The sequence below is a fragment of the Cupriavidus pauculus genome (genome assembly GCF_008693385.1).
Lineage (GTDB): Bacteria > Pseudomonadota > Gammaproteobacteria > Burkholderiales > Burkholderiaceae > Cupriavidus > Cupriavidus pauculus_D.
Genome location: NZ_CP044067.1, coordinates 228952 through 685290, shown reverse-complemented (window position 1 = coordinate 685290; position 456339 = coordinate 228952). Strand labels below are relative to the sequence as shown.

411 protein-coding genes and 5 pseudogenes (2 of these 416 cut by a window edge) are annotated in these 456339 nt (G+C 66.1%); 248 read left to right on the top strand and 168 right to left on the bottom strand.

The features are described 5' to 3' along the window. A protein-coding gene (locus FOB72_RS21345; protein ID WP_150377310.1) for an ATP-dependent DNA helicase crosses the window boundary here: on the bottom strand, window positions 1–460 show its 5' end (the start). 1922 nt of this gene lie to the left of the window's left edge; only the first 460 of its 2382 coding nucleotides appear in the window; it begins with the start codon at window positions 458–460; its stop codon lies off the left edge, out of view. Between the two features lie 134 nt (window positions 461–594). On the opposite strand from FOB72_RS21345, the gene FOB72_RS21340 reads away from it, so the two are divergent. Further along, window positions 595–1398: an exodeoxyribonuclease III gene (locus tag FOB72_RS21340; RefSeq protein WP_150374708.1), complete on the top strand. Its 804-nt coding sequence runs from the start codon at window positions 595–597 to the stop codon at window positions 1396–1398. A gap of 52 nt (window positions 1399–1450) precedes the next feature. Here FOB72_RS21340 and FOB72_RS21335 read toward each other — a convergent pair whose 3' ends face one another. From FOB72_RS21335 to FOB72_RS21320, 4 genes are all read right to left on the bottom strand, one after another. Then, entirely contained in the window at window positions 1451–2071 is a 621-nt protein-coding gene (locus FOB72_RS21335) for a TetR/AcrR family transcriptional regulator (RefSeq protein ID WP_150374707.1), read from the bottom strand. Window positions 2072–2299: 228 nt separating this feature from the next. Beyond that, complete coding sequence (locus FOB72_RS21330) at window positions 2300–2674, bottom strand: hypothetical protein (RefSeq protein ID WP_150374706.1); 375 nt, start codon at window positions 2672–2674, stop codon at window positions 2300–2302. 283 nt (window positions 2675–2957) lie between these two features. Then, on the bottom strand, window positions 2958–3668 hold the full coding sequence (locus FOB72_RS21325) for a fumarylacetoacetate hydrolase family protein (protein WP_150374705.1): 711 nt from the start codon (window positions 3666–3668) through the stop codon (window positions 2958–2960). A 34-nt stretch (window positions 3669–3702) separates the two neighbouring features. Next, a complete protein-coding gene (locus FOB72_RS21320) occupies window positions 3703–4125 on the bottom strand; it encodes a VOC family protein (protein WP_150374704.1) in 423 nt (140 codons plus the stop codon). A gap of 125 nt (window positions 4126–4250) precedes the next feature. On the opposite strand from FOB72_RS21320, the gene FOB72_RS21315 reads away from it, so the two are divergent. Continuing rightward, window positions 4251–5135, top strand: coding sequence for a LysR family transcriptional regulator (locus tag FOB72_RS21315; RefSeq protein ID WP_150374703.1), 885 nt, complete (start codon window positions 4251–4253; stop codon window positions 5133–5135). Between the two features lie 21 nt (window positions 5136–5156). Here FOB72_RS21315 and FOB72_RS21310 read toward each other — a convergent pair whose 3' ends face one another. Next, window positions 5157–6473, bottom strand: coding sequence for an MFS transporter (locus FOB72_RS21310; protein WP_150374702.1), 1317 nt, complete (start codon window positions 6471–6473; stop codon window positions 5157–5159). A gap of 58 nt (window positions 6474–6531) precedes the next feature. Beyond that, entirely contained in the window at window positions 6532–7119 is a 588-nt protein-coding gene (locus tag FOB72_RS21305) for a TetR/AcrR family transcriptional regulator (RefSeq protein WP_150374701.1), read from the bottom strand. 123 nt (window positions 7120–7242) lie between these two features. On the opposite strand from FOB72_RS21305, the gene FOB72_RS21300 reads away from it, so the two are divergent. After that, window positions 7243–8007, top strand: coding sequence for an SDR family NAD(P)-dependent oxidoreductase (locus FOB72_RS21300; protein WP_150377309.1), 765 nt, complete (start codon window positions 7243–7245; stop codon window positions 8005–8007). Between the two features lie 207 nt (window positions 8008–8214). Beyond that, window positions 8215–10161, top strand: coding sequence for a methyl-accepting chemotaxis protein (locus FOB72_RS21295; RefSeq protein ID WP_223851734.1), 1947 nt, complete (start codon window positions 8215–8217; stop codon window positions 10159–10161). Here the strand turns inward: FOB72_RS21295 and FOB72_RS21290 are convergent, their stop codons facing one another. The 6 genes from FOB72_RS21290 to FOB72_RS21265 all read right to left on the bottom strand — a co-directional run bounded on the left by FOB72_RS21290 (window position 10162) and on the right by FOB72_RS21265 (window position 18229). Beyond that, complete coding sequence (locus FOB72_RS21290) at window positions 10162–11184, bottom strand: BON domain-containing protein (protein WP_191002370.1); 1023 nt, start codon at window positions 11182–11184, stop codon at window positions 10162–10164. A 226-nt stretch (window positions 11185–11410) separates the two neighbouring features. Continuing rightward, a complete protein-coding gene (locus FOB72_RS21285; RefSeq protein ID WP_150374699.1) occupies window positions 11411–12355 on the bottom strand; it encodes a patatin-like phospholipase family protein in 945 nt (314 codons plus the stop codon). A gap of 162 nt (window positions 12356–12517) precedes the next feature. Further along, window positions 12518–13753, bottom strand: a complete 1236-nt coding sequence (gene cfa / locus FOB72_RS21280; RefSeq protein ID WP_150374698.1) for a cyclopropane fatty acyl phospholipid synthase — start codon at window positions 13751–13753, stop codon at window positions 12518–12520. A gap of 246 nt (window positions 13754–13999) precedes the next feature. Beyond that, a complete protein-coding gene (locus tag FOB72_RS21275; protein ID WP_150374697.1) occupies window positions 14000–15697 on the bottom strand; it encodes a putative bifunctional diguanylate cyclase/phosphodiesterase in 1698 nt (565 codons plus the stop codon). Continuing rightward, window positions 15690–17597 carry a sensor histidine kinase gene (locus FOB72_RS21270; protein WP_150374696.1) on the bottom strand — a complete coding sequence of 636 codons (1908 nt, stop codon included), beginning with the start codon at window positions 17595–17597 and terminating at the stop codon, window positions 15690–15692. The genes FOB72_RS21275 and FOB72_RS21270 overlap by 8 nt, the downstream gene beginning before the upstream one ends. 2 nt (window positions 17598–17599) lie before the next feature. Beyond that, the gene (locus FOB72_RS21265) at window positions 17600–18229 is read right to left on the bottom strand and encodes a response regulator (protein WP_150374695.1); all 630 of its coding nucleotides are present in this window, start codon (window positions 18227–18229) and stop codon (window positions 17600–17602) included. Window positions 18230–18956: 727 nt separating this feature from the next. Here FOB72_RS21265 and FOB72_RS21260 point away from each other — a divergent pair. Then, on the top strand, window positions 18957–20753 hold the full coding sequence (locus tag FOB72_RS21260) for an FAD-dependent oxidoreductase (protein WP_150374694.1): 1797 nt from the start codon (window positions 18957–18959) through the stop codon (window positions 20751–20753). Between the two features lie 70 nt (window positions 20754–20823). On the opposite strand, the gene FOB72_RS21255 is transcribed toward FOB72_RS21260, so the two are convergent. Next, the gene (locus FOB72_RS21255) at window positions 20824–21372 is read right to left on the bottom strand and encodes a bacterioferritin (protein ID WP_150374693.1); all 549 of its coding nucleotides are present in this window, start codon (window positions 21370–21372) and stop codon (window positions 20824–20826) included. A 520-nt stretch (window positions 21373–21892) separates the two neighbouring features. Between FOB72_RS21255 and FOB72_RS21250 the strand changes: the two genes are divergently transcribed. Further along, window positions 21893–22885, top strand: a complete 993-nt coding sequence (locus tag FOB72_RS21250) for a Bug family tripartite tricarboxylate transporter substrate binding protein (RefSeq protein ID WP_150374692.1) — start codon at window positions 21893–21895, stop codon at window positions 22883–22885. Between the two features lie 7 nt (window positions 22886–22892). On the opposite strand, the gene FOB72_RS21245 is transcribed toward FOB72_RS21250, so the two are convergent. Beyond that, window positions 22893–23870, bottom strand: coding sequence for a hypothetical protein (locus FOB72_RS21245; RefSeq protein WP_150374691.1), 978 nt, complete (start codon window positions 23868–23870; stop codon window positions 22893–22895). Between the two features lie 355 nt (window positions 23871–24225). Between FOB72_RS21245 and FOB72_RS21240 the strand changes: the two genes are divergently transcribed. From FOB72_RS21240 to FOB72_RS21215, 6 genes are all read left to right on the top strand, one after another. Next, the gene (locus tag FOB72_RS21240) at window positions 24226–25302 is read left to right on the top strand and encodes an alpha/beta fold hydrolase (protein ID WP_150374690.1); all 1077 of its coding nucleotides are present in this window, start codon (window positions 24226–24228) and stop codon (window positions 25300–25302) included. Window positions 25303–25322: 20 nt separating this feature from the next. After that, window positions 25323–26162: a class I SAM-dependent methyltransferase gene (locus FOB72_RS21235; RefSeq protein WP_150374689.1), complete on the top strand. Its 840-nt coding sequence runs from the start codon at window positions 25323–25325 to the stop codon at window positions 26160–26162. 127 nt (window positions 26163–26289) lie between these two features. Then, window positions 26290–26769 (top strand): DUF1348 family protein, encoded by a 480-nt coding sequence (locus tag FOB72_RS21230; RefSeq protein WP_150374688.1) that lies wholly within the window; start codon window positions 26290–26292, stop codon window positions 26767–26769. Between the two features lie 211 nt (window positions 26770–26980). Next, the gene (locus FOB72_RS21225) at window positions 26981–27718 is read left to right on the top strand and encodes a glutathione peroxidase (RefSeq protein ID WP_150374687.1); all 738 of its coding nucleotides are present in this window, start codon (window positions 26981–26983) and stop codon (window positions 27716–27718) included. Window positions 27719–27820: 102 nt separating this feature from the next. Continuing rightward, window positions 27821–29236, top strand: coding sequence for a dihydrolipoyl dehydrogenase (locus tag FOB72_RS21220; protein ID WP_150374686.1), 1416 nt, complete (start codon window positions 27821–27823; stop codon window positions 29234–29236). 95 nt (window positions 29237–29331) lie between these two features. Then, window positions 29332–29907, top strand: a complete 576-nt coding sequence (locus FOB72_RS21215) for a TetR/AcrR family transcriptional regulator (RefSeq protein ID WP_150374685.1) — start codon at window positions 29332–29334, stop codon at window positions 29905–29907. Here the strand turns inward: FOB72_RS21215 and FOB72_RS21210 are convergent, their stop codons facing one another. The 6 genes from FOB72_RS21210 to FOB72_RS21185 form a co-directional block, all read right to left on the bottom strand. Then, a complete protein-coding gene (locus FOB72_RS21210) occupies window positions 29908–30990 on the bottom strand; it encodes a calcium:proton antiporter (protein WP_150374684.1) in 1083 nt (360 codons plus the stop codon). A 68-nt stretch (window positions 30991–31058) separates the two neighbouring features. Further along, window positions 31059–31745 carry an SOS response-associated peptidase gene (locus FOB72_RS21205; protein ID WP_150374683.1) on the bottom strand — a complete coding sequence of 229 codons (687 nt, stop codon included), beginning with the start codon at window positions 31743–31745 and terminating at the stop codon, window positions 31059–31061. 76 nt (window positions 31746–31821) lie between these two features. Beyond that, window positions 31822–32790, bottom strand: a complete 969-nt coding sequence (locus tag FOB72_RS21200; protein WP_150374682.1) for a spore coat protein U domain-containing protein — start codon at window positions 32788–32790, stop codon at window positions 31822–31824. After that, window positions 32787–35105 carry a fimbria/pilus outer membrane usher protein gene (locus FOB72_RS21195; RefSeq protein WP_150374681.1) on the bottom strand — a complete coding sequence of 773 codons (2319 nt, stop codon included), beginning with the start codon at window positions 35103–35105 and terminating at the stop codon, window positions 32787–32789. Before FOB72_RS21195 ends, FOB72_RS21200 begins: the two co-directional genes overlap by 4 nt. Before the next feature lie 6 nt (window positions 35106–35111). Then, window positions 35112–35888, bottom strand: a complete 777-nt coding sequence (locus FOB72_RS21190) for a molecular chaperone (protein WP_150374680.1) — start codon at window positions 35886–35888, stop codon at window positions 35112–35114. Next, complete coding sequence (locus FOB72_RS21185; RefSeq protein WP_191002412.1) at window positions 35888–36403, bottom strand: spore coat U domain-containing protein; 516 nt, start codon at window positions 36401–36403, stop codon at window positions 35888–35890. The genes FOB72_RS21190 and FOB72_RS21185 overlap by 1 nt, the downstream gene beginning before the upstream one ends. A gap of 359 nt (window positions 36404–36762) precedes the next feature. On the opposite strand from FOB72_RS21185, the gene FOB72_RS21180 reads away from it, so the two are divergent. Beyond that, entirely contained in the window at window positions 36763–37494 is a 732-nt protein-coding gene (locus FOB72_RS21180) for a BON domain-containing protein (protein ID WP_150374678.1), read from the top strand. Between the two features lie 362 nt (window positions 37495–37856). Here the strand turns inward: FOB72_RS21180 and FOB72_RS21175 are convergent, their stop codons facing one another. Further along, window positions 37857–38816 (bottom strand): LysR family transcriptional regulator, encoded by a 960-nt coding sequence (locus tag FOB72_RS21175; protein WP_150374677.1) that lies wholly within the window; start codon window positions 38814–38816, stop codon window positions 37857–37859. 324 nt (window positions 38817–39140) lie between these two features. On the opposite strand from FOB72_RS21175, the gene FOB72_RS21170 reads away from it, so the two are divergent. From FOB72_RS21170 to FOB72_RS21110, 13 genes are all read left to right on the top strand, one after another. Then, window positions 39141–40091: an alpha/beta hydrolase gene (locus FOB72_RS21170; protein ID WP_150374676.1), complete on the top strand. Its 951-nt coding sequence runs from the start codon at window positions 39141–39143 to the stop codon at window positions 40089–40091. Window positions 40092–40294: 203 nt separating this feature from the next. After that, window positions 40295–41569, top strand: coding sequence for an efflux RND transporter periplasmic adaptor subunit (locus FOB72_RS21165; protein ID WP_150374675.1), 1275 nt, complete (start codon window positions 40295–40297; stop codon window positions 41567–41569). Window positions 41570–41670: 101 nt separating this feature from the next. Next, complete coding sequence (locus FOB72_RS21160; protein ID WP_150374674.1) at window positions 41671–44865, top strand: efflux RND transporter permease subunit; 3195 nt, start codon at window positions 41671–41673, stop codon at window positions 44863–44865. 30 nt (window positions 44866–44895) lie between these two features. Continuing rightward, entirely contained in the window at window positions 44896–46413 is a 1518-nt protein-coding gene (locus tag FOB72_RS21155) for an efflux transporter outer membrane subunit (RefSeq protein WP_150374673.1), read from the top strand. A gap of 99 nt (window positions 46414–46512) precedes the next feature. Next, on the top strand, window positions 46513–46932 hold the full coding sequence (locus tag FOB72_RS21150) for a hypothetical protein (RefSeq protein ID WP_223851733.1): 420 nt from the start codon (window positions 46513–46515) through the stop codon (window positions 46930–46932). A 78-nt stretch (window positions 46933–47010) separates the two neighbouring features. Next, window positions 47011–47475, top strand: a complete 465-nt coding sequence (locus FOB72_RS21145; RefSeq protein ID WP_150374672.1) for a DUF2127 domain-containing protein — start codon at window positions 47011–47013, stop codon at window positions 47473–47475. A gap of 139 nt (window positions 47476–47614) precedes the next feature. Continuing rightward, window positions 47615–47905 (top strand): antibiotic biosynthesis monooxygenase family protein, encoded by a 291-nt coding sequence (locus tag FOB72_RS21140; RefSeq protein ID WP_150374671.1) that lies wholly within the window; start codon window positions 47615–47617, stop codon window positions 47903–47905. Between the two features lie 25 nt (window positions 47906–47930). Beyond that, the gene (locus tag FOB72_RS21135; protein WP_150374670.1) at window positions 47931–48563 is read left to right on the top strand and encodes a CDP-alcohol phosphatidyltransferase family protein; all 633 of its coding nucleotides are present in this window, start codon (window positions 47931–47933) and stop codon (window positions 48561–48563) included. A gap of 125 nt (window positions 48564–48688) precedes the next feature. Continuing rightward, the gene (locus tag FOB72_RS21130; protein WP_150374669.1) at window positions 48689–50857 is read left to right on the top strand and encodes an alpha/beta hydrolase domain-containing protein; all 2169 of its coding nucleotides are present in this window, start codon (window positions 48689–48691) and stop codon (window positions 50855–50857) included. A gap of 10 nt (window positions 50858–50867) precedes the next feature. Beyond that, window positions 50868–51377, top strand: coding sequence for a copper resistance protein (locus FOB72_RS21125; RefSeq protein WP_223851732.1), 510 nt, complete (start codon window positions 50868–50870; stop codon window positions 51375–51377). Between the two features lie 72 nt (window positions 51378–51449). After that, on the top strand, window positions 51450–52751 hold the full coding sequence (locus FOB72_RS21120) for a TolC family protein (protein WP_150374668.1): 1302 nt from the start codon (window positions 51450–51452) through the stop codon (window positions 52749–52751). Further along, window positions 52748–54277, top strand: a complete 1530-nt coding sequence (locus tag FOB72_RS21115; protein WP_150374667.1) for an efflux RND transporter periplasmic adaptor subunit — start codon at window positions 52748–52750, stop codon at window positions 54275–54277. The genes FOB72_RS21120 and FOB72_RS21115 overlap by 4 nt, the downstream gene beginning before the upstream one ends. Next, window positions 54274–57411: an efflux RND transporter permease subunit gene (locus FOB72_RS21110; protein ID WP_150374666.1), complete on the top strand. Its 3138-nt coding sequence runs from the start codon at window positions 54274–54276 to the stop codon at window positions 57409–57411. Before FOB72_RS21115 ends, FOB72_RS21110 begins: the two co-directional genes overlap by 4 nt. A gap of 55 nt (window positions 57412–57466) precedes the next feature. Here FOB72_RS21110 and FOB72_RS21105 read toward each other — a convergent pair whose 3' ends face one another. Further along, window positions 57467–58252, bottom strand: coding sequence for an SDR family oxidoreductase (locus FOB72_RS21105; protein ID WP_150374665.1), 786 nt, complete (start codon window positions 58250–58252; stop codon window positions 57467–57469). A 142-nt stretch (window positions 58253–58394) separates the two neighbouring features. On the opposite strand from FOB72_RS21105, the gene FOB72_RS21100 reads away from it, so the two are divergent. Beyond that, complete coding sequence (locus FOB72_RS21100) at window positions 58395–59318, top strand: LysR family transcriptional regulator (protein ID WP_150374664.1); 924 nt, start codon at window positions 58395–58397, stop codon at window positions 59316–59318. 27 nt (window positions 59319–59345) lie between these two features. Here the strand turns inward: FOB72_RS21100 and FOB72_RS21095 are convergent, their stop codons facing one another. After that, a complete protein-coding gene (locus FOB72_RS21095) occupies window positions 59346–60101 on the bottom strand; it encodes an IclR family transcriptional regulator (protein ID WP_150374663.1) in 756 nt (251 codons plus the stop codon). Window positions 60102–60216: 115 nt separating this feature from the next. Here FOB72_RS21095 and FOB72_RS21090 point away from each other — a divergent pair, with 115 nt between their 5' ends. The 10 genes from FOB72_RS21090 (at window position 60217) to FOB72_RS21045 (ending at window position 69236) form a co-directional block, all read left to right on the top strand. After that, window positions 60217–61170, top strand: a complete 954-nt coding sequence (locus tag FOB72_RS21090; RefSeq protein WP_223851849.1) for a Bug family tripartite tricarboxylate transporter substrate binding protein — start codon at window positions 60217–60219, stop codon at window positions 61168–61170. Window positions 61171–61243: 73 nt separating this feature from the next. Beyond that, window positions 61244–61942 (top strand): RraA family protein, encoded by a 699-nt coding sequence (locus tag FOB72_RS21085; protein WP_150377305.1) that lies wholly within the window; start codon window positions 61244–61246, stop codon window positions 61940–61942. Then, a complete protein-coding gene (locus FOB72_RS21080; RefSeq protein ID WP_150374661.1) occupies window positions 61939–62871 on the top strand; it encodes a hydroxyacid dehydrogenase in 933 nt (310 codons plus the stop codon). Before FOB72_RS21085 ends, FOB72_RS21080 begins: the two co-directional genes overlap by 4 nt. Window positions 62872–62880: 9 nt before the next feature. Continuing rightward, window positions 62881–63960, top strand: coding sequence for a cyclase family protein (locus FOB72_RS21075; protein ID WP_150374660.1), 1080 nt, complete (start codon window positions 62881–62883; stop codon window positions 63958–63960). Between the two features lie 31 nt (window positions 63961–63991). Beyond that, window positions 63992–64957, top strand: coding sequence for a tripartite tricarboxylate transporter substrate binding protein (locus tag FOB72_RS21070; protein ID WP_150374659.1), 966 nt, complete (start codon window positions 63992–63994; stop codon window positions 64955–64957). 57 nt (window positions 64958–65014) lie between these two features. Further along, window positions 65015–65941, top strand: coding sequence for a bifunctional helix-turn-helix transcriptional regulator/GNAT family N-acetyltransferase (locus FOB72_RS21065; protein WP_150374658.1), 927 nt, complete (start codon window positions 65015–65017; stop codon window positions 65939–65941). Between the two features lie 148 nt (window positions 65942–66089). Beyond that, entirely contained in the window at window positions 66090–66647 is a 558-nt protein-coding gene (locus tag FOB72_RS21060) for a hypothetical protein (protein ID WP_223851730.1), read from the top strand. Between the two features lie 30 nt (window positions 66648–66677). Continuing rightward, entirely contained in the window at window positions 66678–67283 is a 606-nt protein-coding gene (locus FOB72_RS21055; RefSeq protein WP_150374657.1) for a hypothetical protein, read from the top strand. Window positions 67284–67455: 172 nt separating this feature from the next. Continuing rightward, window positions 67456–68538 carry a bifunctional DNA-binding transcriptional regulator/O6-methylguanine-DNA methyltransferase Ada gene (gene ada, locus FOB72_RS21050; protein ID WP_191002369.1) on the top strand — a complete coding sequence of 361 codons (1083 nt, stop codon included), beginning with the start codon at window positions 67456–67458 and terminating at the stop codon, window positions 68536–68538. Further along, a complete protein-coding gene (locus FOB72_RS21045; protein WP_150374655.1) occupies window positions 68535–69236 on the top strand; it encodes a 2OG-Fe(II) oxygenase in 702 nt (233 codons plus the stop codon). Before ada ends, FOB72_RS21045 begins: the two co-directional genes overlap by 4 nt. 103 nt (window positions 69237–69339) lie before the next feature. Here the strand turns inward: FOB72_RS21045 and FOB72_RS21040 are convergent, their stop codons facing one another. Next, complete coding sequence (locus FOB72_RS21040; RefSeq protein ID WP_150374654.1) at window positions 69340–70008, bottom strand: type 1 glutamine amidotransferase domain-containing protein; 669 nt, start codon at window positions 70006–70008, stop codon at window positions 69340–69342. A 56-nt stretch (window positions 70009–70064) separates the two neighbouring features. Beyond that, window positions 70065–71291 carry an MFS transporter gene (locus FOB72_RS21035; RefSeq protein ID WP_150374653.1) on the bottom strand — a complete coding sequence of 409 codons (1227 nt, stop codon included), beginning with the start codon at window positions 71289–71291 and terminating at the stop codon, window positions 70065–70067. 141 nt (window positions 71292–71432) lie between these two features. Between FOB72_RS21035 and FOB72_RS21030 the strand changes: the two genes are divergently transcribed. Continuing rightward, window positions 71433–72365, top strand: a complete 933-nt coding sequence (locus tag FOB72_RS21030; protein WP_150374652.1) for a LysR family transcriptional regulator — start codon at window positions 71433–71435, stop codon at window positions 72363–72365. Here the strand turns inward: FOB72_RS21030 and FOB72_RS21025 are convergent. After that, window positions 72362–74041: a hypothetical protein gene (locus FOB72_RS21025; protein WP_150374651.1), complete on the bottom strand. Its 1680-nt coding sequence runs from the start codon at window positions 74039–74041 to the stop codon at window positions 72362–72364. The genes FOB72_RS21030 and FOB72_RS21025 overlap by 4 nt on opposite strands. A 109-nt stretch (window positions 74042–74150) precedes the next feature. On the opposite strand from FOB72_RS21025, the gene FOB72_RS21020 reads away from it, so the two are divergent. After that, window positions 74151–75017 carry a class D beta-lactamase gene (locus tag FOB72_RS21020; RefSeq protein ID WP_150374650.1) on the top strand — a complete coding sequence of 289 codons (867 nt, stop codon included), beginning with the start codon at window positions 74151–74153 and terminating at the stop codon, window positions 75015–75017. On the opposite strand, the gene FOB72_RS21015 is transcribed toward FOB72_RS21020, so the two are convergent. The 5 genes from FOB72_RS21015 to FOB72_RS20995 form a co-directional block, all read right to left on the bottom strand. Beyond that, complete coding sequence (locus FOB72_RS21015; RefSeq protein WP_150374649.1) at window positions 75002–75589, bottom strand: DUF308 domain-containing protein; 588 nt, start codon at window positions 75587–75589, stop codon at window positions 75002–75004. The two genes, FOB72_RS21020 and FOB72_RS21015, sit on opposite strands and share 16 nt — an antisense overlap. 114 nt (window positions 75590–75703) lie before the next feature. Continuing rightward, complete coding sequence (locus FOB72_RS21010) at window positions 75704–76294, bottom strand: TetR/AcrR family transcriptional regulator (RefSeq protein WP_150374648.1); 591 nt, start codon at window positions 76292–76294, stop codon at window positions 75704–75706. Between the two features lie 121 nt (window positions 76295–76415). Continuing rightward, window positions 76416–78197, bottom strand: coding sequence for a glycoside hydrolase family 19 protein (locus FOB72_RS21005; protein ID WP_150374647.1), 1782 nt, complete (start codon window positions 78195–78197; stop codon window positions 76416–76418). 159 nt (window positions 78198–78356) lie between these two features. Then, complete coding sequence (locus FOB72_RS21000) at window positions 78357–79043, bottom strand: hypothetical protein (protein ID WP_150374646.1); 687 nt, start codon at window positions 79041–79043, stop codon at window positions 78357–78359. 174 nt (window positions 79044–79217) lie between these two features. Next, on the bottom strand, window positions 79218–80156 hold the full coding sequence (locus FOB72_RS20995) for a LysR family transcriptional regulator (protein ID WP_150374645.1): 939 nt from the start codon (window positions 80154–80156) through the stop codon (window positions 79218–79220). Between the two features lie 156 nt (window positions 80157–80312). On the opposite strand from FOB72_RS20995, the gene FOB72_RS20990 reads away from it, so the two are divergent. Both FOB72_RS20990 and FOB72_RS20985 read left to right on the top strand, forming a co-directional pair. After that, window positions 80313–80774, top strand: a complete 462-nt coding sequence (locus FOB72_RS20990) for a VOC family protein (RefSeq protein ID WP_150374644.1) — start codon at window positions 80313–80315, stop codon at window positions 80772–80774. A 28-nt stretch (window positions 80775–80802) separates the two neighbouring features. Then, a complete protein-coding gene (locus FOB72_RS20985) occupies window positions 80803–81465 on the top strand; it encodes an SDR family NAD(P)-dependent oxidoreductase (RefSeq protein ID WP_150374643.1) in 663 nt (220 codons plus the stop codon). Window positions 81466–81477: 12 nt separating this feature from the next. Here the strand turns inward: FOB72_RS20985 and FOB72_RS20980 are convergent, their stop codons facing one another. Next, on the bottom strand, window positions 81478–82425 hold the full coding sequence (locus tag FOB72_RS20980) for a LysR family transcriptional regulator (protein ID WP_150374642.1): 948 nt from the start codon (window positions 82423–82425) through the stop codon (window positions 81478–81480). A gap of 123 nt (window positions 82426–82548) precedes the next feature. Between FOB72_RS20980 and FOB72_RS20975 the strand changes: the two genes are divergently transcribed. Next, window positions 82549–83220: an SDR family oxidoreductase gene (locus FOB72_RS20975; protein ID WP_150374641.1), complete on the top strand. Its 672-nt coding sequence runs from the start codon at window positions 82549–82551 to the stop codon at window positions 83218–83220. 14 nt (window positions 83221–83234) lie between these two features. Further along, on the top strand, window positions 83235–84374 hold the full coding sequence (locus FOB72_RS20970) for an alkene reductase (protein WP_150374640.1): 1140 nt from the start codon (window positions 83235–83237) through the stop codon (window positions 84372–84374). A gap of 101 nt (window positions 84375–84475) precedes the next feature. Here FOB72_RS20970 and pcaD read toward each other — a convergent pair whose 3' ends face one another. Genes pcaD through pcaH form a run of 4 tightly spaced genes read right to left on the bottom strand, consistent with a single transcriptional unit; the run spans window position 84476 to window position 88431 of the window. Beyond that, window positions 84476–85663, bottom strand: coding sequence for a 3-oxoadipate enol-lactonase (gene pcaD, locus FOB72_RS20965; protein WP_150374639.1), 1188 nt, complete (start codon window positions 85661–85663; stop codon window positions 84476–84478). A gap of 22 nt (window positions 85664–85685) precedes the next feature. Next, window positions 85686–87134, bottom strand: a complete 1449-nt coding sequence (locus FOB72_RS20960; protein ID WP_150374638.1) for a 3-carboxy-cis,cis-muconate cycloisomerase — start codon at window positions 87132–87134, stop codon at window positions 85686–85688. Between the two features lie 10 nt (window positions 87135–87144). Then, window positions 87145–87723 (bottom strand): protocatechuate 3,4-dioxygenase subunit alpha, encoded by a 579-nt coding sequence (gene pcaG / locus FOB72_RS20955; RefSeq protein ID WP_150374637.1) that lies wholly within the window; start codon window positions 87721–87723, stop codon window positions 87145–87147. A 6-nt stretch (window positions 87724–87729) separates the two neighbouring features. After that, the gene (gene pcaH / locus FOB72_RS20950; protein ID WP_150374636.1) at window positions 87730–88431 is read right to left on the bottom strand and encodes a protocatechuate 3,4-dioxygenase subunit beta; all 702 of its coding nucleotides are present in this window, start codon (window positions 88429–88431) and stop codon (window positions 87730–87732) included. A 101-nt stretch (window positions 88432–88532) separates the two neighbouring features. Here pcaH and FOB72_RS20945 point away from each other — a divergent pair, with 101 nt between their 5' ends. Then, on the top strand, window positions 88533–89498 hold the full coding sequence (locus FOB72_RS20945; RefSeq protein ID WP_150374635.1) for a LysR substrate-binding domain-containing protein: 966 nt from the start codon (window positions 88533–88535) through the stop codon (window positions 89496–89498). Between the two features lie 13 nt (window positions 89499–89511). On the opposite strand, the gene FOB72_RS20940 is transcribed toward FOB72_RS20945, so the two are convergent. Next, window positions 89512–90297 (bottom strand): IclR family transcriptional regulator, encoded by a 786-nt coding sequence (locus FOB72_RS20940; protein ID WP_150374634.1) that lies wholly within the window; start codon window positions 90295–90297, stop codon window positions 89512–89514. A gap of 177 nt (window positions 90298–90474) precedes the next feature. On the opposite strand from FOB72_RS20940, the gene FOB72_RS20935 reads away from it, so the two are divergent. Then, window positions 90475–91773 (top strand): MFS transporter, encoded by a 1299-nt coding sequence (locus FOB72_RS20935; protein ID WP_150377303.1) that lies wholly within the window; start codon window positions 90475–90477, stop codon window positions 91771–91773. An 11-nt stretch (window positions 91774–91784) separates the two neighbouring features. Then, window positions 91785–92255, top strand: coding sequence for a type II 3-dehydroquinate dehydratase (locus tag FOB72_RS20930; protein WP_150374633.1), 471 nt, complete (start codon window positions 91785–91787; stop codon window positions 92253–92255). On the opposite strand, the gene FOB72_RS20925 is transcribed toward FOB72_RS20930, so the two are convergent. Together FOB72_RS20925 and FOB72_RS20920 are read right to left on the bottom strand one after the other, a co-directional pair. After that, entirely contained in the window at window positions 92250–93305 is a 1056-nt protein-coding gene (locus tag FOB72_RS20925) for an alpha/beta fold hydrolase (RefSeq protein WP_150374632.1), read from the bottom strand. The two genes, FOB72_RS20930 and FOB72_RS20925, sit on opposite strands and share 6 nt — an antisense overlap. A gap of 19 nt (window positions 93306–93324) precedes the next feature. Beyond that, on the bottom strand, window positions 93325–94752 hold the full coding sequence (locus FOB72_RS20920) for an amidase (RefSeq protein ID WP_150374631.1): 1428 nt from the start codon (window positions 94750–94752) through the stop codon (window positions 93325–93327). Between the two features lie 153 nt (window positions 94753–94905). Between FOB72_RS20920 and FOB72_RS20915 the strand changes: the two genes are divergently transcribed. Beyond that, on the top strand, window positions 94906–95481 hold the full coding sequence (locus FOB72_RS20915) for a TetR/AcrR family transcriptional regulator (RefSeq protein WP_150374630.1): 576 nt from the start codon (window positions 94906–94908) through the stop codon (window positions 95479–95481). Between the two features lie 17 nt (window positions 95482–95498). On the opposite strand, the gene FOB72_RS20910 is transcribed toward FOB72_RS20915, so the two are convergent. Then, window positions 95499–96461, bottom strand: coding sequence for a GlxA family transcriptional regulator (locus FOB72_RS20910; protein WP_150374629.1), 963 nt, complete (start codon window positions 96459–96461; stop codon window positions 95499–95501). Window positions 96462–96581: 120 nt separating this feature from the next. Between FOB72_RS20910 and FOB72_RS20905 the strand changes: the two genes are divergently transcribed. Beyond that, window positions 96582–97520 carry a PLP-dependent cysteine synthase family protein gene (locus FOB72_RS20905; RefSeq protein WP_150374628.1) on the top strand — a complete coding sequence of 313 codons (939 nt, stop codon included), beginning with the start codon at window positions 96582–96584 and terminating at the stop codon, window positions 97518–97520. 10 nt (window positions 97521–97530) lie between these two features. On the opposite strand, the gene FOB72_RS20900 is transcribed toward FOB72_RS20905, so the two are convergent. Both FOB72_RS20900 and FOB72_RS20895 read right to left on the bottom strand, forming a co-directional pair. After that, window positions 97531–98451, bottom strand: a complete 921-nt coding sequence (locus tag FOB72_RS20900) for a Bug family tripartite tricarboxylate transporter substrate binding protein (RefSeq protein WP_223851848.1) — start codon at window positions 98449–98451, stop codon at window positions 97531–97533. A 97-nt stretch (window positions 98452–98548) separates the two neighbouring features. Next, window positions 98549–100039, bottom strand: a complete 1491-nt coding sequence (locus tag FOB72_RS20895; protein WP_150374626.1) for an acyl-CoA synthetase — start codon at window positions 100037–100039, stop codon at window positions 98549–98551. A 128-nt stretch (window positions 100040–100167) separates the two neighbouring features. Between FOB72_RS20895 and FOB72_RS20890 the strand changes: the two genes are divergently transcribed. Next, window positions 100168–101103: a LysR family transcriptional regulator gene (locus tag FOB72_RS20890; protein WP_150374625.1), complete on the top strand. Its 936-nt coding sequence runs from the start codon at window positions 100168–100170 to the stop codon at window positions 101101–101103. Here FOB72_RS20890 and FOB72_RS20885 read toward each other — a convergent pair. Genes FOB72_RS20885 through FOB72_RS20875 form a run of 3 tightly spaced genes read right to left on the bottom strand, consistent with a single transcriptional unit; the run spans window position 101085 to window position 103144 of the window. After that, window positions 101085–101612, bottom strand: coding sequence for a GNAT family N-acetyltransferase (locus FOB72_RS20885; RefSeq protein WP_150374624.1), 528 nt, complete (start codon window positions 101610–101612; stop codon window positions 101085–101087). The genes FOB72_RS20890 and FOB72_RS20885 overlap by 19 nt on opposite strands. Next, entirely contained in the window at window positions 101609–102196 is a 588-nt protein-coding gene (locus FOB72_RS20880; RefSeq protein ID WP_150374623.1) for a helix-turn-helix domain-containing protein, read from the bottom strand. The genes FOB72_RS20885 and FOB72_RS20880 overlap by 4 nt, the downstream gene beginning before the upstream one ends. A 54-nt stretch (window positions 102197–102250) precedes the next feature. After that, window positions 102251–103144 carry a LysR family transcriptional regulator gene (locus FOB72_RS20875; RefSeq protein ID WP_150374622.1) on the bottom strand — a complete coding sequence of 298 codons (894 nt, stop codon included), beginning with the start codon at window positions 103142–103144 and terminating at the stop codon, window positions 102251–102253. An 84-nt stretch (window positions 103145–103228) separates the two neighbouring features. On the opposite strand from FOB72_RS20875, the gene FOB72_RS20870 reads away from it, so the two are divergent. Continuing rightward, the gene (locus tag FOB72_RS20870) at window positions 103229–103621 is read left to right on the top strand and encodes a carboxymuconolactone decarboxylase family protein (protein ID WP_150374621.1); all 393 of its coding nucleotides are present in this window, start codon (window positions 103229–103231) and stop codon (window positions 103619–103621) included. Between the two features lie 18 nt (window positions 103622–103639). On the opposite strand, the gene FOB72_RS20865 is transcribed toward FOB72_RS20870, so the two are convergent. Continuing rightward, the gene (locus tag FOB72_RS20865) at window positions 103640–104065 is read right to left on the bottom strand and encodes a hypothetical protein (protein WP_150374620.1); all 426 of its coding nucleotides are present in this window, start codon (window positions 104063–104065) and stop codon (window positions 103640–103642) included. A 192-nt stretch (window positions 104066–104257) separates the two neighbouring features. Between FOB72_RS20865 and FOB72_RS20860 the strand changes: the two genes are divergently transcribed. From FOB72_RS20860 to FOB72_RS32260, 5 genes are all read left to right on the top strand, one after another. After that, entirely contained in the window at window positions 104258–106948 is a 2691-nt protein-coding gene (locus FOB72_RS20860) for a DUF6531 domain-containing protein (RefSeq protein ID WP_150374619.1), read from the top strand. A 129-nt stretch (window positions 106949–107077) separates the two neighbouring features. Further along, window positions 107078–107677, top strand: a complete 600-nt coding sequence (locus tag FOB72_RS20855; protein WP_150374618.1) for a TetR/AcrR family transcriptional regulator — start codon at window positions 107078–107080, stop codon at window positions 107675–107677. A 97-nt stretch (window positions 107678–107774) separates the two neighbouring features. Continuing rightward, window positions 107775–109025 carry a YbfB/YjiJ family MFS transporter gene (locus FOB72_RS20850; protein ID WP_150374617.1) on the top strand — a complete coding sequence of 417 codons (1251 nt, stop codon included), beginning with the start codon at window positions 107775–107777 and terminating at the stop codon, window positions 109023–109025. Window positions 109026–109120: 95 nt separating this feature from the next. Beyond that, window positions 109121–110236 carry an NADH:flavin oxidoreductase/NADH oxidase gene (locus tag FOB72_RS20845; protein ID WP_150374616.1) on the top strand — a complete coding sequence of 372 codons (1116 nt, stop codon included), beginning with the start codon at window positions 109121–109123 and terminating at the stop codon, window positions 110234–110236. A gap of 179 nt (window positions 110237–110415) precedes the next feature. Further along, the gene (locus tag FOB72_RS32260; RefSeq protein ID WP_191002368.1) at window positions 110416–110583 is read left to right on the top strand and encodes a hypothetical protein; all 168 of its coding nucleotides are present in this window, start codon (window positions 110416–110418) and stop codon (window positions 110581–110583) included. Between the two features lie 54 nt (window positions 110584–110637). Here FOB72_RS32260 and FOB72_RS20840 read toward each other — a convergent pair whose 3' ends face one another. From FOB72_RS20840 to FOB72_RS20795, 10 genes are all read right to left on the bottom strand, one after another. Further along, a complete protein-coding gene (locus tag FOB72_RS20840) occupies window positions 110638–112095 on the bottom strand; it encodes an aldehyde dehydrogenase family protein (RefSeq protein ID WP_150374615.1) in 1458 nt (485 codons plus the stop codon). A gap of 118 nt (window positions 112096–112213) precedes the next feature. After that, window positions 112214–113995, bottom strand: a complete 1782-nt coding sequence (locus FOB72_RS20835) for a hybrid sensor histidine kinase/response regulator (protein WP_150374614.1) — start codon at window positions 113993–113995, stop codon at window positions 112214–112216. Window positions 113996–114022: 27 nt separating this feature from the next. Then, complete coding sequence (locus FOB72_RS20830; protein WP_150374613.1) at window positions 114023–114655, bottom strand: response regulator; 633 nt, start codon at window positions 114653–114655, stop codon at window positions 114023–114025. A gap of 287 nt (window positions 114656–114942) precedes the next feature. After that, window positions 114943–115650 (bottom strand): dipeptidase PepE, encoded by a 708-nt coding sequence (gene pepE, locus FOB72_RS20825; RefSeq protein ID WP_150374612.1) that lies wholly within the window; start codon window positions 115648–115650, stop codon window positions 114943–114945. Window positions 115651–115741: 91 nt separating this feature from the next. Continuing rightward, window positions 115742–116602, bottom strand: coding sequence for a phosphodiesterase (locus tag FOB72_RS20820; RefSeq protein ID WP_150374611.1), 861 nt, complete (start codon window positions 116600–116602; stop codon window positions 115742–115744). 16 nt (window positions 116603–116618) lie between these two features. Beyond that, window positions 116619–117668 (bottom strand): ABC transporter ATP-binding protein, encoded by a 1050-nt coding sequence (locus FOB72_RS20815; protein WP_150374610.1) that lies wholly within the window; start codon window positions 117666–117668, stop codon window positions 116619–116621. Next, complete coding sequence (locus tag FOB72_RS20810) at window positions 117661–118548, bottom strand: ABC transporter permease (protein ID WP_150374609.1); 888 nt, start codon at window positions 118546–118548, stop codon at window positions 117661–117663. Before FOB72_RS20810 ends, FOB72_RS20815 begins: the two co-directional genes overlap by 8 nt. A gap of 10 nt (window positions 118549–118558) precedes the next feature. Beyond that, window positions 118559–119377: an ABC transporter permease gene (locus tag FOB72_RS20805; protein WP_150374608.1), complete on the bottom strand. Its 819-nt coding sequence runs from the start codon at window positions 119375–119377 to the stop codon at window positions 118559–118561. Window positions 119378–119429: 52 nt separating this feature from the next. Beyond that, window positions 119430–120449, bottom strand: a complete 1020-nt coding sequence (locus tag FOB72_RS20800) for an ABC transporter substrate-binding protein (RefSeq protein ID WP_150374607.1) — start codon at window positions 120447–120449, stop codon at window positions 119430–119432. A 46-nt stretch (window positions 120450–120495) separates the two neighbouring features. Then, the gene (locus FOB72_RS20795; RefSeq protein ID WP_223851846.1) at window positions 120496–121536 is read right to left on the bottom strand and encodes a substrate-binding domain-containing protein; all 1041 of its coding nucleotides are present in this window, start codon (window positions 121534–121536) and stop codon (window positions 120496–120498) included. 367 nt (window positions 121537–121903) lie between these two features. On the opposite strand from FOB72_RS20795, the gene FOB72_RS20790 reads away from it, so the two are divergent. The 3 genes and pseudogenes from FOB72_RS20790 to FOB72_RS20780 form a co-directional block, all read left to right on the top strand. Then, window positions 121904–123475, top strand: a complete 1572-nt coding sequence (locus FOB72_RS20790; protein WP_150374605.1) for a DUF1800 domain-containing protein — start codon at window positions 121904–121906, stop codon at window positions 123473–123475. 25 nt (window positions 123476–123500) lie between these two features. Further along, entirely contained in the window at window positions 123501–124805 is a 1305-nt protein-coding gene (locus FOB72_RS20785; RefSeq protein ID WP_150374604.1) for a DUF1501 domain-containing protein, read from the top strand. A 99-nt stretch (window positions 124806–124904) separates the two neighbouring features. Next, window positions 124905–125741: pseudogene (locus FOB72_RS20780) on the top strand (EAL domain-containing protein); the annotation flags it as partial. 10 nt (window positions 125742–125751) lie between these two features. Here the strand turns inward: FOB72_RS20780 and FOB72_RS20775 are convergent. Then, window positions 125752–128281 (bottom strand): annotated as a pseudogene (locus FOB72_RS20775) (penicillin-binding protein 1A). Window positions 128282–128551: 270 nt separating this feature from the next. Here FOB72_RS20775 and FOB72_RS20770 point away from each other — a divergent pair. The 3 genes from FOB72_RS20770 (at window position 128552) to FOB72_RS32255 (ending at window position 131606) form a co-directional block, all read left to right on the top strand. Continuing rightward, window positions 128552–129616 carry a porin gene (locus FOB72_RS20770; RefSeq protein WP_150374601.1) on the top strand — a complete coding sequence of 355 codons (1065 nt, stop codon included), beginning with the start codon at window positions 128552–128554 and terminating at the stop codon, window positions 129614–129616. Between the two features lie 186 nt (window positions 129617–129802). Then, the gene (locus FOB72_RS20765) at window positions 129803–131350 is read left to right on the top strand and encodes a catalase (protein ID WP_150374600.1); all 1548 of its coding nucleotides are present in this window, start codon (window positions 129803–129805) and stop codon (window positions 131348–131350) included. A 103-nt stretch (window positions 131351–131453) separates the two neighbouring features. Beyond that, window positions 131454–131606: a hypothetical protein gene (locus FOB72_RS32255; RefSeq protein WP_191002367.1), complete on the top strand. Its 153-nt coding sequence runs from the start codon at window positions 131454–131456 to the stop codon at window positions 131604–131606. Here the strand turns inward: FOB72_RS32255 and FOB72_RS20760 are convergent. The 4 genes from FOB72_RS20760 to FOB72_RS20745 are packed head-to-tail and all read right to left on the bottom strand — an operon-like array spanning window position 131603 to window position 135553. Next, a complete protein-coding gene (locus tag FOB72_RS20760) occupies window positions 131603–132262 on the bottom strand; it encodes a DUF2459 domain-containing protein (protein ID WP_223851728.1) in 660 nt (219 codons plus the stop codon). The two genes, FOB72_RS32255 and FOB72_RS20760, sit on opposite strands and share 4 nt — an antisense overlap. Continuing rightward, on the bottom strand, window positions 132250–133476 hold the full coding sequence (gene chrA / locus FOB72_RS20755; RefSeq protein WP_150374598.1) for a chromate efflux transporter: 1227 nt from the start codon (window positions 133474–133476) through the stop codon (window positions 132250–132252). Before chrA ends, FOB72_RS20760 begins: the two co-directional genes overlap by 13 nt. A gap of 8 nt (window positions 133477–133484) precedes the next feature. Then, complete coding sequence (locus FOB72_RS20750; protein WP_150374597.1) at window positions 133485–134876, bottom strand: ATP-binding protein; 1392 nt, start codon at window positions 134874–134876, stop codon at window positions 133485–133487. Then, window positions 134873–135553 (bottom strand): response regulator, encoded by a 681-nt coding sequence (locus FOB72_RS20745; RefSeq protein ID WP_150374596.1) that lies wholly within the window; start codon window positions 135551–135553, stop codon window positions 134873–134875. Before FOB72_RS20745 ends, FOB72_RS20750 begins: the two co-directional genes overlap by 4 nt. A 137-nt stretch (window positions 135554–135690) precedes the next feature. On the opposite strand from FOB72_RS20745, the gene FOB72_RS20740 reads away from it, so the two are divergent. Next, window positions 135691–137436 carry a glycosyltransferase family 39 protein gene (locus FOB72_RS20740; RefSeq protein WP_411859868.1) on the top strand — a complete coding sequence of 582 codons (1746 nt, stop codon included), beginning with the start codon at window positions 135691–135693 and terminating at the stop codon, window positions 137434–137436. 41 nt (window positions 137437–137477) lie between these two features. Here the strand turns inward: FOB72_RS20740 and FOB72_RS20735 are convergent, their stop codons facing one another. Further along, window positions 137478–138401 carry a DMT family transporter gene (locus tag FOB72_RS20735; protein ID WP_150374595.1) on the bottom strand — a complete coding sequence of 308 codons (924 nt, stop codon included), beginning with the start codon at window positions 138399–138401 and terminating at the stop codon, window positions 137478–137480. 146 nt (window positions 138402–138547) lie between these two features. On the opposite strand from FOB72_RS20735, the gene FOB72_RS20730 reads away from it, so the two are divergent. Next, complete coding sequence (locus FOB72_RS20730) at window positions 138548–139018, top strand: Lrp/AsnC family transcriptional regulator (RefSeq protein WP_109584085.1); 471 nt, start codon at window positions 138548–138550, stop codon at window positions 139016–139018. A 150-nt stretch (window positions 139019–139168) separates the two neighbouring features. Then, the gene (locus tag FOB72_RS20725) at window positions 139169–140080 is read left to right on the top strand and encodes an aspartyl/asparaginyl beta-hydroxylase domain-containing protein (protein WP_150374594.1); all 912 of its coding nucleotides are present in this window, start codon (window positions 139169–139171) and stop codon (window positions 140078–140080) included. A 37-nt stretch (window positions 140081–140117) separates the two neighbouring features. Here the strand turns inward: FOB72_RS20725 and FOB72_RS20720 are convergent, their stop codons facing one another. The 5 genes from FOB72_RS20720 to FOB72_RS20700 form a co-directional block, all read right to left on the bottom strand. After that, window positions 140118–141719, bottom strand: coding sequence for a gamma-glutamyltransferase family protein (locus FOB72_RS20720; protein WP_150374593.1), 1602 nt, complete (start codon window positions 141717–141719; stop codon window positions 140118–140120). 115 nt (window positions 141720–141834) lie between these two features. Then, window positions 141835–142851, bottom strand: coding sequence for a Bug family tripartite tricarboxylate transporter substrate binding protein (locus FOB72_RS20715; protein ID WP_150374592.1), 1017 nt, complete (start codon window positions 142849–142851; stop codon window positions 141835–141837). An 88-nt stretch (window positions 142852–142939) separates the two neighbouring features. Continuing rightward, window positions 142940–144346 (bottom strand): efflux transporter outer membrane subunit, encoded by a 1407-nt coding sequence (locus FOB72_RS20710; protein ID WP_223851727.1) that lies wholly within the window; start codon window positions 144344–144346, stop codon window positions 142940–142942. A 2-nt stretch (window positions 144347–144348) separates the two neighbouring features. Next, a complete protein-coding gene (locus tag FOB72_RS20705; protein WP_223851726.1) occupies window positions 144349–146574 on the bottom strand; it encodes a MacB family efflux pump subunit in 2226 nt (741 codons plus the stop codon). Then, window positions 146568–147764 (bottom strand): efflux RND transporter periplasmic adaptor subunit, encoded by a 1197-nt coding sequence (locus FOB72_RS20700; RefSeq protein WP_150374591.1) that lies wholly within the window; start codon window positions 147762–147764, stop codon window positions 146568–146570. The genes FOB72_RS20705 and FOB72_RS20700 overlap by 7 nt, the downstream gene beginning before the upstream one ends. 207 nt (window positions 147765–147971) lie before the next feature. On the opposite strand from FOB72_RS20700, the gene uvrA reads away from it, so the two are divergent. Next, the gene (gene uvrA / locus FOB72_RS20695; protein ID WP_191002366.1) at window positions 147972–153878 is read left to right on the top strand and encodes an excinuclease ABC subunit UvrA; all 5907 of its coding nucleotides are present in this window, start codon (window positions 147972–147974) and stop codon (window positions 153876–153878) included. Between the two features lie 53 nt (window positions 153879–153931). Here uvrA and FOB72_RS20690 read toward each other — a convergent pair whose 3' ends face one another. Next, window positions 153932–155395 (bottom strand): efflux transporter outer membrane subunit, encoded by a 1464-nt coding sequence (locus FOB72_RS20690; protein ID WP_150374590.1) that lies wholly within the window; start codon window positions 155393–155395, stop codon window positions 153932–153934. A 112-nt stretch (window positions 155396–155507) separates the two neighbouring features. Here FOB72_RS20690 and FOB72_RS20685 point away from each other — a divergent pair, with 112 nt between their 5' ends. The 7 genes from FOB72_RS20685 (at window position 155508) to FOB72_RS20655 (ending at window position 162681) form a co-directional block, all read left to right on the top strand. Continuing rightward, window positions 155508–156605, top strand: coding sequence for an HlyD family secretion protein (locus tag FOB72_RS20685; RefSeq protein ID WP_150374589.1), 1098 nt, complete (start codon window positions 155508–155510; stop codon window positions 156603–156605). Between the two features lie 116 nt (window positions 156606–156721). Then, window positions 156722–158230, top strand: a complete 1509-nt coding sequence (locus tag FOB72_RS20680; RefSeq protein ID WP_411859894.1) for a DHA2 family efflux MFS transporter permease subunit — start codon at window positions 156722–156724, stop codon at window positions 158228–158230. A 75-nt stretch (window positions 158231–158305) separates the two neighbouring features. Beyond that, window positions 158306–158806: a winged helix-turn-helix transcriptional regulator gene (locus FOB72_RS20675; protein WP_150374587.1), complete on the top strand. Its 501-nt coding sequence runs from the start codon at window positions 158306–158308 to the stop codon at window positions 158804–158806. Window positions 158807–158901: 95 nt separating this feature from the next. Continuing rightward, window positions 158902–159339: a short-chain fatty acid transporter gene (locus tag FOB72_RS20670; protein ID WP_150374586.1), complete on the top strand. Its 438-nt coding sequence runs from the start codon at window positions 158902–158904 to the stop codon at window positions 159337–159339. 40 nt (window positions 159340–159379) lie between these two features. Then, window positions 159380–160270 (top strand): LysR family transcriptional regulator, encoded by an 891-nt coding sequence (locus FOB72_RS20665; RefSeq protein ID WP_150374585.1) that lies wholly within the window; start codon window positions 159380–159382, stop codon window positions 160268–160270. A 198-nt stretch (window positions 160271–160468) separates the two neighbouring features. Then, on the top strand, window positions 160469–161833 hold the full coding sequence (locus FOB72_RS20660; RefSeq protein WP_150374584.1) for an MFS transporter: 1365 nt from the start codon (window positions 160469–160471) through the stop codon (window positions 161831–161833). A gap of 137 nt (window positions 161834–161970) precedes the next feature. Next, on the top strand, window positions 161971–162681 hold the full coding sequence (locus tag FOB72_RS20655) for a BON domain-containing protein (protein ID WP_223851725.1): 711 nt from the start codon (window positions 161971–161973) through the stop codon (window positions 162679–162681). A gap of 76 nt (window positions 162682–162757) precedes the next feature. On the opposite strand, the gene FOB72_RS20650 is transcribed toward FOB72_RS20655, so the two are convergent. Continuing rightward, the gene (locus FOB72_RS20650; protein ID WP_150374583.1) at window positions 162758–163063 is read right to left on the bottom strand and encodes a hypothetical protein; all 306 of its coding nucleotides are present in this window, start codon (window positions 163061–163063) and stop codon (window positions 162758–162760) included. Window positions 163064–163286: 223 nt separating this feature from the next. Here FOB72_RS20650 and FOB72_RS20645 point away from each other — a divergent pair, with 223 nt between their 5' ends. Further along, window positions 163287–163799, top strand: coding sequence for a malto-oligosyltrehalose synthase (locus FOB72_RS20645; protein ID WP_150374582.1), 513 nt, complete (start codon window positions 163287–163289; stop codon window positions 163797–163799). Window positions 163800–163827: 28 nt separating this feature from the next. Here the strand turns inward: FOB72_RS20645 and FOB72_RS20640 are convergent, their stop codons facing one another. From FOB72_RS20640 to FOB72_RS20630, 3 genes are all read right to left on the bottom strand, one after another. Further along, complete coding sequence (locus tag FOB72_RS20640) at window positions 163828–164352, bottom strand: hypothetical protein (RefSeq protein ID WP_191002365.1); 525 nt, start codon at window positions 164350–164352, stop codon at window positions 163828–163830. 76 nt (window positions 164353–164428) lie between these two features. After that, entirely contained in the window at window positions 164429–164878 is a 450-nt protein-coding gene (locus FOB72_RS20635) for a host attachment protein (RefSeq protein WP_150374581.1), read from the bottom strand. A 161-nt stretch (window positions 164879–165039) separates the two neighbouring features. Next, on the bottom strand, window positions 165040–165384 hold the full coding sequence (locus FOB72_RS20630) for a hypothetical protein (protein ID WP_150374580.1): 345 nt from the start codon (window positions 165382–165384) through the stop codon (window positions 165040–165042). Window positions 165385–165685: 301 nt separating this feature from the next. Between FOB72_RS20630 and FOB72_RS32650 the strand changes: the two genes are divergently transcribed. Both FOB72_RS32650 and FOB72_RS20620 read left to right on the top strand, forming a co-directional pair. Then, a complete protein-coding gene (locus FOB72_RS32650) occupies window positions 165686–167179 on the top strand; it encodes a BON domain-containing protein (RefSeq protein ID WP_223851724.1) in 1494 nt (497 codons plus the stop codon). Between the two features lie 118 nt (window positions 167180–167297). Beyond that, on the top strand, window positions 167298–167552 hold the full coding sequence (locus FOB72_RS20620) for a hypothetical protein (RefSeq protein WP_150374579.1): 255 nt from the start codon (window positions 167298–167300) through the stop codon (window positions 167550–167552). Window positions 167553–167594: 42 nt separating this feature from the next. Here FOB72_RS20620 and FOB72_RS32250 read toward each other — a convergent pair whose 3' ends face one another. Beyond that, the gene (locus FOB72_RS32250) at window positions 167595–167798 is read right to left on the bottom strand and encodes a DUF2188 domain-containing protein (RefSeq protein ID WP_191002364.1); all 204 of its coding nucleotides are present in this window, start codon (window positions 167796–167798) and stop codon (window positions 167595–167597) included. 162 nt (window positions 167799–167960) lie between these two features. On the opposite strand from FOB72_RS32250, the gene FOB72_RS20610 reads away from it, so the two are divergent. Next, window positions 167961–168437 carry an MEKHLA domain-containing protein gene (locus FOB72_RS20610; protein WP_150374577.1) on the top strand — a complete coding sequence of 159 codons (477 nt, stop codon included), beginning with the start codon at window positions 167961–167963 and terminating at the stop codon, window positions 168435–168437. Between the two features lie 150 nt (window positions 168438–168587). Continuing rightward, entirely contained in the window at window positions 168588–169763 is a 1176-nt protein-coding gene (locus FOB72_RS20605) for a type IV toxin-antitoxin system AbiEi family antitoxin (protein ID WP_150374576.1), read from the top strand. Between the two features lie 10 nt (window positions 169764–169773). On the opposite strand, the gene mdeB is transcribed toward FOB72_RS20605, so the two are convergent. Together mdeB and FOB72_RS20595 are read right to left on the bottom strand one after the other, a co-directional pair. Next, window positions 169774–172437 (bottom strand): alpha-ketoglutarate dehydrogenase, encoded by a 2664-nt coding sequence (gene mdeB, locus FOB72_RS20600; protein ID WP_150374575.1) that lies wholly within the window; start codon window positions 172435–172437, stop codon window positions 169774–169776. 120 nt (window positions 172438–172557) lie between these two features. Beyond that, a complete protein-coding gene (locus tag FOB72_RS20595; RefSeq protein WP_150374574.1) occupies window positions 172558–172989 on the bottom strand; it encodes a RidA family protein in 432 nt (143 codons plus the stop codon). A gap of 137 nt (window positions 172990–173126) precedes the next feature. Between FOB72_RS20595 and soxR the strand changes: the two genes are divergently transcribed. After that, window positions 173127–173609 (top strand): redox-sensitive transcriptional activator SoxR, encoded by a 483-nt coding sequence (gene soxR / locus FOB72_RS20590; RefSeq protein ID WP_150374573.1) that lies wholly within the window; start codon window positions 173127–173129, stop codon window positions 173607–173609. Window positions 173610–173707: 98 nt separating this feature from the next. Then, window positions 173708–174910 carry a phosphoglycerate dehydrogenase gene (gene serA / locus FOB72_RS20585; RefSeq protein WP_150374572.1) on the top strand — a complete coding sequence of 401 codons (1203 nt, stop codon included), beginning with the start codon at window positions 173708–173710 and terminating at the stop codon, window positions 174908–174910. A 6-nt stretch (window positions 174911–174916) separates the two neighbouring features. On the opposite strand, the gene FOB72_RS20580 is transcribed toward serA, so the two are convergent. Further along, complete coding sequence (locus tag FOB72_RS20580) at window positions 174917–176317, bottom strand: PLP-dependent aminotransferase family protein (RefSeq protein WP_150374571.1); 1401 nt, start codon at window positions 176315–176317, stop codon at window positions 174917–174919. 406 nt (window positions 176318–176723) lie between these two features. Between FOB72_RS20580 and FOB72_RS20575 the strand changes: the two genes are divergently transcribed. From FOB72_RS20575 to FOB72_RS20545, 7 genes are read left to right on the top strand one after another with little or no spacing between them, the layout of a single operon-like run. Continuing rightward, window positions 176724–177206 (top strand): MSMEG_0572/Sll0783 family nitrogen starvation response protein, encoded by a 483-nt coding sequence (locus FOB72_RS20575; RefSeq protein WP_109584112.1) that lies wholly within the window; start codon window positions 176724–176726, stop codon window positions 177204–177206. A 31-nt stretch (window positions 177207–177237) separates the two neighbouring features. Beyond that, a complete protein-coding gene (locus FOB72_RS20570; RefSeq protein WP_150374570.1) occupies window positions 177238–178254 on the top strand; it encodes a Nit6803 family nitrilase in 1017 nt (338 codons plus the stop codon). After that, a complete protein-coding gene (locus FOB72_RS20565) occupies window positions 178205–179326 on the top strand; it encodes an MSMEG_0568 family radical SAM protein (protein WP_191002363.1) in 1122 nt (373 codons plus the stop codon). Before FOB72_RS20570 ends, FOB72_RS20565 begins: the two co-directional genes overlap by 50 nt. Beyond that, window positions 179323–179877, top strand: coding sequence for an MSMEG_0567/Sll0786 family nitrogen starvation N-acetyltransferase (locus FOB72_RS20560; RefSeq protein ID WP_150374569.1), 555 nt, complete (start codon window positions 179323–179325; stop codon window positions 179875–179877). Before FOB72_RS20565 ends, FOB72_RS20560 begins: the two co-directional genes overlap by 4 nt. Further along, window positions 179874–180860: a sll0787 family AIR synthase-like protein gene (locus FOB72_RS20555; protein ID WP_150374568.1), complete on the top strand. Its 987-nt coding sequence runs from the start codon at window positions 179874–179876 to the stop codon at window positions 180858–180860. Before FOB72_RS20560 ends, FOB72_RS20555 begins: the two co-directional genes overlap by 4 nt. 11 nt (window positions 180861–180871) lie before the next feature. Beyond that, complete coding sequence (locus FOB72_RS20550) at window positions 180872–181159, top strand: MSMEG_0570 family nitrogen starvation response protein (protein ID WP_150374567.1); 288 nt, start codon at window positions 180872–180874, stop codon at window positions 181157–181159. A gap of 10 nt (window positions 181160–181169) precedes the next feature. Then, a complete protein-coding gene (locus FOB72_RS20545; protein ID WP_150374566.1) occupies window positions 181170–182456 on the top strand; it encodes an MSMEG_0569 family flavin-dependent oxidoreductase in 1287 nt (428 codons plus the stop codon). A gap of 48 nt (window positions 182457–182504) precedes the next feature. On the opposite strand, the gene FOB72_RS20540 is transcribed toward FOB72_RS20545, so the two are convergent. From FOB72_RS20540 to FOB72_RS20530, 3 genes are all read right to left on the bottom strand, one after another. Next, entirely contained in the window at window positions 182505–183734 is a 1230-nt protein-coding gene (locus FOB72_RS20540; RefSeq protein WP_223851844.1) for an MFS transporter, read from the bottom strand. 139 nt (window positions 183735–183873) lie between these two features. Then, the gene (locus FOB72_RS20535) at window positions 183874–184770 is read right to left on the bottom strand and encodes an amidohydrolase family protein (RefSeq protein ID WP_150374565.1); all 897 of its coding nucleotides are present in this window, start codon (window positions 184768–184770) and stop codon (window positions 183874–183876) included. Between the two features lie 11 nt (window positions 184771–184781). Next, window positions 184782–185579, bottom strand: a complete 798-nt coding sequence (locus FOB72_RS20530) for a class II aldolase/adducin family protein (RefSeq protein WP_150374564.1) — start codon at window positions 185577–185579, stop codon at window positions 184782–184784. A 178-nt stretch (window positions 185580–185757) separates the two neighbouring features. Here FOB72_RS20530 and FOB72_RS20525 point away from each other — a divergent pair, with 178 nt between their 5' ends. Then, the gene (locus FOB72_RS20525) at window positions 185758–186651 is read left to right on the top strand and encodes a LysR substrate-binding domain-containing protein (protein WP_150374563.1); all 894 of its coding nucleotides are present in this window, start codon (window positions 185758–185760) and stop codon (window positions 186649–186651) included. On the opposite strand, the gene FOB72_RS20520 is transcribed toward FOB72_RS20525, so the two are convergent. Together FOB72_RS20520 and FOB72_RS32890 are read right to left on the bottom strand one after the other, a co-directional pair. Beyond that, the gene (locus tag FOB72_RS20520) at window positions 186641–188431 is read right to left on the bottom strand and encodes an EAL domain-containing protein (protein ID WP_150374562.1); all 1791 of its coding nucleotides are present in this window, start codon (window positions 188429–188431) and stop codon (window positions 186641–186643) included. The two genes, FOB72_RS20525 and FOB72_RS20520, sit on opposite strands and share 11 nt — an antisense overlap. A gap of 3 nt (window positions 188432–188434) precedes the next feature. Continuing rightward, on the bottom strand, window positions 188435–189556 hold the full coding sequence (locus FOB72_RS32890; RefSeq protein WP_150374561.1) for a sensor domain-containing diguanylate cyclase: 1122 nt from the start codon (window positions 189554–189556) through the stop codon (window positions 188435–188437). Between the two features lie 388 nt (window positions 189557–189944). Here FOB72_RS32890 and FOB72_RS20510 point away from each other — a divergent pair, with 388 nt between their 5' ends. Continuing rightward, a complete protein-coding gene (locus FOB72_RS20510) occupies window positions 189945–191339 on the top strand; it encodes a hypothetical protein (protein WP_150374560.1) in 1395 nt (464 codons plus the stop codon). 32 nt (window positions 191340–191371) lie between these two features. Further along, window positions 191372–192331 carry an LLM class oxidoreductase gene (locus FOB72_RS20505; protein WP_150374559.1) on the top strand — a complete coding sequence of 320 codons (960 nt, stop codon included), beginning with the start codon at window positions 191372–191374 and terminating at the stop codon, window positions 192329–192331. Between the two features lie 13 nt (window positions 192332–192344). Here the strand turns inward: FOB72_RS20505 and FOB72_RS20500 are convergent, their stop codons facing one another. From FOB72_RS20500 to FOB72_RS20485, 4 genes are all read right to left on the bottom strand, one after another. Continuing rightward, entirely contained in the window at window positions 192345–193421 is a 1077-nt protein-coding gene (locus FOB72_RS20500) for an NAD(P)H-dependent flavin oxidoreductase (RefSeq protein WP_150374558.1), read from the bottom strand. 9 nt (window positions 193422–193430) lie between these two features. Then, the gene (locus FOB72_RS20495) at window positions 193431–194588 is read right to left on the bottom strand and encodes a YbfB/YjiJ family MFS transporter (protein ID WP_223851722.1); all 1158 of its coding nucleotides are present in this window, start codon (window positions 194586–194588) and stop codon (window positions 193431–193433) included. Next, window positions 194581–195462, bottom strand: a complete 882-nt coding sequence (locus tag FOB72_RS20490; protein ID WP_150374557.1) for a LysR family transcriptional regulator — start codon at window positions 195460–195462, stop codon at window positions 194581–194583. The genes FOB72_RS20495 and FOB72_RS20490 overlap by 8 nt, the downstream gene beginning before the upstream one ends. A 114-nt stretch (window positions 195463–195576) precedes the next feature. Next, the gene (locus FOB72_RS20485; protein WP_150374556.1) at window positions 195577–196488 is read right to left on the bottom strand and encodes a LysR family transcriptional regulator; all 912 of its coding nucleotides are present in this window, start codon (window positions 196486–196488) and stop codon (window positions 195577–195579) included. A 145-nt stretch (window positions 196489–196633) separates the two neighbouring features. Between FOB72_RS20485 and FOB72_RS20480 the strand changes: the two genes are divergently transcribed. The 4 genes from FOB72_RS20480 (at window position 196634) to FOB72_RS20465 (ending at window position 201953) form a co-directional block, all read left to right on the top strand. Beyond that, window positions 196634–198205, top strand: coding sequence for a methyl-accepting chemotaxis protein (locus FOB72_RS20480; protein ID WP_150374555.1), 1572 nt, complete (start codon window positions 196634–196636; stop codon window positions 198203–198205). 112 nt (window positions 198206–198317) lie between these two features. Then, window positions 198318–199505, top strand: coding sequence for a sodium/glutamate symporter (gltS, locus tag FOB72_RS20475; RefSeq protein WP_150374554.1), 1188 nt, complete (start codon window positions 198318–198320; stop codon window positions 199503–199505). A 2-nt stretch (window positions 199506–199507) separates the two neighbouring features. Further along, window positions 199508–200992: a TAXI family TRAP transporter solute-binding subunit gene (locus tag FOB72_RS20470; RefSeq protein ID WP_150374553.1), complete on the top strand. Its 1485-nt coding sequence runs from the start codon at window positions 199508–199510 to the stop codon at window positions 200990–200992. Between the two features lie 88 nt (window positions 200993–201080). Continuing rightward, window positions 201081–201953: a flagellar brake protein gene (locus FOB72_RS20465; protein WP_150374552.1), complete on the top strand. Its 873-nt coding sequence runs from the start codon at window positions 201081–201083 to the stop codon at window positions 201951–201953. Between the two features lie 10 nt (window positions 201954–201963). On the opposite strand, the gene FOB72_RS20460 is transcribed toward FOB72_RS20465, so the two are convergent. The 9 genes from FOB72_RS20460 to FOB72_RS20425 form a co-directional block, all read right to left on the bottom strand. Beyond that, window positions 201964–202506: a thioredoxin family protein gene (locus tag FOB72_RS20460; protein WP_150374551.1), complete on the bottom strand. Its 543-nt coding sequence runs from the start codon at window positions 202504–202506 to the stop codon at window positions 201964–201966. Further along, window positions 202499–202645 carry a hypothetical protein gene (locus tag FOB72_RS32245; protein WP_191002361.1) on the bottom strand — a complete coding sequence of 49 codons (147 nt, stop codon included), beginning with the start codon at window positions 202643–202645 and terminating at the stop codon, window positions 202499–202501. Before FOB72_RS32245 ends, FOB72_RS20460 begins: the two co-directional genes overlap by 8 nt. A gap of 162 nt (window positions 202646–202807) precedes the next feature. Continuing rightward, window positions 202808–205120 (bottom strand): xanthine dehydrogenase family protein molybdopterin-binding subunit, encoded by a 2313-nt coding sequence (locus FOB72_RS20455; protein ID WP_150374550.1) that lies wholly within the window; start codon window positions 205118–205120, stop codon window positions 202808–202810. A gap of 8 nt (window positions 205121–205128) precedes the next feature. Beyond that, window positions 205129–205602 (bottom strand): (2Fe-2S)-binding protein, encoded by a 474-nt coding sequence (locus FOB72_RS20450; RefSeq protein ID WP_150374549.1) that lies wholly within the window; start codon window positions 205600–205602, stop codon window positions 205129–205131. A gap of 122 nt (window positions 205603–205724) precedes the next feature. Then, window positions 205725–206507, bottom strand: a complete 783-nt coding sequence (locus tag FOB72_RS20445; protein ID WP_150374548.1) for an alpha/beta hydrolase — start codon at window positions 206505–206507, stop codon at window positions 205725–205727. 102 nt (window positions 206508–206609) lie between these two features. Beyond that, entirely contained in the window at window positions 206610–207542 is a 933-nt protein-coding gene (locus tag FOB72_RS20440; RefSeq protein ID WP_150374547.1) for a LysR family transcriptional regulator, read from the bottom strand. Window positions 207543–207581: 39 nt separating this feature from the next. Next, on the bottom strand, window positions 207582–209099 hold the full coding sequence (locus FOB72_RS20435) for a CoA-acylating methylmalonate-semialdehyde dehydrogenase (RefSeq protein WP_150374546.1): 1518 nt from the start codon (window positions 209097–209099) through the stop codon (window positions 207582–207584). Between the two features lie 115 nt (window positions 209100–209214). Next, window positions 209215–209745 (bottom strand): GNAT family N-acetyltransferase, encoded by a 531-nt coding sequence (locus FOB72_RS20430; protein WP_150374545.1) that lies wholly within the window; start codon window positions 209743–209745, stop codon window positions 209215–209217. A 14-nt stretch (window positions 209746–209759) separates the two neighbouring features. Further along, window positions 209760–210713: an AraC family transcriptional regulator gene (locus FOB72_RS20425; RefSeq protein WP_150374544.1), complete on the bottom strand. Its 954-nt coding sequence runs from the start codon at window positions 210711–210713 to the stop codon at window positions 209760–209762. Window positions 210714–210825: 112 nt separating this feature from the next. Here FOB72_RS20425 and FOB72_RS20420 point away from each other — a divergent pair, with 112 nt between their 5' ends. After that, on the top strand, window positions 210826–211812 hold the full coding sequence (locus tag FOB72_RS20420; RefSeq protein WP_223851721.1) for an SDR family NAD(P)-dependent oxidoreductase: 987 nt from the start codon (window positions 210826–210828) through the stop codon (window positions 211810–211812). A 12-nt stretch (window positions 211813–211824) separates the two neighbouring features. Here the strand turns inward: FOB72_RS20420 and FOB72_RS20415 are convergent, their stop codons facing one another. Then, the gene (locus tag FOB72_RS20415; protein ID WP_150374543.1) at window positions 211825–212403 is read right to left on the bottom strand and encodes a TetR/AcrR family transcriptional regulator; all 579 of its coding nucleotides are present in this window, start codon (window positions 212401–212403) and stop codon (window positions 211825–211827) included. A 128-nt stretch (window positions 212404–212531) separates the two neighbouring features. On the opposite strand from FOB72_RS20415, the gene FOB72_RS20410 reads away from it, so the two are divergent. The 5 genes from FOB72_RS20410 to FOB72_RS20390 all read left to right on the top strand — a co-directional run bounded on the left by FOB72_RS20410 (window position 212532) and on the right by FOB72_RS20390 (window position 217036). After that, complete coding sequence (locus tag FOB72_RS20410) at window positions 212532–213176, top strand: glutathione S-transferase (RefSeq protein WP_150374542.1); 645 nt, start codon at window positions 212532–212534, stop codon at window positions 213174–213176. Window positions 213177–213260: 84 nt separating this feature from the next. After that, on the top strand, window positions 213261–214031 hold the full coding sequence (locus tag FOB72_RS20405; RefSeq protein WP_150374541.1) for a short-chain dehydrogenase/reductase: 771 nt from the start codon (window positions 213261–213263) through the stop codon (window positions 214029–214031). After that, the gene (locus FOB72_RS20400; protein ID WP_150374540.1) at window positions 214024–214467 is read left to right on the top strand and encodes an acyl-CoA thioesterase; all 444 of its coding nucleotides are present in this window, start codon (window positions 214024–214026) and stop codon (window positions 214465–214467) included. Before FOB72_RS20405 ends, FOB72_RS20400 begins: the two co-directional genes overlap by 8 nt. Window positions 214468–214610: 143 nt before the next feature. Continuing rightward, on the top strand, window positions 214611–215204 hold the full coding sequence (locus FOB72_RS20395) for a DUF4142 domain-containing protein (protein ID WP_150374539.1): 594 nt from the start codon (window positions 214611–214613) through the stop codon (window positions 215202–215204). 149 nt (window positions 215205–215353) lie between these two features. Continuing rightward, window positions 215354–217036 carry an ATP-binding protein gene (locus FOB72_RS20390; protein WP_150374538.1) on the top strand — a complete coding sequence of 561 codons (1683 nt, stop codon included), beginning with the start codon at window positions 215354–215356 and terminating at the stop codon, window positions 217034–217036. Here FOB72_RS20390 and FOB72_RS20385 read toward each other — a convergent pair. Both FOB72_RS20385 and FOB72_RS32240 read right to left on the bottom strand, forming a co-directional pair. Beyond that, entirely contained in the window at window positions 217021–218313 is a 1293-nt protein-coding gene (locus tag FOB72_RS20385; RefSeq protein ID WP_150374537.1) for a hypothetical protein, read from the bottom strand. The two genes, FOB72_RS20390 and FOB72_RS20385, sit on opposite strands and share 16 nt — an antisense overlap. 85 nt (window positions 218314–218398) lie before the next feature. Further along, window positions 218399–218749, bottom strand: a complete 351-nt coding sequence (locus FOB72_RS32240; RefSeq protein ID WP_191002360.1) for a hypothetical protein — start codon at window positions 218747–218749, stop codon at window positions 218399–218401. Between the two features lie 82 nt (window positions 218750–218831). On the opposite strand from FOB72_RS32240, the gene FOB72_RS20380 reads away from it, so the two are divergent. The 12 genes from FOB72_RS20380 to FOB72_RS20325 all read left to right on the top strand — a co-directional run bounded on the left by FOB72_RS20380 (window position 218832) and on the right by FOB72_RS20325 (window position 231320). Further along, window positions 218832–219332 carry a pyridoxamine 5'-phosphate oxidase family protein gene (locus FOB72_RS20380; RefSeq protein WP_191002359.1) on the top strand — a complete coding sequence of 167 codons (501 nt, stop codon included), beginning with the start codon at window positions 218832–218834 and terminating at the stop codon, window positions 219330–219332. Window positions 219333–219373: 41 nt separating this feature from the next. Then, window positions 219374–220801, top strand: coding sequence for a non-oxidative hydroxyarylic acid decarboxylases subunit C (locus FOB72_RS20375; protein ID WP_150374535.1), 1428 nt, complete (start codon window positions 219374–219376; stop codon window positions 220799–220801). An 8-nt stretch (window positions 220802–220809) separates the two neighbouring features. Beyond that, the gene (locus tag FOB72_RS20370) at window positions 220810–221058 is read left to right on the top strand and encodes a non-oxidative hydroxyarylic acid decarboxylases subunit D (protein WP_150374534.1); all 249 of its coding nucleotides are present in this window, start codon (window positions 220810–220812) and stop codon (window positions 221056–221058) included. Window positions 221059–221073: 15 nt separating this feature from the next. Further along, window positions 221074–222834, top strand: a complete 1761-nt coding sequence (locus FOB72_RS20365; protein ID WP_150374533.1) for an MOSC and FAD-binding oxidoreductase domain-containing protein — start codon at window positions 221074–221076, stop codon at window positions 222832–222834. Between the two features lie 189 nt (window positions 222835–223023). Continuing rightward, window positions 223024–223911 (top strand): nitrilase family protein, encoded by an 888-nt coding sequence (locus tag FOB72_RS20360; RefSeq protein WP_150374532.1) that lies wholly within the window; start codon window positions 223024–223026, stop codon window positions 223909–223911. 38 nt (window positions 223912–223949) lie between these two features. Next, window positions 223950–225113 (top strand): substrate-binding protein, encoded by a 1164-nt coding sequence (locus FOB72_RS20355; protein ID WP_150374531.1) that lies wholly within the window; start codon window positions 223950–223952, stop codon window positions 225111–225113. 9 nt (window positions 225114–225122) lie between these two features. Continuing rightward, entirely contained in the window at window positions 225123–225956 is an 834-nt protein-coding gene (locus FOB72_RS20350) for a branched-chain amino acid ABC transporter permease (RefSeq protein WP_150374530.1), read from the top strand. Continuing rightward, a complete protein-coding gene (locus FOB72_RS20345) occupies window positions 225949–227784 on the top strand; it encodes an ABC transporter permease subunit (RefSeq protein WP_150374529.1) in 1836 nt (611 codons plus the stop codon). The genes FOB72_RS20350 and FOB72_RS20345 overlap by 8 nt, the downstream gene beginning before the upstream one ends. Then, entirely contained in the window at window positions 227781–228488 is a 708-nt protein-coding gene (locus FOB72_RS20340) for an ABC transporter ATP-binding protein (RefSeq protein ID WP_150374528.1), read from the top strand. Before FOB72_RS20345 ends, FOB72_RS20340 begins: the two co-directional genes overlap by 4 nt. Window positions 228489–228535: 47 nt before the next feature. Then, on the top strand, window positions 228536–229534 hold the full coding sequence (locus tag FOB72_RS20335; protein WP_150374527.1) for an asparaginase: 999 nt from the start codon (window positions 228536–228538) through the stop codon (window positions 229532–229534). Between the two features lie 9 nt (window positions 229535–229543). Continuing rightward, on the top strand, window positions 229544–230686 hold the full coding sequence (locus FOB72_RS20330; RefSeq protein WP_150374526.1) for a transporter substrate-binding domain-containing protein: 1143 nt from the start codon (window positions 229544–229546) through the stop codon (window positions 230684–230686). Between the two features lie 4 nt (window positions 230687–230690). Beyond that, window positions 230691–231320: an ANTAR domain-containing response regulator gene (locus tag FOB72_RS20325; protein WP_191002358.1), complete on the top strand. Its 630-nt coding sequence runs from the start codon at window positions 230691–230693 to the stop codon at window positions 231318–231320. Window positions 231321–231324: 4 nt separating this feature from the next. Here FOB72_RS20325 and FOB72_RS20320 read toward each other — a convergent pair whose 3' ends face one another. Next, complete coding sequence (locus FOB72_RS20320; RefSeq protein WP_150374525.1) at window positions 231325–232227, bottom strand: LysR family transcriptional regulator; 903 nt, start codon at window positions 232225–232227, stop codon at window positions 231325–231327. 195 nt (window positions 232228–232422) lie between these two features. On the opposite strand from FOB72_RS20320, the gene FOB72_RS20315 reads away from it, so the two are divergent. Beyond that, window positions 232423–233169 carry an SDR family NAD(P)-dependent oxidoreductase gene (locus FOB72_RS20315; RefSeq protein WP_150374524.1) on the top strand — a complete coding sequence of 249 codons (747 nt, stop codon included), beginning with the start codon at window positions 232423–232425 and terminating at the stop codon, window positions 233167–233169. 19 nt (window positions 233170–233188) lie between these two features. Further along, complete coding sequence (locus FOB72_RS20310) at window positions 233189–233935, top strand: SDR family NAD(P)-dependent oxidoreductase (protein WP_150374523.1); 747 nt, start codon at window positions 233189–233191, stop codon at window positions 233933–233935. Window positions 233936–233956: 21 nt separating this feature from the next. On the opposite strand, the gene FOB72_RS20305 is transcribed toward FOB72_RS20310, so the two are convergent. Then, the gene (locus FOB72_RS20305) at window positions 233957–234406 is read right to left on the bottom strand and encodes a cupin domain-containing protein (protein WP_223851719.1); all 450 of its coding nucleotides are present in this window, start codon (window positions 234404–234406) and stop codon (window positions 233957–233959) included. 242 nt (window positions 234407–234648) lie between these two features. Between FOB72_RS20305 and FOB72_RS20300 the strand changes: the two genes are divergently transcribed. From FOB72_RS20300 to FOB72_RS20240, 13 genes are all read left to right on the top strand, one after another. Next, window positions 234649–236226, top strand: coding sequence for a DUF3300 domain-containing protein (locus FOB72_RS20300; RefSeq protein ID WP_150374521.1), 1578 nt, complete (start codon window positions 234649–234651; stop codon window positions 236224–236226). 871 nt (window positions 236227–237097) lie between these two features. Beyond that, window positions 237098–237964, top strand: a complete 867-nt coding sequence (locus FOB72_RS20295; RefSeq protein WP_150377291.1) for a DUF2950 domain-containing protein — start codon at window positions 237098–237100, stop codon at window positions 237962–237964. Window positions 237965–238288: 324 nt separating this feature from the next. Then, a complete protein-coding gene (locus FOB72_RS20290) occupies window positions 238289–238858 on the top strand; it encodes a YSC84-related protein (RefSeq protein ID WP_150374520.1) in 570 nt (189 codons plus the stop codon). Between the two features lie 13 nt (window positions 238859–238871). Beyond that, window positions 238872–239750, top strand: coding sequence for a sensor histidine kinase (locus FOB72_RS20285; protein ID WP_150374519.1), 879 nt, complete (start codon window positions 238872–238874; stop codon window positions 239748–239750). A gap of 4 nt (window positions 239751–239754) precedes the next feature. Beyond that, on the top strand, window positions 239755–240396 hold the full coding sequence (locus FOB72_RS20280; RefSeq protein WP_150374518.1) for a response regulator transcription factor: 642 nt from the start codon (window positions 239755–239757) through the stop codon (window positions 240394–240396). A gap of 129 nt (window positions 240397–240525) precedes the next feature. Continuing rightward, entirely contained in the window at window positions 240526–240867 is a 342-nt protein-coding gene (locus tag FOB72_RS20275) for a response regulator transcription factor (protein WP_317889557.1), read from the top strand. Window positions 240868–240952: 85 nt separating this feature from the next. Continuing rightward, window positions 240953–241207, top strand: a complete 255-nt coding sequence (locus FOB72_RS20270; protein ID WP_150374516.1) for an RNA-binding protein — start codon at window positions 240953–240955, stop codon at window positions 241205–241207. Window positions 241208–241220: 13 nt separating this feature from the next. Further along, window positions 241221–242459, top strand: a complete 1239-nt coding sequence (locus FOB72_RS20265; protein WP_411859867.1) for an efflux RND transporter periplasmic adaptor subunit — start codon at window positions 241221–241223, stop codon at window positions 242457–242459. After that, window positions 242456–245623 carry an efflux RND transporter permease subunit gene (locus FOB72_RS20260; protein WP_223851718.1) on the top strand — a complete coding sequence of 1056 codons (3168 nt, stop codon included), beginning with the start codon at window positions 242456–242458 and terminating at the stop codon, window positions 245621–245623. Before FOB72_RS20265 ends, FOB72_RS20260 begins: the two co-directional genes overlap by 4 nt. Continuing rightward, window positions 245620–247077 carry an efflux transporter outer membrane subunit gene (locus FOB72_RS20255; protein ID WP_150374515.1) on the top strand — a complete coding sequence of 486 codons (1458 nt, stop codon included), beginning with the start codon at window positions 245620–245622 and terminating at the stop codon, window positions 247075–247077. Before FOB72_RS20260 ends, FOB72_RS20255 begins: the two co-directional genes overlap by 4 nt. 66 nt (window positions 247078–247143) lie before the next feature. After that, window positions 247144–247554 carry a glycine zipper domain-containing protein gene (locus FOB72_RS20250; protein ID WP_411859893.1) on the top strand — a complete coding sequence of 137 codons (411 nt, stop codon included), beginning with the start codon at window positions 247144–247146 and terminating at the stop codon, window positions 247552–247554. 53 nt (window positions 247555–247607) lie between these two features. Then, a complete protein-coding gene (locus FOB72_RS20245) occupies window positions 247608–248216 on the top strand; it encodes a hypothetical protein (protein ID WP_223851717.1) in 609 nt (202 codons plus the stop codon). A gap of 74 nt (window positions 248217–248290) precedes the next feature. Next, window positions 248291–248701, top strand: coding sequence for an RT0821/Lpp0805 family surface protein (locus tag FOB72_RS20240; RefSeq protein WP_223851716.1), 411 nt, complete (start codon window positions 248291–248293; stop codon window positions 248699–248701). Between the two features lie 16 nt (window positions 248702–248717). On the opposite strand, the gene FOB72_RS20235 is transcribed toward FOB72_RS20240, so the two are convergent. Then, window positions 248718–250820 (bottom strand): patatin-like phospholipase family protein, encoded by a 2103-nt coding sequence (locus tag FOB72_RS20235; protein WP_411859892.1) that lies wholly within the window; start codon window positions 250818–250820, stop codon window positions 248718–248720. Window positions 250821–251150: 330 nt separating this feature from the next. On the opposite strand from FOB72_RS20235, the gene FOB72_RS20230 reads away from it, so the two are divergent. Together FOB72_RS20230 and FOB72_RS20225 are read left to right on the top strand one after the other, a co-directional pair. Continuing rightward, a complete protein-coding gene (locus FOB72_RS20230; RefSeq protein WP_223851715.1) occupies window positions 251151–251420 on the top strand; it encodes a hypothetical protein in 270 nt (89 codons plus the stop codon). 23 nt (window positions 251421–251443) lie between these two features. Further along, the gene (locus FOB72_RS20225; RefSeq protein WP_150374513.1) at window positions 251444–252553 is read left to right on the top strand and encodes an AI-2E family transporter; all 1110 of its coding nucleotides are present in this window, start codon (window positions 251444–251446) and stop codon (window positions 252551–252553) included. On the opposite strand, the gene aspT is transcribed toward FOB72_RS20225, so the two are convergent. Continuing rightward, the gene (gene aspT, locus FOB72_RS20220) at window positions 252537–254228 is read right to left on the bottom strand and encodes an aspartate-alanine antiporter (protein ID WP_150374512.1); all 1692 of its coding nucleotides are present in this window, start codon (window positions 254226–254228) and stop codon (window positions 252537–252539) included. The genes FOB72_RS20225 and aspT overlap by 17 nt on opposite strands. A gap of 21 nt (window positions 254229–254249) precedes the next feature. Beyond that, window positions 254250–255866 (bottom strand): bifunctional aspartate transaminase/aspartate 4-decarboxylase, encoded by a 1617-nt coding sequence (locus FOB72_RS20215; protein WP_150374511.1) that lies wholly within the window; start codon window positions 255864–255866, stop codon window positions 254250–254252. A 195-nt stretch (window positions 255867–256061) separates the two neighbouring features. Here FOB72_RS20215 and FOB72_RS20210 point away from each other — a divergent pair, with 195 nt between their 5' ends. Genes FOB72_RS20210 through fabI form a run of 5 tightly spaced genes read left to right on the top strand, consistent with a single transcriptional unit; the run spans window position 256062 to window position 264092 of the window. Then, window positions 256062–258842, top strand: a complete 2781-nt coding sequence (locus tag FOB72_RS20210; RefSeq protein ID WP_150374510.1) for a decarboxylase — start codon at window positions 256062–256064, stop codon at window positions 258840–258842. Beyond that, window positions 258832–261141, top strand: coding sequence for a DUF3141 domain-containing protein (locus tag FOB72_RS20205; protein WP_150374509.1), 2310 nt, complete (start codon window positions 258832–258834; stop codon window positions 261139–261141). The genes FOB72_RS20210 and FOB72_RS20205 overlap by 11 nt, the downstream gene beginning before the upstream one ends. Window positions 261142–261164: 23 nt before the next feature. After that, window positions 261165–262091: a phosphate acetyltransferase gene (locus FOB72_RS20200; RefSeq protein ID WP_263364826.1), complete on the top strand. Its 927-nt coding sequence runs from the start codon at window positions 261165–261167 to the stop codon at window positions 262089–262091. A gap of 4 nt (window positions 262092–262095) precedes the next feature. After that, window positions 262096–263313, top strand: coding sequence for an acetate/propionate family kinase (locus FOB72_RS20195; RefSeq protein WP_150374507.1), 1218 nt, complete (start codon window positions 262096–262098; stop codon window positions 263311–263313). Continuing rightward, window positions 263310–264092 (top strand): enoyl-ACP reductase FabI, encoded by a 783-nt coding sequence (gene fabI, locus FOB72_RS20190; RefSeq protein ID WP_150374506.1) that lies wholly within the window; start codon window positions 263310–263312, stop codon window positions 264090–264092. The genes FOB72_RS20195 and fabI overlap by 4 nt, the downstream gene beginning before the upstream one ends. A gap of 22 nt (window positions 264093–264114) precedes the next feature. Here fabI and FOB72_RS20185 read toward each other — a convergent pair whose 3' ends face one another. After that, window positions 264115–266052, bottom strand: a complete 1938-nt coding sequence (locus tag FOB72_RS20185) for a hypothetical protein (RefSeq protein WP_150374505.1) — start codon at window positions 266050–266052, stop codon at window positions 264115–264117. 194 nt (window positions 266053–266246) lie between these two features. After that, entirely contained in the window at window positions 266247–267128 is an 882-nt protein-coding gene (locus FOB72_RS20180) for a LysR family transcriptional regulator (protein ID WP_150374504.1), read from the bottom strand. A 221-nt stretch (window positions 267129–267349) separates the two neighbouring features. Here FOB72_RS20180 and FOB72_RS20175 point away from each other — a divergent pair, with 221 nt between their 5' ends. Continuing rightward, window positions 267350–268003, top strand: coding sequence for a hydrolase (locus FOB72_RS20175; RefSeq protein ID WP_191002357.1), 654 nt, complete (start codon window positions 267350–267352; stop codon window positions 268001–268003). 3 nt (window positions 268004–268006) lie between these two features. Here FOB72_RS20175 and FOB72_RS20170 read toward each other — a convergent pair whose 3' ends face one another. Continuing rightward, entirely contained in the window at window positions 268007–268906 is a 900-nt protein-coding gene (locus FOB72_RS20170) for a LysR family transcriptional regulator (RefSeq protein WP_150374503.1), read from the bottom strand. Between the two features lie 116 nt (window positions 268907–269022). Here FOB72_RS20170 and FOB72_RS20165 point away from each other — a divergent pair, with 116 nt between their 5' ends. After that, window positions 269023–269778, top strand: a complete 756-nt coding sequence (locus FOB72_RS20165; protein ID WP_150374502.1) for an SDR family oxidoreductase — start codon at window positions 269023–269025, stop codon at window positions 269776–269778. Between the two features lie 149 nt (window positions 269779–269927). Beyond that, on the top strand, window positions 269928–270341 hold the full coding sequence (locus FOB72_RS20160; RefSeq protein ID WP_342050169.1) for a phosphate-starvation-inducible PsiE family protein: 414 nt from the start codon (window positions 269928–269930) through the stop codon (window positions 270339–270341). Between the two features lie 57 nt (window positions 270342–270398). On the opposite strand, the gene FOB72_RS20155 is transcribed toward FOB72_RS20160, so the two are convergent. Further along, window positions 270399–271373 (bottom strand): LysR family transcriptional regulator, encoded by a 975-nt coding sequence (locus FOB72_RS20155; protein ID WP_150374501.1) that lies wholly within the window; start codon window positions 271371–271373, stop codon window positions 270399–270401. A 135-nt stretch (window positions 271374–271508) separates the two neighbouring features. Here FOB72_RS20155 and FOB72_RS20150 point away from each other — a divergent pair, with 135 nt between their 5' ends. Genes FOB72_RS20150 through FOB72_RS20130 form a run of 5 tightly spaced genes read left to right on the top strand, consistent with a single transcriptional unit; the run spans window position 271509 to window position 276300 of the window. Next, window positions 271509–272498, top strand: coding sequence for a Bug family tripartite tricarboxylate transporter substrate binding protein (locus FOB72_RS20150; protein WP_223851714.1), 990 nt, complete (start codon window positions 271509–271511; stop codon window positions 272496–272498). Continuing rightward, window positions 272498–273799 carry a 3-isopropylmalate dehydratase large subunit gene (locus tag FOB72_RS20145; protein WP_150374500.1) on the top strand — a complete coding sequence of 434 codons (1302 nt, stop codon included), beginning with the start codon at window positions 272498–272500 and terminating at the stop codon, window positions 273797–273799. Before FOB72_RS20150 ends, FOB72_RS20145 begins: the two co-directional genes overlap by 1 nt. Beyond that, window positions 273792–274316: an alpha-IPM isomerase gene (locus FOB72_RS20140; RefSeq protein WP_150374499.1), complete on the top strand. Its 525-nt coding sequence runs from the start codon at window positions 273792–273794 to the stop codon at window positions 274314–274316. The genes FOB72_RS20145 and FOB72_RS20140 overlap by 8 nt, the downstream gene beginning before the upstream one ends. Before the next feature lie 23 nt (window positions 274317–274339). Beyond that, window positions 274340–275542, top strand: coding sequence for a pyridoxal phosphate-dependent aminotransferase (locus tag FOB72_RS20135; protein WP_150374498.1), 1203 nt, complete (start codon window positions 274340–274342; stop codon window positions 275540–275542). Between the two features lie 53 nt (window positions 275543–275595). After that, complete coding sequence (locus FOB72_RS20130; RefSeq protein WP_150374497.1) at window positions 275596–276300, top strand: RraA family protein; 705 nt, start codon at window positions 275596–275598, stop codon at window positions 276298–276300. Window positions 276301–276302: 2 nt separating this feature from the next. On the opposite strand, the gene FOB72_RS20125 is transcribed toward FOB72_RS20130, so the two are convergent. Further along, window positions 276303–277142, bottom strand: coding sequence for a FadR/GntR family transcriptional regulator (locus FOB72_RS20125; protein WP_150374496.1), 840 nt, complete (start codon window positions 277140–277142; stop codon window positions 276303–276305). Window positions 277143–277288: 146 nt separating this feature from the next. On the opposite strand from FOB72_RS20125, the gene FOB72_RS20120 reads away from it, so the two are divergent. The 9 genes from FOB72_RS20120 to FOB72_RS20080 all read left to right on the top strand — a co-directional run bounded on the left by FOB72_RS20120 (window position 277289) and on the right by FOB72_RS20080 (window position 287757). Then, complete coding sequence (locus FOB72_RS20120; RefSeq protein ID WP_150374495.1) at window positions 277289–278491, top strand: ABC transporter substrate-binding protein; 1203 nt, start codon at window positions 277289–277291, stop codon at window positions 278489–278491. A 104-nt stretch (window positions 278492–278595) separates the two neighbouring features. Beyond that, entirely contained in the window at window positions 278596–279453 is an 858-nt protein-coding gene (locus FOB72_RS20115; protein ID WP_150374494.1) for a branched-chain amino acid ABC transporter permease, read from the top strand. Further along, entirely contained in the window at window positions 279453–280451 is a 999-nt protein-coding gene (locus FOB72_RS20110; protein WP_150374493.1) for a branched-chain amino acid ABC transporter permease, read from the top strand. The genes FOB72_RS20115 and FOB72_RS20110 overlap by 1 nt, the downstream gene beginning before the upstream one ends. Beyond that, window positions 280448–281215: an ABC transporter ATP-binding protein gene (locus FOB72_RS20105; RefSeq protein ID WP_150374492.1), complete on the top strand. Its 768-nt coding sequence runs from the start codon at window positions 280448–280450 to the stop codon at window positions 281213–281215. The genes FOB72_RS20110 and FOB72_RS20105 overlap by 4 nt, the downstream gene beginning before the upstream one ends. After that, the gene (locus FOB72_RS20100; protein WP_150374491.1) at window positions 281212–281916 is read left to right on the top strand and encodes an ABC transporter ATP-binding protein; all 705 of its coding nucleotides are present in this window, start codon (window positions 281212–281214) and stop codon (window positions 281914–281916) included. The genes FOB72_RS20105 and FOB72_RS20100 overlap by 4 nt, the downstream gene beginning before the upstream one ends. A 23-nt stretch (window positions 281917–281939) precedes the next feature. After that, on the top strand, window positions 281940–283193 hold the full coding sequence (locus tag FOB72_RS20095) for a Zn-dependent hydrolase (protein ID WP_150374490.1): 1254 nt from the start codon (window positions 281940–281942) through the stop codon (window positions 283191–283193). 12 nt (window positions 283194–283205) lie between these two features. Further along, on the top strand, window positions 283206–284696 hold the full coding sequence (locus FOB72_RS20090) for a M81 family metallopeptidase (RefSeq protein WP_150374489.1): 1491 nt from the start codon (window positions 283206–283208) through the stop codon (window positions 284694–284696). A 67-nt stretch (window positions 284697–284763) separates the two neighbouring features. Continuing rightward, entirely contained in the window at window positions 284764–286416 is a 1653-nt protein-coding gene (locus FOB72_RS20085) for a phospholipase D-like domain-containing protein (RefSeq protein WP_223851840.1), read from the top strand. Between the two features lie 21 nt (window positions 286417–286437). Beyond that, a complete protein-coding gene (locus FOB72_RS20080) occupies window positions 286438–287757 on the top strand; it encodes a hypothetical protein (protein WP_150374487.1) in 1320 nt (439 codons plus the stop codon). Between the two features lie 106 nt (window positions 287758–287863). Here the strand turns inward: FOB72_RS20080 and FOB72_RS20075 are convergent, their stop codons facing one another. Both FOB72_RS20075 and FOB72_RS20070 read right to left on the bottom strand, forming a co-directional pair. Continuing rightward, entirely contained in the window at window positions 287864–289060 is a 1197-nt protein-coding gene (locus FOB72_RS20075) for an alpha/beta hydrolase (protein ID WP_223851713.1), read from the bottom strand. Further along, window positions 289053–290330: an MASE1 domain-containing protein gene (locus FOB72_RS20070; protein WP_150374486.1), complete on the bottom strand. Its 1278-nt coding sequence runs from the start codon at window positions 290328–290330 to the stop codon at window positions 289053–289055. The genes FOB72_RS20075 and FOB72_RS20070 overlap by 8 nt, the downstream gene beginning before the upstream one ends. A 248-nt stretch (window positions 290331–290578) precedes the next feature. On the opposite strand from FOB72_RS20070, the gene FOB72_RS20065 reads away from it, so the two are divergent. From FOB72_RS20065 to FOB72_RS20050, 4 genes are all read left to right on the top strand, one after another. Beyond that, window positions 290579–292243, top strand: coding sequence for a hypothetical protein (locus tag FOB72_RS20065; RefSeq protein WP_150374485.1), 1665 nt, complete (start codon window positions 290579–290581; stop codon window positions 292241–292243). A 76-nt stretch (window positions 292244–292319) separates the two neighbouring features. Continuing rightward, window positions 292320–294062, top strand: a complete 1743-nt coding sequence (locus tag FOB72_RS20060; protein WP_150374484.1) for a M30 family zinc metallopeptidase — start codon at window positions 292320–292322, stop codon at window positions 294060–294062. A gap of 99 nt (window positions 294063–294161) precedes the next feature. Then, window positions 294162–294617 carry a RidA family protein gene (locus FOB72_RS20055; protein WP_150374483.1) on the top strand — a complete coding sequence of 152 codons (456 nt, stop codon included), beginning with the start codon at window positions 294162–294164 and terminating at the stop codon, window positions 294615–294617. 16 nt (window positions 294618–294633) lie between these two features. Further along, complete coding sequence (locus FOB72_RS20050) at window positions 294634–295584, top strand: SMP-30/gluconolactonase/LRE family protein (RefSeq protein ID WP_150374482.1); 951 nt, start codon at window positions 294634–294636, stop codon at window positions 295582–295584. On the opposite strand, the gene FOB72_RS20045 is transcribed toward FOB72_RS20050, so the two are convergent. Continuing rightward, window positions 295571–296554, bottom strand: a complete 984-nt coding sequence (locus tag FOB72_RS20045; protein ID WP_150377283.1) for a Bug family tripartite tricarboxylate transporter substrate binding protein — start codon at window positions 296552–296554, stop codon at window positions 295571–295573. The genes FOB72_RS20050 and FOB72_RS20045 overlap by 14 nt on opposite strands. Before the next feature lie 72 nt (window positions 296555–296626). Continuing rightward, entirely contained in the window at window positions 296627–298078 is a 1452-nt protein-coding gene (locus tag FOB72_RS20040; protein WP_150374481.1) for an amidase, read from the bottom strand. A 126-nt stretch (window positions 298079–298204) separates the two neighbouring features. Between FOB72_RS20040 and FOB72_RS20035 the strand changes: the two genes are divergently transcribed. Further along, on the top strand, window positions 298205–299119 hold the full coding sequence (locus FOB72_RS20035; protein ID WP_150374480.1) for a LysR substrate-binding domain-containing protein: 915 nt from the start codon (window positions 298205–298207) through the stop codon (window positions 299117–299119). Window positions 299120–299140: 21 nt separating this feature from the next. Here FOB72_RS20035 and FOB72_RS20030 read toward each other — a convergent pair whose 3' ends face one another. Both FOB72_RS20030 and FOB72_RS20025 read right to left on the bottom strand, forming a co-directional pair. Next, entirely contained in the window at window positions 299141–300526 is a 1386-nt protein-coding gene (locus FOB72_RS20030) for a GntP family permease (RefSeq protein ID WP_150374479.1), read from the bottom strand. 139 nt (window positions 300527–300665) lie between these two features. Further along, on the bottom strand, window positions 300666–302069 hold the full coding sequence (locus FOB72_RS20025; RefSeq protein ID WP_150374478.1) for an NHL repeat-containing protein: 1404 nt from the start codon (window positions 302067–302069) through the stop codon (window positions 300666–300668). Between the two features lie 221 nt (window positions 302070–302290). Here FOB72_RS20025 and FOB72_RS20020 point away from each other — a divergent pair, with 221 nt between their 5' ends. After that, window positions 302291–303136 (top strand): oxidoreductase, encoded by an 846-nt coding sequence (locus tag FOB72_RS20020; protein ID WP_150374477.1) that lies wholly within the window; start codon window positions 302291–302293, stop codon window positions 303134–303136. A gap of 42 nt (window positions 303137–303178) precedes the next feature. Here FOB72_RS20020 and FOB72_RS20015 read toward each other — a convergent pair whose 3' ends face one another. Next, window positions 303179–303562: a hypothetical protein gene (locus tag FOB72_RS20015; protein WP_150374476.1), complete on the bottom strand. Its 384-nt coding sequence runs from the start codon at window positions 303560–303562 to the stop codon at window positions 303179–303181. Window positions 303563–303616: 54 nt separating this feature from the next. Here FOB72_RS20015 and FOB72_RS20010 point away from each other — a divergent pair, with 54 nt between their 5' ends. Then, window positions 303617–304177 carry a CBS domain-containing protein gene (locus tag FOB72_RS20010; RefSeq protein WP_317889556.1) on the top strand — a complete coding sequence of 187 codons (561 nt, stop codon included), beginning with the start codon at window positions 303617–303619 and terminating at the stop codon, window positions 304175–304177. Here FOB72_RS20010 and FOB72_RS20005 read toward each other — a convergent pair. Further along, window positions 304164–305474, bottom strand: coding sequence for an MFS transporter (locus tag FOB72_RS20005; protein WP_223851712.1), 1311 nt, complete (start codon window positions 305472–305474; stop codon window positions 304164–304166). The two genes, FOB72_RS20010 and FOB72_RS20005, sit on opposite strands and share 14 nt — an antisense overlap. Before the next feature lie 42 nt (window positions 305475–305516). Next, a complete protein-coding gene (gene phnA / locus FOB72_RS20000) occupies window positions 305517–306509 on the bottom strand; it encodes a phosphonoacetate hydrolase (RefSeq protein WP_223851711.1) in 993 nt (330 codons plus the stop codon). Between phnA and FOB72_RS19995 the strand changes: the two are divergent. The 4 genes and pseudogenes from FOB72_RS19995 to FOB72_RS19980 all read left to right on the top strand — a co-directional run. After that, a pseudogene (locus FOB72_RS19995) lies at window positions 306495–306806 on the top strand (LysR substrate-binding domain-containing protein); the annotation flags it as partial. The gene phnA and the pseudogene FOB72_RS19995 sit on opposite strands and share 15 nt — an antisense overlap. 138 nt (window positions 306807–306944) lie before the next feature. Beyond that, a complete protein-coding gene (locus FOB72_RS19990; RefSeq protein WP_150374474.1) occupies window positions 306945–308084 on the top strand; it encodes an alkene reductase in 1140 nt (379 codons plus the stop codon). Window positions 308085–308106: 22 nt separating this feature from the next. Next, the gene (locus FOB72_RS19985; RefSeq protein WP_191002356.1) at window positions 308107–308775 is read left to right on the top strand and encodes a redoxin domain-containing protein; all 669 of its coding nucleotides are present in this window, start codon (window positions 308107–308109) and stop codon (window positions 308773–308775) included. Between the two features lie 105 nt (window positions 308776–308880). Next, the gene (locus FOB72_RS19980) at window positions 308881–309816 is read left to right on the top strand and encodes a LysR family transcriptional regulator (protein WP_150374472.1); all 936 of its coding nucleotides are present in this window, start codon (window positions 308881–308883) and stop codon (window positions 309814–309816) included. Between the two features lie 27 nt (window positions 309817–309843). Here the strand turns inward: FOB72_RS19980 and FOB72_RS19975 are convergent, their stop codons facing one another. Further along, the gene (locus FOB72_RS19975) at window positions 309844–310767 is read right to left on the bottom strand and encodes a LysR family transcriptional regulator (RefSeq protein WP_223851710.1); all 924 of its coding nucleotides are present in this window, start codon (window positions 310765–310767) and stop codon (window positions 309844–309846) included. A 129-nt stretch (window positions 310768–310896) separates the two neighbouring features. Between FOB72_RS19975 and FOB72_RS19970 the strand changes: the two genes are divergently transcribed. The 5 genes from FOB72_RS19970 to FOB72_RS19950 all read left to right on the top strand — a co-directional run bounded on the left by FOB72_RS19970 (window position 310897) and on the right by FOB72_RS19950 (window position 315231). Then, window positions 310897–311649, top strand: coding sequence for an SDR family oxidoreductase (locus FOB72_RS19970; protein ID WP_150374471.1), 753 nt, complete (start codon window positions 310897–310899; stop codon window positions 311647–311649). 65 nt (window positions 311650–311714) lie between these two features. Beyond that, the gene (locus FOB72_RS19965) at window positions 311715–312632 is read left to right on the top strand and encodes an FUSC family protein (RefSeq protein ID WP_150374470.1); all 918 of its coding nucleotides are present in this window, start codon (window positions 311715–311717) and stop codon (window positions 312630–312632) included. Between the two features lie 9 nt (window positions 312633–312641). Continuing rightward, window positions 312642–313616 carry a chromate resistance protein ChrB domain-containing protein gene (locus FOB72_RS19960; protein WP_150374469.1) on the top strand — a complete coding sequence of 325 codons (975 nt, stop codon included), beginning with the start codon at window positions 312642–312644 and terminating at the stop codon, window positions 313614–313616. Window positions 313617–313618: 2 nt separating this feature from the next. Next, window positions 313619–314812, top strand: a complete 1194-nt coding sequence (locus tag FOB72_RS19955; RefSeq protein ID WP_150374468.1) for a chromate transporter — start codon at window positions 313619–313621, stop codon at window positions 314810–314812. 116 nt (window positions 314813–314928) lie between these two features. Further along, complete coding sequence (locus FOB72_RS19950) at window positions 314929–315231, top strand: putative quinol monooxygenase (RefSeq protein ID WP_150374467.1); 303 nt, start codon at window positions 314929–314931, stop codon at window positions 315229–315231. Between the two features lie 174 nt (window positions 315232–315405). Here the strand turns inward: FOB72_RS19950 and FOB72_RS19945 are convergent, their stop codons facing one another. After that, window positions 315406–316233: an extracellular solute-binding protein gene (locus FOB72_RS19945; RefSeq protein WP_150374466.1), complete on the bottom strand. Its 828-nt coding sequence runs from the start codon at window positions 316231–316233 to the stop codon at window positions 315406–315408. Between the two features lie 87 nt (window positions 316234–316320). Here FOB72_RS19945 and FOB72_RS19940 point away from each other — a divergent pair, with 87 nt between their 5' ends. The 4 genes from FOB72_RS19940 to FOB72_RS19925 all read left to right on the top strand — a co-directional run bounded on the left by FOB72_RS19940 (window position 316321) and on the right by FOB72_RS19925 (window position 320060). Beyond that, window positions 316321–317220: a LysR family transcriptional regulator gene (locus FOB72_RS19940; protein WP_150374465.1), complete on the top strand. Its 900-nt coding sequence runs from the start codon at window positions 316321–316323 to the stop codon at window positions 317218–317220. A gap of 226 nt (window positions 317221–317446) precedes the next feature. After that, entirely contained in the window at window positions 317447–318157 is a 711-nt protein-coding gene (locus FOB72_RS19935; RefSeq protein ID WP_150374464.1) for a glycosyltransferase, read from the top strand. Between the two features lie 110 nt (window positions 318158–318267). Next, a complete protein-coding gene (locus FOB72_RS19930) occupies window positions 318268–319395 on the top strand; it encodes a PAS domain-containing sensor histidine kinase (RefSeq protein WP_150374463.1) in 1128 nt (375 codons plus the stop codon). Between the two features lie 17 nt (window positions 319396–319412). Next, the gene (locus tag FOB72_RS19925; RefSeq protein WP_150374462.1) at window positions 319413–320060 is read left to right on the top strand and encodes a response regulator transcription factor; all 648 of its coding nucleotides are present in this window, start codon (window positions 319413–319415) and stop codon (window positions 320058–320060) included. Here the strand turns inward: FOB72_RS19925 and FOB72_RS19920 are convergent. Continuing rightward, window positions 320057–320542: a universal stress protein gene (locus FOB72_RS19920; RefSeq protein WP_150374461.1), complete on the bottom strand. Its 486-nt coding sequence runs from the start codon at window positions 320540–320542 to the stop codon at window positions 320057–320059. The genes FOB72_RS19925 and FOB72_RS19920 overlap by 4 nt on opposite strands. Window positions 320543–320717: 175 nt before the next feature. On the opposite strand from FOB72_RS19920, the gene FOB72_RS19915 reads away from it, so the two are divergent. From FOB72_RS19915 to FOB72_RS19860, 12 genes are all read left to right on the top strand, one after another. Then, the gene (locus tag FOB72_RS19915) at window positions 320718–321569 is read left to right on the top strand and encodes a universal stress protein (RefSeq protein WP_115952068.1); all 852 of its coding nucleotides are present in this window, start codon (window positions 320718–320720) and stop codon (window positions 321567–321569) included. Window positions 321570–322078: 509 nt separating this feature from the next. Continuing rightward, window positions 322079–322930 carry an AraC family transcriptional regulator gene (locus FOB72_RS19910; RefSeq protein WP_150374460.1) on the top strand — a complete coding sequence of 284 codons (852 nt, stop codon included), beginning with the start codon at window positions 322079–322081 and terminating at the stop codon, window positions 322928–322930. Between the two features lie 282 nt (window positions 322931–323212). After that, complete coding sequence (locus FOB72_RS19905; RefSeq protein WP_223851709.1) at window positions 323213–325291, top strand: TonB-dependent siderophore receptor; 2079 nt, start codon at window positions 323213–323215, stop codon at window positions 325289–325291. Between the two features lie 19 nt (window positions 325292–325310). Then, complete coding sequence (locus FOB72_RS19900) at window positions 325311–325847, top strand: hypothetical protein (RefSeq protein ID WP_223851708.1); 537 nt, start codon at window positions 325311–325313, stop codon at window positions 325845–325847. Window positions 325848–326103: 256 nt separating this feature from the next. Continuing rightward, the gene (locus FOB72_RS19895) at window positions 326104–327129 is read left to right on the top strand and encodes a zinc-dependent alcohol dehydrogenase family protein (protein WP_150377278.1); all 1026 of its coding nucleotides are present in this window, start codon (window positions 326104–326106) and stop codon (window positions 327127–327129) included. Window positions 327130–327392: 263 nt separating this feature from the next. After that, complete coding sequence (locus tag FOB72_RS19890) at window positions 327393–328034, top strand: helix-turn-helix domain-containing protein (RefSeq protein WP_317889555.1); 642 nt, start codon at window positions 327393–327395, stop codon at window positions 328032–328034. A gap of 158 nt (window positions 328035–328192) precedes the next feature. Continuing rightward, complete coding sequence (locus FOB72_RS19885; RefSeq protein WP_150374457.1) at window positions 328193–330868, top strand: bifunctional acetate--CoA ligase family protein/GNAT family N-acetyltransferase; 2676 nt, start codon at window positions 328193–328195, stop codon at window positions 330866–330868. Next, on the top strand, window positions 330865–331611 hold the full coding sequence (gene phbB / locus FOB72_RS19880; RefSeq protein ID WP_150374456.1) for an acetoacetyl-CoA reductase: 747 nt from the start codon (window positions 330865–330867) through the stop codon (window positions 331609–331611). Before FOB72_RS19885 ends, phbB begins: the two co-directional genes overlap by 4 nt. Further along, complete coding sequence (locus tag FOB72_RS19875; RefSeq protein ID WP_150374455.1) at window positions 331608–333359, top strand: PHA/PHB synthase family protein; 1752 nt, start codon at window positions 331608–331610, stop codon at window positions 333357–333359. The genes phbB and FOB72_RS19875 overlap by 4 nt, the downstream gene beginning before the upstream one ends. 14 nt (window positions 333360–333373) lie before the next feature. Next, complete coding sequence (locus FOB72_RS19870; RefSeq protein WP_191002355.1) at window positions 333374–334447, top strand: NAD(P)-dependent alcohol dehydrogenase; 1074 nt, start codon at window positions 333374–333376, stop codon at window positions 334445–334447. 118 nt (window positions 334448–334565) lie between these two features. Further along, on the top strand, window positions 334566–335402 hold the full coding sequence (locus FOB72_RS19865) for a universal stress protein (protein ID WP_150374454.1): 837 nt from the start codon (window positions 334566–334568) through the stop codon (window positions 335400–335402). A 29-nt stretch (window positions 335403–335431) separates the two neighbouring features. Further along, window positions 335432–336817, top strand: a complete 1386-nt coding sequence (locus FOB72_RS19860) for an MBL fold metallo-hydrolase RNA specificity domain-containing protein (protein ID WP_150374453.1) — start codon at window positions 335432–335434, stop codon at window positions 336815–336817. 15 nt (window positions 336818–336832) lie between these two features. On the opposite strand, the gene mgtA is transcribed toward FOB72_RS19860, so the two are convergent. Beyond that, window positions 336833–339508, bottom strand: coding sequence for a magnesium-translocating P-type ATPase (gene mgtA / locus FOB72_RS19855; protein WP_191002354.1), 2676 nt, complete (start codon window positions 339506–339508; stop codon window positions 336833–336835). 190 nt (window positions 339509–339698) lie between these two features. Here mgtA and FOB72_RS19850 point away from each other — a divergent pair, with 190 nt between their 5' ends. The 5 genes from FOB72_RS19850 to FOB72_RS19830 all read left to right on the top strand — a co-directional run bounded on the left by FOB72_RS19850 (window position 339699) and on the right by FOB72_RS19830 (window position 343179). Next, the gene (locus FOB72_RS19850; RefSeq protein WP_150374451.1) at window positions 339699–340214 is read left to right on the top strand and encodes a hypothetical protein; all 516 of its coding nucleotides are present in this window, start codon (window positions 339699–339701) and stop codon (window positions 340212–340214) included. A gap of 192 nt (window positions 340215–340406) precedes the next feature. Continuing rightward, entirely contained in the window at window positions 340407–341039 is a 633-nt protein-coding gene (locus tag FOB72_RS19845; protein ID WP_150374450.1) for a glutathione S-transferase family protein, read from the top strand. Window positions 341040–341104: 65 nt separating this feature from the next. Further along, window positions 341105–341893 carry an HAD-IIB family hydrolase gene (locus FOB72_RS19840; protein WP_150374449.1) on the top strand — a complete coding sequence of 263 codons (789 nt, stop codon included), beginning with the start codon at window positions 341105–341107 and terminating at the stop codon, window positions 341891–341893. Then, the gene (locus FOB72_RS19835; RefSeq protein ID WP_150374448.1) at window positions 341859–342494 is read left to right on the top strand and encodes a GNAT family N-acetyltransferase; all 636 of its coding nucleotides are present in this window, start codon (window positions 341859–341861) and stop codon (window positions 342492–342494) included. The genes FOB72_RS19840 and FOB72_RS19835 overlap by 35 nt, the downstream gene beginning before the upstream one ends. 127 nt (window positions 342495–342621) lie before the next feature. Beyond that, window positions 342622–343179: a hypothetical protein gene (locus tag FOB72_RS19830; RefSeq protein ID WP_150374447.1), complete on the top strand. Its 558-nt coding sequence runs from the start codon at window positions 342622–342624 to the stop codon at window positions 343177–343179. Between the two features lie 149 nt (window positions 343180–343328). Here FOB72_RS19830 and FOB72_RS19825 read toward each other — a convergent pair whose 3' ends face one another. Next, on the bottom strand, window positions 343329–343604 hold the full coding sequence (locus tag FOB72_RS19825; RefSeq protein WP_223851707.1) for a type II toxin-antitoxin system RelE/ParE family toxin: 276 nt from the start codon (window positions 343602–343604) through the stop codon (window positions 343329–343331). Between the two features lie 238 nt (window positions 343605–343842). Here FOB72_RS19825 and FOB72_RS19820 point away from each other — a divergent pair, with 238 nt between their 5' ends. The 3 genes from FOB72_RS19820 (at window position 343843) to FOB72_RS19810 (ending at window position 346778) form a co-directional block, all read left to right on the top strand. Continuing rightward, window positions 343843–344538, top strand: a complete 696-nt coding sequence (locus FOB72_RS19820; protein ID WP_223851706.1) for an IclR family transcriptional regulator — start codon at window positions 343843–343845, stop codon at window positions 344536–344538. Between the two features lie 122 nt (window positions 344539–344660). Then, on the top strand, window positions 344661–345875 hold the full coding sequence (locus tag FOB72_RS19815) for an alpha-hydroxy acid oxidase (protein ID WP_150377276.1): 1215 nt from the start codon (window positions 344661–344663) through the stop codon (window positions 345873–345875). 30 nt (window positions 345876–345905) lie between these two features. Next, window positions 345906–346778 carry an amidohydrolase family protein gene (locus FOB72_RS19810; RefSeq protein WP_150374444.1) on the top strand — a complete coding sequence of 291 codons (873 nt, stop codon included), beginning with the start codon at window positions 345906–345908 and terminating at the stop codon, window positions 346776–346778. Between the two features lie 21 nt (window positions 346779–346799). Here the strand turns inward: FOB72_RS19810 and FOB72_RS19805 are convergent, their stop codons facing one another. Further along, window positions 346800–347771, bottom strand: a complete 972-nt coding sequence (locus FOB72_RS19805) for a tripartite tricarboxylate transporter substrate binding protein (RefSeq protein ID WP_191002352.1) — start codon at window positions 347769–347771, stop codon at window positions 346800–346802. A 74-nt stretch (window positions 347772–347845) separates the two neighbouring features. Beyond that, the gene (locus FOB72_RS19800) at window positions 347846–348805 is read right to left on the bottom strand and encodes a Bug family tripartite tricarboxylate transporter substrate binding protein (protein ID WP_150377275.1); all 960 of its coding nucleotides are present in this window, start codon (window positions 348803–348805) and stop codon (window positions 347846–347848) included. A gap of 13 nt (window positions 348806–348818) precedes the next feature. On the opposite strand from FOB72_RS19800, the gene FOB72_RS19795 reads away from it, so the two are divergent. After that, complete coding sequence (locus FOB72_RS19795; protein WP_223851839.1) at window positions 348819–350177, top strand: lactonase family protein; 1359 nt, start codon at window positions 348819–348821, stop codon at window positions 350175–350177. On the opposite strand, the gene FOB72_RS19790 is transcribed toward FOB72_RS19795, so the two are convergent. The 4 genes from FOB72_RS19790 to FOB72_RS19775 form a co-directional block, all read right to left on the bottom strand. Continuing rightward, a complete protein-coding gene (locus FOB72_RS19790) occupies window positions 350152–350901 on the bottom strand; it encodes an IclR family transcriptional regulator (protein WP_150374441.1) in 750 nt (249 codons plus the stop codon). The two genes, FOB72_RS19795 and FOB72_RS19790, sit on opposite strands and share 26 nt — an antisense overlap. A gap of 22 nt (window positions 350902–350923) precedes the next feature. Then, window positions 350924–351958 (bottom strand): amidohydrolase family protein, encoded by a 1035-nt coding sequence (locus FOB72_RS19785; RefSeq protein ID WP_150374440.1) that lies wholly within the window; start codon window positions 351956–351958, stop codon window positions 350924–350926. Window positions 351959–351960: 2 nt separating this feature from the next. After that, window positions 351961–352950 (bottom strand): Bug family tripartite tricarboxylate transporter substrate binding protein, encoded by a 990-nt coding sequence (locus FOB72_RS19780; protein WP_223851705.1) that lies wholly within the window; start codon window positions 352948–352950, stop codon window positions 351961–351963. Window positions 352951–353048: 98 nt separating this feature from the next. Then, window positions 353049–353786: an IclR family transcriptional regulator gene (locus FOB72_RS19775; RefSeq protein ID WP_150374439.1), complete on the bottom strand. Its 738-nt coding sequence runs from the start codon at window positions 353784–353786 to the stop codon at window positions 353049–353051. A 166-nt stretch (window positions 353787–353952) separates the two neighbouring features. Between FOB72_RS19775 and FOB72_RS19770 the strand changes: the two genes are divergently transcribed. The 7 genes from FOB72_RS19770 to FOB72_RS19740 all read left to right on the top strand — a co-directional run bounded on the left by FOB72_RS19770 (window position 353953) and on the right by FOB72_RS19740 (window position 360461). Continuing rightward, window positions 353953–354921: a tripartite tricarboxylate transporter substrate binding protein gene (locus tag FOB72_RS19770; protein ID WP_150374438.1), complete on the top strand. Its 969-nt coding sequence runs from the start codon at window positions 353953–353955 to the stop codon at window positions 354919–354921. Window positions 354922–354957: 36 nt separating this feature from the next. Beyond that, window positions 354958–355656 (top strand): RraA family protein, encoded by a 699-nt coding sequence (locus FOB72_RS19765; RefSeq protein WP_150374437.1) that lies wholly within the window; start codon window positions 354958–354960, stop codon window positions 355654–355656. Further along, the gene (locus FOB72_RS19760) at window positions 355653–356597 is read left to right on the top strand and encodes a hydroxyacid dehydrogenase (protein WP_150374436.1); all 945 of its coding nucleotides are present in this window, start codon (window positions 355653–355655) and stop codon (window positions 356595–356597) included. Before FOB72_RS19765 ends, FOB72_RS19760 begins: the two co-directional genes overlap by 4 nt. Before the next feature lie 108 nt (window positions 356598–356705). After that, complete coding sequence (locus FOB72_RS19755) at window positions 356706–357653, top strand: Bug family tripartite tricarboxylate transporter substrate binding protein (protein ID WP_150377273.1); 948 nt, start codon at window positions 356706–356708, stop codon at window positions 357651–357653. 11 nt (window positions 357654–357664) lie between these two features. Continuing rightward, a complete protein-coding gene (locus tag FOB72_RS19750; protein ID WP_150374435.1) occupies window positions 357665–358588 on the top strand; it encodes an SMP-30/gluconolactonase/LRE family protein in 924 nt (307 codons plus the stop codon). Continuing rightward, the gene (locus FOB72_RS19745; RefSeq protein WP_223851704.1) at window positions 358585–359442 is read left to right on the top strand and encodes an amidohydrolase family protein; all 858 of its coding nucleotides are present in this window, start codon (window positions 358585–358587) and stop codon (window positions 359440–359442) included. The genes FOB72_RS19750 and FOB72_RS19745 overlap by 4 nt, the downstream gene beginning before the upstream one ends. A gap of 23 nt (window positions 359443–359465) precedes the next feature. Next, on the top strand, window positions 359466–360461 hold the full coding sequence (locus FOB72_RS19740; RefSeq protein ID WP_150374434.1) for a Bug family tripartite tricarboxylate transporter substrate binding protein: 996 nt from the start codon (window positions 359466–359468) through the stop codon (window positions 360459–360461). Window positions 360462–361294: 833 nt separating this feature from the next. Here FOB72_RS19740 and FOB72_RS19735 read toward each other — a convergent pair. Continuing rightward, window positions 361295–361696 (bottom strand): type II CAAX prenyl endopeptidase Rce1 family protein, encoded by a 402-nt coding sequence (locus tag FOB72_RS19735; protein WP_150374433.1) that lies wholly within the window; start codon window positions 361694–361696, stop codon window positions 361295–361297. Between the two features lie 224 nt (window positions 361697–361920). On the opposite strand from FOB72_RS19735, the gene FOB72_RS32640 reads away from it, so the two are divergent. After that, window positions 361921–362244 carry a hypothetical protein gene (locus FOB72_RS32640; protein WP_150374432.1) on the top strand — a complete coding sequence of 108 codons (324 nt, stop codon included), beginning with the start codon at window positions 361921–361923 and terminating at the stop codon, window positions 362242–362244. Between the two features lie 146 nt (window positions 362245–362390). On the opposite strand, the gene FOB72_RS19725 is transcribed toward FOB72_RS32640, so the two are convergent. The 6 genes and pseudogenes from FOB72_RS19725 to FOB72_RS32995 all read right to left on the bottom strand — a co-directional run. Further along, on the bottom strand, window positions 362391–362900 hold the full coding sequence (locus FOB72_RS19725; RefSeq protein WP_150374431.1) for a hypothetical protein: 510 nt from the start codon (window positions 362898–362900) through the stop codon (window positions 362391–362393). A gap of 311 nt (window positions 362901–363211) precedes the next feature. Next, window positions 363212–363904, bottom strand: coding sequence for a hypothetical protein (locus tag FOB72_RS19715; RefSeq protein WP_150374430.1), 693 nt, complete (start codon window positions 363902–363904; stop codon window positions 363212–363214). A gap of 23 nt (window positions 363905–363927) precedes the next feature. After that, entirely contained in the window at window positions 363928–364305 is a 378-nt protein-coding gene (locus tag FOB72_RS19710; protein WP_223851703.1) for a DUF2513 domain-containing protein, read from the bottom strand. Between the two features lie 592 nt (window positions 364306–364897). Then, window positions 364898–365584, bottom strand: coding sequence for an AbiV family abortive infection protein (locus FOB72_RS19705; protein WP_150374429.1), 687 nt, complete (start codon window positions 365582–365584; stop codon window positions 364898–364900). A gap of 272 nt (window positions 365585–365856) precedes the next feature. After that, window positions 365857–367116: a hypothetical protein gene (locus tag FOB72_RS19700; protein WP_150374428.1), complete on the bottom strand. Its 1260-nt coding sequence runs from the start codon at window positions 367114–367116 to the stop codon at window positions 365857–365859. A 1038-nt stretch (window positions 367117–368154) separates the two neighbouring features. Beyond that, window positions 368155–368666: pseudogene (locus FOB72_RS32995) on the bottom strand (ISNCY family transposase); the annotation flags it as partial. Here FOB72_RS32995 and FOB72_RS32235 point away from each other — a divergent pair. Continuing rightward, window positions 368626–368787: a hypothetical protein gene (locus FOB72_RS32235; RefSeq protein ID WP_191002458.1), complete on the top strand. Its 162-nt coding sequence runs from the start codon at window positions 368626–368628 to the stop codon at window positions 368785–368787. The pseudogene FOB72_RS32995 and the gene FOB72_RS32235 overlap by 41 nt on opposite strands. A gap of 115 nt (window positions 368788–368902) precedes the next feature. Here FOB72_RS32235 and FOB72_RS19690 read toward each other — a convergent pair whose 3' ends face one another. After that, window positions 368903–369838 (bottom strand): Dyp-type peroxidase, encoded by a 936-nt coding sequence (locus FOB72_RS19690; protein ID WP_150374427.1) that lies wholly within the window; start codon window positions 369836–369838, stop codon window positions 368903–368905. A gap of 241 nt (window positions 369839–370079) precedes the next feature. Here FOB72_RS19690 and FOB72_RS19685 point away from each other — a divergent pair, with 241 nt between their 5' ends. The 6 genes from FOB72_RS19685 (at window position 370080) to FOB72_RS19660 (ending at window position 375741) form a co-directional block, all read left to right on the top strand. Next, entirely contained in the window at window positions 370080–371060 is a 981-nt protein-coding gene (locus FOB72_RS19685) for a Bug family tripartite tricarboxylate transporter substrate binding protein (RefSeq protein ID WP_150374426.1), read from the top strand. A gap of 9 nt (window positions 371061–371069) precedes the next feature. Continuing rightward, window positions 371070–372239 (top strand): mandelate racemase/muconate lactonizing enzyme family protein, encoded by a 1170-nt coding sequence (locus FOB72_RS19680; protein ID WP_150374425.1) that lies wholly within the window; start codon window positions 371070–371072, stop codon window positions 372237–372239. A 5-nt stretch (window positions 372240–372244) separates the two neighbouring features. Beyond that, complete coding sequence (locus tag FOB72_RS19675; protein WP_150374424.1) at window positions 372245–373087, top strand: fumarate hydratase; 843 nt, start codon at window positions 372245–372247, stop codon at window positions 373085–373087. Between the two features lie 11 nt (window positions 373088–373098). Next, window positions 373099–373662 carry a fumarate hydratase C-terminal domain-containing protein gene (locus FOB72_RS19670; protein WP_150374423.1) on the top strand — a complete coding sequence of 188 codons (564 nt, stop codon included), beginning with the start codon at window positions 373099–373101 and terminating at the stop codon, window positions 373660–373662. 96 nt (window positions 373663–373758) lie between these two features. Beyond that, a complete protein-coding gene (locus tag FOB72_RS19665; protein ID WP_223851701.1) occupies window positions 373759–374487 on the top strand; it encodes a GntR family transcriptional regulator in 729 nt (242 codons plus the stop codon). A 99-nt stretch (window positions 374488–374586) separates the two neighbouring features. Then, window positions 374587–375741 carry a hypothetical protein gene (locus FOB72_RS19660; RefSeq protein ID WP_191002350.1) on the top strand — a complete coding sequence of 385 codons (1155 nt, stop codon included), beginning with the start codon at window positions 374587–374589 and terminating at the stop codon, window positions 375739–375741. 13 nt (window positions 375742–375754) lie between these two features. Here the strand turns inward: FOB72_RS19660 and FOB72_RS19655 are convergent, their stop codons facing one another. Beyond that, entirely contained in the window at window positions 375755–377206 is a 1452-nt protein-coding gene (locus FOB72_RS19655) for a sensor histidine kinase (protein ID WP_150374421.1), read from the bottom strand. Continuing rightward, a complete protein-coding gene (locus FOB72_RS19650) occupies window positions 377203–377943 on the bottom strand; it encodes a response regulator transcription factor (RefSeq protein WP_150374420.1) in 741 nt (246 codons plus the stop codon). The genes FOB72_RS19655 and FOB72_RS19650 overlap by 4 nt, the downstream gene beginning before the upstream one ends. 119 nt (window positions 377944–378062) lie before the next feature. On the opposite strand from FOB72_RS19650, the gene msrB reads away from it, so the two are divergent. The 3 genes from msrB to msrA are packed head-to-tail and all read left to right on the top strand — an operon-like array spanning window position 378063 to window position 381155. Then, a complete protein-coding gene (gene msrB, locus FOB72_RS19645) occupies window positions 378063–378593 on the top strand; it encodes a peptide-methionine (R)-S-oxide reductase MsrB (RefSeq protein WP_150374419.1) in 531 nt (176 codons plus the stop codon). Window positions 378594–378607: 14 nt separating this feature from the next. Then, window positions 378608–380383: a cytochrome c biogenesis protein DipZ gene (locus FOB72_RS19640; protein WP_150374418.1), complete on the top strand. Its 1776-nt coding sequence runs from the start codon at window positions 378608–378610 to the stop codon at window positions 380381–380383. A gap of 28 nt (window positions 380384–380411) precedes the next feature. Next, window positions 380412–381155, top strand: coding sequence for a peptide-methionine (S)-S-oxide reductase MsrA (gene msrA, locus FOB72_RS19635; RefSeq protein WP_150374417.1), 744 nt, complete (start codon window positions 380412–380414; stop codon window positions 381153–381155). Window positions 381156–381167: 12 nt separating this feature from the next. On the opposite strand, the gene FOB72_RS19630 is transcribed toward msrA, so the two are convergent. Further along, window positions 381168–382142, bottom strand: a complete 975-nt coding sequence (locus FOB72_RS19630; protein ID WP_223851700.1) for an alpha/beta fold hydrolase — start codon at window positions 382140–382142, stop codon at window positions 381168–381170. 251 nt (window positions 382143–382393) lie between these two features. On the opposite strand from FOB72_RS19630, the gene FOB72_RS19625 reads away from it, so the two are divergent. Beyond that, a complete protein-coding gene (locus FOB72_RS19625; RefSeq protein WP_150374416.1) occupies window positions 382394–382858 on the top strand; it encodes a DoxX family protein in 465 nt (154 codons plus the stop codon). Here FOB72_RS19625 and FOB72_RS19620 read toward each other — a convergent pair. Beyond that, window positions 382855–384399, bottom strand: a complete 1545-nt coding sequence (locus tag FOB72_RS19620; protein WP_150374415.1) for a GMC family oxidoreductase — start codon at window positions 384397–384399, stop codon at window positions 382855–382857. The two genes, FOB72_RS19625 and FOB72_RS19620, sit on opposite strands and share 4 nt — an antisense overlap. 168 nt (window positions 384400–384567) lie before the next feature. Here FOB72_RS19620 and FOB72_RS19615 point away from each other — a divergent pair, with 168 nt between their 5' ends. Beyond that, entirely contained in the window at window positions 384568–385317 is a 750-nt protein-coding gene (locus FOB72_RS19615) for a GAF domain-containing protein (RefSeq protein ID WP_191002349.1), read from the top strand. A gap of 7 nt (window positions 385318–385324) precedes the next feature. Here the strand turns inward: FOB72_RS19615 and FOB72_RS19610 are convergent, their stop codons facing one another. The 3 genes from FOB72_RS19610 to pcaB are packed head-to-tail and all read right to left on the bottom strand — an operon-like array spanning window position 385325 to window position 389154. Next, entirely contained in the window at window positions 385325–386311 is a 987-nt protein-coding gene (locus FOB72_RS19610) for a tripartite tricarboxylate transporter substrate binding protein BugD (protein ID WP_150374413.1), read from the bottom strand. Between the two features lie 40 nt (window positions 386312–386351). Then, a complete protein-coding gene (locus FOB72_RS19605) occupies window positions 386352–387749 on the bottom strand; it encodes a cation:dicarboxylate symporter family transporter (RefSeq protein WP_150374412.1) in 1398 nt (465 codons plus the stop codon). Window positions 387750–387780: 31 nt separating this feature from the next. After that, window positions 387781–389154 (bottom strand): 3-carboxy-cis,cis-muconate cycloisomerase, encoded by a 1374-nt coding sequence (pcaB, locus tag FOB72_RS19600; protein WP_150374411.1) that lies wholly within the window; start codon window positions 389152–389154, stop codon window positions 387781–387783. A gap of 113 nt (window positions 389155–389267) precedes the next feature. Here pcaB and FOB72_RS19595 point away from each other — a divergent pair, with 113 nt between their 5' ends. Next, window positions 389268–390014, top strand: a complete 747-nt coding sequence (locus FOB72_RS19595; RefSeq protein ID WP_150374410.1) for a GntR family transcriptional regulator — start codon at window positions 389268–389270, stop codon at window positions 390012–390014. A 10-nt stretch (window positions 390015–390024) separates the two neighbouring features. Here the strand turns inward: FOB72_RS19595 and FOB72_RS19590 are convergent, their stop codons facing one another. Beyond that, window positions 390025–390831 (bottom strand): alpha/beta fold hydrolase, encoded by an 807-nt coding sequence (locus FOB72_RS19590; RefSeq protein ID WP_150374409.1) that lies wholly within the window; start codon window positions 390829–390831, stop codon window positions 390025–390027. Between the two features lie 78 nt (window positions 390832–390909). Next, on the bottom strand, window positions 390910–391872 hold the full coding sequence (locus FOB72_RS19585; RefSeq protein WP_150374408.1) for a GlxA family transcriptional regulator: 963 nt from the start codon (window positions 391870–391872) through the stop codon (window positions 390910–390912). A gap of 213 nt (window positions 391873–392085) precedes the next feature. Here FOB72_RS19585 and FOB72_RS19580 point away from each other — a divergent pair, with 213 nt between their 5' ends. From FOB72_RS19580 to FOB72_RS19560, 5 genes are read left to right on the top strand one after another with little or no spacing between them, the layout of a single operon-like run. Beyond that, on the top strand, window positions 392086–392895 hold the full coding sequence (locus tag FOB72_RS19580; RefSeq protein WP_150374407.1) for an SDR family NAD(P)-dependent oxidoreductase: 810 nt from the start codon (window positions 392086–392088) through the stop codon (window positions 392893–392895). Between the two features lie 33 nt (window positions 392896–392928). Then, window positions 392929–393687 carry an SDR family oxidoreductase gene (locus FOB72_RS19575; RefSeq protein ID WP_150374406.1) on the top strand — a complete coding sequence of 253 codons (759 nt, stop codon included), beginning with the start codon at window positions 392929–392931 and terminating at the stop codon, window positions 393685–393687. Between the two features lies 1 nt (window position 393688). Beyond that, window positions 393689–394888 carry an MFS transporter gene (locus tag FOB72_RS19570; protein WP_150374405.1) on the top strand — a complete coding sequence of 400 codons (1200 nt, stop codon included), beginning with the start codon at window positions 393689–393691 and terminating at the stop codon, window positions 394886–394888. Beyond that, window positions 394885–395343, top strand: coding sequence for a (2Fe-2S)-binding protein (locus FOB72_RS19565; protein ID WP_150374404.1), 459 nt, complete (start codon window positions 394885–394887; stop codon window positions 395341–395343). Before FOB72_RS19570 ends, FOB72_RS19565 begins: the two co-directional genes overlap by 4 nt. 13 nt (window positions 395344–395356) lie before the next feature. Then, the gene (locus FOB72_RS19560) at window positions 395357–397582 is read left to right on the top strand and encodes a xanthine dehydrogenase family protein molybdopterin-binding subunit (RefSeq protein WP_150374403.1); all 2226 of its coding nucleotides are present in this window, start codon (window positions 395357–395359) and stop codon (window positions 397580–397582) included. Window positions 397583–397592: 10 nt separating this feature from the next. Here the strand turns inward: FOB72_RS19560 and FOB72_RS19555 are convergent, their stop codons facing one another. From FOB72_RS19555 to FOB72_RS19545, 3 genes are all read right to left on the bottom strand, one after another. Further along, entirely contained in the window at window positions 397593–398777 is a 1185-nt protein-coding gene (locus tag FOB72_RS19555; RefSeq protein ID WP_150374402.1) for a fumarylacetoacetate hydrolase family protein, read from the bottom strand. Window positions 398778–398817: 40 nt separating this feature from the next. Beyond that, on the bottom strand, window positions 398818–400599 hold the full coding sequence (locus tag FOB72_RS19550; RefSeq protein WP_150374401.1) for an IlvD/Edd family dehydratase: 1782 nt from the start codon (window positions 400597–400599) through the stop codon (window positions 398818–398820). Window positions 400600–400751: 152 nt separating this feature from the next. After that, window positions 400752–401789 carry a LacI family DNA-binding transcriptional regulator gene (locus FOB72_RS19545; protein WP_411859866.1) on the bottom strand — a complete coding sequence of 346 codons (1038 nt, stop codon included), beginning with the start codon at window positions 401787–401789 and terminating at the stop codon, window positions 400752–400754. A 319-nt stretch (window positions 401790–402108) separates the two neighbouring features. Between FOB72_RS19545 and FOB72_RS19540 the strand changes: the two genes are divergently transcribed. The 7 genes from FOB72_RS19540 (at window position 402109) to FOB72_RS19510 (ending at window position 410772) form a co-directional block, all read left to right on the top strand. Then, window positions 402109–403455, top strand: a complete 1347-nt coding sequence (locus tag FOB72_RS19540; protein WP_150374399.1) for an MFS transporter — start codon at window positions 402109–402111, stop codon at window positions 403453–403455. A 310-nt stretch (window positions 403456–403765) separates the two neighbouring features. Further along, entirely contained in the window at window positions 403766–404305 is a 540-nt protein-coding gene (locus tag FOB72_RS19535) for a (2Fe-2S)-binding protein (protein ID WP_150374398.1), read from the top strand. Beyond that, the gene (locus FOB72_RS19530) at window positions 404305–405306 is read left to right on the top strand and encodes an FAD binding domain-containing protein (protein WP_150374397.1); all 1002 of its coding nucleotides are present in this window, start codon (window positions 404305–404307) and stop codon (window positions 405304–405306) included. Before FOB72_RS19535 ends, FOB72_RS19530 begins: the two co-directional genes overlap by 1 nt. After that, on the top strand, window positions 405303–407525 hold the full coding sequence (locus FOB72_RS19525) for a xanthine dehydrogenase family protein molybdopterin-binding subunit (RefSeq protein ID WP_150374396.1): 2223 nt from the start codon (window positions 405303–405305) through the stop codon (window positions 407523–407525). Before FOB72_RS19530 ends, FOB72_RS19525 begins: the two co-directional genes overlap by 4 nt. 120 nt (window positions 407526–407645) lie before the next feature. Next, window positions 407646–408644, top strand: coding sequence for a Bug family tripartite tricarboxylate transporter substrate binding protein (locus tag FOB72_RS19520; RefSeq protein ID WP_150374395.1), 999 nt, complete (start codon window positions 407646–407648; stop codon window positions 408642–408644). A gap of 25 nt (window positions 408645–408669) precedes the next feature. After that, window positions 408670–409752, top strand: a complete 1083-nt coding sequence (locus FOB72_RS19515; RefSeq protein WP_191002348.1) for an Ldh family oxidoreductase — start codon at window positions 408670–408672, stop codon at window positions 409750–409752. A gap of 84 nt (window positions 409753–409836) precedes the next feature. After that, entirely contained in the window at window positions 409837–410772 is a 936-nt protein-coding gene (locus tag FOB72_RS19510) for a LysR substrate-binding domain-containing protein (RefSeq protein WP_150374393.1), read from the top strand. Here the strand turns inward: FOB72_RS19510 and FOB72_RS19505 are convergent. The 4 genes from FOB72_RS19505 to FOB72_RS19490 form a co-directional block, all read right to left on the bottom strand. Then, the gene (locus FOB72_RS19505) at window positions 410760–411326 is read right to left on the bottom strand and encodes a hypothetical protein (RefSeq protein WP_150374392.1); all 567 of its coding nucleotides are present in this window, start codon (window positions 411324–411326) and stop codon (window positions 410760–410762) included. The two genes, FOB72_RS19510 and FOB72_RS19505, sit on opposite strands and share 13 nt — an antisense overlap. A 207-nt stretch (window positions 411327–411533) precedes the next feature. Beyond that, complete coding sequence (locus tag FOB72_RS19500) at window positions 411534–412781, bottom strand: c-type cytochrome (protein ID WP_191002408.1); 1248 nt, start codon at window positions 412779–412781, stop codon at window positions 411534–411536. Between the two features lie 125 nt (window positions 412782–412906). Next, window positions 412907–415153 carry a xanthine dehydrogenase family protein molybdopterin-binding subunit gene (locus FOB72_RS19495; protein ID WP_150374390.1) on the bottom strand — a complete coding sequence of 749 codons (2247 nt, stop codon included), beginning with the start codon at window positions 415151–415153 and terminating at the stop codon, window positions 412907–412909. Between the two features lies 1 nt (window position 415154). Then, complete coding sequence (locus FOB72_RS19490) at window positions 415155–415610, bottom strand: (2Fe-2S)-binding protein (protein ID WP_150374389.1); 456 nt, start codon at window positions 415608–415610, stop codon at window positions 415155–415157. 242 nt (window positions 415611–415852) lie between these two features. Between FOB72_RS19490 and FOB72_RS19485 the strand changes: the two genes are divergently transcribed. From FOB72_RS19485 to FOB72_RS19475, 3 genes are read left to right on the top strand one after another with little or no spacing between them, the layout of a single operon-like run. Beyond that, window positions 415853–417292, top strand: a complete 1440-nt coding sequence (locus tag FOB72_RS19485; RefSeq protein ID WP_150374388.1) for a cytochrome ubiquinol oxidase subunit I — start codon at window positions 415853–415855, stop codon at window positions 417290–417292. A gap of 3 nt (window positions 417293–417295) precedes the next feature. After that, complete coding sequence (cydB, locus tag FOB72_RS19480) at window positions 417296–418303, top strand: cytochrome d ubiquinol oxidase subunit II (protein WP_150374387.1); 1008 nt, start codon at window positions 417296–417298, stop codon at window positions 418301–418303. 14 nt (window positions 418304–418317) lie between these two features. Next, a complete protein-coding gene (locus FOB72_RS19475) occupies window positions 418318–418452 on the top strand; it encodes a DUF2474 domain-containing protein (RefSeq protein WP_150374386.1) in 135 nt (44 codons plus the stop codon). Window positions 418453–418474: 22 nt separating this feature from the next. On the opposite strand, the gene FOB72_RS19470 is transcribed toward FOB72_RS19475, so the two are convergent. After that, window positions 418475–419098 carry a CGNR zinc finger domain-containing protein gene (locus FOB72_RS19470; RefSeq protein ID WP_191002347.1) on the bottom strand — a complete coding sequence of 208 codons (624 nt, stop codon included), beginning with the start codon at window positions 419096–419098 and terminating at the stop codon, window positions 418475–418477. Between the two features lie 195 nt (window positions 419099–419293). Between FOB72_RS19470 and FOB72_RS19465 the strand changes: the two genes are divergently transcribed. Genes FOB72_RS19465 through FOB72_RS19425 form a run of 9 tightly spaced genes read left to right on the top strand, consistent with a single transcriptional unit; the run spans window position 419294 to window position 428231 of the window. After that, the gene (locus tag FOB72_RS19465) at window positions 419294–420169 is read left to right on the top strand and encodes an ABC transporter substrate-binding protein (protein WP_191002346.1); all 876 of its coding nucleotides are present in this window, start codon (window positions 419294–419296) and stop codon (window positions 420167–420169) included. A 13-nt stretch (window positions 420170–420182) separates the two neighbouring features. Then, window positions 420183–421310 carry an LLM class flavin-dependent oxidoreductase gene (locus FOB72_RS19460; RefSeq protein WP_150374383.1) on the top strand — a complete coding sequence of 376 codons (1128 nt, stop codon included), beginning with the start codon at window positions 420183–420185 and terminating at the stop codon, window positions 421308–421310. Between the two features lie 31 nt (window positions 421311–421341). Further along, entirely contained in the window at window positions 421342–422493 is a 1152-nt protein-coding gene (locus FOB72_RS19455) for an ABC transporter substrate-binding protein (RefSeq protein WP_191002345.1), read from the top strand. A gap of 19 nt (window positions 422494–422512) precedes the next feature. Further along, window positions 422513–423400 carry a branched-chain amino acid ABC transporter permease gene (locus FOB72_RS19450; RefSeq protein WP_191002344.1) on the top strand — a complete coding sequence of 296 codons (888 nt, stop codon included), beginning with the start codon at window positions 422513–422515 and terminating at the stop codon, window positions 423398–423400. Further along, complete coding sequence (locus FOB72_RS19445; RefSeq protein ID WP_150374380.1) at window positions 423397–424299, top strand: branched-chain amino acid ABC transporter permease; 903 nt, start codon at window positions 423397–423399, stop codon at window positions 424297–424299. Before FOB72_RS19450 ends, FOB72_RS19445 begins: the two co-directional genes overlap by 4 nt. After that, a complete protein-coding gene (locus tag FOB72_RS19440; protein WP_150374379.1) occupies window positions 424296–425015 on the top strand; it encodes an ABC transporter ATP-binding protein in 720 nt (239 codons plus the stop codon). The genes FOB72_RS19445 and FOB72_RS19440 overlap by 4 nt, the downstream gene beginning before the upstream one ends. Next, window positions 425005–425739, top strand: a complete 735-nt coding sequence (locus FOB72_RS19435) for an ABC transporter ATP-binding protein (protein WP_150374378.1) — start codon at window positions 425005–425007, stop codon at window positions 425737–425739. Before FOB72_RS19440 ends, FOB72_RS19435 begins: the two co-directional genes overlap by 11 nt. Before the next feature lie 16 nt (window positions 425740–425755). Continuing rightward, window positions 425756–426826 carry an LLM class flavin-dependent oxidoreductase gene (locus tag FOB72_RS19430; RefSeq protein ID WP_191002343.1) on the top strand — a complete coding sequence of 357 codons (1071 nt, stop codon included), beginning with the start codon at window positions 425756–425758 and terminating at the stop codon, window positions 426824–426826. Beyond that, window positions 426819–428231 (top strand): LLM class flavin-dependent oxidoreductase, encoded by a 1413-nt coding sequence (locus FOB72_RS19425; RefSeq protein WP_223851699.1) that lies wholly within the window; start codon window positions 426819–426821, stop codon window positions 428229–428231. The genes FOB72_RS19430 and FOB72_RS19425 overlap by 8 nt, the downstream gene beginning before the upstream one ends. 1 nt (window position 428232) lies before the next feature. Here FOB72_RS19425 and FOB72_RS19420 read toward each other — a convergent pair whose 3' ends face one another. Next, a complete protein-coding gene (locus tag FOB72_RS19420; RefSeq protein WP_191002342.1) occupies window positions 428233–429372 on the bottom strand; it encodes a porin in 1140 nt (379 codons plus the stop codon). A 148-nt stretch (window positions 429373–429520) separates the two neighbouring features. Here FOB72_RS19420 and FOB72_RS19415 point away from each other — a divergent pair, with 148 nt between their 5' ends. Continuing rightward, the gene (locus tag FOB72_RS19415; protein WP_191002341.1) at window positions 429521–430219 is read left to right on the top strand and encodes a MarR family winged helix-turn-helix transcriptional regulator; all 699 of its coding nucleotides are present in this window, start codon (window positions 429521–429523) and stop codon (window positions 430217–430219) included. Here the strand turns inward: FOB72_RS19415 and FOB72_RS19410 are convergent. The 8 genes from FOB72_RS19410 to FOB72_RS19375 all read right to left on the bottom strand — a co-directional run bounded on the left by FOB72_RS19410 (window position 430205) and on the right by FOB72_RS19375 (window position 437933). Next, a complete protein-coding gene (locus FOB72_RS19410; RefSeq protein ID WP_150374374.1) occupies window positions 430205–431185 on the bottom strand; it encodes a hydroxymethylglutaryl-CoA lyase in 981 nt (326 codons plus the stop codon). The genes FOB72_RS19415 and FOB72_RS19410 overlap by 15 nt on opposite strands. Before the next feature lie 12 nt (window positions 431186–431197). Then, window positions 431198–432811 carry an AMP-binding protein gene (locus FOB72_RS19405; protein WP_150374373.1) on the bottom strand — a complete coding sequence of 538 codons (1614 nt, stop codon included), beginning with the start codon at window positions 432809–432811 and terminating at the stop codon, window positions 431198–431200. Then, the gene (locus tag FOB72_RS19400) at window positions 432808–433602 is read right to left on the bottom strand and encodes an enoyl-CoA hydratase/isomerase family protein (RefSeq protein WP_150374372.1); all 795 of its coding nucleotides are present in this window, start codon (window positions 433600–433602) and stop codon (window positions 432808–432810) included. Before FOB72_RS19400 ends, FOB72_RS19405 begins: the two co-directional genes overlap by 4 nt. Window positions 433603–433614: 12 nt before the next feature. After that, window positions 433615–434826, bottom strand: coding sequence for a CaiB/BaiF CoA transferase family protein (locus FOB72_RS19395; protein ID WP_150374371.1), 1212 nt, complete (start codon window positions 434824–434826; stop codon window positions 433615–433617). 6 nt (window positions 434827–434832) lie between these two features. After that, entirely contained in the window at window positions 434833–435564 is a 732-nt protein-coding gene (locus FOB72_RS19390) for an enoyl-CoA hydratase/isomerase family protein (RefSeq protein WP_150374370.1), read from the bottom strand. 5 nt (window positions 435565–435569) lie between these two features. Continuing rightward, on the bottom strand, window positions 435570–436526 hold the full coding sequence (locus FOB72_RS19385) for an NAD(P)H-dependent flavin oxidoreductase (protein WP_150374369.1): 957 nt from the start codon (window positions 436524–436526) through the stop codon (window positions 435570–435572). 40 nt (window positions 436527–436566) lie between these two features. Further along, window positions 436567–437532, bottom strand: coding sequence for a Bug family tripartite tricarboxylate transporter substrate binding protein (locus tag FOB72_RS19380; RefSeq protein WP_150374368.1), 966 nt, complete (start codon window positions 437530–437532; stop codon window positions 436567–436569). A 137-nt stretch (window positions 437533–437669) separates the two neighbouring features. Continuing rightward, complete coding sequence (locus FOB72_RS19375; protein WP_150374367.1) at window positions 437670–437933, bottom strand: hypothetical protein; 264 nt, start codon at window positions 437931–437933, stop codon at window positions 437670–437672. Between the two features lie 1002 nt (window positions 437934–438935). On the opposite strand from FOB72_RS19375, the pseudogene FOB72_RS19370 reads away from it, so the two are divergent. Continuing rightward, window positions 438936–439397: pseudogene (locus tag FOB72_RS19370) on the top strand (depolymerase); the annotation flags it as partial. A 28-nt stretch (window positions 439398–439425) separates the two neighbouring features. Here FOB72_RS19370 and FOB72_RS19365 read toward each other — a convergent pair. The 3 genes from FOB72_RS19365 to FOB72_RS19355 are packed head-to-tail and all read right to left on the bottom strand — an operon-like array spanning window position 439426 to window position 442887. Beyond that, window positions 439426–440196, bottom strand: a complete 771-nt coding sequence (locus FOB72_RS19365; protein ID WP_150374365.1) for an SDR family NAD(P)-dependent oxidoreductase — start codon at window positions 440194–440196, stop codon at window positions 439426–439428. 28 nt (window positions 440197–440224) lie between these two features. Beyond that, entirely contained in the window at window positions 440225–441538 is a 1314-nt protein-coding gene (locus tag FOB72_RS19360) for an arabinose transporter (protein ID WP_223851698.1), read from the bottom strand. A gap of 23 nt (window positions 441539–441561) precedes the next feature. Beyond that, on the bottom strand, window positions 441562–442887 hold the full coding sequence (locus FOB72_RS19355) for an amidohydrolase family protein (protein ID WP_150374364.1): 1326 nt from the start codon (window positions 442885–442887) through the stop codon (window positions 441562–441564). A 162-nt stretch (window positions 442888–443049) separates the two neighbouring features. On the opposite strand from FOB72_RS19355, the gene FOB72_RS19350 reads away from it, so the two are divergent. Beyond that, a complete protein-coding gene (locus tag FOB72_RS19350; protein WP_150374363.1) occupies window positions 443050–443955 on the top strand; it encodes a LysR family transcriptional regulator in 906 nt (301 codons plus the stop codon). Between the two features lie 46 nt (window positions 443956–444001). On the opposite strand, the gene FOB72_RS19345 is transcribed toward FOB72_RS19350, so the two are convergent. Next, window positions 444002–445162 (bottom strand): AI-2E family transporter, encoded by a 1161-nt coding sequence (locus tag FOB72_RS19345; protein WP_150374362.1) that lies wholly within the window; start codon window positions 445160–445162, stop codon window positions 444002–444004. A 127-nt stretch (window positions 445163–445289) separates the two neighbouring features. Next, window positions 445290–446279, bottom strand: a complete 990-nt coding sequence (tehA, locus tag FOB72_RS19340) for a dicarboxylate transporter/tellurite-resistance protein TehA (RefSeq protein ID WP_150374361.1) — start codon at window positions 446277–446279, stop codon at window positions 445290–445292. 197 nt (window positions 446280–446476) lie between these two features. Between tehA and FOB72_RS19335 the strand changes: the two genes are divergently transcribed. Beyond that, window positions 446477–447541 carry a maleylacetate reductase gene (locus FOB72_RS19335; protein WP_150374360.1) on the top strand — a complete coding sequence of 355 codons (1065 nt, stop codon included), beginning with the start codon at window positions 446477–446479 and terminating at the stop codon, window positions 447539–447541. Window positions 447542–447564: 23 nt separating this feature from the next. Beyond that, entirely contained in the window at window positions 447565–448434 is an 870-nt protein-coding gene (locus FOB72_RS19330) for an NAD(P)-dependent oxidoreductase (protein ID WP_150374359.1), read from the top strand. Between the two features lie 16 nt (window positions 448435–448450). On the opposite strand, the gene FOB72_RS19325 is transcribed toward FOB72_RS19330, so the two are convergent. Next, window positions 448451–449377 (bottom strand): LysR family transcriptional regulator, encoded by a 927-nt coding sequence (locus FOB72_RS19325; RefSeq protein WP_150374358.1) that lies wholly within the window; start codon window positions 449375–449377, stop codon window positions 448451–448453. A 138-nt stretch (window positions 449378–449515) separates the two neighbouring features. Here FOB72_RS19325 and FOB72_RS19320 point away from each other — a divergent pair, with 138 nt between their 5' ends. The 7 genes in view from FOB72_RS19320 to FOB72_RS19290 are tightly spaced (at most 33 nt apart) and all read left to right on the top strand, a layout consistent with a single transcriptional unit that may run on beyond the window. Next, window positions 449516–450865 carry an amidohydrolase family protein gene (locus FOB72_RS19320; RefSeq protein WP_150374357.1) on the top strand — a complete coding sequence of 450 codons (1350 nt, stop codon included), beginning with the start codon at window positions 449516–449518 and terminating at the stop codon, window positions 450863–450865. A gap of 9 nt (window positions 450866–450874) precedes the next feature. Then, entirely contained in the window at window positions 450875–452407 is a 1533-nt protein-coding gene (locus FOB72_RS19315; protein ID WP_150374356.1) for a sugar ABC transporter ATP-binding protein, read from the top strand. A gap of 1 nt (window position 452408) precedes the next feature. Then, complete coding sequence (locus tag FOB72_RS19310) at window positions 452409–453437, top strand: ABC transporter permease (protein WP_223851697.1); 1029 nt, start codon at window positions 452409–452411, stop codon at window positions 453435–453437. Next, window positions 453434–454414, top strand: coding sequence for an ABC transporter permease (locus FOB72_RS19305; protein ID WP_150374355.1), 981 nt, complete (start codon window positions 453434–453436; stop codon window positions 454412–454414). The genes FOB72_RS19310 and FOB72_RS19305 overlap by 4 nt, the downstream gene beginning before the upstream one ends. 33 nt (window positions 454415–454447) lie before the next feature. Then, window positions 454448–455413 (top strand): sugar ABC transporter substrate-binding protein, encoded by a 966-nt coding sequence (locus FOB72_RS19300; RefSeq protein ID WP_150374354.1) that lies wholly within the window; start codon window positions 454448–454450, stop codon window positions 455411–455413. A gap of 27 nt (window positions 455414–455440) precedes the next feature. Continuing rightward, window positions 455441–456316: an intradiol ring-cleavage dioxygenase gene (locus tag FOB72_RS19295; protein WP_150374353.1), complete on the top strand. Its 876-nt coding sequence runs from the start codon at window positions 455441–455443 to the stop codon at window positions 456314–456316. Further along, window positions 456313–456339, top strand: the 5' end (the start) of a protein-coding gene (locus FOB72_RS19290) for a Dabb family protein (RefSeq protein WP_263364822.1). 276 nt of this gene lie beyond the right edge of the window; only the first 27 of its 303 coding nucleotides appear in the window; the start codon lies at window positions 456313–456315; the stop codon falls past the right edge of the window. The genes FOB72_RS19295 and FOB72_RS19290 overlap by 4 nt, the downstream gene beginning before the upstream one ends.

The window sequence follows — 456339 nt, the reverse complement described above, 5'->3', positions numbered from 1 at the left end:
ACTGGCGTTCGAATGCCTCGCGCAGCATGGCCGCGTCGCAGCGCTCGGTTTCCACGCGTTCCTGCTGGCTCAGGATGTCGAAGTAGACGACCGCGACCTCGATCTCTGCAAGATTTTCCTGCGCGCATAACATCCACGCGTAGGTTTTAGCCTGCGCCCAGTGGAGCGCGCGATGGTTGTCGGGCACCGCCGCGCCTTCGCCGCGCACGGTCTTGATTTCTTCGAGCCGGTTGGCGGCGCGGTCGTAACCGTCGGCCCGGCCTCGCACGCGCAGGCCCGCGAAGTCCATGCTCAGCGCCACTTCCGCGCGATAGTCCGCGCCGCGCCGCCGCGTCACCACGCCATGGCCCGCCACGCCTTCCTGCGCCGTGGGCGAGGGCGTAAAGCGCAGGTCGAGGTCGCCGGCCTTGGCCGTGAACTCGCACAGCGTGCGCACTGCGACGGTATAGCGCGGAGACAAGACGGAGGGGGCGTCGGACAAGGCTGGGACGGACAATCGGTGAACTGTATGAATATACAGTGTCCGTCGCCGGTGCGGGAAGGATTCTTGCAACGGCCTCCCGCATGACCGTCCCGTTGTCTACCATAGGTCTCATGCGCAAGCCAAAATCCCTCAAGATCGCCACGTTCAACATCAACGGCATCCGCACGCGCCTGCCCGCGTTGCTGGCGTGGCTCGAACGCGAAGCGCCCGATGCCGTATGCCTGCAGGAGCTGAAGACCATCGACTCGGGCTTCCCGATCGACGAGATCCGCGCGGCCGGCTATGGCGCGATCTGGCACGGGCAGAAGTCGTGGAACGGCGTGGCCATTCTGGCGCGCGGCGCGGACCCGATCGAGGCGCGCCGCGGCCTGCCGGGCGCGGAAGACGATACGCAGAGCCGTTACCTCGAGGCAGCGGTGCAAGGCGTGCTCGTCGCCTGCCTCTATCTTCCCAATGGCAATCCGCAGCCCGGCCCGAAGTTCGACTACAAGCTCGCGTGGTTCGAACGGCTGATCCGTCATGCAAAGGGGCTGTTCGACAGCGGCCATCCGGTGGTGCTCGCGGGCGACTACAACGTGGTGCCGACCGACGACGATATCTACAACACGCGCTCGTGGCTCAAGGATGCGCTATTGCAGCCCGAGTCGCGTGCTTGCTATCGGCGGTTGCTCGACCAGGGCTGGACCGATGCCCTGCGCGCGCGGTATCCGGACGAGCGGATCTATACGTTCTGGGATTATTTCCGGCAGCACTGGCAGACCAATTCGGGGCTCCGCATCGATCATCTGCTGCTGAGCGCCGATCTCGCGCCGCGTCTGACAGGCGCCGGCGTGGATCGCTGGGTCCGGGGCGAGCCGCACGCGAGCGATCATGCGCCGACTTGGGTCACGCTCGACATGGGCAAGCGCAAATGACGACGCGCGCCGTTCCGCGGGGAAGGCGCGCGTTCGATATCGCCAGGCGGTCTTACGCCGGCATGGCTTCGACTGCCTCGCGCGGCGCGCGATGGTGCGCGGCCGGGTCGGTCGACACCGCGCCGATCAGCATGTCGGATGCGGCTTCGAAGCGATCGTTGGAGCCCGACATGCGGGCCGTGATCACACCGTTCTGCACGGCGCCGTAGATCACCTTGGCCAGCGCTTCGGGCGCGACGGCACCGGGGCAGCCACGGGCCTCTTCGGCACGTTGCAGCAGACGCGTGAGCCACGCTTCGTTCATCTGGAAGTGCGCCTGCAGCAGCGCGCGAACCTGTTCGGGCATCGTCACGACTTCCGCGGACAGCATGCCGGCAAGGCAGGCGTTGCCGAGGTCGATCGTTGCGTTCAGCGGTTGCAGGTATTGCTGCGCCTGTTCGGCCAGCGGGAGGGATGGATCGATCGCGTGGATGCGATCGGACACGGATGCCGTATACAGCTTCACCGCTTCCAGAACCAGGTCGTCCTTGGTCGGGAAGTAGTAATGAATGCTTGAGGTCTTCACGCCCACAAGCTCCGCCAGGTCACGGTAGCTGAATCCGTTGTATCCGCGGCGCTGGATGAGAACCAGCGTGTGGGCCAGCAATTGGTCGCGTACGGATGTTGTTTTCATGACGCTTGTCTATCGTGGGATAGACCCTCCTTGTTACTACGCCGCCGATTCAGATCGACAGCGTTCGCGCAACTAGCGAGAGCAGCGCGCCACTCCCCAGGCAAAGCGCTACCCATCCGCCCAGAATCAGGGCACTGTCACGCCAACTCATTTGGAAACTCCGATTCATCCGGGGTCGATCGGCCGGCGGCGTCATGTGCAATCGATGCGGACGCCGCCGGTCTGTGATTACGCACGGGCACCGTCGGTGTAGACGTCGCGGGTGCGGGCACCGTCGGTGTACACGTCACGGGTACGCGACGGTTCGGCCGATACGCCGGTGCGGTCCAGGCCAGCCACCAGGCCATCGCGGTTGGTCACGCGGGCACCGTCGGTGTAGCCGTCGCGGTTGCTGATGCGCGCGCCTTGCGAATACACGTCGCGGGCATCGGTCACGCGAGCGCCTTGCGAGTAGACGTCGCGGGCGTCGTTGACGCGGAAGTTGTAGCCGTAGCGGTCGCCGGCATGCGTGCTGTCCACCGGGCCCTGGGCTTGTGCGGCGCCGGAAGCGAATGCTGCGGCGACGGCGAAAGTGGCGGCGGTGAGGATGGTCTTGGCATTCATGATCTGCTCCTTATTCGTTTCCGGTCGATGTTATCTACTACTAGATAGATTCACGACGCTAAAAAAAAGACCGTTGCGGTGTTTCGAATCTGTTGCAGCGGCGTCCATGTCACGAAGAATATCTACTACTAGATAGATAAGCAAGGACTTTGTGCAAAAGAATTTGAGGCGTCTCTCTAATCTGAACCCGTATTTTCTGATAACGCATTGAAAAACAAGGAAAAACGGCGCTGGCACATTGCTGCGCCAGCGCCGCCGATCCTGCCATCGATCGTGTGCGCGATCAGCCGCGCTGCCCGATCTTGAAGGCGATTTCGCCCACGCCGTCCACACCCGCGGTCACCTTGTCGCCGGGCAGCAGCGCGCCGACGCCTGCCGGCGTGCCCGTGAAGATCACGTCGCCAGGGGCGAGCTCCATGCTCTCGGAGATATAGGCGATGACGTCGGCCACGGGCCAGATCAGTTCGTCGAGATCGCCGACCTGACGTTCTTCACCGTTGACCTTGAGCCAGATCGCGCCTTTCTCGGGATGACCGATGCGCGAGGCCGGCTGCAGCGGACCGCAAGGGCCCGATGCGTCGAAGGCCTTCGACCAGTCCCACGGCCGGCTCATCTTCTTGGCCACGTCCTGCAGGTCGCGGCGCGTGAGGTCCACACCGACCGCATAGCCCCAGACGAGATCGAGCGCCTGCGCGGGGCTCACGTTACGGCCGCCCTTGCCGAGCGCGACCACGAGTTCGATCTCGTGGTGCAGGTTCTCGGTCAGCGGCGGGTAGGGCACCGAGCCCTCGGCCGCCACGACCGCATCGGCCGGCTTGGTAAAGAAGAACGGCGGCTCGCGGTCCGGATCCTTGCCCATCTCGCGGGCGTGGGCGGCGTAGTTGCGGCCCACGCAGAAGACGCGGCGGATCGGAAAGCGAGCATTGCTGTCTGCCACGGCAATGCTGGCCTGCGGGGCAGGGGCGATGACGTACTCGTTGGTGTCTGCGGTCATGGTTGACTCTTGGGTGTGAAGGGGTGTCTGGCGCTTATTTGGCAAAAACCTGCGAAAGGTCACCGAATGCCTTGAACTCGAGCGCGTTGCCCGACGGATCGAGGAAGAACATCGTGGCCTGCTCGCCCACCTCGCCCTTGAAGCGGACATACGGCTCGATCACGAACTTGGTGTCGGCCGCGCGCAGCTTGTCGGCCAGGGCCTCCCACTGCTCCATCGACAGGATCGCGCCGAAGTGGCGCACGGGCACGTCATGGCCGTCCACCGCGCTGCTGCCGCGATGGCCGCATTCGTCGGGCGACAGATGCGCGACGATCTGGTGGCCGTAGAAATCGAAATCGACCCAGGCGTCGGAACTGCGGCCTTCGGGGCAGCCGAGCAGATCGCCATAGAAGGCGCGCGCGGTCGCGAGGTCGTGAACGGGGAAAGCGAGGTGAAACAGCGGAATGGCGCTCATGGTTTCAGCGTGGTGTGGTAGGGACTGGCGTTGATTGTAAGCAGAAGCTTGCGTAATATGAAACGAATGATTTATGCCCTGAGCATCAGGATTTTTGATATGCATCCCGTTTCCGTCTTGCTGCCGTGATCCGCTATTTCCAGACCTTTCTCGTCGCCGCCGAAACGGCTTCGTTTTCGGCCGCCGGCGCGCGGCTGGGTCTGACCCAGTCCGCCGTGAGCATGCAGATTCGCCGGCTCGAAGAGGAGTTGGGCTGCCAGCTATTCGACCGATCCGGGAAATCGGTGGCGCTGAGCGAGGACGGCCGCCGGCTGCTCGACGACGCCACGCGTTTCGTGGCGCTCTATGCGTCGATGAAAGGGGCAGGCAGCCGGGCGCAGCCGGATCTCGCGCCGCTGGACCTCGGCGCGGTGTCCACGGTGCAGGCAACGCTGCTGCCCAAGGCCATGCATCGGTTTCGGGAGGGATTTCCGAACACCCATGTGAATGTGGTGCCGGGCATGTCCACGCAACTGCTGACGCAGGTGGACGCGCGCGAGCTCGATATCGCGGTGCTGGTCAGGCCGCGGCTCGGGATTCCGCCCGAACTCAAATGGCTGCATCTGCTGGACGAGCCGTTCGTGGCGATTGCGCCCGCCGGTACCGGGAACGATCTGGCGACGGTGCTGCCGACGATGCCGTTTATCCGCTACAACCGCCATTCGACCGGCGGCCAGCTCGTGGACCGCTATCTGCGGCGGCACCGGCTATGGGTGCGGGAGGGCATGGAGCTCGACGAGCCCGCGGTGATCCTGCAGATGGTGGCCGAAGGGCTCGGATGCGCGATCATTCCCGCGGCGCTCGTGCCCGTGCACGAGACGCCGAAGGTGGAACTGGTGCCGATGCCGGGGCCGGCGCCGCAGCGCGAGATCGGGGTGCTGGTGCGACAGACCGCGCTCAAGCGCGAGTCGGTGGCGGCACTGATCGCGGCGCTCGAGGCCGAGAGCGCACGGTGGCGCGTCCCGGCCTGACCTGACCGCTTGCGGCGGATATCAGGCCTTGCTGGGCTGCTGGGGGACGCCGGCTTGCGCGGCCGGCTGCGAGCGGCGCACGGCTAGCGCCATCAACGCGGCGATCAGACACGCACCGCCCGCCACGTACAGTGCCGGCGCGTAGGTCAGCAGCATCGTGCGCGAGAGGCCCGCGCCGAACGCCGCCGTGGCCGCGCCGATCTGGTGCGCGGCGAAGATCCAGCCGAACACCATCGGCGCGCGGTCTCGGCCGAAAGCGCTGCCCGCGAGCTTGATGGTCGGCGGCACGGTGGCGATCCAGTCCAGCCCATAGAACATCGCGAAGAGGGAGAGGCCGTAGAGCGTGAAGGTCGAGTGCGGCAGCCAGAACAGCGAGAGGCCGCGCAGCGCGTAGTACCAGAACAGCAGCTTGCGGCTGTCGTAACGGTCCGACAGCCAGCCCGACAGGATGGTGCCGACGAAGTCGAACGCGCCCATCATGGCCAGCGCCGAAGCGGCCGGCACGGCGGACATGCCGTAGTCTGCGCACAGCGAGATGAAGTGGGTCTGGATCAGGCCGTTGGTGGACAGCCCGCAGATAAAGAAGGTGCCGGCGAGGATCCAGAACGTCGGGTTGCGCATCGCTTCGGCCAGCACCACGAACGGCCCGCGCAGCGTGAGCGGTGCGGGCGGAGCGGCCGGCGCGGCCATGGCGGCGGCTGCCGGAGATTCGCCATAGGCGGGTTTGCCGATGTCGGACGGCCGGTTGCGCATGAACGCGAAGACGAGGCAGGCCAGCACCGCGCAGGCGATCAGCACCGGCAGCACGGCGACGCGCCATCCCATATGCTCGATCAGCCAGGCCGCCACGGGCAGGAACGCCAGTTGCCCCGTGGCCGAACTCGCGGTCAGCAGGCCGATGACGAGGCCGCGGCGCGCATGGAACCAGCGGTTGGCCACCACGGCGGCCAGCACCAGCGCGGTCATGCCCGAACCGATACCGAGCAACAGGCCCCATGCGAAGAACAGCTGCCACAGTTCGGTGGCGACGGTGGCGAGCGCCATGCCCGCGCCGATCATCGCGAGCGCCGTGCATACGACGTTACGGACGCCGAAGCGCTCCATCAGGATCGCCGAGAACGGCGCCATCAGGCCGAACAATGCAAAGCGGAACGCGAGGATCGAGGAGATCTGGTCGGTGTCCCATCCCATTTCCTTCGTCAGCGGCTTGAGGAACGCACCGGGAAGGCCGAGCGAAGCCGACGTGGTGAGCATCACGCAGAACGTGACGATGGCGATCAGCCACGCATAGTGGATGCCGTGCCGGTCGAGCCGGCGGGATAGGGCGTGCGCAAACATGGGCAGGTCTTGTTGTCGGTATGAGTGGTGCGGTTTGAGGGGGCGATTCGAGTCGTGATTACGGCTGAAGCAATTGGCGGCGCGCCGCCTCGATGATCTCTTCGGAGAGCGGATCGCCGCGCGAGGCACGGGCGATCGCCATCGTACCCACGAGTAGCGCGATCTGCGCAAGCGCGGTGTCGTTCGCTTCCGGAGTGTCGGGATTGGGCAACGTACTGCGCCAGGCATTGACCATGTCGCGCACCCCGGCCGCATAGACCGCCCGGATGGGCTTGTCGGCGGGCTCGCGCGCGATATCGCCGGTCAGCGCGGCCGCGGTGCAGCCTTCGCCGACGTGATCGCGATGGGTCGGGGACAGGTACGGGTCCGCGAGCCGGCGGCGTGCCTCCCGGCCGTCGCCGCCCGAATCGGCGATGCGCTGCGACCACTTTTCTCCCGACTCGGCGAATGCGCGCGCGCAGGCAATCGCGGCGAGTTCGTCCTTCGAGCCGAAGTGCCCATAGAACCCGCCATGCGTGAGGCCGGCATCGGCCATGACTTGTGCCACGGTCACGCCGTGGAGTCCATACTCCTTGAACAGCCTCGACGAGGAACGCTCGATGTCGATCCTGTGTTGCTCGGCCACTGCCCGGGAAGCGCGTGCCATGGAGACCACCTGAAAAAATTAAACTTGACGCGAGTTTATATGATGAACATACTTTATTAAATAAATGTTGTTCGTCATGCAAAGCTCGTTGACCTGCCAAAGGAGTAAGTCGTGCCCAATTTCGTGTCCAAGCTGTTCGATATGTCCGGCCGCGTGGCCGTCCTGACCGGTTCCACCAAAGGCATGGGCCTTGCCATGGCCCGCGCGCTCGGCGAGGCCGGTGCCAAGGTCATCGTGTCCGGCCGCAGTGCCGAAGTCTCGGAGAAGGTCGCCGCCGAGTTGAAGGCCGAAGGCATTACCGCCACCGGCATTGCCTGCGACATCGCCGACAGCGCGAGCGTGGCGGCGTTCGCGAAAGCCGCGCTTGCCACTTACGGGCGCGTGGATGCGCTGGTGCTCAATGCCGCGGCCAGTGCCGTGGTCGGCACGATCCTCGGCCAGGGCGCCGACAAGCTCGACGACGTGATCGCGGGCAACGTGCGCGGCAACCTCGAACTCGTCAACGCGCTCGCGCCGCAGATGATCGAGCGCCGCGATGGCTCCATCACGTTCATGTCGAGCATTGCCGCGCGCCGCAGCTCGCCGATGCTGGCGATGTACAGCGTCTCCAAGGCGACGATCGACATGCTCATGCGCAACTTCGCGCAGACGCTGGGGCCGCACAATATCAATGTGAACAGCATCAACCCCGGTCCCGTGCGCACCGACTTCTCGCGCGATGCGCTGTGGGGCGATCCCGAGCGCGAGAAGTTTCTCGCCGGCAATATCCCGCTGCGCCGCATCGCGGAGGCCGAGGATGTCGCCGGCCTCGCGCTGCTGCTTGCCTCGCCGGCGGGGCGCTATATCAGCGGGCAATCGATCGGTGTGGATGGCGGCGTGACGGCCTGATCCCCGCGCGCAAGAACGCCGGTTACGGTGTCGGGCATCGCCCGTGCGTGCACCACGCACGGGCGTTTCAGGCGTAACCCGCACGCCGTTTGCACCGGTTCTGTGCGGCGCAAAAAATACTGCCGCCACACGCTTCATTCCTTGGATTTGCGGCCGATACAGGGGCTGTCATTCCCCCTTGCCATCTCCGTCGATCCAAGGAGCCTCGTGCCCGCTTTTCTGTCTCCCGCCGTGCGCCTGATGGCGCGTCTGTCCATCAACCGCAAGCTGCTGTTGCTCACGGTGCTGTTCCTCATTCCGCTTTGCGGCGCGCTGATCGCCGTGTTCGCGCAGTCCGTGCAGGCCATCGCGTCCACGCGCGACGAATTGCGCGGGCTGGTCATCGTCGAGCGCGCGCTCGACTTCATGCGCGAGACGCAGGTACGCCGTGGCGCGGCGAATGGCGTGCTGTCGGGCAACAAGAGTTTTCAGGCGACGTTCGATCAGGCCGACGCGAAGGCCAGCGAGCATCTTGCCGCGCTGCTCGCCGATGCGGCGGCCGTGCCGGCGTTCGAAGTGGAAGCCGACGCGCGCAAGCTCGATGAGGCGTGGCAGAAGATTCGCAGTCTGGGGCTGAACACGCCCGCGCCGCCGCTGTTCGACCGGCATACCGCGCTGGTCAAGCAGACGCGCCTATATATCGGCGACGTGGCGGACCGCTCGTCGCTGGCGCTCGATCCCGACGCAGGTTCGTACTACCTGATCAACCTGATGGTGTCGCCGATGCCGCGGCTGGCCGAACTCGGCGCGCTCGCCCGCGGGCGCGGCGCCGGCATCATCGCGCGCGGCGGGTTTGCCGATGCCGCGCAGCAGGCGGAACTGGCCACGCTGGCCGAACAGATCCAGGACGGCCTGGAGTCCGTGCGCCGCGATGTCGCGCGCGTGTCGCGAAGCGCGCCCGCGCAGCGCGAGCGCGTGGAGGCCGTGGCGAAGAAGCTGGCCGCGATGGACAACTTCTATCGCACGATGAAGGTCAGCATGCTGGGGTCGAGCGGCATTACGATCGATGCCAAAGCCTATTTTGCCGAGGGCACTGCCGCCATCGATTCGGTGTCCGATGCCATTCACGAGTTTGCCACCCTCACGCGCGAGATGCTCGACGCGCGCATGGCGGCCGAACAGCGCGAGCTGATCCTCCTCGGCGCTATCGCGCTGCTGACCGTGGGCGCGGCCTGTTATCTGTTCGCGGGATTCAGCGTGGGCATGCGCGACGACGTGCGCGATGTGACCGAGCTCGTCACCCGCATCAATGCCGGCGATCTCGGCGTGAGTGTGGAGGCACGCGGCCGCGACGAACTCAGTGCGGTCAAGCGGCATCTGATGTCGATGGTGGAAACGCTGCGCGGGCTCATCGGCGATACGAAGGAGGGCGCGCAGAACGTGCTCGTGGCCGCGAACGAGATCGCGCAGGGCAATACGGACCTGTCGCAGCGGACCGAGGAGCAGGCCTCGTCGCTGGAACAGACCGCGGCCAGCATGGAAGAGCTGACCTCGATCGTGCAGCAGAACGCGGGCAACGCGCAGCAGGCGAGCCAGCTGGCCGGCGAGGCGTCGCGCATCGCGAGCGATGGCGGCGAGTCCGTGGCGCGCATGCGCGAGACCATGGGCGAGATCGAAGCCGATTCGCGCCGTATCGTGGAGATTATCGCGGTCATCGACGGCATCGCGTTCCAGACGAATATCCTTGCGCTCAATGCCGCCGTGGAAGCGGCGCGGGCGGGCGAAGCCGGCCGCGGGTTCGCGGTGGTGGCGAGCGAGGTGCGCAGCCTCGCGCAGCGCGCGGCCAACTCGGCCAAGGAGATTCGCACGCTGATTTCGCAATCGGTCGATCGGGTCGCCTCGGGCAACGCGCTCGCGGGCCAGACCGCCGACACGATGCACGAGATTGTCGCGGCCGTGCGGCGCGTGACGTCGATGATGGACGAGATCAGCACCGCCTCGCACGAGCAGAGCAGCGGTATCGCGCAGGTCAACCAGGCGGTGACGCAGATGGATCAGGTGACGCAGCAGAATGCCGCGCTGGTGGAAGAGGCGGCCGCGGCCGCGCAGGCCCTGCACGAGCAGGCCCTGCGCATGGAGCGGTCGGTGAGCGTATTCCGGCTCACCGGCGCCTAGTTACGAACCGTTGAAGCCGGCCGCGATGGTGTCGTCGGTCGGCTGGCGTTCCACGCGGATATTGTTCTCCACCTCGGTCACGCCGAACGTGTTGTCGGCGATGTCCTCGATGTCGTACTTCTGCGCGCGGCGCTCGACGGTACCGTTCAGCGTGACGACGCCCTTGCTGACATCGACGCTGACGTCCCGCACGTTGACGCCGCTGGCGAACGTGAGCCGCTCGCAGATCTCGTCGCGGATGCGTTCGTCGCTACGCTGGAAGTTGCGCGGGCCTGTGCGTCGTCCGCCCACCGCCTTGCCGAAACGCTGGCCCAGATCCTCGGCGCGGCGATCGTCCCAGCGGTCCCCGGTGTAACGGTCGTCCGCGCGCGTGTCCGGACGTGCGCTCTGGCGTGTGTACTGGCGTGTGTCCTGGCGTGTGTCCGACCGTGAGTAGGCGCGCTCGTCGGTGTCCGTGCGGTCGTCGTCGGGCGACCCGAACCATTCTCCGAGCACCTCGCCGATGCGATGGCCGAGGTTGTACAGCATGCCGCGATCTTCCTGCGGGTGGAAGTCCGGGCTCTCGAACGCACGGCGCGCGTCTTCGCGATAGTTGCTGCCGTAGCGGCCGCCATCGTCATTGCCGTAGCCGGAGTCGGTCCAGTAGCGGCGGTCGCTGCGCAGTTCGTCGTAGTGGGTGTCCCTGCCATAAGGACGGTCGTCGTGCCGCAGGTTCTGGCGACGCATCGGTTGCGCCGCTTGCCGCGTTCGATCCTGATCGCGGTTGCGGAACATATGCGGGCGCAGTTCGCCCCAATCGTCCTCGGCCACATCGGACCACGACGGATCGTGGTCGGCCCAGGTCTCCTGGCCGTAGCCACCGTTCATGCCGTAGCGCAGGTCGCTGCCATGGCGGCGCCGGCTGTCGCGCCACTGGCTGTCGCCTTCCGCGCCTTCCCAGGGCGGATCGCCGTCGTCGCGCATTTCTCCGTAGGCCCGCCAGGTCGGGTCCTGGCCAGGGCGGTACCGACCGGTATCGTTCATGCCCATTGCTGATCTCCTGTGGTTGCGGGATGGCCATCGGGCAGTGCCCGACGGCCGGCAGGAGAGAACAGCGGCAAGAACCGTACCGCGCCCCAGGCGGCGCGCGCAGGCACGCTTTCAGGCCGCACAGCGGCCCGCAAGCGGCGGGAGGGACACATTGAGGCGCTTAAACCCATGCGGCAACCGTGCAAGGTTGCCGCACCGCTTGTAAAGACTGCCTTCGGGCTCAGCCGTGCGAGTGGGGGTGGGAATGCGCCTCGGTGACGCCCGGCTGCGGCGGCACGCCGGTGATATCGGCGCTGCAGCTCGGCGAGGACTCGTCGTGCTCGTGCGGTTCGAGCGCGCCCGGCACGCGGCAGCTGGAGAGACCGTCCGCGCGCAGCCACGCCACCGTCGCGCTGGCCGCGCGGTCGATAAGCTCGCCGCAGCGCGTGTAGTCGTACGGGGAGACGTCGAGCGGACACAGCGGCGGCACCACGGCGATATGCGCATGATCGCGCCAGCGCTCCAGATCGTGCACGAGCTGGCGGGCGACCAGTAGCGACAGCGCGTTGAGCGCATGCTCGACGGCGCCGCGCGGCGGCCGGCGTTCCGCGCAGGCAAAGCCGGCGGGGAGCACGACGATACGCGTCGCGCCCAGCCGCACCGCCGTGGAGACCGGGGTGTTGTTGGCCACGCCGCCATCGATCAGCGCGCGGCCATCGACGTTCACGGGCGGAAAGACGCCGGGGATCGCCGCGCTGGCGAGCACGGCATCGACGATGCTGCCCGAGGACAGCACCACTTCGTCGCCAGAATGCATGTCCGTGGCCACCACATGGAGCGGCAGCGATGCCTGCTCGACGCGCGAGTCGCCGAAATGGCGCGACAGCAGCCGCTGCAGACCCATCGATTCGACCAGATGCCCGCGCTTGCCGCCCAGCATGCCGAACATGCTGCGCCAGGACCAGGGGAGAACTTCGGCGCGGCGGATGCTGCGCCACAGGCCTTCCAGCTTCGCCGTCCCTTCGGCATGCGGATGGCAGGCGAAGTAGGCGCCATTGATGGCGCCGGCGGATGCGCCGACCACCATATCGGGTTTGACGCCCCAGCCGACGAGTTCGCGCAGCATGCCTACCTCGATGGCCCCGAGGCTGCCGCCGCCAGCGAATACAAATGCGGTTTTTTCCATGGTTCGTTGCGGCGCACCATCGCCGGCATGGCTCTCATGTTTGTCGTTGTGCGACAGCATAGGCCACTTCGGCGTCGCCCAAAAGAGGGGAAATGCCAGAGGCGGGGCGTCCCCGCCCAAAGGCGTGGTGCGATGGCGACGGAAACAGGCGCGGCGGTGCGATCAGCGCACGGAGCGGTACATCCCCTGGCGGCTCCGGTGGGTCAGCACCACCTGCCACAGCTGGCCCTGCCGCGAGCGGAAAAACGCCGCGCAGACCAGCAGGTAGTACTTCCACATCCGGTAGAAGCGGTCGCCGTACTTGTGCTGCAGCGCGGGCCATGCGCGGACGAAGTTGTCCCACCACGCCATGAGCGTGCGATCGTAGTCGCGGCCGAAGTTGTGCCAGTCCTCGATCAGGAAGCGGTTCTCGACGGCGTCGGCGATCTCGGTGGCCGCGGGCAGCTTGCCGTTGGGGAACACGTACTTGTCGATCCACGGATCGGTGCCGGCGCTGCGCACGTCGATGCCGATCGTATGCAGCAGGAAGAGTCCCTCGGGCGCCAGCAACCGCTTTGCCGTCTCGAAGTACACGGGGTAGTTCTTGGGGCCGACGTGCTCGAACATGCCGACGGACACGATCTTGTCGAACTGGCCGTCCAGCTCGCGGTAGTCCTGAAGGCGCAGATCCACGGGCAGGCCCTTGCAGCGTTCCTGCGCGAGTGCGAGCTGTTCCTTCGAGACGGTCACGCCCGTGACATGCGCGCCGTAGTGTTCGGCCGCGAACTTCGCCAGGCCGCCCCAGCCGCAGCCGATATCGAGCAACGTCTCGCCGGGCTTGAGTTCGAGCTTGCGGCAGATCATGTCGAGCTTGGCGTATTGCGCCTCCTCGAGCGTGGTGGCGTTGGCCCAGTACGCGCACGAGTAGATCATGCGCGAGTCGAGCATCGCCTCGAAAATATCGTTGCCGGCGTCGTAGTGCTGCTCGCCCACCTGGAACGCGCGGCCACGCGACTGGAGGTTCATCACGCGGTGGCGCAAATGTTCGAACAGCAGCCGCGCGCGCGCGCGGCCCACGGCCGCCGATTCGATATTGGTCGTGAGCAGCCGCGTAAACAGGCCGTCGAGATCGTCGCACTCCCAGTCGCCATCCATAAAGGCTTCACCGAAGCCGAGGGACCAGCTGGTCAGGATGCGGTGATAGAGGCGGGGGTTGAGGACACGGATGTCCCAGGGGCGGTCGCCGTTGAGGCGGACATCGGCATGGGCGAGGATATCGACGATGACCTGGGGAGGTTCGGTGCTGGGAGCGGACGGTCGCGGCGGAGAAGCCGCCTGACCCGATAACGTCTGCGGCGGTACACCCGGTACCGGGCCGGATGGCGTGGCTGAACGATAGTCTGCATGCCCGTTTTGCATCGGAACTTCCTCCCATCTTGCGCTGAACCTAAGCGGAAATAAGCGAAACTTCGACGACGTGCGGCCGCCGGAGCGACCGCACTTATTATGCCTCTGTGTTGCAACTTGTGCTTAAAAGTACGTCAGGTTCGCAGCGTCCGCAACGTAGACCATGGTATGAACTATGAAAAACGCCCGCTGACCGTTGGGGATCGACGGACGCGGGCGGCAGGTCTGCAAGCGGGAGGCAGGCGGGACGCGGGCGCGTCAGCAGCGATTGCGCAGGAAATTTTCGGCGGCGGCGGCGGGCACGGGCCGTCCGTATACAAAGCCCTGGATCTCGTCGCAGTTCAGCGCGGCAAGCCATTCGCGCTGCGCGCAGGACTCCACGCCCTCGGCCAGTACGGACAGGCCGAGGTTGTGGCCGAGACTGATCGCGGCCTGTACGACGCTGGCATTGCGCGGATCGTGCGCAATGCCCTGAATAAAGGCGCGATCGATCTTGAGGCGGTCGATCGGCAGGCGGGTCAGGTACGACAGGCTCGAATAGCCCGTGCCGAAATCGTCGATCGCGATGCGCACGCCCAGTGCCCGCAGCTCGTTGAGCAATGCGATGACCTTGTCCGCGCGCTCGATCATCATGCCTTCGGTGATCTCGAGTTCGATATTGGACGGCGAGACGCCGGTCTCGTCGATGATGCGCCGAACGCCCGGGAGGAAGCCCGGATGCTGGAACTGGCGTGGCGAGATATTGATGGCCACGACGATCGGGCAGCGGAAGCGCTCACCCCAGATGCGCGCCTGCGTGCAGGCTTCGCGGAGCACCCAGTCCCCAAGCGCGATGATCTGTCCCGACTCCTCGGCAAGCGGAATGAAGTCCGACGGGGAGATCGAGCGGCCATCGTGCTGCCAGCGCAGCAGGGCCTCGAAGCCCGAAAGCCGGCCATCGCGCAGCCGCTGCTGCGGCTGGTAGTGAAGCGTCATCTCGCCGCGTTCGATCGCGCGGTTCAGCGCGGCCTCCATCCAGAGTTTCTCCGAACGGATCGACTGCAGGTCGGGGCTGTAGCGCACGTGGGTGTCGCCGCCATAGGCCTGGGCGGCCTGCAGCGCGGTGCTCGCGTTGCGCAGCAGCTCTCCGGGACCGCCGGCGTCGGTGGGTGCCTCGGCCGTGCCCAGGCTCATGCTCAGGAACACCTCGCGGCGGTTCAGCACGAAAGGTTCGGCCATGGCGGCCTGCACCGCGAAGATCGCGGCGGTGAGATCGTGATGCGTGCTCTTGCCGACGAACAGCATGCCGAGCTTGACGCCATCGAGCCGGAACGCGCGGCCGCGATGGAGCAGGGCGGCATGGGCAATCCGCTCTGCGCACATCGCCATGAGCCGGTCCGCGGAGGCCAGTCCGAGTTCGGCGGCCACGCGTTCGAAGCGGTCGATCGATGCCAGCACGACGCTGTAGCTGCCCATGCGCGCGGCCTGGATCGCGGCGTCGAACGAGCGCCGGTTGGGCAGGCCCGTGAGCGGGTCGTGATCGGCCTGATGGACGAGCTTCGCCTCCAGCCGGAAGCGCGCCCGCACGTGGTGGAGCATGAACAGGCCGGTCAGGAACGTGCCGACGATATAGACGTGGAACTGCCGCGTGATGGAGGCCAGCCGCTCGCTCGCATCGCCATCGGCCGACATCAGCAGCTCGCGCGCTTCCATTTCCAGGCGGAACAGCAGCAGGGCGCCGGACAGCACGAGGCCGATCAGCACCGCGTAGACGATCGCGCGGTCATAGCGGCCGAAGAGGCGGGCCTCGATGCTGAACTTCCGGCCGAGGTGACTGGCATTGGCGGGTGCCAGAACCGGTGCGACGGGGGGCACGGCGGGCACGACGGGCGGCGCGACAGGAGCGCTCGCCTCGGCGGGCGCTTCCGGTCCGGCGTCGGGCGGCAGGCTGCCGCGGGCATGGGTCACGTCATTCATGCATCGGATGCGGGATGACCGCGCGTATGGTGGTGCCGGCGCCAGGGGCGGAGGCGATCTCCAGCGTTCCCCCGACCATCAGCACGCGTTCCTGGATGCCCATGAGGCCGAAGGATCGCGGCCGCTGGACCGACGGGTCGAACCCCACGCCGTTGTCTTCCACTTCCAGCACATAGGCGGGAGGGTCATCGGTGTGGCGGAAGATCACGCGCACCTCGGTGGCCTGCGCGTGCCGCGCCACGTTGCGCAGCGATTCCTGCGCCACGCGGAAGAACGTCATCTCGGCCTTGTCGCCGAGCTTGACGTCGGGCACACGGATCTCGAGCTCGCAGGGCGTGGTTTCCGTGCGCGCGAGGAAATCGGACACGAGCCACTCGAGGCCGGGCAGCACGCCCATGTCGAGCACGGCGGGCCGCAGCGAGGCAATCACGTTGCGTACGGACTTGATGGCCGTATCGACCGATCCGATCATCGAGGCCGTGCGCGCATGCAGGCCGGGAACCTGCACGCTGAATTCCGAGCCGAGCACGGACAGGTTCATGCGGATGGCGAGCAGATACTGCGCGAGGTCGTCGTGCAGCTCGCGCGCGAGGTGCTTGCGTTCTTCCTCGCGCACGGTCTCGTTGCGGTCCGACAGGCGGCGCAGCAGCTGCCGCGATTCCTCGAGCTGCCGTTCGGTTTCCTTGAGCGCCGTGATATTGCGGCTGATCGCCAGCGCGCCGACGGTCTCGCCTTCGGCATTGCGCTCGGGCACCACATGCACCGCGAAGTGCACGGGGCTGCTGTCGTTCGCGCGCCAGCGGCCAAGGATCTGCCGCGGCGTGCCGGTGCGCATGACGTCGAGGATCATCGCGCGATACTCTTCCGCGGGAATGTCGCCGCCCCAGCCATGATCGATCGGCATGCGGATGGCGGACTCGGCCGGAATGCCGCTATGCCGCGCATGCGCGGGATTCACGTACAGGCGATTGCACTGCGTGTCGTAGCGGATGATGCCGTCGGGCAGGTTCTCCGCGAGCGAACGGAACTCGGCCTCGCTCTTGCGCAGCAGTTCCTCGGTCTGGCGCTGCCGCGTGATATCGACGGTGGTGCCGATGTACTCGACCGGGCGGCCGCCCTCCCACTGGATGGGCCGGCCCACGCCGCGCACATGGCGGATGGCCTGGTTCGGCAGCCGGATGCGGTATTCGCATTCGAAGCCGCGATGCGCCTGTACCGCGCGGCTTACGACATCGCGCAGCCGGTCCAGGTCGTCTTCGTGGATGCGCTCGAAGATCGCGTCGCGCGCGGGCGTCTCGAATCCCGGATAGAACCCGAAGATCCGGAAATTCTCGTCGGACCATGTGAGTCTGCCGTCCGACAGGCTCCAGCGCCAGCTGCCCGTGCGGCTGATCTTCTGCGCCTCTCGCAGGAACGCCTCGCTCCAGCGCAGCCGCTCGTTGAGCATCTCGCGCTGCGCGCTCTTGCTCTCGAGCGCTTCATTCGCGCGCGTCAGGCATTCGTTGGTGTCGAGCAGCGCTTCGTTGGTGGTCTTGAGCTCGCTGACCGCTCGATGATGGGACGCGCAGAGCCGGATGACGCAGCCCGCGGCAACGACAAACGCGACGAGGCGCGGCAGCTCTTCGAGATGCACGCCGAACAGACGCATCTCGCCGACGTAGAAGTAGTCGAACGCGGCCACGGAAAGCAGCAGGCCGAACGTCCCGGCCAGCGCGCCGCCGTACCACGAGGCGAACAGCACCGAAAGCAGCAGCAGCGACGCGGCGGGCGGTTCGCCGCGCGTGGCCACGGCGGCAAGCAGCGTGAGCGCCGTGGCCACGGAAGCCGCCGCGAGCGCGAATGCGCGGGGCATGTCGCGCAGCGGCGGCAGGGAGGCGTTGGCGAGCATCTGGAACGTCATGGCTAGCGGACGAGCCCGTGGTTGACTGCATAGCGCACGAGCTCGGAGTTGTTGCCGATGCCGAGCTTCTTCATCAGGCGCATCTTGTGCGTGCTGATGGTCTTGGCGCTGAGCGCGTAGGCCTCGGCAATCTCGTTGATGCTGCGTCCGCCGGCCAGCTGCTGCAGCACCTGGAACTCCCGGTCCGACAGCAGGCGATGCGGGGGCGCATCCTCGCCGTTGACGTCGAAGATCATCGCATCGACGAGCGACGGGTCGATGAACTTGCCTCCGGCCGACACCTTGCGGATACCGGCCAGCAGCACGCTCGGATCGCTGTCCTTGGTCATGTAGCCCGTGGCGCCGGCCCGCAGCGCGCGGGAGGCGAACTGGCCTTCGTTGTGCATGGTGAGCACGAGGATGCCCAGCGAGGGATGCTCGGTGCGGACCCGTCGAATCAGATCCGTGCCCGAGATACCCGGCATCGACAAATCCAGCAGCAGCACGTCGGGTAACGCCTCGCGCAGGCGCGCGAGCACCTCCGGACCGTCGGCGGCTTCCGCCTGCACGACGATGTCGGACGTGGTGGCAACGATTTGCCGAAGTCCACTGCGCACGATGGCGTGGTCGTCGGCAATGAGAAGCTTGATCATCGAATTCCCGGGATTCCGCGCGGTGGCTTTAGATAACGCTGTGCGGATAGCTTGCGGATTTTCGCAGACGCACGGCTTTACAGACAATGTTCATTAGCTATCGCCGAGATTGAAAAAATCAATGTGATATTGCCCGAGGCAGAAGCGGGGTGTCATTCGCGTTTAAACATAACCCCTGCCGTACCGATTATTCCCGGCTTGCCCCGTAATGGCGCGCGCAAGCGCTTGCGGATTGCAAGGATGCACGATGACGTGCGCGATTCCCGGTAATGCGAGGGAAAAATGAGACAAATATCCAATACAACCGCGGCATCCCGATATGGGGGCGAGCCGGAATTTCTCCATGTCAGCGGGGCATGCAATTGCGCAAAAATTAATCGCGCCCGGTGAAGGCGCGATTCTCACATGGGCCCGCGCGCGGCCCGTATCGGGATATCCGGTTTTGCTTGTAGGAAAATCCTTACCGACGATCGCATAGCGATGCAGAAGCGGCAAGCTGCAATTAACGGCCTTGAGAGGACCCCGTCCGCATTCTACGTCGTAGCTTGCAGGAGGGGGGCAGCATACCGCACATTCATGGCCAATTGCTGCATGTGCACATTCTTGAAGTGCGATTCGGGCGCAGGAGGGCTACTATCGGTGGGGTTGCGCCCCATCGCGCGGCATCTTTCAACTATTCGTGACGCTTGCACTGACGGGCGCGCGCGCATCCTTGTCAGGGGGAAGCATGGAGATCACGCAGGACGACCGCGAGTCGGTCGGCAGCACGGTTGATAGCCCGGAAGTGCCGGAAGCGGAGCCTCGTGCCGACGCCGAGCCGGTATCGGGCCTTGAATCTCCGTTCTCGGTATTCACGACGCGCCGGCATCAGATGTTTCCCACGCTGACGGCGGCCGAGGTCGAGCGTATCCGCCGCTTCGGCACCGAACATTCGTGGCGCAAGGACGAGATGCTGTTCACCATCGGCGAGAAGGGCCGTGGCATGCATCTGATCCTGTCGGGCAAGGTGCAGATCATCCATCGCGATGGTCTGGGCCGCCGCATTCCGATCATCGATGAAGGGCCGGGGCAGTTCCTGGCCGAAGTGGGGCAGTTGAGCGGGCGGCCGACACTGGTGGACGCGCTGGCGCTGGAAGACACGACGGTGCTGGTCGTGCCCCCGGACCGGCTGCGCGCGCTGCTCGTCGCGGAGGCCGATCTCGGCGAGCGCATCATGCGCTCGATGATCCTGCGCCGCGTGGGGCTGATCGAGAACGGCAGCGGCCCGGTACTCGTGGGACGCGGCACGGAACCGCTGCTGCTCGCGCTGCAGGCGTTCCTGCGCCGCAATGGCTATCCGCACAAGGTGGTCGATGTGGAGGCGGATCGCGACGCGATCGGCCTGCTCGACGTCAGCAATGCGCCGCAGAGCGATTTCCCGATGGTGATCTGTCCCGATGGCAGCGTACTGCGCGCGCCGGACGAAGGGCAGCTGGCATCGTGTCTCGGTATCGTGCCGACCTTCGCCGAGGACCATGTCTATGACGTCATCGTCGTGGGCGCGGGGCCCGCGGGTCTTGCCACCGCCGTGTATGCGGCGTCGGAAGGCCTGTCGGTCGCGGTGATCGATTGCCGCTCGCCGGGCGGCCAGGCCGGCGCCAGCGCGCGCATCGAGAACTATCTTGGCTTCCCCACGGGGATCTCGGGCCAGGCACTGGCGGGCCGCGCCTTCGTGCAGGCGCAGAAGTTCGGCGCGCACGTGGCCATTCCGCTCGAGGTCAAGGCGCTCCACTGCGGCGACAGTCCCATCCAGATCGAACTCAAGGACGGGCGCCGCGTGCCCGCGCGCACCGTGGTCATCGCCAGCGGCGCGCAATACCGTCGCGCCGAAATCGATTCGCTAGAGCAGTACGAAGGCCGCGGCGTCTACTACTGGGCGTCGCCGGTCGAGGCCAAGCTCTGCAAGGACGAGCACGCGATGCTCGTCGGCGGCGGCAATTCGGCGGGCCAGGCCGCGGTGTTCCTGGCTTCGCACGCGGCAGAGGTGCATATCCTGGTGCGCGGCGAGGGTCTGGAAGCGACGATGTCGCGCTATCTGATCGATCGGCTCAAGAGCCTGCCCAACGTCTATCTGCACACGCATTCGCAGATCACGGCGATGGAAGGCGAGGGATGGCTCGAGAAGGTGCGCTATCGCAATCGCGCGAAGGGCGAAGCGTCGATCGAAAAGCCGATGCGGCATGTGTTCCTGTTCATCGGTGCGGCGCCCAATACCGAATGGCTGCGCGCATGCAACGTGAAGACGGACGAGAAGGGCTTCGTGCTGACGGGCACGGCCGCGCGCAAGAAATGCCAGATGGGCGAGGACGGCGGCATCTATACGCTCGAGACGAGCGTGCCGGGTGTGTTCGCGATCGGTGATGTGCGTTCGGGGTCGACCAAGCGCGTGGCGGCGGCCGTGGGGGAGGGCGCGGCGGTTGTCGCGCAGATCCACAGTTTCCTCGCGGAGGCCGAGCGTCGGGAGGCGCTCAATACGGTAGCCTGACCTGCGATGCGATCACAAAAGGGCAAGGGTGCGAACCCTTGCCCTTTTTTCATGCGGCGCGCGCAGTCGCTCAGTGATTGGCGTTGGTATTCGCGGCCAGCAGATCCGACATGTCGTCCGCGTGCTCTTCTTCCACCGCCAGGATGTCTTCCATGAGCCGGCGCGTGGTCGGGTCCTTGTCTCCGAGGTACTGCACGATCTCGCGATACGAATCGATCGCGATGCGTTCGGCGACGAGGTTCTCCTTGATCATGTCGGTCAGCGAAGACCCTTCGACATACTCGGCGTGGCTGCGCGTCAGCAGCCCCTCGGGCGAGAAGTTCGGTTCGCCGCCGAGCTGCACGATGCGCTCGGCGATCTGGTCCGCATGGCCCTGTTCCTCGTTCGAATGCTCGAGGAACTCGGCGGCCACGCTCTTCGAAGTCGGGCCCTTCGCCATGAAATAGTGGCGGCGATAACGCAGCGTGCAGACGATCTCCGTCGCCAGCGCGTCATTGAGCAGGTTGATCACCGTGGATCGCTCCGCATCGTAACCGGCCGTCACGGCGCCTTCTTCGATGTGCTTGCGGGCGCGCTCTCGCAGAGTCTTGATATCCGTCAGGAACGGTTGGTCGGCCATGGCTGCTCCTTGGTTGTGGGGTTTTGATAAGCAACCTCCATAGAACGCAGAATGCATGCCAATCGAAAACCCCCGATTTCACGGTGGTTTCGCGGCCGTCGTTGCCGTTTTTACATGGTCGGATTGCAAGGGTTTCTTTTTTGCCAACATGCCCATTGGCTGTGCGCGATTCCCTAAAACGGAACGGCCTGTCGACGCCCCCGAATCCGCGCTCGCGGGCGCAGGGCCTGCCAGCGACCCCGTCGCCGAGCGCAACCCGCATGCACATTGGCTTTCCACCCAACGGTCCGTTTCGCGCGGGCAGAGCCGCGTGAGGCCGCGTGGAATTTTATTTCGCACGCGACGCCATATGCGGAACTTTGCTAAGCAAAGAAGAAATTCATCGCAGTGAACAGGGGCTGTGCGTGGCGTTCTTCGCAAGCACGTTTCCCGGCTTTCTCTTTACGCTTTATTTCAGCGGGCCACGGAGCCCATGCCTCATAGCCGTGCACCGCGTCCTGTCCACCCAAGGGGAAAGATCATGACCACACCACTACGCCGTACTCTGTGCCAGTGCAGCATCGCCGCGCTGTCGTCTCTTGTTGCGTTCGCACCAGGCGCTCAGGCGCAGGGGGGATATCCAACGAAGCCCGTGGTGCTGGTCGTGCCGTTTCCCGCGGGCGGTGCCGTCGATATCATCGGGCGCGTCGTGGGCAAGCCGCTGGGCGAAGCGCTCGGGCAGCCCGTGGTCATCGAGAATCGTGCGGGCGCGGGCACCATCGTCGGCGCGAGCTATGTATCGAAAGCCGCGCCCGATGGCTATACGCTGCTGATCAGTTCGGGTTCGACGTTCACGGTCAACCCGGCCATCAAGCCGAGCCTGCCGTATGACCCGATCAAGAGCTTCGAGCCCGTGGGTCAGGTGACGCGCGTGCCGCTGATCATCGTCGCCAATCGCGCGGTGCCCGTGGACAACCTCAAGCAGATGGTCAGCGCGGTCAACGCGGCGCCGGGCAAGTATGTCTATGGCTCGTTCGGCACGGGTACCACCGGACATTTCGCGGGCGAGATGCTGCTCCATGCCACGGGCATGAAGCTCCAGCACATTCCGTACAAAGGCAGCGCGCCCGCGATCGCGGATCTGATCGGCGGGCAGATTCCGTTCTCCGTCGATACGGTGGCTGCCTCGCTGCCGCATATCCGCAGCGGCAAGCTCAAGGCCATCGCGGTGACCGGCAGCACACGCGCGTCGCTGCTGCCCGACGTGCCCACGGTCGCGGAAGCGGGCTACCCCGGTTTCGATGCGGACGCCTGGGTCGCGATTGCCGCGCCGCGCGGCCTGCCTGCCGACGTCAAGGCAAAGCTGCAGGCAGCCGTCGCCAAGGTCATGACCGACCCAGAGGTCAAGCAGAAGCTGCTGGCCAACGGGCTCGAACCGAAGTACGAGTCCGCCGATCATGTCGCCGCGACCATCGACAAGGAACTGCCGCGCATGCGCATGATCGCGCAGCGGGCAGGCATCCAGGACGATTGAGGCGTCTTCAGGCCGCCATCGCTGGCACCGGGGCGCCCTCTGCGGGCATCGCATACAGCAGTGGCGCCATCGCCGCATCGATGCACGCGCGTTGCGCCTCGGTGGTCATCGACTCCAGCAGCTTCACGAACCGCGGTTCCAGCATGCCGGAGACGAAGTAGGTCCAGCGGTACGCCTTGAGCACGATGTGCTCGACTTCCGCCGCGTGGGGGGCGTCGGCCACACCGCGGATGGTGCGCATGAAATACGCAGTATCCGCTTGCGCCTGCTGTTGCAGAATCTGATCGAGCGCGCCGACGATCTGAATCATGTCCGCCACCGCGGTATTGCGCTCGTCGTTCGACAGCTTCGCATCCTCGCGCGCCCATTCGAGCTCGTCGAGGATCGCGTGCTGCGACTCCTCGCGCCAGTGGAACATGAAGATGTCCTTGAACAGGTCGGACAGGTCCGGCGACGTGCCGATGCTCGCGCGATAGTGCGCCTGCGAGACCAGTTCGATATGGCAGGTCAGCGCGAGCACGGCCCACGTGTGCTTGCCCAGCACGAACTCGGCCACCGCGTTCGCATCCGGCACGAAGCGATAGCCTCCCGGCATGTCTTCGGCAGCCAGTAGCTCGACGCGGCGAAACAGTTCCTGATGCTTGAGTTCCTCGTCGGTGAAGCGTACCAGCGCCTCGAGCGCAACCTGATCGCCAAACCAGTGCTCGCGCGAGATATCGAGCACCTTGGCGCCGACGAAACGTTCGACCAGGCGGAACATGTTCGCGTACGTGCGGCCCTGCACCTGGCTGAGAAAGCGCTGCTCGGCAGCGGACAGGAACGGCAGCTCGTTCACGAGCGAGAGGCCGTCGGGCAGGAACTTGTGGGCCAGATCGAACTTGCGCTGACGAATGACGTCCAGGTCGATGTCCCAGCGAATGCGCCGCGAGGCGGCGATACAGCGGGCGTAGCGTTGTGTGTCGGTTGGCATCGATGCGACTTCCATTTGCGGGACTCCTGTTGTGAGAACGTCCGTGCGGGACGTGTGGCAATGATTCCAGCGAGCGCGCCGCGGCACATGAGGCCCGTGTCCCGGCCGGCGGGATTTATGGGGGACAGGGGCGCCCCGACCCGGGACGACGGTCCCGCTCGCGAGCCATCGTAGGGAAGCGGCGCGCGCGGCGATTGCATCCGGGCGCGGCGGACCGGCCGTTCGCACGGACGGATTCGACGCCAACGCGTCGCATCGTGCGTTTCTCGTAACCTCGCCGCGACTTGTGTCCCCGCGCGAAGGCCTCCGTTTGCTAATCTGGTTAGGTCAGTCGAAGCGCCTCCCGCAACCTGCCACGCGAAGCCGCCCCATGCCGACGCTCAAGCAGCAGATTCGCCTCTGCACCAGCCTCGACGGAGTCAGGCTTGCATACGCCATCTCCGGTAGCGGCCCGCCCCTCGTCAAGGCCGCGAACTGGATGAGCCACCTCGAATTCGATGTGGCGAGCCCGGTGTGGAGCCACATGATGTGCTCGCTCTCCGAGGACCACACGTTGGTGCGCTACGACGAGCGCGGCTGCGGGCTGTCCGACCGGCACGTCGACGATCTTTCGTTCCATGCATGGCTGCGCGATCTGGAGACGATCGTCGATGCGACGGGCGTCGATCGGTTTCCGCTGCTGGGGATCTCGCAGGGCGCCTCGATCGCCGTGGCCTACGCGGTCAAGCATCCCCAGCGCGTCACGCATCTGATCCTGCACGGCGGCTATGCGCGCGGCCGACTCAAGCGCAATCCCACGCCCGAGATGCGCGAGGAAGCCGAATTGATGACGCGCCTCGCCGAACTGGGGTGGGGGCAGGAGAACCCCGCCTTCCGGCAGTTCTTCACGACGCAGTTCATCCCGGGCGGCACGGCCGCCCAGCACCGCTGGTTCAACGAGCTCGAGCGCGTTTCCACGTCACCGCGCAATGCGGCGCGCTTCATGCGCATCTTCAACGACATCGACGTGGTGGAGCTGCTCCCGCAGGTCACGTGTCCGACGCTGGTCCTGCATGCGGTACGCGACGCGCGCGTGCCGTTCGACGAAGGCAGGCTGATTGCCAGCCTGATTCCCCACGCGCACTTCGTGCCGCTCGAGAGTGGCAATCACTTGCTGCCGGAAGACGAGCCCGCATGGGACAGGTGGCTCGAGGAAGTCCGCGCGTTCCTCCCCGCATGCGACGTTATCGACGATCCGGCATTCATGACGCTCACGCGACGCGAGCGCGACGTGGTGGTGCTGATCGCGCAAGGCCGCGACAACGCACAGATTGCCGCGCATCTGGGGTTATGCGAAAAAACCGTGCGCAACCACATCACGAACATCTTCTCGAAGCTCGAGGTGGAGAATCGCGCGCAAGCCATCGTGCTCGCGCGCGAGGCGGGCTATGACGGCCGCCGCGCATGACGTAGACAGAAGGGATTCCCATGACGACTTCTTCCACGACAGGCCAGGATGCTCCGCAGGTAGACCTGGCCGCGCTCAAGGGCCGCCAGCAGGCGGCATGGGCCAGCGGAGACTACGCGGTCATCGGCACGACGTTGCAGCTCGTCGGCGAGCTGCTTGCCGAAGCCTGCGACCTCCGTTACGACGAAACCGTGCTCGACGTGGCCGCCGGCAACGGCAATGCGACGCTCGCCGCCGCGCGCCGCGGCTGCAAGGTGACCTCCACCGACTATGTGGGCGCGCTGCTGGAGCGCGGCGCCGAACGCGCGCGCGCCGAGCGCTTCGACGTGACGTTCCAGGAGGCCGATGCCGAAGCCTTGCCATTCGGCGACGCGAGTTTCGACGCGGTGCTATCGACGTTCGGCGTGATGTTCGCCCCGGACCAGCCTCGCTGCGCGGCCGAGATGATGCGGGTCTGCCGGCCCGGCGGCCGCATCGGGATGGCCAACTGGACGCCGCAGGGTTTTATCGGCCAGGTATTCAAGACGCTGGGCGGATACGTGCCGCCGCCCGCGGGTGTCTCGCCGCCGTCCCGATGGGGCGTGGAGGAGCATCTGCACGCGTTGTTCGACCCCCACGGCGCGACCATTGCGGTGACCCCGCGCAAATTCCGGTTCCGCTACCGCTCGGCCGCGCATTTCATCGACGTGTTCCGCCAGTGGTACGGGCCCGTGCACAAGGCCTTTGCCGCGCTGCCGCCGGACCGCGCCGACGCCCTGGCACGCGACCTCACCGATCTGCTGAACAGCCTGAACACCGCGGGCAAGGACTCGCTCGTGGTGCCAAGCGAGTATCTGGAAGTGGTCATGACCAGGCGCTGAAGGCGCCCGATCGGAAAAGTGCTTGACATACAGATCTGTCTACTTAGAATAGTAGACAGATCTGTCTCATTTGCAGTCAGACGATATTCGCAGTCAAACGCATTGCCCACCCAAAGGAGAGCCTGTCATGTCGAATCAGCCGGAAGTTCGTCCCCCCGTTCCGCCGTTCACCCGCGAAACCGCCCTTGCCAAGGTCCGAGGGGCCGAAGACGGCTGGAACAGCCGCGATCCGCAGCGTGTATCGCTGGCCTACACGGTCAACAGCGCCTGGCGCAACCGCGCCGAATTCGTGAACGGCCGCGAGCAGATCGTGGAATTCCTGACCCGCAAGTGGAACAAGGAGCTGGACTACCGCCTGATCAAGGAGCTGTGGGCGTACGAAGGTAACCGCATCGCAGTACGCTATGCGTACGAGTGGCATGACGACTCGGGCCACTGGTTCCGTTCCTACGGCAACGAGAACTGGGAGTTCGACGAGAACGGCCTGATGCAGCGCCGCTTTGCGTGCATCAACGACATGCCGATCAAGGAATCGGACCGCAAGTTCCACTGGCCGCTCGGGCGCCGTCCCGACGATCACCCCAGCCTGAGCGATCTCGGCCTGTAAGCCGCGCGCGTCTCGGAGGAAGGGAGGACGGCTGCGGCCGTCCTTTGTCATTTGGCGATGGCTATCGACGATGGATAGGCAAAAACAATCGCCTCATTTGAAACGATGAATTGTACAGATCACTTCGACTTCGACAGAATCTGTTCCATCGCTGCACGACATGCGAAACCAACCAACCCGATCCGACCGATCCCATCAAGGAGTGATACCGATGCTGCAATCCCGTGAAGGCCAACGCGTACCCAACGTGACTTTCCGCGTTCGCGAGAACAACGAATGGAAGAACGTGACCACCGCCGAGCTGTTCGAAGGCAAGAACGTGGTGCTGTTCTCGCTGCCGGGCGCCTTTACGCCGACGTGCTCGTCCACCCATCTGCCGCGCTACAACGAGCTGGCACCGGTGTTCGCCAAGCATGGCGTCGATGCCATCCTGTGCGTGTCGGTCAACGATACGTTCGTGATGAACGAGTGGGCGAAGGACCAGGAGTCCGCGAACATCGTGATGATCCCCGACGGCAACGGCGAGTTCACCGACGGCATGGGCATGCTGGTGGACAAGGCCGACCTCGGCTTCGGCAAGCGCAGCTGGCGCTATTCGATGTACGTGAAGAACGGCGTGGTGGACAAGATGTTCATCGAGCCGGAAGAGCCGGGCGACCCGTTCAAGGTTTCGGACGCCGACACGATGCTGGCCCACGTCGCGCCGAACGCGACCAAGCCCGATCAGGTGGTGGTGTTCTCGAAGGTGGGCTGTTCGTTCTGTGCCAAGGCCAAGCAGCTGCTGAGCGACCACGGCTACGAGTACATCGACGTGCCGCTGGAGCACAAGGTGCGTGGCAAGGTGCTGGGCGCGATCTCCGGCAACATGACGGCGCCGCAGGTCTTCATCAACGGCAGCCTGATCGGCGGTGCCGAGGCCGTCGAGGAATATCTGAAGAAGGCCGCCTGAACCGCAGCTGACGCAACCGTAACGCCGTAGTACCGCCAGCGAGGTCCGGCAACCGCCGGACCCGTTGGCCCCGTTTTGCCTGAAAAGGACAGGTACGAGAACATGACCACCATCCAGACCGACGTCGCCATCATCGGCGCGGGTACCGCAGGCCTTGCAGCGTATCGCGCGGCTACCGCCGCGGGCAAGCGCGCCGTGATCATCGAAGGCGGCCCTTATGGCACCACCTGCGCCCGCGTGGGCTGCATGCCCTCGAAGCTGCTGATCGCCGCGGCCGAGGCCGCGCACGAGGCGCGTCATACGTCGGCATTCGGCGTGCACATCGATGGCGAGATCCGCGTCGATGGCCGCGAGGTCATGGCACGTGTGCGTGGCGAGCGCGATCGCTTCGTCGGCTTTGTGGTGCGCGGTGTGGAGGGCATTCCCGACGCGGACCGGATTCGTGGCTATGCGTCGTTCGTGGAAGACACGGTGCTGAAGATCGACGACGGCACGATCGTGCAGGCTGGCCGCGTGGTGATCGCCACCGGTTCGAGCCCCGCCGTGCCGCCCGCGTTCTCGGTGTTCGGTGACCGCCTGATCGTCAACGACGATGTGTTCTCGTGGGAGGACCTGCCCGAGAGCGTCGCCGTGTTCGGCCCGGGCGTGATCGGCCTCGAACTCGGGCAGGCACTGTCCCGGCTGGGCGTGCGCGTGCGCGTGTTCGGCAAGGGCGGTGCGGTCGGTCCGCTCACGGATCCCGCTATCCGTGCCTACGCGGCGCAGGCGTTCAATCAGGAGTTCTCGCTCGATATCGACGCGAAGATCGTTGATATGCGCCGCGAGGGCGACGAGGCTCTGATCTCGTTCGTCGATGCCGCCACGGGTGACACCGTGACCGAGCGCTTTGCCTACGTGCTGGCCGCGACGGGCCGCAAGCCCAACGTCGCGAACCTTGGCCTGGCGAATACGAGCGTGACGCTCGACGTGCGCGGCCTGCCGGTGTTCGACGCGGAAACGCTCCAATGTGGGACGGCGCCGATCTTTATCGCCGGCGATGCCAACGACGTGCTGCCGCTGTTGCACGAGGCCGCCGACGAAGGCCGTCTGGCCGGCGAGAACGCGGCCGCATGGCCGCAGGTCAAGGCGATCTCGCGCCGCGCATCGCTGGGCGTGGTGTTCTCCGATCCGCAGATCGCGATGGTCGGCAAGCGCCATGCGGATCTCGGCGACGGCACCTATGTGACGGGCGAGGTCAGCTTCGAGGATCAGGGCCGCAGCCGCGTCATGCTCAAGAACCGCGGGCTGATGCACGTGTACGCCGATATCGAGACGGACCGCTTTCTGGGTGCCGAATGGATCGGCCCCCGCGCGGAGAACATCGCGCACCTGCTTGCATGGTCGTATCAGCAGGGTCTGACCGTCACGCAGATGCTGGCCATGCCGTTCTACCACCCGGTGGTGGAAGAAGGCCTGCGCACCGCGCTGCGCGATGCGGATGCCCGGCTCGCGACGGCGCGCCTGAAACTGGCGGCCTGAAGGAGGTGCGCGGCCGTTTGACGATAATTTGATAAGCGGTAGACAGATCTGTCTCCTATAATATGGACATTTACCGCTTATCAATTCGCACTGAAATGGCTACGCAATCGGCCCGGGACCGGATTCTCGACACCGCCGCACGGCTCTTTTACCGTGACGGCTACCGCGCGACCGGCGTGGACCGGATCATTGCCGAGTCGGGCGTCGCCAAGATGTCTCTGTACCGGCATTTCCCCTCCAAGAACGACCTGATCGCCGCTTACCTCGAGCGGCGGCACGATTTCTGGATGGGCTGGTTCGAGGCCGCCGTGACGCGCCAGCTTGCGCTGCGGCGCAATCTCGACGTCCTGGCCGACGCGCTTGCCGAGTGGTTCACCAGCGACGAGTACCGCGGCTGCGCGTTTATCAACGTGGTGGCCGAGGCTGGCGGCGGGGCGGGCGACGACCCGCGGCTGCTCGAGCATGCGGTCTCGCACAAGGCCTCGCTCGAGGACTACCTCGTGCAGCTGGCTTCGGACCTTGGCCTGACCAACCCTCAGGAGGTCGCGGCCGAGGCCATGCTCTGTGTCGAGGGGATGATCGTCCGATATCAGATGCGGTCCGACGACGCGGTCATCGCCGCCGGGCGTCGATTGCTGGGCCGGTTACATCAGGACGCGGCCCGGCAATGATCAGGGCACGATGGTCATGAAGAGGTAGGCGGCGAAGATCACCAGGTGCACCACGCCCTGGAGGATCGTCGTGCGGCCCATGCCGAGCGTCAGCGACGCCACGATCATCGTCAGGAACAGCAGCACCATCTCCTTCGGGCCCAGCCCGAGTTCCAGCGGCCGGCCGATGGTGATGAACACCGCGGCCACGGTCGGAATCGTCAGGCCGATACTGGCCAGTGCCGATCCCAGCGCGAGGTTGAGGCTGGTCTGCAGGCGATCGGTCTGCGCGGCGCGCAGCGCGGCCAGTCCTTCCGGCAGCAGCACGAGGGCCGCGATGACGACGCCCACCACGGCGGCGGGCGCGCCCGCATTGGCCACGGCCGCTTCCACCGACGGCGACAGCATCTTGGCCAGCGCGACCACGGCCACCAGCGCCACGATCAGCAAGCCACCGCTCATGGCTGCGACACGCGCGGGCGGAGGCGGCGCGTGTTCGTTCTCGTCGTTCGTCCCTTCCACGAGAAAGTAGTCCCGGTGGCGGACCGTCTGCACGAAGACGAAACAGCCATAGAGCACCAGCGACATCGCACCCGAGAACGCGAGTTGCGACGGCGACAGGACCGGGCCCGGCGTGGTGCTCGTGAAGTTCGGCAGGACCATGGTCAGCACCAGCAGCGCGACCAGCGTGGCCATGGCCGCATTGGCGCCCGGGGCCTGGAAGGCCTGCTCGCGATGATGGAGCGCGCCGACGAACAGGCAGAGGCCGACGATGCCGTTGCAGATGATCATGACGGCCGCGAACACGGTGTCGCGCGCGAGGCCCGCTTTTTCTGGGCCGGCCGACAGCATGACGGAGACAATCAGCGCGACTTCGATGACGGTTACCGCGATGGCGAGCACGAGCGTGCCGAACGGCTCGCCCACCTTGTGCGCGACGACTTCGGCGTGATGCACGGCAGAGAAGACCGCGCCGGCCAGTGCGATCGCCATGATGGCAATGATCCAGCCCGATTCGGGCGCGGCAAGACCGATACCGAAGGCCACCCATGCGGCAATTGGGGCCCCGATCGTCCAGCCGGGCAGTTTGTTCGACGTCGCCATGCGTTCCTTTTTCTCGTTGATGCTTGTCTCGACGGGCCACGTGATGTGCAGACCTCACCGCATTGTACTCAGTCCGCCATCGGAATCGGCGCGCCCTGAACCTTCGGCGCCGGTTCGGCCGCCATCTGCTCGGACGGGTACAGGCGCAGGAAGGTTCGCGCGATTTCGGGATTTCGGCAACCGAGCCAGTCGTCCCACTGGTTGCGCGGGACGATCACGACCCCGCGTTTCTCGTCGCCGGGGCGATGGAAACGCGAGAGGACTTCATGCCCGTCGGCATTCACGGTAAGCATCGTGAACGACGGCATGCCGGGCGCGTCGGGAAGATCGGGCCAGTCGCGCCACAGTCCCGCCACGGCAAACGCTTCCATGTCGCGCACCCACACGCGCCAGCGCTCGGGCTTGCCCGGTGCCGTGGGCGTGCCGGATTCCGGATAGGCAAATTCGTAGAACGCCGTCGCGGGGACGAGGCATAGCTGCCCCTGGCGCCAGTAGCGCGAGAACGTGGGCCGCTCGCCGACCGTTTCGCTGCGCGCATTGGTCGTGTCGTAGCGGCGCGCGCCCGGCGGCGTACGCTTGCGCGGCACCATGCCGAACGTGGCGAGCACGCTCTCGCGCGACCCGTCGGAACGCTGGCGCACGATCGGGGCCGCATAGTCGGGATAGGTCTCGGCGCGAAACAGGTCCGGCGGCGGTTCGACGCCGAAGATCTCGCGCAGGATGCGGCGCTGGACCGGTGCGTAGTTCGTGCACATCGATGGATCTCCCTCGGCGGTGCGTCGCCTATGGTCCGCGCATCGCGGTACGCCGTCAACGGGCGCGGTCCCGGCCCTAGTACGTGATGGTCACGGTGACCGTGTCCTGATACGTGCCGGCCTGCGGGGTCGTCTGCGCGGGGACGCGCCCATAGAGATTGACCGTCTGCGCGGTGCCGGTGCCCGTGCCGGTCACGGTCAGCGTGCCATTGGTGCCGTCGCCCCAGGGTTCGGTGCGCGCGGCATTGCGGAACAGCTGGTAGCCGACGGTCTGCGTGCCGCCGCTGCGCGTCATGCGACGCGCGGCGACGGTTGCACCCGCGCCGGTGCCGGCATTGAGCGCGATGGAGTAGGGCGCGTTGAGCGTGCAGCGAACCGAGAGCGAGCCGTTGGCATCGAGGGCGGTCCGAAGGACACCGGACGTGCCGAAGTCGAGCGTGTTGGCGGTGATCACGCAGTCGTTGGCCACCGTGGCGGTGGCCGTGAACGTGATGGGCGTGCTTGGGCTCGAGAGGGTCGCGCAGTCGGGCGCGGGCACGAGCACGCCGTAGTCGAGGTAGGTGACTTCCGCGCTGAGTCCGCTGAACGTGGACGAATAGTTGCCGGCCACGGCCGACGACTGATTGGCGAAGAGGCGCGCGAAGTAGTTCACCGACGCGGTGCCATTGCCGAGCAGCACGGGGAAGTCGACCATGATCGGCGCAAAACCGGCGGTATTGCGCGCGCCCCATGGCGTCGTGTAGCTGTCCGAATAGATATTGAACTGGAGCTGCCGCGTGCCGCTGGCCATGATGCGTGGCGACACCGTTGTGCCGGCCGACCCGGTGCCGATGTTGATGCAGGCGCGGATTCGCGTGGACACGGCGATGCCCGTGCAGTTGATGGTGATGGTGCCGTTGACGTCGACCGTGTTGCCGGACACGGGACTGTAGCTGCCGAACGCAACGGAAGGCGCGGTGGCCGTGCAGGCCGCGTGCGCCCCGGATATGCCGCACAGGCATATCAGCGCCAGCAGCCACCGGAGGCCTGTCTGGCGGCGGCTCATGGCGCGCTGCCGGTGCAGGCGATCGGGCCGAGCCGTGGCAGCGGATCGCTGGTCGCCGCATAGCGCAGGCGCGCCGTGCACGGGCCCTGATCGGTGTCGGCGCGGAACGTGTTGTCGTCCCGCAGCGATTCGAAGAAGGCGAGGCCATCGTAGCCGATGACCGTGCGATCGCCGCTTTCCACATGCAGCACCGCGGTACCGGCCGGCAGCGGTGTGCCGACGGCATCGGTAAGCACCACCTGTCCGCCGCGGAACGACTGGATGGAGAACGCCGCGACGGCGCCGGACTGCAGTGCGGGGGCGATCGATAGCCGCGTGGAGCTCAGACGCGTGTTGATGGGCAGGTTCAGCGCATCGATCTCGATACGATTGGCATCGTACGGGAGCAGGTTCGGCACGAGGAAGTGGCCGCCGCTGTCGGTGGTGCCGATGCGGCGGTTCTCGACCAGCACGGGCAGATCCGGCACGCCGCCCGTGGAGACGAGCGCAAAGCTCTGGTCGATGCGGCGGCCCGCCATCACGGTACCGTCCATCGCGACGAGGGACCCGCTGGCGCCGAAGGCCGTGGTCACGCGCCCCTGCAGATCCTGCACGGCCGCATAGGCGTCGCCATAACGCCCACGCACGTTGGCCTGCGCGAAGCCGCGCCACATGTCGCCGCCGCGCTGGGCGCCGACCTGATAGCCCCATCCGCCTTCGTACGGCACCGTGCGGCTGACCGCGCCGATAAAGGTAGGCTTGCCGCCTTCGCGGCCCACCGTGGACGATGCCGTGGTGTCGTTGTCGATCAGGAAGGTCAGCGACAGCGAGACGCCGTAGGACGAGCCTGCGGCGAAATCGCGATAGGTACTCGCCGTAAATGCCGCGCGGCGCCCGAGCTGCGCGGTCCATGCCAGCGAGCCGATGCGCGCGGCGCCATAGACGGGGTCCGACAGATCGATATAGCTCGCGGCGATATTGCCGCTGCGGCCGAGAGGCACCGAGACCGTTCCGCGATAGAGCGCGCTCGGCATGGGCGAGCCGGTGCTGGCGGCAAGGTCCTTGTAGTCGCCGAACGCGCGCGTGCCCTGCACGTCGATACTGAACGCGGGCGTGCGCCACTGGTAGCCGAGTCCGATCTGCTGGCCGCCGGACGCGCTCGTGCTCGTGGAGAGGTTCAGCACGCCCGTGAGCGGCAGCTTGAACAGCACGCCCGCCCCCGCGATGCCGACGCCGCGCGAGGCCTCGCCATGGCCCTCCAGCGTGATCGCATCGCTGAGGCCATAACGCACGGAGCCGCTTGCCGCCGGTGCCGTGTCGTAGCGGAACGAGTCGATGCCATAGGACGTGCGCGCGAAGCCGGCCTCGAACGAATAGTCGAACAGCCCCTTGGCCAGCAATCGGGAGTCAATATACAGCGGCACCGTGGTGCTGACGTCGCGGCCCAGCGCATCGCGCACGACGATGGTCGCCTGGCCCGCGCCGCTCAGTGCCGGCGCGTTGTTGATCACGAACGGGCCGCTCGGCACCTGTCCCGTGTACTGGCGCACATTGTTGATATACAGATCGACGGCGCCCGGCACCGCGGCCGAGCCGCCGAGCGCGGGCAGCGGATAGGTGATCAGGTCGGGCCGCAATCCGAAGTTGCGCCGGATCTGGAAGCCGCCGATACGCACGGGGCGGCTCCATGGCAGCGCGCCCGTAATCGCATCGCCGACGAGAATCGACTGCATGCCGGTGGGGTCCGCATGGCTCCACGACGTATCGAGGCGCACGTAGCGGTTGTTGCCGTTGTAGAACGTGGAGACCCCCGTATTGCTGAACACGCCGCCCGGATGGAACAGCCGCTGCTCGGTATAGAGGCCCAGTTCGTTGCCCGTGTCAGGCTGCGCGTAGGCCTCGTAGTTGAGCACGAAGCCGAAACCGCTCGTCACCGGCGGCCGCGCGCGTCCGCGCGAGCCCAGTTGCACGGGCAGGCGCTGGCTGTCTTCGACGTTCAGGTAGACGCGCTGCATGCTCGGCTCATAGCGATACGTCACGCCGGGCAGGCGATCGAGCGGGACCATGCCATTGGCGCCGGCCAGCGACGGATCCGCGCGCAGGCCGATCTCGCCCAGTTCCTCGAGCGGCGTCGAGAGGGCGCCACCGTTCTCCGCGAATCGCGCGACGGCACCCGTCGATACGCCGTTGACCATGACTTCGAGATACGTGGTCTGGACGCCCGATGCGCCCGCGGGAACCGGCCCATCGTCGGCGCGTGCGGCCGAAGCGGACGTCAGCACGAGGCAGACGATCCAGGCCAGGCGGACCGGGCGCGCGGCGCGGCGGCATGCCATGCGTTCCTAGGGGCGGCCCGCCGCGACCGGCAGGCTTTGCGGTTCGCCGTTGACCGCACCATCGAGCCGCATGCTGCTGGCGGGCGCGAAGCCCGCGGGCAGATGGATTTTCCAGACGCGCACTGCACCGGGCAGCGCGTAGCCGAACAACCCGCTGCCCACGTTGATCCGCTGGCCGCCGTTGACGAGTGCGATATCGCTGAGCCGCGCGTGGCGCTGGCCCGCATTGCGCACGGCGAGGACCCAGGCGCCGCGGCTTTCCCCATCGTCACGCCACAGGTTCAGCATGAGTTGCGGCGGCGTCGTGGCCGGGGGCGTGCCCGCGAACACGGGCACCGAATAGCGCAGCTGGAGCTTGACGCCCGATGCATCGGGCGTGGCATCGGGGACCGGCAGTTCGTCGATGAGCAGCCGATATGCGGATTCGCCCGCCGGCGCGCCCGGTGCCGCGGCGCGTGCGGGCCGCACGATGCGCACGAGCTGATCGCTGCCGCCCTGAATGCGCACGATCGGCGGGCTGGCCACCACTTCCTCGGTGGCGGTCAGCGCGTCGTTGCCGGTGTCCTGCGTCCAGCGGAAGACACGCACCTGCGCATGGATGGGCGTGTTGCCCTGATTGCGCAGCGTGAGCGCGGCCGCGCCCGCGCCGGCGGGCAGGTCGATCCGTACCGGGGTGATCTGCAATGAAGTGGCGTGCGCCGGGCAGACCGCTGCCAGCGCGGCCAGCACCAGTGCCAGCAGCGTTGCGGAATCCGGACGCCGCCCTGTGGCGGCGTGGCGCATCAGAAGTTGATCGTCGCGGTGACGGTCGTGGTGTAGGCGCCTGCGCCAGGCGTCGTTTGGGCCGGCACCCGTCCATACATCACGAACGGTTGCGCGGTGCCGTTGCCGGTGCCCCCGACGGTGTCGGTATTGGGGGTATTGCCCCAGATCTGCGTGCGTGCCGCATCGCGATAGATCTGGAATTGGACCGTGGCCGCATTCGGGCCCGTCATGAGGCGATTGGCGATCGTGCTGCTGGCGGTGCTGCCGCCGTCGAGGCCCACCTGGAACGGTGCGCCCGTGCTGCACGTGACCGAGACCTGCGACTGCTGGTCGACGTTGGCGGCGAGCACGCCGGTGCTGCCGAAGTCCAGATCGCTGGCGGCGATCGTGCAGTCGTTGGTTAGCGTGAGCCGGACCGTGAACGTGGTGGTCTTGGTCGCGGCGCCGAGCCACAACGGGAGCGCGGAGAGCGCGGCGAACGCGGCGATCCGCAGGGACAGACGGCGAGACGGTGGGCGAGACGTTGATTGCATCATCGAGGGTTTCCGTTGCGGCCGATGATGTGATGGTAACGAGTGTTGTCGCCGTCGCCATCGGATTTACAACGTTCAAATTCCCTTAACGCGCGCACGTCGTGATTTAAGTATCACTGAATTCGATCCGCTTGCCGGAAACCGTTGCGGGGTGCGGCTTTGCGGGCATGCGGGCGGCGTTCGACAACGCCTCGCACGGCACACGACAAGCCCGTTGTGCGGTCGAACGCGATACCACCGCGGTGTGCTTGAGCAGTTGTTTGAAACATGTCTGGACCGTCCCGGCTGGATGCCCGGAGGAGGATTTCTATAATCGATTCGATGGACTTCCCGCAGACGATCTAACCATGGAGGACATCATGCCTAGCAATGAAGCGGTGTTGACGCAGGCGCGCGCCGCGCTGTCACAAGTACCGTATCAGGGCCGCCAGCTGCAGCCCGCGATTCACCTGCGGCTGTCGGACGGGGCGCTGATTCTCGAAGGGGAGGTGGGCAGTATCGTGGACAAGACGCGCGCGGCCGCGCACGTCCGTCGCGTGGATGGCGTGACGGCGGTGATCGATCATCTGCGCGTGGCCGATGGCGCGGTACCGGTGGGCGACGGTGCGCTGCGCGACGCGGTGTGCGAGCGGTTGCTCAATGCGATCGATTTCCGCAACTGCCGGATCTGCGCGCACACGAAGGGGCGTGTGGAAACGGTGCGCGAAGCGGTGGGCGAGCGCAGCGGGTGGATCGAGGTGGCGGCCGCCGATGGCGTGGTGACGCTGCGCGGCAACGTGATCAGCCTCTCGCATATGCGGCTGGCCGGCGTGCTGGCATGGTGGTCTGGCGGTTGCCGTTGCGTGATCAACGAGATTGTCGTGGCGCCGGCCGAGACCGATCGCGACGACGAAATTTCCGAGGCGCTGCAACTGGTGCTCGAGACCGACCCGTTCGTCGATGCGAGCTGCATCCGCGTGCGGACCGAGGGCAGGGTGGTGACGCTGGAAGGCTATGTGGCCAGCGAGGGCACGCGCAAACAGGCCGAGCGCGATGCCTGGTATGTGCAGGGCGTGGACGACGTGATCAATCGGATCGTCCTGCAGAACTGAGGCAGACATTCAGAGATTTCTGATTCACACCGGCAGTGGGGGAGGCAAGAATGAGGTGCCGTGTCCATCGGGCATGGCCTCAATCATTCCTGCCATAACAAAATGAAAATCCTCCTCACACTGCTCGTCGGGCTGATCAAGCTATCGCTGAAATTTTCCCTGAAATATTCCCCTTACGTCTTGCTGGTTCCCATATCGGTGGTCAACGTGACCACCGATATCGAGGTGCGATGCTCGCATCGCTGCAACGGGCCGGACGGTCCGGACGGTCCGAACGATGCGGACAATGCGCACGATGCGCACGATGCGGGCCTCAGGCCAGACCGCCCGGAGACGGGCGCGCCGAAGGGTGACGAAGGCTCTCAGCCCGCCGCGGCCAGCGCGCGGATCGCGTCGCGCGTGGAGGGCTGCTGCGCGGCGCCGAAGTGCGGATGCTTCGAGAACAGGTCCGCCGCCCAGTTGACGAACACTCGGACTTTGGCCGAAAGGTGGCGGTTCTGCGGATACATCGCCGAGATCGGCAGTTCTTCGGTCTGCCAGTCGGGCATGACCTCGACGAGCCTGCCGCTGGCGACATAGGGCTCGGCCATCGCGCGCGAGATCCGCGAGATGCCATGGCCTTCCAGCGTGCAGCCCAGGTAGACCTCGGCGTCGTTGGTCGAGATCACCGACGGCAGCAGGATCTCGCCCTGCTCGTCGCCGCGCGTGAGGGGCCACGGCATCTCGCGTCCCGTGCGGTTGGACAGGTAGTTCACGGCCTTGTGCTGGGCCAGCTCGGTCAGATTGGTCGGCGTGCCATGACGGCGCAGATAGATCGGGGACGCGTACATCCCGAGCTTCAGCACACCGATGCGGCGCGCGACCATGCTTTCGTCCAGCAGGTTGCCGACGCGCAGCACCACGTCCACGCCTTCCTTGAGCAGGTCGATGGGTTTGCCGTTGAGCGTCAGTTCGAGCTTGAGCTCGGGGTAGGCCTCGAAGAACTCCTGCAAATGGGGGATGATGACCATCTGCGCGAGGCCTGCTACCGTGTCCACGCATAACGTCCCACGTGGCGAATTGTTGTGCCGGGTCAGCGATTGCTCGGCTTCCTCGACGTCCGCGAGAATCCGCACGCAGCGTTCGTAATACGCAGCGCCATCGGTCGTCACGCTGATGCGGCGTGTGGTACGGTGCAGCAGCTTGACCCCGAGGTGGGTTTCCAGATTCTGGATCAGGCGGGTCAGGGTGGCCTTGGGCAGGTCGAGCGATTCGGCCGCGCGGGCAAAGCTGCCGACATCCACCACCCGTGTGAATGCCTGCATTGAGACTAGACGATCCATGGTGTTGCTTCCCCCGTGTGACTTCCCTGCGGCGGGCCGTGGCGGAGCCCTGTCTTTGGATGATCGGCGCTGGAAAGCACGGCAGTGAATCACATTTAGGCCGTCCTTTTCAAGGGAATGGGTACCGATTGGCGCGCTCCAGGCCGCATTGATGGCGCGAAGGCACCGGAAAGGTGCCCCTATCACGATGATCCGCCGATTATTCCACCTCAGAAACAGTGCGTTGGCAATCTCTTGCTTTATCCCATCCCCGACAATCACCATAATTCGTTGCATCGCAACACATGATCGCCGCCCGTGGACGCACGCCGCGGCACCAGCCAAATGTCCAAGACAATCAGCTCGACCCAACCGGTAGCCCTTGTGGAACAAGGGAAGGAACCCGGCAAGTCGGGCGGAAAGACGATCAAGGCAGGGGCGCGGGTCGCGCAGCATGAGGTGGTGAGCGGTGAACGTACGATCTCCGTATGGGTGAGTTACCCTCCGGGATATGCCCCGGGCGGCGCGCAGGCGAGCAGCGGACTGCTGCCCTGGCTCGTGTACCTCCATGCGGGCGGTTTCGTGCAGAGCGATTGCGAGGCGGCATGCGAGCTGGCGGCGGATCTGGCCAGCACGGTGCCCGCCGTGGTGGTGACGCCGAGCTATTCGCTGGCGCCCGACCATCCGTTTCCGGCCGCGCCGGAAGATGCCGTGAATACGGTGGCGTGGGTGCTCAAGCACGCACGGCGCCTGAAGGTAGACAAGTCGCGCTTTGCAGTCGTTGGAGAAGAAGCCGGGGGCAACCTGGCGATCGCGCTGTCGCAGATGCTGCGCGATCGGGGATTGCCGCAACCGGCGGGTCAATGGCTGATTCGACCGGTGACGGACCCATGCCTGCAGCATGCATCGTGCACGGCCGGTCCTCGCCGTGTGTCGATGGAAATGTTGCAGCAATTAGCGTGCAATTATCGAGACTACCTGCCGACGCCGGCGGATAGCGTGCACCCGTATGCCGCGCCGGCGCTGGCTTCGAGGCTGGGCGGACTTCCCCCGGCGCTCGTGCAGGTGGCCGAACTGGATGCATTGCGGGCGGAGGGCGAAGCGTTCGCCGAGCGCCTGCGCAAGGCCGGAGTGCCGGCCGAGACCATGATCATGCCCGGCGCCTGTGGCGACGGGGTGGAACAGTCCCATGAGAGTTGCCAGGCATGGGTCAACGAAGGTGCGCGATTCCTGCGCGCGTGTTTTGCGCAGGGCGACGACGCCTCATCCCGGCCCGAACGCCGGTCCGGCGCATAGAGCGACCGGATTAGAGGCCAGCAGTCTTTCATGCTGGCAATCGCCGTAAAGGTAGCGGCATAGGCGCGGCTGTTCGGCCGGGTCCTGCGACGTACACACGGTATCCCCCCTTTTTTCCGGGCCTTCGGACCCGGCGGGAAGCGTTCGGCCATTTTTTGCTTTCAGTTGAAGAAAACCCGACAGAAACACGGAGTGAAGAAAACATGAATCACCAGTCTCGACGCACGCTGATTGCCGTTGCCATCGTGGCGGTTCTCGGTATTGGCGTGGCAACCTCGGTCCTGCGTCCGTGGCATGGGGGCGAAGCGCAGGCCAACACAGCAACCCCGCCGGCACCAGCCGTGGAAGTCGCCGCCGTGGTCGGCAAGACGATCACGGAATGGGATGAGTTCTCGGGCCGCATGGAGGCCGTCGATCGCGTGGAGATTCGTCCGCGCGTCTCCGGCACCATCGACACCGTGCATTTCCGCGAAGGCGCGATCGTGAAGAAGGGCGACCCGCTCTTTACGATCGACCCGCGTCCGTACGCCGCCGAAGTGGCGCGCGCGGAAGCGGCACTGGCCGCCGCGCAGGTTCGCGCCTCGCATGCGCAGACCGAGAAGGCACGTGCGCAGCGCCTGCTGGACGACAACGCGATTTCCAAGCGCGAATACGACGAGCGCATCAATACGGCCAGCGAAACCGGTGCCGACGTACGCGGCGCGCAGGCGGCGCTCGAGTCCGCGCGGCTGAACCTCAGCTACACGCGCATCGTCGCGCCGGTGGCGGGGCGTGTGTCGAAGGCGGAAATCACGGTGGGCAACCTCGTGGCGGCAGGCGCGTCGTCGCCGGCGCTGACGACGGTGGTGTCGGTCTCGCCGATCTACGCGAGCTTCGACGTGGACGAGCAGAGCTATCTGCGCTTCACGGCGCCGGGCGCGGGCGGCGGCAAGAAGGATCTGCCGGTCTTCCTGGGTCTGGCCGACGAAGACGGCAACCCGCGCGAAGGCAAGGTGCAGTGGGTGGACAACCGCCTGGATACGCGTAGCGGCACCATCCGCATGCGCGCCGTCTTCAACAACGACGATGGCCGCCTGCTGCCGGGCCTGTACGCGAAGGTCAAGCTCGGTGGCGGCACGCCGCATCCGGCCGTGCTGATCAACGATCGCGCCGTGGGCACCGATCAGGGCAAGAAGTTCGTGCTGGTGGTCGGCAAGGACAACAAGCTCGGCTACCGCGAGGTGGACCTCGGACCGTCGTACGACGGGCTGCGCGTGATCCGCAAGGGCCTGACCCCCGGCGAGAACATCGTCGTGAACGGCCTGCAGCGCGTGCGTCCGGGCGATACCGTCGCCCCGAAGGTTGTCGATATGGCATTCCGCAGCGAACTCCAGCCAAAGGCTAATGCGAATGCACCGAAGCAGGCGGAGCAGGCCGACAAGGCTGCCGAGCAGGTTGTCGGTGGCAACGAGAAGCCCGCGGCAAAACCGGTGAGCTAAGCGCTTTCCCGCCAGAGCCCACGTAGACCAGAACTTCCCGTGTTGTCGATGGCGTCCGCCCAGGCGGACTGCCAGGGGGAAGCGCTTTCGCCGAGACCAAGATGAATCTCTCGAAATTCTTTATCGATCGCCCGATTTTTGCGGGCGTGCTGTCGGTGCTGATCTTCCTGATCGGCGCCATCTCGATGTTCAAGCTACCGATCTCGGAGTACCCGGAAGTGGTACCGCCGTCGGTCGTTGTGCGCGCGCAGTTCCCGGGCGCCAACCCGAAGGTGATCGCCGAAACGGTGGCCACGCCGCTGGAAGAGCAGATCAACGGCGTCGAGGACATGCTGTACATGAACTCGCAGGCCAACAGCGACGGTTCGCTGACGCTGACCGTGACGTTCAAGCTCGGCACCGATCCCGACAAGGCACAGGTGCTCGTGCAGAACCGGGTGGCGCAAGCCGAGCCGCGTCTGCCCGAGGACGTGCGCCGTCTGGGTATCACGACCGTCAAGAGCTCGCCCGACCTCACCATGGTGGTCCACCTGGTGTCGCCGAACGACCGCTACGACATGACGTACCTGCGCAACTACGCGCTGATCAACGTCAAGGACCGCCTCGCGCGGATCCAGGGCGTCGGCCAGGTGCAGATGTTCGGTTCGGGTGACTACTCGATGCGCGTCTGGCTGAACCCGGAGAAGATTGCCGAGCGTCAGCTGTCCGCCTCCGACGTGGTGCGCGCGATCCGCGAGCAGAACGTGCAGGTGGCGGCCGGCGTGATCGGCCAGTCGCCGTCGCTGCCGGGTACCGACCTGCAACTGTCGGTGAACGCGCAGGGCCGCCTGCAGACCGTCGAGGAGTTTGGCGACATCGTCGTCAAGAGCTCGCCCGATGGCGCGGTCACGTACCTGAAGGACATCGCGCGCATCGAACTCGGCGCGTCGGAATATGCGCTGCGCTCGCTGCTGGACAACAAGTCCGCCGTGGCGCTGCCGATCTTCCAGTCGCCGGGCTCCAACGCGATCCAGATCTCGGACGACGTCCGCAAGACCATGGAGGAGCTGAAGGAAGGCTTCCCCGATGGCGTGGACTACAGCATCGTGTATGACCCGACGCAGTTCGTGCGTCACAGTATCGAGGCCGTGGTGCATACGCTGTTCGAGGCGATTGCGCTCGTGGTGCTCGTGGTGATCCTGTTCCTGCAGACGTGGCGCGCATCGATCATCCCGCTGCTGGCGGTGCCGGTGTCGATCGTCGGTACGTTCGGCCTGATGCATGCGTTTGGCTTCTCCATCAACGCGCTGTCGCTGTTCGGCCTCGTGCTGGCCATCGGTATCGTGGTGGACGATGCGATCGTGGTGGTGGAAAACGTCGAGCGGAACATCGAGGAAGGATTACCGCCGAAGGAAGCCACATACAAGGCCATGCGCGAAGTGAGCGGCCCGATCATCGCGATCGCGCTGACGCTGTGCGCGGTGTTCGTGCCGCTGGGCTTCATGACGGGCCTGACCGGCCAGTTCTACAAACAGTTCGCGCTGACGATCTCCATCTCGACGATCATCTCGGCCTTCAACTCGCTGACGCTGTCGCCGGCCCTGTCCGCGCTGCTGCTGCGAGGCCACGATGCACCGAAGGACTGGCTGACGCGTGCGATGGATCGCGTGCTGGGCGGCTTCTTCAAGCGCTTCAACCGCTTCTTCCATCGCAGCAGCGAGAACTACGGCAAGGGCGTGACCGGTGTGATCGGCCGCAAGACCGCCGTGTTCGGCGTCTACGCGGTGCTGCTGGTCGCCACCTGGGGCATTTTCCAGATGGTGCCGAAGGGCTTCGTTCCCGCGCAGGACAAGCAGTATCTGGTGAGCTTCGCCAAGCTGCCTGACGGCGCGACGCTGGACCGCACCGAGGACGTGATCCGCCGCATGTCGGAGATCGCGCTCAAGCAACCGGGCGTGGAATCGGCCGTGGCCTTCCCGGGCCTGTCGATCAACGGTTTCGTGAACAGCCCGAGCCAGGGCATCGTGTTCGCGACGCTGAAGCCGTTCGACGAGCGCAAGTCGAAGGACCTGTCGGGTGACGCCATTGCCGCCGCGCTGAACCAGAAGTACGGTGCCGGCATCCAGGACGCGTTTATCGCCGTGTTCCCGCCGCCGCCGGTGCAGGGCCTCGGTACGATCGGTGGTTTCAAGATGATGATCGAGGACCGTCAGGCGCTCGGTTACGACGCGCTGTTCGACGCGACCAATGCGTTCCTCGGCAAGGCTCGCGCCACGCCGGAGCTCGCTGGTCTGTTCTCCAACTACCAGATCAACGTGCCGCAGCTCGACGTTCAGCTGGATCGCGTGAAGGCCAAGCAGCTGGGCGTGCCCGTGACGGACGTGTTCGACACGCTGCAGACGTACCTGGGCTCGACCTATGCGAACGACTTCAACAAGTTCGGCCGTACGTATCAGGTGAAGGTGCAGGCGGATGCGCAGTTCCGCGCGCACGCCGAGGACATCCTGCAGCTGAAGGTCCGCAACCAGTCGGGCGAGATGGTGCCGCTGTCGTCGCTGGTCAAGGTGAAGCAGGGCTTCGGTCCGGATAGCGTGGTGCGCTACAACGCGTTCACCGCCGCCGACATCAACGGCGGTCCGGCTCCGGGCTTCTCGTCGGGCCAGGCGCAGGCTGCCGTGGAACGCGTGGCCGCGGAAACGCTGCCGAAGGGGATCAAGTTCGAGTGGACCGACCTGACGTACCAGGACATCCTGGCCGGCAATGCGGGCATCTGGATCTTCCCGCTGTGCGTGCTGCTCGTGTTCCTGGTGCTGGCCGCGCAGTATGAAAGCCTGACGATGCCGCTCGCGGTGATCCTGATCGTGCCGATGAGCCTGCTCGCCGCCATGACCGGTGTGTGGCTGACCCGTGGCGACAACAACATCTTCACGCAGATCGGCTTCATCGTGCTTGTGGGGCTGTCAGCGAAGAACGCGATCCTGATCGTGGAGTTCGCACGGGAGCTCGAGCATCACGGCCGTACCGTGGTCCAGGCCGCCATCGAAGCCAGCCGCCTGCGTCTGCGCCCGATTCTGATGACGTCGTTCGCGTTCATCATGGGTGTGGTGCCGCTCGTGGTCTCCACCGGCGCCGGCGCGGAAATGCGTCATGCGATGGGTGTGGCGGTGTTCGCGGGCATGCTCGGCGTGACGTTCTTCGGCCTGTTCCTGACGCCGGTGTTCTACGTGTCGCTGCGCCTGCTGGCCACGCGCCGCGAGCGCCGCGAAGCGGCTGCCCACAAGGGCGGCGCATCGGAAGCGATCGCTTCGGCCGAGTGACATGACAAGAATCCAAACGAGAGAACAACCATGATTGCCCAACTGACCAACCAGTTGCCCCGCCTGGCCACGCTGGCCGCCGCGCTGGTGCTGGCGGGCTGCTCGCTGGCGCCGACGTACAAGGTGCCGGAGACGGCCACCGCGGCAACGTTCAAGGAAGCCGAGGCCGCGCAGGCCGAAGGCATCCAGTGGAAGACCGCGACGCCGGCCGATGGCCAGGCGCGCGGGGAGTGGTGGAAGGTGTTCGGCGACGACGACCTCAATCGTCTGGTCGATGCCGCCAACTCCAGCAACCAGGACCTCGCGGCGGCGGCCGCGCGCGTGAAGCAGGCGCGCGCGATCACCGGTGCGACCGAAGCGGACCTGTACCCGCAGCTCAGCGTCGGCATCGATCCGACCCGCACGCAGTATTCGGCGGCCTCGGTGAGCTATCTGGGTACCGGCGCCACGCCGCCGATCCAGACCCTGGTGCGCGCCCGTGCGATTGCCAGCTACGAGCTCGATCTGTTCGGTCGCGTGGCCAGCAACGTGGCGGCGGCACGTGCCGACGGCGAAGCGGCCGACGACCTGTTCCGCTCGGTGCAGCTTGCGCTGCAGGCGGACGTGGCGCAGGCCTACTTCAACCTGCGCACGCTCGACAGCGATCGCGAGATCCTGCAGGCCACCATCAAGCTCCGCGAGGATGCGTTGTCGCTGCTGCGCAAGCGGTATGAGGCGGGCGAAACCACCGATCTCGACCCGGCCCGTGCCGAGGCCGAACTCGGTACCGCGCGCGCCGATCTGGCCGCGACCGAGCGTCGCCGCGCGAACCAGGAGCATGGCCTGGCCGTGCTGACGGGCCTCGCGCCCGCCCAGTTCGCGCTGACGCCGCGCCCGCTCCAGCTGACGCCGCTGTCGGTGCCGGCCGGTCTGCCGTCCGAACTGCTCGAGCGTCGTCCCGACATCGCGCAGGCCGAGCGTCAGATGGCTGCCGCCAACGCGCGTATCGGCGTGGCGCGCGCCGCGTTCTTCCCGCGCATCTCGCTGTCCGCGTTCTTCGGCTTCGAGTCGTCGAACTTCGCCGATCTGTTCAAGTACTCGTCGCGTGCGTGGGCAATCGGGCCGCTCGTGGGTTCGACGCTGGCGCAGACCGTGTTCGACGGTGGCCGCAATAGCGCGAACCTGGCCGGTGCGCGCGCGGCGCACGAGGAATCGGTCGCCACGTATCGCCAGACCGTGCTGACCGCGTTCCGCGAGGTCGAGGACAGCCTGGCCGACGTGCGCTGGCTGAGCCAGCAGAACGCGGCGCTGGACACCGCCATCGCCGGCGCCAAGCGCGCGCAGCGTATTTCGCGCAGCCGCTATGACGCGGGTGCGGTCGATTACCTGACCGTGATCGACGCCGATCGCACGGTGCTGCAGTCGCAGCGCGATGCGAATACGGTGGCGGGGCTGCGTGCGTCGGCGACGGTGTCGCTGGTGCGTAGCCTTGGCGGTGGCTGGGGACCGTTGCAGGAGGCGGTCGCCTCGAACGACGGTGCCAAGGTGAAGACGACCGCATCCAACTAAGCGCGGCGTTACGAACCGTTGCACTCGCCTTGCTGGCGCGATGCTTCCAGAGCACTAGACTGGAAGCATCGCGCCAGTTTCGTTTTGGGAGGGCGCAGCATGCGGCAAAAGCACTGGATGGCATGGGGCGTCGCGTCCGTCGCTCTCGTTGCCTTCGTCACCCTCGCCATGACGGCAACGGCGATCGCGCAACCGACCGTTGCGGGCTCGATTGCGGTGGGAGGCTCCGCGCGCGTGCGCGGGCCGGTGACGGTACACGGCAACCTGAGCGTGGACGGCAACGTGCACGCGAGCGGTCCGATCACCGCGGGCTGGCTGGCCACGCCCGGCGGCGGCTATCCGCGCCCGCCGCATCGCACGCTGTACAAGGAGTTCAACGGCCCGGTGACGATCCACGGCACGATGATCGTGCATGGCGACCTGCAGGTGGATGGGCCCATCACCGTCGATGGCGCGATCGAGTCGGGCGGCGGCATCGATGCCGACGGGCCGATCGTGGAGCGGGAGTCGCGGCGATAGGTTCTGGTGACAGGTTGTGGTGATGCAGATGTCGCGGATGTTGCACAATGTCGACCTTTCGACATTCTTCCCATCGCCATGGCACACGCCTCCTCCGCACTGGGCCTGCGCGGCATCGCGCTGTTCGAAGCCGCCAAGGGCGCGCTCGTGATACTCGCCGGCATCGGCATCGTGGCCCTGCTGCATCGCGATGCGCAGGCCATCGCGGAGCAGATCGTGGCACGCCTCCACGTCAATCCGGCGAGCCGTTATCCGACCATTTTTCTGTCCCTGATGGCGCATCCGACCGACGGCCGGCTGTGGGCGATCGGCGGTTCCGCAGCGGTCTACGCGCTGATGCGGTTCGCGGAAGCCTATGGACTGTGGCACAACCTGCCATGGGGCAAGTGGATAGGCGTGTGGTCGGGCGGCATCTATATTCCGGTGGAGTTCTACGAGGCCGTGCGTCACCCGACGGTCCTGCATATCGGCCTCGCCGTCGCCAACGCGCTCGTGGTGGTGTACCTCGTCGGGGGATTGCTGCGGCAGCGCGGCGCCGGCTAGAAATTTTTCAAATGTCGCGACATCGACAGGTAAGGTGCGGCCTCGGGTACGGCAAATGGGGCACGACATCGTCGCCCGCGATCTGCTAAGGTACACGGCACGCCGCTTGCATGGCGTTTCACCGAGAGAGACCGAGACCATGATTCACGAAATCGCACAGATCACCGTCAAGCCCGGCATGGAGGCGCAGTTCGAAGCGGGCGTCGTCCAGGCCAAGCCGCTGTTCGCACGCGCGCGCGGTTGCCACAGCATGAACCTGCAGCGCTCGATCGAGCAGCCGCAGCAGTACATGCTCGTGGTCGGCTGGGAGACCGTGGAAGACCATATGGTGCATTTCCGCGAATCGGAGGACTTTCAGACGTGGCGCAAGCTGGTCGGCGATTCGTTTGCCGCGCCGCCCAACGTCTATCACGTAACCACCGTGGTCTGATCGCCGCGGCCGATTCCGGACAGCCATGACGACTTCGACCGAGCGCCCCAGACACTTCTCGATGCTGCGCGACCTGCAGCTGGCGGACTTCTTCACGCTGGCGAACGCCGCATGCGGCATGGGCGCCGTGTTCTTCGCGATGTTCTACGTCGCCGAAGCGTCATTGATGCATTTCTACGTGGCCGCCGCGTTTGCGCCGGCCGCTTTTATTTTCGACGTCCTCGACGGCCGCATCGCGCGCTGGCGCCACGCGCATTCCGCGCTGGGCCGCGAACTCGATTCGCTGTCGGACATCATCTCGTTCGGCGTGGCGCCCGCCACGCTGGCATTCGCCGCCGGGATGCGCGGCGGGTGGGACCTGATCGCGCTCGCGTACTTCGTCTGCTGCGGCGTAAGCCGCCTCGCGCGCTTCAACGTCACCGCCGAAACGCTCTCCGCGGGCACCGCCAAGGTCAAGTACTTCGAAGGCACGCCGATTCCCACGAGCGTCGTGTTGACCGGCGTGCTGGCATGGTGCGCATCGGAGGGCCGGCTCGCCGACGCGCTCTACGGCGGCGTCTGGCAACTCGGCCCGGCCGTGCTGCATCCGATGGCGCTGCTGTTCGTCCTATCGGGTTCGCTGATGATCAGCAAGACGCTGCGGATTCCGAAGTTCTGATTGTGGCTATCGGTCTTTCCGATAAATTCATCCAAACAATCAATTTATCAGCTTAATTCGCTGCGCATAGACTCCAGTTCGAAGGTGACGTCACGTAACGGAAACCACGAACGAGGAGACATCAAATGGCGAAGGTGTTCACACACCTGAGGAAGACGTGCGCGCTCGCGGGCACGATTGCCGGAGCGCTGTTGCTGGGCGCGTGCGGCGGCAGCGATGACAACGGCGCCGGCGGTGGCGGCAGTCCCGGAGGCGGCACGCCGACGACGCGAGCGCCGTCGATGACGCTGAAGATCACGGCCACGCAGGATATGCCCGGCAGTTACGGCGGCGTGGGCCAATACGAACAACTGACCGGCACCATCAGCGGCGAAGTCGATCCCAGGGACCCGAAGAACGCGATCATCCAGGACCTCGCGCTTGCGCCGGTCAATGCCAACGGCATGGTCGAGTACACCGCGGACTTCGTGATGCTCAAGCCGAAGGACATGAGCAAGGCCAGCGGCGTGCTGCGCTACGATGCGCCGAATCGCGGCAATATCCTGACGATGGTCAACCCGGCGACCACGCCGAGCGATGCGGTGTATCTCGAGCGCGGCTATGTACTGCTGTATTCGGCGTGGCAGGGCGATGTGCCGAAGTCCAGCGCCGCGCGGCTGACCGTAACGGTGCCCGTGGCGAAGAACGCCGATGGCACGTCGATTACCGGACCCTACCGCAGCGAACTCGTGCCGGCCGCCGCGTCGCCGTCCATGACATTGCCGGGCGGCGTCTTCAACGGGACCATGCTCCCGTACGCACCGGCGAGCCTCGACAACACGCTGCCCGGTTACTCGCTCACGCGCCGCGCGAACGAGACCGACGCGCGCGTGCCCATTCCCGCCGGCGACTGGAAGTTCGCCACATGCGATGCGGGCACCCATCCATTCCCGGGCACGCCGGACCCGGCCAGCATCTGCCTGCGCGGCGGTTTCGATCCGGCCTACCTCTACGAACTCGTGTACGTGGCCAAGGATCCGAAGGTCATGGGCGTGGGCCTGGCCGCGCTGCGCGATACGGTGAGCTTCTTCCGCGGCAAGACGGCCGACAGCGCCGGTACGCCGAATCCGGTGGCGGGGCGCATTACCAATACGATCGGGCAGGGCACATCGCAGTCGGGCAATGCGATGAAGACGTTCCTGCATCTGGGCTTCAATCAGGCGCTCGACGGCGGCAAGGTCTTCGACGGGATCTATGCGCATGTGGCCGCGCGGCAGACCAACGTCAATACGCGCTTTGCGGTGCCCGGCGGCGGCGGTGGCCTGCGTACCGACCATACGGCATTCGGCCAGACCGCGCCGCGCGGACTCGACAAGGACTACGTCGATGACATCTCGGGCCAGCGTGGCGGTGTCATGGCGCGCTGCTCGGCGACCAATACCTGCCCGAAGTTCTTCCTCGGCCTGTCCGGCACCGAGTTCTGGCAACTGCAGGGCTCGCCCGTGCTGACCGATGCCAATGGCACCAAAGATCTGACGCAGCCCGACAACGCGCGCATCTACTACTACACGGGGACGCAGCATGGCGGCGCGGGCGGTACCGCGAGCATCGCGTTCGCCCCGTCGCGCAACGTCTATCCGGCGGGCACCGTGATCCATCACAACGACACGTTCCGCGCGCTGTTCCTCGATCTGGAGGACTGGGTCGTGCGCGGCGTGGCACCGCCCGCGAGTCAGGTGCCGAAGCTTGCCGACGGCACGCTGGTGCAGCCGGGTTCGGTGGCGTTTCCGGTCATGAAGGGACTGACGTGGCCCGTCTCCGGCGGTACCGCGATTCCGGATTTCCAGTACCTGGCGCGATACAACGGCTATTCGCTGCTCGACTTCGGTCCGCAGTACCGTCGGCAGGACGAATCGGGCATCGCCACGATCCTGCCACCGACGAACCTCAATCACGACTACGCGATACTCGTGCCGCAGGTGGACGCGTCGACGGGCATTCCGCGCGCGGGCATCCGTAGCGTGGAAGCACGCGTGCCGGTCGGGACCAGCATCGAGTTCAACTATGTGGCCACGCCGGGCATCGTCGATCTGTCGAACCTGACGGGCGCGTTCATCCCGTTCCACAAGACGGACGCGGCACGCATCGCGGCCGGAGACGGCCGGCCATCGCTGGAATCGCTCTATGGCAATCAGGCAGGGTATGTGGCGGCGGTCACGTCGGCCGCCAACGATCTGGTCGCGCAGCGGTTCCTGCTGCAGCGCGATGCCGATGCGATCATCGCGCGGGCCACGGCGAATCCGATCTTGCCTTGACCGTTGACCGTTGACTGTTGACCGTTGGCCATCGGGGGCGGGAATCGGCCATTGGCTGCCGCCCCCTTTTTTGCCAAAAACGGGTAAGCTTGGCGCTGTCCCGATTTCCTCGACGATTGTGCGTGAACTGGCCCGCCGGCATCCTTGGGTTGCCGGATTCCTTGTGGTTGTCTTTCTGTCAGTGCAACTGGCAACGGCCGCTTACGCCTGCAATATGGGCGCGAGCAAGCCAATGGAACAGGCGCCGATGGAAGCCATGGTGTCCTGCGCCGATATGGCCGAACAGGATGCCGTGCCGGGCGACAGCCAAAAGGCGCTTTGTATGGGCCATTGTCAGGCCGATACGAAGCACGCCGACCACGCCGCGCCGCAGATTCCCGCATTCATCCCGGTTCTCGCGAGCATCGTCGTCGAGCCCCCCATGCTGGACGCCGCGCCGATCTTCGCACTGCGCGCGAAGCACCAGCCGCGTGCACCGCCGCCTCCGCACGCCATTCTCCACTGCTGTTTGCGCACCTAGCCTCCGAAGCTACGCCACATTCGTCTCGCTCCCTGTACCGAGGGAGCGGTGGTCGTCGTTTCCGGAGGCTTTATGTTATTCCCTCGTTGCCTGAGGCTGGCGCTCTTATGTGCGTCCACCCTCGGCATGTCGGTGGCGCTTGCCGCGCCCCCGCTTGCCGCCCCCGCGTTATCCATTGAAGAAGCCGCCGCGCTGGCCTCGGCGCGTGCGCAGGATGCCGAGAACTCGCACGGCGCCATCGAAGCGGCCGTGCAGCAGTCCGTCGCCGCGGGCCAGTTACCCGATCCGATTCTGAAGGTCGGGCTGAACGATGTCCCCGTCAGCGGTTCGGACAGCGGCTCACTGAGCCGAGACTCCATGACCACGCGGTCGATCAGCGTCCTGCAGGAATTCACGCGCGCCGACAAGCGACGGGCACGCACTGCAAGGTTCGAGGCCGAGGCCGATTCCGCCGATGCGCGGCGCATCGTCGGCGTGACCAATGTTCAGCGCAGCGCCGTCGCCGCCTGGATCGATCGCTGGTACGCGGAGCGGGCGCGAGCCCTGCTTGGCCACCACGCGCACCCACTGAACCTCGCACTTGAAGCCGCCAACGCTGCCTATCGCGGCGGCCGCGGCACGCGCGCCGACGTACTGTCCGCCCAACTGGAAGTGCAGAAGTTGCAGGACCGCGAAAGCGAAAATCAGGCGGTGCTCGATGCTGCCACCGTCAATCTCTCGCGCTGGATCGGCGCGGACGCCACGCGCCCGCTCGGCGATCCCCCGGCCCTCGGCGTCCCGGATCGTGTCGAGCAACTCGTCCGTGCGCGTTATGACAGCGTGCCGGAAATCGCCGCGGCGCAGCGCGACGTGACACTTGCAGAGAGCGAGGTACGCCTGGCGACGGAAGCGCGCAAGCCCGATATCAGCGTCGAGCTGATGTATAGCCAGCGCGGCTCGGCCTACTCCAACCTGGCCTCGATCAACGTGAGCTTCCCGCTACCGTGGGATCGTGCAAACCGCCAGGATCGTGAAGTGTCCGCGCGACTCGCGCAGGCCACCGAGGCGCGCGCCAGAGCGGAGATTGTCCAGCGCGATACCGACGCCGTCGTTGGCGCGCGCGTCGCGGAACTGCGCCGCAACCTCGAACGGCTCAAGCGCTATGACGACGCCACGCTGCCGCTGGCCAATGCGCAGGCGGAAGCTGCCCTGACAGCCTATCGCACCAACACGGGTTCGCTGCTGGCGGTGGCGGAGGCCAATCATCGCGCCATCGATACGGCACTGGAACGGCTGACCCTGGAACGACGCACGACGAGGCTCTGGGCCGAACTGACATTCCTGACGCCACTGCCCACCGCACAAACCGAACCAGCCTCCAAGGACTTCAAATGAACCCGCGACTGAAACTTGCCGCTGCGTGCGTGGTCATGATCGGTGCGGCCGGATATGCCGGCTATCGCTTCGGTGTTGCGCAGGGCACGTCGACGATGCATGGCGAACCGGCGACGGGCGCGATGGCGAAAACCGGCGATACCGATCCGCAAACGGGCAAAAGGGTGCTCTATTGGCACGACCCGATGGTGCCCGGCCAGCGCTTCGACAAGCCTGGAAAATCGCCGTTCATGGACATGCAACTGGTACCGGTCTATGCCGACGGCGGCGACGCCGGCGGCAGCGGCGTCTCCATCGACAGTCGCGTGACGCAGAACCTGGGCATTCGCACCGTCGAAGTCCAGACCGGTCGCATGGGCGCCACGCTCGAGGCACCAGGCAATGTCGTAATCGATGAGCGCAGCATCCAGGTGATCCAGGCACGCACCACCGGCTTCGTGCAGCATGTGGGCGTGCGAGCCACGCTCGATGCCGTCCGAAAGGGGCAGACGCTGATCACGGTCTATGCGCCCGACTGGGTGGCGGTGCAGGAGGAGTACCTGGCCGTTGCCCGCATGCCTCGCGGCTTGCAGGGGGACCTCGCGGATGCGGCAAAAGCGCGCATGCGGCAGGCCGGCATGACGCCGGGGCAAGCCGATGCCGTCGCCCGTTCGGGCACACTGCAGACGGGGCAGGGCATCGTCAGCCCGCTGGACGGCGTTGTCACCGAGATCGCCGTGCGCGAAGGCATGACGGTCACCCCAGGCATGACACTTTTCCGGTTGGCGGATCTCGGTCAGGTCTGGGTGATCGCCGAAGTGCCGGAAGCACAGGCGCGCCGTATCGCACCGGGACAATCGGTCACGGTATCGGTCGCCGCCGCCACGGCACCCGTGAACGGGAAGGTGGATGCGATCCTGCCCGACGTCAACTCCGCCACGCGCACCCTCAAGGTACGCATCGTCCTGCCCAACCCGCAACACCGGCTGGTGCCCGGCATGTTCGCCAGCGTGCGGTTCGACGGCGGCGATCGCCAGGACGTACTGCAGATTCCATCCGAGGCCGTGATTCGTACGGGCCAGCGCAACGTCGTGATGGTCGATGCGGGGCCGCAAGGTTATGTGGCCACGGAAATCCGCACCGGTCAGGAATCCGATGGCATGACCGAAGTCGTCGCCGGACTGAAGGCCGGGCAAAAGGTGGTGACGTCGGGCCAGTTCCTGATCGATTCCGAAGCCAGCCTGCGCGGCACCTCGGGCCGGCTGGCATCGCCGGCCGATCCCTCCGCGCCCGCCGCCGCGATGCCGGAGCACGAGGGGATCGGTCGCATCGAAGCCGTGAACGCCGCGGGCCTGACGATTTCGCATGGACCGATTCCTTCGGCGCACTGGGGTGCGATGACGATGGATTTCGCCGCGCACGATCCTGCGATGCTCAGGGGGTTGAAGCCCGGCGACCGCATCCGGTTCCGTTTTAGCCAGGGCCAGGACGGTGCCGCCACGCTATCGTCGGTACAGCCGGCCGGTGCCGAAGGAGCCAAGCCATGATCGCGCGCATCATCCTGGCGTCGATACGCAATCGCTTCCTGGTGCTGCTGGCCACGGTCATGCTCACGGCGTGGGGGCTGTGGGCGGTGCGCAGCACGCCGCTGGACGCGTTGCCAGACCTCTCCGATGTGCAGGTGATCATCCGCACGCCATTTCCCGGGCAGGCACCGCAACTGGTCGAAAACCAGGTCACCTATCCGCTGACCACGACCATGCTGTCCGTGCCAGGGGCCAGGACCGTACGCGGATACTCTTTCTTCGGAGACTCGTTCGTCTACGTCCTGTTCGAGGACGGCACCGACCCGTACTGGGCGCGCTCGCGCGTGCTGGAGTACCTGAATCAGGTGCAGTCACGCTTGCCGGCGGCGGCCAAACCGGCGCTGGGGCCGGATGCCACCGGCGTCGGCTGGATCTACGAGTACGCGCTGGTGGACAAGACCGGGCGGCACGACCTCTCGCAACTCCGCGCGCTGCAGGACTGGTTCCTGCGCTTCGAGTTGAAGTCGCTGCCCAATGTCGCCGAGGTGGCCCCCATCGGCGGCATGGTGAAGCAGTACCAGGTCGTATTGCAGCCGGACAAGCTGCGCGCCTACAACATCCCCCAGTCGAGGATCCTGGAGGCCTTGAAGGGGGCCAACCAGGAGGCCGGCGGCTCGGTGCTTGAACTTGGCGAGGCCGAATATGCGGTCAGAGCGTCGGGGTATCTGAAGACGCTCGATGATTTCCGGCAGATTCCGCTTGTGACCCGCGAAGCCGGCATTCCTGTACGGCTCGGCGATGTGGCCACGGTACAGTTCGGTCCCGAGTTGCGGCGCGGTATCGCCGAGCTCGATGGCGAAGGCGAGGTCGCCGGCGGTGTCATCGTGATGCGCTCGGGCAAGAACGCGCTGGAAACCATCGAGGCAGTCAAGGCCAGGCTTGCCGAGCTCCAGAAGAGCCTGCCGGCAGGCGTCGAGATCGTCGCCACGTACGACCGCTCGTCGCTGATCCATCGTGCGGTGGACAATCTGACGCACAAGCTCGTCGAAGAGTTCATCGTCGTTGCGCTGGTCTGTCTGATCTTCCTGTTCCACCTGCGCTCGGCACTGGTAGCCATCGTTTCGCTGCCGTTGGGCGTGCTAGCCGCGTTCCTGGTCATGCGCTATCAGGGCGTCAATGCAAACATCATGTCGCTGGGGGGCATCGCTATTGCCATCGGCGCGATGGTCGATGCCGCGGTCGTCATGATCGAGAATGCGCACAAGCACCTCGAACACTGGCATGCGGACCATCCCGGCAGGGCACTCTCCGGGGAGGAGCGCTGGCGTGTGATCGGAGAATCGGCGGCGGAGGTGGGTCCTGCGCTGTTCTTTTCGCTGCTGATCATCACACTCTCCTTTGTGCCGGTATTCACGCTGGAAGCGCAGGAGGGGCGGCTGTTCTCGCCGCTGGCCTTCACCAAGACGTACTCGATGGCCGCAGCCGCGGGGTTGTCGGTGACCCTGGTGCCCGTATTGATGGGCTATATGATCCGGGGCAGGATTCCGCGCGAACAGTCCAATCCGCTCAACCGGTGGCTGATACGTGCCTACCAGCCAATGCTGGCCAAGGTGCTGACCTATCCGAAGACCACGGTAGCCATCGCAGCGGTTCTGCTGGCCGCGACCGCCTGGCCGATCTCGCGCGTCGGCGGCGAGTTCATGCCGCCTCTCGACGAGGGTGACCTGCTGTTCATGCCCTCCGCGCTGCCCGGCCTTTCCGCGGGCAAGGCCGCGCAATTGCTCCAGCAGACGGACAGGCTGATCAAGACCGTGCCAGAAGTTGCCACCGTGTTCGGCAAGGCGGGCCGCGCGGACTCCGCCACCGATCCCGCGCCGCTGGAGATGTTCGAAACCACGATCCAGTTCAAGCCGCGGGATCAATGGCGCGCCGGCATGACGCCGGACAGGCTCGTCGAAGAACTCGATCGCGTGGTGAAGGTGCCGGGCCTGTCGAACATCTGGGTACCGCCGATCCGCAACCGGATCGACATGCTGGCCACCGGCATCAAGAGCCCCGTGGGCATCAAGGTGGCGGGCACGGACCTGAAGGAGATCGATCGGCTTGCCACGCGCATCGAGGAAGCCGTGAAAACCGTTCCGGGTGTCACCTCTGCATTGGCCGAGCGTCTGTCTGGCGGGCGCTATATCGACGTCGATATCGACCGGATGGCGGCGGGCCGCTATGGCCTCAATATCGACAACGTCCAGAGCATCGTGTCCTCGGCGGTCGGTGGCGACAACGTCGGGGAAGTGGTCGACGGATTGGCGCGCTTTCCAATCAATGTCCGTTACCCACGCGATTACCGCGATTCGGTGGAGCAATTGCGCGCGTTGCCCATCGTCACGGATCGCGGGCAGCAGATCACCCTGTCCGACGTGGCACGCCTCGAGGTGGTGCAAGGCCCGCCGATGCTGCGCAGCGAAAACGCGCGGCTCTCCGGCTGGATCTACGTCGACATCCGCGGACGCGATCTGCGTTCGGCGGTCCATGACATGCAGGCAGTCGTGGCAAAGGCGGTGCCAATGCCAGCGGGCTATTCCCTCAGCTGGTCGGGGCAGTTCGAATACCTGGAGCGGGCCACCGCAAAGCTGAAGGTGGTGGTGCCGTTCACGCTGCTGATCATCTTCGTCCTGCTCTATCTGGTGTTCGGCCGTCTGGATGAAGCGCTGCTGATCATGGGTACGTTGCCGCTGGCGCTGATCGGCGGCTTCTGGCTGCTCTATGGGCTTGGCTACAACTTGTCGGTTGCGGGCGTGGTCGGCTTCATCGCATTGGCCGGCGTGGCGGCCGAGTTCGGCGTGATCATGCTGCTCTACCTCAAGCAAGCCTGGCGCGTGCGCGAAGCGAGCGGCGAAGCAAACCTGCCCATGCTGCTGGAAGCCATTCAGGAAGGCGCGGTGCAGCGTGTCCGTCCCAAAGCCATGACGGTCGCGGTCATTCTCGCTGGCCTCATTCCCATCATGTGGTCGCATGGCACGGGCTCGGAGGTCATGCAGCGTATTGCCGCCCCGATGGTCGGCGGCATGGTGACCGCGCCATTGCTTTCCCTGTTTGTGGTCCCGGCGGTGTACCTGCTGATACGTAAGCGTGGGGCACTCAAGCGCCGGACATGATCCTGCCGTGGCCAAGGCGCCGGCCCGCACCACCGCGCTTATCCGATGGCCGCTGTCAGCTCACGGTAGGAACGGTGCCGCCGTCGATCCGATATTCGGTCCCCGCGATCGAAGCGGATCGCGGCGATGCCAGGAACGCGATCAGATCGGCAACCTCCTGGGGACTGGCCGGGCGTCCCACCGGAATGCCTCCGAGCCAATCCATGACGATCTTCTTGCCGCCCTCGTAGTCCGTTCCAGCCTGCGCGCCCATCCGCTCCGCAAACGCCACGGAAGCCTCCGTCTCGATCCAGCCCGGCGCAACGCTCAGCACGCGAACGCCCTTTGGCGTGACCTCCCTTGCGAGCGCTTTGCTATACGTGGTCAGCGCACCCTTGGCCGCGGCGTACGCGGTCGTGGACTCGGGCAGGGGCAGCACGCGCTGGATGGAACTGACGTGAATGACGACCCCCGAACCTTGCGCCAGCATGGATGGCACCAGTGCACGGTCCAGACGCACGGCGGGCATCAGGTTCAGGTTCAACTCGGCGAACCAGTGCTCGTCGCTGACGGCAGCGAAACCGCCGGCGGGCGTCTTCGAGCCGCCAAGCGAATTGATCAGGATGTCGGCGCCGCCCCAATCGTCCAGAACGGTCTGCGCAAAGCGATGCGTGCCTTCCGCCGTCGACAGGTCGGAGGCCACGTAGGTGACCCCCTCGACCGGTTGCGCCGGGACGGTGCGCGCGGAGGTCGCCACGCGGGCACCCGCCTCCACAAGCGTTTTCACCACGGCGGCGCCAAGGCCCAGCGTGCCGCCGGTAACCACTGCCCGCAGGCCATGCAGATGAAGGTCGAAGCTCATATCGTTATCTCCTTAGCGAATGTTGCAAGGATGACCCTGGCCCGTTCTTTAGGGAATGGTCCAGAATCTGAATGGCAAGTTCAGATAACGATGCATAATCGGCGTATGGGAGCGAAAGGCTCGATGAAGGGAATGTTGCATCATGCGTGGATCCGATTTTGCCGAGTTGAAGGCCTTCGTCGCGATCGTGGAGCGTCGGAGCTTTGCGCGCGCCGCGGAGCATCTGGGCCTATCGCCTTCGGCACTGAGCCAGATCATCCGGCAACTCGAAGGCCGCATCGGCGCACGTCTTCTGAACCGCACTACGCGAAGCGTTGCGCCCACGGCAAGTGGGGAACAGCTCTACAGGCGCATCGCGCCGTTGTTCGCGGAGATGACGGCCGCGGTCGCTGAAGCCAGCGAGGCGACCGGACAGATGAGAGGCACGCTTCGCATCAACACGCTGGGGATTGCGGCAAGAACGATCATCGCGCCGCGGCTTGCGCGCTTCCACCAGGTCCACCCCGACGTAGTGCTCGATATCGTCGTTGACGACGCGCTGGCCGATATCGTGGCGGGTCGCTTCGACGCCGGTATCCGCGTGGGTAATCGGTTGGAGAAGGACATGGTGGCCGTCCGCCTGACTCCGGACCTGGACATGGTTGCCGTGGCGTCGCCAGACTACCTCGCGCGTCGCGGAATCCCTAAGTCACCGGCCGATTTGCATCACCATACGTGCATCAACTGGCGGCTGCAGATGGACGGCAGGCACTATCGCTGGGAGTTCAGGAAACGGGGGCGAGACATTGAAGTTGCCGTGGACGGCCCCGTCGTCACCAATCATGCCGACATTGGCATCGGCGCTGCGCTGAACGGACTCGGCATTGCCTATCACTTCGCACGAGACGGCCTCGACGAGCTCCTGGCGCAGGGGAGGCTTGTACAGGTGCTCGCGGACTGGTCGATTTCGCGTCCGGGCCTGTACCTCTACTATCCGAATAGACAGCATCGGCCCGCACTCCTCGGCGCGTTCATCGACTGTCTTCTCGATCGCAAGCCGTTCGATCGGTACCGGGCCGAAGGCTAGCGCGTCGCCCGGTCCATCCCTCGGCGATCAGGGATGCCATGTCGTAGGCCGGACGGTCTGATCGCGCGACCCCGAGATGGCGTAAGACACCTCTCTGCCGCCTGCGAGCATCAGATCCACGTACGTTGCCAGCTTCTCCCGCGTCAGCCGGCTGATCGGCCCCGAAATGCAAAGCGCGCCGGCCAGCTTCCAGTTGATCCCAAAGACGGGCACGGCGAGGCTCGATACCTCGGGCTCGCGTTCGCCCATCGAGATGTAGAAGCCGTCTTTGCGAATCTGCTCGTAGGGCTCGCCGGCTTCGCCTGCGAAGGCTCGCAGGACTCTTCCGGGCGCGCCATTCAGGGAGAGCCGTTCGCCGACCCGAACGTGGTGTCGCACCGCGCCCGGTCCTTCCACACGCACGAGACAGGCCCGCGTGTCTCCTTCGCGGACGTAGAAGGCCGCGCTCTCACGTGTTTCGTCGCTGATCCGCCTGAGCACGGGTTCCACGGTCTCGTTCACGCGAAACGCAGCCTGATAGCGCGCACCGAGCCATCCCGCTGCCGCGCCGAGCCGCCATTGGCCGTCTTCACGCTGGACCAGGTACTCGCTCCGCGCGAGCGTTCGCGCCGTCCGTAGCACCGTGGATTTTCCCATCCCGACCCGGCGGCTCAACTCCGACAGGGTCAGGGAGGTGTCGTCGGCAGAGAAGGCCTCGAGAATCTGCAGCGCGCGCGTGACCGCGATGATGGTGTCTTTGTCGGCACTTTCAGTCTCGGATGCGGTTTGCACGTTCCGTTTCATGGCACATGTTCCGTTATGGACAACGCAATTGTATAGCACGGAACGAAATTCTATAGTCCTGCCACAAATACAAGCATTTCGACTGGAGACATCCGTGAATCTCGTTTTTCGCGTTGTGACCGCGTGCGCCTTCGCCGCACTCCCTTGCCTTCCCGCCCATGCCGCGGACAGCTATCCGACCAAACCTGTTCGCCTGATCGTTCCTTTCCCGCCGGGCGGAGCGCCCGATACTTTCTCGCGCGAAATCGGACAGCAACTGAGCAGGGATCTCAAGTGGACCATCATCGTCGATAACAAGCCTGGCGCGGGCGGCAACCTCGGCGCCGATGCCGGCGCCAAGGCGACGCCCGACGGCTACACGCTGGTGTTCGGACAGACCAGCAATCTTGCGATCAACCCTTCGTTGTACAAGAAACTGCCGTACGACCCGACCAAGGATCTGACGCCGATTGCATTGATCGCGTCCGCGCCGCTCGCGATCGTGGCGAACAACAATTCGCCCTACAAGACCCTGTCCGACGTGATTGCCGCGGCGAAGGCGAAACCCGGCACGGTAACGTTCGGAACGCCAGGAAATGGGACGGTCGCACACCTTGCGATGGAGCTTCTGCAGAAGCAGGCCGGCGTCACGTTGCAGCACATTCCCTACAAGGGCGCCTCGCAGGCTCTCACCGATGTCCTGAGTGGCCAGGTGGAAATCTATATCGGGTCCGTCCCCACCGTGATGGGTCAGATCAAGACGGGCAAGTTGCGCGGCATCGCCGTGACATCGGCAAAGCGTTCGGCGCAGCTGCCCAACACGCCGACCGTCGCCGAAGCCGGCGTGAAGCAATTCGAGGCAGACACCTGGTTTGGCCTGCTCGCTCCGGCTGGCACGCCCGCGCCCATCGTGGCCAGGCTCAACGCTGAATTGAATCGCGCACTACAGGCCCCGGCCGTTCGTTCGAAGATCGAAGCGGAAGGCGGGCAGGTACTGGGCGGTACGCCGGAAGCATTCGCCAGCCTCTTGCAGAAGGATCTTGCGCGCTGGCGTGTCGTGGTCAGAGATTCGGGCGCGACCATCGATTGATACCGCGGCGGACGACCGTTCGCCGGATTCTCTTCTGCATCCCTTGCAACTTCACCTGAACACAGGAGCCACCATGTCGGCAACCCAGCAACTCCCCGATGTCATCCGCGATATCGAACGCGTTTCGACCGAAGTCGTCAAGCAGGCGTCCCAGTACGCGTCTTCCATCTTCGCCGATGTGGCGGGCCGGCGCGGTGGCCTCCATGGGCGGATCGCGCCGCTCAGTCAGAAGAGCAAGTTCTGCGGTCCGGCGATCACCGTGGAAGTTCGCCCCGGCGACAACCTCATGATTCACGCCGCGATGGCACTGGCGAAGCCTGGCGACGTCATCATCGTCGATGGCAAAGGCGATCAAAACAGCGCGCTGATGGGCGCGATCATGGTCAATCAATGCATCGCCCTCGGTGTGGCCGCAGTCGTCCTCGACGCCGCCGCGCGCGACGCCGAAGAGATTATCGAGACCGGCTTCCCGATGTATTCGGTTGGCCTGAATCCCAACGGTCCGACCAAATTCGTGCCCGGCCGCGTGAATCATCCGATCCAATGTGGCGGCGTTACGGTCTGCCCCGGAGACCTGGTCATCGGCGATGCGGACGGCGTCGTCGTGATCGAGCGCGAGAAGGCGCCGGCGCTGATCGAAGAGGCCGGAAAGAAGGTGGCGGCGGAGCGCAAGCGCATCGAAGGTATCAAGTCAGGCGAAGCGCTCCGCCCGTCGTGGCTCGATGACGCCCTGCGTGCAGCCGGTGTCCTGAAGGCGGGAGAAGCGCTGTGAGCACCGCGGCAAAGCCCGTCATCGTCGTGACGGCGGCAAACATCGCGCCACAGGCGGTCGCGCTGCTATCCGATTTCGAATTGGTTTATGCAGGCAAGGCAGCGACCGAAGAAGAGACGGCGGCGCTCTGCCGACGTCACGCGCCCGTCGCCGTCATCGTTCGCACCAGCAAGGTCGGCGCCATGGTGCTCGATGCGGCGCCGTCGATTCGCGTCCTGTCGAAGCACGGAAGCGGCATCGATAATATCGACCAGGAAGCCGCGAAGGCTCGCGGTGTCAAGGTGGTGGCCGCGGCAGGGGCCAATGCCGCGGCAGTGGCCGAACAAGCGCTGGCGCTGATGCTCGCCTGCGCCAAATCGGTGGTGACCCTGGACCAGCGCACGCGCGCCGGCCATTGGGACAAGTCGACGCACCAGAGCCTCGAACTTCAGGGGCGCACGCTGGGTCTCGTCGGGCTGGGTGCGATCGGCCGGCGCTTCGCGCGTATCGCCAGCGCGATGGACATGAAGGTCATCGGATATGACCCTTATGCGACCGATCTGCCAACGGGCATCGAGCCTGTCAGCCTCGAGTCCATCTGGCAAAACTCGGACGTCATCTCGTTCCACTGCCCACTGACCGCCGAGAACCGCGGACTGCTCGATGCGGAAGCGCTGGCCCAGTGCAGGGACGGCGTGATCGTCGTCAATACCGCGCGCGGCGGTCTCATCGACGAAGATGCGCTTCTCGCAGCGGTGGAAAGCGGCAAAGTGGCCGCCGCAGGCCTGGATTCGCTGCAGCAGGAGCCGCCACCGGCCGATCATCCGTTCTTCAGGAACAGCAGGTTCATCATCAGTCCGCATATCGGCGGCGTCACCAGCGATGCCTTCGTCAACATGGGCGTCGCCGCCGCGAAGAATGTGATGGCCGAACTGGCGAAGCTGCGGTAAGGAGGCCTCATGAACGAAGCGAATGAAGCATCGCGGCGGTGGCAGCGCAAGCCCGACGGCAGCAACTGGGGAGAGTTTGGCGCGAACGATCAACGCGGGCGCATGAACCTCGTGGATCGCGCCAAGGTCCTGCAAGGCGTCGCCGAGGTGCGCGAAGGCATGACGTTCTGCCTGTCGCTTCCGCTGGACTACCCCGGCGGGCAAACCATGAACGTGCGGCGTCAGCCGCCGCGGCGCTTCGCCGTTCTTCGCGATGGGAAGAGCGCCGGGCAGCAGGGTTTCTGCTGGTCGTACCGCTCAGAGGATCCCGATCTGACGGACGTGGTCAATGACGATGTCGTCCTCATGAGCCTGCAGTACTCCACGCAGTGGGACAGCCTGGCCCATGTGGGCAGCCATTTCGATGCCGATGGCGACGGCAGCGACGAAGCCGTCTTTTATAACGGTTTTCGGGCGGGCGAGGACATCAGGGCCGGCGTCGAGACCGAGGCGGCCGAGCCGTGGGCAAGATACGAGAACCCGGAAGCTGGCGCGTTGAGCATCGCGGTCCTCGCCGAGCACGGTGCGCAGGGCCGCGGCGTCATGATAGACATCGAACGCCACATTGGCCGCAAGCGGCAGGCCGTCGGCTACGACCAGCTCATGCGCATTCTCGACGCGGACAACGTTACCGTGGAGGCCGGAGATATGGTCTGTCTCCATACCGGGTTTGCCGACACATTGCTGTCGATGAACAAGTCGCCCGATCTCAAAGTCCTCCACGAATCCGGTACCGGTCTGGATGGCCATGACGCAAAGCTGCTGAACTGGATTACCGACTCGCGCCTGGCCTGCCTGCTCGCGGACAACCCCGCCGTGGAGCTGGTGGTGCCGAAGCCCCTGACCCCCGCTCCCATTCGCGGGCCACGTCTGCCGCTGCATGAGCATTGCCTGTTCAAGAACGGCATTCACCTTGGCGAGCTTTGGTATTTGACGCCATTGGCTCGCTGGCTGCGCGAAAACGGCCGGAGCCGCTTTCTGCTGACCGCGCCGCCGCTGCGCCTGCCCGGCGCCGTGGGTTCGCCGGCGACGCCGATCGCGACGGTCTAGGACAAAACTACAACTTTCTGGAGACAAGACAATGTTCAAGTCCATCACCCGCGGGCTCGCCGGGCTCGCACTGCTATGCGGTGCCACGTGCGCCAGCGCCGCGTATCCCGATCGTCCCATCCGCCTCGTCGTGCCCTATCCCGCAGGCGGCGCGGCCGACACGGTCGCCCGCATCATCGCGGCGCCGCTGGGTATCAAGCTGGGCCAGACCATCGTTGTCGACAACCGCCCCGGCGCAAGCGGCGTCATTGGTGCGGGTGCCGTCGCAAAGGCCGCGCCGGACGGCTACACCTTGCTGCTCGACGCTACCGCTCATTCGGTCAATCCCAGCCTGCAGCCGAAGCTTCCTTACGATACGGCGAAGGACTTCGCGCCGATCTCGCTCGTGGTGCTCGTGCCGAACCTGCTGGTGGTGCCGCCGAATTCTCCGTTCAACTCGCCCAAGGATATCGTGGCGCAAGCGAAGGCCACGCCCGGCAAGCTGACCTATGCGTCGGCGGGCTCCGGCACCGCACAGCACCTGGCAGCGGAACTGTTCCGTCAGCAGTCGGGACTGAACATGCTTCACGTACCTTACAAGGGCGGTGCGCCGGCGTTGAGCGACCTGATGGGCGGCCAGGTGGATATGATGTTCAGCAACATGGCGGCCTCCTATCCGCTCGTCTCCGGCAAGAAGCTCAAGGTACTGGCGACAACGGGCACGAAGCGGTCCGCCGCGCTGCCGGATATCCCCACCATCGCCGAATCCGGGCTGCCCGGGTACCAGGTGTACGAGTGGAACGGTTTGTTTGCGCCCGCCGGCACGTCCGCGAAGATCATCGAGACGATCAACAAGGCGACCATCGAGGTAATGAGTCAGCCTGCTGTCAAGGAACGTCTCGCGGCGATCGGGGCGGAGGGTTCCGCCAACAAGCCTGACGAGTTCCGCGCGTTTCTCGAGGCCGAGCAGGCCAAGTGGGCGAAGGTCATCAAGCAGGGAAATATCCGGCCGGAATGATGTTGCATCGTACAACTCTACGGTTGTATGATGCAACATCGAAACGGAGCGTTGGCCATGAACCCGGACCCGGCACTTGTTGAGGACATTCGTAATGTCTCGCGCGAGATGGTGCGCGAGCTCGGCTTCATGGGCGGCGATTTTGCGGGGACGGATCTGTCCCCGTCGGCCGTTCATGCGCTGATCGAGATCGAGAAGGGCGGCGTCACGGCACGGGATCTTGGCGCGCTGCTGCGGCTCGAGAAATCGAGCGTGAGCCGGATGCTGCGCCGGCTGGTGGAGGCCGGCGATGTGGCGGAGGAGAGCGATGGCAGGGTCAAGCGTCTCTCCCTCACCCGGGCGGGCAGGCATCGCGTGGGCGCGATCCATGCCTATGCCCGTTCGCAGGTCGTTGCCGCGCTCAAGCTGCTCAAGCCCGGCGACGAGCGTGTGGCCTTGCAGGGAATGCGCCTCTATGCGCGCGCGCTTGGCGGCGGCGAGCCCGATGGCGGCTCGCCCGTCCATCTGGTGCGTGGGTATCGCCCGGGTCTGATCGCACGGATCACCGAGATGCACGCGCTTTACTACGCGCGCGAATCCGGTTTCGGTCAGCATTTCGAGTCCGTCGTGGCAAGCGGTCTGGCGGAGTTCTGCAATCGTCTGGAGAATCCGCGGAACGCGATCTGGACCGCAAGGCAGGACGGAGAGATCGTCGGGTCGATCGCCATCGATGGCGAGGATATGGGCAAGGACGTCGCGCATCTGCGCTGGTTCATCATCGACGACGGCGTGCGAGGCGGCGGCGTCGGAAAGAAGCTGATCGATGCCGCGGTAGCGTTCGTGGACGAGCGCGGGTTCCTGGAGACCCATCTGTGGACCTTCGCCGGCCTGCGCGCGGCGCGTCATCTTTACGAGACGCGAGGCTTCGTCCTGACCGAGGAAAAGCCCGGCGCGCAGTGGGGCAAGGAGGTATTGGAGCAGCGCTTCGTCAGGCCTCGTCCCTGAAGACTGCAGGCGAGGGATGCACACCCCCTAATGGATGGGTGTCAAGCCGACGCAACATTCGGGACGGGATACCCCCTTTCATGTGACGCAAAGCGCTCCGCCTTTGGCAGAATGCACGAAACACGTCAAAACAAGAAAGGTGTCCGCAGTGGGTCGCATTCCAACCAGCCTGGCGCTCGGCGTGCTGGGTCTCGTCCTGTCCGGGTGCAGCGTCGTTGCACCGCCTTATCCTCCTTCGATCGATAACGTCCAGACGCTCAAGAACAGCGGCGCCGCGCCCACGCGCGTCGGCACGTTCGATGCAAGCGGTACTGGCGTCAGGCATCCGTTGCCGCTGCGCGCCAACAGCCTCGTATCCCCATACAACGGTACGTGGTCGGCGTATCTGTCCGAGGCCGTCACGCGCGAGCTGACCATGGCCGGCAAGATGTCGCCGAACGCGGATGTCGTGATCTCCGGCACCTTGCTGCGCAACGAGGTCGATCCTGCGATCGTTACCGGCTCTGGCGACGTATCGGCACGCTTTGTCGTGAAGAAGGGCGAGACCGTGCGCTACGACCAGGTCAAGTCGGTCCATCGTGAATGGGATTCGTCGTTCGCGGCGGCCGTGGCGATTCCGAAGGCCGTTACCGAATACGGCTATACGGTGCAGGCGCTGCTCACCACGCTCTACGCCGACCCCGCGTTCCTGGACGCATTGAAGTAAACCCCATCGCAACACAACAAGGAGAAAACGATGCGTGCATGGTTCACGATCGCCAGCCGCTGCGCGGCTGTCGCCGCGCTGGTCGTACTGGCTGGCTGTGCTCACCCGATTCAGATCGCGACGGACAAGTCCGCGCCCGCCACGCCGGCGGAGAAGAAGGTCGGCAAGAACATCGGGTTCGTCCTGCCCGATGCGCTGCTGACCAAGGAAGTGACGACGCCGGGCGGCGGTGGCGACAAGGTCAGCTACCTGCCTTACCGCGACCTCGAGGTGCCGATCTACAGCACGCTGTCGAACGTGTTCGCCAACGCGACGAAGCTCAAGACGCCGGACGATCGCGCCGCGATCGACAAGGCGCAGCTCGCCTACATCCTGACGCCGGAGATCACGACCGATTCGTCGTCCGAAAGTGCGCTCACGTGGCCGCCGACCCGTTTCACGATCAATCTGACCTGCACCGTGACGGACCTCGACGGCAAGGTCGTTTTCAAGCAGGTGGTCACGGGCGAGGGAAACGCGGAGTTCTCCGAGTTCAAGCGTAACTTCTCGCTGTCCGCCCAGCGCGCGAGCGAGAACATGCTGAGCAAGCTGCAGAAGGCGCTCAGCGAAGCGCCAGAACTCGCCGCGGCACGCTGACGCGTCGCGCAATATTGCTGCAATGACGGGGGCCTCGGGCCCCCGTTTTCGTTGACGGCGCCTCGCGTCGAGCGTGCTTCCGCGGATTCGAAAGCAAGGATCGGAGTGCGTTGAGGGCGTATCCTCGACAGAATGAATGCACCACTACCGCAGATATCGCGAGGAAGCTTTCATGAACACCGCACGATCGAACCGTAACGCGCTCCCAGTGACGGAAGACCCGAGATGGGCGCGCATCGTCGCCCGCGACAAGTCCGCGGACGGCCAGTTCTGGTACTCCGTCTCCACAACGGGCGTCTATTGCCGCGCGTCGTGTCCCTCGCGCGTCGCCAACCCAGAGAACGTGCAGCTGCACGACACGCTGGAAAGCGCGCGTGCGACCGGGTTTCGGCCGTGCAAGCGCTGCAACCCCGAGGGGGCGTCGGTCGATGCGGAGAACGCCGCGCTCGTCGCCAGGGCCTGCCGCATCATCGAGGACAGCGACGTCGAGCCGTCGCTGGAAGCACTGGCGGATGCCATCGGCCGTAGCCAGAGCTACTTCCATCGCGTATTCAAGGCGGTGACGGGGCTGACGCCCAAGGCGTATGCGGCCGCGCATCGCGCGAAGAAGGTGCGCGATGGGCTTGTCGCGGGCACGTCGGTGACCGAGGCCATCTACGAGGCCGGATTCAGTTCGAGCGGACGCTTCTACGAGAAGTCGAACGACATGCTCGGGATGACGCCCTCGCAGTATCGCGCGGGCGGGGCGCGCGAGACGATCCGGTTCGCCGTAGGGCAGACAACGCTCGGTGCGATCCTCGTGGCATCGAGCGAGAAGGGCGTGGCGGCGATTCTGCTAGGCGACGACCCTGACGCGCTCGTGCGCGATCTGCAGGACCGCTTTCCGAAGGCGCGGCTGATCGGGGCGGATCGGGACTATGAGGCGCTTGTCGCGCGGGTCGTTGGCCTCGTGGAATCTCCGGGGGGTGGGCTCGACTTGCCGCTCGACGTGCGCGGTACCGCGTTTCAACAACGCGTGTGGCGCGCGCTTCAGGCGATTCCCGCGGGCGAAACTGCTTCGTACGCGGAGATCGCCCGACGCATCGGCGCACCGAAAGCGGTGCGGGCGGTGGCGGGTGCCTGTGCGGCGAACCCTCTCGCGGTCGCGATTCCGTGTCATCGCGTCGTGCGCAATGACGGCGCGTTGTCGGGTTATGCATGGGGTGTCGATCGCAAGCGCGTGCTGCTGGATCGAGAGGCGACGGAGGTGGCATGAACGCACGCGTCGCCGCCTATGACTGGCCCACGATCCACGACGCGTTGAACCGCTTCGGTTGCGCGGTGCTGCCGAAGCTGCTGTCCCCCGAAGAGTGCCGCACGCTGTCGTCGCTCTATCCCGAGGACAAGCATTTCCGAAGTCGCGTGGTCATGGCGCGGCATGGATTCGGCAAGGGCGAGTATCGGTATTTCAGCTATCCGCTGCCGGACTTGCTGAGCGGCCTGCGCACGGCGTTGTACGCGCGTCTTGTGGGGCTGGCCAATGCGTGGAATGAGACCATGGGCATTGCCCAGCGTTACCCGGAAGACCACGCGACGTATCTGGCGCAGTGCCATCGGGCGGGCCAGACACGTCCCACGCCGCTGATCCTGCAATACGTCGCGGGAGATTTCAATTGCCTGCATCAGGACCTCTATGGGGACCTCGTGTTCCCGATGCAGGTGGCAATCCTGCTGTCCGAGCCGGACAAGGACTTCACCGGCGGCGAGTTCTGCATGACGGAGCAACGCCCCCGCATGCAGAGCCGCGTCGAGGTGGTGCCATTGCGACAGGGCGATGCGGTGGCGTTCGCCGTGCACCACCGGCCGGTGCAGGGCACACGGGGCAGCTACCGCGTGAACCTGCGGCACGGCGTGAGCCGCGTTCGCTCGGGGCTACGGCATACGGCGGGGATTATTTTTCACGACGCGAGCTAGACGGCACGGACATGGCCAGGGGAAGCGCCGGAAAAAAACCGCCCGTCGCTTGCGCGAGCGGGCGGTGTCAACAACCGGGAACGTGGCGGTGCAATGCCGCCGCTTAACGCAGCGCTTCCACAATCGCCTTCGCCAGCGGGCCGCCCGATGCCGGGTTTTGGCCCGTCATCAGCTTGCCGTCCACCACGACCTTCTCTTGCCAGACGTCCGCCGACGAATACTCGGCGCCGTCTTCGCGCAGTGCGGATTCGAGCAGGAAGGGGACGTCCGCCTGGGCGTAGCCCGCTTCCTCGGCGTTCGAGAACGACGTCAGCTTGCGGCCCTTGATCAGCGGGGTGCCGTCTTCCAGCTTGGCGCCGAGCAGTGCGGCCGGGCCGTGGCAGACCGCGGCGACGATCTTGCCGCCTTGCCAGGCGCGTTCGACGGCGCGCTGGATTTCCGGGTTGTTGGCGATATCGACCATCGGCCCCAGGCCGCCCGGGAAGAAGATCGCATCGTAGTCGAGCACATCGACTTCCGACAGCTTGCGGCTATGGGCCATGCGGCGGATGGCCGCGCTGTTGCGGAACGCGAGTTGCGCGGGGTCGTTGGCGTCGTAGCCGTCTTCGGGCGGCGTGCCGCCTTGCAGCGAGGCATATTCGACGGCCACGCCCGACTCGGCGAACACTTCGTACGGGTGGGCGACTTCAGGGAAGAAGTATCCCGTGGGCCGATGGTTCGGACCGATCTCGGCGGCGTTGGTCAGGATAAACAGTACGTGCTTGATGGACATGATTGGCTCCTGGAAAGGCGTTAAAAAGTATGTGAAGAACGTGAATCAGCAGAAGATCAGACCGCTTCCGCCGCCAGCGGCTGCCGGGGCGTGGCGTTGACAAGCGTCAGGCCGAAGATCGCGAGGCCGGTCAGCGTGAGGGCAAAGCCCGCCCATGCCACCGACAGCAGTCCAAAGCCCGCATCGATCGTCGCGCCACCTGCCCACGCACCGATCGCGTTACCCAGATTGCAGGCGGCCAGCGTCATCGCACCCATCAGCGAAGGCGCCTGCGGAGCAAAGCGCGTCAGCCGGACCTGCATCGTGGGAATGGAAGCCATCAGCGCGGCCCCGAGCGCAAACAGCGCGGGGAACAGGACCGAAGGCGTTTGTCCGCCGAGGGCGATGACCACGAGCACCGCCAGCGCACCGCCAAGGCCCAGCACGAGACCGCGCATCGGATACTTGTCGGCCGCACGGCCACCCACCGAATTGCCGGCCGTCATGCCGATACCGAAGATCGCGAGGGCCACCGGAATCATCGACGGCGCCAGCCTGGTCGCATCGGTGACGATCGGGCCAACGAACGTATAGATCGCGAACAGACTGGCAATGCCGGCCGTCGCTACGGCCATCACGCCCCAGACCTTGCCGCTGCGCAGCGCGGACAGCTCCTGCACGATCGGTGCGCCATCGAGGGCACGGGTGCGGGGCAGCCACTGCCGAATCGCAAGCCATGCCACCGCGGACAGCGCGGCCACCGCGAGGTACGTCTCGCGCCAGCCAAGCGTCTGGCCAAGGAACGTGGCAAGCGGCGAGCCGATGATCGTCGCGACGGTGAGGCCGGTCATGACGATGGCGAACGCGCGGCCGGACTGGCCCGGGCCGAGGATATAGCTCGCGACCATCGCGCCGGCGCCGAAGTACGCGCCCTGCGGCAGACCGCTGACAAAGCGCGCGGCAATCAGGAACGGCAGGCTCGATGCCATCGCCGACAGGACATTGCCGACGACGAACAGCGCGATCAGCGCGAGCAGCAGCGTGCGGCGATTGAGCCGGGCCGCGGCGAGCGTCACGACCGGCGCGCCGACCACGACGCCCAGCGCATAGGCCGTGACCGCGCTGGTCGCCTGCGGCACGTCGATGCCGAGGCTTGCCGAAAACAGTTGAATCACGCCCATGCTGGCGAACTCGGACGTGCCGATACAGAAGCTGCCGAGTGCCAGCGCAAAGAGCGCCAGAGAGCGGGACAGGCCGCTGGAAGGGGAAGGCTGGGAATCGTCCAGCCGGATGGCATTAGTCATGAAAAACTCCTCAAACTTGATCTGCGCCGTTCCGCGTCGGGAGGGTTTGGGCGGCGCTGCGTTGCCCTAACTATGCGTAATGCGCAGATATTTGAGAAATTTATTTGTTCTATTCTAGATATTCACCTAGCATGATGACTCATGCGATACGACCTCAATCTGCTGCCCGTCTTCATCGCCCTGATGGAAGAGCGCAGCGTCACGCGCGCCGCCGCCCGGCTCGGCATGACCCAGCCCGCGCTTTCCAACGCGCTGAACCGGCTGCGGGAGACGCTCCGCGATCCGCTTTTCGTGCGCGAGCGGTATGGCATCAAGCCCACGCAGTTTGCGGAGTCGATCGTCCCGGTGGTGGCCGAAACCCTGGCGAAGCTCGATGACGTGATCCTCGGGCAACAGCACTTCGATCCCGCCACATCGGTCCGGCAGTTCCATATCGCGCCGAACAGCTACGTGGAGATCGTGCTGATCCCGAGCGTGGTGGCGCGGCTGCGCGAGGTGGCGCCGGGGGTGAAGGTGTCGCTGACCCCGTTCGGCAGCGACCTCGCCGAGACCGGTGTGATCTCGGGCACGACGGACATGGCGCTCGGCCGCATCGTCGATCCGCCCGACAGCCTCGTGATCCAGCATCTGATGGACGACGGGCTGGCCTGCGTCGTGCGCGCCGATCATCCGGAGATCGGCGACACGATGTCGCGGGAGCAGTACGAGCAGTTGCGGCACGTCAATGTGCTGCCGCCGGGCAGATTGCGCGTGGGCCTGTTTCAGGCGCTCGAGCGGCAACGGCTGCGGCGCGAGCTGGCGATCTCCGTGACCCACTTCCTGGCGGTGCCCGAGATCATCGCGAAGACCGATTACTGCGCGACGCTGCCGCGGCTGATCTGCAACCAGATCGCGAAAGATGCGCGGCTCAAGGTGCTGCCGTCACCGGTCGATCTCGGTACGTTTCCCGTGGATATCGCGTGGCACGTGCGGTACCGGCAGGATCCCGCGCATCGGTGGTTCCGGCAGGTGCTGGTGGATACGGCGGCGGAGTTGATGGGACCCGTGATGGGTCCCGTGATGGATCCCACCTAGGACCGCGCAGCCTCCGCGGCCGCCATGCGCAGTTCCGGCGGAAAGCCGCGAATCTCGGCATGGAAGAATCCCCGCTCGGCCGCGCGCAAGGAGGCAAGCTGCGCCGCCAGCCGCTCCATTGCCGCATAGGCCTGCGCCGATGCCCCTTGCTCGTGCGTGAGGTACCACGCGGATTCGAGTAGCAGGTTGGCCAGCTGCAGCGCGTTGTAGCGTACGCGGCCGGTGTCGTGTTCCTCGAGCGCGAATGCCGCGACCGACGACCATCGCACGAAGCCCTTGGCTGGCGCAAACGGGGCGTGGAAGGGGCGCAGCGCATCGATGGCCGCGGCGACCGTGAGCGGACGGCGCGCGCGGAATGCGGTCAGCGATGCGGGCGCTTGGGCATCGATATCGCCGCGCGCGACGCGCAGCAGGAAGATCGTGTTCCACGCGGAGCCGCCGCCGACGCCGAAGCGGTCGCAGATCCATTCCGACAGGCCGAGCCATCGCATGGATTGCCGCTGGAGATCGCCGGCTTCCAGCGTGCGTTGTGCGTCCACGAGTCCGTAACGCCAGAACAGCCATAGGGACCAGCCGATATTGGCGGCGGCGTGCTGGGCCGCGTCCACGGAGTCCGCTTCGTAGGCGGCCTGCAGTGCGCCGGAGAAGCCTTCGAGCGCGTGGCGCGCGGCAGCATGCCGTGCCGCCGGCTGGATCGGCGAGGGCGTCTGCGCGGGCGTTCGCGAGGGCATTGCCGGGGGCCGCAACGCAATGCTCTTGTGGATCAGCGCTTCCAGGTTCAGCGTCTCGAAGCGAATCCGCGGGTTGTAGCGCACGACGGGCCGCAACTCGGGATCGCCCGCGAGCCGCGCGAGCTCATGCCGCGCGGCATCGAGATCGCCGCGTGTGTAGTGCTCCCACGCACGGACCACATGGGCCATGGCCGCGAACGTGGGCAGCGCGGCGTTGACGCGGCCGCCCGCGACGATTTTCTCGAACCGCCGCAGTGCCGCGCGGCTTTTGTCGAGCCGGTCGCTGCGGCGCCAGGCCAGGCTCTCCTTGAGCAGCGAGAGCGCCTGCTGGAACGCGTCCGCGGCGCTGCGATGCGCGGCGCGAAACGACTCGGCCACGGCATGATCGACCACGCCCGCAAAGCCATCCTGCGCGCCGCGCATGGCCACCGTCAGATGGCGCCAGAAATCCATATCGCGCATCACGTACTGCAGGCCATCGCTGTCCGCGGATGGCGGCGCGGGCGCGTCGGGGTTTGCCTGCCCGAGCCAGCGCGCCACGCCCGCCGCGCGCAATGCCTTGCCATGCGCGGTAAAACGCAGTTGCCGCGCGGTGGCCCGTGTCATCCAGAACGGCCCGCGGCTGCGACGGTCGGCGCGCAGCGCGGCGATATCGGTGGCCTTGTGTCGGTCCGATCTGTGGTCCGATCCGTGGTCCGATCCGTGGCCCCATCCAACCTCCACACCCCAGCGCGTGAAATCCCCGAACGCGCGCGAGACGATCATCCGCACATTGGCGGCGTCCGCAAACCGCGCGCGCACGATCGCCACGCCGAGATCTTCGCGGTCGCGCGACGCGGCCAGCCAGATGCGCGCGAGCAGCCAGACGGACTGATAGCGCGCGGAGCGGCCGTCCACGGCATAGGGGCCCGTGAGGTCGATATGGATGGGTTGGCGTGCGGTCATGGCTCGCCATGTTACGCGTGTTACAGCGGCCCCGGTTGGCGAGTCCTGCGCCGGCACCTATGCTCCGCTCACCCATCACAACCACAAGAGAGTGCATATGAGAGGTGACATGCGAAAGAGATTTGCGGGCCTGCTGATCGCGCCGCTGCTGCTGGCCTGCGCGGCCGTGCCATTACACGCAGCCCAGGCGGTCCAGCCGGGCAAGACTACCGAAGCGCCGATCGATGCCAAACCGCTGTTCGATGCGGCCGGTGTCGATGGCACCATGGTCGTCTACGACGTGCGGCGGCAGCGCATGCTGACCTATAACCCGAAGCGCGCGGCCACCGCGTATTCGCCGGCCTCCACGTTCAAGATCTTCAACTCGCTGATCGGGCTGGAAACCGGGGCGGTGGCCGATGTCGATCACGACAAGCTGCCATGGGACGGCAAGCCGTGGTTGCATGAAGGCAAGCCGATCCTGCCCGCGGCGTGCAACGCCGATGTGCCGCTGCGCGTGGCGCTCAGGAATTCGTGCGTGCCCGCCTATCAGGTGCTGGCGCGCCGCGTGGGCACCGCGCAGTACCGCAAGTATCTGGGGGCCGCGCATTTCGGGAATGCCGATGTCGAAGGGCCGGTGGACCGCTTCTGGCTCAATGGCCATCTGAAGATCACGACGTACCAGCAGATCGACTTCCTGCGCAACGCGGCCGCGCACAAGGTTCCGCTGATCTCCGAGCAAAGCTTTCGCGCGCTCGACGACATCCTGACCATCGAGCAGACGCCTGCCTATACGCTGCGCGCGAAGACAGGCTGGGCCACGTCGGGCAAGGTCGGCGTCGGCTGGTGGGTCGGCTGGGTGACGCGCGGCGACGACACGTACGTGTTCGCGATGAACCTCGACATGTCGAAGATGGAGACGGGCCCCAAGCGGCTGGAGATCGGACGTGCCGTGCTCAGGCAGGTTGGGGCGTTGCCGGATCAGGCACCGAACTGACGCGTCTTGGTGCGGCGCATATCGGCGATGGACAGCGAGATCGCGGAGATCAGGAAGTAGAACGCGCCGAACGCCGCATACGGTGCGAAGTCCGTGATGCCCGGCACCTGCACGCCGGCGGCGGTCTTGATGAAGAACGCCCCGGCCAGCGCCGATTGCGCACCGCTCAGGATCATCGCCCACTGGGCGCCGGAGGTCTTCCAGCGACGGACGCCGGTGGCCAGCTGGAACAGGCCCGCGAGGATGGCCCAGGTGCCGAACACGCCGAGCACGGCGTTCATGCTCAGGCCCAGCGCGATGGCGACGCCCGCCGTGGTCACGCCGCTGGCCACGACGTTGAGGGTCTGCGTGGGGTTGCGGCGCATGCCGCCGTTGCGCTGGGCATCCACGAGGTTGGCCAGCGCGTCCCATGCGGGATAGATCATCAGCAGGATCGCCGCGACGGCGGGGTTGGTCTTGCCGACCGTGAACGCGGCGGCGACCCACACGATGGAGAATGCCGCGCGTCCGTAGTAGTAGGGCTTGAGCCAGCGGTTGGCTTGCAATGCGCCATTGGGGCTGAGTTCGGTCATGGTGGTTCCTGTTGGTGATGCCTGCTACCAACTAGTTGGTAGACTGCCTGGTGAAATAAAAGTCCCCGTATGGCAGGGGACGACTCAATGCTTCCGACGGTCCTTCAAGGGCGCCTAGTCCGATGCGAGCAGGATCTGCACGGTCCGACCGACGATGGCACCGAACAACCCGGGGTTGCCATGGACACGCGCCGCAATCATCCCGCCGTGCACCGTGGCCAGGAATGCAGCCGCCTCCGCGTCGGCATTCCCGCGCAGCCGGAACGTCCCAACGGCCGCGCCGTTGGCGAGCACCGACGAAAGCCATCCGGTCAGATCCTGAAAATGCCCCCGCACCTCGGTGGCCACGGCCTCGGGAATCGCCGGCAGCTCGGACGCGAGCATCGCGCAGATGCAGATCGGGGCCGATCCATCGCCAATGCAGCGCTCCCAATAGCCGGTGTACGCGCGCAGGCGGTCGAGCGGCACATCCGTATGCGCCTCGATCGCGGCCACGCCCTTGCGCGTTTCCTGCCGATACAGCTTGACGACGACCTCGACCAGCTCGGCCTTGCTCGGAAAGTGGTGATGAATGCTGGCCTTGCTGATGCCCACCTTTTCCGAGATATCGGCGTAACTGAAGCCGTTGTACCCGCGCGTAGCCAGCAGCGATTGCGTGCATACGACGATTTCAACGGCCTTGGGGGAGAGGTCGATGGCTTCCATGGGTGACAGTCTACCAACTAGTTGGTTGATGTCAAGTGGCGGACTGGAAGTTCAACGAAAGTCGTCCATGCTCAACAAAGGCGCGTTGGGGGCCACGGAGCACGGCCCCCGGGATGCCCGCCTACTTCAGCTTCACCCCCCATTCGTTCTCCACGCACTTGACGTAATCGCCGGGAATCAGCGCGCTGAATTTTTCCTGGTAGTTCACCAGCATGCAGCGGTAGGCCATGCCGTCGTGCCAGTCCTTGACCCATGTCGTGTCGGCCGCCGCGCTGCCCTGGTCGGAGAACTGCTTCATGTTGGCGCAGCCCAGCACTTCGTTGTCGGGCACCGGCACATTGAGTTCGGCCGCGAAGGACTTGTAGTACTTGATGCGGTTCTGCGACTGCGCGATTTCCGTGTTGCCGCCGCACTCCACACCACCGTTGATGATCATCGTGGTGACGCCGAAGCCGGGGACGAGCCCGCTCGACTGGTCCGTGGCGTTCGGTTGCCAGCTGCCGTCGATCACGGCCTGCATCGATGGTTTCGGCGGTTGCGGATAGACGAAGAAGAAGACGGCCGACGCGAGGTTGAGCCACGTGCTGGCGACGCTGTCGGGGTCGTCGAGCAGGATCGTCGGCTTGCCGTACATCACCTGCGAGAACTGACCGTAGTTGTAGTTGTACGAAAGCTGCTTGGCGCCGCGTCCGTAATACTTCTTGAAGTTGCCATCGGGGTTCTTGCCGCAGACATACAGCTGGCCCTGCCAGATCTTGGGATCGCACTCGGCGTTGTAGCCGCAGCCGTCGCCGGTTTCGCTGCAGCCCATTTCCCTGACCCAGTGCAGGCCTTGCCTGAACTCCGGCGTGCTCGAATGGATGTCATGCTCGCCGGTCTCCTGCGCGAAGTGCGCGAACATCGTGGCGAGCGTTTTACGGCAGATGGCGTCGGCATCGCGGCCGTCCCGGTAGTCGGCGCAGACGGCGGGGAACTTGGCGATGGCCTGCAGGAATGCGCGATAGGTGTAAGACGGATCCCTGCGTGGGAACAGGAAGTCCCACTTTGACGCGTTCATGATTTTTTCCACGCGCTGGACGTTGGCGGGGTTGCTTGCCTTGCCGGCATCGGTTGCATCGACGATGGCATTGTCGGCGGTGCGGATCATCAGCTTGATGGCGGCGAAGGCTGGCGTGTTCGTGAGGTCCTTCTCCACCTGCTCGGCCTGGGTGCGCGTGGGCACGGGGATATCGGGCGACACGGGGACCGGCGCCGGGGAGGGGACAGGCGTCGGCGTTGGCGCGGGCGGTGGAACCTTTGCCGGGTCGCAGTCTTCGATGACGGCCCATGGGTCGCCGCTGGTCGGCGTGTTGCCTTGCGCCCACCATTTGGCGCGATAGTTCCTCGCCTGATACGAGGCGACGTTGTTCTCGTTGTAGATGCTGGAGGCGCTCCAGGGGGCGTAGCAGCCGGGTTTGGTCTGCGCGGGCGTTGGCGCGGGTGCAGGGGCCGGGCTCGGTGTTGGGGTCGGTGCGGGGGTCGGTGCGGGGGTCGGTGCGGGGGTAGGTGCGGGGGTAGGTGCCGGTGCAGGGCTTGGTGTCGGCGCGGGAACGGGGGCGGGCGTCGGCGCAGGGGTAGGAGCAGGGGTAGGGGAAGGGGAAGGGGAGGGGGTCGCGCCGCCCGTGCACTCACCCTTGTCCTCCCAAGGTCCCCACTGCTCGGTGCCCGGCACATTCCCCTGCGTCCACCACTTGTTCTGATACGCGCGCCCGTTATAGGCCACCATCGCACCGGGCGTTGCATAGACCATCGTGCTCTGCCATGCCGCGGGACACTGCGCGGCGGAGGCCGGCAGCGGTGCCAGCGACAACATTCCACCGGCCGCGGCCCCGGCAATCACGCTCAACGATGCGGGATGGCGCATGTCGATTTCTCCCGGTCATTCCAGCAGACAATCCTGCAAGGAGTCTAGAAACGAACCGGACGCAAATCGTCGATCAGGTAAACATTTTATTGGCGATCACGCAGCGCTTTCAGACTTGCCTCTGATAGCGAATTCACACAATGCGGGATATCCGATGGGCTAGCCGCGAACCATCGTGGTGCCCGACGATGCCAGCCATGCGGGTGCGCCGGGATTCTGCTCCGACTGCGGCAATTGCACCTGCTCGCTACCGAGCCGCTGCAGGACCTGTGCGTGGCATTCGAGCGATGGCGCGTAATGCCCGCTGTAATTGTCGATATGAATGAGGCGGCCATCGCGCACCGTCAGCTCGCCCGCCGCCGCGACGCGGCCGCCCGCCATGAAGCCCGTGTGGTTATCCACGATCGCTGCCGTCGCCGCGTAGATGCGCCCGTCGCCGGCCATGACGAACATCGTGTCCTCCTCGGTAGTCATCGGCACGAACCGGCCGTCCGCGCCGGGCTGATGCAGCAGGCCGTCTATCACGTGCACTTCGATTCGCGCGCGCCTCGCATCGTCAAGCCGGTAGTTTCGATGCGCGAGCCCATGCGTTCCGGCCGGGGCGATCGTGTAGTAGCGATCGTCACCGACGCGCATCATGCGCGGGTCAGCCGGTGGCGGCGTGCGTCGCGACGGGCCGCTCTGGGTCGATGCGCCCACGCGCGGTTCCAGTTCGATATGGGTCGCGCTCCCGCGCCGTGAACGCGTGCCCTGCCGCGGCGCGGCCGATGTGTTCTGGTCCGTTTGATGCGTGTGGCCCGTCGGCGTGGAAGCGGCGCCCGTAGGGGAGGAAATGCAACTGCCCATCGCGTACTCCTTGATCTGTTTCGCGGGCAATCATTGTTCATGGCGGCAGGTCTTCGTTCCCGCTCGCGCAGCGAACTTCACGCGCCGAATGCGAATCGCACCATGGGGCGGGCGCGTGGCCGCCGTTGCATGCGGCAGCCTTCGTGCGGACGTGCAATCGCGCCCGGGGCAATGTCACGCGGCCGCACGCCCCTTGTCCTGAAAGAACTGCAGGAACGCCCGTAATTTGCCGGGCATCTGCGCACGATTCGGGTAGTAGAGATAGAACGGTTCGCGTGGACGCGTGAACGTTTCGAGGAGGGGGATGACGAGCCCGTCCGCGAGCGCCCGCTGCGCGAAATGTTCGAAGACGAAGGCCAGCCCGTTGCCATCGCATGCGGCCTCGAGCACGGTCCGCATTTCGCTGAAGACGAGCCGGCCCTGGATGTCGATGGTCAGTGGCTCGTTGCCCGCGCGGAACTCCCATGGCAGGAATTGCCCGCGGTTGCCGATCCGTTGTCGGATGCAGTCGTGCTGCAGCAGCTGGTCGGGGCGCTTCGGCTTTCCACGCGCCTTGATGTAGGCGGGCGCGCCCACCACGAGCAGCCGCTGTGGCGGGCCGAGGGGGACGGCGATCATGTCCTTCTGCAAGGCCCGGCCGAGCCGGATTCCCGCGTCGAAGCCGCCCGCGACGATATCGCTGAGGCCGTGCTCGACGCTGATTTCGACGGCAAGCTCGGGATACTGCTCCAGGAACGCGCGCAGATGCGGCTGAATCAACGTGGCGTAGGCCACGTATGACGTATTGATGCGTAGCTGCCCGCGCGCGGCACCCGACGCGTCGCCCACTTCCTGCACCGAGCGGCGGATCTGATCGAGGGCGGGCGCCAGCGTCTGCAGCAGCTGCGTGCCGGCTTCGGTCAGCGACACGCTGCGCGTAGTGCGGTGGAAGAGCCTGACGCGCATCGAGGCTTCCAGCAGCTTGATGGTGCGCGAGATCGCGGTCGGTGTGATTTCCATCTCCGTGGCCGCGCGCGTGAAATTGAGGTGACGGGCCACGCTTTCGAACGCGATCAGGCCGGGCAGGCTGACGGACGAGGGCGCCGGGGCGGACAACTTCCTTGCAGTAGGCATCGCGAAAGCCGGTCGGATGAGGGCTCGCGGATTATGAACCCATGGTTCATATTTCGACAACCCTCCGTCGATTCTCTTGCGGCATGCCAGGCCCTACTCTTCGATCACCGCAGCCGCACTGACGCGACTGCAACACCGATCCACAGGAGTTTCACCATGTCCGTCGTCACTACCCCCGCCGTCAACGCCAACAGCCCGCTCGCCTCGATGAAGGGGCACCACGTCGCCGTGCGCGTGCCGAGTTTCGATACCGCCGTGCAGTGGTACACCGAGATGCTCGACTTCCGCGTGGTCCACCGCTGGACCTATGCCGATCAGCGGCTCGCGTATCTGGCCCCCGCCAGCGACGATGCGTTCTTTGTCGAGATTCTCGGCGATGGCGAGCCGCTGCCCATTCCCAAGCCCGTGTACAGCGATCTCGGCGACAGCCTGCGTCTGGCTGGCTATCACCACTTCTGCATCAACGTCGGCGACATGGACGCAGCGGTCGCCGAACTGCGCCGCCGCGGCGTGCAGATCGTGGCCGAGCCGTTCGAGCTGCCCGCGATCGGCCGCAAGCTCGCCTTTATCGCGGACCCGTTCGGCAATCTGATCGAACTCGCCGGAGTGGTCGCCTGAACGCGGATATCCCAGACAGGAGATCGACATGAGCCAGACGTTCCTGCAGATCGGATCCGGGCCGGGCATCGGTCTGGCCACGGCCGAGCGCTTTGCACGCGAGGGCTATCGCGTCGTGGTGGCCTCGCGCAACACCGCGCGATTGCGCGGGCATGCGGAGGCCGCCGGCATCGGCAATATCGCATTCGATACCGTGGATGCGGCCGACCCGCACGCGGTGGCGGCACTGGTCGAACGGCATCGAGACCATCTTTCGGTGCTGCACTACAACGCCGGGGTGCTGCATTACGGCACCGACGGCGCGCTGCAGACGCGCACGCTCGCGGACGAGACCACGGGCTCGCTGATCTCGGACATGCACGTCAATCTCACGAGCGCGCTCGTGGCGATGCGGGCCGCGGCCGACGCCATCGCGCGCAACGATGGCGGCAGCATCCTGATCACGGGCGGCGGGCTCGGCATGCATCCCTCGCCGCAGTTCCTGACGCTGAGCACGGGCAAGGCGGGCCTGCGTGCCGCCGCACTGTCGCTGTTCGAGCCGATGCAGGCGCGCGGCATCCACGTTGCGGCAGTGACGGTCAGCACGCTGGTCGGGCCGGACTCGGTGCATGCGCGGGCCGTGGCGGATGCGTTCTGGCAACTGCATGCGGAGGCGCCGGACGCGTGGACGCCGGAGATCGTGTACGGGTAACGATGTTCGGCCTCAACCGGTCGCGCCGACCGTCGCCAGCGTCGCTTCCCCCGCCAGTTCGCCGGCGATGGTGTCGATCAATGCGCGGACCCGGCGCGGCTGCACCCGCGTCGGCGGATACACGATCTGCAGCGCCGTGCGGCCGGCCGAGAACGGGGCCAGGACTTCGACCAGACGGCCCGCGTCGAGATCGGACTGGATATCCCAGACCGATTTCATGCACAGGCCGTATCCCTGCAAGGCCCAGCGCCTGACCAGATCGCCGGTGTTGGCCATCCGTCGTCCGCGGACCGTGACGGCATGGGGTTCGCCATCGACGCGAAAGGGCCAGACGCGTTCGCTGTTGATGCCGAAGCGCATGACGATGCAGTCGTGGTGCTGGAGGTCATCGGGATGCCGCGGCGTGCCATGGCGTTCGAGATAGGCGGGCGCGGCGCAGACGACCCGGCGGTTCTCGCCGATCGGCTTGGCCTTGAGCGTGCTGTCGGCCAGCGTGCCATAGCGCACGGCGAAATCGATGCCCTGCGCGACCAGATCGACGAAGCCGTCGGTCAGGTCCAGGTCGATGGTGACGTCCGGATGCGTGTCGAGGAAGCGATCGACGATCGGCACGATGCGCGTCTGGCCGAGGTCCACGGGCGCGCTGAGCCGGACGGGGCCGGAGATCGTCTGGGCGCCGAGCCGTACGCGGCTCTCGAGCTCGTCCGCCTCGGCCAGTAATCGCCGCGCGCCATCGGCCAGCGTGCGGCCTTCGTCCGTCGGATGGATGGAGCGCGTCGTGCGGGTCAGCAACGTGACGCCGTAGTACGCCTCGAGCGTCGCCAGCCGTTCGGAAACGGAGGCCGGCGACAACCCCAGTTCCCGGCCGGCGGCCGACAAGCCGCCCTTCTCGAGGATGGTCAGGAACAGGCGCAGGTGATTGAGATTGAGATTGAGATTGAGATTGAGATTGTCGAGCATCTTTCGGAATCTCCGAAATATGATTTCTCGATTTAACCAATTATCAAAATAGTTCGCAAGATCTAGAGTGCATGCAAGCGGTACCGAACCCTTCTGCCGAACCCTTCTGCAAGGAGCATGCACATGAGCTTCACCGACCAAACCGTTTCCGTCGTCGTCGGCGGCCACACAGGCATCGGCCGCGCCGTGGCCGACGCGCTGGGCGAGCGCCCCGGCCGCGTGCTGGTCGTCAGCCGCCGCAATGGACTGGACATCGCCGATGCCGGCGCCGTCGGGCGCTACTTCGATCAGCTCGGCCCCGTGGATCACGTGGTCTTTACCGCGGGATCGCAGGCACCCGGCGGAAAGGTCGCCGACGTGGATATCGCCGCGGCGAGGGCTGCATTCGACGTGAAGTTCTGGGGCACGCTCGCGGTGGCCAAGGCCGCCGCGAAGCATCTGCGCCCCGGCGGCACGCTCACGCTGACCAGCGGGTTTCTCTCGCGCCGCACCGTGCCCGGCACCTACGTCAAGACGGCGATGAACGCGGCGCTCGAAGCCGTGGCGAAGATTCTGGCGCGCGAGCTCGCGCCGATCCGCGTCAACGTCGTCAGCCCCGGCCTGACCGATACCGAAGCCTATGAAGCCATGGATGCCGGCGCGCGCGGCGCGATGCTCGATCGCGCGGCGGGCAGCCTGCCCGTGGGCCGCTATGGCCGCGTGGAAGATCTCGCGCAAGGCTATCTGCTGGCCATCGACAACCCTTTCATGACCGGCGCGATCCTCGATATCGACGGCGGCGCACTGATCAACTGAAGCCCGGAATCGCCATGTCCTCACTCGACTCACTCTTCACGCCGGTACGGATCGGCCAGCTGGCATTGCCCAACCGCATCGTCATGGCGCCGATGACCCGCGCGCGCAGTTCGCAGCCGGGCGACGTGCCCAACGCGTTGAACGCAACCTACTACGCGCAGCGCGCCAGTGCGGGGCTGATCGTGACCGAAGCCTCGCAGATCTCGCCGCAGGGCAAGGGCTACTCGTTCACGCCCGGTATCCATAGCGATGCGCAGGTCGAAGGCTGGCGCCTGGTGACGCGCGCCGTGCATCAGGCCGGTGGACGCATCTATCTTCAGCTCTGGCACGTCGGTCGCATGTCGCATCCCGCGTTCCATGGCGGCGAGCTGCCGGTGGCACCGTCGGCGGTACCGTTTGACGGTTCGATCTGGATGGTCGATCCGGCGACCGGCGAGGGCGGCATGTATGCGTGCCCGACCCCGCGCGCGCTCGGCATCGACGAGATCCACGCGATCGTCGGGGACTACCGGCGCGCCGCGCGCCGGGCGATCGAGGCGGGGTTCGACGGGGTGGAGATCCATGGCGCCAACGGGTACCTGATCGACCAGTTCCTGCGCACGACGTCGAACGTGCGCACCGATGCGTACGGCGGTTCGCGCGAGAACCGCCTGCGCTTTCTGAAGGAGGTGATGGACGCGGTCATCGACGAGGTGGGCGCGGACCGCACGGCGATCCGCCTGGCGCCGTTCCTGACGGCGCGCGGCATGGCGTGTCCCGATATCCTGCCGACGATGCTCGAGGCGGCACGCTATCTCGATGCAAAGGGCATCGCGTATCTGCATCTGGTCGAAGCGGACTGGGACGATGCGCCCGTGTTCACCGAAGACTTCCGCCGGGAGATCCGTGCCAGCTTCGCTGGCCCGATCATCGTCGCCGGCAAGTACGACGACGCGCGTGCACGGTGGGTGCTCGAGAAAGGCTATGCCGATCTGGTCGCGTTCGGCCGGCCGTTCGTTGCCAATCCCGACTTGCCGCGCCGCATGGCGGAGGGACTGCCGCTCGCGAATCTCGATGGCGGCACGCTGTTCGGCGGCGCCGAGCAAGGCTATAGCGACTATCCCGCGTGGGTGGCGGCGACGGCGACGGCGACGGCGACGGCGCGGGCGGCCTGATCCGCTCACACACGGATGCGTGACAAGAGGCCCAGTCGCGCCCAGTCGCGCCCAGTCCCTCCCAGTCCCTCCCAGTCCCTCGCAGTCCCTCGCAGTCCCTGTTATGGCGTCGTGACGTGCGGGTCGGTCGCCGGCCCGAACACTTCCTCGGCGGCGTGGAAGGCGGCATTGGCCGCGGGCACGCCGCAGTAGATGGCCGTCTGCAGGAGGATCTCCTTGATCTCGTCGCGCGTCACACCGTTGTTGGCGGCGGCACGCAGATGAAGCTTGAGTTCTTCGCCACGGTTGAGCGCGACCATCATTGCGATGGTCACCAGGCTGCGGGTATGGCGCGGCAGCCCTTCGCGGGTCCAGATCTCGCCCCAGGCGTAGCGCGTGATCAGGTTCTGGAATTCCTCGTTGAGCGGTGTCAGCTTCGCGAGCGAGCGGTCCACGTGCGCGCTGCCCAGCACGTCGCGGCGCACGGCGAGGCCGGCTGCGTAGCGCGCGGCGTCGTCATTGACGGGCGGGCGGTCCTCGATAAAGTCGAGCAGCGCCGCGGTGAAGGGCCCCGGCTGTTCGAAGCTCGAGATATGCGCGGCCTGCAGTTCCAGAAAGCGCGCGTCCGGGATCGAGGACGCCAGTTCGCGGCCGAGCGCCGGCGGCGTCGATGGGTCGTCGCTGCCGGCAATGACCAGGACCGGCACGGCAATCGTCTTCACCGTGTCCCGGAAGTCCGCGTCGCGCACCGCCGCGCAGTTGGCCGTATAGCCGCGCGGATCCAGCTCCCCGAGCACCTTGCGCAGACCGGCGATCGCCTGCGATGCCGTGGCGAGGAAGTCCGGCCGGAACCACACCGACAGCGAAGGCTCGACCATCACGCTCATCCCGTCACGTTGCACGGTATCGATGCGCGTATTCCATTTTTCGTCGGTGCCGATGCGGGCGCCGGTGTTCGCGAGGACGATCTTCGAGAAGCGCGCCGGGGCATGAATGCCGAGCCACATGCCGGTCTGTCCGCCCATCGAGACGCCGCAGAACACTGCCTTGTCGATCGAGAGTGCATCGAGGATCGCGAGCGCGTCGCCGCCGAGTTGCGCCATCGTGAAGGCGTCGCCGGGCGCGGTCGAGCGGCCATGGCCGCGCGTGTCGTAGCGCACCACACGATAGCGGCCGGCCAGTGCCTCGGCCTGCGGCTGCCACATGGTGTGGTCGGTGCCGAGCGAGTTGGAAAACAGAATGGCGGGCGCCGATTCGGGGCCGTCCACCGTGTAGAAGAGCCGGGCACCGGCGTGATCGAGGTAAGGCAAGATGGGTCTCCTGATGGCAATGTCAGCGCTGTTGTCGCGCGGTGAGGGTAGCTTCCCACGCCCGCACGGCGGCGTCGGCAAATCGTGACGATTCTCCCGCATAGTTGGCGGGGTCGGCCAGACGGTCGAGCGTGGCATCGTCGATCAGTGTCGCATGCGACGGGTCGGCGGCCAGCGTCAGTGCCAGGGCATCGCGCAGGCTGCTCCGGTCCGCAACCGCGCGTCTCGATGCGGCTTCCACCAGATGATGCGCCGGCAGCCGCCCGATGCGGCCGCCGAGTTCGAGCATGGCGGCCTCCGCAAGTATCAGCCCGTGCGTCATGTCGAGGTTTTCGCGCATGCGTGCGGTGTCCACCTGCAATCCGCCTGCCACCTCGCGCATATGGGACAGCGCGCCCGATGCAAGCGTGACGATTTGCGGCAACGTATCCCACTCCGCCTGCCAGCCGCCCAGCGCGCGCTCGTGCTCCTGCACCATGCCCGCCAGCATCGTGGCCACGAGATGCGGTACGCGCGTGGCCGCGGCGAGGACGGCCGAACAGCCCACCGGGTTGCGCTTGTGCGGCATGGTGCTGGAACCGCCGCGGCCGGGACCCGATGGCTCCGCGGCTTCCGCGACTTCGGTCTGCATCATCAGCGAGATGTCGCGCGCCATCTTGCCCAGCGTACCCGTGAGCATGCCGAGCGTCGTGGCCATTTCCACCATGCGGTCCCGGTGGCCATGCCATGGCAGCACGGGATGCTGGAGGCCGAGCAGGTCGGCCAGCGCCGACGATACGGCCGGCGCCGACGCGCCGAGGCTCGCAAGCGTGCCGGCCGCCCCGCCGAACTGGAGCGCGCAGGCCTGCGCGCGCGATGCATCGAGCCGGCCGAGATCGCGCCGCAACGCGTCGAGCCATCCCGCGGCCTTGAGCCCGAACGTGGTGGGCAGCGCGTGCTGCAGCCAGGTGCGCGCGACCATCGGCGTGGCGCGATGCCGCGCCGCCAGTTCCGCCACGACCTGCCCGAGCGCGACGAGGTCGGCCTCGATGGCGGCCGCTGCGTCGCGCAGCTGGAGCACCATCGCGGTATCGATGATGTCCTGGCTCGTCGCGCCCCAATGGACGAAGCGCCCGGCGTGGGCGTCGCGCTGCGCGACGGCGGCGGTCAACTGCCTGACGAAGGGAATGGCGAGATTGCCTGCCGCGGCCGCATCGTATGCCAGCGCGTCGAGGTCGATGCCATGCATGTCACCACGCATGTCACCGCGCATGTCACCGCGCATGTCACCGCGCATGTCACCGCAAACGTCCGCGATGACCGCCGCCGCTTCGGCCGGTATCACGCCGCAGTGTGCCTCGGCGCGCGCCAGCGCGGCTTCCACATCGAGCATGCGCCGTACGGTGCCGGCATCGTCGAAGATGGCCAGCGCGGCGGCGCCCCCGAACATCGGCGCCGTCAATCGCCCCGATCCGCGTGAACGAGTATCCATCGTCTGGCGCTCAGATATCGAAGAACACGGTCTCGCCGGCTCCCTGCAGGACGATGTTCCAGCGCAGCGTGCCGCTGCCGTCGTCCTCCGCGATCAGCGTCCCGCGCCGCTCGTTGGGCACGCACGCCAGCACGCGGTCCTTCGCGTTGGCGGCCGCCTCATCGGGGAAATACATGCGGGTGGCAACGTGCTTGACTAGCCCGCGCATGAATACCGACACCATGATGTGAGGGGCCTGCATGGCGCCGGGTTCGCCCCCCGCGTCGGGCACGGCACCGGGTTTGACGGTCACGAAGCGGAAGCCGCCGTCGGGTCCTGTGGGTACACGGCCGAAGCCGGTGAAGCCGGCCGTCAGCGTGAGGTCGCTCCGGTCCTCCGGATGGCGATAGCGGCCCGCGGGGTTGGCCTGCCAGATCTCGACCATGCCGTCGGGTACGGGGTCGCCGCGTCCGTCGAGGACGCGGCCTTCGATGACGATGCGCTGGCCCGCGAGCTCGGGCGCGTCGGTGGTCAGGTCCGCGCGGTCCAGGCCGGCAAGGCCGATGTGGAGATACGGACCGACGGTTTGCGATGCGGTGGCGTAGAGCATGATCGGTTACTCCATGGGCGTGGCGTCGCGCCCACGCAAAACGATGTCGAAGCGATAGCCGAGTGCGTACTCCGGCTGCGTGGTTTCCCAGTCGAACGTGGCGATCAGGCGCTGTCGCGCTTTTTCGTCGGGCACGCACTGGTAGATCGGATCGAAGGCGAGCAGGGGGTCTCCCGGGAAATACAGCTGCGTCACGAGCCGCGTTGCATAGGCATTGCCGAACAGCGAGAGGTGAATATGCTGCGGGCGCCAGGCGTTGTGGTGGTTCCGCCAGGGGTAGGCACCGGGCTTGATCGTCTTGAACTGGTAGCGGCCCTGCGCGTCGCTGATGGTGCGGCCTTCGCCCGAGAAGTGCGGATCCAGCGGCGCATCGTGCTGGTCCCGCGCATGCGTATAGCGGCCCGCGGCGTTGGCCTGCCAGATCTCGATCAGCGCATTGGGCACGGGCCGGCCGTTCTCGTCGAGCACGCGGCCCGAGACGAGGATGCGCTCGCCGATCGGGTCGCCGCCGTTGCCGACGGTCAGGTCGTTGTCGCCCTGGCGCACGAATTCGGGGCCGAAGGTCGGGCCGGTGACCTCCGACAACGATTGCGGGATCGCGACGAGCGGTTGCTGGGGCGCGCGCAGTTGCGTCGAACCGTAGGGGTCGAACCGATAGTCGGGTTGGGTGTTCCACCAGGGGCGGCGATATTGGGCAAGGCGAGACATCGCGTGGTCTCCGTGTTGTGTGGTCTGGGACGTTGGAGACTTTAAGTGCGCTAAAACTTCATGTAAATTGAGTTTTTGTCGATAAAACATGAATTTTAGTTATGAAAAAGGGTGAGGAAGGCACGGGGCAGCGGCAGGGAACTGCGTCGGAAGCGTTCCGCTCGCGCGTGCGCCTGCGCCATCTGCACTGCTTTGTCGCGGTGGCGCAGGCCCGCCGGCTGGGGCGCGCCGCCGAGCAACTGGGCCTGACGCAGCCCGCGATCTCGAAAACACTGAACGAGCTCGAGGAACTGGCGGGCACGCGGTTGCTGGTCCGTCAGCGGTCGGGCACCCAGCTCACGACGGCTGGCGTGCACTTTCTCGGGCTGGCGATGCGCGTGCTGGAGAGCGTCGATGCCGCCGCCGACAGCCTTGCCGGGGTAGCGATTGCCGCGGTGGAGCGCATCCGGCTCGGCGCGTTGCCCAGCATCGTGCCCGCGCTGCTCCTCGATACCGTGACGCAATTCCGCCGCGCGCATCCCGAAGTGCCCGTCGTCGTGCAGACCGGCATGAACCGCGAGCTGATCGAGGCGCTGAAGGCCGACCAGATCGACCTCGCCATTGCCCGGATGGACGACCCGACCGCCATGGCCGGGTTGTGGTTCGAGTCACTGGGACCGGAGCCGCTCGTCTTCGCGGTGCAGCGCGGCCACGCGCTCGCCATGGGGGATCGGCCGGCCATGATGGACCTGCTCGCGTGGCCGCTTGTGGTGCCGGCACAGGGCTCCATCCCGCGCCATAGCCTCGAGAGCCTGCTCTCGCGGCAGGGCTTGTCGCTGCCGCAGGGATGCCTGGAGACCGCGGACGCCTATCTGGGCCGGCTGATGACGGCGCAGGGCGAACACGTATGGGCCGCACCGCTGTCCGCCACGCGGCGCGCCGTGGCGGAAGGGGAACTGGTGCTGCTGCCCGTGGATACGCACGGCACCGAAGAACCGATCGGGCTGCTGCGCCGTGGCGACCGCACGCTCGGTCCCATGGCCGAGGCACTGGCGGCGATCGCGCGAGACCTGTCGGCGGCGCGCTGAAGGTTGCCCGTGGTCAGGCTTTTCCGAGTGGCGGGCGAGAGAGATAGCCGGCCATATTGCACAGCTGGCCGAGCTCGTTGGCGGCTTCGCACAGCAGGGCGGACAGCGTGTGAATTCGCGCCGCCGTCAGCCGTGTCTTCGGGCCGGCCAGGCTGATGACGCCAACGCAGCGGTTGCCGCGCCTGACCGGCACGGCGACCGCGGCCATGCGCGCCGCGAAGACCTCGTCGATCATCGCGTATCCGCGCACGCGCGCCGCATGCAGGAAGCCGAGCAAGGCCTTCAGCGAGGTCGGCGCATTCGGGCCGTACTCGTTCGGCTGGCCGAATCCCTGCTTCATGACCAGCGCCACCGCGTCTTCGTCGGACATGGTCATCAGCCACGCATGGCCCGTCGAGGTGCACGAAAGCCGCGCCGCGATTCCCATGTCCGGGTCGTAGCGGAAGCCCGTGCGCTGCCCATCGGCTTTCGCGACCCAGATGATGGCGTCGCCGTCCACGAGGGACAGGCGTGCGAGTTCGCCGGTCTCCGCGGCGATGCGCTCGATGATGGGCTGGGCGATATCGGCGATGCCCGTCAGGCTCAGGAACTCGAGTCCGTTCGATGTCATGCGCATCGAGAGGATGTAGCGGCCGTGGTCCTCCAGATGCCGGACGTAGCCGCCTTCGATGAGTTCGCCCAGCACGCGGTGGCAGGTACTGCGCGGCAAGTCGAGCGCGTCGGCGATGACCGACAGGCCGGCGCCTTCACCTTGCGACGCCAGGAAATCGAGGATCTTCAGTCCCGTCTTCAGTGACATATCTCACAATGCGGAATGGAATTCCGGTATGGAATGGGGCGGTTCCGACGGCGCGAACAATACCAGTACACGCAAGCCGTCGCAATCGGCAGCGATAACCATAACGGGGGAGACAACATGGCAGTGATCACGGAGTCCAATATTGCCGGGGCCGACACCGGCCGCGCGCAGCAGTCCATGGCACGGCGGGCCATCGCCGGCGCCACGATCGGCACCGCGCTGGAGTGGTTCGACTTCGCGCTATACGGGGTGGTGGCGGCGACCATCTTTCCGAAGCTGTTCTTTCCGTCGCTCGATCCCACCGCATCGTTGCTGGCCTCGCTGGCCAGCTTCTGGGCCGGCCTGGCCGCGCGTCCGCTCGGCGCGATCATCTGCGGCATCCTCGGCGATCGCTGGGGGCGGCGCAACCTGATGCTGATCACGGTCTCCGTGATGGGGGTCTCGTCGTTCCTCATGGGCCTGCTGCCGACCTATCAGCAAGTGGGGATCCTGGCGCCCGTGCTGCTCGTGACCCTGCGCATCGTGCAGGGCTTCGCGCTGGGTGGCGAGTCGACGGGGGCGCAGCTGATGGCCGTGGAACATGCGGCGCCGGAGCGCCGCGGGATCTATTCGGGCCTGCTGGGCATCTGCTCGCCACTGAGCCAGATCCTCGCGAACATGACGCTGTTCGCGCTGGCCGGCACGTTGTCGGCGGAAGACTTCGAATCCTTCGGCTGGCGCATCCCGTTCCTCGCGAGCTTCGTGCTCGTGCTGCTCGGCATCTATATCCGCATGAAGGTCAGCGAGACGCCTGCCTTCGAGGCGCTCAAACGACAAAGCGCACAAGGCGCGCAGCAGGCCCGCCGCGTGCGCGGCGCCAACCCGCTCGGCACGGTCCTGCGGTATCACTGGAAGACCGCGCTGCGCCTCACGCTGTTCTTCTGCGGCCCGGCGGCCCTGTTCTACCTGATCGTGGTGTTTTCGCTCAGCTATCTGACGCGTAACCTCGGCGTGCCCAAGCAGACCGGATTCATGCTGCTGATGGTGGCCAACGCATGCGCCATCGCGGGCGCGCTTGCCGGCGGTTATCTCAGCGATCGTATCGGGCGGCGGCGCGCGCTGCTTCTGGGCTCGTTGTGCACGCTGGTCTGCTGCCTGATCTATTTCCCCGTGCTGAACCAGGGATCGCTCGGCATGACGATGGCCGTGATGGGCGCGTTCCTCGGCTTCACGCAGTTTCAGAGCGGCATCCAGCCCGTCTGGTTTGCCGAGTCGTTTCCGACCGAAGCGCGCTACACGGGATCGGCGCTGTCCTATTCGGGCGCGAACCTGTTGACGGGCGGTCCGATGCCGATCGTCGCCGTGGCGCTGCTGCAGGCATTCCATGGCTCGCCATGGGCCATCGTCGTCGTGTGCGGATCGCTGAATCTGCTGTCGTTCCTCATGATCTTCATCTCCCGCGAAACCAAGGGCACCCGCCTCGAAGGCAGCCACTGAATCCCTCCGACATGAAACGAAAACTCTACATCCTCAACGGTTCGAACCTGAACATGCTCGGTGTTCGCGAGCCGCATATCTACGGCACCACGACGCTGCGCGATATCGAATCGAGCTGTCTTGCCATGGCCGAGACGTTCCGGTTCGACTGTGTATTCCGGCAGACCAATAGCGAGAGCGAGCTGATCGGCTGGATCCAGGAGGCGTACTTCGAGGACGCCGCGCTCATCATCAATCCGGCGGGCTTCTCGTTCGGGCGGATACCGGTGCTCGATGCAGTGAAGCTGATCCGCCGGCCGGTCGTCGAGGTCCATATCAGCAATATCCACCGGCGCAGCGAGGAGTACCGTCATTCGTCGATCTCCGTCGCCGCCACCGCGGTGATCTGCGGTGCCGGCGCGGGCGGCTACCTGCTGGGCATCCGGGCGGTCGACGACCTGTGGGCAGCCGCCGAATCGTCGAAGACCGCGGGCCAGCTATAGCTTCACGACCTGCAACACCGCGTCGGCGAACGCGCGCGGCGCTTCCTGCGGCAGGTTGTGGCCGATGCCGCCCGCAACGTCGCGATGCCGGTACCTGCCGGTGAACTGCTTCGCATACGCGGCGGATGGCTGGTGCGGGGCACCGTTGGCATCGCCTTCGAGCGTGATGGTGGGCACCGCGATCCGCGGTGCCTGCGCGAGCCGTTCTTCCAGTTCGTCGTACTGGGCCTCGCCTTGCGCGAGCCCCAGCCGCCAGCGGTAGTTGTGGATGACGATGGCCACATGGTCCGGGTTGTCGAAGGCCTGCGCGGTGCGCTCGAACGTGGCGTCGTCGAACGCGAATCGCGGCGACGCGTTGCGCCAGATCAGCTTGTTGAACGCGTCGCGCTGCGCCGCATACCCTTGCGCGCCGCGCTCGGTGGCAAAGTAGTACTGGAACCACGCCAGCCATTCCGCTTGCGGCGGCAGCGGCTTGCGGCCGGCTTCCTGGCTGCCGATGAGGTAGCCGCTGACCGATACCAGACCGAGGCAACGCTCGGGCCATGCCGCGGCGACGATATTGGCGGCGCGCCCGCCCCAGTCGAAGCCGGCGATCACGGCCTTGTCGATCTTCAGCGCATCCATCAACGCAACGACATCCACCGCGAAGATGGACTGCTGGCCGTTGCGTGGCGTGTCCGGCGACAGAAACCGCGTCGAGCCATAGCCGCGCAGATACGGCACGATGACGCGATAGCCCGCGGCCGCGAGCATGGGTGCCACATCGGCGTAGCTATGAATGTCGTGCGGCCAGCCGTGCAGCAGGATGGCGACCGGTCCGTTGGACGGCCCCAGTTCCGCATAGCCCACGTTGAGCGTACCGGCATCGATCTGCCGGATCGGCCCGAGCGTATCGGTGGTGCCCGATCGCTGCGCGCGAGCCTTGCCCGACGCGGCCAGCGTTGCCGCCGCGGCGCGGTCGATCCCGGCCAGTTCGAAAAGCGTGAGTCCGGCCAGCGCCGACGATCGGTAGAGCAGGCGGCGGCGGAGTGAATCAATGAGATTCGACATGTCTGGATGCCTCCGCGGATCAGCGACGGTTGGCGATGGCCGACAGGTCGGGACGCGCCTCGCGAACCGGGCTCACGCTCTCAAGCCGAGCACCCAGATGCAGCAGCGTGGATTCGCCGAGCCACGGTCCCACCAGTTGCACGCCCACGGGCAGCCCGTCACGGCTGGTGCCGAATCGCATCGACAGCCCGGGCAGGCCCGTGACGCTGAGCGGCGCGGTCGCATCCATGACGTGTAGCGACGATACGGTTTCACCGCCGATGACGAACTCCGCGGCGTCGTGCGTGTGCGCCGGCACGGGCGTCACGGGGCAGAGCAGCGCGTCGTAGCGCTGGAAGTACCGGCTGAAGCCGTCGCGCATCCGCTCGATCTGCTGCTCGGCCAGCACGAAGTCCTCGATGGACGTATCGGGCGTGTCGAACACCGCCTGCGCATGCTTGAAGATCTTGTCCTCGTGCCCGGCCGTTGCCTTGCGGAACGCGGGCTTCGTTTCCATCGCCTGGATCTTCCAGAGCAGGTCGAGCGCGTTGATCTCCTCGAGTACCGGAATCCGCACGGGCTCGACGATCACGCCATTCCCCTGCAACGCCTCCGCCGCCGCGCGAACGGTTGCCGCGACGTCGGCGTCGATCGGACCGAACCCGGGCTCCACGAGCCAGCCCACGCGAAGCGGACGGCCGGGCGTCGGCATGCGTCCGGCATCCAGCGCAAGCGGGCTGGTCGAATAGCCGTCCTCGCCGTCGGGGCCGGCCAGCAGTGTGTACGCAAGCGCGATATCGCGAATGGAGCGCGCCATCGGCCCCACATGCCAGAAGCGGCGCGGCTCACGCGGCCAGATGCCCGTCATCGGAATACGCCCGTGCGTGGCCTTGAATCCCATGACGCCGGTCAGCGCGGCCGGGCCGCGAATGGAGATCGCGACATCGGTGGACAGGCCGATCGGCGCCATGCCGGCCGCGATCGCCGCGGACTCTCCACCGCTGGACCCGCCCGGGGTGCGGTCCAGGTTCCACGGGTTGAGCGTGCGGCCCGACAGCAGGTTGTCGGTCTCGATCCAGTAGGAAAACTCGGGAAGATTGGTTTTGGCGAGCAGGATGCCGCCCGCCTGCTTCATGCGCGCGACGGTCGTCGCGTCGGTATCGGGAATGCGTCCCTTGAAGATCGGCGAGCCGCGTTGCGTCAGCACGCCGGCCGTGTCGATCGCGTCCTTGACCGTGAAGGGCACGCCGTGCAACGGCCCGAGTTTGTCGCCCTTCAGGACCGCGGCCTCGGCGGCCCTCGCGGCTTCCATCGCGCCATCCGCGAGCGTGACGATCGCATTGATCTGGGGGTCCACTGCGCGGATGCGGTCGAGATGCGCCTGGACGACCTCCACCGGCGAGATCTCCTTGCTGCGGATGCGTGCGGCGAGTTGCGTGGCGTCTTGGAAGATAAGTTCGTTGCTCATGGCTTGCTCTTGCAGGGTTATGGAGTTCAACAAACTTCAGTCGCTTGGCCAGAGTCTACCGAACGTTTGTTAGGGTCGAAGATTAGGCGTTATACTTCGCCTCGTCAACACCCGAATCGGGTCCGGCAATCAAAAAAATCTTCGAGGTAGATCGTGCAAAACCAGGCCAGCACACATTCCAGCGACAGGATCCTGGCTGTCGCCACGCAGATCGCACAGGCTCATGGCTATGGCGGTCTGAACCTTCGGGCCCTTGCCGAAGCCGTCGGCATCAAGGCCGCCAGCCTCTATCACCATTTCCCGAGCAAGGCCGACCTCGCCGCCGCGGTCGCCAAGCGCTACTGGGAAGACACGGCGGTGGCGCTCGATGAGCTGTCGGCCAGGACGCCGGACATGGCGGATCGCCTGCGCAAGTATCCGAGCCTGTTCCGCAAATCGCTCGAGAACGACAATCGCATCTGCCTGTGCAGCTTCATGACGGCGGAGTACGACGACCTGCCCGACGTCGTGAAGAAGGAGGTCCAGGCGTTTACCGACGTCAACGTCACGTGGCTTGCCAGGACACTGGCGGACGCGGGCATCGTCGGCGCCAAGGATGCGAAGAAGCGCGCTCACGCGATCTTCGCGGCCGTGGCGGGCGCGCAGCTGATGGCGCGCGGCCGCGCCGATATCAAGCTGTTCGATACGTTGATCGACAACTACCGGGCAGCGGGGCTGCTGCCCGCCTAAGGTGATGTCCGGGCCCGTCAGCGCTTCGCCGCGCGCATGGCCCTGACGCCCTGACCCAGCTTCCGGCGCAGCAACGTACGGAGCGTTGCCGCGTCGGCATACCCGACCTCGGAAGCGACGGCTTCCAGCGGCTGCCCAGCCGAGATCAAATGGCGCGCACGCTCGATGCGCAGGTCCTGAACGAACGCGAGCGGCGACTTGCCCAGAATCGCCTCGGTTCGCCGCTGCAAGGTCCTCGGGTGGACAGCCAATGCCTCTGCGGCCGCATCGAGCGAGAAACCATGGGGCAGGTTCTCGCGCGTCCAGCGTTCGAACTTCGATATCAGCGGATCGGTGTGCGCCAGATGGTCGGGAATGATGTAGTGCGCCTGCGATGCGCGCTGATCGATCAACATGAAGCGGGCCACGAGGTCAGCCAGTTCGGGCGATACGCGGCGAACCAGCCAGAGTGCGAGGTCGAGGTGCCCCATGGCCGCGCCCGCGGTCACGACCTGCCCGGACTCGACCACCATGCGCGAGTCGTCCAGCGCGACGCCGGGATAGCGCTGCCGGAAAAACGGCGCGAGCGACCAGGTCGTGGTCGCCTCGCGGTCGTCCAGCAGCCCCGCTTCCGCCAGCACGAAGGTCCCGATGCAGGCGCCCGCGACATGGACGCCGGCCGCGTGGCGCTGCCGCAGCTGCGCACCCGCTTCCCGAATATCTCGCGCCTGCAGGCGGGCGGCAAGTGCATCCGCCTGCTTGGCATTGAGCGCGGACACCACGATCCAGTCCGGATTTCGCACGGCATCGAGGCGCGCGACGGTCGCGCTGAATCCCAGCGCGGTACGAATGCGTTTGCGCAATCCCGCGAGCGTGACGTCGAACGGCACGTTGGCGAATCCGTGCAATGCAGCGAGTTCGTTCGCCGCGGCCAGCGTGTCGAGCAACACGGTCATGCCGGAATCGAACACGTCGTCGAGCGCGAGAACGACCACTTTCATTGTCAGTATCCGGGTGTCGTAAATGATTCGATTAATGTCATTTCCGACTATAGCTTCGGCGGCGTCCCGACGTCTAGACTGCGAAGCCATTCAACGTCTGACAAGGACAACAGCGACATCATGACCGCCGCACACCGCACCATTCTCGATGCCATCGGCAATACGCCAGTCCTGCCATTGCGCAACGTCGCACCGCGCGATGGCGCGCGCATTCTCGTCAAGCTCGAAAGCCAGAATCCCACCGGCAGCATGAAGGACCGCATTGCGATGGCGATGATCGACGCACCGACGCGCGATGGCCGCCTCAAGCCCGGCGGCGCGGTCGTCGAGTACACGGGGGGAAGCACCGGCGTGTCGCTGGCGCTCGTGTGCGCCGTCAAGGGCCATCCGCTTCATCTCGTATCGTCCGACGCGTTCTCGAAGGAGAAGCTCGACCATATGCGCCTGCTCGGCGCGCGGCTCACGATTATCCCGAGCGAGAACGGCAGGCAGACCGAGGCGCTGACCAGGGCCATGATTCGCGAGGGCCACCGCATTGCGGGCGAGATGGGCGCGTATATCACCGCGCAGATGGAGAATACGGATCAGCTCGCGGCCTATACGGCGATGGCCGACGAGATCTGGGAGCAGACGGGCGGCCGCGTCGATGGATTCGTCGGCAGTGTCGGCACGGGCGCGTCGCTCCGCGCAATATCGGCGCGGCTGCGCGAGCGCGATGCGCGGATTTGTATCGTTGGCGTGGAACCGGCCGAGTCGGCGGTGCTGTCGGGCGGTCCCACCGGTGCGCACAAGATCGACGGCATCGGTGCCGGCTATGTGGTGCCGCTCTGGCATGACGGCATCGCCGACAGGCTGGAGCCGGTCTCCACCGAGGAGGCGCGGGCCATGGCGTTCCGCCTGGCGGCGGAGGAGGGCCTGTTCTGCGGAACGTCCACCGGCGCGAACGTCACCGGGGCGATCCGTCTGGCGGAGCGGCTCGGCCCCGATGCCACCGTCGTCACGATCATGTGCGATACCGGCATGAAGTACCTGAAGACGTTCGCGCAGTCGATGGACTAGCGCGCGCCCGTCAATCGAGCGAGATATGGTTGGCGCGGATGACCTTGCCCCATGTCTCGCGATCGGTCGCCACATAGCGTTCCACTTCCGCCTGCGTGCGCGGCGGCTGGACGACCAGCCCGAGCGCGGCGAACGTGGCGCGGAACTGGGCGTCGCCGAGTACCTGCGTGGCGGCCGTTTGCAGACGCGTCACGACGTCGGGTGGCGTCTGCGCGGGCACCGCCAGTCCGAACCACGTGGCCGCATGGAAGTCGGGATAGCCGCTCTCCGCCATGGTCGGCACATTGGGCAATACCTCGAGCCGCGTACGCGAGGTCACGGCAAGCGCCTTGAGCTTGCCCGCGCGGATATGCGGCAGCGAAGTGCTGACGACATCGACCATCAGCTGCACGTCGTTGGCCAGCAGCGCGGACAGTGCGGGCGCGCTGCCGTTGTAGGGCACGTGCGTCATGTCGATGCCGAGCTCGGTCTTGAGCATCTCCGTGGCCAGTTGCAGCGGATTGCCCAGCCCCACCGACGAGTAGTTGAGCTTGCCGCCGGCCGCCTTGGCGTAGCTGGCGAAGTCGCGCGTGGTGGACGCCGGCACCTGGTTGTTGGTCACGATGACGAGCGGCACCTCGGTGCCGATCAGAAAGACCTTGAAGTCCTTGGGATCGTAGCCCGTGCGCTTGTAGAGCATCGGGTTGAGCACCATGCTCGCGCTCGACGCCATGATCATCGTGTAGCCGTCCGCCTGCGCGCGTGCCACGCTCTGCGTGCCCACCATCGTATTGGCACCGGGGCGGTTCTCCACGACCACGGTCTGCCTGAGATCGCGCGACATGCCTTCCGCGAGTGCGCGGCCGAACTGGTCGGTCGAACCGCCGGGCGTGTAGGGCACCACCAGCTTGATCGGGCGGTCGGGGAAGGGCCCGGCATGGGCCGGCATCATCGTGAAGGTGGCGGCGATGATCGCGCATGCGCGCAACGCATCCGCCGCGGTGCTGCGGAACAGGGTTCGTGACATGTTGTCTCCTCTTTCTTGTTTTTTAAACGCGGCGGGTCCGTCCGGCCCAGTGTTGGTCGCGCAGTCTGCGTTTGGCGAGCTTGCCGGTTTCGTCGCGCGGCAGGCTGGCAATCTCGATCGTGCGCGGCACCTTGAAGCCGGAGAGCCGCGCGCGCAGCCATTCGGTGACGGCCGCGGGATCGATCCGCGTATCGGGCATCGGCTCGATCACGCCGTGCAATCGCTCGCCATATTCGTTGTCGGGCACGCCGAAGACCGCGCAATCGGCGACGCCCGGATAGCGGACGAGCTGGTGCTCGATCTCGGCCGGATAGATATTCACGCCGCCCGAGATCACCATGTCGGACGCGCGATCGCAGATGAACAGATAGCCATCGGCATCGACGTAGCCCATGTCGCCGAGCGAGATCAGTCCATCGCGGTCGATCGCGCGGCGTGCGGCGTCGTTGTTCAGATACGTGAAGTCCGGATACGCGGGCTGTCGCACGTAGACGAGGCCGACTTCGCCCGGCGCGCAGGCATTGCCATCCACGTCGAGGATGCGGAGCTGCGCGGCATCGACGGGACGTCCCGCGGTGCCGGGTCTTGCCGCGGCATCGGCGGGCGTGGCCACGGTCACCATGCCGGCCTCGCTCGAGGCGTACGTTTCGTGGATCACGGGGCCGAGCCAGTCGAGCATCGCGCGCTTGACCTCGGGCGCGCACGGCGAGCCCGTGGATGCGACGAATCGGATCGACGAGAGGTCGTATCGCGCGCGCACATCGGGCGGCAGCTTGAGCAGGCGCACATACATGATCGGCACGAGGTAGAGCACGTCGATCCGATGCTGCTCGACGAGCGCGAGCACCTGCTCTGCATCGAAGCGCGCGGTAAGCACCAGCCGTTCGGCCATCTGCAGCGCCTGCTGGATAAACACACCCGGCGCGCTGTGATAGAGCGGGGCGGACATCAGCGCGCGGCAGCCGGGCACGATGCCGATGGACTGGGCGACCACGGAACGCATATTCGCAAGCTGACGGTCGGCGTCATCGAGCGGCACGGGGTTGCGCAGCACGCCCTTGGGCCGGCCCGTGGTGCCCGAGGTATATGCGAGATGGCCGCGCGGCGCCACACGCGGGCCATCGTAGGGCAGCTGTGCGGCAAGCCATGGCTCGTACTCGACGGCATCGGGGTCGGTGCCGCCCACGGCAAAGACCGCGACGTGCGCCGGCACCGCGGCGCGGACGCCTTCCAGCAGATCCGCATGCACGAGCAGCACGCGCGCGCCGCTGTCTTCGAGGATGAACTTCACCTCGGCCGTGGTGAAGTGCCAGTTGATCGGGCAGTAGTAGACGCCGGCGGTGCGGCACGCGGCGATCACGTCGGTGAACACGGGATCGTTGCGTAGCAGGAGCGCCACGACGTCGCCCTCCGCCAGTCCCAGCCGGCGCCATCCGCCGGCGAGCCGTTCGCCGCGCGCGGCGATGTCATGGCCTGGGCGATGCAGCGATTCGAACCATAGGTCTGCGGGCATCCGCATGTCTCCGTTATGCCGGTCTGACGCCGGCGATAGGGAAATGTAGCGGGGGCAATCCCGCATCGACAATGGGGCGCCCGCGCACCACAATGTTGCGTATTACGTGACAATGCCCCGTTCGTTCCATGGACCTCCACCTGATCCAGTCCTTCGTAGAGATCGTCGATGCCGGCACGCTCGCGGAAGCGGGGCGCAGGCGCGGCGTCACACGCTCGCAGATCAGCCGCCAGCTGGCGCAGCTGGAGGCGCAGGCGGGCGCGCAATTGCTGCGGCGAACCACGCGGCGGCTGGAGACGACCGAGGCCGGGCAGACGCTGTACGCGCATGGCGTGCGCATGCTCCAGGAAGCCGTGGCGGCGCAGGCCGAGATCGACAGCCTTGGCAAGACGCTGCGCGGCCATGTGCGCGTCAGCGTGCCGACGGGCCTCGGCGATGCCTATATCGCGCCGCTGCTGCTGGACTTCGCGGCGCGGCACCCGGGTATCTCGTTACGCGTGTTCTTCGCCAACCGCGTGACGAACCTGATCGCGGACGAGATCGACGTGGCACTGCGGGTGACGTCGAACCCGCCGCTGGATGTGGTGGCGCGCGAGGTGTGCGCAACGCCGTGGCGATTACTGGCGTCGCCCGACTACCTTGCGCGCATTCCACCCATCGAGACGCCGGGCGATCTCGCGCATTGCCATTTTCTTTGTCCGCCCTATGCATCGCGCCGCTTCCGGCTCGTTGTCGAACGCGCGGGCGAACGCGTGACCGTCGATATCTCGCCGCATCTTCAGTCCGAACACTTTCGCTTTCTGCTGCGCGCCGCGCAGGCGGGGCATGGGGTCGGGTTGCTGCCTGCTTATGCGGGATGGGAGGACGTGAAATCGGGCGCGCTGGTGCCCGTGTTACCCGACTGGGAGCCCGAGGGGCTCGGGCATCATCTGTACATCATCACGACACCGAACCTGCATCCGTCGATGGCGACGCGGGCGCTGATCGCTTACTTGCGCGAAGAGATTCCGAGGCTGGAGGTGTTCGATACCAGCCCAAAACCCGATCAGATCTGCTTGCAGTAGAACGTCGTCCCGCAGAACTCGCCGGTCGGCATCAACGCGTAGTTCGGCACATCGCCGACGCGCTGCCAGCCCACGCCCCGATACAACCGTTCGGCATCGCCACCGGTCACGGTATCGAGGACGAGCACCGTCTTGCCTGCCTCGCGCGCGGCTGCTTCCGCGGCGATCATCAGTTGCCGGGCCACCCCCTTTCGGCGGGCGCGCCGGTGAACGAGCATCTTGGCGATATCGGCGCGATGCGGCTGGTTTTCCGGTTGTGCGGTGACGACCTGCACCGTGCCCGCGATCTGCCCGGCCTCGTCCTCCGCAACGAGCAATATGCGCCCGCCTTGTGCGACATCGGCGGCGACGTGGCGCCAGAACGCGGTGGCCTTGTCGCGTCCGATGGGCAGCATGAAGCTGACCGACGCACCTCCTTCGACGCAGTCGATGAGGACATCCGCGAGCCCGTCCACGCAGGCCTCCGCGTCGTCCGCACCGACGCGCCGTACGGTCACCTTGCCGATCATCCGTTTCCCCTGAGGTTGTTGTGCATGTTCGCGAGCGCGACGAGATAACGCGCGGGCTTTCTGGTTGGATTGCGGAACGTGATCGGCGCGTCCAGGCGCATGGTCAGGCAATCGCCGGTTTCGAGCCGCCAGCGGTCGTCGCCAATGGTCATTTCCATGGTGCCCTCGATAATCCAGACCTGCTGATGCACCTCCGTTTCGCGCGCGCCGGTCTCGTACGTGACGCGCTGGCCGGCGGGAAAGCTGACTTCGACCAGCTGCATGGGGGACGGCGCGGCGGACGACAGATTGCGCCGGACGTATCCCGACGCGGGATCGATCCAGACGACCTGCTCGCCGGCACGCGACATCGGAGACGGTTCCGCGGCTTCGGAGGGCGACTGCTCGAATAGCGAGGCAAGCGTGACGTTCAGCGCGGCGGAAAGCTTGTCGAGGACGGAGGCGGTCGGGCTGCTCTGGCCGCGCTCGATCAGGGAGATGGCGGAGCGGCTGACGTTGCTGCGCTCGGCCAGCGCGTCGAGCGACCAGCCTTGCGCATCGCGAAGTGCTTTGACGCGGCGCGCGATGACTGCGTTGATATCCATCTTCCAGAATAGTAGATGCAATATCCCGTAAACTAGAATGATTGATCGGGCTTGTCAACGATCGATGCCTGCCGCGGACATCGCGGCTGTCAGGACATCGCGGATGTCGGGCCGATCCTCGGGCGAAGCGAGCCCGATGCCCACCGAGAGCGCCTCGCCCTCGGCCAGCGTCCGGTAGACGACGCCCACCCGCCTCAGCGCGGTAAACGATTTCGGCAGCAGCGCGATGCCGCGTCCATTCGCAACCTCCCCAAGCAGGACGTGCTGGTCCGCTGGCTCCCTGAGCATCGGCGGCGCGAACCCGTGGCGCGAGAACACGGCCTGGCAATGATCGTAGAAGGCCGGTTGCCGCGCGCGCTCGAACCAGAAGACCTTTTCCCGTTGCAGATCCGCAAGGGCGACGGTCCTGCGCTTCGCCAGAGGATGGGCCGAAGGGATGGCGACGATCATCGGCAGTCGATCGAGCTCACGGACGTCCAGCCCATGCGCGTCCGTCGGCAATGCGATAAACGCGGCGTCAAGCTTGCCGGCACGCAACTGGCGGATCAGCCGTGGCGAGGTATCGGAGAACGTCGATACGACCGTTTCCGGGTGGCCGGCTTGCACGCGCTGGGCCAGTCCACGAAACCAGGCGGGCTCCACGGCGCTGGTGAAACCGAGCCGCAGCCTGGCCGGCAAGCCTTCGGCCGCGAGCGCGGCTTCGGCCTCGCGAAGGAGTTTCGCGACATTGCGCGCGTAAGGGAGGAGCTTCTCGCCGGCAGCGGCAAGCGTGACACCCTTCGTATTGCGGTCGAAGAGCCGCGCGCCCAACCGCTCCTCGAGCTCCCGGATCGCGCGGCTCAGCGGCGGCTGAGAAAGATGGAGCCGCTCCGCCGCCTGGCGAAAGCTCAGTGTTTCCGCGACGGCGAGAAACAGCGAAAGGGATCGGGAATCGAGGCGCTCTGACATACCAAAAAGGTATCACGAGATCGGTCATTCCGCATCGTTTGGGCGGGCCGTACAGTTGTCGCACCAACACTTGTGGAGATCGTCATGAGCACCGAACGTTATGAGCGCGGATTACGCATGCTGGGGGCCGTCGATGGCGAGACGGGTATCGCGGTCGTCGATACGCTCGCCAAGACCTTTCCGGACTTTGCGCGCTATATCGTCGAGTTTCCGTTTGGCGATATCTACGCGCGGGAAGGGCTGGGCTTGCGGGAACGCGAGCTGGCCACGGTCGCGGCGCTTTGCGCGCTCGGCAATGCGGCACCGCAGCTACGTGTGCATGTCCATGCCGCATTGCATGTGGGCTGCACGCCGGGGGAGGTGGTGGAAGTCGTGATGCAGATGGCGGTTTATGCGGGGTTTCCGGCGGCGCTCAATGGACTCGCCGTGGTGCGAGACGTGTTCGCGGAGGTGGGGATAGCACTGCCGCTGGACTGAGCCCGCGGCAGACCCGGCTCAATGCTCGGCCAGTTCCCGCTCGACTTCGTCCGCCAGCACGACAGGCGTCGTATCGGTTGCCGCGCTCGCGTTGCCGGCGTCGGTGAGGATGTCGCCAAGGCCGATATCGATCGTGATATTCGGCGTCCAGTTCTTGCGATCGGGGCTGACCTCGGCAAAGGCAGTCACCGTGGCGGTGTAGCCCTGCGCCCTGAGGTCCTCGGCCAGTCGCTGGGCGCGCGGTTCCAGCATGGCCTGCGGATTGTCGTCGTTGATATCGAGCACGAGCTTGGTCTCGAACTCTTCCTTGCCCCGCTGGATCGCCGTCTGCATCGCCTTGAGCTGCTTGTTCGCGAGCGCGACGAGCTTGCTGTATCGGGATTCTTCCTGGCTGGCGCGCAGTGCCTTGGCAGCGTTGATGATTTCGGTGCGATCCACGAACATGGTTGCCTTTCGACGTTAGAGAGAAGAAGGGGAAAGAGAGAAAGGGAAAGAGCGGAACTGAGCGATAAGCAGATACTGTATAAATATACAGTATCAGTCCTGAGGCCTGCAAGGGGATTCATTTCAGCAGAGTGCGATTGAACGCGAGGGGCGGGGCGCGCATAGTCCGGGCGGACGTCAAAGGAGCGACCTATGCCCATCCGATTGAAGCCCTTGCACGCATGCCTGCCCGCGCTTGCGCAACGCGATCCTCATCCTGATCCCGGTGCTAACCGCCGCCGCAGGCGATGGCATCTTCTGGCGAGCCTGTCGATAGCCCCGGCGTTTGCATTCCTGTCGATGGGGAGCGCGAGCGCGCTCGATAACGACGGCAATCCCAGCTGCGGCGATCTGCGGCCCGGCGCGACGGTCCGCGGCACGTTCAACCTGCCGCGGGGCAACGGGCGGGGTGGCATCATCAACAGGATCTATCCCGCTTACTACATCGTCACGCCGCCCTCGGTGGAGATTGCCCGTCCGCCGGAATCGAATTATTCCTGGCGGCAATTGAGCTATATCTGCGACCGCATATGGATCGGAAAAGAATTCAGGGTCCACGTGTGGATCGATGAAATCAGCATACTGGCGCCGCCGGCGGAGAGCGAGGATGTCAGTTGCAAGGTCGGGAATACCTGTGCGGTCGCATCGGGGACAAAGATCCAGGAGGAGACCGACTACGCGGCCCCGGACCTGCCGTCTGCCTTGACGCTGCGGCGCACCTATCGTTCCAGCTATCTCGCACCGCAGCTCGGCACGTTGGGGCCCGGCTGGATGCACGAATGGCAAAGACGGCTCGATCTCACGCAATACCATGCGAAAACGCCAGCGCTGACCTGGGTGCGCGGGAACGGCACGACGGTCGCGTTTGCGTTCGACGATGGCAAATGGACGGCCACCGATGGCTCCGGCGCGACGGTGACGGCCGTCGCCGGTGTGGGCGGCGCGAAAGACAGATTCCGTCTTGCCGATCGGCACGGGACGCGCACGGAAGACTACGACACACTCGGGAATCTCGTCCATGTGAAAGACGGCAGCGCGTGGGTGGCGCTCAGCTATAGCGATCGCGATACGTCGAAGGACGTGGCCCCGCATGCGGCGCTGCTCACCGAGATCCGCAACGACGCGGGCCAGTCGATGCGGTTCTCGTATTCCTGGAGCGGTCTGCTCAAGGAGGTCCTGCTGCCGGACGGGATGACGCTGAAGTATGGCTACAGCACGAAACGCATGCTGACCAGCGTGACCTTTCCCGACGGCGCCGAGCGCAAGTACCACTACGAGATCTTTGAACTCCCCTGGGCGTTGACTGGCATTACCGACGAAAAGAACACGCGGTTTGCCACCTATGACTATGACGCGAATGGACGTGTCATCAGTACGGAGCATGCGGGCGGCGTCGACAAGTTCCAGCTCGATTTTCCTGCCAGCGGACGGACATCCGTCACGACCGCGGATGGGCGTACGCGGACCTTTATCTCCGAGAGGCAGGGCAGAGCCATGCGCATCACGGGCGTGACCGCGGCGTGCCCCGCCTGCGGGCCGCTCGTAAAGGCGGTCACCTACGAAAGCACGGGGCGTGTCGGGAGCAAGGTGGACTTCTCGGGCAACGAGACCCACTACAGCTATGACGGGCTTGGGCGGGAGACGCGGCGCATCGCGCAGTACGGCACGGCCCAAGCCATGACCACGACCACCGAGTGGCATCCGGCGTTCGGTGTGCCGGTGAAGATTGCCGAGCCGGGTCGATTCTCGTCCTACCGTTACGACAGGCTCGGCCGGCCTGTCGGCCATGCAAGGTATGCGACCGGCGATATCGCCGGTGGCATGGGCACGGCCGTCACGCCGGCCGGCCCGGTGACGAGCACGGAATGGACCTACGGTACCGACGGCCAGCGGTCGGTAACGACCGTGCACGTCGATGGGGTGTTGACCGGCCGGTGGACCTACACCTACGACGAGAAAGGGCGTCTGCAGACCATTACCGACATGGCTGGCCGCGTTGCGCGCGCGACGCGGTACGACGCCGCCGGAAGGCTTGTCGAGGGCGTCTCGCTCGATGGCGAAAAGCTGGGATATGAGTTCGACGCGCGCGGCAGGATGGCGCGCTTCACGGTCGATGGGCGTGCACTCGCGTACGAGTACGACCCGGCCGGTTTCCTGACCGACGTTCGGGGTCCCAACGACTATCACCTGCGATACACGTATGACGCGGCGCATCGCCTGACATCGATCGCCGAGCCGCCGATGCCCGAGCGGCCCGTCGATACGTCGAATCCGTTCCGCGGGCCAGTCCCGGTCGCTGGATCCGGGTCGGCCGCAGGTTCCGACGCGACCGCTGGTTCCGAACCAACGGCCACTCCCTGGCAAACGATGTGGCTACGGTTCGTGCGCTGGATCTTCTCGTGGATCACGCCGGCCCGGGCAACGGCGTCCGTGCCGCGCGCGATCCCGGCGTGGCCCTCGCAGAGTCAGGCGCCGAGCCATGCTCAATCCATCGAGGACGAGCTGATGGGCAGGACGGAGAATCCGAATGCGATGCTGGGCGCGCTTGACCGTTCGCTGCGGCCGCTGGCCGCGCGTGGTGCCGACGCGGCGTCCTGCGAAGAGGAGCCGCGATGCACCGAGGCGCGGCGCGAGGCGCAGACCGCGCATCACACGCTCACGACGCGGCGGCTGCCGCAGTATCTCGGCGGGATGAAGGACGCGGGGCACCGGCAGGCCATCGTGCAGACGCAAAACCAGCTTCAGCGCGCGATTCGCGAGATCAGGCAGTATTGCATCGCGTCGCCGCTGGAATTGCCCGAATGGGAACGGGCGGCGAACCAGGAGGTGCCCATCCTGTACTGAGCGCCTTCGACAGGAACACCCGTGGGCCGGTCTTCGAGATGTGCCGATTCCGGCGGGCTTGCGTTTTGTAGCACTCGATCTATAATCGAGCCTTCGTTACGTATCAAGCGCTACAAAACGGCGAACGCAATGGCCAGACCTCGACAATTCGATGAGCAAGCCGCCTTGATGGCAGCACAGGACCTGTTCTGGGCCAAGGGCTATCAGGCGACTTCCACGCGGGAGTTGACCCAGACCATGGGGCTGACGCAGCCGAGCCTGTACAACGCCTTCGGGGACAAGCGGTCGCTGTTCCTGCTCGCGCTCGACGACTACCTCAACCGCACCATGCGCGAGCGGATTCGGCGGCACGAGGGCGCGTTGCCGCCGGGGCGTGCGCTGGTCGCCTATATCGCCGAAAGCATTGCGCTGTCGCTCGCGGATCCCCGGCATCGCGGCTGCATGCTGATCAACGTCGCGCTGGAAGCGTCCGAGGACGATCCCGAGTTCAAGTCGCTGATCGCCACCGAGCTCGACCAGCTGCGAGCGTTCTTCGAGCGGTGCATTCAGGCGGGCATCGCCTCCGGCGAAGTCGTGACCGCGCTGGCGCCCGAGGATGCTTCCGCGCAGTTGCTCGCCACCCACTGCGGCATGCGCGTGCTGGCGCGCGTGATGCCCGACCCCGCATTGCTGCGCGCAACGATGAAACCCGCACTCGCGACGCTCGGGCTGGCGTTGCCCGACTCATGACGCGCTAGCGCATCCCCCTAAGACACCCACGAACGCATTACGGTCGCCCACGGCTCCCTGCCCGGGCGTGGCGGCCTGCATCCTCAGGAGTCCTCCCATGTCACAAGATGCCACTGCAATGGCGCGCCCGAGCCGGTTCCCGCTCGATGCCCGGACGCTGTACGCGGCGATGGCCGGTCTATGCGCGAGTCTCGTCGCCATCGGCCTCGCGCGTTTTGCATACACGCCGCTGATCCCCACGCTGATTCACGAACACTGGTTCTCGTCGTCGGCCACCGTCGCGCTCGGCGCGGCGAACTTCGCCGGCTATCTGGCCGGTGCGATCTACGGGCGCGCCATTGCGTCGAAGCTCGGCAATCGTCTGTCACTGCGGCTGTTGATGCTGGTCGCCACGGTGGCCTTCTTCGCCTGCGCGTACCCGCTCTCCGTTAGCTGGTTCTTCGTCTGGCGCTTTCTGTCGGGGCTTTCGGGTGGCGCGATCATGGTGCTCGTGGCCACGGCCGTGCTGCCACACGTCGTGCCGGAACGCCGCAGCCTCGTGAGCGGGATGATCTTTCTCGGGCTTGGGCTCGGTATCGCGGCATCGGGCACCGTCGTGCCGCAGTTGCTCAAGTTCGGGCTCGTGCAGACATGGTTCGGCCTCGGCGCGTTGTCGCTGGCGCTCACCGCCTTCAGCTGGTTCGGCTGGCCCGCGACCGATGTCCCGCATGGGGCGCCCCACGCCGCCAGTGCGGCCGGCCATGTCTCGCATCTGGAGACGCTGAAGACCTACCGCCAGCCGCTGCGCGTGCTCGCCGTGCAATACGGGGCGAATGCGCTGGGTCTGGTGCCGGCCATGGTGCTGCTCGTCGACTACGTGGCGCGTGGACTCGGGCAAGGGACCGCAGTGGGCGCGAATTTCTGGGTGCTGTACGGCGTGGCGGCCATCGCCGGACCGCTCGTGAGCACGTCGATCGCGCAGCGTATCGGCTATCGCAACGGGTACCGCGTGTCGATGGTGGTGCAGGGACTTGCCGTGGCGTTGCTCGCGGTGTCGGGCCATACGGTGGCGCTCGTGATATCGACGGTCGTGCTGGGGCTGTTCACGCCCGGCATCGTGCCCGTGGTCCTCGGCCGCATTCAATCGATGATGCCGCACGACGCGCATGCGCAGCGCATTGCCTGGAGCCGGACGACGACGGCATTCGCGTTGTTCCAGGCCGTCGCGGGTTATGGGTACTCGTATCTGTTTTCGCATACGCACGAGAACTATGCGCTGATCTTTGCCTGCGGCGCGGTGGCGATGGCCGTCGCGTTTGCGGTGGACTTCCTCGTGCGGGAGCCGGCTCCCCAGCCGGCCAGCGCCTGAGGTGTCTCCTGCAGAGATTTCCGTGCATCACTACAATCCGCGATGAGACCCGGTGCGCATGGGCGCCCGGGAGGAAATCTGAAGGAATTCACCTCATGAGCCATCTCTTCGATACCTACGCGATCGGCAATCTCGAACTCGCCAATCGCATAGCGATTGCGCCAATGTGCCAGTACTCGGCCAATGAAGGCAACGCTACCGACTGGCACATGATCCATCTGGGACATCTGGCGCTCTCCGGCGCGGGTCTCATGATCATCGAAGCCACCGCGGTGTCGCCGGAAGGGCGTATCTCGCCGGACGACCTCGGCCTCTACAACGACGACAACGAGGCCGCGCTGGATCGCGTGCTGAAGGCGATTCGCGCGTATTCGCCCATCGCGGTCGCCGTGCAGATCTCGCACGCGGGACGCAAGGCGTCGAGCCAGGCACCGTGGGAGGGCGGGGCGCAGATTCGCCCGGACCAGCCGCGCGGATGGCAGACGTTCGCGCCTTCGCCGGTGCCGCATGCGGAAGGGGAAGCCGCGCCGATCGCGCTCGATCGCGCGGGGCTGGACAAGATTCGCAACGACTTCGTGGCGGCGGCAAAGCGCGCGGCGCGGCTCGGCGTGGATGGCATCGAGATTCATGCCGCGCATGGCTATCTGCTGCATCAGTTCCTTTCGCCGATTGCCAACAAGCGCACCGATGAATACGGCGGGTCGCTCGAGAATCGCATGCGCTTTCCGCTCGAGGTGTTCGATGCCGTGCGTGGGGCGTTTCCCGCTGACAAGCCCGTGTGGGTGCGGGTGTCGGCGACGGACTGGGTACCCGATGGCTGGGATATCGAGGGCACGATTGCGTTCTCGCATGCGTTGAAGGCACGCGGATGCGCGGCGGTGCATGTGAGCACGGGCGGCGTGTCGCCGCAGCAGGCGATCAAGCTCGGGCCCGGGTATCAGGTGCCTTATGCCCAGCGCGTGAAGGCCGAGGTGGGTTTGCCGACGATGGCGGTGGGGCTGATCACCGAGCCCGAGCAGGCGGAGGCGATCATCTCCAACGACGAGGCGGACGTGATCTCGATCGCGCGGGCGATGCTGTACGACCCGCGCTGGCCGTGGCATGCGGCGGCCAAGCTCGGGGCGAGGGTCAGTGCGCCAAAGCAATACTGGCGCTCCCAGCCACGGGGGCTTGGCGATCTTTTCAAGGACGCGCATTTCGGGCAGCGATAAACCCTCCCGCACCGCACCATTCAGCACGCACTTAAAACGAAGGGATTTCCATGATTGCTTTGGTCACGTGAAGTGACCACCATGAAGTCATAGACATAGCGTTGGCAGTAAGACGGGCATCCCCAACAAGCCCGCTGCATCACAGAAGTAGTCGTTAGAACGAACTCTGGGAGACATCCATGCAAGTCTATGACGGCCTCGTCTTTGCCTGTGCCATGGTGCTGGTGTGCATGTACGCCTATCTGGGCGTGCAGGCGCAGAGCACGGCGCTCAAGTACGGCTCGCCCGCTATCGTGGGGCTGTTGACGATCGTCTACGCGCTGTTGCCGATGCGAATGATCGGATAACGGAACACAGGCCGGCCACGGGAAGGGCCGGCCCTGTTTCAAACACCTGTCACGCTACGATCGTAGCGAGAGCCATATCGCCTTCGGTTCCGTGAAGTTCTCGATGGCGGCGTCCCCATGCTCGCGTCCCAGACCCGAGTCGCCTGAGCCGCCCCACGGCAGCCGCACGTCCGTATAGCCATAGGTGTTGATCCATACCGTGCCCGCGCGCAATTCGCCCGCGACCTTGTGCACGCGTCCGATGTCGCGGCTCCACACGCCGGCGGCCAGGCTGAATGCCGTGCCGTTGGCGATGCGCACCGCGTCTTCCTCGTCCTCGAACGGAATCACGCTCGCCACCGGGCCGAAGATCTCTTCCTGCGAGATGCGCATCTCGTGCCCGACGTTGGCGAATACCGTCGGCGCGACATAGAAGCCGCGCTCGCCGATACGTTTGCCGCCCGCCACCGCACTGGCGCCCTCGCGCTTGCCGATCTCCACATAGTCGAGCACGGTCTTCATCTGCGCCGCGGAGACCACGGGACCCATCGTCGTCCCGGGCGCCGCGGGGTCGCCCACGCGAATGGCATTGGCCCGCGCGGCCAGCCGTTCGACCACTTCGTCGTAGACCCGGCGCTGCGCGAGAATGCGCGAGCCGGCCGAGCACACCTGGCCCGCGTTGAAGAAGATGCCCGATGCCGACGCGCGCGCGGCCGCTTCCACGTCCGCATCGGCAAAGATGATGTTGGCCGATTTGCCGCCGAGCTCGAGCGTCACGCGCTTGAAGTTGGCCGCCGCGCCCTGCATGATTCCGCGCCCCACGCCCGGCGAACCGGTAAAGGTCACCTTGTCGATGCCCGGATGCGCGACAAGCGCGTTGCCCACCACACTGCCCTTGCCGGTCACGATATTGAGCACGCCCGGCGGGATGCCCGCCTCGAGCGCCAGTTCCCCGACCCGTAACGCGGTCAGCGGCGTGATCTCGGCCGGTTTGACGATCAGCGTGCACCCGCAGGCGAGCGCGGGGGCCATTTTCCACATGCCGATCATCAACGGAAAATTCCACGGCACGATGGCCGCGACCACGCCCACGGGCTCGCGCACGGTGTAGGTCAGCGCATCGGGACGCGTGGGGACGACCTGGCCATTGATCTTGTCGCACCAGCCCGCGTAGTAGCGCACGGTGTCGATGACGGCGGGCACATCCTGCCGCCGCACGCCGGCCAGCGGCTTGCCGCCGTCGAGGCTTTCCAGCGCGACGAGTTCGTCGGCATGTGCCTCGAGCAGGTCCGCAAAACGATAGAGAATGCGCCCGCGCTGGGCGGCACGCATGCCGCTCCAGCCCTTGAGCGCGCGCCGCGCGGCCTGTACCGCGCGATCGACGTCCTCCGCGGTGCCCTGTGCCACGCGCGCGATCGGCGTTTCGTCGGCGGGATTGATATCGGTGGAATAGGTGCCGCCGGTGCCGCCGGTGCCGCCGCCGGGTGGCAGGCGGTTGCCGTCGATCAGCAGATCGTGGGTCGGCAAGTCCATGGTCAGTCTCCTTGCGGGTAGGCCCGCTTATGGCTAGGAGTGTGGGCAGGGGACTGACCTAAGTCCAATTAATAGATATGATTGATTGATAAGTTTGTCGTATGGATTGGCGTGTGGCTTATTGTTCCGCTCCGATCCATTCAGACTCCCTCAGCAGGGCGCTCATGGCCGCATGGAGCTCGCCAGGGACCACAGGTTTGTGAAGCAGGGCGGTCCCGCCCGCGTGGGCATGCCGCAGCCGATCGGCGGCCGTATCGCCGGTGATGATGATCGCGGGCAGGGACTGGCCCAACCGCATGCGGATGGCCTCGAGCGCTTCGTGCCCGGTCCGATGCCCGCGCAGCCGGTAGTCGGCGAGAATCAGGTCCGGCGTGAAGTGGTCGAGCGCGGCCAGCGCTTCTTCCTCGGACTCGGCCGTATGGCACTTGCAATGCCAGACCCCGAGCAGACCCGCCATGGCCTCGCGGATCGCCGCATCGTCGTCGATCACGAGCACCCGCAATCCGTCCAGACGCATGGCCGAATGTGGCAGCGTCGTTTCCTCGGGCGCGATCCAGGCGAGCGGCAGCCGCAGCCGGAACACCGAACCGCGATGGGTCCGCGAGGACATGGTCACGCGCGTCTGCATCGTGCGCGCGAGCCCATCGACGATGGCGAGCCCGAGGCCCAGGCCCTTGCGCTGGTCGCGCTCCGGGTTGCCGAGCTGATGGAACTCCCGAAAGATCTCGCGGTGCTGCGCGGCCGGGATGCCGATGCCCGTGTCCCAGATCTCGATCGACGCATGGAAACGGCGCGGGCGGCAGACCACGAGCACGCCGCCTTCGCGCGTGTAGCGAATGGCATTGGCGATCAGGTTGCGCAGGATCAGTTCGACGAGCGTCGGATCGCCGAAGACCGTGGCCGTCGTATCGCGCGTGCGATAGACGAGTCCGCGTTCGTCGGCCTGCGGCGCGAACTCGTTCTCGAGCTTGTGCAGCAGCGGCTGGAGGCGGAACGGACGGGGCCGTGGCGTGATGACGCCGGCCTCCAGCTTGGAGAAGTCCAGCAGCGTGTTGAGCATCTCGCGTGCCGCGTCCGACGAGGCCTCGATATGCGCGAGCAGCTGCCGCTGGTGTTCGTCGAGCGACGTGCGTCCCAGCGAGATCAGGAACAGGCCCAGCGCATGCAGCGGCTGGCGCAGATCGTGGCTGGCCGAGGCGAGGAACACGGACTTCGCGCGATTGGCCTGCTCGGCCTCGCGCTGGGACTGGCCCGCGCGCGCGGTCTGCTCGCGCAGCTGGGCGATCAGTTCGACGTTCTCGAAGCGCAGCGCGATGGCATTGCGCGCCACGCTCGCATAGTTGCGCGCGAAGATGATCAGCACCACGAGGTAGAGCGGCGTGGCGAGGAACATCGGCAGGTAGGCCACGTCGCCGGTCATCAGGAACACGATCCAGACCGGCAGGATGGCGGGGACGAAGAACGCCATCGCGACGGGCAGGCACGCGGAGAACACCGCGAGCGCGGCCGCGCTCATGCCCGCGATCAGCGACAGCACGCAGATGACCACCGCGGGCGAATGCATGTCGAGATATAGCCATGCCACGAGGCCCCACAGCATGCCGATGGCGCAGACCATGGCGGTGAGCGCGCGCGCATAGCTGCGCGCGTTGCCCTCGCTGAGGCGGTGCGGTATCGCGTAGCGGCCGAAGTAGGTGATGGTGCAAAGCAGGACCACGACGGCCGCCCAGGGCAGCGCGCCCGGATGGCCGCCCGTGATCGTGAGCCCGCTGGCCAGGAAGATCGCGGCCAGCGAACACCCGATCATTGCGATACCGAAGCTCTGGTCGATGAGCTCCATCTGCGCGGCCAGGAGCCGAGGCTCGTCGAAGCACGGAAGCAGGGAGCGCAGGGTAGGCATCGACGTAGCCAGCGGTGCGAAGCGCGGCTAGCGCTGCGCCTGTACCAACCCGCGGCGCTGCGCTTCGAGGATGGCCTCGACGCGGCTGACCACGCCGAGATGGTCGAGGATGGCGGCCACGTGTACGCGCACCGTGTTCTCGGAAAGGCCGAGATGATGCGCGATGACCTTGTTCGAGCGGCCCATGTTGAGCTGGCTCAGGACCTCGAGCTGGCGCGCGGTGAGCGGGCTCCACTTGTACGTGGCGGGCTGTGTGTCGGGGCAGCCGCCGGCCGGATGGAAATGCGTGCCGCCGGAGAGGCAGCAGCCGATGGCCTCCTCGATCTCCCGCGCGTCGGCGGACTTGGGCAGAAAGCCCGCGATGTCCTTGCGCACTTCCTGCGGAATGGCTTCGAGTCCCGAGGTGCCGGACACGATGAGGATGCGCGCGGACGCGAAATGCCGGCGCAGGACCTTGATGCCTTCGATGCCGTTGAGGCCGGGCATCTGCACATCGAGCAGCAGGATATCGACGTCCTGGTCGGCATGCTGCTGCACCGCGTCCATCACCGAGCCGGACTCTAGGATCGACGTGACATGCGGACTGTCGGCAAGCAACAGCCGCAGCCCCGTGCGGAACAGCGTGTGGTCGTCGATAAGCAGAAGGCAGGCGCGCGGCATGAGAAGTGCAGAGAGGCTGACACCAGATTTGACTCGATTCCCGCCGGAATGTCCATGCAACTTCCTGCAGAAGTCGAGGCTAGTCCGGAAAGATTATTGGCGATGATCTACCAAAGTGTCACGATGCGGCCGTGGACGAATTCCGCGACTTGTCCATACCACTTCAAATACCCACTCCACCCGGCTGTGGGTATTTTTTTGGCCGAGCATGTTGTTTTGCGTTCGTTTGATGCTCGGTCTCTTTCGCTCGCATTCTCTCCGATTCGCTTCCCTTTGAATACTGGTGGTTAACGCGGCATTTCCAGCGCGCCCGCAGCGATATCGATCGTCCGTTCGCCGAGGAACCACCGCGCGGCATGCTCGCCATGCAGGGTCCAGCGCGTGCCCGACACGCGTACCCAATCCCCTTCAGGCAGTCCCAGCACCGACATCTCCGGCGACAGGACCGTGAACTCGGCCAGCCGCTGGTCGCGCGTCTCGCCGCGGAAGCCCGGTACCACGAGGTTGAAGTAATGGCAGTTGAACTGGAACGGCATCAGGCCCAGCGAGTCCAGGCCGCCCGGATCGACGATCGGCATGTCGTTGGTCGTGCGGATGGTCGGCGAGGTGATGACCGACCCAGCGCTCCAGCCCACATAGCGGAGGCCCTCCGGGCCGCCGCCCGCGCGCAGGCGCTCGGCCAGCGGCGCGAGCAGTTGCTGCTCCCGCAGGCATTTGAGCAGGCGGAACGTATTGCCGCCGCCGACGATGACCAGCGAGGCCGATCCGATGGCCGCGCGCGCATCGGCCTCGCGGTGCAGGCCGCGTACCGAGATACCGATCGGCGCGAGCGCATCGCGCACCTGTGCCGTGTAGTCGTCCCAGTCGCGCGTCACGCCCGCGAAGGGCACGAACAGCGCGTCCTGACGGCCGTCGGCCAGTTCGCGAATGGCCTCGAGGGCGTGGACGAGGTAGCCATCGTCGCTCGTCGAATTGCTAAGAAGCAGGAGTTCCATGAAAAATACCAGGACACGTGTTCCGTCATGCGGAATCGCGGTCCGTAATCGAGGGGCTGAACAAGCCCGAGATGTTATCTCAATCGCGCGCTCAGTCGATCAGCTTCCCGTCCGCATCGAAGAACGGATGGGCCGCGCCGAAGTCGCCGCTGGCGGCCGCATGCGTGACCAGCCCGTGTTGCGGATGCCACCAGTGCAGCAGGTATCCGGGCGGCTCCATGCGGAAGCGCGACGCGGCGTTCGGGTCGAGGTCGAGCGCGACCTGATGCGCGGGGCCCGGCGCGGTCATCGCGATGGTTCCGCCGAAGCGGCGCGCGATATGGCGGTGCAGATGGCCGCAGATCACGCGCTCCACCTGCGGATGGCGCGCGATCACGCCTTCCAGCACGTCGCTGTTCTCGAGCCCCTGCACGTCCATATGTCCGATGCCCGTATGGAAGGGGGGATGGTGGAGCATCACCAAGGTGGGCCGGTCGGGCTGCTCGCCCAGCGTGCGATCGAGCCACGCCGCGCCGTCCGCGGGCACGCGGCCGTGCGGCTTGTACGGAACCGTGCAGTCGAACGCGATGAGCCGCAACGGGCCGGCATCGGCGGTGTAGTGGATCGGCGCGTCGCCGTCGCCATGCATGCGCAGGTAGGTGTGGTCCGGGAACTCGCGGCGCAGCGTGGCGCGATGATCGTGATTGCCGGGCATGAGCCAGACCGGCATCGTCAGGCGCGCGAGGATGTCGCGGAGGAATCGGTATTCGTCCTCGCTGCCGAAGTCGACGAGGTCGCCCGTGACGACCACGCCGTCCGGGCGTTGCGGGGCGTCGAGCAGCGCGTCGATGCAGCGGTGGAGCGCGCCGGCCGTATCGACCATGCGGTAGGAGAGTTTGCCGCCGGCCTTGATATGGAGGTCGGTGATCTGCGCGAGCAGATAGGGGGCAGCTTGAGTGTCGGATGCGGACATGCTCGTTCTTCCAGGTTCAGGCAGCCCTGGGCAGGGCAATCAGGTAACTGGTATCGATGCGCAGGCCGACCCGCTGGCCCGGCGCCCAGCCGTCGCGGCGCGACGTATCGGCGATGAGCGGCGCGCTGGCGCCCACGTCCACGAGCAGGCGCGTGTGGTTGCCGAGGAACAGCGCCGTGACCACGTTGCCCTGCAGATGCGCGTCGTCGGGATGCACGAGGGCGATGTCCTCCGGACGAAACATGAGCTCGGCGGCGGTGTTGGCGGCCGATGCCGACATCGGCACGGCGCCGCCCGGCACACGCCACAGGTTGCCGTCCGCCGACGCGGACAAATGGTTCATCGTACCGATAAAGTCGGCCACGAACGCGTTGGCCGGTGCGCGATAGATGTCCTGCGGCGAACCGGCCTGCGCGATGCAGCCCTTGTCCATCACGATGATGCGGTCGCCGAGCGCCATCGCCTCGGCCTGGTCGTGCGTGACGTATACCGCGGTGATATGGAGGCTGCGCAGCAGCTGGTTGATATCGGCACGCAGCGCATCGCGCAGCTTGGCGTCGAGCGCGGTCAGCGGTTCGTCGAGCAGCAGCACGCGCGGTTGCACGGCAATCGCGCGCGCGAGCGCCACACGTTGCCGCTGCCCGCCCGAAAGCTGGTCGATGCGCCGGTCGGCCAGCGGGCCCAGATGCATCATCGCGAGCATGTCGTCGATGCGGCGTTTGCGCGTGGGCGCGTCGATCTTGCGCACGCGGAGCCCATAGCCGATGTTCTCGGCGACGGTCATGTTCGGGAACAGCGCGTAGCTCTGGAACACCATGCCGACGCCGCGGCGCTCGATCGGGAGTTCGGTGACGAGGTTGTCGCCGAACCAGACCTCGCCGCCCGCGTCGGGCTGCTCCAGTCCGGCGATGATGCGCAGCGTGGTGGTCTTGCCGCAGCCCGACGGGCCGAGCAGCACGACGGTCTCGGCGGCGCCGATGTCGAGGTCGAGCGGATGCAGCGCGCGCGTGCCGTCGGCAAAGGTCTTGGCGCACTGGCGCACGCGGATGGTCGTGGGTTCATGCATGGCGGGTCTCCGCGTTGTTCTGGGGGGCGGTGCCGGCCGGCGTCGTCACCGTGGCGGCTGGCGTGGCGGGTTCGGCGACATGGCGGCGGGCGCGCGCACCCGCGGCGCTCATGGCCTGCATGGCGACAAGCAACGGAATGATCATGATGAAAAAGACGATCGTGTAGGCGGAGCCGATCTCGAGCCGCATCGACGCATAGCTGTCGGCCAGGCCCACGGGCAGCGTCTGCGTGGTCGGGGTGTGCAGCATCCACGTCAGGTTGAATTCGCCGACGGACAGCGTGACCACCATCAGCGCGCCGGCGAGAATGCCCTGGCGGCAGTTCGGCAGCACGACGGTGAAGAAGCGCTGCAGGCGGGTGGCGCCGAAGCTCGCGGCAGCGTCCTCGAGCGTGCGGATATCGATGGCGGACATGATCGCGAGCACCGAGCGCACCATGAACGGCAGCGTGAACAGGACGTGGCCGATCAGGATGAACACCCAGCTCGTGCGCAGCGACTGCCAGCCGCCGTAGAGCAGGATCAGCCCGAGCGCGGTTGCGAGGCCCGGCAGCGCGACCGGCAGCATCAGCAGTTCCTCGATGATGCGCGTGATGCGGTTGCGGCGCAGGGCCATGTAGTAGGCGGCGGGCACACCGAGCACGAGCGTGCAGGCCAGGCAGGCCAGCGCGATGCCGAGCGACAGGAAGATCGTGCCGCGGTAGAGCGACCAGACCTCGGCGAGCCAGCGCGTGGTCAGGCCGCTGGAGACGCCGACAAAGATATTGTTGCTCAGGCCGGCGAGCACGGAGAGGACGACCGGAATCACCATGAACACGCACAGGGCCAGCGTCAGCGCGAGCTGGAGCCAATATTGGGTAGAGCGACGGGCGGTGGACATGAATCGCTCCTTACGCGGTGGCGGCGACCGCGTCGCCCGAGAACCAGCGCGCCACGGCGAGCAGCGCCCACGTGACCGCGCCCAGCACGATCGACAGCGCGGCGGCCATGCCGAAGTTCGCGTAGTTGGTGAATTCGTTGTAGATGGTCAGCGGCAGCACATCGAGCTGCGTCGCCAGCGTGAAGGCCGTGCCGAACGCGCCCATGCTGGTCGCGAAGCAGATGGCGCCGCTCGACAGCATGGCCGGCATCAGCGCGGGCAGCATCACGTCGCGCACCACGCGCCACGGGCCCGCGCCGAGCGAGCGCGCGGCTTCTTCCAGCGAAGCGTCGAGTTTTTCCACGGCGGCCATCACGGTGAGGATGACCCGCGGAATCGAGAAATACAGATAGCCGACGAATAGCCCGGCCAGGCCATAGGCAAAGGTCCAGCGCTCGCCGGCGAGCGCGTCGCCAATGGTGGCGAGCAGCCCGTTGCGGCCGCCGAGCATGATGACCATGAAGCCGATGACGACGCCCGGAAACGCGAGCGGGAACGTCAGCATCGCGACGATCACGGCCTTGCCCGGCACGGTATGGCGTTGCAGAAAGGTACCGGCGACGCCGGCGATGGCCAGCGTGACGAGCGTGACCGAGGCGGACAGCAGCACGGTCACCATCAGGCTATGCAGGTAGCGCGGGCTGGACAGTACGGTCCAGTAGACGGACGCGCCGTCGCGGCCCGTCAGGCTCACCTCGATCAGGCGGGCCATCGGCAGGCAGAAGAACGCGAGGAAGACCACGAGGGCCGGCAGCGCGAACAGGAACAGCGTGGGATTTCTCTTCGTCATGGCAGTGACCGAGTCGGGCTCCCTCGCCCGGAGGAGAGGGAGCGGATCATGCTTAGCGGACTTCCTTCAGATACTGCTCGCTGAAGGGCTTCTGCACGTCGGCCATCTTGCCGAAGTCCACCGGCCTGGCGCGGGCATAGTCCGCGGCGGGCAGGAAGCGCGCGGCGACATCCTTCGGCACCGCGGCGCTGGCGCGCACCGGGCGCAGATAGGCGTTGGCCCACAGCGCCTGGCCCGCGTCAGACAGCACGAAGTCCAGCACCTTCTTGCCTTCGGCTTCATGCGGCGCCTTGTTGACGAGGCTCATCACGTAGGGCACGACCACGGTGCCTTCCTTCGGAATGACGAACGCGACGTTGGCCTTGTCCTTGTAGCGCGCGCGGTAGGCGTTGAAGTCGTAGTCGAGCAGGATGGGAATCTCGCCCGACAGCACGCGTGCATACGCGGTCTGCTTCGGGACGATCGGCTGGTTCTTCTGCAGGTCCTTGAAGAACTTGAACGCGGGGCCAAAGTTGTCGAGCGAGCCGCCCATGGCCTGGTTGACAGCCACGGCGCCGACGTAGCCGACGAACGCGCTGGCCGGATCGAGATAGCCGATCAGGCCCTTGTACTCGGGCTTGAGCAGGTCGGCCCACGACTGCGGCACGGGTTTGCCGCGCAGCGCATCGACGTTGACCATAAAGCCCAGCGTGCCCGAATGGATCGCGAACCAGTTGCCCTGCGGATCCTTGAGGCCGTCGGGAATGTCGTCGAAGTGCGCGGGCTTGTACGGCGCGGTCACGCCGGCGGCCTTGGCCTGGATGCCGAAGGTCACGCCGAGGTACGTGACGTCCGCCACGGGGCTGGCCTTCTCGGCGACGAGCTGGGCCAGCGCCTGGCCCGAGTTCTTGTTGTCGAGCGGCACGGTGACGCCGGTCTTTTCCTTGATGGCGCGGATCTGAGCGGCCCAGTCGGCCCATTCGGGCGGGCAGTTGTAGCAGATGGCGGTCTGCGCGGCGACGCCCTGGCTGAACGCGGCGGCGGTCAGGGCCATCGCGAGCCAGCGCAGCGGGCGTGAGAACTTGAATGTCATGGGGAGCTCCCTCGGTTGGGTGTGATGTGGGACTGGGTTTGGATAACTACGGCAGGGGGGTGGCAGTCGGTGGCGGCGCCGCGACGGTGCCCGTCACGCGCAGGCCGTGCGGCAGCAGCGTGACGGGGGCAGCGTCGCGATCGCCCGAGGCATGCAGGCGCGCGAGCAGTTGCCGCACGGCCTGCGTGCCGATATCGGCGTTGGGCTGCACGACGGTGGCCAGCGGCGGCTCGACGAGCGTGCCAAGCGCGATGCCGTCGTAGCCGAGTACGGAGACGTCGCGCGGCACACGGAGGCCCAGGCGCTTGAGATCGGAAATCACGCCGATCGCCAGCAGGTCGTTGGTGCAGAAGAATGCGGTGGGCGCATCGGGCGTGCCCATGAGCTCGCCGATTTGCCCGCTCGTTTGCGTGGCATTGCCGGCGATATGCGAGGGCAGGTTGACGGGCGGCAGCGGCTGCAGGCCGTGCGCGCGCATCGCATCCTCGTAGCCCGCGTAGCGCTGGCGCGCGCGATCGGAGGCCATGAACGCGCCCGACACCACGGCAATACGGCGATGCCCCGCGGCGATCAGCGCCTGCACGCCTTCGGACGCGCTTGTCCGGTTATCGACGGAGACCGAGTGCCGCGCGCCGTTTTCGGCCGCCTGGTTGTAGGCGAGCACATAGGGCACGCCTTCGGCGTCGAGCTGATCGAGCACCGCGCTGCGCGTGGCGTCGGCCACGGTGAGGACGAGTCCATCGACGCGATGGCGCAGCAGGTACTCCACGCGCTCGCGTTCGCGCGCGGCCTCGTAGCCGCTGGTCACGAGCATCAGGGAATAGCCCTCGACCATCGCCGCCTGCTCGATGCCGCGCCAGCATTCGGCGAACACCGCGTTCTCGAGCGTCGGCAGCATGACGCCGAGAATGCGCGTCTGTTGCGAGCGCAGCTTGGCGCCGAGCAGGTTGGGGCGAAAACTGAGGCGCTCGGCGGCTTCGTGCACGCGGCGCGCGGTGGATTCCCGCACCAGTTGCGGATGGCTGAACACGCGCGAGGCGGTGGCCAGCGAGACCCGCGCGGCATCGGCCACGTCGGCGAGCGTCACGCCATGGCTGTCGCCGACGGTGCGCGACGACGCCGGTTCGGGCGTCGAGGGGGGCGACGGGGGACGTGGGCTCACGGCGGCTCCTTGGCTGGCATCACATCGAATGAAAACGTTTTCATTCAAGTCCCGAAAAAGCGGGCGTCAAGGTATTTCTCTGCTGCACTGCGGAGACTTGCGCCCGTTCCTTCCGGTTGTCGCGCATTGTGGTGGCCTTATGTGACAACGCGATGACGGCTTTCAGCCTCGCTCGAGCGGCGTTGGTGCGGTGCGGCACCCAATCTTTCGTAACACTCTGCCCGAGCGCCACGTCAACCAATGCGCTGGCCATCCGTCAAAGCAGAAACCCGGCCCAAGGAGGAGAACCCGCATGCGCTTGGTGAACGAGATGGTTCGACGGATGGTTCCGCTGGTTGCCGCGGCGTCGCTGGCCGCCTGCGCGCAGGCGCCCGCCGCGCCCGAGGGGACCTTGGCCGTCCGGGATCTCCACTGGCTCAACACCGTGAGCTTCGGCGCGGATCAGGCCAGCATCGCGCGGCTGAAGGCGGTCGGGCGCCAGCGTTACCTCGAGGAGCAGTTGAAGCAGCCCGTGGCCGATCCGCCCGAGCTGGCCGGCATGATCGCCGCGCTGCCGATTGCCGCGCAGGACACGCCAGCCCGGTTCGAGGCCCTGCGCGCGGCGCGCCAACGCGTCAATGCGCTGCCCGATGGCGACGACAAACAGCAGGCTCGCGAAGCGCTGAACAAGGATGGACGCGAGGTCGTGCTCGACACGAGCCGGCGGCATCTGCTGCGCGCGCTGTACTCGCCGGCGCAGTTGCGCGAGCAGATGACATGGTTCTGGCTCAATCATTTCAACGTCTATGCCAACAAGGGGCAGGTGCGCTGGATGCTGCCCGAATACGAGGAGCGCGCGATCCGGCCCCATGCGTTCGGCAAGTTCCGCGACCTCGTCATGGCGACCGTGACATCGCCCGCGATGCTCGACTATCTGGACAACGCGCAGAGCGCGGCCAATCGCGTGAACGAGAACTACGCGCGCGAATTGATGGAGCTCCATACGCTCGGTGTCGCGGGCGGGCCCAGCGGGTCGCGCTATACGCAGCAGGACGTGCAGGAGCTCGCGCGCGTGCTGACTGGCGTCGGCTTGAATCTGCGTGGGGAGCCGCCGAAGCTCAATCCGCAGCGGGCCGCCTTGTATCGCGCCGATGGCGTGTTCGAGTTCAATCCCAACCGGCATGACTTTGGCGCGAAGACGCTGCTTGGCGTGCGCATTCCGTCGAACGGGGCGCCGGCGGGCTTTGCGGAAGTGGAGCAGGCGGTAGCGATCCTGAGCCGCGACCCGGCAACCGCGCGCTTTATCTCGCGCAAGCTGGCCGAATACTTCGTCGCGGACAGCCCGCCGTCCGCGCTCGTCGATCGCATGGCGGCGACGTTTACGCGCACCGATGGCGATATCGGCGCGGTACTGACGACGATGTTCCTGGCGCCGGAGCTCGATCGCGTGCTGGCGTCGTCCGCGCGCAAGTTCAAGGACCCGATGGTGTTCGTGGTGTCGTCGATGCGGCTGGCCTATGACGGACGGCAGGTCACCAATCTGCGGCCCGTGATCAACTGGCTCAGCCAGCTTGGCGAACCGCTGTACGGCCATGTCGCGCCCGACGGATATCCGGTGTCCGAGGGCGCTTGGGCGAGCTCGGGGCAGATGGTGCGGCGGTTCGAGATCGCGCGGGCGATCGGCAGCGGGCCGGCGGGGCTATTCGCGGGCGACGATGGCAAGCCCACCGCGCGGCGCGGGTTTCCGGTGGCGAACAGCCGCATGTTCTACGACACGATCGAGGGCACGCTGGGGGCGGCCACGCGGGCGGCGCTGGGGCAGGCCGAGTCGCAGGCGGAGTGGAATACGGTGTTGCTGAGTTCGCCGGAGTGGATGCAGCGATGAACGCGACGTACCTGGAGGTGATGCCATGAATCGCCGTGACTGGATCAAGGCCTGCGGTGCGCTGGCCCTGCCGGCCGTGTTCTCGCGCGCATACGCGCTGCCCGCGCAGGCCGATGCGCGCTTTCTGCTGGTATTCCTGCGCGGCGGCTACGATGCCGCCAACGTGCTGGTGCCCGCAGGCAGCGACTTCTACTATGCGTCGCGGCCCAATATCGCGATCCGCCGGCCGGTGGCCGATGGCGCCGGGGCCGATCCGGCCGCGGCGCTGGCGCTCGGCACCGATGCGTGGGCGCTGCATCCCGCGCTCGGGGCGACGATGCTGCCGCTGTGGCAGCGCAAGCAGCTGGCCTTCGTGCCGTTTGCCGGCACCGACGACCTCTCGCGCAGCCATTTCGAGACGCAGGACGGCATCGAGGCGGGCGCGCCGCCGGCGCATGCCACGGCCGGCCAGGCCCCGCGCGGCAGCGGGTTTCTCAACCGGCTGGCGCTGTCGATGGGCGGGCAGGCCGCGCCCGTGGCGTTTACCGATGGACTGCCGATGGTGCTGACCGGCAGCGCGAACGTGCCCAACGTTTCGCTCAAGGGCACGGGCCGTACGCCGTTCGATGCGCGGCAGACGCGCATGCTGGCCACGATGTATGCGGGCACGCGGTTCGAGTCCGTGATTGCCGAGGGGTTCGATATCCGGCAGGCCGTGGCCGAGCAGGCCGATGCGCAGAAGCGGCGGGACGAGGCCATGCGGGCGGACATGCGGGCGGAGCCGGGCGGGGCCGACGGGATGATGGCCGCGCGCATGCAGGAGATGCAGGCCGCGAACCGCCGTTCGTTGTCGGCCCGCGGCTTCGAGCAGGAGGCGCGGCGCATGGCGGGGCTCATGCGTGACCGGTTCAACGTGGGGTTCATCGACGTCGGCGGCTGGGACACGCATGTCAACGAAGGGGGCGCGCAGGGGCAACTGGCCGGGCTGCTCGACAACCTTGGACGGGGGATATCGGGCTTTGCGGAGGAGATGGGGCCGATATGGGGCCAGACGACCGTGATCGTGATCTCCGAGTTCGGGCGGACATTTCGCGAGAACGGAACGCGGGGGACGGACCATGGGCATGGCACCGTCTACTGGGTGGCGGGCGGGAACGTGCGCGGCGGGCGCATGGCGGGCGAGCAGGTCGCGGTGTCGCGCGAGACGCTGAACCAGGATCGCGACTGGCCGGTGCTCAACGACTATCGGGCGTTGCTGGGCGGGGTGTTCCAGCGCCTGTACGGGCTGGATGCGCGGCGGCTGGGGCAGGTGTTTCCCGGCGTCGCGCCGCGGGATATCGGGTTGGTTTGAGGGCCGGTTCGAGGGCGCGTTCGAGGGCGCGTTTGAGGGCTGGCGCGGCGCGACGGCGGGGCTTTGTTGCTCGCATCGTGCAAGCTTCATGCTGCGTTTATGCGCGATATGCAGGGTCATGCAGACTTACCCCACGCCCGTGGGATATCAAGTCGGGTGGGCGGAGGGCCGATAGCCTACAGTGGGAGTGGCATTTGCCCACAGCACGATCCATATCCGGTACGGATGCAAGACTTCTCGCGAGCCCTCATGCCCAGCATTGCGGAATGTCTGGAACAACAACGACTGCGGCCCGTATTTCAGCCGATTGGCTCGCTATCCACTGGCGAGGTGCTTGGCTATGAAGCGTTGATTCGTGGCCCGGCCGGCACGCCCCTCGAAAGCCCGCTCGCGCTGTTTCGCGAGGCGGCGCGCGTCGGCTGCCTCGTGCGGCTGGAGCGGCTGGCATCGCGTATCGCGATCGCGGCCTTTATGCGGGCCCGGTTGCCGGGCAAGCTGTTCATCAACTACAGCGCGGATTCCATCCGCGAGATCGACGCCAGCCGCCACGAGGTGAGGGCGTTTCTCGACGCGCAGGGCATGCCTTCCACGCGCATCGTCGTGGAGCTGACCGAGCAGGCCCCGCTGGGGTCGCTCGATACGCTGGCCAGCGCCATCGCCAGCATCCGCAGCCGCGGCGTGCAGTTCGCGCTGGACGATTACGGTACGGGACATGCGAATCTCGGGCAATGGATCGCGCTGAGGCCCGATTACATCAAGGTGGCACGCGAGGTGGTCGATGGCGCCGCCGAATCGCCATTCAAGCTCGAGGCGTTGCGCGCGCTGCGACGGCTCGCGACGCTGAGCCATACGGCATTGATTGCCGAGGGGATCGAAAACGAGGCGGATCTGCTGGCCTGCCGCGATATCGGCTTCGACCTCGCGCAGGGGTACCTGCTGGCCCGGCCTACGGACGCGCCGCCGCTGACGCTGTCCGAGGCATCGCTGCGGGCGCTGCGGCTGGGGCCGATTGCGGTATTGCCGGGGGAGGCGGTGTCGGAGCCGCCCTCGGAGCCGTTCCGCGCGCAGGCAGGCTAGAGGCTCGCCGCGCCGTCGGGCTGCGACGCCGCGTCCGCCGGCGCGGCTGCGGGCGTATCGGCTTGTGCGTCCGACGCGGGCACGGCCTCCACGACCTCGCCGGTGTCCGGCGTCGCGTTCTGATCCGCCGCCGCATTGGAAGCGGCCACCGGTGGCGGCATGGCGTCCGCTTCGGTATCGGGCAGCACGGGTCGGCGCGGGCTGGGGCGCGGCGCGGGAGGCGTGTCGTCCTTCGCGCCCGAGTGCGATGCGAACAGGCGCTGGAACCAGCCCTTGACCTGTCCCGTCATCGCCGAGAACCACGACGACTCGTCGGCCTCCGCAAACCGCGCGCGCCCGTCGATCGCCCGCGCGCGCAGCGCACGCTGATAGAAGTCGCCGACGATCGGCAGCGCGCTGCGTGCCCCCTGTCCCCAGTAATCGCTGCGCAGCGTCACGCGGCTATCGTTGAAGCCCACCCATGCCCCCGCCACCAGTTGCGGATGCATCAGGATGAACCATCCATCGGCATTGTCCTGCGTGGTTCCGGTCTTGCCCGCGACATCGGCGCGAATGCCGTAGCGCGTGCGAATCGCCGTTCCTGTGCCCCGGTCGATCACGTCGCGCATGACATCCACCAGCGTCTCCGTCGCGCGCGCGGATAGCGCGCGTTCTGGCCGCGGCGCCGAGAACTGCGCGAGGACATTGCCCTCGCTGTCCTCGATGCGCGTCACCATCGTCGGCGCGACATACTGCCCGCCATTGGCGATGGTTCCATACGCGCTGACCATCTCCTTGAGCGTGACCGGGCTCGTGCCCAGCGCCAGCGAAGGCACCGCATCCAGATGGCTGTCCCGCACGCCCATCGCCCGCGCCAGCCGCGCGACGCGATCGGGTCCCACGCGCTGGACGAGCTGCGCGGTAATCGTGTTCCTGGAGTACACGAGCCCATCGCGCAGGCTCATCGGGCGCCCGGTCGGCGGCGACTCGTCCGTGGGCTTCCAGATCTCGCCGCCCGCGAGCGCGATCTCCACTGGCTGATCGACGAGCGTGTCGTCGGGCGTTTCGCCCGCGGCAAACGCGGCGCCATAGACGAAAGGCTTGAACGTGGACCCCGGCTGCCGGCGCGCCTGCTGCACGTGATCGAACGCATCGACCGTGAAGTCGCGGCTGCCCACCCACGCGCGAATCGCGCCGGTCGCCGGTTCGATGGCGAGAAAGCCCGCCTGCACGCGCGTCTTCTGCTGCCGTAGCGCGAGCATGAAGGCGCTGTCCGCGAGCAGCCGCTTGAGGACCGTGTCTTCGGGCTGACCCGCCGCCACGGCATTGCGATATTCGGCGGACTCGCGCACGAACGCCTGCACGAGCGCGCGATTCTCGCCCCAGCCCGCGCGCGGACCCCAGGCGGCATTCGCAATCGACTGGAGCTGGTTACCCTGGCGCGCCACGGCCTGCGTGGCCAGGGCCTGCAGCCGCGCGTCGATCGTCGTATGGACGACGAGCCCGTCGGTATAGAGGTTGTAGTCGTGGCGATCGGCCCACGCGATCAGCCACTTGCGTAACTGCTGCGCAAAATGCGGCGCGGGGCCGGGCGCCTCGATCTGGCGCTCGAAGTCGATCCGCAACGGCCGCCGCTTGAGCGCCTCGAGCTTCGATGCATCGAGCCGCCCGCGCTTGACCATCTGCGCCAGCACGATATTGCGCCGGTCGAGCGCGCGCTCGGGATTCAGCACCGGGTTGTAATAGCTGTTGCCCTTGAGCATGCCGATCAGCGTGGCGGCTTCGAGCACGTCGAGCTTGCCCGCCGGCTTGTCGAAGTACGTGCGCGCGGCCATCTCGATGCCGAACGCGTTGTACAGGAAGGGCACCGTATTGAGGTACGTCTCGAGGATCTCGTCTTTCGAATAGAGCGCCTCGATCTTGAACGCGGTAATCGCTTCCTTGAGCTTGCGCGTCATGGTCGGCGCACGGCCGATCTCGTCGGGATAGCGGTTGCGCGCGAGCTGCTGGGTGATGGTGGAACCGCCCTGGCGATCGCCCGAGAACGTATGCAGCGCGGCCGATGCCGTGCGCCGCCAGTCCAGCCCGTGATGGTCGTAGAAGCGATGGTCCTCGGTGGCGATCAGCGCGTTGACCACATTGGGCGAGATCTCGGACAGCTTGACCCAGTCGCGATTGGCCCAGCGATAGACCGCGATTTCCTTGCCATCTTCCGAGAGCACGCGCGCGGGCTGCTCGGACTTCGCCTTGCGGATATCGCTGATGCCCGGCGTGAACGGGATGAGCAACAGCACATAGAGCAGAAACGCAGCCGGCACGGCGCCAGCCGCGAGCAGGATGCCGCGGCGGGTCGGATGGCGCAGGCGCTGAAGGAACGCAAAGCGGGGAAGGACTACGGTCTTGAACTGATCCAGGCGCATGACGCTCGCCGAAACGAAAACCCCGCATCCTACCAAATCGCAGGTCAAGAATTGTCGGGAATGCGCGGCCGGTGAGCACTTTGTGCCGGATATACCCCGTTTCGGGGGTACGCGGAGGCGTCATCGACACATCGTCTTCATAAACGCTCCGCACAATTCGACCCGTTCCGTACACACGCAGTCCCACGCGGGCACCGGCTCACGCCGATGCGAGCCCCGCGCGCAGGACCCGGGGCGGGACCCTCCTCGTATCAACAGAAAGAGAAAACAGTGAAGAAAGCTCTCCTTGCTCTGACGGCTGCAGCGGGTACCTGCGCCATTTCCGGTGGCGCCATGGCGCAGTCGGCCACCAATGTGACGCTGTACGGCATCGCCGATGCAGGCGTGGAAGTCGCGACGCATGTGCCGGGCGGCAACGGCAAGACCGTCGCGCGCGTGACGTCCGGCAACATGTCGGGCTCCCGCTGGGGTCTGCGCGGCTCCGAAGATCTCGGCAGCGGCCTGAAGGCGATCTTCCAGCTCGAGTCCGGTTTCGACATCGACACGGGCCTGTCGGGCCAGGGCGGCCGCCTGTTCGGCCGTCAGGCCTTCGTGGGCCTGCAAGGCTCGTTCGGTGCCGTGACCCTCGGCCGCCAGCAGAACGCGCTGTACGACCTGTTCGGTGCCTATGACCCGATGGGCGTCGGCCCGCGTTACTCGCTGAACTCGGTGGACTCGCTGTTCAATGGCCGCGCCGACAACGCACTGAAGTACACGGGCAAGTTCGGCGGCCTGACGGCGACCGGCTTCTACAGCACGGGCCGCGACAACAACGGCGAAATCCCGGGCGACTACAAGGCCGCGCGCAACTTCGGCGCCGGCGTGTCGTACGCCACGGGTCCGGTGTCGGTGGGCGTGGCCTACGACCAGTTCCAGGGCGCGACGACCGCGCTCTCCGACCGGGCTGCCAAGCGCCTGGCCATGGGCGGTTCGTACGATTTCACGGTGGCCAAGGTGTTCGCCGGTTACCGCTGGATGCGTGACGATGGCGTGGGCAACGCGACGGCCACGGCCACCCGCAACAACGTGTACTGGCTGGGCGGTCTCTATCGTATTTCGCCGGCCCTGCAGCTGACTGGCGCCGCGTACTACACCGACACCCACAACAGCGGTGCCGATCCGTGGATGTTCGTGCTGTCGGCCGACTACGCGTTCTCGAAGCGTACCGATGCGTACCTGAACATCGGCTACACGAAGAACAAGGATGGTTCGAACCTCGGCCTGTCCGGCGCGGGTACGGTCGTGGCGGGCGCGAACCAGACTGGCGTGCTGGTGGGGCTGCGTCACCGCTTCTGACCTGACGTTGCGTCACGACGGCCCCAGTGAACGGCGTTTCACCGGGGCCGTCGTCGTTTGACGAACGCGATTGGCGGCATACATGGGCCGCATTGGCAAATGCAAATGGCCATGCGGGCGATACGAACTTAGTCTGTTGGCGCGCCCCCTCATCTTTCGCCGCAAGGCGATTCCTTTGAGGTCCCCATGCCAATTTCATTGCAATGGCGTCACGCTTTCGCGTGTGCCGGTATTGCCTGCGCGCTGGTTTCTGCTCCATCGTTGTCCGCGCAGACGCTGACGCGCGACAACGGCGCTCCGGTCGGCGACAATCAGAACTCCCAGACCGCCGGACCGTCGGGTCCGACCTTGCTGCAGGACTCGCAGCTCGTCGAGAAGCTCCAGCGTTTCAGCCGCGAGCGCATTCCCGAGCGCGTGGTGCACGCGCGCGGCACGGCGGCCGAAGGCGAGTTCGTGTCGGCCGGCGACTTCTCGGATCTGACGCGCGCGCGGCTACTCTCCGCGGCGGGCAAGATCACGCCCGTCGTCGTGCGATTCTCGACGGTCGTGCATCCGGCCGGGTCACCGGAAACGGTGCGCGATCCGCGCGGGTTTGCCACCAAGTTCTATACGGAGGAGGGCAACTGGGATCTGGTGGGCAACCACACGCCGGTGTTCTTCATCCGCGATGCCATCAAGTTTCCGGACATGGTGCATTCGCTGAAACCGTCGCCCATCACCAACCTCCAGGACCCGAACCGCTATTTCGATTTCTTCAGCCATGTGCCCGAGAGCACGCACATGCTGACGCAGCTGTACTCGGATTTCGGCATCCCCGCGTCATACCGGATGATGCCGGGCAATGGCGTGCATGCGTTCAAGCTGGTCAATGACGCGGGCGAAGTGCGCTACGCCAAGTTCCAGTGGCGGCCCCAGCAGGGCGAGAAGTATCTGACGCGTGCCGAGGCCGCGCGCATCCAGAGCCGGGAGTTCAATAACCTGACGCGCGACTTGTACGAAGCCATTGCGCGCGGCGAACCTCCGCGCTGGGATCTGTATGCGCAGATACTGACGCCCGCGGATCTCGAAGGCTTCGACTTCGATCCATTGGACGCCACCAAGGTGTGGCCCGGCGTCCCGGCGCGCAAGCTCGGTACCATGACACTGAACAAGGTGCCCGATAACTTCTTCGAGACCACCGAGCTGTCGGCGTTCGCGCCCTCCAATCTGGTACCGGGCATCGAAGCGTCCGAAGACCGCATGTTCCAGGGGCGGCTCTTCTCGTACGTCGATACGCAGATCTACCGGCTCGGCGCCAACTATCAGGCGATGAAGGTGAACCGGCCCCACGCGCCCGTGCGCAACTACAACGCGGATGGCGTTGGCATGCATCGTGTGGCGGCACGTGGCGATATCAACTATCAGCCTTCGCGCAAGGCAGGGGCCTACGTGGACGATGCGCGCTACAAGTCCGTGCAGACAAGGCTGGAAGGCACGACGCAGCAGGCGCGTATTCGCAAGACCGCGAATTTCCGGCAGGCCGGCGAGTACTACCGCGCGTTGTCCGCTCAGGAGAGGGAAAACCTGATCGGCAATCTTGCCGCCGACCTCGGTGCCGTGCGCGACACGGAGACCCGGCAGATCATGCTGAGTCATTTCTATCGGGCGGATCCCGACTATGGCCGACGCATCACGGCCGCGGTACAGGGAGACCTCGGCGACGTGAAGCGCCGTGCGGGGCAATTGCAGGACTGAGCCGGCACGTCGTGTGGCGTGGCGTTTGTAGGAGAAGGGCGGATGGCGAAACCGAAATCCGCCTGCCTATACTTTCTACAAAACATCATGTGGGAGCGACGTCATGTCCAGGTTCTTGCTGTTGTTGATCGTCCCTGGTTCGCTCGCGGGCTGCGTATCGTTCAGTAGCAGCGATCCGCAGCCGCCCGCGCGCACGACCGTGGTATCGCCCCCGCCGGGCAGCAGCACCACGGTCTGCAGTCCGGGCCCCTGCTAGCGCGATGCCGCCGCGGATGTCTCCGCCAGCGCACGCACCTGCGTCATCACCCCGCTGGCGAACAACACCGGTCCGCTGACCGGTATGCCCGCTGTGCGTAACCCCTCCGCCGTCCACGTGTTGCAGGTGTAGAAGCCTGCGTACGTGGCCGTTGCGCCGAGGAACAGGCCGCCATCGTAGGGGCCCTTGCCGAGATGCACGGGCGCACCCGCGCCATCCGTCTGCACGGATCCCACCAGAAACGCGCGCAGGCGCGCGAGGCCGGCCTGATCGATGCCGAGCCGCACGACATTGCCGGCGCCGAACGCCGCGGCCGGCGTGTCGCGCAATACGGTCAGCAGGATGGCGCCATCGCCTGGGAACAGCGCGGACAGCATGGTCCAGGTATCGCGCTCGCGCGACAGGACATAGCGACGGTCGCCGAAGCCGAAGCACAGGAAACGCGAGCCGTCGTAGCCGGCAGCGAACACCGTGATATCGGGGCCGGCATCGTCGGTGCGTACGCAGATATCGGTGTGCCAGTCGCGCTCCACCACATCGATCGTCGTCGTCACAGGACCCTGCGGTGCCGCGGCGGGTGCGCCCGCGCAGCCCGCGATGCCGGTGGCCAGCGCCATGGCCGCCACGGCATGAAACCGTCTGGTCAGGCGTACCACGCCAGACCCCACCCGGCCGCCCCGCACGCGAGCACCACGCACCACGGCGGCAATCGCCATATCGCCACGGCCATCCATGCGAGCAGCACGAACGCGACATCGGACGGCGCGTGCACGGCGCTGGTCCACACAGGGTCGTACAGCGCGGCGACGAGCAGCCCGACCACTCCCGCGTTGACGCCGGCCAGCGCGCCACGCGCGCCGATGCTGCGGCGCAGTCCTTCCCAGAACGGCAACGCGCCGAACACGAGCAGGAACGATGGCAGAAAGATTGCCACGACGCAGAGCAGGCCACCAGACCAGCCAGTGGGCGCGATGCGCATGGAGGCACCGAGGAACGCGGCAAACGTGAAGAGTGGGCCCGGCACGGCTTGCGCGGCCCCATAGCCGGCGAGAAACATATCGTTGTCGACCCAGCCCGATGGCACGACGGCGGCCTGCAGCAGCGGCAGCACGACGTGACCGCCGCCGAAGACGAGCGCGCCCGCGCGATAGAACGCATCGAACATCGCAAGCGGGCCACCGGCATGCGCGAGCCATGGCAGGGCGACCAGCAGGATGGCGAACAGCGACAGAAAGATTGCACCCGTGCGGTGCCCGATGACCACCGGCAGCGGCTCGTGGTCCGCCACGCGCGCATCGCGCAGCCAGACGGCGCCGATCGCCCCCGTGGCCACGATCGCCGCGATCTGCGTCCATGGCGATGGCATCAGCAGGGCGACCACCGCCGTCAGTCCCATCAGCGTGATGCGCGGCACGCCGCGGCACAGCGTGCTGCCCATGCCCCAGACCGCCTGCGCCACAACGGCGACGGCCGCGATCTTGAGGCCGTGCAGCAGGCCCGCGGGTACCGTCGCACCGTATTCGGCAAGGCCGAGCGCGAGCACGATAAGGGCGACCGCGGAAGGCAGCGTAAAGCCGAGCCATGCGGCCAGCGCGCCCGCATATCCGGCGCGCGACAGGCCGACCACGATGCCGACCTGGCTGCTGGCCGGCCCGGGGAGAAACTGGCACAGCGCGACGATATCGGAGTAGGCATGCTCGCTGAGCCAGCGGCGGCGATGCACGAACATGTCGCGAAAATAGCCGAGGTGCGCCACGGGCCCGCCGAACGAGGTCAGGCCCAGTCGCAGAAAGACGAGGAACACGGCCCACGCGCCGTCGTTGTCGCGGGAACTGGCTTCTGGCTGGATATGCGTGCGGTCGGTCGTCATGGGGGGAATTATCGGGCCGGATTGTGACCGGGACCATCGCGGCGGATGGTGGCGATGAGGCCTGTGCCTTCAACCGCCAGTCGATTGGAAAGATCGATCCGCAGCCCGTGCAGCGCCGCCACGCGCCGCGCGATGGAGATGCCGAGCCCGGTGCCATGCTCGCGCCGGCCGGCCTCGCGGAAGAAGCGGTCGCCGAGCCTTGGCAGGATCTCCGCCGGCACCCCGGGCCCGCAGTCGGCCACCTCGATGCGGTCGGGGAGGAAGGTGACGGTCACGAGCGTATGCGGCGGGCTGTAGCGCAGCGCATTGTCGAGCAGGTTGCGCAGCATCGTGCCGAGCAGCGCCGGCTCGCCGGTCACGGGCAGCGGCACCTCGGGCTCGGCCGGCCAGACGAGTTCCACGTCCACGTCGCGGCTGGCGGACAACGGCAGGCAATCGGACAAGGCATGGTTGGCGATCTCGGGCCAGTCGGCGGCCTCGGGATGGCGGGGCGCCACATGTTCCTCCAGCCGGCTCAGGGTCAGCAACTGGTTCACGAGCCGGCTCAGCCGATCGATGCCGGCTTCGACCATCGCGCCCGCGCGCGTGCGCTCCGCGTCGTCCTGCGAACGGCTCGCGACCTCCCACTGCGCCTTGAGCGCGGCCAGCGGCGTGCGCAGCTCGTGGGCGGCATCGGCGGTCAGGCGCCGCTCGTGATCGAGCAACGCCGAGACGCGCGACAGCAGCTGGTTCATCGCGGTGACGAGCGGCACCAGTTCGCCGGGTACCGATGCAACCTCGAGCGGCGTGGGATCGTCGGGCGCGCGCGTGCCCAGTTGCGTGGTCAGCGTGTACACGGGCCGCAGCGCGCGGCGCACGGCCCAGACCAGCAGCAATGTCAGCAGCGGCAGCCCGAGGATCCACGGCAGCACCTGCGCCTCCAGATACGCGAAGATCAGCTCCTCGCGTTCCGCGAGCACCTGGCCCACGCATACGCGCCAGCCGACGGCGCTGTCGTTGAGGTAGTAAAGCCGCCATTGCACGCCGTCGATCGTTGCCTCCGTAAACCCCTTGATATGGGGCGCGCGCGGCAGCCGGTCCCCGTCCGGATCGATATGCAGCGGCTCGCCACCGGGTCGCCACGCGGCAATCGCAAGCTCGCCGAGCCCTGCGCTGCCGAGGTCGCCGAGGTCCTCGTCGCCCGGCTCGGGTTCGGAAGACGGCGGCGCGGGCCGCGGCAGCCTGGCGATATCGACGATGGGCAGCACGGCCTGCATCTGCTGCGCCATGCGGACCATGTCGGTGTCGTAGAGCTCGTTGATCTCCTCGCGCGCGCTCACGTAGATGATCGCGCTCGTCAGCGTCCATGCGAGCGCCGCGGCAAACAGGACCGCAAGGATCAGCCGCCGCTGCAGCGTCATGCGTCGGCCCCGATCGCCTCGAGCGTGCCGAGCGAATAGCCGGCACCGCGCAGCGTGCGCACGATGCCCGGATGCAGCTTGCGCCGAAGATGGTGGATATGGACCTCGAGCGTATTGCTCTCCGCGGACTTGTCCCACGCGTAGAGCTTGTCGCGCAGGAAGTCGCGGGTCAGCACGCGGTTCGGATGCGTGAGCAGCAGTTCGAGCAGCAACGCTTCACGGCTGGTCAGTTCCACGGACTGACCCTGCCAGCTGGCCTGCCGCGAGGCCGCGTTGAACTCGAGCGGGCCGTGCCGCCAGACGGGCTCCGCCTGGCCGGCCGCGCGCCGCGTCACGGCCCGCAGCCGCGCGGCCAGTTCGTCGATGGCGACGGGCTTGACGAGGTAATCGTCGGCGCCCGCGTCGAGCAGGCTGATGCGGCTTTCCACCGCGTCGCGCGCGGTCAGCACGATGACCGGCGTGGTCCGCCGCCGCGTGCGCCAGCGCGCGAGCAACTCGCCGCCGTCATCTTCGTCGAGCCCGAGGTCCAGCACGATGGCGTCGTATTCCATGACCTCCACCGCGTGATCGGCCGCGGCGGCCGTGGAGAACCAGTCGACCACGTGCCCGAGCAGCTTCAGTCCGCGCTGCAGTCCATCGCCCAGCATGGCGTCGTCTTCGACGATAAGAATTCTCATTTTTCGGTGATTTGCTACGTGTGTTGCGACATTGTGCAACGGCAGGTGACGAAAGCGTACCAGTTTGATCCTGCTTAATGTGCCACTAAGGTTCAACTCCTACGCTGCGCGTTCCCTCCTCTTGCTTTGGCGCGCGCATGTTGCATCCTCCGTCACATTCGGGCTCGACACGGACTTCCGAACTGCTGCCGCACCCCGCAATGCCGCCGGCCGGTGCCGGGCGCTGGGGCGGCGTGGACCGTCGCGCACTATGGTGGATCGGCGCGGCCGTGGCCGCGGTGCTCGCCGTCTGGTTCGGCACGCTTGCCATGCGCCATCTGATCGGCCCCGACGAAGGCCGCTATGCCGAGATCTCGCGCGAGATGTTCGCCACCGGCGACTGGGTCACGATTCGATACAACGCGCTCAAGTACTTCGAGAAACCCCCGTTTCATATGTGGGTGACGGCGGTTGCCTACACGTTGCTCGGCGTGGGCGAGTGGCAGGCGCGCCTGTGCGTCGCGTTGTCGGGTTTGCTCGGCATCGGCATGACGATGCTGGCCACGTGGCGCTGGTTCGGCGCGCGCGCGGGCTGGCTCGCGGCCATCGTGCTGCTGGGCGCGCCGATGTGGAGCACGGCCGCGCACTTCAATACGCTCGACATGACGCTTGCGGGCGCGATGGCCTGCACGCTGGCGACGATGCTGATGGCCCAGCATCCCGATGCCAGCGCGGCCGCGCGCCGCCGCTGGATGCTGCTCTGCTGGGCGACGATGGGCGTGGCCGTGCTGACCAAGGGGCTGGTCGGCATCGCGCTGCCGGGCCTCGTGCTCGTCTGTTACTCGCTGGTCGCGCGTGACGGCACGCTCTGGCGCCGCATGCACTGGGTCGCCGGGCTGGCGATCCTGCTAGCGGTGACGGTGCCGTGGTTCTGGCTCATCGCGCGGCGCAATCCGGAGTTCCTGCACTTCTTCTTTATCCACGAGCACTGGGAGCGCTATACCTCCAATGTGCATTCGCGCTCGGGTCCGCTGCTGTACTTCGTGCCGCTGATCGTCGGCGGGATGTTGCCGTGGGCCGGCCTGTTTCCGAGCATGTGGACAGCCATGCGGTCGAAGACCGTGGTTGCGCAGCGCGGCACGTTCCGTCCGCTGCTGCTCGTGGGCGTGTGGGCCATCGCCATTTTCGTCTTCTTCAGCCTCTCGCGTTCCAAGCTGCCGGGCTATATCGTGCCCGTGGTGCCGGCACTGGCGATCCTCGCGGCCGTCGCGCTCGACCGTCTGGACCTGCGCGCATGGCGGCGCCAGCTGATCGGCGCGGGGATCGTCGCGGCGATATGCCTGATGGCGAGCCCGATCGTCGGCTCGCTGAACGCGAACAATATTCCGAGCCTGTTCTATCGCACGTATGCGATCTGGGTCGCGGCGACGTTCGCGCTGATGCTGGCGGGCGTGGTCCTGGCATGGTGGCTGGCCGCGCGCGGCAGGCTGACGGGCAGCATGGCGAGCTACGGCGTGGGCATGTACGTCGCGTTTACCGTGGCCCTGCTTGGCTACGATACGGTCGGCCGCCCGTTATCGGGCGCCGATATCGCGCCCGTGGTCGCGCGACACCTGACGCCGGGCATGCCGCTGTATGGCGTGCGCATGCTCGACCATACGCTGCCGTTCTACGTTCGGCATCCGCTCACGATGGTGGCAGAGGCGGACGAACTCGGCTTCGGCACGAGCGTGGAGCCGTCGCGCTGGATGCCGACGATCGCCGCCTTCGAGACCGCGTGGCGCGACGAGGGGCCGGCCCTGGCCGTCATGTCGCCCGATACCTACCAGCAGCTTGCGGGCAAGGTGCCGATGTATGTGGTGGCGCGCGACTACAAGCGCGTGGTGGTATCGAACCGGCCCTGATTTGCGGCCCTGATTTGCCGCGATGATCGCGGGCGCGGGGACTACGCACGCGCCGCGCGTGCGAACCGCGGCGCCAGCGCCGTGGTGACCACGCCAAGCGCGATCAGTGCGAGCCCGATCGACAGGTCGCCCGAGATGCGCTCGTGCCAGACCGCCGCGGAGATCACGAGGCCGACCACGGGCACGCCGAGCATCGCGATCGATGTCGCCGCCGGCGGCAGCGTCTGCGTGATATTGAGCACGAGGATAAAGGTCAGCGCCGTCGCAAGCGGACCGGTATAGGCGATGGCGGGCCAGATATCGACAAAGGCGCCCATGTCGGGCACGCCGTCGCGCAGCAGGGCCAGCAACAGCAGCGGTACGGTGGCAATGGCCGTCTGCCAGGGAATCATGTCGGCGCCGAGCCGGACCCCGCGGTTCGCGCGCAGCTGGATGATATTGACGGCCCACGCGAGCGACGCGCCGAGCAGCATCGCGAGGCCGACCACGGTGTGCAATTCCCAGTGCGTCACGGCGGGCAACACGATGACCGCGATGCCCGCGTAGCTCATGGCCGTGGCGATCCACTGCACGCGCGACGGGCGCTCGCCGAGCACGAGCGATGCCAGCGGAATGACCCAGATGGCTGTGGCATAGGCCACCACCGACGCGCGGCCGGGCGCGACGTATTGCAACGCCCACAGCGCCAGCGCCGTAAAGGCGGCCATCTGCAGCAGGCCCACGCCGAGCACGAGCGGCCATTCCTGGCGCGTGGGAAAGCGCAGGCGGCCGAGCAGGGCCAGCACCACGACGCTCAGCAGCGCCGCCGAACCGAAGCGCGCGGTGGCGAACCACAGCGGGCTGATATGCGACAAGCCGAACTTCATCACGGGCCAGTTGCCGCCCCAGACAACGACGGCGCCGATCAGCGGCAGGAACTTGCGGATACCGGCGCCGGCGGAGGCGGCGGTGGGGTGGGCGGACATGATGCGGCTCCGGAACGATGTATTGGCTAGGGAAATCCCTTAGCGAGAGTCTAGGGTGCCTTGCACCGCAGCATTGACCGCAATGGGCCGCATCGTGATCCGATTCCAGCATAGAATGCCGGACAACCTCATTTCGGAAGCGCAACATGCTGGACATCGATCTCGACGCCACCGACATCCGGATTCTGGGCGAACTGCAGCGCGACGGTAGCCTGACCAATGTCGAACTCGCGAGCCGCGTGAATCTGTCGCCCTCCCCATGCCTGGCGCGCGTGAAGAACCTGGAGAAGCAGGGCGTGATCTCGCGCCGCGTGACGCTGCTCGATGCGCGGCGGCTCGGCCTCAAGGTGGTGGTCTTTATCCAGATCTCGCTCGACAAGCAGCGCCGGGAGACGCTCGATGCATTCGAGCGGCGCATCGCCGCGCTGCCGCAGGTCATGGAGTGCTATCTGATGTCCGGGGACGCGGACTACCTGCTGCGGGTGATCGTGCCCGATGTCGAAGCGCTGGAGCGGCTCATCATCGACCACATCACGAAGATTCCAGGCGTATCGAATATCCGGTCGAGCTTCGCGCTCAAGCAAGTGCTCTACAGCACCGCGCTGCCGCTCGGGTAACCTTTTCAATAATCGATCAACGCTTTCGCAAATGCCGTCTTCTGTGGTTAACGTCGCACACTGACTGCGCACTTCAAGGATGCACTGTCGTCCACGGGATTAAGATTTCTGACACATAAGAAATGTCGATCCCGTCGTCGAGGTTGCACCATGCGTTGGGCTGTCCTGCTCATTTTTATCGTCAGCGCCCTTTACACCCACTTCCGTGGCAAGGCGCGCCATGGCTTCTTCCGCCAGCTGTTCGATCATTCCACGTTCCTGGCCCCATTGAATGGATTTGCGTACGCATTCTCGAGCGTCCCGCGCACCCCGTTCATCGCCCGCGAACACTTTCCCGAGCTAGACATCATTCGCCGCGAATGGCAGACCATTCGCGCGGAGGCGCTCGCGCTAGCGGAAGACGAACGATTGCAGGCCGCCACCGGTTATACCGATATCGGCTTCAACTCGTTTTTCCGGCAGGGGTGGAAGCGCTTCTACCTGAAGTGGTACGACACGCCGCATCCGTCGGCGATCGCCGCGTGCCCGCGCACGCTGGCGATTCTCAACGCGCTGCCGTCGGTCAGGGCCGCGATGTTCGCGCGGCTGCCGCCAGGCGCGAAGCTGTTTCCGCACCGGGATCCCTATGCGGGCTCGCTACGCTATCACCTGGGACTGGTCACGCCGAACGACGACCTGTGTTCGATCACCGTCGATAACGAAACCTATTCGTGGCGCGATGGGCAGGATGTGGTGTTCGACGAGACGTTTCTGCACCATGCGAAGAACGGCACCGCGCACGATCGCATCATCCTGTTCTGCGATATCGAGCGGCCGTTGCGGTTCGGCTGGGCGCAGCGTGTCAATCGCGCGATCAGCGATACGCTGATGCGCGCGGCCGCATCGCCCAACGAGCGCGGAGACGCGACCGGCGGACTGAACCGCGCGTTCAAGTACATCTATGCGGTGCGGATGGTCGGCAAGCGCCTGAAGGCGTGGAACCGCAACGTGTACTACACGCTAAAGTGGGCGCTGATGCTTGGGATCGTGATGGCGGTGTTCTGGCCTCACACGCATATGTGAGGCCAGCACGCTCAGGCCAGCACGATGAAGCCAGCCATCAAAAGCCGACCGGGTAGCCGTCCTTGCGATAGTCGGACGCGGCCGCGTAGCCGTGTTCCATCTTCATCGCCATCTGCGCGCCGCCGAAGTCGAGGCTGTCCGGCGCGGCCGTCTCCACCGAATGCCCGCGCGCGCGCAGCCCTTCCAGCGTCTCGCGCGGGGTGTGGGCTTCCACGGACACGCCGACGTTGTCGTCGAGCACGCGCCAGCGCGGAGCGTCGTTGGCCGCCTGCGGATTCTGGTCGAAGTCCGCGATACGGCTCGTCATCTGCACGTGGCCCTGTGCCTGCATCGACCCGCCCATGACGCCGAACGACGCGAGCGGCGCGCCGTTGCGCGTCAGGAAGCCCGGGATGATCGTATGGAACGGGCGCTTGCCCGGTGCCACCTGGTTCGCGTGGCCCGGCGTGAGATTGAAGCCCCAGCCGCGGTTATGCAGCGCGATCCCCGTGTTCGGCACCACCACGCCCGAACCGAAGCCTTTGAAGTTGGACTGGATATACGAGACCATCATGCCGTTGCGGTCGGCGGCGGTCAGGTACACGGTGCCGCCCGTATGCGGCTTGCCCGGGCCCGGGTACGACGCCTTGTCGGGATCGATCGCCTTGGCGCGTTCGGCCAGATAGGCGGGGTCGAGCAGCGCTTCGGGCGTGACGCGGCCCGCCTCGCGCATCGCATCCACGTCACCGACGTACGCGTGCAGGTCCGCGAACGCGAGCTTCATCGCCTCGATTTGCAGATGCATCGTGCGCGCGCTATCGCGGCCCGCGGCGGCGACGTCCCAGTGTTCGAGCATGCCGAGCGCCATCAGCGCGCCGATGCCCTGGCCGTTCGGCCCGATCTCGTGCAGCGTCACGTCGCGATAGCGCATGCTGATGGGCTCGACCCAGTCGGCACGATGCGCGGCGAGATCGGCCTCGTCGATGCGGCCGCCCGTGGCGCGCGCATGGTCGGCAATCTTCTTCGCGAGCTCGCCGTGATAGAAGTCGTCGCCCTTGCTGCGCGCGATGCGCTCGAGCGTTTCCGCCTGGCCGGGGCACACGAAGCGCTCGCCGGGCAGCGGCGCGCGGCCGCGCGGGGCGAACGCTTCACGGTAACCGGGCTGGCCTTCCAGCACGGGCACCTGTGCCTGCCACTGGCGGTGCACAGTGTGCGAGACGACATAACCGTTGCGCGCGTATTCGATGGCCGGCTCGAACAGGTCTTCGAACGGCAGCGAGCCGAAGCGCTCCCACGTGGTGCGCCAGCCCGACACGGCGCCGGGCACGGTCACGGCATCCCAGCCGATGGGTGGCATGGCGCTATAGCGCGAGAACGACTCGGGCGTCCACGCGCGCGGCGCGCGGCCCGACGCGTTGAGGCCGTGCATCTGCTTGCCATCCCAGATCAGCGCGAACGCGTCGCCGCCGATGCCGTTCATGCAGGGTTCGACGACGGTCAGCGCGATGGCGGTGGCCAGCGCCGCGTCCACGGCGTTGCCGCCCTTGGCCAGCATGCGCAGGCCGGCTGCTGCGGCCAGCGGTTGCGAGGTGGAAACGACGTTGTCGCCGAGCACCGGAACGCGGCGCGACGGATAGGGGAAGTCCCAGAAGGTGGTCATGAACGGTGGCGGTGAGAAGACGAACGGGCGACGGCCCCGTGGCGGGGGCGATGCAGTGGCCTCTCCCGAAGGGGAGAGGCCGAAGGACGATCATACGCGATCGTTGCAGGCGGTATCAGTCGACCTTGACCTTCGCGGCCTGTGCAACCTTGCTCCAGTCGCGCATTTCCTCGCTGATCATGCGGCCGAACTTGTCGCTCGGCGTATAGGCGATTTGCACGCCCTGTGCGTCCATGGTGTCGACGAGGTCGGGCATGGCCAGCACGGTCTTGGTGGCGGCGGCGAGCTTCTCGATGACGGCGGGCGGCGTGCCCTTCGGCGCGACCAGACCGAACAGGTTGTCGGCGCGGAAGTCCTGGATGCCGGCTTCGATCATGGTCGGGGCTTCGGGCAGCGACTTCACGCGCTTGTCGGAGGCCACGGCGAGCAGGCGCAGCTTGCCGGACTTCACGTGCGGGAGCGCGGACGGAATGCTGTCGAACATCATCGCGGCGCGGCCGGCCATCAGGTCGGGCATCGCGAACGAGCTGCCCTTGTACGGGACGTGAATCACGTCCACGCCCGCGCGCAGGCGGAACAGTTCGGACTCGAGGTGCGACAGCGTGCCGGAGCCCTGCGAGGCGAAGTTGTACTGGCCGGGAGCGGCCTTCAGGTACTTGACCAGTTCCGGCACGGTCTTGACGGGCAGCGAGGCCGGCACCACGAGGATATGCGGCACGGTGCCGATACCGGCGATGGGGACGAAGTCCTTGGCCAGGTTCGCGGGCTGGTTGCTATACGTCGCGGCGGCGATGGCGGCGTTGCTCACGGCGGCCATATAGAGCGTGTAGCCATCGGGAGCGGCCTTGGCCGCGTACCCGAGGCCGATCGCACCGCCGGCACCGGGGCGGTTCTCGACGACGACGGGCTGATGCAGGACCTGCGACAGGCGCTGGCCGACGGCACGGGCGAGCACGTCGGTGGCACCGGCGGGCGGGAACGACAGCACGAGCTGGATCGGGCGTTCCGGGTATTCGGCGAGGGCGGCGGGAGCGGCAAGTGCACCGGCAAGGCCGGCCGCGGCGAGAACGAGGTTCAGAGTGGTGCGGGTATGCGCCATCAAGGTGCGCGCGATCGGGAACTGCGATGCCATGGTAAGACGAACTCCAAAATGTTTGTAAAGCATGACAAATGGAGCAAGTGGCGTGCCAGTCCTGCGGGTTTTCCCTGAAATTTCGCGCTCAAGTTTGTCGCGGCGTTGCCGTCCAGCCGCCGCCCAGGGCGCGGTACAGGCCGACGCTGGCCTGCAGTTGCGAGAGGCCCAGCTGGACCGACTGGTCCTGCGCGGCGTACAGCGTGCGCTGGGCATCGAGCACGGTCAGCAGCGTTTCCGCGCCCGCGCGGTAGCGCGACTCGGATAGCCGGGCGGCCTCGCGTGCCTGCCGTAGCGCCTCGGCCTGCGCGACGCGCTGGTTTGCCACGCCATCGACCGCGGTCAGCGCGGTTTCCACGTCGCCAAAGGCGTTGACGATCGCGCCACGGTAGGCGGCGAGCAGTTCCTCCCTGCGCGCGACGGCCAGATCGCGTCCCGCGGACAGGCGGCCGGCGTTGAAGATCGGCACGACGAGTCCTGCGGCGAGGTTGTAGAGCGAGGTGTCGAACAGGTTGCGCACATGTTCCGCTCCCACGCCGGCGCCGGCGGTCAGGGTCAGCGTGGGGAGCATCGCGGCGCGGGCGACGGTGATATCGGCGTCGGCCGCGGCCAGTGCGCGTTCGGCCTGCGCGAGGTCCGGGCGGCGGACCAGCAGTTCGCTCGGGACGCCCGTGGCCGCCGTGGGCGCGGCGATATCGTCGAGCGTCGTGGCGGCGATGTCGAAGCCTTCGACGGGCCTGCCCAGTACGACGGCCAGCGCGGCCAGGCTGGCGCGCGCCTGCTGCGTGCGGAGGGCCAGCTCCTGCCGTTGCGTGGCGACGAGCCCGCGCTGCTGGGCGAGTTCGAGCGGCGTGGCGGCACCGGCGCGCGCGCGCGATTCCACGAGCGCGAGGATGCGCTGCGAATTCTCGAGGTTGCGCTCGGCGATGGTCACGCGTTCGCGCAGGGCCACGGTTTGCAGATAGGTGTTGGCCACCGTGGCCACGACGGTCAGCGTGACGGCGTCGCGCGCATAGGTTGTGGCGAGCCAGGCGGCGCGCGCCGAGTCGCGCAGCGCCGCGTTGCCGCCCCAGATGTCGATTTCATAGCTCGCGAACAGCTGGGCGGTATAGAAGCCCGAGACGGTTTCCTGTGGCTCCTTGAACCGTTGCGCGTTGGCGGAGAGGCTGACGTCGGGCAACAGCGCGGCGCCGGCGATGCGGGCCTGGGCCTGGGCTTGCCGCACGCGCGCGGCGGCGGCGGCCACGTCGAAGCTGCTGGCCTGCGCCTGCGCGATGAGGGTGGTGAGCTCCGTGCTGCGGAAGCGTTGCCACCATGCGGCTTCGAGCGGCGCGGCCGGCTCGACGCCCGTGTCGTTGCGCCATGCCGCGGGCACTTGCACGGCTGGCACATCGCCGGCCGGAGCGGCGGCGCAGCCAGCGAGCAGTGCAAAGAGCAGGGTGACGACCGGGGTGGTCATCGGCGCGGCGAGGGCGGTCGTGCGGGAGGGTGTCATCGTCAATCGCTCGCCAGCGCCGTGACCGGATCCAGCCGTGCCGCCTGCCGCGCGGGCATAAAGCCGAATACGAGCCCCGTAAACAGCGCGCATGCGAACGCGCCGAGCATCGCGCGCGCGGAGAAGATCACGGGCACTTCCCAATGCAGCAGCGTGAGCCCGATCACCACGCCAATCAGCACGCCGGCCAGCCCGCCGACGAGCGTCACGGTGATGGCCTCGGTCAGGAACTGCCGCTGGATATCGCGCTGCCGGGCGCCGGCGGCCATGCGTATGCCGATTTCGCGCGTCCGCTCCTTGACCGTCACGAGCATGATGTTCATTACGCCGATGCCACCGACCACCAGCGAGATCGCGGCCACGAGCCCCAGCATGATCGTCATCGTCTGCTGCGTCTCGGTCTGCGCCCGCAGCGAGGCGGCGCGGTTGTAGACGCGGAAGTCCCGCACGCGATGCGTGGCTTCGAGCGCATCGCCGATCTGTTTGGTCACGCCCTCGGCGTTGTCGATATCGTCCACGAGCACCGTGATCCAGTTCAGGTTCATCGTGCCCAGTACGCGGCGCGCCCCCGTGGCATACGGAATCAGCACCACGTCGTCATCGTCGGCATCGCCCGACGTGGCGCCTTTCTCCTCGAGTTCGCCGATCACCTGGAACGGCACGTTATTGACGAGCACATAGGCGCCGAGCGGACTGGCATCGCCGAACATCCGCTCGCGCGTCTTCTTGCCGAGCAGGATCACCGTGGCCAGGTTGCGCTCGTCCTGATCGGTGAAGAACAACCCGCGCGAGACGTTCCAGTTGAGCGCGCGCCGTGCGTCGGTGGTGACGGCCATGGCGTTGACGAACGAGTCGACATTGCCTGCCCTGAGCGTGACCTTGTTGCGCAGGATCGGCGTGGCGCTCGCCACATGGGGCAGTTGCCGGATGGTGCGGACATCGGCTTCGGTCAGCACGCCGCCGGGACCGCGCGAGGCATCGCCGCCGGGTACGACATACAGGCGGTTGGTGCCGAAGCTTGCGATCTTGGCGATGACTTTTTCCTGCGTGCCCGCGCCGATGGCCAGCATCACGATGACCGATGCCACGCCGATGATGATGCCGAGCAGCGTGAGGGCGGTGCGGAAGCGGTTGGTCCACATCACGGTCCATGCGGCCGCGAAGGCTTCGCGCATATCGGTCCAGGGCCGCGCGGTATGGGCGATGCCGGCCGCCATGGCCGCGCGGAAGCGGCGCGGGTCGAGGGAGGCGGGCATTGTCGTGCGCGGGGTGGGGTCGGGCTTGTCCCGCGGGCCGCGGGCACCGCTGTCGGAGACGATCTGGCCGTCGCGGATTTCGACGATGCGGCGGGCCTGCGCGGCCACGGCGCGGTCGTGCGTGATCAGGATGACGGTATGGCCGGCGTCGGCGAGTTCGCGCAGTAGCGCGACGACTTCGGCGCCGCTGCGGCTGTCGAGCGCGCCGGTCGGCTCGTCGGCGAGGATGACGTGGCCGCCGTTCATGAGGGCGCGCGCGATCGAGACGCGTTGCTGCTGGCCGCCGGAGAGCTGGCCGGGGCGGAATGTGGCGCGGTCTGCGAGGCCGAGTTGCGCGAGCAAGGCCGAGGCGCGGCGCTCGCGTTCGGCGAGGCCCGCGCCGGCGTAGACGGCCGGCATTTCGACATTGCGCTGGGCGTCGAGGGAACGGACGAGGTGGTAGCCCTGGAAGACAAAACCGAACGCCTCGCGCCGCAGCCAGGCGAGTTCGTCGGGGCCGAGGTCGGCGATATCGTGGCCCGCGAAGCGATAATGCCCGGCGGTCGGCCGGTCGAGGCAGCCGAGGATATGCATGAGGGTGGACTTGCCGGAGCCCGAGGCGCCCACGATGGCGACGAACTCGCCGGCGGCGATATCGAGGGAGATGCCGCGCAGCACGTCGGTGGCGGGGCCGGCGTCGGTGCTTGGGTATGCGCGGCGGACATTACGGAGCGAGATCAGCGGCGCGGCGATGGGCGCGTCGCTCCGGTTCGCCGCGCCGGCTGATCTGTCGGCATCCGCACCCACGACCGCATCGCGCGCGGTGTCCGTGTCCACCGTGGCATCGTGCTCGGCCAGCGCGCCGGGCGACGCGATCGGCCCGCGTTTGGCCCCGCCGGCCCCGCCGGCCCCGCCGGTCTCGGCGGCGCGAGTGGGGCCGCGCCGGCGCTCGCCGGGCGGGTCCATCCAGTCGCGCGCCACCCCATCTACCATCGGAATCTCCCATCCGCCATCCGCTCATAGCGTACGCCGGTCACGAGCCTTTCGCCTTCCTTCAGTCCCGACACCACCTCCGCGCTGAGCCGGTCGCGCACGCCTGTGGCCACCTGGCGGTCGGCGATCCTGCCGTCCGCGCCGAGCACGCGCGCCGTGTAGCGCCCCGGCTGCCCGTTCACGGGCTGCAGCGCGGGCAACGGTGCCACGAGCACATTGCTCACGCTCGCGGCGACGAAGAACACCTGCGCGCTCATCTGCGGCATCAGCGCGCGGTCCCCGTTATCGACGTCGAACAGCACCGTATACAGCACGACCTTGCCCGCGGGAGACGCCGCCGCTGCCGCGCCGGCAGCCGGTGCCGGACCCGCAGGCGTCGGGGGCGCCGGCAGGATCTGCCGGACCTTGCCCGTCCACCGCCGCGCGGCACCCTCGCCATCCTGCACCCCGAGCGTCGTGAAATACACGCTCATCCCGGGCCGCACCCGCCGCACATCGGCCTCCGACACTTCGGTCCAGACCGTCATCGCGGACAGGTCCGCAATGCGCAGGATGGTCGGCGTCTGGTACGTGGCATTGAGCGTCTGCCCCTCCCGCGCATCGAGCGTGACGACCGTGCCGGCAATCGGCGCAAAAATCCGCGTATAACCCAGCTGCGCCTCGTCGCCCTTGAGCTGCGACGACGCGCCGTCGATCTGCGCGCGCAGATTGTCGATCCGGGCCAGCGCCACCCGCAACGCTGCCTCGGCCGTCTGCACATCCTCGTCGCGGGTAGAGCCATCACGCGCCATGCTGCGCTGCCGCTCGGCCTGCTGGCGCGCAAGATCGCGCTGCGCATACTGCTCGGCCAGCTGCGCCCGCAGGCTCGCCAGCGTCGCGCGCGTGGCATCCACACGCGCCTGCTGCACGGAAGGATCGATCTCGACGAGCAGTTGCCCCCTGGTCACGGCGTCGCCGGGCTGCACATGGATGCGCCGGATCGCTCCGGACGCCTGCGCGCCCACATCGACATAGCTGCGCGGCTGCAGGATCCCCAGCGCGGTCACGCTGGATTCGATGTCGCCCCGCGTGACCGGAACCGTATCGACGATTTCGGTCGGCCGCAGCAGCCACCACCAAAGCCCCGCCACCAGCAGGGCGAACAGGGCGAATAACGTGGCAGGACGCTGCAGCAGAGGCGGGATTTTCATGGTCGACCGGATGATGCAACAGGATTGTTGCGCACTCAAGGCTCGCGGGGTACGGGCGCGACCGGCCTTGTGATAACTGTATGAACATACAGTATAGTGGCGGGATGCCTTCGGCCCCGTCCGGCACGCCCGCGACCCGAAAGCCCTTGCAATATTCGTAGAAATAACTTCAGAAATTCATCTTAACCAGTTGAATTGGTGGATAAATTGGCAGAATCCGATCACACCGGCGGTCCCCTCGGCGGTACCATTCGCATCCGCGGCGCACGTCAGCACAATCTCAAGAACATCGATCTCGACCTCCACACGGGCCAGATGACCGTGGTAACCGGTCCGTCGGGCTCGGGCAAGTCGAGCCTCGTGTTCGACACGCTGTACGCCGAAGGCCAGCGCCGCTACGTGGAGACCTTCAGCGCCTATGCGCGCCAGTTCCTCGACCGCATGGACCGCCCGCAGGTGGACAAGGTCGATGGCGTCCCGCCGGCGATCGCGATCGACCAGACCAACCCCGTACGCAGTTCGCGCTCCACGGTCGGCACGATGACCGAGCTCAACGACCACCTGAAGCTGCTCTACGCGCGGGCGTCCGAACTGTTCGACCGCCAGACGGCGCTGCCCGTGCGCCACGACTCGCCGGAGACGATCTACGAGGAACTGGTGGCCCGCACGGCCGAAGGCCAGCCGTTCCACGACGCGCGGCTCGTGGTCACGTTCCCGGTGGAACTCCCCGAGTCGGCCACGGAAGAGGAAGTCCAGCAGTGGCTGTCCGTAAGCGGCTATACCCGCGTGCATGGCCAGCGCATCGTCGCGTCCCCGACCGGCGCGCGCAAGATGCTCGACGTGGTGGCGGACCGGTTCCGCATCGGCAACGTGGACCGCGCACGCGCGGTGGAAGCCATCGAGGCCTCGCTCAAGCGCGGCGCCGGGCGCGTGAGCGTGCAGGTGGTCACGGACGATGGCGACGGCCCGGTCTGGCGGTTCTCGACCGGCCTGCATAGCCCCGAAAGCGATATCCGTTACGCCGACCCGCAGCCCGCGCTGTTCTCGTTCAACTCGGCCTACGGCGCGTGCGAGACCTGCCGCGGCTTCGGCCGCGTGATCGGCGTCGATCTGGGCCTGGTCATTCCCGATGCGCGCAAGTCGCTGCGCGACGGCGCCATCAAGCCGATGCAGACGCCCGCGTGGAAGGAGTGCCAGGACGACCTGATGCGCTACGCGGCCAAGGCCGGCATTCCGCGCGACGTGGCCTGGAGCCAGCTGACCGATGCCGAGAAGCACTGGGTCATCCACGGCTCGCCGGACTGGAACGGCCAGTGGAACAAGCAGTGGTACGGCGTGATGCGGTTCTTCGACTATCTGGAGTCGAAGGCCTACAAGATGCATATCCGCGTGCTGCTGTCGAAGTACCGCAGCTACACGCCGTGCGAGACCTGCGGCGGCGCGCGGCTCAAGACCGAGTCGATGCTCTGGCGCCTGGGCTCGAAGACCAATGCCGATGCCGTGCTGCCGCCGGCCGACCGTTTTCTGCCGCGCGGCGTGGACTGGGACCGCAGCCAGCTGGAGTCGCTGCCGGGCCTGACCGTGCACGACCTCATGCTGATGCCGATTGCGCGCATCCGCCGGTTCTTCGACGACCTGACCCTGCCGAGCACGCTGCTCGACGACGCGCTCAAGCTGCTGCTGGCGGAAGTCCGCACGCGGCTCAAGTACCTCTGCGACGTCGGCCTCGGCTATCTGACGCTCGATCGCCAGAGCCGCACGCTGTCCGGCGGCGAGGTCCAGCGGATCAACCTGACCACGGCGCTCGGCACCTCGCTCGTCAATACGCTTTTCGTGCTCGACGAGCCGAGCATCGGGCTGCATCCGCGCGATCTGAACCGCATCGTGGAGGCCATGCACCGGCTCCGCGACGCGGGCAATACGCTCGTGGTGGTCGAGCACGATCCGTCCGTGATGCTCGCGGCCGATCGTCTGATCGACATGGGGCCGGGACCCGGCGAACGCGGCGGCTCGATTATTTTCGACGGCACGCCCGAGGCCATCCGCAAGGAACGCACGCTGACCGGCGACTACCTCGGCGGCCGCCGGCGCGTGGCCGACGCTTCGAGCTGGCAGCCGCGTCCGGTGGATGGCAAGACGCCGCGCATCGTGCTGGAAGGCGCGACGGAACACAATCTGCGCGACGTCACGGTCGAGATCCCGCTGGAGCGGCTGGTCTGTGTGACGGGCGTGTCCGGCTCGGGCAAATCGACGCTGCTGCAGGACGTGCTGTATCCCGCGATGGCGCGCCATTTCGGCAAGGCCACGGAGTCGCCGGGCGCGCACCGCGCGCTGATCGGCGCGGACCAGGCCGATGACGTGGTGTTCGTCGATCAGTCGCCGATCGGCAAGACCGCGCGCTCGAATCCGGCCAGCTACGTGGGCGCGTTCGACGAGATCCGCAAGCTGTTCGCCAAGGCGCCGCTGGCGCTGCAGCGCGGGTACACCGCGGGCACGTTCAGCTTCAACTCGGGCGACGGCCGTTGCCCGACCTGCGGCGGCTCGGGCTTCGAGCACGTGGAAATGCAGTTCCTGAGCGATGTTTACCTGCGCTGCCCCGATTGCGACGGCACGCGGTATCGCCCCGAGGTCCTCGAGGTCAAGATCAACCGCGCCATCTGGAACGAACCCGCGCGCGCGCTGAGCGTGGCCGACGTGCTGGAGTTGACCGTGAGCGAGGCCACCGCGCTGTTCGCGGGAGATCCGGCCGTCCTGCGCGTGCTCGAACCGATCGCCGACGTGGGCCTCGAGTACGTCAAGCTGGGCCAGCCCGTGCCGACGCTCTCGGGCGGCGAGGCGCAGCGCCTCAAGCTCGCGGGCTTCCTCGCGGAAACCGCGCAGGCGGCGCCGGCCGGCCGTGGCGGGCGCGTGACGAAGCAGCCCAAGGTGCCGAAGCGGCTGTTCATGTTCGACGAGCCGACCACGGGTTTGCATTTCGAGGACATTGCCAAGCTGATGGGCGCGTTCGGCAAGCTGCTCGACGGCGGCCATTCGCTGATCGTGATCGAGCACAACCTCGACGTGATTCGCGCGGCGGACTGGCTGATCGACCTCGGTCCCGAGGGCGGCGATGCCGGTGGCGAGGTCGTGTGCGTGGGGACGCCCGAGGACGTCAAGCGCTGCGAGGCCTCGCATACGGGACAGGCGTTGATCCACTATGACGCGGCGCTCGGCGAATCCGGAACGCTCGCGGCGGAACGCGCGGAGGCAGCGGACGCGCAGGGCAAACCGTTGCAAACGGCGTTGCAGGCCGCCCGCGCGCGGCGCGCCGTGGAGGGCGAGAACGTCGTGCGCATCGTCAATGCGCACGAGCACAACCTCAAGGCGCTCAACGTCGATATTCCGCACGGCAAGTTCAACGTGATTACCGGCGTGTCCGGCTCCGGCAAATCGACGCTGGCGTTCGACATCCTGTTCCATGAAGGACAGCGGCGCTATCTGGAATCCTTCAACGCCTATGCGCGGTCCATCGTGCAGCCGGCGGGCCGGCCCGAGGTCGATGCGGTGTACGGCATTCCGCCGACCGTGGCCATCGAGCAGCGGCTGTCGCGCGGCGGGCGCAAGAGTACCGTCGCGACGACGTCCGAGGTGTGGCACTTCCTGCGGCTGCTGTACGTCAAGCTCGGTATCCAGCATTGCGTGCACGACGGCGCGCCGGTGACGTCGCAGAGCCCGGAGTCGATCGCCGCGCAGCTGCTGCGCGACCATCGCGGCCAGCATGTGGGGCTGCTGGCGCCGCTCGTGGTCAACCGCAAGGGCGTCTATACCGACCTCGCCAAGTGGGCGAAGGCGCGTGGCAACACGCATCTGCGCGTCGATGGAGAGTTCCTGCCCGTGGACCCGTGGCCGCGGCTGGACCGGTTCCGCGAACATACGATCGAGCTGCCCGTGGGCGACCTCGTGATCTCGCCGGACAACGAGGCGCAGCTGCGCGCGTTGCTGGGCCAGGCGCTGGAGCTCGGCAAGGGCGTGATGCATTTGCTGGCGCCGCTCGACGGGCTGCACGATGCGCTGCAGGGCGGCAAGGGCACGCGCCATGTCGGCGATACCAAGGTGTTCTCGACGCGGCGCGCATGCCCGGTCTGTGGTACGAGCTATCCCGAACTCGATCCGCGCATGTTCTCGTACAACAGCAAGCATGGCTGGTGCACGACGTGCGTCGGCACGGGGCTGGCGCTGACGCGCGAGCAGCGTGCCGTGTATGACGACACGGTGCTGGGCAGCAGCGACGAACGCGGCCGCGAGCAGAGCCTGCCGTCAGAGGAGCAGGAACCCGAAGGCGTGGTCGATACGCCGTGCGCCGATTGCGGCGGCGCGCGTCTGAACCCGGTATCGCGCGCGGTCACGTTCGATACGCAGCCGATTACCGACGTGGCGCAATGGACCGTGTCCGATACGCGGCGTTGGGTCGATGGCCTGCGCCTGACGGGCCGCGATGCGGAAATCGCGCGCGACGTGGTCAGCGAGATCGGCAGCCGGCTGCAGTTCCTGGAAGAGGTGGGCCTCGGCTACCTGAGCCTCGACCGCGCGGCGCCGAGTCTTTCCGGCGGCGAGGCGCAGCGGATTCGTCTGGCCGCGCAACTGGGCAGCAATCTGCAGGGCGTCTGCTACGTGCTGGACGAGCCGACCATCGGCCTGCATCCGCGCGACAACCAGATCCTGCTCGATGCGCTGCGCAAGCTCGGCGACAAGGGCAATACGCTCGTGGTGGTCGAACATGACGAGGATACGATCCGCCGTGCCGACCACATCATCGATATCGGGCCGGGCGCGGGCAAGCGCGGTGGCACGCTGGTCGCGCAGGGTGGCGCCGAGGCGCTGGCCGCGGCGCCCGATTCCACGACCGGGCAATTCCTCGCGCATCCGATCGTGCATCCGTTGCAGCCGCGGCGGACCGTACGGCCGGCGCGCGCGGGCAAGCCGGCCGAGCCCGAACAGTGGCTGACCGTGCAGGGCGCGAATCTGCATAACCTCAAGGATGTGACGGCGCGGATTCCGCTGTCGCGGCTCGTGGCGATTACCGGGGTATCGGGCTCGGGCAAGTCCACGCTGGCGCGCGATGTGCTGATGGCCAACCTGCTCGATGCGGTGGGGCGTTCGGTGATGTCGTCGCCGGCCACGCGGCGGGCGCGCGCGGCGGCCGAGAAGGCGGGCAAGCCGACGGCCACGCGGTCGCTGAGCGTCGAGCATGCCTGGCATGGCTGCGACGCCATTACGGGCTGGGAGTCGATCGATCGCGTGCTCGAGGTCGATCAGACGCCGATCGGCAAGACGCCGCGCTCGTGTCCCGCGACCTATATCGGCGTATGGGACGCGATCCGCAAGCTGTTTGCCGAAACGCTCGAGGCCAAGGCGCGCGGCTACACGGCCTCGCGGTTCTCGTTCAATACGGGGCAGGGACGTTGCCCGGCATGCGAGGGCCAGGGGGTGCGCACGATCGGCATGAGCTTCCTGCCCGATGTGAAGGTGCCTTGCGACGTCTGCCATGGCCAGCGCTTCAATCCGGAAACGCTTGCCGTGACCTGGCGCGGCCGCAATATCGGCGAAGTGCTTACGATGGAAATCGACGAGGCCGTCGAGTTCTTCGGCGCGCTGACGCAGATCTCGCATCCGCTGCAGCTGATGAAGGACGTGGGGCTCGGCTATCTGACGCTGGGGCAGCCTTCACCGACGCTGTCGGGCGGAGAGGCCCAGCGGATCAAGCTCGTGACCGAACTGTCGAAGGTGCGGGACGACATCACGCGCCGGGGACAGAAGGCACCGCATACGCTGTATGTGCTCGACGAACCGACGGTGGGGCTCCATATGGCCGACGTGGCGCGGCTGATTCGCGTGCTGCACCGGTTGACCGATGGCGGCCACAGCGTGGTGGTGATCGAGCACGACCTCGACGTGATTGCCGAGGCGGACTGGATCATCGATCTGGGGCCCGAGGGCGGTGCGGGGGGCGGGACGATCGTGGGGGCCTCGGACCCCGAGGCGCTCTCGCGCAACGCGGCCAGCCATACGGGAGCCGCGTTGGTGCCGGTGCTCGCGCGGGAGGCGGCAGGCGAGGCACGGAAGGTCATGCCCTGATCGTTGCCGAGGCTCTTGGCCGGGGGCGTGGCTCCCGGCCAGTCGGTACCCGATTACCAACCGCCGCCCAGCGCGCGGAACGTCGCGACGGCCGCGCGAGCGTTGTCGGCCACGACTCGCGCCTGCTCGTCGCGCGCCGTCAATAGCAACCGGTCTTCCTCGAGTACCTCGTACAGGCTGACCGCACCCCCCTTGTACGCGTCTTCCGACGCATTGCGCGCCCGCAGGTGCGCATCGACTTCCGTCCCGAGCTCCTTTGACTGGCTCTCCAGTTGCGTCAGCGTGACGATCGCGTTCTCGACGTCTTCGGTCGCGCGCAGCATCGACTGGCGGTAGTTGGCCAGTGCCTCGGCATTCGCGCCCTTTGCCTGCTTTACCTCCGCGTCCACGCGCCCGAAATCGAACAACCGCCAGCGCAGGCCCGCGGCTGCGGTCGGCTGAAAGGCCTTTGCCGTAAACAGCGTGTTGGCCTGCAGGCTTTCGAACCCGAGCAAGCCGGAGATCGACACCTTTGGGTAGTACTCGGCCGTGGCCACGCCGATTCGCGCGTTGGCCGCGGCCACGCGCCGCTCGGCGGCGATCACGTCGGGACGGCGGCGCAGCAGCGCGACGGGGCCCTCGGCGGCCGAAATGGCGGGCACCACCGCGGTGGTCGCCGCGACCGACCCGTCCGAGTCGAGTTCGCGTGCATAGGTGCCGGGCTCGGCGCCCATCAGCACATCGAGCCGGTTCAGCTGGGTCTGCAGCGCGATGCGCAACGGGGGCACCGTGGTGCGGGCCTGTGCGACCAGCGCTTCCGCCTGCGCGACCTCGCGTATCGCGGCCAGGCCGTCCTGTTGACGCAGCCTGACGAGTTCGAGCAGCCGTCCGTTGGTGGCGATCTGGTCTTCGGCAATCGCAATGCGTCGTTGCGCGCCGCGAATGCGGAAATAGGCATCGGCGGCCTCGGCGGCCACCGTCACGCGCACGCCGAGGTGCTCGGCTTCCGCGGCTTCGGCCTCCGCGCCGGCCGCTTCGGCACCGCGCCGCAGGCCGCCGGCCACGTCGATCTCCCAGCTTGCGGCCGCGCCCACGTCATAGAGCGCGATGCTCCGGCGGTCGCCCTGCAACGCATTGCTGATCTTGCCGATCGGGTTCACCAGCGACTGGCGCTGCTTGACCACGCTGGCGTCGAAACTGCCTTGCGGCAGCAGCGCCGCGCCGGCTTCCTGCGCCACGGCGCGGGCCTGTTCCACGCGGGCGACGGCGGCTGCCAGATCGAGGTTCTGATTCAGCGCGCGCTGGACCATACGCGTGAGCGTGGGGTCGTCGAAGCCGAGCCACCACGTGTCGAGCGACGGCGCGGGCGCGGCCGCGGCGCGCGCGGCGAGCACGTCGGCGTGCGGGTAGGCCGCGGACGGGGCGAGCTCCGGCTTGCGATAGTCGGGGCCGACCGCGCAGCCGGCCAGCGACAGCGTCGCGGCGGCGAGCAAGGCGGCGCGTAGGGACATGGCGGCGGGATGCAACGACAGGTTCATGGGCGATCCGATTTAGTTACTTGCATAGTGCTAGTAACAACTCTATACTAACTTTCAACTTGATAGCAACTCGAATTTCATTTCACCCAATCCGGCAGGAAGGACACCACCCATGACGACCAGCACCGCCGCCGAGCGCGCCCCTTCGGACTCCGCCAATGCCTCGCGTGCCCGGCCCGGCGCCAAGCGCCTCGCGACCATCGCCGCGCTCGCGATTGCCGGTGCCGGCGTCGTCGCCTACGGCGCGCACTGGTGGACCGCGGGGCGCTTTATCGAGGAAACCGACGATGCCTATGTCGGCGGCGACGTCACGGTCGTCGGCACCAAGGTGGCCGGCTATATCACCGAGGTCGCGGTGACCGACAACCAGACCGTCCACGCCGGCGACCTGCTCGCGCGCATCGACGACCGCGACTATCGCGCGGTGCTTGCGCGTGCGGAGGGCGCCGTGGCCGCGCAGGAAGCGCTGCTGGCCAATCTCGACGCCAACCAGCGCCTGCAGCAGGCCGTGATCGGCCAGGCCCGTGCCGGCGTGGCGGCCACCGATGCGGAGACCGTGCGCGCACGCGACGATCAGCGCCGCTACGCGAGCCTCGTCGCCAAGCAGGCGGTATCCACGCAGAGTTCGGAGAAGGCCGACGCCGATTACAAGCAATCGGTGGCCAACGGCCAGAAGGCGCAGGCGGCACTGGTCGCCGCGGAACGCCAGCTCGACGTGATCGGCACGCAGAAGCAGCAGGCGCAGGCCGCGCTCGCACAGGCAATCGCGGAGCGCGACCTCGCACGCCTCAATGTCGGCTACACCGAGCTGCGCGCCCCCGTGGACGGCACCATCGGCAACCGCCGCGCGCGCGTCGGCGCGTATGCGGCCAGCGGTTCGCAGCTGATGTCCGTGGTGCCGGCAGCGGGGCTCTGGATCGATGCCAACTACAAGGAAAGCCAGCTTGCGCATATGCAGCCGGGCATGCCCGTGACCATCCGCGCCGACGTATTGCCGGGCCGCGTCTTCCACGGACATCTCGGCAGCCTGGCGCCCGCCACGGGCGCGCAGTTCAGCGTGCTGCCGCCCGAGAACGCCACGGGTAACTTCACGAAGATCGTGCAGCGCGTGCCCGTGCGCGTATTGCTCGATGACGCCGATGCGCGGCTGGGCCTGCTCCGTCCAGGCCTGTCGGTGACGGCCGAGGTCGATACCAAGGTGAAGTCGTGAGCAGCGCGGTCGTTGCGCAGCCGCCGGCCCAGCCGCAGCCCCCGCTGGCGCCGATCAGGCAGATCGTCCCGGCCAGCGAGCTTTCCACGGGCGCCAAGATCTTCGCGTTCGCGACGATGTGCGTGGGCATGTTCATCGCGCTGCTGGACATCCAGATCGTCTCGGCATCGCTGCGCGATATCGGCGGTGGACTCTCGGCCGGTACCGACGAAACGGTCTGGGTGCAGACCGCCTATCTGATTGCCGAGATCGTCGTCATCCCGCTCTCGGGCTGGCTCGCCCGCGTGATGTCGACACGGTGGCTGTTTGCCGCGTCCGCGGCAGGTTTCACGGTTGCTTCGATGCTGTGCGGCCTTGCGTGGAATATCCAGAGCATGATCGCGTTCCGCGCGCTGCAGGGCTTTCTCGGCGGCTCGATGATCCCGATGGTGTTCACCACCGCGTTCGTCTTTTTCGCGGGGCCGCAGCGCGTGATCGCGGCCGCCACGGTAGGCGGCCTCTCGTCGCTCGCGCCGACGCTGGGCCCGACCGTCGGGGGCTGGATCACCGACAACTTCTCGTGGCACTGGCTGTTCTTCATCAACCTGATTCCCGGCATCTTCGTGGCCGTCGCGGTGCCGATGTTCGTCAAGATCGACAAGCCCGACCTCAAGCTGCTGCGCGGCGCCGACTACCTCGGCATGATCCTGCTCGCCGCGTTTCTCGGCTGCCTCGAATACACGCTGGAAGAGGGGCCACGGTGGGACTGGTTCGGCGACGACACGATTCTCGCCACGGCGTGGATCGCCGGTATCTCGGGGGTGGCCTTCCTGTGGCGCTCGCTGTCCTATGCGAACCCCGTCGTCGATCTGCGCGCATTGAAGGAGCGGACGTTCGCGATCGGCTGTCTGCTGTCGTTCATCACGGGCATCGGCATCTTCGCGACGATCTATCTGACGCCGCTGTTCCTGGGCCGTGTGCGCGGCTTCAGCGCGCTGGAGATCGGCCTCGCGGTGTTTTCCACGGGGCTGTTCCAGGTCGCGTCCATTCCGCTGTACACGTACCTGGGCAATCGCGTCGATCTGCGCATCCTGCTCGTGGTGGGGCTGAGCCTGTTCGGGCTGTCGATGTGGTGCTTCACGCCGATCACGCACGACTGGGGCTGGCAAGAGTTGCTGCTGCCGCAGGCACTGCGCGGCGCGGCGCAGCAGTTCGCGGTGGCACCGATCGTCACCCTGACGCTGGGCAGCCTGCCGCAGGAGCGGCTCAAGCTCGCGTCGGGGCTGTTCAACCTGATGCGTAACCTCGGTGGCGCCATCGGCATTGCGGCCTGCGCGACGATCATCAACGACCGCACGAACCTCCATTATTTCCGGCTGGCCGAGCACCTCAACAGCACCAACGAGGCGATGACGGGGCTGGTGGATAGCGTGGCGCGCAATTTCGTCGCGGCTGGCTACGATGCCGTCGCCGCGCAGGCAGCGGCATGGAAGCAACTGGCCGCGCTCACGCTGCGCGAGGCGCTGACGCAAACCTTCAGCGATGCCTTTTTCGTGATCATGATCGGCTTCGCGCTGGCGCTGCTGGTCGTGCCGTTCATGAAGAAAGTCGTACCGCCGAAGATGCCATCCGCCGATGCGCATTGACGAGGCAGGTATCATCGGGGGATAACTTTTCGATTGGCGCGCGTCGTTCGTGACGCGCAGGGGAGCGCAAACATCATGCAACGCAAGACATTCCGAAATATGCAATGTCCCATTGCCCGCAGTCTCGAGCGTGTGGGCGAGTGGTGGAGCATTCTGATCCTGCGCGACGCGTTCTACGGCACGACGCGCTTCGACGAATTCCAGCGCAATCTCGATATCGCGCCGAACATGCTCACGCGCCGCCTCAACGCGCTGGTGGAAGAAGGGCTGCTCGAGAAGCGCCAATACTCGGAGCGTCCGCCGCGCTACGAGTACGTGCTGACGCAATGCGGGCGCGACTTCCGTCCCGTGCTGCTCGCGATGCTCGCATGGGGTAACCGGTATTTCGCGCCCGAAGGCGTGAGTGTGCAGCTCGTGGATCGCGAGACCGGGCAGGCCGTCGATCCGGTGCTCGTCGATGCGGCGAGTGGTGAGCAGCTCAAGATGGGCCGTCACGTGGTGGCGGCGGGCCCTGCCGCGAGCGAGCGCACGCGCGCGCGCATTGCGTCCGCGGCCACGCATATGACGGGCACCTGAACGCATTGCGAACGGGCGTCAGGTTGCTCCAAAGGCATTTCTGGCATAGAGTCGATGGGTCGGGCGACTTACGTCCACGATCCTGGAACGACCAGATGTCTCGCTACCTTAAGTCTCAAAGCCTGAGGACCCTGGCCGCAACGCTGACGCTGTCGACGCTCGCCGCCTGTACCTCCACGCCGTTCTTCGACACCCCGGCGCCCGCGCAGCCCCAGCGGCTGCCTGCGCCATCGACCACCACCATCACGCCGCCGCCGGGCAGCGCCGGCCTGAGCCGCGCCACGCTCGAGGCCGCCGGCAATGCGTGCGAGAAGGTCGTCGCCAGCGCCGTCAAGACACGCTATCCGCAACCGGGCAGCGTGATGATGATGCCGGACCGCGAACGCATCTATCAGCAGTCCGCCACGCAGGCGGGCGTCAACGGCGAGGGCACGTTCGAGCCCGATGCGAGCGACGAAGCCATGTCGTTCCGCTACACCTGCCTCTACAACATTCGCACCAACCGCGTCGACGACGTGCAGATGCGGTACTGATGCACGCCGTGGCGTAAGGCATCGAAAGGCTTCACACGGCATGGACCGAATCGACACCATGCGGGTGTTCGTGCGCATCGTCGAGCGCGGCAGCTTTACCGCGGCCGCGCAGGACCTCGACCTGCCACGGTCGACCGTCACCGATGCCATCAAGCAGCTGGAGGCGCGCCTCGGCGTTCGCCTGCTGCAGCGGACCACGCGGCATGTCAGTGCCACGCTCGACGGCGAAGCCTATTTCCAGCGCTGCCGCCGCCTGCTTGCCGATTTCGAGGAGGCCGAGTCCAGCTTCGCGGGCGCAACGCCGAAGGGCGTGCTCCGTGTGGACGTGCATGGCCAGCTCGCGCGGCATTTCCTGCTGCCGGGTCTGCCGGCTTTTCTGGAATGCTTTCCGGGCATCGAACTGCAGCTGAGCGAGGGCGACCGCCTCGTCGATCTCGTGCGCGAGGGGATCGACTGCGTGGTGCGCGCGGGCACGCCGCAGGACAGCGACATGATTGCGCGGCGCGTGGCACAGCTGGAGCAGGTGACATGTGCCTCGCCCGACTACGTGGCGCGCTTCGGCTTGCCGACATCGCTCGACGCGCTCGAGGCGCATCGCATGGTCGGGTTCCGGTCGAGCCTCACCGGCGGGGTGCTGCCGCTCGAGTTCACGGAGAACGGGCAGGTGCGGGAGCTGATGCTGCCCGCGCCGGTATCGATGAGCGGGTCGGATACCGTTGCCGCCGCATGCCGTCTTGGGCTCGGCATGATTCAGGTGCCGCGCTATCGCGTCGCGGCCGAACTGGCGCAGGGTGGACTCGTGGAGCTGCTGCCGCAGTGCCCGCCGCCGCTGATGCCGGTCTCCTTGCTCTACCCGCGCAGCCGCCAGCTGTCGCCGCGCGTGCGGGTGTTTATGGACTGGGTTTCGCGGGAGTTCGCGGAAAAAGCGTGAGGTTTGGGTCACGGGTAGGGATCACCCTGCAAGGCGGCGGTTTTTCACGTATTGTTCGGTTTTGGGAATCGTTGACCCGACAACGGATTTCCGTGCCCATCACCGCCTACGCCTCCTGAAATCGTGCAGACGACCGCCAGCCCGCCCCCAAGTACCCCCGCGCCCGCGCCCGAAGCGCCCACGCCCGAAGATAAGCCGATGACCGCGCGCGAGAAGCGCGGCATGGCGGCCATCATGATCGCGGTCTCGCTGGCCACGCTCGATACCGCCATCGCCAACACCGCGCTGCCTGCGATTGCGGCCGATATCCATGCCACGCCCGCGGCGTCGGTGTGGATCATCAACGCCTACCAGCTCGCCATGGTCGCGACGCTGCTGCCGTTCGCCGCGCTGGGCGGCAAGGTCGGCCATCGGCGCGTGTATCTTGCCGGCCTCGTGGTGTTCATCCTCTCCTCCGTGGTATGCGCGATGGCATGGTCGCTGCCGTCGCTTGCCGCGGCGCGCGTGCTCCAGGGCATCGGCGCGGCGGCGGTCATGAGTGTGAATGCGGCGCTGATCGGCGCCATTTTTCCGCCGCATCGCATGGGACGCGGACTTGGGCTCAATGCCCTGGTGGTAGGCGTGTCGTTCGCGGTCGGACCGACGGTCGCGTCCATCATTCTGTCGATGGGCCCGTGGCAATGGCTGTTCGCGGTCAACCTGCCGATCGGCCTGCTCGCGATGAGCATCGCCTGGAAGTCGCTGCCGCAGACGCCGCGCAGCACGCATGGCTTCGATCCGGTCGCGGCCATTCTCAATGTCATCACGTTCGCCTCGCTGATCTTCGCGCTTGGCGAGGGCGTGCAGCGCGCGCCGACGGAACACGTGGCCATCGCGGCCGCGGTGTTCGTGGTGGCGCTGTTGCTGATGCTGCGCCGCGAGCGCGGCCATCCGGCACCGATGCTGCCCGTCGATCTGTTCAAGCGCCGCATGTTCGCGCTCTCCACGCTGACGGCCATCTGCTCGTTTGCGGCGCAGGGTCTCGCGTTCGTCTCGCTGCCGTTCTACTTCGAGCATGTACTGGGCCGCAACCCCGTGGAAACCGGCTTCCTGATGACACCGTGGTCGGCCGTGGTCGCGCTGATGGCGCCGATCGCGGGCCGCATGTCCGACAAATATCCGCCCGGGCTGCTCGGCGGCGTGGGCCTGGCCGTCATGTGCGCGGGCATGGCCTCGCTGGCGATGATGCCGGCCGATGCCAGCGCGCTCGATATCGGCATTCGCATGTCGATCTGCGGCGCCGGCTTCGGGTTCTTCCAGTCGCCGAACCTCAAGGCGCTGATGTCGAGCGCGCCGCGCGAGCGCGCGGGTGGCGCCAGCGGCGTGATCGCGACCGCGCGTCTGCTCGGCCAGGCGACGGGCGCGGGTCTCGTGGCGCTGTCGTTCGGTATCGCGGGCGATCATGGCCCGACCCTCGCGCTGGCACTGGGCGCGGGCTTTGCCGGCGTTGCGGCGATCGCCAGCGGTTTGCGGCTGATCACGGACGAGGGCGAGGGCGGCGCGGTGCAGACCGCAAGCAAGTAGCGTCACGCGTTTGCACGCAACCTGTGTAGAAACTGCATGCGTCCCGGTGGCGCATGCGCCGCCGCGAATAGCGTGGCGCGCCGGTACGAAACTTGCCGTTCATGACTGTTCATCCCGCTAACAGGAGGAGCAGATCCATGAACCGATCGAACCCAAACCGTGACCGATACGGTAACCATCGCGAGAGCTTCGACAGCTTCGGCGATCGCGAACGCCAGCGTTACGAAGCCACTGCCCAGCGTCGCGGGGGCACGGTGTATTACCCGGGCCGCCACGAAGACGAATACCCGCGGCAGCAGTCTCCGCAGGGTCGCGGCTATGTCAGTGCCTACAGCAACGGCTACGAGGACGGCTATCACGCGGGCACGCGCTCGCAGGGCGACATGCGTCGTACGGCGCCCGGTGCCGCCGGCAGCGGCGGCCGCCAGGAGTGGGAACTCGGCTATGCGTCGCGACAGTATGCAAGCCGTGCGGACGCAGGCCCCGCCGATTATCGTCGCGACCCACGCGACACACGCGACACACGTGAGGACGAGGAAGCGGCACGCAGCCAGTATGCGGGGCCCACGCTGGGCCGCGCGGGCATGCGGCGTGTGGGACCCAAGAATTACGTGCGCAGCGACGATCGCCTGCGCGAAGCCGTTTGCGAACGGCTCGCCCACCGCGATCACCTCGATGTGAGTGAAGTCACGGTGGAGGTCCAGTCCGGTGTGGTCACGCTCGAGGGGCACGTCACCGACCGCCGCATGAAGTACGAGATCGAGGACATCGTCGATGACACCTTCGGCGTGTCGGACGTCGTCAATCGGCTGCATGTGCGGCCATACGGTGTGCTGGCCTCGGAATAGGGCTGCCCCACACACGGCGTTGGTACAGTCGCTCGCAGGCGGCCCTCACCGGAGGGCCGTTTTTGTCTTTGCGCGTTTATTCGTCGTCGGGGTCCAGGTCGGGGCGCGGCGGTCTCTCCATGCGTTTGTCGGTCTGATCGGCGCGGTCGGCCGGCGTATCGGCGGGCATCGCCTCGGCGGCGCGCTGCACGTCCGCGAAGATCTCGTCTTCGGGGTTGTCCTGCTCGACGGGATCGTGGTTCTCGCGATCGATCTCGTCGAGTTCATCCTCGAGGTCGAACGCGTCGGTATCGAGGCGCGGGTCGAGCGTGCTCGGGATGCTTTCCGGATCGCTGGCTCCGGTATCGTCGGTGGCGGGATCGTGACGTCGATGCTTGCTCATGGCGCTCTCCTTTGTCGCTGCTGTCGTGGATCTGATGACGACGCGGCAAGTTGCATGCCACGCGGAATGGCAGGTCTTCCTCATCCAAGATAGACCGCGGTACGCCGATCAGGGTTTCCACTTAAGCGCAATGGGGCCTATGATCGATTCGAGGGATCGAACAAGGCGAAGCGAACCAGGCGAAGCGAACGAGGCGAAGCGAACGAGGCGAAGGAGTGGCGCGATGAATCTGTCCAGTATCTTCGTCACGTTATGCCTCGCGTCGTCGGTGGCGGTGTCCTCCACGCCCGTGGAGAAGCAGCCGCTGTCGATCAGCCCACGCGACTTCGTCCAGCAGTTCAACGCGATTGCGCAAAAGGATGGCGCGGGCCTCAAACTGCCCGAGTTCCGGATGAAGGCGGGCTGGCATCGCGCGATGCCGAGCACGGGCGTATCGGTGCTGGTGCGCGCCGCGGACACCGGTCATGCGCTCGACGAGATCGTCGTGGTGTGTCAGGCCGTGGAGCATTGCCTGGAGACGATTTCCACGACCGCGCGTGCCGTTGACGAATCGGCGGATCCCGATCTGCTCCAGCATTTCATCGCGGCGCGCATCGCCGCGCAACTCACCGACGTGGCGCTGGTGATGTCGGGGCTCGTCTACGCCGTGGTCGCGCCCACCGATGAAGACTTCGTGGCGCTCGTCATCCGGCCGTATCAGCCCCAGATGGAACTGACCGCCCAGCGTCAGGCGTGACCGCAGCGAACGTGACCGTAGCGAACGGCTAGCGGTGCGTGAGTTCGGGTGACGGGGCGCCGCGACGGGCGTTGCTGCCAGACTGACCCGTGGAAGCCGTGGAAGGGCCTGACGAACGTGCCGTTTTGAACTCCGCCACGCGCGTCTCCAGCAGCCGCTGCAGTTCCGTTGCGCTGCGATAGTAGTGGGCCAGCAGCAATCGCAACTCGGGGTCGGGCAGCGGCTCGCGCAGCACGCTGCCATAAGCGGCCGCCGCGCGTCCTACCAGTTGGGCCGCATGACGTAGCCGCGCAAGTTCGCTGTTGTCGGCGGGCGGTGTCAGCGCGACATCGCGTCGGCGTGGCGACGGCTCGTCTTCCGTGGGCGTCGCGTCGCGATACGCGCAGGCACGCGTCGCGAGCTCTCCGGCCGCGCATCGCTGCATATTGGCGCGGTGCGCGAGCACGGCGCGCGCCTGCGGATCCGATGCCGCGGCCGCCGCCGCGGAGAGTGCCTCCGCGCAGGCCTGTGCATGACGGCTCAATCGCGTCAGCGAGTGACTCAATGCGTCCATGAGGGTCTCCGGATTCGCGAACTTTAAATGTAGGTGACAAAGATCGCCTGCCTGTCGCGGCAGACGATCTTTTTATTTATTTCAGATATTCGCCAAGGCGAGAGCGAATGTCGTCGTTGGTGAAGTGCACGAAGTCCTTGTCCAGCTCCGCCTGCACGATGTCGGTGGCGGACTTGGGCAATGCCTTGCGCAGCAGGCCCAGAAAGCGGGGCGGCGCGACGATGACCAGCGCATCCATGCGTCCCTGTTGCCGTGCCTTGCCCAGAACATCGGCCACGCGCCGCGCGAACACTTCGGCGTGCTGATGCAACTGGTCGTCGCTGGCGGAGGCCGTGGCGCCGGCGGGCGCGCTGCCTTGTCCCCCGCCCGCGGCACGTCGTCCCACGGCATCGCGGCGCATTTCGGCGCCATCGGCGTGGGCATCGGGATCGGTCAGTTCTTCCACCGGTTCGAGCGTTCTGGACTTTCCGTACGCGAGGATGCGTGCGATGGCCTCGTCTGCGACGAGGACCCAGGTTGTCTTCATATCGTCTCCATGGGGTGGGCATCGATGTGTGTGGAGCAATTCGTGTGCCGTGTGCCCGCGGCGAGACATGCCAGACGAAAAAAAGGCCCGCGCGGGGCGGGCCAGGGAGCGGCACATGAAGATGCCGACGCTACGGGGGTGATGGTGTCGCTTGCTCGTCCTTACTTGTTCTTCGGTGCCGGATCGGGCGAATCGCCCTTGGGACCCGACGGCGCATCGGCGGTGGAATAGGCCGGTGCGTCCTGCTGACGAGGCTTCTTGGCGCGATCGCCCGTATTTTTGGACTTGCCTTGGGTATCGCGCTGTTGCTGCTGCATGGTCATGTTCGTCGAGTCGTTCTGGTTGCCCGGAATGCCGGCGTTGGTGCCGCGGTTGGCGCCCGGCCCTTCCACCGGCGGGTTGCTCGGCATCGGGGAAGTCCGCGAGGGGGGCTGCTGCTGTGCAAGAGCCGGCAGGCAGAACAGGGCGCTGACGGCCAGAGCCGTGGTGGCGAGCGTACGTTTCATGGTGATCTCCTCATTTCGTTGAACATGCGTGCTGGCAGTGATTCCACGATATGCGCCACACCCATGAGCGATCACGAGGGCGATGCCTGAAACGCATGTAGGACGCTGACTACAGGTGTGCGCGCGGCGTGCAAGGCATGCAGGTTTTATATGGAGATGTAAAAACGCGGGGGGCAGCGGAGGGAAAAGGGGGCGCGTTTGAGGACGCTACGACGCGTGGGGAACGCCGAGGCGTGGGGTATGGAACTTGCGTTCGCTACCGGGACGGATGTTCCGACCGACGTCACCACCGGAGACTCTTATGAACCAAGGTAACAACCGCGGTAGTGGATACGGCAGCGATCGCGATGACGATCGCAACACCAACGAATCGTCGCGCGAGGGCCGCCAACAACAGTCGCCCCAACAAGGCGGCAGCAGCGCGTGGCAACGGCAGCAACAGCAGGATAGCGGCGGATGGCTATCGCAGAGCCAGCCCGGTAGCGGCAGCGACTGGCAGGGCGGTTCGCGTCAGCAGGGCTCGGGGTCCGACTGGGACACGAGCCAGCGCGAGGATACCGGTGCACGTTACGGCAACGAGCTCGAACATGCATACGGCGAGCGCACGGGCTACGGCGGCGATGCGCGCCGCATGGAGCAGAATCGCCGCGGCACGCAGGGTTATGGCGAAGGCCGCTACGGCCAGTACGACGAAGCGCAGGGCCGCGGTGAGCGCGGCGAGCGTGGGGAAGACGGGCGCCAGCGTTGGGGCGAGTGGCATCAGGGCGAAGACCAGCGCCAGCGCTATGCGAGCTCGTCGGGCCATAGCGGCGGCCAGGGCAGCGAATGGAGCAGCCAGCGCGGCAGCCTGCGGGACGAATGGGGTCAGGGTCGCGAAGCGTGGAATGAGGGCGGCCAGCGCACGAGTGGCCGTGGCATGGAAGGCCAGCGAGGCCGGCAAGGCGGATGGGAAAGCGGGCAAGGGGGTCAGTGGCCGGAGCGTAACCGTGGCGAGTCGCCCGATATGCGCACCCACTATCGTGGCGGGTACGGTGTCAGCGATTACGGTAGCGACTATGGTAGCGACTATGGCAGCAGTTTCGAGCAGGACCGCACGTGGGGCACGGGCGGCCAGCGCGGCCAGCAGCGCACGGGTCAGGGGTACGGACGCGGCTACGGGCAGGGCTACGGCAGCGAAAGCCGGCGCAGCGCCTATGGCCGTGGCTCGGGCGGCGGCACCAGCGGTGGCTACAGTGGCGGCTACCGCGGCGATTACGGCCGCGACGACGATCGCGCCTACGTGCAGTTCACGGGCGCCAACGAACGCAGCGGAATGAATCGCGGTTATGGAGGCGCTGGTGGCTCGGCCGTGGCGCGTGCGCAGCGCGTGCCACCGAAGGGCTATCAACGCTCCGACGAACGCGTGCGCGAGGATCTCTGCGAACGGCTCACGCATAGCAGCCGCCTCGACGTCCACGACGTGGAGGTCAATGTTTCGAGCGGTGTCGTGACGCTGACGGGCACCGTGCCGGACCGCAACCAGAAGTACCGCATCGAGGATATCGCCGACGATGTGTTCGGCGTAAAGGACGTGCAGAACCTGTTGCGCGTGCAGCGCGAAGAGGGCGGTCAGCGCGGGCAGGTGCAGCCGCAGGGCCAGAGCCGCGTCAGCGGTGTCAGCAGTTCGGGCAGCGCGACGGGCACGACGGCCAGCAGCTATGGCGGCGGGGTCGAGGCTGGCACGAGCAGCGGCAAGCCTGCGGCCGGTACCGATCCCCACCAGGGCACGACGACCCCGACAAAGTCGGCGACCTGAGTGGCGACCCCAGTGGCTACCTGAGTGGCTACCTGAGCCTTGCGATCCCTCCCGGCTTCGGCACGGGATGGGGTCGTGCTTTCTCCATCGATACAACACCACCCATCAGGGAGACGTCATGCCTTTCGCATACGCAGGTACCCGCAGGCGCCGCAATCGCGATCGACGGCGCGCGCACGATGACCTTCAGAACGGATCGGCGGAGGGATCGCCAAACGCTTCGAGCGCGGCCAGCGAGCGGCAGCGGGAGGGGCACGGCGAAATCAAGGAGAACCGTTCGAAGGGCGAGATAACGCCCGGTGTCGGCGAGCGCGACCTGCGGGATCCGGGAAGCCGGGATCCCGATGCGCCGCCGGTGGAGAACAATTCGTAAGGGGAACAGGGGCGATCACGCGAGCGCGTGCGCCCGGTTTCGTCATGCGGCCGCGAGCGTCGGGTCCGGCACCGCGCCGTCGTCGTCGGCTTCGACGGTGAGTTCCACCTTGAGGCGCTCGGCGGCGGCGGTTCCGACGCGAATGGCCTCCTCGCGCGATTTGTGACGGCTGATTGCCCGGGGCACGCCGTCCACGCGCAAATCCCAGTAGCCGTCATTGAAGACGACCTGATAGTTCCTGGCCATAGTTCCGCTCCTTTCTTCTGGGGGCCGCCTCATTGGGGGCCATAACGGATTTTTAGGCAAGGCACGGTGGTCTTGGGATAGGCGTTTGTCTGACAGTGGCGTCAGTGTGGCGCGCTTGCGCGGATTTGTTATGGTATGGGCTTCCGTTGCGAGCCTTATCCCATGTCTTCGTCGTCCCTTCCGCTTTACCAGAACCTCGATTTCCACCGTCTGCTGACCGAAAGCTACGCGCGCCTGCTGGGCAAGCCCCTGGTGCCGGTCCATCTGAACGCGGCCGAAGCCGCGGCGTGGCTCTATGCCGAGGCGCCGTTTGGCATTCTGGCCCACAACACGGCGCCCGATCCGGTCTTCCTGTACGGCAACCGTGCCGCGCAGGAACGTTTCGGCTACGACTGGGACGAGCTTACCCGGCTGCCGTCGCGGCTGTCGGCCGAAGCGCCCAATCGCGAGGAGCGGCAGCGGTTTCTCGAACGCGTGCAGGCGCTCGGGTATGAGGCCGGCTACAAGGGTGTGCGGATTACCAAGGCGGGCAAGCGCTTTATGATCGAGGAGGCCACGCTCTGGCAATTGGTCGATGCCGACGGTCAGGTCCATGGTCAGGCCGTGATTATTCCGCGTACGTCGGAAATCGACGAGTAAGCGCCGGTCTGGCGGGTCCGGAAATGTCTCCCAGCCTCGACTCGTTCAGGAATTTTCGTTGTTCATGAAACATGAACACGCGTAAATGTTGAACACTGAGACGGTTTGAGCCATGATTTCCGGCAGGCGACAGAGTCTGCTGGAGCAACCATGGAGCAGAACACAGGCGACATCGATTGGGTGGAGGCGGCGCTGGCCGCGCTGTACCGGATGACGGGCATCCAGGGCCGTGTCCGGCGGATTCGCCGTGCGAGCCGCGGCGAGGGTGCGGAGTCGGTTGCTTCGGCCGCCGCGGTGGGGCTGCGGCACGGCGACGTGTCGCTTCGACTGGCCGTCGTGTGCCGGCGCGCCGTGCGCACGTCGGCCGATCTGTCGGTCGTGCACGCGCAACTCGTGGGCCATCGGGGTACGGGCACCGGCCACGATGCCGGCCTGCTCATCACCACCTATCTGACGCCGGCACTGGCCGGGCAATGCCGGGAAATGGGGCTTCAGTTCATCGATACGGCTGGCAATGCGTATCTCGATGCCGCCGGGATGTTCGTGTTCGTCTGCGGGCAGACGCCGCCGGGCAGTCTGGTGCGCCCGCCGATACGGACCACGGGGAATCCCAGTTCCCAGCGCATGGTCTTCGCGTTGCTGTGCCGGCCGGCGCTGCTGCAGGCGACGTATCGCGAGATTGCACATCTGAGCGGGATTGCGCTCGGTTCCGTCGGGGCCGTGTTCAACGGGCTGGCCGCGCGCGGGTGGCTGCTGGAGACGCGCACGGAAGCGAACCCGGAGGGGGCCGAGGCCCGACCGGAGGCGCGTACGGAGGCGCGTACGGAGGCGCATACCGAGGAGAAACGCCGGCTGACGGCGCCGGACCGGCTGCTGGACGAATGGGTGGCCAATTATCCGACCATCCTGCGTCCGAGGCTGCAGCCGCGGCGTTTTGCGGCGCCTGGGGACGACTGGTGGCGGGCACTGCGGCCGGAGGAGCTCGCGGCGCTGGACGCGTGCTGGGGCGGGGAGGTGGCCGCGCTGGCCATGGGGGCCGCGGCCGATCTGGCCGGAGCGCCGCAGACGATCTATATGGCGCCCGCGCGCATGGGGCAGGGGATCCAGACGCTCGCGTCGCGGTATCGGCTCAAGCCGCAACCGAACGGGCCCATCGAGATCCTCGACGCGTTCTGGGATCCATCGATCGAGGATCCCGCACGGCCGGGGCTTGCGCCGCCTGTGCTGGTCTATGCCGACCTGATGGCGTCGCTGCAGCCACGGAATCTCGACGTGGCCGCGGAGCTGCGCAAGACCGTCATCCGCGACGCGCTCGATCGGTTTTGACCGATCCCGCTCAGCGCTCCCATGCCGCGGCCATGTCGGCGCGCAGCCCGTATTGCTCGAGCGCGCGCGCATGCAGTGCCGGGTCGATCGACTGCAATGCGCTCGCCACGATATGGTGGCGATCGATCCCGAAGAATCGCCGCAGCGCGCCGCGCGTGTCGCTGCGCCCAAAGCCGTCCGTGCCGAGCGCGATATAGCGCGCGGACACATACGGCGCGATCAGTTGCGCGTAGGCCCGCACATAGTCCGTGGCCGCCACGACCGGTGCATCGCCGTCGAGGCATTGCGCCACATGGCTGCGCGCATCGGCCTTGCCCCCAAACAGCTGCTGCCGCTCGCATTCGCGCGCATCGCGCGCAAGCTCGGGAAAGCTCGTCACACTCCAGATCTCGCTGCGCACGTTCCAGTCCCTGGCCAGCAACTCCGCCGCGGCGATGACCTCGCGCAGGATCGGGCCCGACCCAAGCAGCCGCACGCGTGCGCGGTCGCCCGTATCGGTACCGCGCTCGCCAAAGCGATACATGCCGCGAATCACGTCGCCGTGCGCCGAAGCGGGCAGCGGCGCCTGTGCATAGTTTTCGTTGTTGACCGTGATGTAGTAGAACTCGTCGCGCTGTTCGTCGAGCATCGCCCGTGCGCCATGATCGATGATCACGGCCGCCTCGCTGATAAAGGCCGGATCGTAGGCACGGCAGTTCGGCACCGTGGCCGCCACCAGCTGGCTCGTGCCATCCTGATGCTGGAGCCCCTCGCCGGAGAGCGTGGTCCGGCCCGCGGTTGCGCCGATCAGGAACCCGCGCGCGCGCTGGTCGGCAGCCGCCCAGATCATGTCGCCCACGCGCTGGAAGCCGAACATCGAGTAATAGATGTAGAACGGCAGCATCGGCTCGCCGTTCACGCTATAGGACGTGGCAGCCGCGGTCCATGACGCCATGGCACCGGCTTCGGTAATGCCTTCCTCGAGCAACTGGCCGTCGCGGCATTCCTTGTAATACAGCATCGAACCCGCGTCCTCGGGCTCGTAAAGCTGGCCCAGCGGCGAATAGATACCGATCTGGCGGAACAGGTTGGCCATCCCGAACGTACGCGCCTCGTCGGCGACGATCGGCACCACGCGCGGGCCCACCGTGCGGTCCTTGATCAGGTTCGTGAACAGCCGCACTACACCGGTCGTCGTCGAGACCTCGCGATCGTCGGGTTCGAGCGCAAAGCGCCCATACTGCTCGAGCGGCGGCACCGCGAGCTTCGGCGCCGTGGTTGCGCGGCGCGGCAGATACCCGCCCAGCGCGGCGCGGCGCTCGCGCAGATAGATCATCTCGGGGCTGTCTTCGGCCGGCTTGTAGAACGACATCGATTCCAGCGCGGCATCGTCGATCGGCAGCGAGAAACGCTGGCGGAACGCGCGCAGCGCGTCGATATCGAGCTTCTTCTGCTGGTGCGCGGTCATGCGGGACTCGCCCGCATCGCCCATGCCATACCCCTTCTTGGTCTTGGCAAGGATGACCGTGGGCCGGTCCGGATGCTCGGCGGCCGCCTGGAATGCGGCATGCAGCTTGCGGAAGTCGTGGCCGCCACGGCGCAGGCCGTCGATATCGGCCGCGCTCATGCCCGCGACAAGGGCCTTGAGCTCGGGATCCTGATGGAAGAAGCGCGACAGGTTGTAGTCGCCATCCTTCGCACCGAGCGTCTGATACTCGCCATCGACCATCGCCGCGAACCGCTTGAGCAACGCGTGATGCTTGTCACGCGCGAACAGCGCGTCCCACTCGGAACCCCAGATGACCTTGACGACGTTCCATCCGGCGCCCGAGAACAACGCCTCCAGTTCGTTGATGACCTGGCCATTGCCGCGCACGGGGCCATCGAGCCGTTGCAGGTTGCAGTTGATGACGAACGTGAGGTTGTCGAGCTTTTCGCGCGCGGCCAGCGACAGCGCGGCCAGCGACTCGGGTTCGTCCATCTCGCCGTCGCCGAACACGCCCCAGACGCGCCGGCCCGCGGTCTGCGCGAGGCCGCGGTGCTCGAGGTAGCGCAGGAAGCGCGCCTGGTAGATCGCGCTGATCGGGCCGATGCCCATCGAGCCCGTCGGAAACTGCCAGAACTCCGGCATCAGCCAGGGATGCGGATAGGAGCACAGGCCACCGCCATCGACCTCCTGCCGGTAGCGGCCGAGCTGGTCCTCGGTCAGGCGGCCTTCGAGAAACGCGCGCGCATAGACGCCGGGCGCCGAATGCGGCTGGAAGAACACGAGGTCGCCTTTGCGATCGGCGCTATCCGCGCGGAAGAAATGGTGAAAGCCGACTTCGAAGATCTCCGCCGCCGACGCATAGCTGGCCAGATGGCCACCGAGCTCGCCGTATGCCTTGTTCGCGCGCACGACCATGGCGAGCGCGTTCCAGCGCAGGATCGCGGTCAGGCGCTCCTCGATCGCGCGGTTGCCGGGATACGGGGGCTGCGCGTGGGCGGCGATGGTGTTCTGGTACGCGGAGTAGGGGTGCGGGCGCTTGCCGAGCCCGAGGTGGCTCGCATGCTCGCCGAGCTTTTCCAGCAGATAGTCCGCGCGTTGCGGACCGGCATGATCCACGACGCCGCTGAGCGCGTCGGTCCACTCGCGGGTTTCCTGCGGATCGATATCGTCAAGCTTCAGCAGCCCGAACTGGTCGGCATGGCCCATGCCTGTCTCCTGTTTTCGAATGCATTGGTCGTGGAGACGATTCTAGGCAAGCATGGCCGGCAGAAACTGCCGCTTTAGTCTGGGACGTTACCTGTTTCCAGCATATCGTGCCGGAAAACCTCAAACTGGCAGCACGGCGGTGGCTTCGATCTCGAAAAGCATGCCGTCGAGTGCCAGTCGCGGCACCGGTATCAGCGTGCAGGCGGGCGCCGGCCAGTCCCCGAGCAGCGCCTGCCAGGCGGCGCTGAAGATCTGCAGGCGCGCCATCGAATGGTCGACGATCAGCACCGTGATCTTGGTCACGTCGGCGATATCGGCGTCCGCGGCTTGCAGCGCGTGGCGCAGGTTGCGGAGGGCCCGATCGACCTGCGTGGCGAAGTCCGGCGACAGGGTGCCATCGGTATCCTCGCCACCCTGGCCCGCCACCTGCACGATGCGGGCGGGCGTGTGGGTGACCACGACGTGCGTGTAGCCATTGGGGCGCGGATCGTACAGCTCGGGCGGATTGATAAAGTCGATGAAGGCCGGGGGCAGCGGCGTGAATGCGTTCATGACGGGTTCCGGGAGCGACCGGACGTTGACGATGACGCCGCAGTATCGAACCTCGAGTGCACTTGAGGTCAAGCGGCGTGATGGCCTAGGATAGTGGCCTTGTCTTCGTGACCTTGTCTTCGTGAGGGCGGATAGCCATGGCGCCAAAGCCGAAAACCCAGACTGCCGAGCGCAAGCTTCGCGCGCGCGACCCGCTGACCGTGGGCGAGGTCGCCACGCGCAGCGGCATTGCCGTGTCCGCGCTGCATTTCTACGAATCGAAGGGGTTGATCGCCAGCACGCGCAGTGCCGGAAATCAGCGCCGGTATGCGCGCGGGATACTGCGCCGGCTGGCCGTGATTCGTGTCGCCCAGCGCATGGGCGTCCCGCTGGCCGTCATCGCGCAGGCGCTCGACCAGTTGCCCAAGGACAAGGCGCCGACGGTGGCGGACTGGCGGCGGCTGTCGGCCGCGTGGCGGGACGACCTCGATGCGCGAATCCGGACGCTGACCATGCTGCGCGATCAACTGGACGGATGCATCGGCTGCGGATGCCTGTCGCTGCGCGCGTGTCCGCTGCGGAATCCGCAGGACATCATGGCCGCGGAGGGGCCCGGAGCGCATGTGGGGGCGGGGCAGTGAAACAAGGGTTTGCCATGCCCCTGTCACCAGCACGGATACCGGTCGGTGGTATGTTCTGTCAGGCGCCCCTCTCCTGATACATCGATTCCCGGAATACCATGACCAGCGCCCTGCTTCTCGAAAACATCCATGCCAGCGCGCAACAAGCGCTGGCACAAGCCCAGCTCACCGTTGCCACCCAGCCCAAGGCGCTGGCCGGCGACGCGCTCCATGACGCCCTGCAGCGGCACGAGCTGCTGGGCATCCGCTCGGCGACGCACCTGACCGCCGATACGTTCGCCCATGCGCGCCATCTGCTGTCGGTCGGCTGTTTCTGCATCGGCACGTCGCAGGTCGATCTGCCGGCCGCCGCGCATGCGGGCATCCCCGTGTTCAACGCGCCGTTCTCGAACACGCGCTCGGTGGCGGAACTCGTGATCGGACAGACCATCATGCTGATGCGCCGGATTCCCGAGAAGAGTCGTGCCGCCCACCGTGGCGAATGGCAGAAGAGCGCCAAGGGCTCGTTCGAGATCCGCGGCAAGACGCTCGCGGTGATCGGTTACGGCAATATCGGCGCCCAGGTGGGCATTCTGGCGGAAGCCATGGGTATGCGCGTCGTGTTCTACGACATCCGTCCGCGTTTGTCGCTGGGCTCGGCCGTGCCCGCGCCGTCGCTGGCCGACGCGCTCGCGCAGGCGGACGTCGTGACGCTGCACGTCCCGGCCACGCCGCAGACGAAGCTGCTGATCGACCGCGCGGCCATCGCGGGCATGCGCCGCGGCAGCATCCTGATCAATGCGTCGCGCGGTTCGGTGGTCGATATCGAGGCGCTGGCCGCCGCGCTGGACGAAGGCCATATCGGCGGCGCGGCCATCGACGTGTTTCCGGAAGAGCCGCGCAGCAATGCCGATGCGTTCGTGTCGCCGCTGCAGGACAAGCCGAACGTCATCCTGACGCCGCACGTCGGCGGCAGCACGGAAGAGGCGCAGGAGAATATCGGCGTGGAGGTGGCGACCAAGCTCATCGGTTTCCTGCAGACGGGTGCCACGGTCGGCGCGGTGAACCTGCCGCAGATCCAGCCCGCGCCGTTGCAGGCGCCGGCGCGCATCCTGAACATCCATTACAACCGCCCGGGCGCGCTATCGCACTTCAACCAGGCGGTGGCCGATATCGGCGCCAATATCGTCGCGCAGCAGTTGCAGACCGAAGGCGATATCGGCTATGCGATCACCGATATCAATATCGTGCCGCCGACGGGATGGGTAAAGTCGCTGATGGAGGATCCCACGGTCATCCGCACGCGGACGATCGTGGCCTGAGCGGTTTTACAGCATCGCCGTATGGAGATGATGCGGATCGTCGAGCGTATCGACGACGATCTGCAGACACTCCTCCATTTCCTCGAGATCGTTCGGACCGCCGAGGCAGATACGCACCGCATCGGGCGGATTGCCGTCCGTGGAGAATGCCGCGCTCGACACCACGCCGATGCCGCGCGAGCGCAGGTGCAGGGCGAGTTCCGACGGGCGCCAGCCCGATGCCGCCGGAATCGGCAGCCACAGGTGGAAGCCTTCGGGGTCCGCATCGTAGGCATGCCCGGCCCCGGCCGTCAGGACATCGCGCGCCACGGCCTGGCGCGCGACGCTTTCCGCGCGAATCGCCGCGATCATGTCCGAAGCCGTTCCGTCCTGAATCCATGAGGTGGTCAGCAGCGTATTGAACGGGCTGGCCATGACCGTCGTCGCGCGCAGCGTGCCCGCGAGCCGCTGTGCCTGCCGCGGCGTGGGCGCCGACAGGAACGCGATACGCAGCCCCGCGCCGAACGTCTTCGACATCCCCGTGACGTAGTACGTGAGTTCGGGCGCGAGCCGCGCCATCGGGTCCGGCGCCTCGCGCGGCAGCATGCCGTAGGCATCGTCCTCGATGATCGGCACGTTGTAGCGCAGCGCGATATCGGCGAGGATCTCGCGCCGCCCCTGCGGCATCGTGCGCGTGCTCGGGTTCTGCAGCGTCGGATTGATATAGAACGCGCTGGGCAGCTGCGTGCGGCACAGTGCCTCGAATGCGGGGCCGAGCGGGCCTTCCTCGTCCGAGGGCAGCGCCTGCAACTGCACGCCCAGTTGCGCGGCAATGGCCTTGATGCCCGGATAGGCCAGCGTATCGAGGCAGATGGTCTGTCCCGGACGCGCGAGTTGCGAAACCAGCGCCACCAGCGCGCTGTGGATGCCCGGGCAGATCAGCACCGTGTCCGGCCGGCAGTCGGGCAGCCGCTGCCGCAGCCATGCCGTCGCGATCGACCGATCGGCGGGCGTGCCGCCAAAGTCCTGATAACGGAGCAATGTATACGGATCGGCGTCGCCGAGAATGCGCGCCGCCGCCTCGCGCAGGCGCACGGTCATGCTGGCCGGCTCGGGCGGCATGTTCATGCTCATCTCCGCGCCCGTGCCGGCCTGCAACGGCAGCGCGGGCGCGCGTCCGCGCACGAAGGTACCGCTGCCGGCCTTGGCATCGATCAGCCCGCGCTTGCGCGCTTCGGCATACCCGCGCGCCACCGTCGTGTAGTTGAGCCGCAGCGCGTCGGCCAGGTCACGCAGCGCGGGCAGCCGGTCCCGCGCGCGCAGACGACCGCTGGCCAGATCCTCTTCGATCATGTCCGGGATCATCAGATAGGCGGGCTTTTCGCTCTCCGCCAGACGCTTGAGCCAGTGATTGGCAAGACTCGACACGATGCACTCCGCAACAGGATGAATGCGATCGGGGCGTGCAGGTTTCGTGCCTGCATTTATCGCAAGCGATCGGCCGATCAAAGCCGATTGATCGCATCTTTATCGGCTCGATGATGGTGCGCGCGTGCTGCGCGCGGCGTCCGGCATGCCCTGTCCCTGCGCACCGCGTCCACGTTGGTGCGCGCGGGTTTCGGGCCGTTTTGTGCCGGGATGTATGGACCATGTCGGCACCATTCCGCCACATGAAAAATCACCGATGCGATCAATCCCGCGCGATGCGGAAGATCGGCTCTTGATCGCATGTCCGGGACCCGAAGATGGCACGCGCGTTGCGAAATGGCATGGCGTCGGCACCGCTAGCCGATCGTTATCCGACCTAATCCGCCACCCATCAGAGGAGAGCACCATGCCCGCAGTCAGCGCCCCGCTTCACAAGAAAGGCGACTACTTTGTCGATTACGAAGAGAAGGTCTTCGAGGACGTGAAGGCAGAGCCGGGCCAGAAGGCGCTCGTCACGTTCCACACGGTCGCGTTCGAAGGCTCGATCGGCTTCGTGAACATGCTTCAGGCCACGCGCCTGCAGCGCAAGGGTTTCGAGACCTCCATCCTGCTGTATGGCCCGGGCGTCACGCTCGGCGTGCAGCGCGGCTTTCCGACGCTCGGCGACGAAGCGTTTCCGGGCCATCTGAACTTCAACAACCAACTGACCAAGTTCATGGCCGAGGGCGGCAAGGTGTACGCGTGCCGCTTTGCACTGCAGGCGCTGTATGGCCACGGCGAACCGTCGCTGATCGAAGGCATCCGTGCGATCAATCCGCTCGACGTGCTGGACCTGAAGCTGCTGCACGTGCGCGACAACGCCGTGATCATCGACACCTGGACCGTTTGATACCGATCCGATCGCACGACTAGGAACCACCATGTCACGACAACGCATAGTGCGCGCGGCCGCGGTGCAGATCTCGCCCGATCTCGAGAATGGCGAGAACACGCTGGCGAAGGTCTGCGAGGCCATCGACCGCGCGGCGCTCGAGGGGGTGCAGCTGATCGTCTTTCCGGAGACGTTCGTGCCGTACTACCCGTATTTCTCGTTCGTCCGCCCGCCGGTGCAGTCCGGCGCGGACCACATGCGGCTGTACGAGCAGGCCGTGGTGGTGCCCGGTCCCGTGACCCATGCCATGGCCGAGCGCGCGCGCCGGCATGGCATGGTGATCGTGCTCGGCGTCAACGAGCGCGATCACGGCAGTCTGTACAACACGCAGTTGATGTTCGACACCGACGGCCGTCTGGTGCTCAAGCGCCGCAAGATCACGCCGACGTTCCACGAACGCATGATCTGGGGCCAGGGCGATGCCGCGGGACTCAAGGTCGCGGAGACCGCGATCGGCCGCGTCGGCGCGCTCGCGTGCTGGGAGCACTACAACCCGCTCGCCCGCTACGCGCTGATGACGCAGCACGAAGAGATTCATTGCAGCCAGTTCCCGGGCTCGCTGGTCGGCCCGATCTTCGCGGAACAGATCGAGGTGACCATCCGCCATCACGCGCTGGAGTCGGGTTGCTTCGTCGTGAACGCGACGGGCTGGCTCACCGATGCGCAGATCGCCTCGGTGACCACGGACCCCGCGCTGCAGAAGGCGCTGCGCGGCGGCTGCAACACCGCGATCATCTCGCCCGAGGGGCAGCATCTTGCCGCGCCGCTCAAGGAAGGCGAGGGCATGGTGATCGCCGACCTCGACATGTCGCTGATCACCAAGCGCAAGCGAATGATGGATTCGGTCGGGCACTACGCGCGGCCGGAACTGCTGAGCCTTGCGATCAACGACCGGCCCGCCACCACGGCTTCACCGATGTCCGCCGCATTCTCCAACTTCCACGGGAGCGCCCAACATGAGTATCAGCGAGATGACGCCTGCCTCGAGCCGGCAGTTGATGACTGAACTGCAGTCGTCGGGACTGCGCCTCGTGGACCCGAGTGCCGGTGCATCGAGCCGGCGCGGCGGGGCGGGGCCGTCCGACCACAAGGCGGTGACGATCGACGGCGTGACCATCATGGTGCCCGTGCATACGAGCACCGCATGGAACTCGCCGTATCTTGCCGCGGCGCCCGATGCCGACGGCAAGACCGCGCTGATGCGCGGCACGATTCCCATCGCCAATATCAGTTTTCCGAAGGCGCCGCGATTCTCGCGCCTGCAGACGCTCGATGGCGTGCCGTACTCGCATATCGCGACGCTACACGGCGCCGACGTGCTGGCGACCACGGTGCTGCAGACCTGCATCCGCTACGAAAGCCGCCGCAAGACTTGCAAGTTCTGCGCGATCGGCCAGTCGCTGGCCGCGGGCCGGACCATCGCGCGCAAGACGCCGCAGCAACTGGCCGAAGTGGCGCGCGCCGCGGTGCTGCTCGATGGCGTCAAGCATATGGTGCTGACCACGGGCACGCCGCCCACGCCCGATCGCGGCGCCGCGATCCTCTGCGAGAGCGCATTCGCGATCAAGGCGGCCGTGGATCTGCCGATCCAGGCCCAGTGCGAGCCGCCCGACGACGACGTGTGGTTCGACCGCATGAAGGCGGCCGGCGTCGATACGCTCGGCATGCATCTGGAGGTGGTCACGCCCGCTGTACGCGAACGCATCATGCCCGGCAAGGCCGCGGTGCCCATCAGCCGCTATATGGAGGCGTTTCGCGCGGCGGTGAAGGTGTTCGGCCGCGGTCAGGTCAGCACATACATCCTCGCCGGTCTCGGCGACACGGCCGAGGCAATTCTCGATATCTCGCGCGAACTGGTCGAGATCGGCGTGTACCCGTTCGTGGTGCCGTTCGTGCCCATCAGCGGCACGCCGCTGGAAGATCATCCGGCACCGACGCCCGAGTTCATGCGATCGATTCTGGAGCCGCTCGGCGCGATGGTGCGCGGTGGCGGCATGCGCGCGGCCGATATCAAGGCCGGTTGTGGCAAGTGCGGCGCCTGCTCGTCGCTTTCGTCGTACGAGGAGATGGCAGCATGATGGAAGATCTTTGCGTGGAGGTTCCGGTCGCCGCGGTGGAAACCGTCTTCCGCATCCGCTGGGCCACGTCGGCGTGGGAGGCGGACGAGGCGATGCGCCTGCGCCGCGCGGTGTTCTGCGCGGAGCAGGGCATCTTCGACAGCGACGATCGCGACGACATCGACGAGATGGCGCAACTGCTGGTCGCGGTGAAGTGCGAGACGGGCAAGGATGACGTGGTGGTGGGCACCGTGCGCATCCACGAAAGCGAACCGGGCGTCTGGTGGGGCTCGCGCCTTGCCGTGGATGCCGCGCACCGCAATCACGGCAAGATCGGCGCGACACTGATCCGGCTTGCCGTCAGCAGTGCCCATGCGCTGGGCTGCCGCCGCTTCCTCGCCCACGTGCAGAGCCAGAACGAACCGCTGTTCCGCCGCCTGCACTGGCAATCGCTCGGGGAAGAGACGCTGCTCGGCCGCCCGCATCATCGGATGGAAGCCGACCTCGGCCATTATCCGCCGTGTACCACGCCGCATGTCGGCTTTACCGCGCCGGGGCGGAGCGCGGCATGAACGTGCCCGAGATCGTGTCCACGCTGCGCGCGAGCCGCGGATTCGGCCACAAGGCCGATATCGCGGGCATGCTCTCGTCGCTCGGCCGCGCACTGCCCGGTGGCGTGACGGATCTCGATCAGGCCGTTGCGGTCGGTGACGATTGCGCGGCCATCGACGACGGTGCCGGCGGCTACCTGCTGTTCGCGATCGAAGGCATGGTCAGCGATTTCATTCGCACGATGCCATGGTTCGCGGGCTACAGCGCGGTCATGGTCAATATCAGCGATGTCTATGCGATGGGCGGGCGTCCGCTCGCCGTCGTCGATGCGATCTGGAGCGAAACCATCGACGGCGCGAAGGATGTACTGGCCGGCATGGCGGCGGCGTCGGCCGCGTATGGCGTGCCGATCGTCGGCGGCCACAGCAATGCGCGCAGCAATCAGGGCCAGCTCGCCGTGGCCATCCTCGGCCGCGCGCAGCGGCTGCTGTCCAGCTTTGCCGCGCGCCCGGGCGACCGGCTGCTGATGACGGTGGACCTGCGCGGCGCGTTCCAGGAGCCGTACCCGTACTGGAATGCGTCCACGACCGCGCCGGCCGAGCGCCTGCGCGACGATCTGGAGCTATTGCCCGAGATCGCCGAGGCGGGTCTGTGCGCGGCGGCCAAGGACATCAGCATGGCCGGCACGCTCGGCACCGCGCTGATGCTGCTCGAATGTTCGCGCGTGGGCGCGGACATCGATCTGTCGCGCATCCCGCGGCCGGACGCCGTGGACATGGCGCGCTGGCTGGCCGCCTTCCCGAGCTACGGCTTTCTGCTGGCCGTCTCGCCTTCGCATGTCGAGGCCGTGACGGCACGCTTCCGCGCGCGCGGACTGGCCTGCGAGGACATCGGGACCATCGACGACGGCACGCGCGTGACCGTGCACGACGCGGGCGACGATCGCTCGCTGCTATGGGATTTTGCCGACGACGCATTCATCGTGCCGCCGGCCGCTTCCTGAGGAATTCTCTTATGCCAGTGACCTATTTCCGTATTGCGTGGCCCGACCAGACCGAGGCCACGTGCTATTCGCCCTCGACCGTCGTCGAGTCGCATTTCGAAGCCGGTGCCGAGTACCCGCTCGACGATTTCCTGGCGCGCGCGCGTGCCGCGCTGGGCGCCGCCTCCGAGCGCGTGCGCCAGCGCTATGGCTATGCATGTTCGTCGGCCATGGACCAGCTTGCGCAGATCGAGGCGACCGCCGAACGGTATGCCACGCAGCCCGATGCAAGGGTTCGATTCCTTGGCTTCGGCCGCTAACACACAATCAATGGGAGGACGAGACATGTCCGCAACGAATCCGAGTCAGGATAGCGATCACTACAGCGTCATCATCGTCGGCGGCGGGCAAGCCGGTCTGTCGATGAGCTACTGCCTGCAACGCGCCGGCATCGACCATCTGGTCATCGAGGCCAAGACCGTCACGCATACGTGGCGCGAGCAGCGCTGGGATGCGTTCTGCCTCGTCACGCCGAACTGGCAGTGCACGCTGCCCGGTCATCCGTACTCGGGGAACGATCCGCACGGCTTCATGAAGCGCGACGAGATCGTCGAGTACCTGGACGGCTTCGTGCGGATGGTGAACGCGCCCGTGCGCGAACATACGGCCGTGCAGCGCGTGACACGCCGCGAGGGCGGCGGATTCCATGTGAGCACGAGCGGTGGCGACTTCACGGCCGACCAGGTCGTGGTGGCATCGGGCGGCTACCACACGCCCATCGTGCCGCGCATGGCCGAGCGGCTGCCGTCGAGCATCAAGCAGATCCAGTCGGCCGACTACCGCAACCCGCAGGCGCTGCCGGAAGGCGCGGTGATGGTGGTGGGCTCGGGACAGTCCGGCGCGCAGATCGCGGAAGACCTGCATCTGGCGGGGCGCAAGGTCTATCTCGCCGTCGGCCAGGCACCGCGCTGCGCGCGCTTTTATCGTGGGCGCGATGTGGTGGACTGGCTCGCGGACATGCAGTACTACGACATGGCCGTTGAGGAACATCCGCTGCGCGAAGGCGTGCGCGACAACACCAACCATTATGTGACCGGTCGCGACGGCGGCCGCGATATCGACCTGCGCCGGTTCGCGAGCGAGGGCATGGAGCTGTTCGGCGCGCTCGAAGACTACCAGTACGGGATGCTGCGGTTCGCGCCGAACCTGCGCGAGAACCTCGACGACGCTGATGCCACTTACAACCGCATCAATGCCAGCATCGACAAGCATATCGCCCGGCACGATATCGAGGCGCCGCCCGCGTCGGTGTACGAGCCGGTATGGACGCCGGCCGAGGAGCGCACGGCGCTGGACCTGTCGCGCGCGAATATCGGCGCGATCGTCTGGTGCATCGGCTTCCGCCCGGACTTCGGCTGGCTCGACGCGCCGGTATTCAACGGCAAGGGGTACCCGGGCCACAAACGCGGCGTGACGCCCGTGCCGGGCCTGTACTTCCTGGGCCTGCCGTGGCTTCACACCTGGGGCTCCGGCCGCTTCTCGGGTATCGCCCGCGACGCCGAATACCTCGCGGCCCGCATTCGCGAGCAGGCGGGCGAGGAAGCGCTCGCCGCGTGAACCCGGCCCGCGCTTGCGGCGCGCGCTGTAGCCGGGTCACGGGCCCCGCTACTCGAGCGCCTGTCCCTTCGTCTCCGGCAGCAGCAGCGTCATCAGCAGCACCGCGCCATAGGCGGTGCCCGCGAAGATCGCGATCGCCGTGGCCAGGCTCGTGGTCTGGCTCAGCATGCCGACGAGGCTTGGAAACAGCGCGCCGATGCCACGGCCGAAGTTGTACGTGAAGCTCTGTCCGTTCGCGCGGTTGGCCGACGGATAGAGCTCGGTCAGGTACGCACCGACGCCGCTGAACACGCCGCAGGCCGAAAAGCCGAGCGGAAAGCCGAGGAACAGCATCTGGGTATTGGTCAGGGGCAGCCGCAGGTACAGGTAGATGCTGACCACCGACAGCGCCGAGAACACGATGAAGTTCTTGCGCCGGCCCCAGAAGTCCGTGAGATAGGCCCCGCCGACATAGCCGCAGAACGAGCCGAGAATGATGACGAGCAGGTAGCCGCTGGTGTTCAGCACCGACAGATGGCGCTCGACCTTGAGATAGGTCGGCAGCCATGTCGACATCGCGTAGTAGCCGCCCTGCATGCCGGTGCAGAGGATCGACGCCACGATGGTCGTGCGCAGCAGCGATGGCGAGAAGATCGCCCATGCCGACGAACGTTTCGTCTCGTCGCCGGCCGCGTTGGCGGTCCGCTCGGCGGCCTTGGTGCGCAGGAAGATCTCGGGCTCCTTCACATGGCGCCGCACGTACAGCACGAGGAAGGCGGGCAGCACGCCGACCCAGAACAGGCAGCGCCAGGCCAGGTGCTCCGGCAGCAGCGAGAATGCGATGCTATAGGCGATGGCCGCGAGGCCCCAGCCCACGGCCCATCCGCTCTGCACCACGCCGACGGCCTTGCCGCGATCCTTGGGCGAGATGATCTCGCCGATCAGCACGGCGCCCACGGCCCACTCGCCGCCGAAGCCGAGGCCCTGCAGCGCGCGTAGCAAGAACACCTGCTCGAAGCTTTGCGCAAAGCCGATGGCCACCGTGCAGGCGGAAAACCACAGGATGGTCCCCTGCAGGACGCGTGTGCGGCCGTAACGGTCGGCCAGGATGCCGGCAATCCAGCCACCGATCGACGAGAACAGCAGCGTGACGGTGCCCAGCAGACCGGCGGTGCCGCGATCGATGCCCCAGACCGTGATCAGCGACGAGATCACGAAGCTGAACACCATGAAATCGAAGGCATCGATGGCCCAGCCGCCAAACGCGGCGTTGAATGCGCGCCTGCCTTCGAGGTTCAGGCCGCGATACCAGGCGAGGTTCCACTGCGAAGGTGGTGCCGCGGGTGCCGCGGCGCCGGTCGTTTCCACATGCTTGGTTGTCTCCACGTGCTGCTCCTTATCGTTATGGGTGCGCTACGGGTACGGCAGGTGTCGTGTGTTACGTCTCCGGAAAGTCATACAACCGCTGCGGGTTGGTCACGAGAATGCGATGCCGCATCGCCGCGTCCGGCGCCCACCGTGCAAGCAGGTTGCGCAGATGCCCGGTGTCCGGCATGTGCGCGATGGCGACGTGCGGCCAGTCGCTGCCCCACACCACGCGATCGGGGGCGGCCTCGATCAGCGCCTGTGCCCACGGCGTGACATCGTCGAAATCGGGGCGCTGCTCGCTGATGCGATAGGCGCCAGAAAGCTTGGTCCACCAGCCGTGGTCCGCCATCAGATGGCGCAGCGCCTGGAACCCCGGGTGCGACATGCCGAGCGCGACGGGCATATGGCCCATGTGATCGACGACCACGGGCAGCGTCAGCTTGCGCACGCGCGGCATCAGTTCGGGCAACTGGCGCGCGTCCAGCAGCAACTGCAGGTGCCAGCCCATCGGGCCGACCTTGGCCGCGAGCGTCTCCATCGCATCGAGGCTCACGCCGCCGCCGAACAGCACGTTGAGCCGCAGCCCACGCACGCCGGCGTCGTGCATCGCCGCGAGCTCGCGCTCGGACACGTCGGGCGCGGCGACCGCAATGCCGCGAAGCCGGTCCCGATGGCGGCCCAGGACTTCGAGCATGTAGCGGTTATCGGTGCCGTAGACGCTGATCTGCACGAGCACGCCGCGCGTCATGCCCGTGGCGTCGAGCATGCCGAGGTAGGCGGACTCGGGGCTCGGCACGGGCGTATAGCTGCGCGACGCCACCACGGGATAGGCATCGGGATCGTCCGAGACGACATGCGCATGCGTGTCGCACGCATACGGCGGAATCTCGAACGCCGGCGGGGCGATGTTGCCCAGCGGCGCGAGGCAGCGCGGGGCGTCGGCGGTTTCCGAATAGGCTTTTGCCATGCGCGCGGCCCTCAGGTGCGGTAAGACGGGTCGCGCCGATCGAGCTGCCGCAGCATCGCCGGCCACTCGAACTCGCCGAACGGCCGCCGGACATGCGGCTGATAGAGGTTGTAGGTCTTCTCGACCACGGCCTCGCTCGGGATGATCAGGTCCTTCGTGCCATGCATCGCATCGAGCTGGATCTTGCAGGCCATCTCGAGCCAGTACATGGCATTGAACGCCCGCGCCACGCTCGCGCCCACGGTCAGCAGGCCATGGTTGCGCAGGATCATGGCATCGAGCTGCCCAAGGTCCTGCACGATCCGCGCGCGCTCGTCGAGGTCCAGCGCCACCCCTTCGTAGTCGTGGTAGGCGATATGGGCAAAGCGCATCGACGTCTGCGTCAGCGGCAGCAGGCCGCACTGCATCGCTGACACCGCGCAGCCGGCGCGCGTATGGGTGTGGATGACGCACTGCACATCGTGGCGCGCCGCGTGCACGGCGCTGTGGATCACGTAACCGGCCTGATTGACGCCAAAGGCGCCGTTGCCGCCGTCGAGGATATTGCCCTCGAGGTCGATCTTCAGCAGGCTCGAGGCGGTGATCTCCTCGTACATCAGGCCATACGGATTGATCAGGATATGGTCGGGCGTGCCCGGAATGCGCGCGGTGATGTGGTTGTAGAGCAGGTCCGTCATGCCGTACAGCGCGACCAGCCGGTAGCAGGCGGCAAGATCGACGCGGGTCTGCCACTCCACGGGGTCGAAGTCGGACGGCGGGCGCGGCGCGCCCAGGGCGCTCGACAGGGAGGCTTCATGCGGTGCATTCATCTGGGGGATCCTCTTGGCGGGGATGGGACAGCGGGGGTAGATCGGATTGTCTCGGTCGTTATCGGGCACCTCGACAGGCGCGCCTTATACTGTGCAAGCATTTTGCGAGTCGGGCAGGACCCGCAACAAGCGACAAATTGTTGGCCTGTTGATGAGTTTTTGGAATGAACGCACGGAAATGAATCCACGACGGCTCACCCCCTCCATGTCCTCGCTGCTGGCGTTCGAGGCCTCGGCCCGCACCGAGAGCTTCACGCGGGCGGCGCAGCAGCTGTCCCTGACCCAGAGCGCGGTCAGCCGCCAGGTCCAGGCGCTCGAAGACCTGCTTGGCGTCCCGCTGTTCCAGCGGATCGGCCGGCGCGTGGTGCTGACCGACGTCGGCCGTATGTACCGGCGGGAGCTTGCGGGGCCACTCGAACGGATTCGCAGCGCCACGCTCCAGGCCATCGCGTTCCAGGCCGGCGGCGGGACCCTGCATCTGGCCGTGCTGCCCACGTTCGGCAGCAAGTGGCTGATGCCCCGGCTCCCCGAATTCAACGCGCGCCATCCCGAAGTCCTCGTGCACGTGCACTCGCGCACCTACCTCGACCTCGAGGAATCGGGCATGGATGCGGCGATCGTCGTCGGGGACGGCAAATGGCCCGGCGTGCGCGCCCATCATCTGGTGGACGAGGAAATGGTGCCCGTGATCGGTCCGCGCGTGGCGCGGCAGGAGCCGATCCGGACCGTGGACGACCTGCTGCGGTATCCGTTATTGCAGGTCGTGACGCGACCCACGGCATGGCGGGACTGGTTCGCCAAGCATGGCTACACGGGCGACGCGCTCAAGCTGGGCCCCCAGTTCGACGTGACCTCGCACCTGATCCAGGCGGTCTCCGCGGGCATGGGCATCGGGCTCGTGCCGAAGGTGCTCGTCGAGGACGAACTGCGGGCGGGGACGCTGATCACCATGCCCGCGGCACAGGGGGACCTGAGCGGCAACGGCTACTACCTCGTGGTATCGAACAACCGGGAAGCGTACGCGCCGTTCGCGCTGTTCCGCGCGTGGCTGCTGGGCGCGGTCAGGCCTTGACCGAGAAGATCTCGGCCAGCGGCGCGGGGCGGTGCCGAAGGTAGCCCTGTGCATAGTCGATGCCGATCTCGCGCAGCAGCGATTCGACGGCTTCGGTCTCCACGAATTCCGCCACCGTGAACTGTCCCGTGATATTGGCGACGTCCCGGATGCAGCGGACGGTCGCCTGATTGACGCGATCGCTCGACAGGCCGCGGATGAACTGTCCGTCGATCTTCAGATAGTCCACATCGAGGTTGCGCAGATAACCGAACGACGCCGCGCCCGCGCCGAAGTCGTCGAGCGCGAAGCGCACGCCGTGCACGCGCATGCCTTCGATGAACGACGACGCCTCGGGCAGGTTCAGGATCGCCGCGGTTTCCGTGATCTCGAAGCAGATCTTGTGATGGTCGAATGCCGTCGTTTCCAGCAGCGCGTTGACGAAGCGGTGAAAGTCGCGGTCGCCGATCGACAGCCCCGAGAGATTGATGGCTACCGTGCCGACGTGCTCGAGCTGCGCGCGATGGGCGTGCATCCACGCAAATACCGTGCGAACGACCCAGCGGTCGATCCGCGTGGCCAGGTGGAAGCGCTCGGCCACGCCGAGGAACGCGCCCGGATTCACGAGGTTGCCGTTGTCATCGACCATGCGCAGCAGCAGCTCCGCATGGACGAGGCAGTTGTCGATCTGCAGCGGCATGACGCGCTGCCAGTACAGCACGAACTGGTTGCGGTCGAGCGCGGCCTCGAGCCGGCGCGCCCACTGCATCTCCTCGCGGTGCGCCTCGATGACCTCGTCGGCCGGCAGGTAGGTATGGACGCGGTTGCGCCCCTCGGCCTTGGCCGCGTAGCAGGCGCTGTCGGCCGCCTGCAGCAGGGCGGCCGAGGTGGTCCAGCGCTCGTCGACGGGCACGAGTCCGGCGCTGGCGCCGACATGGAAGCGCTGGCCCGCGAACTGGAAGCGGAACTGGTCGATATCGCGGCAGATCTTGTTGGCGATGGCCTGCGCGGATTCGATCGAGCACTGGCTGAACACCACGCCGAATTCGTCGCCCCCGAGGCGCGCGATCACGTCGGTGGCGCGCACCGAGCGCTTGATCACGCGCACGATCTGCCGTAGCAGTTCGTCGCCGGCCGCATGGCCCACGGCATCGTTGACCAGCTTGAACTGGTCGAGGTCGATGAACATCAGCGCATGCTGGAGGTGCGAGGCGCGGGCCTCCGCGAGCGTGGCATTGAGCCGCCGGTCGAACTCGTCGCGGTTGATGATGCCCGTCAGCGTGTCGTGCGTGGCGCGATATTCCATCTCGCGGCCCAGCCGGTATTGCTCGGAGACGTCGCGGAGGGTCAGGACGCCCCCGACCCGCGTGCCGTCGATATCCTGGATGGCGGCCGCGGCCGCCTCCACGCGGTGCTCGAGGCAATGGCGGCTCTGCAGGATCGCGCGGCCCAGCGGACTGCGGCCGGTGCCCGCGGCCAGCGCGCCACGTACCGCATGGCGCAGGCTGAGCCGGCTGTGTTCGTCCACGAGGCGGCAGACGACCTCGCTCGGGCGGCCGCGCGCGTCCTCGAGCGTCCAGTCGGTCAACTGCTCGGCGATCGGATTGAGGTATTCGATGCGGCCATCGGCATCGATGACGATCACGCCTTCGCCGATGGCCTGCAGCGTCTGGCGAATGCGCTGGCACTGGTTGGCCAGCGCGCGGCGCAGGCGGTCGCGCTCTTCGCGAATATCGCCTTCAGGCCCGGCGCACAGGGCGTGCGAGGCATCGAAGGCGTCGGGTGCGACGTCCCGTGGCATGGGTCAGCCGCGATGCCGGAGCACGGCGGAGCGCGCGCGCGGGGGCTGGTTCATGTTCGCGTCGTTCTGGGCGAGCTCGTCCGCGAACGCCGTGCGCTTCTTGCCGAGTTCCTTGGCCAGGTACATCGCGCGATCGGCCTGCTTCATCACGCTGCGGACGTCGTTGTCGTCCCGCGTGTTGGCGCCGTCGAGCATGCAGATACCGATGCTCGCCGAGATCGTCACCGCATTGCCGCTCACCTGCCGCATCCCGTCGAGGCTGGCGTGGATCGTGCCGGCCAGCGCGCGTGCCTGGCCGCGGGTCTGCGCGGTCGTCGAGAGTACGACGAACTCGTCGCCGCCGAGGCGCGCGATGGTGTCGCCGCGCGGCGCGCCCCGCGCGAGCATGCGCGCGAATTGCAGCAGCAGTTCGTCGCCGACCGCGTGGCCGAACGAGTCGTTGACCTCCTTGAAGCCGTCGAGGTCGATCAGCAGCAGCGCCGCATGGCCGCCCTGCATCCTGAGCGTGGCCTGCGCGCGTTCGATCGCGCGGTCGAGGCTGGTGCGATTCTGCAGGCCCGTCAGCGCATCGGTTGCGGCGCGCCGTTCGAGCCGGTCCACGAGCACATAAAGATAGAGCGAGGTCGCGGCCACGCCGAGCACGAGGCCGATGCCGGCGGGGCGGTTGGCGACCCACCACGGCTCCACGCCCATCAGCGCGGACATGCCGAAGACCGTGACCGCGCAGGAGAGGGCCAGCGGACCCTTGCCATAGCGGCAGCCGGCGCCGACGAGGAACCAGAACACCACGAACAGCAGCGGCAGCGCCGAGCGCCCGCCGATCAGCAGTGCGGCGATGACCATGCCCTGATCGACGCAGGTGGTGACCGCCAGCCGCCATTTGGAACGCCGCGGCTGGAGCAGCAGCACGATATAGCTGAGCACGCCGAACAGGACGTAGAGCGCGACCATCGCGACGGTGGCGATATTGGCGGCAGTCGGGTGCATCAGCGTGTAGCCGATATAGAGCACGAGCGCAACCGCGCCGAGCGCGATTCGCAGCGCCGCCTGCTCCTTTTCTGGCTGATCGTGGTAGCCCCCGAGCAGCGCCTTGCCGCGCCAGCTCTCCGGATTCGACAGCGGCATCGCGTATGGGAATCGATATGAGGGGCCCGTATTGTAGCGTGGCCCGGTAACCGGACCGTTTGGCGGATGCACGGCACCACTCGCATTGCACGTCGCAGAATTTGCATGCATAAGCTGCATACCCCACGAAAGTCGGGCGCGCGTAACCGGCCCGATTTGATCGGCGTCATCCGCGCGCGAACGTCGAGGTGCCAGACTGTGCTCCGCAGGCAGAACGAGAACAGCGCAATTCCCCACGGTAACGACTTCTTCAACCAACCGGGAGAATATTGCGATGGTAGTTCCTCGAATCCGTTCCGCTTCTGCTTTTTTTTCCCCTGTTTCCCTCCCCAGCATCGCCTTTCCCAGCATTCCCTTTCCTGCCATTCCCGCCTCCCTGGCATGGCTGATGGCCGTGGCAGGCCTCGCCGCATCGACCACGGCATTCGCGCAGGCCCTCGATGCGGGCCTCGCGCCCGGCGCGGGGCAAGGGCCCGCGCAAGGGCAGGGGCTGGCGGCGCAGATGGTGCACTGGTCGCTGGACCATCCGCACTGCGCCGGCACGCTTGTCGCGCCGCGCGTCATGCTCACGGCAGGCAGTTGCGCGGGCCGGAAGACGCGCGGCCGCACCTATGCCCTGACCGATGGCGGCGCGGCGCGCGGCCGGCTCGTGCGATACCAGGGACGCATCGGCCCGATCGGCGACATTGCCGTGATGCTGCTGGACAAGCCGCTCGCGGGAAAGGCGGTCAAAGGGATGGCCGCCGTGCCAAGCTATGCGCAGGAGCGGATAGCGCTCGTCGATGGCGCGGCCGACATGAGCGACGGCACACGGCTTGTCGCGTATGGCAGCGCGGCGGCGATGCGGGCGCCGAGGGCGGCAAGGGCGGCAAGGGCGCCGTATCAAGGCCTCAGGATGCCTCGCCGCGCGACAGCCTATCTGTTGCGCGACGCCCGCGCGGGCGATAGCACGGCCGTGGGCCGCCCGCTGATTTACCGGTCGGTGGCCGGCTACCGGCTGGCCGAGCCGCAGCGCATCGATGGCAGCAGCCCGCAGCAACTGTTCGGCTCGCTGGTCATGCGCGCGTTCTACCCGAACCGGAAGCGGCGCTCGGGCGATGCCGTCTCCCATCAGCGCGGGGACCGCGAGCTCGACGAGATGGTCCTGCTGACCGCGGGGCGGGCGAGCGATGCGGCGGCGGGCATTGCCTCGCCGCTACGTCACCACGATCGCGGCGGCGGCCTGTTCGCGGTGGATGGCGAGCAGCGCGAGTGGCTCGTGGGGACGGTGCTGGGCGCGCAGCTGCACGCGCGCCAGAGCGAATACTGGCCGTGGCTCTATGCGACGCTGCAGCGTTACGGCATGCGGGCGGAAGCGTTGCAACTCGCGCGGCAGGTGCTCGGTACCGGGCGCTGGGGCGACAACGACCGGCAGGGGACGGTGGGCGACATCTACGTGTACGAGAACCCATACACACGCAGGGTCGAGTTCTTCCGGCTGATTGGGCTCGACAAGCAGGGACGGTATGGCTACTTCCCCAACGGCGGGCGGGACAACGCGTACTGGGAGCATCTGGGGAGCGAACTCCCGACCGCCGCGGAGGCCACCGCGCGGATTCGCGCGTGGCAGGCCGACACGCGTGAAGCGAAGAAGGGCGAGGTCTTCGTGCGCGTGCATCCCACGGCCGGCTCCATCGAGTACTTCCGGCTGAAGGCCGATGTGCTGGGGGCCTTGTCGGAGCCGCCCGTCGATGCGGCCAGCAACGCGGAATGGGAATACCTCGGCGCCAATCTCGTGGTATAGGCTTCCATGAGTCACCGTCAGGAGAAAGCGCCATGTCGTCGAACGCCGAACGCGATGCGGTACCCATCGAGGCACGTGTCTTCGAGCCGGACCGATTGTCGGTCGGGCTCGTGTTGCCGCTGCTGGGAAAGGGCGAGATCGTCGCGGATTTCGGGCAGCAGCTGGCGCTGGCCGAACACGCGGACGCGCTGGGTTTCCGTGCGCTGTGGGTCCGCGACGTGCCGCTGAACAGCGATGCGTATCCGGATCCGGTCGGCCATCTCGATCCGTGGGTGCTGCTGGGCGCGCTGGCCGCGCGCACGCGGCGCATTGCGCTGGTCAGCGGTGCCGTGGTGCTGACGCTGCGGCATCCGCTGCATATTGCCAAGGGGGCGATCTCGGTGAGCGACCTGTCGGGCGGCCGTTTTATCCTCGGGCTCGGGTCGGGCGACCGGCCGCCCGAGTATGCGGCGTTCGGGCAGGACACGGAGGCGCGGCGCGATCTGTTCCGCTCGCATTGGGAAACCGTGGCGGCGGCGCTCGATCATCCGTCGCGCGTGGTGCCCGATGTGCGCGCGGACGACGCGCCCGAGTTCTATCTGTTGCCGCGGCTGCCGGGGCCGGTGCCGATGATGGCGGTCGGCTCGGGGGGGCAGAGCGTGGGCTGGATCGCGCGGCATGCCATTGGCTGGATGACGTATCACCGCGACCCCGATGCGCAGCGCGATCGGTATCGCATGTGGCGCAATGCGGCCGAACGCTGGTCGGGCGGGCGGTTTCGCGCGTTTGGCGTGGCGACGCGGCTCGAACTCTGCGACCGGCGTGACGAACCGCCGGTGCCGATCCATCTTGGCTACCGCACGGGCGCCCGCGCGCTGGTGGACCTGCTGGAGGCAATGCGCGACGCGGGCACGCACCATGTCGCCTTCAACCTCACCGACTCGCCACGCCCGCCGCGGGAGGTCATGGAGGAGCTTGCACGGGACGTGCTGCCCGTGATGCACGGTAGCTGAGCGGTGCGGGAGATCACCCGCGCAGGGCGGCGACGGTCTCGTTCAACTCCTTCGCCAGCGTGGCAACCAGTTCGGCCGACGACATCGCCCGTGCAAGCGAGCCCGCCTGGCCCGACCACTGCGCCGCATAGTCGGCCGACCCCTTCGCCTTGGCCGCCGCATGCAGCGACTTGCCCGCGTCATAGGTAATCGGATAATCGGGCACGCGCGGATGCCCGGGCGCCTCGCCCAGCGCCATCAGGCGGTTATGGATGCCACGCGCCGCGCGCCCGGAGATCGAGCGCGTGAACGCCGTGCGGAACGGCGCACCCGATAGCAGCGCATTGCGATACGCCGCATCCGCGGCCGACTCGGTGGTCGTCACGAATGCCGTACCCAGTTGCGCGGCCTGCGCGCCAAGCGCCAGCGCCGCCGCGATGCCGGCGCCGTCCATGATCCCGCCCGCGGCCACGACCGGCAGCTTCGTGTTCTTCACGAGCACACGCACGAGCGCCATCGTGCCGAGACCTTCATCGACCGCGTTCAGGTCGAACATCCCGCGATGGCCACCGGCCTCGACCCCCTGCGCCACGATCGCATCGACGCCCGCCGCCTCGATCAGTCGCGCTTCCGCAAGGTTGGTCGCGCTCGCCATCAGATAGATGCCCGCCGCGCGCAAGCGGTCGAGCCATTCGCGGCGCGGCAGCCCGAAATGCAGGCTCACCACGGCAGGCTTCTCCTCGAGCAGCATCTCGAGCATTTCCTCGTCCGCGACAAAACTCTTGTAGATCTCGGCCAGCCGCGTCGGCGGCTCCGCGCCCCACTTGGCGAATTCCGGCGCCAGATAGTCCAGCCATGCGCGCTCGACCGCCGCGTCCGCTACCGCCGGCGGGTGGCAGAACAGATTGATATTGAACGGCTTGTCCGTGAGCGCGCGCGTCTCGCGAATGACCTTGCGCGCGCCGGCCGCATTGGTCGCGCCCACGCCCAGCGAACCGAGGCCGCCCGCATTGGAAACCGCCGCCGCCATGGCCGGCGTACTGACGCCCGCCATGGGCGCCTGGATGATGGGCAGCGTGATGCCGAGACGATCGAGCAGGGAACTAGTCATGATGAACTCTCAGAGAAAGCAGAACACGGTGGCGGTCACCAGCGCGCCAGCGGCACTGACCAGCGGCAGCGTGAAGCTGTGCGAATGGCCCATCAGCGCGCTGGAAGCCAGTGGCCCGGCGATCTGGCCAATGCCGTAGGCGGCGGTCAGGACCGCGACGATATTGAAGTTCACGCGATGCGCGACATGCCGCGCCGCGGACAACGCGATGGTCGTGGTGCCGACGAATGTCGCGCCGACCAGCACCGCGCTGCCGAGATAGCCCGCGGCCGACGGCACGAGCACGGGCAGCAATACGCCGATCGCCTGCAGGATCAGGTTGACCGACAGCGCACGGCGCGTGCCAAAGCGCTCGTGCGCGGCATGCCAGACGAAGCACGACGGTGCCGCGCCAAGGCCGAACGCCGCCCAGACGTGGATCGGATCCACATGACCGAGCGCATCGTGGATAAACAGCGGCAGATAGGTCGCGGTCACGATATAGCCATACCCGGCCAGCCCATAAGCGGCGATCAGTGGCCAGGGACCGACGAGCCCGGGCAGCGCGCCGTGGGCGGCGGCATCCGCGGTATTGCGATACTCGCGGCCCAGTGCGGGCCACGCGACCAGCACGAATGCCGCGGCCGCGACCGACAGCGCTATCCACACGGCAGGGCTCGACCACCCCGCGAGGTTGCCGCCCGCGATGATCTCTGCCGAAACGAGGATACCGACCCCGACGCCCGCGAACAGCAGCGGCGCGCCGCGATGATTGCCAACATGCGAAAACAGCCAGACCGCCGCGGCAACGAGGCCGAACGCGCTGAGCACCCCCGCCACGAAGCGGATCGCAATGACCACGCCTGCGGGTACGGGCAGGGCCAGCGCCAGCAGCGCGAGCACGGTCCCGACGAGGGCCGCGCGCGTGATCGCGGCCGCGCGCGCGGTGGGCAGGCGCGAAGCCAGCAGCGCGCCGATCAGATAGCCCGCATAGTTGCCGGAAGCCGCCCACGACCCCCCATCGACGGAGAGCAGATGGTCGCGCACCATCAGCGGATACATGCCCGTGAACGCAAAGCGCCCGAAGCCCATGGCGACCGACAACGCGAGCATGGCCGCGATGGTGGCGCCCAGCTGGGATGCGGCGGCCGGTGCCGCGCGCGCGGCAGTGGAGTGGAGGCTAGACACGTTGCAACTCCTCGAGGAATGCCGTGTACGCAACCGTGTCGTAGCCCTCGCGGCGAATCAGGTACGTCGGTACCTTGCGCAGGCTGATGGTCTGTACGTCGAGCGTATACCGATGTTGATCGAGTAGCGACTTCGGTACGATCGCTACCGCGGCGCCGGCGCTGACGCTGGCCAGCATCGCGTGATAGGAGGACATCTCGAGCACCTTGATGTCGGGCGCGCCTTCGCCTTCGCTGGCCAGCCAGTCGAGCGCGCATTGCCGGTACGTGCAGCCGCGCGCGAAGGCGGCCAGCGTCCGGAGCGCGAGGTCCGACGGGCGGCGCACGCGCTTGTGACTGGCCGGTGCCACGAGGACGAGGTCTTCGGTGAACAGATAGCTGCCCGCGATGCCGGGACCGAAGTCAGGCGGCAGGTCGGAACGTGTATCGGGCGCGGCATGCGCGACGAGCGCGCAGTCGAGCCGATGGCCCGCCACGGCATCGGTCAGGAACTGCGTGGTGCCGGTCTGGAGCTCGAGCTCGACATCGGGCCACTGCTGATGAAACCGGGCGAGCGGATGCGTGAGCCGGCTGGCGGCCGCCGCCTCCATCGAGCCGACACGCAGGCGCCCCGTGGGCACGGCCTGCTGCATCGACTGCCGCGCCTCCTCGGCCAGCGCGAGCAGGCGGTTGGCGTACCCGAGAAACCGCTGGCCCTCGGGCGTGAGCACCATGCGCTTGCTGTCGCGGCGGAACAGCGACACGCCGAGCGACTCCTCGAGTTGCTTGACGCGCGTGGTCACGTTGGACTGCGCGCGGTCGAGCGCCGCGGCGGCCCGCGTCACGCTCTGCTCCTGCGCGACGGTGCGGAATATCTCGAGTTCGGCCAGATCCATGATGTTCGGATGATCCTAAAAACAGATCGATGTCGAAATCATGTTCGTATATTGAGATGAACAAGTCAAGGCGGAACCGGGCCGAAACCTGTTCCACGATGTATCAACTGATGTTCAGTCCGAGAATTTCTCGACGAGGAAATCGACCAGCGCACGCACGCGGCTCGACAGATGGCGCGCATGGGGATACAGCAACACGAACGGCCGCGAACTGCCGCCGAAGTCCTTGAGCACCTCGACCAGCGTGCCGTCGCGCAGGTCCTGCTCGACCACGAACCGGTAGGTCTGGAACAGGCCGGCACCGGCGCGCGCGAGCGTGGCACCGCCCAGCGCATCCTCGGCGGTCCGATAGGTGCCCGTGGTGGCGATCTCGACGGTTTCTCCCTCCACCTGGAAGATCCACGGCAGGCGGCGCCCGCTGCTGGGCATGTCGAAGCCGATGCATTCGTGGGCGTGCAGATCGTCGAGCGTCTCGAGCGGCGCGGCGTGCTTCAGATAGGCGGGGGTGCCCACCACGACCATCTCCGCATCCTCGAGCTTGCGCGCGATCAGCGTCGAGTCGTCGGGCGCGCGGCCGCGGACCGACAGGTCGAACGTGTCGTCGGCAAAGTCCACGTTGCGGTTGCTGATATGGACGTCCATCTCGACGTCGGGATAGCGCTTGCGGAATTCCGGCAGTGCCGGCAGCACGCGGTAGTGCGCGTACGGCGTCGGCAGGCTGATGCGCAGCCGGCCCGACGGCGCGGCGTGCTGGCCGCTGACCATGCGCTCGGCATCCACGAGCTGGGCCAGCGCGACGCGCGCCTGCTCGTAGTAGGCGCGGCCTTCCTCGGTCAGCCGGATCTGGCGCGTGGTCCGCACGAACAGCCGGACGCCGAGCCGCTCCTCGAGCCGCGACACGCTGCGGCTGACCGCGGCGGGCGTCACGCCGGCGGCGACGGCCGCCGCGGAGAAGCTGCTGAGCTCCGCGGCGAGGTTGAACAGTTCGATGCTGCCGAGCTGGAGATCGTCGAATTGGCGCTTCATGATCCGGGGGGCGGTCTGAAAATGGATGCCATCGTACTCCGAGGCGCATGTTTTCGCCTCGGAGAGCATACATTACAGACGTTGGGTCTAAAGTGCTGCCGTTTTACGCCGTTACGTAGGCAAGTCCACGTAACAGGTGCCCATCATGTTCAACAGGTTGTCCATCCGGCTGCGTCTCAATGCGGCACTGGTCCTGCTTGCCGTGCTGCTCGCGGCGGTCGGCGTCATCGGCGCGGTGGGAATGCAATCCGCCGACCGCGATATCAAGGAAATCTACGGCAAGGAAATGGCCGCGATGGCGCATGTCGCGCGCTCCCAGCTGAACCTGACCGTGGTGCGCACCACGCTCGACCGCGTGATGCTGCATCCGGAGGCCCCCGACGCGATGGCGACCGTGGACAAGGCGCAGGCTTACCGCGCCAAGGCCGACGAAGCGTGGAAGGCTTACCTCGCGCTGCCGATGTCGCCGCAGGAAGAGGCGCTCGCGGAGAAGGTCGAGGGCATTCGCGCCGCGTATTTCAAGGACGGGCTCGATCCGCTGTTCGCGGCGCTGCGCGCGCGCGACACCGCCACGGCCGACAACATCATCATGGCCATGCTGCCGCCGCGCAATGCGGGGCTCTCCGCCGCGATGGAAGACCTCGAGCGCGAACAGCGCAAGCAGGCGGAGGCGCTCTACGCGCAGGCCACCGATCGGACCCAGCATTTCCTGTGGCTCGTGATCGGCGCCATTGCCGTGGGCGTGCTGGCCGCGCTCGGCTGCGCCATCGGCCTGCAGCGCGCGATCTCGGTCCCGCTCGTGCGCATGCTCGACAGCTTCGACGAAATCGCGCGCGGCAACCTGACGCAACCCATCCAGGCGACCACGCACTGCGAAATGGGCCGTCTGATGCGCGGCCTGCATCAGATGCAGCAGGGGTTGATCGCGACGATCCAGACCATGCGCGGCGGCAGCGAGGCGATTGCCAGCGCCACCGGGCAGATCTCGGCGGGCAACCAGGACCTGTCGCAACGCACCGAGGAGCAGGCCAGCGCGCTGCAGCAGACCGCGTCGAGCATGGAAGAACTGACGTCGATCGTGCGCCAGAACGCGGACAACGCGAAGCAGGCCAACCAGCTTGCCGTCGATGCGTCCGACACGGCGGCGCGCGGTGGCGAGGCCGTACGCCGCGTCGTGGACACGATGAGCGAGATCGATGCCGCATCGAAGAAGATCGGCGACATCACGAGCGTCATCGAGGGCATCGCGTTCCAGACCAATATCCTCGCGCTCAATGCCGCGGTGGAAGCCGCGCGTGCCGGCGAGCAGGGCCGCGGCTTCGCGGTGGTCGCGGGCGAAGTGCGCGCGCTCGCGCAGCGTTCGGCCACGGCGGCGAAAGAGATCGTCACGCTGATCCACGACACCGTGAGCCGCGTGGAAGCGGGGACGCGGCAGGTCGATCAGGCCGGCACCACGATGGGCGAGGTAGTGCAGGCGGTGCGCCGCGTGACGGACATCATGGGCGAGATCAGCGCGGCGTCCGTCGAGCAATCGGCCGGTATCGAGCAGGTGAGCCACGCCGTCAACCAGATGGACCAGGTGACGCAGCAGAACGCCGCGCTCGTGGAAGAGGCCGCGGCCGCCGCGCAGGCGCTCGAGGAGCAGGCCGACGTGCTGCGCGGCACCGTGGCATCGTTCCAGTTGCCCGTATCCCGCGGCGTGCCGATGCTCGCCTGAGCCGGAGATAGCTGACGCAGTCAGGAAAAGTCGGGTTGCAATGACGGCGGGTGCGCCCTATGGTCATCAATAGGGAGTCGTTCGAGAGCGAAGAACAAGGGAGATTTCCCGAATGAAACTCGAACCCGTCGCCAGTCTGCTGGCTGCGCTTGTCATGCTGCTCATCGGCGCGCTGATCAATCGGCGCGTCGGTGTGCTATCCCGCTACAACATCCCCGACCCGATCACGGGCGGACTGCTGTTCGCGGTGCTCGCCTCGCTGGCCTATGCCACGAGCGGGTTCCAGGTCACGATGGAGCAGAGCATCAAGCCGACACTGCTGCTGATGTTCTTCGGCGGCGTCGGCCTGACCGCGGACCTGCGCATGCTGCGACGCGGCGGCCGCGCGCTGATGATCTTCCTGATCATCCTGTTCCCGTACATCCTCGTGCAGAACCTCGTCGGCGTGTCGATGGCGAAGGTGCTCGACCTCCATCCGATCTTCGGGCTCGTCGGCGGCTCCATCACGCTCGTCGGCGGGCATGGCACGGGCGCCGCCTACGCCGAACGCTTCGCCGAGATCAACAACCTGCAGCAGGTGATGGAACTGTCGATGACGGTGGCGACCATCGGCCTGATCGTCGGCGGCATCATCGCGGGCCCCGTGGCGCAGTACCTGATCGGCAAGTACAACCTGCGCTCTGCGGCCGACGACGCCGCGGTGGCCAGCGAGCGCGAGGCCGCCTCGCCCATCTCCACCGTGGCCGTCATCGGTTCGCTGGCTGGCATTCTCGCGGCCGTGGTGGCCAGCCGCTGGCTCGCGGAACGGCTCTCGGGCGGCGCCATCACGATACCGTCGTTCCTCTGGTGCATGATGGCCGGCATTGCGCTGCGTAACCTGCTGCCGTTCGTCGGCGTGAAGTGGGACGACCGCGCGGCCGACCTGATCTCCAGCACGTGCCTGTCGCTGTTCCTCGTCATGACGATGATGGCGCTCGACGTCGTCGACGTGGCGCGCTCGGCGGGGCCGTTCCTGCTGATCATCGCCATGCAGGTGGTATTCATCGTGCTGTACGTGATCTTCGTGTGCTTCCGCTTCATGGGGCGCGATTACGAAGCCGCCGTCACGTCGGCCGCATTCATTGGCTTCAACATGGGCTCGACGGCGACCGCCATGGCCAATATGGCCGCGATTACCGCGCGCCACGGGCCGGCGCCGAGCAGCTACCTGATCGCGCCACTGGCCGGCGCGTTTTTCGTCGATCTGATGAACGCGTTCGTGCTCACGGTGATGCTCGCGTTGCCGTTCATGGGGGGCTGATCATGGGCGCGCCCGCGTTTCGCAGCCTGATCGTCGCCACCGCCGCGCTGTGGCTCTCCGCCTGTGGCGGCGGCCCCGATGTGGCCGCGTTGCGCAATGGCGTGGATGCGCGTCTTGCGCAGGCACTGCCCGCCGGCACGATCGAGGTGGCGGACTTCGCGCGCCGCGGCTCGCAGGCCGACATCAAGGCGCCGTCCGGCGAGACGCGGCGCGTCGTCTATTTCGATACCGAACTGCGGCTCAAGCGGGACTTCGATTTCGGCGCGTGGGATGCGCCCGGTGTGGCCGGGCTGGTCTCGGCGCTCGGTGCCGGACCCAAGGGCATCAGCGGCATTACCTCGGGCGGCAACAAGGCCGGCGACATCATTCGCGCGCACGGCACCGCGCTGTATCGCCGCGAAGGCAACGACTGGGTCGCCGTGTCCGCGGGCGGCTACCGGCCCGCCGAGGCACCGGCCTATGCGACCAACGCCACGCAGGGACCCACCGCGATCCTCGACGCCATGCGCAAGGTCGTCGATGCCGCGCAGCAGTCGGCCTCTCCGGCGGAACAGGCCGTGGTCCAGCAGGAACTGCAGGCGGCCTACGCGACGATCCAGGCGCGGCGCGCGCGTCTCGACGCGGGCTATGCGATCGCGGCGGGCGCCGAGCACGGCCAGTATCTGCGGCTGGCGCAGGCCATGGCCGCGACCTCGAAGGTGCGCGCGGTCCCGCTCGTCACGCATGGGGGCGAGGAAAACCTGCGCCTGCTGCGCGATGGCCGCGTGTCGCTCGCGCTCGCACAGGGCGATGCCGCGCTCGATGCCTACGAAGGCAAGGGTGCATTCGCGGACAGCGGGCCCTATAGCGCGCTGCGCGCGATCGGCAGCCTGTATCCGGAGGCCGTGCACGTGCTGGTGAGCGCGCGTGGGCCCGTCAGGTCGATGGCCGACCTGCGCGGCAGGCGCGTGGCGATCGGCACGCCCGGTTCGGCCTCGCGCACCACGGCGGTGCGGGTCCTGCAGGCGCATGGTCTGGCGCTATCGGACGTCGTGGCGAAAGAGCTGGCCATCGGCGATGCGCTCGTCGCGCTGCGCGCGAACGAGGTCGACGCGGTGGTGCAGATCATCGGGGTGCCGGCGGACAGCGTGCGCGACATGCTCGCCGACGACCAGATCCGGCTGCTGCCGCTGAACAAGGCCGGAATCGACGCGCTCGTGGCCACGCAGCGCGGCTACTTCCCGTACACGATCGTCAAGGGCGCCTACTCGGAGCAGGACCAGCCGGTGCCCACCGTTGCCACGGCCGCCGTGCTGCTGGCCGGTGCCGACCTGTCCGATACCGAGGTGGGCAGCGTAACGCGCGATGTCTATGGCAAGGGCAACGACCTGGCCGCGCGCGGCAGCGCGCAGGGCGTGCAGATCGCGCCCGAGAACGCGAGGCAGGGCTTGTCGATTCCGCAGCACCTGGCGGCATCCAAAGTGCTCGACGGCATGTCCGCGCGGTGACTCGCACCCCACTCGAACGCGCCCAAACTGCCGCCCGAGTTTGCTAGAGTTATGGATGAGGCGCTCGCGGCGCAATTGGATTCCTTTTATGCGAAAAGAGGTTCAGGCGGACGACATCGAACTGGGCAGGCCCCTGAAATCGGCGCTGGTCGACGAGCTCGGGTTTCCGGTAGCGGACGAGGGCACCGTCTTCCAGACCGACGAGGAGCGCCGGATGGTGCTTCAGGCCGGCCGCTGCTTCTGGGCGGACGACATGGCGCCGCTCGGCGCGGACGAACCCGGATCGCCCTGGCACGACCGCTACGGCCTGCCGGTGGGCACGCTGCTGCACGTCAAGCGGCCCGGCGATGCGAGTCGCGCGGCCGTCAGCCGGCTGATCGGCTTTGCCGAGGGCGCGGCCTTTATCGCGTGGCCGAACCTGACCGGCAAGGCGGTCGATGTCGTCGAGGGCGAAACGGTCCTGTTCCGCGGCTTTACCGGCACCAGCATCCTGAGCTTCTCCGCGCGCGTCCATGCATCGTCCCGCACGCCGTTTCCCTATTGGATGCTGGCCGATATCCAGAACGTGGAGACCCGCGAGATGCGCGGCAGCGTGCGCGTGCCCGTGCGCGTGGTCGCCAAGCTGACGGTCGTCGATGGCAGCATGCCGCCCCAGACGGTCTTGCTGACGGACCTGAGCCTCGGCGGGGCATCGATCAACACGGCCAGCGATGCGCTGTCCGAACCGGGCCGCGAGGTCCGGCTGGAATTCACGCTGCGCGCGGCTGGCATCAAGTCGAAGTTCTCGATTACGGGCTTTACGCGCGACGATGGCGACGGCACCGTCGAGGCGCCGTTCCACGGCGTGGGCGTGGCGTTCGACGGCTGCGGCGAACGCGAGGCCATCCTGCTCCACGCGTTTATCCACGAGAAGCTGCTCGAGAGCGCCACCATGCGGCCCGGTGGCGCGCTCGGGGAGTAACCCTCAACCTTCAGGGCTTGCGCTCGGCAAGCAGCTTCTGGATGACGGACTCGGTCTCGGCGTAGGCGCCTTCGCCATAGTGCTTGTAGACGATCTTGCCGTCGGCGTCGATCAGGTACGTCGCGGGCCAGTACTGGTTGCTGTACGCGGACCACGTCGCATAGTTGTTGTCCTGCGCCACCGGATACGTGATGCCGAAACGCTTGATCGCGGCCTCCACGTTCGACGTCGATTTCTCGAACGGAAACTCGGGCGTGTGCACACCGACGACCACGAGGCCCTTGTCCTTGTACTTCTCGTACCACTGCTTGACGTAGGGCAGCGTGTTCACGCAGTTGATGCACGAGTACGTCCAGAAATCGACGAGCACGACCTTGCCGCGCAGCTGTTCCATCTTCAGCGGGGGCGAGTTGAGCCACTTGTCGATGCCGGCGAACTCGGGCGCCTTGCCCTGGTCGCCGACGGTGGGCGTGCCGATGCTGGCGCCCGCGCCAACGATATAGAGGGCCGCCACGCCGGCGGCGGCGAGGGCGACGCGGATGGCATTACGCATGATGGGACTCCTTGCCGGTTGCGCGGCGTGGTTGCACCGTTGCCGGTTTGGCGGGCACCCAGCGGCAGGCAGCGGTGGCGCGCAGCTCGCCGGTGAAGGCCGACAGGATCATGCTGGCGAGAATCAGGGTTCGCTTCATGGTTTGCCTCATGGATGACAGGGTTGAGGCGATTATGGACAGCGTTGCCGCACGGGCTGTGTCGCTTTGTATCTGCCGGGCCGAACGACACGCAACTTTGCAAAAAAGGCGAAAAAAAACGCCGCAGCGCGAGCTGCGGCGTCGATCGCGGAGCGCGGAACGTCAGGTGCGCGTGAGCTGATCGCGGATCGGCAGCGAGCGGATACGCTTGCCCGTTGCCGCGAAGATCGCATTGCACAGCGCGGGCGCGACGGGCGGCACCGGCGGTTCGCCGACACCGCCGGCGGGCACGTCGAAGTCCCCGCCGACCAGCCACGTATGGATCGCGCGCGGAGCCATATGCGAGCGCAGCACCTCGAAGTCGTGGAAGTTGCTCTGCTGCACGCTGCCATCCTTGAACGTGATCTCGCCGAGCATGGCCAGGCCCACGCCCATCACGCAACCGCCTTCGACCTGCGAACGGATACGCTCGGGATTGACCTGCGGGCCGCAGTCGATCGCCATATCGACACGCGGGATCGTGATCTCGCCCTTGGCATCGACGGCCACTTCCACCACCGTGGCCACGTACGTGACGAAGCTGTATGCCATGGCAATGCCGAGGCCGTGGCCCTTCGGCAGCTTGCGGCCCCAGTTCGCGCGGCGCGCGGCTTCTTCGACGACGCGGCGCATGCGGCCGGTGTCGAGCGGATATACCTCGGGGGACTCGTTGTAGTTCCACTTGTCCGACAGCGTGGTCGGGTCGATGCGGCGCGGCGGGCCGATCAGGTCCAGCAGATAGTCCTTCGGGTCGCGGCCCGCCTTGTGGGCGAGTTCGCTGACGAAGCTCTGCACCGCGAATGCATGCGGAATATTCGAGACCGAGCGGAACCAGCCGATGCGTACGTGCGCGGGCACGTCCGCCGACTCGAGCCGGATGGCGGGAATCCCGTAAGGGATATTGATCGCGGTCATCGCGGCTTCGAAGTCGGCCTTGCCTTCGGCACCCACCTTGAAGGTGGAGGCGATGGTCGGTGCGGCCGAGCGATGCAGCCATGCGGTCGGCTTGCCGCCATTGTCGAGCGAGGCCTCGAGCCGTTCCACGGACACCGTGTGGTAGTAATCGTGGCGAATATCGTCGTCGCGCGTCCACTGGAGCTTGACCGGCGTGCCCCCGAGGGCCTTGGAAACCAGCGCGGCCTCGGAGATGAAGTCGGCCATGGACTTGCGGCCAAAGCCGCCGCCGAGCAGCGTCAGATGGACCGTGACGTCCTTCGGGTCGAGCCCGACGTGCTTGGCCACGCTTTCCAGCGCGCCCTGCGGGGCCTGCGACGGCGCCCAGATCTCGCACTTGCCATCGACGAAGCGCGCGGTGGCCACCGGCGATTCCATCGACGCGTGCGCGAGGTGGGGAATGTAGTACTCGGCCGAGATCTTGCGCGCGGCCGGCGCGGCGGACAACGTCGACAGTGCGTCGCCGTCGTTGCGCATGGCCTTGCCCGGTTGCTTCGAGGCGGTCTGCAGCGCGCCGCGGAACGCGACGGAATCGTACGCCGCGTTCGTCGTCCCCGCGTTATCCCAGTCGATCTTCAGCGCGGCGCGGCCCTGCATCGCGGCCCACGTATTGGACGCGACCACGGCGATGCCGCCCACCGGGTTGAACAGCGGCGGACCGTCATAGGGCTTGATCTCGACCACGCGCTGCACGCCCGGGACCTTCAGCGCCTCGGTGGCATCGTAGCTTTTCACCTTGCCGCCGTAGACCGGCGGGCGCGCGATCACGGCGTACACCATGCCCGGCAGGCGGACGTCGATGCCGTAGGTGGCCCGGCCGCGCGCGATATCGCGGCTGTCGGTCGGCAGGATCTTGCCCTTGCCGATATAGCGGAACGCTTCGGGCTTCTTGAGCACGAGCGTGTTCGCGGCCGGCACGGGCTGCTTCGCCGCGGCTTCCGCGAGTTCGCCGAAACCGAGGCGTCGGCCGCTGGCCGTGTGCAGGACCTCGTGGTTGCGTGCCTGCACCTCGCTGACGGGCACGCCCCACTGGGCGGCCGCGGCGGCTTCGAGCATCTGCCGCGCGGAGGCGCCCACGCGGCGCATCGGCGTGAGGAAATGGCGCATGCTGCGGGAGCCGTCGACGTTCTGGCTGCCGTAGCGCGCTTCGTTGGCGTCGGCCTGCACGATCTTCACGCGGGTCCAGTCGGCTTCCATTTCGTCGGCCACGACCATCGGGAGGCTGGTGCGTACGCCGGTGCCCATTTCCACGCGGTGCGCGACGATGGTCACGGTGCCGTCGGTGGCGATCGACACGAAGACGAGCGGATTGTCGACCACGCCGCCCGGCATCGCGTCACCGCCATACTTCTTGGGCTCGGCCGCGTGGGCCAGCGACACGAGGCCGCCGGCCTGCACCGCGAGCGTCAGGGCCGCGCCGGCCTGCAGGAACGTACGGCGCGAAGGACGCGCCGGCGCGCCGGTATCGGGAGCGTTCGTCATGACGGAGCTCATGCGGTCCTCCCATTCAGCGTGGCGGCGGCGCGCTTCACGGCTGCGTTGATGCGCGTATAGGTGCCACAGCGGCAGATATTGCCGCTCATCGCGGACACGATCTGGGCATCGGTGGGACGGGGGTTGGACTTCAGAAACGCGGTCGCGGTCATGATCTGACCGGCCTGGCAGTAGCCGCACTGCGCCACGCCAAGCTCGACCCAGGCGTCCTGGACGGCCTTGCCGACGCGATCGTTTTCGACGGACTCGATGGTATTGACCGACTTGCTGGCGACCGTCGAGATCGGCGTCACGCACGAACGCGTGGGCTGGCCATCGACGTGGACGGTGCAGGCACCGCAGAGCGCCATGCCGCAGCCGAACTTCGTACCCGTGAAGCCGAGCGAATCGCGCAGCGTCCACAGCAGGGGCGTATCCGGTGAAAGGTCCACCTCATGGACCTGACCGTTGATTTTTAGTGTGGTGGTCATCGTGTCTCGTGCAGGGATGGGAGGGGCCACAATCGGCCCCCCGGCATCCTACGAGACTGCTTCGCCGCTGGGAAGTGGTTAGCCGGTTCAAAGACTTAGCAACGGCATTTCACAATCGGCGATCAGTTTCCCGACTGGCCGGCGGCCTGGAGGATCAGGTTCGCGACTTCCTGCGGGTGCGAGAGCAGCGAGACATGGCTCGACGGCAGTTCGATCGTATGGGCACCCATGCGCTTGGCCATAAAGCGCTCCAGATCGGGGTTGATCGTGCGGTCCTCCGTGGACACGGCGTAGTACGACGGCTTCTGGCGCCATGCGGCGACCGTGGTCCTGGCCATCGTGATCGGGCGGCCCATCGGCTGCTGCACCGCATAATACGCGCGCGCCTGCTCGACGGGCAGGTCGCCGGCGAAGTCCTTCACGAACGCCTGTTCGGACAGCTTGGCGTAGTCGCCCGACCATTGCAGGCCGGCGCCGGCCGGGGCGGACGGGAATTTCTTCGTCAGGGCAGGGTAGTCTTCGCCGGCGTCCGGCGCGCGGGCGGCGATATAGACGAGCGACGACACCTTGGGATCGACGCCGGCCTCGCTGATGACCATGCCGCCATAGGAATGCGCGACCAGCACGGTCGGGCCGTCCTGCAGCGCGAGGGCGCGCTTGACGGCGTCCACGTCGGCATCGAGCGAGGTGGTCGGGTTCTGCACGGCGGTCACGTGCAGGCCCTTTGCCTGCAGGATCGGAATGACCTTCTCCCAGCTGGAGCCGTCGGCGTACAGGCCGTGCACGAGCACCACGTTCTTGACGGGCGCGGGCTTCTCCTGCGCGTGTGCGGCTTGCGAGAAGCCAAGAACACCAAAAGCGGAAATCGCGGCCACCGCGGCCACCAGCGAGCGTTGGAGTTTCATGTTCAGTCCTTTCGAGTGTGGGCAAACAGTCGTGTCATGCGCTGTCTGCCAGTAGGACGAACGGTGGCTCCCGGCTATTCCATCGACGGTGGAAAAAATTTTTCAGGTCTTGAAACCGTCCTTGAGCGCCTGCCGCAGATACTCGACGAATGCCCGTACCGCGAGCGGCACATACGGGCTATAGGGCCGGATGGCGAACAGGTGGTTGCCGAACGCGCCGGCCGAGCGCCAGTTGGGCAGGACCTGCACGAGCCTGCCCGCGCGCAGTTCGTCCTGCGCCGAGAAATCGGGGAGCAGCGCAATGCCGAGCCCCTGCAGGGCCGCCTCGCGCAACACCTCGCTATTGTTCGCCGCAAAGCTTCCGCGAATCGCGACATTGCGCCGGGCGCCGTTGCCGCGCACGGGCTCGAAGCTCCATGCCGGGGACTCGCCGCGCCGGAAGTAGGGCAGGCAGACGTGATCCGCCAGCGCCTCCGGCGTGGCCGGCGTGCCATGGCGGTCCAGATACGCGCGGGAGGCGACCAGCACCGCGTGCGTGCGGCATAGCGTCCAGGCCACGTGGGTGTCCGGCGCCGCCGCGGTGTGACGAATCGCCAGATCGAAGCCTTCCTGCACGAGCGAAGACAGCCGGTCCGACAACTCCAGTTCGATCCGCACGTCTGGATGCGTCTTCAGGAATGCCGGAATGCGCGGCACGATCTGCTGGCGGCCCAGCGCGACCGGTGCGGTCACCCGCACCAGCCCCCGCGGCTCGCCGACGAGATCCCGCACCCCGGCAAAGCTCCGCTCGATCTCGTCGAACGACTCGCGCGTGGCGTCGGCGAGCTGCTGGCCCGCCTCCGTCAATCGCATGCTGCGCGTGGTCCGCCGGACGAGCGCCACACCGGCCGCCCGTTCGAGTTCGGCAATCCGCTGGCTCAGCGCGCTCTTGCTGAGCCCGAGGCGCGCCGCGGCAGCCGTATAGCTGCCGAGCTCGCCGAGCACCACCAGCGAATAGACGTTGGACCAGCGCGTCTCTTTGTTATCGTTTTCCATCCGCACATTGTTCGCTTCATCGAACAGTGCGTCAACGCATTACTTCGAGGTCGGCATCGCGAATTCGGCGCCCTTGTCGATGCTCTGCGGCCACCGCTGCATGATCGACTTCTGCTTGGTGTAGAACCGCACGCCTTCCTCGCCATAGGCGTGCATGTCGCCGAACAGGCTGCGCTTCCAGCCGCCGAAGCCATGCCATGCCATCGGCACCGGAATGGGCACGTTGATCCCGACCATCCCGACCTGGATGCGGCGCGAGAACTCGCGCGCCACGCCGCCGTCGCTCGTGTAGCAGGACACGCCGTTACCGAACTCGTGCGCGTTGATCAGGTCGATGGCCGCGCCGAGGTCCTTCACGCGGACGCAGCCCAGCACCGGCCCGAAGATTTCCTCGTTGTAGATGCGCATCGACGGCGTGACGTGGTCGAACAGCGTGCCGCCCACGAAGAAGCCGCCCGCATGGCCGGGAATTTGCAGGTTGCGGCCATCGACGAGCAGCTGCGCGCCTTCCTCCACGCCCAGCCCGATATAGCCCTCGATGCGTTCCTTCGCCTGTTGCGTGACCACCGGGCCCATCTCGGACTTGTCGTCCATGCCGTTGCCGATGACGAGACCGCGCGTGCGTTCCGCCAGCACCGGCATGATGCGATCGGCGATATCGCCGACCAGTACCGCCACGGACACGGCCATGCAGCGTTCGCCCGCCGAACCGTAGGCGGCGCCGATCAGTGCATCGACGGTCCGCTCGACGTCGGCATCGGGCATGACCACGAGGTGGTTCTTCGCGCCGCCCAGCGCCTGCACGCGCTTGCCGCGCGCGGCCGAACGCTCGCTGATGTACTGCGCGATCGGCGTCGAACCGACGAAGCTCACCGCGCGCACGTCGTCATGATCGATCAGCGCATCGACGGCCTGCTTGTCGCCCTGCACGACGTTGAACACGCCCTTGGGCAGGCCGGCCTGCGCGAGCAGGTCCGCCATGAAGAGGCTGGCGCTCGGGTCGCGCTCGCTGGGCTTCAGCACGAACGTGTTGCCCGTGGCGATCGCCACCGGGAACATCCAGCAGGGCACCATGCAGGGGAAATTGAACGGGGTGATGCCGGCCACCACGCCCAGCGGCTGGCGCATGGTCCAGTTGTCGATGCCGGTGCTGACCTGATCGGTGTAGTCGCCCTTGAGCAATTGCGGAATGCCGCAGGCAAACTCGACGACCTCGATGCCGCGCGTGACTTCGCCCTGCGCGTCCGAGAACACCTTGCCATGCTCGGCGGTGATGATCGCGGCGAGCTGGTCGCGGTTCTCGTTCATCAGCTGCAGAAAGCGCTGCATCACGCGGGCGCGGCGCAGCGGCGGGGTATCGGCCCAGGCCGGGAACGCGGCGGCCGCGGCTGCCACGGCGGCTTCCACTTCCGCGCTGCCACCGAGCGCCACGGTACGCGCGGCCTCGCCGGTGGCCGGATTGAATACCGGCTGCGATCGGTCGCTCATCGCGGCCACGTGCTCGTTGTTGATGAAGTGGCCGACCTGGCGGTTATCGGTGAAGGCGGTGACGCTCATGACTGGGCTCCTCTCTATGGATGGGGCCAAGTGTATGAGCGCGCCGGGGGGGCATTCAATGCATGAACGCTTCACACATTGTTAAGCTAACTGAACAATAGCTGGATGCGGGCGATCAGCGCAGCGGCTTTTCCAGTACGACGAAGTGCAGGTCGTCGCGCAGCGGCAGGCCCACGCTCGGATCGTCGTACGGAAACGGCACGGTCTCGCCATTGGGCAGATACCCTTGCCGCCCGTACCATGCGATCAGCTCGGTCCGCGCGTGCACGACGGTCATGCATGCCACGGCCACGCCACGGGCACGCAGCCAGTCCTCGGTCAGCGCGATCAGCCGCTTGCCCGCGCCGCCGCCCTGCAATGCCACATCCACGGACAGCATGCCGAGCTCGGTCCGCCCGGCGTCCAGCCGGTCCGCGCAGACGGTCGCCACCACGGGGCCGCCGGCCGCTCGCATGACGAGTACGGTCGGGTTGTCCGCGCCGATGAGCCGTGCCACCTGCGCGGCATCGATGCGCTGGCCGGCGATCAGACCCGCCTCGGAGGTCCATCCGGCCTGGCCGTCCTGTCCGCGATAGGCGCCGTTGACGATGCGGACGATGGCGTCGGCGTCAGCGGGGGTGGCGCGGTCGAGCTGGTATGCGGTCATGCAGGGGGGCTCCGTCAAAGTTCCGGGGAGAGATCGGGGTTGGGGGCAACGGCACTGCCGCCGGCAAGGCGGTAGGCCGATGGGGGCACGCCGTAGACGCGCTTGAAGGCCAGGCTGAACGCACTGTCGGACTGGTAGCCGACGGATGCCGCGATGCGCTGCATCGGCTCCTCGCGGCCGTGCAGCGCATGGGCGGCCACGCGCATGCGCCAGCGCAGCAGGTAATCGAGCGGGGCGACGCCCGTCAGCTGCTTGAACCGTGCCGCGAACGCGGAGCGCGACATCGCCACCTGCGAGGCGAGTTCCTCGACGCGCCAGGACCGTGTGACATCGCCATGCATGGCCCGCAGCGCGGCCGCGATGCGATCGTCGCGCAAGGCCCCGAGCAGGCCCGTCTCCGCGCCATGCCGGCACCAGTAGCGAATGATTTCCACGCACAGCATCTGCGCGAGCAAGGCCTGGCTCGCGTCGGCACCGGGCGTCGGTGCCGCGAGCTCGTCGCGCAGCCGCATGATCAGCCAGCGCATGGACGCCGCGCTCGGATCGGCCCCGTGCACGACGACCACGGTGGGCAGCGTGGACATCAGGAATTCGATATCGAGCGCATCGAGCATCAGCGCGCAGCCCACGATATGGCACTGCGAGCCGCGCGTCGTGCCGCTCACGCCGTCGATCCTGCCGCGATGGTCGATGAACACTTCGGCGGCAGGCAGCGGCGTCAATGACGGATCGCTGCAGGTCTCGTAGGTGCCCGCGCGCGTGAGCATGAAACCGTCGCCCGTGCGCAGGCGAATAGGCGCCTCGAGGGCGTCATGGACGAGCCACGCCTCGCCCTCGGTGACGACGTTGATCTTGGTCGTATGGGTCTCGAAAGCCACCGCCCATTCGCCGCTCGCGTGCAGCGATCCGCTGAGCGTGCAGCGGGCGGCCAGCATCAGCAGCCATTGGGAGAGCGGGTCGGCGAGCATCCGTGGACGATCGAGTAAGGTTCGTGGACGAGCGATTATGGTCGCGGATCCGCATGCTGCCTAGACTGGGCGCCTCTCGTGACTCAAGTCAAGGCGCCAAGCCGATACATCCATGCAAATGCAAAAAAATCTCCAGCAACCGCTCGGCAGCGGGTTCGATCGGTGCACCACGGCCGTGCAGGCCGTCGCCGGCATGGACTTGCACGGCAGGCATTACGTCGTGACCGGCGGCCATGCGGGCCTTGGCCTCGAAGTCACGCGCGCGCTGACGGGCGCGGGCGCCACGGTATGGGTCGGCGCCCGCGACCCCGAACGCGCGGCGCGGGCCGTGGCCGGCCTGCCGCGCGTCCAGGTGGCCGCGCTGGAATTGACCGACGCGGCGTCGGTCGATGGCTTCGCGTCGCATGTGCTGGCCGGCGATGTTCCACTCCATGGCTTGATCAACAACGCCGCGATCATGGCCGTGCCGCTGCTGCAGCGCGATGCGCGCGGGCACGAATTGCAGTTGTCGACGAACCACATTGGACATTTTCGGCTTGCGGCGCGGCTCTGGCCGGCGCTCGTGGCCGCGCGCGGCGCGCGTGTGGTGGCATTGAGCTCCGGCGGGCACCGCTTCGCCGGCGTCGATCTGGAAGATCCGGACTACCGCGGGCGCCCCTACGACAAGTGGCAGGCGTACGGGCAGTCGAAGTCGGCGGCGTCGCTGTTCGCGCTTGAACTGGACCGCCGGGGCGCGCCCCATGGCGTGCGGGCGTTCTCCGTGCATCCCGGGGCGATCGAGACCGGGCTCGGCGTGCATCTGACGCGGCAGGATCTCGTCGAGATTGGCGCGCTGACGCCGGACGGCGAACTGACGCCCAGATTCGCGGCGCTCTACAAGACCGTGGAGCAGGGGGCGTCCACCACGGTCTGGTGTGCGACCAGCGCGCGGCTCGACGGGCTGGGCGGGCTGTATTGCGAAGATTGCGATGTCGCGCCGCTCATTCCCCCCACGTCGGACTCGCTGCTCGGCGTGCTGCCGCATGCGGTCGATCCGGCCACGGCGCGCGCGTGGTGGACCGTCAGCGAGTCGCTGGCCGACCTCGCATTCCCGGTCTGACGGTTCGGACCATCACGGGCATAGCCCCGCCTCGCGGTAGGCGGCGATCACACGGTCGAACATCGCAACGTCCCGGTGTCCGCGCGCCACGAGCTGTGCGCCTTCTATCGCCGTGAAGATGGCCAGCGCGCGGCGCCGGCGGGCATCCTCGGGGGCCTTCTCCGGCGCGGGTTCCCCGCCAAGCGCCAGCAGTCGCGTGAGCCACGCGATATTGACGTCCGTAAACCGGTTCACCTCCACCTGCACCGCCTCGGGCAGGTCCGCGAGCTCGGCCGACATGATGCCGCAGAGGCACATCCGGTTGTCGTTCTCGAGCGCCGCGCGGAATACCGCGACATAGCGGTCGAATACCTCGCGCTGCGAATGCGAGGTCAGCAGCAGCTCCTCCAGCAGCACCACGGCGTCGTCGGTATAGGCGCGTGCCAACGCCGCGCCGAGGTCGCCCTTGGTCGGGTAATGGTGGTGGACCGCCGGTCCCTTGATCCCGATTTCCTGCGCGATGTCCCGAAAACTGAGCGCGTTGTATCCGTGCGCCTGGACCATGCCGCGGGCGATCGAGAGGATGCGTTGCTTCGTATCGCTAGTAGCCATGCGGCATTGTAGCGAATGACTTAGCGCTAAGTAAGCTTGACTTGCGCCCAAATTCTCTCTTACGCTGTTTACCGACTTATCGATAGGTAAGTTTCACACCGAAAGTAAAGAATAAGGCGCAAAACAGCATGAAGCTCTACGATATCCCCGGTTTTCCCAACCCGCTCCGCATCCGTATCGTCCTGGCCGAGAAAGGCCTGGCCGCGCAGGTCGAGTTCGTCAAGGTCGATCTGCCGGCCGCGGAACACAAGCAGCCGCACTTCCTTGCCATCAATCCGACGGGCACGGTGCCGGTGCTCGAGCTCGAGGATGGCACCTATCTCTCCGAATGCACGGCCATCACCGAATACCTCGATAACCTCGACGGCAACCCCGTGCTGACCGGCCGCACCGCGCGCGACAAGGGCGTGATCCACATGATGCAGAAGCGCGCGGAGTCGCAACTGATCGATGCCGTGGGCATCTATTTCCACCACGCTACGCCGGGCCTCGGGGACGCGCTGCGCGCGTACAAGAGTCCCGAATGGACCGATCGCGAGGAATGGGGCCGCCGTGAGCGCGTGCGGGCGGAGGCCGGCATGCGTTATTTCGACGGCGTCCTGAGCAGCCAGCCGTATGTCGCTGGCGAGGCGTTCTCGATGGCCGATATCACGGTGTGGGCGGGCCTGCTGTTCGCGGGCTTCGCGCAGATTCCCGTGCCCGAGGACTGCGTTCATCTGCTGGCGTGGAAGGCGCGCGTGGACGCGCGGCCGTCGGTCCGGGAACCGGCCTGACCGGCCATCGGAACGGGCGCCAAGCAGCTTGAGGACGATCGAGGCATCATGTCGGCTCACAACACGGCATGAGGAGACGTCGCGATGGATCTGCAACTGCAAGGAAAGTCCGTTCTGATCACCGGTGGCAGCCGTGGTATCGGCTTTGCCTGCGCGGCGCTGTTCGCCGCGGAGGGCGCCGATGTCACGATTGCCGGCACGTCGGCGGAATCCACGGCGCGCGCCCAGCGTGAACTCTCGGACAAGCATGGGGCGAAGGTCGATACCTTCGTCGGCGACCTGTCGTCCCCCGATGTCCGCCATTCGCTCGATGCGCGCTTCGGCACGCTCGACGTGCTGGTCAACAATGCGGGCGCGATTCCCGGCGGCGGGTTGACCGCGATGAGCGATGCGCAGTGGCGCGAGGCGTGGGAGCTGAAGGTCTTCGGTTATATCGAGACGACGCGCATGGCGCTGCCGAAGATGATGGACCGCGGTTCGGGCGTGATCGTCAACGTGATCGGCATCGCGGCCGAAATGCCGCGCTACGACTATCTGTGTGGGGCCACGGGCAATGCCGCGCTGACCACGTTTACGAAGGCCGTGGGCGCGCGCTCGACGACGCGCGGGGTGCGCGTGGTGGGCGTGCATCCGGGCCCGACCGAAACGGACCGCCTGCTGACCCTCTACAAGGCGCGCGCGAAAGAGAAGTTCGGCGACGAGTCGCGCTGGCAGGAAATGCTCGAGCATCTGCCGTTCGGACGGGCGGCCAGGGCGTCGGAGATGGCCGACCTCGTGGTGTACCTGGCGTCTGCACGGGCTTCGTACCTGAGCGGCGTGGTCGTCGATGCCGCGGGAGGCGCGCAGTATGCGTGAGGGGCGCGGCGACGACCGGCGCGCCGACTATCCGCATCTGGCCCGCGTGCAGACGCGCTGGATGGATAACGACGTATACGGTCACGTGAACAACGTGACCTACTACAGCTACTTCGACACGGCGGTCAATCAATACCTGATCGAACAGGGCGTGCTGGACATCCATGCCGGGCGCGTGGTCGGCCTGGTCGTCGATACGGGCTGCTCGTACTTCCGGTCGATCGCGTTTCCGGATCGGCTGGAGATCGGCGTGCGCGTGGCAAAGCTCGGGAATGCGAGCGTGCGCTACGAGGTGGCCGTGTTCAGGGAGGGTGACGAAGCGGTCTGCGCGGCGGGCCACTTCGTGCATGTGTACGTCGATCGGGACTCGGGCCGGTCCGTGCCGATTCCCGACGATGTGCGGCAGGTGCTCGCCCGGCTGGGCACCGGCGTGTAGATCGCATCGGGGCCCGTGCAATATTTACTGGCCCCGGGGCCGCCTTGTCGCGTCGATGCGCCGGTAAATGGCGCGCGCCGGTGCGGGAACAGCCTTTGCATAGGACTGGATATCGAAGTCCTATCGACCGAAGGAGACCCCTCATGGCAACGCTCCACACCGTCAGGGCGGCTGTCGCCGCCAGTGCCCTCCTGTTCGCCGCGGCCGCAGGTGCGCAGGGCACCAATACCACCGCGCCGAAGACCGCGTCCCCCAACGCCATGCCGACCGCTGGCGCGACGCAGGGGAGCGAACTCGCGCGTGGCGACCGCACGTTCCTTGAAAATGCCGCGCAGGGCGGCCATGCCGAGATAGAGGGCAGCAAGCTTGCGAATCAGAAGTCCGCCAACGCGGACGTCAAGGCGTTTGCGTCCCGCATGATTCAGGACCACACGAAGGTGGGCGACGAGCTGACCTCGCTGGCCAGGTCGAAGGGCTACACCCCGCCGACCGAACCGTCGCTCGTGCAAAAGGGCGAACTGAAGGCGCTCGGCGTGCTCGACGGGAGCAAGTTCGACAAGATGTACAGCAGCCGGATTGGCGTGGCGGCGCACGAAAACACGGTCAAGATGTTCCGCGAAGCCTCGCAGAACGCGAAGGACGCCGACGTGAAGGCGTTCGCCACCAAGCAACTGCCGGCCCTGGAACAGCATCTCCAGATGGCGCGCGATCTCGACAAGAAGGTCGGCAACGGTTGACGGAGACCCCCTCCATGTCGGAGGTTGGCCTACAGGCTGCGAGGCGTGGAGTGGGTATAGTGCAACGATCCATGCACTGACGCCAAACCATGACCGTAACCGCAGCCTGGCCGTCATCCCATAATCCGTCCCCTGGCTGGGACGGAGAGATGGCCCGGCGCATTGCCGCGTACGACTGGCAGGACACCGGACTGGGCCGAAGGGATGGCTGGTCCGGCAGTCTCAATGCCAATATCCAGATGTTGCTGGCATGTCCGGTTCCGCTCGTCATGCTCTGGGGGCAGGCCGGCACGATGATCTACAACGACGCCTATGCGGTGTTCGCCGGCGGGCGACATCCGTCCCTGCTCGGCAAGCCGGTCGAGGAAGGATGGCCCGAGATCGCGGCGTTCAACCGGCATGTGGTGGACACCGTGCTCGCAGGGGCCGTGCTGTCGTATCGCGACAAGTCGCTCGTCCTCCATCGCAATGGCAGGCCCGAGGACGTCTGGATGGACCTACACTACAGCCCCGTCGTCGATGATGCGGGCGTGCCCGCCGGCGTCATCGCCATCGTGTTCGAAACCACTGCCCGGATGCTTGCCGAGAAGGCGCACGGCGAGGCCGAGCAGGCGCTGTCTCTGCTCAACCAGACCCTGGAGGCGCGCGTCGGGCACGAAGTCAAGGCGCGGGCGGCCGCGGAAGACCGCCTGCGGCAAGTGCAGAAGCTCGAGGCCGTGGGCGGGTTGACCGGTGGCGTGGCGCACGATTTCAACAACGTGCTGCAGGTGATTTCGTCGAATCTGCAATTGCTGCGGCTTGCGGTTGGCGACGATGAGCGCCTGCAGGCGAGGATCCTGGCGGCCAATGCGGCGGTGGCGCGCGGGGCCAGGCTCGCGCAGCAACTGCTCGCGTTCGCGCGGCGGCAGCCGCTGAGTCCTTCGGTCGTCAGTCCGCCGCGGATGGCGGAAGCGCTTTCCGACCTGCTCCGCCGCGCGGTGCCGGAGCGCTTTCGACGGGTCGTCGAGATCCCCGGCGATGCCTGGAATCTTTATGCGGATCCGATCCAGCTCGAGGGCGCGCTGCTGAACCTCGTCAACAACGCGCGCGATGCGCAGGGGGATGCGGGCACGATTCGCATCGAGGTAGGCAACGTCGTCAGATCGGATGATGCGCCGCCGGAGGGCGGTTCCGATCTTCCGGCTGGCGAGTATGTGCGGGTGGCGGTGATCGACGAAGGGACAGGGATGTCGGAAGAGATCCGGGCTCGCGCATTCGAGCCGTTCTTTTCGACCAAGCCCGAGGGGCATGGAACCGGGCTCGGCCTGAGCATGGTGTTCGGGTTTGTGAAGCAGAGCCAGGGGCATATCGACCTGCATACCGTGCCCGGGGAGGGCACGACGGTGTCGCTCTATTTCCCGCGGACACACAAGGACCTGTCGCCGGACGACGAGGGCACAGCCGTATGCGATGCCGGGGGCGAACTCACGGTGCTGGTCGTCGAGGACAACGCGGATGTCAGGCTTTCGGCCATCGACATGCTGTCCCAGCTCGGGCATCGCGTGCTCTCCGCCAAGGATGGCGATGCGGCGCTGGCCTTGTTGCAGCAGGCCGATGGGGTCGATCTGCTGTTTACCGACGTGGTGATGCCGGGAACGGTGCGCAGCAGCGAACTGGCCCGGATTGCGGCCGGGCCGCCCCATGATGCGCGCGTCATCTTCACGTCGGGCTATACGCGCGACGAGATCTTCCATGACGGGCGGCTCGACGAAGGCGTCGTGCTGCTGAGCAAGCCGTATTCCATCGAGGACCTTGCGCGGACGATCAGCAAGGTCTTTCAGACGCGGGGCTGAGCGCCGGCCGCGCGAAACTGCTCGATCAGTTGCTGGAATCGTGGGCGGAGCGCGTCCGGATGCTGCCGGATGCCGTAGCGCGTGCCCGCGTGCATGGCCCATTGCGGCCAGCCCAGCCGGTCCATCAGCGCGGCGGAGTCGGATGCTCCCGGCTGCAGCGCTTCGCCGAGAAACGATTCGGCGCTCTGGCCCCGCGCGCACAGCGCCTCGATGTCCTCGCGCACCCATGCGGCGAATCGCGGGGCCATGTCGCCCATGTCGAAGGTCATGTCGCGGACGCGCAGTTCGTGCGGATATTCGCCCGCGATCTGCAGGACCTTGCCATCGACTTCGTGGACCCAGTGCGGGGTGTCGGCGATGGCGATGCGGAAGTCGAACCCCGCGCCTCCGGCCTGGTACCGATGAAGAACCAGCCAGTGCCAGAGCAGGCCGATGAGGTTGTGGAACCGGTCCGCGGCCTCGATGGCGTCGCGGACGGCCGATGCCGGGGGCGGCGTGACGATCCGCACCATGCGGCGGTCGCCGCTTTGCAGGGCGCCGACGAGCGATGTGGTCTGCGTCGAGGCCATATAGGCGGCCCAGTCACCGGTGCCGAGCCAGGCCTCGTCGATATCGAACGACCGGTAGATCGCGTGGATGGGGGCGCCATGTCCGCCGGGCGCGGGCGGCTGGCAATAGGCCGCGTAGATCCGCGTGCGCCCGTCGCGCGCGCCGAGCGCGTTCTGCATGCTCGTGACCTGCTTGCCGAGCTCGTCGGTCACCCATCGCAGGTCCTCGCGCTGCTTGTCCAGCGAGGCATAGTGCTCGGCCGCGACGTAGATGGCCACGACGGCCATCACGAAGATCGCGGGCTCGGGCAGCGGGGAATGCAGGGTATGCGCGCCGAAATAGGCGGCGGTCGGGATCACGAACACGATGGCGATGCCCCACCAGGAGCCAAAGATCCTGAAGAGAAAGCCTTCGCTGTGGTTTGCCTTCTCGGCCGACCCCTCGTCGGGCTCCCCGCCGTCGCCAGCCTCCCGCGCATGCTCGCGCCGCTCACGCTCGTGCACGACATGGTGATGCAGATTGCTGCAAAAGAACGCCAGCAAGGTCAGCACGACCACGACGATCGCATGAAACCACGGCTCCCGCTGCTCGTCGTCGAGCCACTCGTGCGGCCACGTATCGAACAGGAACGTGGCCACCAGCACCATGGACACGGCCCAGAGTGTCACGGCACCGATAACGAGCCGGGTATGCGTTTGCGAATCTGCTACGGGAGTCTGTTGTTCCATGCATCTGCCCTGAGTTAGCGCCACCTGTGGCCATCGATCATCCGGACGCCCCGCGCGAGCGAGAGGGCATCCACCATGTTCCATGTTAGGCGCCAGAAGGCGATGTGGCCGTTGCTATCCCATGACTTCGATCAACGCGATGGCCAGAGTCAGCACAGTGCGACAGTACATCCGCGCCCTCGGCGGCGAGGGCTTCGTTTTCCCGGCGGCCGAGGGCGTCCGTCAGGCGGTATTGGAGCAGGAACAGCACGATCAGCCAGACGACGGCGATGCCGGCCAGCAGGAGTCGGTACCAGAGGACGGTGGCGCCCATGGCGGTCTCGATAGTGGTTTGCTTCGAGGTTATGCGGGCGGCGGTAGAAGCTGCGTCAAGAGGCGGGCGGCGGGTGTCAATCTTTCGTAAAGACGAGCCGCTGATGCTGATCACCGGCAGCATCGACGATGCGCGCAACTTTGCGTGCGCGGGAAGCTGGCGCAGTACATATACTGGTCGACGCCAATGGCCGATCGGAGGCGTCGTGAACAGAACAGATCACTCCTACACGCCCCCGCGGGCGGAAGCGTCGAGCGCGCTGCCTGCGGACCTCGTCGCGTATCTGGATGGGCGCGACCTGCCGTCGAAGATGCAGGCCCTGCGCATCTCGACCGTCGATGAAGAAGGCTGGCCCCACGCCGCGCTGCTCAGCGCCGGCGATATGGTGGCGACGCCGGCGGGCGCGCTGCGGTTCGCCGTCTTCGCCGCCTCCACCACCGCCGCCAATCTCCATCGCGACCCCCGCGTCACGGTCACGTATTCGCGCGAGGGTGGCATGTGCGAAGTCCGGCTGACGAGCCGGCGGCTCGGCGATATGCCCGCAATGACCGGGCTTGCGCTGTTCGAGGCCGATCCGGTGTCCGTGCGGTTTCATCGCGCACCGTATGCGAGCGTGAGCAGCGGCATCACCTTTTTCCTGTACGAACAAGAACCGGTCGTGGCGCGCTGGACGCGGCAGATCGAGGCCCTGCGCGCGGCATTCTGAGCCGTTTTCCAGGCGTTGACGATGTGACCGGGAGTGTCCGCATGCAAGCCTATCCCGATTTTCGCGCGTTTCTCACCGTGCTCGAACAGCAGGGGCAACTGCTCCGGATGAAAGATCCGGTGCAATTCGAACCCGACCTGGCCGCGGCCGCCTGCGCGCTGGCCCAGATCGGCGACGAGGTGCCGGCCATCCTGTTCGACAATATCGCCGGCAGTCCCGGCGCGCAGGTCGTGCTGAACACGCACGGCTCGTGGCCCAATCATGCGCTGGCGCTCGGCATGGACAAGACGGCCTCGCTGAAGGCGCAGTTCTTCGAGTTCGTGCGCCGCTTCGAGCTGTTTCCGGGGGAGATGCAGCGTGTCGATAGCGCGCCGTGGCAGGAGGTGAGCGTCGCGCACGATATCAACCTGTTCGACCTGCTGCCACTGTTCCGGCTCAATCGCGGCGACGGCGGGTTCTATATCGACAAGGCCTGCATCGTGTCGCGCGACCCCGACGACTGGGACAACGACGACGTGGAGAACGTGGGCGTCTACCGGCTCATGGTGAAGGGCCCCAACCGCATCGGCATCCAGCCCGTGCCGCAGCACGATATCGCGATCCATCTCTCGCATGCCGAGGCGCGTGGCGAGGATCTGCCGATCGCCATCTGCATCGGCAACGAGCCGATCATCCTGTTGATGGGCGCCACGCCGCTGCGCTACGACCAGCTCGAGTACAAGATGGCCGCGGTGATGCAGGGCGAGCCGTACAAGGTCGTGCGGACGGAGAAGGGGCTCGATGTACCGTGGGGCTCGGAGTACGTGCTCGAAGGCCGGATCGTGGCGCGGCAGCGCGAGATCGAAGGTCCGTTCGGCGAGTTTCCCGGCTACTACTCGGGCGGGCATCTTTACCCCGTTATCGAGATCGACCGGGTATCGCATCGCAAGGATCCGATCTTCGAATCCGTGTATGTGGGCCGCCCCTGGACCGAGATCGATTTTCTGCAGGCGATGACGACCAGCGCGCCGATCTTTATCCAGCTCAACCGCATGTTCCCCGAGGTGGTCGCCGTCAACGCGCTGTACACGCACGGTCTGGTCGTGATCGTCTCCACGCGCGTGCGGTACGGCGGCTTTGCCAAGTCGGTCGGCATGGGCGTGCTGACGACCCCGCATGGCCTCGGCTACGCCAAGATCGTGATCGTGGTCGATGAGGACATCGATCCGTTCAATCTGAACCAGGTCATGTGGGCGATGTCCGTCCGCACGAATCCGGCGGGGGATGTGGTGATCATCCCGAACCTCGCGGAGAACCTGCTCGACCCGGCCGGCGAGCCCAATGGCATGGCGCACAAGATGATCATCGATGCGACCACGCCGAAGGCGCCCGACCGGCGCGGCGACTATGGCGAGGTCCTCGATACGCCCCAGCAGACCGACGCCTGGCGCGAGAAGCTGCTGCCCCTGATCCACGCGCTGCGCAAGTGAGGATGGCCATGCAAGACGATGACTCGGCAGTCTGCCCGCGCTGCGGCGCGTCCACGATCGAGACCCATGCCAAGTCGGCGGTGGCGGACGTCTGGACGATATTCGGGTGCAACACATGCCGGTATACATGGCGCTCGACGGAGCCCGCGGAGAATACCGACCGCGACCGCTATCCGGCCGTGTTCAGGCTGTCCGCGCAGGACATTCCGCATATGCCGGTGGTGCCTGCCATTCCGCCCCTGCGGCACAAGGATTGATCTTCGGAGTCCACCATGGCCATGCTGTTATCCGTGAATGTCGGCAAGACCCGCGAGGTCGCATGGCAGGGCCGGACCGTTCGTTCGTCGATCTGGAAATCGCCGGTCGCCGGACGCGTGATGGTGCGACGGCTGAATATCGATGGCGATGCGCAGACGGATCTGCAGGGCCACGGCGGGGAGCAGCGCGCGGTCATGGTCTACCAGATGTCGTCGTACCGGTTCTGGAACGCGTTTCTGGGGCGTGACCGGTACGAGTACGGGCAGTTTGGCGAGAACCTCACGGTGGACGGGCTCGAAGACGCCGACGTCTGCATCGGCGATCGCTATCGCATCGGCACGGCCGAGTTCGAGGTCTCGCAGCCGCGCGTGACCTGCTATCGGCTCGGGATCCGCATGGCGCATCCCGAATTGCCCGCGCTCGTGGTCACGCATGGACGGCCCGGTTTCTATATGCGCGTGATCCAGGAGGGCGAGATCGGCGCGGGCGACGAGATCGTGCTCCTGTCGAAGGGGCCCGGGCAGATGTCCGTGACGGAGGTCGATCAGTTGCTCTATACGGAGCGGCATCCCGAGGACGCGCTGCGCAAGGTGCTGCGGATCGGCGCGCTGAGCCCCGGCTGGCGGCAATCGTTCGAGTCCATGCTGGCCGCGCAGGGCACGGGTGCCGGCGGCAATGCGGGGCTCGATCCGAGCGAGCCCGCGCTGGCGTGGGCGGGGTTTCGCGACATGCGCATCGCGCGCGTGGTACCCGAATGCGAGGGCGTGAAGTCGTTCTGGCTCGAGGCTGCGGATGGCGCAACGCTGCCGCGTTCGCTGGCCGGGCAGCATATCGCGGTCAAGATCGGGGCGGGCGCAGTTGGCATGGAAGGCGGCGCCGACGAGATTCGCATGTATTCGCTGTCGGGCGACCCGTCGCTCGGCGTGTTCCGCATCAGCGTCAAGCAGGAGGACCACGGCGTGGTCAGCCGCTATCTGCATGCCCATGCGGAAGCGGGCACGACGATCGAGGCGAGCGCCCCGCGCGGGACGTTCCGGCTGACCCCCGGCGACGCGCCCGTCGTGCTCGTCAGCGCAGGCATCGGCGTGACGCCCATGCTCGCGATGCTGTACGCGCTCGCGGAAGAGAAGGACGCTCCGCGCGACGTCTGGTGGTTCCACGGCGCGCGCGATGGCCGGCACCATGCCTTTCGCGACGAGTTGCAGGCGCTGGCCGCCCGCAGCCCCCGCACGACGATGCACGTCGCCTATAGCCGGCCGAGCGATGCGGACCGGACCGCGCGCGCGTTCGATCTGGAAGGCCATCTGTCGGTCGCGCATATGCAGGCCGACGGCGTGCCGGCGACCGCCGATTTCTACCTGTGCGGCCCGCAGCCGTTCCTGCGCGAGATGCGCGCGCAGCTGACCGCGTGGGGCGTGGCCGGCAGCCAGATCCACGAAGAGGTCTTCGGCGTCGAGCTCGGCACCGGGTCCGGCACTCCCGCCATCGCACCGCATCTGCCCGACGGGCCCGCCGGGGACGGCCCGGTCGTCGCCTTCGTCCGCAGCGGCCTCCGGGTCAACTGGAGCGACCGCTACAAGGGCCTGCTGGACCTGGCCGAAGCCTGCGCGGTACCGGTCAGATGGTCGTGCCGGACGGGCGTGTGCCATAACTGCCGGGCCAACCTGCTCGACGGCAAGGTCCGGTATTCCCCGCAGCCGCTCTCGCCACCGCCCGATGGCACCGTGCTGCTGTGCTGCGCGACACCCGAGGGCGATGTGCAGATCGAGCTCTAGGGCAATGCGGTGCGAGCTAGGGTATCTACCTAGTTGACGGTCGATTTCCCGAGCGCCGAGAATGCGACGGTCGATCGGGCAAGGCCCCTTCGGCAACCCTCAGCAACATTGCTGACCACATACCGGCTATGAAAGCCCCTGACATGCGCGTCGTGCGCAGTCAGGGGCTTTTTGCTTTTTGGAGCGTGCATGTCCGAGCAGAACGAATCGTCCCCATTTCCGTGCATCACCGTCGCCAGCATCCAGATGGCGCCGCACGTGGGGAGCAAGGAAGAGAACGTGGCGCGGTCCCTGGCGTTGATCGGCGAAGCGGCCGCCCATGGGGCCACGCTCGTGGTGCTGCCCGAACTTGCCAACTCGGGCTACGTCTTCAGCAGCCGCGCGGAAGCGTTCGCGCTGGCCGAACCGGTGCCGGACGGCCCCACCACGCAGGCGTGGATCGACGCCGCGCGCCGGCACGGCATCCATATCGCCGCCGGCATTGCCGAACGCGAGGGCGGCCGGCTCTACAACTCGGCGGTGCTGGTCAGCCCGGAGGGGCATCTCGGCACCTATCGCAAGCTCCATCTCTGGGGCGAGGAAAACCTGTTCTTCGAGCCCGGCGACAAGGGCCTGCCCGTGTTCCATACCGAGTTCGGACGGCTCGGCATCGTGGTGTGCTACGACGGCTGGTTTCCGGAGACGTTCCGGCTGCTGGCGATGCAGGGCGCCGATATCGTGGCCATGCCCACGAACTGGGTGCCGATGCCCAACCAGCCCGCGGACCGTCCCGCGATGGCCAATACGCTGGCCATGGCCGGCGCGCACAGCAACGGGCTCACCATCGTCTGCGCGAACCGGGTGGGCGTCGAGCGCGGCCAGCCGTTTATCGGGCAGAGCCTGATCGTGGGCGCCGATGGGTGGCCCATGGCGGGCCCGGCCTCGCGCGATCGCGAAGAAATCCTTTATGCGCGCGTGGACCTGAACGTCGCGCGCCGCGCGCGGCAGATCAGCGCCTTCAATCATGTCCTGCGCGACCGGCGCCGGGACCTTTACGACGCCATGCTAGGTACGGGCGCGCCGTTGCCGCCTTACTGACCCGACCTTCCGTTCCCCCCATCGACACAGGAGCTCTTATGAAAGCCTTTCCGTTTACCGTTCGCGCTGGCATCGTCGCCGCTGCCGCACTGGTGGCCTCCCACGTTTACGCGGCCGATCCCATCCGGATCGGGGTCGCCGTCGGCCTGTCGGGCGCCAATAGCGTGGTGGCGCCCGCCGTCGTGCAGTCGTCGCAACTGGCGGTCGAGGAGATCAACGCCGCCGGCGGCATTCTGGGCCGCAAGATCGAACTGGAGATCGTGGACGACGCCTCGGGCGCCGTCGGCGCGCAGAAAGCGTTCGACACGCTGGTGTTCCAGAAGAAGGTCAATGCGGTCATCGCCATGGAGACAAGCGCGGCCCGCAATGCGGCACTCCCGGTGATCAGCAAGGGCAAGGTGCCCTATATCTATACGTCCTTCTACGAGGGGCGATCGTGCAACAACTGGATGTACGTGAACGGCTGGGTGCCCGAGCAGCAGGTCGCGCCGGTGGTGGACTACTTCAGCAAGAACAAGAACGCCAAGACGTTCTTCCTGGTCGGCAATGACTATGCGTTCGGCCGCGGCATGCTCGATTTCACGAAGAAATACATCGAGCGCCAGGGTGGCAAGGTGATCGGCGAGGAGTACCTTCCGATCGACGGCAGCGACTGGACGACCGTCGTCTCCAAGATCCGCGCGGCCAAGCCCGACGCGCTGATCAGCGCCACGGCGGGAGGCGCGCCGAACGTGTCGCTGGCCAAGCAGATCAAGGGCGCGGGCCTGACGCTGCCGTATGGCAACCTGGCGATCGACGAGGGCACGGCGAAGACGATGGGCGATGTGGCGGACGGCCTGTATATGTCGGCGTCGTACCTGACGAGCATCGATACGCCGGAGAACAAGAAGTTCATGGCCGCGATGCAGAAGAAGTTCGGCGCGGACCTGAAGACGCCGAACGAGTTGTCCGAACCGCAGTACGAGGCGTTCTATCTGTACAAGGCCGCGGCGGAGAAGGCGGGTTCGATCGATCCGGCCAAGGTCACGAAGGCGCTCGGCGAGGTGTCGTATACGGGGCCGCGCGGCACGGTGCAGATGAACAAGAGCCGGCATACGCCGCTCTCGATGCGGCTGGGCCAGGTGCAGGCGAACGGTACGATCAAGATCCTCGAGACCTTTGCGAACGTGGATCCGGGCGCGCAATGCCCGAACATCAAGTAAGGAGGCACCATGGTGCTATTGCTGGATCTGCTGACCACGGCGAGCATGCTGTTCGTCGTGACGGCAGGCCTCATGATGATCTTCGGGGTCATGAAGATCGTGAACTTCGCGCATGGGGCGCTGCTGACGCTGGGCGGCTACGCCAGCTACGTGGTGACGCGCCTCCATATCGACCCGTGGCTCGGCTGGCCGCTCGCGATGGTCGCGGGGGTGCTGGTGGGCATGCTCGTGGAATGGCTGATCGTCCGGCCCCTCTACAAGCGCCCGCTGGATGCCATCCTCGCGACGTGGGGGCTCAGCATCGTCATCGGGCAGCTCATCGTGATGGCATTCGGCCGCGAGGTCCAGTTCGCGGATGCGCCGCTCGCGGGGACGTGGTCGGTCTTCGGCGTCGAGTACTCCGCGTACCGGCTCGTGCTGGTGCCCGTGGCCGTGGTGCTGTGCCTGTTGCTGACGGCGCTGCTGACGGGCACCCGGTTCGGCGTCAACACACGCGCCGTGATCATGAACGAGGACCTGGCCAGCAGCCTGGGCATCCACTCGGGACGCGTGCGCTTTGTCACGTTCTGTCTGGGTGCGGGGTTGGGGACGCTGGCCGGGGCCATGATCACGCCGCTCTCGAGCGTCGATCCGAACATGGGCCTGCCGTGGCTGATCAGCGCGTTCATGCTGGTGATGGTGTCCGGCCATTCCATGGCGAGCCTGCTGCTGACCTGCGTGGTCTTCGGCGCCGCGCAGGTACTGGTCAGCACCTATGCCAACCCCGTGCTCGGCGGGCTGACCATCGCGGTGCTGGCCGCGGTGACGTTGCGGATTCGTCCGAAGGGGTTCTCTCATGGCTGACCGAGATATGACGTTGCCCGGTTCGGGGCGGGAAGCGGGCGCGGCGCGGTCGCGGCCCTCGGCGTCGCGGCTGGCGGGCTTGGGCGCGATAGCATTGATCGTGCTCGCGGCGGGCCCGTGGCTCTTCGATACGTACCTGCAGAACATCCTGATCAAGGCGTTCTTCTTTGCGATCGTCGTGATCACGGTGGATATCCTCTGGGGCTACACCGGTTACCTGACGTTCGGGCAGTCCGCGTTCTTCGGCATCGGAGCGTATGTCTCGGGGCTCGTGTTCACGCACGGCGGTTTCAGCATGGGCATGGTATTGCTCGGTGTGGGATTGACCATCGCCGTGAGCGCGGCCGTGGCGGCGCTGGTGGGCTGGCTCTCGTTCTACCGCGGCGCCTCGCCATTCTTTGCGACCGTGATCTCGCTGGTGCTGCCGATCGTCCTCACGCAGTTGCTGCTCTCGGGCGGCGACTGGACCGGATCGAGTTCCGGACTCACGGGTTACGAGACCTTCGATTTCTCGATCGAGACCTGGTACTGGATCGCGGGCGGCGCGCTGCTGCTGGCGGGCCTGCTGGGCTGGATGCTCGTGCGCAGCGATGCGGGGCGCATTCTGGCTGCCATTCGCGACAACGAGTCCCGCTGCACCTATCTGGGCATCGATACGTCGCTGGTGAAGATCGTGCTGCTCGTCGCCATGGGTGCCGTCGCCGGCATCGCCGGGTTTGGGTACGGATCGTTCAGCGGGGTCGTGGCGCCTGAACTCGCGGGGTTTGCGCTCGGCACCGAGTTCATCATCTGGGCGGCGCTCGGCGGGCGCGGCACGCTCTGGGGCCCGTTGACGGGCGCGGTGCTGATCAACGTCGCCACCGCCTATCTCAGCGGGAGCATGCCGTTTGCGTGGCAGCTGATTCTGGGCGCCGCATTCGTGGTGGTCATCGTGCTGATGCCGCAGGGGCTGATGCCGCTGTTGCTGAAGCCGTTCGGGCTGGGCCGGCCGACGGCGAGCCTGCCCGTGCTCGAGGAGCGAACCGCCGGGGTGGCGACCGAAGCGACCGAGGCAGCCGAGGTGGGCGCCGGCCCCGCGATCCGCATGACGGGCGTGGAGAAGCATTTTGGGGCGCTCAAGGTGCTGCAGGGTATCGACTTCGAAGCGCGGCCGGGCGAGCTCGTCGGGTTGATCGGCCCCAACGGCGCGGGCAAGACCACGCTCATGCGCTGCATGAGCGATGGCGCCGCGCGCAGCGGCGGCACGGTCGAGCTGTGCGGGCACGATATCCGGCAGTTCCCGCCCGAAACCTGCGTCCACTTCGGGCTTGGCCGCAAGTTTCAGAACGCCAATATCTTCGAGTCGCTGACGGTGGCCGAATGCCTGCGCATCGCGGGCACGCGGCTGGAGCGGCCGTCGCTCACGGGGCAGGATCGTTCGCTGCGGTTGCCCGCCTATGCACTGCATGTGGTCCGCGTGACGGGGCTCGACCAGAAGCTGGGCAGTGTGGCGCGCGATCTGTCGCATGGCGAGCAGCAGGCGCTCGAACTGGCGATGGTCCTCGCGCTGGCACCGCGCGTGGTGCTGCTGGACGAGCCGACGGCCGGCCTCACGAAGACGGAGCGCACGCATATCGGCGAGGTGCTGTCGTCGCTGGCCCATCGTTACGGGCTGTGCTGCCTGCTGGTCGAGCACGATCTCGACTTCGTCGAGCAGATCGCGACACGCATCGTCGTGTTGCATCAGGGCACCATCGCGATGGAGGGGAGCTTTCAGGAGGTGGTCAATTCCCCGCTGGTCAGGACCATCTATTCGGGTAGCGCCGCCGTGCAGAAGGAGACGACATGAGTGCCGCCGCATTGAAGCTGGAAGGTGTCACGAGCGGGTACCGCAGCGCGGTGATCCTCCGCGATCTGTCGCTGCACGTGAACCCCGGGGAAGCGGTGGCCCTGCTGGGCAAGAACGGCATGGGAAAGAGCACGCTGCTCAAGTCGATCATGGGCTTTCTGCCCAAGAAGGCCGGCGCCGTCTACCTGCACGGCGAAGACATCACGCGCATGCCGCCGCATCGCATCGCGCGGCAGGGCATTGCCTACGCGGCGCAGGAGCATGCGCTGTTCGCCGACCTGAGCATCCGCGACAACCTGCGGCTGGGGCTGCCGAGGGAGTCGCTGTTCCAGGAGCGGTTCGAGGCAATCGAGCCGCTGTTTCCGGTGTTCAAGACCCGGCTGCCGCAGCCGGCGGGCACGCTCTCGGGCGGCGAACAGAAGATGCTGCTGCTGGCCCGCGCACTGATGATGCGGCCCTCGGTCATCGTGCTGGACGAGATTACCGAAGGGCTGCAGCCATCGGTGATCGACCGGCTGGCCAATGCGCTGATCCAGGAGCGCGCGCAACGTGGGACGACGCTGCTGATCGTCGAGCAGAACGTGCCGTTTGCGCTCAGGGTCGCGGACCGGTACGTGATTCTCAAGCAAGGGGAAGTGGTCGATCAGGGCGAAGCGCGGGCGGCCGGTGCCGTCGATGCGGTATTTGCACATCTGCGCGTCTGACCGTCAGAATAGCGGCGGACCTCCACTCTTTCTTACCGGTATTCGTCATGACCCCAGCTTCCGCAAGCCTGCCGCTGTGCCAACTGATCTCCACCGGCGGCACTATCGCCATGAAGATCGATCCCGTCCGGAACGCGCCGGTGCCGGCGCTGTCGGGCGACGATCTGGTGGCGATCGTGCCCGGCATCTCGGAGATCGTGCGGCTCGAGGTGAACAACCTCTCGAACGTGCCGTCCGACTATATGGATGCGGAACGCTGGGTGTCGCTGCAACGCGCCGTCGAGGCCGCTCTCGCGCGGCCGGAAGTGGCCGGCGTGATCGTATCGCATGGCACCGATACGCTCGAGGAGACGGCCTGGTTCCTCGACCTGACGATTCGCGGCGACAAGCCGCTGGTGCTGATCGGCGCCCAGCGCAATGCGTCCTCGCCCGATTTCGACGGGCCGCGCAACCTGCTCAACGCGGCGCGGATCTGCGCGGCGCCGAATACGCGGGGGCTGGGCGCGGTCATTGCGATGAACAATCAGATCAATGCCGCGCGGGAAGTCACCAAGACGCATACGGCCGACGTCGAGACATTCAAGTCCGGGGATTTCGGCCTGCTTGGCGTGATCGACCCGGACCGCATCGTGATCTCGCGGGCAACGACGCGGCGGCAGACGCTGGCGATCGGCTCCCTGCCGCTGCCGCGCGTCGAGATCCTGCCGATGTTCGGCGGGGCCACGGGCGACCTGATCCGTGCCGCCGTGGGGCTCGGTGCGAAGGGGCTCGTCATTCAGGCGCTCGGCTTCGGCAATGTGAACGAACCCATGTACGAAGCGATTCGCGAGGCGATTGCCGGCGGCGTGCCCGTGGTGATCTCCACGCGCGTGCCCAACGGGCGCGTGCAGCCGTCCTATGGGTTCGTGGGCGGCGGGCAGACGCTGAAGGCCGCGGGCGCCGTGTTCGCGGACAACCTCAGCCCGCAGAAGGCGCGGATCCTGCTGATGCTCGCCCTGCAGGAAACCCGCGACGCGGCGGCATTGCAGGCGATCTTTGACCGATAGGAAGGCACCATGGCTGATGACACCGCGCAGGACGACGGCTGGCGCGTTGGCGTATTGTTCTCGCGCTCCGGGGCGACGGGCGTCACGGAGTCCGAGCACTTCTACGGCACCGCGCTGGCCATCGAGGAGATCAACGGGATCGGCGGCGTCCTCGATCGTCCGCTGATTCCCGTGGCCTACGACCCGAAGGGCGACGCCACCGAGTACCGCAAGCTCGCCACGCGGCTGCTCGTCGAGGACGAGGTCACCGTGATCTTCGGCTGCTCGCGGTCGTCGAGCCGCAAGGCCGTGCTGCCCGTGATCGAGCGCAACAACGCGCTGCTCTGGTACTGCTCGTTCTACGAAGGCTTCGAATACTCGCCGAACGTCATCTACACCGGTGCCGTGCCGAATCAGAACAGCGTCCAGCTTGCCGCGTACCTGATGCAGAACAAGGCCACGCGGTTCTTTCTGGTCGGTGCCGACTATATCTATCCGCGCGAGTCCAACCGGATCATGCGCGATATGGTGGAGCAGCAGGGCGGCGAGGTGCTCGACGAGGTTTACCTGCCGATCGAGGCGGAACAGGGCGACCTCGACGAGGTGCTCGCGGATATCAAGGCGTTGCAGCCGGACGTCGTGTTCTCCACGCTCGTCGGCGAGTCCGCGCGGCAGTTCTATCAGCGTTATCGCGATTTTGGGCTCGATCCGAAGCGTATTCCGATTGCGAGCCTCTCGATGGCCGAAGAGGAGATCCGGCTGATCGGGCCCGAACTCTGCGCGGGGCATATCACGTCCGCGACGTACTTCGGGTCGCTGCCAAACGCGAGCAACCAGCGCTTTATCGACCTGTGGCGCCGGCGGTTCGGAGACCGGCCGACGAGCACGTGGTCGGAGATGGCCTATACGCAGGTGCATCTGTTCGCGCGCGCGTTGCAGCGCTGCGGCAGCATGGACCGGCGCAAGCTCGTGGAGGCCGCGCATGCGGTGGAGTTCGACTCGCCGGAAGGGCGCGTCGTGCTCGATGCGGACAACAACCACTGCTGCCTCACGCCGCGCATCGGCGTGTGCCGCAGCGACGGGCAGTTCGATATCGTCTGGGAGGCAAAGGAACCGATCCGTCCCGACCCCTATCTGTCTACGTTCGGGTTCTCCGAATTCTGGTTGAGGTGAACCCATGAGTACGAGTCTTCGTCGCCTCTATGAGGATCTGCGCAGCATCTGCGTGACGATCGTGTACCCGCCGGGCGAAGATCGCGACATCATCGTCCAGCAGATCCAGCGGATCGGCTGTCGGCTGAAGATCGTCTGGCCGCACCCGGCGGACCCGCCCACGGGTTCGGATGTGATCTTCTTCCAGGTCTCGCAGGACCTCGAAGGCAACCCGGAATGGAATGCGGGCGCGGTGGACGCGGCGCTGGTCGCGTTGTCCGACTACGAGAGTCCCACGACGCTGAAGCTGCTGCTGGACACGCGCGCGCACGGCGTCATCACGAAACCGTTCCGCTCCGCCGGCATTCTGAGCACGCTGGTGCTGGCGCGCTCGTCCCAGAGCTTCTATCACCGCTTGCAGGGCAAGATCGACAAGCTCGAATCCACGATCCGCTCGCGCCGTCAGATCGAGAAGGCCATCCGCATCCTGGGCGACCACCAGCAGATGGCGGAGACGCAGGCCTATGAATATATGCGCGAACGCGCGACGCAGTTGCGTATCACCGTGGCCGAAGTGGCGATGATGGTGCTCGACGCGCACGAGTCGATGGAGAAGCTCGGGCTGGGGAAGCCCGCGGCGGGCAAGCGCCGCTGAGCGATTAGCGGACGGTGGGGCCGTCGATGCTCGACCGCAGTGCCTCGATGCGCGACAGAAACAGCTGAAGCGTCGGCGCCGTATTGTCGGGGCGATAGCCGACGGCGAGATCGATTGTCGGCGCCTGGCCCGCGAGCGGGCGGCTGACCACGGACCACGGCATCAGGTTCTCGACATATGCGGGGATCAGCGTCATGCCGCGCGTCGAGGCGATCAGCGACATCACCATGGCCGGGTTGTCGACGCTTTGCGCAATGTCTACCTCGATGCCCGCACTCGCGAGATAGCCATCGACGACCTGCCGCAGCACCCGGGCCTTCTCGCCCATGGCGATAAACGGCGCATGACGCAAGTCCTCGGCGCTGACCGTGTCGCGCGAGGTCAGAGGGTGATCGCTGGGCATCAGGACCACGAGGGGCTCCTGCGCCACCACGCGGTACTCGAGGCCGTATCCGGGCTCGGCGCGCATAAAGGCGACATCGAGCTTGCCGTGCGCCACTGCCGCGGCCAGTTCCGTTGAGTAGTCGCTCGACACGCTGACCTCGATATTCGGCAACTCCGCGCGCAGCAGGCGCATGGCGTCCGTCAGCCAGGTGATCTCCTGGCCGGTGAGAAACCCCAGCGCGAAGCGCGGCTTCAACGGCTGCGCCGCGCGGCGGGCGGCTTCCACGCCGGCGTCTACCTGCGCCATGGCCAGGCGCGCATGGTCGAGGAAGGCGCGGCCCGCATCCGTCAACGCCACGCCGTGCGCACCGCGCGTCAGAAGCGCCACGCCCACGCGTTCCTCGAGGTCGCGGATCTGCCGGCTCAGCGACGGCTGGGAGGTATGAAGCCGGTTCGCGGCGGCGTCCGTGAGGCTGCCGGCTTCCGCCACGGCGATGAAGTACCGGAGGTGTCTGAGTTCCATGCCCATTTTCTGCCCATTCTCTGCCCGTTCTCTGCCCGCTCTCTGCCCACCTCATGCCTGCGAGGCATGCCCACAGGCTTACAAAGTCTTTTTCAACGGCTTCCAGGCCCCCTAGATTACGTCCTGTACCCACCGCGTCCGCCAAGTCTCAGATCGAGACCCATGCGTGACAGCGATACCTTACAGGAGTTTTCCATGTCTAGTCCCGTCGTTCTGATCACTGGCGCGCTGACCGGCATCGGCCGCGCCACCGCCATCGCTTTTGCGCGCACCGGCGCAAGGCTCGTCGTCTCCGGCCGCCGCGCCACGGAAGGGACGGCCCTCGAGGCCGAACTGCGCGGCCTCGGTGCCGAGGCCATCTTCGTACAGGCCGATGTGCGCCGCGACCGCGAGGTCGGCGAGCTCGTGGAGCGCACGGTGTCCCGCTTCGGCAGGGTCGACGTTGCCGTCAACAATGCGGGGACGGAGGGCCAGCCGGGTCCGATCACGGAGCAGACGCCCGAGAGCTACGCGGCGACGTTCGACACCAACGTGCTGGGCACGCTGTTGAGCCTCAAGCACGAGCTTCGCGTCATGACGGCCCAGCGCGCCGGCGTGGTCATCAATATCTCATCGACCTACGGCCACGAGGGCGCTGCGTATGCCACGGTCTATGCGGGCAGCAAGCATGCGGTGGAGGGCATCACGAAATCCGCGGCGCTCGAGGTGGCCGGGCTCGGCGTTCGTGTCAATGCGGTCGCACCCGGGCCGACGCAGACCGGCATGCTCGATCGCTTTACGGGCACGCCGGAGCGGAAGGCGGCACTGGCGAGCGGCGTACCGCTCGCGCGGCTCGGCAATCCCGAAGACATCGCCGCGGCCGTCGTCTATCTCGCGTCGGCCGGCGCGACGTTCGTGACGGGCCAGATTCTTACCGTCGATGGCGGAAAGACCGCGGGCTGATATCAGGGAGTCAACGATCATGACCCTACTCACCGGCAAGACCGCGCTCGTAACGGGTGCATCGCGGGGCATCGGGCGTGCAAGTGCGCTGGCACTGGCACGCGCGGGCGCACAGGTACTCGTCCACTACGGGAGCAGCGCGCGCGACGCGGACGCCGTTGTCGCGGAGATCCACGCGCTCGGCGGCAAGGCGGAGAAAATCGCCGCCGATCTGCGCACGGCCGATGGCCCGCACGCGCTGGCAAGGCAGGCGCGCGCCATTATCGGCGGGCGGCTCGATATCCTCGTGGCCAACGCCGGGATCGCGCGGGCGGCAAACATCGAGGACACCACGGTCGAGGAATTCGACGATCTGTTCGCGGTGAACGTGCGTGCGCCGTTCTTTCTCGTCCAGCAGCTGATGCCGGTCATGTGCAAGGGCAGCAGCGTGATTCTGCTGTCTTCGCTCGCCGCGCGGGCGGCCGTTGGAACGCTGTCGGCATACTCGGCCACCAAGGGCGCCATCGACACGCTGGTGAAGCACTTCGCGTCGGCACTGGGCGAGCGCGGCATCCGCGTCAATGCGGTAGCCCCGGGCGTCGTGCCGACCGAGATGTCCAGCTTTGCGAAGAGCGAGGAGGGCAGGGCCTACACGCTCGGCATGCAGGCGCTCAAGCGCCTGGCGGAGCCCGACGATATCGCCGCCGCGATCGAATTCCTGGCATCCGACCGCGCGCGATGGGTCACGGGCGAAACGCTGCACGTGGATGGCGGCTCGAAACTCTGATACGCGTCGGGGGCCGGCCAGTTACAGCGCAAGCGACATCAGCACCAGTGCCGCCGTCGAACGGCGCATGCGTGGGGCGTCGGGATCCCGGGGCGCGCGCAGGCGCGCGTCGAGGTTGAGTCTGGACAGGACGCGCGTCGCCAGGCGCAGGCCGAGCGGGACTTCCCGGCGCAGGAACGCGATCTTGCGGACGTAGCGATCGACTTCCCATCGCCACGTGGAGTGTGCGGGGAAATAGCCGATCGACCCCGCGGTCAGCAGATGGGTGTCGCCGTTGGCGTCGGTGACCCTGACCTGGCCTTCGAGGATATAGACGGTTTCGTCCATGTCGAAGTGCCACTCGAACGTGCCGCGCGTGCAGTCCCATACGGAGGTCCACGCGAAGTTGTCGCGCGCGCTCGAGTGGTCGCCGCTGCGGGTCACGGGTGTCCCGCTGTGGATCCAACCCGGTTCGATGGGGCACGGATGCATGGGCATCGCCTCCGGCCGGTTGAACACTCCTTCATCACGCGTGATTCGGCGTGGCTTGTCGCGCATCGGCGTTGCCCCCAAGGCAGGAATCGTTGGCGAGTCAGGTTAGTGGCATGCCGTCCATGCCTCTGTGCGGAAGCAGACAAACGCGCGACGTTGCCGCATTGGACCAAGGTTCCATTGTCCAATGCGCGCGGGCCACCTATATGTAACTTCAACAATATTCCGGAGGAACGGGCGCCATGACGCTCCACATCGCGCGGCCGACTCGGTCATCGTGCGTGGTGCGGTGGCTCGGGAAGTGGCTGCTGGGCTGTTTTCTCGCCGCCATCGGCACCGTGCATGCGCAGGGCGCCGACACCACGTCGCGCCCGTTCAAGCCCGAGGAGCTGGAGGCGCTGGTCGCGCCGATTGCCCTGTACCCGGACTCCGTTCTGTCGCAGGCGCTGATGGCATCGACCTATCCGCTCGAGGTGGTGCAGGCGGCCCGCTGGCTCAAGGCCAATCCCAACGTGAAGGGCGATGCCGCCGTGAAGGCGGTGCAGGATCAGCCGTGGGACGTCAGCGTCAAGTCGCTGGTCGCGTTTCCGCAGGTCCTGGAGCCGATGAACGACAAGCTGGACTGGACGCAGAAGCTCGGCGACGCGTTCCTCGCGCAAGAGAAGGATGTACTGGCGGCTGTGCAGCGCCTGCGCGCGAAGGCGAAGGATGCCGGCAACCTCAAGTCGAACGAGCAGCAGAAGGTGACCGTCGAGAGCGCGCCGCCCGCCAGTGGCACGCAAGCCGCGGCGACGCAGACCATCATCAAGGTCGAACCGACGAATCCGCAGGTCATCTATGTGCCCGCGTACAACCCGACGGTCGTCTACGGGGGATGGAGCGCGCCCGCGTATCCGCCGTACTACTGGCCGCCATATCCCGCCTATTACCCTGGCGGCGCGCTGATGACGGGCTTTGCCTGGGGCGTCGGGCTTGCGGCGGCCGGGGCCATATTTTCGGACTGCAACTGGGGTGGCGGCGACGTGAATATCGACGTGAATCGCGCGACCAATATCGATCGTAACTTCGACAGGACCAAGGTCGAGGGGGGCAATCGATGGAAGCATGATGCGAGTCACAGGAAGGGGGTCGCGTATCGCGACGGGGCCACGCGGGAGAAGTTTGGCGGCAATGCCAGCGGGGCGGACAGGAGGAGCGAGTTTCGGGGGCGGGACGGACGTGACGGACGTGACAGTCGCGACGCCGCGCGTGATGGCCGCGACAGCCGTGACGCCGCTCGTGACGGCCGCGACAGTCGCGACGCACGGAGTGGCCGTGATGGCCAGGACAGTCGCGACGCACGGAATGGCCGTGATGGCCAGGACAGTCGCGACGCACGCAGTGGCCGTGATGGCCAGGACAGTCGCGACGCACGGAGTGGCCGTGATGGCCAGGGCAGTCGCGACGCACGGAGTGGCCGTGATGACCAGGCTAGTCGCGACGCACGCGATGGCCGCAACGCACGGGACGGCACGGCAGCCGGTGCGGATCGCGCCGGCAATCGTCAGGCCGACCGCGGCAACAACGCGTTTCAGGGTGTCGGCGGCGGCAATGCGGCGCAACGAGATTTCGATCGCGGCAGGGCGAGCTCGACGGCGTCGACGCGCAACGCGGGCGGCAGCGCGCACGCCTCGCAGCGCGCCGGCGGCGGAGGAGGCGGCGGCTTCGCGGGCGGAGGCGGAGGCGGAGGCGGCAATTTCTCCGGCGGCCGCGGTGGCGGTGGCGGCGGCTTTGCAGGCGGCCGCGGCGGAGGCGGTGGCGGAAGAGGCGGTCGCCGTTGACCGCAAGCCCCCGACCACCATGGACCATCCAAATCACCCGACAACACCAATGACCGCGCCCAAGCCCATCGCCACGCGGCGGACCGCCCGAGCATGGCTCGCCATGGACCATCCAAATCATCCGACAACACCAATGACCGCGCTCAAGCCCATCGCGACGCGGCGGGCTGCCTGCGCATGGCTCGCCATGGACCATCCCAAACACCCGACGACAGCAATGACCGCGCTCAAGCCCATCGCGACGCGGCGGGCCGCCCGCGCATGGCTCACCATGGACCATCCAAATCATCCGGTGACAGCAATGACCGCGCTCAAGCCCATCGCGACGCGGCGGGCCGCCCGCGCATGGCTCACCATGGACCATCCAAAACATCCGGTGACAGCAATGACCGCGCTCAAGGCTATCGCGACGCGGTGGGCCGCCCGCGCATGGCTCGCCATGGACCATCTGAAACATCCGGTGACAGCAATGACCGCGCTCAAGGCTATCGCCACGCGGCGGACCGCCCGCGCATGGCTCACCATGGACCATCCAAAACATCCGGTGACAGCAATGACCGCGCTCAAGGCTATCGCCACACGGCGGGCCGCCCGTGCATGGCTCGCCATGGACCATCCAAGACATCCGGTGACAGCAATGACCGCGCTCAAGACCATTGCGACGCGGCGGGCTGCCCGTGCATGGCTCGCCACCATGGACCATCCAACAGACCCGATGACAGCAATGACCGCGCTCAAGACCACCGCGACGCGGTGGGCCGCCCGCGCATGGTTCGCGGACATGGACCATCCAAAACATCCGGTGACAGCACTGACCGCGCTCAAGCCCATCGCGACGCGGTGGGCTGCCTGCGCATGGTTCGCATTCGCGATGCTATGCATGGCGGTTTCACCGGCCCATGCGCAACGCAATTTCGACACACCCGAATCCGCGATGACCGCGTTCGGCGATGCGATCGCTACCAGCGACGATTCTGCCGTGCAGAGTCTGCTAGGTCCGATATCTCGCGACGTTATTCCACCGCTAGGCGCGGATTTACGATATCGATTTCTTGCCGCATGGAACCAGGCGCATGGCATCGTCAGGGACAACACCGGCCGCGCACGCATATCCGTGGGCAATGACGGCTGGACCCTCCCGATCCCCCTCGTGCAATCCCACGGCAAATGGCACTTCGACACCCGTGCAGGCCTCGAGGAAATGCGCCTCAGGCGAATCGGCCGCAACGAGCTGAACACGATACAGACGATGCTCGCGATCGGCGACGCCCAGCGCGAGTATGCCGATGCCAACCACGGCACCAACGGGATGTCGGTGTACGCGCGCAAGCTCGTAAGCTCGCCCGGAAAGATGGACGGCCTTTACTGGCCGACGCGCCCCGGCGAGGCGGAAAGCCCCCTCGGCCCCGCCTTTATCGACGCCGTGACGCAAAACAAGGGTAACGACGGCTATCACGGCTACCGCTACAAACTGTTGACCTCGCAAGGGTCGGCCGCGCCCGGCGGCGCGTACACATACCTCGTCAATGGCCAGCTCTTCGGCGGCTTTGCCGTCCTCGCGTGGCCCGCGCGTTATGGGGAAACCGGCATCAAGAGTTTCATGATCAGCCATGCCGGCACGGTCTACGAGCGCGATCTGGGGCCAGAGACGGCTGCACGCGCCGCGGCGATCGATTCGTTCGATCCCGATAGCCGATGGAGCGAGGTATCCGCCCAGGCATCGGCCCCCCGGCCATAGTCTTTCAGGATTACGAAAAAATGATTGAGGATTATTTTTAAGCCTCGGTTTAAATGATTCAATACAAAAAATAAGTACTGAATCGCGCGCATTGCAATTTTTATGAGCGTCGTGAAATGCAATGCGCGTCAGAAAAAGTAAAGATTGCAATGATTAAATGGTCGACCTAGTTTGTATGTCACAAACATCAGAACAATTGAAAACAGACGAAGGTAGGCTTGGTCGCCATTCAGGGGTAGTGCCGTACCGATGTCGTCGACGCCCCCGTGCGGATGAGCCCCGCTATTGTCGAAAAAGGCAGTATCACTGCACACGGGAGGCATCATGGATCGACGGCTGTTCTTGCTCTCTTCTTCCCTGGCACTCGGCCCCACGCTGACGGCATGCACTGGCACGCCGGCCACGCCGAGTGACGCGACCGCGAAGCGCCGGGAGATCGACGCGGCGGTGGATGGCACGCTGACCAGGCTCTTCAACACCGCGGCCGCATCCAGATCGCTGGCGAACGACGCCCGGGGCGTACTCGTATTCCCGCGCATCCTTGCCGGCGGCTTCGTCGTCGGCGCCGAGTACGGCGAGGGCGCCTTGCGGGTCGCCAATGCGACCACCGCGTACTACCGTACGACCACGGCCTCCTTCGGCTTCCTTGCAGGTGCGCAGTCCAAGGCGCTCATCATGATGTTCATGACGGAAGACTCCCTGCGTAGCTTCCAGCAAAGCAAGGGGTGGACGGCCGGCGTGGACGGCTCGGTCGCCGTCATCGGTATCGGCGCCAACGGGCAACTCGATACGAATACGGCAAAGGCGCCCATCATCGCCTTCGTCCTCACCAACGCCGGTCTGATGGCAAACCTGTCGCTAGAGGGTACCAAGATCGGGAAGCTGGACATCTGACCCGGACTCGGCCATGCGACGGTCACTGGCGTGGGTGCTCTGCATCGCGGCGGCCATGGGTGTCGGCTGTGCGGTCGCAATGCAACGGCTGCGCACCGCGCCTCGCGGCGCGCGGGAGCCCATGCGGCTGACGCTGAGGGGCCCGCTGGCGCACGCCTTGCCGCAATCCGGCATCGCGGAGCTTGCCGGCTCCCTCGCGCACGAACTCAACCAGCCGCTGACGGCAATCACGAGCAACGCGCATGCCGCGCGCGAGTTTCTCGCTTCCAGCACATTTAACAAGGAAATGCTGAAGGAGATCGTCGACGACATGGTCGATGATGCCTCGCGCGCGAGCGACATCGTACGTGGCGTGCGCGCGCTGATACTGGGAGAAGCGCCGCGCATGGTGCCATTCAGCGTTGCGGACGTGGTCGATCAGGCGTTGGACCTGGCGCGGGCCAATGCGAGCGCGCGCAGCGTGGTCGTCAAGCGAGATATCGAGGACGGGCTCCCGCGCGCGGTGGGCGATCCGGTGGAGATCCGCCTCGTGCTGCTGAACCTGCTGGTCAACGCGCTGGATGCCGTGGCATCGGGGCGGTCGAGCCACGACCGCTTCATCACGGTCCGGGTGCGCGCGGCGGATCGCGCGCTCCGTATTGCCGTGCAGGACAATGGCGCCGGCGTCGCGGCCGACGACCTCGAAAAGATCTTTCGACCTTTCTATTCCTCGAAGCCTAAGGGCATGGGTCTCGGCCTGTCGCTCAGCCGCGCGCTCATGGAGCGCAACGGCGGCCATATCGAGGCTATTCGCAACAGCGGTGGCGGCATGACGTTCGAATGTGTCCTGCCGCGGGAAGCGGAGGCGCTTCGCCAGGGTTCGACCGGCGCCGCGGTGTTTCGCTGGAGGTGACAGTATGCATGCGAGGGCTACAGTTCATATCGTGGATGACGACGACAGCGTGCGGCGTGCGTTGGGGCGCGTACTGACCGCGCATGGCTACGCCGTGGCGATGTTCCCTTCGGCGGAGGCCTTTCTCGATGAAGCCGATCTCGATGCCGGCCCGGCCTGCGTATTGCTGGACCTGCTGATGCCCGACATGGATGGCCTGATGCTCCAGCAGGGCCTTCAGGGCAGGGTACCCGTCATCTTCCTGAGTGGCCACGGCGATGTGACCCGCGCGGTCCAGGCCATGCAGGCCGGCGCCATCGAGTTTCTGGAGAAGCCCGTGTCGGACACCGATCTGCTGGCGGCCGTGGAGAAGGGCTGCGCATGTGCGGCCGAGCACTTTGCGCTGCAGCGCGAGTTGCAGTCGCTGCGCCAGAAGATCCAGCGCCTTACGCCCCGCGAGCGCGAGGTGCTGACGTGGGTCGTGACGGGCATCCGCAACAAGCAGGTCGCCAGCGAGCTGGGCACAGTGGAGAAGACCATCAAGGTCCATCGCGCGCACGTCATGCAGAAGCTCGAAGTCGACTCGTTGCCGGCGCTGGTGCGCATCGCGGACAGGATGGGGTTGTGCGCGTCGCACCGGGAGACGGAGCGATCGCGCTCCGGCTGATCGATGGACCATGGGCCAATATCGCAGCGCGCCACGGTTACTTAGCCTGTAGGTTATCTGACTGGATTAATGGGCGTCCTGTGAATGTTAGGGCCAGACGGTCGGCCAATCGGTCGCTTCGCGGTAGTGGTGGACGATGACGCATCGGTCGCGCGGGCCACCGCGCGCCTGTTGCGTTCCGCAAGCATCACTGTCGACATCTTCACGACGGGTACCGCGCTGCTGGCACGCATGGCGGCGCAGCCCGCCTACCGGCCTGCGTGCGTGATCCTGGACGTCTGCATGCCCGAGATGGACGGGCTGGAGGTGCAGCAGCGCCTCTCGGACCGCGCACCCGCGGTCATCTTCATCACTGCCCACGATCTGCCGGAAGCACGCGACAAGGCGCTCTCCTCGGGCGCCATCGGCTACCTGCGCAAACCGTTCGACGGCCGCCAGCTGATCGAACTCGTCCGCGAGGCGCTGGCCTAGCGCGTGCCGTCATGGTTTGGTCCTTGGTCCAATTGCGAAATGGATGGCAGGGCGCACACTCATATCAGCACGGAAGGAGCAGACCATGCCGCTGATGATGCTTTCGAATCTTCATCCCGATACCACGGACGAAGACGTGCTTGCGTTCCTGCAGCGCTATGGCTTTCCCGCGTATGACGAGATCGAGCGGCACGAGGGCGACGGCACCCGGCCGGCCGTCATGCTGACGTACGCTTCGATGCGGCTGGCCACCTTGCATCAACTGCAGCCGCGCATCCACGGCGTGTTCTGGAATGGACACAAGATCAACGCGCTGATCCTGCGGGAGCGGTTCCAGTAACGAAGGGCAGACGATGGACAATCGACCGGGTTCCCGACTGGCGGGCCGTGCGCGCATCGGCATGGGGTGGGCCGTCATGGTGTGCGCCGCCATGCTGCTGGCGGCATGCCAGAAGCAGGAGGCCAAGGCGCCGCCGGCCGCGCCGGTCACCGAGGTCGGCGTGATCCGTGTCGCGCTGAAAGACGTGCCATTGACCTACGAATTCGTAGGCGAAACGCAGAGTTCGCAGCAGGTAGAGATCCGGGCGCGGGTCAATGGCTTCCTCGAAGAGCGGCTCTACACCGAAGGGGCGCTGGTCAAGGCCGGGCAGGTGCTGTTCCGGATGGACCAGAAGCCGTTCAAGGCCGCGCTGGATGCCGCGCAGGCCGAGCTCGCGCAGCAGCAGGCGCGGCTGACCACGGCGCGCGCCAACCTCGCCCGGGTGCGGCCACTGGCGGCACGCAACGCCCTGAGCCAGAAGGACCTCGACGACGCGACCGGCAACGAGCAGGCCGCCGCCGCGGCCGTCGAGCAGGCCAGGGCGAACGTCACGAACGCGAAGCTGAACCTCGGCTATACGACCATAGCCTCGCCCGTGGCGGGGCTGTCGAGCTATGCCAAGAAGCAGGTCGGGTCGTATATCGACGCGAGCAACAGCCTGCTCACGTACGTGGCCAGGCTGGATCCGATCTGGGTCAACTTCAGCCTGTCGGAGAACGAGGTGCTGAAGAACCAGGCGCAGCAGGCTTCCGGCGAACTGAAGATGCCCGATCGCGGCAGCATGGAGGTGGAGATCGTGCTGGCCGATGGCACCAAGTACAAGCGGCGCGGCCATATCGCGTTCGCCGATGCCTCGTTCAGTTCCGAAACGGGCACCTATCTGATTCGCGCCGAACTGCCGAACCCCGAGGGCACGCTGCGGCCGGGGCAGTTCGTGCGCGTCTACGTGTTCGGTGCCACGCGCACACGCGCCATCACGGTGCCGCAGGAGGCCGTGGTGCAGGGCGCGCGCGGGCAGTCCGTGTGGACGGTGGGCAAGGACGACAAGGTCGAGTCGCGCGTCATCGACGTCGGGGAATGGACACAGGGCAACTGGGTCGTGCGGGCCGGACTGCGCGAGGGGGACACCGTGGTGGTCGACGGTTCGGTGCGGCTGGCACCGGGCGCAAAGGTCAAGCCCGTGGATGCGCGCGCTGCCGCAACCGCGGCCGACGGCGCGGGGACGCCCGCATCCGCTCCCGCCGCGGTGGCCGGGAAAGGGCCACCATCATGAAGCTGTCGCACTTCTTTATCGACCGGCCGATCTTTGCGTCGGTGCTGTCGATCATCATCGTGGTGGGCGGCCTCGTGGCGGTCTTCAACCTGCCCATCGCGCAGTTCCCCGATATCACGCCGCCGAGCATCACGGTCTCGACGACCTATCCGGGCGCGAGCTCCGAAGTGGTCGCGCAGAACGTGGCCGCGCCGATCGAGCAGGAAGTCAATGGCGCGGACAACATGCTGTATATGTCCTCCACGAGTTCCTCCACCGGCAACATGACGCTGACGGTGTACTTCGAGATCGGGACGGACCCGTCGCTGGCGCAGGTCGATGTGCAGAACCGCGTCAACCTCGCGCTGCCGACATTGCCCGACGCGGTGACGCGGCAGGGGGTGACCGTGGAGAAGCGGTCGCAGGCGTTCATGATGGTCATTGCCGTCTATTCGCCCGATAACAGCTATCCGCAGACGTTCGTCGACAACTACACGAGCATCTACATCCTCGATGCGCTCAAGCGCATTCCGGGCGCGAACCAGTCGGCGATCTTCGGCACGCCCGACTATGCGATGCGCCTCTGGCTGCGGCCCGACCGCATGGCACAACTCGGTATCACGGCCGAGGACGTCAAGAACGCGGTCTCGAACCAGAACGAGCAGTTCTCCGCCGGGCGCATCGGGCAGTCGCCGACCGCGGGCCCGGTCAAGCAGACGTTTCCGGTCACGACCAAGGGCCGCATGACGGAGCCCAAGGAGTTCGAGAACATCATCCTGCGCGCCGCTTCCGGCGACGCCGCGCTGGTCCGGCTCAAGGACATCGGCCGCGCGGAACTGGGCTCGAAGGACTATTCGCTGCGCAGCCGCTTCAAGGGCAAGACCGCCACGCTGCTGGCCGTGTACCAGCAACCCGGCGCCAACGCGCTGGCCGTGGCCGAGCAGGTGCGGAACACGCTGGCGGAGGCGCGCAAGAGCTTCCCGCCGGGCATGGAATACGAGGTCGCGCTCGACACGACCGAGTTCGTGCACGAGTCGATCAACGAGGTGGTGCACACGCTGCGCGACGCGGTCATCCTTGTGATTCTCGTGGTGTATCTGTTCCTCCAGAGCTTCCGCGCCACGCTCGTGCCGATTCTTGCCGTGCCGGTCTCGATCATCGGCACGTTCATGGCGATGTCGGCGTTCGGCTTCTCGGTGAATATGCTGACGTTGTTCGGCATGGTGCTGGCGATCGGGATCGTCGTGGACGATGCCATCGTCGTGATCGAGAACGTCGAACGCAACATGATGGAGTTCCATATGCCGCCGCGCGAGGCGGCCAAGGCGGCCATGGACGAAGTGGGCGGGCCCGTGATCGCCATCGTGCTGGTGCTGCTGGCGGTGTTTATCCCCGTGGCGTTCCTGTCCGGCATCACCGGGCAGCTCTACAAGCAGTTCGCCATCACGCTTGCGGTGTCGGTCCTGCTCTCCGGCGTGGTGGCGCTGACGCTGTCGCCGGCGCTCGCGGCCATTCTCCTCAAGCCCGGCAGCCACGAGAAGAATCGCTTCTTCCGCTGGTTCAACCGCAGCTTCGACCGCATCGTGGAAGGCTATGGCAGCGCGGTGCAGCTGCTGATCCGGCGCGCGGTCATCTCGCTGGCGCTCGTGGCGGCGCTCGTCGCGGTGAGCGTGCTGATGTTCGCGCGCATTCCGTCTTCGTTCCTGCCCGTGGAGGACCAGGGCTATCTGCTTGGCGCGGTGATCCTGCCCGACGCGGCCAGTCTCGACCGGACGGGCGATCTGTCGAAGCGCGCGGAAGAGTGGTTCGCGAAGCAGCCCGGCGTGAAGTCCGTCGCCTCGCCCGACGGCTACAGCCTCATCGATTCGCAGAACAAGGCCAATGCCGGCACGCTGTTCGTCACGCTCAAGGGCTTTCATGAACGCGGGCCCGAAGAAAGCGCGGCCAACCTGATCGCGCGCGCCAATCGGGAGTTCTCCACCTACCGCGAAGGACTCGTGATACCGGTCAATCCGCCGTCGATTCCGGGCCTGGGCACCACGGGCGGGTTCGAGTTCTGGCTGCAGAGCACGGGCGACGGCACCTATCAGCAGCTGGAGGAACGCACGCGGGCATTCATCGCGGCGGCGCGGCAGCGGCCCGAACTGCGCGGCATCAGCACCACCATCAACACGAAATCGCGGCAGCTGCTCGTGGACCTCGACCGCGAGCGCGCGGAGACGCAGGGCGTGCCCGTGGAGCAGGTGTACTCGGCATTGCAAACGATGTTCGGCTCGCTGTACGTCAGCCAGTTCCCGAAGAACAGCCGGCTGTTCCAGGTCATCCTGCAGGCGGAACCCGAGTACCGCTCGCGGCCCGAAGACCTCGACCGCGTCTACGTGCGCAATGCGCGCGGCGAGATGGTGCCGATCAAGGCAGTGACCAATGCGCGCTACGTCGCGGGCGCAGACCTTGTGACGCGGTTCAACAACTTTCCCGCGGCCAAGATCACGGGGGATGCGGCGCAGGGCTACAGCTCCGGGCAGGCGCTGCAGGCCATGGAGGAGGTGGCGGCGCAGGTGCTGGGGCCCGGCTATGCGTATGCATGGAGCGGGCAAGCGTACGAGGAGAAGAAGGCCGGTTCCACGGCGGCGCTGGTGTTTGCCTTCGCGTTGCTGATGGTGTTCCTGATTCTTGCCGCGCAGTACGAAAAGTGGTCGTTGCCGTTCGGCGTGCTGATGGCCGTGCCGTTCGCGCTGTTCGGCGCGCTGCTGGGTATTCTGATGCGCGGCATGGAAAACGACGTTTACTTCCAGATCGGGCTGACGGTGCTGATCGCGCTCGCGGCGAAGAACGCCATCCTGATCTTCGAGTTCGCGGTCGAGATGCGCGTCAAGGAGGGATTGAGCCCGTACGACGCCGCGGTCAAGGCCGCCAAGCTGCGGCTGCGCCCGATCATCATGACCTCGCTCGCATTCATTCTCGGCTGTATTCCGCTCGCGATAGCAAGCGGGGCGTCGGCGGCGAGCCGGCAGTCGCTCGGGACGGGCGTGATTGGCGGCATGCTCGGTGCCACGGTGATCGCCGTGTTCTTTATCCCGATGTTCTTCTGGGGGCTCGAGCGGGCGTCCGCCAAGAAGATGGCGGCACGGCCGCCCGAAGCCGCGGGCACCGATTCCGCGGCGCCCACGGGAGGCAATGCATGAACACGCGTCCGCACGGTATCGCATGGGGCTGTGGCGCGGTGATCGCCCTCGGTGGATGCGCGGTCGGGCCCGATTACGAACGCCCGCCCGTGGACGTGCCGGCGGCCTACCGCTTTGCCGACGCGCCGGCGGCGGCGCCCGTGACGGTTGCCTCGGACGAGTACTGGTGGTCGCAGATCGGCGATCCGACGCTCGATGAGCTGATCCTCGTCGCGTTGGCCCGCAATCAGGACCTGCTGATCGCCACGGCGCGGGTGGAGGAATACTACGGTCGCGTGATGGCCGCGCGTGCCGGGCTGTTTCCGCAGGTGGGGGCCGAGTTCGGCGGCGGCCGGCAGCGCATCAGCAACAGCGGCGGCAATGTGGTGCCCATCGACAATCCGTTCAATCAGGTGCGGGCGGACGTGTTCGCGTCATGGGAGATCGATCTGTTCGGGCGCATTCGCCGGCAGACGGAAGCGGCCCGCGCGGAATGGGCGGCCAGCGAGCAGGGGCGGCGCGCGACCGAGGTCAGCGTCGTGGCCGCCGTGGCCAGCGCGTATATCACGCTGCGCGATCTCGACAACCGGCTGCGCATCGCGCGGGAGACGGTGGTCAGCCGCGAAGGCGCGCTCAACGTGTTTCGCGACCGCTTTCAGGGTGGCGTGGTGTCGGAGGTCGAGTTCTCGCAATCGCGCTCGGAATACGCGTCCGCGCTGGTCTCGGTGGAACAGTTCCGGCAGCAGGTATCGCTGCAGGAGAACCTGCTGGCCTTGCTGCTCGGCGACAATCCGCGCGATATCCCGCGCGGCAAGGAGATCGGCGAGTTGCAGTTGCCGACGGTGCCGATGGGCCTGCCCTCGACATTGCTCACGCAGCGGCCCGACCTCGTGCAGGCCGAGCAGAACCTCGTGGCCGCCAATGCGCGCATCGGCGCGGCGCGCGCGCAGTATTTCCCCAGCATCTCGCTGACCGGTCTGTTCGGTGCCGCGAGCACCGCGCTGTCGGGGCTCTGGCTCGGTTCCGCGCAGATGTGGTCGTACGGCGGGCTGATCAGCGTGCCAATCTTCACAGGCGGCGCCATCGCGGGCGACGTAAAGCAGGCGGAGGCCAGGCAGGCGCAGGCGCTGCACGGGTATCGGCAGGCCATCCAGATCGCGTTCCGCGAGGTGGCCGACGCGCTGGTCAGCGTGCAGCGCACGCAGGGGCAACTCGATGCGAAGACCGAGCAGGTGGACGCGTTGTCCCGCTACGCGTTGCTGGCGCGCGATCGGTATGAAGGCGGCTACACCAGCTATCTGGAGGTGCTCGATTCCGAGCGCGCGCTGTTTGCCGCGCAACTCGACCAGTCGAGCCTGCGCGGCGCGAAGTTCGGGCAACTGATCCAGCTATACAAGGCGCTCGGCGGTGGCTGGCCTGCCGGCACGGGCGCGCAGACCGGACTCGAGGCCACCACGGTATCCGTCAAGGAGTGAATCATGGACAGATCGATGGCAGGAGCGCTGGCCGTTTGCGTGACGGCCGGCATCTGGGGCGCCGCCATGGCGCAGTCGCGTCCCATCGCGTATCCGGCCAAGGGCCAGAGTGCGCAGCAGCAACAGAAGGACGACGGGGCGTGCTACGCGTGGGCCAAGTCGAACACGGGGATCGATCCCGCGGCGGTCAACACCGCGCCGCCGCCGCAAGGGGGGCCGGCGGTGGGCGGGGGCGAGCGCGTCGGGGGCGCGGCGCGCGGTGCGCTGGGCGGCGCCGTGATCGGCGGCATTGCTGGCGATGCGGGCAAGGGCGCGGCGGCCGGCGCGGCCGTCGGCACCATGGCGGGCGGCGCGCGGGCGCGCCAGAACAAGCGCAATGCCGAGGCGAACGCGCAGGCGCAGTCCACCGGGGCGCTGGATACGTATTACCGGGCCTATTCCGCGTGCATGGAAGGGCGCGGGTATTCCATACGCTGACCGGCGACGGCAGCCGGCCCGCGATGTCTGAGGTCTTCGAGAAGGAGGTTCCCATGCCGACACAACATGAATCCGGACGCGTCTTGCGCTTCATGGTGCCGTTGCTGGCGGCTGCGGTCTGGTCCGCGGCCGTGGCGCAGCCCGATATCAAGAGCAGCGTCACGCGCACGCCCGGACAGGCGACCGCCTCGGCGACGGCGACGGCCGTGGCCACCATCACGGCGATCGATGCGCCGAACCGGAGGATCACGCTGAAGACGCCGCAGGGGCGTGTCATGGACATGACCGTCGGACCCGAAGCCCGCAACTTCGAGCAACTGCGCGTGGGCGACAAGGTGACCGTGTCCTATCAGGAAGCGCTGACCGTCAGCCTGAAGAAGGGGGCGGGCGAAGCGACCGTGCAGGAGCGCGAGATCGCCGAGCGGTCGCAGCCGGGCGCCAAGCCGGGCGGGACCATGGGCCGCGAGGTCACAGTGGTGGCGCAGGTGGTGGCCGTCAACAAGGATGCGCAGATCGTGACGGTGAAGGGCCCGCGCGGGCAGGTCATGGACCTGCATGTGTCCGACCCCGCGCAGATGCAGGACGTCAAGCGCGGCGACCGGGTGCAGGCCGTGTATACGGAGGCGATCGCCATCTCCGTGGAACCGGGCGCAGCGAAATGACGGGCCAGATGAACGAGGAGTGCGACGTGAGGTGCGACATGAGGTGCGACATGAGGTGCGACATGAGGTCCGACATGAGGCCGTCCCTGAACGGACGGGCCGTGGCCGCCACCACGGTGGCGATGGCGATGGCGATAGCGATGGCGATCCCAGCACCCGTCCATGCATATTTCGATCATTTCCTGAACGCCACCATCGTCGGCACGCTCGGCAAGGCAGGCACCGAGCAGCTGACCACTACCTTCAATCGCGTCATGAGCGAGTCGGCGGACGGTACCACCGAGCCGATCAAGCTGCCGCCCAACAATGCCGGCAAGGTCACGGAAGGGTCGATCACCCCGCTCCAGACCCGTACCGAGGGCGGCCAGCGCTGCCGCCAGGTGCGCACGGAATTCCGGCAGAGCGGACGGCAGCCGGAACGGTGGAAGGGCTGGTATTGCCAGCAGGCGGATGGCAGCTGGAAGAAGGCGATGCTCAAGGATTGATGCCGCCGCGCCGCGGTCACGGCTTGCCCAGGAACAGGTAGAAGCTGTAATGGCCCGCGGAGGCCCGGCCATATGCCAGATAGAACGGACCGATCGGCGTGTCCAGCGCCACGAAGACCGAGCCGGACTTGAGCCAGCCCGTGGGGTTGCCCGGGACGAGCGGGGCGCCCACGCGGCCCAGCTCCAGCGAGAAGCCGCCATACACGCCCTCCAGCAGCGACTGGCGCGCCAGCCGGTTGTAGTAGACGGCGCGCACGAACTGCAGGTTGCTGCCCAGCAACTGGCCGGTGCTGTAGCCCGATTGCTGCAGGAAGCCGCCCCACTGGAAGAGATCGTAGGTCGGCAGTGTGTTGCCGCCGAGATTGCTGCCGGCACGGAACCCGAGATTCACGGTATGGGGACCGGTGGACATCGCATAGAGGCCCGTTGCCTCGCCCTTCGTATACGACTGGTCCGCGCCCAGTTCGGGCCGCGAGGCGAACAGATTCAGGGTGCCGGCATAGCCGCTGCGCGGGAACGCCGTGCTGTCGATCTGATCCACGAGCAGCCGCGCGGTGAACGCCCCGCGGCGCGCGCTGGTGACCGGCGGCGCAAACGCCTGGGGCCCCGTGCTGAGCGAGATCTTCTGCTCGCCGAACAGCACGCCGGCCCGCGCCTCCGCATAGCGCGTGAACTGGGCGCCGACATCGAATCCCGCGTCGTAGCTGCGCAAGTCGTAGGTGGCAATGCGGTTCGTGTCCTGAAAGACGTAGAGCGGGCGCCGTTCCAGCTGGATGCGCGGTGCCACGAACAGCGTCTGCGACAGATTGACCGGCTGATAGAACTCGCTGGTGAGCCGGCTGGTCTGGCCGGCCTGCGCGTCGGTACGCCACTCCGCCCCCAGCGAGTTGATCCAGGTGCGCCGGTAGCTGCCCAGCACGCTGAAGAACGAATCGCCGCGGAAATCGGTGCTCAGGCCCAGGCCGAAGCGCACATAGTTGGGGCCGTACGATTTCTCGACCGCATCCACCGAGAGGATGCGCTTGCCGGGCTCCTCGAGCACCCGGTAATCGACGTGCTCGAAGTCGCTGGTGCCGAAGACGCGGTTCAGGTCCTCGTTGAGGCGTGCCTCGTCGAGCGGCGCGCCCGGCCTGGTCTGGATGCTGGAGGCGATGTAGTCCGGGTTCACGCGTTGCATCGGCGCGATGCGGATCTCGTCGATTTCGCGCCGGTCGGGCGGCGGCACGGCCTGCTGGCGCGCGCGCAGCGCCGCGTACATCTCCGGCGGCAGCGACAGCGCCTCGAGCTTCGCCGCCTCCTTGCGCGCCGCGGCCTCGCCGATGGGGATGGTGCGCGTGAGGTGATCGAAATCGGCGGCCGAGAAATCGCCGAGCAGGGGCTCGATCAGGATATCGTTCGGCCCGATCGCGGCGAGCGAGGACCGTACGTTTTGCTCGGTCAGGATATTGAGCATCTGCATGGTCACGCTCAGCGCGGAGCGCAACTGCTGGCGCGTCATCAGCGGCGTGCCGAGATTGACCGCGATGATGATGTCCGCGCCCATCGCGCGGGCCACGTCGATGGGCAGGTTGTCCACCAGGCCGCCATCCACGAGGAGCTTGCCCTCGTACTCGACGGGGGCGATCGCACCGGGCACCGACATGCTCGCGCGCATCGCGCGCGACAGTTCGCCTTCGCGGAAAACGACCGCGGTACCGGTCACGAGGTCCGTCGCCACGGCGCGGTACGGAATCGGCAGCGTATCGAAGTCCCGATAGCCGGGCGCGGGCGCCATCTCGCGCAGCACCTTCTCCAGCTGGACGCCCGTGACCGCGCCCTTGGGCAGTACCAGTTCGCCTTCCTGAACGCCGATCTCCGGGGTGATGAGGTTGGAACGGTCTTCCTCCTTGCGCCGCATCGTCAGGTTCTGGCGGGGCGGGCGCTCGTTGAACAACGCGCGCGCGGAGATCGTGCCGACCATTTTTTCCATGGCTTCGGGGCTCGTGCCCGTGGCATACGCGGCACCGACGAGCGCGCCCATGCTCGTGCCCGCGATGCAGTCCACGGGCACCCGCAGCGATTCCAGGACTTTCAGCACGCCGATATGCGCGGCGCCACGCGCGCCGCCGCCGGACAGCACCAGGCAGACGCGCGGGCGCGCCACGGTCGCCACGGACGCCGCGCGGTCGTTCGTGTCGTTGCCGCTGCCCGACTGGGCGCGCACTGGCGCGTGCGGCAGGCTCGTCAGCAGCGCGAACGCAATGGACCAGGCAAGGCGATGGCTTGACACATGGATATGGGGTCGAAACTTCGCGTGAACGCGGCGCGATGGCCGCTTGCTAGCCTCACCCATCAATCTGGATGTCCGCATGCACATTGACAAGGGCCTTTGGTCCAATGCTAGGCCCAAGGACCAATTGCTTTGCCCGGAGACATGGCTGAATCTGTGCTCAGGAGGGGAGCAGGCACCATGTACAGAATCGGAGTCTGGCTGATCGGCGCGGCATGCGCGATTGCGGCGCTGGGGGTGTTCTTCAGCGAACCGAGCGGCCGCATGCCCGAAAAGATCAACCTGTTGCGGGTCGCGCTCGGTCTCGAAGTGCAGATGTTCAAGCTGTCGGACGCGCCGGCGCGCTACCTGCTCAACGTGCCGGCATACGACTGGCTGCTGGGTTGCCTCGTGCTGGCGCTGATCGGCGCGGGGCTCATGGCCGCGGCGCGCTGGCGGCGGCATGCGTGACCGCTTCGCGCAGGGAGACTGCCATGTCACGATCCATGTTCCCGGTCGCGCGCGTCTCGCGCACGCTGATCGACGTCTATATCCGGTTCAGCCTTATCGCGCTGCTGGCGGTGTTCTGCTTCCAGATCTTCCGGCCGTTCCTGGATCTCATCGTCTGGTCGCTGATCCTCGCCATCACGCTCTATCCGCTGCATCTGCGTCTGCAACGCAGGATTCTGGCCGGGCATGGACGCACCGCCACGCTGCTGATCGTGCTGGTGATCGCCGTGGTGCTCGTGCCGACCTATCTGCTCGGTACCGCATTGATCGAATCGGGCGAGCACGCGATGTCGGTGGCGCGCAGCGGGGAGCTTCGCATCCCGCCGCCTGCGCAGTCGGTCGCAAGCTGGCCCGTGGTCGGCCAGCGCGTCTATGACTTCTGGCTGCTCGCGTCGACCGATGCGACCGCCGTCGTGCAGAAACTCACGCCACAGATCAAGGCGCTCGGCGTCACGGTGCTCGGGGCCGTCGGTGGCGTCGGCGCGGGGCTGCTGGTATTCGTCGGCGCGCTGGTCGTTGCCGGCATCTTCATGGCGTACGGGCAGTCGGGCGCGCGCGCCGCGGTACAGATCGCGTCGCGCATTTCGGGGCCCGAGCGTGGGCCCGTCATCGTGGACTTGTGCACGGCGACCATCCGCGCGGTGGCGCAGGGCGTGATCGGCATCGCCTTCATTCAGATGCTGCTGATCGGCATCGCGTTCGTCGTCAAGGGCGTGCCCGGCGCGGGGCTGCTCGCGCTGGCGGTGCTGCTGCTCGGGATCATGCAGCTGCCGGCATCGCTGGTCACGATACCGGTCATCATCTTCGTGTTCTTTACGGGGGGCGTGAGCACGGCCAACGTCGCGTTTGCGGTGTACGTCTTCGTCGCGGGGCTCGTCGACAATGTGCTCAAGCCCATGCTGCTGGGCCGCGGCGTCGCGGTGCCGATGCCCGTGGTGCTGATCGGCGCGCTGGGCGGCATGATCAGCGGCGGTGTCATCGGCCTGTTTATCGGGCCGGTGGCGCTCGCCGTGGCTTATCAGCTGTTCTGGCAGTGGGTGGAGGACGTGCCGCCGGCCGACGACGACACGCGCGCGCTCACGCGAGAATCATGATCATGACCATCCCCCAGATCGTCAGCAGCGTATTGCCGACCGCATAGGTGACGGTATAGCCCAGGCCGGGCACCTGGCTCTTTGCCGCATCGCAGACCATGCCCAGTGCCGCCGTCGTCGTGCGCGCGCCCGCGCAGATACCGAGGATCAGCGCCGGATGGAAGCGGAACACGAACTTCGCGATCAGCATGCCGAGCACCAGCGGCACGGCCGTGGCAAAGATCCCCCACAGGAACAGGCTGACCCCGAGTTTCTGCAGCCCGGCGATAAAGCCCGGCCCCGCGGAGATGCCCACTACCGCGATAAACATGTTCAGGCCCACCGAGTTCATGAACCACAGGGTTGGCTCCGGAATCCGGCCGAACGTGGGATGGATGGCGCGGAACCAGCCGAAGATGATGCCCGCGATCAGCGCGCCGCCGGCCGTGGAGATCGTCAGCGGGATGTCCGCCACCTTGATCACGACGGCACCGACCAATGCGCCGACGAAGATCGCCAGCGATACGAACGCGACATCGGTCACCGTCGTGGGGCGATCGACATACCCGATGCGCCGCGCAGCGGCATTGATGTCCTGCGTGCGGCCCACCACGGTGATCACGTCGCCACGGTACAGGCGCGTCTTCGGCAGCACGGGAATCATCGTCTCCGTCGGGCCGCGCTTGATCTTCCGGAGAAAGACCCCGCGCGCGCCCGGCCAGCGCGCGAGTTCCTCGAGCGGCTTGTCGTCGACCTCCTTGTTCGTGACGTAGATATCGACGCCTTCGGTGGGAATGTCGAGCAGTTCGGCGTCCTGTACCTCGCGGCCGCTGGGGCCGAGCCGCAGGATCAGCTGGTCGCGCTTGCCGCCGATGGCCACGATGTCGTTGCCTTCGATACGCGTGTCCAGTTCCACCTCGATGATCTTGCCATTGCGGCGAATGCGCTCGACAAAGGCGCGCACGCCGTCGCGGGTGCCCGCTTCGAGCTCGCCGACGGTCTTGCCGATAAAGATGCTGTCGGGCGCCACCGAATAAGCACGTACCTCGAACTCGTGCCATTCCGTCGCGCCTTCCGCGCCACCCGCGCCCGCGCCGAGCATCTTCTCGTAGTCGCGGCATGCCGCCTGCAGATCGATACCGAGCAGTTTCGGCCCGATTTGCGCGAGGATGATGGCCGAGCCGACAGTGCCGAAGATATAGGTCACCGCATAGGCGATCGGCATGCCGTCGAGCAGCGCCTTGGCCTCGTCCGGCGGGAGACCAAGGCGGTTGATGGCATCCGTGGCCAGCCCCATCGACGCGGAGATGGTTTGCGAGCCGGCGAACAGCCCGGCCGCGGAACCGAGGTCGTAGCCGGCAAGCATCGCGGCTGCGAGCGACGCCGCCAGCGACAGCACCGCCATGACCACCGCGAAGATCGCCTGCGGCAGGCCATCGCGGGCGATACCGCGCACGAACTGCGGACCCACGCCGTAACCCACGGCGAACAGAAAGATGAGGAAGAAGACCGATTTCACGTTACCGGAGATCTTCACGCCGAGAATCCCGATGACGATGGCCACGAGCAGCGTCGACGTCACCGCGCCCAGGCTGAACCCCTTGAAGCTTTTCCCGCCGATCCAGTAGCCAACCCCGAGGGCCAGGAAGATGGCGATCTCGGGGTAGGCGCGCAGCGTGTTGACGAACCAGGTCATGATCTCACCTCGTTGTTGTGCTTACGTCTTTTTTCCCTTCGACGACTTGCCATGCGATGCCCGGTAACGTTCGAGGTACTCGTCGCGCAGCTTGCGGACCGAGCGGCCGATCTTGACGTAGTCCTCCTCGTTGAGATTGGCCAGCGACACGCGGCCCGAAGGGTGATGCGTACCGAAGCCGCCACCGGGCAGCAGCACCACGCCCGCTTCCTCCGCCAGCCGGAACAGCAGCTCGTAGGGCTGGATCGAGTCGAGCAGCCAGGCGACGAACTCGGGTCCCACCTCGCGGCTCATCTGTTCCACATCGAGCAGCGTGTAGTAATCCACGACGTTCGCATCGGGCGCCTCGGCCGCCGCGCCCATGCCGCGGTAGAGCGCCGCCTTGCGGCTGCGGATCAGCTGCTTCATGGTCTGCTTGTAGGTCTCGGCGGTGTCCATGAGCGAGAACAGCGAGAAGAGCACCATCTGGACCTGCTGCGGCGTCGATAGCCCCGCGGTGTGATTGAGGGCAACCGTGCGGCTGTCGGCGACGACGCGGTCGATAAACAGCAGCTTCTCGGGCGTCGTGGTGATGGACGCGTAGCGCTTGTTCAGCGCGCCCGCCACATCCTTGGGATGCTTGCCGATCGTATGGTCGAGCAGGTTGGTCTTGTGCGTCGCGATCACGCCGAGCCGCCAGCCCGTGGCGCCGAAGTACTTCGAGTACGAGTACACGAGGATCGTGTTGTAGGGGCACATGGCGAACAGCGACACGAAGTCGTCGGCGAAGGTGCCATACACGTCGTCGGTCAGGATGATGAGGTCCGGCCGTTCCTTGACGATCTCGGCGATATAGGCAAGGCTCTCGTCGCTCACGCGCACCGACGGCGGATTGCTCGGATTGACGAGGAAGAAGGCCTTGACCTTGGGGTCGCGCAGCTTGTCGAGCTCCTTCTTCGGGTACTGCCAGCCGCCCGCCGGATCCGCATCGATCGCGATCTCGTGCAGCTGATACTCGGCGAGCTCCGGAATCTCGATATACGGCGTAAAGATCGGCTTGCCGAGGGCGATCACATCGCCCGGGCGCAGCAGGTGATTCGTGCGCATCGACGAGAACAGATAGGTCATCGCGGCCGTGCCGCCCTCGACCGCGTAGAGGTCGAAGTCGCCCGCGAACGGATGCTTGCCGATCATTTCGCGGCGGATGTACTGCTTGACGATCTTTTCGGAGAGCCGAAGCATGCGATCGGGCACGGGGTAGTTGCAGGCCAGGATGCCTTCGCACATCTCGTACAGGAAATCGCCGCCGTCCAGACCCAGCTGGTCACGCACATAGGACACCGCACCGGCCAGGAACGGCACGCCCGGCACGTCGTGATGCGCGCGTACGAACAGGTCGAAGCGCTCCTCGATACCGGCGCGGCGGGGGAATCCGCCGACGCCGGACGACAAATACGAAAACGAACGTTCGGACTCGATCATCGCGAACAGTCCGAGCTGCCAGAACCCATGGCGAGGCGTGGTGGCCAGGAAATTTGGATTCCCGCGGCCCGCGTTGAGCATCAGCCGGTTCGACACGCTGCCGGCAAGCTTGATGAGTTCGTCCTTGAGTTCGAATGGCGAGAGACTCGCCAGATTCGATGTATCCCGCTTGTTCATCGCCCGTCTCCGGTCATTTACCCGATAGTCAACGTAGGTCGCAACCGCGTGACGCTCAATTGGCCCAAAGGGCTAATGCGTGGCGAATGGGCCCAAAGTCCAATGGCAAGCGTTCGAATGCGGTCCACATTGGTGGGGGATATCCGAAACCGGAACCCTTTGGAGTTCGGAACCCCTGGCATAGGGAGGCGATCCATGGAACAGGACCGGATTCAACCGGAGACGCGGGGGCTGCATCAGTTTCTTGCCGCGTCCGAGGGCCGCATCGACCGCTGGCGCACGCTGCATCGCGTCAGCCGCGCGGCGGGCGCGGGGAGCGCGACCGCCGACGATTGCGTCGCGCAGGCGCGCGCATTGCTCGAGGAGTTGCGTCCGCTCGAGCAACTCAATGGCTATCCCGGGCCACGGCTGTTCGGCCAGGTGGAGGGCCGGCTCGCGCAACAGGACTGGAACGGTCTGACGCGGCTGTTGGGCCGCATCAGCAACGCGCTGCTCTCCAACAGCTACCGCGACCAGCGCGATGCCTGGCTGCCGGACGACGAAGGCGAGGTGCTGCGTCTGCCGGACTTTCTGCCGCCCTCGATCGGACACGGGCAGAGCCGCAAGCCGTATTTCGAGGTACTGATCGTCTCGCCGGGCGACCGCGCCGCGTGGGAGGACCTCTGCGCCTCGTTTCGCCTGCTGCGCCGCGACGACGATCCCTTCGTCTACGAGCCTGTGGTCGCGGGCACGTTCGAAGACGCGCTGCTTGCGGCGATCTTCAACTTCAACCTCCAGGCGGTGGTCATCGTCGATGGCTTCTCGTTCGCCTCGGCCCATACGTCTCCGGAGTTGCGCGAGATCATCACGCGCAATACGCCGGTGGGCACGAAGGAGGGCGTCGATGACAACGGCGTGTCGCTCGCGCGATTGCTGCGCCGGCTGCGGCCCGAGCTCGACGTCTATCTGTCCACCGATCGCGATGTGGGACATCTGGCGGGCTCCGAAGCGGCCGCGCCGCTCCGCCGGATCTTTTATGGCGTGGAAGAGCCCATGGAAGTCCATCTGGCCGTGCTGGACGGCGTGAAGGACCGCTACGAGACGCCGTACTTCGACAACCTCAAGCGCTACGCGCAGCGGCCCATCGGCACCTTCCATGCATTGCCGGTGGCACGCGGGAAGTCGATCTTCAAGTCGAACTGGATTCGCGACATGGGCGAGTTCTACGGGGCAAACCTGTTCCTCGCGGAATCGTCGGCGACCACGGGTGGGCTGGACAGCCTGCTCGAGCCCACGGGCAATATCAAGAAGGCGCAGGACAAGGCCGCGCGCGCATTCGGCGGCGATCGCAGCTTTTTCGTGACGAACGGCACCTCCACGGCCAACAAGATCGTGCATCAGGCGCTGCTGTCCCCCGGGGATATCGTGCTGATCGATCGCGACTGCCACAAGTCGCATCACTACGGCATGGTGCTGGCCGGTGCGCAGCCGCTATATATCGACGCCTATCCGCTGACGCAGTACTCGATGTACGGCAGCCTCGCTATCCGGCCCATCAAGGAGGCGCTGCTCGCCCTGAAGGCCGAAGGCAAGCTCGACCGTGCGCGGATGCTGGTGCTGACCAATTGCACGTTCGACGGGCATATCGCCAATGTCCGCCGCACGATGCTGGAATGCCTGGCCATCAAGCCGGACCTGATCTTCCTGTTGGACGAAGCGTGGTACGGCTATGCGCGCTTCTCGCCGTTCCTGCGCATGCGCGCGGCCATGGGCGCGGCGGCCGAGATACGCGCGATGATGGCGGACCCGGCCTATCGCGATCGCTACGATGCGTTCCGGGCCTCGGTCCGGGACCTGCCCGATACCGATCCGCGGCGGCTGGACATCGAGCAGCTACCGGACCCCGATCGCACGCGCGTACGCGTCTACGAGACCGACTCCGTGCACAAGTCGATGTCGGCCCTGCGGCAGGGCTCCATCATCGTGGTGGCCGATCAGGATTTCCATACGGTCGAGGCGCCCTTCAAGGAAGCGTTCTTCACGCATACCTCCACGTCGCCGAACCTGCAGATCATCGCGTCGATCGATCTCGCGCGCCGGCAGATGGAACTGGAAGGTTACGAACTGGTCCAGCGTGCGCTGCAACTGGCCATCGAACTGCGTCAGGAGATCAACCAGCATCCGCTGATCTCGAAGTATTTCCGCGCCGCCACGCCGGCCGAGATGATTCCCGAGCCGTACCGCATCTCGGGCTTCGCCGACTATGCGGCGCCGGGCAAGACCGTGGCCGATACCGCGCAGGCCCTGCGCGACGACGAATTCTTCCTCGATCCCACGCGCATCACGCTGCTGTGCGGAGGCGCGGGCTACGACGGCACGCAGTTCAAGGGGCTGCTCGCGGAGAGGTTCGATATCCAGATCAACAAGACGTCGCGCAACAGCGTGCTGGTGCAGATCAATATCAACAACACGCGCAGCGACCTCGCCCACCTCGTCAAGGCGCTGACGGATCTGTCCCGCGAACTCGATCGCCGGCTGGAGGAGGGCGGAGAGCCCGAGCGCACGGTGTTTGCGGCGCGCGTCCAGGCGCTCGTGGAGGACGTGCCGGACCTGCCCAACTTCAGCCGGTTCCACGATGCCCTGCGCGACGATGCGGACAGCCGCACGCCGGAAGGCGATATGCGCACCGCGTACTACCTGGCCTATCGGGCCGAGTGCTGCGAATACCTCCGGCTGAACGATCCGCGCATCGACCAGCGGCTGGCTGACGGCCCCGAACTCGTGTCCGCCAAGTTCGTTATCCCATATCCGCCCGGCTTTCCGATCATGGTGCCGGGCCAGGTGATCACGCCCGAAACCATTGCGTTCATGCGCAAGCTGGATGTCAAGGAAATCCACGGCTTCAACGCCGCGCGCGGTCTGGAACTGATCAAGCCGGAGGCGCTCGCCGCATTGGCGGCGAAGCGCATGCCGGGAGGAAATCGCCATGGCGGCTGACAAGCGAATGACGCGTGCCCGCGAGGTGGGCATCAAGAGCGGGCTCGTGTTGCGAAAGCGCGTGGCGCACGCGCGGGAAGCCTTTGCGGAACGCGTCCGGCAGGCGACCCCCGCGCCCGGGGACGCGCCATCGGTCGCGTCGATGGCCGACCCGGCGGGCGCCTTTGCCTATGCGCTCGACGCGGGCCAGCGCGCCATCCTGTTCTGGGACACGCTGCGGGAACGCGGCAACCAGTTCGTCGAGCATGCGGTCTCGGGACTCAAGCCCGTGCTCCATTTCGACTACGACATGGTCCTGGACGGCCGGACCTTCGATCGGCCGGTCAACTACGCGCTGCTGCGCATCAAGCCGCCGGACGGCGTCACCGTGGACGATTCGCGGCGCCCTTACGTGATCATCGATCCGCGCGCGGGGCATGGGCCCGGCATCGGCGGCTTCAAGGACGATTCGCAGGTCGGCGTGGCCCTGCGCGCGGGCCATCCCGTTTACTTCGTGATCTTTTTCCGCGATCCGGAACCCGGGCAGACACTGCTCGACGTTTGCGAGGCCGAGCAGAAGTTCGTCAAATGGGTGCGCGCGCGTCACCCGGACAGCAGCAAGCCGGCGATCGTCGGCAACTGCCAGGGCGGCTGGGCCGCGATGATGGTGGCCGCCTCCGACCCCGACGACACCGGGCCGATCGTCATCAACGGCGCGCCCATGTCGTACTGGAGCGGTGCGTGGCAGGAGGGCGAGGGCGACAACCCGATGCGCTATGCGGGCGGGCTGCTCGGCGGTACGTGGCTCGCGTCGCTGACGGCCGATCTCGGCGACGGCAGGTTCGACGGCGCGCATCTCGTGCAGAACTTCGAGAACCTGAACCCCGCGAACACCTTCTGGGACAAGTACTACAACCTCTACCGCAAGATCGATACCGAGCCGCCCCGGTTCCTCGAGTTCGAGCGCTGGTGGGGCGGCTTCTACCTGATGAACCGCGAAGAGATCGAATGGATCACGCGCAATCTCTTCGTCGGGAACAAGCTCTGGTCCGATGGCGGCGAACGCGCGACGCACGACCACCAGCCCGAGCACTTCGACCTGCGCAATATCAAGTCCCCGATCATCCTGTTCGCCTCGATGGGCGACAACATCACGCCGCCGCAACAGGCGTTCAACTGGGTGGCCGACCTGTACGGCAGCACGGACGAGATCAAGGCGCGCGGGCAGGTCATCGTCGGCATGATGCACGAGTCGGTGGGGCATCTGGGCATCTTCGTGTCCGGCAAGGTCGCCCGCAAGGAACATAAGCAGATCGTATCGGTGCTGCGCAGTATCGAGTCGCTGCCGCCGGGTCTCTACGGCATGGCAATCACCGAGACCGGGGCGACGGATCCGCAATCGGGCGAGCCCGAGTACGAGGTCACGTTCCGCGAACATCGCCTCGAGGACATCGTCGAGCGGTTCAACCGGTTCGAGCGCGTGGACGAGAAACCGTTCGAGACGGTGGCCGGTATCTCCGAGCTCAACCAGCGCGCCTACGAGCTGTTCGCGCAGCCGTTCGTGCAGGCGATGTCCAACGAGACGACGGCGAGAATGCTGCGGGAATGGCATCCGCTGCGCGTGCAGAACTGGATGTTCTCGGACCTGAACCCGTGGATGGCCTGGGTCAAGCCCGCGGCGGAAGCGGTCAGGGCAAACCGCCAGGCGCTCGGGGACGACGATCCCATGCGCCAGCGCGAGGCCGCGGGCGCCGAGATGGTCAGCGCCGCGCTCGACCATTACCGCGCGCTGCGCGATGCGTTCATGGAGGCGGCATTCTTCGGCATCTTCGGCACGCTGCGCGCGCTCTCTCCGCGGGAGGGCGATGCCGGCGCGCGGCGTCGGGCGCCGCGTGTTCCGCCTGAGATCGAGCAGGCGATGGCCGCGCTCAACAAGGGAACCTACGTCGATGCGCTGGCACGCGTGGCCGTCATGCTCATGCGCGACGGCAAGCCATTGCCGCTGGCCCGGCTCGAACTCCGAAAGGAACTGGCGGAGGACTACGCGGATTTGCTGCCCGAGGTCGACACGCATGCCTGGCGCACCACGCGGGGGCTGCAGGAGATCATCGTGCGCGGCGCGCCCGCCGAGGCGCTCCAGGGCCTCCCGATCATGCTGCGGGACAACGCCGACCGTCGCCGCCTGCTGACGCTGCTCGACAAGGTGGCCGCGGACGAACGCGTGATCGGCGCCACGCCGTCGGAGGATCAGCGCGCGATGCTCGCACGGATTCGCGCGGTGCTTTCCAGCGGGTCACGGCGCCCACGTCATGTCGCGTGAAGCGCGCCACCGGAGCCACGCATATGGAAGCCCGACACGAAAAGTACCACCGCCTGATCGAATTCTGTCGCGCGTTGCCGCCGATGCCGACGGCCGTGGCGCATCCCTGCGATCGCAGCGCGCTCGAGGGCGCCGTGGAAGCGGCGAAGGCGGGGTTGATCGAGCCGCTGCTGGTCGGTCCGGCGGCGCGTATCCGGGAGGTCGCGAGCACGTGCGGAATCGATATCGCGCGCTTCCCGCTGATCGACGCGCCGCACAGCGAGGCCGCCGCCGCGCAGGCGGTGCATGCGGTGCGCGCGGGGCAGGCAGAGGCCCTGATGAAGGGCAGCCTGCATACGGACGAACTGATGAGCGCGGTGCTGAGCCGCGAGTCGGGACTGCGCACGGCCAGGCGCGTCAGCCACTGCTTCGTCATGGACGTGCCCGGCCATCCCAATGCGCTGATCCTTACCGATGCGGCGGTCAATATCGCGCCGACGCTGATGGAGAAGGTCGATATCCTCCAGAACGCGATCGACCTCGCGCACGCGCTGCATATCGACGAGGTGCGCGTGGCCATCCTGTCCGCGATGGAGACGGTCAACCCCAAGGTGCCGTCCACCATCGAGGCCGCGGCGCTGTGCAAGATGGTGGACCGTCGCCAGATCACCGGTGCGCTTGTCGACGGCCCGCTTGCGCTGGACAACGCCATCGACCCGGAGGCCGCGCGCATCAAGCAGATCGAATCGCCGGTGGCGGGGCGCGCCAACGTGCTGCTGCTGCCGGATCTGGAAGCCGGGAACATGCTCGCGAAGAGCCTGTCGTTCCTGGCCGGCGCCGACGCGGCGGGCATCGTGCTGGGGGCACGCGTGCCCATCATCCTCACCAGTCGGGCCGACACGGTCACGACGCGGCTCGCCTCCTGTGCGGTGGCCGCGCTCGTTGCCGCGGCACGGCGCAACCTGGTATGAGCGCATGGCAGACGTGATCCTCGTCCTCAACGCCGGGTCATCGAGCATCAAGTTCCGTGCCTACGATGCGGGCCGGCAAGAGTTGCCCCTCGTGCTTCGGGGCGTGCTCGATGGGCTCTACACTTCGCCGGCGTTCCATGCCTGGGACGGGAAGGGCGCGGAGATCGGCAATGCCCGATGGGAGGGGGGCGAAGGATTCGGGCATGCTGAAGCCGTGGAGTTCCTGGCGCGGTTTCTTCGCGACGAGGAGGGCGGGCACACGCTCGTGGCGGTCGGGCATCGCGTGGTGCATGGGGGCATGCGCTACGCAGGGCCGGCAAGGGTCACGCCCGCAGTGGTGGCGGAATTGACCGCGCTGCGGCCGCTGGCGCCCCTGCATCAGCCGCACAATCTCAAGCCCATCCAGATACTGCTCGAGCGCCGTCCCGATCTGCCGCAGGTGGCCTGCTTCGATACGGCCTTCCATTTCACGCAGGCGCAACACGCGCGGGCGTTTGCGCTGCCAGCGGCGATCACGGACCGGGGCGTGTGCCGCTACGGCTTTCACGGCCTCTCGTACGAATACATCGCCAGCGTGCTGCCGAGGCTCGACCGCCGCGCCGCGCAAGGCGCGACCGTGGTCGCCCATCTCGGCAATGGCAGCAGCCTGTGCGCCATGACGGCAGGCCGCAGTGTGGCCAGCACGATGGGCTTCACCGCCGTGGACGGACTGCCGATGGGCACGCGCAGCGGCAGCCTCGATCCCGGCGTCATCCTCTACCTGATGGACGAACTGGGCATGGATACGCGCGCGGTGGAAGACCTGATCTATCGCAAGTCGGGCCTGCTCGGCGTGTCCGGTATTTCCAGCGATATGCGCGAGCTGCTCGCGAGCGACGACCCCCGGGCCCGATTCGCCATCCAGCTCTATACGTACCGGATCGGGCGCGAGCTTGGCAGCCTTGCCGCCGCGCTCGAAGGGCTCGATGCGCTCGTGTTCACCGCCGGCATCGGCGAGAACGCCGCTCCCATCCGTCAGCAGGTCTGCGAACGGGCGGCGTGGCTCGGCGTGGAGATCGACGGGGGCCGCAATGCGCACGGAGGCCCGCGCATCAGCAGCGAAGCGAGCGGCATATCGGTGTGGGTGGTCCCCACGGACGAGGAACTCATGATCGCGAAGCACACGCGCGCCATTGCCTTCGGCGGCGATGCGCCGGTGCGGACGCAAGGAGACAGACCATGACCATCGACACGCCATCGCCCGTTCTGGCGGGCAGCAAGGCGTTGGTCTGCGGCATCGCCAACGACTCGTCCATCGCCTATGGCTGCGCGAAGGCCTTTCGCGCGCTGGGCGCGGAGGTCGCCATCACCTACGCCGACGAGAAGTCCCGCCCGTATGTCGAACCGCTGGCGCGCGAGCTGGCCGCACCGTTGTTCATGCCGCTGGACGTCACGAAGCCGGCCGAACTGGACGCCGTGTTCGATCGGATCACGCAAACGTGGGGCAAGCTCGATATCGTCGTTCACTCCATTGCGTGGGCGCCAAAGGAAGATCTGCAGGGCGGCCTGCTGAACTGTTCGAGCGAGGGCTTCGGCAAGGCCATCGATATCTCCTGCCACTCCTTTATCCGACTGGCAAAGCGGGCCGTGCCGCTGATGCGCGATGGCGGCACGCTGTTTGCGATGAGTTATCACGGCGCCAGCAAGGTCGTGCCCAACTACAACGTGATGGGGCCAGTCAAGGCGGCGCTGGAGGCCTCGGTGCGCTATCTGGCCTACGAGCTCGGCACGCGGCGCATCCGCGTGCATGCGATCTCGCCGGGCCCCATCAAGACCCGCGCCGCGTCGGGCCTCAGGGACTTCGACCTGATGCTGAACGACGCCGGCCACCGCGCGCCGCTGGGCGAGCTCGTCGACATCATGGACGTGGGCTTCACGTGCGCGTTTCTTGCCAGTCAGTATGCGACGCGGCTGTCCGGCGCGACGTTGTATGTCGATGGCGGCGTCAATATCGTCGCCTGATACCTACCCGGGACGTCACCGGTCAATACGTCACCGACCTCGCGCAACGTGCGTCCACGACGAGGGACTTGGGCGCCAGCAGGACCGGAGCGGGGTCCGTGCCGAGAAAGACGGCCCAGGCAAGGGGGCCGGGGTTGACCGTAGACTCCGTCGAACTCCAGATTGGGACGCCGCTCATATTGCCGAAGCCCAGCCGTAACAGGTTCTGTTCGATATTCGGGATGCCCGCCGGGCAGGCAGGGGAGCCGCCCTCCGCGCCGATCTCGCACGCGGCCGGCAGGTACCACGTTCCCGCGGGCACGCCGCGGAGCGTACTGGTGTTGCACGCGCTTGCCGCGTAAGGCGTTCCCGTGCCGAGCGTCGCGACGATGGCCGTGGTGTTCGCCGCGCCATCGGTCAGACTCTGTGCGCCGGCCCCTACCGCGATCCCCGTGCCGCCCCACGTCGTGAGGCCAGTGCTGGGTGCGGCCAGCACCTTCGCCGTGGACGCACCCGTAACGGCATACACGAGATCGCCGTCGATGCTGAACGCCAGCGCGATCGTCGGGCTGGGGCTGGCAACGTTGTCCGCGGTCACCGCGATGCCGCCCTGTGCGACATACGGCTGTGTCGCGGTGAATTGCAGCAGGCAGCTTCCGCCGGGCGCCAGAGTGCCGCAGTTGCCCGCATTCTGCGTCACACCGGTCCACGCGGACGGAAGCTGTGCAACCACGTTGGTGGCAGCGTTGACCCCGGTGTTCATTACCGTGATGAAGGTCGTGCCGCCGTTGACGGCGATGACGCCCGTCGCCGGCACCGACAGCGTCGTGGTATTCGTGACGCAGGACACGCCGACGTTCGTCACGTTCTGCGCGGCCATGGTGCCGCTGCCGTTGGTGACCGTGCACGTCTGCGTGGCGGGCTGCGCCAGCACCGTGACGTCATAGGTCGCGCCTTGCGCGACCGGCGTGGCGAACGTGAAAGCGCCATTGCCGGAGATGATCTGCGTGCCCGCTCCGTTCAGTTGCAGCTGCACCTGCCCGGACAGACCGGATGTGGTGCCACCGACCGTGTAGGTGTTCGCCGAGCAGGTTATCGACACGTTCTGCACGGCCGCGCTACCCATCGTGCCGCTGCCCTGGCCCACGGTGCAGGTCTGGCCCGCGGGCTGCGACTGCACCGTGACCGCGTACGCGCCGCCCTCCGCAATCGCGACCGGGAACGTGAACAGGCCGTTGCTGCTCAGGACGAGGGTATCGCCGCCATTGTTCTGCACGGTCACCGTGCCGGCGAGGCCCGATGCCGTGCCGCCGACGGTATGCGTATTCGTCGCGCAGACGACGGCCACGTCCTGCACGGCCGTGGTGCCCACCGTTCCGGTGCCATGGCTCACGGAACAGGTTTGTCCGGCGGGCTGGCTGGCCACGGTCACGGCATACGCGCCGCCCTGCGCGACGAGCGTCGGGAAATTGAACGTGCCGTCCGTGCTCGTAGACAGCGTATCGCCGCCATTGTTTTGCAGCACGACGGTGCCGGCGAGGCCGCTGACCGTGCCCCCAACGCTGCGCGCCGTGCCGGAGATCGTGTATGTGCGGGTCCAGATCGCACCCTTCTGTCCCACCGTGCCGTCGAACGTCACCGCATTCGGGTCGAGCGTCAGCGTCACGGTCTGGCCGTCGTTGCAGCGGCTGCCGGCAAGCGTCACCGTGACGGTCTTGCCCGAGGCGTCGACGGTCGGCGTGGCCGTCGGCAGCGTGCCGCAGGTACCGGCGGTCCGGAAGAACCCGGCGCCCAGCGCGGCGATCTTCGCGTTGAATGTCGCCACGACGCGCGTGGGGAGTTCGTCAAGGGTGCCCGAGTCGGCGGCGACCGACACCAGCGCGACGCCTGGCGGTTGTGTCGCCGGGGGCGGGGGGGTGGGGGTGGAGGCGGGATCGTCGCCGCCGCATGCCGTCAGAAACGCCGCGCACAGCGCGACCATCGCACCTGCCTGTAAACGTACCCGCGCACGTACCCGCGCCCGTACCCCCGCCCGATACCCCTGGTTCTCCCGTCTTTTCATCGCTGGACCCCACCGTATTTATCGTTGTATGTCGTGGCGAATCCTACACAATCGCGGCCGCGCAATCCATGCCGCTCAAGCGACCCGGAGCGGTTACGCGCGAGTCGGCCGTCTCACGCCGCCACCGGGGACGTGTCGTAACAGGCGAGCAGCATCTCGGTAAGAACCTCGACCTTCCGCGCCGGATGCTGGCTCGGCGGGCGCACCACGTAGGCGCCTGCCACCGGCACCGGATGGCGCGTCATCACGGGCACCAGCGCGCCGGAAGCCACATGCTCGTCCGTCAGGCCATTCGGCAGATACGCAACGCCAAGTCCGGCAAGCGCCGCGGCGAGCAGGGCCGTGCCGTTGTCGGCCTTGAAGCGTCCTTGGGGACGCACCATCACGATCGCTTCGCCGTCCATGAGTTGCCAGCTTTCGGTGCCCTGCATCAGCGCCTGATGGTCGCCGAGCTCGTCCAGCGTCTCGGGCGCGCCGTGCGCGGCGATATAGGCCGGGCTTGCGACGATTTTTGCGTGGATCGGACCGATGCGTCGTGCCAGCAGGTTCGAGTCCGGAAGATGCCCGAGCCGTATCGCGCAGTCGTAGCCTTCGGCGACGATATCGATGAATCGATCGCTGTAGCAGGCCTGCACATGCAGCCTCGGGTGCCGCTGCGCCATCTCCGCGAGCACGGGCGCCAGGTGTGTGGGCCCAAAGGACAGCGGCGCGGCAATGCGCAGGCGGCCGCGGAGTTCGCCGGTGGGCAGAATCGTTTCACGGGCCACCTCGATCTCGGCGCAGGCGCGCGCCGCATGATCGCGGAACGTGGCGCCGGCTTCCGTCAGCGCGGCGCCGCGCGTCGAGCGCGCGAGCAGCTGGACCCCCAGTTCCTCCTCCAGGCGCTGGAGCCGGCGGCTGACGATCGACTTGGTCACGCCAAGCCGGACGGCGGCTGGCGAAATGCCGCCGGCATCGGCCACTTCCACGAATGTCTGCAGTGCTTCGATATCCAATTTGGCGTTCCCCCCAGTTTGATGCCGCGATGCCGATCGCCACTATGTTAAGGCGGTACGGGACAGGAGCGGGCGTTCCACTTTTCGCGACACAGCTCACCGCTGGATACCACTACCGCCGGGGAGAGGGCAATCGCAGAATGCGGCTTCGCGCAACGTCGTCACAAGCGCACGTTGTTTCGAAAACCCATGCCGCGCCAATGGCAACCAAGGATGCTCTGATGACTTTTCGTAACGGCCTCGCTTCGCTTCTTCGTCCGGAAGACTCGGTACTCGTTCTGATCGACCACCAGCCCTACCAGCTCGCGAACGTCAACAGCCACGAGCCGCAGATGGTGATCAACAACACGGTGGCGCTCGCCAAGGCCGCCAAGGCCTTTGGCGTTCCCACGATCCTGACGACCGTGATTGCCGAACGCGGCGGCCTGCTCTTTCCGCAGATCACCGATGTGTTTCCGGGCCAGGAGGTCCTCGACCGCACGTTCATCAACACCTGGGAGGACCGCAGCGTGGTGGACAAGGTCAGGGCGACGGGCCGCAAGCAGCTGATTATCGCCGGGCTCTGGACCGAGGTCTGCGTGGCCATGCCGGCCATCCAGGCGCTCGGCGAGGGCTGGGACGTGACCGTGGTAACCGATGCATCGGGCGGCACCTCGGTGGAGTCCCATCAGGTCGCCATCCAGCGCATGATCGGGGCCGGCGCGAACATGATGACGTGGCTGGCGGTCGCGGCCGAATGGCAGCGCGACTGGGCCCGCGTGGCAAGCGCCGCCGCGCTGACGGAAGTGCTCGTCCAGCATGCGGGCGGCAGCGGCATTGCGTATCTGTGGGAGCAGCAGTTGCTCAACACACCGGTGCCCAAGGCCGCGCGCTGACCCTTATCGTCCCTTATCCGACAGGGCTTTCACGAGCCCGTCGAATACCGCCCGCACGCGCTTCGGTACCGGACCGCGCTGCGGGCGGTACACGCATAGATCCCACGGCTCCGGCGCGAACGCCTGCAATAACGGCACCAGTTCGCCCGCGGCGATATGGCTGTCCGCCAGAAAACCGGCGATCTGCCCGAAGGCCAGTCCCGACAGCACCGCATCGCGCTCGGCCTCCGAGTCGTTGCTGGTAAAGGTGGGCTTTGCCGGCGTGAAGCGCTGACCGCCCCGGAACAGCCAGGGCCACCCGCGCCCGGTCGTCTCGTCATGCATGACCGTGGTTGGCAGCGACTCCAGATCGCGTACGTGCGCGGGCGCGCCGACACGCGCGATCAGCCCCGGGGTGCCGACCACATGGAATGCGTGCTTCGCGACCTTGCGCGCCACGAACCGGCTGTCCTGCAACAGCCCGAAGCGCACGCCGATATCGATCCGCTCGTCGATCACATGCGCGGGCGTGTCGCTCAGGTTGAGGTCGATCCGTAGGCCCGGATGCCGCATGGCGATATCGGCAAGCACGGGCAGCAGGCCGATGCGGCCCAGCGCCTTCGGCGCGGTCAGGTGCACGACCCCCTCGAACTCCGACGTTTGCTGGCCATGCTCGGTCGCGAACAGCGCATCGACCTGCCGCAGGCTGTCTCCGGCGCGGCTGGCCAGTTGCTCCCCGAACTCGGTAATACGGATCTGCCGCGTATTGCGGTGGAACAGCATCTCCCCCTGCAGGCGCTCCAGTTCCTGAATCGCGCGCGTGACCGCCTGCGGCGAGATGCCGAGCTGGATCGCGGCCTGCTTGAAGCTGCCAGTTTCCGCGGCGGCCATGAAGATGCGCAGCATTTCGAGTCGGTTGAGCATGTCGGTCTCGATTCCAATTTCTGGAATTATGAAATCGAAACGTTTCCATTTCAAGAAACTGTCGCCACGCCAATACTAGGCTCCATCGCAACGATACATTCTCGAAGGAGCCGAACATGAGCAACCCTCTCGCCAACAACATCGCAGGAAAAGTGGTCGTCATCACCGGTGCCAGCAGCGGCCTCGGCGAAGCCACCGCGCGCCATCTGTCCGCGCTCGGCGCCAACGTCGTACTCGCGGCGCGCCGTGTGGAACGGCTGGCCAGCATTGCCGCGGAGATTCGCGCGGCGGGCGGATTCGTGGAGGTCGTACCCACGGACGTCACGAAGCAGGCCGACGTGCGCCTGCTGATCGAAACCGCCGTCAAGGCGTTCGGCAAGGTCGATGTGCTGATCAACAATGCCGGCCTGATGTCGATTGCCCCGATGAGCGAAACCAAGGTCGATGAATGGGACCGCATGATCGACATCAACGTGAAGGGCGTGCTCTACGGCATCGCCGCCGCGCTACCGGTTTTCCAGCAGCAGGGCTACGGCCACTTCATCAACATCGCCTCGGTCGCGGGCGTCAAGGTCTTCAGCCCCGGCGGCACGGTCTATAGCGGCACCAAGTTCGCGGTCCGCGCGATCTCCGAAGGGCTGCGCCATGAAGTGGGCGCGTCGATCCGCACGACGACGATCGAACCCGGCGCGGTGGATTCGGAACTCAAGCACGGCAGCTCGCACGAGGAAAGCGCGAACTTCGTGAAGGACTTCTACAAGCTTGCCATCCCGTCCGCCGCCGTGGCACGCGCGATTGCCTACGCCATCGAGCAGCCGGCCGACGTCGATATCAACGAGATCGTGCTGCGCCCGACCGCCCAGGAATTCTGAGCGGCCCCCCGGTCCAGTTCGTGCGATTGCGAAATCGCGCAGCAGACGACATAACCGGTCCGGTCCCGCCAAAGCCATCATTGGCGGGACTGGGTGGACAGGCACGTATCGTGAAGAATTCGAACCGAGGGTCATCGCCCGAGCGCTTCGTGCGCGCAAAACTCGAAGGCATCCTCAGCGCCGTCGAGGTCGTGGGACTGGCGGTCATCGGCCTGGGCACCATCCTCGCGATGGCACAGGAAGGCTGGAAGATCGTCGGTCAGGGCGAGGTATCGATCACCGACCTGCTGCTGATGTTCCTCTACCTCGAAGTACTGGCGATGGTGGGCCGGTACCTGAAGCTCGGCGAATTGCCCGTGCGCTTCCCGCTGTATATCGCGATGGTGTCGCTGGCGCGCGACCTGATCCTTCGCTTCAACGAAGTCTCCGAGTTCCATCTGCTTGCACTCTGCACGGGCATCGTGATGCTGGCCTGCGGCGTGCTGATCCTGCGCTACAGCCAGACACGCTTTCCGCTTCCGGACGACAAGGACGCGGGGAGTGCGGAGCAGGGCGGTCCGTGACCGGCGTCGGCGTGCCCGCCGATCCGTCTCGATTCTCGCGGCAGGCGGGCAGGGTGGCTACGGCAGCATGTGCGGGGCGCCATCGTCCGATGCCGCCAGCAGCGACACCCCGCTCGGCATCTCCATCGCGGCCAGCGTGGTGCGCAGGATGTCGAGCAGCCGCTGCGCGCTCGGCGACAGCGAGCGTAATGGCCGCGTGATCACGCAGAGCTCGCGCGACAGCCGCGGCTCGTGGAGTTCGCGGAAGGTCAGGCTGGCGAACTCGTTGCGCTCGAATGCCAGCGCCGGCAGCACCGAATAGTAGTTGCCGCGCGCAAGCATCGCGAACAGATACGCGGTGCTTTCCACTTCGTCGTGCTCGCCCCCCAGCACGGGCCAGTGCGAGGCGTGGTTGAGCAGAAACTGGCCGATGCCCGTGTCGGCGGAAAAGCCCACATAGCGCGCATCGAGGCTCGCGGTGAGGTCGGCCCACGTTACCGGCCGATCGAGCATCGCCACCGGCGCGTCGCGGTGGCATACCACGCCATAGCAGTCGCGCACCAGCGGCGTGTAATCGAGGTCTTCGTTGCCGCGAAACTTGCTGTCGATGGCGAAATCGACCTCGCCCTCGAGCACCAGCCGCTCCGTCTGCTGTGCGGCCGGATTGCGCAGGGAGATCGTGATGCCCGGATAAGCCTCCCGAAAGTGAGGCAGCGCCGGCACGAGGAACTGGCTGATGACCGACGAGGCCGCCCCGATCCGGATATGGCCGCGCTCTCCCTGCGCCAGCGCCACGAGGTCCGACACCGCGCTGTCGAACCCATTGACCACGCGCTCGGCCTCCGCCATGAACCGCGCCGCCTGATCGGTCAGCATCACCCGGCGCGTCGTACGGTCGAACATCTTGAGGCCGACCGCCTCTTCCATCTGCTGGATCGTCGCCGTCAGCGCGGACTGGGTCATGCACAGACGCCCGGCCGCCGCCGTGAACGAGTTCGTCTCCGCCACGGCAAGAAAGCAGCGCAGTTGCTTGAGGGTGACGTTGTGGCGCATGGGAGGCGGGGAGGGCCCGATTTATCGGAATTTCGTAATAGTCGGCCGAAAAAATTCGTTTGTCCAGACAAATGGCCGTCTCTAGACTTGTCCCGCAGCAAGCCAACCCAATCCAACCTCTTGCCCAGGACCCCCATGAAGACGCTTACCGGTGTTGCCGCCGCCGTCCTTGTCGCCGCCCCGCTTGCCACGCTGCCGATGGCCGCGATGGCGGGCCCCGAGGATACCTATCCCGACAAGGCCGTCCGCATCGTCGTGCCGTTCGCGGCGGGCGGCTCCACCGACGTGGTGGCGCGCATCCTGGCAGAGAAGCTGCAGGCCCAGTTCAAGCAACCGTTCGTGGTGGACAACCGCGCCGGCGCCAGCGGCAATATCGGCGCCGAACTCGTGGCCAAGGCACCGGCCGACGGCTACACGCTGCTGATGGGCGCCACGGGCATCCTGTCGATCAACGACCATCTGTACGGCAAGCTCAACTACAACGCGCAGAAGGACTTCGTGCCCGTGGCCTATGCCACGGAAAACGCCAATATCCTCGTGGTCTCGCCCAGCCTGCCGGTCAAGGATGTCTCGTCGCTGGTCGCCCTTGCGAAGAGCAAGCCCGGCACGCTGAGCTTCGCGTCGTCGGGCCCCGGCAGCTCGACCCACCTGTCCGGCGAGCTGTTCAAGTCGATGGCCGGCCTGAACCTGCTGCACGTACCGTACAAAGGCAGCTCCGCCGCGCTGACCGATCTGCTGGGCGGCAATGTGTCGATGCTGTTCGACAACGCGCCGTCGTCCATCGGCTTCGTCCAGCAGGGCAAGCTGCGCGCGCTGGCCGTGACCAGCCGCCAGCGCATTCCGGGCCTGCCGAACGTGCCGACGCTCGATGAGGCGGGCATCAAGGGCTACGAGTCGCTGTCGTGGAGCGGCGTCGTGGCGCCCGCGGGCACGCCGCGTCCGATTGTCATGAAGCTCAATCGCGCGATCGATCAGATCCTCAAGTCCGACGACGTCAGGAACAAGCTCGTGCAACTCGGTGTGGAACCCGTTGGCGGCCCGCCCGAGGACTTCGCGAAGCTGATCGAGACCGAGCACACCAAATGGGGCACGGTCATCAAGACGGCCGACATCAAGCTGAACTGATGCGCGGCCAGACGCTTGCCGAGAAGCTGCTCTCGCGCGCAGCCGTAACGACCGCCGGCACGAAAGCCAGCACGAAACTCTACGCCGGCGATCTCGCGATCTGCGAACCCGACGCGGCGATGGGCACCGACGGCTCCATCCCGATGGCGCTCGACTATTTCCGCGATATGCAGGAGGACGGCTCGCTGCCGGCGCCGGCACGGGCCGAACGGCTCGTGTTCGCGCTCGATCATTACGGCGCGGTATCCGGCGAACGGGCGCTGGCCCTGCAGGCTCGCGCCCGCGACTACGCACAAGCGCACGGCGTCTGCGTGTACGAGGTCGGAGAGGGCATCGGCCACCAGCTGATGCTCGAGCGGGGCCGCGTGTTGCCGGGCCAGCTCGCGGTAGGCGCCGACTCGCATGCGGTCTCGTACGGCGCGCTCAACGCCTTTGGCTCGGGCATCGGCTCGTCCGATTTCGCGGGCATTCTGCAATGTGGCCAGATCTGGCTCAAGGTGCCGGGCTCGATCCGCGTGGTGCTGACGGGCAAACTGCCCGCATACGCATCGGCCAAGGATCTCGCGCTGACGATGGCGCGCCGGCTTGGCGCGGGCGGCGCCAACTATCTCGCGCTGGAGTTCCAGGGGCCGGGCGTCGCCACGCTGGACATGGACGATCGCATCGTGCTGGCCAACATGTCGGTGGAGATGGGCGCCAAGGCAGGCCTGTTCCCGTACGATCTCTGCACGGGCGCATGGCTGGCCGCGCGCACCGACGCACCGTTCGAGCCCGCGGAAGCCGACGCCGATGCGGTTTACGCGCAGTCGATGACGTTCGATCTCGATGCGATCGCCCCGCAGGTGGCATTGCCGCATCGCGTGGACAACGTCGTCGATATCGATGCCGCCGGCGATACGAAGATCGATATGGTGTACCTCGGCACCTGCACCGGCGGCCGGACCAAGGACTATCGCGAAGCGCTCGACGTGCTGCGGCGCGGCGGCGGCGTGGCCACCGGTGTCCGGCTGATCGTGACGCCGGCATCCGCGGCCATCCAGAGCGAACTCGAGGAAACCGGCATGCTCGCCGAATTCGAAGCGCTCGGCGCCGAACTGCAGCCGCCGGGCTGCGGCTCGTGCTGCGGGACCTGCGGCAGCGTCCCGGCCGACGGCGAACGCGTGCTGTCCACCGCCAATCGCAATTTCAAGGGGCGCATGGGCAATCGCCAGGCGCAGATCTTCCTTGCCTCCCCGCGCGCATGCGCCACGGCCGCCGTGACCGGCCGTCTGACCGATCCGCGCGAGGCCGGCCATGCATGACGTGACTGTTATTCCCGGGCGCGCGCGCCTGCTCGGCGACGATATCAACACCGACTACATCATTTCGTCGAGCCGCAAGAAGGACAGCCTCGATCCCAGCGTGTTGCGCAACTACCTGCTCGAGGATCTGGACTCCGGATTCGCTGGTTCCGTGCGGGACGGCGACATCCTCGTGGCGGGCCACAACTTCGGCTGTGGTTCGGCAATGGAAGTGGCCGTCACCGTGGTGCTGGCCGCCGGCATTCGCGTGGTGGTGGCCCGGAGTTTCGCGCGCACCTACTGGCGCAATGCGGTCAACAACGGCCTGCTGCTGATCACCGCGGATACCGGAAGCGTCCGCGAGGGCGAGGCCGTCGCGCTGCACCTGGAGGGTTCGCGCGCCGAGCTGCGCGTCGGCAGCGACGGCGGCCGCGCGATTTCCTGCGAGCCCGTGCCGGACATCGTGCTGACCATCCGCGAAGCCGGCGGCCTCGTGCCTTATCTGCGCCGTCACCGCAAATTTGTCGCCCCCACCTGACAATTCCCCCTCAGACCACCATCATGAGCCTCATTGCTGCACGCCTGAACCGCATCAAACCGTCGCCGAGCTCCATGGCTGGACAGCGCGCGCGCGAACTGCGCGCCGCCGGCCGCGACATCATCGGCCTGACCTCGGGCGAGCCCGACTTCGACACGCCCGCGCATATCTGCGAAGCGGCGGCACGGGCGATGTCCCGCTCGCAGACCAAGTACACCGACGTCGGCGGTACGCCTGAACTGCGCGCGGCCATCGCGGAGAAGTTCCGCCGCGACAACCAGATCGACTACGCGCCCAACGAACTGATCGTCGGCACCGGCGGCAAGCAGATCATCTTCAACGCGTTCATGTGCACGGTGGAGGCGGGCGACGAAGTCATCGTGCCCACGCCGTACTGGGTCTCGTATCCCGATATCGTGCTGCTGGCCGAAGGCACGCCCGTGTTCGTCGACTGCCTGCCCGCGAACGGCTTCAAGCTCGCGCCGGAAGACCTCGAACGCGCGATCACGCCGCGCACGCGCTGGCTCGTGCTCAATGCGCCGAACAATCCGAGCGGCGCCGCCTATTCGCACGCCGAACTGAAGGCGCTGGCGGAGGTGCTGATGCGGCATCCGCACGTATGGGTGATGACCGACGACATCTACGAGCACATCCTCTACGACGGCCGCAAGTTCGCCACGATCGCGCAGGTGGAACCCGCGCTCAAGGAACGCACGCTGACCATCAATGGGGTGTCCAAGGCGTATGCGATGACGGGGTGGCGCATCGGCTACGGCGGCGCGCCGGCCCCGCTGGTCAAGGCGATGGTCAAGCTGCAGTCGCAGAGCACGTCCAACCCGTCCTCGATCAGCCAGGCCGCCGCGCTGGAAGCGCTCAGCGGCCCGCAGGATTTCATCGCCGAGCGCACGCGCATCTTCCAGACGCGCCGCGACGCCGTGGTGGGCGCGCTCAACCGCATTCCGGGTATTCGCTGCCATTCGCCGGAGGGCGCGTTCTATGTGTTCCCGTCGTGCGCCGAGGTCATCGGCACCGTCACGCACACGGGACAACGGATCGAAACCGACGAAGACTTCGTGCTGTATCTGCTGGAGGCGCAGAACCTCGCGGTGCTGCAGGGCGGCGCCTATGGCGTATCGCCGTTCTTCCGCATCTCGTTCGCGACCTCGATGGAAAAGCTCGAGGCCGGTCTTGCGCGACTGCGCGTGGCGTGCGAGATGCTGCGCTGATCTGCGCTACCCTGAGCGACCTCCCAGTACATTCGATTCCATAAAGGCGAACCATGACGACCCCGTCCGCTCCCTCCCCGCAATGGCCCGCGGGCTACCGCATCAACCCGCGTGCCGACGGCCCGGCCGCCGAGATCGTCGCCGCATTCCGGACGATGCCCGTCGCGGCCATCGGCGACGCGATGAGCCGCAACGTCGGCACCTACGGACTGCGCCAGTATCACGCGCGTCTCGACACCGTGCTGTGCGGCCCGGCGGTGACCGTGCGCGTGCGTCCCGGTGACAACCTGATGATCCACAAGGCGCTGATGATGGTCCAGCCCGGCGACGTGCTTGTGATCGACGGCGGGGCCGATGTCACGCAGGCACTGGTGGGCGGCCTCATGCGTACCACCTGCATCGCGAAGCAGCTCGGCGGACTGGTTATCGACGGTGCCGTGCGCGACCTCCTCGAATGGGCCGAGGAGGGGATGCCGATTTTCGCGCGCGGCCATACGCACCGCGGCCCGAGCAAGGACGGTCCCGGCGAGATCAATATCCCGATTTCGTGCGCCGGCATGGCGGTGCTGCCCGGCGACCTGATCGTCGGCGATGCCGACGGCGTCATCGCGGTGCCCGCCGCCGAGGCCGAAGACGTGCTGCGCCGCACGCAGGCGCACCTGGAACGCGAAGCCCGCATCCGCGAGACCAACCGCACCGGTACCGCCGATCCCGAGCGGTTCGATGCGGTGCTGCGGGCCAAGGGCCTGCCGGTCTGACCCTAAGGCTTGTCGCCGGCGTCCTTGGGCTTGAGCCAGGTACGCCGGGTCATTTCCGAGTCGAGCACGAGGCGGCCATGCACCCGGCCGTTCATCCGCGTCACGAAATGGGTGCATTCCTCCATATGCGCGGACATCAGCGTCCGCACCTGGTCGGCATCCCGCGCGCGCGCCGCTTCGAGGATGCGGCGATGGAACGAAACGTTCGCCGCGCCAAAGCGCTCGTGCTCGCAGGCCGGCGTCTCATTGCCGAAGACGACGAGCTGGCGAAGCATCTCGTTGATCAGTTCGCAGCAGAACCGCAGCATGGGGTTCGGATTGGCCGCGGCGAGAATGTCGTGGAATGTCAGGTCTTCCTGCCGCTGGTCCAGCATCTGCGCGTCGGCGGCAGCCTTCGATGCCGGATCGCAAAGATCGATCGTGCGCTCGAGCGCCGCGAAATCGTCCTCCGTCAGATGGGCGATGGCGCCCGCGGCGAGCTCCGGCTCCAGCAACCGGCGAATCGTATAGACGTCGGCAATGCCCACATCCTTGAAGAACAGGTAGTTCTGCATGAGCTGGAAGGTGCGGTCCAGCGGCACTTCGACGATCGTGCCACCGCCGGCCGGACCGGTCGACACACTGATCAGGCCCTGCACTTCGAGCGATTTCAGCGCTTCCCGGATCGTGCTCTTGCTCACGGAAAACATCTGCTGGAGCTTGATCTCGGGCGGCAGCCTGTCGCCCGGCCGGAGATTGCGCTGTGTAATCAGGCGCTTCAATTCCTCGGCAACCAGATCCGCGCGCTTTTGCTTGCGGATGCCTAACGCGCCTTCCCTGGCCTCGCGAAACATCGTCGACATTGCCCAATCCTCGGTAAGTACCTGCGTAAACCCTGAGAGCGGGCGGATTGACAAGCCGTTTCCGCCGCTCATAAGATGATTCTATTCTATTTATCATGATAAATAGGATAAACCCCGCGATCCCCCATCTTATCGAGGAGTGAGCCGTGAATCGTCGTGATTTGCTTAAGTTGGCCGCGCTGTCGGCAGTTCCGGGCATGGTGACGCATTCGCGCACCGCCCTTGCCGCGGGCGAGACCATCGAGCTAGGTTGTCCGGTACCGATGTCCGGCCCATTCGCCGCGAATGGCAAGTTCGCGGATCTCGGGATGAAGCTTGCGGTCGAGCAGTACGGAAAGGTGCTCGGCCGGCCGTTGCAGTACAGCGTGCTCGATACCGAAGGCAAGCCGGCCACGGCGGTCAGAAAGGTGCAGGAGCTCGCGCAGCAGAAGGCGGCACGCTATTTCGCGGGCGGCATCCTCTCCTCGGAATCGCTGGCCATGGGGAAGGAAGCGGAGAAGCTCGGGGGCGTCTTCGTGACGACCGCCGGCGCCGACGAGATCACGGGCAAGGACTGCAACCGCGCGACGTTCCGCTGGTCCGTGCCGACTTACGGCGCAATCGAGCGCACGGTGCGCCCGCTGATCGAAGCGATGCCGAAGGCAAAGCGCTGGTACACGATCACCCCGCAGTACGTATTCGGCGACGGGCTGCTCTCCGCGGCCAAGAACATCTTCAAGGAGAAGGGCATCGAGCACGTGGGCAACAGCTACCACGCGCTGACCGAGAAGGAGTTCAGCGGCTACCTCACCAATGCGCTGGCCGCCAAGCCGGACGTGCTGCTGATCCTCAATTTCGGCTCGCAATCCTCGGACACCCTTCGGCAGGCCGTGAGCTTCGGCATGAAGAAGAACACCACGATCCTCGTCGCGTGGGCCTCGGGCCTCGAGCAGTTCGAGTCGCTGGGCGCGGACCTCTGCGAAGGCATCTACTTCGGCGCGCAGTACTGGCATGGCGTGGATACGCCGCTGAACCGCGACCTCGTCAAGCGTTCGCGGGACGCGTTCAAGGCGAACCCGAACTACAGCCTGGCGGGTTCGTATATCTGCACGAAGATTCTGGTCGACGGCATGATCAAGGCGGGCACCGCCGATCCCAAGGCCGTCATCGCCGCACTGGAAGGGCTGAAGTACGAAGGGCTGACCGGCCCCGAGGAAATCCGCGCGGGCGATCACCAGGTGCTCAAGAACTACTACCTGCTGAAAGGCAAGGCCAAGTCCGCCATGAAGGACAAGGACGACTACGCCGAAGTCGTGAATGTGGGCAAGGCCTTTCTGCCCCTCGACCAGACGCAGTGCAAGATGGCATAAGCCGCGCGAAGCCGCGGTAATCCCGGCCGCGGATCTTCCCCGTCAAATCCGATGCACCGGAGCGCGCCACCGCGTTCCGGCGGCTTCACTCATCCGTACGGCCTATGAACGTCTATCTGCTACAGGTGATCAATGGCGTCGGGATTGGCATGCTCTACTTCCTGCTGGCGGTAGGCCTGTCGATCGTCTTCGGCCTCTTGCGTTTCGTCAACTTCGCGCATGGCGCCTTCTACGCGCTGGGCGCATACCTGTGCTTCCAGGCCCTGCAGTTCGGGCTGAATTTCTGGGCCGCGCTGGTGCTGGCGCCCGTGATCATCGGCGCGCTGGCATGGCTCACCGAGAAATTCATGCTGCGCCACGTCTACGCGCAGCCGCACGAGTTCCATATCCTCATCACCGTGGGCCTCGCGCTCGCGATCCAGGAGCTGATCATCGTGGGGTGGGGGCCGCTGGGCGTTGACGTGCCACCGCCCGACATCCTGCAGGGCGTCGTCATGTGGGGCGACTTCATCTATCCGAAATACCGGCTGTTCGTCATCGGTTTCACGGCACTCCTCGCGGTAGCGCTCTGGTGGCTGCTCGAGGGCACGCGCATCGGCAGCGCCGTGCGTGCCGGCAGCGAATCGACGGAAATGGTCTCGCTGCTCGGCATCAACGTGTTTCGCCTGTTCAGCCTGATGTTCGCGCTGGGCGCGGGGACAGCGGCGATTGCCGGTGTCCTGGCCGCGCCTATTCGCGGGGCCGAACCGTTCATGGGCGTGGAAGCGCTCGGTGTGGCGTTTATCGTGGTCGTCGTCGGCGGCATGGGGAGCTTCACGGGCGCATTGGTGGGCGGGCTGCTCGTCGGCATCGTGCAGAGCCTGATGAGCACGCTCTGGCCCGAGGGCGCGCGGCTGATGATCTATGTGGCGATGGCCGCGGTACTGCTGCTGCGTCCGCACGGTCTGCTGGGGAGGGGATGATGGCATCAGGCAAACAATGGCTCGTCCGCTACCGCTTCTGGTGGCTCGCGCTCGGTATCGCGTTACTACTTCCGCTCACGATCCGGTCGGGCACGCTCGCCACCGAGGTGCTGATCTATGCCATGGCCGCCATGGCGTGCAACCTTCTGCTGGGATACACGGGCCTGCTGTCGTTCGGGCAGGGTATCTTCTTCGGTCTGGGCAGCTATGCGGCCGGTATCGCGCTGACGCGATGGCAGGGCATGCCGATGCCGCTGGCGCTGCTCGGTGCCGCCGTCATCGGCGCGCTGGCCGCGGCGCTGGTGGGATGGTTCTCCATTCGCCAGCGCGGCACCTATTTCGTGATGCTGACGCTGGCGTTTGCGCAGATGTTCTACTTCATCGCGTACACGACGCCCGGCATTACCGGCGGCGACAACGGGTTGCTCGACATTCCCCGGCCGCCCATCGCGATCGGCGGGCACACGCTGATCGACATCACCTCGTCGTGGGGCTTCTACGCCTTTGTGGCGGTGCTGTTCCTGATCGTCTTCGCACTGGTCCTGCGCGTCACGGAATCCGTGCTCGGCCGCACGCTGCTGGCCATCCGCGACAACGAGGAACGGGCGCTGGCCGTCGGCTACAACGTGCGCGCGTTCAAGCTGCTGGCGTTCGTCATCTCGGGCGCCGTCACGGGGCTGGCCGGCGCCTTGCACGCCATGCTCACGGGCATCGCGCCGCTGGCGAACATCGACTATCACGCCAGCGAGATGATCCTGGTCATGACGGTGATCGGCGGCACCGGCAATATCTTCGCGTCCGTGCTGGGCGCCGCATTCTACGTGCTGCTGGCCGACTGGCTCTCCACGCTCTGGCCACGGTGGCTGATGCTGCTGGGCTTCCTGCTCATCGCCGTGAGCCTGTTCATGCAGCGCGGGCTATGGGGCCTGTGCTCGACCGTTGCGGCGCGCCTGCGCGGCCTGAAAGACACCGCGGCCACTCACGAGGAGCGCGCATGACCACGCCCATTCTCGAAGCGACGGGTATCGTCAAGCAGTACGGCAAGTTCATGGCGCTCGGCGGCGTGGACCTTCGCGTGATGCCGGGCACGATCCATTCCGTGATCGGGCCCAACGGCGCGGGCAAGACCACGCTGTTCCATATGCTGACGGGAACGCGCACGGTCACCGCGGGGCGCATCGTGTTCGAAGGGAAGGATGTCACGACGGAAACCGACTACCAGCGGGTCCAGCGCGGTATCGCGCGCTCGTTCCAGGTCACGAGCCTGTTTCCCAACCTGTCCGTGCGCGAGAATCTTCGGCTGGCGGCGCTCGGCACCTCGCCCCGCAAGGCCATGAGCGGCTGGCGCCTGCCGACCGGCGACCTGGCCTGCGCGGGCATCGTCGATCAGATTCTGGCGCGGCTGGAACTTGCGCACGTGGCGTCCTCGGCGGCCGGCGTACTGTCGCACGGCCAGCAGCGCCGGCTCGAGGTCGGCATGGCGTTGGCGGCGCGCCCGCGCGCGGTGTTCCTCGACGAGCCGACCTCGGGCATGGGCGTGGACGACCTCGGTGCGATGAAACGGCTGATTCGCGGCCTGGTGGAGGACCACACGGTCGTGCTGATCGAACACAACATGGATATCGTGATGGATATCTCCGACACCATCACCGTGATGCAGCAGGGCAAGGTCCTGATGGAGGGCGCGCCCGCGGACGTGCGTGGCGATCCGCGCGTCCGCGCCGCCTATCTGGGCAATATGATCACCGGAGGCAAGGCATGATGCTCGACGTACAGGATATTCACGGCTACTACGGGAAGAGCCACGTGCTGCAGGGTGTGTCGCTGAGCGTCGGCGACGGGGAGCTGGTCACGCTGCTGGGCCGCAACGGCGCGGGGAAGTCGACGACGCTGAAGGCGATTGCCGGAATCGTCGAGCCGCGCGGCGGCCGCGTACTGTTCCGCGGGCAGGACGTCACGGGCAAGCCGGCGTTCCGTATTGCCTCGGAAGGCCTGTGTTTCGTGCCCGAGCACCGGGGCATCTTCAAGCTGCTGACGGTCGAGGAGAACCTCAAGCTCGCGGCAAGGAAGGCTTCGCCGTGGCAACTCGACGACGTCTACCGGATTTTCCCGCGGCTGCGCGAGCGGCGTGGCAATGGCGGCGCGCAGCTCTCGGGCGGGGAGCAGCAGATGCTCGCGATCGGACGCGCGCTGATGAACCATCCGCGCCTGCTGATGCTCGACGAACCCGTGGAAGGGCTCGCGCCCGTCATCGTCGAGGAGATCGTCGCGCAGCTCAAGGTGATCAAGGCCGCCGGCGTGCCGATTCTTCTGGTCGAGCAAAACCTCGAGGTCTGCATGCAGCTTGCCGACCGCCATGTGGTGATCGAGCAGGGCAAGGTGGTCTACACCGGCACCAACGAGGCGTTCCGGCAGGACGACGCGATCAAGGACCGGTATCTCGGTGTCGGCCTCGCCGTCTGAACCGCCATTGCACTGGAGGCAGCATGGAAAACACACCACGTGAATTGCGCATCGATGGCGAGCGGCTCTGGAACACGCTGATGCGTCTTGCCGACATCGGCGCAACGCCGAAAGGCGGCGTCTGCCGCCTCGCGCTGACGGACCTCGACCGGCAGGGCCGCGATTTCTTCGTGCGGGAGGCCAGGGCGGCCGGCTGCACGATCCGCATCGATGCCATCGGCAATATCTTCGCGCGCCGTGCGGGGCGCGACGACACCCTGCCGCCCGTCATGACGGGCAGCCATATCGATACGCAGCCGACCGGCGGCAAGTTCGACGGCAACTACGGGGTGTTTGCCGGTATCGAGGTCCTCAGGACGCTCGATGACCATGGCATCGTCACCGAGGCGCCGATCGAGGTGGCCGTCTGGACGAACGAAGAGGGCTCGCGCTTCGTGCCCGTCATGATGGGATCGGGCGCCTATATCGGCGAGTTCGCACTGGAGGGCCTGCTCGCCCAGACCGACCGCGATGGCGTTTCCGTCGGCGAGGCGCTCGCTGCCATCGGCTACGCCGGCTCGGCCCCGCTGGGCGAGTGCAAGCCTCGCGCGTACTTCGAAGCCCATATCGAGCAGGGGCCGGTGCTGGAAGCGCACGAGACGACGATCGGCGTCGTCACCGGCGCGCTGGGGCAGCGCTGGTACGACGTCACGGTCACGGGCATGGAGGCCCATGCGGGACCCACGCCGATGGCGCTGCGCCGCGATGCGCTGCTTGCCGCGTCCGAGCTCGTGGCGATCGTCAATCGCATCGCGCTCGAGCATGCGCCACACGGGCGCGGCACGGTTGGCTGCCTGTCCGTGCATCCCGATTCCCGCAACGTGATTCCCGGGCGGGTCGCCATGACGGCGGATCTGCGCGCGGCCGACGATACGCAGCTTTCGGCCATGCACGATGCGTTGCTCGCGCGTGCGCAGGCACTCGCCGAGCGCCACGGCGTGGAGATCGATGTGCGGCAAGTCGTCTATTTTCCGCCGCAGCCGTTCGACGACGCGCTCGTCGATGCCGTACGCCAGGGCGCCACGCGCCTTGGTCTTTCCGAGATGGATGTGATCAGCGGCGCGGGGCACGACGCGGTCTATCTTGCGCGCGTGGCGCCCACCGCGATGATCTTCGTGCCCTGCAAGGATGGCATCAGCCATAACGAGATCGAGGACGCCAGGCCCGAGCATCTGGAAGCGGGCGCCAATGTGCTGCTGCATGCGATGCTCGATATCGCGCACCCCACCATTCGATAAGCCGAGGGGCTCATGAAGATTCTGATTGCCAGGCTCAACCACGAAACCAATACGTTCTCGCCCGTGGCCACGCCACTGGCCTCGTTCGACCCGCAGTACGGCGCCGAGGGCTACCGGGCCGCGAAGGGATCGCGCACCGCCGCGGGCGCGTTTATCGACCTCGCGGAGGCCGCGGGCGCGGAGATCGTGGTGCCCGTCATCGCGGGCGCCAATCCCAGCGGGCGCGTGGCCGCGGCCGCGTACACGCATCTCACGGACACGATCGTCGGCGCAGCGGCCGGCTGCGATGCGGTACTGCTCGATCTGCACGGCGCGATGGTCGCCGAGAACAGCGATGACGGCGAGGGCGAGCTGCTCGAACGCCTGCGCAAGGTGCTACCCGATGCGCCGATCGCGGTCGCGCTCGATCTCCACGGCAATATCACGCAAACGCTGATCGACCACGCCGATATCGCCGTCAGTTTCAAGACATATCCGCACGTCGATATGTACGAGACCGGCGCGCATGCGGGCCGCCTGCTGTTCGATATGATGGCCGGAAGGGTTCGTCCCGTCATGGCGTGGCGCCGGCCGCCGCTCGTCACGCATACGTTGCGTAGCCGCACCGACGAGGGCGCGATGGCCCGCGCCGTGGCGAGCGCGAAGGAGGCGGAGCGCGACGGCATGCTCGCGGTGTCGGTGCTGGCGGGCTTCGGCCTGGCCGACATTGCCGCGCCATGCCTGAGCGTGATCGTGGTGGGCAACGGCGATCCGGATGCGGCCGAGGCCGTTGCGGACCGGATTGCGGCGCAGATCTGGGAAGACCGCAACGATTTCGTTTACACCTCCGCACCGTTGGCAGATTCCATCGCGGCGGCGGCCCACGCCGCGCAGGCGAGCGACGACACCGCCTCGACGCAGCGCCCCGTGCTGCTGCTCGACCACGGCGACAATTGCATGTCGGGCGGCACGTGCGACAACATGGCGGTGCTCCACGAAGCGCTGGCACAGGGGCTCGATGGTATTGCGGTGGGCCCTGTGTGCGATCCGGAGGCCGTGGCGGCACTGATCGCGGCCGGTGTCGGCGCGCGCGTCACGCTCGAGGTCGGCGACAAGGTCGCGATGCCGCAGCTCAACCAGTACCCGCAACCGAAACCGGTGTCGGGGATCGTCACGGCCATCAGCGACGGCGAGTATGTCATTTCGGGCCCCACCTATACGGGCCAGAAAATCCGGATGGGCAGGACGGTCCTGCTCGATACGGGTGCCGCGAAAATCATCGTCACGGAGACACCGCAGGAGCACTGGGACCTCGGCATCTTCACCCATATCGGTGTCGACCCGCATGCCGCGCGATTTCTGCTGCTGAAGTCGCGCATGTACTGCCGGCCGGTCTTCGTGCCGATCGCCAAGGCGGTCGTCGAGTGCGACGGCGAAGGCGTAACCAGTTCGCGCTACGAGAAGTTTCCTTTCCGCAAGGTGTCGAGGCCGGTGTTTCCGCTCGACAAGGACACGACGTATTAACTTCAGCATCTAGCAGGCACGCCGATATCCGATAGACCAAAAGGTCTATAAGGAGTCGCTCGTGAAGATGAATTGCGTGACCGGTGTCGTCACGATCACCGGTGTCCTGCTGGGACATGCGGCGTTCCACGCGTCAGCGTCGACGGTGGGACAAGGCATCATCTCCGATCTGCAAGGCAGCCAGTTCTCCGCGAAGCGAAGCGTGTGGAGCGTCAACAAGCTTGCCAGTACGGATGCCATCGGGATCTATCAAGTGCCGTTTTTCAGAACGGCACAGCCCACCGTCGCCGATTGTTCGAAGGTGGTGGAACCCTGCCAGGATGAAAAGCTCCTGCTGACCCAGCCGGGGATGAACTTTGTCCGCCAGTACAACCAGCTGATCCAGTCCGCCGAGGGCTACGTCGACATCGCGAGCCTCGACTCGCAGGACGGCGTGATGCTGGACAATATCCGCGCCGCGCTGACAGCGCTGGCAAGGAAGAACAAGCCGATTACCGTACGCGTGATGTTCGGCTCGGTACCGGAGTTGCTCAACTTTCGCGTCCAGAACTCGCCGAAGTCCGCGGCCGATACGCTCAAGTACATCACGCAAGGCATTCCGGCCTCGTCGCCGATGAAGGTGTACGTGGGCATGTATCGCTCGGGCTATCTCGGCCGCTCGTGGAACCACGCGAAGATCCTCTCCGTGGATGGCGACAGCGTGATCATCGGCGGTGTCAATTTTCTCGACGGCGACTTCAAGTCCCGAGGTTATGTGAGCGACGTCAACCCGGTGAACGATATGTCGCTGGGTTATCGCGGCGCGGGTCTCGGCGTGCCCGCCAGCAAGTTCCTCGACAATCAGTGGGACCTCGTCTGCAAGCAGGCCAAGGACGCCGAGAAGAGCGTCCTGTGGGCGGCGACCGCGCTGTGGACGCGTGGCGGCAGGCCCTCGTGGGACCTCCAGCGCTTTCAGAACGGCAACGTCTATGAGACCGGATGTCCCGACAAGCTCGCGAGAACCTTCGATTTCGTCAGCAACCATACCCAGCAGGACGACCCGTCCGCGGACTATGCCATCTCCCTCGGACGCCTGGGCGATGTTGCGGACTGGCAGCAGGATGCCTCCGACGTGGCGCAGGTCAGCATGATCCAGCGCGCAAACTCGTACGTGCGCATCTCCCAGCAATCGCTGTACAACAACGCGCTGAGCGCGCTCGATGCCAACACGCCCGGCTATCGCGATGTGGTGCCGTTCCCGCGCAAGATCCTGATGGCGCTGTGCGGCGCCATGGCGCGCGGGGTCAAGGTGCAGGTCATGACGTCCGGAGAAAAGGGCCATCCAGGCGCGTATCCGTACAGTCCGCCGCTGGGACGAGAGGTGACCTATCCCGCGTACGCGTCCATCAGCGAGCTGAAGGGTTATCTCGTGACGTTCGGCGGATGCCAGCGCGGCCTGATCGACGACACCAGGGTGCTGGAGATCCGGACGAACTGGAACAAGGCGGCGGCCACGGCCGACGCCGCCAGTTTCCCGCATTTCCCCAACCATTCGAAGGTCGTGATGGTGGATAGCCTGAACAAGGCAACCGGCCAGGTGGACGGCAGGCTCGTGTATGTGGGCTCGCACAACACCTATGACCAGTCTCACGCGGAGTACGGCGTCATCGTGGATTCGCAACGTTTTGCCAGCCGCTTCGACGAGGAGTTCTGGCAATACAACTGGAACAACGCCAGGTAACCGGAACCGCCCACATCCATCATGAAAAAATATCTCACTATCGTGGCTGCGGCAGTCGTGACGGCATGTTCTTCCGGCGATGACGGCAAGTCCGCCGGCGATTGGGGCAAGACCGCGTCGCCGCTCGTCGTCGCCGACGCTTCCCATGAAGCCAGAAATTCGATCGATGCCATTTCCCTCAACGCGGGACTGGAAAGCGGCAAGCAGCTATTTCTGCTCGGCGGCAATCGCGCCATTGCGTTCTGGACGGGCAGCAACTGGGTGGACGTGACACCGCCTTCCAGCCTCGTCGGTGCCGTGGAGGACCTGCTGTCGTTTGTCGTGCGCCCCGATGGCCGTTCCGCATGGGCGGCCACGACGAGCGATCGCATTCTGTTCTTCGACGGCGCAGGCTGGTCCGATCTGAACCTTGCGTCCTGCATGGACACCGCGAACACCGATGTCATCGATACCTCGTTCGATGCCAGATCGAATGCCATCGCGCTGCTCAACGATGCGGGCACCATCTGCGAATACCGTCTGGACGAAAGGAAGTGGCGCACGATGAAGGTCGATGCGGGCACCGCGGACCCCAGCGAGCTTACGCTGAGCATGATCGCCGACGACGGCAGCTTCTACGTGCTGAACGCCGACCACGGCATGATCCAGTTCGACGCCACGGGCGCGGCCCGCGATATCACGGCAGGACTCGATATCTCCCACGGCATCCTGCCGGGCGGCGACGGCTTCAGCGTCGGCGGTACCGCCAACGAGGTCGTGGTCTTCGACGACGTCAGGAACGACTTCTATCGCCGGATCGATGGCAAATGGGTGCCATCCGGCCTGAACGTGGGCGCGCTTGGAGCGACCGACGTGGTGGACAGGCGTTATGGGTTCGGGCCGAACAAGGACCTCTATATCGTCGCTACGATGAACAACAACCGCGTCGCGGCGTATCGCGATGGCATATGGCGCGAGGTGCCGGTGAATATTGCCGGCGATGAAGGTATTTCGGTTGTGTTCGGCAGCATGAACGGCAAGGATCCCAGGGTGCTGATCGGCGCCACGCGGGGCGATGTCGCGGAGTACTTCCTCCACGACCTGGCCAATGGTTCGACGACGAACCTGTCCGCCGCGCGGCCCGATATCACGCGCGTCATCGCGAGTGCCGACCTCAGGACCGTGTTCGGCATCACGGAGTCGGCGCAGATCTACCAGTTCGAGTCGAAGGATGCGCGCTGGGTGGCGACCGACTTCGATATCGCGAGCTTCGGCGCCAACGGCATCATGACCGCGGTCGTGACCAACGACGGCATCCTGAGCATGGGCCTGAGCAACGGCGAAGTGGTCGTGTTCGACTGATCGTCCGGGAGCCGGCTTCTGGAAATGTTTCCTGAAGCCGGCTCCCGGGATCGCAAACGGCGGTCGATACGCCGAGGTTCATGGGCCGAGCTTCAAACGCTACAGTTCAAACGCCAAAGTATCGATCCTCCAGATCCACATCGTCCGGAAACCATCGCGCCTCGAGCAGCTTGCCGCTGCGCAGCGACAATGCCAGCACCCCGGGCGACGCCAGCCCGTTTCCGCTCATCAACGACGCAGGCAGCACGACAACGCCGCCATTGAGGCTCGGCTTGCCGAATGCACCGAAATGCAGGGGCGTCTGCCCCATGGCCCAGCCCTTGAGCTTCGCCAGGCCCTTGACTCCCCGATAGACGCCCGACGTGCGATTGACGCCCGGCTGCAGCCACGTAAAGTCGGGAATGCCCGCGGCATACAGGCCCGCGAAGTCGCCGGCATCCAGCAACTGCCGCACCGTATCGAGCAAGCGCTCGATATCGGCGGGTGCCATGGCCGCATCCACGAGTCCCATGCCCAGCGAAGCCGCCGCGTTGGCATCGAAGAACTCCACCACGTTGCGCGCGACGATCTCGCGGTCGTTGTCCACGCAGATCATGTGATAGCTGTCCTCGAGCACGACCATACGCGCAAGGCCCGCGCGGGCGCGGCCTCCGATGCGTTCCACGAGATAACTCGCGGAGCGAAGGCTCGTCAGTTCGTCTTCGCGCGCGTGCACCACGAGCGTCGGGGACACGATCTGATCGAGGTCGGCCATGACCATGGCGCGCAGGCGGTCTACTTCACGAATACAGGCCAATGGCACCCAGCGGTAATGGAAGTTCTCGCCGCGCTTGAACTTGGCCTTGATGATGCCACGAAGCTGTTCGTTCTTGATGCCGTAGGGTTCGTCCTCCACGACCTTCATGCGCGCGGCCACGCCCGGCACGCGATAGAGCAGCGAACGGGCGGAGCTGTACCACGGCGTGGCCCAGCCATCGATAAAGATCGGTGGCGCCAGCGCCACGAGCTTGCCCTTGGCATGCCGCTCGCGCTTGACCGTTTCTACGGCCAGCAGCGCGCCCATGCACATGCCCATCACATGCAGCACATCGTGCTGGGCCGCAGCTTCGCGATATTTCTCGCGGACGGCGTCGAGCCAGTCTTCCGCGCTGACGTTCAGCAGGTCTTCAGGCTTCGTGCCGTGGCCCGGCAGCGTCAGCGAGTGCGTGACGAAGCCCGCGTTCTTGAGCCGCTTGTGCATCGAGCCGAGATCGAACTGCGTGCCGCCCAGGCCGTGAATCAGAAATACGCCTGGCTCACGCATGATGCGCTTCCGCACGGATCAGGCAGACCACGCGCTCGACGGCACCATCGGGTCCATGTACCGATGCGAATCGCGTGTGCACATGCAGTTCACGCCCGTCGAGGCGAATGTCGCAGGTGCCGGCGCTGCCGTCGTGCCGACCGCTCGCCACCGCATCCCATCCCGCCTGCGCAAGCGGCCGGTCGCGCATGACGACCCGATCCAGCCAGTCGCGAATATTGCGGAGTTGCACGGCATCCTTGCCCAGCACGGCCTCTGCGGACTCGCCCCAGACCGCGGCACCCGTAACGGGATCGAACTCCACGCTCGCCATGCCCGTGGCCAGCAGCGTGCGCTCGTAGCGCAACTGCCACTCGCGCGCATCGATCAACGCCATGCGCCGTGCCTCGTTGAGGGCACGGCCGGCGAGCAGCAGCACCGCCCACACGCAAACGTAGGCCTGTACCTCGATCACCGCTTCGCCCGCGAACGCCTCGCTGACCGCAAACGGGCCGCCCCCTCGGGCCGTGAGGCCGATGATCAGCACCGCGCCCACCAGCGTGGCAAGCGAGCCGCCGCGCGGGCCCCAGAACATCGACGCCAGCAGCAGGAACGGCATCGGCAGATAGGCGAGCGTCGGCGCGATCTCGCCGAACCGCGCATCCACGCCGCGATTGAACACGATCAGCGTCGTGACAAGGAACAGCGCAAACATCGCGGCACCCGCGCCGAACTGTTTCATGGGCATGCCGCCCGAACGCTTGATCGCGAAACCCTTGAATGCGCCGATAACCGGTGCCACGAGCAGAATGCCGACAATCGTGGAGAACGCCCACGCGCGCCACTCGTTCGACGACACGAGTTGTTCGGGGTACTGCCATCGCCAGAGCTCATTGGCGAGCGTGGCGCCGCTGATACCTGTCACGCATGCGCCAAGCACGAGCAGCGTCACTTGCTGTAGCGGCCGATCGACGTTCGCGCGCGATGCCACCCATGTGCCCAGCACGATGCTGCCCGCTTCAATCAGGCCGAATGCAATGGCCGCGTTCCACGGCAATGCATGCCCGATCGCACCCCAGAGCACGGTTGCCACCGCCGTACCGGTTACGACGGCAGTGCGATGGCTCGCCGAACTCGCGAGCATGGCGCCGAAGCTCACGCCCGATGCCAGCCACACGGCAATGGCTTGCGTATCGCTCGCGGCCATTGCAGCAGAGAGCGCGCCAACGAACAAGTAGGCGAGGGCGACAACGCCTGCGACAAGCATGAAGCGGTTACGTGCGGACTGCATGAATGGTTTTCCCAGAGAGGTCTCATGTCGTCTATCGGCGCGCGCATAAGGGCCTTGAGCAATGGCACTGCCGTTCCAGAATTTGCACGGCACGACGCACTGTGTATAGATTTTTCAAAAAGCACACTTTTAACTAAAGTGCCAAACGTCACGACCGTTAGGTATTCGCATAGAAAACCAACGAAGAAGGGAAGTCGATGTTCGAGACCTATTGGAGAAGGACGGCACGCGCTGCAGTGCTCGCGGCAATGGCTGCCACACTCAACGGCTGCGGCGGTGGTGACGACAACAGCAACACCGCGGCAGCGCCCACGCCGAACAATCAGCTGGCCAACTGCACGGGGATGGACCAGATTCAGGAAGTCACCGGTTACCCGGTCTATTCCGTGAGCGCGGCAAGCTACGACGCATGCGATGTGGCCAAGCGCTATATCGCCGGTTACGCGATCGTCTCGGACGAGGACGTCGACCCGTGGGCCGCCGGCGATGCGCACGGTGGCTTCCAGCAATTGAGCCCCACCAAGGCGAAGTCGCCGGCGACGGGCGACGATCTGATCATCAGCATGCTGCCGGCCTCGGCACCCGCCGAAGCGGAGTCGGTACCGCGCACGCGCTTCGTGCTGGCCAAGTCGACCGATGCCAACTACACACCGGTCACCTGCGAAATCTCGGGTGACGACGCGGCGTTGGAAGCGGGCCTCGAGAACTGCCTCGCGCCGCTGCGCACGCCGGGACAGCAGGTCGCGCAGAACGTGATGTCGCCCTCCGCCGCGCCGATGTTCGATGCGATCGGCAATGTCGAGCCCGATGCGAATGCGTGGACCCTGCTCGGCCGGGGCCAGAAAACGTACTCGACCACCGTCAACGGCATCAAGCACTGGTATCACGGGCAGGCCGCTGCCGGCAACGTGACGGCCAATATGAGCCTGTACCGTCTGAACTCGGTGAATCAGGTGGACTACTACCTCGCCAAGATCAAATGGTCGAGCACGCCGATCATGGCCGCGACCTGCACGACGGTTGCCTGCGGTTATTACAACAACGACTCGACGTTGAAGCTGCAATTGAACGTCACCCGCGCGGGCAAGTCGATCAAAGGCGAGATCGTCGACTATGCGCCGGTCACGATGGCACGCAATACGACCACGAGCAGGAAGGTGGGCGTCAGCGCCACCGCGGGCGAGAAGGGCGGCGTCACGGCAAGCAGCGATGTCACCCAGTCGTATTCGTATCCGTCCGTCAGCATCGCTGCCTCCAATCAGGACAACGTGCTCACCTTCTCGCGCTATCACGCGACCGATCTCGGGCACGTCTTCTCCAGTGGCGATCTGTTCAGCGGCGCCGATACGACGATTCGCAACGTCGACACGCCCATCTGGGTCGTCTTCCAGGTGCCGGCGGGGTCCGCCAGCGTGGCCGATGACGTGACGCTGAACGTGTCGGAGCTATCCGGCAACTTCGGGTTCTTCGTGGACCCGGGCCTGTTCGTGCCCAGCTCGGTCGGCGTGGACCTGTTTGGCTACCGCACGGCCAATGCCATCTCCGAGACGTACTCGCCGCCGATGTTCGGGGCCGTGGTGTCCGATGGCGCGGGTGGCACCAGGCCCGTGACGCTGGACGCCGACAATCCGATTCGCCTGAAGCCGGAAGAGACGTTCAGGATCGACGTGAAGGCCGGCGACACTAGCACGCCGTATCGCCTGCAGTGGCAGGTCACCGATGCGCCGGACTGGCTCACGCTGTCGCCTTCCAAGGGCAGCTCGCGCAGTGGCGACCAGCCGCTGACGATCCGCGTGCCCAAGACGGCCGCAGTGGGTAGCTTCGGGTACATCAAGATCAACACCACGCCGAAGGGCGCGGCGCCTTCCGTGCGCGATGGCGATCTGCATATCCCCGTGCTGATCGTTCAGTAATCCCCACCGCAGGACCGGACCCGCCGCACGTCGCCGAACATCGCAGCGGGTCCGCCATCACGTCCCCCTCCAGCTTATGCGTCCCCACAGTTCTCCCTGTCTTTCCCGCACGGCCGCCGCACTCGCGCTCGCGCTGATGCTCTCCGCCTGCGGTGGCGACGATGCGCAGCCGACCGCGAGCACGCAGACGGTGGAGCAGGGCACCGCCGCGCCTGCAGTGCCGAACACGCCCGCGCCGCAACCGGACGCGGCATCCACCGTCGTCACCGCCTGCAGCAACTGCGCCGCGCTCGATGCGCATACCTATGCGGGTGCGGGCATCGGCGTATGGCAGCACGTAAACGACACGAACGACACCCTCGACGTGCCGGTCCGCATCGACGGCCTCACGGGCCAGGATGTCACGCTGGTGTTCGCCAATACCACGGGCACGGCACAGCCCATGCCGCCGATCTCGCTCACCGCTACGCGGCAACCGTGGCAACTCGATCGCAACGGCGCGTCCGTCGCCAACGCGTCCGCCGCCAGCATCGTGGGGCGCTCGATGCATGACGCCATCGGCGAGTTCAACCGCCGCGGCTGGGTCGATTTCGCGGGCGAGCGCACCGCGCAGCCGGGCTTGTATCGCTCGGTGCAGCCCGTCGATCCCGGGCATGTGGGCGACTCGCGGACCTGGTATCACTCCGACAACACGGCGCGTACCGCCACGCTGATGCGCCAGGCGCAGGTCTCGGATGGCACCACGGTCAACCTGTGGGTGGAGGCCGACGAATGGGCGCCGTCACGGATCGGCACGACGCTGGCCGACACGCTGATGAACGCGTTCGTACCCGCCGGCCGCATCTACGACATCCTGACTGCCGTCGGCGGCCCGCTGTGGGGTCCCCACAATTACACCAATCTGCTGTCGGGCAACGGACGCCCGATCGATATCGTCATCCTGAACTTCGATCGCAATGGCGAGCCGTTTGGCGACGTGGGCTATTTCTTCTCGCGCAACGCCATCAAGCGCACCGCTACCGAGAACCTCTACGGGAACGATTCGATCTCGCTCTATCTGGATTCGGAGACGCTGTATCTTGGCGGCGCACAGGGCGTGCAGAACAGTACGATGACGCTTGCGCACGAGGGGATGCACATGCAGAACTTCTATCGCCGTGGCGTGCTGCACGGATGGCCGGCGATGTACGACTCATGGCTGGAGGAGGGCACCGCCATGATGATCGAGGACTTCGCGGCCGAGGGCATTACGCCGGGCTACAGTCCGCTGGCCGACGTACGGTATCTGGACTATGTCGCGCGGCGCGAAGGCTCCTACAACTGCAGCCTCGTCCACTGGACGCCGTTCACGAATACCTGCGAGAGCTATTCGGTCTCGGGCTCCTTCGGCGCATTCCTGAATCGCCAGCTCGGCCTCGGCTTCTACAAGACGCTGCTGTACAACGTGTCGAGTCCCGATACGCTCGCGGTGCTCGATGCCGCCATCCGCGAGGCCGTTCCGGGCTCCGGATTCGCCGATCAGTGGCGCAAGTTTTCCGTCACCGCGGCGGGCATGATGGTCTCGCCATTCACCGCGGGATATGGCTTCCCCGAGCGCTTCGACGGGGGCTTCCACCTCAACAAGATCAATCCGCTGTTCCTGCAGGTGTTCCGCACCTACGTCACGACATTGCCGGCCGCGATCCAGCCCTATGCCAGCGTGCCGATTCTGCGCCTCGCGGTCAAAGGCAGCTTCACCGAGGTGGTGAAAGTGCCGCCGGGCATCACGCTATCGATCATCGTGCAGGACTTCGGCGATGTGGAGGATACGGAGGACTAGCCTGTCCTTCAGGGTGCCATCTGACCGGCGACCGCAGGCGAATTGAAAGCTGCCGATCCATACAATGGACCACGCCTTCGATACGAGCTCAGCCGGAACATGTCCCTACTCGACCGCCTCTCCCAGGCAGGCCTCGCGTTGCCTGCCCCCATCGCGCCCCTGGGGTCCTACCAGACCGTCTCCATTTCCGGAAACCAGGTGTATGTCTCCGGTCTCGGCCCCTTCGAGGATGGCAAGCCGATCGTCGGCGTCGTCGGGCGCGATATGTCGCTGGAGGCCGCCCAGCATGCGGCGCGCCTGACGATGCTGATGATCCTGTCCTGCGTCGATCAGGCATGCGGTCTGGACAATATCGAGCGATGCAACCTGCTGACCGTCTATGTGCGCGCGGAACCGGACTTCACCCAGCATCCCAACGTGGCCAACGGTGCGAGCGACGTGCTGCTGACACTGTTCGGGCGAGACAAGCTGCCGGCGCGCAGCGCGCTGGGCATGTACTCGCTGCCCATGGGGATTCCGGTGGAAATCGACAGTATTTTCGAGCTGAAAGGTTGACCATCGTGCGCCTGCCATGAGAACCACCATCGGGACCACCATCGGGACCACCATCGGGACCGCCACGATCAAGCGCTGGGTCGGCCTGCTGCTGGCGGCATCGCTCGCGGCCGGCACGAGCGGCACTTTCGCCGAGCCGCTCCGTGCGCGTATCGTTGCCGACGCACTCGGCTTTCCCGAAGGCACCGTGCTGGCGGACAAGGTGCTCTATTACGTCGACTATCAGGTTTCCACCGTCAACCGGCTCGATGACAGAGGCCCCGCGGTGGTTCAGACGTTGCCCGGCTGCGGGGCCAACGGGCTGGCCGTCGTGAACGGAGACTTGTGGGTGGCATGCTACGACAGCGGAACGATCGAGCGCGTCGCTCCCGATGGCCGGCGTCTGGGCCGCATCGACCGTTCTCGTGATGGGGAAAGATTCGTTCGCCCCAACGACCTCGTCGCGAACCGGCGCGGCGATCTCTACTTCACCGCGTCGGGCGACCGGCCGGGCACCGGAAAGGTGTTTCTGGTACCGCAAGCCGGCGCTGCCGCGAATCAGGTCGCGCAGGAAATCGCGTCCGGCCTCGACAACGCGAACGGTATCGCGTTGTCCGCCGACGAGCGCATCCTCTACGTCGGCGAAAGCGGATCGGACAGCGTCCTCGACTATCGGATCCGTGCCGATGGATCATTGCCAGGTCGCCACACCTTCGCGGCACTCGATGCGCTGGCCCCCTCAAGCGCCACGGGGCGCCATACGCCCGACGGCATTCGCACCGGACCCGATGGATCGCTATTCGTGGCGCTGTTCCATGGCGGCGGCGTCTGGGTCCTCGACGCCAAAGGCGCGTTGGTGAAGGCGATCGATGTACCCGGCGACCATCACTCCAATCTCGCCATCTCCCGCGATGGCCGCGACATGTACGTCACGTCGGTCACGGGATCGTCGGGCCGCATCTATCGCCTGCCAGCTAGTCCGCCCTGATATCGGCGCGCGCCGCGACGGCGCGCATCGCCGGCAATTCCTTCTCGATGCGCGTCTGCACCGTGGCACCGTTGCCATAGGCGGGCGTCAGCCCGAGCTCCACCATGCGTGCCTGCGTGGCCGGCGCGTTGGCGACATCGGCGAGCGCCTTCTCCAGTTTCTGTTGCACGGGCGCGGGCAGTCCCGCCGGGGCCATCAGTGCGAACCAGCTCCCCATCTCGAAGCCCGGATAGCCGCTTTCCGCGACCGTTGGCACTTGCGGCAGCGCCGGGTGACGCTGCGCGGACAGCACGGCAAGCGCCTTGATCTTTCCGGCCTTGATCAGCGGCTGGCTCGCGACGATCGTATCCACGGCCACCTGCGTCTGGCCGCCGACCAGCGCCGTCAGGCTCGGCGCGCTGCCGTTGAACGGCACATGCACCATGCGCATGCCGGCGGCGGACTTCAGCATCTCGGCCCCGAAATGGACCGACGATCCGCTGCCGAACGAACCATAGGAGAACTTGTCCGGCTGGGCCTTGGCCTGCGTCACCAGATCCTTCAGCGAGCCAAGCCGCGTGTCGGGGTTGGCGACGAGGACGAGCGCCATATCGGCCACCTGTCCCAGCGCGGTAAAGCTCTTGACCGAGTCATATGAGAGGTGCTGGCGAATGGCCGGATTCAGCGTGAGCGTGCTGTTGGAGGCCAGCAGGAGCGTATAGCCGTCGGGTGCCGCCTTCGCGACCTGCGTCGCGCCCACGATCGTGCCGGCGCCGGGCTTGTTCTCGACGACCACGGACTGCCCCAGTTTCTCGCCGAGCCCCACCGCCAGCAACCGTCCCAGCACATCCGTCGCACCGCCGGCGGCAAAGGGCACCACGAGCCGGATCGGCCGATCGGGATACGACGCCGATTGCGCCATGGCCTGCGGCGCGGACAAGGTCATGGCCACGCCGCATGCGAGCACCAGTTTCAGGAGTGTGGAGGTCATCATGTCAATGTCTGCGAAGATTTCGGGGGCAATCGATCGTTGGGGAAAGCGAGGGTCCGTCAGTGCAATGGCTCAGCCCAACAGCGGGCTGCGCAGGCGCGAGAACCCGCCGGCCTCGTCATAGGCGTGCCCAAGCTGCAGGACGGCCGCATCGGCCTGCGCCGGCCCGATGATCTGGATGCCCGCGGGCAATCCATTCGGACCGAAACCGGCCGGTGCCGCGAGTGCGGGCAGTCCCGCCATCGTGGCCGGCACCACGGTCTGCATCCAGCGGTGATAGGTATCCATGTCGCGGCCATCGATCGCATGCGGCCAGTCCCATTCGGCCGGGAAGGGGAATACCTGCGTGGAGGGCAAGACGAGGTAGTCGTAACGCTCGAACAGCGCCCGCATGGCCTGATACCAGGCGCTGCGCACGCACATGGCCTCGAATACGCGGCTGCCGGACAGCGCCTGCCCGCGTTCGATCTCCCAAACGGCTTCGGGCTTGAGCAGCGCACGCTTCGCGGGGTCATCCCAGAGCGCCTTGTTGGCCCCGGCCACCGCGAAACTGCGCAGGTCGATCCACGCCATCCACAGCGATTCGAGGTCGAAGTCGGGCAGCGCGGCTTCCACCGTGCAGCCGATATCGCGCAGATGCGTCAGCGCCTGCTCGCAGGTCCCGAGCAGACCGGGTTCCGTCGGCAACTGACCGCCCAGATCGCCGAGCCAGCCGATGCGGACGCCTTTCCAGTCGCGCGGCGGCGGCAGCGCAACACTGCCCTGAGGTTCCGCGCGGCGCGTCAAAGGCAGCCGTGCATCGAATCCGGCCTGCACCGACAGCAGCAATGCCAGGTCCGGCACATTGCGCGCCATCGGCCCGGCCACGCTGAATTGCTGAAAGAAGACCTCATCGGTCGGCCCGTGGGGCACGCAACCGAAGGACGTGCGCAGCCCGTACACATGGTTGAACGCGGCCGGTGTCCGCAGCGATCCCATCATGTCCGAGCCGTCCGCCACGGGCAGCATATGCAGCGCCACGGCCACCGCCGCACCGCCGCTGCTGCCGCCGGCCGACCGCGACGGTTCCCAGGCATTGCGGGTCGTCCCATAGACCTGGTTGTACGTGTGGCCCCCCAGCCCGAACTCCGGCGAATTGCTGCGGCCGACGAACAGCGCGCCGCCCGCCCGCATGCGCTCGAAGATCACGGCGTCGGTGCGGCTGACCTGGCCGGCAAAGATCGGGGAGCCCTTGGTGGTGACCATCCCGGCGGCCGGCATGATGTCCTTGGGCGCCTGCGGAAAGCCATGGAGCGGGCCGCGGCTCTGGCCACGGGACAGCTCGCCGTCGCGCTCGGCGGCCAATGTGCGGAGGGCGTCGCGATCGACGGGCGCGACGATCGCATTGACCTGCGGATTGTGGCGGTCGATCTGCGCCAGGAAGGCATCGAGCACCTCCACACAGGAGACGTCGCGTGCATGGATGGCACGGGACAGGGACACGGCGTCGAGTTCGACGATGGAAGCGTTGGCAGGCGATGGCATAAGAGCTCTGTTTTTGTCGCGTTCCGAAAAGCATACGAGCGGGCGTGCCTTTTCGACAATCGATGATTTTTCCAGATATCCTTGCGTAAAACGCAAACCTCGGGATATCCCGGAGAGACCAGAATCGTGCTGTCACACCGCCTGCAGGACACCTCGCTGCGCTATTTCCTGGAAGTGGTCCGCTGCGGATCCCTGACCGATGCCGCCAAGCGGCTCAATGTCACGGTGTCCGCGGTCAGCCGACAGGTCGCCGTGCTCGAGGACCAGCTGGGCGTGCCGCTGTTCGACCGCCGGCCGCGCGGCATGGTGGCCAGCGCGGCCGGCGAGTTGCTGGCCGCTTTCGCGCTGCGGGGCGCACTCGACGCCGACCGGGTCGTGACCGAGATTGCCGCGCTGCAGGGCCTGCGCCGTGGCCGGGTCAGGGTAGCCACGTCCGCGGGCTTTGCGATCGATTTCCTGCCTCGGGCGATTGCAGCGTTTCGGAACGACTATCCGGGGCTGCATTTCCACCTTCGCGTGGCGCCGCCGGCCGAGGTCACCAATATCGTGCTCCATGGCGATGCGGATATCGGCATCACCTATAGTCGCGCGGCCGGGCACGGCATTCGCGTGGAGCACAGGCAGCCGGCCCCCGTCATCGCGATCATGCGTCCCGATCATCCGCTCGCGCGCTTCCGCAGCATCACGCTCGCGCAGATGCAGGCGCATCCGGTCGCGTTACCCGAGGGCGACAACACCGTGCGCCAGCTGTTCGATATCGCCTGCAGCGAGCGCGGCATCATTTTCGAACCGGTGCTGGTGACCAACCATTTCGAAACCTTGACGAGCTTCGTCCTGAACGGTGGCGGCCTGTCGATCTCCGGCGCGGTAACGGTCGGCGACCGCGTGCGCCGCGGGGAAATCCACCCGGTGACGATCCGGGAACGCGGCATGAGCAGCCGCGTGATCGAAATCCAGACGCTGGCCGGACGGGTGCTGCCGGAAGGCACGCGCGCCTTCCTCGGCTTTATCCGCGAGCGCCTCGTGGCGGAGGCGGGCTGATGGGGGAACCGGGGCCGCGCCTCAGTGCATGGGAATCGCGGCGTTGAAGATCAGCACCATGATCAGCCCCACCACGGCGACGATCGACTGCACGACCGAGATGGTCTTGGTCGCTTCGCTCATCGTCATGCCGAACGATTCCTTGACCATCCAGAAGCCCGCGTGATTGGCGTAATTGAAGAACAGCGAGCCGCAACCGATCGACAAGGCCAGCAACGGCAGGTTCAGGCTCGGATCGCTGCCGGCCAGCGGCGCGAGCAGGCCCGCCGCGCCCACGATGCCGACCGTGGCCGAGCCTGTCGACACGGACAGCAGCATGGCGATGAGCCAGCCGAGAATCAGCGGCGGAAACGCGAGCTGCTGCGTCAGATGGACGATGGCGTCGCCGACCTTGGCGCTCGTCAGCATCTGCTGGAAGGCGCCGCCGCCCGCGATGATCATGATGATCGAGGCAATGGGCTTGAGACTGCTGCCCAGCGCGCCGCGCAGTTTCTCGGCATCGCCGCCGCGCGACAGCACGAGAGCGCCAATCGCGAACAGCACCCCCAGCAGCATGGCGATCAGCGGATTGCCGAGAAAGCTGGCCACATGCAGCGCCGCGCTGCCTTTGGGCAGAACCGTTTCCGCGATCGCATGCACGAGCATCAGGATCGCGGGCAGCAGCGCCGCCAGCACGCCAATGCCCACACCGGGCTGACGGCTGGCGTCTGCCTTTTCCGTGATCGTGAATTGGTCCAGCAACGCCTGGTCGGGCTTCGTGGTCATGCGCCGCGAAATAAACGCGCCGTAAAGCGGGCCGCCGAGAATCATGGCCGGAATGGCGCCCAGAAATCCATACAGCATCGTCGGACCGACCGAGGTCTTGAGGCTGGCGATCGCGGTCAGCGGACCGGGGTGGGGCGGCACCATGCCATGCATGGCCGCCAGCGCGGAGATAACGGGCACGCCCACATAAACGTAGGCCGAACCCTTGAACCGGCCCTTGGCTTCGAGCTTGCGCGCCACGCTGAAAATCAACGGCAGCATCACCACGAGCCCCACTTCGAAGAACATCGGAATCCCGACCACGAACGCCACGAGCGTCATGGCCCACGGAATCATCCGATCGGACGCGCGCCGCAGGATGGCTTCGGCAATCTGCTCCGTGGTGCCCGCATCGGCAAGAATCTTGCCGAGCATGGCGCCCAGCGCGATCACGACACCCACGGCCCCGAGCGTCTTGCCCGCGCCATCGACCAGATGCTTGACAATGCTTTCGGGCGCCATGCCCGTCGCAAACCCCACCCCCACTGAAACCACGAGCAGCGCAAGCAGGGGATGCATCTTGATGCGCGACACGATCAGCGCGACGAGCACCAGCACACTGACCAGGGCGGTCAGCAGCAGTTGTAAATCCAGAGGAGTCATAGGGGGATGAAGGCAGGGCGTGCGCCACGTTGGCAAGCCCGAAGTGTAACAACGAAGGGCCACCGTGCGCAGGGGATACCCGCGCACGGTGGCCCTCGTCACCGCGCCCGCCCTCTGTGCTACGAGAGCCGGGCACGCATCAAGGCAGCGTGATCTTGCGGATCGTGTTCTGGTTGAGCTCGGTCACATAGAGGTTCCGGGCGCTGTCGATCGCGATCGAGGTCGGCGTGTTGAATCGCGCCGTCGACCCGCTGCCGTTTGTGGAGCCCGGCGTGCTTCCTCCCGCGATGGTCGTTACCACGCCGGCGGGCGTGATCTTGCGGATGGTGTTGCCATTACGGTCGGCAACGTACAGGTTGTCGTCCGGGTCGATGGCCAGACCGTTGGGGCCGTCGAACTGGGCAGCCGTGCCCGTGCCGTCGACCACGGCGGCGACACCGGATCCGGCAAACGTCGTGACCGTGCCTGCCGGCGTCATCTTGCGAATCGAGTTGGTCGAGATGTCCACGATGAAGAAATCGCCGTGCGAATCGCGCTTGATATCCATCGGCGAGAAGAACGTCGCCGTGGAACCCGGACCGTCCGTGGCGCCCGGCGTCAGGTTGCTACCCGCCAGCGTCGTGACGACGCCCGCTGCCGTGATCTTGCGAATCGTGTGGTTGTTGAACTCGGTCACGTAGAGATCGCCGCTCGCGTCGAACGCCGCGCTCGTCGGCGAGCTGAATCGCGCCCCAGTACCCGATCCGGCGTTGGCATAGCCCGGCGTGCCGGCCGTGGAGCCGGCGTAGGTGGAGACCGTCGTGCCGTCGAACTTGCGGATGGAGTTGTTGCCCTGGTCGACGATGTACAGGTTGCCCGCCCCATCGACGGTCACCGCGTTCGGATAGCGGAAGCGCGCGGATGCCGCGGGACCGTCCACGACGCCCACGGTGTTCGTACCGACGACGGTGCTCACGATGCCCGCGGGCGTGATCTTGCGGATCGCGCTGTTCTGCGAGTCGGCGACGAGCATATTGCCGGCCGCATCGAAGGCGATGCCGATGGGCGACAGGAACGTGGCCGATGCGAGCGGGCCGTCCGTGAAGCCGCCGGTGGCCGAACCCGCGTAGGTCGATACCTGCGCCTCGGGCGCGGGATTGTTGACGCAATCCACGGCGACATCGCTGACGTTGGCCGTGGCCGTGCCCGATCCGTGCGTAACGGTGCAGGTCTGGCCCGCCGGCTGCGTGGAAACCGTCACGTCGTATGCACCGCTGACAGCCGTGGCGAAGGTGAAGCTGCCATTGGCGGCCACCGACACCGCGTCCACGCCATTGTTCTGCAGTACCACGGTCGCGCTCGAGGCGAGGCCCGTCACCGCGCCGCCGATCGTATAGGTCTTCGCTTCCGGGACGGAAGGCGTGGAGGGGGGCGGGGGCGTATTGCCTGCCGGTGCGGTGGCAGCCTGCCCACCATTGCTATCGCCGCCGCAACCGGCGATCGTCAGGCCGATCAGAAGCATCGACGCGGCAGCAATATGGGTAATGCGAGTTTGAGTGTGCATGCTCGATAGTGAGGAGAAGAGCCAATCGCTCTCGCCTTGTATCGGCACCGACTGTTAACCCTTGAGCAGCAATCGCCACAGGGGCGATTGCCGCGGCATTATGAAATCCCCTGGCAAGGCGCATGTGGGTGACATGGCTTTATCGCGCCGCGCGGAATGCCTACAGTGTGCGGATATCAGGACCCGCACGCCCTCCATGTAACCCCTCTGAAGGACACATCATGTCGCAAACGGATACTCCCGTCTGGTTGATCACCGGATGCTCCACCGGTCTGGGCCGCGCGCTCGCGGGCGTCATCCTCGACAAGGGCTGGCGCGTGGTCGTCACGGCGCGCGATGTGTCGAGCGTCGCCGACATCGTCCAGCGCGCGGAAGACCGTGCCCTCGCGCTTACGCTCGATGTGACCAGCCCCGCCGACGTGCAAGCCGCCGTGACCGAGGCCGTTGCGCGCTTCGGCCAGATCGACGTGCTGGTCAACAATGCCGGTTACGGCTACCAGAGCACCGTCGAGGAAGGCGAGGATGCCGAGATCCGCGCGCAGTTCGATGCGAACGTCTTCGGCCTGTTCAGCGTGACGCGTGCCGTGCTTCCGCACATGCGCGCAAGGCGGCGCGGCAATATCATCAATATCACGTCGGTTGCCGGCTTTATCGGCTTCGCGGGGTCTGGCTACTATGCCGCCTCCAAGCACGCGGTGGAAGGCTGGTCCGACTCGCTGCGCGCGGAGGTGGCGCCGCTGGGTATCGGCGTGACGTGTATCGAGCCGGGCCCATTCCGCACCGATTGGGCCGGCCGGTCGCTGCGGCAGACGCAGAGCAAGATTACCGACTACGCCGACACTGCGGGCAAGCGGCTGGCCGGCACCAAACAGGCGAGCGGCACACAGGCCGGCGACCCCGTCCGCGCGGGCGAGGCCATGGTCGCCATCGCGCGCAATGCCGACGCGCCGCGCCATCTGGTACTGGGCGCGTGGGGCTTCGATACGGTCGTGCAGGACCTGCACAAGCGCGTGAACGAGATCGAAAGCCAGCGGGATCTGAGCCGGTCGGCCGACTACGATGCTTGATTGCGCCCGAGGCGGCCGCGATCGTCGCGGCGACGAAACAGGCTACGGCTTGGGCAACGCCGACCGCCGGCCGCGCTTCCGGGGCTTCGCTTCCACGCCGATACGCGTATCGCGCTCGAGCACAAGGGCGACGAGCGCTTCGGCGGTGTCCTCGAACGCGGCATCCTCCTGCGGAACGTAGAGCCACTTGCCGAGCACCGGATGGGGACGCAGCGCAGGCAAGTCCTCGAGGAGGCTCGCATGCGCTTCCCGCGCGGTGCACACCAGCAACCCATTCCACGGCTTCGCCCGATCCGCCGCCACGAGGCACAGGCGTCCATCGATATAGGCCGCATCGCAGCCGAACATCTGCTTGCGGAGATAGGTGGCATCCCGATCGAAGGCGTCGAAGATCCAGAGCAGGGAATTACGGACGGCGGAGGGCATCGGCGCGCTTCGGTGCGGGTTGAGGCTGACCACGTACGATGTAGCATCGTTTGCGTGCCATGGCAACGCCATGCCTCCCACGGCGGGGTCGCCGGCGCCTTCCCGATTCAATTCTTCCCGGATATTGCCGATATAGAGGCGGGCTACCGTACCTGTCGGACGGCCCAGACGCGTGCAAGAGGGGAGCAAGAAGTGAACGTAGAAAGCATCATGTCCAGGCGCCTCGCCACGGTGGGGTTCGACGATTTGCTGACGACCGTCAGGGATATCTTCGATCAGGCGAGTTTTCACCATTTGCTGGTGGTCGAGGACGGCAAGCTGCGCGGCGTCGTGTCCGACCGGGACCTGCTGCGCGCCTTGAGCCCATTCATCGGCAGCAATGTGGAGAACGCCCGCGATCTCGCCACGCTGAACAAGCGCGTGCACCAGATCATGTCCCGTCAGCCGCTGACACTGCCGCCGGAAGCCACGATCGCGGACGCCATCGCCTTGTTCCTGGCCAACAACATCTCGTGCATTCCTGTCGTCACGCCAGCGTTCGAACCGGTAGGCATCGTCAGCTGGCGCGACATTCTGCGGGCAGTGGCCGAGCGGGACAGCGTCAGCGCCGGATAAATATCGCCGTGATGGCGCTGGCCATGCAGAGCGAGGCAACCACCGGAAAGATCACCGCGGTGGAACCCGTATGGTCCATCAGCCGGCCCATCATCGGCTCGGCCAGCCCGGCGAACAGGTAGCTCACGAAGTTGACGCATCCCGTCGCCGTGCCGGCCAGCTTGCGGCCGACGATATCGGGGCACAGTGCCCAGAACGACGACGCCGGGCCGTAGACGAAGAAGCCGCACGCCATGATCGCCGCCACGGCCCACGGACTACCGTGCGGCAGGACGATCATGCCCATCGCGACGAGCGTGGCGATGACCATATAGCTCACGATCGACAGATACCGCCGCGAACCGAACAGCGCATCCGACAGCCAGCCATTGGTGATCGCGCCGATCGCCATCCCCACGGGCAACGCCAGCGTGATCCACATCGGGTCGATGCCGTCGGGATGCGACTTCCATTGCGGACCGAAGAAGTGCACCGGAATCCAGATAAGGAGCGCGTAACGGGCGGCATTCTGAAAGCCGATCGATAGCGCGGTGACATACAGCCGCCATTGCGACAGCACCGCCTTGTATCGGGCCGCGCTGCTGGCGTATTCGCGCTCGGACGCGCCGCCAGCCGATTGCTCCGGCCCCTTTAGCCCCAGGTCCTCGGGACGCTCGCGCACGACGAAGAACATCGCCAGCGCACCCGCCACCATCAGCATCGGCGCATACCGGAAGATCTCCCGCCAGCCAAGCCCCAGTACCTGCAGGATGAGAATCGGCAACACATAGGCAATCACCGAGGACAGGCTCGACCCGCCGACATAGAAGGAATAGACAAAGCCTCGCTTGCCATGCCCCCACCAGTTCGAGATCAGCCGGCTGCCGGGCGCGAATCCCATCGCCTGAAAATAGCCGTTCATGCCCCAGAAGACGATCAGGGAGACCAGTCCACTGGCTTCGCTGGTCGCGACGTTGGCCAGAAACGAGAGAATCGCGCCCGCCAGCATCATCACGCGTCCGCCGAACTTGTCTCCGAGGTTGCCGTTGATCGATTGCCCGACCGCATAGGCCCACAGCATCGTCGCGCTGACCCACCCGAGCGCGGACTTCGAAAGCCTCAGCTCCGCCTGAATGCCCGGTATCGCGAAGCCGAACGTCTGGCGTCCCGTGTAATAGAACAGGTAGCAGAACGTCACCCCGAGGAGGGCCCGCCATTGCCACCTGGCATACAGGCTGGCGCTGGTTGCCGCCTCGTGCGGCAGGGCATCTTGCGGCAATCGCCCGGCGCGCCGCTCCTGCTGTTGCAGCATGTCCATCGTGTTGTCTCCGTTGTATTTTTTTGTGGGGGCACGGCGCGCCTAGTCGGCGTGATTGAGCGCGAGCGACAGGACGCTGAAATTGCGCAGACGGCCCGCCGGAAGGTTGGCCAGGGGCCGGTTGAAGAGCAGCGGCACCTTCTGTTCGGACAGCCCGCCATGCGAGCGCAGGGGCACATCGAGACCGCTGAGGTCATGACGCGCGGGCGCGGTGCCGATGACGGTCAGGCGGTCGCTGACCACCACCAGGTCGCCAATGCGGTCCGCGGGCAGTTCGAAGCGTTCGCATGCGTCGCGCTTGTCCAGGACGAGCTCGATGCCCGGCAGCGCCTCGATGGCCTGATGCACCGCGCGCGGATCGGTGCCCGCCGGCAGATACACGGTGGCGTAAGAGCCGAGCGCGCCGTGGTGCGCCACATAGGGATCGGTAATCGGCAGCAGCACGCGCGTGGCGCCGCCACCGAAACGCTGGTCCAGCACCTGCTGCAGAAAGAGGATGTTGGCCTTGCCCAGCGCATCGGTCTTGGCGTTCATGCCATGGTCGGCCGTGATGCCGATGACCGCGCCGAGCGCCTGCATGTCGGACAGATAGCCATCCATCATGGCGTAGAACGCATTGGCGCCCGGCGTACCCGGTGCGTGCTTGTGCTGTACGTAGTCCGTGGTCGACAGGTACATCAGGTCCGGCCGGTCGGACTTGAGAAGCGCAACACCCGCGGCGAATACGAACTCCGACAGATCGGCGCTATAGACCGTTGGCAATGGCAAGCCGACCCGGGCCAGTACATCGTCGATGCCATGCTCTTCGAGTGTCGCCTGATCGGCCTTTTCCGCGGAAAAGCAGATGCCCCGCAGGCCGTGGCCGAGTAGCGCGCGGAGCTTGTCCTTTGCCGTCACCACGGCAACCTTCGCGCCGGCTTGCGCGGCGGCGGCCAGTACCGTGGGGGCACGCAGGTAGCGCGCGTCGTTCATCAGGACTTCTTCGCCGGTCTCCGCGTCGTAGAAAAAGTTGCCACAGATCAGCAGGCTGGCCATGCATCGTTGCGGCCAGTGCGCACGCTGCGCTTCGATCATTTCTTCGTCACGCTCCAGGCCGTGGTGGACAGCCTGGGCCTGGCCATCGGCACGTTTCCGACGCTTTCCACAGACCGGCTCGCCGGCCGCATTGCCACGCCGTTCGGCGACATCCGGGCCCCGGGCAACACCTATCACGCGCTGGTACCGCGCGACGCGGACAAGCCCCTGCATCTGCGCGCGTTTGTGGAGTGGCTGGCCCAGCAAGGGGAGAAAGAGAGGGAGAAAGACAGGGAGAAAGACAGGGAGGATCGATAGCGGGATTTATCCGGATCCGGAATGGCCCCTATCCCGCCGGAGGGCTATCTGACGCCTGTTCAAGGTCCTACATTTCAGCCCAACGAAGTGTGCATGCCGGAGCTTCCCGGCAGTTCCCAGACATTGACAGGTTCCATCATGGCAAAGCTTTTCACCTCCGCGAAAGTCGGTGCATTCCAACTCAACCATCGCGTCGCGCTCGCGCCAATGACGCGCGTCCGGACGATCCAGCCGGGCGACATTCCCAGCCCGATGATGGCGGACTTCTATGGTCAGCGTGCGTCGAAAGGCGGGCTGCTGGTGATCGAGGCAGCGAGCGTTTCCGCCCAGGCGCGTTCGTACCTCGGCGCCGCAAGCATCTTTCACGACGGTCAGCACGAAGGCTGGAAGGCCATCGCGGACGCGGTCCATGCAAAGGGCGGATATGCGTTCCTGCAGCTGATCCACGGCGGCCGCCAAAGCCATGTCGATGTCGCCGGTGGGGCCACCCCGGTGGCGCCTTCGGAGGTGCCGTTCGAGGGCGTGGCACTGACCAAGGATGGCTTCGTCCCCGTATCTCCACATCGCGCGCTGCGAATCGAGGAGATCCCGGGCATCGTCGAAGACTTCCGCGTTGCCGCGGAACGAGCGAAAAAGGCCGGCTTCGACGGCGTCGAGCTGCACGCGGCCAACGGCTACCTCGTCGATCAGTTTATTCAGGACGGCACCAACAAGCGCACGGATGCCTATGGTGGCCCGGTCGAGAACCGAGTGCGATTCATGCGTGAAGCGCTGGAGGCGCTGATCTCGGTATTCGGTGCCGACCGTGTCGGCGTGCGAATCTCTCCCTCGGGCGAGTGGGGCGGAATCTCGGACAGCGATCCCCAGGCGACGTTCAGCCACGTCGCGAAGGTGCTGGACGGCTACGGGATCGCGTACCTGCACTTCATCGAGCCGCGTATCAAGGGCGACGACACGCTGCACGCGGGTCATCCGGTCGTTGCGGCGTCCTACTTGCGGCCACATTTTTCCGGTCCGATCATCGCGGCGGGCGGCTTCGATCGCGAAGATGCCATTGCGACGGTCGAGAAGGGCGACGCCGATCTGATCGCCTTTGGGCGGCACTTTTCGTCCAATCCCGATTTGCCCTACCGGCTGCAACACGATTTGCCGCTGACGCCCTATGTCCGCGCGGCATTCTGGGGCGGGAACGAAACGAACTACTCGGACTTCCCCGCGTATGGGGAGGGGGTAGCGCGGCCCGAACAGGATGAAGCGAACACCGTTGCCGCGGCTTGATCTCCGACTAGCGAGAATGGGCATGCGTCAAGCGTTCCCCGTGCCGCACGCCGAGGCTGACCGTGCCGTCGAGGTGGCGATGGCCGCGGCCGCGGAGGCTGTGTCGGGGGCGCTGCGCGCCGGCACCCGGGTGCCGGGATTCCAGCTGCGGGACACCCGTGGCAATCCCGTGTCCCTCGACCAGTTACTGGTCGAGGGCCCCGTCGTTCTGAATTTCTTCCGAGGGGCATGGTGTGCGTTCGGCGAGGAGAGCCTGGCACGGCTCGCCGCGACTTATAGCCTGATCGCCAACGCGGCCGCGGCCGCATTGGCGATCGCGCCTCCCACCGCGCGCACCTCGGCCGACAGGCGACTTCCCATCCCCGAACTGGTGGACGTGGACATGAAGGTCGCGCGTTCGTTCGGGCTCGCATTCGAACTGCCCGCCGAACTCAGGCAGCAATATCTGGATCTCGGCTACGTGCCCCCCAGAACGCGGCGCGCGAATACTTTCCTGGTGCCGATTCCGGCGACCTATCTCATCGACCAGGAGGGCATGATCGTGCTCGCGCATATCGACCCCGACTATCGGCACCACCCGCAAAACGAAGCGCTGCTGAGCGCCCTGCAGGCGCTGCGGGCTCGCTCGATGGCGCGCGAGAAGGCGGCCAGACGACCTGGCGGAGAAAGGCGCTTTGGGCGCGATGGTTGAGCGGGCGAATTCCCATCGAAATCAGGTAACCTGTTGTCGCCGCTTGCCCGGCAACGCGCCGCGTAACGACAGGACCTTCAGTGTCCGCACCATGGGAGAGTCTCGATGGACCGCCTTGCCGCGATCGAAATCTACATTCGCGTCGTCGATACAGGCTCCTTCTCGGCGGCGGCAAGGCATTACGACATTGGGCAGCCCGCCGTGTCGAAGGCGGTCGCCCAACTGGAAGACTGGCTTGGCGTGAAATTATTGCTGCGCTCGACGCGAGCATTGACGCCGACCGAAGCGGGGCAAAGCTTCTATGTCCGCGCGCGGCGTGCGGTCGAGGAGGCCGACGAGGCCGTGCTCGCCGCGCGCGGGACTGCCGTGGGGCTCACGGGCAAGCTCAGGGTGTCGGCGGCAGTCTGTTTCGCCAGGCTTCATATCGTGCCGCGGCTGCCGGCGTTCATGGAGAAGCATCCGGGGCTCGATCTGGAGCTCATCCTCGACGATCGGAACATCGACCTGGTGGAGGAGGGCATCGACCTTGCGCTGCGCATGGGGGAGCTGATCGACTCCAACATGACGGCAAAGCGGATTGGCGAGGCAAGACGACGGGTGGTGGCGACGCCCGCGTACTTCGAAAGGCATCGCGCGCCCAAGGCCCCATCGGATCTGCTTTCCCATCGGGCCGTCATCTACTCGCGCGATCTGGGTGGCGGCGAAAACTGGACATTCCGCAAGGACACCATCGACCAATCGGTCAAGCTCGAGGGGCGTGTCGCGATATCGGCCACCGAAGGACTGCGGGCCGCCGTGTTGTCCGGCATGGGGCTCGCGGTCGCATCGGAATGGGCATTCTCGCCGGAGCTTCGCTCGGGCGAAGTCGTATCGGTCCTCGACGATTGGGTGCTGCCATCCGTTCCGTTGTCGGCGCTTTATCCCACCGGGCGCATGGCCAGCAGCAAGGCAAGGCAGTTCGCGGCGTTCGTCGAGGAATGCCTGGCGCCCGAATTTGCGCCGGCGTTGCTCGGCAGGCCGGGGCGGCAAAGGGTGGCCTAGCTGGCCGTCAGGGGTCCGAAGGTGACTTCAGTCGTTGGGCTTGCCGTGGGGCAACGCGCCGAGCGCGTCGATGCCGTGAAACGCTTCGCCGATGAAATCCATAAATGCAATCGCGCGCCTGGACACCAGGCGGTGGGCCCCGTACACGATCTGGACCGGTACCGAGGGTGCCTCGTAGCCCGACAGCACAAGCTTCAAGGTGCCGTTGTTCAACCCCGCGTCGAACAGCCACTTCGGCCCGTTCGCGATGCCCAGACCCGCGTTCGCGGCTTCCTGGACTGCCTGAGGTGAATTGACGCGCAGCCGGCCGGAAACCGCTACCTCGCCATCGCGAAACCGCCACGCACTGCCAGAGGAAAGCAGCGTGTAGACAATGCAATCATGGTCGCGGAGGCTGGCGGGCTCGCGCGGTACACCGCGACGGGCAAGATAAGCGGTGCTGGCCACGCACACCCGCTGAAACTGCCCGATGCGGCGGGCGCGCAATGCGCTGTCCTCGAGATGCCCGATCCGTATGGCGAGTTCGGCGCCCTCATCCACGAGGTTTACGTATCGGTCGCCTGTCTGCAGATCGAGCGCGAGGGCAGGGTAGCGCGCGAGGAAGGCGGGCACCAACGGCAGAACGAACGCATGCGCGAATGCTGTCGGGCAGGCAACGCGTAACAGTCCCGTTGGTTCGGCTTCGTCGCGCAGCGAGGACTCCGCTTCCCCGACCGCATCGAGTATCCGTCTGACCTCCGCGTAATACCGCTCGCCCTCGGGCGTCAGCGCGAGTTGGCGCGTGGTTCGGTGTAGCAGCCGAGTCTTCAGATGCTCCTCGAGCGAGGCGACGTATCGGCTGACATTGGGTTGCCCAAGACCCAGATCGCGCGCCGCCGCGGAGAAACTGCCTGTTTCCACCGCGCGGGCAAAGCAGGTCATTTGCAGAAACCGATCCAGACGCGCCTCCATTTATTTATGCGCTGACGGCATGGATTATATGTCCGGCGGGGATCTTATCGCATTTCTGATATGGCCCCATGCTTCGCGCTCACCCAGCAATCTTGTCTCGCTGGCGTCGAGTCAACTCAGGAGCACATCATGTCCCGTTTGCAAGGCAAACGCACCCTCATTACCGGCGGCACCAGTGGTATCGGTCTCGAAACCGCCAAGCAATTTCTGGCAGAAGGCGTACGTGTCATGGTGACCGGCGTCAATCCCGATTCCATCGCGCGCGCCAGGACGGAACTTGGCCCGGAAGTCCTGATCGTGCGCGCCGACTCGGCCAGCGTCGCCGCGCAGAGGGAACTGGCACTGGCCGTCAGCGCCCATTACGGCGAGCTCGACATCGCATTCCTCAACGCCGGCGTCTCGGTATGGGTGCCAATGGAGGAATGGTCGGAGGAAATGTTCGATCGCTCGTTCGCCATCAACGTCAAAGGACCCTATTTCCTCGTTCAGTCGCTGTTGTCCTGCTTTGCGAGGCCGGCGTCGGTGGTCCTCAATACGTCCATCAACGCGCATGTCGGCGCCGCCCGTTCATCGGTTTATGCCGCCACCAAAGCGGCATTGCTGAACATGGCGAAGACGCTCTCGAGCGAACTGCTCGACCGCGGTATCCGCGTCAACGCGGTCAGCCCGGGTCCGGTCGAGACGCCGCTGTACGACAAGCTCGGCATCCCCGATGCCTATCGCGAGCAGGTTGCCAGGGACATCGTCGCGACGATTCCAATGGGTCGTTTTGGCAGGCCGGAGGAGGTTGCCAAGGCGGTGCTGTATCTGGCGTCCGACGAATCCCGGTGGACCGTCGGCTCCGAAATGATCGTTGACGGCGGTCGCACACTCAACGGCTGATGCCGAAGCGGCCCCGCGACTACACTACGCGACAATGACGGTCCGGGTTCGGGGGGAGGCCAGCCATGTGGGAGGTGCTACGGCTCGCGTTGCGCAACACCCAGGTGGCGTTCCGCGCCGAGCTGGACGTCTCCGCGCTCGTGGCACGCAGCGCGCGCTGTCTACAGGCGGTCATCGCGGTGACGCTCGCCGCGGCCATATCCCTGGCGTGCCGTCAGCCGGAAGCCTGGTGGGCCGCCATTTGCGCGTTCGCATTGACCGGTAGCGCGCTGCGCCCCGCGCTCGGGCTCGGCGTGCAGCAGATTGCCGGCACGTTCGCCGGCACCGTCATGGGCGTCTGGCTGGCACCGCTGGCATTGGATGGCCCCGCCGCATTCGTCGCGCTCAGCACACTGTTCGCGACCGCATGCCTCTCCATTGCCGCGCGGCGCGCCGCGAGTTTCCTGTGGATCCTGTCCGCGGCACTGTTCGTCTATATGGTGTCGTTGCTGTTGATCCATGGCGCGGCGGACGCGAGGCCGCTTGCCGTGGCCCTGTGGATCAATGCGCTGATCGGCACGGGGGCGTATCTGCTTGTCACGGCGCTCGCCAGCGGCGTGGCGCGGCTGCGCGGGGGCGACCATGCACCGGCGCAGGCCGCGCCGCCAGCCCCCTCGTCGGACAACCCGGCCCAGGCCGTCTCTGGCACCCGGCTTTCGCTGGTCTGCGCAATGTCGCTCGCGGCGCTGTCATGGATTCTCTATCGCCATCCGCTGATCGGCATGGCGCAAGCCATGATCACCACCATCGCGGTACTGGCCGTTCCCCGCACGACCGTTGGCCATTCGCTGTACAACATCGTCATCCGGATCCTGAATCGGCTGCTCGGTTGCCTGCTAAGCGAGCCTGCTATTTCATCTGGAAGTGATTCTCGACGACGCGAACCCTCTCGGGCGCAGTGTAGAGATCTCTACAAGATTGAAATAGTCGAAACAGCCCGCTAATCTGGCTGCATGAATGCGACCTCCGCGCTCCCCGAAACTGCCTGGCTTCTGCTCGTCGTCAGCCTGCCGACCTCCGCGTCCACCGCCCGGATGCGCTTATGGCGCGGGATCAAGGCGCTTGGCGCGGCGGCGCTGCGGGATGGCGCCTACCTTCTCCCCAATCTGCCGGGCCTCGGCGCGTCGCTGCAGGCGTTGGCCACCGACGCGGCCAGCGAAGACGGCAAGGTCTGGGTGCTGTCGGTTCAGGCCACCGGCGCACAGCAGGATGCGGAGTATCGCGCCCTGTTCGCCCGCGCCAGCGAGTACGCGGCCTGGATCACCGAGCTTTCCGCCGCGCGCTCGACGTTGTCGGAGATGGACGAAGCAGGGCTGCTGCGACTGGCACGCAGACATGGCCGGGGATTCGACGCGATTCGCAGGATCGACTTCTTTCCCGACGAGGCATCCGCGCGTGCCGAAGCCCAGTGGCGCGACTTCAATGCGGCGATCGACGTCATGCTTTCGCCCGGCGAGCCGCGGGGCGTGGCCGGCAACATCCCAAGGCGCGATCCTGCGCAATATCAGGGACGCCAGTGGGCGACCCGCCGGAATCTATGGGTGGACCGCGTCGCCTGCGCCTGGTTGATCCGGCGGTTCATCGATCCTCACGCCACGTTTCTCTGGCTCGACGACATCCGACAGTGCCCGGACGCCGCGCTGGGGTTTGACTTCGATGGCGCGACGTTCTCTCACATCGGTGACCGCGTGTCGTTCGAGGTGCTGCTCGCCAGCTTCGGACTCGACGAGGACAAAGGACTCGCCCGTCTCGGCCAGATGATCCATGTACTGGATGTCGGCGGCACACCGGTTGCGGAAGCGAGCGGTTTCGAGGCGGTACTGGCGGGCGCTCGCGAGCGCTTGCCCAGCGACGACGCACTGCTCGATGACGTCAGTCACGTCCTCGACTCGCTGTACACCCATTTCTCCACTGCGCGCAGGCGTTAAGCATGACCTCGTCCCAGCTACCCACCACCGCCGCGGCCGGTGACCCCACATATTCGCTGCGCCAGCTGGTCTTGTATTTCCTGAGGCTCGGCACGTTCGGCTTCGGCGGCCCGGTCGCGCTCGCCGGCTATATGCACCGCGATCTCGTCGACGCGCGGCAGTGGATCACCGATGCGGATTACAAGGAGGGCCTGGCGCTCGCGCAACTCGCGCCGGGGCCGCTGGCCGCGCAGCTTGCGATCTACCTGGGATACGTCCATTACCGCATCGTGGGCGCGACCCTCGTCGGCATCGCCTTCGTGCTGCCTTCGTTTTTGATGGTCATTGCACTCGGCTGGGCCTACGTGCGTTTTGGCGGCCTGACGTGGATGCAGTCGGTGTTCTACGGCGTGGGTGCGGCGGTGATCGGCATCATTGCGATCAGCGCGTACAAGCTGACCAGAAAGAGCGTCGGCAAAGACAAACTGCTGTGGTTCATCTATCTGGTGCTTGTGGCCGTCACGGTCATCACCGAGTCGGAAGTGGCATGGTTGTTCATCGCGGCCGGCGTGCTTGTCTGGTTGCGGCGCGCACCGCCGAAATGGCTGCACCAGGGCAAACTGAATGCGTTGGCTGCAACGCCGCTGCCCGCGGCAAGCGGCATGATGAGCACGATCGACTGGCCGCTTCTGTCGCAGCTCGGTGTGTTCTTTGCCAAGGCGGGCGCGTTCGTCTTCGGATCGGGACTCGCCATCGTGCCGTTCCTGTACGGCGGTGTCGTGACGGAGCACCACTGGCTGAACGACAAACAGTTTGTCGATGCAGTCGCCGTGGCCATGATCACGCCCGGTCCGGTGGTCATCACCGTGGGTTTCATCGGTTATCTCGTGGCGGGACTGCCTGGTGCCTGTGTCGCCGCGGCTGCGACGTTCCTGCCGTGCTACCTGTTCACCGTCCTGCCGGCGCCGTATTTCAAGAAGTATGGCAAGTTACCCGCGATCCTCGCATTCGTGGATGGTGTTACCGCGGCCGCCATCGGTGCGATTACCGGCGCGGTGATCGTGCTGGCGAAGCGTTCGATCGTCGACTTGCCGACAGTGCTGCTGGCGCTCGTCACCGTTGCCTTGCTGCTGAAGTTCAAAAAGCTGAGCGAGCCGATGATCGTCGCAGGGGCAGCGTTGGTCGGCCTGATCGCCTATCCGCTTCTGCATCGATGATCAGCCAGGGCCGAGTCGCCCCGTCCCATTGACTAGACTGAATCCAGCCGCGCCAGGCAAGTGGCTTCGCCACGAGTCTTGGTGCGCGGCGTCTGTTTCAGAACAGGAGATATGTCATGGTCAATGTCGCGTTGTTCGTTCGTCTGGAAGCGAAGCCAGGAAAGGAGAAGGACGTTGAGAGCTTTCTGTTGAGTGGTCTTCCCCTTGTGGAGGCAGAACCGGCGACTACGGCCTGGTTCGGCATCCGTCTGGGGCCGTCGACGTTCGGCATCTTCGACGCATTTCCGGACGAGGCCGGACGGCAAGCGCACCTTTCCGGCAAGGTCGCAGCCGCGCTGATGGAGAAAGCGGACGAATTATTCGCCGAGCCACCGTCGATCGAGAAGGCCGACGTGCTTGCAGCGAAGCTGCCGGGCTGATACCAACGGCACGAGACCTGCCGACAGCAGGATCGTGTCATAACCAGGCAGAAATCGAAAAGAAAATAGGCCCGGACTCGCTATGCAGGGACCCGGGCTATTCGAGGCTGGCGGCGCGCGACCGCCGGTCGACGTCGATAGCGGCCATACCCGACCGCGTCGCCAACGTCCGCTTTATTTTTCGCTGAGCGGCGTCAATCCGGTTGCCTTGATAACCTTGCCGCTCGCCGGCGCCGCCAGATACTGGATGTACGCCTTGGCGGCCGCGCGATGGGCGCTGCCTTTCACGATGGCGGCCGCGTACGGCGTGACGCGCTGCAATTCGTCCGGCAGTTCGGCCACGATGTCGATACCGTGCACGGGCTGCAGCTCACTGTGCTGCTGGCATCCGAATGCCGCCTCGCCTTTCGCCAGCACCTCGCCGACGGGCGTTGCCGGGATCTGCTTGCCTTTCTTTTTCACCTCCGCCTCGATGCCGAGGCGAGCCAGTAGCTCGCCCTGGATGTACTCGCCGCTCGCGCTATCGGACCATGCAATGGAGGGCGCATCGAGAAAGGCCTGACGCACCGCTGCCGTGGTGCGCAAGTCCGGATGGGGTCTGCCGGCGGGCACGGCACAGGCGATCTTCGAATTGGCGAGAACGACCTTGCTGCCGGGTTCCAGCTTGCCGCTAGCCATAAGCTGATCTAGCGCGCCACCGACCATGATGACCACGTCGATCGGTTCCTGACGGGCCAGACGGGCCGGGATCGCATTCTCTGTCTTGCCCATGGACGGCCCGAAAGTGAGAGTGACGGGGGCGGAAGGGTGTTCTTTGTTATAGAGACTCGTCAGCTGCTTGGCCGCCTCGGCGGTTCCGCCGGACGTCACGGCAACGAGGTCGCTCGCGTGTCCGAGGCCGGGCAGCAGCAGGGCAAGTGAGGCGACCGCCGTGGCGGCAACGCGGGCGGCTGAACGGTCGGCAATACGGAAATGGTTCGGCAAGGATGTAACGATCGGCATGATTCGAGGTAGGTCTTCCAGGCAGGCATTGCAAGCTTATTCTCGAGCGACTAATCTGTGAATTGCAATATTCTGATGATTCGATGCATGTCACACATCAATTTCGCGCTCGAAGACCTGCAGGCATTCGTCGCGACGGCCGAAAAGGGCAGCTTCCGTATCGCCGCGGAGGCCCTTAACATTTCACAGCCAGCGCTCAGCCGCCGGATCGAAAAGTTGGAAAAGACGCTCGGCTCCCGCCTGCTGGACCGGACGACGCGTCGCGTGGAGACGACGAATGTCGGCCGGCAGTTCCTCGAGGAAGCGCGAGCCGCACTGGATATCCTCGATAACGCGGTATTTCGGCTCGGCGACGAGACCACGCTTCGCCGTGGCCTGGTGACGGTGGCGGCCATACCGTCCGTCGCGCTGCATTTACTCCCCCATGCGATCCACGCGTTTGCCCAACGGCATCCGGGCGTACGCGTGCGTGTTATCGACGAAAGCGCGAACGCCGTGCTGACGAGCGTGATGTCGGGCGAGTCCGATTTCGGGCTCAACTTCATGGGCGCGCTGGAGCCAAGCATCGAATTCCATGCGGTCCGCGCCGAGCCTTATCGATTGGTGTTGCGGCAAGACCATGAGTGGGCCGGGCGGGACTGCGTATCCTGGGAGGAACTGGCCGGACAACGGATGGTCAGCGTGTCCAGGCAAAGCGGCAATCGCGCCCTGATCGAAAGCGCGATTGCCCACCTCGAGCGGCAACCCACGATCCATTACGAAGCCAACCACGTCGTGGGCGTACTGGCGCTGGTTGACGCCGGTCTGGGCGTGGCCGTGCTGCCAGGCATGGCGGTGCCGCACGACCATTCCCGGTTGCGCGCCATCCCTTTGATCGAACCTGACGTGGACCGCGTGCTGGCCCTGATCCGCCGCCGAGACAGGCCGTTGCGGCCTGCGGCGGAGGCGTTATATGAAACGATCAGACTGGAAATGACGGCCACGTGATGGTGGTAATCTGGTGGTAATCGGGCGTTCATCGTCGCCACGGCAACCCGCCGCGACCGCATTGCCGTGAACTGGATACGTGCGGTACCCAACATAAGGCGTGTGCCATTGATGTCAAGCTCACAAGCGCGTGAGCAGGGCATGAAGGGAAAAACAACACGCAGCGGTTTTGCATCGATCATTGCCGCTTTCCGGGTCACATGAATCACCGACGTGGGAGCCGGATATGACCCTGATTTCAGTTGTGACGATCAACTACAACAACCGCGATGGTCTGCAACGGACCATGGATAGCGTGGTGCAGCAGGACACCGACGTGTGCGCGCTGCAATATGTCGTGATCGATGGAGGATCGACAGACGGTTCCGTCGAGCTTGCCCGGAGTCGCGCCGAAGATATCGACGTATTTGTCAGCGAGCCCGACGATGGGATCTATGCGGCAATGAACAAGGGGCTCAACCGGGTGACCGGCGAATGGGTCGTGTTCATGAATTCCGGCGACTGCTTCGCCGGCCCGCAAGCCCTCTCGACCATTGCGCGCACCGCCTGCGAACGAGGGGGCACCTGGCTCATCTATGGCGACAACATCAGCCCACGCGGGCTGGAGCCCGCCGCACCGCTATACAAGCTGCGCGCGGGGGTAATCCACGCTTGCCACCAGGCCATGGCATTTCGTGTCTGCGACCTGCGCTACGACGAAAGATGGCGTATCTACAGCGACCTCGACTTCGTGCTGCAGTACTACAAGCGTTTCAAGTCGAAGGCATTCCGTCATGTGGCCGAGCCACTGTCGATCATCGAGGAAAGCGGTCTCAGCGCGAGGTTCCCGGGTGCCAAACGGAAGGAGAAATTCGGCATCGTCTATGAGCGCTTCGGATTGCCGGGGCTGATGTTCGCCCTCGCGGCATCGGTGCTGGCCGCTGTCGATCTGCTCTGAAGCGCAAGGGCAGGGCGGGCGGGCAGTGGAGATGACATCCGGCGCCATGCAGGCTACAGTGGACACCAGTCCATCGGGAGACGTCCGATACGCCTGCAGGGAAGACCGAGATGGTTGCAACCACACAATCCGAAGCGGCACCGGACCGGACGCGGCCGGGTCCGGTTACCGAAATCGTTGCGCTGGGCGAGTCCCGGTTGGCAGGCGTCATCCGTTCCGCCATGGAGGCCATCATCTCCGTGGACGAGGCGCAACGGATCGTGCTGTTCAATCCCATGGCCGAGCGCCTCTTTGGCTGTCCGGCGGAGACGGCCATCGGCAGGCAACTCGGCGACTTCATCCCTGAACGCTTTCGCGCCGCACATTCGGCGCACGTGGCCAGATTCGGCGTGACGGGCGTTTCGGACCGGCAGATGGGACAGCAGCGTACGCTCTTTGCGTTACGCCGGGATGGCACGGAGTTCCCGATCGAGGCATCCATTTCACAGACGTTCGAAGAACCCGGGCGAAAGCTGTTCACCGTCATGCTGCGCGACATCACCGAGCGCGTCCAGGCGGAGGCGGCATTGCGTCGCTCGCGAGAAGAACTGCAAGCGTTGTCCGACAGCATTCTTTCCGGACGCGAAGAGGAAAAGCGCCGCGTCGCGCGAGAGCTCCACGACGAGCTTGGCCAGCAGCTCAGCGCATTGAAGATGGATCTGGTCATGCTGGAAGGCGATCTGCGAGACGCCCGCTTGCCGGACCGCATTCTGGCGCAGGTCACGGCGATGCACGGTGTCATCGACACGACCGTCAACGCCGTGCGACGCATCGCGTCCGATCTGCGGCCGGCGCTGCTGGACGAACTGGGGCTGGCGGCCGGGCTGGACTGGCTGGCCAAGGATTTCGGCCGCCGCTATGCCATCGACGTCGTCGTGCACGCGGTGGACAGCCCGGACGTGGGAGAGCAGGTGGCGACGGCCGCCTTTCGTATCGTCCAGGAAGCCCTCAACAACGTCATCCAGCATGCGGACGCACGCCGGGCATGGGTGGACCTCGCGCACGTCGATGACGCGTACGTGCTGACGGTGCGCGACGACGGTCGCGGGTGGGACGGGAAAGCGAGCCGGGAGCATCGACGCTCATTTGGCCTGCTGGGCATCAGGGAGCGCGCGAGGTTGCTCGGCGGCACCGTTTCCATGCGGCACGCTCCCGGCGAGGGCTTCGAGCTCGCTGTCAGAATTCCCGACCATCCCTGACGGAAGGAGCCCGCTCGATGATCCGCGTGTTGATCGCCGACGATCACGCCGTCATGCGCAACGGCCTGCGGCACATCCTGGAGCGGGCCGCCGGATTCGTGGTGACGGGCGAAGCCGCCAATGGCGCGGAAGTGCCTCGCCTCGTCCGCGATCACCCCGGCGACGTGATAATCCTGGATCTCTCCATGCCCGGACGCAGCGGCCTCGAACTGATCTGCCTGCTCCGCGCGGAGCATCCGAGGCTGCGCATACTCGTGTTGACCATGCATGCCGAGGAGCAATACATCGTGCGAGCCTTCCGCGCGGGCGCTTCGGGCTACCTCACCAAGGAAAGCGCCGGCACGGAGCTCGTGGAAGCGCTGAGAAGAGTGGCGGCAGGCGGCACCTATATCAGTCCCGCGATGGCCGAGAAACTGGCGCTTGGACTCCAGACGCACATGGCCGACGCCCCGCACGCAAGTCTTTCGGACCGCGAACTGGAAGTGTTCCGGCGAATCGTGGCGGGCGAGTCGCTCACGGATATCGCCAGCGCATTGTGCGTCAGCGCAAAAACGGTCAGCACGTACAAGATGCGTCTGCTCGACAAGCTCAAGCTCCGCAGCGATGCGGCCCTCGTGCGCTATGCGATCGAGGCCAAGCTGTTCGACGACGACACGAGTCTCTAGGAGGCGCCAACGCGGGCAGGGCGCCGCACGGGGGAGGCTTCCCCACGGATCAGCAGCACCGGCTTGCATGTCTGCGCGATCACGCCTTCCGATACGCTGCCCATGATCAGCCTGCGCAACCCGCGGCGTCCGTGCGTTCCCATCACGATCAGATCGGCAGGCCAGCGGTCGGCGCGCTCGACGATGGTCGCCGAGATCTGCCCGGGCGTGATCGGCCGCTCGATCAGCTCGGTCAGAAAGCGCACGCCAGCGGATTCGAGGCGTGTCGATGCGCGTGCGAGCGCGGTCGTGCCGACGTTCGCGATCGCGCGCATCATATCCTCCGACTCGGGATAGCTGGATTCGAAGAATAGTTCGCTGTCGTCCACCACGAACAACACCTTGACCTCCGCGGCGGCGAGCTTCGCCACGGCAATCGCTTGCGATAGCGCCAGCGCGGACGAGGGGCCGCCGTCTATCGCTACCAGAATCCGTTCATACATCGCGCGCTCCTTCGATGTCCGTCTGTCCACAGTACGCCTGATAACAGCGTACTCAGTGAATCGCCGCGATTCTTGCGCTGTATCAATCGGATCGTTGATCTCCCTCAAGCGTGCGTATCGCGCCGCAACTACAGTGGTCACTACCGGCAGTACGTCGCATCACCGGAGGTGCAAGATGAGCTTTGCCGCCATGCTCGTCCATGTAGACGAGGCGGAGGGAACGTCAGCCCGCCTGACTCAGGCCGTGGCGCTTGCGGAGGGCTTTCATGCGGCGCTGATCGGCCTGCTGTCGGTCGACGCGAACGAATCCGCCTGGGTGTATCGGCACGCGGACGGGCGGCGCGAGCGGCAGGTGCCGGAGCGCAGCGTGGCGGAGGCCTGCGAGCAGGCGCGCCATTCGTTCGACACAGCGACCGAGACCGCGACGTTCCCGGTCGACTGGCGCGTGGGTGAAGGCGCGCCGGAGGAGGCCATGCTCTGCGAGGGACGCCTTGCCGATCTGTTGATCGTCGGGCAGCCGCGCGCCATTCGGGAAGATAGCGGCATGATGTTTCGCGCGCAGCGCCGCTTTGTCGCGTCGGTGATCCTCGGTGCGGGACGGCCCGTGCTGGTCCTGCCTCGCGATGCGCGCGTGAGCACGAATGGCACGCGCGTGGTGGTCGGCTGGAATGGTTCCCGCGAGTCCGCGCGTGCGCTTCACGATGCCTTGCCCTGGCTCACCCGCGCGGAGTCGGTGGATGTGGTGCAGGTGCTGCAAGCCCGAAGGCACCAGCGGTTCGAGGCGTCTCCGGGCAGTTATGCGGTGGCATGGCTGTCGAGGCACGGCATTCACGCCGCGCTGACGGAACTCGTCGCGGAGGCGTCCGCGGACGTCGGCGCGTTGCTCCTGGACTTCGCGCATCGCCGCGGCGCGGATCTGATTGTCTGCGGCGCATACGGGCAGGGGAGACTCCGGGAGGACATCCTTGGCGGCGTCACCGATACGCTTCTCCGCCACACGCAAGTTGCCACGTTGCTGGCACACTGAGCCACGCAACGCAGGCATTCACACGTCAGTGCGACATCGGCAGGGGGACGGCGACCTGCTGCAGCAGGCTGCGCGTCGTGCCCCCGAACCGTCAACCGGCTGCGTGCCGCGAATGGCCTTGCTCGGCCACCGAAGCATCAGTTATCGAAGCTTCAATAATTCCGATAATATAAAAACGATAAAAATAATTTACTTCGTCTAGGCGCAGATAGAGCGCGATAGATGTTGTCGTTTGTGTGAAGATCTATTAGGAGGGAAAATATGAAAAAAGAATCGTTGGAAATTAGGCTGGATGATGACGCTATCGTTATCGCGCGACCTTTGGCGGACGGCGGCGAGCCCAGGGCGCTGACGGAGATAACTCTCGAGGATATGAGAAATCGAGACCCTCAGCGTAAAGCTGGGAGAGTGGCGCGCAACCGATCGGCTGGACGCCATTGAGCAAGTCATCCATAATATTCTCCAATTCGGCCAACACTTCGTCTTGTCCCACGGTTCTACAGCCCAATATGTCGACCATTGAAGTTAGGGAGTTGACCGCGCCGACGGACGTCGACAGCATCCCGCGACCAGTGGCGGCCTTGAGTGCCACATCGGTAACCAAGGACTGGGAAAAGGCCAGGCATCAGCACCGCAAGGCGCAGCTAATCTACTCCGTACGCGGTACCCTGAACTGCGAGATCGAAGAGGGCGTCTGGATCGTGCCGCCTCAGTGCGCGATATGGATACCGGGCGACTTGCCGCACGCTTCGCGGGGGGCGGGGGAAACGGAATGCTATTGCCTATTCGTCGAGCCAGACGCCGCGCCCGAGCTTCCGAAAACCTGTTGCACGATTCTGGTATCGCCATTGCTGCGCGAGTTGCTTCTGAAGGCGGCCGGATTTCCCGAGTCGTATCCGCTGGGCGGACGGGAAGACCGGCTGATTGCCGCATTGCTCGACGAGCTGGTGGCCGCACCGGTGGAAGACCTGCATCTGCCCATGCCGCGCGATTCCCGATTACGGCGCCTTGCGGCAATGATGCTGGCCGACCCCACGGACAAGACCTCGAAGGCCGATTGGGCGACCCGCATCGGCATGAGCGAACGCAGCATGAGCCGTCTTCTGCTGCACGAAGCCGGAATGAGCTTCGGGCGCTGGCGCCGGCAGTTGCACGTGATTCTCGCGATTCAGCGTTTGACCAAGGGTGAAAGCGTGCAAACGGTGGCGATGGAGCTCGGGTATGAAAACGCCAGCGGGTTCGTCACCATGTTCCGCAAGGCGGTGGGCAAGCCGCCGGCGCGTTACCTCTCGGACCGGATAAGCGGCACGGCGTTGGCTGCCGTACCCTGCATCATGCTTCCTGGTGAAACCTCTCCCTGACCCGTCCGCGGTCCTTTCCTGCTTTTGGCCTAACTGAATAACAATCTGGCCTGGTTTCGACATCGTGCTCGCGCGTTGCCATTGTTAAATACGGCACCTAAATGCGAATGAGTATTATTGATGTCTACCTGCACCACTACCGGAAATCTCCGGTGGGTAATCGAGACCGGCACGGCGCCAGCCGTCATCGCCGCGGCAGCTCTCATTAGCGCGCAAAGCGCATTGGCCGAGTCGGCCCCAGTCCAAAGCACGGCAGTGGAAACGCACCGGGAGGCGATAGGCTTGCCGGCCGTCACCGTCACGGGCCAATTGGATATGGCGACCACCGAAGGTACTGGTTCCTACACCACGGGCGAGACGGCGGCGGCGACGCGGTTGCCGCTGTCCCTGAAGGAAACGCCACAGGCGGTGACGGTGATCACGCGCCAGCGCATGGACGACCAGCAGTTGAATTCGGTGCAGGACGTGCTGGAGAACACCACGGGCATCTCGGCGTACCAGTCCGACAGCGAGCGGACGAGTTTCTATTCGCGTGGCTTCCTGATCAACAACATTCAGTACGACGGCATACCCACCGTCGTCGGCGACATCGTCAACGGGAGCGGCATCGGTTCGCTCGATACCGCGTTCTATGACCGGGTCGAAGTCGTGCGCGGCGGGTCCGGCCTGCTGACCGGCACCGGCAATCCTTCTGCCGCCATCAACCTGGTGCGCAAGCGGCCGACGCGAGAATTCTCGGCGGCCGCCTCGCTTGGCGTCGGCAGTTGGGACACCTACCGGGGCATGGCCGACATCTCGACGCCGCTAACCCGGGATGGTCGCATTCGCGCGCGCATCGTCGGGACGTACCAGGATGGGCACTCGTACATTGACGGCTACAAGCCGCAGAGGAAGTCGTTCTACGGCATCGTGGAAGCCGATCTCACACGAAACACGACGGTGAGCCTGGGCTATGACTTTCAGGACATCACGCCGAAGGGCTCCACCTGGGGCGGGTTGCCGTTATGGTTCAGCGACGGCACGCAGGCGTCGTATCCACGCTCCAGGAATTACGCGCAGGACTGGAGCTATTGGGACAACACCGTCAAGACGGCGTTCGCCGAGGTCGAGCACCGCTTCGGAAACGGCTGGAGATTCCGGGCACTCGCCAATCAGTACCGCACCGACTACGATGCCGAACTCCTCGGCCTGGTCGGCCGCCCCGATCGCACCACCGGACTGGGCGTCTTTCCCTCCGGCGCTTATCCGGTGGCGTTGGCTTCCGACGGCCGCAGCCGTCAAAACACCTTCGACGTGATGGCAAGCGGCCCCTTCGACCTGCTCGGCCGCCAACATGAACTGGTGGTGGGGGCGATGACTTCGCGTCGCACGGCCAGTCAGGAGGATATTCCACCGTTCTACGCGAGCGTTTTCCCGGTCGATATCTATACGCTGAGCCCAGCGTTTCCCCGTCCCGACTTCGATGCCATGGCTTCGGTGCCGACCCGCACCCGAATCAGGCAGAGCGGCCTCTATAGCGCTGCCCGGTTCTCGCTGGCCGATCCTCTGAAACTTGTCGTCGGCGGCCGCCTGAACAGCTACGAAATCGACGACACCGTCGGCGGCTCATCGTTGCACTACAAGAAGAGCAGTGAGTTCACGCCGTATGCCGGCTTGATCTACGACATCAACAAGATCTATTCGGCCTACGTCAGCTACACGGGGATATTCAATCCGCAAACCGACTATCGGGACAGCAGCGGCAATGTGCTCACGCCCGCAAAGGGGAAGACCAAGGAAGTCGGGCTCAAAGGCGCCTATATGGACGGGCGTCTGCATGCGTCGATGGCCGTGTTCGAGACCAATCTGGATAACGCGGCACAGATGGTCTCCGGAATCTATACGCCGGGCGGCGCGCAGGCCTACAAGACCGCCGATGGAACGAAGTCGCGCGGAATCGAACTGGACTTGCAGGGCGAGCTGGCGCGCGGCTGGAACATCTACGCAGGCCTCGCCCATTTCACGGCGCGGGATAGCGACGGCGTCCGCCTGAATTCGCAAATACCCCGCACCACGGCCCGGCTTTTCATCACCCACCAGCTGCCCGGGGACTGGAACAAGCTGACGCTGGGCGGCGGCGTCAACTGGCAAAGCCGCTTCTACCAGGCGCCCAATACCGGCACGAGTTCGCTCGGCGGGGAACAGGGAGCCTATGCGCTGGTGTCGCTCATGGCGCGTTACGCGTTCACAAAGAAGGCCAACGTGACAGTCAACCTCAACAATTTGCTCAACAAAAAGTACGCGCTTCAGAAGGGCGACTTCGATACCGTGAATTATGGCGCGCCACGCAACGTGATGGCGATGCTGAACTTCAGATATTGACTGCCCGACGCAAAAAGCCATGACGATCAGGACGAGCGCCTATGACCCTTCCCCCCTCTCTACCTTCCGCCAGCCCAGACAAGGTCGCCTTGTCCTGGTTGACGACAGCCGCCGGTGCCGCACTCTTTGGCACCTTTCAAAAATAAAGGAAACAGACATGTCGATGAATAGTACCGACTTCCCTCTGGTCTGGATGAGTCTGACGCAAGAACCCGGACACGACCACGAAAAGGACTTTGCAGAGTTCGAAGCGAATCTGCGGCGCGGGCAGCCATTCGTTCTCCTGACCGATACCGCGCCTGCGGAAAACCATGAGCACCCGCCGGAAGAAAGGAAGCGCACCGCGCTCTGGATGAAGAAGCACAAGGCCGAACTGCAAAACCTTGTGCTGGGCATGATCCTGATCGAAACCAACCAGGCAAAACGTCTGGGCTTCAAAGCATTTTCGGTCGTCTTCGCCAAGTTCTGGGGCTACCCGCTGTTTCTTGCTGCTTCACGTGAGCAGGCAATACAGATGGCCAGAGAATTGCTCTCGAAAAAAGGGGAGTCCACATAGCCGATTGGGCGGGAGCCAAAGTCGTGGGACGGCTGTCGTCGAGACAAACGACCAGGCTGACGATGTCCATGTCTGCCTCGATGCGGGAAGGTGGTTTGACTCTAGGATGCTGCGCGACATGCAGGTTGAGGCAGGTCAAAGGTCACGAACATTGCAGGGGCCGGCGCGTTGACGGCGCTGGCGTCCAGTGCGATAACGGCGCATATGCCTCGGGCAGGAGCGCGACATGGCATCTTCCACCGAACATTCCCGGACAATGCGGGCAGCGGTATTCGACGGCCACGATCCGTGCCTGTCGCTGCGACGGATGCCGATTCCCGAGCCTGGCCCCGGTGCGGTGCGGATCGCTGTCGCCGCATGCGGCGTCTGTCGCACCGATCTGCACGTCATTGACGGGGAACTGCCGACACCGAAGCCGGCGCTCATTCCCGGACACGAAATCATTGGTTACGTGGATGCGCTGGGTGCCGGCGTCAGGGACTTGCGCCTGGGGATGCGGGTCGGCGTGCCCTGGCTCGGTCACACCTGCGGCCACTGCCGGTATTGCCTCGATGGGCACGAGAATCTGTGCGATGCCGCCGCCTTTCACGGCTATACACGCGATGGCGGCTACGCGGACTATGTGGTGGCGGAGAGCGCGTACTGCTTCCGTATTCCGGATGCCTACGACGACGTGGAGGCGGCACCCCTCATGTGCGCGGGGCTGATCGGCTACCGGTCGCTCAGGATGGCGGGCGCGGCGAGGCGCGTGGGCATCTATGGCTTCGGTGCCGCGGCCCATATCGTCACGCAGATCGCCGTGTCGGAAGGGCGCCGCGTGTTCGCGTTCACGCGGGCCGACGATGACCGTGCCCGCCAGCTGGCTCGGGATGTCGGCGCCGAATGGGCGGGAAGCAGCGACGATCCCGCGCCGGAACGCCTCGATGCCGCGCTGATCTTTGCGCCGGCCGGCTATCTGGTCCCCCGCGCGCTCGAGTCGGTGGACAAGGGCGGCATCGTGATCTGCGGCGGGATCCATATGAGTGACATCCCGGCGTTTCCCTACCGGCTACTCTGGGAGGAGCGGCGCCTCGTGTCCGTGGCCAACCTGACGCGGGCGGACGGCATCGGGCTCATGCGCGCGGCAACCAGGACGCGCCTCCATGTCCATGCCACACCCTATCCGCTCGAGGACGCGAATGTCGCGCTTGCGGATCTCCGCGCCGGTCGCATCGCGGGCGCCGCCGTACTGCGGGTCAGCGGGGACGGCATGTCAACCCGGGGTGCTCCGCCAGCGCCGTGACGTTGTCGGCACGGCGTGTCAGGTTCCCCTGACAAAACCCTTCCATGTGCCCGACGTGCGGCTCAGCAAAGCCTGATTTCCGGGCCTGTATCCTCGGACCATACTTCCCGCATGGTTGGTGGGCAGGCGCGCGGCGCCGGGAGCCATGGCAACACATGGCCCTTGATAAGAAGGGGTAGGCGATGCTTCAGGTATGCGAGGTACACGTACGCGAGCAGGTATCGAAGGCGCACTGCTCGGGCTGCGGGCTACGGAACCTATGTATGGCAAGTTGTCTCGACGACGATCATGTGGGACGCCTGGAGGCCGTCGTGAGCCACTGGCGGATGGTTCATCGCGGCGAGCGGTTGTTTCGCGCCGGCGATCATTTCCGGAGTCTTTACGCGCTGCGATCTGGTAGCGTCAAGACTGTCACCAGCGATACCTGCGGCGGCGAGCACGTGACGGGCTTCTTCATGGCCGGCGAAACGCTCGGTCTGGGGGCGATCAGCACCGACGCATACGACTGCGATGCGATCGCGCTCGAAGACAGTTCGGTCTGCGTGATTCCATTCGGGCCGATGGAGGCATTGTGCCGGGAGCTCAAGCCGTTGCAGCACCAGTTCCATCGCCTGCTCAGCACCGAGATCGTCAGGGAATCGCGCCAGATGACGCTGCTCTCCGGTATGTCCGCGGAGCGGCGCGTCGCCGCCTTCCTCGTGGACCTCTCGCGGCGTCTCCAACAACGCGGCTATTCGCCACGCAGCCTGACGTTACGCATGACACGCGAGGAGATCGGCAATTACCTTGGCATCAAGCTGGAAACGGTCAGCCGCGCATTCTCGCGGTTCCAGCGCGAGGGGTTGCTCCACGTCGACGGCAAACGCGTGGAACTGTTCGACGTGGAGGCATTGGCGCTCGTGTAGCTCCTCATAGGAAGCTCCTCGGTCAAAAGGGACGGCCAGACGCCGCCCGCAGTTTCATAGTGGCAGGCGCCTGTCACCGGGCATTGCGCTGGATCAATGACGCGCGACGCGGGCTTTCTATGCTGGATGGCATACCCCGCACCCTCCCGAGTTCGCTCATGACGATCCGCAACCTCGAACATCTCTTCCAGCCGGCCTCCATCGCCGTCATTGGCGCAAGCGACCGCCCGGGCCGCGTGGGGACGACGGTGTGGAACAACCTGCGGCATGGCGGCTTTGCGGGAGCGCTCCATGCCGTCAACCCGCGCCTCGATCGTCTCGACGGCATGCCCTGTCATGCGCGCGTCGGGCAACTTCCGGCCTGTCCGGATCTGGCCATCATCTGCACACCGCCTTCGACCGTTCCACGACTCATCGCCGAGCTGCGGGAACGCGGATGCAAGGCGGCGGCCGTGTTGACAGCCGGACTCGTTGCGGCGGACCGGCAGGCCATGCTGGACGCGGCCAAACCGGGCCTGCTGCGCGTCCTCGGCCCCAATTGCCTGGGCCTCATGGTGCCGCGCCTCCACATGAATGCCAGCTTTGCCCATACGGAGGCTTTGCCGGGAAGACTGGCATTCGTGTCGCAGTCAGGCGCGTTGTTTACTGCCGTCGTCGACTGGGCCAACGCGCAGGGCATCGGCTTTTCGCATGTCGTCTCGCTCGGGGAGAGCGCCGATGTGGACGTGGGCGACGTCATCGACTACCTCGCCGCCGCCCCCGACACATCGGCGATCCTGCTGTACATCGAGGCGGTGCGTGCCGGCCGCAAGTTCATGTCGGCGGCTCGCGCCGCCGCCCGCAACAAGCCCGTGATCGTGATCAAGGCCGGACGCACCGAGGCGTCGGCCCATGCGGCGGCGTCCCATACCGGCGCGCTGGCTGGCGCGGACGACGTGTATGACGCGGTGTTCCAGCGGGCCGGCATGCTGCGGGTCGAGAGCACGGAGGCACTGTTCGATGCCGTGGAGACCCTGGCGCGCGCGCGGCAGCCAGCCGGAGAAAGACTGGCGATCGTGACCAATGGGGGTGGCCCGGGCGTCATGGCCACGGACGCGCTCGTACGCGCGGGCGGGCAACTCGCGTTGCTTGGCGCCGACACCGTGGCGCGGCTGGATGCCGTGCTGCCGGCGACGTGGCCACGCGCCAATCCCATCGATATCATCGGCGACGCGCCGGTCCAGCGTTACGCGGATACGTTACGCATCCTGCAGGACGCCGCGGAGGTCGATGCCGTCCTGATGCTGCATGCACCGACGGCAATCGTGGCCAGCGACGCCATCGCACGCGCCGTCGTGGACAGTGGGGCGGGGCGTCTTCCAGTCCTGACGTCCTGGCTCGGCGCGGACGCCGTACGCGAGGCGCGCCGCATGTGCCGCGACGCCGGTGTGCCGGAATACGGCACGCCCGAGCAGGCCGTGCGTGGGTTTCTTCAAGTCGTCACGCAGGCACGACATCGCCAGCTGCTGATGCAGACGCCACCCGCCGCGCCTGAACTCGCACCCGATCGGGTCGCCGCCAGGGGATGGATTGCCGACGCGGTGGCGGCGGGACACCGGCAACTGCCGGCCGACATCGCGGCGCGCGTGCTCGAGGCCTACGGGATCCCCGTGGCCACGACGCGAAGCGCGCGCGACGAGCGCGAAGCGGCGGTGGTGGCGGAGGCGATCGGCTTTCCTGTGGCGTTGAAGATTGCATCGCCCGATATCTCGCACAAGTCGGATGTGGGCGGGGTGGCGCTTGGGCTACGGTCGGCCGAGCAGATACGGGAGGCGGCGCTGGCGATGCGTGCGGCCGTGGCGCGGCTGGCACCGGCCGCGCGCGTCGATGGCTTCACCGTTCAGCGCATGGCGCACGGCACCCACGCCTTCGAGCTGATCGTGGGCATCGCGTCGGATCCGGTGTTCGGACCGGTCGTGCTCTTCGGACATGGCGGCACGGCGGTCGAACGGATCGCGGATCGCGCCGTCGCGCTGCCGCCGCTCAATCGGCTGCTGGCAGCCGACCTCGTTTCGCGTACCCGGATCGCACGCTTGTTGCCGGGCTACCGCGACGTCCCGGGCATCGATAGCGCCGCGCTCGAAGACGTGCTGATGGCCGTCTCGCGCATGGCGTGCGAGCTGGATGGCATCGCCGAGCTCGACATCAACCCGCTCGTGGCAAGCGCCGAGGGGGTCATGGCACTCGATGCCCGTATCGTGATCCGGCATGCGGGAGGCGATCCGACCGCGCGGCTCGCGATCCTGCCATATCCGGCACATCTGGCACGCGACCTGACGTGGCACGGAGAAACCCTGCGGCTGCGGCCCGTGCGACCGGACGACGAGCGTGCGTATCGCACCTTCCTCGAAGCGCTCAGCCCCGCGGACATGCACGCGCGGTACTTCTGCATGTTGCGCCATCCTGTGCACAGCCAGCTCGCGCGGATGACCCAGATCGATTACGCGCGCGAGATGTGCTTCGTGATCGAGCGCTCCGCGCGCGGAGGCAGGCCCGCCGAACTGCTGGGCGAGTGCCGCGCGATGGCCGATCCGGACAACGAGCGCGCGGAGTTCGCGGTGTGCGTGCGCACCGATTGCAAGGGCCAGGGTCTGGGCAGGCTCCTGCTGACCGCGATGATTGCCTATAGCCGGGCGCACGGCACGGGCGCCCTCTACGGCATGACCTCTCGCGCGAACGAGCCGATGCTGGGGCTGGCTCGCTCTCTTGGCTTCGAAACCGCACCCGATGCGGACGTGACACGTCTGCTGCGCCGGCTGCGGCCGGCAAACAGCCCCGAAGGAGGTACCGCATGAATCCGGAACGTATTGCCCTGGTGACCGGCGGCATGGGCGGACTGGGCGAAGCGATTGCCACGCGTCTCCACGACGACGGGCTGCGTGTGGTCGTCACGCATTCCATCGCCAACGACCACGTGGCCAGCTGGCTCGCCGCGCATCGTGAGGGCGGCCGCGCGTTCGCCTCGGTGGCTGTGGATGTGGCCGATTTCGCGTCGTGCCAGGAGTGCGTGGCACGCGTCGTGGCCGAGATCGGACCGGTCTCGGTCCTGATCAACAATGCAGGGCTTACCCGCGACGCCCAGCTGCGAAAGATGCGGCAGGAAGACTGGGCCACCGTGCTCCGCACCGACCTCGATTCGGTGTTCAACATGACACGGCCGCTGTGCGAAAGCATGGCAAGCCTTGGATGGGGACGCATCGTCAATATCTCGTCCGTCAATGCGTCCCGCGGCGCCTTCGGGCAGGCCAACTATGCCGCCGCGAAGGCCGGCATGCATGGATTCACCAAGGCGCTGGCGCTGGAGATGGCATCGCACGGCGTCACGGTCAACACCGTATCGCCGGGCTATCTGGACACCAGCATGGTACGGGCGGTTCCGGCGGACATCCTCGAGAAGAAAATTCTTCCGCAGATACCGGTCGGCCGGCTCGGCAAGCCGTCGGAAGTGGCGGCCCTGATCTCCTACCTCTGTTCCGACGATGGCGCATTCGTGACCGGCGCGAACCTGGCCATCAACGGTGGGCAGCACATGCAATGAAGCGCGAACCACTCCCCGCCGTGTCTCTTCCCGCCACCTGTCAGGCGCCCGTGCTCCCTGACGCCTACGCGCGCTGGGACCAGGACATACGGGCGGCGCTCGCGGCGACGACGGGCGGCATCTCCATCGCCTCGCTGGCATTGGCCTGGGCCGACTGGGCGTTGCACCTGATCGTCTCTCCGGGCCGACAGGGGAAGGTGGCAGGGCAATGGTGCGCGGGTACGCTTGACGACTGGGCGCAGCCGCCATTCGCTGAGCGCAAAGCCATCGCGGGCGATCCCCGCTTTGCGGGACCGGCATGGCAACAGTGGCCATGGTGCGTCTGGCGGGACGCGTTCCTCCGCCAGGAGACGTTCTGGCAGGCGTTGACGTCCGAACTCGACGGCGTATCGCCTCATCATCAGCGGCTGGCGTCCTTCTGCGCGCGCCAGTGGCTGGACCTGGCCTCGCCGAGTAACCTTTGGTGGCTAAACCCAGCCGTGTTGGCGGCCACCGCGAATACGTTCGGCGGCAACTTCGTGCAGGGCGCAAGTCACTGGCTCGAAGACGTCGAGGATGCCGTCGCGCAGGTGTGCCACCTTCCCGCACAGCGCCGCAATCCGGATTTCGTGGTGGGCAGGAATGTCGCCATCACGCCGGGCAAGGTGATCTTCCGTAACGACCGCATGGAGCTGATCCAGTACGCGCCGACGACCGCAAGCGTGGCGACGGAGCCGCTGCTGATCGTCCCGTCGTGGATCATGAAGTACTACATCCTCGACCTGCAACCCGCCGACTCGCTCGTACGGCATGCGGTGGCCCGCGGCAACACGGTATTCATGGTGTCGTGGAAGAACCCCGGGGACGAAGCCCGCGATGTGGGCTTGCACGACTATCTGCGCGACGGCTTGCTGGAAGCGTTGCGGGTCGTGCGCCAGCAATGCGGCGACGCGCGCGTGCAGGCGGCCGGGTATTGCCTGGGCGGCACGCTGCTCGCCATCGCGGCCGCATGGCTGGCGCGGGAGCATCGCGACGACCTGTCCGGTGTGACCCTGTTCGCCACGGGCACCGACTTCGAAGTGCCGGGGGAATTGGGCCTTTTCATCGACGACAGCGCCTTCGCGACGATCGATGCGCTCATGCGCAGGCAGGGCTATCTGGACGGCCCCCAGATGACGACGGCATTCCAGATGCTGCACGCGCGCGACCTGGTGTGGTCGCGCATGCTGGGGGAATACCTGCTAGGCAAGCGCGCGAGGCCCAACGACCTGATCGCGTGGAATCGCGACACCACGCGGCTGCCGCACCGGTTGCACGCCGACACGCTCCGTTCGCTCTTCCTCCGCAACGATCTGGCCGAGGGCCGGTATTGCGTCGGGGGCGAGCCCATCGCGCTGGCCGACATCGCTGCGCCGCTCTTCATGGTGGGTACCGAGCACGATCACGTCACGCCATGGCGTTCGGCCTACAAGCTTCATCTGCACACGCGCGGCGAACTCACCTTTGTACTGACCTCCGGCGGCCACAACGCCGGCATCGTGTCGGAGCCCGGGCACCCGCGCCGCAGGTATCGCGTGGCCACGCGTGTACCCGGCGCACGTTATCGCGATCCCGACCGGTATCTCGCCGAAGCCACGCTGCATGAAGGCTCGTGGTGGCCGTGCTGGTTCGACTGGCTGGCCGGGCACGCGAGCGGGCAGCGGGAGGCGCGAGCGTTGCCCGCGGACGCGCTGGCCGACGCACCGGGAGCCTATGTGCTGGAACCCTGAAGGAGCAAACGATCATGACATCCATGGCAGCAGCAGTGTTCGTCGGACCCGGTAAGATCGAACTGCGGGAGAAGACGGTACCCGAGGTAGGTCCCAACGATGCGCTGCTGCGCATCACGACCACGACGATCTGCGGGACCGACGTCCATATCCTCAAGGGCGAGTACCCCGTGCCACCGGGATTGACCGTAGGCCACGAGCCTGTGGGCGTGATCGCACAGCTCGGCAGCAGCGTCACTGGCTATGAAGAAGGGCAACGTGCGATTGCCGGGGCGATCTGCCCGGGCTTTCACTCCTACGCCTGCCAGGATGGCTGGCCGGCGCAGGACGGGGAGGGCGTCGCGCACGGCTACAAGGCCGCGGGAGGCTGGCGGTTCGGCAACACCATCGACGGTGCCCAGGCAGAGTATCTGCTCGTGCCGGATGCCCAGGCCAACCTCTCTCCGGTGCCGGATGGGCTCACCGACGAGCAGGTGTTGATGTGCCCGGACATCATGTCGACGGGCTTTGCCGGCGCCGAACATGCCGATATCCGCCTAGGGGACGTCGTTGCGGTGTTCGCACAGGGCCCGATCGGACTGTGCGCGACCGCGGGAGCCAGGCTGCGTGGCGCCGCGGTCGTCATTGCCGTGGACGGCATCGAAGGCCGGCTCGCCGTCGCCCGCCAGCTCGGTGCGGATATCACGCTCGACTACCGCCAGGTGGACGTGGTCTCCGAGATCATGCGCCTGACGGGCGGCCGGGGCGTCGACGCGGCAATCGAGGCCCTGGGCACGCAAGGCACCTTCGAGGCGGCATTGCGCGTGCTCCGGCCCGGCGGGACGCTGTCGAGCCTCGGCGTCTATGCCGAGGATCTGCGCATTCCGCTGGGGGCATTTGCCGCGGGGCTCGGCGACCATCGCATCGTCACGTCCTTGTGCCCCGGCGGCAAGGCGCGCATGCGGCGGCTGATGGCCATGATCGAGAGCGGCCGCGTGGATCTGGGCGCGTTGGTCACCCATCGTTTCCCGCTCGCGCGGATCGAAGACGCTTACGAGTTGTTCTCGCATCAGCGCGACGGGGTGTTGAAGGTGGCCATCTCGCCTTGAGCGCTTGCTCGACTTGACCCACGTCAAAGTCCACCCTTATGCGACTCCTAGACTGAATCGTGCGAGGCGCACGCCTGTTGGCCGCCTCTGACGATCGAATGGGAAACAGGAGTCCGAAATGCTTGGCTATTCCAGCGTATTCGTTCACGTCGGCGCCGAGGCGCGGGTCAAGTCGCGCATCGCGCTGGCCGCGCGCATTGCCTTCGCGCAGCAATGCCGCATGACCGGCCTCTGCGTCACCTATGCCCCGCAGCCCTGGTTCTATCGCATGCATCATGCGGCCGAGTGCCTGCAGGAGGATCGCGAACGCCGGCACCATACTCATGAAACCCTGCGGCGTCGCTTCGAGTCCGCGATCTGGGAGCACGGCATGACGGCGGAGTGGCGTGTGGCGGAAGGCGAACCGGTGGCGAGCACCCTGAGAGAGGTGAGGGAGGCAGGCCTTGTCGTGCTTGGCCAGACCGACGAATCCAACGACGACGGTTATATCGCGCCCCAGTATCTGGAATCGATCGTGCTCGAGTCCGGTCGTCCCACGCTGGTCATTCCGTATGCAGGGGACTTTCCCACGCTGGGAACACGTGTGCTGATCGCATGGGATGGCGGCCGGGAAAGCGCCCGCGCGCTGCACGATGCCTTGCCGCTACTGGCGGGCAGTCGTGTCCATCTGTTGCACGCCAATGCGGCGATGCGCAGCCTGCGTGCGGATGCGACACCGGCGGCGAACGCACTGCGGCTGCTGCGGGACGTCGGTGCCGAGGTGGAGATGGAGTACATGGCGGAGGCCAACGATCTGCTTATCGGGGAGCTGATTCTGTCGCGGGCGGCGGATATCGGGGCCGATCTCATCGTCATGGGCGCCTATGGCCATAGTCGTCTGCGCGAGATCACGCTCGGCGGAGTGACGCGCACCATCCTGGCATCGATGACGGTGCCGGTACTGCTGGCACATTGACCGGCCCACCTCTCAGGCATGCACACGCGATGAAACTGACATTTCTGGGTGCGACGGGCACCGTAACGGGTTCGAAGTATCTGGTGGAGGCGGGCAGGTGCCGAATTCTGGTCGATTGTGGGCTGTTTCAGGGGTTCAAGCAGCTCCGCTTGCGCAACTGGGCGCCATTGCCGGTGGATCCGGCGAGCCTGCATGCGGTCGTGCTGACGCACGCGCACATCGACCATAGCGGCTATCTGCCGCTGCTTGTCCGCAACGGTTTTCGTGGCAGCGTGTACTGCACGCTGGGGACCGCGCAGCTCTGCGAGATCCTGTTGCCCGACGCCGCCGCGCTGGCGGAGGAAGATGCCAGCTACGCCAATCGCAAAGGGTTCTCGCGGCACCACCCGGCCATTCCCCTGTACTCGGGCACGGATGCCGCCCGCGCGCTGCGGCGCCTGGAGGTGGTGCCGTATGCGAAACGCTGGACCGTCGCCCCAGGAATGGAGGCCGAGTTTCATCGCGCCGGGCATATCATCGGCGCGTCGACGGTCACGTTGCATTTCGACGGCGTCCGGCTCGTGTTCTCGGGCGACCTTGGCCGCCAGTCGGATCCCGTCATGCGAGCGCCAGAGCCGGTGAGCGCGGCAGACTGGCTGCTCGTGGAGTCGACGTACGGGGATCGGCTTCATCCTGCCGAGGATCCCATCGAAACCCTGGGCGATATCGTGAATCGGACCATTGGGCGCGGCGGCACGCTGGTGGTCCCCACCTTCGCAGTGGGCCGCGCGCAGTCGCTCTTGTATTGCCTCTACCGCCTGAAGCAGGCGGGGAAACTGCCGGATGTGCCGATTTTCCTCAACAGCCCGATGGCGATCGCCGCGACCCGGATCTTTTCGCTGCACCCGGAAGAACTGCGCATCGATCGCGAAGCCTGCGCGGCCGCCTGCGAGATGGCCGAACCCGTGCAGCGCGCCGAGGATTCCGTTCGGCTCAATGGCGACACCCGCCCGAAGATCATCCTGGCCGGAAGCGGGATGCTCACCGGGGGACGCGTCGTGCATCACCTCGAGAGCTTCGGCCAGGACCCTTCCAACACGATCCTTCTGTGCGGGTTTCAGGCGGGCGGCACACGTGGCGCGACGCTGGGATCCGGCGGGCGCCTGGTCAGGCTGCACGGCAAGGACATTCCGATCCGCGCGGAAGTGGCACGCCTCGACACGCTATCGGCGCATGCCGATGCGGCCGACCTGCTAGCCTGGCTGAAGGGTTTCCATCAGCCGCCGCGGCAGACCTTCATCGTGCACGGCGAGCCGCAGGCCAGCGATGCATTGCGACTCCGCATCGAGCGCGAACTTGGATGGGCGGTGACCATGCCCGAGTATCGCGAGACCTACAGGCTTCGGGAGTCGGCACCTGAGGGGCCGAAGCGGTGACGATCCTGAAACTGCTCAGGCCCGTTCCTTGATCTGCCGCAACGCGCTGGCCAGTCCGGTCCGAGCGTCTACCCTCGGCTCGGCGTACAGCGCCCCACGGGCCAGGAAGGCACCGCTCAGATACACGGCCAGCAGCAGCGGAAGGTATAACCAGAACGCCGACGGCGGGGGCACCAGCCTCAGGGCGGGCGCAAACGGAGAGAACGGCAGCCACAGCGCGAGTGTGACGATCGCTATCGTGGCAGCGACGAGTGCCGCGCTGGGGCGGCTCTGGACGAACGGAATCCTTCGTGTGCGAATGACGTAGATAACAAGCATCTGAGACAGTATCGACTCCACGAACCACGACGAATGGAACGCTGCCTCGGACGCCATCGAGCGAAGGTCCAGCACGAAATAGAGCAGCAGGAAGGTCAGGAAGTCGACGGCGGAACTCAGCGGTCCCATGATCGCGATATAGCGCCACAGCACCCGCGTATCCCAGGAGCTTGGCTGTGCCAGCGCATCGTCATCGACGCGATCGGTGGGAATGGCAGTCTGCGAGATATCGTAGAGCAGGTTGCAGGTCAGCAGCTGAATCGATGCCATCGGCAGAAACGGCAGCCAGAGACTGGCACCCAGCACGCTGAACACATTGCCGAAGTTGGAGCTGGACGCCATCCGGATGTATTTGAGCAGATTGGCAAACACTCGCCGCCCCTCGACGATGCCGTCATGCAGCACCAGCAGGCTCTTCTCCAGCAGGATGATGGTGGCCGCCTCCTTTGCGATATCGGTTCCGGTATCCACCGAGATGCCGACGTCCGCGGCACGCAACGCGGGGCTGTCGTTGATGCCGTCGCCGAGCACGCCCACCACGTGCCCGCGGGAACGCAGCGCGCGGACCAGCATGGCCTTGTGTTCCGGGGTCAGCTTGGCAAATACCGTGAACCGTTCGGCGAGGTCGGCGACGGCGGTCTCCTCCAGACCGTCCAGCTGCCGCCCCGTCACGATCTCGAGGGAATCGATGCCGACCAGCCCGCAGACATGCCGTGCGATGTCCGGGCTGTCTCCCGTCAGGACCTTGATGCCGATGCCGCGTCCCCTGATGGCACGCAATGCCGCCGCTGCCGTCTCTTTCGGCGGATCGATGAAGGCGACAAAGCCCGCCAGGGTCAGGCCGCTTTCGTCCGCCACGGCATAGGCGCGGGCGTCCGCTTTTGCCACGCTGCGGAACGCGACGGCCAGCAGCCTGAACCCCGCGCGGTTGAGCCGGGCGGCGAGCGCCTTGGCCTCATCCATGACCGGCGCCGTTAGCGGCACGACGGCGCCCGCCCGTTCGCAAGTCGTGCAAACCGACAGAGTTTCCTCCACGGCGCCTTTGCAGACCAGCAGCTGTTCGGTGTCGGATTCGACGATGACGGACATGCGCCGGCGTGCGAAGTCGAAGGGTACCTCGTCAATCGGCCGATATCGCTGGTCGAGCCCCATGCTGGTCACGACGGCCGGATCGTGCAGCAACACGGCCTTGTCCAGCAGGTTGCGCAGGCCGGTCTGGAAACGGCTGTTCAGATAGGTGAGGGCGAAGACGTGATCGGATTCGGTCTCGTCGATATCGATGTGGCGATGGAGGATGACGCAGTCCTGTGTCAACGTACCGGTCTTGTCCGTGCACAGGACATCCATGGCCCCGAGGTTCTGGATCGCACTCAGCTGCTTGACGATCACTTTCCGGCGCGCCATCGCCAGGGCGCCCTTGGATAGGGTGACAGTCGTCAGCATCGGCAGCATCTCGGGCGTCAGGCCGACCGCAACGGCCAGCGAGAACAACAGCGCCTCGAACATATCGCCCTTGGTCAGGTAGTTGATGGCGAATACCAGTGGCGTCATCGCGCATATGAGCACGAGCATCAGGTTCGCCACGTGCCGTATGCCCGTGTCGAAGGCGCTTGGCGCAGCCGTCTGGGACGCGAGGTGGGAGATATTGCCGAACACCGTGCGCACACCGGTGGAGACGATCACCGCAGTACCGGTGCCGCTCACGACCGTGGTGCCCATCAGGGCGACATTTGGCAGGTCGCCCGGCGTGAGCGCCGTTGCCTCGGGTGCGTCCAATGTGTCCCGCGCCCATTTTTCGACCGGCACCGACTCGCCCGTCATTGCGGATTGATTCAGAAACAGGTCCTTGGCTGCAAGCAGACGCAGATCGCCTGGAACGATGTCACCGGCCCCGATGTGCACGATGTCGCCGGGCACCAGCTCCGCGATCTGGACCTCCGCCAGGGTCGATTCGGCATCGGACGTTGCACGCCGCTGCACAGTCGCCGTGGTGTGGACGAGCGCGCGCAGAGCCTTGGCGGCCGTCACCGAACGTTGTTCCTGCCAGGTGGCAATGCCCACGCTCAACAGAACCATCGCGGCAGTGATGGCGGCCGAGTTGACCTCGCCGATGGCCAGCGATACGGAAGAGAGCACGAGCAGCATCACGCTGAGCGGGCTGGACAACCTTTTCAGGAGCTCGATGGTCAGTCGGGGGCGCTCGTCGGGCAGTACCTCGTTCGGGCCCACCTCCTTCAAACGCTGACGGGCGTCGGCGTCCGTCAGCCCAATACGTGAGCTCCCGAGCGCCGAGAGTAACGCGGACGGCAGCAGCGTGGCGGCGGATAGCAATGTCGTGGACGTGGCCGGCGGATTGCCGGAATGCCGCGACATATGGGGAAAGCAGTTCCGACTCGCGGGATCAGGCCTCATGTGGAGATAACCGTGCCGTCCCGCCATAAGCGGTGCATGGGTAATCGATGACGACTGAAGCCTAGTGCAGCCACGCACGTCGAGCTTGACATGCGTCAACACTCCCGACGTCGGGCCGACTATCGTGAACCGTATCAACCAGGAGACTGCCATGAGCGAAACACAAGTTCCCGCCGACTATGGCGCAACGATGCAGCGCGTGGCGCTTGCGGAAGCGTGCCGGGCGTACATCGCGGTACAGGATGCAAGGCACACCATCCTGAAGGCCCACATGAAGGCGGTGGAGGACGAGGTACGTAGCGCCAAACGGCTGCTACAGCGCATCGAAGCATCGAGCGAGCCTGCGACCTTGCAGGCGTCCGTCGCGCAACTGCTCACGGACCGGATGGAGCATCAGGCGGCATTGTCGCGCGAGTATGCCAAGGCGTTCGCCGACGTATGGTCGGCGTGGCTCACGCAGTGCCAGGCGCTCAACGTGTCATGGCCGGCATCGGCGCGTCCGGGCGCGGCATCCACGGATCCCGCCGGCATGAACGGACTTTCGGCCGCATGGGGAAGCTTCTACGACCAGCTTGGAAAGATGTCGTCGGTGCTGGTCGGATCGATGCCGGCCGCGGCGCAACCGAACGGAAGGCGGGGCCCGCCGGATGCAGGGGAGGGCAGGTGAAGTCGCCACGAGCATTCCATGCTTGTCATGCCTGACAGGCATGCCCGCCAGCTTACAAAGTCTTTTTCCAGTGCGCTCAAAACTTCTAGATTAGTACCCTCATTCTCATTAGTGAACAGAGAGCGGGCGCGATGAATCACCGGGAAGACGCTGCGCGTCAACGGTGGCTCGAAACTCTAACTGGAAATATTCATGAAACTCTACCATTCCAATGGCTCGCCAAACGCGCGTCGCGTCAGGATGCTGATCGCGGAAAAGGGGCTTGACGTCGAGCTCGTTCCGGTCGACCTCGGGTCTCGGGAGCAACACTCGAACGCCTATCTTGCAATCAATCCGCGCGGCGTCGTCCCGGCCCTGGTGCTCGACGACGGTACCGTCATCGGCGAAGCGCCAACCATCATGCGTTATCTCGACGATGCTTCCGCACCGCCGTCGCTGTACGGCACGACGCCAGCCGAGAAGGCCGTGGTGGCGATGTGGGAGCGGCGCATGGAGACCGAGGGGTTCGCCGCCGTCATGGAGGGAGTGCGCAACGCTGCCGGGGGCCTCAAGGGGCGAGCGGTTTCCGGTCTCCACGGGTACGAACAGATTCCCGACCTGATCGACCGCAGCAAGCAACGGGTCGCGAATTTCTACGACGACCTGGAAGCCCAGCTAGGACGCTCGGCCTACGTCGCGGGCGATCGGTTCTCCGCGGCGGATATCACAGCCCTTGCTACCGTCGATTTTGCGACGAAGGCGTTTTCCATGCCGATTCCGGAGGGGCGCTCCGCAGTGAAGCGCTGGTACGCGGTGGTTTCATCGCGATCCAGCGCGACGGCGTAGGCCGCCAAAGACGGCTTCCTGATTGTCGTTCATAATTTGCCGCTGTCCTTTGCCAACCCGTCACCATGCAATCGCTATCCGAGGCAGCAGCGAATGAATTCTCGAAAGTCCGGTTCGTCCTTACGGACATGGACGAGACGTTGACCTATCAAGGCCGCTTGCCTGCCGAGACGTACACTGCGCTGGCACGGCTGCAAGCCGGCGGCATTCGCGTGATACCGGTCACCGCGGCGCCCGCCGGCTGGTGCGACCAGATGGCCCGCATGTGGCCCGTCGACGGCGTCATAGCCGAAAACGGCGGACTGTTCCTGCGTCGGAGTTCAGACGGGCACAGCGTCGAACGGCATTACTGGCATTCGCCCGACAGACTGGAGCAGGTCCGCGAACAGTTGAGGTCCATCGCCCGCGGCGTCGAAGAATCGGTGCCGGAGGCACAAGAGGCGGAGGATCAAGTGTTCCGGCTGACGAGTCTCGCCTATCGCCGCACAGGAACCGACCTCGATGGACGCATCGTCGATGCTCTTACACGGGCAGGAGCGACCGCGACGGTGAATAACCTCTGGGTCCTCGGCTGGGTTGGCGACTACGACAAGTTGACGATGTCGTTACGCGTGCTCGCCAAGACGTATGGCGTGGACACGGAAGGGGCCAGCGAGTCGGTTGCCTATTCCGGCGACTCCACCAACGACGCACCAATGTTCGCGTTCTTCAAGCATACGGCGGGCGTGAGCACGGTGATCGATTACCTTCCGCAATTGCCAGTTCCTCCTCGTTGGGTCACGCACGGACCAGGGGGTGCAGGCTTTGTGGAATTCGCGGATGCGATTCTCCAGTCAGGATCGAGCCACGCATGAAGACAGTTCAAGATCGAATCAAGAGAAGATGATTCCTGCGTACACAGATCGGCTTGTCATTCGCCGCCCCAGCCAGGAGGATCTGCACGCTTTCCTGGCCTATCGGAACGCCCACGAGAACATGCGCCTGCAGCCGATCGAGCGTATGCCCCACGCCGAGGCGCAGGCGTTTCTGGCGAAGCAGGCCGAGCTGACCTCTGATGCCGACAACTGCTGGCTTATGTTCGCGATAGAACTGAGAGAGCGCAGGGGCATGATCGGAGAGGTCGGCATGTATATCGAAGCCGACCACAGGCAGACCGGTGATATCGGATGGTCGCTCAATCGGGATTTCTGGGGTCAGGGTTATGCGACCGAAGCAGCAAGATGGCTAATCGACTACGCTTTCGGAGCACGTCGGTTGCATCGCCTGACCTCGAACGCCAGCACGCAGAATATGGAATCCATCCGCTTGATGGAACGCTTGCGCATGCGTCGCGAAGGGACGACGCGAGAAAGCATGCTCGTACACGGTGTGTGGCATGACGAGCATCGGTACGCGATGCTCGACAGTGAATGGCAAACAATCAATTCACTGGAGTTTGCCCAATCGAATCGATAAACCTCTGTCCGTCTCCGCAGAGAGGCTTGGTCTATCAGCCGTGTGAAACGCTACGGTGTCGCCTGGCCGCTGTAACTTCCAGAGTGGGCGTATCAAGCAAACCGAGACGTACCGATACTGTATTGACATGACGAATATGGACGATTTGTTCCCTTTGCCTGCAGTACTCATTGAGTACTTGCTTTCACCGGCGCTTGATCGAACAGACAGCCACATAACTTCACTGTGCCGCCGACTTAGCTATGTTGGGGAAGTCATGGATCGAATAAAAGCGGGCCCTGACGACGGGCAAGTTTTATATGATCTATTGAGCAGCGTTGAGAACGATCTTTTCGTCATTCTCGGGTCAGGGCTTTCAAGCAGTCGAAGCGAAGACTCCACCTACATCATGCACGTCTCATGGCCTGCGGATTGTAGCGTGGCTTCGATGTACGAAGCTCTCCCAAAGACCGTAGTTGCGGCACTTACGCGAGGTGTCGGAAAGCTCGGTATGCGTGATACGGAGGCTACCGAGTGGGTCAGCCAATGGTGCTTGGCGTTGAAGAAAATTCTTCAGATGCTCATTGACGCAGACGCACTTGAGCACGCAATGGCCGCTCTGCTAGCTGTCGATCTTCTCCTGACCAACCTTGTTTCCTTCATCACCGCGATGCACCTCAATCCGTTTCTCGATCGACAAGGCTAGTAGGCGGATTTGTCGTGCAGTTGCAATGCGTGGAGATCCGTTCAGAGGGCTGACCGGAAGCAACCGCGCGCCGACGAGGCAATCTGCCGCAGCGCGACCCCGGCTGGCACTGAGAACGACGGGTGCCGCTGAGAGCCGAACTCAGCGACTCATACGTGCAAGAGGATTCTTTGCAACAAACTCGTCAGATCACGGCGCCGGTCCACGATCAGATGCACGTAGATAGTGTCGTCCCGGACCTCATAGATGATTCGATTCTTCCCGCTCTGTACTTCGCGAAATCTTTCCGCGGTCAGGGTGCTCAATTCATCGGCTACCGGACCGCATTCAGGAAACTCGCGGATGCGTTGGATAGACGCCTGAATCTGAGCATACGACTCTTCCCAGACCGCCATACCGAACGCATCCATGACATACCCACGCACGCGCTTGTCAACCGCAGGGCCGCCTTCGGGTCGGCGCTACATAGCGGCGTCGCGGCCGTCGCAAAACGACCCGCGCTGATACCGTGTTACGCTGTGCGTAACGCTTGAGGTCAATCGCCCCGAAATGCCAGCCGCTTCGAAAAAACAGGTTTCGCAACAAGACAGCAATGCAGCGCTCGCTGTATTGCTGACGCCTGCCAAACCATTACCGTCGGAGGATCGCTCCCAGGTTCATGCGGTGACGCGTGCGCTGTCGGTGCTTACGGCGTTCACGGGCGCGGAGATCTATCTCAGTCTGGCCGAGCTCGCGCGTCGCACCGGCATGCACAAGCCCACCGTGCTGAGGCTGGCGCGGACGCTCGTGACGTCGCGCTTTCTGGTCAGGCGCGACGATGGTGCCTGGCGCCTTGGGCCTGCGGCGGGGTTGATTGGGTCGAACTATCAGGCGCAGTTCGACCTGAACTTCGCGATCGAACCGATCCTGCGGCGCCTGTCTCAGACCACGCGCGAGAGTGCGTCGTTCTACGTGTATGAAGGCGATCTGCGCAGCTGTCTGATGCGTTGCGATGGACCTGCGGCGATCCCCGATCATGTCCGTTCCGGAGAAGTGCTCACGCTGCACCGCGGCGCACCGGGACGCGTCATTCTCGCGGCGCTCGGCGAGCCCGGCACCCTCTATGAACGAATTCGCCGCAATGGCTACCACCTGACGCGAGGGGAGCGCGCGGCCGGTGTCTCCAGCGTGGCGGCGGCTGTCAGGGGCGAGCACGGCGCGGTACTTGGCGCCATCAGTACCTCGGGCCCGATCGAGCGATTGACGGAGGAGCGGCTGAAGGAGCTGGCACCTGCGACCATCGCCGCCGCAAAGGAACTCGGCGTCAGTCTCGGCGCCATGCCGGCCACCGCGTTGCGTGCCACGTGGCATCCGACCTGATGTGGGTGTTACGCACAGCGTAACGCATTGCGCGGAGACCGGTCGCTTCGTAAAGTCGCCGCAAAGCCAGAGGCTACGGCAATTTTCGCCGGGCACGAGCAATGCGAGACACCATGACGACAATGCCCCAGGCACCGGCCCGCCAGCAGGTCGGCCCTGCCCCCAACGCCCGCAAGCACCTGCCGCGCCGCCTGCGCAACGTGTTGTGTCTCGACGACTTCGAGGCCGCGGCACAGAGGCATCTGCCGCGCCCGATCTTCGGCTATATCCGGGGCGGCGTTGAAGACAACGTGTCCGTCGCCGAGAATCGCGCGGCGTTCTCGAAATGGATGTTCCGCACGAATGTCCTGGTCAACGTCTCCATGCGCACGCAAGCGACCACGCTGATGGGCCAGTCCTATCAGGCACCGTTCGGCATCGCGCCAATGGGCATCTGCGCACTGTCGGCCTTCGATGGCGATGTGGTCATGGCGCGGGCGGCGGAGGCGGCGGGCATTCCCTACGTCCTCAGCGGCGCATCGCTGACGCGCATGGAAGAGGTTGCGGCGGCCGCACCCACATGCGGCTGGTTCCAGGCCTATATCCCCGGAGAACCCGCACACATCGAGGCACTGGTCGCGCGCGTGTCCGCGGCGGGCTTCAGGACGCTCGTGCTCACGGTGGATACCGCGACGCTGGCCAACCGGGAAGGCAATGTACGCGTCGGGTTCTCGACGCCGCTCCGTCCGAGCCTGCGGCTCGCCTGGGATGGCATCGTGAGGCCGCACTGGTTGCTTGGCACACTGGCGCGCACGCTGCTGACAAAGGGGATGCCGCATTTCGAGAACGCGGGCGCCAAGCGCGGCGTGCCGATCATCTCGGGTAGCGTGGTGCGGCAGTTCGGTCTGCGCGACCATTTGTCCTGGGATCACCTGGCGCTGATGCGCCGCCTCTGGAAAGGCCGTCTGGTGGTGAAGGGCATCACCGCAGCGGACGACGTCAGGCGCGCCGAGCAGCACGGTGCCGATGGCGTGATTCTGTCGAACCATGGCGGACGCCAGCTCGACGGCACGATCGCGCCCCTTGCGGCATTGCCCGCCGCCGTGGCCGCCAAGGGTGCCATGGCATTGATGCTCGACAGCGGCGTACGCCGCGGCACCGATGTGATCAAGGCACTGAGCCTCGGCGCCGATCACGTCTTCGTGGGGCGACCCATGGTCTATGCCGCGGCGATCCAGGGGCAAGCAGGCGTTGCGCATGCGATCCAGCTGCTCAAGGACGAAGTGCACCGCGATATGGCGCTACTCGGCGTCAACCGCCTGGACGAACTCGGTCCGGACCGGCTGGTGCCGCGGTAGCCCGGCATCATGCCAACGAGGACCTACGCCATGGATCACTCCGCAGCGGCCGTGCCGCATTCCCTGGGAACGAACCGGCCATCCCGGCAACTTCCGCCCGATGCATGCGATGCGCACATGCATATCTTCGACCCGCGTTTCGCGCCTTCCGCGCATTGGACCCGCACGCCGCCCGTAGCGCCGGTCGCGGCCTACCGCCAGTTGCAGGCGCGTATCGGCACCTCGCGCGCCGTGGTTGTCACGCCTTCCACCTACGGCACCGACAACGCCTGTACGGTGGATGCACTGCGCCAGCTGGGGGAGCAGGCGCGTGGCGTCGCGGTCGTCGCCGCGGAGGTTGCCGATGACGAACTGGATGCGCTGGCGCGTGAACGCGTGTGCGGTCTGCGGGTCAACTTCGTGACGCCGCAGAGCTGGGGCAGAACAACGCCCGAGATGCTGAACACGCTGGCCGGCAAGGTGCAACGGCTGGGATGGCATATCCAGATCTTTGCCCATGCGGCGCAGATCGTCGAACTTGCGCAGCATCTCGAGCGCCTGCCCGTGCCGCTCGTCATCGATCACCTCGGCAAGATCGAACCCACGACGGGAACGGCGTCCGACGCGTATGCCGTGATCCGGCGCCTGCTCGATGGCGGCAACACCTGGATGAAACTGTCGGGCGCGTACATGTGCTCGGCATCGGGTGCGCCCGGTTATCGGGACACCGTGCCGATCGGCCGCGCGCTTGCCGCGGCGGCGCCGGAGCGTATGGTGTGGGGCAGCGACTGGCCGCATACCACCGGGGCCGGAGAGGGCGTCAACGACGCCGATCTCGTGGACCTGCTGCGCGAGTGGTGTGGCTCGGACGCGCTCATGGACCGTGTGCTGACGCGGAATGCCGCGGCGTTGTACGGCTTCTGAGCGCGCGCCGCGCAATCGATATCACTCGGCAGTGAGTACGCCGGACTTGATCAGTCCGGCATAGGTCGACGTCTGCCGCGCCAGCAGCTTCTCGAAGTCCGCCGGCGTCATGTGAGTGGGCACGCCGCCAATGTCCTCGACGCGCTTGCGCGTGGCGGGGTCCGCGAGCACGGCGTCGTTGGTCTGCACGAGCTTGTCGACGACTGCCTGCGGCAGCCCGCGCGGGCCCATCACGGCCGTGAAGGGGGCGATATCGACTTCCGGCTGCTTCGCTTCGGCCATGGTCGGGACGTCGGGGAGCAGCGGCACGCGTTGCGGGAACACCACTGCCAGCGCGCGGAGCTTGCCGCCCTTGATCAGTTGCAGCGCAGAGGGCAGGTCCGTCGCGACGGCATCGAGTTGCTGGCCCAGCAGATCCTGCACCGCCGGGCCGGCGCCCTTGTATCCCGCGATAACGAATTTCGTGCCCAGGGCTTTCTGCATCTGCAGGATGTTCACATGGCCGGCCGTGCCATTGCCCGGATGACCGATCCGCGCGCCGCCTTGCGCTTTTGCGGTCTTCGCAAAATCCTCGTAGGTCTTGACCGGCGACGCGGCGTTGACGACGAGTACGCCCGGCACGAGCGAGAGTAGCGCGACCGGACGCATGTCCTTGAGGCTATAGTTCGCGGCCTTGCCCGCGAGCTGCCAGCTCGCCACGATGGGCCCGGTCGTCCCGACGAGAAGGGTGTATCCGTCCGCGTCCGAACGCACCATGGCGGCGGCGCCGATCATGCCACCCGCACCGCCGCGGTTGTCGATCACGAACGGCTGTCCCAGTCGCTGGCCGTACGCTTCCGCGAAGATACGCGCGGTGCTGTCGGCATTGCCGCCCGGAACGAAGGGCACGATCACCTTGACCGGCCGGGTCGGATAGCCGCCCGTCTGCGCCCAGGCGAGCGTGGGTGCGATGGCGGTGGCGAGGACCGCGGCCAGTGCTGTGCGGCGGGTCATGGCAATACTCATTGTCTAAGTCTCCTGAATGTCGAATCGATGGTGATGGTGTCAGGGGTCGGTGTGCGTACGCATCAGTCGGCCTTGATCGCGCCCTTGCGGATCACCTCGGCCCATTTGGCGTCTTCCTTCGCGAGGTACTCCGCAAACTCCGCCGGCGAGGAGCCCACGGGGCGCGCGCCCACATCGCCGAAGCGTCGCTGTACCTCCGGGTCCCGCAACGCATCGACCAATGCCTGATGCAGCTTGTCCGCGATCGCGGCGGGCGTGCCGCGCGGCACGAACATCCCGTTCCACTCGTAGACTTCAAAGCCGGGAATGACCGTCTCCGCCACCGTGGGCACATCGGGCATGCGCGGCGAGCGCTGCGGTGAAGAGATCGCGAGCGCGCGCAGCTTGCCGCTGGTCACGAGCGGCTGCGAGGCGGCCACCGTGCTGAACATGAAGTCCACCTGACCCGCCATCACGTCGGTGATGGCCGGGCCGCCGCTCTTGTACGGAACATGCACCATGTCCAGCCCAAGCCGCTGCCGGAACAGTTCCGCGGCCAGACGTTGCACCGTACCGCTACCGCCCGAGGCAAAGTTGATCGCGCCTGGCTTGGCCTTGGCCTTGTCGATCAGGCCCTGCACGGTCTTGACCGGCGAATCGGCCCGGACGATCAGGATGTTCGGGGCGAGCGAGACCAGTGCCAGCGGCTGCAGCGAACCGGGCGCATAGGGCATGCGCGCGAACAGGTGAGGATTGATCGAATACGGCGTGGCGTCGTACAGCACCGTGTAGCCATCGGGATCGGCCTTGGCGACGAATCCCGCGCCAATCGTGCCGCTGGCGCCCGCGCGGTTGTCCACGATCACGCTGGTGCCGAGCTTTGCGCCCATCTTGTTGGCCACGACGCGCGAGAGCGCGTCGGCCGCGCCGCCGGGAGCGTAGGGGACGACGATGGTGATGGGCCGCTCCGGCCACGCGGCGTGCGTCGCGCAGCTCCACGCGATGGCGCATGCCGCGAGCGCCGTGCGAACGAGGGCTTCGATAGGCTTGGTCAACGTGTCTCCTGTCTTTTTTAGTTATGTCGGTGGGTCCGATCCGGCATTGAAACGCCGACCGGCGTGGCTCGCAATGCGTTACGCGGTGCGTAACGGTCGCTGGCGTTATGTTGTGCGTAATGGCTTGGCATGCGGCAAGCGGTCGTGGATCATCGGCGTCAGTCTCATTCAGCAAACGGAGCGAACCGTGGTGCAGCAGTTTTTCTTGTCGCTTGGCAACAGGTTGTGCCGGCTGGATCTGGCGCCCGATGGTGCAATGCGGGAAGTCGACAGCCTCGACATGCCCTGCAATATCCAGTACGCGTGCGCCGATGCGGCGCGCGGTCTGCTCTACGTGGTCTGCAGCAACGGCGGCGTGGCGAGTCGCGGCGATACGCACTGGCTGATGACGGTTGCCGTGCGCGATGCCGCCATGCGCCTGGTGGGAGAGTCCGTCGCGTTGCGCTATCGACCCATTCACGTCGCGCTCGATCGGGCCGGGCATCAGCTGCTTGTCGCATACAACCTCCCGGCGGCTGTCACGGTGCATGCGCTCGACGACGCCGGTAGGGTCAGCGAATTTGTGGCGGCTGCGGAGGGACAGGACCTCGTCGGCTGGTTTCCGCATCAGGTCTTGCCCATGCCCGGCATGGACGCCATGCTGCTGACCTGCCGCGGGGACGACGCCACCGCGGACCGTCCCGAGAATCCGGGCTCGTTGCGCGTGCTCCGCGTTTCGCGTTCGCAGCCTCGGGACGCGACACTCGTGCAGGTGGTGGCACCGCGCGGCGGACTGGGCTTCGGACCGCGCAACTGCGGCTTCCATCCCACCGCGCCGTGGCTATATGCCGTGCTGGAGCGACAGAATGGGCTCGCGTGGTTCCGGCTTCGCCCGGACGGCATCGCGCCGGAACTGCGGGGGACCGTCACGTTGCTGGAACGCCCGGAGTCGCTGGTGCGCCCGCAACTCGGCGGTGCGCTGGCGATGCATCCAAGCGGACGTTTCGCCTATGCCGTGAATCGCTCGCATGCCGTCGTGCCGGACGGCGACCAGTTCGTCTGGGCCGGCGCGGAAAACAGCATCGCGGTCTTCCGTCTGGACATCGAGACCGGCGCGCCGCAGTTGTTGCAGCATGCACCGCTCGCCGGTTTGCATGCGCGCTGCATCGACCTGGCCCACGGCGGTCATTTGCTGGTGGCAGCGATACGCCAGCCCAGCGCGCGCCGCGTCGGGCACGGCATCGAATCCTGTCCGGCCGGATTGAGCGTGTTCCGCGTGGCCGCAGATGGCCGGCTATCGCTGCTGCGCCATCATCCGATCGATGTGGCGGGCCACCAGATCTTCTGGGCGGGCGCTATGCCGGATGCCACGTCGACCTGATCGACGCGGCGGGCATGCCGCTCAGAGAATAACTGAGCTTCGCCGCCGCGCGGACGACGTGTGGCGAGAACTTCTGCAAACGCGCCGTCGTCAGCCGCAGGGCGGGACCGGAAATACTGACGGATCCGAGTACGGTGCCTCTGGCACCCGTCACCGCTGCGGATATGCTGGCGGCGTCCGGACTGCGCTCGCCGCGCGTCACGCAGAACCCGCGCTCGCGAATGTTCTCGTACACCACGCCCGGGCGCCCCAGCGCGGCCAGAATGACCTTGCCGGCCGACCCCCGGTCGAGCGGCAGCAGCTCTCCAAGCCGCACATGACGGCGCAGTCCCTGCGGTCCTTCGCAACGCATGAGGCAGGAGCGAATGTCTTCTTCATAAATGAAGAATGACGCGCTCTCGCCCGACGCTGTCGCGAGCTCCTGCAGCACGGGCTCGATCACGGCATGCGCGTCGAACTGTGCCTGGTAGCGGGAGCCGATCAGTGCCGCGGCTGGGCCGAGGCGCCATGCGCCGTCTTCGCGCTGCACGAGGAACCGCGATGCCGCCAGCGTTCGCGCCAGCCGGAGCGTGGTGGGTTTTGGCATACCCGATCGTTTCGCCAGCACATGCAACGGCACGTACACCTCGTCCCCCCAGAAACATGTCAGCAACGAGAGCGCGCGTGTGACCGCCTGGACGGTGCCCGGTGCCGACGTTTCGGGGGTTCGGTTGCTGCGTTCCATCGCGCCTTCGCTTGCAACGGCCTCAGGCGGAAGCGGCCGCAAATTGCCTGGCCCAGGTGCTCAGGCGCGGATACACGCGAAGCGCGTTGCGAAAATAAATCTGCTCGCGCGCGGCGTCCGGCAGCTCCGCCGCGGCGTCGATATACCGCCGTGTGTCGTCGAAGTTGAATCCCGTTTCGGGATCTACGCCCTGGACGGCACCGAACGCCTCGGAGGCAAACAGGATGTTCTCCGGCGCCACGACCTTCAGCAACAGGTCGATGCCGGGCTGATGGTAGACGCAGGTATCGAAGTAGACGTTGCGCATGAGCTGACTCAACGGTGGCCGCCCCATCTGCTGCGCCAGTCCGCGATAACGTCCCCAGTGATACGGCACTGCGCCGCCGCCATGCGGAATGATCAGGCGCAGCGTGGGAAAGTCCACGAATACGTCCGACAGCAGAAGCTGCATGAACGCCGCCGTATCGGCATTGAGGTAGTGCGCACCGGTGTGATGGAAGTTCGGATTGCACGAGCAACTCACATGAATCATGGCCGGCACGTCGAGCTCGACCATTTTTTCGTACAGCGGGTACCAGTAGCGATCGGTGAGCGGGGGGCCGCTCCAATGCCCGTCCGACGGATCCGGGTTGAGGTTGCAGCCGATGAATCCTAGCGTGCTGACGCATCGCTCGAGCTCCGCGACGCAGGCCTCGAGACCGTGCCCGGGCGATTGCGGCAACTGACAGACGGCGGTGAATTGCCGCGGATACAGCGTTGCCACGCGATGAATCAGATCGTTGCAGGCCTGCGCCCAGTGCAGGCTCGTGGTCGGATTGCCCACATGGTGCGCCATGGCACTCGCCTTGGGCGACAGGATGGTCATATCGACGCCGCGTTCCCGCTGCAGGCGCAGCTGGTTGCGTTCGAGACTGTCGCGAATCTCGTCGTCGCCGATATGAAAATCCGGTGCCAGCGCCGGTGCGCCGGGCTCGAGCAGCCTGGCGGTCTGTCTGGCGCGATAGTTGTCGAGCGCTTTGGGGGCCGTGGTGTAGTGCCCGTGACAATCGATGATCATGGTCAGTTCAGCGTGATATTGGCACTGCGGATGACACGGTCCCACTGTACGGCTTCCTGACGCGCCTGTTTGCCAAGCTCGTCGGCCGAGGTGACATGGAGGTCCACGCCCTGCACATCCAGACGCTCGCGCAGGCCCTTGTCGTTGCCGATCTTCACCAGCGCGGCATTGAGGCGCGCGACGACGTCGGCCGGCGTGCCCGACGTTGCGTATATGCCGTACCAGGTCGTGTATTGAAAGCCCGGCAAGCCAGATGCCGAAATCACGGGAATCTTGCTCAGGCTGGGCGATGTGGACGGCGCGGTCAGGCCGATCGCGCGAATCGCACCTTTGTCGATCATCCCCTTCAGCGAGGGAAAGCTGCTGAACAGACCTTGAATCTCGCCGGATACGAGATCGTTCACGACCAGCGAGGTGCCCTTGTATGGCACGTGGTTGATATCGATCTTCGCGGTAGCCTTGAACTGCTCCATGCCCAGGTGCGCGAGGCCGCCGACACCGGCGGAACCGAAATTCACCTTGCCCGGATTCGCCTTCGCATAGGCAATCAGTTCCTGCGCGTTGTGCACGGGGAGCTTGGCGCTGACCACCAGCACGTGCGGGCTCGTGGTGACCATGCCCACGGGCATCAGATTCTTTGCCGCATCGGCAACGCTCTTCGTCAGCAGCGGCTGAATCACGATATTGCCCGATGCCGCGAACAGCAGCGTGTAGCCATCGGGATTGGCGCGGCTCACGGCATTCATCGCCGGCAGGCCAGCGCCGCCACCGAGGTTGTCCACGACGAAAGACTGACCGAGCTCCTTGCCGAGCGCCACGCCCACTTCACGCGCGACGACGTCGGCGGGGCCGCCCGCGGCAAACGGCACAACCATCTTGACGGGCTTGTTCGGATAGGCGCCAGGCTGCGCCATCGCGTATGTGCCAAGCAGGGCGGCGAGGCAGCCAAGCGTAGGGCGAACGGCAAGACGAACGAATAGGGCGTTGCGCATGAATTGTCTCCGGGCCGGTCATCGCCGGCGGTTGTTGTCGCGGGCAATTCTATGGCGGACGGCGACGGTTCCTTGCAGCGTTTCGACAGGTGAAACGGTCAGGCGCGCGCGGAGGGCGAGGGTGGGTGGGTCGCGTAGATCTTCTCGCACCACGCCGCACTGGCGCCGAGCAGGCGCGAGAGCTTCGTTGCGGCGACGAGCTGAACGCGTGCGATCTCCGAGGACTCGGCGGCCTGAAGACGCGAGGCCGGGCCCGAGAGCGTGAGCGCAGCGAGGAATTTGTCGCCCGCGCCGAAGAGCGGGGTGGCAAATGCTGCTGTGTAAACGTCGCGGACGCCAGAGGTGAACCAGGGCAACGGTTCTTCCCGTTTGACCGATGCGTCCCCCTTGCCCCAGTACTTGAGCACCGACGCGATCGCCGTGTCGTCGAGCGGCAGGATCGTGCCGGGGAGCCGGGTCTCGCGCAGGCCTTCGCTGGGTTCGGCGCGATAGAGACACATGCGCTGCTCGTCACCATGCAGCACGTAGTACGACGCACTCTCGCGCGTTGCCAGCGCAAGCTCCTGCAGCACCGGTTCGATGACGGTGCCGAGCTGGAACGATTGCTCGTAGAGCTTGCCGAGGTAGAGCAGGCGCGGGCCGAGCGCGTAGCGGCCATCGGCCGTGCGGACCACGTAGCTCATGCGTTCGAGCGAATTGAGCAGACGAAACACCGTGGTCTTGTGCATGCCCGAGGCGGTGGAGAGCTGCGCAAGGGTCAGCACTTCGGATCCCAACCGAAAACAGTCCAGCAGGCTGAGTGCCCGTTCAACCGCCGTTACCCCGTGATTGCTCATGTCTTCCCCGACGCAGTGTTTGTCGAATTGTACTAGGTACAACGCCATTTTGAAGCGTACTTGGGTAAACGCCTAATGGACGGATGGCGGGGAGCGACTATTATGCCTTCCATACTAAATGAAACGCAGTTGTACACAGTACAACCAAGCGAACGGAGACCATCCAATGCGTGCTATCCGAACCCGCGCTCTCGTCGTTGCGGCTTTGATCCTGACCGGTACGTCGGCGCACGCCGCATGGCCGGACGACCGGCCGATCGAGGTGTATGTCGGCTTCGCCGCCGGCGGCGGCACGGATCTGCTGGCGCGTGCCATGGCCCCGTATCTGCAGAAGCATCTGGGCGGCAAGGCGCGGATCGTCGTGGTGAACAAGCCCGGCGCGTCCGGCGAGATCGCATATGTGTCGCTGTCGCGCGCGGCACCGGACGGCTACACGATCGGCATCATCTCGACGCCCTCGTTCCTGACGATTCCCATCCAGCGCAAGCCCAAGTACGACCCCGCCACGATCGTGCCGCTGGCGCGCGTGATCGACGATCCGACCATGTTCGTCGTCGCCGGCGACAGCAAGCTCGGCTCCATGGCCGATCTGGTCCGGCAGCTGAAGGCAAATCCCGAAGGCCTGTCGATGGGCAGCAATGGCATCGGCACCAACGGCCATATGGCTGCACTGGCGCTGCAGCAGGCGACCGGCGCCAAGGTCAATCACGTGCCGTTCTCGGGCACGTCGCAGACCAAGACCAGCCTGCTTGGCCATCACATCGACGTGATGGCGATGAGCACCACCGAATTCACGGAAGCCGACCGCGCGTCCAGGGACGTGAAGGTGCTGGCGCAACTGGGCACCGAGCGTCGTCAGGGCGTGGTGGCCGATGTGCCGACCGCGCGCGAGCAGAAGCTCGATATCACCGTCTCTTCGGAGCGTGGTTTCGCCGCGCCGCGAGGTCTGCCGCCGGAGATCGCCAGCCGCCTGCAAAGCGCGATCGAAGCGACTGTGAAAGATCCCGAGTTTCTGACGCGCGCCGTCAACGAGGCGCGCGGCATTTCCTATCTGTCCGGCGCGGCGTGGACCCAGCACATGGTCACGCAGCGCGGCAAGTTCGAGAGCCTGTGGAAGATCGCTTCCACAAAGTAAGTTTGACGTTAGTCCGTTACATCATAGGAGTTGTACATGAGCACCCAGGCCAAGGCATCCCCCGCGATCCGTCGCGAATATGAGCGCGTTTCCCCCGAGCTGGTGGAGCGTGCCTCGAAGTTCCAGGCCGCGATCCTGGCCGACGTGGTTGGCCGTCGCGGTACGCTCAACGCGCGCGTGCAAGGTCTGTCGCCCACGATGAAGGTGTGCGGGCCGGCACTGACCGTCGAAGTCCGTCCGGGCGACAACCTCATGGTTCACGTGGCACTGGCGATCGCCAGGCCGGGCGACGTCATCGTGGTGGATGGCAAGGGTGACCAGACCGCGGCGCTGATCGGCGAGATCATGGCGACGCAGGCGCAGGCTTCCGGCGTCGCGGGCTTCGTGATCGACGCCGCCGTGCGCGATTCGCATGAACTCGGCCACGGTCGGTTCCCGGTGTTCTCCGCGGGTACCAATCCGTGCGGTCCCACCAAGGCCATCGGCGGTCTGGTGAACTGGCCGGCCTCCGTGGCGGGCGTGGCCGTGAACCCGGGCGACCTGGTCGTGGGCGATGCCGACGGCGTGGTGGTGATCCCGCGCGAAGACGTGCCCGTCATCCTCGAGCTTGCGCAGAAGAAGGTGGATGCCGAAGCCAAGCGTATCGCTGCCATCAAGGCCGGCGAGCTGCGTCCGGGCTGGCTCGACAAGGAACTGCGTACCGCTGGCGTGCTGGCCGAGGGGGAGTCGCTGTGAGCAGCGTGAAGAAACCCGCTTTGCTGGTCACGGGCAATGACCTGGCGCCGCAGGCGCTCGCACTGCTGCAGGACTTCGAGGTGGTCTTCGCGGGTAAGCAGTGCCCGGAAGAGGCGGTCATCGCGCTGGCAAAAGAGAAGGACCCGGTTGCGATCATCGTGCGGTACGGCAAGGTGGGCGTGGCCGTGATGGACGCCGCGCCGTCGCTGAAGGTCATCTCCAAGCACGGCAGCGGTATCGACGTGATCGACCAGAAGGCGGCCGCGGAACGCGGCATTGCGGTGAAAGCCGCGGTGGGCGCGAATGCCGCGGCAGTCGCCGAGCACGCGTGGGCGCTGATCCTCGCCTGCGCCAAGGCGGTGCCGCACCTGAACGATCGCATGCACGCGGGGCACTGGGACAAGTCGATCCACAAGACCATCGAACTCAACGGTCGTACGCTGGGCGTCGTGGGTCTTGGCGAAATCGGCCGTCGCGCGGCAGTGATCGGTGTGGCGATGGGGATGAACGTCGTGGCGTTCGACCCGTACGCCAAGGTGGTGCCGGTGGGCGTGACGCTGGTGGACAACCTGCCGCAGCTCTATCGCGAGTCCGACGTGGTCTCGCTGCATTGCCCGCTGACGGAAGAGAACCGCGGCATGCTGAACCGCGAGACCCTGGCGCAGTTCAAGGACGGCGCGATTCTGGTCAACACCGCTCGCGGCGGCCTGATCGACGAGCCGGCACTCGCCGACGCGCTGACCGGCGGCAAGCTCTACGCGGCCGGGCTGGACAGCTTTGCCGTGGAGCCGATGACCGTACCGCATCCGTTCCAGCAAATCCCGAACCTCATCCTGTCGCCGCATATCGGCGGCGTGAGCGATGCGGCCTACGTAAACATGGGACTGGGCGCGGCGAAGAACGTGTTGGCCGTCCTGCAGGACACCGCTGCGGCGGTCTGAGTCAGACCAATAGAAACAGGCATCACGACGGATTCCGTGCCATGCGCGGGACCCCGTCGCTGGTGTCAGGAGACAACGATGTTGCAACGAATCCTCTCTGTAGCCGCCATGCTCGCGGTGACTGTCGGCGCGTCTGTCGGCACCTCCGGCGCGTTCGCTGCCTATCCCGACAAGCCCGTCCGTATCGTGGTACCGAATCCGCCCGGCGGCGCGGTGGACGTCGTGACGCGCAAGGTTGCGCAGAAGCTCACCGTACAGCTGGGCCAGAGCTTTGTGGTCGAGAACAAGCCCGGTGCGTCGGGCACCATCGGCACCATGCAGGTGGTCAATGCCGCAGCCGATGGCTACACGCTGCTGGCCAACGACAACTCGTACACGACGCTGCCGTACGTGTTCAAGAAGCTCAACTGGGACCACCAATCGGCGTTGGTGCCGATCGCGCCGTTCGCGTTTTCTCCGGTCGTGATAGCGGTCAAGGCCGATTCGCGCTTCAAGGATCTGGCGTCGTTGATCGCGTATGCCAAGGCCCATCCCGGCGAGGTGACCTTCGGCACAGGCGGCCCCGGCAGCTCGCCGCATTTCTCGGCGGAAGCGTTCCAGCAGGCTGCCGGCATCAAGCTGATGCACGTCCCCTACAAGGGCGCGGGCGAGGCCACCGTAGGGTTGCTGGGTGGCAGCGTCGACCTGCTGGTGGTGTCCACGCCGACCGCGCTGGCGCCGGTCAAGGGCAATCAGATGCGTCTGCTCGGCATCAGCGGCAAGCAGCGCGTGGCGGTGTTCCCGAATGTGCCGACTTTCGCTGAAGCAGGGCTGCCCACGTTCGGCCTGTTCAACTGGTCGGGACTGGCCGCGCCGAAGGGCACGCCGGAAGAGGTGATCAAGCGGCTGCAGGCAGAGATCCAGAAAGCGCTGCAGTCCGCGGACATGAAGGAATTCCTCGCGCAGATGGGCTCGCAGCCGGGCAGTCTCGACAGCGCCGCGTTCGCGCAGCTGATTCAGCGCGAGACTTCGCAATGGGCGACCGTTGCGCAGAAAGCCAATATCGAAAAGCAGTAACGGGAGCCGACATGTTCTTCCTGCAGCAACCGGCCGTGCGCGATGCGACGGTACTCACGCGGCTACCCGAATCGTTGCGGCGGCACGATCGCGACAACGCCTGGTCCATCGCCAATCGCGGCGGCGCGATCGTCGACTCGTTTCTCGAAGGCCCGGTCTGGGCCGACGATCACCTATGGGTGACCGACGTTCCCTACGGCCGCGTGTTTCGGGTCTCGCTGCGCGGCGATTGGGAGCTGGTCACCGAATACGACGGCGAGCCGAACGGCATGAAGCGGATGGCCAACGGCGATTTCCTGATCACGGACTATCGCCATGGCCTGATGCGTCTCGATACGAAGACCGGCACGGTGACGCCGTTCCTCGAACGCCGCAACTCGGAACGCTTTCGCGGCGTCAACGACCTGACGTTCGACAGCGCCGGCAATCTCTACTTCACCGATCAGGGCCAGACGGGCCTGCAGGATCCGACCGGGCGCGTGTACCGGCTGTCCCCCGACGGCCGGCTGGACCTGCTGCTGGCGAACGCGCCGAGCCCCAATGGCATCGTGTTGTCGCCCGACGAGAAAGTGTTGTACGTGGCCATGACGCGCGGCAATTGCGTGTGGCGCGTGCCGTTGCAGGCCGATGGCTCGGTGAGCAAGGTCGGCCAGTTCTTCACGTCCTACGGCCCCAGCGGCCCGGATGGTCTGGCGATGCGGGCCGATGGCTATCTGCTGGTGGCCAATCCCGGCCTCGGCTATGTGTGGGTGCTGAATCATCGCGCCGAACCGGTCGAGGTCATCCGCACCCCCGTGGGCGCCTCGCTGACCAACCTCTGTTTTGGCGGTGCCGATGGCAAGACGCTGCTGATGACCGAGTCCACCACGGGCTCGATCCTGAGTGCCGGGATGCCCGAGGGTGGGGCCACCGTGCACGGCGGACGCGTGGCATGAGCGGTCAGGCCTTGCCCGTCGTCGCTCCCGTTGTCGATCTGGCCGACGCCTGCGATTGCCATATGCACGTCTACGATCGCCGCTATCCCGTCGCGGCCGGCGCGACGCTGCGGCCAGCGGATGCGTCGGTCGACGACTATCGGCGGGTCCAGCGCGCGCTCGGCACGCGGCGCGCGGTGGTGGTGACACCTTCGACGTACGGCACCGACAACAGCATCACGGTGGACGCCATTGCCGCACTCGGCACCGGGGCGCTCGGCGTGGCGGTGGTGGGGCCCGATGTCACGGACGCCGAGCTGGCGCGGCTGCATCGCAGGGGCATTCGCGGTATTCGCTTCAATCTGACGCTGCCCGCGCCGGTGACGCTCGCCGATATCCCCACGCTCGCGCGCCGCATCGCGGCACTCGGCTGGCACGTGCAACTGAACCTGCCGCCGGCGTGGCTGCCCGACGCGGCGGCCATGCTCGCCGCGTTGCCGGTGCCGATGGTGTTCGACCACTACGGGCACCTGCCGCTCGAGGGCGCGCAGGCGGAGCCCGCGTTCCGCACCATTGCCGCGCTGCTGGAGGCAGGCAAGGCGTGGGTCAAGCTGTCGGGGCCGTATATCGAATCGCGTACCGGTGCGCCGGATTACGCGGACGTCCAGCCGCTAGCGGCACGGTATCTCGCGCTGGCGCCCGAGCGCATGGTGTGGGGCTCCGACTGGCCGCACCCGACGGTGCAGGCCCGCGGTGGCGAACCGGTCGACGACGCGGCCACGTTGCGCACGTTTATCGAGTGGTGCGGCGCCGCGGCATTGGCGGAGCAGGTGCTGGTGCGCAATCCGCAGACGCTTTACGCGTCACGTACGTAGAACAAATATTCTCGGAGACATCGATGGTCCAGTTTTCCTCTGTTTTGCTGCGCAAGCTCGGCGTTGTCGCCTGCATGGGCGCGGCAGCGCTCGCAATGGGCACGGTTCAGGCGCAACCCGAATGGCCGGGCAAGCCCATCAACTACATCGTGCCGTACCCGGCCGGCGGTACCACCGACATCCTCGCGCGCCTGGTGGCGATGAAAGTCGGACAGGCCCTTCATACGACCATCGTGGTGGAGAACCGTCCCGGCGCGACCGGTGCGATCGGCTCGGCCTTCGTCGCGCGCGCCGCGCCCGATGGCTACACGTTGCTGGGCGCGTCCACCGCTTCGCACGCGATCAATCCCGCGCTGAACCCGAAGCTGCCGTATGACGCGGTCAAGTCGTTCGCGCCGGTGGTGTTGCTCGGCACCATTCCGAGCGTGCTCATTGTCGGGCCCAACAGCTCGCACAAGACCGTCAAGGATCTGCTCGCTGCCGCGAAGGCCAAGCCCGGCGCGGTGACCTTTGCCTCGGGCGGTAACGGCACCATCCTGCAAATGTCCTCCGAGCTGCTGCAGCAGCACGAGAACGTGCGGATGACCCACGTGCCCTACAAGGGCGATGTGCCGGCGATCCAGGATGTGATAGCGGGCCATGTGGACTTCATGTTCGCGCCGACCGCGCCGATCCTGCCGCATGTGCAGGCCGGCAAGCTGCGCGCGCTCGCCGTCGCCACGGCCGCTCGCGTGCCGAGTCTGCCGAATGTGCCGACGATGGCCGAAGCCGGGGTGCCGGGGTTCGAAGCCGAGCAATGGCAGGGCATCTTCGCGCCGGCCGGCACGCCGCCCGCCATCGTGCAGCGGCTCAATGCCGAGATCAATCGCGCGCTGCAAGACCCGGAGGTCAAGGCGCAGCTTGACAAGCTCGGCATCAAGATCGCCGGTGGCGCGCCGGAGCGGCTGACCGAGATCCAGAAGGCCGATATCGCCAAATGGAGCCGCGTCGGCAAGGCGGCCAACATCACGCTGGAGTAAGCGATGATCGACAGCAAGGTGCACCTCGGCGTCCCTCGCACCGCCGGTTTGTGATGACGGCCATCGCGTTGGCTGGCGCGGTACCGCTTGCGCGCGCAGCGTCGCGGCAGTCGGCACCGTACTCGGAAGGCGACGAGCCGCCCGTGCCGAGGCCAAGCTGCGCCGGCTGAAGAATGGCGGGATCGTCGGGCTGCGCGTCGATTTCGTGTCGACAGCTCCTCCGGCGCCTTCCGCGTGCCGCTGTCGACCTGACACGTCGCCGGACTGGCGACCATTTATCGACAACCTCTCGGCGCGTTCGGTCGCCCATGCGCATGGCAGGATCGGGAACCCTAGGGATGCGACACTTGAATTCGTCTCAAGTACGACATCAGAAAAAACGGCCAACAATGTCTAGGGCGTTCTCAGATGTCGTGGTGCCCGCTGAATTTAAATGTCGGCACGAGCGTGCGGTTAGTGCGGGGTTGAAGGCTTCGTTGGGCCTTTGATCGGGCGGTGTCGCTGGCCGGCAGCGGCTGGGCCGACGGGCAGGGTGGGGCGCACGCAGATCGGCTTCGCAGCGCCTCCGCCGCGGGAGAGCTGGTCGCAACAATTCCCGGTGGGGTGAGCGGGCACCGGAGTTGTCCGAAGGCTCGACCGGCGCAAAACGACCCATAGCGGTCTGTCGGTCTTGCCGATAGCGGTCATTCGACGCCTTGGCACAAGACAAAGTGTCAACGGCGCGTCAACTTCTGCTCAAGCCCGCATTCGAGATGATCACGGGCCCTGATCCTGGCAAACTTGCGATGCTTGCTGAACGTCCGCTTCTGGTCGAACTGCTCCATCTAGGCAGACTATAGAAGTTGGAGCGAGAGCACCATGGCGTTCGCCAGTGCATGGGTCAGATAAGCACATAGCACCGGTCGGCCGCGCCTCCGTGCCTCTATGACAAACACGCCAGCAAGTACCATTGCCCCGAGGAAAATACTTAGGACATTTCGATCTGTAGAGCCATGCAAACATGTGAACACGATGGTTGAACCGAGCCACGCGCGCCACCAAGGTTGACGGAGCACTCCCGCTAGCAACCGTATGGGAGCCCATTGCCCAATCAGCGTTTCAACGTACGGCATCACAACCACGATAACCAGCAGTTTGAACTCTATAGAACGATTTTCGAACGGCCTTTCCTGTGCGTCCCCTGTACCCAGGATCCACCAACTCGTCAGGATCAGCAAGATCTGCCCTGCGAACATGAGTGCGGCTCCTGCGACGATCAATCCCCACCTGGAATTCCCGCTAGCGATAATGAATGCTCGGAACTCTGCCCAAGATCGCAAGTTGTAGCTCCTCTTATTTTTTTGTCTTTGCGCGTAAGAGCCCACAGTCATGAGCCTTAATCGAACAGGCGTGCGCCGCTCGACGACAATCATCAAATGAGAGATGATAACCGTACTCACTCACCAGAGAGAGCGCACCAATGGCGACCATCACAGTGAACGGCATGTCGGTTTCGGGCACTTCGATTCGGGTGAATAATGGCAAAATTTTTGTGGACGGACAGGAAATGACGCCGCACAGCAAAGTGATCACGATCCAAGTTCAAGGGGACATCAATTCGATTGATGTTTCAGCCTGTGACTCGATCCATGTCAGCGGAACTGTCGGCACCATTAGAACCATGTCGGGGAACGTCCGGTGTGGTGGCGTAACGAATTCCGTGGAAACGATGTCCGGAAACATCGATTGTGGGTCGGTGGGCGAGTCCGCTACGTCTATGTCGGGTAGTGTTAGGCGCAGATGAGCGGCGATTCAAGAAGCCTATAGGACATGTGTTGCATGGCGCGACTGAAATGTTCGGGCTAGCGACGAATTGTGTGCCATCTAGGTGAGCATACCGAGCGGCTGCTCCCGGCCGCTCTTGGACAGATTCGCATCCGGCTTTGGACATCAAGGAATCTTGACGCGCAGACGTTCTTTCATGATGAGGTTGTACAGGTTAGCCGCGGCAAACTTGTCCGGGCCATAGGTAAGAGCAAAGTTGAAGACCTTTCTCAATGTTACATAGCCCAAGTAAAGATAGGTGCTGCCGGGAATCTGAGCCGAGTAGCTCATCTCCAGCCCGCCGCCTCCAGAGTATGGCTTGACACTTCGGGACAGCACCGTTACTTGACCTGGTGCTTGCACTTCCATGGCTTCATGCCGTGCATGCAGGCATACTTCAGCCAATTTAGAAAATTTTTCGTTTGGCACTTCGTAAAAATCGCAACTTACAGTAATTGCCGCACCGTCAACGTCAGATTGCCAAGTCAGGGAGGCATCTTCGGATGTGCCCATCTGCTCCCAATGCTCAGGCAGATCAAGAAGGAATTCACTGTAAGAATACTCAATGAGCTTCTCCGGTGATTTTTTTGGCGGTGCGGGCGGGGGCGTAATCGTAAACGAGTAACTGAATTTCATATCCCACTCGGTCTTCCCATCACTAATCTCGTGCCAGCCTAGCAAAGCTTATGAAGAAGAACATCACTCCAACGAGGGGCGAGTGGCAGATAGGCAAGCATGTCGAGCGGCTGCTCCTGGCCGTTTGAGGAAGTTGGTCCTTAAGGACGCTGAGGGCTTAGGCTGGTCCGGCGGCTCATTGAAAGGTCGCCCACAGTTTAGGCCGCGAATGTTTAGGGGAGTAGGCAGAATCGTCGCGCCCGATCGAAGCGATCCAGCGGTGAGCTAGCCTTGCGTACTGCCGCGTCGAAAGGGTCTATTGCTGTGGCCCGCTAGGCCAGAAGGTCTACGAGATGGTCTTGGAGGGCTTGCTTGCAGGCGGCGAAGTCCTTGTGGATTTGGACCAGCGCTGACAGGCGGAAGCACTGCGCCGGTGTTGGAATCTGTACGTTCTCCTTGAGCAGGAGCAGGTCCCAATCCGGTCGCGTGATATCAAACGCCAAGTAGAGGGCACCTTTGTGCGCAACGAAGTTTCTGCAATGGGCGAGTCGCCCAAACCACCTAGGATCGATCCCGCGCTTCTGCATCCAACCATTGATGATGGCTATCCGCATTGCATCATCGATCGGCTTGCCCACGTACGCGTGAATCTCATGCATGAAGACCTTTAGGTGGTCGATGCAGGCATCCAGTTCCGTTATGAACAGATGCATGTCAGCGATTACTAGGTACTTCAGTTCATTATCAATCGGCAAAGCGACGCCAGGCTTGCCAGGGAAGAACACGTGCTGAGGTAGCTTCGCAGCGCTGGCCTTAGATTTTAGTGCTTTCAGGTTCCCATTCAGTCGGATGGTGGCCCAATGGAGCAGATTCAGACGTATGGAAATATGCAAGCCGAGTTGCGTTACTACAGTCGGCAGAGGGGGCTGGCCATGCTGGCTATGCCATGCATTGGCCTTCGCATAAACGGGAAGAACCCATTGGGCTCCTCCGAGTTCGCTCAGATGCAGAATCTGAGTTGGCATGCAGGACTCCCGAGAGCTATGGTCTAATCTCGGAACTGCGACTTGATGTAGTGCGTCGCCGCGACCTTGATCACGTCGAAGCCAAGAGCGATGCCCTTGTCGGTGATCATCTTCTTAACCTTGGACCACACCGTATCGCTGCGGATCTTGCTGAGAAATTCCTGGCCATCCCACGTCAACCGCAAGGCGAACGCTCCCGCGTAACGCTCCGACATACTGCCTATGGTCCTGGCAATGATCAGGCCCGCTTCGTTGAGCATCTGGAAGTGATAAGCGACCATTGTAGGGTCATAGCCGTCGAACTGACTTGAGGACAACCCCTCGTGGTTCGGATTCAGCCCCTCGAGGCGTGTCAAGATTTCCCGGACCAGGTCCCAGTCCCGCTTCATCGTCGGTTCCACGCTCGCTCCATACAATGTTGGCTCGTGCTGATTATATGGAGGTTATGGGGATGGTTGCGCATCCCCGGGAATTCGCTCCACCGGCAACTTTTCAGAACCCCTCAGAAGGCGCACAGCTTGTACCCATGAACGGCACTGAGAATCTCGACCTCGTGGGGCTTGGGCGGGCGCCTCGACTGAAGTATGACAGAGCGATCCGGTTGATCATCAGCTACTGCCTACCTTCAGCGGCACATTTCGCGCACCAGCGCACAGGTTCAATGCCCAGCCTGGGTCAATGTCAGTTTCCGACTGCTCAGCAGATGCTCGCCGACGAAATAGGCGATGGCGGAGACTGGCCGGTAAGCACCCGATCGACTGCGAGATCTGTTGGGCCGAGGCCAGCCGGCTGTAGTCGACTCGGTCCCCGCTGAACAAGCCGCCCCGCGGACTGCAGTTCGCTGGCCTCCGGATGGCGGCAGCCAGGGCGACTCAGGAGGGCTTCCAGCGCGAGCGGTCTTCGGCGTCGCGAGAATCGGCCCAAAGTAGCAGCCGTTCAACGTTCGACGCAAAACGTCCCGTCGAAGGCGGGTCCTCGATGGATGAGGCAGACCTATGGGAAGGGCACGCCTTCATTGATGAAGCGCTCCATCTCGTTGTTTCCGAGCGGCCGAAGACCAGCTTCCTGCATGGCGGAGTACCAACTGGCCAAAGCCCTCTTCATTGCGGAGAAGTCGTTCTTTGGCGCTGAACCCACGTGGTGGATCCAGAGCTCGATTTCTTTGACGCTGATCTCGCGCTTGCCCACAAGAAGCTTGGCGATCTGAATAAGGCTACCAGCGAGCGCTTCATCGATCGCGTTAGTGGGAACCGACCAGTGACGATTGCCCAGGCAATCTGTGTAAAACCCGAGTTGTTTTACTTTGTCGAGAACGAACGGATGTTCAGCATCTTCCTCAAAAAGCGGTCGAAAATCCTCTAGCTTCCGTGCACCCTTGACTGCAAGTTCAGGGAGTAGCCAATTAACGTTTTTTCGACTGTGAGATCGATAACTCTTCCAAGCGGCAGCGACTTCTTCTTTGGAATTCGAGGTGGCGAGTTGCCGAAGGATCGATACTTTTCCAGATTCTTCGATCGATAGAGCTGCAAGCGAAGCAGCAGTCGGAATTCGCCCAGCAGCAAGTAGCGCTTCAGCATCGTCTGCGAGACGTTGAGCATTCGCATTGGCGGCGTTCATTCCAGCGGCGACTTCCGCTGCGGATAACGGCCCTCGATATGTGTTCAGCTTCTTCGAAGACATGGGTTCTAACGTGCTATGGGAGAGAGCCGCGTCTGGAAGTCTCGTCCTGCGGCATTAGTGCATGTCTCGTTCGTGCCTGGGGCCAGCCCTTTGACGTTCCAGTAAAAAGGGGGAGAGCCTCGGGCTCAACTTGGGTAACGCCTATTCTAGGCCGTTTCGAAGCAACGTCGTCCGTCCGGTCATGGCGGACACAGCCGTCGATCAGTCGGTGAATCCGCAACCGCCGGCGCCCGGTGGGCCAGGCGTCCGGCTACGGACGCCTGGCTTGAGCATTACCGAGCCTCTGGTTCAACGAGGTCTCTTACATGTTGGAGCCAGTACTCGAGAGAATGAAGTTCGATTAAATGGTCTTTCAAGATGAGCGGCAACTGCCACTCGATCTCCGGTAAAAGTGCCTTGAGGTACGTGCGCCGCGCCGACCCGCCGTCACGAAATGACAGGTCCATATATGAGGGAAGCCGTTCGGGACCTTCGCGTTTTTCCATTCGATGAGCACGGAATAAGCCCGTCATAAGCGAGGCCCGAACATTAAGATACGCGATTGGCATAGCCGCTTCCTGCCGGCTCCTAATGATCTTGCTGGCAACAAGGAAGTCAGCCACCCAATGGTTACTAAGCACCTGGCTAGCCTCGTCGCGGATTAACGGGTGAGGATGGCGCGCAGGCGACAAGTCTAAGTTCTCTGGATAGTTGGAATAGAAGCGCTGAAACATGCAACCCGTGGAGCAGAGCAATAGGTACCAGACGTTGAAGTTGAGTCTGCGCTGCTCCACAAGGTATTTCAACGTTAGATCTGTCGCCTCAGCGTCGGCCAGAAGCTCTCGTGCCTGTGCCGGAAGGTCGGAGGGGAGCGACTTGCTAGTATCTTGAGAGGCGGAATCACTCTGAACTACCGAGTCCTCCTCCATTTCCCAGAAGGCATCATCATGGATACGTGAAGCTGTCCTCGCGCGCAACGTGTGGTGTCCCTGCACGACGTGCCCTAACTCATGAAAAAACGTCCACACGAGCATTAACTCAAACATGATGAATCTGCACCGAACTTCGTCAGGACGAGGTTGCCGTTCATCCTTTTGCTCTGAGATGCGCTCGACGAAAGCCTCGCATATGGGCCTAAACAGGTCGCTCACATTCGAAGCATGCAAAGGCGGAAGCGGATCAGTGAAACGAACCGGGCAATCGAGAAACATCTCCATGCTGTTGAAGTTGCTCAACACATCAGTTTCCGTCGCGAGGCGGCGGCAGACGATGGGAAATGCGAACGCGTCAGCGTAGATATCGGAGACGAGCGATGTACGGAACTCCATGCGGGGGTGGAACGGACGACTTGGGGAGACGAATACGCCAGCGTTGGGCGGGCCCATCGTCATGTCGAATTTCAGCTCCCCGCCACGAGGAGCGAAAATCTTCTTATTGGCCCAGCCAACGAGGCTGTCGATTAGCTGCTGAGCGAGCGCCTCGGTGAACTCATTGTTGATGAATTTCTTTTCTTCCTGAAGCCGGAGTCGCTTCAGACCGTCAATCTCGCTCACAGTGGTTCCTTCTAGAATCTGCTTTGCCGGTATGTATTTCGTCGCTTGTCGTACACGGGGGCGGACACTATCGCACCGCAGTGACCTTTGAGATTGTGTTCAATTTAGAGCGGCAAGTCGAGTGGCCGCTTCTGGCCGATTGCTGCCGGCGGGCTAGCGGCGGCGTACCGTGAGCATACCCCGTCCGTGGATGTCCCAGATCGGCCAAGAGCCGCCACTCGATGAAGGGACCAAAGATGGAGATTCACGGGAAGCAACCACCAGCTTCACGGCCGAGGCCGCCGTTTGCCACGCTTACCCAGGCTCCGGATACCCCCCGTCGTTGCGCTTGTCCTGCTCCGCACATTGCCTTTAAGCTCACCCGCGATGGGCGCGTCACTGCAGAGTGAATGTCTTTGGTCCACGCCGCCTTGCCGCCGCTCCCCAATGCACGCCGAACCCTGAATAACATGGTAGACCAGAAGAACTTCGCGTTAGTCGTCTCGCTGTGGACGTTCATGTTCGCGGTTATCTTCATACTGTGTTGGGGATTTGTGTTCGGATATTCCCTTCAGAATGTTGTTGTTCTTGGCTCGGCCGGAGCCCTTATAGGTGCTATTGGGGCGCCGGAAATATACCCGCGACTGTTTCGATTTCCACGGCTTTGGCAAATGACCCTCGCAGTGCTCGGCTGCGTTCTTGTTGCAGACAATATTGGAGTGGGAACACTCGGCTATATTGTTGCGATAGCGTCGGGGCTTGCCCTTGGCTACTTCGCGCGCTTCTGGAGCCTCCGTGTTTAGCTCGGAGACCAGTGATTCAATCTAGCGACGAAGTCCGCGGTCGGCCAGAAGCGGCCAGTCGGCCTCAGAGCCAAATCATCGACAATCGATACAAACCAGCACGAATAAGACAGGGGCGGGATTCATGGATACAATCATCGAGTCCCTCTGCCAATATTGCGATGTTTTTTGAAGAATTTTTGACTGCTGAAAATATCATTAATCAAGTTCTTCGATCGGATGATTTTGAAAAAATTAGATCCAGGGGGGGGAGGACTTAAATATGGTGAGTGTTTTCGCGTAGCGCCTGCACCTTCTGCGCAATCCCCAGTACATGGCCCAGCCGCTTGTTCTCGACGATCGCGGCCTGGTCGATGTCTGGATAGCGATCGTGGGTGGTGTAGGGCAGGGAGGTGTCGTCCGCCCATAGCTCGATCGCACCGTCGGGATATTCGGCCACCTCGATGTAGCGATGGATCAGCTGCCGGCCGGAAGATCCTCGAGCAGGCACAACGTCTTGTCGTACTGGAGGCTCAGGCTGTGCGAGACCTTGCGCCATTCGCGCCAGCAGAAGATCCGCCGTAGATCCTCATGGTGATGTATCGGCCGATGGGCGTTGAAATCGCTGCTTGGAACCTTGGCGAACCGGGCGTTGTAATCGGCGATGAAGGCGGGCGCATACGCGTTGGCGTCGGCCATCGAGCTGATGCCGCGCAGGCGCAGCTCCTTCACCAGCCGGTCCTGCAGCGTGCCATTCATCCGTTCGACACGGCCCTTGGCCTGGCTCGTGTTGCAGCCGCAGCAGCTGGCGGTGCCCGGGCTGGCCGCGCTGATGCGGCACCAGGCCCATCGGGCCGTCCACGCGCCAGCGCTCGACCAGACGGCGGACCTGCCGGGTGGTGAGGTATAGGTCCGGGAAGCGGACATTCTGATTTGGCCCCAACCGGATTCTCGTATAATCCATCTTATGTTAAATAAGATATCCAACTGTGCAGCAGCCTTTGCGCACAGTCGGTACCTCGTCCTCAGTCCCCCAACGCTTCCAGGAATCCCGCCGGCGGCACGAAGAACAGCCCGCCTGTTTTCGCCTGGCTGAAGTCCAGCAGGCGGTCATAGTTGCCCGGTGGTTTGCCTACGAACATGTTTTCCAGCATTTCCTCGATCGGTGCCGGTGATCTCGCGTAGCCGATGAAGAACGTGCCGAACTCGCCCTTGCCCGGTTGGCCGAACGGCATGTTGTCGCGCAGGATCTTGATCTCCTTGCCATCCTTTTCGATGGTCGTCAGCGCGCTGTGCGAGTTCGATGGTTTGACCGACTCGTCCAGTTCGATGTCGTCCAGCTTCGTGCGGCCGATCACGCGTTCCTGCGCTTCCACGGTCAGGTCGTTCCATGCCCCCATGTCATGCAGGTACTTCTGCGCGATGACATAGCTGCCGCCGGCGAACGTCGGGTCTTCGTCTCCGATGATCGTGAACTCGGCCATCTCGTTGTCTTCGGGGTTCTCCGTGCCATCGACGAAGCCCACCATGCTGCGCATGTCGAAGTATCGGAATCCATGGACTTCGTCCACGACCGATACGGCGTCGCCCAGGCGCTTCATGACCTGCGTCGCGAACTCGAAGCACAGGTCCATCTGGTCCGCCCGGATATGCAGGAGCATGTCCCCGGGCGTGGCGATCGCGTGCCGTTTGCCTTCGCCGAACTCCCGGAAAGGATGCAGCTCCGCCGGGCGTGGCGTGCCGAACAAACGGTCCCACGCCGCCGATCCGAAACCGCAGACGCATGACAGGTAAGCCTGCGGCTGGCGCTTGCCGACCGAGCGCACCAGCGCGGCAATGTCGCCGCACAGTGCCTTGACCTTGTCGCCCTGCTCACTGCCTTCGGCAATGGTCGCGACGATAAAAATGGCCGAACGGGTGATGGGATTGCAAACGGCTTGGGGTGTGGGCGTGTTCTTCATCTTGTCGTTGGGTGGTGGCGAGCGTGGGGAGGCCGCTCGCGTGAAAGCATACGACTTCCCGTTCCGTCGGGCTACCCTGCCGCGCCGATCAGCGCTTCGATCAGCCCCTTCGACGATCGAGAGCCGCATGGTCCGCTGATGCCTGATCGCCGCACGGCTTGACCGCCGTGATCCCGCTCACTACTATTGGTCCGTACCAATAAAAAGTAGTAACTATTAGATTCCCTCAAGGAGGAGACACATGAAGAAGCGACATCTGCTTCTCGCCGCGGCCGCGGCATGGATAGGCGCAGCCGTGCCCGCTGCCTACGCATCGGCGGGCTACCCTTCGGCGCCCGTGACGATCGTGGTGCCGTTTGCCGCGGGCCAGACCGGCGACATCATTGCCCGCCTGATCGGCAAGGAACTGGCCGAACGCCTGAAGCAGCCCTTCGTGGTCGATAACCGGGGCGGCGGCGGGCGCATCGGCACCGCGTATGTCGCCAAGGCCAGGGCCGATGGCTACACGCTGCTGCTGACGAGCACGGGCCCCTACGCCATCGCACCGGCGCTGTATCCGCGCACGATGCAATACGACCCCGTGCGCGACTTCACGGGCATCGCCGAGGTGGCCACCACGCCGCAGATCATCGCGGTCTCGCCGAAATCGGGGATCAACACCTTTGCGGACCTCGTCAAGCAGGCGCAAAAGAGCGATCTGTCGTACGGCTCGGCCGGCAATGGCTCGACCCAGCATCTGACGATGGAGCTCCTGAAGAAGGAACTGAATTTCCCGCTCGTGCACGTGCCGTTCAAGGGCAGTTCCGAATCGAAGACGCAGGTCATGAGCGGGATGATCCCGGTGACCTCGGACTCGCTGCCCGCCATCTACACGAACATCAAGGCCGGCCAGATGAAGGCGATCGCGGTCGTCGACAAGCAGCGCTCGGCCTATCTGCCGGACGTTCCCACGCTTGCCGAATCCGGCTTCCCTGCCCTGTCCACGGTCGCGTTCTTCGGGCTGGTGGCCCCGAAGAACACGCCGAAGGATGTCGTGGCCGTCCTCAACAAGAACCTGATGAAGATCGCGCGTACGCCCGATTTCCAGCAGAAGATGAAGGAGCTCGCGATGACGCCCGCGCTGGAGAAGTCTCCCGAACAGTTCACCGCCTACCTGACGGAAGAAGTCACGCGCTGGAAGAAGATCGTCCAGGACTCGAACGTCAAGGTCGAAGACTACTGAGATCACGCCATGCGCATCGTCAACATCCTCCACAAGCGGCTGCCGCTGCGGAGCAATATCGCCAACGCGCTCGTCAATTTCTCGGAGCACACGGTCTCGCTGGTCGCGATGGTCTCCGACCAGGTCCGCAATGGCCGGCCGGTCATCGGCTATGCGTTCGACTCGATCGGCCGCTACGATCAGGAAGGGATTCTCAATGGCCGGATGATCCCACGCCTGCTCAAGGCGTTGCCCGACGCGCTGCTCGACGAAGCCGGCAAGCTATCGCCGGCCAGGGTCCTGCAAACGGCGATGCAGAACGAGAAGCCCGGCGGCCACGGCGATCGCGCGCATGCGGCGGCCGCACTGGAGCTCGCCGCGTGGGATCTGATCGCCAAGCTCGATGACGTTCCCGCCGCGGTGGCCATCGCACGCCAGTGCGGACGCGAGGCCGACACGCGCATCGGCGTCTACGCGGCCGGCGGCTACTACTACCCGGGAGAGGATGTGGCCGGCCTGCGCCGCGAAGTCGAATGCCATATCGAACGGGGCTTTACGCGCTTCAAGATCAAGATCGGCGGCGCGCCGCTGGGACAGGATCTGGAACGCGCGCAGACGGCTGTCGATACGGCCGCGACGCTTGGCGACGGCGCGCGCGTTGCCGTGGACGCCAATGGGCGCTTCGATCTCGATCAGGCCATCGCCTATGGCCGCGCCATGTCCGGGTTACCGCTCATGTGGTACGAGGAGCCGTGCGATCCGCTCGACTACGCGAGCAACAGCGAACTGGCAAAGCACTATCGCGGCGCGCTGGCCACCGGCGAAAACCTGTTCTCCGCGCAGGACGTCCGGAACCTCGTGCTCTTTGGCGGCATGCGTCCTGGCCTCGACATCTTCCAGATGGATTCGGGCCTGTCCTATGGCGTGACCGGCTATCTGCGCATGCTGCACGAGATGGAAACGCGAGGCTTCTCGCGCCGCGCCGCGTTTCCGCACGGCGGGCAACTGCTGGCCCTGCATGTGGTGGCCGGCCTCGGGCTCGGCGGCTGCGAAGTCTATCCCGATATTTTCCAGCCACTCGGTGGCTTCGGCGACGACGCGCGCGTGGAGGACGGCCATGTCGCGCTGCCGTCGCTCCCGGGCTTCGGCTTCGAAGGCAAGGCCGAACTGTGGCAAGAACTGACTGCACTCAAACCCTGACCATCATGAGAGAGATTCACGTAGATACCCTGACCGATGCGGTCGCGCAGCTGTGCATCGACGCCTGCCACCGCCTGCCGGACAACCTCGTGCAGAGCTTCCACAAGGCGGCCGAGAAGGAAGTGTCGCCGCTGGGCAAGTCCGTGCTGATGAAGCTGATCGACAACGATCGCATCGCGCGCGAGAACGATGTCTCCTATTGCCATGACACGGGGCTCGCCATCGTGTTCGTCGAGGTCGGACAGGATGTCCACCTCGTCGGCGGCCACTATGAAGAGGCCGTGCAGGCGGGCGTGCGCAAGGGCTATGCCGAAGGCTATATGCGCAAGTCCGTGGTGTCCGATCCGCTGCTGCGTGTGAACAGCAACGACAACACCCCCGCCGTGGTCCACACGGAGATCGTTCCCGGCGACAACATCGAGGTCACGGTGGTGCCCAAGGGCGGCGGCAGCGAGAACTGGAGCACGATGAAATTCCTGCTCCCCGGCGAAGGCGCCGAGGGCGTCAAGAAGTTCGTGCTGTCGGCCATCGAGGCCGCGGGCGGTGCCGCCTGCCCGCCGCTCACGGTCGGCGTGGGCATCGGCGGCAGCTTCGACAAGGTCACGGCCATCGCCAAGAAGGCGATCCTGCGGGATATCGGCGAGCATCACAAGGAACCGCATATCGCACAGCTGGAAGCCGAACTGCTGGAAGCGATCAACAAGACCGGCATCGGTCCGCAGGGCTATGGCGGCATCAATACGGCGCTCTGGGTGTCCGTCGAAACCTATGCCTGCCATATCACCGCATTGCCGGTGGCGGTCAATATCCAGTGCCACGCGGGCCGTCGTGCCACGGCGGTGATCTGAGGACGCGCATCATGACGACACATCGACTGACCACGCCGCTGACCGACGAGGCCATCCGGCAGTTGAACATCGGCGACGAGGTGCTGCTCTCCGGCACGATCTATATGGCGCGCGATGCCGCGCACAAGCGCTTTGTCGATACGCTCGCGCGGGGCGAGGACCTGCCCGTGGACCTGAAGGGACAGGTCGTGTTCTATGGCGGCCCCGGCCCGACCAAGCCCGGCCATGCGATCGGCGTGGTCGCGCCCACGTCGGCCTATCGGATGGACCCCTATGCCACGGTGCTGTTCGACTACGGCGTCAAGGGCGCCATCGGCAAGGGCGACCGCGGCGACGCGATCCGGGCGTCGTGCAAGCAGAACACGGCGGTCTGCTTCTCGGCGATCGGCGGGATTTCCGCGACGCTGTTCTCCTGCATCAAGTCCGCGGAGGTCATCGCCTACGAAGACCTCAAGACGGAGGCGGTGCAGCGCCTCGTCATCGAGGATTTTCCGCTGCTGGTCACCAACGACGCGCAGGGCCGCGACATGTACGAGGAAGAAGTCGCGCGCTACAGGAAGCTGCTGAACAGCTGACCCGCGCGGCGGACCGGCGGACTTTGTGTACGATAGCGCCTGTCGAAGGCCGGGCGGATGCCCGGCCGACCGATCAACATCCGGACCGATGGAACAGTGCGTTACACAGAACTGGCGAACTCCCTTGTCAAGGGCATTACCGAAGGCACGTTTGCCATCGGCCAACAACTGCCCAGCGAGCTGGCGCTGGCGGACCAGTACGACGTCAGCCGCACCACGGTCCGCGCCGCGCTCGACATCGTGGAAGGCCTTGGCCTGATCACGCGCCGCCGGCGGGCCGGCACGATCGTCTGCTCGAAGACGACCACGAACACCTACACCAAGTCCGTCAACACGATCGAGGACCTCGTCAACTACGCGAGCCATACGGAACGCGAGGTGCTCGGGGTATCGAACGTCGTGGCCGACGAAGCCCTCGCGGCCGCGCTCGAATGCAAGCCGGGCACGCGGTGGATGCGCATCCGCATGCTGCGTACGGAGATGGATGGCGACGGCACGCCGCTGTGCTGGAACGATGCCTACCTGGAACCGAAGATCGGCCGGCGCGTGGCGCCGCTGGTGCCCAACGGCACCGGGCTGCTGAGCCAGATCATCGAGCAGACCGTCGGCGTGACGGTGGCCGATATCAAGCAGACGATCGGCGCGACGACCATCGCGGGCGACATGGCACGGCGGCTGCTCGTCGATCCGGGCACGGCCGGGCTCGAGATCACGCGGACCTATCTGGACGACGCCAAGCAGGCGTTTCTGATTACGGTCAACACCTACCCTGCCGACAAGTTCCGCTTCACGTTCTGGATGCATCGGACGCCGACGTCGGCCTGATACCCGGAGCAAGTGCCTCAGGGGGCATTTATCGTCAATTATTTGCCAGAGATAATTTATCGACGTAGAATAATTCGCGATAAATAGCCGTATGTTGCGATGACCCAGCCCACACCCGCCTCGACCCGATATACCTTCCGCCGTCCGGCGTTAGCCGCGAGCTTCTGCGCGGCGCTCAGCGGCGACGGCCTGCTGGACGCGCGCTCGGGGCTGTTTCTGGCCGCCCCGCGCCGCGTCGGCAAATCGACCTTCCTGCGCGAGGACCTCGTCCCCGCCGCCCAGGAGCGCGGGTGGGCGACGGTGTACGTGGACCTCTGGTCGAACAAGGCGCACGACCCGGGCGAACTGATCGCCGATGCGATCAAGCACGAGATCGCGGAATACGCGGGCATCGTCGGCAAGGCCGCGAAGGCCGTCGGACTCACCAAGGTCACCGTGATGGGCACCCTGGGGCTGGACCTGACATCGACCGGACTGCCGCCGGGCGTGACGCTGACCCAGGCGCTCACGACCCTCCACAAGGCCGCGAAACGTCCGGTGCTGCTGATCGTGGACGAAGCCCAGCACGCCCTTACGACCGAAAAAGGCGTGGAGGCAATGTTCGGCCTCAAGGCCGCGCGCGATGCGATGAACGCGTCCGGCAAGGCGCCAGACCTGATGCTGGTCTTTACCGGCTCCAGCCGGGACAAGCTCGCGCATCTCGTCATGAACGCGCGCATGCCGTTCTTCGGCTCGCTGGTGACCCCGTTCCCGTTACTGGACCGCAAGTTCACGGACGAATACACGGCCAGCGTGAACACGGCCCTCGCATCGGGCAACCAGTTCGAGCCCGATGCCGTCTACGAAGCATTCGAGATGGTCGGACACCGCCCCGAGCTGCTTCGCCATCTGATCTCCACCATCGCGATTGCAAACGAGTCCCCCTACCTCAGCCAGCGGCTGCGGGACGATGCGGGACTCGTGCAGGAGCGCCTGTGGAACGAAGTCGAAAGCGAGTTCGCGTCGCTCTCGCCATTGCAACAGGCCGTGATCCGCGTGATGGCCATGAAGCAGGGCCAGTTCTCGCCGTTCGGCGAGGCGGCCATGCGCGCGTACAAGGGCTTCCTTCCGGCCGATACGACGGTGAACAACGCCACGGTACAGAACGCCATCGACGCGCTGCGCGAGCGCGAGATCCTGTGGAAGGAATCGCGCGGCACCTACGAGATCGAGGATCAGTCGTGGCTGAACTGGCTGCGAACGCTGAAGCCTTGACGTGACGCCGGCCCTAGCGTGACACCGGCAGCGCGAACCGCAGCGTCGCCCCGACCGGTGTATCGACAAGGCGGATCTGGCTGCCGTTGAGTTGCAGCATCCGCTGCACGATCAGCAATCCCAGCCCGCCCCCGCGATGCGCGCCACCGGACGGGAACGGCCGATTGAAGATGGACTCCCGCAACGCGGCGGGAATGCCCGGGCCCGAATCGCTGACCGTGACGGCGACCTTGCCATCTTCGGCGGCGAGGTCCACTTCGACCGTCCCGCCGGCCGGGGTGTGGCGAATGGCGTTGTCGAGCAGGTTCGTCAGCACGCGCTCGATCATCCCGAGGTCGGCCCTGACGGCGGGCAGCATGGGCGGGACACCCGCGCGAAGGTGCAGCTGCTTGGCTTCGGCGGGGAGCGCGAACTTCTCGAGCACGTCCTGCGCGAGATCCACCATCGAGAACGCTTCCGGCGTGGCCTGCACCATGCCGTGCTCCAGCCGGGCGAGTTCGAACAGCGCCTGCGCCAGGCCGCCGACCTTGGCGCTCTGGGCCAGGGCGATGTCCAGGTACCGCTGGCGCTCCTCCCGGCTCAGCACATCGGCCTTCAGCGACAGCGCTTCCAGGTACCCGTGCAGGGAGGTTAGCGGCGTGCGCAGGTCGTGCGAGATATTGGCGACCATGTCGCGCCGTTCCTGATCCTGCTGGGCCAGTTCGCGCCATTGCGCGTCGATACGGCTAGCCATCTGGGAGAACGCGGTTTCCAGCGCGGTAATCTCGTCGCGGGCCGCGGGCGCAGGCGGGCGTTCGGTGCGGACCGCGTGGCCACCGGTCGAGTCGAACTGGCTGATCTTCACGGTCAGGCGGCGGAGCGGGCGCGTGATAAGCGCGAACGCGGCAAGACCCGCGGCCAGCCCCAGCGTGGTCACCAGCGCCATGGACCACAACGTCGTCCGCATGACCGCCGTGCGCGATGCCTGCGCCGCCAGCTTGTCGTGCGCTTCGCCCTGCAATACGACGTAGATATATCCGCCCTGCCGCAATGGCGCGGCGCTGAAGACCTTGCGCGCGGACGCGCTGCGCGGATCGTCGCCGAAGATCGGCAGCGCGCCGCCGTCGATCAGCTTTCTGATGGGCGCGAGATCGACACGATCGCGGATCAGGTGCCCCTCCGGCGCGTCATGGCCGCGAATCCGGCCCTGATCGTCGAGCAGATAGACCTCGACGCTCGGATTGACCACCATCAGCTGGCCGAACAGGCGGCGCAGCGCGGCCGGCTCCAGCTCGCTCTGGTCCTCGCGCAGCGCCGTGCGCCCGATATAGGCCGCGAGTCCCCGCGAAATATCCTGCACGACCTCGGTCTCGTGCATCGCATTGGCCCGCACCTGCAGCCACGCGGACGCCCCGCAGCAGGCGAGCAGCAACGCCGCGAAGACGCCGGCGAGCTTCTGGCTCAGTGACAGCTGAAGGCGCTTCAAGACGGCGCTCCCGGCGAGGCATCGCCCGCCGCGGGATCGGCGACGAAGCGATACCCCCTGCGCCAGACCGTCAGGATCCGCCGCGGTTGCGCGGGATCGACCTCGATCTTGGTACGCAGGCGGTTGATATGGGTGTTCACCGTGTGTTCATACCCTTCGTGCTGATAGCCCCAGACCTCGTTGAGCAGGTCCATGCGCGAGAACACCTTGCCCGGATGGCGCGCGAAGAAGTACAGCAGATCGAACTCGCGCGGCGTCAGGTCGAGCCGCCTGCCATCGATCGACGCTTCATGCGCGAGCGGATCGACGCTCAGGCCCGCATGGTCGATGCTGCCGAGATTGGCGCGCACGTCCCGCGCCAGCGCGTCGACGCGGCGCAGCAGCGCCTTGACCCGCGCCACGAGTTCGAGCATCGAGAACGGCTTGGCGAGATAGTCGTCGGCACCGATCTCGAGCCCCAGCACGCGATGGACCTCGCTGGACCGCGCGCTGATGATGATGATCGGCGTATAGCGCGTCATGGCCCGCGCGCGGCGGCAGATCTCCAGCCCATCCACCCCTGGCAGCATGAGGTCCAGAACCAGCGCATCCCACCCGCCCTGCTCGAGCAGCCGCAGGCCTTCCGTGCCGTCCGCGGTATGCACGACGTCATAGCGCTCGTCGCGCAGATGCAGGGCAAGGACGTTGGCGATGCCGACGTCGTCCTCCACGAGGAGAATGCGTTTGGTAGGGTCCATGGCGCTATTGTGCAGAAAACCGCCGGCGCAGTTATCACAGAATGTTTAAGGTTTGGCGAGGACTTGGCGACGGAAGCGCACCTAATCTGCGAATATCCGCAGCCACTCTGGAGTTGACCATGGGCATGTCGAGACGCATTCTCCTATCGGGCGGCACCCTCGCCGCCGCCGTGGCCGCCATGGGCGGCTGGCGCGTGCTGAATGCCGCGCCGCGGCCCGGCGAAGCCGGCACGCCCTCCCCGACGCCGGCCGGCGGCTTTCCGTTCCAGCTATCCGACGCCGAGTGGCGCGCAAAACTCAGCGCGAACCAGTACGCGGTACTGCGGAAGGAAGGGACCGAGCGCCCGTACAGCAGCCCGCTCAACGACGAGCATCGCAAGGGCATCTTTGCCTGCGCGGGATGCGACCAGCCGCTGTTCTCTTCCACCACCAAGTTCGATAGCCGTACCGGCTGGCCCAGCTTCTGGGCGCCCCTCGAGAACGCCGTGGGCACCGAGGACGACCGGAGCTTCGGCATGGTGCGCAGCGCCGTGCATTGCAGCCGCTGCGGCGGCCATCTCGGACACGTGTTCAACGATGGACCGAAGCCGACCGGCCTGCGCTACTGCATGAACGGCGTGGCCATGACGTTCCGCGCGGCCGCTGCCTGACCGGAGCCCTTGCCATGCTGCTCCTCGTGCTGTCTTTCCTTGGCGGGGTGCTCACGATCCTGAGCCCCTGCATCCTGCCGGTGCTGCCATTCGTCTTCGCACGCGCCGATCAGCCCTTCGTCCGTAGCGGCTTGCCGCTGCTCGCGGGCATGGGCGTGACGTTTGCCGCGGTGGCGACGCTTGCCGCCGTGGGCGGTGGCTGGGTGGCGCAGGCCAACGAGTTCGGGCGCTGGCTGGCCATCGCGCTGCTGGCCGCGTTCGGGCTGGCGCTGCTGCTGCCGCGTCTGGCGGAACGGCTCATGCATCCGCTGGTCGGGGCGGGCAGCCGGCTCTCGAACCTTGCCGAGAGCGGTGGCGGCAAGAACAGCGCCTCGGCCTCGTTTCTGCTCGGCATCGCCACGGGGCTCGTCTGGGCGCCGTGCGCGGGCCCGATTCTCGGCCTGGTGCTGACGGGCGCGGCCCTGCAGGGGGCGAGCATCGGCACCACGCTGTTGCTGCTGGCCTATGCGGCCGGCGCGGCCACGTCGCTGGCCATCGCGCTGCTGATCGGCGGCCGCGTGTTCGCGGCCATGAAGCGCTCGCTCGGGGTCGGGGAATGGATTCGCCGCGGCATCGGGGCGGCGATGCTCGTGGGTGTCGGGGCGATTGCGCTGGGACTGGATACCGGCCTGCTGACGCGCATCTCGACCGTCGCGACCGGTGGGCTGGAGCAGCAGCTCGTGAACAAGCTGTCCCCGAAGCCGGCGCAAGGCGTCAATGACGGCGGCTCGATGATGATGATGCGCACCGCCAACACCGACGCCGTGCTGCCGGTCGAAGGCAGGTTCCCGGGCCTCGACGGCGCCGTGCAATGGCTGAACTCGCCGCCGCTCAGCGGCGAAGCACTGCGCGGCAAGGTCGTGCTCGTCGATTTCTGGACCTACTCCTGCATCAACTGCCTGCGTACCCTGCCCTATGTGAAAACCTGGGCAGAGAAGTATCGGGACAAGGGGCTTGTCGTGATCGGCGTGCATGCGCCCGAGTTTGCGTTCGAGCGCAATATCGACAATGTCCGCAAGGCCGCGCGCGACCTGGGCGTGACCTACCCCATCGCCATCGACAACAACTATGCGATCTGGCGCGCGTTCGGCAACAACTACTGGCCCGCGCACTACTTTATCGATGCGCAGGGACGCATTCGCTTCCACCATTTCGGGGAAGGCGAGTACGAGAAATCGGAGGCGGTCATTCGCCAGTTGCTCGCGGAGGCCGGCCATGCGGACGTCGCCGGAGCGGACGCGCCCACGGGTGCAAGAAAGGTCGCAGCGACGGGCGTCGAAATGGCCCCCGACAAGGATGCGATGCGGTCGCCGGAAACCTACGTCGGCTACGCGCGTGCCGAGAACTTCGTGTCGGACGGCGGGGCGAAGGAAGACGAGCCGAAGGACTACCGTACGCCCGCCGATCTCGCGCTCAATCAGTGGGGCCTGACCGGCAACTGGAAGGTCGGCGAGGAAGACGCGACGCTCGGGCGTCACGCGGGCGGCATCGTCTATCGCTTCCATGCGCGCGATCTGCACCTCGTGCTCGGTCCTTCGGCCGATGGCAAGCCCGTGCGATTCCGTGTGACGATCGACGGCAAGGCGCCCGGGGCCTCGCATGGCACCGATGTGGCGGCCGATGGCGGCGGCACGGTGACGGACCAGCGGCTCTATCAACTGGTCCGGCAGAGCGGCGACGTCCACGACAGGACGTTTGCCATCGAATTTCTCGATCCCGGGGTGAAGGCGTATGCCTTTACGTTCGGCTAATGTATTCCCTTCTTCAGAGAGTCAGATCATGAACGTCATCGCCACACTGCAACGCCGGCTGCGCCCTACCCCCGCCCGGCTCGCCGGACTGGCATTGCTGGCCGCCTTGTTCGGCGGCGTCGCCAGACCGGTGCTATCGAGCGAACCCGCGGTCAAGATTCCCGCGCCGGTGGCCGACGAGAAGCCGGGCGCATCGGGCCCGGGCCGCACCCAGACCGCCGTCTTCGCGGGCGGCTGCTTCTGGGGCGTGCAGGGCGTGTTCGAACACGTAAAGGGCGTGACGCGCGTGACCTCGGGCTATGCCGGCGGCGCGGCGAACACCGCGCAGTACGAGCGCGTGGGCACGGGCACGACCGGCCATGCCGAGTCCGTGGAAATCCGCTACGACCCGACGCAGGTCAGCTACGGCAAGCTGCTGCAGATCTTTTTCTCGGTCGCGCATAACCCGACGCAACTGAACTACCAGGGTCCCGACCACGGCACGCAGTACCGCTCGGCCATCTTCCCGACCACGCCCGAACAGCAGACAATCGCGCAGAACTACATCGCCCAGCTTGGCGGCGCCAAATCCTTCGGCGCCCCGATCGTGACGCGCATCGAGCCCAACAAGGGCTTCTACGCCGCCGAGGACTACCATCAGGACTTTCTGGTCAAGAACCCGAACCATCCGTATATCGTGATCAACGACCTGCCGAAGGTCGCCAATCTGAAGACGATGTTCCCGGACATCTATCGCGACGATGCGGTGCTGGTGTCGAAGCGGGCGATGTGATGGGCCCGCCGGTCACCGGCAGAGCTTTCGGTCCAGAAATCCGCGGATCATCGGCGCCATGACATCGAGTTTGTCCTCGAGCGCGAAATGTCCGGTGTCGAGCAGATGGAGCTCGGCGTCGGGCAGGTCGCGCTTGTAGGGATGCGCGCCCGGCTCCGGGAAGATCTTGTCGTTCTTGCCCCAGACGATCAGGGTCGGGGGTTTGCGTTCGCGGAAGAAGGCCTGGAATTTCGGGTAGAGCGGGACGTTCGTTCCATAGTCGCGGAACAGATCGAGCTGGATATCCCGGTTGCCGGGCCGATCCAGCAACGCCTGGTCGATGACCCAGTTGTCGGGGCTGATGCGCGAGAGATCGCTCATGCCGTCCGTGTACTGGAATTTCGTCGTATCCAGCGTGACGAGGCCCGCCAGCGCATTCCGGCGTGCCGGCGTGTCTTCCGCCCAGTACGCCTTGATGGGGTCCCAGAATGCGCCCAGCCCTTCCGTATACGCGTTGCCGTTCTGCACGATCAGCGCCTGCACGCGTTCGGGGTGGGCAATGGCGAGCCGGTACCCGACGGGCGCGCCGTAGTCCATGACGTACATGCTGTACCGCGCCGCGCCAAGCTTGACCGTGAGCTTGTCGATGATGTCCGCGTATTGCGCGAAGGTGTACGCGAAATTTGCCCGGTCCGGCATGCCGCTCTGCCCGAACCCGGGGTAGTCGGGCGCGATCACGTGGTACCGGTCCGCGAGGAGCGGGATGAGGTTACGGAACATATGCGACGACGTCGGGAACCCGTGCAGCAGCAGCACGACCGGTCCGTTGGCGGGACCCGCCTCGCGGTAGAAGACATCGACGCCATCGATCGACGCCGTTCGGTAGTGCACGACGGCGACGGCCTGCGCGGTCCCGGCGCGGGCCGGTTTGGGGCACGCGGCCAGTGCGGGTTGGACGGCAGCGAGCAGCCCAGCCATCCACAGCGTATTCAGCAAGCGGCACGTCATGTCGAATTCTCCCGGCGGTAGACCCTGCGTCGTCTAGATACCGTACGACCCGCGGCAAGACAATTCACATTAAATCCCGTGAAGCAGAGCCGGTCGGATTCGCACAGGTCCTGTCGGCGGTTAACACTGCGGGCTCGATCATCGCCGTTTGATTGTTGGCGATTCCCGGAAGGACCTGACAGGTTTGGCCCGTATATCTGACGGCCATACCCGTAAACAATGCGCGGACGTCTCCCTCGATCGAGCGACCCATGACCCGCCTCTCGCATGCCTCCCGCCATGAACCCGCTTGCTATGCCCTGCTCCGCGTCGTCTTTGGCGCGGTGCTGTTCACCCACGGCCTGCCCAAGGCGCTCGGCACCTCGCATGGGTCGATGGCCGATCCCATGGCGGGATCGATCCGCCTGATCGGCGACGTGATGGGTTTGCCGTTTGCCCCGCAGCTCGCGTTTCTCGTCATGCTGCTGGAGACAGGTGGCGCGCTCATGCTCCTGCTCGGGCTTGGCACGCGATGGATCGCGGGCCTCGTCGTACTGGAGATGCTGGCCATCAGCTACGCGCTGGGGCCCACGTGGCCGTGGATCGACCGGGGCATCGAGTTCCCCGTGCTCATGGGCTGTCTGGCGCTGTATATGGTCGCGCGCGGCGGCGGCGCCTATGCGGTGGACACGCTGATCGCCCGCCGCATGGTGGCCGCCCCCGCCTCGCTCCGCTAGATGCCGTAGGCCGTGCGGATCTGCTCCGCGGCGCGCTCGCCGACGACCACGCAGGGCGCCATCGTGTTCCCGCTCGTGACGTGCGGCAACACGGATGCATCGGCGATGCGCAGCCCTTCGATGCCATAGACTTTCAGGCGGCCATCGACCACCGACATCGCATCGCGCCCCATCTTCGCCGTGCAGCACTGGTGCCAGTATGTGACCGCCGCATTGCGCGCGTAGTCCTCCAGCTCCTTGCCGCGCAGCTTGCCGGGCAGCGCTTCACGCGTGACGAGCCTGTCGAAGCAGGGCCTGGCGCCGAGCTCGCGCACGAGCGCGATATTGGCGAGCGCGGTCTTCATATCGTTGGGATGCGAGAGCGTGTTCGCCTCGATGATCGGCGCATCGCGCACATCGGGGCCCGACAGCCGCACGCGTCCGCGGCTTTCCGGATGCGCAAGGCCCGCGAACATGGTCCAGCCATGCAACGGAACGTCCATCGCCATGGTCTCCGCGCTCGGCACCGGCATTTCGGTCTGGCAGTGGAACATGTCGGGCAGATGCATGCCCGGCTCGCTCGACCAGTACAACGTGGCCTCCGAGCCGCCGTGGCCGATGGCCTGAGGCTCGCGGTATTCGAAGATGACGCCGAACGACACGTGGTCCTGGTGATTGGCCCCCACGCCTGGCAGGTGCTGCACGACGGGCAGGCCGTGCCGGCGCAGTTCATCCTCGTCGCCGATGCCGGACTGCATCAGTACCTTCGGCGTATTGATCGCGCCCATCGACAGGATGACCTCACGGTTCGCACGGAAGATATGACGCTCGCCGTGATGGATCGCTTCCACGCCGACGACGGTCGTGCCGCGCAGGACAAGGCGGGACACGAGCGTATGGGGCAATACGGTGAGATTGGGCTGCCCGATGCGCGGATGCACATAGGCGCGATAGATCGACGACCGCTTGCCGTCGCGAACGATCAGGTCGCTGATCGCGGCACCGCCGCGCCCTTCCATCATGGCGCCGTTCGGGTTGTCGTAGCTTGGAATGCCGAGCTCGCGCGCGGCATCGACCATCGCGTGGGCAATCGGCTGCGCCTGGCGCGCCGGGCTGACGTACACGGGGCCGTTCACGCCGCGCCGCAGCGGATCGGGCGTGCCCTGGTAGTTCTCCACGCGCTGATAGATCTTGAGCACCGATTCGTAACCCCAGCCGGGGTCGCCCGTCGCCTCCGCGAAGTCCTCCCAGTCGTTGCGATGCCCGCGGGCCCACACCATGACGTTGATGCTGGAACCGCCGCCGAGCACCTTGCCCATGTTCAGCGGAATGGCGCGGCCATTCACGTGGCGATTCGGCTGGGCCATGAAGTTCCAGTCGCGCACGCCGCCAAGGTTCATCGACCATTGTGCAGGGCTCATCACCTCTGGCACGTCGTCGCTGCCACCCGCCTCGATCAGCAGCACGCGGACGTCGGGGTTCTCCGCCAGGCGCGCGGCAACGACCGATCCGGCCGTGCCCGCACCGCAGACGATGAAATCAAATGCTTCGCTCGGGACCATCGTGTTCCTTTCAGGGGGGAGTTGCGATGAGCCGGAGTCTAATTCAATTCCATCGAACCTATCAATTTTGTATAATTTAAATTGCGAGTTCGCACGACGGGATGCAGGCCAGCGCGGGAAGCCGGCCGCGCCGGTACACTACGGACCGCACGCAAACGCATGAATCTCATGGAAGACAACGTTCTGACCACCACGCAGGTCGCCAAAATGCTGGGGATCTCGGTACGCACCGCACAGTTGCTGATCGAGGGTGGGACGCTGACGTCGTGGAAGACGCCGGGCGGGCATCGCCGCGTGTTCCGGTCGGAAGTGCAGGCGTTGATGGCGCGCGAACGGCCGGCCTTGCCGCAGGACACGGCGAGCGCCACCCTGCCCGCGGTGGATGCCGCGGGCGCCTATCCCGTTGCCGCCGATGAATCGCGCCGTCTGCTTGCGGTCGAGCGTTCCGGTCTGGTCGATACGGCCCCAGAGACCGCTTTCGACCGCATTACGTGGATGGCGGCACAAACGCTCTCGGCGCCGGTGGCCTTGATGACGATCCTGACGCCCACGCGCCAGTGGTTCAAATCCCGGCAGGGACTGGACATGACCGAGTCTCCGCGCAGCTGGGCGTTCTGCAATCACACGGTCCTGCAACGGCAGGTCTTTGTCGTGAACGATCTGTCGACGCACCTTTCATTCGCATCGAACCCCGCAGTCGCGGGCGCGCCGCATTTCCGGTTCTATGCGGGCGCGCCGGTGCTGGACCCCGAGGGCTATGCGCTCGGTTCCATCTGCGTGATGGATTACGCGCCGCGCACGCTCGATGCCACGCAGACCCAGACCCTCGAGGCCCTTGCGGCGTTCGCGTCGAGCGAGATCCGCCTGGCGCAGACCGACCGCGCGCTCATGCAGCTGCAGGCGCGCGCGGCTCGGTAAGACCGTCTCAATCCAGCGAGATATTGGCCTTGGCGGCCAGCACTTTCCAGCGCGCGACTTCCGATTCCGTATGCTTGCCCAGCGCGGCCGCCGTGTACTTCTCCGTGGGTAGCGTCTGGATGGCCTGTGCCGTCAGGCGGTCCGTGAAGGACTTGTCGCTCATGACCTTCAGATAGGCGGCCTGCATCTTGTCGATCGCGGCCTGCGGCGTACCCCTGGGCGCGTAGATGCCATACCACGTGGCCGCCTCGAAGCCCGGGATCACCGTTTCCGCGAGGGTCGGCACGTCCTTGATCTGGGCGACGCGTGTCGCGGACGTGACCGCCAGTGCGCGGACCTTCGACTCCGTGATCTGCGGCAGCGCCGTGTTGGTCTGGTCGAACATCCCATCGACCTGCCCGCCGATGACGTCGATCAGCGCCGGGCCGGCGCCCTTGTACGGGACCAGCGACACCTTCATGCCCGCCGCCGACGCGAACATTGCCGCGATCAGGTGAGAGGTCGATCCCATGCCCGCATTGCTGATGTTCAGCTTGCCCGGGTTCTGCTTGCCGTACTCGACGAACGCCTTCACATCCCTGGCCGGATGGTCCTTGCGCACCATCAGCACCATCGGTGTATCGGGAAAGCGGAACACCGGCGCGAAGTCCTTGACCGGGTCGTACGACAGCTTCTTGTAGAGCGCGGGCGCCGCGCCCATGTAGCCCATATGCCCGACCAGCATCGTGTAGCCGTCATTGTTGGCGCGGGCCGCCTTGGTCGCGCCCACGGTGCCGCCGGCGCCCGGCGAGTTGTCGATGACGATCGACTGGCCGACCTCGCGCGAGACGCGTTCGGCGATGCTGCGGGCGAGTGCGTCCGTGGGGCCGCCGGCCGCGAAGGGCACGATCCAGGTGATGGGCTTGGTGGGATAGTTCTGCGCGTGTGCCGTGGCACCCGTGACGATCGCCACGGTTGCCATGGCGATGCGCGCCAGCGTTCCGACTCGTTGCATGGGTTGTCTCCTCTGTTTGATGGGATGCGGCCAGCGCGTCTTATGCGCGCTTGACCTGAATGCCGGCCGTGTGCGATCGGCGATCGTCGGCGTCCTCTTCCAGCAGGTTGCCGTCATCGAGCGCCGCATCCGCATGCGCGGCGTCCGGATAGAGTTCGGGATACAGATGGCGGCGCGCGCGCTCGGCATCGAACGTGCCCGACCATTTCGCGACGACCACGGTGGCCACGCTGTTGCCGATGGTGTTGCAGGTCGAGATGGCCATCGACAGGAAGCGGTACACGCCAAAGATCACGGCCAGCCCTTCCACCGGCAGGATGCCCGTGGAACTCACGGTGGCGGCAAAGACCACGAACGACCCGCCCGACACCGTCGCCGCGCCCTTCGACGTCAGCAGCATCAGCAGCAGGATGCCGAACTGATGCTCGAGCGACAGCGGCACGCCATAGGCATGGGAGATGAACATCACGCCCATCGCCATGAAGATCGAGGTGCCATCGAGGTTGAACGCATAGCCCGTGGGCAGCACCAGGCCGACCGTCTGCTTGGCGCAGCCCAGCCGCTGGAGCTTGATCAGCAGACGCGGCAGCGCGCTCTCGGACGACGCCGTGCCCAGCACGATCAGGATCTCATCCTTGATATATCGCAGGAAGCGCCACAGGCTGAACCCGGCCAGCCGCGCCACGAGCCCCAGCGCGCCGAGGAGGAAGATGATGACCACCGCGTAGAAGCTCAGCACGAACTCGGCCAGCGCGAGCAGCACGGCGGTGCCGTTGCTGCCCACCGAGTACGCCACCGCGCCGAAGGTGCCGATGGGCGCGAGCTTCATCACGAGGTTGATAAACGAGAACAGCACCTCGGAAATCGTGTCGAGACCCTCGTTGATCCTGACGCGGCGCGTCTCGGGAATCGCGAGAATGCCGATGCCGACCATGACCGCGAGCACCACCACCTGCAGCAGTTCCCCCTTGGCGAACGCGCCCACGAAATTGTCCGGCACGATATGCGCCATGAACTCGAGGAAGCCCTGCGGGGCAGCCGCCTTGGCGACCGGCGCGGCCGACGCCGCGCCCACGCTGGCCATGCCCTTGCCGATCTCGAGCAGATTGCCCGCGACCATGCCGAGGATGAGCGCCACGGTGGACACCACCTCGAAATAGAGGATCGACCGCCAGCCCACGCGTCCCGCGCTCCGCACATCGCCGGCGGACGCAATGCCGTGCACGATGGTCAGGAACACCAGCGGTGCCACGCCAGCCTTGATCAGCGACAGGAACATGTCGCCGAGCAGCTTGAGCTTGGCCGCGAACTGCGGAAAGACGAACCCCACCGCGATACCGAGAATCAGCGAGACCAGTACCTGCATGCCGAGGCGGCGGTACCAGGGCAGCCGTTTGGGTGCGGATGGCGTGGGCGTTTGGGTGGTTGTACTGCTCATCTATGTCTCCTTCGGCCAGAGCGGCGTGCGCTCAGGCGACTTCCTTCGACAGCGCGATGGCGCGGTCCACCATCTGCGGCGCGAGGCCCAGATAGTTGGCCGGATCGACCATCTGGTCGATGGCCGCGCGATCGAAATGCTTCGTGACGGCCGGCAGCGCCAGCAGTGCTTCGGCCAGCGTGCCGCCCTGCTCGTTGACGGTGCGGCAGGCGTCGTAGACCACATCGTGGGCTTCCTGGCGGCCGATATGCGGGGCCATGCGCATCATCACGGCTTCCGCGACGATGAGGCCCTTCGAGATGCCGAGGTTGTGCGCCATGCGCGCGGTATCGACGATCAGCCCGCCGAGCGCGAACTTGGCCTGATGCAGCGCGCCCGACGTGAGGATGAAACTCTCGGGAATGGCGATCCACTCGGCGTGCCACGGCCCCGTGGCGCGCTCGAAGTCCTGCACCATCGCATCGACCATCAGGCCCGCGTGCTGGCGCACGGCCTTGGACGCGGCCAGCATCAGTTCGCTCGAGATCGGGTTCCGCTTCTGCGGCATGGTGCTGCTGGCGCCGCGGCCCTTGACGAACGGTTCGTAGACTTCCGCGAACTCGGTCGAGGCCATGATCATGATGTCCAGCGCGATCTTGCCGAGCGAGCCCGTCACCAGGGCCAGCAGGTTCACGGCTTCGGCAAAGCCGTCGCGCGCCACGTGCCACGTGGTGGCGGGCATGCCCAGATCCAGTTCTTGCGCGAGCGCGCGCTGCACCTCGAAGCCCTTGTCGCCCAGCGAGGCCAGCGTGCCGGCCGCGCCGGCGAACTCGACCACGGCGACGCGCGGGCGCAGTTCGGCGAGGCGTTCCTGATGGCGGTCGAACATCGCGAGCCAGATGGCCGTCTTGTAGCCGAACGTCACGGGCAGCGCCTGCTGCAGATGGGTGCGGCCCGCCATCGGCGTGTCGCGGTGCTTGATGCTGAGGTCGGCGAGAATGCCGCGCAGTTCACGGATGTCGGCGGCCACGCTGTCGAGCGCATCGCGCACCTGCAGCGCCACGGCCGTGTCCATGATGTCCTGCGTGGTGGCGCCCCAGTGCACGTAGCGGCCCGCCTCTCCGCACATCTTCACCATCTGGTGGACCAGCGGAAGGATCGGATACCCGACAATGTCGGTTTCCTCGCGCATGTGATCGAAGTCGATACGTTCGATACGCGACTCGCGGGCGATGGCCTCGGCGGCGTCGGCGGGAATGACGCCAACGCGCGCCTCGGCTTTGGCCAGCGCGATTTCCACATCGATATAGCGTTGCACGAGCGCGCCGTCGGAAAAGATCTGGCGCATCTTCTGCGTGCCGAAGGCATCGCGGAACAAGGCGGAATCGACGACGGTGCTGGCGGCGGGAATGGTATAGGCGGTCATGTGGTGTGCGTGAGCGATCTGGTATTCGGGCGTGAACTGGTATATGTTCGAACTTATTCGCCATTAAATATGTTCGAACATATTCTCGAAATTAGTGTTAACCCTTGGCAATCATGAGCAAGATGAACTTCGCCGAGATCAGCAGCCAGTTGCTGCAAGGCATTACGACGGGACATTTCCCGGTCGGCGCGCTGCTGCCGACCGAACTCGAGATGTGCGAGCAGTTCGGGGCGAGCCGCTATACGATCCGCGCGGTATTGCAGGACCTGCAGGAAAAGGGGTTGGTCTCGCGCCGCAAGAACGTGGGCACGCGTGTGGAGGCCTCGCAGCCCAAGACGGTGTTCCGGCCGACGCTGGCCTCGGTCGAAGACCTGATGCAGTTTGGCGGCCAGCACCGGCGCGTGGTGCAGTCGGTGGAAACGGTGAATGCCCCCGACGATGTTGCCGCCGTGCTGGATGGGGGCGCGCGTGGGGAGGTGTTGCGGATTTCGAGCGTGCGGCTCGATGCGGCACGCGGCCAGGGGCAAAATGAGTCGCCGATCGCCTGGACCGACGTCTATATCGACGCGGACTATGCGGACCTCGGGCAAATCGTGCGCGACACCCCCGACGTGCTGGTCAGCTCGCTGATCGAGTCACGCTATGGGCGGCAGATTGCCGAGATCGAGCAGGATATCCGCGCGTCCACGTTGCGGGACGCGCGGATCGCCGAGGCACTGGGCCTCGAGACGGGCGCGGCGGTGCTGAAGGTCGTCCGCCGTTATATCGACGCGGACGGCAAGACGTTCGAGCTATCGGTGACGATCCACCCGGCCGAAACCGTGTCCGTGACGACGCGCATGCGCCGCAACACCCGATAGCCGCGATTCGCTACGCAAGAAAGCGATCGACCTCGGCCACGAAGTCCTCGATCTCCTGGAACAGGAACGCGTGGCCCGCATCGGGATACAGCACGAGCTTGGCGTACGGCGCCTGCTGCGACAGCACGTAGGACCGGTACGCGGGCAGCATCACGTCGTGCGCGCCGTTGGCCACGAGGATCGGCAGCCGCAGTTCGGCCGCGCGATGCAATACCCCCTGCCAGGACGAAATGGCCTTGACCTGCGCCATGAACGCCTCGGCCGTGACACGCGGGCCGCGATCCGGCTGCGCTTCGATGCGCGTGAGCGATGTCCTTCCCGCCGCGACGGCGGACTCCGACTCCGGATAGAACAGGAACAGGAAGTCGTCGATATCATTGATCGCGTGCGTCATCACCTGCGGCACGCGCGGATGCGGCTGCGGACCATCGGTAATGCCGCCCGGGCTCGAACCCGCGACGATCAACCTCCGTACGAGATGGGGCGCGTCGAGCGCCAGCTGCTGCGCGACCACGCCACCGAGCGACCATCCCAGAACATCGGCCTGTGCAAAGCCTAAAGCGCCGATGACCGTGCCGGCGACGGCTGCCATGCCCGCGATGGTGTCCGGCACCCTGCCCGCCGAGCGGCCGATGCCCGCGCTATCGAACCAGACCACGCGGCGCTCGGCCGAGATCGCGTCGATAAACGCGGGGTCCCAGTCGTCCATCGTGCCGCGAAAACGTTGCAGCAGCACCAGCGGAATGCCGCCGTCAGGCCCCGTCTCGCGCAGGGCGAGGCGGCCGTGGGGTGTCTCGAGGTCGAAGGATCGCGCCATGAGTGTTCTTGTTATGGGAATGCCTCAAGCGTATGGGGTCCCACGCGGGGCCGCATGACAAAAACGCTGGCTTTTCGGTCATTCTGCGACGTCGAACACGCCCAATGACTCCGGTATCGCGTCATTGCGCCGGAGGCTGCTTGGCGGCAGCCCGTACGCGCGCACGAAGGCGCGGCGCATGCGGTCGCGGTCCGCGAAGCCCGTGTCGCGCGCCACGGTTTCCATCGCATGCCGGCCGCTTTCCAGCATCGCGCGCGCGGCCTCGAGCCGCAGCATTTCCACGGCCTTCGCCGGCGACTGCCCGGTTTCTTCGCGAAAAAGGCGGCTGAACTGCCGTGGCGACAGCCTCGCCGCATCGGCCAGCTCTTCCACCGTCAGCGCATTGCGCAGATGTTCCTTGGCATAGATCAGCGCGCGCTTGACGCGATCGCTGCGCGGCTCGAGTTCGAGCAGCGTGGAGAACTGCGACTGTCCGCCCGGGCGGCGATAGTAGACCACCAGCCTGCGGGCCACGTTGCGGGCCAATGCCGGGCCGTGATCGTTCTCGATCAGCGCGAGTGCGAGGTCCATGGCCGCGGACATGCCGGCCGAGGTCCACACGTTGCCATCCTGCACGAAGATGCGATCTTCATCGACGTTCACGCGCGGAAAACGCTCCTGCAGCCGCCTCGCGTACAGCCAGTGCGTCGTGGCCGCGCGGCCTTCCAGCAGGCCGGCTTCGGCCAGTGCGAAGGCGCCCGTGCAGATGCCCGCGACACGGCGCGCCTCGTTGCCCGCCCGCTGGATAAAACGCTTGAGGCCCGTCGGCAACGGGCCCGGGATGCGGATGCCAGCCACCATCAGCGTGTCGGGCATCGCGCTCAGTGGCACGGTCTCGATGCCAAGCCCGACCGTCGAGCGCACGAGGCCACCGTGTTCGCTGAGGATGGCCATGCGATATCCATCGCTGCCCAGTTCCGCGTTGGCGAGCTCGAACGCGGATAGCGCGGAGAGGCCAATGACCTGGAACCCGTCCTCGAGGATCAAACCGATTTGCCGCATGACATTCTTTCCGCTACGTCAGCCGTGACGACACGATTGTCCAGGCTCCGGGGCAATTTATTCGCGACGCCTGGCGTCGTCAAGACCAGTAGGCCGCGCGAGCCCCGGTTTGCGCAAGGATGTCCGAAATCACCGCGAATACGTCATCCCGACGCACGCCGCTATCCCTATCCTTCGCATCACTGTGCCTCGACACGACAACAAGGATAGGAAATGCCATCGCAATCTGTCACTGCTTTGATCACCGGTGCGTCGTCGGGCATCGGCGCCGTCTATGCCGATCGCCTTGCCGCGCGCGGTCACGATCTGCTGCTCGTCGCGCGCAATGAAGCGCGTCTGCGCGCGCAGGCACAGAAGCTGTCGAGCCAGTACGGCGTCACCGTCGACATCCTCGTCGCGGATCTGAACGATCCCGCGGACCTGCGGAAGGTCGAGGCGCGGCTGGCCACCGACGCACGCATCGGCATGCTGGTCAACAACGCGGGTTTCGGGGGCGCGGGCACGCTGGCGCAATCGTCGGTGGACGATATGGAACGGATGATCGGCGTCAACGTGACCGCCGTGATGCGGCTCGCCTATGCGGCCGCCCCCGCGTTCGCATCGCGCGGCGCCGGCACCCTCGTCAATATCGCCTCGATCGCGGCCATCGCGCCCGAGGTGCTGAATGGCGTCTACGGCGGGACCAAGGCGTTCGTGCTGGCATTCAGCCGGTCGCTGCACAAGGAACTGGCGGAGAAAGGGGTGCGTGTGCAAGTGGTGCTGCCCGGTGCGACGGGCACCGAGTTCTGGGATATCGCCGGACTGCCATCGTCGAATCTGCCGGAGAGCTGGGTCATGACGCCCCAGACGCTCGTCGACGCCGCGCTGCTCGACCTCGACGCGGGCGTGTTCGCGTCGATTCCCTCGCTGCAGGACGAGACGCAATGGCAGGCATGGGAAGCCGCCCGCGAAGTCATGATGCCGAATCTCTCGTCGCGCATGGCGGCACCGCGCTACGAATCGGCGGATGCCCACGAAGGTTGATCGCCCCCTCTGGCAACGACAACGGACAAGACCATGCAACTCACGGGCAACACCATCTTCATCACGGGCGGAACCTCCGGTATCGGGCTCGCGCTCGCGAAGGCGTTTCACAAGCTGGACAACAAGGTCATCGTCGCCGGACGCCGCAAGGCGCTGCTGGCGCAAATCTCTGCCGACCATCCGGGCATCGACGGTGTGGAGCTCGACATTGCCGATGCCGATGACATCGCCCGCGTCGCGGCAAAGCTGGTCGCCGAGTACCCCGCGCTCAACGTGCTGATCAACAACGCGGGTGTCATGCCGTTCGACGACCCCTCCACCGTCGTCGACGACACAGGTTCGCGCCGCATTCTCGATACGAATTTCCTCGGCGCCGTGCGCATGACCTCGGCACTGGTCGAGCATCTGAAGGCGCAGCCGCGCGCGACCATCCTCTACAACAGCTCCGTGCTGGCGTACGTGCCGATTGCCACCAACGCGGTGTACTCGGCCTCCAAGGCCGCGCTGCATTCGTACGCGCTGTCGCAACGCTTCATGCTGCGGGAGACCAACGTGACGGTGCAGGAGATCGCGCCCCCCTGGGTCGATACCGACCTCGTCAAGAAGAGCGGCGACCCGCGCGCGATGCCGCTGGATGCCTTTATCGAGGAGACCATGCGCGGTCTCGCCACGGAAGCGCCCGAAGTCTTCGTCGAGGGCATTCGCGCGATGCGCAACAACCCGGGGCTGGGCGAGCACGAGCTCGTGCATGCGTTCAACCAGAGCATTGCCGAGAACCCCATCCCGGTCTGACATGGCAGTCTCCACGCTTGCGCCCGACCGTGCCGATTCGCTGACGCCGGCGGTCTTCCTGGCGCTCGGCACCTTTGCCATCGGCACGGAAGGCTTCATGATCGCGCCGCTGCTGTCGACGATGGCCGCGGACTTCGGCCTCAGCGTGCCCCATGTCGCGCTGCTCGTCGTCGTGTTCACGCTGACGATGGCGATCACCTCGCCGATCGCGACGACGCTCACCGCATCGTGGAGCCGCCGGCGCACGCTACTGTGTGCCATGACAGTGTTCACGGCCGGCAACCTGCTGGCGGCATGGTCGCCGAGTTTCGGGGTCCTGATGGCCGCGCGGGTCATGATGGCCGTGGCCTCGGGTCTCTACGTGCCCAATGCGAATGCGCTGGCCGGCGCCATCGTGAGCCCCGCCAGGCGCGGCCGCGCGCTGGCGGTGGTGAGCGGCGGCATGACGCTGGCCATTGCGCTGGGACTACCGCTCGGCGGACTGGTCGGCCACGCATTCGGCTGGCGGATGACGTTTCTGGCCGTGGGCGCGATGAGCCTGACGGCAATCGTGGGCATCCTCGCCGGCGTCGCCCGCGATGCCGGTGCCGGCATTCCCGTCGCCACGCTCTCGCAGCGCCTGGCGGTGGTGCGCCAGCCCGCGGTCCTGCAACTGCTGTCCGTCAGCCTGTTCTGGTCGATCGGCGCGTATGCGGCTTATCCGTATATCGCCCCCTACCTGACGCAGGTGCTCGGTTTCCAGTCGGCGGGGATCAACGCCACGGTTTCGCTATGGGGTCTTGCCGCGGCGTTCGGCGTCACCACCGGCGGCGCGTTGAATGACCGTTACGGCTCCAGCCGCGTCGCGCGCCTGTCCCTGCTGGTTCTCGGGCTCGCGTTCTGGGCCTTGTCGATGGCGGCGGCCGCCTTGTCGCCGCATCTGGCGATGGTGCCGGTCCTCCTCGCCGTCGTCGTCTGGGGCTTTACCGTCTGGTCGTTCTTCCCGGCGCAGATGGCCCGGCTGATGGCCGCGGGAAGCGCGTCTCAGGCGTCGCTGGCGCTGGCCCTCAATACCTCGACGATGTACCTCGGCTTCTCCATCGGCAGCGCGCTCGGCGCGGTCATTCTCGGCCGCCATGCCATCTGGGGCATCGGATTGCTGGCGGGCGCCTGCCAGTTCGTCGCGCTGTTTCTCGATCACAACAGGAAAACGTCCCCATGACGACGCTCAACATCAACGGCAAGACGGTCGACGTCGATGCCGATCCATCGACGCCACTGCTCTGGGCGCTGCGCGACACGCTGGGCATGACCGGCACCAAGTTCGGCTGCGGCATGGCTGCCTGCGGTGCCTGCACCGTCCATATCAACGGCACGGCCACGCGCAGCTGCGTGATGCCGATTTCGGCGGTGGCCGGCATCAACGTCAATACCATCGAAAGCATGGGCGACGACCGGATCGGGCGCGCCGTGCTCGATGCGTGGATTCGCCATGACGTGGCGCAGTGCGGCTACTGCCAGAACGGACAGGTCATGAGTGCCGTCGGGCTGCTTCGGACCAAGCCCCGGCCGACGGATGCCGATATCGACCAGGCCATGGCAGGCAACATCTGCCGCTGCGGCACCTATCAACGTATACGCGCGGCCATCAAGGATGCCGCGCGCACCATCGCCTGAGGAGAAGCCGATCATGCGTCTACAAGGATTCGAGGCGACGGCCGGCGTCGCGCCGCTCTCGCGACGGCGCTTTCTCAAGATCGCCGGCCTGGCGGGCGGCGGCTTCGCGCTCGGCCTCGCCGGATTGCCGGAGATGGCCAACGCGGACAACGGGGGTGCCCCGAAAGCGCCCTCGCCTCCTCAGGCCTTCGTCGTCATCGCGCCGGACAACACCGTCACGATCGCGGTCAACCGGCTGGAGTTCGGGCAAGGCGTGCATACGGCGCTGCCGATGGTGCTTGCCGACGAACTCGACGTGCCCTGGGCGAGCGTGCGGTCCGTGCTGGCGCCGGCCGGCGATGCCTATCGCGATCCGGGTTTCGGCATTCAGATGACAGGCGGGTCGACGGCGCTCAGGAACTCGTTCGGTCAGTACCGCGAACTCGGCGCCCGCGCGCGCGCAATGCTCGTGGCGGCTGCCGCGAAGCAGTGGAACGTGGACCCGTCCGCATGCACGGCGCAGCAAGGCGTGGTCACGGCGGGATCGCAGCGGGCCACGTATGGCGAGCTTGCCCACGCCGCGATGGCGCTGCCCATCCCCGCGACGGTGACCCTGAAGGACCCGTCGCAGTTCCGCATCATCGGCAAGCCCACGCCGCGACTCGACGCCGCATCGAAACTGCATGGCGACCCCGTGTTCGGCATCGATACGCGGCTCAAGGACATGGTGGTGGCGGTCGTCGCGCATCCGCCGCGCTTCGGTGGCAAGGTGAAGACCTTCAACGCCGACAAGGCGCTGGCCATCAAGGGCGTGCGCGAGGTGATGCTGGTGCCCGTGGACCGTGACGGCACCGGCATCGCCGTCGTTGCCGACGGTTACTGGCCCGCGAAGCAAGGCCGCGATGCGTTGCAGATCGACTGGGAAGATGCAGGCTCGCGCGCCGGCACGAAGGCGCTGTACGAGGAGTACGGCAAGCTTGCCACGCAGCCGGGGATGGTGGCGCTGGCATCGGCGCACGGCGATATCGACGCCGCCATCAAGGGGGCGAGCCGGGTCATCGACGCCGAATACCGGCTGCCCTATCTGGCGCACGCCCCGATGGAGCCGCTCAACTGCACGATGCAGGCGGAAATCAGCGGCAACAAGGCAACCGGCGTCAAGGTCTGGGTCGGCTCCCAGTTCCAGACCGTCGATCAGGCCGCCATCGCGCGGACACTAGCGCTCCCGACCGAGAAGGTCACGCTGTACACGATGATGGCGGGTGGCGGCTTCGGACGCCGCGCGGTACCCACGTCCGACTATCTGGTGGAGTCGGCCGGCGTGCTGCGGGCATGGATCGCCAGGGGCCATGCGGAACCGCTCAAGGTCATGTGGAGCCGCGAGGACGATATCAAGGGCGGTTACTACCGCCCCCTGCACGTGCATCGCGCGCGGATCGGTTTCGATGCAAAGGGCCAGGTCTTGGGCTGGCAGCATGCGATCGTGGGCCAGTCCATCATCATCGGCACGCCGTTCGAACCGTTTCTGGTGAAGAACGGCGTCGATTCAACCATGACCGAAGGCATCGTCGAGAACGAGTATGGGCTGCCGATGCAGGTCAGCGCCCATCACCCGAAGACCGATGTGGCCGTCCTCTGGTGGCGCTCCGTGGGCAACACGCATACCGCGTTCGTCAAGGAGACGCTGATCGACGAAATGGCCACCGCCGCGAAGCAGGATCCCGTGGCGTGGCGCATGGCGAGACTCGACCCCACCCATCACGCGCGCCATCGGGACGCGCTGCAGCTGGCCGTGGACCGGTCCGGTTATGGCAAGCGCAAGCTGCCCAAGGGGCATGCGTGGGGGGTGGCCGTGCACGAATCGTTCGGCACGGTGGTGGCCTATGTGGTCGACGTATCGGTGGTCAAGGGCGAAGCACGCGTGCACCGCGTCACGGCTGGCGTGCACTGCAATCGCGTGGTCAACCCGTTGACCGCCGAAGCGCAGGTACAGGGTGCGTGCATCTTCGGGCTATCGATGATCCGCCCCGGATTCGCCATCGAGATGGAGAACGGCGTCGTGAAGAACAGCAACTTCCCCGACTACCCGCCGCCCCGCATGCCGGACGCGCCCCCGATCGACGTCTTCTTCGTGCCGTCGGAGGATCCGCCGGCCGGCCTCGGCGAACCCGGCGTGCCGCCGCTGGCACCGGCGGTCGCCAACGCGGTATTCCGGCTCACCGGAAAACGGCAGCGGCAAACGCCGTTCGTGCTGGCCTGACGTTGTCGATTCACTCGCCGCCCAGCAGCCCGCGCGCCGCGAGATTGCCGTAGAGCGCCCGCACGCCGTACGTCCATGGCGCGATTTCCGTGCACGGGCGGACCGTGTTCACCAGCGCGCCGAGCAACGGCGTCGCAATGGTGACGCGGTCACCCAGATGGTGGGTAAAGCCCGCGCCCGGCGCGTCGCGATCCTGGATCGGCGAGAACATCGTGCCGAGGAAGAGCATGAAGCCGTCCGGATACTGATGGTGCGCGCCGAAGGTCTGCCCGACCAGATCGGCCGGATCGCGGCTGATCTCGCGCATATGGCTGATGCCGTCCAGCACGAAGCCATCGTCGTCGCCCTCCACGCGCAGCGACAGGCTGGCCGCGCGCACGCTGTCGAGCGAAAAGGCGTCGTCGAACAGCCGCACGAACGGACCGATCGCGCAGGAGGCATTGTTGTCCTTGCACTTGCCCAGCAGCAACGCGGAACGGCCCTCGATATCGCGCAGGTTGACATCGTTGCCCAGCGTCGCGCCCACGATCGCGCCGGCGCTGTTGACCGCGAGCACGATCTCCGGCTCGGGGTTGTTCCAGACGGAGACGGGTAGCAGCCCGACATCGGCACCGAAGCCGACGGACGACATCGGTTGCGATTTCGAGAACACCTCGGCGTCGGGACCGATGCCAACCTCCATGTACTGCGACCACGCGCCGCGCCGTTCCAGTTCCGCCTTCAGACGCTGCGCCGGCTCCGAACCCGGGACGATCTTCGACAGATCCGTGCCGATGGTGGCGGCGATCGTCTCGCGCACGTCCCGCGCCCTGGCCGGATCGCCGCCGGCCTGCTCCTCGATGACCCGCTCGATCAGGCTGACCGCGAACGTCACGCCGCACGCCTTGATGGCCTGCACATCGCAGGGGGCCAGCAGCGCGTGGCGTGCCTTGCCGCCGTCCAGCGCATGCTGGAGCAGCGCCTCCACGCGGCCGAGCGATTCGCCGGGCGCGTGGCGGGCGATGGCGACGGCATCGGGACGATCGAACAGATCGGCGGTGGTCGGGGCTTCGCGCGTGATATCGAAGACTTCGCCGTTGCGCACGGCAACGACGCTGGGCCCGGGGTGCGCAACGTCGTCGCGCCAGACGCGGCCGACGAGCAGCGCCTGGGCAAGATCCTGTGGCAGGCAGTCAGAAACGTTGAGGGTATCCATGGTCAGCTCGGTCAGATCGATTAGGGGTTGACGGTCCGCATCAATGCGAGTGGCGCGGGTTGCCGCGTTGCTCGATCACCTTCAGGTACAGCGTGGCGGGCTCGAGGCATCCGCCCGTGGACAGCTGGCCCACCGTCTGCCGATAGAGCTCCTGCCATGGCGTCTGCGCCGGCGGCACCGTGAAGGTCGCGGTCTCGCGGCGGCGTTCGAGTTCGTCCGCATCCACGAGCACGTTGACGCTGCGATCGTTGAGGTTGACCCGGATCCGGTCGTTCGTACGCAGCAGGGCCAGACCGCCGCCGACGGCGGCTTCCGGCGACATATTGAGAATGGACGGGCTGGCCGACGTGCCGCTTTGGCGGCCGTCGCCCATGCAGGGCAGCGAGGTAATGCCCTGCCGCACGAGCTCGGCCGGTGGCGCCATATTGACGACTTCGGAGCTGCCCGGATATCCCACCGTGCCGCAGCCGCGAATCACGAGGATGCATCGCTCGTCGATCGCGAGCGCGGGATCGTTGATGCGTGCATGGTAGTCCTCGGGGCCATCGAACACGATGGCGCGGGCCTCGAACGTGTTCTCTGCCCCAGGCTCGCTCAGGTACGTGCTGCGGAACGCTTCGCCCACGACCGACATCTTCATGATCGCGCTGTCGAAGAAGTTGCCCGACAGCACGATGAATCCCGCACCGTGCTTGAGCGGTTCCTCGGCCGTGCGAATGACGTCGCGGTCGGCCTCGGGCGCCTTGTCCGCGATATCGCCGAGACGCTGGCCCGACACCGTCATGCAGTTGCGGCGCAGCAGACCGGCCGCATCGAGCTGGCGCAGCACGGCCGGCACGCCGCCCGCGCGGTGGAAGCTCTCGCCCAGATACTCGCCGGCCGGCATGCAGTTGACGAGTAGCGGTACCTTCTCTCCGAAACGCTGCCAGTCCTCGAGACTCAGTTCCACGCCCATATGCCGTGCGATCGCGATCAGGTGCGGCGGGCAGTTGCTCGATGCGCCGAGCGCGGAAGCGACCGCGATGGCATTCTCGAACGCGGCGCGCGTCATGATCTTGGACGGCCGCAAGTCCTCGCGCACGAGATCGACGGCGCGCTTGCCCGTGGCGTACGCCATTTGCCCACGCTCGCGATAGGCAGCCGGAATGCTCGCGCAGCCGGGCAACGACATGCCGAGCGCCTCCGCGAGGCTGTTCATCGATAGCGCCGTGCCCATGGTATTGCAATGGCCGATGGACGGCGACGACGCCGTGGTCAGCGCCATGAACCCTTCGTAGTCGATATCGCCCGCGGCGAGCAAGTTGCGCGCGTGCCAGATGACCGTGCCCGAGCCGACGCGTTTGCCTTCGTGCCATCCATCGAGCATGGGTCCGCCGGACAGCACGATGGCGGGCATATCGACCGTGGCGGCGGCCATCAGGCATGCGGGGGTCGTCTTGTCGCAGCCCGTGGTCAGCACCACGCCATCGAGCGGAAAGCCGTGCAGCACTTCCACGAGTCCGAGATAGGCGAGATTGCGGTCGAGCGCGGCGGTCGGGCGACGGCTCTGCTCCGCCAGCGGGTGGACCGGAAATTCCATCGGAATACCGCCCGCGTCGCGAATGCCGGCCTTGGTGCGCTCGGCCAGCTCGATATGGTGACGGTTGCACGGCGCGAGGTCGCTGCCCGTTTGCGCGATGCCGATGATGGGCCTGCCCGATTGCAGTTCCTCGCGCGTCAGGCCGTAGTTCATGAAGCGTTCGACGTATAGCGCGGTCATGTCCGCATGCGACGGGTCGTCGAACCATTCCTGGCTGCGCAGGCGGCGTGGGGTGTCCGGCATGTTGCTGTCTCCTGACTGATATCTCGTGCGTTCCGGCCGATTCCGCATTCGGAATAGTTACCGGTAACTTTTTTTTTGGATGGTAGCACGGAGATTTCCGCGTGGGAAAGCAAAACTTGTTATCGGTAACGCGGAGACGGGCCGCCGAGTGATCAGGCGCTCTCGCGTGCCACGATCTCGAACTCGATGCGAATGCTCTGCGACGCCGCCTCCGTACCCGCGTCGCGGGCCTCGAGCGCGGCGAGCAGCGCCTCGCCCGTGCGCAGGCCGATGCCGTAGGGATCGACCGAGACCGACGTAATGCGCGGATGGCAGCACTCAGCCACCTCGAAGTTGCCGAAGCCCGCCACGGCCATGTCGCCAGGCACGGACAGGCCGCGACGGTGGCATTCCATGATCGCGCCGAAGGCCGACATATCGCTGACGCACATGACGGCGTCGGTGTCGGGCCACTGCGCGAGCAGTGCCGCCATGGCGGGCGCGCCGTGGCTCATGGTAATGGGCGAATCGCCGAGGCGCACGACGCGTGGCTCGCCCAGTCCCAGGGCCTTGATCTCCGCGCGGTAGCCCTTGAGGCGGTCCAGCCCGCGCGTGTCCAGCGCGCTGGCGCCGCCGAGGAATCCGATACGCTGATAGCCGCGTTCGGCGAGGTGACGGACCATCGCGCGCGCCGCGCGGACGTTGGAAAAGCCCACCGCGGTATCGATCGGATTCGTCGGCAGATCCCACATCTCCACCACCGGGATACCCGACCGTTCGAGCAGCTTGCGCGTGGCGTCCGTGTGTTGCGCCCCGGTCAGTGCGATGCAGCGGGGCTGATGGCGCAGCAACGAACGCACGAGCCGCTCTTCCCGGTCGAGTTCGTAGTCGGTGTCCCCAAGCAGCAGTTGCAGACCGTGGGGTTCCAGCACTGTCGTGAGTCCGCGCACGGTATCGGAGAAGTTGGAACTGGACAGCGACGGCACGAGCACGGCGACGAACTCCGAACGTCCCGACGACAGCGCGCCCGCCGCGGCATCGGCCACGTAGCCAAGCTTGTCGATGGCCTGGCGAACCCGCTCGCGCGTCTTGTCGGCGACGCGGTGCCCCGCCAGCACGCGGGATACCGTCATCTTGGACACCCCCGCCACACGGGCGACGTCGGACATGCGAGGGGGGCCGGCATGCCGGGATGCGTTGGAGCTGGTCATCGGGTTCGCGAGCGGGGAAGGCGGTAAAGCCCACATGATACCGCCCCGCCCTGCCCGCGCGGCCTGTGGGGCAACGGCGGGCCGGCACTAGGGAAACTCCTTGGATAAAGGGGCTTGAAGCGCAGCGACCCCGCGTGCTACCTTAGTTTTTGTTACCGGTAACTAATTCGTCCGACGAGATTCGTCCCGCGATAGCCGGTTGCCTCGCCGCCCCGTCGGCGTTTTTTTGGATACCGAAATGTTATCGGTAACTACGGCAACCGAATTCGGCCGTAGAATCCCGCCGCACACAAAAGACATAACGAAAAAGGAGACACCGATGCCAACCATCACCCAGACCGCCGCCCTGCCGGCCGCGGCGGACGCGTCGGAAGACGCGCTCTACCGCAAGGTCATGCGGCGCATCCTCCCGCTACTGCTGCTGTGCTACGTGGTTGCCTACCTCGACCGCGTCAACGTGGGCTTCGCGAAGCTGCAGATGCTGGACGACCTGCATCTGAGCGACAGCGTCTACGCGCTCGGCGCAAGCATCTTCTTCTGGGGCTACTTCCTGTTCGAGATGCCCAGCAACCTGCTGCTGCATCGCTATGGCGCGCGCTTCTGGATCGCACGGATCATGATCACGTGGGGCATCGTGTCGTCGTCGATGGCCTTTGTCCAGCCGCTGGCCGGGTTCTTCCACGTGCAGACATCAACGATGTTCTACGCGCTCCGCTTTCTGCTGGGCATCTGCGAAGCCGGCTTCTTCCCCGGCGTGATCCTGTACATGAACTACTGGTTCCCGGCGCGCCGCCAGAGTGTGGCCATGTCCGGCTTCCTGGTCGCGATTCCGCTGAGCCTGACGTTGGGCAGCGTGGTCTCTGGCTGGCTGATGGAACAGACACACGGCCTGTCCGGCATGAGCGGCTGGCAATGGATGCTGCTGCTCGAAGGCCTGCCTTCCGTGGTCGTCGCGTTTATCGTGCTGGCCTTCATGGGAGACGGTCCGCAGAAGGCCAACTGGCTCTCCGCTCATGAAAAGGCCGTGCTCTCGCGCAATCTGGAGCGCGAGGCCGCGCACAAGTCGCACAGCGTGAGCGCTGCGCTGCGCAGCCCGCGCGTCTGGCTGCTGACGTTCATCCTGCTGACGTTCAACACCGGCTTCTACGGCCTCGCATTCTGGCTGCCGTCGATCATCCGCGCATCGGGCGTCCAGAGCCCCATGCATATCGGGCTGCTGACCGCCATTCCCTACCTGACCGCGATCTTTGCGATGGTCTGGAACGCATCGCACTCGCGCAAGACCGGAGAGCGCCGCTGGCACGCCGCCGTACCCGCGTTCATCGGGGGCGTCGGACTGATCCTGAGCGCGGCGTTCGCACAGCATGTGGCGCTGTCGATCGTGCTGCTGACCATCGCCACTTGCGGCATCCTGTCGCTGATGCCGATCTACTGGACGTTCCCGGGCCAGATCCTGTCGGGTACCGCCGCAGCGGCCGGCATCGCGCTGATCAACTCGGTGGGTAACCTGTCCGGCTTCACCGGTTCGATGATCACCGGCGTGGCCAAGGAGATGACGGGGAACATCAACAACGGTACCTATGCGCTCGGCGCGTGCCTGCTGGTCAGTTGCGTGCTGATCGCGCTCATTCCGAAGGCCATTCTCCATCCGCCGGCCGACCGATAGGCTTAGACCCCGGTGGCAAAAACCGGGCGAATACGACAAGAGGAATCTCGTGGTTCTGGTGACGGTGGCAGCGGCAACGCCTGCCACCGACCGGGCACCGCTCCTTTTTCGTCACCTCTCTCGCGCGCGATCTTTCGTGCGTTTCTTGCCAAACTCGGATTTCTGACCAACAGTTATAGCGCGACGGCAGAAGAACCGGGCACCCCTCACGAACACCGGGCACTGCGCGCCAACCGCGCGCCATCGCAGATGACACCAACATAGATCTGTTCCCACGCATAGCGTTTCCCCACCTTTAGCAGGAGGGAAGATGACCCACTCCACCACCACCGGAGCGGCGGGTGACGGCATGTCCATTGCACTCACCGTCAACGGTGTCACCCATCGCCTGACCGTTCCGGCCAATGCGATCCTGCTCGACACGTTGCGTGACGAGCTCCGGCTGACGGGCACCAAGAAAGGTTGCGACCACGGGCAGTGCGGCGCCTGCACGATCCACGTCAACGGCGTGTCGGTCAACGCGTGCCTGTCGTTGTCCGTGATGCACGACGGCGACCGCATCACGACCGTCGAGGGGCTGGCGGCAGCGGATGGTGCGCTGCACCCCGTGCAGGAAGCGTTCTGGAATCACGATGCCTACCAGTGCGGCTACTGTACGGCCGGGCAGATGATGAGCGCGGTCTGCATCCTGCGCGACGCGCGCATTCCCGCCGACGACGCGTCCGTGCGCGAGGCCATGAGCGGGAACATCTGCCGCTGCGGCACCTACAAGAACATCGTGGCGGCCATCCAGGACGCGCGCGAGGACGCGCGCGCGCAGTGCGCCACCGAGCCCGGGAGCCAGGCCTGATGCGAAACTTCCAATACACGCGCGCGGCCGATATCGACCAGGCCATCGCCTTGCACGCCCAGAGCGCCAATTCGGTCGAAACCGTCTTCCTCGCCGGCGGCACCATGCTGCTGGACCTGATGAAGCTCGATGTCATGCGGCCCGTGCAGGTCATCGACATCCACCGCGTCGGGCTCGACCGCGTCGAGGTCCTCGACGACGGCCGCGTGCGCATCGGCGCGATGGTCACCAATACCGAGCTCGCACGGCATCCGCATATCGTCGAGCACTATCCGTCGCTGTCCCAGGCGATCTTGTCCGGCGCCAGCACGCAGCTGCGCAACAAGGCCACGACGGCGGGCAACATCATGCAGCGCGTGCGCTGCGGCTACTTCCGCGATGGCGTATCGCCTTGCAACAAGCGCGAGCCCGGCGCGGGCTGTTCCGCCGTCGACGGGCTCAATCGCAATGTGCACGCGGTGCTGGGCGGCAGCGAGCATTGCATCGCGACGCATCCGTCGGACATGTGCGTGGCCATGATCGCCATCGGCGCGACCATCCATGCACAGGGGCCGAACGGCAAGCGCGACCTGCCCTTCGAAGGCTTCCACCTGCTGCCCGGCGATACGCCCTGGAAGGAAACCGCGCTGGACGAGAACGAGCTGATCACGCACGTCACGCTCGATGCACCGATAGCCGGCAGCCGGTCGGCCTACCTCAAGCTGCGCGACCGCACGTCCTACCAGTTCTCGCTGGCATCGAGCGCGGTCATCCTGGCGATGGATGGCAATACCATCCGGGAAGCGCGCATCGCGCTCGGCGGCGTCTCCACGCGACCATGGCGCGCGCCCGAGGCGGAAGCCGCGCTCCGCGGACAGCCTGTCTCCGAGGCGCTGCTGTCGAAGGCCGCCGCGGCCGCGATGACGGGCGCGAAGTCCTATGGGCAGAACGGCTTCAAGATCCGGCTCGGGCAGCAGGCCGTCATGCGCAACCTGTCGAAGCTGCTCGGGAGCCCATCATGACCAGCGTGAACCCCACTGCCATCGGCACCTCCCCGCGGCGCATCGATGGACGGCTCAAGCTGACCGGTGCCGCGCGCTACACCGCCGACCATGCAAGGCCCGGCATGCTGCATGCCCACGGCGTGTACAGCACGGTGGCCGCCGGCCGCCTTGCCGGGCTGGACCTCGACGACGCCCGGCGCGTGCCCGGCGTGGTCGACATCCTGCATCACGGCAACTTTCCGCGCCTGTACCGCGCACCGAAGGTCCCGATTTCCGTGGCGACGATCCTGACCTCGGCCATCACCGACGAGCACCGCCTGCCTTTCGAGGATGAAACGATCCATTACGGCGTGCAGATGATCGCGCTCGTCGTGGCCGACACGTTCGAGCATGCCCGCGAGGCGGCCTACCGCGTGCGCGCCACCTATGAAACCGCGACGGCGGTGTTCGACCTCGAGCATGGCGTCGAGAACAACGGGCTGCGGGATGCCGGCGCGGGCCACACGCGCGGCGATGCGGCGGCGGCCTTCGATGCCTCGCCGGTGCGCATCGACGCGGTGTACCGCACGCCCGTGGAAGCGCACAACCCGATGGAACTGCACGCGACGGTGGCGTGGTGGGACGACGGCCACCTGTACGTCCATGAAGCCACGCAAGGCGCCACCGGCCATCGCAACACGCTCGCCCAGATCTTTGGGCTGCTGCCGGAGCAGGTCACCGTGGATTGCGCGTTTCTCGGTTCGGGATTCGGCTCCAAGCTGTTCCTGTGGCCGCATTCCGTTGCCGCCAGCGCGGCAGCGCAGGTGACGGGCCGTCCGGTCAAGCTCGTCGTGCCGCGCATGGCGATGTTCTCCACCACCGGCCAACGCCCCGAAACGCGCCAGCATTTGCGGCTGTCGGCGGGCAAGGACGGCAAGCTCACGTCGATGCGGCACGAATCGGTCAACACCACGTCGTTCGTCGACCAGTACGTGGAGACATGCGGAAGCATGACGCAGAGCGCCTACGGCTGCGCCAATGTCACGGTGACGCACCATACGACCAACGTCCATCGCGGGGCACCGACGTCGATGCGGGCGCCGGGCGCGGCGCCGGGACTGTTCGCGCTCGAATCGGCTGTCGACGAGCTCGCGCTGGCCTGCAAGATGGATCCGGTGCAGTTCCGGCTGCTCAATATCTCCACGCGCGACGAGAGCCAGGACCTGCCCTGGTCCAGCAACCATCTGCGCGAAGCCATCGAGACGGGCGCGCGCGAGTTCGGCTGGGCCGCGCGCGATCCGCGTCCCGGTTCGATGCGCGAGGGCACCGAATACATCGGCTACGGCATGGCGGGCTGCAACTGGGATGCGTGGCGCACGCCGGCCGAGGCGCGCGTCCTGCTGCGCAACGATGGCACGGCACTGGTGTCGTGCGCGGTCCAGGATATCGGCACGGGCATGTATACGATCGTCGCGCAGACCATCAGCGAACTGACGGGCCTCCCCTTCGACAAGATCGATGTGCGCATCGGCGATTCGTCGGCACCGGCCGCCCCGGTGGCCGGCGGCTCGTGGGCCACCGCGAGCGTGCTGCCGGCCGTGGCCGAGGCCACGCGGCAGGCGATCGGCGAGCTCTGCAAGTACGCCACCGAGGAAGGCGCGCCGTTCGCGGGCGCCAAACCCGCGGCGCTGCGCATGCAGGACGGCAAGCTGACCGATGGCAAGCGCTCCGCCGACCATGGCGAGATCCTTACGGGGCGGCGCTACGCGAGCGCCGAGGGCTTTGCGCACACGGGCGGCACGCCGACCGACAAGGTGGCGTTCATGTCCTTCGGCGCGCATTTCGTCGAGGTGCGCTGGGACCCGGGCATCTCGCGGCTGCACGTGTCGCGCGTGGTCAGCGTGATCGACGTGGGGCGCGTGATCCATCCCGTGACCGCGCGAAATCAGGTCGAGGGTGCGATCGTCATGGGCATCGGCATGGCGCTGTTCGAGGCCACCGAATACGACGAACGCAATGGCATGCCGGGTAACAACAACTACGCCGAGTATGCGGTGCCCGTACATGCGGACCAGCCCGATATCAACGTGATCCTGCTCGATTACCCCGATCTCGAATTCAACGAGTTCGGCGCGCGCGGCATCGGGGAGATCGGCATTACGGGCCTGGCCGCGGCCGTTGCCAACGCCGTGTATCACGCGACGGGGGTGCGGATTCGCGAGCTGCCGATCGTCAAGGAGAAGCTGATGGAGCCGTGAGTCCGCGGCTCAGCCATCGCGAATGGCGATGGCACACTCCCCAAAGACCACTACTGGCGTTAGTCCACGGTCGATAGAGTGCCTCCGACGGTTTATCAAAACTAGACGGAGACACACCTCATGACGTTCTCGGCTTCGCGACGGGCGCTGGCCGGGCTGGTACCGGCCGTGGCGCTGACCGCCCTGACCGCCCTGCCCGCCCCGCGCGCATTCGCGCAGAAGTATCCGGACAAGCCGGTCACCATGGTCGTCGGCTCGGCCCCGGGCGGGTTTACCGACGTGCTCGGGCGCCTCGTCGGCCAGCAGTTGTCGGAGAAACTTGGCCAGCCCGTGGTCATCGACAACCGCGCGGGCGCCTCCACGACCATCGGCACGCAGATCGTCACCAAGGCCGAGCCCGATGGCTACACGCTGCTGATGGGGCATTTCGCGGGGGTATCGGTCGCGCCGGCGATGATGGCCAGGCTCTCGTACGATCCGATCCGCGACCTGACGCCGATCGCGCGCGTGGCCTCCACCCCCGTGATACTGACCGTTGGACCGTCGATTCAGGCGCGTACGCTCAAGGACCTGATCGAATATCTGCGCAAGCATCCGGGCAAGGTCACCTACGCGTCGTCGGGTATCGGCACCGCCCAGCATCTGGCCGCCGTGCAGTTCATGCGCGCCACCGATACCGAGATGGTCCACGTCCCGTACAAGGGCAGCAGCCAGGGCATGACCGACCTGCTCGGCGGCCGCGTGGACCTGAACTTCGAATCGCCGCCCAACGTGCTCCAGCACATCAAGGCCGGCAAGCTGCACGGCATTGCCATTACCAGCCTCAAGCGCTCCCCGCTGCTGCCCGACGTTCCCACGATGGACGAGTCCGGTCTGCCGAAGTTCGAGATGAGCCAGTGGTTCGGCGTCATGGGTCCCGCGAAGATGCAGCGCGCGCAGGTGGAGATGCTCAATCGCGATATCAACGCGATTCTGGCCAGGCCCGAGGTTGCCGAGAAGATCCAGAGCATGGGCGGCGACGTGCTCGGTGGCACCGCCGACCAGTTTGCCGCGTTCCAGAAGGCGGATGCCGCGCACTGGGCCAGGCTGCTGCGCGAGGCCGGCATCAAACCCGAGTAACCACCCCGCATCCGGAATCACGCCCTTGGGACACTATTTCTTCAACGAGACCGTCAACCTTGCGCCGCAAACGCTGCAGAACTGGGTGGCGCAGGTTTTCGAGGCGGTCGGCATGTCGGCCGCCGACGCCGACTTCACCGCGCACACGCTTGTCGTCGCGGACGCGCGGGGCGTGCATTCGCACGGGTGCCTGCGCGTGCCGCTGTATGTCAACCGGATAGAGAAACAGGCGGTCGATCCGCGTGGCCGCCCCGAATTCATCCGCGAGCGGGGCGCGATGGCGCTGCTCGACGGCCGTAACGCCGCCGGGCAGGTCGTCTCCAGAATGGCCATGGACAAAGCCATCGATCTCGCGGGCGAGCATGGTATTTCCTTCGTCACGGCGCGCGGCAGCAACCACTATGGCGCGTCGGCGTTCTACTCGATGATGGCGCTGCCGAAGGATATGGTCGGCTTCAGCTCGTCCATCGGCGGCGGCAACCTCATGCCCGTGCACGGCGGCGCGGAACGGCGCATCGGCAACAACCCGTTCAGCATCGCGTTTCCCGCGCTCACGCACGAGCCCGTGGTGCTCGACATGGCGCAGAGCGTCGTCGCCAAGGGCAAGATCATGATGGCGGCCAAGACCGGGTCGCCGATCCCGCCCGAATGGGCGCTCGACGCCAATGGCGTGCCCACCACGGACCCGATCGCCGCGACGCAGGGATTTCTGCGGACCATGGGCGACTACAAGGGGTCGGGCCTGTCGGTGGTCATCGGCATGCTGTCCTCGATGATCGCTGGCGCGGCCATCGGCCCGACGCTGAAGGATGTCTACGAGGACTTCACACCGCTGAACAAGGGGCATTCGTTCTGCGCCATCCGGCTCGACTTCCTGATCGACCCGGACGAGTTCAAGCGCAATATGGACATGCAGATCGAATACCTCAAGTCGTCGCGACGCGCACCGGGCGTCGAAGAGATCTTCGTGCCGGGCGAGATGGAAGCGCGTCACTACCGCCGGCAGATGCGGGATGGCATCGACATGCCATCGGAGGTCATCGAGGAGATCATCGTGCTCGGCGAGCGGCTGGGCGTGCGGATGCCCGAGCTCCCGCCGGCCCGATAGCTGGTCTTCCCCGATGGTGACGCAGCGGAGCCCTGCGGCATACTGGGCTTCCCGCCCTCAACCCGACCCCGTCCCGGCACTCGCATGCGCTACGACATTCAAACGCTTCGCGCCTTCGTGGCAGTGGCCGAGGAAGGCTCCATCGCGGCAGGCGCCGCGCGCGAGGCGACCGTCGCATCCGCCGTGAGCAAGCGCATCTCGGAAATGGAACAGGCATGCGGCGTGAGCCTGATCGACCGGCATCGCCGCGGCATCTCGCTGACGCCGGCCGGCGTCGAACTGCTCGACCACGCGCGGCGCGTGATGGCCGAGCTCGACCGGCTCGACACCACACTCAGCGATTTCGGAAGCGGCGCGCGCGGGCAGGTCCGGCTGCTGGCCAATACTTCTTCCATCGTACAGTTCCTGCCGCAGGATTTCGCGAGCTTTATCGCCGCGCATCCGACCGTCAAGCTCGACCTCGAGGAACGCACGAGCGACGAGACCCAGCGCACGCTGCTGCCGGGGCTCGCGGATCTGGGCATCCTGGTGTCGCCCCATGCGATCGACGGGCTGAATCTCGAGCATTTTCGGTGCGACCGGCTGGTCGCGGTCATGCCGCGGGAGCATCCGCTATCCGCGCGGGACGCGGTACGGTTTGCCGATGTGCTGGCCTACGACCACGTGGGCCTCCCCCGCGATTCGGCGCTCTGCGAAATGCTCGTGGAGGAAGCGCGCAAGCTCGACCGCCCGCTCAAGCTGCGGATTCAGGCGCGCAGTTACGAGGGGCTCGTGTTGATGGTGGCGGCCGGCATCGGGCTGAGCCTGCTGCCGGAGGGCAGCGTGACACCGTTCCTGAAAGCGAAGACCGTTACGGCACGACCGCTGGCCGAGACGTGGGCCACGCGTGAACTGCTATTGGCGACGCGCGTGGGCCATCCGCTGACGCCGGTGGCGGCGTTGCTGTACGCGCATTTGCGGAGCTCGGAAGCGCGCGCGGCGCGGGGAGTGCAGACCGATCGGTCGGATCAGACCGCGTAGGCGGCGGCCAGTCGCTCGCGCGTGACGAGGCGCGGCTGGTTAGCGGCGGCCTTGGACGTCGATTGCGCGAGCAGTGCGTCCGAGGGTTCCCACGTGGTCAGCATCATCGGCACTGGCAGCGCCATCGACACAGCCTCCTCCCGACGGGACGGGACCCCCGCGCGGTTGCCCACCGCCCGGGCGTTCCCGTCGAGATACCGGACCTCGCACAGATCGGCCAGATGATCGCACCGCGAGCGGCAGCCGAACCCGACCACGAGCAGGTCGATGTCGTAGGCCAGCAGATCCATGACGCGCTGCTCCCAGCCCGTCTCGGGAATCACGGTGTCCACACCGGGAAAATGGCGGACCATCGCCGCGCGTTCGGCATAGCGCGCGATCGGCCGCTCGCCCTTGCGCGCGGCCAGCTCGTCGGTGGAGACGCCGACGATGATCGTGGTCCCCATCTCGCAGATATGCTCGAGCTGCCGGGCCTGGGCCAGATCGAACCGGTCGAACGTGCCGTAGGTGATCACGGCGCGGCGGGGGCGGGAGTCGTCGAGGCGGAGGGTCATGGTGGCTGCGGGTTCATGTCATGGGAGGGTTCCCATGCCATGAGCGCAACCCGCGTGCCAGCCAGACCCGCCTCGTCAAATATCGCCAACCCCATGCAACGCACAGGCAAGTTCTGGCATTTCCTCTCAACCGACCCAGGCGAGAGCGGACGAACCCATGCCGGGGGCGTTACGCGTTACGTAACGTTTGCGGCACGGGTAACAACGTCAATCCGCCTCCTGCCCGGTCGCCTTGCGGATCTTCGCCACATCGGCCTCCGAAACCGCCCCCGCCTTGTTGTTCCAGCCTTGCCGGATAAACGTCAGCACATCGGCAATGTCGCGATCGCTGAGCACGTCGGCGAACTTCGGCATCGGATAAGGCGCCGGCATCCCCTTGATGATCAGCTCGTCCGACCCGTTGAGCGTGACGTTGATCAGCGAGACGGGATTGCCCTCGAGCACGTTGGGATTGCCTGCCAGCGGCGACAGCAAGGGAGAGAACGCGCGTCCGTCGGCGCCATGGCAGTACATGCAGTACGTCGCATACACCTTGGCCCCCGCATTGCCGGCCGGCTTGCGCAACGAGGTCTGGGTGATGGCGGGATCGTACGCATACGGCGGCGAACCGTTGCCGCCCACGCCCGGCAGCGACTTGAGGTACCGCGCCATCGCCGTCAGGTCTTGCGGCGTCATCTCCTGCAGGCTGTGGTTGATCACGCTGACCATGCCGCCGAACGCGCTCGCATGCTTGTTCGCGCCCGTGCCCATGAACTGGACGATATCCTGCTCCGACCACCGGCCCAGCCCGACGTTGGGGTCGCCGGTCAGGTTCGATGCGAACCAGTGCTCGACCACGGCCCCGGTCAGATACGGCTTGCCCTTCTCGCTGAGCGCCTTTTCCTGGAAGCCGACGCCACGCGGGGTATGGCACGCCCCGCAGTGGCCGAGCCCCTGCACGAGGTAGGCGCCGCGGTTCCAGACCGCATCCTTCTGGGGGTCGTCCTTGTACACCGTCTTGTCGAGGAAGACCATGTTCCAGAACTTGAGCGGCCAGCGCATGTTCAGCGGCCAGGGGATCTCGGACTTGAGATTAGGCTGCCTGACGGGCGCGACGCCATGCATGAAGTACGCATACATGGCCTGGATGTCCTCCTGCCGCACCTTGGCATAGGACGGGAACGGCATGGCCGGATACAGCGTGTGGCCCTCCTTGGCCACGCCCTCGCGGACCGCGCGGTCGAAGTCCTTCTCCGTGTACTTGCCGATGCCGGTTTCCGGGTCCGGCGTGATATTGGTCGCGTAGATCGCGCCCATGGGCGTGACCATCTTGAAGCCGCCGGCGAACGGCTTGCCGCCCGGCGCGGTATGGCAGGCGATGCAGTCGCCGGCCTTGGCGAGGTATTCGCCACGCTTGATCATGGCGGGATCCGCGTTGGCCTGCGCGCCCGGGGCGGCGGTCTGCGCGGACGCCATCGACGCGGTCAGCAGCGCGCCGGCAAACAAGGCCGCAACGGGCGCCACATGCAGGGCGACGGTCACGGCCGCATCGCGTACGCGCGCTTTGGTGAAGACAGGGAGTCGGTTCATGGCGGGCTCCCTTATGCGGTCTTGTTGGCCGGGGTCTTCAACTGCCGGACCAGCGGCAGCGCCCGGAGGCGCTTGCCCGTGGCGGCGTAGACCGCGTTGGCCAGCGCCGCGCCGATGGCGGAGGTGCCGGGCTCACCGATTCCCCCGGGCGCCTCCGTGCTTTTGACGAGGTGCACCTCGATCTTCGGCGTCTCGTTGATGCGCAGCATGCGGTAGTCGGCGAAGTTGGTCTGCTGCACCCTGCCGTCGGCGATCGTGATCTCGCCCCACAACGCACCCGTGATGCCGAAGATGATGCCGCCCTGCATCTGTGCCTCCACGGTTTCGGGGTTCACGAGCATGCCCGCATCCACGGCGCAGACCACGCGCTTGACGGCCACTTCGTTGGCCTTGTCCACCGTGACTTCCGCGACCATGCACATAAAGCTGCCGAACGCATGCAGCACGGACACCCCGCGGCCCGACCCCTTGGGCAGCGCGCTGCCCCAGTTGGCCATCCTGGCCGCGATATCGAGCACGTTCTTCGCCCGGGGCGTCTGCCCCAGCAGGCTCTGGCGGTATTGCACCGGATCGGCGTTGGCGCGGACGGCCAGTTCGTCGATCAGGCTTTCCACCACGAACGTCGCGCGCGTGGGACCGACGCCGCGCCACCATCCCGTGGGGATATGCCGCGGCTCCTCGCGGATGTATTCGATCTGCTGGGTGGGGATCGCATAAGGCAGATCGGTGACCACCTCCACGGCGTCCGCGTCGATCCCGTCCTTGAAGAGCGGGGGCGCGAAGCGCGCGAGGATCGAGGAGCCGATGACCTTGTGATACCAGGCGACGGGCTTGCCCTTGCCGTCGAGGCCCACGACGACCTCGTCGTAGTAGCACGGGCGATAGATATCGTGCTGGACGTCCTCTTCGCGCGACCAGATGACCTTGACCGGCCCGTTCACGCGCTTGGCCACGGCCGCGGCCTTGTAGACCATGTCCGCCTCCAGCCGCCGGCCGAAGCCGCCGCCGAGCAGATGGTTGTACAGCACGATCTTGTCCTTGGGGACCCCGGTGGCCCGGTTGACCTCATCGACGGCGCGGGTCGGCACCTGCGTGCCGGTCCAGACCTCGCAGCTGTCCGCCTTGACGTGCAGCGTGCAGTTGACGGGCTCCATCGGTGCGTGGGCGAGGAACGGCTGCTCGTATTCGGCGTTGAAGCGCGAGGCCGCCTTGTCGAGGCCGTCGCGGATATTGCCGACCGACTTTGCCACCGCCCCCTGCTTCTTGGCCGCGCGCTTCATGTCGTTGAACAGGTCGCGCGTGCTCACCTTGCCGTTGGGGCCGTCGTTCCAGCGGATCTTGAGCGCGGAGGCGCCGCGCCTGGCCGCCCACGTATGTTCGCCGACCACGGCCACGATATCGTCGAGCACGACCACCTGTTTGACGCCCGGCACCTGCTTCGTCACGGAATCGTCCACGCTGGCGACCTTGCCGCCGAACACCGGGCAGTTGACGATCATCGCGTACTGCATGTCCGGCAGCATGACGTCGATACCGAAAATCGCGGTGCCGTTGCCCTTGGGCACCCCGTCCAGCCGCTTCAGCGGTTTGCCGATCACGCGGAACTGGTCGGGGCTCTTGAGCTTGACCTCCTTGGGCACGGGCTGCTTCGCGGCGTCGGCGACCAGGTCGCCATACCCGACGCGCCGGCTCGAGGCGGCATGCACGACCGTGCCGTCTTCGGCCTTGCACGTGGAAGGGTCCACCTGCCAGCGCGCGGCGGCCGTGTTGACGAGCAGCGTGCGCGCGACCGCGCCAGCCTGCCGCATCGGATCCCAGGCATAGCGGATGGAGGTGGAGCCGCCCGTAAGCTGCCCACCGAGCAGCGGATCGAAGAAGCGCTTCTCGTCGGGGGGCGCGTGGGCGAGCACGACGCGGGACAGCGGCACCTCGAGTTCCTCGGCCAGCAGCATCGGGATCGCGGTATACACGCCCTGCCCCATCTCGACCTTGGGCATGATCAGCGTGACCTGGCCGTCCGTCCCGATCTGGATAAACGCGTTCGGCGCGAACACGCCCTGCGGCGAGGCGACGTTGACGAGCTCGTCCGTGACGCCGGCACGCAGCGGCGGGCCGCCCGTCGCCGGGAGGCTGAAGCCGAGCAGCAGGCCGCCGCCCGCACCGGCGGTCAGCATCACGCCCGCTTTGAGGAAGGTGCGGCGCGAAGGGTTGATGGATTCTGGGGAGGCGGGGGACGTGTTGTTGTGGTTCGGCGACATGTCAGCCCTCGTTGGCAGCCTGCTTGATCGCCGCGCGAATGCGGACATAGGTGCCGCACCGGCAGATATTCCCCGCCATGGCCGCGTCGATATCCTCGTCCGAGGGATTCGGGTTCGCCGTCAACAGCGCGGCCGCCGCGACGACCTGTCCCGACTGGCAGTAGCCGCACTGCACCACATCGAGCATCTGCCAGGCATTCTGGATCTTGCGGCCGGCGGGCGTCGCGCCCACGGCCTCGATCGTCGTGATCTTGCGCCCCTGCACCGCCGCCACCGGCAGCACGCAGGACCGCGTGGCCACCCCGTCGATCTGCACCGTGCACGCGCCGCATTGCGCAATGCCGCAACCGAACTTCGTGCCTGTCAGCCCCATTACATCCCGCAGTACCCAAAGCAGCGGCATGTCGTCGGGGACCGAGACATTGCGCGTCTCACCATTGATATTCAGGCTTGCCATGTCAGTTTCCGCATTAGGTTCAACCGCAAAGCCAGGGGCGCCCAAGGCGCATTGCGCGCGTGGGAACGTCCTGTCCCAGTATCGATATACGCGCCGGTGCATACGTTGTCACCACAACCATCGTATGGTTTCGTTCGCACCAAAGAGACTTCGCGCAGGCGCGCGCATGCGCCTAGCATCGCACCATGCTCGGCACGAAAGTGTCATCCCACGCGCACGCCCAGCCACGAAAAGAGACGTCGATGCCAAACATAGAAGCCCTCGATCTCGCGCGGTTCCAGTTCGCCTTCACTGTCTCGGTGCATATCATCTTCCCGGCCATCACCATCGGCATGGCGGCCTATCTCGCCGTGCTGGAGGCCTGCTGGCTGCGCACCCGCAACAAGGTCTACCGCGACCTCTACCATTTCTGGTCGAAGGTCTTCGCCCTGAACTTCGGCATGGGGGTGGTCTCCGGCATCGTCATGGCCTACCAGTTCGGGACCAACTGGAGCTTCTTCTCCGAGTTCGCGGGCGGGGTCACGGGCCCGCTGCTCGCCTACGAGGTGCTCACGGCGTTCTTCCTCGAAGCCGGCTTTCTGGGCGTGATGCTCTTCGGGTGGAAGAAGGTCGGCCCGGGCCTGCACATGTTTGCCACGGCCATGGTCTGCATCGGTACGCTGATCTCCTCCACGTGGATCCTGGCGTCCAATAGCTGGATGCACACGCCGCAGGGGTACGAGATCATCGATGGCCGCGTGGTGCCGACCGACTGGCTGGCCGTGATCTTCAACCCGTCGTTCCCGTACCGGCTCACCCATATGGTGATTGCCGCGTTCCTGTCCACGGCGCTGTTCGTCGGCTCGTCGGCCGCGTGGCATCTGCTGCGGGGCAACGACAATCCGGCCATCCGCAAGATGCTGTCGATGGCGATGTGGATGATCCTGATCGTCGCGCCGATCCAGGCCGTGGTCGGCGACGCGCACGGGCTGAACACGCTCGAGCACCAGCCCGCGAAGATCGCCGCGGTGGAGGGCCACTGGGAAGCCGACGCGCCGGGCCCGCTGCCGCTGCTCGTCTTCGGCTGGCCCGACATGGAGCGCGAGGAAACCCGCTTCGCCCTCGCCATTCCACGGCTCGGCAGCCTGATCCTGACCCATACGTTCGACGGATCGATCAAGGGCCTGAAGGCCTTCCCGCCGCAGGACCGGCCGAACGCGACGATCCTGTTCTGGACGTTCCGCGTCATGGTTTCCCTCGGCATGCTCATGATCCTGCTGGGCCTGCTGGGGCTGCTGCTACGACGGCGGGACCGGATCTTCGCGCATCGCGGGTTCCTGCGCATGGCGCTGCTGATGGGTCCCGCGGGGCTGGTCGCCCTGCTGGCCGGCTGGTTCACCACCGAGATCGGCCGCCAGCCATGGGTCGTCTACGGGCTGATGCGCACCGCGGACGCGGTATCCCCCCACAGCGTCGGGCAACTCACGATTTCGCTTGCGCTGTTCGTCGTCACGTACTTCTTCGTGTTCGGCGTCGGCGTGGCCTACATGCTGCGCCTCGTGCGCAAGGGACCCCAGATGAACGAAGGCGATGCCTACGATATCGAGCCGCCGGAACCCGCCGCGCACCAGAAGCCCGCGCGCCCCCTCTCCGCGATTCCCGACGGCCAGGCCGTCATCGCCGCCGATCACAAAGGGAGCTGACCCATGGGCATCGATCTCTCGCTAATCTGGATCGTGATCATTTTCTTCGGCGTGATGATGTACGTCGTGATGGATGGCTTCGACCTCGGTATCGGCATCCTTTTCCCGTTCGTACCCGACCGGCATGACCGCGATGTAATGATGAACACCGTGGCGCCGGTCTGGGACGGCAACGAGACATGGCTCGTGCTCGGCGGCGCGGGCCTGCTTGCCGCGTTTCCGCTCGCCTACTCGGTCCTGCTGTCCGCGCTGTACCTGCCGCTGATCCTGATGCTGCTGGGCCTGATCTTCCGTGGCGTGGCGTTTGAATTCCGCTTCAAGGCCAACGATCGCGAGCGGCCGGTCTGGGACCTCGCGTTCGCGGGCGGATCCGTGGTTGCCGCGTTCTGCCAGGGCGTGGCGCTCGGCGCGTTCATCGACGGCCTGCCCGTGCGCGACGGCGCGTATGCCGGTGGCACGTTCAGCTGGTTCGCGCCGTTTCCGCTGTTCTGCGGCGTCGGCGTGCTCCTCGCCTATATGCTGCTGGGCACGACGTGGCTGATCATGAAGACGGAAGGCGCACTGCACGCGCGCATGGTGCAGGTGACCCGGCCGCTGGTCTGGATCATGCTCGCATCCATCGTCGCCGTCAGCATATGGACGCCGCTGGCCCACGCGCGGATCTCCGAACGCTGGTTTACATTCCCGAACCTGCTCTGGTTCTCGCCGGTGCCGATCCTCGTGGTGCTCGGCACGGTGCTGCTGCTGCGGTCGCTGCGCGGCGAGGTCCATTCACAGCCGTTCCTCTACACGCTGGGGCTGATCTTCCTCGGCTACACGGGGCTGGCGATCAGCACCTGGCCCAATATCATTCCGCCGTCCATCTCCATCTGGACCGCGGCCGCGCCACCGCAAAGCCAGGGCTTCGCGCTGGTCGGCGCGCTGTTCGTGATACCGTTCATCCTCGTCTACACGACCTGGTCCTACTACGTCTTCCGCGGCAAGGTCAGGCTCGGCGAGGGCTACCACTGACGGGAACCCTCGCCATGGAACGCACCCGACTTCGCCTGCGGCAGGTTGGCTGGCTCATCGCCATCTGGGCCGGTGGCGTGGCCAGCCTCGGCGTGGCCGCCATGCTGATCCGGTTTCTGATGGAAGCGGCCGGCATGCGCAGCCATTGAGGCGTGCCGGCTCAGTGCTGACTCAGTGCTGACTCACGCAGAAATCCCGATCTTCGTCGAGCTCGCGGCCGGCCAGCCGCAGCCGGTACTTTGCGCTCGCGGAGCGCGCGCCGCAGGCCGCCGAACACCAGATGCGCCGGCCATGCCGCGACCGGTCGACGAACAGGACCGGACAGCGCGGCCGCGCGCAGACCTTGATCCGCTCGCGCAGGGGCCCACCGAACAGCGAGATTGCGTCGAGCGCGATCATCGCCAGCACCTGCCCGTGGCTCACCCGATCCGATATCGCCCACCGGTCCGCCGCCGCTGACAGCTGCGGCGCGGCCAGCGCCGTCCGTGCCACGCGATTGACGGTATCGATATGGCTGGCGTCCGGCACGCCGCCGGTCCGAACCGCCTGCGCGATCTCGTAGATCGCGCGCCGCAGTTCCCGCATGCGGTCAAGCTCGCGCGCCGTGGCACGCCGCGCGGGCAGCGGCAGCTTCACGAGCCCGATCCATTCGTGCCAGCGCTCGGCATCGTAGACACGCTCGTACTGCCGGCCCGTCCATTCCCCCAGCGTCTCGACGAGGTACAGGCTCGGCGTGCCGCCGCGCAGCTTGAACGCCAGCGCCTCCGCGCTCACCGCGGCGTCTGTGTGGGTCATGGTCTCGATTCGTCGTGGCAAAAAGTTGACCGCCATGTTACCGGCATTCGCGGCGCGCCGTGAGGCACCCAGTCGACGCCACCGTCGCATATCCATAGCCGAATTCGTTGGTTTGGGCGCCGGCCATTGGCTCTTACACTCGGCGTCATGGGTTTAACCCATGACCGCCATTCACTCTCCATTACGGTAGTTGCCATGACGTTAATCGTGGGGGTTCACCCACAGAATCCATCGCTGTCGATCCTTGCGCGCCGCCCCGAACACGTGGCCGCGCTGCGCGCGCAGGGCATCGCGTTCTTTGTCTACGGCGCAGGTGCCGCGACCATTCCGCTGATGCGGCTGGGCGTCATCCAGCTCGCGGGCACGGGTGCCACGCCGCCCATCCTCGCCAAGGCCGGGGGCCTGGACGTGGCCGTGTTCGGTATGTCCGGACCTCGCCACGAACGCGGCGGACTGGTCGTGCGCGCCGATTCGCCCTATCGGACGCTGGCGGACCTGCGCGGACGCGGCGTGGCATTGATGCCGATCTCGTGGCACACCCAGTTCCTCGCGGCGGAACTCGACAACGCCGGCGTGGCGTGGCGCGACGTCAATGCCGTGGAGCTGCTGCCCGCCACCGCGCGCGACGCGTTCTACCAGGGGTTGCTCGACGCGATCGTCGCGACGGACCCACTGCTCGCCGAGATCGAATCGGCCGTGAAAGTGCGGATCCTCGCGCGGCCCGGCTCGGCCTTCTCGAACCGCTCGGTGTACTGGGGCCGGCAGGACGTGCTGCGCGACCACCCCAAAGCGGTGCAGGCGCTCGTCGATGCACTCAGCGATTCGGACGCGCTGACTGCCGCCGACCCCGAAGGCGCCGCGCAGCTGCTGGCCGGCCTCAACGGGCACAACGCCGCAGGCTGGCTGGCTGCCCTCACCGCACGGCCATGGGGCGTGCATCTGCCCGACGCGGGTTTCCTGGCCGAGCAGCAGCATCACGCCGATATCTTCGCGCGCTTCGCGCTGATTCCGGAACAGATTGCCGTGGACGACACGGTGACCCATCGCTACCCCGCCGCGGTAGCTGCCTGACAAAGGATACGCAATGGAAGTCCTGTGGTACCTGACCGGCCCCGATGGCCGCTACCCGTGGCGCGCCGATGGCGCGCGCCAGCTGAGCTATCCCTATTTCCAGCAACTGGCCCGCGCGGTCGATCACCTCGGCTTTACCGGCGCGCTGCTCGCCACGGGCTCGCACGACGCCTGGGTACAGGGTGCCTCGCTGATTCCGTACACCGACCGCTTCCAGCACCTGATCGCCGCGCACCCGCCGCTGCTGTCGCCCACATTGCTGGGCAAGATGATCACCACGTTCGACCAGTTCTCCAAGGGCCGCCTGCGCGTCAACATCGTCAATGGCGACGCAAAGCTGATGGCGCAGTTCGGCGTGCATCTGAGCCATGACGAGCGCTATGCCTATACGGACGAGTATCTGACCGTGCTGCGCGCGCTGCTGCGCGGGGAGTCGGTGACCTTCAAGGGGAAGTACATCCATGTCGTGGATGCCGGCCTGCCGCTGCAGCCGCATGGCGGGCGCGTGCCCGAACTGTGGTTCGGTGGGTCCTCGCCGGCCGCCCACGAGGTGGCGGCGAAGCATATCGACACGTACCTGTCGTGGGGCGAGACCGTATCCCAGGCGGAAGTCAAGATCCGCGAGGTGCGCGAACTCGCGCGCCGGCACGGCCGCGCGGACAAGATCCGCTTCGGCATCCGGCTCTACGTGATCGTGCGGCCGACGGAGGCCGAGGCCTGGGCCGCGGCGCAGGACCTGTACGACCACATGGACGACGCGGCCATCGCCGGCGCGCAGTCGTATGTGGCAGGCATCGATTCCATCGGCCAGCAACGCATGTCCGCGCTGCACGGCGGGCACAAGCCGAAGGACCTGCGCGAACTGGAGATCGAGCCCAACCTGTGGTCGGGCATCGGTCTGGTCCGTCACGGACCGGGCACCGCGCTGGTCGGCAGTCCGCGGCAGGTGCTGGCGCGCATTCAGGAGTATCGCGATGCGGGCATCGACGTGCTGATCGTCTCGGGCATGCCCTTGCTCGAGGAAGCGTACCGCTTTGCCGAACTCGTGCTGCCGCACCTGCCCGTGGACCGGCAAACCGAAGCCGGCGCGACGTCCGCATGGACCGCGGATCGCGATGCCGCGTGGCGCAGGCAGGCCTGATATCCCCGACTTCTTATTTCCGAGAACGCATATGACATCCTTCGGCAAGACCATCGCTGCGCTGGCCCTGATCGGCGCAGCCGGCCTCCACGTACACACGGCCTTCGCGCAGGTGATCAAGGTCGGCGTGGTGCAGACCACGACCGGCGGCTCGGCCGCGCTCTACGGCATCGAGCAGAAGAACGCCATCGAGCAGGTCGTCGAGCAGGCCAATGCCAGCGGCAGGCTGGGCAAGCTCAAGATCGAGCTCGTCCACTATGACGACGGCGCCGATCGCAACCAGACCGTCAATATCTTCCAGCGCCTGATCGGCAAGGACAAGGTCTCCGCCATTCTTGGCCCGACCCTGACGACCTCGGCGCTGGCGGCCGATCCGCTGGCCCAGAAGGCCGGCATTCCGATCATCGCCTCGTCGAATACCGCCGCGGGCCTGACGCAGCGCATCGGCGACCGGCTGTTCCGCGTGAGCCCGCCGGAGGACATCGTCACGCCGGGCGTGATCAAGCGCGCCGTGGCGCAATACAAGGTCAGGCGCGTGGCGCAGATCTACGGCATCGACGACCAGCTCACGAAGTCCGCGTATACGGTGCAAAAGCAGGCGCTGACCGACAACGGCGTCAGCGTGGTCGCGACCGAGACGTTCCAGCGTGGCGACGTCGACTTTGCGGCGCAGCTCACCAAGATCAAGGCGCAGAACCCCGACGCCATCGTCATCGGCGCGCTGGCCGAGGAAGCGGCCGCCATCGTTCGGCAGGCGCGCCAGCTCGGTATTCCCCAGCAGGTGCTCTTCGTCGGCACGCAATCGGCGATCTCCACGAAGTTCTTCGAACTCGGCGGCGCGGGCGCGGAAGGCACCATCGTCGGAACCGCATGGTTCCCCGAACTGGACAACCCCGTCAGCCAGTCGTTCGTGCGCGAGTACGAGGCCCGCTACAAGCGCCGGCCCGATATCTATGCCGCGTATGGCCACGATGCGGCCGCGCTGCTGGTCGAGGCCATTCGCCGCGCGCAGTCGGGCGACAGCGCGCGCATCCATGCCGAACTGACGGCGATCAAGGGCTATCCGGGCGTGCTCGGTCCGATCGGCTTCGATGCCAATCGCGAACCGACGGTCGAACCGAAGATCCTCGTCGCGCGCGGCGGCAAGTTCGTGCCGCTCGACGGCAAGGGCGCCGACAAGTAAACGCCAACAGGTAGCGATCATGGAGGTATTCCTGCAACAGACGGTCAACGGGCTCGCGCTCGGGGCCACCTACGCCGTGTTCGCGGTGGGGTTCACGCTGCTGTTCGGCGTGCTCAACGTGCTGAACCTCGCCCAGGGCGCGATCCTGATGGTCGGCGCGTTCGCCGGCATCGAGTTGACCACGGCACTCCACTGGCCACTGCCGCTGGCGTTCCTGGCGGCGATGCTCGTGTCCGCGCTGACGGCCATGGCCAGCGAGTGGTTCGTGTTCCGCCCACTGGAGGCACGCGGCGCCAATCGCTGGATGGGCCTCGTCGCCAGCCTGGCGCTGGCCCGCCTGCTGATCGCGGTGGTGCAGGAAGTCTTCGGCACGCAGGTCCGTCGCTTTCCGCAGAGCGCGTGGACGGAGCACGCATGGGACCTCTTCGGGGTCCGCGTGCAGAGCCTGCAGCTGATCGTGATTGCGTCGGCGTTGCTGCTGATGCTCGTGCTGGCCTATACGTTGCGCCGCACGCGCATCGGCCTCGCCATCCGCACCATTGCGTTCAAGCCCAACGTGGCGCAGCTCGTCGGCATTCCGGTCACGCGGCTCAAGCTGCTGACGTACGGCATGACCGGCGCGCTCGCGGGCGCCGCCGGCGTGCAGCTCGGCGTGCTGTACAACGCGGTGTCGCCGTTCATGGGCGACAACATCCTGCTGAAAGGGCTGTCCGCGCTGATTCTCGGCGGTCTCGGGCAGGTCGCGGGGGCCGCGATCGGCGGCATCGTGCTGGGTCTTACGGAGGTGTACAGCGTGGCCTACCTGCAATCGTCGCTGCGCGATGCCATCGCGTTCGGGGCAATTTTCCTGGTGCTCGTGGTCCGTCCCACGGGGTTCTTCGGTACGTCCGCAAGGCAGCGCGCATGATGGAATTCCTGCTGGCCTATGAAAACGTGATCGCACTGGTGGGCATCAACGCGATCCTCGGCATCGGTGTCTACCTGATGCTCAGTGTCAACCGCTTCTCGCTGGCCACGGGCGGGCTCGTTGCCGTGGGCGCCTATGTATCCGTGCTGATATCGCTGCATACGGCGCTGCCGTTTCCGATCGCGCTCGCGGCTGGCGCGATTGCCGGGGCGCTGGTTGCGCTCCTGCTTGGCGCCCCCGTGCTGCGGCTGGAAGGCGACTACTTCGCGCTGGCGACGCTCGCGTTCACCGAGGTCATGCGCGTCGTCGCGCTCAACTGGGACACGGTGACGGGCGGCGCGCTCGGCCTCGACGGCATTCCGCTGGCGACGACGCAGCCGCTACTCGCGGCCACGGTCGCGGTCCTCGTCGCGGTCATCGTGATCGCGCGCCTCGGACCCACCGGCCGGGTGCTCGAGGCAACGCGCCTCGACGACATGCCCGCGCAATCGCTCGGGATCGACGTGGCACGCGTGCGGCTCGCCGTGTTCGTGTTCAGCGGCGCGGTATGCGGCCTTGGCGGTGCGCTGCTCGGGCACCTGAACGGCTTTATCGGGCCCAACGACTTCGGGCTGCAACGCAGTCTCGATGCCATTGCCTATGCGGTGCTCGGCGGACTGGGGCATGTTTCCGGCGCGCTGGTGGGGGCCACGATCTTTACGGCCTTGCCGGAAGCGCTGCGTTTCTCGGCGCAGGCGCGCGAGATCGTCATGGCATCCATCCTGCTGCTCGCCGTCGTGTTTCTCCCGCGCGGCATGCTGTCCATAGGTCAACCGCTGCGCGACAGGTTCGGCAGGTTGGCCCGGCCGGCACGCGTGCGGCCTCCCGCCGGAGAAGCCGCCACGGAGGCGCGCCCATGACCCCGCTTCTGCAGATCGATGCGCTCAGCAAGCGGTTCGACGGCGTGCAGGCGCTGGACGGGCTGTCGCTGCGCGTGGACGCGGGCACCATCACGTCGGTGATCGGCCCCAACGGTTCGGGCAAGACGAGCCTGATGAACATGGTCACCGGCTTCTACCGGCCCGACAGCGGTGCGGTCCGCTTCGGCGGCCGCGATATCGCCGGCCTGCCGCCCGCGCGCATTGCGCGGCTCGGCATTGGCCGGACATTCCAGCAGATCCGGCTGTTCCAGGGATTGAGCGTGCGGGACAACGTGCTGCTCGGTGCCGAGCGCCGTGGCCGGCGGGGTGCCGCGCGGCGAGCGGGCGAGCTGCTCGAACGTCTGGGCCTGGGCCATGCGGGGGAATGGCCGGCCGAGGCGCTGCCCTACGGTCATCAGCGGCGGCTGGAGATCGCGCGCAGCCTGGCCACGGAACCGTCCCTGCTGATCCTCGACGAACCCGCGGCGGGCATGAACCCGAGCGAGAAACGCGAACTGAATGCCCTGCTGCGGGACGTGCGCGCACGCGGCGTCACGGTGCTGCTGGTCGAACACGATATGGAACTCATCATGGGCATCAGCGATCGGGTGATCGTCATCAACGCCGGACGCAAGATTGCCGCCGGTACGCCAGCCGCGGTACAGGCCGATCCGGCCGTGATCGAGGCCTATCTGGGAGTCCGCCATGACGCGTGACGCGGACGCGCTGCTGTCGGTAGCGGGACTGTCGGCCGCTTATGGCAAGCGTGCGGTATTGCACGGCGTGTCGCTTGAGGTGCGGCAGGGCGAGATTGTTGCGCTGGTCGGCGCGAACGGCGCGGGCAAGACGACGACGTTGTCGGCAATCATGGGCCTGTTGCCGGCGGTAAGCGGCACGGTCTCCTTCGATGGCACATCGTTTGGGGACCTTGCGGTCGAGCGTCGCGTGGCGCGCGGCATCAGCCTCGTGCAGGAGGGCCGTCAGACCGTGCCGCAGCTGACCGTCGCCGAGAATCTGGCGATTGGCGCCTATCTGCGCCGCGACCGCGACGTTGCGGCCGATGTCGCGCACGTCTACGCGCTGTTTCCGCGCCTGGCGGAACGCCATCGCCAGCCGGCGGGGACGCTGTCGGGCGGCGAACAGCAGATGCTCGCCATCGGCCGCGCGCTGATGGCGCGCCCTCGCCTGCTGCTGCTCGACGAACCGTCGATGGGGCTTGCACCGAAGATCATCGCGCAGATCTTCCGGATCATCGAGCAGATCCGTGCCGAGGGAACGACCGTGCTGCTCGTGGAGCAGAACGCGCGCGAGGCGCTGGCGATGGCCGATCGCGCCTATGTCCTCGAACAGGGACGCGTGGTGCTGTCGGGCGACGGCGCCACTGTCGCGGCCGACCCCGCGGTACTCGATGCCTATCTCGGCGGCCGACAGGCCGCCTGAACTTCCGGACGATGCCATGCCCCACGAACGCGATGCCCACAACCCTCGCGACGGCCGCCGGCCGCTCGTCGCCGGCGTCACGCTTGCCGCGCTGCGCGCGAGCGAGCACGCCGCGCTCCCCTTCAATCCTTTCCGAAGCGATACCACGCTGGCGCATGCGCGGGCACTGGAAGCGCTGGGTGTCGACTTCCTCGTTATCGAGGACTCGGCGCTCGATACCACCGGTGTGGCGGACGGCCATGCCGCCCTTGCGCTCGAAGCGTTTACGCTCGCATCCTATCTGGCCGTCACCACGCGGCATATCGGACTCGTGCCTGTCGTCAATACGAACTACGCGCAACCGTTCGCGGCCGCGCGCCTGATTGCATCGCTCGACCACGTGAGCCATGGCCGTGCGGGCTGGCTCGCCGTAACGGACGAGTCCGGCAACGCCGCCGCGAACCACGGTGCCGCGCCGTCCGCCGACACACAGCGTCGCGCACGCCAGCGCGAATTCGTCGACGTGGTGGAGCAACTGTTCGACTCGTGGGAATCCGGCGCCTTCGTGCGCGACAAGGCCAGCGGCGCGTTCGTCGACCTGACCCGCGCGCATTTCATCGAGCACGCGGGTGCCGCGTTTCAGGTAAAAGGACCGCTCAATATCGCGGCTTCGCCGCAGGGCCGGCCGCCACGCCTGCGGCCTGACGGCAGGCTCGGCACCGATGTGTCCACGCTAACCTTGCAGCGCGTGACGCCATGCGTCGCCGACACCCGCGCCGAAGCCGAGTTGCTCGCCGTCGGGCTCAACGGTGCGTCCGAAGGTACGTTCGAGGGTACGTTCAACGAGGCGTTCGTCGGCACATGGGCCGACTGGGAAGCCCACATCGCCACGCTCCACGCGCGCGCGCTGGACGGGGCATGGCTGACCCTGCCGCCCGCACGCACGCGCGACCTCGTCTACCTGACGCGGCTGCTCGAGCCGTTCGGACTCGTGGAACGCCCGGCCGGGCCGGTCACGCTGACCCGACGCCTCGGCCTGCCACCCGCCATCAACCGGCACGCCGCCCAACGCGAGACGGCGCGCCCGATACAGGATGCCCATGCCTGACACCCGCCATCGCCAACTTCATCTGGGCCTGATGTTCTGGGCCACCGGTACGCACTCGGCGGGGTGGCGGCACCCGGCCGCGCGCGCCGACGGCGCGTTCGATATCGCATTCATCCAGCAGACCTGCCGCGACGCCGAGGCTTCGTGCTTCGACTTTATCTTCCTCGGCGACCGCCTCGTGGCGGACCCCGCGCTGGCCAGGACGAATCCGGGCCAGATGGCGAGGCTGGAACCGTTCGTCGCGGCGAGCGCGATCGCCGCGGCGACGGAACGCGTCGGCATCGTGGTCACGACGAACACCACCTACAGCGATCCCTTCACCGTCGCGCGCATGCTCTCGTCGCTCGACCACCTCAGCGCGGGGCGCGCGTCATGGAACGTCGTGACCGGTGCGGATCCGGCCGCGGCGCTGAACTTCAGCCGCACCGCGCATTGGGACAACGAAGCCCGCTACGCGCACGCGGAGACCTTCACGCGCACGGTGCGGTCGCTGTGGGATGCGTGGGGACCCGACGCACTGACCGACGACGACGGCAAGCTGGCGCTGCATGCGCGGCAGATCCGCGCGGGCGGCTCGGCGTTGCCGCGCTCGCCGCAGCATCATCCGATCATCCTTCACGCGGGCACTTCCGAACGCTCGCTGGATTTCGGCGCGCGCCACGCGGACGTGATTTTCACGGGCGACGCGCGGTTCGATGTGGCACGCGACTTCTATCGCGAGGTCAAGGCGCGCGCGGCCGCCTATGGCCGCAATCCCGACGACCTCAAGGTCGTGCCCGGGCTGACCGTCATTGCCGAGCCGACGACCGAGGCCGCCGTATCGACCTACGACACGCTGAACCGTCTGCTCACGCTCGACCCGGAGGACCCCGCGCCCGAAGGCACGCACGCCGGCGACGCGGCCGCCGCGGACTTCCAGTACGTCGGCATGGGACGCGGCGCCAGCCGCAACCTGTCGCTCGCGAGCGATGTGCTCGGCGTCGACGTCCGGGGGCATGCCTACGATGCGCTGGTCCCCGCCGATATCGCGGATCGCGCGAGCGAGCGTGGCCGGCAGATCCTGGCGTACATCACACGCCTGACGCGGCGCGACCTCGTCGCCGCCGATCCGGCCCGGCGCATCACCTACCTCGACCTGATCCACGCCTCCATCGCGCAGAGCTCGGCCGTGGTCGGCAACCCGGCAGAGGTTGCCGACTATATGCAATGGTGGTTCGAGGAAGGCGCGGCGGACGGATTCAACGTCTTCATGCCTTTCCTGCCCTATGCGATGGACCGGTTCCGCACGCTCGTGGTGCCGGAGCTGCAACGGCGCGGTATCTACCGCCAGCGCTACGGCGGTCCACGGCTGCGCGACCATTTCAACCTCCAGCACCTGCCCGCGCGCGAACGGGCTGCCGCGTAGCTCAGAACCGGTGACGCATGCCGAGGAACACGCCGATGCTGTCGTTGCGGCCCGCATAGGCGCCGCTCAACGCCGAGCCCACGCGATTGTAGGCGGTGGCCAGATAGGTATCGGTGCGCTTCGAGAAGAAGTAGTCGCCGATCAGGAACGCCGACAGCTTGTTGCCGCTCTGGCCCGCGGGGTTGACGTCGCGCGCCGCGTCGTAGATCACGGCGGCCTTCAGCACCCATGCCTGCGTGGCCTGGTACGTGGTGCCGAACTGGAACACGTGGTCGGTCCGCGGTGCGGTGCTGCTGCCCGTGCCGGTCATGCCCGGATTGGCGTAGTACTGCGCATTGGTCCCGTACGTCGGCAGAAAGTCCTGGCTTGTCGACGGGGCGAATGCGCCGTCGCGGCGCGTGTACAGGTAATAGCCGTGCAGCGTGACCGGGCCGATCGCGTACGCCGCGCCCACGCCCGCGTTGGTCTGCTTGTTGCGGTTCGGGTCGCGCGCCTGCTGGCCCACCGCGCCGAGCACGAGCGGGCCGCTGGTGTAGTTCAGGCCCGCCGAGTAGATCGACCCCGCCGACGCCCCGCCCGCGAACTCGCCGAATGTGTACGCGGCTTCGATCTTGAGCGGTCCGACGTTCTGCTGGTACTTGAGCGAGTTGTCCATGCGCGAGCCTTCCAGCAACTGCACCCAGACATCGCTCGCGCCCGTGTTGCCCCAGCCGATCGTGTCGAACGGCAGCAGGATATCGAACGGCACGCTGTACTGGCGGCCGAACGTGATCTGGCCATAGTCGGCGTTGAGCCCGACCCATGCCTGGCGGCCGAACAGGCGGCCGCCCTGTAGCGACACCCCCGTATCGGGACTGAAGCCGGCCTCCAGCCGGAACACCGCCGTCGTACCGCCGCCAAGATCCTCGCTACCGAGCAGGCCCCAGCGCGAACCGTTGAAAAAGCCCGGCACGATGCCGACCGCGCTGCCGCTGCGCGTGGCGCGGCCCGCGGCGTTGGTCGCCGCGATCTGGTTGGTCTGGAAAGCGATGGCCGTATCGATCAACCCGTAAAGCTGGACCGAACTTTGCGGAATCAGGGACTGCGCCTGCGCGGCCCCCGCCATCGTCAGCACGATGCCCAGCGTCGAAACCTTCTTCATTGTCTCCTCCTTGTAAATTGGTTTCGAATGTAAACCACATGATGGACAACGTAAACTATATGGTTGCAGCTTCGGGTTAGCCATGTGTCTCGGCGGCGACAATGGCGTTAGAATCGTTGACAGTGACAACCATTCGGAGCTGTACCCCATGAGCGCAACGAAGTCCGCGAAGACCGCCAAGTCCGCGAGCAAGACCGCCGCAGCCCCGGCCCCGGTCGCTGCCCCGCGCATCATCACGGACCTGCTCTCCTCGCGCCTGCACAACCTCGCCGGGCTCTCGGCGGCCAGTGCGTCGCTGCGCGTGCAACGCAAGTTCGGCCTGACGCTGCTGGAATGGCGGTCGATCGGCATGCTGGGCGCGTACGCGCCGTTGTCGCTGAAGGAGCTCGCGCGCCGTGCCGCGCTCGACAAGAGCTATGCGAGCCGTACCGTGTCGGCGTTGATCGAACGCGGATTGATCGTCAGCGCGCGCAGCGATACCGATGCGCGCGCGGTGCTGCTGAGCCTGACCAAGGCCGGAGACGCGCTCTATCGCAAGGTGATCGTCGACGCGAATGCGCGCAACGAACGGCTGCTGCGGCCGCTGAGCCCCGAGCAGAGGAAGATGCTGATGGAGATGCTGGCGGTGCTGACCACGAGCGCGCGCGATGTGCTCGACGAAGAGCGGCGTGCGGCGGCCGGCGACGCCACCGACGAGGATGACGAGGGCGATCCGCAGGGTCCCGTGGCCGGCACCACGCCGGTGGAAACGGGCGGCGGCGCGGACCTCGATCTTGCCGAGATCCGCTCGCTGGTCTCGCGGCTGAACCGGCTCGTGGGCGAGCCGGGCGGATCAGGCAGCCTGTAACGCCGCGCGCAGCGGATTGAGCCCGCTGCGCAGCACGCGACTGTGGAGCTGACGGCCAAGCACGGCCTCGCACGCGCGCCCGGCCTCGAGCATCCCGTCGAGGTCGATGCCGGTCCGCACGCCCATCGCATCGAGCAGCGCGACCCAGTCCTCGGTGCAGACATTGCCCGTATGGCCGCCGCCGTATTGCACCTTGGCCGGATGGCCGCCCACGCCGCCCATCGCGCAATCGAAGTGGGTCACGCCCGCCTCCAGCGCCGCCACATAGTTGACGAGCCCCGTCGCGCGCGTGTCGTGGAAATGCGCGATCGGCGTGACGTCCGGAAAGTCCCGCCGCATCTTGCGAAACAGCGCGCGCACCGTCTGCGGCGTAGCCATGCCCGTGGTATCGCCGAGCGTGACCAGCGTCACGCCGAGATCGCGGAAGCGGCCTACATCGCGTAGCACCTGCTGCGGGTCCACCGCGCCCTCGAAGGGGCAGCCGAACGCCACCGAGATGGTGCCGACCATGCGGAAGTTGCCGCGCGCAGCCTCGGCCATCGCGCGAACGTTCTCCCATTGATCGTCGCGGCTGCGCTTGAGGTTGCGCTCGGAGTGCGAGGACGAGGCCGAGACGAGCAGGCTCACCTCGTTCGCGCCGATACCGTCCGCGCGGTCGGCCAGCGCGCGGGACACCGCATGGCCGTTGGCGCAGGTAGCCTTGTACATGACGCCATCGCGGCGCGGCAGCGCGCGGAGCAGCGCCGTCGCGTCACCGAACTGCGGCACGACCTTGGGGTTCGAATACGACGTGGCTTCCACGCGCGGAAACCCGATCGCGGCGAAGCGGTCGATCAGCGCGGCCTTGGTATCGGTCGGCACGAAGTCGGGCTCGTGCTGCAGTCCGTCGCGGGCGAAGCATTCGCAGAGGACGACTTCAGCGTTGCCGACATCGGGGACGTTGTCGAGATGGGGGTCGTTTGTCATGGGGTATTGGAATCAAAGCCCAAAGCGCGCGATCGCATGCTCGCGCAGCTTGTTCTTCTGTACCTTGCCGCTCGCGGTCATGCCGATGCGCTCGAAATCCACCACGACATCGGCATAGCGCGGCGTCCGGAAATTGGCCATGCGCGGCTTGCACCAGCCCAGCAATGCCTCCGCATCGAGCGTCATGCCCGGCTTGAGCGTGACAAATGCGGCCGGCACTTCGCCGAGGCGCGCGTCCGGCACGCCGACGACCTGTGCCGACGCGACGGCCGGATGCGACAGCAACACCTGCTCCACCTCGGCCGGCGCGACGTTCTCCCCGCCGACGCGAAACACATCCTTGAGCCGGCCGACCAGACGCAGGCGCCCGTCGGCACGCAGCGCGCCCAGGTCGCCGGTGCGCAGCCAGCCGTCGGCGGTAAACACCCTGGCATTCGCCTCGGGCTGCTTGTAGTAGCCGCGCATCACGCCCCAGCCGTTCACCTGAATCTCGCCCACCTCGTCCGTGGCACAGACGGCCCCGGTGGCGTCATCGACGATGCGCACGCCCACCCCGTCGTGCGGCAGCGCGAAACCGCCCACGCGCAATGCTTCGTCGTCGCGCCAGTCGTTGAGCACGACGTTGGGCGACGCTTCGGACAGCCCATAGGCCCAGCAAATGCGCGCGATGCCCATCTCGTCGATGATCTTCCGCATCGTATCGGGACCTGCCGCGGCCCAGCCGCCGCGCAGATGCAGGCGCGAGCGGTCGAAGGTCTCGTGCGAGATCAGCAGCTGGAACAGCGTCTCGTTGCCCGAGATAAACGTGCAGCGCTCCTGATCGAGCATCCGCAGTGCGGCGCCCGCCTCGAATGTAGGCAGCGTGGCGATGCTCGCGCCCGCGCAGAGCGCGCACAGCAGCGACAGCGTGGAGCCCGCCACATGAAAGAACGGTCGGCAGTTGAAATAGCAATCGGCGGGACCGATGCCAAGGCGCTCGCCCACGGCCGTCGCGTTGCGCAGCATGTTGTCGTGCGTGAGCATCACGCCCTTGGGATGCGCGGTGGTGCCCGATGTGAACTGGATCAGCAGCAGATCGTCGGGAACCACGGCCTGCATCGCGGCGTCGAGTTCGTTGTCGGAAACCACGTCGCCATCGGCCAGGAATGCCTCCCACCCGAGGCCCGCGCGCGGCACGTCGTCGCCGATCGCCACCACATGGCCCAGCAGCGGCAGCGACTGGCCCGGCAGTGCGCGATCGACGGCGGGCTCGGCCTCGCGGAGGTAGGCCATGAAGTCGATCTTGAGAAAGCGATCGGCCAGAATCAGCAGCCGCACATCCGATTGCCGCAGGCAATAGGCGATCTCGTCGGCCTTGAAGCGCGTGTTGACGGGCACCGTGACCGCGCCGATCATCGCCGCGCCATAGAAGCTGGCGACCCAATGATCGTCGTTGCCGCACAGCAGCCCGACAAAGTCGCCGCGCCGAATGCCGCGTGCGAGCAACGCGCGGGCCACGCGACGGGCCTGGATCTCCAGCTGGCGCCACATGGTCGCGCCGGCGGGCGTGACGAGCGCGCGCTGCGTGCCGCGCTGGCTGGCCTGCAATGCCAGCACGGCGGACAGGGTACGGGGTTCCCAGCTCATGCTTCGCCTCCCTGCGACTGACCGGTACGGCTGAATCCGCTGATGCCCGAGCGCCAGTCGGAGCGCGACAGATTCTCTTCGATGGCCAGCAGCTCCTCGGCCAGCGCGCCGCGCGGACCGAGCTCGATGCCACGGTCGATGCAACGCTTGGCCAGCCGCATGCCCAGCGGCGGCGCCTTGGCGATGGAGGCGGCCATGCCTGCCACCTCCGCGTCGATACCGTCGCGCGCGACGATGCGCGTGACGAGGCCCGCTTCCAGTGCGTCCGCGGCGGTCAGCCGTCGGCCCGTGAACATCATGTCCTTGGCCAGCCGCTTGCCGACGATGCGCGCAAGCCGCTGCGTCGCGCCCACGGTGCCCCATTGCGCCTCCGGCGTCCAGAACGCGGCATCCGGCGTGGCGATGGCAACGTCGCAGGCAGCGGTGATCTCTACTCCCGATCCGGCCGCAGCGCCTTCGACCACGGCGATCGTGGGCATCGGCAGGGCTTCCAGCGCGTCATACGCGAAGAAGCCGCGCATGCGGCGGGCGAGCACCTGCGCCTCGTCCATCGTCTTGCGTTCCTTGAGGTCCGCGCCCGCGCAGAATGCGGGGCCGGCGCCGCGCACGAGCACGACACGTACGTCGGGGTCGGCTGCCGCGGTGGCGGCGGCGCGCTGGAGGCCTTCGCACATGGCGAGGTTCAATGCATTGCGGCTTTCGGGCCGGTTCAGCGTGATGGTGGCGATGCCGGCATCGACGGCATACAGCACGGCCGGCGCTTCAGCGGCGGATAAGGTGGTGTCGGTCATGATATGTCCTGCTCAGATTGCCTTCGCCTCGCGCAGCGCGCGCACGCGTTCCGCGTCCATGCCCAGCCGCTCGCGCAGCACGGTTTCCGTATGCTCGCCCAGCAGCGGTGGCCGGCCGACGAGGGGGTCGTCCCAGCCGTCGAACCGCAGCGGCACGGGCAGCGCCGGAAACGTGCCAATCTCAGGGTGATCGAAATGCGCGACCATGCCGCGCGCCTTCACGTGCGGATCGGCGAGGACTTCGTCCACCGCGTTGATCGGGCCCGCCGGGACGCCGGCCGCCTCCATCGCGTCGCACAGCGCGTCGCGGTCCCATGCGGCAATGGCCTTGGTCAGATGGCGCATGACCTCGTCGCGGTTCTCCACGCGGCCCGCATTGGTCTGCAACGCGGGATCGGCGCCCCATGCTTCGATCCCAAGCACGCCGCACAACGGCGTCCAGTGCTGGTCGCTCGCGGTGATATGGAGCCAGCGGCCGCCTTCCGCCTGGAAGCTTGCCGACGGCACGCGGCCCGGATGCTCGGTGCCCAGGCGCGGCGGTACCTCGTTCAGCGCGAACCAGCGCGCGGCCGCCAGCGTGAGCAGGCTGACCTGCGCGTCGAACATGGACAGATCGATATGGCACCCCTGCCCCGTCGCGCTGCGCCCCTCCAGCGCCGACAGCAGCGCGATGGCGGCCCACAGCCCCGACGTCAGATCCGCGACGGGCAGGCCCGGTTTGACCGGTCCGCCATCGCGCTCGCCGGTCAGGCTCATGATGCCGCCCATCGCCTGGAACACCGTGTCGTAGCCCTTGCGCGAGGCATACGGCCCGGTCTGGCCGAACCCTGTGCATGACAGGTAGACCAGTTTCGGGTTGATCTCGCGCAGCCTGTCCGCGTCGAGGCCGTACCGTTTGAGCGTGCCGACGGGAAAGTTCTCGATGACCACATCCACGCCGGCGGCGAGATCGCGCACGATCTGCTGGCCCTGCTCGCTGCGCAGATTGACGGTGATCGATTGCTTGCTGCGGTTGAACGCCATGTAGTACGCGCTCTCGCTGCCGCGATGGCCGGCGTCCTTCCCTTCCACGCGCGGCTCGAAGCTGCGCGTCTCGTCCCCTGTGCCGGGCTGCTCCACCTTGATGACGTTTGCGCCGAGCTCGGCGAGAATCATCGAGGCGAACGGACAGGCGAGGACCCGCGACAGGTCGAGGATCGTGATGTGCTCGAGTGGCCTGGCCATGGCGCGTTACCGTTCCGTCCGCACGAAACTGCGCATGCGCTTGTTCGCTTCGCGGCCCACTTCGAGGCCCTGCGCGAGCGGCAGGTCGACAACCTCGTGGAACGTTTTCTTGGTGGTGGCCATCGCGGCGCGGCTGACCGCGGCCATCCGGCTGGCCATGGCCATCGCTTCGTCCATCAGCACCGCGTCGTCGTGGACCGCGTTCACCATGCCCAGTTCCACCGCGCGTTCCGCATCGATGGTCTCCCCGGTCGCCACGAGGTGGAACGCCGCCTTGCGGCCGATCTGGCGCGTGAGGTTCGGCAGCACGATGGCCGCGACGATCCCGTGCTTGACTTCCGGATAGCCGAGGCGCGCCGAGCGGCCCGCGATGGCGAGATCGCAGGCGATGGCCAGCCCCGCGCCGCCGCCCATTGCGAAGCCGTTGATCGCCGCGATAACGGGCTTGCTCATGCGCGATACGCTCAGGTGCAATTGCATCGTGAGTTCCGCGCGCTCTTCCACGCGCGACATCTGGTCGGGCGTCAGGTCCTTGAACTCGGTGATATCGGCGCCCGCGCAGAATGCGGCGCCGTTGCCGGTAAGCACCACCACGTGCACGGTGTCGTCGGCTTCGGCAGCGGCCAGCGCATCGACGAGCGCGCGGGTCAGCGCGTTGTTGAGCGCATTGCGCTTCTCGGGCCGGTTCATGCGCAGCACGCGGACCTGACCCACGTCTTCGATCAGCAGTTCGTTCATGGTTCTTACCTCGATAATCCTGCAATGTTCGCCATCGCCTCGCGCGTCTCCGCCACGATGCGTTCGACCAGCGTCGCCGCCGGCACCAGTTCGTCGATCAGCGCCGCGCTTTGGCCGGCTTCGACCTTGCCTTGCTCCACGTCGCCATCGACGGCGGCCATGCGCAGCGAGCGGCTGCCGAACAGCGCCTCGAGCGCTTCACGCGGTTGTCCTTCGCGCTCGGCGGCCTCGTATTCGGCCGTGAACGCGTTACGCACGGCGCGGATGGGCAGGCCGCGCCAGCCCACGAGCGTGGTGTCGCCGACGCCGGCGCCGAGCACCTTGTCCTTGTAGGCATCGTGCAGCGAGGCCTCGGGCGTCAGCAGGAAGCGCGTGCCCAGCTGTGCCGCATCGGCACCGAGGCACAGTACGGCCGCGACACCCGCGCCGTCGGCAATCCCGCCGCCCGCGACGATCGGCAGGTTGACCGCACGCGCGATCAGGCGCACGAGTACGAGCGTGCTGGTGCCGCTCGGCGGCGGGTGGCCGCCGGCTTCGCCCCCGACCACCACGAGGCCATCGACCCCCGCGTCGGCGGCCTTGCGTGCGTGGTCGGGGTGGGCGACGACATGCAGCCACTTGACGCCTGCGGCCTGGAAGCGCGCGATATGCTCGCGCGGGCTGCCCTGCGAGGCGATCAGCACGGGCACGTGTTCGTCCAGCACGATCTGCAGATGCTCGGCCGCGCGCTTGTTGTACAGCGCGACATTGACCGCGAACGGCGCATCGGTGATCTCGCGCACTTCGCGGATCGCGCGACGCAGGTCGTCGGGACGCATCGGTCCCGCGGCGATCACGCCGAGGCCGCCGGCCCGGGATACCTCGCCAGAGAGGCGGGAACTGGAGGAGGCCCAGCTCATGCCAGCCTGGATGATGGGGTAGCGGATCCCGAGCAGTTCGGTGATGCGCGTCTTGAAGCTCATGTATCGGTTCCTCTCGATTCCCGTGTAGAAACGTGTGACGCTATTCCGCGGTGATGCCGGCCGCCTTGATAATCGGACCCCAACGCCCCTGTTCGGCCTTGACCTGATTGCGATACGCATCGGGCGTGCTGGACTGCGCGATGCCGCCCTGCTCCGCGAATTTCTCCACGACATCGGGCGTCCGCAGCGCGGCGGTGGCCGCTTCCACGATCTTCGCGGCGATATCGTTGGGCAGGCCGTGCGGCGCCACGATGCCGTACGCGCCGGCGGCGAGCACCTTGGGCAGGCCCACGTCGGCCGCGGTCGGCACGTCGGGCAACGCGGCAAGCCGCTTGCTGTCGGTGACCATCAGGCCGCGCAGCTTGCCGGCCTTGATCAGATGCGCCACGGCGGGGACTTCGGCGATAAACATGTCCACCTGGCCGCCAATCAGGTCCTGCACGGCGGGCGCGCCGCCCTTGTACGGCACGTGACGCAGCTTGATGCCCGCTTCGCGCTGAAACAGCGCGCCGACCACATGGGTGCTGCTGCCCACGCCGGCGGAGGCGACGGTGTACTTATCCGGCTCGCGCTTCGCGGCGGCCATGAGGTCGGCGGCCGTCTTGAACGGGGAGTTCGCGCTGACGACGAGCAGATTGGGCGTCGAGACCATCGTGGTCAGGTAGGTGACGTCCTTGAGCGCGTCGAACGGCATCTTGGGCGAGATAAACGGCGCATAGACCATGGCACCGGTGCCGGCCATGCCGAGCGTATAGCCATCCGGCGCGGCGCGCGTGACCCCCGAGATCCCCACGAGGCCCCCGGCGCCGGGCCGGTTCTCGACCACGATGGTCTGCCCGAGCTTCGTGCCCATCGACTTCGCCAGCGTCCGCGCCATCACGTCGGCCGGGCCACCGGCGGCGAACGGCACGATCAGGACGATCGGCTTCTCCGGAAACGCCGCCTTCGCCGACCCGAAGGCCAGCAAGGCGGCCACGCACAGCATGCCCCTCATCACGCGCAACATCTTGTCTCCTTGGTCTGTACTGCTTGTTGTTGGTGGACACTGTATTGGATATTGTTGTGTTTGTCCACTATTAGAAGACCAGAAGACCGGGGCTTGGATGGATCAGCTAGGGTGGCGGGCGCGCCAGCAGGACGAGACTACTCTTCTTCCCACGGACTCTTCCGTGGCGGCGGCTCCGGCTTGCCGCGCTCTTTCCGCCCTTGCGCGCGGATCTCCTTGATGAAGGAGTACGTGAGACCGAGGAAGAATGTCAGATAGACCGGGGCTCCGACAATGACCGGCCGCCAGCTTGCACCTTGGGCCAGCGAAAATCCCAGCGCAAAAAGAATCATGCCTGCCAGGCCAAGATAGCCAACGAGAAATTTCTTGTATATCTTCTTCCGCGCATCCGGATTCTTCATTTTTCCCATCACGGACCGAGTGAATCAGCGTAGTCGAACGCCGCGCCGTTCAGCGTTGCGAATGAGTTTCATCGCTTATCCTTATTCTTCTTCCCATGGCCCTCGCTTGGGTGTCGCGGGAGACTCCCCTCTCTCTTCACGGGAAACGGAACGAAGTTCCTTGATCAATTGATAAGTTATCCCTACAAATATCGGATAGTTGCTTGACAACGGAGTGCTGCAGGACACCGCTTTCCGAGAAGAGGCTGCGAAGTGTGGCCAACTCATATCCCGAAACATGGCAGCTTCCATTTCTCTCCATATCGTATCTCCTTGGTCGTCCAGACGGTCGTTCGTGAACTGGCCGCGGATGGCGACTAAACGGAAGATTTCGTATCGTCTTTGCTATAGGTTTTTTTCGCATGGCGCCACGATGACTCACCAAATGGCAGCAATCCTAGTGCTTTGGCTCGCCCAGCAAATCCTGACGCTGCCACACATGTAAGACCGATCGTGAAACCGGCGAGTCGTCCCATATAACTGTCTATCCAGTAGATACAGGCATACACCAAAACCAAACCGACAATTATGAGCGCCACAATCGCCATTCCACTCAGATTTCCGTTTTTAATGATGCATTTCATTTATTAAGACTTTTTTAATAAGATCTTGTGCAGCAGAAGAGGCCGTCGAATTCTTTCCGATCTCGATAATTTCATTTGTTATAGGCGTCAACGCTTTTCCATATCCGGCATTAGCCGCCCCCCCCCCAGCCCGTCGCAACTGTGTGTGCAGCTAAACTTCCGGGATCAGGTTTTACCATCTATTGAATCGCAGTTAGTGCAAGGTTCGCTACGGTAGCAGGCAGGTCGGCTGGAATTACGTGAGGCCCGGGCACAGTTCCCACAGCCGTTGTGGCGGCGCTAACGCGCCCAGCCTGGGTCCCCAAGAAGCTCGCGATGTCCGCGATCGCGCCGTAATCATTAGAGTAGCACTGCTTATTCTTGTTTTTCTGTCATGATCGTGGACCGGCAAGCGTACGATCAGGCCGGCGCGTTGCTGCAGCAGATCTACGGCCCGTTGCAGCAGCCGGCCACGACGCTGACCGGCAGGATCGTGCCGTTCGATCAGCGCGAGTTCGCGGGGGCCGAGACCAGCATGGCGGATACTGGCTTCCTCTATGTGCCGAAGTCGTGCGATACAGGTGCCGCGTGCAAGGTCCACGTCGCGTTCCACGGCTGCAAGCAATCGGCCGCTGTGGTGGGCAATGATTTCTACGCGCGCACGCATTACAACAACTGGGCCGATACGAACGATATCCTCGTGCTGTATCCGCAGGTGAACGCGTCCACCGTGCCCTTCAACCCGCAAGGCTGCTGGGACTGGTTCGGCTATACCGGCATGGACTATGCCGTGAAATCCGGCGCGCAGATGCGGGCGGTCAACGCGATGGTTGACCGATTACTCGCCATCAAGCCGCAATAAAGCCGCCATGAACGAGGGCGGCTGTGCCTCACGCCGGCATGTCCACCCCCGATAACTCCGCGCAAGTCTCCAGCAGCCGCCGCTGCAGCACCGGATCTCGCGCCTGCGGGTTCGCGGCCATGCGCTTGAGGTGATAGAAGTACTCACCGGTGACGCGGGCGCGCGGGTCGTCGCTGGTCGCCAGCCAGGCCTGTGTCAGATGGGCCTGCTGCATGTCGTCGGGCGCGCCGGCACCGCCCATGCGGGTCGGGACCCAGCCCGGTTCCAGCGCGTTCGACAGGACGTCGGGCCAGCGCCTGGCGATGGCGAACGCCAGCAGCGTGTCGTGCAGCTTGCTTTCCGCGTACGCCGTAGCGCCATTCCAGCGACGTTGTTGCCAGCGGATGTCGCCGAGATTGGCGTCGGCGTCGTGATGCATGCCGGAGCTCAGATAGACGAGCCGTGACGGACGATCGATCAGCGCGGTCAGGATATAGGCCGATAGCGTGTTGATCGCGAACAGGTGTGGCAGGCCGTCGGACGTTTCGCGATACGACTCGCGGTAGCCAACCGCGGCGTTGTGGATGACCGCCTCGAACGGGCCTAGCGCATTGACCTGAGCGGCAACGTCCTTCGCGCCGTCGATGGTTTCCAGATCGCCGGTAACGATGGCCTCGGCCGCGGGCAATGCGGTCATGGCGTCGTGGGCGCGCGCCGCATTGCGTGCATGGAGCACGACGCGGTGGCCGTCGGCGATCAGTTTTTCGGCGGCCATCAGGCCGAGGCCCGTGGACGAGCCGGAGATAAAGATGCGAGACATGATGAACTCCTGCAAAACGAAAGGATAGTCACGATTGGCGTGACTGGCGCGGTGGACGGCTGGCGGCAAGCACGAGTGCGCCACCCAGCAACGCGCAGATCGCGCCGAAGATATAGACGGCCGCATAGCCGGCCTGCGCGGCAATCGCACCGGCTAGCGGGCCCGAGATGCCGTAGGCGATATCGAGGAACGCGACGAATGCGCCCATCGCACTGCCGCGGTTCGCGGGCGGTACCCGCTTGAGCGCTTCCACGCCCAGTGCGGGGAAGATCAGCGCGCAGCCGAGTCCTGTCACCAGCGCACCGGCCAGTGCCACCGCTTCATGCGTGGCGGCCCATACCATCAGCTGGCCGATGGCTTCGACGCCGAGCGAATACAGCGCGACGCGATAGCCGCCGATCCTGTCGGGCAGATGGCCGAAGACCAGGCGCACGAAGATAAAGCCGATGCCGAATGCGGTCATGACCAGCCCGGCGTGGCCCCAGTGACGCGCCGCGAAATACAGCGAGGCGAACGCGGTGAGGCCGGCCAGGCCGACGCCCTGCAGCATCAAACCCAGTCCTTCGCGCCAGATCTGCGCAATCACGCGGTGGAACGGCAGGCGCTGGCCGCCGGGCGACACATAGGCCTTCGCGCCGAATGCGATGACGGCGGCCGTCACCGGTGCGGCGACGCAGGCCTGCATGGCGGCCTGGAAGCCCCACTGCTGGTACAGCGCCATGCCGGCGGGCGCGCCGATTGCGAGCGCGGCGAACATCGCGATGCCGGTCCACGACATCGACATGCCCGCGCGCTGCGGGCCGACCGAGGCGATCGACCATGACACGCAGCCGGTCACGAACTGGCTTTCGCCGAGGCCCGCGGCGAGCCGGCCTGCCACGATGATCGCGAGACTTGCCGTGGGCGAGAGCATCGGGAGCGCCGCCAGCGCGTACAGCAGGCCGCCGACGGCGCAGAACGCGGCGCCCTGCAGCGCGGCACGCCGGCCGCCCTGCCTGTCCGTGACCGCGCCGGCGTAGCCGCGTGTCAGCACCGTGGCCAGGAACTGGATGCCGATGACCAGGCCGACGATCACGTTGCTGAAGCCGAGCTTGTCGTGGACGAACAGGGGTATGACGGGCAACGGCAGGCCGACCGCGAGATAGCCTGCGAATAGCGCGGCGATGACGGGTAGCGAGGGCCGGGCGAGATGCGCCGCACCAGATGACGCACCGGCCGGCCGCTGCTCGGCCAGGGGCCGCGGCTCGCCGCCGACGCCCGCCGGCCCACCGGCGGCTCCGGTCGCCACGTGGTCGGCGCCAGCGGCTTCGTTACGTGTGGATGCCATGGACGTTATAGACATGATGCGCTCCCGATAACCGCCAGTCAGGCGCTGGCGAACAGCGCCGTGCGATAGCCGCTGGCCTCCAGCAGATAGTCGCGCGACGCCACCGCCTCGGCTTGCAGCTTGCCGACATCGACACCGATCAGCGTGCCGCCCTGCTTCCGCAGTTTGCCCGCCACCATCACCGTATCGACATCCGACCGCCCGACCGCCTGCACGATCGTGCCGACCGCGTCGGTCACCGGAAACACCGCCACGTCATCGGTCCGCACCATGATGATGTCGGCCTGCTTGCCCGGCGTCAGCGTGCCGATGGCATGCGAGAGCCCCGCCGCCCGTGCGCCGTTGACCGTGGCGGATTCGAGCACCGCCTGCACCGAGATCGGCGCGGGCACGTCGGCCTCTCCGCGGAAACGCCGATACCGCATGGCCGAGCGCTGCTGGCCGAACAGTGCATGCATCTCCCCGAACAGATCGCTGCCGAACGCGGTGTCGAGGTCGATACCGATGGCCGGGCTAAGGCCGTGATCGACGGCCTGCTGCCACGCAAAACGATCGTCGTCGAAGCCGAACAGCGCATCGGACCGCGGATTGATCGTCACGTTGACACCGGCCCCGGCCAGCAGCTTCCATGTTTCCTCGGGCAGCCGCGTGCAGTGGTTGAAGATGTTGTGCGCGCCGAGCACGCCCGGTGCCGCGAACTCGGGCCCAAGTTTGGCGAGATCGCCGATGAATTCGGTCAGGATCTGCATGTCGAGCCGGCGCGCGGCCTGCCACCATTCGAGGTTGAACTGGCCGAACAGTCCCACCTGCACGCGGCTGCCGGCACCGTTCCAACGCTTGGCCAGCCGCGCCAGATCGTGCGGCAAATGCGCATTGGAGGCGCGCTTGTCCATCGCCGCGCCGACCATATGCAAGGCGCGAATACCCGATTCCTCCAACGCTTCCAGCGCGGCATCGGTGTGGAGCGGGCTGCGCGAGCTATGGCACGCATCGATGATCGTCGTAATGCCGGCGTCGAGCGACGCCACCGCGGTCAGCCGCGTGCTCGCGTACATGTCCTGCGGGCGGTAGTGCGCGCCGAGCGTCTCCGCCACGACGTCGATATAGGCAAAGAGGTCGTCCACGTTCGGCATCAGGCGGCGCATGACGCCCAGCCACGCGTGATGGTGGGCATCGATCAGCCCCGGCATCACGATCGTGCCCCGGGCGTCGATGACCTTCGCGTCGGCGGCGACGATCTCTTCGCCGATCATGGCAATGCGGTCGTCCTCCACGAGGACATCGCCGACGGCGAGGTTGGGAACATTGGCATCCATCGTGACGACGGTGCCGCCCTTGAACAGCGTGCGTTGAATTTGAGGCATGGTGGGCTCCAGCGAAGGTTTGGAAGGCGTTTCGAACAAGTCGGCGACGACCGGTGCGGCGTCGTTGGAGCCAAGATTAGGGGCCAGACGATTTTTGATTAAGATAGGGGCTCTCAAATCATCTTTGCTTAAAGTCATGAATCCGCGCACGGAGGCAACCCCATGAGCTTCGATGGCAGGCTGTTGTCGGGGATGAGCGTATTGGCCGCGGTGGTCGAGAGCGGCAGTTTTACCCGGGCGGGCGACGTGCTCGGGCTCTCGGCATCGGGCGTGAGCCGCGCCGTATCGCGGCTCGAGGAGCGGATCGGCGTCCGGCTGCTCGACCGGACCACGCGCGCCCTGCACCTGACGAGCGAAGGCGCGCGGCTCTACGAACTGGCCGCGCCGCATCTGTCGGGCATCGAGGAAGCCGCGAACGCGGTATCGGGCGCGGCCACGAACGTGCGCGGCGCCTTGCGCGTGAGCCTGAACCCGATATTCGCGCGGCATGTGCTGGCGTCCGCGCTGGGCAGGTTTACGCAGCGCTATCCGGAAGTGGAACTGACCACGGTGACGTTGCCCGACTCATCGGACCTCGTCGCGGCCGGTGTCGATATGGCGGTGCGTTTCGGCCAGCCACGCTCGTCGGGCATGACCTCGCGCAAGCTGCTGGATACGCGCGTGCTGACCGTGGCATCCCCCGCCTATCTGCGGCAGTACGGCCAGCCGAAGACGCCGCGCAAGCTGGTCGAGCACGACTGCATCCAGTTTATCGATCCGCAGCGCGGCAAGCCGTTCGAATGGCTGTTTATGCGCGGCAAGGAAACCATCACGGTGGAGACGAAGGGCCGGCTGACGTTGTCCGACGGCGATACGCTGATCGGCGCCTGCCTCGCCGGCGCGGGTATCGCGCAGGTGCTGGCGCTCAGCGTGGAGCCGCTGATGGCCAGCGGCGCGCTCGTGGATCTGTTTCCCGACTGGCCCGGCGAAACGTTTCCGCTCTATATCGTGCGGCCGTCCCGCCGGTTACCGCCGGCTGCGGTGGAGGCATTTCTCGAATTCTGCCTCGAGTTATGCGCGCGGACCTAGGGGCGCGAATCTCGCAGAGGCGCCAACTTCGGCGCGCCCGGCACGCTCAGTCGGCCGTGGCGCGGTCTTTTTCGGCGCGCAAGCGAGCTTCCTGCGCCTCCGCCCGCGCGGGCCCGCCCTGCGCTTCCTCGCGCAGCGTCTCGGGCGGCGCGCCTTCACCGATGCTGTGCAGATCCCAGCAGGCGATAAACAGGGCCGCCACGAGCGGCCCGATCACGAACCCGTTGAGACCGAACAGCGCCATACCGCCCAGCGTCGAGATCAGCACGACGTAGTCCGGCATCTGCGTGTCCTTGCCCACCAGAATCGGGCGCAGCACGTTATCGACCATGCCGATGACGAGTGTGCCGAAGCCGATCAGCACGAAGCCCTTGACGAGGTCGCCGGTCAGCAGGAAATACACGGCCACAGGCAGCCAGATCAGCGCCGCGCCGACCGCGGGCAGCAGCGACAGGAACGCCATGATCGCGCCCCAGAGCATCGAGCCCTGGATGCCGAGGATCGCGAAGATCACGCCACCGAGCGAGCCCTGCACGACCGCCACCGCGATATTGCCCTTGACCGTCGCGCGCACGACCATCGTGAACTTCTTGATCAGATGCTGCTTGTGCGACGCGCTCAGCGGCACCGCGATGCGCACGCGCCGCGACAGTTGCGGGCCGTCGCGCAGCAGGAAGAACAGCAGATACATCATGATGCCGAAGCCGATCAGCAAATGCGCGGTGTTCTGGCCGATGCTGAGCGCGCGCGTGGCCAGGAACTGGCTGGTCTGCATCGCGCTGGCGCTGAGCTTCTGCTGCAGGTCGGACAGGCTCTGCACGTCGAAGCGCGACAGCAGGTCACGGAAGTAAGGCGGCAGCGCATCGACCGCGCGCTGGAAATAGACGCCGAAGTTGATCTGTCCCGATTTGATGCTCTCGTAGAGGTTCATGCCCTCGTTGACGAGCGAGATCGCGATGAGCGTCAGCGGCAGGATCACCAGCAGCAAGACCAGAAGCAGCGTCAGCAGCGAGGCGATATTGGCCCGCCCATGCAGCGCGGCCACGAGCCGCCGTTGCAGCGGCGCGAAGATGATCGCCAGCACGGCGCCCCAGAATACCGCGCCATAGAACGGCAGCAGGATCCAGAAAAATGCGATCGTGACGGCAGCCAGCAGTAACAGGAACGTCTTGTGATGCAGGCCCGTGGAGCCCGTCGGTTCGGCCATGAATACCCCTTGCGCTACCGGATTTGGATGGGCGCGCCGGACGGCAGCCGGCGCGCATTGCGCATTGTGCACGCTTCCGGGGCGTGGCCGCCATCGGTCCCCGTCCGACAGGGTTTTGACCGTGTGTTCAAGCCGTGCGGCGGAACAGGCGCCCCTGCCACAGCAGCCGCAGCGTCATCAGGAACAGCGCCCCGATAAAGACGTTGACGAAAATGAACAGCGGCAGCGCCAGGCTCGCGAACAGCGAGTTCGGCGCAATCGTCGCGGCGCGCAGGCAGGCGAGGCCCAGCGCGGTCACGCCGAAGCTGAAGGCCCAGAACGCCGGCGTGGTGCCCGAGGCGGAGAACCATCCCGCCAGCCGCGCGAGAAACAGGAACTGGAGGATGCCATAGCCGAACATCGCATAGAACGGCCAGTCCAGGCTGCCACCGGTCACCGACAGGTAGGCGACGGCCCCCACCACGGGCGGGGCCAGCTGGATGCCGAGCGTCGGCCGGATGGCGGGCGGGAGTTCATCGCCAAGATAGAGGCGGTATGTGAGAATCGATTCGATCGCCAGCCACGAGAACAGACCCGCGCCGAAGAACAGCCTCGCAAGATCGGTCCAGCCGAGCGCGCTCATGGCAATGGCGGACACGAAGTTGCCGGCCACGGTCGGCAGGTACATGACCGCGGTGGTATCGCCGAGCTTGCGCCCGCCGCGCATCATGCCGCCGCTGCGGTATGTGGAGAAGCCGAGCTGGCCAAGCGCGCCCACGACCACCAGCGCCGCGCCGAGCGCTGGCACGTAGCCATGGACCCAGACGGCGACCAGCAGCGTGGCGACGGGAATCAGCCCGATAAAGCAGCAGGCCACCGGGTGGCGCGCTTCGGTCAGCGCTTCTTCGCGGTGCCAGACCCACTTGGCGGCGAAAGACAGGACCAGAACCGCCCAGATCAGCGTGGTGACGACGAAAATCGCATCGTGGACGACCAGGCTCGCGCCCCAGAGGCTATGGGCGACTTTCCAGCAGTTGGCCAGGCCGGACATGCCGAGGACGATGCCTAGCGCGGAGGCGGGGATGGCGAACCCGGTGGTGGCGGGGGCGACGGGGACGGACGTGTTGGTGGTGGTCATGCGATCTTATGTTGGCGGCAGGCAGCGGCAAGCTTAGGCGCGGACCGGCACGATGCCAATTATCCGGTCGGATAATGACAATACCGGCCTGCCCGATTTTTCCACCAGGCTGAAGACTGTTTTTCGCAAGCGGTGTTTCCTTCCACCGGCAGGAAATATAAGGTCTAAGCCGGAGACAAATAGAACGGATACGCACAATGCAAAGCTTTACGTACGAAGCCCACGCGGCACGCGTCGTCTTCGGAGCCGGTACCGTCCGGCAGGTCGGTGAGGAAGTCGACCGCCTCGGCTGCACCCGGGCGCTGGTCCTGAGCACACCCAACCAGGCCAATGCGGCCGAAAGCGTCGCCGCGCAGCTGGGTACCCGCAGTGCCGGCGTCCATGCCGGCGCCGTCATGCACGTCCCCATCGACATCGCCCGGCAAGCCGTCGAACGTGCCAACGCGGTCGGCGCGGACTGCATGGTGGCCATCGGTGGCGGTTCCACGACCGGGCTCGCCAAGGCCATCGCGCTCGAGACCGGCCTTCCCTATATCGCCATCCCGACCAGCTATGCCGGCTCGGAAATGACCCCGATCTACGGCCTGACCGAAGGCGGTCAGAAGCGCACGGGCCGCGACCTTCGCGTGCTCGCGCGCACCGTGATCTACGACCCCGAACTGACGTACGACCTCCCCGCCCAGCTGACCGTGACCAGCGGCCTGAACGCGATCGCCCACGCGGCGGAAGGGCTCTACGCGCGCGATGCCAACCCCGTCATGTCGCTGATGGCCGAGGAAGGCATCCGTGCGCTGTTCGCAGGCATCCCCGCCGTGGTCGCCAATCCGCGCGATGCCGAAGGCCGCGCGCAATGCCTGTACGGGGCATGGCTCTGCGGCACCGTGCTCGGCAATGTCGGCATGGCGCTCCACCACAAGCTGTGCCACACGATCGGCGGCAGCTTCGACCTGCCGCACGCGGAAACGCATACGATCGTGCTGCCCCATGCGCTCGCCTACAACGCCGTGGCGGTGCCGGACGCCATGGCCCGCATTGCCCGCGCCATCGGCGGCGACGCCGCGGGCGTCCCGGGAAGGCTGTTCGATATGGCGGCGCGACACGGCGTGCCCACTGCCCTGCGCGATATCGGCATGCGCGAGGCCGATATCGAGGTCGCACTGGAACGCGCGCTGGCGAATCCGTACTGGAATCCGCGCCAGATCGAGCGCGAGCCGCTGCGGGCGCTGATTCAGGCCGCATACGCCGGGACGCGACCCGACTGACAACATAACCAGGAGCGAGACAAATGAAGATTGCATTCGTTGGCACCGGCAAGATGGGCCTCCCGATGGCCCGGCACCTCGCCCATGGCGGCCACGACGTCGTGGTATTCGATATCGCCCCCGCGCAGGCCGACGCGGCCCGCGCCGCGGGCCTGACCGTCGCGGCCTCGCTGGCCGAAGCGGTCGGCGGCGCCGACGCCACATTCAGTTCGATGCCGCACGACGCGGCCTTTGCGGCCGTCTCGGGCCAGGTCGCGGCCGCCGCCAGGCCGGGCACCCTCTATATAGATACCAGCACGATTTCGCCCGCCGCCTCCGCGGCGGCCGCCGAAACGCTGGCCGCGCGCGATATCGGCTATCTGCGCGTGACGGTGTCCGGCAACAACCATATGGCCGAGGCGGCCAAGCTGACCTCGATGGTGTCCGGCCCCGCGCGCGCCTACGAACGCGTGCAGCCGCTGCTCGCGCTGTTCGGCCCGACGCAGTTCTATCTGGGCGACGGCGAACAGGCCCGGCTGATGAAGCTCGTGATCAACCTGCTGATCGGGCTGACCTCGGGCATGCTCGCGGAAGCGCTGACGCTCGGGAAGAAAGGCGGCCTCGACTGGCAGGCGATGTGGGACGTGATTGGCGCGAGCGCGGTGGCGTCCCCGATCGTCAAGGCAAAGTCGGCGCAACTGTCGGTGCACGACTACACGCCGACGTTCACGGTGGACCAGATGCTCAAGGACGTCGGCCTGATCCTCGACGCCGGCGCGGACCTGCGCGTGCCGATGGGGCTCACCGCCCTGCTCGGCCAGATGCTGCAGGGTGCCGCGGCGCAGGGCTTTGCCGGGGACGACTATGCGGCGGTGATCAAATCGGCGGGTCGCGCCGCGGGCCTGCCGGGCTAGGCGCGCCGGACAGCGCTCAGCTGGTCCACTTCCGCTCGTAATCCATCCGGCGGAAGTTATCGACCAGAAACTCGATGAACAGCCGGATCCGCGCGGGCAGGTGCGCGCGGTTCTGGAACGCGATGTTCACGGTCAGGCGCGGCAGATCCCAATCATCGAGCACCGGCACCAGCCGGCCCGCGACGATATCGTCGTAGATGATGTACTTGGGCTGCACGAGAATGCCCATGCCCTTGAGCGCGGCCGCGCGCAGCACCTGCCCGTCGTTCGACTCGAATGTGCTGCGGACATTGATCACGCGTTTTTCCCCGTCGTCCTCGCCACCGCGCGTAAAGATCAGCTCGTTGGGCCGGTTGGCATACGAATAGATCAGCATCGCATGATGGGCGAGGTCTTCCACCGTGCGCGGCGTGCCGCGCTGGTCGAGGTACTTGGGCGAGGCCGCGAGGATCCGCCGCGTCTGCGCCAGCCGGCGAACCGTCAGGTTCGAATCGGGCTCGAACTCGCGCGTGCGAATCGCGAGGTCGATCCCGCTGTCCATGATGTCGTAGTAGCGGTTGGCGGCAATGATATTGACGCTGACCTTCGGATAGCGCGCCGTGAACTCGGGCAGGATCGGCGCGATATGGATCATCGAGAACGACAGCGAGGCTGTGACCGTCAGCGTGCCGCCGGGCTCGAGCACGTTCGCGCTGACGTCCGCCTCCGCCTCCTTCATTTCCGCGAGCAATTCCTTGCAGCGCCGGAAGAACTGTTCCCCGACCTGCGTCAGATAGAGCCGCCTGGTGCTGCGCTCGATCAGCCGCGCCGATAACCGGCGCTCCAGCGAGTTCAGATACCGGCTGGCCGCGGCATTCGACATTTCGAGATTCTCGGCGGCCCGGGTCAGGCTGCCCAGTTCGGCCGTCTGTACGAACAATTCGATCTCGGTCCAACGATCCATGATGTGGTCTCCACCTTTGCCGCTATTTTCTCGCCAGGCGGAAGAAAGATTTCCTCTGGCATCGTTTTTTTTCGATTTGGCGGAGTATAGACTGCTTTCAACCGGCCGATCACGATGCCGGACGAGGAGACAAGAACGATGACGCGAACGCTCATACGCGGGGCGACGCTCGTCACGATGGAGGCCGAACCTGGCAACCCGTGCGGCGTGACGACCGGCGATCTGCTGATCGACGGCGACCGCATCGCGGCTATCGGCAAGCATCTCGACGCGGAAGCCCCCGCGATCGACGCCGAAGGATTCATCGTCACGCCCGGCTTTGTCAACGCCCATATGCATACGTGGCAGACCGCCCTGCGCGGCGTCGCGGCAGGCTGGACGCTGACCGAATACTTCCGGCAGATGCATGCGGGACTGGCCACGCGCTTCACGCCCGAGGACATCCATATCGCCACGCTCGTCGGTGCCTGGAACCAGCTCGATTGCGGCACGACGACGCTCGTCGACTGGTGCCACAACAACCCGACGCCCGCGCATAGCGACGCCGCCATCGATGCGCTGCAGGCATCCGGCATCCGCGCCGCGTTCTTTCACGGTTCGCCCAAGCCCGATCCGAAACCTGGCGTCGCGCCGTTCTGGGAAACGCCCCATCCGCGTGCCGAGGTCGAGCGCATCGCGCACCGGCTGCAAGGCGATGCCCGCGTGAGTCTCGGCCTGGCGATCCTGGGCCCGCATTACTCGACCATGGACGTGGCGCTGCACGACTTCGCGCTGGCGAAGGAGTTTGGCCTGATCGCGAGCATGCATCAGGGCGGCGGCGCGGCCCGCACGCCCGAAGGCTGGGAGCGCCTGGAAGCCGCCGGCCTGCTCGGGCCCCAGATCAATATCGTGCACGGCAACAACCTCACGGACGCGCAGCTGGCGCGCTTCGTCGCGGCCGGCATGAGCTTCTCGGTGACGCCCGAGAACGAGCTCACGCAGGGGCACGGGTTTCCGATCACGGGGCGCCTGCGCGCGCTCGGCGCGGCGCCGTCGCTTGGCGTGGACCTGGAGTCCGGCCTGTCGGGCGAGATGTTCGTGACCGCGCGGATCGCGCTCGGCGTGCAGCGCGCGCTCGATCATGCGGCATATCGCCGGGCGCACGATGGCATTGCCGCCCAGCACGACGTGAGCTGTGCCGACGCGCTGGCATGGATCACCGTGGAAGGCGCGCGGATGCTCGGCATGTCCGACCGCATCGGCTCGCTCGCGCCGGGCAAGCAGGCGGACCTCGTGATGATCGACGCGCGGCGCATGAACATGTTCCCCGTGCACGACCCCGTCAGCGCGGTCGTGATGCAGGCGAGCCTCGCCAATATCGACAGCGTGTTCGTCGGCGGGGTTGCCCGCAAGCGTAACGGCCAGTTGCTCGCGGACGGACTGCCCTCCGCCCTGGCGACGCTGCGCGCATCGGGCGAACGGCTGCTGCAGCGCCATACCCATAAGTAGGAGGAGACCATGAACGCAATCTGCGACGCGCCGCCGTCGGCCACACCGCCGCGCGCGCCCTTACTCGAGATGCGCGGCATCTCGAAGACCTTTCCGGGCGTCAAGGCGCTCGACGACGTGTCATTCTCGGTTTATCCGGGCGAAGTCCATATGCTGCTCGGCGAGAATGGCGCGGGCAAATCGTCGCTGATGAAGGTGCTGTGCGGCGTCTATGTGGCCGATGCCGGCGCGTTCTATCACGAGGGCCAGCCCGTGAGCGTGGCAAGCCCCTCGGACACGATGCGCCTTGGCATCGCCGTGATCTTCCAGGAATTCTCGCTGGTGCCATACCTGAACATCGCGCAGAACATCTTTCTCGGCCGCGAGCCGCGCGGCTGGCTGCCGGGATCGGTCGATCACAAGGCCATGCATGCGGAGGCCCGCCGGCTGCTCGACATGCTGGGCATGGACCTGTCCACGCACACGCTCGTGCACGAGCTCGGCGTGGCGCAGCAGCAGATGATCGAGATTGCCAAGGCGCTGTCCCAGAAGGCGCGCATCCTCGTGCTCGACGAGCCGACCGCGGCGCTCTCCGACCGCGAAACGGAAAAGCTGTTCGAGGTCATCGGCCGCCTGAAGGCCGACGGCGTCTCCCTGATCTATATCTCGCATCGCATGGCCGAGGTCTTCGCGCTCGGCGACCGCATCACGGTGATGCGCGACGGCCGCAAGGTCGGCAGCTACCTGCCCGGCGATGCCACGCCCGACGAGCTGGTCGCGCGCATGGTCGGCCGCAAGGTGGACATGACCTATCAGCGCACGCGCGGCGGGCCCACCGGCGACCTCGCGCTGGAGGTGCGCGGCGTGAGTGCCGCCAACGGTATCGAGGGCATCAACCTGAATGTGCGCGCCGGTGAAATCGTCGGGCTGGCCGGCCTTGTCGGGTCGGGCCGCAGCGAGGTGGCGCGCGCGATCTTTGGCGCCGATGCGATCCGCGAGGGCGAGATCCGCATCTTCGGCAAGCCGATGACGGGCGGCCCCGAGAAGGCGCGCGCGCTGGGCGCCGCGCTGATCCCCGAGAGCCGCAAGACCGAGGGCCTCGCGCTGATCCGCACCGTGCGCGACAACCTGATGCTGGCCGGCCTGGGCCGCGCGTTTCCGGCGCGCTGGTACAGCGGCCGCAAGGCCGACGTGATGTCCAGCCGCGAGATCGAACGGCTGCGCATCGCCACGCCGAATGGCGACCAGCTCGCGCAGAACCTGTCGGGCGGCAACCAGCAGAAGATCGTCATCGGCAAATGGCTGCTCGCGGAATCGAAGCTGTTCATCTTCGACGAGCCGACGCGCGGTATCGACGTGGGCGCCAAGGCCGAGATCTTCGCGCTGATCGATGGGCTCGTGAAGGACGGGGCCGCGGTGCTGCTGATCAGTTCCGAGCTGCCCGAGATCGTCAACGTCTGCGATCGCACGTACGTGATGCGCGAGGGCCGGATCGCCGGCGAACTCGACTACACGCAAATGACAGAGGAAAGCGTTCTGCAACTGGGGATGAACGATGCCTGACATGCCTGATACCCGCCCTGCTCCACAAGCCATCCTGCATCCCGATGCCATGTCGCTGACACCCGCCACCCCACGCGCTGCCGCTCTCGTGCCCACCGCCGGCCTTGCGGGCCGCATTCCCGGCGCCGCATGGGTGCTGCTATTGCTGATCGCCGCCTTCAGCGTATTCGGCTCTGGCTTCCTCAGCGTGGCCAACCTGCTCAACGTCGGCACGCAATCGACCATCCTGCTGCTGATTGCATTGCCGATGACGCTGATCATCATGACCGAAGGTCTCGATCTGTCGATCGGGGCGGTACTGACGCTGTGCGGCGTGGTGCTGGCCATGGTCAACATCTCCACGGGCTCGGTATCGCTCGCGCTGCTCGCCGCGCTGGGCGTCGGCATCGCGTTCGGGCTCGTCAACGGCGGCCTGGTCACCGGTCTCGGCATTCCGCCGTTCGTGGCCACCCTGGGGACGCTCGGCGCCGCGCAAGGCCTCGCGCTCGTGCTGACCGATGGCCAGAGCGTGGTCGGCATCTCGGACGCGATTCCCGACCTCTACGCGGGCGAATGGCTCGGCGTGCCGATTCCGATCTATATCGCGGCCGCCAGCTATGCGCTGTTCCACTGGCTGCTCTACCGCACGCGCTTCGGCACCTACGTATTCGCACTCGGCGGCAACCGCGAGGCGCTGAAGTTCGCGGGCGTCAGCATCCATCGTTACCTGATTGCCGTGTACGTGCTCGGCGGCGTCATGGCCGGGATTGCCGCGCTGCTGCTGACCGCGCGCATGAACGCCGGGCATCCGACGGCCGCCATCGGCATGGAGTTCGACGCGATTGCCGCGGTGGCCGTGGGCGGCACCACGTTCGATCGCGGCAACGGCTGGCTGCCCGGCACCGTGCTCGGCGTGCTGGCCGTCGGTGTGCTGCGCAATGGCCTGAACCTGCTGGGCGTGCCATCCGCGGTGCAGGTGGCGGCCATCGGTCTGCTGGTGCTGCTCGTGCTGCTGATCGAATCGTTCAAGAACACGAAGGAGCGCGCATGACCACGACCACCACCGCTGGCGGCGCCGCGCCGCTGTCCCTGTCCTCCGATGCGCGATCGCTCGTGTACCGGCTGGCCGCGCTCGGCGTGCTTTGCGCACTGCTGGCCGTCGCCTCGGACGCGTTCCTCACCACCGGCAACCTGATCAACGTGTTGCGGCAGGCAAGCCTGCTGTTCCTGCTCGCGTCCGGGCTGACGCTCGTGATCCTGACCGGCGGGCTCGATCTGTCCGTCGGGGCCAATGTGGCGATGTCCGCCTGCCTGGCCGCGAGCGTGATCAAGGGCACGGGTTCCCCGCTGCTCGGCGTGGCCGTCGGCCTCGGCTGCGGCACGCTCATCGGGCTGGCCAATGGTCTGCTCGTGGCCAAGCTGCGCATACCGCCGTTTATCGCGACCTACGGCATGTTGTGGGTGCTGCACGGCCTGACCTACTGGTTCATGGCCGGTGAAACGATCCATGGATTTCCGCCCGAGTTCCGCGCCATCGGCAGTGGCTACCTGTGGGGCGTGCCGATCCCGGTGTTCCTGATGCTCGCATTCCTGTTCGTCGGCATCGCCGTGGCGCAGAAGACCACGTTCGGGCAGGAGATCTACGCCATCGGCGCCAACCCCGTGGCCGCGCGCCTCTCGGGCGTGCCCGTGAGCCGCCGGCTGATTCTCGTCTACGTGATCAGCGGCGCCATGGCCGGACTCGCAAGCCTCGTCTTCCTCGCGCGGCTGAATTCGGCCGAAGGCGATATCGGCGAGGCGCTGACGCTGCCCGCGATCGCGGCCGTGCTGATCGGCGGCACCTCGCTGTTCGGCGGCGTCGGCCGTGTCTCGGGCACGCTGATCGGCGCGATCATCCTCACGCTCGTGCTCAACGGCATGAACCTGCTGACCATCAGCGCGAACTGGCAGCCGCTGGTCACGGGCGTCATCGTCGTGCTCGCGGTGTTCTTCGACACGCTGTCCCGCCGCAGAAGCGGAACGCGCTGATTTCACACAACCATACGTAAAACGGAGACTGACATGCCCAAGCATATCCTCACGCTGACCGGTGCCCTTGCGATGTCGCTGCTCGCGATGTCCGCCGCGCATGCGGACGGCGAGAAAATCGCGGTGTTCACGAAGAACCAGACCAACCCGTATTTTCAGGCGCTGCGCCAGGGCGCCGATGCGGCCGCGAAGGATCTCAACGCCAAGGTCACGCACTACATCCCGACCAAGCCGGACAGCATTCCCGAGCAGATGAGCCAGATCGAGGATGTGATCATCAAGAAGGCCGATGCGGTGGTGTTCGTGCCCGTGGACTACAAGGCGATGGGCCCCGGCGTCAAGAAGATCAACGCCGCGAATATCCCGGTGGTGAACGTGACCGATCGCAGCGAAGTGGGTAACTTCGTCGCGTTCGTCGGCGCCAGCGACTACGAGCTCGGTCTGAAGACCGCCACGCACCTGTTCAAGGCGATGGGCGGCAAGGGCAACCTGATCCTGCTCGAGGGCGTGAAAGGCTCGGCCACCAGTATCGACCGCACGCGCGGCGTGCGCGACGCGCTGAAGGCGTTCCCGAACATCAAGCTCGTGGCCTCGCAGCCGGCCAACTACCAGCGCCTGCAGGCCCTGCAGGTGATGGAGAACCTGATGCAGTCGTACCCGCAGATCGACGCGGTGTTCGCGGCCAACGACGCCATGGCGATCGGCGCGATCGAAGCGCTGCAGGGCGCCAATCGCAAGGCGCTGGTGTCCGGCATCAACGGCACCAAGGAGGCGGTCGATGCGATCAAGGCCGGCACGCTGCTCGCCACGGGCGACTACAACGGCTTTATCCAGGGCTGCCTCGGCACGATGACCGCGATCCGCAAGCTGCGCAACCTGCCGGTGAAGACCGAGATCGTCCTGCCGGCCACTGTGATCGACAAGACCAACTACCAGTCGGTGGACATCCCCGCGGACAAGCGTACCTGCCCGCGCTGGGAAGACGTCGACAAGGCGTAACCAACCCTTTCATCAGGAGCGACCATCATGCGCAACCTCAATGAGGAGACCATTACCCAGGCGGTACTGGCGCGCAACCACGACATGAAGGACAGCCGGCTCAAGGAGATCATGACGAGCCTGGTCCAGCATCTCCACGCGTTTGCCCGGGAAACCCGGCTGACCGAGGAGGAATGGGCCGCCGGCATCCAGTTCCTGACCGAGGTGGGCCAGACGTGCACGCCGACGCGGCAGGAGTTCATCCTGCTGTCGGACACGCTCGGCCTGTCCACGCTCGTGACCGCGCAGAACCATCGCAAGCCGCAGGGCTGCACGGAGGCCACGGTCTTCGGGCCGTTCTACGTCGATGATGCGCCCGACTACGCGCTGGGCGCGGACGTCGGCAACGGCATGGCCGGGGAACCGTGCTTCGTGAGCGGCCAGGTGCGCAGCATCACCGGCGAGATCGTCCCCGGTGCCAAGCTCGAGGTCTGGCAGGCGGACGCCGAGGGCTTCTACGACGTCCAGCGCGACGGCGGGCCCGCGCAGGGCCGCGGCACGCTGCTGGCCGATCCCGAGGGCCGCTTCCACTTCAAGTCGATCGTCGCGGAAAGCTATCCGATTCCGCACGACGGGCCGGTCGGGCGCATGCTCGACGCCATGGGGCGCCATCCGTGGCGGCCCGCGCATCTGCACTTCATGGTATCGGCGCCGGGCTACGAGACACTCGTCACGCATGTGTTCCGCGAGGGGTGCCAGTATCTCGACTCCGATGCGGTGTTCGGCGTGCGCTCGTCGCTGATCGCGGACTGGGTCGAGCATCGGCCGGGGCGCGCGCCCGACGGCAGCGAGTCGGCGACGCCGTTCTACACGCTCGACTTCGACTTTATTCTCAATCCGGTGACCAGGGAGGCAATCGCGTGACCGTCAAGCACATCGTGATGTGG

Bases quoted from the DNA above. Each gene is read 5' to 3' on its own strand.
- FOB72_RS21340 (WP_150374708.1), top strand. From the start codon at position 595: ATGCGCAAGCCAAAATCCCTCAAGATCGCCACGTTCAACATCAACGGC.
- FOB72_RS21335 (WP_150374707.1), bottom strand. From the start codon at position 2,071: ATGAAAACAACATCCGTACGCGACCAATTGCTGGCCCACACGCTGGTT.
- FOB72_RS21330 (WP_150374706.1), bottom strand. From the start codon at position 2,674: ATGAATGCCAAGACCATCCTCACCGCCGCCACTTTCGCCGTCGCCGCA.
- FOB72_RS21325 (WP_150374705.1), bottom strand. From the start codon at position 3,668: ATGACCGCAGACACCAACGAGTACGTCATCGCCCCTGCCCCGCAGGCC.
- FOB72_RS21320 (WP_150374704.1), bottom strand. From the start codon at position 4,125: ATGAGCGCCATTCCGCTGTTTCACCTCGCTTTCCCCGTTCACGACCTC.
- FOB72_RS21310 (WP_150374702.1), bottom strand. From the start codon at position 6,473: ATGTTTGCGCACGCCCTATCCCGCCGGCTCGACCGGCACGGCATCCAC.
- FOB72_RS21305 (WP_150374701.1), bottom strand. From the start codon at position 7,119: ATGGCACGCGCTTCCCGGGCAGTGGCCGAGCAACACAGGATCGACATC.
- FOB72_RS21290 (WP_191002370.1), bottom strand. From the start codon at position 11,184: ATGAACGATACCGGTCGGTACCGCCCTGGCCAGGACCCGACCTGGCGG.
- FOB72_RS21285 (WP_150374699.1), bottom strand. From the start codon at position 12,355: ATGGAAAAAACCGCATTTGTATTCGCTGGCGGCGGCAGCCTCGGGGCC.
- cfa (WP_150374698.1), bottom strand. From the start codon at position 13,753: ATGCAAAACGGGCATGCAGACTATCGTTCAGCCACGCCATCCGGCCCG.
- FOB72_RS21275 (WP_150374697.1), bottom strand. From the start codon at position 15,697: ATGAATGACGTGACCCATGCCCGCGGCAGCCTGCCGCCCGACGCCGGA.
- FOB72_RS21270 (WP_150374696.1), bottom strand. From the start codon at position 17,597: ATGACGTTCCAGATGCTCGCCAACGCCTCCCTGCCGCCGCTGCGCGAC.
- FOB72_RS21265 (WP_150374695.1), bottom strand. From the start codon at position 18,229: ATGATCAAGCTTCTCATTGCCGACGACCACGCCATCGTGCGCAGTGGA.
- FOB72_RS21260 (WP_150374694.1), top strand. From the start codon at position 18,957: ATGGAGATCACGCAGGACGACCGCGAGTCGGTCGGCAGCACGGTTGAT.
- FOB72_RS21255 (WP_150374693.1), bottom strand. From the start codon at position 21,372: ATGGCCGACCAACCGTTCCTGACGGATATCAAGACTCTGCGAGAGCGC.
- FOB72_RS21250 (WP_150374692.1), top strand. From the start codon at position 21,893: ATGACCACACCACTACGCCGTACTCTGTGCCAGTGCAGCATCGCCGCG.
- FOB72_RS21245 (WP_150374691.1), bottom strand. From the start codon at position 23,870: ATGGAAGTCGCATCGATGCCAACCGACACACAACGCTACGCCCGCTGT.
- FOB72_RS21240 (WP_150374690.1), top strand. From the start codon at position 24,226: ATGCCGACGCTCAAGCAGCAGATTCGCCTCTGCACCAGCCTCGACGGA.
- FOB72_RS21235 (WP_150374689.1), top strand. From the start codon at position 25,323: ATGACGACTTCTTCCACGACAGGCCAGGATGCTCCGCAGGTAGACCTG.
- FOB72_RS21230 (WP_150374688.1), top strand. From the start codon at position 26,290: ATGTCGAATCAGCCGGAAGTTCGTCCCCCCGTTCCGCCGTTCACCCGC.
- FOB72_RS21225 (WP_150374687.1), top strand. From the start codon at position 26,981: ATGCTGCAATCCCGTGAAGGCCAACGCGTACCCAACGTGACTTTCCGC.
- FOB72_RS21220 (WP_150374686.1), top strand. From the start codon at position 27,821: ATGACCACCATCCAGACCGACGTCGCCATCATCGGCGCGGGTACCGCA.
- FOB72_RS21215 (WP_150374685.1), top strand. From the start codon at position 29,332: ATGGCTACGCAATCGGCCCGGGACCGGATTCTCGACACCGCCGCACGG.
- FOB72_RS21210 (WP_150374684.1), bottom strand. From the start codon at position 30,990: ATGGCGACGTCGAACAAACTGCCCGGCTGGACGATCGGGGCCCCAATT.
- FOB72_RS21205 (WP_150374683.1), bottom strand. From the start codon at position 31,745: ATGTGCACGAACTACGCACCGGTCCAGCGCCGCATCCTGCGCGAGATC.
- FOB72_RS21200 (WP_150374682.1), bottom strand. From the start codon at position 32,790: ATGAGCCGCCGCCAGACAGGCCTCCGGTGGCTGCTGGCGCTGATATGC.
- FOB72_RS21195 (WP_150374681.1), bottom strand. From the start codon at position 35,105: ATGGCATGCCGCCGCGCCGCGCGCCCGGTCCGCCTGGCCTGGATCGTC.
- FOB72_RS21190 (WP_150374680.1), bottom strand. From the start codon at position 35,888: ATGCGCCACGCCGCCACAGGGCGGCGTCCGGATTCCGCAACGCTGCTG.
- FOB72_RS21185 (WP_191002412.1), bottom strand. From the start codon at position 36,403: ATGCAATCAACGTCTCGCCCACCGTCTCGCCGTCTGTCCCTGCGGATC.
- FOB72_RS21180 (WP_150374678.1), top strand. From the start codon at position 36,763: ATGCCTAGCAATGAAGCGGTGTTGACGCAGGCGCGCGCCGCGCTGTCA.
- FOB72_RS21175 (WP_150374677.1), bottom strand. From the start codon at position 38,816: ATGGATCGTCTAGTCTCAATGCAGGCATTCACACGGGTGGTGGATGTC.
- FOB72_RS21170 (WP_150374676.1), top strand. From the start codon at position 39,141: ATGTCCAAGACAATCAGCTCGACCCAACCGGTAGCCCTTGTGGAACAA.
- FOB72_RS21165 (WP_150374675.1), top strand. From the start codon at position 40,295: ATGAATCACCAGTCTCGACGCACGCTGATTGCCGTTGCCATCGTGGCG.
- FOB72_RS21160 (WP_150374674.1), top strand. From the start codon at position 41,671: ATGAATCTCTCGAAATTCTTTATCGATCGCCCGATTTTTGCGGGCGTG.
- FOB72_RS21155 (WP_150374673.1), top strand. From the start codon at position 44,896: ATGATTGCCCAACTGACCAACCAGTTGCCCCGCCTGGCCACGCTGGCC.
- FOB72_RS21150 (WP_223851733.1), top strand. From the start codon at position 46,513: ATGCGGCAAAAGCACTGGATGGCATGGGGCGTCGCGTCCGTCGCTCTC.
- FOB72_RS21145 (WP_150374672.1), top strand. From the start codon at position 47,011: ATGGCACACGCCTCCTCCGCACTGGGCCTGCGCGGCATCGCGCTGTTC.
- FOB72_RS21140 (WP_150374671.1), top strand. From the start codon at position 47,615: ATGATTCACGAAATCGCACAGATCACCGTCAAGCCCGGCATGGAGGCG.
- FOB72_RS21135 (WP_150374670.1), top strand. From the start codon at position 47,931: ATGACGACTTCGACCGAGCGCCCCAGACACTTCTCGATGCTGCGCGAC.
- FOB72_RS21130 (WP_150374669.1), top strand. From the start codon at position 48,689: ATGGCGAAGGTGTTCACACACCTGAGGAAGACGTGCGCGCTCGCGGGC.
- FOB72_RS21120 (WP_150374668.1), top strand. From the start codon at position 51,450: ATGTTATTCCCTCGTTGCCTGAGGCTGGCGCTCTTATGTGCGTCCACC.
- FOB72_RS21115 (WP_150374667.1), top strand. From the start codon at position 52,748: ATGAACCCGCGACTGAAACTTGCCGCTGCGTGCGTGGTCATGATCGGT.
- FOB72_RS21110 (WP_150374666.1), top strand. From the start codon at position 54,274: ATGATCGCGCGCATCATCCTGGCGTCGATACGCAATCGCTTCCTGGTG.
- FOB72_RS21105 (WP_150374665.1), bottom strand. From the start codon at position 58,252: ATGAGCTTCGACCTTCATCTGCATGGCCTGCGGGCAGTGGTTACCGGC.
- FOB72_RS21100 (WP_150374664.1), top strand. From the start codon at position 58,395: ATGCGTGGATCCGATTTTGCCGAGTTGAAGGCCTTCGTCGCGATCGTG.
- FOB72_RS21095 (WP_150374663.1), bottom strand. From the start codon at position 60,101: ATGAAACGGAACGTGCAAACCGCATCCGAGACTGAAAGTGCCGACAAA.
- FOB72_RS21085 (WP_150377305.1), top strand. From the start codon at position 61,244: ATGTCGGCAACCCAGCAACTCCCCGATGTCATCCGCGATATCGAACGC.
- FOB72_RS21075 (WP_150374660.1), top strand. From the start codon at position 62,881: ATGAACGAAGCGAATGAAGCATCGCGGCGGTGGCAGCGCAAGCCCGAC.
- FOB72_RS21070 (WP_150374659.1), top strand. From the start codon at position 63,992: ATGTTCAAGTCCATCACCCGCGGGCTCGCCGGGCTCGCACTGCTATGC.
- FOB72_RS21065 (WP_150374658.1), top strand. From the start codon at position 65,015: ATGAACCCGGACCCGGCACTTGTTGAGGACATTCGTAATGTCTCGCGC.
- FOB72_RS21055 (WP_150374657.1), top strand. From the start codon at position 66,678: ATGCGTGCATGGTTCACGATCGCCAGCCGCTGCGCGGCTGTCGCCGCG.
- ada (WP_191002369.1), top strand. From the start codon at position 67,456: ATGAACACCGCACGATCGAACCGTAACGCGCTCCCAGTGACGGAAGAC.
- FOB72_RS21045 (WP_150374655.1), top strand. From the start codon at position 68,535: ATGAACGCACGCGTCGCCGCCTATGACTGGCCCACGATCCACGACGCG.
- FOB72_RS21040 (WP_150374654.1), bottom strand. From the start codon at position 70,008: ATGTCCATCAAGCACGTACTGTTTATCCTGACCAACGCCGCCGAGATC.
- FOB72_RS21035 (WP_150374653.1), bottom strand. From the start codon at position 71,291: ATGACTAATGCCATCCGGCTGGACGATTCCCAGCCTTCCCCTTCCAGC.
- FOB72_RS21030 (WP_150374652.1), top strand. From the start codon at position 71,433: ATGCGATACGACCTCAATCTGCTGCCCGTCTTCATCGCCCTGATGGAA.
- FOB72_RS21025 (WP_150374651.1), bottom strand. From the start codon at position 74,041: ATGACCGCACGCCAACCCATCCATATCGACCTCACGGGCCCCTATGCC.
- FOB72_RS21020 (WP_150374650.1), top strand. From the start codon at position 74,151: ATGCGAAAGAGATTTGCGGGCCTGCTGATCGCGCCGCTGCTGCTGGCC.
- FOB72_RS21015 (WP_150374649.1), bottom strand. From the start codon at position 75,589: ATGACCGAACTCAGCCCCAATGGCGCATTGCAAGCCAACCGCTGGCTC.
- FOB72_RS21010 (WP_150374648.1), bottom strand. From the start codon at position 76,294: ATGGAAGCCATCGACCTCTCCCCCAAGGCCGTTGAAATCGTCGTATGC.
- FOB72_RS21005 (WP_150374647.1), bottom strand. From the start codon at position 78,197: ATGCGCCATCCCGCATCGTTGAGCGTGATTGCCGGGGCCGCGGCCGGT.
- FOB72_RS21000 (WP_150374646.1), bottom strand. From the start codon at position 79,043: ATGGGCAGTTGCATTTCCTCCCCTACGGGCGCCGCTTCCACGCCGACG.
- FOB72_RS20995 (WP_150374645.1), bottom strand. From the start codon at position 80,156: ATGCCTACTGCAAGGAAGTTGTCCGCCCCGGCGCCCTCGTCCGTCAGC.
- FOB72_RS20990 (WP_150374644.1), top strand. From the start codon at position 80,313: ATGTCCGTCGTCACTACCCCCGCCGTCAACGCCAACAGCCCGCTCGCC.
- FOB72_RS20985 (WP_150374643.1), top strand. From the start codon at position 80,803: ATGAGCCAGACGTTCCTGCAGATCGGATCCGGGCCGGGCATCGGTCTG.
- FOB72_RS20980 (WP_150374642.1), bottom strand. From the start codon at position 82,425: ATGCTCGACAATCTCAATCTCAATCTCAATCTCAATCTCAATCACCTG.
- FOB72_RS20975 (WP_150374641.1), top strand. From the start codon at position 82,549: ATGAGCTTCACCGACCAAACCGTTTCCGTCGTCGTCGGCGGCCACACA.
- FOB72_RS20970 (WP_150374640.1), top strand. From the start codon at position 83,235: ATGTCCTCACTCGACTCACTCTTCACGCCGGTACGGATCGGCCAGCTG.
- FOB72_RS20960 (WP_150374638.1), bottom strand. From the start codon at position 87,134: ATGGATACTCGTTCACGCGGATCGGGGCGATTGACGGCGCCGATGTTC.
- pcaG (WP_150374637.1), bottom strand. From the start codon at position 87,723: ATGCTCTACGCCACCGCATCGCAAACCGTCGGTCCGTATCTCCACATC.
- pcaH (WP_150374636.1), bottom strand. From the start codon at position 88,431: ATGTCTCGCCTTGCCCAATATCGCCGCCCCTGGTGGAACACCCAACCC.
- FOB72_RS20945 (WP_150374635.1), top strand. From the start codon at position 88,533: ATGAAAAAGGGTGAGGAAGGCACGGGGCAGCGGCAGGGAACTGCGTCG.
- FOB72_RS20940 (WP_150374634.1), bottom strand. From the start codon at position 90,297: ATGTCACTGAAGACGGGACTGAAGATCCTCGATTTCCTGGCGTCGCAA.
- FOB72_RS20935 (WP_150377303.1), top strand. From the start codon at position 90,475: ATGGCACGGCGGGCCATCGCCGGCGCCACGATCGGCACCGCGCTGGAG.
- FOB72_RS20930 (WP_150374633.1), top strand. From the start codon at position 91,785: ATGAAACGAAAACTCTACATCCTCAACGGTTCGAACCTGAACATGCTC.
- FOB72_RS20925 (WP_150374632.1), bottom strand. From the start codon at position 93,305: ATGTCGAATCTCATTGATTCACTCCGCCGCCGCCTGCTCTACCGATCG.
- FOB72_RS20920 (WP_150374631.1), bottom strand. From the start codon at position 94,752: ATGAGCAACGAACTTATCTTCCAAGACGCCACGCAACTCGCCGCACGC.
- FOB72_RS20910 (WP_150374629.1), bottom strand. From the start codon at position 96,461: ATGAAAGTGGTCGTTCTCGCGCTCGACGACGTGTTCGATTCCGGCATG.
- FOB72_RS20905 (WP_150374628.1), top strand. From the start codon at position 96,582: ATGACCGCCGCACACCGCACCATTCTCGATGCCATCGGCAATACGCCA.
- FOB72_RS20900 (WP_223851848.1), bottom strand. From the start codon at position 98,451: ATGATGCCGGCCCATGCCGGGCCCTTCCCCGACCGCCCGATCAAGCTG.
- FOB72_RS20895 (WP_150374626.1), bottom strand. From the start codon at position 100,039: ATGCCCGCAGACCTATGGTTCGAATCGCTGCATCGCCCAGGCCATGAC.
- FOB72_RS20890 (WP_150374625.1), top strand. From the start codon at position 100,168: ATGGACCTCCACCTGATCCAGTCCTTCGTAGAGATCGTCGATGCCGGC.
- FOB72_RS20885 (WP_150374624.1), bottom strand. From the start codon at position 101,612: ATGATCGGCAAGGTGACCGTACGGCGCGTCGGTGCGGACGACGCGGAG.
- FOB72_RS20880 (WP_150374623.1), bottom strand. From the start codon at position 102,196: ATGGATATCAACGCAGTCATCGCGCGCCGCGTCAAAGCACTTCGCGAT.
- FOB72_RS20875 (WP_150374622.1), bottom strand. From the start codon at position 103,144: ATGTCAGAGCGCCTCGATTCCCGATCCCTTTCGCTGTTTCTCGCCGTC.
- FOB72_RS20870 (WP_150374621.1), top strand. From the start codon at position 103,229: ATGAGCACCGAACGTTATGAGCGCGGATTACGCATGCTGGGGGCCGTC.
- FOB72_RS20865 (WP_150374620.1), bottom strand. From the start codon at position 104,065: ATGTTCGTGGATCGCACCGAAATCATCAACGCTGCCAAGGCACTGCGC.
- FOB72_RS20860 (WP_150374619.1), top strand. From the start codon at position 104,258: ATGCCCATCCGATTGAAGCCCTTGCACGCATGCCTGCCCGCGCTTGCG.
- FOB72_RS20855 (WP_150374618.1), top strand. From the start codon at position 107,078: ATGGCCAGACCTCGACAATTCGATGAGCAAGCCGCCTTGATGGCAGCA.
- FOB72_RS20850 (WP_150374617.1), top strand. From the start codon at position 107,775: ATGTCACAAGATGCCACTGCAATGGCGCGCCCGAGCCGGTTCCCGCTC.
- FOB72_RS20845 (WP_150374616.1), top strand. From the start codon at position 109,121: ATGAGCCATCTCTTCGATACCTACGCGATCGGCAATCTCGAACTCGCC.
- FOB72_RS32260 (WP_191002368.1), top strand. From the start codon at position 110,416: ATGCAAGTCTATGACGGCCTCGTCTTTGCCTGTGCCATGGTGCTGGTG.
- FOB72_RS20840 (WP_150374615.1), bottom strand. From the start codon at position 112,095: ATGGACTTGCCGACCCACGATCTGCTGATCGACGGCAACCGCCTGCCA.
- FOB72_RS20835 (WP_150374614.1), bottom strand. From the start codon at position 113,995: ATGCCTACCCTGCGCTCCCTGCTTCCGTGCTTCGACGAGCCTCGGCTC.
- FOB72_RS20830 (WP_150374613.1), bottom strand. From the start codon at position 114,655: ATGCCGCGCGCCTGCCTTCTGCTTATCGACGACCACACGCTGTTCCGC.
- pepE (WP_150374612.1), bottom strand. From the start codon at position 115,650: ATGGAACTCCTGCTTCTTAGCAATTCGACGAGCGACGATGGCTACCTC.
- FOB72_RS20820 (WP_150374611.1), bottom strand. From the start codon at position 116,602: ATGTCCGCATCCGACACTCAAGCTGCCCCCTATCTGCTCGCGCAGATC.
- FOB72_RS20815 (WP_150374610.1), bottom strand. From the start codon at position 117,668: ATGCATGAACCCACGACCATCCGCGTGCGCCAGTGCGCCAAGACCTTT.
- FOB72_RS20810 (WP_150374609.1), bottom strand. From the start codon at position 118,548: ATGTCCACCGCCCGTCGCTCTACCCAATATTGGCTCCAGCTCGCGCTG.
- FOB72_RS20805 (WP_150374608.1), bottom strand. From the start codon at position 119,377: ATGACGAAGAGAAATCCCACGCTGTTCCTGTTCGCGCTGCCGGCCCTC.
- FOB72_RS20800 (WP_150374607.1), bottom strand. From the start codon at position 120,449: ATGACATTCAAGTTCTCACGCCCGCTGCGCTGGCTCGCGATGGCCCTG.
- FOB72_RS20790 (WP_150374605.1), top strand. From the start codon at position 121,904: ATGCGCTTGGTGAACGAGATGGTTCGACGGATGGTTCCGCTGGTTGCC.
- FOB72_RS20785 (WP_150374604.1), top strand. From the start codon at position 123,501: ATGAATCGCCGTGACTGGATCAAGGCCTGCGGTGCGCTGGCCCTGCCG.
- FOB72_RS20765 (WP_150374600.1), top strand. From the start codon at position 129,803: ATGCCAATTTCATTGCAATGGCGTCACGCTTTCGCGTGTGCCGGTATT.
- FOB72_RS32255 (WP_191002367.1), top strand. From the start codon at position 131,454: ATGTCCAGGTTCTTGCTGTTGTTGATCGTCCCTGGTTCGCTCGCGGGC.
- chrA (WP_150374598.1), bottom strand. From the start codon at position 133,476: ATGACGACCGACCGCACGCATATCCAGCCAGAAGCCAGTTCCCGCGAC.
- FOB72_RS20750 (WP_150374597.1), bottom strand. From the start codon at position 134,876: ATGACGCTGCAGCGGCGGCTGATCCTTGCGGTCCTGTTTGCCGCGGCG.
- FOB72_RS20745 (WP_150374596.1), bottom strand. From the start codon at position 135,553: ATGAGAATTCTTATCGTCGAAGACGACGCCATGCTGGGCGATGGACTG.
- FOB72_RS20740 (WP_411859868.1), top strand. From the start codon at position 135,691: ATGTTGCATCCTCCGTCACATTCGGGCTCGACACGGACTTCCGAACTG.
- FOB72_RS20735 (WP_150374595.1), bottom strand. From the start codon at position 138,401: ATGTCCGCCCACCCCACCGCCGCCTCCGCCGGCGCCGGTATCCGCAAG.
- FOB72_RS20730 (WP_109584085.1), top strand. From the start codon at position 138,548: ATGCTGGACATCGATCTCGACGCCACCGACATCCGGATTCTGGGCGAA.
- FOB72_RS20725 (WP_150374594.1), top strand. From the start codon at position 139,169: ATGCGTTGGGCTGTCCTGCTCATTTTTATCGTCAGCGCCCTTTACACC.
- FOB72_RS20720 (WP_150374593.1), bottom strand. From the start codon at position 141,719: ATGACCACCTTCTGGGACTTCCCCTATCCGTCGCGCCGCGTTCCGGTG.
- FOB72_RS20715 (WP_150374592.1), bottom strand. From the start codon at position 142,851: ATGGCATCGCAGTTCCCGATCGCGCGCACCTTGATGGCGCATACCCGC.
- FOB72_RS20710 (WP_223851727.1), bottom strand. From the start codon at position 144,346: ATGACACCCTCCCGCACGACCGCCCTCGCCGCGCCGATGACCACCCCG.
- FOB72_RS20705 (WP_223851726.1), bottom strand. From the start codon at position 146,574: ATGGTAGATGGGGTGGCGCGCGACTGGATGGACCCGCCCGGCGAGCGC.
- FOB72_RS20700 (WP_150374591.1), bottom strand. From the start codon at position 147,764: ATGAAAATCCCGCCTCTGCTGCAGCGTCCTGCCACGTTATTCGCCCTG.
- FOB72_RS20690 (WP_150374590.1), bottom strand. From the start codon at position 155,395: ATGAACCTGTCGTTGCATCCCGCCGCCATGTCCCTACGCGCCGCCTTG.
- FOB72_RS20685 (WP_150374589.1), top strand. From the start codon at position 155,508: ATGACGACCAGCACCGCCGCCGAGCGCGCCCCTTCGGACTCCGCCAAT.
- FOB72_RS20680 (WP_411859894.1), top strand. From the start codon at position 156,722: ATGTGCGTGGGCATGTTCATCGCGCTGCTGGACATCCAGATCGTCTCG.
- FOB72_RS20675 (WP_150374587.1), top strand. From the start codon at position 158,306: ATGCAACGCAAGACATTCCGAAATATGCAATGTCCCATTGCCCGCAGT.
- FOB72_RS20670 (WP_150374586.1), top strand. From the start codon at position 158,902: ATGTCTCGCTACCTTAAGTCTCAAAGCCTGAGGACCCTGGCCGCAACG.
- FOB72_RS20665 (WP_150374585.1), top strand. From the start codon at position 159,380: ATGGACCGAATCGACACCATGCGGGTGTTCGTGCGCATCGTCGAGCGC.
- FOB72_RS20660 (WP_150374584.1), top strand. From the start codon at position 160,469: ATGACCGCGCGCGAGAAGCGCGGCATGGCGGCCATCATGATCGCGGTC.
- FOB72_RS20655 (WP_223851725.1), top strand. From the start codon at position 161,971: ATGAACCGATCGAACCCAAACCGTGACCGATACGGTAACCATCGCGAG.
- FOB72_RS20650 (WP_150374583.1), bottom strand. From the start codon at position 163,063: ATGAGCAAGCATCGACGTCACGATCCCGCCACCGACGATACCGGAGCC.
- FOB72_RS20645 (WP_150374582.1), top strand. From the start codon at position 163,287: ATGAATCTGTCCAGTATCTTCGTCACGTTATGCCTCGCGTCGTCGGTG.
- FOB72_RS20640 (WP_191002365.1), bottom strand. From the start codon at position 164,352: ATGGACGCATTGAGTCACTCGCTGACGCGATTGAGCCGTCATGCACAG.
- FOB72_RS20635 (WP_150374581.1), bottom strand. From the start codon at position 164,878: ATGAAGACAACCTGGGTCCTCGTCGCAGACGAGGCCATCGCACGCATC.
- FOB72_RS20630 (WP_150374580.1), bottom strand. From the start codon at position 165,384: ATGAAACGTACGCTCGCCACCACGGCTCTGGCCGTCAGCGCCCTGTTC.
- FOB72_RS32650 (WP_223851724.1), top strand. From the start codon at position 165,686: ATGAACCAAGGTAACAACCGCGGTAGTGGATACGGCAGCGATCGCGAT.
- FOB72_RS20620 (WP_150374579.1), top strand. From the start codon at position 167,298: ATGCCTTTCGCATACGCAGGTACCCGCAGGCGCCGCAATCGCGATCGA.
- FOB72_RS32250 (WP_191002364.1), bottom strand. From the start codon at position 167,798: ATGGCCAGGAACTATCAGGTCGTCTTCAATGACGGCTACTGGGATTTG.
- FOB72_RS20610 (WP_150374577.1), top strand. From the start codon at position 167,961: ATGTCTTCGTCGTCCCTTCCGCTTTACCAGAACCTCGATTTCCACCGT.
- FOB72_RS20605 (WP_150374576.1), top strand. From the start codon at position 168,588: ATGGAGCAGAACACAGGCGACATCGATTGGGTGGAGGCGGCGCTGGCC.
- mdeB (WP_150374575.1), bottom strand. From the start codon at position 172,437: ATGGGCCATGCCGACCAGTTCGGGCTGCTGAAGCTTGACGATATCGAT.
- FOB72_RS20595 (WP_150374574.1), bottom strand. From the start codon at position 172,989: ATGAACGCATTCACGCCGCTGCCCCCGGCCTTCATCGACTTTATCAAT.
- soxR (WP_150374573.1), top strand. From the start codon at position 173,127: ATGGCGCCAAAGCCGAAAACCCAGACTGCCGAGCGCAAGCTTCGCGCG.
- serA (WP_150374572.1), top strand. From the start codon at position 173,708: ATGACCAGCGCCCTGCTTCTCGAAAACATCCATGCCAGCGCGCAACAA.
- FOB72_RS20575 (WP_109584112.1), top strand. From the start codon at position 176,724: ATGCCCGCAGTCAGCGCCCCGCTTCACAAGAAAGGCGACTACTTTGTC.
- FOB72_RS20570 (WP_150374570.1), top strand. From the start codon at position 177,238: ATGTCACGACAACGCATAGTGCGCGCGGCCGCGGTGCAGATCTCGCCC.
- FOB72_RS20565 (WP_191002363.1), top strand. From the start codon at position 178,205: ATGAGTATCAGCGAGATGACGCCTGCCTCGAGCCGGCAGTTGATGACT.
- FOB72_RS20560 (WP_150374569.1), top strand. From the start codon at position 179,323: ATGATGGAAGATCTTTGCGTGGAGGTTCCGGTCGCCGCGGTGGAAACC.
- FOB72_RS20555 (WP_150374568.1), top strand. From the start codon at position 179,874: ATGAACGTGCCCGAGATCGTGTCCACGCTGCGCGCGAGCCGCGGATTC.
- FOB72_RS20550 (WP_150374567.1), top strand. From the start codon at position 180,872: ATGCCAGTGACCTATTTCCGTATTGCGTGGCCCGACCAGACCGAGGCC.
- FOB72_RS20545 (WP_150374566.1), top strand. From the start codon at position 181,170: ATGGGAGGACGAGACATGTCCGCAACGAATCCGAGTCAGGATAGCGAT.
- FOB72_RS20535 (WP_150374565.1), bottom strand. From the start codon at position 184,770: ATGGCAAAAGCCTATTCGGAAACCGCCGACGCCCCGCGCTGCCTCGCG.
- FOB72_RS20530 (WP_150374564.1), bottom strand. From the start codon at position 185,579: ATGAATGCACCGCATGAAGCCTCCCTGTCGAGCGCCCTGGGCGCGCCG.
- FOB72_RS20525 (WP_150374563.1), top strand. From the start codon at position 185,758: ATGAATCCACGACGGCTCACCCCCTCCATGTCCTCGCTGCTGGCGTTC.
- FOB72_RS20520 (WP_150374562.1), bottom strand. From the start codon at position 188,431: ATGCCACGGGACGTCGCACCCGACGCCTTCGATGCCTCGCACGCCCTG.
- FOB72_RS32890 (WP_150374561.1), bottom strand. From the start codon at position 189,556: ATGCCGCTGTCGAATCCGGAGAGCTGGCGCGGCAAGGCGCTGCTCGGG.
- FOB72_RS20510 (WP_150374560.1), top strand. From the start codon at position 189,945: ATGGCCGTGGCAGGCCTCGCCGCATCGACCACGGCATTCGCGCAGGCC.
- FOB72_RS20505 (WP_150374559.1), top strand. From the start codon at position 191,372: ATGTCGTCGAACGCCGAACGCGATGCGGTACCCATCGAGGCACGTGTC.
- FOB72_RS20500 (WP_150374558.1), bottom strand. From the start codon at position 193,421: ATGACTAGTTCCCTGCTCGATCGTCTCGGCATCACGCTGCCCATCATC.
- FOB72_RS20490 (WP_150374557.1), bottom strand. From the start codon at position 195,462: ATGGATCTGGCCGAACTCGAGATATTCCGCACCGTCGCGCAGGAGCAG.
- FOB72_RS20485 (WP_150374556.1), bottom strand. From the start codon at position 196,488: ATGAAGCGCCAATTCGACGATCTCCAGCTCGGCAGCATCGAACTGTTC.
- FOB72_RS20480 (WP_150374555.1), top strand. From the start codon at position 196,634: ATGTTCAACAGGTTGTCCATCCGGCTGCGTCTCAATGCGGCACTGGTC.
- gltS (WP_150374554.1), top strand. From the start codon at position 198,318: ATGAAACTCGAACCCGTCGCCAGTCTGCTGGCTGCGCTTGTCATGCTG.
- FOB72_RS20470 (WP_150374553.1), top strand. From the start codon at position 199,508: ATGGGCGCGCCCGCGTTTCGCAGCCTGATCGTCGCCACCGCCGCGCTG.
- FOB72_RS20465 (WP_150374552.1), top strand. From the start codon at position 201,081: ATGCGAAAAGAGGTTCAGGCGGACGACATCGAACTGGGCAGGCCCCTG.
- FOB72_RS20460 (WP_150374551.1), bottom strand. From the start codon at position 202,506: ATGCGTAATGCCATCCGCGTCGCCCTCGCCGCCGCCGGCGTGGCGGCC.
- FOB72_RS32245 (WP_191002361.1), bottom strand. From the start codon at position 202,645: ATGAAGCGAACCCTGATTCTCGCCAGCATGATCCTGTCGGCCTTCACC.
- FOB72_RS20455 (WP_150374550.1), bottom strand. From the start codon at position 205,120: ATGACGAACGCTCCCGATACCGGCGCGCCGGCGCGTCCTTCGCGCCGT.
- FOB72_RS20450 (WP_150374549.1), bottom strand. From the start codon at position 205,602: ATGACCACCACACTAAAAATCAACGGTCAGGTCCATGAGGTGGACCTT.
- FOB72_RS20445 (WP_150374548.1), bottom strand. From the start codon at position 206,507: ATGAAACTCCAACGCTCGCTGGTGGCCGCGGTGGCCGCGATTTCCGCT.
- FOB72_RS20440 (WP_150374547.1), bottom strand. From the start codon at position 207,542: ATGGAAAACGATAACAAAGAGACGCGCTGGTCCAACGTCTATTCGCTG.
- FOB72_RS20435 (WP_150374546.1), bottom strand. From the start codon at position 209,099: ATGAGCGTCACCGCCTTCACCGATAACCGCCAGGTCGGCCACTTCATC.
- FOB72_RS20430 (WP_150374545.1), bottom strand. From the start codon at position 209,745: ATGACCGCATACCAGCTCGACCGCGCCACCCCCGCTGACGCCGACGCC.
- FOB72_RS20425 (WP_150374544.1), bottom strand. From the start codon at position 210,713: ATGCTCGCCGACCCGCTCTCCCAATGGCTGCTGATGCTGGCCGCCCGC.
- FOB72_RS20420 (WP_223851721.1), top strand. From the start codon at position 210,826: ATGCAAATGCAAAAAAATCTCCAGCAACCGCTCGGCAGCGGGTTCGAT.
- FOB72_RS20415 (WP_150374543.1), bottom strand. From the start codon at position 212,403: ATGGCTACTAGCGATACGAAGCAACGCATCCTCTCGATCGCCCGCGGC.
- FOB72_RS20410 (WP_150374542.1), top strand. From the start codon at position 212,532: ATGAAGCTCTACGATATCCCCGGTTTTCCCAACCCGCTCCGCATCCGT.
- FOB72_RS20405 (WP_150374541.1), top strand. From the start codon at position 213,261: ATGGATCTGCAACTGCAAGGAAAGTCCGTTCTGATCACCGGTGGCAGC.
- FOB72_RS20400 (WP_150374540.1), top strand. From the start codon at position 214,024: ATGCGTGAGGGGCGCGGCGACGACCGGCGCGCCGACTATCCGCATCTG.
- FOB72_RS20395 (WP_150374539.1), top strand. From the start codon at position 214,611: ATGGCAACGCTCCACACCGTCAGGGCGGCTGTCGCCGCCAGTGCCCTC.
- FOB72_RS20390 (WP_150374538.1), top strand. From the start codon at position 215,354: ATGGCCCGGCGCATTGCCGCGTACGACTGGCAGGACACCGGACTGGGC.
- FOB72_RS20385 (WP_150374537.1), bottom strand. From the start codon at position 218,313: ATGGAACAACAGACTCCCGTAGCAGATTCGCAAACGCATACCCGGCTC.
- FOB72_RS32240 (WP_191002360.1), bottom strand. From the start codon at position 218,749: ATGCTGCCGGTGATCAGCATCAGCGGCTCGTCTTTACGAAAGATTGAC.
- FOB72_RS20375 (WP_150374535.1), top strand. From the start codon at position 219,374: ATGCAAGCCTATCCCGATTTTCGCGCGTTTCTCACCGTGCTCGAACAG.
- FOB72_RS20370 (WP_150374534.1), top strand. From the start codon at position 220,810: ATGCAAGACGATGACTCGGCAGTCTGCCCGCGCTGCGGCGCGTCCACG.
- FOB72_RS20365 (WP_150374533.1), top strand. From the start codon at position 221,074: ATGGCCATGCTGTTATCCGTGAATGTCGGCAAGACCCGCGAGGTCGCA.
- FOB72_RS20360 (WP_150374532.1), top strand. From the start codon at position 223,024: ATGTCCGAGCAGAACGAATCGTCCCCATTTCCGTGCATCACCGTCGCC.
- FOB72_RS20355 (WP_150374531.1), top strand. From the start codon at position 223,950: ATGAAAGCCTTTCCGTTTACCGTTCGCGCTGGCATCGTCGCCGCTGCC.
- FOB72_RS20350 (WP_150374530.1), top strand. From the start codon at position 225,123: ATGGTGCTATTGCTGGATCTGCTGACCACGGCGAGCATGCTGTTCGTC.
- FOB72_RS20345 (WP_150374529.1), top strand. From the start codon at position 225,949: ATGGCTGACCGAGATATGACGTTGCCCGGTTCGGGGCGGGAAGCGGGC.
- FOB72_RS20340 (WP_150374528.1), top strand. From the start codon at position 227,781: ATGAGTGCCGCCGCATTGAAGCTGGAAGGTGTCACGAGCGGGTACCGC.
- FOB72_RS20335 (WP_150374527.1), top strand. From the start codon at position 228,536: ATGACCCCAGCTTCCGCAAGCCTGCCGCTGTGCCAACTGATCTCCACC.
- FOB72_RS20330 (WP_150374526.1), top strand. From the start codon at position 229,544: ATGGCTGATGACACCGCGCAGGACGACGGCTGGCGCGTTGGCGTATTG.
- FOB72_RS20325 (WP_191002358.1), top strand. From the start codon at position 230,691: ATGAGTACGAGTCTTCGTCGCCTCTATGAGGATCTGCGCAGCATCTGC.
- FOB72_RS20320 (WP_150374525.1), bottom strand. From the start codon at position 232,227: ATGGAACTCAGACACCTCCGGTACTTCATCGCCGTGGCGGAAGCCGGC.
- FOB72_RS20315 (WP_150374524.1), top strand. From the start codon at position 232,423: ATGTCTAGTCCCGTCGTTCTGATCACTGGCGCGCTGACCGGCATCGGC.
- FOB72_RS20310 (WP_150374523.1), top strand. From the start codon at position 233,189: ATGACCCTACTCACCGGCAAGACCGCGCTCGTAACGGGTGCATCGCGG.
- FOB72_RS20305 (WP_223851719.1), bottom strand. From the start codon at position 234,406: ATGCATCCGTGCCCCATCGAACCGGGTTGGATCCACAGCGGGACACCC.
- FOB72_RS20300 (WP_150374521.1), top strand. From the start codon at position 234,649: ATGACGCTCCACATCGCGCGGCCGACTCGGTCATCGTGCGTGGTGCGG.
- FOB72_RS20295 (WP_150377291.1), top strand. From the start codon at position 237,098: ATGCTATGCATGGCGGTTTCACCGGCCCATGCGCAACGCAATTTCGAC.
- FOB72_RS20290 (WP_150374520.1), top strand. From the start codon at position 238,289: ATGGATCGACGGCTGTTCTTGCTCTCTTCTTCCCTGGCACTCGGCCCC.
- FOB72_RS20285 (WP_150374519.1), top strand. From the start codon at position 238,872: ATGCGACGGTCACTGGCGTGGGTGCTCTGCATCGCGGCGGCCATGGGT.
- FOB72_RS20280 (WP_150374518.1), top strand. From the start codon at position 239,755: ATGCATGCGAGGGCTACAGTTCATATCGTGGATGACGACGACAGCGTG.
- FOB72_RS20270 (WP_150374516.1), top strand. From the start codon at position 240,953: ATGCCGCTGATGATGCTTTCGAATCTTCATCCCGATACCACGGACGAA.
- FOB72_RS20265 (WP_411859867.1), top strand. From the start codon at position 241,221: ATGGACAATCGACCGGGTTCCCGACTGGCGGGCCGTGCGCGCATCGGC.
- FOB72_RS20260 (WP_223851718.1), top strand. From the start codon at position 242,456: ATGAAGCTGTCGCACTTCTTTATCGACCGGCCGATCTTTGCGTCGGTG.
- FOB72_RS20255 (WP_150374515.1), top strand. From the start codon at position 245,620: ATGAACACGCGTCCGCACGGTATCGCATGGGGCTGTGGCGCGGTGATC.
- FOB72_RS20250 (WP_411859893.1), top strand. From the start codon at position 247,144: ATGGCGCAGTCGCGTCCCATCGCGTATCCGGCCAAGGGCCAGAGTGCG.
- FOB72_RS20245 (WP_223851717.1), top strand. From the start codon at position 247,608: ATGCCGACACAACATGAATCCGGACGCGTCTTGCGCTTCATGGTGCCG.
- FOB72_RS20240 (WP_223851716.1), top strand. From the start codon at position 248,291: ATGAGGCCGTCCCTGAACGGACGGGCCGTGGCCGCCACCACGGTGGCG.
- FOB72_RS20230 (WP_223851715.1), top strand. From the start codon at position 251,151: ATGTACAGAATCGGAGTCTGGCTGATCGGCGCGGCATGCGCGATTGCG.
- FOB72_RS20225 (WP_150374513.1), top strand. From the start codon at position 251,444: ATGTCACGATCCATGTTCCCGGTCGCGCGCGTCTCGCGCACGCTGATC.
- aspT (WP_150374512.1), bottom strand. From the start codon at position 254,228: ATGACCTGGTTCGTCAACACGCTGCGCGCCTACCCCGAGATCGCCATC.
- FOB72_RS20215 (WP_150374511.1), bottom strand. From the start codon at position 255,866: ATGAACAAGCGGGATACATCGAATCTGGCGAGTCTCTCGCCATTCGAA.
- FOB72_RS20210 (WP_150374510.1), top strand. From the start codon at position 256,062: ATGGAACAGGACCGGATTCAACCGGAGACGCGGGGGCTGCATCAGTTT.
- FOB72_RS20205 (WP_150374509.1), top strand. From the start codon at position 258,832: ATGGCGGCTGACAAGCGAATGACGCGTGCCCGCGAGGTGGGCATCAAG.
- FOB72_RS20200 (WP_263364826.1), top strand. From the start codon at position 261,165: ATGGAAGCCCGACACGAAAAGTACCACCGCCTGATCGAATTCTGTCGC.
- FOB72_RS20195 (WP_150374507.1), top strand. From the start codon at position 262,096: ATGGCAGACGTGATCCTCGTCCTCAACGCCGGGTCATCGAGCATCAAG.
- fabI (WP_150374506.1), top strand. From the start codon at position 263,310: ATGACCATCGACACGCCATCGCCCGTTCTGGCGGGCAGCAAGGCGTTG.
- FOB72_RS20185 (WP_150374505.1), bottom strand. From the start codon at position 266,052: ATGGTCGCGCTGTGCGCGGCGTTTCTGACGGCATGCGGCGGCGACGAT.
- FOB72_RS20175 (WP_191002357.1), top strand. From the start codon at position 267,350: ATGACTTTTCGTAACGGCCTCGCTTCGCTTCTTCGTCCGGAAGACTCG.
- FOB72_RS20170 (WP_150374503.1), bottom strand. From the start codon at position 268,906: ATGCTCAACCGACTCGAAATGCTGCGCATCTTCATGGCCGCCGCGGAA.
- FOB72_RS20165 (WP_150374502.1), top strand. From the start codon at position 269,023: ATGAGCAACCCTCTCGCCAACAACATCGCAGGAAAAGTGGTCGTCATC.
- FOB72_RS20155 (WP_150374501.1), bottom strand. From the start codon at position 271,373: ATGCGCCACAACGTCACCCTCAAGCAACTGCGCTGCTTTCTTGCCGTG.
- FOB72_RS20150 (WP_223851714.1), top strand. From the start codon at position 271,509: ATGAAGACGCTTACCGGTGTTGCCGCCGCCGTCCTTGTCGCCGCCCCG.
- FOB72_RS20145 (WP_150374500.1), top strand. From the start codon at position 272,498: ATGCGCGGCCAGACGCTTGCCGAGAAGCTGCTCTCGCGCGCAGCCGTA.
- FOB72_RS20140 (WP_150374499.1), top strand. From the start codon at position 273,792: ATGCATGACGTGACTGTTATTCCCGGGCGCGCGCGCCTGCTCGGCGAC.
- FOB72_RS20135 (WP_150374498.1), top strand. From the start codon at position 274,340: ATGAGCCTCATTGCTGCACGCCTGAACCGCATCAAACCGTCGCCGAGC.
- FOB72_RS20130 (WP_150374497.1), top strand. From the start codon at position 275,596: ATGACGACCCCGTCCGCTCCCTCCCCGCAATGGCCCGCGGGCTACCGC.
- FOB72_RS20125 (WP_150374496.1), bottom strand. From the start codon at position 277,142: ATGTCGACGATGTTTCGCGAGGCCAGGGAAGGCGCGTTAGGCATCCGC.
- FOB72_RS20115 (WP_150374494.1), top strand. From the start codon at position 278,596: ATGAACGTCTATCTGCTACAGGTGATCAATGGCGTCGGGATTGGCATG.
- FOB72_RS20110 (WP_150374493.1), top strand. From the start codon at position 279,453: ATGGCATCAGGCAAACAATGGCTCGTCCGCTACCGCTTCTGGTGGCTC.
- FOB72_RS20105 (WP_150374492.1), top strand. From the start codon at position 280,448: ATGACCACGCCCATTCTCGAAGCGACGGGTATCGTCAAGCAGTACGGC.
- FOB72_RS20100 (WP_150374491.1), top strand. From the start codon at position 281,212: ATGATGCTCGACGTACAGGATATTCACGGCTACTACGGGAAGAGCCAC.
- FOB72_RS20095 (WP_150374490.1), top strand. From the start codon at position 281,940: ATGGAAAACACACCACGTGAATTGCGCATCGATGGCGAGCGGCTCTGG.
- FOB72_RS20090 (WP_150374489.1), top strand. From the start codon at position 283,206: ATGAAGATTCTGATTGCCAGGCTCAACCACGAAACCAATACGTTCTCG.
- FOB72_RS20085 (WP_223851840.1), top strand. From the start codon at position 284,764: ATGAATTGCGTGACCGGTGTCGTCACGATCACCGGTGTCCTGCTGGGA.
- FOB72_RS20080 (WP_150374487.1), top strand. From the start codon at position 286,438: ATGAAAAAATATCTCACTATCGTGGCTGCGGCAGTCGTGACGGCATGT.
- FOB72_RS20075 (WP_223851713.1), bottom strand. From the start codon at position 289,060: ATGCGTGAGCCAGGCGTATTTCTGATTCACGGCCTGGGCGGCACGCAG.
- FOB72_RS20070 (WP_150374486.1), bottom strand. From the start codon at position 290,330: ATGCAGTCCGCACGTAACCGCTTCATGCTTGTCGCAGGCGTTGTCGCC.
- FOB72_RS20065 (WP_150374485.1), top strand. From the start codon at position 290,579: ATGGCTGCCACACTCAACGGCTGCGGCGGTGGTGACGACAACAGCAAC.
- FOB72_RS20060 (WP_150374484.1), top strand. From the start codon at position 292,320: ATGCGTCCCCACAGTTCTCCCTGTCTTTCCCGCACGGCCGCCGCACTC.
- FOB72_RS20055 (WP_150374483.1), top strand. From the start codon at position 294,162: ATGTCCCTACTCGACCGCCTCTCCCAGGCAGGCCTCGCGTTGCCTGCC.
- FOB72_RS20050 (WP_150374482.1), top strand. From the start codon at position 294,634: ATGAGAACCACCATCGGGACCACCATCGGGACCACCATCGGGACCGCC.
- FOB72_RS20045 (WP_150377283.1), bottom strand. From the start codon at position 296,554: ATGACCTCCACACTCCTGAAACTGGTGCTCGCATGCGGCGTGGCCATG.
- FOB72_RS20040 (WP_150374481.1), bottom strand. From the start codon at position 298,078: ATGCCATCGCCTGCCAACGCTTCCATCGTCGAACTCGACGCCGTGTCC.
- FOB72_RS20030 (WP_150374479.1), bottom strand. From the start codon at position 300,526: ATGACTCCTCTGGATTTACAACTGCTGCTGACCGCCCTGGTCAGTGTG.
- FOB72_RS20025 (WP_150374478.1), bottom strand. From the start codon at position 302,069: ATGCACACTCAAACTCGCATTACCCATATTGCTGCCGCGTCGATGCTT.
- FOB72_RS20020 (WP_150374477.1), top strand. From the start codon at position 302,291: ATGTCGCAAACGGATACTCCCGTCTGGTTGATCACCGGATGCTCCACC.
- FOB72_RS20015 (WP_150374476.1), bottom strand. From the start codon at position 303,562: ATGCCCTCCGCCGTCCGTAATTCCCTGCTCTGGATCTTCGACGCCTTC.
- FOB72_RS20005 (WP_223851712.1), bottom strand. From the start codon at position 305,474: ATGGACATGCTGCAACAGCAGGAGCGGCGCGCCGGGCGATTGCCGCAA.
- phnA (WP_223851711.1), bottom strand. From the start codon at position 306,509: ATGGCCAGCCTGCTGATCTGTGGCAACTTTTTCTACGACGCGGAGACC.
- FOB72_RS19990 (WP_150374474.1), top strand. From the start codon at position 306,945: ATGGCAAAGCTTTTCACCTCCGCGAAAGTCGGTGCATTCCAACTCAAC.
- FOB72_RS19985 (WP_191002356.1), top strand. From the start codon at position 308,107: ATGCGTCAAGCGTTCCCCGTGCCGCACGCCGAGGCTGACCGTGCCGTC.
- FOB72_RS19980 (WP_150374472.1), top strand. From the start codon at position 308,881: ATGGACCGCCTTGCCGCGATCGAAATCTACATTCGCGTCGTCGATACA.
- FOB72_RS19975 (WP_223851710.1), bottom strand. From the start codon at position 310,767: ATGGAGGCGCGTCTGGATCGGTTTCTGCAAATGACCTGCTTTGCCCGC.
- FOB72_RS19970 (WP_150374471.1), top strand. From the start codon at position 310,897: ATGTCCCGTTTGCAAGGCAAACGCACCCTCATTACCGGCGGCACCAGT.
- FOB72_RS19965 (WP_150374470.1), top strand. From the start codon at position 311,715: ATGTGGGAGGTGCTACGGCTCGCGTTGCGCAACACCCAGGTGGCGTTC.
- FOB72_RS19960 (WP_150374469.1), top strand. From the start codon at position 312,642: ATGAATGCGACCTCCGCGCTCCCCGAAACTGCCTGGCTTCTGCTCGTC.
- FOB72_RS19955 (WP_150374468.1), top strand. From the start codon at position 313,619: ATGACCTCGTCCCAGCTACCCACCACCGCCGCGGCCGGTGACCCCACA.
- FOB72_RS19950 (WP_150374467.1), top strand. From the start codon at position 314,929: ATGGTCAATGTCGCGTTGTTCGTTCGTCTGGAAGCGAAGCCAGGAAAG.
- FOB72_RS19945 (WP_150374466.1), bottom strand. From the start codon at position 316,233: ATGCCGATCGTTACATCCTTGCCGAACCATTTCCGTATTGCCGACCGT.
- FOB72_RS19940 (WP_150374465.1), top strand. From the start codon at position 316,321: ATGTCACACATCAATTTCGCGCTCGAAGACCTGCAGGCATTCGTCGCG.
- FOB72_RS19935 (WP_150374464.1), top strand. From the start codon at position 317,447: ATGACCCTGATTTCAGTTGTGACGATCAACTACAACAACCGCGATGGT.
- FOB72_RS19930 (WP_150374463.1), top strand. From the start codon at position 318,268: ATGGTTGCAACCACACAATCCGAAGCGGCACCGGACCGGACGCGGCCG.
- FOB72_RS19925 (WP_150374462.1), top strand. From the start codon at position 319,413: ATGATCCGCGTGTTGATCGCCGACGATCACGCCGTCATGCGCAACGGC.
- FOB72_RS19920 (WP_150374461.1), bottom strand. From the start codon at position 320,542: ATGTATGAACGGATTCTGGTAGCGATAGACGGCGGCCCCTCGTCCGCG.
- FOB72_RS19915 (WP_115952068.1), top strand. From the start codon at position 320,718: ATGAGCTTTGCCGCCATGCTCGTCCATGTAGACGAGGCGGAGGGAACG.
- FOB72_RS19910 (WP_150374460.1), top strand. From the start codon at position 322,079: ATGTCGACCATTGAAGTTAGGGAGTTGACCGCGCCGACGGACGTCGAC.
- FOB72_RS19900 (WP_223851708.1), top strand. From the start codon at position 325,311: ATGACGATCAGGACGAGCGCCTATGACCCTTCCCCCCTCTCTACCTTC.
- FOB72_RS19895 (WP_150377278.1), top strand. From the start codon at position 326,104: ATGCGGGCAGCGGTATTCGACGGCCACGATCCGTGCCTGTCGCTGCGA.
- FOB72_RS19890 (WP_317889555.1), top strand. From the start codon at position 327,393: ATGGCAAGTTGTCTCGACGACGATCATGTGGGACGCCTGGAGGCCGTC.
- FOB72_RS19885 (WP_150374457.1), top strand. From the start codon at position 328,193: ATGACGATCCGCAACCTCGAACATCTCTTCCAGCCGGCCTCCATCGCC.
- phbB (WP_150374456.1), top strand. From the start codon at position 330,865: ATGAATCCGGAACGTATTGCCCTGGTGACCGGCGGCATGGGCGGACTG.
- FOB72_RS19875 (WP_150374455.1), top strand. From the start codon at position 331,608: ATGAAGCGCGAACCACTCCCCGCCGTGTCTCTTCCCGCCACCTGTCAG.
- FOB72_RS19870 (WP_191002355.1), top strand. From the start codon at position 333,374: ATGACATCCATGGCAGCAGCAGTGTTCGTCGGACCCGGTAAGATCGAA.
- FOB72_RS19865 (WP_150374454.1), top strand. From the start codon at position 334,566: ATGCTTGGCTATTCCAGCGTATTCGTTCACGTCGGCGCCGAGGCGCGG.
- FOB72_RS19860 (WP_150374453.1), top strand. From the start codon at position 335,432: ATGAAACTGACATTTCTGGGTGCGACGGGCACCGTAACGGGTTCGAAG.
- mgtA (WP_191002354.1), bottom strand. From the start codon at position 339,508: ATGTCGCGGCATTCCGGCAATCCGCCGGCCACGTCCACGACATTGCTA.
- FOB72_RS19850 (WP_150374451.1), top strand. From the start codon at position 339,699: ATGAGCGAAACACAAGTTCCCGCCGACTATGGCGCAACGATGCAGCGC.
- FOB72_RS19845 (WP_150374450.1), top strand. From the start codon at position 340,407: ATGAAACTCTACCATTCCAATGGCTCGCCAAACGCGCGTCGCGTCAGG.
- FOB72_RS19840 (WP_150374449.1), top strand. From the start codon at position 341,105: ATGCAATCGCTATCCGAGGCAGCAGCGAATGAATTCTCGAAAGTCCGG.
- FOB72_RS19835 (WP_150374448.1), top strand. From the start codon at position 341,859: ATGCGATTCTCCAGTCAGGATCGAGCCACGCATGAAGACAGTTCAAGA.
- FOB72_RS19830 (WP_150374447.1), top strand. From the start codon at position 342,622: ATGACGAATATGGACGATTTGTTCCCTTTGCCTGCAGTACTCATTGAG.
- FOB72_RS19815 (WP_150377276.1), top strand. From the start codon at position 344,661: ATGCCCCAGGCACCGGCCCGCCAGCAGGTCGGCCCTGCCCCCAACGCC.
- FOB72_RS19810 (WP_150374444.1), top strand. From the start codon at position 345,906: ATGGATCACTCCGCAGCGGCCGTGCCGCATTCCCTGGGAACGAACCGG.
- FOB72_RS19805 (WP_191002352.1), bottom strand. From the start codon at position 347,771: ATGACCCGCCGCACAGCACTGGCCGCGGTCCTCGCCACCGCCATCGCA.
- FOB72_RS19790 (WP_150374441.1), bottom strand. From the start codon at position 350,901: ATGGAACGCAGCAACCGAACCCCCGAAACGTCGGCACCGGGCACCGTC.
- FOB72_RS19785 (WP_150374440.1), bottom strand. From the start codon at position 351,958: ATGATCATCGATTGTCACGGGCACTACACCACGGCCCCCAAAGCGCTC.
- FOB72_RS19780 (WP_223851705.1), bottom strand. From the start codon at position 352,950: ATGCGCAACGCCCTATTCGTTCGTCTTGCCGTTCGCCCTACGCTTGGC.
- FOB72_RS19775 (WP_150374439.1), bottom strand. From the start codon at position 353,786: ATGAGCAATCACGGGGTAACGGCGGTTGAACGGGCACTCAGCCTGCTG.
- FOB72_RS19770 (WP_150374438.1), top strand. From the start codon at position 353,953: ATGCGTGCTATCCGAACCCGCGCTCTCGTCGTTGCGGCTTTGATCCTG.
- FOB72_RS19765 (WP_150374437.1), top strand. From the start codon at position 354,958: ATGAGCACCCAGGCCAAGGCATCCCCCGCGATCCGTCGCGAATATGAG.
- FOB72_RS19755 (WP_150377273.1), top strand. From the start codon at position 356,706: ATGCTCGCGGTGACTGTCGGCGCGTCTGTCGGCACCTCCGGCGCGTTC.
- FOB72_RS19750 (WP_150374435.1), top strand. From the start codon at position 357,665: ATGTTCTTCCTGCAGCAACCGGCCGTGCGCGATGCGACGGTACTCACG.
- FOB72_RS19745 (WP_223851704.1), top strand. From the start codon at position 358,585: ATGAGCGGTCAGGCCTTGCCCGTCGTCGCTCCCGTTGTCGATCTGGCC.
- FOB72_RS19740 (WP_150374434.1), top strand. From the start codon at position 359,466: ATGGTCCAGTTTTCCTCTGTTTTGCTGCGCAAGCTCGGCGTTGTCGCC.
- FOB72_RS19735 (WP_150374433.1), bottom strand. From the start codon at position 361,696: ATGTTCGCAGGGCAGATCTTGCTGATCCTGACGAGTTGGTGGATCCTG.
- FOB72_RS32640 (WP_150374432.1), top strand. From the start codon at position 361,921: ATGGCGACCATCACAGTGAACGGCATGTCGGTTTCGGGCACTTCGATT.
- FOB72_RS19725 (WP_150374431.1), bottom strand. From the start codon at position 362,900: ATGAAATTCAGTTACTCGTTTACGATTACGCCCCCGCCCGCACCGCCA.
- FOB72_RS19715 (WP_150374430.1), bottom strand. From the start codon at position 363,904: ATGCCAACTCAGATTCTGCATCTGAGCGAACTCGGAGGAGCCCAATGG.
- FOB72_RS19705 (WP_150374429.1), bottom strand. From the start codon at position 365,584: ATGTCTTCGAAGAAGCTGAACACATATCGAGGGCCGTTATCCGCAGCG.
- FOB72_RS19690 (WP_150374427.1), bottom strand. From the start codon at position 369,838: ATGAAGAACACGCCCACACCCCAAGCCGTTTGCAATCCCATCACCCGT.
- FOB72_RS19685 (WP_150374426.1), top strand. From the start codon at position 370,080: ATGAAGAAGCGACATCTGCTTCTCGCCGCGGCCGCGGCATGGATAGGC.
- FOB72_RS19680 (WP_150374425.1), top strand. From the start codon at position 371,070: ATGCGCATCGTCAACATCCTCCACAAGCGGCTGCCGCTGCGGAGCAAT.
- FOB72_RS19675 (WP_150374424.1), top strand. From the start codon at position 372,245: ATGAGAGAGATTCACGTAGATACCCTGACCGATGCGGTCGCGCAGCTG.
- FOB72_RS19670 (WP_150374423.1), top strand. From the start codon at position 373,099: ATGACGACACATCGACTGACCACGCCGCTGACCGACGAGGCCATCCGG.
- FOB72_RS19660 (WP_191002350.1), top strand. From the start codon at position 374,587: ATGACCCAGCCCACACCCGCCTCGACCCGATATACCTTCCGCCGTCCG.
- FOB72_RS19650 (WP_150374420.1), bottom strand. From the start codon at position 377,943: ATGGACCCTACCAAACGCATTCTCCTCGTGGAGGACGACGTCGGCATC.
- msrB (WP_150374419.1), top strand. From the start codon at position 378,063: ATGGGCATGTCGAGACGCATTCTCCTATCGGGCGGCACCCTCGCCGCC.
- FOB72_RS19640 (WP_150374418.1), top strand. From the start codon at position 378,608: ATGCTGCTCCTCGTGCTGTCTTTCCTTGGCGGGGTGCTCACGATCCTG.
- msrA (WP_150374417.1), top strand. From the start codon at position 380,412: ATGAACGTCATCGCCACACTGCAACGCCGGCTGCGCCCTACCCCCGCC.
- FOB72_RS19630 (WP_223851700.1), bottom strand. From the start codon at position 382,142: ATGACGTGCCGCTTGCTGAATACGCTGTGGATGGCTGGGCTGCTCGCT.
- FOB72_RS19625 (WP_150374416.1), top strand. From the start codon at position 382,394: ATGACCCGCCTCTCGCATGCCTCCCGCCATGAACCCGCTTGCTATGCC.
- FOB72_RS19620 (WP_150374415.1), bottom strand. From the start codon at position 384,399: ATGGTCCCGAGCGAAGCATTTGATTTCATCGTCTGCGGTGCGGGCACG.
- FOB72_RS19615 (WP_191002349.1), top strand. From the start codon at position 384,568: ATGGAAGACAACGTTCTGACCACCACGCAGGTCGCCAAAATGCTGGGG.
- FOB72_RS19610 (WP_150374413.1), bottom strand. From the start codon at position 386,311: ATGCAACGAGTCGGAACGCTGGCGCGCATCGCCATGGCAACCGTGGCG.
- FOB72_RS19605 (WP_150374412.1), bottom strand. From the start codon at position 387,749: ATGAGCAGTACAACCACCCAAACGCCCACGCCATCCGCACCCAAACGG.
- pcaB (WP_150374411.1), bottom strand. From the start codon at position 389,154: ATGACCGCCTATACCATTCCCGCCGCCAGCACCGTCGTCGATTCCGCC.
- FOB72_RS19595 (WP_150374410.1), top strand. From the start codon at position 389,268: ATGAGCAAGATGAACTTCGCCGAGATCAGCAGCCAGTTGCTGCAAGGC.
- FOB72_RS19590 (WP_150374409.1), bottom strand. From the start codon at position 390,831: ATGGCGCGATCCTTCGACCTCGAGACACCCCACGGCCGCCTCGCCCTG.
- FOB72_RS19585 (WP_150374408.1), bottom strand. From the start codon at position 391,872: ATGCGGCAAATCGGTTTGATCCTCGAGGACGGGTTCCAGGTCATTGGC.
- FOB72_RS19580 (WP_150374407.1), top strand. From the start codon at position 392,086: ATGCCATCGCAATCTGTCACTGCTTTGATCACCGGTGCGTCGTCGGGC.
- FOB72_RS19575 (WP_150374406.1), top strand. From the start codon at position 392,929: ATGCAACTCACGGGCAACACCATCTTCATCACGGGCGGAACCTCCGGT.
- FOB72_RS19570 (WP_150374405.1), top strand. From the start codon at position 393,689: ATGGCAGTCTCCACGCTTGCGCCCGACCGTGCCGATTCGCTGACGCCG.
- FOB72_RS19565 (WP_150374404.1), top strand. From the start codon at position 394,885: ATGACGACGCTCAACATCAACGGCAAGACGGTCGACGTCGATGCCGAT.
- FOB72_RS19560 (WP_150374403.1), top strand. From the start codon at position 395,357: ATGCGTCTACAAGGATTCGAGGCGACGGCCGGCGTCGCGCCGCTCTCG.
- FOB72_RS19555 (WP_150374402.1), bottom strand. From the start codon at position 398,777: ATGGATACCCTCAACGTTTCTGACTGCCTGCCACAGGATCTTGCCCAG.
- FOB72_RS19550 (WP_150374401.1), bottom strand. From the start codon at position 400,599: ATGCCGGACACCCCACGCCGCCTGCGCAGCCAGGAATGGTTCGACGAC.
- FOB72_RS19545 (WP_411859866.1), bottom strand. From the start codon at position 401,789: ATGACCAGCTCCAACGCATCCCGGCATGCCGGCCCCCCTCGCATGTCC.
- FOB72_RS19540 (WP_150374399.1), top strand. From the start codon at position 402,109: ATGCCAACCATCACCCAGACCGCCGCCCTGCCGGCCGCGGCGGACGCG.
- FOB72_RS19535 (WP_150374398.1), top strand. From the start codon at position 403,766: ATGACCCACTCCACCACCACCGGAGCGGCGGGTGACGGCATGTCCATT.
- FOB72_RS19530 (WP_150374397.1), top strand. From the start codon at position 404,305: ATGCGAAACTTCCAATACACGCGCGCGGCCGATATCGACCAGGCCATC.
- FOB72_RS19525 (WP_150374396.1), top strand. From the start codon at position 405,303: ATGACCAGCGTGAACCCCACTGCCATCGGCACCTCCCCGCGGCGCATC.
- FOB72_RS19520 (WP_150374395.1), top strand. From the start codon at position 407,646: ATGACGTTCTCGGCTTCGCGACGGGCGCTGGCCGGGCTGGTACCGGCC.
- FOB72_RS19510 (WP_150374393.1), top strand. From the start codon at position 409,837: ATGCGCTACGACATTCAAACGCTTCGCGCCTTCGTGGCAGTGGCCGAG.
- FOB72_RS19505 (WP_150374392.1), bottom strand. From the start codon at position 411,326: ATGACCCTCCGCCTCGACGACTCCCGCCCCCGCCGCGCCGTGATCACC.
- FOB72_RS19500 (WP_191002408.1), bottom strand. From the start codon at position 412,781: ATGGCGTCCGCGCAGACCGCCGCCCCGGGCGCGCAGGCCAACGCGGAT.
- FOB72_RS19495 (WP_150374390.1), bottom strand. From the start codon at position 415,153: ATGTCGCCGAACCACAACAACACGTCCCCCGCCTCCCCAGAATCCATC.
- FOB72_RS19490 (WP_150374389.1), bottom strand. From the start codon at position 415,610: ATGGCAAGCCTGAATATCAATGGTGAGACGCGCAATGTCTCGGTCCCC.
- FOB72_RS19485 (WP_150374388.1), top strand. From the start codon at position 415,853: ATGCCAAACATAGAAGCCCTCGATCTCGCGCGGTTCCAGTTCGCCTTC.
- cydB (WP_150374387.1), top strand. From the start codon at position 417,296: ATGGGCATCGATCTCTCGCTAATCTGGATCGTGATCATTTTCTTCGGC.
- FOB72_RS19475 (WP_150374386.1), top strand. From the start codon at position 418,318: ATGGAACGCACCCGACTTCGCCTGCGGCAGGTTGGCTGGCTCATCGCC.
- FOB72_RS19470 (WP_191002347.1), bottom strand. From the start codon at position 419,098: ATGACCCACACAGACGCCGCGGTGAGCGCGGAGGCGCTGGCGTTCAAG.
- FOB72_RS19465 (WP_191002346.1), top strand. From the start codon at position 419,294: ATGACGTTAATCGTGGGGGTTCACCCACAGAATCCATCGCTGTCGATC.
- FOB72_RS19460 (WP_150374383.1), top strand. From the start codon at position 420,183: ATGGAAGTCCTGTGGTACCTGACCGGCCCCGATGGCCGCTACCCGTGG.
- FOB72_RS19455 (WP_191002345.1), top strand. From the start codon at position 421,342: ATGACATCCTTCGGCAAGACCATCGCTGCGCTGGCCCTGATCGGCGCA.
- FOB72_RS19450 (WP_191002344.1), top strand. From the start codon at position 422,513: ATGGAGGTATTCCTGCAACAGACGGTCAACGGGCTCGCGCTCGGGGCC.
- FOB72_RS19445 (WP_150374380.1), top strand. From the start codon at position 423,397: ATGATGGAATTCCTGCTGGCCTATGAAAACGTGATCGCACTGGTGGGC.
- FOB72_RS19440 (WP_150374379.1), top strand. From the start codon at position 424,296: ATGACCCCGCTTCTGCAGATCGATGCGCTCAGCAAGCGGTTCGACGGC.
- FOB72_RS19435 (WP_150374378.1), top strand. From the start codon at position 425,005: ATGACGCGTGACGCGGACGCGCTGCTGTCGGTAGCGGGACTGTCGGCC.
- FOB72_RS19430 (WP_191002343.1), top strand. From the start codon at position 425,756: ATGCCCCACGAACGCGATGCCCACAACCCTCGCGACGGCCGCCGGCCG.
- FOB72_RS19425 (WP_223851699.1), top strand. From the start codon at position 426,819: ATGCCTGACACCCGCCATCGCCAACTTCATCTGGGCCTGATGTTCTGG.
- FOB72_RS19420 (WP_191002342.1), bottom strand. From the start codon at position 429,372: ATGAAGAAGGTTTCGACGCTGGGCATCGTGCTGACGATGGCGGGGGCC.
- FOB72_RS19415 (WP_191002341.1), top strand. From the start codon at position 429,521: ATGAGCGCAACGAAGTCCGCGAAGACCGCCAAGTCCGCGAGCAAGACC.
- FOB72_RS19410 (WP_150374374.1), bottom strand. From the start codon at position 431,185: ATGACAAACGACCCCCATCTCGACAACGTCCCCGATGTCGGCAACGCT.
- FOB72_RS19405 (WP_150374373.1), bottom strand. From the start codon at position 432,811: ATGAGCTGGGAACCCCGTACCCTGTCCGCCGTGCTGGCATTGCAGGCC.
- FOB72_RS19400 (WP_150374372.1), bottom strand. From the start codon at position 433,602: ATGACCGACACCACCTTATCCGCCGCTGAAGCGCCGGCCGTGCTGTAT.
- FOB72_RS19395 (WP_150374371.1), bottom strand. From the start codon at position 434,826: ATGGCCAGGCCACTCGAGCACATCACGATCCTCGACCTGTCGCGGGTC.
- FOB72_RS19390 (WP_150374370.1), bottom strand. From the start codon at position 435,564: ATGAACGAACTGCTGATCGAAGACGTGGGTCAGGTCCGCGTGCTGCGC.
- FOB72_RS19385 (WP_150374369.1), bottom strand. From the start codon at position 436,526: ATGAGCTTCAAGACGCGCATCACCGAACTGCTCGGGATCCGCTACCCC.
- FOB72_RS19380 (WP_150374368.1), bottom strand. From the start codon at position 437,532: ATGTTGCGCGTGATGAGGGGCATGCTGTGCGTGGCCGCCTTGCTGGCC.
- FOB72_RS19375 (WP_150374367.1), bottom strand. From the start codon at position 437,933: ATGAAGAATCCGGATGCGCGGAAGAAGATATACAAGAAATTTCTCGTT.
- FOB72_RS19365 (WP_150374365.1), bottom strand. From the start codon at position 440,196: ATGTCTCGCATCTTTATCTCCGGCTCGTCCACGGGCCTCGGCCTGATG.
- FOB72_RS19360 (WP_223851698.1), bottom strand. From the start codon at position 441,538: ATGTCTATAACGTCCATGGCATCCACACGTAACGAAGCCGCTGGCGCC.
- FOB72_RS19355 (WP_150374364.1), bottom strand. From the start codon at position 442,887: ATGCCTCAAATTCAACGCACGCTGTTCAAGGGCGGCACCGTCGTCACG.
- FOB72_RS19350 (WP_150374363.1), top strand. From the start codon at position 443,050: ATGAGCTTCGATGGCAGGCTGTTGTCGGGGATGAGCGTATTGGCCGCG.
- FOB72_RS19345 (WP_150374362.1), bottom strand. From the start codon at position 445,162: ATGGCCGAACCGACGGGCTCCACGGGCCTGCATCACAAGACGTTCCTG.
- tehA (WP_150374361.1), bottom strand. From the start codon at position 446,279: ATGACCACCACCAACACGTCCGTCCCCGTCGCCCCCGCCACCACCGGG.
- FOB72_RS19335 (WP_150374360.1), top strand. From the start codon at position 446,477: ATGCAAAGCTTTACGTACGAAGCCCACGCGGCACGCGTCGTCTTCGGA.
- FOB72_RS19330 (WP_150374359.1), top strand. From the start codon at position 447,565: ATGAAGATTGCATTCGTTGGCACCGGCAAGATGGGCCTCCCGATGGCC.
- FOB72_RS19325 (WP_150374358.1), bottom strand. From the start codon at position 449,377: ATGGATCGTTGGACCGAGATCGAATTGTTCGTACAGACGGCCGAACTG.
- FOB72_RS19320 (WP_150374357.1), top strand. From the start codon at position 449,516: ATGACGCGAACGCTCATACGCGGGGCGACGCTCGTCACGATGGAGGCC.
- FOB72_RS19315 (WP_150374356.1), top strand. From the start codon at position 450,875: ATGAACGCAATCTGCGACGCGCCGCCGTCGGCCACACCGCCGCGCGCG.
- FOB72_RS19310 (WP_223851697.1), top strand. From the start codon at position 452,409: ATGCCTGATACCCGCCCTGCTCCACAAGCCATCCTGCATCCCGATGCC.
- FOB72_RS19305 (WP_150374355.1), top strand. From the start codon at position 453,434: ATGACCACGACCACCACCGCTGGCGGCGCCGCGCCGCTGTCCCTGTCC.
- FOB72_RS19300 (WP_150374354.1), top strand. From the start codon at position 454,448: ATGCCCAAGCATATCCTCACGCTGACCGGTGCCCTTGCGATGTCGCTG.
- FOB72_RS19295 (WP_150374353.1), top strand. From the start codon at position 455,441: ATGCGCAACCTCAATGAGGAGACCATTACCCAGGCGGTACTGGCGCGC.